The organism is Mycobacterium sp. 134 (assembly GCF_048282715.1).
Classification (GTDB): domain Bacteria; phylum Actinomycetota; class Actinomycetes; order Mycobacteriales; family Mycobacteriaceae; genus Mycobacterium; species Mycobacterium septicum.
This window is the reverse complement of the sequence record NZ_JBLVUN010000008.1, coordinates 1,132,201-1,583,595: the sequence shown is the minus strand read 5'-3', so window position 1 is coordinate 1,583,595 and position 451,395 is coordinate 1,132,201. Positions and strand designations below refer to the sequence as shown.

The following is a 451,395-nucleotide window of genomic DNA, read 5'->3' as shown; positions in this document are numbered from 1 at the left end:
ACACCAGCATGACGAATGCCGCGATCGCCGTAGGCCAGCCCCCGTGGGAGAAGAACAGCACCAGCGGCACCAAACCCTCGATGGCGGTGGAGAAATGTGCCACGAAGCGTGACGGCCGCCCCGGGCGAAGGTCATCCGGGAAGTGCTCGAAGAACTTGCGCTTGATCCAGCGCGGCCGGAACACCGGGTTGTTGCTCATCATCGTCGAGATGACGAACGGGAAGTGCTTGGTGAACTTGGAGGTGGCCGCGCCGATCCAGATGGTCAGGCAGATCAGCTTGGCCGCGATGATGATGTCGGCGCCGGAGAAGAGGAAGCAGACCGCCAACGAGCCATAGACCTCGCCGCGGGCGGCCAGGAAGATCACCTTGTCGCGCAGACCGGCCACGGCCAGCAGACCGACGATCGTGGCGGTCTGCCACACCGGCAAGACGCCGATCTCGCTGCCGAGTTCCGGGATGGGGCCGGTGCCCTGCGAGAACAGGGCGACGACCAACACCACCAACAACGCCCCGTACAGCACGACGTCGACGAGAGTGCGGCTGTCCCCCTTGGTCAGGGGCACCAGGTTCGGCCACGGTGGCAGCCGAATCGTCTTGGGCCGCAACCAGTACAGGATCGATCCCATGGGCGGGAAGAACCGGTTGTTCAGCGGACCGAAGCCGCAGCCGAGGCCGATGACCTCGAACAGCATCGTGTAGAACACGACCTTCTGGTAGACGATCGGCTCGGCGTACCAGGACGCGACGTTGGTGAACCCGTCGACCCCGGTGGTGGTCAGCGCGATCAGCCACGCACCGAGGATGTAGGCCAGGATCTTCACGACGTAGAACAGGTGCAGCGCAATCGGGGTTCCGAAACCGACCTCGGCCCAATGCCGCGCCATCGGCTGGATCTTCTCCGCGCGAGTGCCCTTGCTCCACTGCTCGAAGTCGATCTCGGGAGATTCCTGTTTGAGAAAGCCCATGCCCGACAGATTAGAACGTGTTCTAGTCGCGGGGTAGTCGTTCTGGCCAGTCAGCGGAACCGCCGACACTACGGTTTGTGACGAGAAGCGCCGGAATTGCGTCAGAAACCGTAGTGTCGGCGCGTCTGAAGGCGGGCTACGACTTGACGGGCGGGCGGAAGAAGATCACCAGCTGGCCGATGCCACCCGCCAGACCGAGCACCACCGCGATCGCCAACCCGCACCAGCCGTGCAGCAAGTGGTAGAAGCTGCAGTTGGAGAACAGCAGATGATCAAGGCTGTAGCGACCGGCCCCCGTGCCGGCGATGGCCACCGCGGCCACCGCCAGGACCAGGTTGTACTCCCAGCCCTCCTTGACGATGAAGAACCCGTTGTGCCGGTGTACGGTCCAGGCCGCCACCAGCATCAGCGCCACGAAACCGGCTGCGGGCACCGGGGTCAGCAGGCCCAAAGCCAAGCCAAGCCCAGCCGCCATTTCGGTGGTGGCCGCGACCCGGGCATGGAACAGGCCCGGCTTCATGCCGATGCTGTCGAACCATCCCGCAGTGCCCGGGATGCGCCCGCCACCGAAGAACTTGTTGTAGCCGTGTGCGGCCATGGTCAGGCCGAGCACCACGCGCAGGAGCAGGATCGCAGTGTCGTAAGCGGAGGAAGCCATGTAACAGAATGTAGGACATCTGTTAAGCGGCCGCCCAGCCCCCATCCACACTGAGGATCACCCCGTGGATGTTTCCGGCGTCATCACCGGCCAGGAATGTCACTGCCGCGGCCACCTCCTCGGGGGTGCTCATCCGACGCGAGGGGATGCGGGCCAGCACCGGCGCGACATGATCGGCGGCCTCCAACGCTCGCTCCGTGGCGATCGGCCCGGGTGCCACCGCGTTCACGCGCACCCCGCTCGGGCCGTACTCGACCGCCCACGACTTGGTCAGCGAGTGCACTGCCGCCTTGGTCGACGAGTACAGCGCCGAGCGGTCTCCGCCGATCAGCCCGGTGATCGAGCCGACGTTGACCACCGCGCCGTGGCCGCGCGCGGCCATGCCGGGCGCCAGCGCCCCCGTCAGCAGGAAGGGTGCGATGACGTTGGTCTGATACGACTCCAGCAGTGCCTGCTCGGAGACCTCGCCCGTGGGTTCCGGCATTCCCCAGACGCCTGCGTTGTTGACCAGGATGTCGATCTGCCCGCCTGCTGCCGCGGTGGCCTGCTGTGCGAGGTGCTGCACCTCATCGCCTCCGGCCCCGAGGTCTGCGGCGACGAACTCGGCCTGCCCTCCGGCGCTGCGGATCTCGGCGACGACGGCATCGCCGCGTTCCTTGTTGCGGCCGCTGACGACGACGAAGGCGCCCTGGTCGGCCAGGGCCTTGGCGATGGCGACTCCGAGGCCGCCGGTGGATCCCGTGACAAGTGCTGTGCGGCCCTGCAGGCGCGTAATGTTTGGACTCATGAGTCCAGGTATAGGCCGCTGAAAATGGACCTGCAAGTCCAGAAACTGACAGCCAAGGGCGAGGCCACCCGGCGTCGGATCATCGAGGGCGCGGCCGCGGTGATCCGCAGCCACGGAGTGGCCGCCACCACGCTCGACGACATCCGCGCCCACACCCAGACCTCCAAGAGCCAGTTGTTCCACTACTTCCCCGACGGGAAGGACCAGCTGCTGCTCGCGGTGGCCGAACGCGAGGCGCAGATGGTGCTGGAGGATCAGCAGCCCTACCTCGGCGAGTTGACCTCGTGGGCCGCCTGGCAGCGCTGGCGCGACGCCGTGGTCGAGCGCTACCGCCGCCAGGGCCAGAGCTGCCCGCTGAGCCTGCTGATGTCAGAGATCGGGCGTACCACTCCCGGCGCCCAGGCGGTCACCAAAGCCCTGCTGCGGCAATGGCATGACGAGATCTCGGCGGGGATCCGGCACATGCAGTCGCAGGGAAAGATCGCCGCCGACCTGGACGCCGACCGGGTGGGCGCCGCGCTCCTGGCCGGCATCCAGGGCGGGGTCAGCGTGATGTTGGCCTCGGGCGATCTGAGCTACCTGGAGTCCGCGTTGGACGTCGGCATCGCGATGCTGCGCCGCTAGCCCCGCGGGCCGTCACAACACCGCCTCGAGCCGGTCGAGGTACGCGTCGACATCCCCGACCGCCGACTCCGCGGCGAAAACGCTGACCGAAATGGTGTCCCCCACGCCCGTCACACAGTGGGTGAGCCCCACCATCGGCGACAAGCCCGGGAACGCGGCCGCCAGCCGCACCGGCATACCCCCGAAACCGAAATCCGCGGCCCCGCAGTTCACGCTGGAAACCACGGTGTTCCCGGTGACCGTCGCCGAGCGCGTGTCGGGATTGAATTGGCCGATCCCCCACCGCAGCAGCGGGGCCGGCGTGGCGGCGAACGCCCGTTCCGAGGCGCGCATCGCAGGGTGTGCGGCGCGTTCCCGGCGCGCCGCCAGTTCGGCGGCGATCGCGGCGCGGCGCTGCGCCACCGGCAGCGAGGGATGCAGGCCCACGCCGACGGTGCCGAAATGGTTGTACGCCTGGCGCGGACCGGATTTCGCCATGGTCACCTCGGCGCCCAGGCTGGCCGGATCCGTCCCGAGCTCACGGAGTCGACCAGCGAGCGCTTCGGATATCCCGGCCAGTGCACACACCGTCACGGTGGCGCCCGACAGCTGCGCTCGATCCCGGACGACCGTCCGCATGCTGCGTACGCCCGAGGGGCGGTCGTTGGTCCGGATCGGCGGGCGTGCCATCGCGGCCGGCGGCACCCGCCCGGCCTCGGTGTCGGCCACCAATTGCCGGTGGGCCCTGGCCGCTTCGATACTTCGCCAGGGCAACATCGCCGGGTGGCCGTACACCGGCACCACCGGCGCGACCGTTCCCTGTCGGCCGAACATCACCGCGGCCGGGCCGCAGGTGCGCCCACCGCCGCCGAGGGCATGGGTGATCTGCAGGACAGCCACGGTGCCTGCCCCGGCGACACCGGGCATGCCCTCGACTCCGGGGAAGACGTGCAGCCGCCACGGCAGCACCCGCGCGTCGAGTTGATCGTCCACCAGCCCAGTCACCGCCGCCAGGCAACCCAGCCACGTCGCATCGTCGAGATCGCGTACCACGAAGCGGGATTCGTCGACACGGGACGGCACCCAGGCCGGGTAGTGCAGCCGGGCGGTGTCGTCGATGTGTTGCGACAGGTCCGGTGCGGTACGGGCGTTCGCCGTCAACTCGCCCAGTGCCCCCGCCAGATCGGCGGGTACACCGTCGAATCCGTAGAGCAGGAAGGTGTCGTTGGGCATCCTGGACGACATCCAGAACATCTGCGCATCGACCGCAGTGAGTCGGTTAGCCGGCACGTCCGACGAAATCCAGGATGCGGGCGGCCGTGACATCCGGCTGATCGAGTTGCAGGAAGTGACCGCCGGACTCGACGACATGGGCGTCGCTGCCCGCCGGCAGCACCTCGCGTACCCACCGGATGTAATCCGGTGCGGCACAGCCATCGTCGGTGCCGTGCAGGTACAGGGACGGCAACACCGGCGGCAGCAGCCAGTGCTTGTGCAGCTCGGCGTACTGCGCCGGCGGTTTGCTCATGCGGATCGTGGCCCGGTAGTAGCCCAGGGCTGCGCGCCACCGATCCGGCGCACCGATCGCGGCGTCGACGTGGCGCAGGTCCTCGGCCGCGTCGTATCCCGGCGACCACGTCTTCCACAGCCGGGGCACCACCCAGGACGCGGAACGCTCAGGTAGCCACGGCAGTTGGAAGTACATCATGTACCAGCTGCGCAACGCCTGACGCGGCAACTGGGCCAGCAGCTTGCCGGCGTCGGGCACCCGGCCCAACGGCTGAAACGATGCCAACGGCGGCACCGACATGATCACGGCCTTGTTGAACGGATTGTCCGGCAACGCCGCAACACCCGACGCCGCCATCGCACCCCAGTCGTGGCCGATGATGACATCGCGCCCGGTCGGGCCGACCGACTGCAGCAGCCGCAGCGCATCGTCCATCAGCGCCCCGACGTGATAGCTCCCGTCCGCCGGAATCGACGAGGGCAGGTAACCCCGCATGAACGGTGCCACCACTTTCCAGCCGGCCTCCGCCAGAACCGGCGCCACTTTGCGCCAGCCGTGGGCAGTGTCGGGGAAACCGTGAAGACACAACGCAACCGGGCCGTCCTCAGGCCCCCACACCAGCGCCCGCAGTTGCACCGCCGGGGTGGCGACATCGATCCAGCGCGGCTCGGTCACAGCGGCACCGGTTCGTACTCGGACATCAGCCAGCGGTCGCCCTCTTTGACCAAGGTGGCCCGGGCAACCGACGGAGTCTTCTGCGGCATGTGATTTCCGACCTGGACGCTCTGGTTGACGAACAACACCATCTCGACGCTTCCGGGCTTCACGCTCACAGTCCCCGCGCGCAACACCTCGGCGACCGCCGCGATCTGCTGCGCATGCGCTGCCGGGATGACCTCGTTGATCATCGCGGTGTAAGTGCCGAGAAAGTCCCCGGTCATCCGGTCACGGGCCGCGCTGAGCTGCTGATCGACAGTTTCGGTCTCGTACGACAGCATCTGGGCGGTGATCTCTTTGGCCGCCTGAACCGCTTCATCTCGGGCCGTTGCGCTTTGGTCCTCCGACACGGTCAGCCACCGCAGCACCCCGCAGGTCAATGCCAACACCAGGGCGAGTGCCGCCAGCACAACCTGCAGGCTGACCCGCGAGCGTGCCCGCGACAGTTCGGGTTCGGCGGGCTTTTCAGCGGCCTCGTCGGCCTCCGTCTCATCGGCCTCTGCCTCGTCGGCCTCTGCCTCCTCGGTGTCGACCGACTCCTCCACCACCGGCTCGACGTCAGCGGACTCCACAGCTTCGGCCGGTTCCTCGGCGATCGATTCTTCGACGGCTTCCGGCTCGGGGCTTGCCGATTCGGAGTTCTCCGCAGCCGCCGCGGCGGCCTTACGACGCCCGGCCGGCGGCATCGTGTGCCGGCCGCTCATTGGATGAACTCCACGTTGGAAACCTTCGCCTTGCCTTCAATGTCCTGCACCGTCAACACCATTCGCCACACCTGCGGCTTCTGCTCCGGCACGCCCGCATTCGTCGACCGGACGGTCACCGACACGAGAACATCCGCCCTGTCGTTCGAGTAGGACTCCAGCCCCGATGAGGTCACCGTGCCCACCGACTTCGACTTGATCTGCTTGACCACTTCGAGGAAGGACTTCGATCGCTTCTCGAAGTCGTCGTAGAACTTCCCGCTCGATGTGTCCAGCACCCGCTGGATGTCGTCTTCGGCGTGCTCCCAGTCGATGCTCGTGAGGTTCGTGGCGCCCAGCCGGGCGGTGTCCACGAACATCGCGCGTCGCTGCTGTTCGTGATGGACCTGATAGAAGTTGTAGCCCAGCCAACCGGTGAGCGCCGCGAGTGCGACCACGAGCACCACTCCGACCATCCCCGCCGTGGGCCTGCGCAGCAACCCACGCCGCTTCGGGGCCGAAGCCTCAACAGCCTCTTCGACCTCTTCAGCCTCGGATTCTGCGGCCTCGGCCGAGTCTTCTTCAGCCTCGGATTCGGGGGCCTCGGCTTCAGGGGCGGACTGGCTCGACTCCTCGGTCTCGGTCGGCTCGACCGGCTCGGTGTCGGCGCTGTCGGCTGCCATTCATCTGCTCCTCGGTGGCACTGCGTGGCGCGTGCAATGGCACGCGTGCGGTCCAAAGTACGTGGCACCGGTCACACCGTCATCAGCGGTACCGGCAGTCCCGGATAGGCCCGCGCGGTCCCCGCCCTACCGGCCGCCGGACTCCTGGGATGGGACGTGCGCACCGACCGCACGCAACGCGAAGTCCACCGCCGCGGCACACGCGCACTCCCAATCTCCGTCGGCACCCAGACGGGCCAACTCATGGCTGACCACCGCGCGGATCGCCGCCGCATCCCGCTCCGGCCTGGTCAGCGGTAACGACCCGTCGTCCCGGCCGCGGCGCAAGAGGCCCGCCAGCGACCGTTCGCGGTCGAGGCGCCATTGCTCTTGCACGGACTGGTAGCCCTTGGCGGAGCGGACCTCCTCCAAGTCCAGAACCAACGCGCGCCCGCGCAACCGCGCGTCGTGCATCACGTCGAACGACACCCTGATCCATTGCGCCAGCTGATCTGCCGGCGCACCGTCGGTGTCGTCGGCGATCTGGTCGAGCCGACGGCCCAACGACCTGCCCGAACTCGCCTGCATGGCCAGGAACAGCGCATCCTTGGATTCGAAGTGCCGATAGAACGCCCGGGTGGACAGCCCGGCCCTGGCCAGCACCGCGGCGATCGGCACGGCTCCGGTGTGGGGCTCCGACAGGCAGATGAAGGCGGCCTTGATGATCGCGTGGCGCTCATCGGCCATCGCGTCATCCACGTCCACACCTGGCTTGCTCTGCACGGTTGACGATTCTAGGAACGTCGGGTCGCAGATGCGGCGAAAACCCACCTGGGTAACGTGACCTCCCGGGGCCTGCCGAGAGGAATGTCCGTGAACACCGGGAATACCGAGCACAGCGATTCGCGCACCGTCACGTTCCGGGGAGTCGACGACCTGAACCTGGTCGGCGACGAATGGAACCGGGATGCCGCATCGGCTGCCGGCCGGCCCACGGTCCTGCTGCTGCACGGAGGTGGGCAGAACCGGTTCTCCTGGAAGAACACGGGACAGATCCTGGCCGATCGCGGTTTGCACGTGATCGCGCTCGACGCACGTGGTCACGGCGACAGCGACCGCTCACCCAGCGCGAACTATTCAGTGGAAGTGCTGTGCGCGGACGTGCAGCAGGTGCTGTATCAGATCGGTCGCCCGGTGGTGCTGATCGGAGCCAGTATGGGTGGGCTGACCAGCATCCTGGCTGCGCATGAAGCAGGCCCGGGACTGGTCACCAAGCTCGTGCTGGTCGATGTGGTGCCGCGGTTCGAGAAGAGCGGCAGCGCCCGCATCCGCGATTTCATGTTCACCAACGTGGACGGCTTCGATTCCCTGGAAGAGGCCGCCGACGCCGTCTCCTCGTATCTGCCCCATCGCACCAAGCCGCGGAGCCCGGAGGGGCTGAAGAAGAATCTGCGGCTGCGCGACGGGCGCTGGTACTGGCACTGGGATCCGGCGTTCCTCACCAAGCCCGAGGACGACCCGTTCATCCGGGTCGAGAAGCTCGAGCAGGCCGCGATGAACCTGACCATCCCGATCCTGCTGATCCGCGGCAAGCTGTCCGATGTGGTCAGCCCCGAAGGCGTGCAGGACTTTCTGGACAAGGTGCCCGCTGCCGAGTTCGTCGAGTTGTCCGATGCGGGACACACCGCCGCCGGTGACGACAACGACGCGTTCTCCGAAGTCGTCGTGGAGTTCGTCGGACGGTGAGCGCCGAGACCGACACCGTCGGCTTCAATTTTCTGCGCGAACCTGAGCTGCCCGCTCCTCAGGTCGGTGAATCGCAGGCTCGCGACATCCTGGCCGCCCATTTCGGCCTGGATGCGGGCGTGAAATCGCTTGGAAGCCAGCAGGACAAGAATTTCCTGGTCGGCGACGGCGACGCGGTCACCGGCGTGCTGAAGATCGCGAACCCGGCCTTCAACGAGATCGAGCTGGCTGCCCAGGAGCTGGCCGCGGACCTGATCGCGGCGGCCGAACCGGGCTTGCGGGTGGCCCAGTCAGTGCCCAACCAGCGCGGCGAGAAGCTCACTGCGGTAACTGGTCTGGGCTCGAACCGGGCCGACGGCACCGCTTACGTCCGGCTGCTGCGCCACCTGCCCGGCGGAACCCTGATCGAATCCGGTTATCTGCCTCCGGCCACGGTCGCCGAACTTGGCGCCCTCGCCGGGCGGGTCAGCCGGGCATTGGCCGGCTTCAGCCATCCCGGCCTGGACCGTGTCCTGCAGTGGGACCTGCGCTTCGGGGCCGAGGTGGTACGCAGGCTGGTCTCCCATGTCGACGACGACGCCGCGCGCTCCCGGCTGCGGGCTGCGGCCGATCAGTCGTGGGCACGCATAGAGCCGCTGGCCGACAACCTGCCCCGACAGGCCGTGCACATGGACCTCACCGACGCCAATGTGGTGGTGTCCCACGCCACCGGCGGTGTTGTCCATCCCGATGGGATCATCGATCTCGGCGATCTGTCCGACAGCTGGGCCGTGAGTGAACTGGCCATCACCCTGTCCTCGGTCCTGCAACACCCGGGCGGCGATCCGACATCCGTGCTACCCGGGATCCGGGCCTTCCACGCCATCCGACCGCTGAGCCTTGCCGAGGCAGAAGCGTTGTGGCCGTTGCTCGTTCTGCGTACCGCGGTATTGATCGTCAGCGGTGCCCACCAGGCCGGTTTCGATCCGGACAACGACTACATCACCGAGCAGTCCGACGGCGAGTGGCTGATGTTCGAGCGCGCCACCTCACTGCCGACCGACGTGATGACCGCGCTGATCAAGGCTGACCTGGGCCTGGCCCCACCGCCCACGCCCGTGCAGGTCGCCCGCCCGATGATTGCCGCACCGCAATCGGTGACGACGCTGGATCTGTCCGCTACGGCCGACGACCTGGACGACGCGTTCATCGCCGGCGGCTGGGTACGGCCCGACGTCGAGGACGAATTAGCCAGGGCCGCAATCGATGACGGTGCCAGTTTGGTCGTGACCACGTTCGGCCAACCGCGGATCTCGCGGGCCCCGGCGTTGAGCCAGGAAGAGCCCGCCGTGGTGCCCACCGGGGTGAGCATCTGGCCGGCAGATCGACTCGAGCTGGCGGCGCCGTTCGCCGGTGAGGTCGTCGACCGTTCGCCGGATTCGGTGACACTGCGCGGCACCGAGTACGAGCTGACACTCACCGGCATCAGTTCCGCCTCCGGCGCGGGCGATGTTCTGGGCACGGCCGAGCCGGGCCGCTGGACGCAGGTGGCGCTGCGTCCGGTCGGTGCGCCCCACGCCCCTGAGCTCAGTACCCCGGGCCTGGCTCCGGGATGGCTGGCGTGCGTGCGTGATCCGCGGCCGCTGCTGGGGCTGGCGCCGCTCGATGCGGAGCCGACCGACGTCGACCTGATGGCCCGGCGGGACCGGGCGTTCGCGCCTGTCCAGGAGCACTACTACCGCCGGCCGCCACGTATCGAACGAGGCTGGCGGCACTTCCTGATGTCCACCAGCGGCCGTTGTTATCTGGACATGGTCAACAACGTCACAGTGTTGGGCCATGCGCACCCGCGGGTCGCGGCAGCCGCGGCCCGGCAGCTGCGCAAGCTGAACACCAACTCCCGGTTCAACTACGCCGCCGTCGTCGAGTTCAGTGAACGCCTTGCCGGGCTGCTACCGGAACCTCTGGACACGGTGTTTCTGGTCAACTCCGGGTCCGAGGCCAGTGATCTGGCGTTGCGGTTGGCCACCGCGGCGGCCGGCCGCCCCGATGTCGTGGCAATGCGCGAGGCGTATCACGGCTGGACGTACGGCACCGACGCCGTGTCGACCTCCACAGCGGACAACCCCAATGCGCTTACCACCCGGCCGGATTGGGTGCACACCGTCGAATCGCCGAACAGCTTCCGCGGAAAGTACCGCGGCAGCGAGGTGGGTCGCTACGCCACCGATGCGGTGGCCCAGATCGAGGGATTGATCGCGGACGGGCGCGCCCCGGCGGCGTTCATCTGCGAGACCGTCTACGGCAATGCCGGCGGCATGGCCCTGCCCGACGGATACCTGCAGCAGATCTATGCGACCGTCCGCGGCGCGGGCGGCTACGCCGTCGCCGACGAGGTACAGGTGGGATACGGCCGCCTGGGCGAATGGTTTTGGGGCTTCCAGCAGCAGGGCGTCGTCCCCGACATCGTGTCGATGGCGAAGTCCGTCGGCAACGGTTACCCGCTCGGCGCGGTGGTCACCAGCCGCGAGATCGCTGAAGCGTTCCGCAGCCAGGGCTACTTCTTCTCCTCCACCGGCGGCAGCCCGTTGTCGTGCGCGATCGGAATGACCGTGCTCGATGTGCTGGACGACGAAGCGCTGCAAGCCAACGCGGCCCGCGTGGGCGCGCATCTGAAGTCGCGACTCGAAGAGCTGGCGACGCGACATCCGATCATCGGCACTGTTCACGGCGTCGGCCTGTACCTGGGTGTCGAGATGGTCCGTGACCCTCAGACCCTGGAGCCGGCCACCGAGGAGACGGCACTGATCTGCGATCGGATGCTCGAGCTCGGCGTGATCATCCAGCCGACCGGCGACCACCAGAACATCCTGAAAACCAAGCCGCCGTTGTGCATTGACGTCGAAGCAGCAGATTTCTACGCCGACGCACTGGACCGGGTGCTCACCGAGGGCTGGTGAGCACGGCTGTCCACCAAGCTGCGAAGTTGCCGACGAGAGGTGACCCCGAGCTTGGCGAAAACCTTCCGCAGGTGCCACTCGACAGTGTGAATGCTGATGAACAGCTGTTCTCCGATCGCGGAATTGGTGAGACCTTCGGCGGCCAACCGCGCGATCTGGGCCTCCTGAGCCGTCAGGGTGTCGCCGCCGGCCACCGGCTGTCGGCCCGCCCTCTCCCCCTTCGCGATCAACTCGCGCGCGGCGCGATCAGCGAAAGCGCGTGCGCCAAAGGCACAGAACATGTCGTACGCGACGGTGAGGTGTTCCCGGGCGGCTGACCGGCGTTTGCGACGACGCAGCCATTCGCCGTAGCGCAGGTGGGCGCGGGCCAGGTGAATACCGACGCGAGTACGTCCCAACCGGTCGATCGCCTCACGGTAGTGGGCCTCGGCGTCCCCGTCGTCGGCCACCAATGCCTGAACACTGGCCAAAGTTCCTACCGCCCAGTCGGTGTCGCGCACGGAGATGCGTTCGGCGAGGCGCCGGCAGGCCCCTCGTGCGGCATCCGTGTTGCCGATCCGGGTGGCCGCCTCGATCAGCTCGACGAGATACCAGCCGTAGATCCCGAGGTCCTCGTACTCGGCAGCCTGCTGGGCCGCCGCGAACGCCTCCTCGTAACGGCCGAGTCCATTGCAGAGCACTGCAGTCGCATAATGTGCCACCCCCACTACCCGGCCTTCTCCGCATGCCGATGCTGCTTCAGCGCCCGCCTGCAGCGCATCGAGAGCCTTCGGGTCGCCCTTCCACGCATCCAACGTAAGTGAATGACAACGCAGCGGGGAGTAGTAGCGAGTCGACGGTGAGGTCGAATGAGCCTCCGCCAGCAACGCTTCGGCTTCAACGAGCTCGCCGGCCAACATGTGCACGACGGCGCGGTAGCCCAGCGTCTCCGGAAGCAGCGCCAACGCGTCGGACTCCCGGACTCGTCGGACCGCAGAGGTGGCGAGCCGGTGCGCCAGCGCGTCATCCCATAGTTCGTAAGCCGTGGACTGCTGGATGAGAGGCAGCGCGGGCACCGTGCACCGCGACGCCGAGAAGTCGGCATGAGGACGATGTGTGCCCAACTCTTCCAGCGCCGAAGACAACGCCTTCCCGGCGCATGGAACACCGGTGAAGTGGTCTGTCATCCCGCGCAACACGGTGACCACCGGCCCAGAACCGGCGGGCCACCGTTCGAGACCGCAGCGCGCGACGCCGGCGATCCGTGCCACGGCCTGGAACTCGCCCAGCCGACCGGCGTACATCGCCGCAGCGAGGGCTTCCAGATACGTCTCGCGGCTCACCTCACGGTCGAGTCCTTCGAGTTCGGCCGCTGCAGCTGACATTCGGGATGCGATGTCAGGCAACGGGGCCGCGGCGACATCGCCGCTGCGGCGCTTGGCGAACTCCATCTGCGCGCGCAGCCGAGTGGCCCGAGCCCTCTGCAGTCCGGTCGTCGATGCGAGCTCTGCCATGGCGAGCAACTCGTCGGCATCGGACAATGCTCCGGCCTCCAGCTTGGCCCGGGCTGCCGCCAACCCGCGATCACAGCGAAGCTCCGGAACCGAAGTCAGAACTGCGGCCCGCTCGAGGAACGTTGCCGCCACGGCCACACCGATCTTTGCGTGCACATGCCCCGCGGCGGCTTCGAGTTGCGCAGCCACCTCGTCATCGGGCCGCGTCGCGGCGTTGGCGACATGCCATACCCGGCGGTCGGGATCGGTGGCGGCATCGGTGGCTTCGGCCAGTGCGCGGTGGATCTCGCGACGTACGGGCGGGTCGGCCGCGTGGTAGGCCGCCGACCGGGCAAGGGGATGCAGAAACCTTACGTCGGAATCGATCTCGACCAGCCGGGCGGTCACCGCGGGCGCCAGCATCGCCGCGGCGATGCCCAGGTTGTCCGCCACCCGGGCCAGCACCGCAGTATCCCCCACGGGCTCGGCCGCAGCAGCCAGGAGCAACTGCCGAGTCGGTTCGGGTAGCGCGCGGATCAGCTCCACGTAGTTCAGTTCGATCCGCATGATCGTCGAATGGGTGTCGTTCCGGCGCAGCATCCCGGCAAGTTCTGCTGCAGACCCATCGCGCGGAAGTGAGACCAGCGCAAGAGGATTGCCCCGCGTCTCGGCGATGATCCGATCGCTGACGCGGGGGTCGAGGCGCCTCATCATCACCGAGCTCAACAAACCCCGCGCGTGTTCTTCCGACAGGGGATCGATCACCAGTTCAGGCAGCCCGCTCAGCGCGCCGCCACCGGTGTCACGGGTCGCGAACACCAGCGCTGCCCGCACGGTGTCGAATCGTCGCGCCACGGACGCCAGAACCGCCAAAGAAGCCTGATCCAGCCACTGTGCGTCGTCGACGACACAGAGCAGCGGCTGGTCACCAGAGGCGGCTGTCAGCAGGCCCAGGACCGCCGATGCCACCCGCTCTTCGGGTGGCATCGCGCCGGGTCCGAGTCCGAGAATCACCATCAGTGCGTCGCGTTCGGCATCCGGCAACCCGTCGAGGTGCCCGAGCAGCGGCAGGCTCAGTTGCTGCAGGCCGGCGAAATCCAGATCCATGTCGGATGGCACCCCGGTCACTTGCGTCGTCCGGTGGTGCCCGGCCCGCTCGAGTAGGTGGTTCAGCAGCTCGGTCTTCCCGACTCCGGCCTCCCCACGCAACACCAGCACACGACTTCCGTTCGGCACCTCCGTGACCAAATCCTCCAGAAGCCGGCACTCGGCGTCCCGGCCGAACAGAATGCGTGGTCCCGAATCATGAAAAGATGTCCGCCACATACAGATATCGACCGGTCGGCGACCGTAGTTGTGACAGGGACTATTGCTTCAGGTTCGCCGCAATGTCGCGTCGGGAACGGATGCCGAACTTACTGAACACTTTTCGTAGATGCCACTCGACGGTGTGAGCACTGATGAACAGTTGCGCGCCGATTTCCGAGTTGGTCAAGCCATCGGCGGCCAGCCGGGCGATCTGCATCTCCTGTGCGGTGAGTGACACACCCTTGAACGCCTGCCGATCGGCCGCCGTGCGGTTCTGCGGCGCCGCCCCCGCGGCGGCGAGTTCGCGGCGCGCCCGCTGCGCGAAGCCGGTGGCTCCGATGTCACTCAGCATCGTGTACGCACGGCCGAGGAGCTGCCGCGCATCACTCTGGCGCTGTTCGCGCCTCAACCATTCGCCGTACACCAAATACGCTCGCGCGCTGAACATTCGGACATCAGTACAGTCAAGAAGCCTGATCGCCTCCTGGTGAAGCCGTTCGGCGACAGCGCCGTCGGCGACCAGCGCGCCTACGTAGGCCGCCGTGCCCCGCACCCAGTCTGTCCCACTCACCGCAGCCATCTCTTCGATATGCCGCACCGCATCCGCGGCATCCTCTGGCACACCCAATCTTGCTGCTGCCTCGACAAGTTCGACCATCGACCAGGTCGACAGTCCGAGCTCGCTCGGATATGCCGATCCACGTCGAGCGGCTGCGAGCGCCTCGTCATGCCGGCCGAGTCCGTTGTAGAGCACCGCGGCCGCCCACTCGGTGGCCGTCAGCGTCTTACCCTCGCCGCGCAACAACGGATCCGCGGTGATCAAGTCGATCGCTTGTCGGGTGCGCGTCTCGTCGCCCCGCCACGGTTCGACCACCACGGCGCCGTAGTGTGCGAAGAAACTGCTTCCGGTCACCTCGCCCAACGTTGCCGCCTGGGCGACCAAAGCGTCCGACGCGGACAGATCCCCTGCGTAGACTCGGTTCGACAATCGCAGCAGCAGCGCCGACGGCAGCACGGAAAGTGCGCCGGCGTCCACCGCCAGTTCGACCAAGGTGGCCGACAGCGTCGACCACGCGTCGAATTCCCAAGTGTTGTGCGCCAACCGGCACGCCATCGGGAGCCAACCCAACCCCTCCTGCGGTGAGATTTCTCCCGTCCGGTAGGCCGCCAGGGCACGCTGAACCAGCGGTGCTCCCTCCGCGTAGCCCGTAACCGTGATCCGGGAGACCCCCTCAAGGAGCAGGTCTGAGCGGGCCGGATCGGCCGGCCGGCGCATCGCCAGGATCGCGGCCGCCACCTCCTCCAGCCCGACACCGTCCGTCAGCCGGCCGGCCGTGAGCGCGGCATAGAAGGCATCGCGGTAGGTCTCTGTGGCCAGCGCGGGGTCAAGTGGCTCAAGCTGTTTGGCAGCGCCGAGGAGTGCGGGCAGGCCCGCGCTCGCGCTCCGGAACGAGAAGAGACTTCGCCCGCGCACCAGCTCGGCGAGGGCACCCTCACGCTCCGTCAACGGCAGCACCCGGATGCCGTCGAGCAGTTCGAGAGCCTCGACGAACTCACCTGCCTCGCTCTTGGCCTGTGCTGCAGCCAGCGAACGGGAGCCACGACGACGCGGGTCAGGCGTCAGTTCGGCGGCCCGATCGAGAAATGCGGCCGCCGTGGCAGCACCGCCGCGCGCGCGGGCGCGAGCGGCGGCCAGTTCGAGATCGGCGGCCACATCCTCATCGGGCTGGGCTGCGGCGCTGGCCAAGTGCCACGTGCGTCGATCGGGATCGTGTTCGGGGTCGGTCGCCTCGGCCAACGCCCGGTGTACCTGCCGGCGCTGTGGTGTCGTCGCCGACCGGTAGGCCGCCGATCGCACCAGCGGATGCCGGAACCGGACCATGGTGCCGACGGTGAGCAGGTCGGCCGCCTGCGCTTCGGCGTCGGCGGCGACGATGTCGATGTCCAACTCGACTGCCGCGCGGCGCAACAACGCCACATCCCCCACCGGATCAGCCGCGGCGAGCAGCGCCAGCCGTTGCGCTTCGGGTGACAACGAACGGAGGCGACGCAGAAAACCCTTCTCGATCTGGCCGGACAGCGGCTGGTCGTCGGGCCGCTGCGGCCCCGCGGACAACTGCGCAGCCGTCAGTTCACGCGGAAGTTCAAGGAGCGCAAGCGGATTGCCGCGTGATTCGGCCAGGATCCGATCGAGAACCCGGTCGTCGACGCGGCCCGGGCAGCCCCATGCCAGAAGGGTGCGGGCGTCGTGATCGCCCAGGCCCTCGATCTGCAGGGCCGGCAGGTCCTTCAGCGCATCGCCATCCGCCGGCTCACGTACCGCGAACAGCAGCAGCACCCGCTCGGCCTGCAGCCTGCGACCGACGAACGACAGTGTCTGGGCTGAGATCCCGTCCAGCCACTGTGCATCGTCGACCAGGCACACCACGGGCTGCTTCGCGGCCACGTCCGCGAGCAGGCTCAGGACGGCGAGGCCGACGAGGAAGCGGTCCGGCGGAGTCCCCGCGCTGAGTCCGAACGCCGTTTCCAGCGCCGACCGCTGTGGAACAGGTAGGCGGTGGAAATGTTCCCGGAACGGCGCACACAGTCGATGTAGCCCGCCGAACGCCGGTTCTGCCTCCGCCTCGATGCCCGCAATCCGCACCACCCGGCGGCCCGCGGCGTGCAGGCGCACGTAGTCGAGTAGCGCGGTCTTGCCGATACCGGCCTCTCCCCGCAGCACCAGGGCGGCACTGCGACCACCCGCCACGCCCGCGATGATGTCGTCGAGGGTTGCGCATTCCCGTTGCCGGCCGACGAGGCGCCCCCGCGCTCCATCGACGCGTTCCAAATCCGCGATTCGCGGCGTCTCGACGGTCCAGGGCAACCAGCCTGAGGTATCGGCACTCATGCGGCCCGAGGGCTGGCGTCGCCGGCGAGGAGCCGCTCCAGATCTCGGCGATCACCGGTGCGAGCCGCCGCGAGAAACGCGGTGGCAAGGCGACGGTGCGCGGCGATCAGGACCGCTGAGGAGCGCTCGCCGGTGTCGAGGCGGGTCTGGGCCCGGCGAACCAGTTGCCGCGCGTTGGCGACACTGGTTCGCAACAGCGCTGCGATGTCGGCGTATGCGTACTCGAAACCTTTGCGCAGCACGTAGGCAGCCAGTTCCCCTTGCGTCAATCTCGCCATGAGCAGCCCCAGCATCTCCTCGACCACCGCGGTCTGTTCGGCACCCACCATGGGTTCGTCCTCGACGGCGTCGAGCAGGTAGTCCAGTGGCGACGCGGTCGGAGCCTCACGACGGTACCGAGCCGACTGGATCACGTTGATCGCGAGGTTCGTCGTGGTGGTGGTCAGAAATGCGGCCGGGTTCTCCACGTTCGCGCGGTCGCTGCGCTGCCACCGCAGCCAGGCCTCCTGGATCAGGTCCTCTGCGCAACAGGTCTCACCGGTCACTCGGTAGGCGATGCCGAAAAGCCGCGTCCGGTGGCTCAGAAAGATGTCGAGAGCCAGGTCCAGTTCTTCCGGTGTCGACATACCTCCACCCTGGATCCCACGTGGCGTCTATCGCGCCACGGGACTACGTGGTCGGGTCCGTGGCCTGCCTGCGCCACGGACTACGTGTCCGGGCTACGGACCCGGGCCTAGCCTGAGGCGGGCAGGGCGTCGGGCAGCTCGCGGCGGGAGCTGATGCCGAGCTTCGTGTACACCTTGCGCAGGTGCCACTCAACGGTGTGCGGGCTGAGGAAGAGCTCCGCGCCGATCTTCGGGTTGGTCATCCCGGCAGCGGCCAGCGCGGCGATCTGCGCCTCCTGTGGGGTCAGGCTGTTCGTCGGCCCGGTTTCCCGGGTCCGCACGTGCTCTCCGGTGGCCAGCAGTTCGCGACGCGCCCGCTCGGCGAACGCGCTGGCCCCCATGCCGTCGAACATCTCGTGCGCGCTGCGGAGCTGCTCCCGCGCCAGCGCCCGCCGACGATTCCGGCGCAGCCATTCCCCGTACAGCAGATGGGTGCGTGCCACCTCGACGACCACGCGGTCCCGGGCAAGTTCCTCGATGGCCGTGCGGTACAGCACGTCCGCCTCGTCGCCGTCGGCGAGCAGGGCCCGGCTGCGTGCGCTGACGCCACGGGCCCAGCCGGAATCGGCCGCGCGGGTCAGTTCGACCAGGCGGTCCAGCGACGTCCGGGCTGTATCGAGCTCACCACACCGCACTGCGGCCTCGACATGTTCGACCAACGACAGCCCGGTGAAGTTGTAGCCGTCGTGATCGATACCCGCCCGGGCCACCGCGAGCGCCTCGTCGTACCGCGCCAGGCCGTTGTACAGCACGCCCTGGATATAGCCGGCGACCCCCAGCAGCGAGACCTCGCCGTGTTGGGCGGCACGGGCTTTGGCCTCCGCGATCGGGCCGGCGGCGGCGTCCTCCTCACCACGCCACGCGGCCAGCACCAGCGAGGCATAAGCGTGTGGGGTCTGTCCGGTCGCGGTGGAAATCGCGTCGGCCTCGTCGATCATCCGGGCCGCCGTGGCGAAGTCGCCATGATGGATGTAGACGCCGCCCAGGTAGATCAGTGCCGGAGGCAACACCCCGAGTGCCCCGATGTCACGCGCGAGCCGCACCGCGCGGGTGGCGAAGGTATCCCACGCGGGCAGGTCCCACCCGTAGTGGATGAACGATTCCAGCGCGACCGGGACCAACAACAGCCACCGCATCGTCGCCTCACGGCTGTGCAGCTCCTCCTGCGCGAAGGGTTCGAACGCCCGACGTAACGCCGGCACACCGGCTTCATAACCGTCGGCCAGCAGGGTGGCGACACCGTCGAGCAACAGATCCGCGGCCTTGGAATGCGACGGCGGAGCGCCGGAGTCCCGGGCAGCGACTGCAGCGGCCTTGGCACCGGCCACGCCGTGGACCCGGCCGGCGAAGACCGTCGCGCTGATCGCTTCGAGATAGGTTTCGCGGGCCAGTGGCGACCCCGCGGCCGTGAATTGTGCGGCGGCCTCGAGCAACAACGGCGCCGCTTCGTCACTGCGGCTGCGGCCGAACAGAATTCGGGCACGCAACCTCGCCAGTCGGGCCTGGTCCAAGCGGTCGAGTGGGCACAGGCTGGCCAGTGTGGCCAACTCGGTGGCGCGATCCGGGGAGGCGGCCGAGAAGTGCGCCTCGGCCGCGGCGAGCGCACGCCGCCCGCGCTGCCACAAATCCGGGGTCAGCTCGGTGGCACGCTCCAACAGGACCGCCTCGGCAGCCATCCCGCCGCGCTGCCGCGCCCGGCCCGCCGCGTGGTCCAACCCGGCCGCGACCGCCTCGTCGGGGCCATCGGCCGCCTCCGCTGCGTGCCAGGCGCAGCGGTCGGGATCGAGCACCGGGTCAGTGACCGCCGCCAGGGCGCGATGCACCGCGCGACGCTCGTCGGGGTTCGCCTGGCTGTACACCGCCGAGCGCACCAGCGGATGGCGGAACCGCACGGACTCGCCGAATTCGATCAGACCGGCAGCCTTGGCCGGTGCGGCATCGGGAACGATGTCCATTGCCTCGGCGGCCCGCAGCAGCAGCCGCGCCTCCCCGACGGGCTCGGCAGCGGCGATCAGCAACAGCGTTCGGGTCGGCGCCGGCAGCAGATGGATCCGGTCTGCGAAGTCCTGCTCGACACGGCTCGACACCGATTGGCGGCCGGCCTCCGTTCCGGCCTCGACGCCATAGGCCAGCTCCGCTGCGCTGCGACCGCGGTAGAGCTCTAGCAGCGCGAGCGGATTACCGGAGGTCTCGGCGACCAGCCGATCCCGCACCCGCTCCTCCAGGCGACCGGCCACCGCGGCTTCCAGCAACTCGCCGGCCGCCGCCGGGTCGAGCCCGCCGAGCCGCACCCCGGGCAGATCCTTGAGCACCGCCTGGCCTGCCGGATCGCGCACCGCGAAGACCATCGCGACAGCTTCGGCCAACAGCCGGCGCGCCACGAACTCCAGCGTCAGCACGGAAACCTGGTCGAGCCATTGGGCGTCGTCGACGATGACCAGCACCGGCCGGGCCTCCGAGGCACGGGTGAGCAGGCTCAGCACCGCCAGGCCGACCAGAAAGCGGTCCGGTGGGTCGCCGACTGCCAATCCGAAGGCGACCCGTAGCGCATCGCGTTGCGGCACGGGCAACGCGTCAATCGTGGCGAGGAACGGCGCGCACAGTTGATGTAGGCCCGCATAGGCGAGCTCCATGTCCGCCTCGATCCCGCGAGCGGCGGTCACGGTCATCCCCGAGGCCTCGGCCGCCACGTACTCCAACAGCACCGATTTCCCGATGCCGGCCTCGCCCCGGATCACCGAAACCGCGGATTCGCCGCGGCGCAGACCGCCGAGCAGATCGGTCAACTGGGTGCACTCGCGTTGCCGGCCAACCAGGTTGGGCAACGGACTGGCACTCATGCAACGGCTCCTGGCAGAACTGGCCCGGCACCGAGGTGTGCACGGCTGGCGAGAAATCTACCGGGCTTGTCACAGATCGCGACCCCACCCGGTCGGTACTTGTAACCGCCCGTCCGTCCCAGGAGAGTCCATGTCACCCCGCGAACATCAGCTCGCCACGTCTGTCCTGGTGGTGGGGGTCGGCGCAGCCGGGTTGCGAGCGGCGATCGAACTCGCCGAGTCCGGGGTCGCGGTGACGGTTGTGGGCAAGCACATACCGGACGACGATCACACCAGGCTGACCCTGAGCGGGATCAACGCGGCGCTGGACGCCGCCGACGGCTGGGAACGGCACGCGGCCGACACTTTGACGAAGAGCTGTTTGCTGGCCGATCCCCGCACGGTGCAGCGGGTTGCCCAGGGCGCTGCCCAGGGCATCCACGATCTGGAGCGCTTCGGCATGCGCGTCGAACGCCACGATGCCGACCGGGACACCGCGGGCCATCCCTACCGGCACCATGCCGACGCCGGCGAGGTGCAACGGCTCCTGCGCGAACACGCAGTGCGTCTCGGGATCCCGGTCCTCGCGAGTTTCTATGCGACCCAGGTCCTGGTGAACGACGGAGCCGTGTTCGGGGCGTACGGTTTCGATCTGGTCGACGGTGCACGCTATCTGGTGCACGCCGACGCGGTGATCCTGGCCACGGGCGGGCATACCCGACTCTGGCGGCGAACGTCGGCCCTCCGGGACGAGAACACCGGCGATTCGTTTCGGCTCGCGGTCGAGGCGGGGGCCCGGTTGCGAGACGCCGAGCTGGTCCAGTTCCGGCCGTTCGGCTTGCTCACACCGGAGCACGCGGCGGGCACGCTGGTCAGCGATTCGGTGTGCGACGAGGGCGGCGTGCTGCTGAACACCGTGGGTGAGCGCTTCATGGCGCGGTATGCCCCCGAGCGGATGGAGCGGGCCGGCCACGACCGGGTCGCGATGGCGTCTTACGCCGAGATCAAGGCGGGGCGCGGAACGCGGACCGGCGGGGTATGGCTGGACCTGTCGCATCTGCCTGCGGAGAAGGTCGTGACACGGTTGCCGCAGGTCTACCAGACAGTGCTGGACCTGCAGGGGCGCGATGTCACCCGGGATCCGATCGAGGTGGCGCCGACCGCGCACTACTCGTTGGGCGGGGTCGCGGTCCGGCCGCAGGACCACGGCACCGAGGTCGACGGGCTGTTCGTCGCCGGCGAAGCCACCACGGGATTGCACGGCGCCGGTCCGCTGGACGGAAACTCGCTGATCGCGGTGATGGTCTACGGCCGGCTGACCGGGCAAGCCGCGGCTGACTACTCGGCGCGGCTCACCGCGCAGCGCCGTTCACTGGCGGCGATCCGTGCCGCCGAGGCACAGGTCGACCGGCTGCTGGCCGCCGACGGCAGCGAGAACATCCGCGGATTGCAGCGTTCGGTGCGCAATCTGATGACCGAGCACGCCGGTGTCGTCCGTGACGAGGCCGGACTACTCGCCGGGTTGACGGCTATCGGCGAGATCGAAGCGCGAATGGCCGATGTGGGTGTGCATACCGACATCAGCGGGTTCGCGGACCTGGCCCATGCCTTCGACCTCCGGTCCGCGGTGCTGTCCGCGCGGGCGACACTCGAGTGCGCGCTGGAACGCCGCGAAACACGGGGCTGCCATACGCGTTCCGATTACCCCCACCTCGACCCGGCACTACAGGTGAACCTGGTGTGGTGCCCACAGACCGGGGTGCGGCACGAGCCCGTCACGCCGATCCCCACCGACATCGCCGAGTTGATGCAGTAGTCGTCAGCGCCTCGGTTCGCCTTGCTCGGCCTCGGCCAGCCGCTGGTGCAGGCGCGCTCGAATGTCCTGCGGCGTGTAGGCATTTCGGCGACGCTGATCACGCGCCACCATGACACCGCCCGCCACGACCCCCGCGACACCGGCCAACCCCAGCCACTTCCAGATGCTACGCATGCTCTGAGTGTGCCTAAGCTGCGGACGTGAAAGCGAACACGGTGGCATTGGCCAAGGCACTGGAGGAGACCCGGACCGGTGACATCTGGCTGTTTCGCGGTGGCTCCGGGCCGGACCGGGCCATCCAGACGCTGACCAACAGCCCGGTCAACCACGTTGGCATGACGGTGGCGATCGACGACCTGCCGCCGCTGATCTGGCACGCCGAGCTCGGCGACAAGTTGCTCGACATGTGGACCGGGACCAACCATCGCGGCGTGCAACTCAACGACGCGCGCCAGGTCGCCGAACGCTGGGCGCACAGCTACGGGCAGCGCTGCTGGTTGCGTCAGCTCACCCCGTTCGCGTCTCGCGAACAAGAGGACCAACTCCTCAAGGTGATCGCCCGGATGAACGGCACGGCCTTCCCCACCACCGCGCGACTGACCGGACGCTGGCTGCGCGGACGGGTCCCGGTCATCAGCGACTTCACCCGCGGAATTCCCTTCGTACACAGCAAGGTTCGCGAATCCGCCGAACGCAAGAAGGAACGTAACCGGCAGGTCGGACTCGAGACCGCATACTGCGCCGAGACGGTGGCCATCACCTATGAGGAGATGGGTCTGCTGGCCACCGAGAAGCACTACAACTGGTTCGATCCGGGCTCGTTCTGGAGTGGTGACGAGTTGCCGCTGACCGCCGGCTACGGATTGGGCGATGAGATCTCCGTGATCATCGACTGACCCCGGCTATACCTGCTGGCAGGTATGGGCGGATTGCCGCCAGCACTGAGGCATTCCGGCACTCGGATGGCAAGGCTGGTCGTGACAACCCCCACCAGCCCCGGAGGTCTTCGGATGAATGCCGCAGTGGGCCGCATGCGCGTCGCCGAGGCGATGGCCGGGCTACCGGAGGCACACCGCGCTGTTCTCAGCCGGGCGTACTACCTGGGCTGGACCATCGGGAAGATCGCCGAGGATCTCGGGATTGCCGAAGGCACGGTCAAGTCCCGGCTGCACGACGCGCTACATCGGCTGAAGCTGACCCTGGCCGAGATGGGGTGCGACACCGCGCCCGGGACGTAGCGGTTCGCGGCCTCTCGGGGTGAAACTCGCCGAACGCCGGCCCACGCCCTGCCGTCGCGGCACAATTACCTGGTGAGGACGGCATCTCTACGGCCGACGCAACTCCTCACGAAAGGGGACCGACCATGGGCCCGGTTTCGCGGTTGGCAGTCGTCATGGCGGCGTCGGGCAGCCTGGCTCTGGCCGGGTTGGGTCTTGGCGCCGGCGCGATCCTCGCGGACCCGGCCTTCGGCCCGAGTTACGAGGGCGGGAACTGCCCGGACGGTCTGACGTGCACGCACTGGTGCCCGGGTGATCCCCCGATACCGGGCAGCCAGGTCATCACCTGGGACGCCGGCATCTGCCACGATTGGTACTGGAACTCCGAGGGTGTCGTGGACATCGCCTCCAACACCATCTACCCGTGGCACGGCGTTCCGCATGAGGCACCGCCGCCACCGGTTCTTGGACCGCGGCAGCCACCCCCTCCCCCGCAGCCACTGCCTGCGGATTGCCCGCCCTGGTCCCCGATCCTGGCCCCGTCGCGCTGCGGTGGGCTCTGACGCTGCACGGTTCCCACATTCTCGGCACTATGTTAATGTCCATTCTTAGATGAAATGGGCGGCTATCAGGCCATATTCCCTTCATCAAGATCAACATCGGGAATCTATGTGAATAGCTATTCACACGTTGGGGGCAGCGATGACCGAAACAACATCCAGGAACGGCAACGACGCGCGGACAGCGACCGACGACGAACCGACCGAGGCCGACATCACCCGGATCACCAAGACTCTGCGGGCGACCTTCCGTAGCGGCCGGACGCGATCAGCACAATGGCGAGCGGATCAGCTGAGCCGCCTGGCGCAGATGATGACCGACAACGAGACCGAGATCATCGATGCGCTGTCGGCGGATCTCGGTCGCGCTCCCTTCGAATCCTGGCTGACCGATATCGCCGGCACAGTGGCCGAAGCACGTTACGCCGCAAAGCATGTCAAGAGCTGGATGCGTCGCGACCGGCGAATGCTCGAATTGCCCCAGTTACCCGGACGCGGTTGGGTCGAGTACGAGCCCTACGGAACCGTCCTGATCATCGGAACGTGGAACCTCCCGTTCCTGCTCACGTTGGGGCCCGCCATCGGTGCCATCGCGGCCGGAAACACCGTGTTGGTCAAGCCTTCCGAGTTCGCCCCGCAGACATCACGGCTGATGGCGGAGATGGTTCCGCGCTACCTCGACCATGATGCGGTGGCCGTGGTCGAAGGAGGACGCTCGACCAGCGAGCTGCTGCTCGAGCGGGCGTTCGACCGGATCTTGTTCACCGGCGGAGCCCAAACCGGCCGGAAGGTCCTGGCGGCGGCAGCACGGCATCTGACACCCGTCACCCTTGAGTTGGGCGGGAAGAGTCCGGTGATCCTCGCCGAGGACTGCGATGTCGACGCCGCGGCTGCCAGGGTGGCGTGGACGAAGCTCATCAATTCGGGGCAGGTCTGTGTCGCTCCCGATTACGTGCTCGCCCACCGCGGTGTCGCCGAGCGCTTCGTCGACCGGGTGTGCGACGCGTGGGTGCGATACCGGGAGAACCAGCCAAAAGGCATGCGAATCCTCAACATCGACCACGTTGAGCGCCTGGGTGAATACCTGATCGAAACCCGTGGGGACATCATCTTCGGAGGCGGCATCGACCGGGCGTCGCTATCCGTCGAACCGACGGTGGTGCTGAACCCTGACCCGTCCGAACCACTGATGACCGAGGAGATCTTCGGGCCGATCCTTCCGGTGCTCACCGTCGATTCCCTGGATGACGCAATAGATTTCGTGAACGACAGACCCAAACCGCTTGCCGCCTATCTGTTCAGCCGATCTCGCGGAGTGCGCGACCGTGTCGTATCCGAGGTGGCTGCCGGCGGGATGCTGATCAACCACGTGGCCTTCCAAGCGTCCACCACGCGACTGCCGTTCGGCGGAGTGGGCAACTCCGGTGTGGGTGCCTACCACGGGCGTTGGGGCTTCGAGGAATTCAGCCATGCCAAGACGGTGCTCACCAAACCAACCCGGCCCGATCTGTCCAAGATGTTGTACCCGCCCTACAGCGACCGGGCCTGGAATCTGGCGCGCAAGCTGTTCTGAGCTACCCGTATCTCAGGTATCGAGGGCGTGCTTTACCAACTCGACGTCCAGTATCGGAATGTGAACGTCGAATGACCCGGTGGCGCAGGCGAGATCGAACGCGGTGAACTTCGGTCCGATGGCTTTCTCACCCGATCCCGTCAGCGTCACCGGCGCGGTCAGGCTGATGGCGTTCTTGTCGCGGCCGCGCCAGATCACGGGCTCGCCGCGGGTCAGTGAGAGCGTTCCCAGCTTGGCCCGCGAGGTCGCCCCCTTGGGGCGCAGGAAGCAACTGACCTGCAACGTCACCCCGGATTGCAGGTCGGAGAGATCCGCTGCGGGGTCCGGCCGCTTGCCTGCGAACCAGACCTTCAAGACGTCGGTGAAGGTCTGCGTGCCGGCCGCTCGACGGGTGTTCGATGCCACGAGCGCAGACTGTAATGAGGTTGGGGCCTCTTCACATGTTGTCAGACCATCCCTCGCGCCGCCCACGCGGTGGCGGTCACCGTGAACGGTCCGTTGCCCAGGTGCTCGCGAGCCACTGATTCGAGATGTGTACGACGGTCGTCATCGAGTCCGTGGACATAGTCACCGGCGGGACCGACACCGAATGTGTACGGCTCCCACCACTCCTCGAACGTGGGATGCACGACATCGACCGCAAGAGCACGCTCTTCCACACCGCGCAGGCCGGCCGCTTCGAATATCTCGCTCAGGTGCCCGTTGCGCGCCCCGGAGAGCAGCGCCTCGTCCTCGGCGTCAGGGTCGATGAGGTGAACGGCCTCCCAGAACGGCGCCAGCGCGCCGGTCGGACCGTCCCACACGCATGCCGCGATGACGCCGCCACGCCGCGTCACGCGCGCCATCTGCCGGACGCCGATCACCGGATCCGCCATGAAGTGCACGACCAGTTGTGCCAGGGCAGCATCGAAAGCTGCTGTGTCATATGGCAATTCTTCGGCGGTACCCCGCCGCACGTCGATATCGGGAAATCGCGTGCGGATCGCGTCGACAAACGGCGGCGACGGATCGATCGCTGCCACCTGGGCTCCGAGGGACAGCAGCTGCGCCGTCAGCGCCCCCGGCCCGCATCCCACGTCGAGCACCTTGTCGCCCGCGCCGACCCCGGAAAACGCCGCGAACACCTCCGCAAGAGGCCCGGCGTACCGGCCCATGAAGCGTGTATAGGCGTCCGGCGGGACAGCAAAACCCACGAGAAAATGCTACGTCGCCGGCCCCGTCACGCAACCAGTTCGCGGCTCAATACCCATTGAACGGTGCAGACGTCCGCCGACCATGGCCTCTGTTCGTGACACTGCAGCGAGTGTGCACGTTACGTAGGAAATTCGCGTCCGCCACCTTCATAAAGTGCACACTCGCCTCAGCGTTCACACCAGATCCTCGAAGCTGTCCTCGCCCGGACGCCAAACCATCCAGGCCCCGTCGTCGAATCCCGTGAGCATCGCGATCTCGACGTAAACCTCGTCCAACATCGGATGGATCACGAGTGTGCCCGTGTCGAGTTCGATGCGGAGTCCGATACCGGTCTGCTCAGCAGTCGAGGCCACGGTGCCAGGGGTCAACTCGCGCAGGCTGTCTGCGTAGCCGAGGTCCGATTCCCGCCACGCGCGACCGGAACTTTCGACCACCGGCCAGACGTAGCAGGCGAGAACAGCCGGTTCTCCCCCGCCGGCCGCCCCGTCGAACTTCAGGTGTACGTAGTCGTTGAGGACGATCTCGACCGAATACAGTCGCGCTCCGACGAGGCGGGAAAGCAGTTCGTTCGGGATATACATCGGCCCTCACTGGCGGTGTGGTGGAAGGATCTGCCTGCAGTGTCGCTGACTCCGGGGAGGAACGATGGTCAACCGCTGGTCTGGAGTGACGATCGATTGCGCCGATCCCGTTCGGATGTCGGCTTTCTGGGCCGCGCTGCTCGGTATTCCAGCGTCGAGCGAGCATGGGGATGATGCGAACTGGGCGACGGTGGGCTCGCGGTCGGGACCGTTTCCCCGGCTCACCTTCCAGCGCGTACCCGAACCGAAATCCACAAAGGTGCGCATCCACCTGGACGTGCAGGTAGACGACATCGCCGTAGGCCGCGACCAGGTCGAGACCCTCGGCGGACGGTGGGCGGGCATCCGCAACGACTACGACGAGGGCGTGGTCCTTGTCATGCTCGATCCCGAGGAACACGAATTCTGCTTGGTCCAGTACTTCGAAAACCACGCAGCTACTTGCGGTTGACCCTGACCGCTTCTTGAATCAGCGCTTTGAACGCGTCCACATCCAGTTCGTCGTCTTCGCGCAGATCAATGGAACGCCCAACCGGAGCCTCGAGGCTCGCGTTGAACAAATGGTCCGGGTCTTTCACCGACGAGCCTTTGGCGAAATTCACCTTGACCTTGCCCTTGTACATCTCCAGCGTGCAGATCAGGCCATCCAGCGAGAAGGCCGGCACGCCGTCAGGATTCGATGGCTTGCGCCACTTGATCTCCTCGACGACGTCAGGTTCGGCCTGTTTGATCAACGACCGGATTTCATCGACCCGATCGACGCGCCAATCCCCACTCACAGCCGTCAATGTACTCCGACGGATGGAGCGGAACCGCCCGACGAGCGTGGGCCCTGTGCACGGAAAAGGGGTCTGATGCGTGCACATCCCACACGCTCGCGGGATACGGTTTTCTGCCATGGCTGACGACAACCTGCGGGCTGCTCTTGAAGCACATTGGGTGTCATCCGACATCAACGACTTCGACGCCGAACATCGGATCTACCGCGCCGACGCGGTCCTCGAATATCCCCAATCAGGTGAGCGGATCCGCGGGCGGGACAGCATTCAGGCCTCGCGCGAAGCCCAACCGAATGCCAAACGCTTCACGGTCCGCCGCATCCTCGGTGGCGGTGATCTCTGGATCAGCGAGCTCGTGCTGACCTACGACGGGCAACCGTCCCATGTCGTGAGCATCATGGAATTCGTGGACGGCGAAGTCGTCCTCGAGACCCAGTACTTCGGAGATCCGTTCAGCCCCGGGCCATCCCGCGTTCAGTGGGTCGAACCGATGGAGTGACCGCCTGCCCGACGAGCGTGGGCCCTATGCACGAAATCCGCACCGACTTCGTGCATAGCCGCCACGCTCGGATCGGCTGCGGTCCTTATTCGACGGCTGCGCGGACGATCTCGGTAACTCGCCTCTCGGTGGCATCGTCCAGACCATCGAAGTACCAGGCCGCGGGAATCAACAGGCCATCCTTGCCCCCGGAGGGCTTCAGCGTGGCCTTCCCACTCACCCCAAGGCTCATCAGCTCGTCGTTCCGGAAGAAGATGAGGACGGGACTGCTCGCGGACTTTGCATAGCCCGGCATGCCGTACCAGATGCGCGGCTTGAGTTCCGGTGCAGCAGCGACGATCACGTCGTGCATGCGTCGCATCACAGCCCGCGCAGGCTCATCCATTCCCGCGATCTTGTCGAGGACCTGCTTGAGGTTCTTGTCATCCTTGGCAACCACTGTCATGTCCTTTCGCCTGCCGGTATCGACCCACCGGCACAATGGAATTGGCGCGCCAGAAGGCGCAGCACCCCATTCGGACATGTCCTGATCAGCTCAGGCCCCTCCGCAATGATTCAGGTGATCGTTCACCTGGAAGCGCAGAACGTGGCGGCAGACATCGTCGCCACGTCAGGCACGTTAACACGCGGTCCCCACGTCAAACCGGAGCTCAGACGTTGAAGCGGAACTCCTTGCTGGGAGTTTGTCGACGCTGACGGCGTTGGTTTCGTTAAAACGCGCAGGTCAGCGTGTTGGCTACGTCTGACGAACATAGACGGTTGCCGGAGCTACTGCGGACGGATTGCGGACGCGGTGTCCTGACGTCCGGTGGCCTACGCTTTCGAACCCGACGGTTTGTTGTCCGTACGTGCATCGACCACGACCACAGACTGGTCTCCAGTGCGTCCAAGCTCGTTGAGCACACGCGCGACTTTCAGTTCATCACTCTCGGTGTAACAGATAATGACCTTAACCGATTTGTGAGTTCTGTTAGCTTTTTCGTAAACGGCAACTTGATTTTCAAGATTTCTCTTCAAGTGGGTGCTCCGAGCGAGCTTAAACTCGATCAGCGATTTGTCACCTGAGCCAAAACTAACCTTGAAGTCAACGGGCCCCCGTCCATTATTGGTCTCACGGTTGACGTCAAACTCCGACTTACACCATATCAAGCCGAAGAATAATTGGACCTCCCTCTCGCTGGAAAGGTTCTTACCGTTTTCGCGGTTGATTACCAGGTACCCATCTTGGTTCTCTACATAATCCTTGAAGAGGTTGACGCGCTGGAGGACTTCTTCGTAACTGGTCCACGGCGTCCTGTAGAAGTCCGATTTAGAGTCCAAGTCCGGAATCGCATCGCGAACCTGAATAATGAGCGCGTCGTACAGCGCTGCGATCTTTTCACGACTTACAGCCTCTGCTTGGTCCCCCGTATCTTCTTTAAGCCGTATATAGAGATCTATCAGCTCATGAAACTTGTGAATCGTAGCCGAAGCGGCACGAGATTTATCCTTAGCAGTGGGCCTCTCCCCCAACAGCGATGCGAAGTATTGATTCACCTGGGCCCGAAGTTGGTCATTGCTAATCGAATCGGGAAGGAGTTCAAACTTGCGAACCATGTCCGCATGGTTAATCCACGTATCATCGCGCGTAAGAAGGTCGAGTGGTGTCAGCACTACAAAGTCGTTGCCTAACCTCGGGAGGTAGTACGGCCGGGTTTCCCAAGTCTTTGTGCGGTAGTTGAAAGCAGCATGGGGCACCCGGAATGTCGCACACTTAGCTTTGTCGATATATTCAGCCGCGAACGTTTGAGTATACTTCAGTAAGTAATCTTTAATTAGATTGGTAGTAAAATCACTAATACTATCCTTGCCTACACCTGGACTGACTAGCGTTAGCTTCTCAAGATGACTCGCGCGCGTGACGTCTTCTTCGCCAAAGTTAGATAGAATTGTTTGCAGAGATTTGTGTAGCGCAGTTGCAAATTTACTTCCGAGAGCATGTCCACCATTGCCGAACTGCGTGTACCCGAGCCAATTCTGCTTAACTTCCTTAAACCGGTACCACGACTGCACTAGTCCTGGATCAAGGTCAGGACGAGCTTCGTCCCGCAGAAACTTGAGGTACTCAATGATTCCCTCGTGAAGCCGATTGTATTCAGGATTCGAACTGTTAAACAGCAAGAACGGGTCAATAAATACAGGAAGATCGGTAACCACGCTTATATCGAGCGCACCATACTGCTCGAGAACCTGCGGACTGACGCCGAAGCGGTCTGAGAAGTAGAGCTGCATGGCTCCGAACGGTACCCATTTCAGCAGCAATTCGACGCTAAATTTTGGGCGTGTCTGCGGCGGCGCTGCCGATTCTCCAGAGAGAGGAATCGCTGGCCGTATGAGGCGGAGGTGAGGTGCCCGATGGGGGGTACCCCCCAGGGGGTTGAGGTTTAGGACTCGATGTCCTGTGCCAACACCCGGTAGACCGTGGCCCGGCTGACGCCCAGGGTTGAGGCGATGGTCGTCGCAGGTTCCCCGGCGGCGTGCATCCGTTGCGCCAGGGCCGCCTTCTGGGCGTCGAGAGCTTTGGGGCGTCCGATGGAGAACTGCGATGTCGTGACGGTCCAGGGAGCACTCGGGCACTCGTCGCCGAGCGTCACCCTGAACACATACGCACATCTATGGCCTAACGCCAACGACCGGACTCGGAAGGCCGCCGCAAGCCTATTCCAGGCGGCGGTTAATCCCACTGCGGACGAACTGCGGACGGAAGGCCAATAAATACCCACTGAGCTGGCCCTTTACACGTTGAAGCGGAACTCCACCACGTCGCCGTCGACCATCACGTAGTCCTTGCCTTCCATCCGGACCTTGCCTGCGGCCTTGGCAGCGGCCATCGAACCGGCCTCGACGAGGTCGTCGAACGACACCACCTCGGCCTTGATGAAGCCCTTCTCGAAGTCGGTGTGGATCACGCCGGCCGCCTTGGGAGCGGTGTCACCCTGGTGGATGGTCCAGGCGCGCGATTCCTTCGGACCGGCCGTCAGATAGGTCTGCAGCCGCAAGGTGTGGAAGCCGGCCCGCGCCAGCGCGTCCAGGCCACGCTCGGTCTGCCCGATCGACTCCAGCAGCTCGTTGGCCGACTCGTCGTCGAGCTCGATCAGCTCCGATTCGATCTTGGCGTCCAGGAACACCGCGTCGGCCGGGGCCACCAGCGCACGCAGTTCGGCCTGCTTCGCCCCATCGGTGAGTACCGACTCATCGGCGTTGAAGACGTAGAGGAACGGCTTGGTGGTCATCAGGTTCAGCTCACGCAGCACGGACCAGTCCTTGCCGGTGGAGAACAGCGTCTTGCCGTCGTCGAACACCGCCTGGGCCGCGACCGCCGCATCCAGTACCGGCTTGCGCTCCTTGTTGTTGCGGGCTTCCTTCTCCAGGCGCGGCACCGCCTTCTCCAGCGTCTGTATGTCGGCCAGGATCAGCTCGGTCTCGATCACCTCGATGTCCGAGCGCGGGTCCACCCGCCCGTCGACGTGCACCACGTCGTCATCGGCAAACACGCGCACCACCTGACAGATGGCGTCGCACTCGCGGATGTTGGCGAGGAACTTGTTGCCGAGGCCGGCGCCTTCAGAGGCGCCTTTCACGATGCCGGCGATGTCGACGAACGTCACCGGGGCCGGCACCGTCTTCTCCGAGCCGAAGATCTCGGCGAGCTTGTCGAGCCGGGGATCGGGCAACGGCACCACGCCCTCGTTGGGCTCGATGGTCGCAAACGGATAGTTGGCCGCCAACACGTCGTTGCGCGTCAGGGCATTGAACAGAGTCGACTTTCCGACGTTCGGCAAACCGACGATTCCCAGGTTCAGGCTCACAGGGAAGACAGTCTAGGCCGGTGTGACAGGCACGCCAGCGCGAGCTGGCAGCACGCGACCAGACAGAGCCGGTACGGTCTACGTGTGTCAGGACAGCGCGCGCAGTCGGCAGTGCCGGCTGACCATCGCTCTGTACACCCGCGATTCGCCGGTGTGCCGTGGTGGGGAGCTGTGCTGCTGGCGATCACCGCAACCGCGATCGGCTTTGCTTTCGATGCAGGTTCGGGCGATCGCGAGCTCACCTCGGTGTTCGCGATCTGCTATTCCCTCGGTTGTCTTCTGGCTGTTCTGACGGTTCAGCAGGCAGGGCTGTTCACCGCCGTGATCCAGCCCCCGCTCATCCTTTTCGTCGCCGTGCCCGGCTCCTATTTCCTGTTCCACGGAGGCCAGCTCAGCGGCGTGAAGGACCTGGCGATCAACTGCGGATATCCGCTCATCGAACGCTTCCCGCTGATGTTGTTCCTCTCGGCGACGGTCCTGCTGATCGGGTTGGGCCGGTGGTATGTCGGTCTGACGGCGAAGCGCGGAGCCGACGGAGACGAAACCGCCGACGCCGGAACGGCCTCGAAGGGCAAGGCCACGCCCGCCGCGGGAATTGTGTCATCTGTCACAGCGAAACTTTCCGGGCTGGTTCTCCGCAAACCCGCCACGGCGTCGACTCGCCGGGAACGGAGCACCGATGGGGATCGGGCAGCGGACGCCGCGGCGCGGCGCCGCCCGTCCCAACGCCCGCCACGCCGGCGTCCGGCAGGCGCAGAGCCCGGCACGGGGGCAGCAGCGGCAGCCGCAGCGGCCTCCGGACGACCCCGCGGCGAGCGCAGGCCGACCAAGCGGCCGGCGGCCCCGCGACCCCGCCCCAGCCGTGCCGCCGACGGCGATCTCGGCAGCGAAATCGACGGCGCGATGCCCGAGCGGCCGCGGCGGCCCAGGCCCCCGCGCTCGGCCGAGCCGGGCAGCGGCGAGCCGCGCCGCAGGGTGCGGACCCAGCCACGCGAACCACGCAAGCAGCCGCCGCCGGAGCGCCGCGACACCGGCTCGTTCGACACCCCGCGCGAGCGGCCGCAGCGACCGCGCCGCCGGTTCGACGACTACCAGCCGTTCGAGGATTCCTTCGAGCAGCCCAAGCAGGCACCCAACGGTTCGGGCCGCTCGACACACCATCCGGTGTCGCGGGTGCGGTACCGCGGTTCTGAGGACGAAGACCACCGCGTCGAGCACCGCACGCGGCCACGGTCATCCGCCAGGGGACGTCACTCCTGGGATTACGACGAGTGATCGACGGCTAGCGCCGATCAGGAGCGCGGCGGGCGGATCTCACGCGGCAGCGCGAACACCAACGTCTCGTTGGCGGTGGTCACCGGCTGCACAGTCCCGTAGCCGTATTCGGCAAGCCGCTCGAGCACACCACGCACCAGCACCTCGGGCACCGATGCCCCGGAGGTGACGCCCACGGTGGTGACGCCCTCCAACCAGGTCGGGTCGATGTCTTCGGCGTAGTCCACCAGGTGGGCTGCCTGCGACCCTGCGCCGAGCGCCACCTCGACCAGCCGGACCGAGTTGGATGAGTTCTTCGAGCCGACCACGATCACCAGCTCGCATTCGGGTGCCATCGCCTTGACCGCGACCTGGCGGTTCTGGGTGGCGTAGCAGATGTCATCACTCGGCGGATCCTGCAGCGTCGGGAACTTCTCGCGCAGCCGGCGCACGGTCTCCATCGTCTCGTCGACGCTCAGCGTCGTCTGCGACAGCCAGATCACCTTGTTCACGTCGCGCACGGTGACGTTGTCGACGGCGTCCGGATTGTCGACCACCTGGACATGGTCGGGGGCCTCACCGGCGGTACCGACCACCTCCTCATGCCCGGTATGGCCGACGAGCAGGATGTCGTAGTCGTCGCGGGCGAACCGCTTGGCCTCGTTGTGGACCTTGGTGACCAGCGGGCAGGTGGCGTCGATGGTCCTCAGATTGCGCGCGGCGGCCTCGACGTGGACGGTCGGGGCCACACCGTGCGCCGAGAACACCACGATGGCCCCTTCGGGAACCTCGCTGGTCTCTTCGACGAAGACGGCGCCGGCCTTGGCCAGCGTCTCGACGACATGCACGTTGTGCACGATCTCGTGGCGCACGTAGACCGGGGCGCCGTGCTTCTCCAGGGCGCGTTCCACAGTCTCGACAGCACGGTCCACACCGGCGCAGTATCCGCGCGGTTCGGCCAGCAGGACTCGCTTGCCAGTGGCTTGCGAACCGCCGCCTGACCTCACCGAGCTCGTGGCACCCGGGATACCCATGTTGATTGTCGGCGGCATGTCTCCAGGGTACGGGGCTACCGCGGCGCCGAGCCAGCCGTAGGCTGTGGGCCATGGGAACTGCACCGTACGGGGTCCGGCTGCTGGTGGGTGCGGCGGCGACCGCGATCGAGGAAACTCGCAAGCTGCCCCAAACCATCCTGACCTACCCCATGACGATGGCGAGCCAGGCGGCGAACCTCGTCATGCACGTCCAGCAGAACCTCGCTGAGCTGGTCGTCAAGGGCGACGAAACGCTGGGGCAGCTGTTTCCGCCCAAGGACGAGCAGCCCGAGTGGGCCACCTTCGACGAGGATCTCGACTCCGACTCCGAGGACGACGAGGCCGACGCGTCCGGCGACGGCGAGCGGCGCACCGAGGGGCGGTTCGCCCTGTACAGCACCGGAGAGCCCGAATCGGCCGCAGCGACGAACGGGAAGGCCGCGCGTGCCACCGCCGCGGGCGCAGAGCCCGATATCGCCGGTGAGCTCGGATACGACGCGCTGACGCTGGCGCAGCTACGCGCCCGGCTGGCCTCGTTGCGGGTGGCCGACCTCGAAGCGCTGCTGGCCTATGAAGAAGCCGGCCGCGCCCGCGCACCGTTCGTGACGCTGCTCGCCAACAGGATCACCCGCGCGACCGCGAAGTGACCGAACCGGGTCAGTCACCGGAGAACCCCTGGCCGGTCCGCGCCGTGGCGACCCGCGTCGCCAAATGGATCGACCGGCTCGGCACGGTGTGGGTCGAGGGACAGCTGACCGAACTCAAGGTCCGTCCGGACTCCAAGACCGTGTTCATGGTGCTGCGGGATCCGGCCGCGGATATGTCGCTGACGTTGACCTGTCCGCGCGATCTGGTGCGCAACGCCCCGGTCAAGTTGACCGAGGGCACCCAGGTGATCATCTGCGGCAAGCCCAATTTCTACACCGGCCGCGGCACATTCTCGTTGCGGGTCAGCGAGATTCGCGCAGTCGGCATCGGTGAGTTGCTGGCGCGGATCGAGCGCCTGCGCCGGCTCCTGGAGGCCGAAGGACTCTTCGACCCGCGACTCAAGCGGCCAATCCCGTTCCTGCCCAACACCATCGGCCTGATCACCGGCCGCGCCTCGGCCGCCGAGCGTGATGTCACCACAGTCGCCGGCACCCGCTGGCCCGCGGTGCGCTTCGCGATCCGCAACACCATCGTGCAGGGACCCAACGCGGTTCCGCAGATCGTAGAAGCACTCGCCGCCCTCGACGCCGACCCAGACGTCGACGTCATCGTGCTGGCCCGCGGCGGCGGCAGCGTGGAGGATCTGCTGCCGTTCTCCGACGAGACGCTGTGCCGGGCCATCGTGGCCTGCCGCACGCCGGTGGTCAGCGCGATCGGCCACGAACCCGACAGTCCGCTGTCCGATCTGGTCGCTGACGTGCGCGCGGCCACCCCGACCGACGCGGCCAAACGGATCGTCCCCGACGCGGCCGCTGAACAGGCGCTGATCAACGATCTGCACAGGCGCAGCGCCCGCGCTCTGCGCAACTGGGTGCACCGCGAGCAGCACCACGTGGAGCAGTTGCGCAGCCGTCCGGTACTCGCGCAACCTCTCGCCGCGCTCACCGCGCGGGCGGACGAGATCGTGCGCGCCCGGGCCACCGCGCAACGCGACATCACCCGGCTGATCGCCGCGGAGGCCGACACCGTCGGCCACCTGTCGGCGCGGTTGACCGCGCTCGGCCCGGCGGCGACGCTGGCCCGCGGGTATGCGGTGGTCCAGGCGGTCCCGGCGTCAGGGGCGCCGACAGTCCTGCGTTCAGTGGCCGACGCGCCGAACGGCACTCGATTGCGGGTGCGGGTGTCCGACGGCGTGATCTCGGCAGTCAGCGACGGTAGCGAATAGAGGGTGTGAGTATGAAGCCTATTAGTGAACTGGGCTACGAAGAGGCCCGTGACGAACTGATCGCCGTCGTGCAGCAGCTGGAGCAGGGCGGGCTTGACCTGGATGCTTCGCTCAACCTCTGGGAACGAGGCGAGAAGCTGGCACAACGATGCGAGGAACACTTAGCCGGAGCTCGGCAGCGCGTCGAGCAGGCACTGGCCGCGCGCGAGGCGGACGAATCTTGATCCAGCAACCATTTCTGCCGATCGCGCTCGAAACTGGAACCTGTTTCAGTTAAGCTGCCGGGCATGGGTGACGCATCTCTGACCACTGAACTCGGCCGCGTCCTGGTGACTGGCGGCTCCGGCTTCGTCGGCGCCAACCTGGTGACCGAGCTGCTCGACCGCGGATACGTGGTGCGCTCGTTCGACCGCGCGCCGTCGCCACTGGGCGATCACGCCGGCCTGGAGGTCATCGAGGGCGACATCTGCAACCCGGAGACCGTGGCCGCGGCCGTCAAGGACATCGACACGATCATTCACACCGGGGCGATCATCGACCTGATGGGCGGCGCCTCGGTCACCGAGGAGTACCGCCAGCGCAGCTTTGCCGTCAACGTCGAGGGCACCAAGAACCTGGTGCACGCGGGCCAGGCCGCCGGCGTCAAGCGTTTCGTCTACACCGCCTCCAACAGCGTGGTGATGGGCGGACAGGACATCGTCAACGGTGACGAGACCATGCCGTACACCAACCGGTTCAACGACCTGTACACCGAGACAAAGGTCGTGGCCGAGAAGTTCGTTCTCTCGCAGAACGGCGAGCAGGGCATGCTGACGTGTTCGATCCGGCCCAGCGGCATCTGGGGCCGCGGCGATCAGACCATGTTCCGCAAGGTGTTCGAGAACGTGCTGGCCGGGCACGTCAAGGTGCTCGTCGGCAACAAGAACATCAAGCTCGACAACTCCTACGTGCACAACCTGATCCACGGGTTCATCCTGGCCGGCCAGCACCTGGTCCCTGGTGGCACCGCGCCCGGTCAGGCCTACTTCATCAACGACGGCGAGCCGATCAACATGTTCGAGTTCGCCCGCCCGGTGATCGCGGCGTGCGGCCGCAAGTTGCCGACCTTCTACGTGTCAGGGCGCCTGGTGCACAAGGTGATGATGGCCTGGCAGTGGCTGCACTTCAAGTTCGGCCTCCCCGAGCCTTTGATCGAACCCCTTGCGGTGGAACGGCTTTACCTCAACAACTACTTCTCGATCGCCAAGGCCGGACGCGACCTGGGCTACAAGCCGCTGTTCACCACCGAGCAGGCCATGACCGAGTGCATGCCCTACTACGTCGACCTGTTCCACCAGATGGAGTCCGGCGACAAGCAGCCCGTCACCGCGTAGGCGGTCACGTCTCAGCGGTACAGGTGCACCGGATGGTGCGTGGACTGTTCGATCCGTGCGGATGCGGCATGCAGTAGTTCGGTGCCCAGCGAGATGAGTGCGCGGGCCGCCGCGATCTCCTCACCGATCATCGGCGCGCCGGGGTCTTTCGGGTTTCGGTAGGCATCTCCGGTGGTGGATATCGTGTCGTCGCGCACCTGAGCCCGGACCGAGGCGTGGGTGTGGATCTCGTCTTCGGAGAATTCGATCTCGACGAGCCATTTGTTGGTCAGATCCTTGTCGTACATGTCAATCACCTTCCACCTCCAAGGGTGCGCCGGTTACGTCCCGGACACCAGGCCGCAGCGTGATGAACAGGTGGCGCACCATGGCCACGAAGGTCAAGCCCCACACCGCCAGCGCGATCCAGCTCTCGACGTAACCGATACGTTCCACGATCGGTAGCTGGTCGGCCTGGCCGAGGTAGTAGCCGCCGACCCCGTACATCCCCAGTGGGAAGACCACGCTCCACAGGGTGGCGTCGTAGCGCAGCGGGATGCGATGGACCCAGTGGCGCCAGATTCCGGCAGCGATCAGCGGTGGAATCAACCAGGTGCCAAAGGCCCAGAAGAACACCGATGCGCCCGCGATCAGCCCACGAGTGGCCGCCACCATGGGCGCATCCGCCATCTCGACGATCCGGGCTCCGGCCACCACCGTGATGGCCGTGGCACCCATCGCCACCCAGTACGACGGCGTCAGATCAGCGGGCCGCAACGGATACAGCAGCATCCGCATGGCCACGAACACGCCCGCGGCCCCGTAGAGAAATATCCCGACCGACCACGAGAAGACCGCCAGCAATGCCAGTTCCGAACGACCGACGGCGATTTCGGGCTGCAGTGCCGCGGCCAGCACCGCGACGGACTGGCTGGCCACCACCCAGATGAACCAGGTGCCGTTGGCGCTCTGCAACACCGGCCGGGCGGCACGACCGAGTACCGCAGTCCACGGCACCACGTAGCCCAACACCATCCAGGCCACCCAGCCGATTGCCAGGAGCCCGAACGCCAACCCGTAACGCCCGTCGGCGGCCAGCCTGGTCCCGACCACACAGGTCGCGGCCACGAACGTGAACATGGCGAACGCGCGGCTCGGATCGGTCAGGTCGGCCACGAATTCGCGACGGTAGATGACGACGCGCACGCCTGTCAGGGCCACCAAGACCAGATAGGCGATGCCCGCCACCCACAAGAGCACCACCGAAACCGCATGCACACGGTGGTAAGTCATTGCGATGGACATGATTCCGGTGGCCATGACGAGTGCGAAGTAACCGGGATGCAGGGTGCGGACAGCCTCGCGTACCGTCGGCTCGCTCATGGCTCGGTCTTACCACCTACCGCCGGACGAACGCGTAAATATCCGGCGACAGGCGGGCGAAGCAGCGTCGGGCAGGTATCGGAGCGCCTAAGGTCGAACGCGGGGTCGGGGATACACAGCTGGGTGAGGAGCCAATCATGCCGAACGGTAAACCGAACATCCTGGTCATCTGGGGCGACGACATCGGAATCAGCAACCTCAGTTGCTACAGCGACGGGTTGATGGGCTACCGCACCCCGAACATCGACCGCCTCGCCGACGAGGGCATGCGTTTCACCGACTCCTACGGCGAGCAAAGCTGCACCGCCGGCCGGGCAGCATTCATCAGTGGGCAGAGCGTCTACCGCACCGGCATGAGCAAGGTCGGTGTGCCCGGCGTCGACATCGGTTGGGCCGCAGAGGATCCGACCATCGCCGAGCTGCTCAAGCCGCTCGGGTACGCGACCGGTCAGTTCGGCAAGAACCACTTCGGCGATCTCAACAAGTACCTGCCGACGCTGCACGGCTTCGACGAGTTCTTCGGCAACCTCTATCACCTCAACGCCGAGGAAGAACCGGAGAATTTCGACTATCCGCACGAGGACCGGTACCCGCGGCTCTATCAGCTGGCCAAACCGCGTGGCGTGCTGAAGTGCAAGGCCACCACCGAGGTTTCCAAGGAACCCGACGACCCGAAGTTCGGCCCGGTCGGCAAGCAGACCATCGAGGACACCGGCCCGCTGAACACGAAGCGGATGGAGACCATCGACGAGGACATCGCCGACGCCACGGTCGACTACATCAAGCGCCAGCATGCGGAGGGCAATCCGTTCTTCGTGTGGTGCAACTTCACCCACATGCACCTCTACACCCACACCAAGCCGGAGAGCCGTGGGCAAGCCGGGCTGTGGCAGTCGCCGTACCACGACACGATGATCGACCACGACCGCAACGTCGGCACCGTGCTGAACGTGCTCGACGAGCTCGGCATCGCCGAGGACACCATCGTCATCTACTCCACCGACAACGGTCCGCACCGCAACACCTGGCCCGACGGCGGCACCACCCCGTTCCGCAGCGAGAAGAACACCAACTGGGAAGGCGCCTTCCGGATTCCCGAGCTGATCCGCTGGCCCGGAAAGATCAAGGCCGGCACGGTCTCCAACGAGATCATCCAGCACCACGACTGGCTGCCGACCCTGCTGGCCGCCGCCGGTGATCCCGACATCGCCGAGAAGCTCAAGAAGGGCCACACGGCCGGGGCCGACGGGGAAACCGAGTACAAGGTCCATATCGACGGCTTCAACCTGCTGCCGTACCTGACGGGCGAGGTGGACACCAGCCCCAGACGCGGGTTCTTCTACTTCTCCGACGACGGCGACCTGGTGGCGCTGCGGTTCGAAAACTGGAAGATCGTCTTCGCCGAGCAGCGGTGCCAGGGCACCCTGCGGGTCTGGGCCGAGCCGTTCACTCCGCTACGCGTGCCGAAGTTGTTCAACCTGCGCACCGACCCGTACGAGTTCGCCGACATCACGTCGAACACCTACTACGAATGGCTGTTGCGGCACGACTTCTTCGTGTTCTACGCGACCGCGATGGCGACGAAGTTCCTCGAGACGTTCAAGGAATTCCCGCCTCGGCATGCACCGGCCAGCTTCAGCGTGGATCAAGCCGTAGAGAAGTTGCACGAGTTCCTGGCCAAGGACTGACCGGCTCGAATTGAGTATTCGCTGAGAGACGCGCGAGATAGTCCTCCGCTCCGCCGTGGGCGCATAACGTCGGGCCAGGTCGGGAGGACTGGCAGCAGGCGCGACAACCGCATCCGATACGAAAGCGAGGCCTGGCACATGCCCAACAACCAACCCAACATCCTGGTCATCTGGGGCGACGACATCGGGATCAGCAATCTGTCCTGCTACAGCATGGGGCTGATGGGATATCGGACGCCCAACATCGACCGCATCGCCAAGGAAGGCATGCTGTTCACCGATTCCTACGGCGAGCAGAGCTGTACGGCCGGCCGCTCATCGTTCATCACGGGCCAGAGCGTGTACCGCACAGGCCTGTCCAAGGTCGGCATGCCCGGCGTGGACGTCGGAATGTCCCCTGAAGACCCGACGATCGCATCGCTGCTGAAACCGCTCGGCTACGCCACCGGGCAGTTCGGGAAGAACCATCTCGGTGACCTCAACCAGTATCTGCCGACCAATCACGGCTTCGACGAGTTCTTCGGCAACCTGTACCACCTCAACGCCGAAGAGGAGCCGGAGCACCCCGACTACCCGACCGAAGAAGAGGCCCCCAATTTGCGCAGGAAGATGCTGCCGCGCGGTGTGGTCCATTCCTGGGCGACCGAGGAGGAGTCTGACGAGGTCGACGAGCGCTTCGGCCCGGTAGGCAAACAACGCATCGAGGACACCGGGCCGCTGTCCAAGAAACGCATGGAGACCATCGACGACGAGACGACGTCGGCCTGTATCGACTTCATCCGGCGCCAAAAGGAGGCGGATACACCGTTCTTCGTCTGGATGAACACCACCCACATGCATTTCCGGACGCATACCAAGCCCGAAAGCGTCGGACAGGCCGGGCGCTGGCAGTCCGGCTACCACGACACGATGGTCGACCACGACCGCAACGTGGGCCAATTGCTCGACGCGCTGGACGAGTTGGGCCTGGCCGAGGACACCATTGTCATCTACTCGACCGACAACGGTCCGCACGCCAACACCTGGCCCGATGGTGCGACCACTCCGTTCCGCAGTGAAAAAAACACCAACTGGGAAGGTGCCTTCCGGATTCCGGAGCTGATCCGCTGGCCCGGAAAGATCGAGGCGGGAACGGTATCCAATGAGATCGTCCAGCATCACGACTGGCTGCCGACCTTCCTGGCCGCCGCCGGGGACGCCGATATCGTGGAGAAGCTCAAGAAGGGCTACAAGGCCGGCGACACGAAATACAAGGTCCATATCGACGGCTTCAACCTGCTGCCCTACCTCACCGGCGAGGTCGACAAGAGCCCGCGCCGCGGGTTGATCTACTTCTCCGACGATTGCGACGTACTCGGTGTGCGCATCGACAACTGGAAGGTGGTGTTCATGGAGCAGCGCTGCCAGGGCACGCTGCAGATCTGGTTCGAGCCCTTCACGCCGCTGCGCGCGCCGAAACTGTTCAACCTACGCACCGACCCCTACGAGCGCGCGGACATCACCTCCAACACCTACTGGGATTGGTGGTTCGAACACGACTACCTCGCCCTCATGGCCAACGCGTTGGTCACCCAGTTCCTTGAGACCTTCAAGGAGTTTCCACCGCGCCGCGAACCGGCATCGTTCACCATCAGCAACGCAGTCGATCAACTGCACAACTTCCTCGAACGCATCGGCGGCTGAGTTGGGAGTTCTTGATTCCTGGAACGACGGCCCCACGAAGTCGGCCATCGTCGACTTCGTGGGCCGCGTCTCCGAGCAGGTGGCTCCCGAGGAGCGGGTCGCCGTCTTCGACAACGACGGCACCCTGTGGTGTGAGAAGCCGGCCTACATTCAGCTGGACTTCCTGGTGCGCCGCTTGGCCGAACAGGCTGCCGCCGACCCTGCCCTGGCCGCCAGGCAGCCGTATCAAGCGGCTGCCGCCGGTGACCTGGCCTGGTTCGGGGATGCCGTCACCAAGCACTACAACGGTGATGATTCCGCCCTGAAAATCCTTGCGGGCGGCATACTTTCGGCCTACGCCGGAATGTCTGTCGAGGATCATGCCGACCAGATCAAGGCGTTCTTCGCCGAGGCGCAGCACCCGACGCTGGATCGTCCGTACACCACGTGCGGCTATCTGCCGATGGTCGAGTTGCTGCGTTATCTGGAGGCCAACGGCTTCATCAACTACATCGTCTCCGGTGGCGGCCGTGATTTCATGCGCCCGGTGACGACGTCGATGTACGGCATTCCGCCGGAGCGGGTGGTCGGCAGTTCGGTCGGGTTGGATTTCGTCGACGGTCAGCTCAAGACGACAGCCACCCCGGAATTCCTGAATGACGGCCCGGTCAAGGCGGTACGCATCTGGGGGCGGGTGGGACGTCGACCGATCTTCGCGGCAGGCAACTCCAACGGCGATATCCAGATGCTCGAGTACACGGCCGGCGGCGCGGGTCCGTCGTTGGGTCTGTTGGTGCGCCATGACGATGCCGAACGCGAATTCGATTACACCGCAGGCGCGGAGAAGGCGCTGGGGCTCGCCGCCGACCGCGGCTGGGCGGTGGCGAGTATGCGTCACGACTGGACGACAGTCTTTGACTGACGATCTGGTCTGGATTCCGGCACAGACGGCGGTCCTCGGCTCTGATGCGCACTACGCCGAGGAGGCGCCGGCTCGCGAGGTTGCCACCGCCGGGTTCTGGATTCAGCGTCATCAGGTGACCAACGCCGACTACGCCGAATTCGTGGACTCCACCGGCTATGTCACCGTCGCCGAGCGTCCGGTGAACCCGGACGACTTCCCCGGGGCACCACCGGAGAACCTGGTACCCGGCTCCATGGTGTTCCGGCGCACCGCAGGCCCGGTGGATCTGCGGCACCTCAACCTGTGGTGGGTGTGGACTCCGGGCGCGTGCTGGAATCACCCCCGTGGACCGCGCTCATCGCTAAAGGGTCGCGAGCAGCATCCGGTGGTGCACATCGCCTTTGACGATGCCGCGGCGTATGCGGACTGGGCCGCGCTGGAACTGCCCACCGAGGCAGAGTGGGAGACCGCCGCCCGTGGCGGGATCTCCGGTGCCGCCTACACGTGGGGCGACGAACCCGAGCAACCCGAACAGCACCTGGCGAACTACTGGCACGGCGAGTTCCCGTATCTGCCCGACACCGGTTACGGCACAACGAAACCAGTCGGCAGCTTCGAGCCCAACGGTTACGGCCTGTTCGACATGGCCGGCAACGTCTGGGAGTGGACCACGGACTGGTACGGCGAGGACCGGGCCACCACGCCCTGCTGCGCCGCCGACACCTACGACCCGAACCAGCCGCAGTTCCAGATCGGGCGCAGGGTGATCAAGGGCGGCTCGTTCCTGTGCGCCGACAGCTACTGCATGCGGTACCGACCTGCTGCGCGCCGGCCCCAGATGGTGGATACGGGTATGAGCCACATCGGCTTTCGATGCGTGCGCCGCGCCGGTTAGAGCTGACCCTAACCGAACGCCGGCGCGACGAAGCGCCGCAGCATCTGCTGCTCGGTAGCCTCGTCCGGCCCAGGCCAGACCAACAGCGACAGCACCAGGCGCACGATCCATGCCGCGGCCGCCGGGTCGTCCTCGTCCAGCCCGGTGAGTTCGGTGGCGAACGCGGCAGGCACCGGCGATTGCGTCAGGTCCGCCATCCCGCCGCCGCTGCGCAGTGACCCGAGGAGTAGATCGAACATCGGATCGGCTCGGATACGGTGCAGTGCAACGGTGATCGCGGTCATCACCCGCTGCGCCCCGGTCAGCCCGTCGACCGCTCGACGCACCTCCCCCACGATCGAAGCGGCCAACCTGGCCAGCACGGCGTCGCGGATCTGTGTCTTGCCGCCGGCATGCCGGTAGATCGTCGCGCGCGAGCAGTGCACCCGCGCCGCCAGCGCGTCGATGTCCAATGCGTCGAGGCCGTCACGCGCTGCCATCTCGGCAGCCGCGGTGTAGATGCGCTCGGCTGCCTCGGCGCGTCGGTCGCCCCCGACCAACCAGTCCGTACGCGTTGGAGACATAGTCGCGAATTTATCTCATCATGAGACAAAGTTCCGAATTATTCTCACTCCATCCGCAGGTCGCCGCCCCGCATTGAGACGCCTTCGCGCCGTCAGTCCGGGCGACGAATATCAACATGTCCTGGCATCGTTGACTGCCCCGGAATCACCAGCCAACCTGGGCAAATGCTCCTGGCACACGACCTGTTCGACCCAGCCTGCCTTCAGGATCCGTATCCCTTGTATGCGCGGATGCGGGCGGCCTCACCGGTGCAGCAGATCGCGGACTCACCGTTCTTCGTGGCGTGCACATTCGATGCCGTCGTCGAGGCCACGTCTCGGGTCGACGATTTCTCGTCAAATCTCACTGCCACCATGTGGCATCAGACCGATGGCTCGGTGACCCGTTTCGCGATGGAACCTCCAGGCGGCGCCACTCACGTGCTGGCGACCGCGGACGATCCGCTGCATGCCGCCCACCGCAAGATGGTGCTTCCCCGGCTGGCCGCCCGGCGGATAGCCGCATTGGAACCGTTCATCGCCGAAACCACCGCCGACCTGCTCGCCGAGGCCGGCGGGCAGTTCGACTGGATGGCCGTCATGGCGGACCGGTTGCCGATGCTTGTGGTCGCGAAGCTGCTCGGGCTACCGACCGAGGATGTCGACCGGTTGGTGACCTGGGCCTACGCCAGCACCGCGTTGCTCGACGGATTGGTCGACACCGACCTGCTCACGGCTGCGGGGATCGCCGCCGTCGAACTCGGCGGATACCTCTTCGAACGGTTCGATGCGGAAGCGGCAAATCCGGGCGACAACCTGATGGGCGATTTCGCGAAGTACTGCGCGACCGAGAAGATCACCCCCGAGACGGCGGCGCTGATCCTCATCCAGTTGGTCGCGGCGGGGGCGGAGTCCACCGCGTCACTGCTGGGCAGCGCGGTGCAGATACTGGCGCAACGGCCCGATCTGGCCGACCGGCTGCGCCGCGAACCCAACCTGGTGGCAGCGTTCCTGGAAGAAGTGTTGCGATACGAATCGCCGTTCCGTGGGCATTACCGGCACGTCCTGGCCGATACCGACCTGGCCGGCGTCACACTGCCGGCGGACTCGCACCTGCTGCTGCTGTGGGGGTCGGCCAACCGTGACCCGGCAGCGTTCGAGGCAGCGGATGAATTCCGGCTCGACCGGGGAAATGCCAAGACTCACTTGACATTCGGAAAGGGGGCCCACTTCTGCGTGGGCGCAGCACTGGCCCGCATGGAAGCCCGGACAGTGGTTTCGCACCTACTGTCGGCCAGCACCATGATCCAGCCCACCGGCGACGCCGAATGGCTACCCAGCTTGCTGGTGCGACGACTACGCCGACTGCCGCTGAGCGTGCGGTGAACTACCGCAGAACTCAGGCAGCTTGCGCTGCGAGCGCGATGCTGTCGTCGTCGACGAACACCAGTCCGCCGTCGTCGAGGTTGACTGCCCACCGGCGTGCCGGTTCGACAATTCGCTCCCCGGCGACCTCGACCGCGGTCCCGGCCAAGTCGGCGAAATCTTCGACGACCGTGCCGTGCAATTCGTCGTCAGTTCCCGGATAAACGATCACCGAGGAACCCACAGCAACTTCTTCGGCAATTTCGCCGGAGTCGCTGTCGTTAACCCCCGTCACGACATCTTCGGACATCCAACACCTCCCCAATTACTGACGCGTGCAACCGAGTACATCACAAACGCCTGCGATTGGCTCACTTTCATCGATACCTACAGCCACACCTTGCATACGTCTCGGGCAAATTTCCAAATCCGGTAACGACGACCGTTCCGGCAAATGCATCACATTGGGACATGCCGCGTGACCCCGGTCACGCTTATCTACCGACAGTGCCATCGATCAATGCTTTTGAGGCAACCGCAGCAACATTCGCCTCCACCGGCTCTCCCCCAGCACGGCGGCTGCGTACCCGTTGCTGAGCAACCCCGGGCGAACGGTCCCCCGTAAACCCCCGGAACCCGTCGGGATCGCGGTGACACACACCACATCCACGTTCGCTAGTGTTGCAACACGTTCTAGCGAGGAGGCCTATGTCCGACGCTGTTTTGGTTACCGGAGCGTTCGGTTTGGTGGGCTCCGCCGTCGTGAAGACGCTGGCTGCCGGCGGACGCGCGGTGGTCGCGACTGATCTCGACGTCCCCGGAAACCGCAAGGCCGCTGCCGCCCTCCCGGCCTCCGTAGAGGTGCGCTGGGCGGATCTGACCGATGCCGCCGCCGTCGACGCACTCGTCGCCGCGGTCGCGCCGGCCGCGATCATCCACCTCGCCGCGATCATCCCGCCGTTCTGCTACATGCGCCGCGGGCTGGCCCGGAAGGTGAATGTCGAGGCCACCGCGTCGCTGCTGCGCGCCGCCGAGGCCCAGCCCACACCGCCGCGGTTCGTCCAGGCCTCCAGCATCGCGGTCTACGGCGCCCGCAATCCGCACCACATCGACGACGTGCTGACCCCCGACACCCCGGTCAACCCGTCCGACATCTACGGCGCCCACAAGGTCGAGGCCGAAGCCCTGGTCAGGGCCTCGAAGCTGGACTGGCTGATCCTGCGGCTCGGTGGGGTGATGAGCTCCGAGTTCAGCCTCGGCATCGACGTCGACCTCATCTCGTTCGAGAGCGTGCTGCCCGCCGACGGGCGGTTGCAGACCGTCGACGTGCGCGATGTGGCGGCAGCGTTCGTCGCGGCCACCACGGTCCCGACCGAGACCGCCAACCACGAGGTGCTGCTGATCGGCGGCGACGCCGAAACGCACCGGCACATCCAGTCCGCGGTCGGTTCGCAAGCGGCTGCCGCGATGGGGATCAAGGGCGGCCTGCCGATCGGCCGGCCCGGCAACCCCGACGACGACACCGCCTGGTTCGCCACCGACTGGATGGACACCCGCCGCTCGCAGGACGCGCTCGGGTTCCAGCACCACTCGTGGCCGCAGCTGCTGGCAGACACCAGGGCGAACGCCGGGTTCAAGCGTTTCCCGATCGGCCTGGCGGCGCCCCTGATCCGCGCGTTCCTGCGGTCCAAGTCCGCGTACAAGGACTATCCCGGGCAGCTGGCCGACCCCTGGAACGCCATCGACAAGAAGTGGGGCGATCATCGCCCGGATCGGGCCGACGAGCGCCCGCGCGAAGAGAAGGAATGAGCAGCGGTATGTCAACAAATCGCGTCGCGATCATCATCGGTGCAGCGTCGGGGATCGGCTGGGCCAGCGCGCAGGCGCTGGCCGCCGACGGCTGCCGAATCGTGCTTGCCGACCGTGACGCCGACGGCGCGGCCGCCCGGGCTTCCGAGTTGGGTGCCCCGCACACCAGCGCCTATGCCGACGTCACCGACGAGGACTCGGTGCAGAAGCTGTTCGAGACGGCTGGACCGGTCGACATCGTGCTCAACTGCGCCGGGTTCAGCAATGTCAGCCTGATCGCCGACATGCCGGTCGAGGATTTCCGCTCGGTTGTCGACGTCTGCCTCAACGGCGGATTCATCGTCGCCAAACACGCCGGCCGTAACCTGCCCGAAGGTGGTGTCCTGGTGTCGATTTCATCGTTGAACGGACGTCAGCCCGCGGCGGGCATGAGCGCCTACTGCGCAGCCAAGGCCGGATTGTCGATGCTGACCCAGGTGGCTGCACTGGAACTCGGGCCGCGCGGTATCCGGGTCAACGCGATCGCGCCGGGGTTCGTGCGGACCCCGCTGACCGAGCCCGCCGCGATGATCCCGGGTGTGGTCGAGGACTACATCGACAACACCGCACTGGGCCGCGCCGGCACACCCGAGGACATCGCCGGTGCCGTGGTGTTCCTGTGCTCGCCGCAGGCGTCCTGGCTGACCGGCGAGGTGCTCGACCTCAACGGCGGTGCACACCTCAAGCGGTACCCCGACGTGCTGGGTCACGTCATGAAGCTGGCCCAGGCGTGACCAGCGAGCTGGCCGGCAAGCAGGCGCTGGTCACCGGTGCCGGATCGGGAATCGGCGCGGCGCTGTGCCGAGCGCTGGCCGCCGCCGGCGCCGAGGTGCTCTGCACTGACATCGACGGCGACGCCGCCGCGTCGACCGCCGCAACGCTCGGCGCCCGGTCGGCACGTCTCGACGTCACCGATGCGGCCGCCGTGCAGGCCGCGGTCGACGGTGTCGTGGAGCGGGCCGGAAAGCTCGACCTGATGTTCAACAACGCCGGCATCGTCTGGGGCGGCGACACCGAACTGCTGACCCTCGATCAGTGGAACGCCATCATCGACATCAACGTGCGCGGTGTCGTCCACGGAGTCGCAGCGGCGTATCCGCAGATGATCCGGCAGGGCCACGGCCACATCATCAACACCGCCTCGATGGCCGGCCTTGCTGCAGCGGGCCAGCTCACCAGCTACGTGATGACCAAGCATGCCGTCGTCGGGCTGTCGCTGGCCCTGCGTTCGGAAGCCGCCGCCCATGGCGTGGGCGTGCTGGCCGTATGCCCGGCCGCGGTCGAGACCCCGATCCTGGACAAGGGCGCGGTCGGCGGTTTCGTCGGACGCGACTACTTCCTGCAGGGCCAGGGGGTCAAGACCGCCTACGAGGCCGACCGGTTGGCCGCCGACACCCTGCGCGCCATCGCCCGAAACAAAGCCATCCTCGTCAAACCCCGTCGCGCCCATGCCTCCTGGCTGTTCGCCCGGCTGGCTCCGGGCCTGATGCAGCGGCTCTCGATGAAATTCGTCGCCTCACAACGCGCCGGCCAGGCCGCCCACGGCTCCGCATTGGGCACCGACGTCACCCTGGAGTGACGCTCAATGCCGACCGTCATGCCGGGGTGACGATAGGGTCAGCCCAACGGCGGGAAGGGGCCCGATGAAAGACGAGTTCTCTCTCACCCAGAAGCGGGCACTGGCAGTCGTGACCGTGCTGGCCGTGTTGCTCGGCGCCTACTTCCTACGCGGCTTCTTCGTCCTGATCGTGATGGCCGCGGTCGGCGCGTACCTGTTCACGCCGCTGTACCAACGGTTTCAGCGCCGCATGGGCACCGGCCTTTCGGCCACGCTGACGGTGTTGGTCGCCATCCTGATGGTGATCATCCCGGTATCGCTGGTCGTGTTCATGGCCATCGTCCAGGTGACCCAGCTCGTCAACACGGTCAGCACCTGGATCGCCGACACCGATGTCAGCACGCTCGGCGACCGGGCCCTGCAGCTGGTCAACTCGCTGCTGGGACGGGTGCCGTTCCTGGATATCCACCTCACCGCGGATTCGTTGCGCGACACCGTGGTCAAGCTGTCCCAGCACATCGGCGAGTGGCTGCTGGGAATCCTGCAGGGCGCGGTCGGCGGCATGGTCGGCGCCATCACCGCGTCGATCATCTTCCTGTACGTCTTCATCTCGATGCTGGTCAACAGCGCCGAGATGGCCACGCTGATCCGCCGGCTGAACCCGCTCGGCGAGGAGATCACCGACCTGTACCTGGCCAAGACCGGCGCCATGGTTAAGGGAACGGTCAAGGGCCAGTTCGTGATCGCGTTATGCCAAGGCGTGGCAGGTGCCATCTCGATCTACATCGCCGGCTTCCACAACGGATTCTTCGTCTTCGCGATCCTGCTGACCGCGCTGTCGGTGATCCCGCTGGGCGGCGGGATCGTCACGATTCCCTTCGGCATCGGAATGATGTTCTTCGGCAACATCGTCGGCGGCATCTTCGTGGTGGCGTTCCATCTGCTGGTGGTCACCAACATCGACAACGTGCTGCGTCCGTGGCTGGTGCCCAAGGCCGCCCGACTTGATCCCGCGCTCATGCTGCTGGCGGTGTTCGCCGGCATCTCGATGTTCGGATTCTTCGGTCTGGTGATCGGGCCGGTGCTGATGATCATCATCGTCACCACGGTCAGCGTCTACCTGGCGGTCTTCAAGGGCGTCGAGCTCGAGACGACCGAACCCGACGAGCCGGGACAGCGCCCGTGGCGGCGGTTGTGGGAGTGGTTCCAGAAACGGCTCGGGGGTCAGAAAGCTGAACCCCGAGCCGAATCCGAAGCCAAGGCCGAGAGCTAGTTGTTCAGCCGCTCGGTGAGAAACGCCACCACCCGCTTGCGTGCCTCATACGCGGGATGCCCGTCGACCTCGCGCACCTGATCGGTGAGCACCGAATGCGCGGATGCCGGGATGCCGTCGGGATTGCCCTTCTTCGAGTTGATCTCGATGACCTCGAAGGCGTCGCCGAGCCGGGCCTTGAGAGTGGCGAACCGCTCCCCGGGGGCCATCCGGTCCTGGCTGAACCGCAGGGCCAGCGCGCACAGGCCGTCGTTGGCGACCCGCTGTTCGACGATCTTGAGCTCGGCTTCCGACATGCCCGGATCGCGTTTCTGCGCCGCGGTCAGGGCCACCGGGATCGACGGCTGACTCAGCACCGGCGCGAGCACGCTGTCGTCCACCGCGGCGGCGAGCGCGAACCCGCCGGTGAAGCACTGCCCGATGACGCCGACGCCCTTGCCGGGAGTGTTGGCGTTGAGATCGCGGGCCAGGGCCCGTAGGTAATGCGCGACGGGACGGTCGGCGTTCGTCGCGAACGCCGCGAATTCCTTTGTCACGCAGGCTTTGACCATGACCGGGATGGCGCCCGGACGGACGGCAGCCGCACCCGGGGTACCGAACAGCGACGGTGCGGCCACCGTGAAGCCGTTGTCCACCAGATGGTTGCCCAGCGCGAGCACGCCGGGATGCAGGCCGGGGATCTCGGGAATCAGGACGACACCGGGGCCTTCGCCCTTGCGGTACACGTCATAGGTCTGATCGGCAGCGGTGAATGGGGTGGCTGTCCACCCGGTGAGATCTGCAACTGGCGACGACAACGCGGGCTCCATCCGGTAGTGCGTCACGGCCTCTTGATCGGCAGCGGCGACTGCTTCTGCGTCGCACTCGCCAGCGTACGGTACTCATCAGTACCACCGGCGCCCGTGATGGCAACCTGCGCCGGTCCGCTCAGCCTCGTCGTCCACACCGGTTCCGGGTCGCTGCTCTCGTAGACCACCCAGGTCACCCCGTCGACGTCCTCGGTGCCGGACGCATACGAATCCGGCTTGATCGAGGCCACCAGGGCGGCCTCATCCGCGTTGCTCTGGGTCAGGCTCAAGTACTTCCCATTGGGGGCCAGGTAGCCGATGCGCGAGGACACCGCGCGACCGTGCTGGCCGTCGGGAAGCGTCAGACCGCCGTCGATGCCGTGGCGGCTGCCGGAGTTGGGCTGCCAGCCATCGGGCAGCTGGGGCAGCCGGATCGGGATCTTCAGGGTGTCGGCGTCAGCCTGCAGGGCGGCCGGCGCATCGAATTCCGGGGCCGGGCCGGCCCCGGGCCCACCCGCCTGGAACGAGCACATGCCCAGCATTCCGGCCAGGACGATGCAGGCCACGACCAGCGGGGCCATCGACCAGAACATGTCCCGGCCGTCCTGCAGCAACCGCGACTTTTCCGGCTTCGGGACCGGGGTTGGCTGGGAGGTCGGCTCGGAGGACATGCTCGCCAGTATCCCAGCTCCCAAACGCTGACCACGTTCTGGGACAATCTGGGCCATGAGTCCCACGCGGGGAGAAGCCCCGGATCGCAACCTTGCCCTCGAACTCGTCCGGGTGACCGAGGCCGGCGCCATGGCCGCAGGCCGCTGGGTCGGTCGCGGCGACAAGGAGGGCGGGGACGGGGCCGCCGTCGACGCCATGCGTGAGCTGGTCAACTCGGTGTCGATGCGCGGCGTCGTGGTGATCGGCGAGGGCGAGAAGGACGAAGCCCCGATGCTCTTCAACGGTGAAGAGGTCGGCAACGGCGACGGACCGGAGTGCGACTTCGCCGTCGACCCGGTCGACGGCACCACGCTGATGAGCAAGGGCATGCCCAACGCCATCTCGGTGCTCGCCGTCGCCGAACGCGGCGCCATGTTCGACCCGTCGGCGGTGTTCTACATGAACAAGATCGCCGTCGGCCCCGAGTGCGCCGACGCCATCGACATCACCGCCCCGATCGGCGAGAACATCCGGCGGGTGGCCAAGGTGCGCGGCGCCTCGGTCAGCGATCTCACCGTATGCATCCTGGACCGGCCGCGGCACGCCCAGCTGATCGAAGATGCCCGCTCCGCCGGTGCCCGCATCCGGCTGATCACCGACGGTGACGTCGCCGGTGCGATCTCGGCCTGCCGCCCCAACTCGGGCACCGACATCCTGGCCGGCATCGGCGGGACGCCCGAGGGCATCATCGCCGCGGCTGCGATCCGCTGTATGGGCGGCGCCATCCAGGCCCAGCTGGCCCCGACCGACGACGCCGAACGCCAGAAGGCCATCGACGCCGGCTACGACCTGGACCAGGTGCTCTCGACCGACGACCTCGTCTCCGGTGAGAACGTCTTCTTCTGCGCGACGGGTGTCACCGACGGTGACCTGCTCAAGGGCGTGCAGTACTACCCCGGTGGCTGCACCACCCAGTCCATCGTGATGCGGTCCAAGTCCGGCACCGTCCGGATGATCGAGGCCTACCACCGGCTGACCAAGCTCAACGAGTACTCCGCCATCGACTTCACCGGCGACAAGACCGCCGCCTACCCGCTCCCCTAACTCGCTAGAAAGGCATTCATGAGCACCGACAACGCTGTCGAGACCGAATACCGCATCGAGCACGACACCATGGGCGAGGTCCGCGTGCCGGTCAACGCCCTGTGGCGGGCGCAGACCCAGCGGGCCGTGGAGAACTTCCCGATCTCCTTCCGCGGGCTGGAGCGCACCCAGATCCGCGCGCTGGGCCTGCTGAAGGCAGCCTGCGCGCAGGTCAACAAGGACCTGGGTCTGCTGGCCGCCGAGAAGGCCGACGCCATCATCGCCGCCGCCGGCGAGATCGCCGACGGCCTGCACGACGATCAGTTCCCGATCGACGTCTTCCAGACCGGCTCGGGCACCAGCTCCAACATGAACGCCAACGAGGTCATCGCCTCGATCGCCGCCCGCAACGGTGTGACCGTTCACCCCAACGACGACGTGAACATGTCGCAGAGCTCCAACGACACGTTCCCGACGGCCACCCACATCGCCGCCACCGAAGCCGCTGTGCGCCACCTGATTCCGGCGCTCGAGGTGCTCCACGAGTCGCTGGCCGCCAAGGCCAAGCAGTGGAAGACCGTGGTGAAGTCCGGCCGCACCCACCTGATGGACGCGGTGCCGGTGACGCTCGGCCAGGAGTTCGGCGGCTACGCCCGCCAGGTCGAGGCCGGGATCGAGCGGGTCAAGGCCACGCTGCCCCGCCTGGGTGAGCTCGCCATCGGCGGGACCGCGGTGGGCACCGGGCTCAATGCCCCCGACGGCTTCGGCCCCAAGGTGGTCGAGGTGCTGGTCAACCAGACCGGGCTCGCCGAACTGCGCACCGCCGCAGACTCGTTCGAGGCCCAGGCGGCCCGCGACGGGCTGGTCGAGGCGTCCGGTGCGCTCAAGACCATCGCGGCCTCGCTGACCAAGATCGCCAACGACGTGCGCTGGATGGGCTCGGGCCCGCTGACCGGCCTGGGCGAGATCCAGCTGCCGGACCTGCAGCCGGGTAGCTCGATCATGCCGGGCAAGGTCAATCCCGTTCTGCCCGAGGCGGTCACCCAGGTGGCGGCCCAGGTCATCGGCAACGACGCCGCCGTCACCGTCGGCGGCCTGTCGGGCGCCTTCGAGCTGAACGTGTACATCCCGATGATGGCGCGCAACGTGCTGGAGTCGTTCACCCTGCTGGCGAATGTGTCGAAGTTGTTCGCCACCAAGTGCATCGACGGCCTGGTCGCCAACGAGGACCACCTGCGCACCCTGGCCGAGTCGTCCCCCTCGATCGTGACGCCGCTGAACTCGGCGATCGGCTACGAGGAGGCCGCCAAGGTCGCCAAGCAGGCCCTCAAGGAGAAGAAGACCATCCGCCAGACCGTGATCGACCGCGGCCTGATCGGCGACAAGCTGTCGGAGGCCGAGCTGGACAAGCGCCTCGACGTGCTCGCCATGGCGAAGGTCAAGGACGGCGAGTAACTCCGCCCTGTGATTGCAGAGGCGCCCCGAAACCACCAGGTTTCGGGGCGCTTTTGTATGCGCGCTAGTCGGGAAGCGGTGCGGCCCAACGCAACACGGTTCCGCCACCGGGCCGGTCGGTGATGGTGAACCGGCCACCGGCATCCAATGCCCGGGCCCGCAGATTGCCCAGGCCGCTCTCGGTGACCTCGGCGGCGATCCCGCAGCCGTTGTCGGACACCTCGACGGACAGGTCGTCGGCCACCTCCACCAGGACGGCGAGTTCGGTTGCCCCCGAATGACGTACCGCGTTGCTGATCGCTTCACGCAGCACCGCCTCGGCATGATCGGCCAGGGTCGCATCGACCACCGACAGCGGTCCGACGAACCGCGTGCTGGTGTGGATCGGTGCGTCGGAGAACTGGGCGATCACCTCGTCGAGGCGCTGCCGCAGCCGCGTCGTACCGGCCTGGGCGCCGTGCAGATCGAAGATCGCGGTCCGGATCTCCTGGATGACCGTCTGCAGGTCGTCGACGGTGGCGGTGAGCCGTTGCTGGACCTCCGGCGATTGCGCCCGCGGGATCGTGCCCTGCAGAGACAGGCCCACCGCGAACAGGCGCTGGATCACGTGGTCATGCAGGTCCCGGGCGATCCGGTCGCGGTCGGCGAGGATCTCCAGCTCACGCACACTGCGCTGCGAGCTGGCCAGCTGCCAGGCCACCGCGGCCTGGTCGGCGAACGCCGCGGCCATGTCGAGTTGCTCAGCGGTGAAAGTCCGGGCGCCCTCGGCGCGCACCGCCACCAATACCCCGGCGACAGTGTCGAACGTACGCAGCGGCAGCACCAGGGCCGGGCCACCCGAGCCGTCGAGCTCTAGTCGGTCCAGCCGGTGCGGGGTACCGTCGCGGAACGCCTCGCCGACCGCGTCCTCGGCGGCGTGCCGGCCCACCGGAATCGAATCGATCATGGTCGGACTGCCCGCCGTGGCGGCCACCACCAGGGCGTCGGCCTCGGCGGACGGAACCTCGCTGCCGGGTACCGCGACCACGATGCGGTCCGCACCGGTCAGTTTGAGCGCCTCGTCGGCGACCATCCGGAACACCGTCGCCGGTTCCGTGCCGCTCAGCAGTTCGGTGCCGATGTCGCGGGTGGCCGCAATCCAGGCCTGCCGGTCGCGCGACAGCTGGTACAGCCGGGCGTTCTCCACGGCGACGCCGGCAGCCGCGGCCAGGGCCTCCACGAGCACCTCGTCGTCCTCGCTGAACGGCTGCCCGTTGGTCTTGTCGGTCAGGTAGAGGTTGCCGAACACCTCGTCGCGGATCCGCACCGGGACACCGAGAAAGGTCCGCATCGGCGGGTGGTTGGACGGGAACCCGACCGAGGCGGGATGCTCGCGGATGTCGTCGAGGCGGATCGGTTTCGGATCGTCGATCAGCACGCCGAGCACACCCCGCCCCTCGGGCAGATGCCCGATCAGCGCCCGGGTCTCGTCGTCGATGCCTTGGTAGACGAACTCGGTCAGCTCGTGGTCGTCGCCACGCACACCCAGCGCGCCGTAGCGGGCGTCGACCAGCTCGATCGCGGTCCGCACGATGGTGCTCAGCGTGAGCTCGAGGTCCAGCCCCGAGGTCACCGCGAGCATGGCCTCGACCAGCCCGTCGATCCGGTCGCGGCCGGTGATGATCTCCTCGACGCGGTCCTGGACCTCGGTGAGCAGTTCGCGCAACCGCAGCTGCGACAGAGTGTTCCGCAACGGAGGGGTTCGCTGTTCATCGTCGGGGTGGGCTCCGTGACCAGTCACGTCCACCATGCTGGCACTACCGGCTGCAACGCACCAAGCGCGTCCAGGTTGTCACCCCGCCGCCGGTTCAGGTCCGAACCGGAAGCGACGACCGGTGACCCGGACCGGTGACACCCGTACATAGTGCGTCTTCGCCGTCGCCGTCCACGGAAGTAACTGCGCCTGCTCGGCTTCGTCGAGTTCCTCGTCCGTGCGCAGGGTGCGTGCGACACCTCGCACGATCACGCTCCAGCCTTCGGCCGCGGTGTGATCGTCGGCTTCGAACACCACCTGGTTGTTGATCGCGGCACTGATCAGTTTCGTGCCCGCCGCGGTGCGGAACAAGATGGTTCGATTCTGCACCACGAAGTTCACCGGGAAGACGTGCGCCTCGTCGTCGACCGCGGTGACGAGGCGGCCGAGCGACACCCCGCCCAGCAGCTCCCAGCTCTCGCGCTCGGACAGAATCGAGACCGGCTCACTGCGCGTTGACGTTCCGGACCCCGAGACGGTGTCGACATCATGGCTCATGGCCCGAGATTATTGGTGTGAGGATCGCAGCACCACGGGCGAAGGCCCCGACCATTAGGGACCAAAGACCCTGGGAGCCAGGACTACTCGCGGTGACGGTCCAGCGTCGAGGCGAATACGGCGGCCTGCGTCCGGCGTTCCATGCCCAGCTTGGCCAGTAACCGCGACACGTAGTTCTTGACCGTCTTCTCGGCGAGGAACATCCGGGCCGCGATCTGCCGATTGGTGAGCCCCTCCCCCAGCAGATCCAGCAGCACCCGCTCCTGCTGCGTCAGCCCGGCCAACGGGTCGGAACGCTCGGCGTCCCCGCGCAGCTTGGCCATCAACGCCGTGGCGGCACGGTTGTCCAGCAGCGACTTCCCGGCCCCCACGTCCTTGATCGCTTTGGCCAGTTCCATGCCCTTGATGTCCTTGACCACGTAGCCGCTGGCGCCGGCCAGGATGGCATCCAGCATCGCCTCGTCGGAGGTGAACGAGGTCAGCATCAAGCAGCGCAGATCGGGCATGCGCGACAACAGTTCCCGGCACAGCTCGATGCCGTTGCCGTCGGGCAACCGCACATCGAGCACCGCGACATCGGGCGCCAGCGCGGGCACCCGGGCCATCGCCTGGGCCACCGAATCAGCCTCGCCGATCACGTCGAGCTCCGGGTCGGCGCTGAGCAGGTCGATCAGCCCGCGGCGAACCACCTCATGGTCATCGACCAGAAAAACTCTGATCATCCCCCGAGTCTCACAATCGCGGGCGCCGATCGCAAGTGAGCACCGCGCAACCCGAGCGGGCCACCGCGCTCTGCAGCCCGGCCGAATCCTGGTGATCCGCACCGACCACGAGCACCTGTGCCGACTCCGGATGTGCCGTCAGGTATTCCGTGGCGCTGTCGTAGCCGTCGATGCTCTGCGCGTCGAGGTCTGGCGAGCGCTTCAGCGCACGGCTCAGGCGGCGCTCGAGCTGTGCGGCCGACAACCGGTCGCGCTCGGCGACAGCGGTCTCGTCGTACATCTCACGGTGCCGGGCTCCCCAGGTGGTCAGCACCCGCAGGGGCGCGCCGCGCCGCACGGCTTCGTCGATCGCCGTGTGCAGGGCGTCGTTGCTGGCGGTGCGGCCGTCGGCTTCGACCACGACGGCCGCACCAGCGGTGAGAGCAATGGTGGAGGCGGGATCGATCAGGGTGTCGGTCATGGGTCAGCTCCTATGGGGAAGGTCAGGATTCGAAGGTCAGGAAAGCCTCGACAGCGCGGCGCGGGGTGGGCGGCGGCGCGTCGGTGAGGGTGGGGGCGATGCCGATCCGCACCAGCAGCTGCGGGCAGGCGTCGCGGCCGGTCAGGGTGGCGATGATGTCGCGACTGGCGTGCAGCTCGCTCACGTGGCTGACCGGGCAGGTGGCCAGTCCCGACAGCGTGCATTCCAGCAGCAGCGCCGACAGTGCCTCGCCGGCGTCGAGGGCGTCGGCCCGGCTGTAGCCGTCGGTGGACAGCACCACCAGGGTGGCCGAATCTTCGCGAACCGTGGGACGCCGATCGGTGTGTGCGGTGACCGGGAAGGTGCGTGCCACCGCGACGCGCTCGCTTTCGGCGGCCGACACCAGCGAGTCCTGTGGAATACCGTCTTCGGTCGCGAACGGTGTTGTCCACCAGGCAAGTTCGGCGTGGTAAGCGGAATCGTAGAGCCGCAGCGACTCGGTCAGTTCGGCGGCCTCTGCCACGGTTTCGCGCATCTCCTCTGCCAGCACGTCCAGGTGTACGGGACCTTCGGCCAGCCGCGCCCGCAGCAGCACTTCGAAGGCATCCCAGTCCGCGTACCCGGTCATGGGCAAGCGGTCGGTGCGCCGGGCCAGGATGGCGTCGGCCCTGCGGCGGTGGGCCTCGGTGACGAAGGGCATCGGCGAGAACTGCAACGTCGCCAGGTGATCGGGGTCGTTCGGATTGGGGAAGCGGTCGACGGCGGTGTCCCACCCGGCCGCGGCCATGGCGACCCGGAGGTGGTCCAGGAGCACGCCGCAGCTGATGACCGCTTCACGCGAGGACCGGTCGGTCGCACTCACCACCCGGTACGGGTCGAGGAACAGCTGCAGGCCGTCGTGTTCGGCCACCAGCCGCCACGGTTGGGTGTTGTGCAGGGAGGGCGCACGCGATGCCAGCTGCACCGCACGGGTGAGGGTCGCTGTGTCGCACATCGTGTCGGGCATGCTTCAAGCCTCGTCGTGCCCGGGCCCGCCGGTTAGGGTCTTTGGTCCTCAAACCGACGCGATGTGCGTCTCATGCCCCATTGTTGGGGCCGCCCGAATTCGCCCCGGGAATGTCCGTGATCGGGAAGTTCGGCATCGGAGCGGGCGAGGGCGTCGCGGGCAACGCCGGGATCTCCTCCGGCGGGATGTCCTTGAGCGCCTCGGCCGGCGGCACGGGCGGCCCGTTGTCCCGGCTGCCGTAGCTGGTGCCGGGCTCGCGCTCACCGAGCATGTGGCTGACGGTCACCAGGTGGTAGCCGTTGGCCTTGAGCACCGGGATGAACTGTTGCACGAGATCCACGGTGGACGAATAAGTGTCATGAAAAAGTACGACAGCACCCGGCTTGATCTGCGTCATCAGCATGTACCGGGTGGCGGCGGTGTTGGCGTCGTTGGCCCAGTCGAACGGGATGACGTCCCAGTTGATGTCGGCCAACCCCTGCTTTCGGGCCTCGGCCAGGACCTGGTCGTTGATCAGCCCGCCCGCCGTGCGCACCAGCTTCGGCCGCTGGCCCGTCGCGGCCTCGATGGCGTCGCTGGCCTTGCTGAACTGGGCCGGGATGTCCTCCGGCGGGATGGTCGTCATGTTGGGGTGTTCCCAGGTGTGACTGCCCAGTTCCATCCCGGCCTCGACCACCCGCTTGGAACCCTCGGGATTGGCGGCGACCTTGTTGCCGATCTGGAAGAACGTGGCCTTGGCGTCGTTGTCCTTGAGGATCTGCAGGAGCCGGTCGGTGTACGGCCCTGGCCCGTCGTCGAAGGTCAGTGCGACGCACTTCTCCTTGGAACAGTCCACGTCATCGGGGCCGTCCCGGTGGATGTGGCCGGTGAGAACTCCCACCACCACGACCACGACGGCGGCCGTCACGCCGACTGCCGTCCACCGCCACGCCTGACTGTTGGGGAGCCTCGCCACTCCGGCAGCCTACCGGCTGGCGATTTGTGCACCTCCCGTAACGCCTGCCGTTACGGGAGGTGCACAAATCACTCCGACTCAGGGCAGCGCGCCGGGGCTGAACTCCTCCAGCATCTCGGTGACGAGCGCCGCGATCGGCGAACGTTCACTGCGCTGCAGTGTGATGTGGGCGAACAAGGGGTGGCCCTTGAGCTTCTCGATCACCGCCGCTACACCGTCGTGGCGGCCCACCCGCAGGTTGTCGCGCTGGGCCACGTCGTGGGTCAGCACCACCCGCGAACCCGCGCCGAGCCGTGACAGCACGGTCAGCAACACGTTGCGTTCCAGCGACTGTGCCTCATCGACGATGACGAACGAGTCGTGCAGGGACCGGCCCCGAATATGGGTCAGCGGAAGCACTTCCAGCATTCCGCGGGCGAGTACCTCCTCCAGCACCGCCGGGCTGGCCAACCCTTCGAGGGTGTCGAAGACGGCCTGGGCCCACGGGCCCATCTTCTCGCTCTCGCTACCCGGCAGGTAGCCGAGATCCTGTCCGCCGACCGCATACAGCGGACGGAACACCACGACCTTGCGCTGAGTTCGCCGTTCCAGAACGGCTTCCAGGCCCGCGCACAGAGCGAGCGCGGATTTGCCGGTGCCTGCCTTGCCGCCGAGAGAGACGATGCCGACCGACTCGTCGAGCAGCAGATCGAGGGCGACGCGCTGTTCGGCTGACCTTCCCCGGAGGCCGAACACTTCGCGATCACCGCGCACCAGCTGCACCCGCTTCTCGGCGTTGACCCGCCCGAGCGCCGACGAACTGCCACCCAGCAACCGAATTCCGGTGTGGCAGGGGAGATCCCGAGCTTCGGTCAGATCGATCTCGCCGTCGGAGAACAGCGTGTCGATATCCTCTGGCGCCACGTCGAATTCGGTCATCCCGGTCCAGCCGGACACCACGACATCCTGCGCGTGGTACTCGTCGGCAGCCAGGCCAACCGCGCCGGCTTTGACGCGCAGCGGGATGTCCTTGCTCACCAGCGTGACATGCTTACCCTCCGCAGCGAGATTGGCCGCACACGCGAGGATCCGGGTGTCGTTGGTCTCGGTGCGGAAGCCCGTCGGCAACACCGACTGGTCGATGTGATTCAACTCGACCTGCAGCGTGCCGCCTTCTGCGCCAACAGGAATCGGCTGATCCAGCCGTCCGTGCTCAAGCCGCAGATCATCGAACATCCGTAGCGCCTGCCGAGCGAACCAGCCCAGCTCGTGGTGATGCCGTTTGGCCTCCAGCTCGCTGATCACGACCAGCGGGACCACCACTTCATGCTCGGCGAACCGCGTGCATGCCCATGGATCGGACAACAACACGGATGTGTCGAGCACATAGGTACGGACAGGAGTATCAGTCACGTGGCGCTCCTAGAACCCGCGCGGCCCCACACGAGTTGCTCGGTGGACACTGCGGCACCAGGACCGGAGCCGGTCCTCTCGTGATCTAACCGATCGGTACCGTCCGGACAGCAGAGCATGTCGCTAGCCATCGGATTTGACGCTACTCCCGCCTCGGCGGGGTTGCTGTCTGGCGCGCCGCGTGTATGACGCCCGGCGCGTTACGTGTTGATGAACTCCTGGAGTGCAGGCTCGTCGGCCAGCCCCCAGGCGCTGATCCGGTCGGAGATGACCTTCGCCAGAGCGGCCTTGTCGAAGATGCCGGCCTCGGCCACCACGGCGACCTTGTCCTGGTAGGCGTCGATGTCAGCGCCGATCACGTCGAGCTCGCGCGCCCGGGCCGCGATGGCCGCGACGGTCTCGTCACGATGGGTGCCCAGCAGGTGCGACACCAGGTTGGCGAAGAACTCCTCGTGGCGCTCCTCGTCGAGGACGATGCGGCCGACCAGAGACTTCAACACCGGCTCGGCGATCTGTGCCTCGAGGTTGCGAGTGAACACCGCATGCGCACGCTCGAAGAACGTCATGAACACCAGCGTCTCGATCTGGCTGTAGCTGTCGGCGCGGTAGCCCTTCATCACATGCTCGACGCGCACGTCCTCATTGGCCGTCGGGTCGATCTCGCGGGTGACGACGAGGTAGTTGCGCAGCGCGACGGCGTGCAGGTGCTCCTCGGCGGTCCAGCGGCCCAGGAAGCGGCCCCACTTGTCTTCGAGGATGAAGTGCTCGACGAGCTCACGGTGGTAACCGGACAGGTTGTCCTTGGTGATCAGCAGGATCTCCAAGGCGTCGGTGACGTTCTTGGGCAGGGTCACCTGCGAGGGGTCCCAGTCCTGGCCACCAAGGAAGGCGAAGTTCTCGCCCTGGTCGAACGGCACGTAATCGTGCGCGTACCACAGATCCTCGGTATCCAGGTGTCGACGCAGCTCAGCCTCCACAACCGGCTCGAGCTCCAGGGTCATCGCATTAGCTACAGGTTTCTGTGCCATGGAGTAACTGTAACCCGGGTTCACATGTTTCTGAAAGTGGGGCCGTTGTGGTGCGGCCCACACGTTCAGAGGGTCAGGCCCGGGTACAGCGGGTTGGCGTCCAGCAGCTCCGCCGAGGCCGCGCGCACGCGCTCAGCGGTTCCGTCGGCCAGCTTGTACTTGGCCTTCGAGGTCCCCTCGGCCTGCGTGTTGGACAGCACGTCGACGATCAGCTCGGCCACCCGGTCGAAGTCGTCGGCGCCGAATCCGCGGCTCGTCAGCGCCGGCGTGCCCAGCCGGATGCCGCTGGTGTACCAGGCGCCGTTGGGGTCGGCCGGGATCGCGTTGCGGTTGGTGACGACGCCCGCGTCCAGCAGCGCGGACTCGGCCTGGCGGCCGGTCAGACCGAACGACCGCACGTCGAGCAGCACCAGGTGGTTGTCGGTGCCACCGGTGACCAGGCCCGCATCCCGCTTGACGAAGCCGTCGGCCAGCGCCTGGGCGTTGTCGGCGACCTGCTGAGCGTAAGTCCGGAACGACGGCTGGCGCGCCTCGGCCAGCGCGACGGCCTTGGCCGCCATCACGTGGCTCAGCGGCCCGCCGAGCACCATCGGGCAACCCTTGTCCACGGCAGGCGCGAATTCCTCGGTGGCCAGCACCATGCCGCCGCGCGGTCCGCGCAGCGACTTGTGGGTGGTGGTCGTGGTGACGTGGGCGTGCGGCACCGGGTTCTCGTCACCGGTGAACACCTTGCCCGCGACCAGCCCGGCGAAGTGCGCCATATCGACCATCAGGGTGGCGCCGACCTCGTCGGCGATCTCGCGCATCTTGGCGAAGTTCACCCGGCGCGGGTAGGCCGAGTAGCCCGCGACCAGCACCAACGGCTTGAACTCGCGAGCCGCCGCGGCCACCGCGTCGTAGTCCAGGAAACCCGTCTCGGGGTTGGTCCCGTAGCTGTGCTGGTGGAACATCTTGCCCGAGATGTTGGGCCGGAAGCCGTGTGTCAGGTGCCCGCCGGCATCCAGGGACATGCCGAGCAGGCGCTGGTTGCCCAGCTTGTTGCGCAGGGTCTCCCAGTCCGCCTCGGACAGGTCGTTGACGTGCTTGGCGCCCAGTTCGGCCAGGCCCGGCGCCTCCACCTTGGTGGCCAGGATGGCCCAGTAGGCAACGAGATTGGCATCGATGCCGGAGTGCGGCTGGACGTAGGCGTAGGGGGCCCCGAACAGTTCACGCGCGTGCTCGGCGGCCAGGGCTTCGACGGTGTCGACGTTCTGGCAGCCCGCGTAGAAGCGGTGCCCCACGGTGCCCTCGGCGTACTTGTCGGAGAACCAGGTGCCCATGGTGAGCAGCACCGCCGGGGAGGCGTAATTCTCACTGGCGATCAGCTTGAGCGAATCACGTTGATCGGCAAGCTCTTTGCGGGTGGCTGCCGCGACCCTGGGCTCGACGGATTCGATGACCTGCAACGCGGCCTGGTAGGCGGCGCTTGAGGTGTCGGCGTAATCAGCGCCGGAAGCCGCGGGCAAGGTGGATGACGAGTCTGCTGCCATGTCTTTTAGCCTAGTCGGGGCGGTTGTGGCCGTTGATCGGGCCCGGGGCTGGATAGCCGGGATAACCGGGCTGGGGGAACGGCTGCTGAGGTTGCGACGCGACCGCGAGGCCCTTGGTGAGCTTGGAGAGCAGCACGAACCACGCGGCGGGCCCGACGAAAACGCAGCCCCACCAGAGCAGCAGGCTCACGGTTTCCGCCCACGGCCGCTCGCCGAGCAGCTTCATCAGGATCGACGGGGTGGTGCCACTGTCGCCTCCGTCGGCGCCGAACAGGCCGAAGCCGAACATCGCCGACCACACGACGATCTGCGCCCAGGCCTGCCCGGAGGTGAGTTCCGGCCCGGGTAGCCGACGCATCATCCTGGTGGTCGCCACCAGAGAGAGCACGAGCACAGGCGAACAGAGGACGACGAACACCATCATCCAGCCGAGCGGCACGAACAGGCCGCGCCCGACGGCCATCCAGAGCACCAACAGAAGGTTGAGCGGGGTGGCGATGGCGGGGATGTCTCGCCTCAGAGACGACATCGTCGGAGCCTAAGCCCGCAATGCCGACGGGATCAGCAGCAGATCACTTCGTGTGGTTCCAGGCGCCGCCGGCCTTTCCGTTGGCGTAACCGCCGCCCGGCCACCCCTTGCTCCAGTCGTGACCGGCCCAGGCGCCGCCGGGCCACCCCTTGCTCCAGTCATGGCCGGCCCATGCGCCGCCGGGCCACGGGATCACGAGGCCAGGTGTTGGCGGATCCACGGTTTCGCCATTCAGAACGACGACGGGATCGGCATTGGCCACCGCCGTAGGTCCGGCCAGCCCCATCGAGCCGGCCACCACGATCACGCCGGTCATCAACTTCACCCGGTTCGATTTCGTCCTCGTTGCAGCCATGTCGACTCCCAAGCTGTGACCCGGTTTCATCGCCGCGATGTTCAGCAAATATTTTACGCTTCATCGAACGGGCCGATCAACCAGCTGGACAGCGCCCACCCCGAGACGGGAAGCAGCGCAAATCAAGGTCAGTATTTGCAGTTGCAACGGTCGTTTCCGAGAACGCGCCGAACGCCAGGACAAGCACCCGGCCGGCGGGAGCGCCGAATTCCAGAGCGCTCGTCAGCAAACATTTTTAGTTGCTGTGATTCCAGGCGCCGCCAGCCCTGCCGTGGATCGCAGCGCCGCCGCCCTTGCCGTTGGCGAAACCGCCGCCGGGGTATCCCTTGCTCCAGTCGTGGCCGGCCCACGCGCCGCCGGGCCACGGGCTGACCAGGGGCGGGATCTCGGTGCCGGAGATGGTGGGGACGCCGGCGATGCCAGAGATGGCGGACGTCACCGGATCGCTACCGACCTTGGTGAAGGGCGCTTTCTTGCCGCCGGGGCTGACCGGCGCCACCGGATCGCTGCCGACCTTCGTGACGGGGCCGGCGTTGGCCACCGCGCCAGAGCCGAGGATGCCGGCAAGCGCCATCGCGCCCGCCGCCACGGCCACGCCGGCCGTGCGCTTGATCCTGTTCAGACTTTCCCTTGTTGCTGCCATGGTCATTTCCTTTGCCCGACCCGGCACTACCACCGGGCCTACGGCAACAATGTTACTGACCGGTAACTGTGTGGTTCAATTACTTGAGACCGAGGTCATAAGTGAGTGCCAACACAACATCGAACACCGCCAGACAGCCTCACGACAGGCCATCACGGCGACGCCGGAATCGGATCGAGAATTTGCTGCCAGCTCCGGCAGCCGGCCATCCGATCGGCTCAGGAACCCCGCAACGTCGAGGGAATCAGCGGCTCGTCGAGCAACCGACCGAAGCGCTGGGGCAGCGTCACACCGTCGGGCCGGTCGTCCAACCACGCCCGCAGTAGCCGGTAACCCTCGACGTAGGTGCTGGTGTAGGCCCGCCACAGCGGCGAGGACAGGAACCGCAGCGACTGCCTGGCCCGGTCGTCGTCGACCAGCAGCCACCGCTTGAGGAACTCCGCGACTTCGTCGATGTCGCGATGCTCGTCGTGCAGCATCAGCGCCGCGTCCTGACGCACGTCGGCCAGCCCCGCCACCGCCTCCGAGATCGCCTCGGCGCGCTCCCCGTCGAACCGCAGCCCCAGGTCGGCGTAGATGTCGGCCGCCCATGCACCCCAGCCCGGCCCGACGATGGCATGCAACGCCAGGTCGGCCAGGCCCTCGGCCATCAGGCACTGCGGGGTGTTGACGAGGAAGATCGTCTGTTCCAGTTCGCCGTCGCGGGCCACCAGGCCGGCCTCTTTGCGGCAGTGCTCGGTGTGATGGCCCGGGTAGGACTCGTGGGCCACCAGCCGGGGCAGATTGGCCATCTGTTGCTTGAGGTCGGCGTTGACCGCGACGGTCGACTTGTAGTCGCCCAGGTAGTAGTTGAACCCCGACCATGGTTTGTCGGTGACCACCTCATAGGTGATGGTCTCGGTCTCGGGCAACGGATACGCGGCACGCACCTTGTCGCGCAGGGCCGAGGAGAACGCGTGGATGCATTCCTCCAGCCGGGCCGGCGGGATCTCGTCTCCGGTGCGGTGCGCCTGAATTCGCTCGGCCAGCGGGCCGGTGCCGCCCAGTGCATCGTCGAGTTTGGCGTGGGCCTGGCGGTAGCGCTCGGGGTCGCCCTTGCCGATCCGCACGTCGAAGTAGGCCTGCACCTCGTCGACGAAACCGACCTGCTCACCGGCAAATTTTCGGCCCGCGCAGTTGAGCGCGCGCAGGTGCGCGGCGATGTATTCGGCCCGGTCGTGGTCGAGGTCGTCGGGGATCTGGGCCAGTAACCGATCGGCCTGACGGGCCAGCTCGGCCGGGTCGGGTGCGGGCTCGTTCTCGACCGCGCGACGCAACTGCGGGTCCCCGGTGAAGGAGTCGACGTAGCCGTCCTCGACACGATCGAAGCGCAGTCCGAGCAGCAGGTACTCGCGGACGAAATCGGCTGAGTCCGTCCCCGAGCCGATTCCCAAGTCCATCCCGTTTCCCATGCCCACAACCGTAGATGTAAGACTGACCGAATGCCGCGGCCGAGCGAGCCGAGCCCCTATGTGGAGTTCGACCGAAGTCAATGGCGTGCACTGCGCATGTCGACACCGCTGAAACTCACCGAGGATGAGCTGCTGCGCCTGCGGGGTATGGGCGAGAAACTCGACATCCTCGAGGTCGAAGAGGTCTATCTGCCCCTGGCCCGGTTGATCCACCTTCAGGTGGCCGCCCGGCAGCGCCTGTTCGCCGCGACGGCGGAGTTCCTCGGTGAGCCGCAGCAGAATCCGGACCGGCCGGTGCCGTTTGTCATCGGCGTCGCGGGCAGTGTGGCGGTCGGGAAATCGACCACCGCGCGTGTGCTGCAGGCCCTGTTGGCCCGCTGGGGCCACCACCCCCGGGTCGACCTGGTGACCACCGACGGATTTCTCTACCCCAACAAGGAACTCAACCGCCGGAACCTCATGCACCGCAAGGGGTTCCCGGAGAGCTACGACCGGCGCGGGTTGATGCGGTTCGTCACCGCGGTGAAATCGGGTGCCGACGAAGTCTGTGCGCCGGTGTACTCACACCTGCTCTACGACATCGTGCCGGGCGAGAAGCAGGTGGTGCGGCATCCGGACATCCTGATCCTGGAAGGGCTCAACGTCCTGCAGACCGGGCCGGCGCTGATGGTCTCGGATCTGTTCGACTTCTCGGTATACGTCGATGCGCGCATCGAAGACATCGAGCAGTGGTACATCTCCCGGTTCCTGACGATGCGCTCGACGGCGTTCGCCGATCCGGCCTCGCACTTCCACCACTACTCGACGCTGACCGACGAGCAGGCCGTGTTCGCCGCGCGCGACATCTGGCATTCCATCAACCGGCCCAACCTGATCGAGAACATCCTGCCGACCCGGCCGCGAGCCACCCTGGTCCTGCGCAAGGACTCCGACCATTCGATCAACCGGCTGCGCCTGCGGAAGTTGTGATCAGCGGGCCGCAGCGCACATCGAAGCGCTCGCGCACGGTGTCCAGGGTGCGACGCAAATGCTCCCGGTCCCGGTGATGAGTCGCCAGGAACCGGCCGGTGGCCGACAACTGACGCGGCATGGGATACCAGCGGTTGAAGTCCAGGCCGCATTCACGGAACACCTTGACCGGCACCGCATCCGTGATGAGGCTGAGGTTGTACTGAGCCAGGGTGAACATGGCGTAGACCACTGTCTTTCTGGACTTCTGCGCCAGGTCCTGAATATCGAGTTCGTAGAGCGGCACCGTGTTCAGCTTGCCCAGAAACATCAGGTGCGTTGCGAAGTAGGCTGCGTATGAGGTCAGATGCATAGTGGCGGAACGCATTTGGAGCGACAAGACTGATCCTTCACCGGATACATACGGCTCGTAGGGATATTCGCCCTTGGTGAGGTATCCGGTGCAGTTCACGATCCAGCTGCCCGGCGAGACTGTTTTCCTGGCCCCGCTGCGCAACACCAGATCGGTGGAACCGTTGCTGTCGACGACGTCGACCAGGTGGTCCATCATCACCTCGTTCAGGCCCGCGGCGATGGCGGCGTTCTCGGCTTCGGACAGCACCCCGGCCAGGAAGTGGGCAGCCCGCGGTGTCGGATAGGTGCCGTAGGTCGACCGATACCACCTGGCGACCTCGTCCTCGTTGGTGCCGTCGAAGAGCCGGGTCATCTCGATGGCCATCTTGGTCAATCCGACCCCACCCCACCAGCGCCGGGCACCGGCCGGGAAAAACCGATCCCGGTTGGTGTAGAAGGTGCCCGAGCCGGCCAGCATGTTCACCTCGCGCCCCGGGCTCGACCTGATCAGTGCGTGTGCGGTGTCCATGGCGGTCTTGCCGCTACCGATCACCCACACCGGGGTGTCGCTGTCGTGGATCTCCCCGGAGCGGACATCACACGAGTCCGGTGACACCGACCGCACCCGGTCACTGGACAGCTCGAGCGCATCGTTGGGCGTCACCCGCAGGCCGTAGGCCTTGATCAACCGGCCGGCCCGGACGGTGTGCGGTTGCCCGGCCCCGTCGCGGCAGATGATCTGCACTGCGCCATCGATCACATCCGCCGACTCGAACTCCCAGCCGAACCGTTCCTCGACCCGCACGCGTTGTTTGATCTGTTGCAGACAGTGCGCGAAGTGGTCGAGCACCTCCGGTTTGGTGGCGAGGTACGACGGTTCGCGGCCCAGCGTCCACTTGATGTCGCCGGCGGTGAACATCGGGTGGGGCTGGTGCAGCCGCACGTACGGGTAGGTGTCCACCCACATGCCACCGACCCGTGGGCGACGGTCGATCAGGATGATCTTCTGGTCGGGTCTGAGATATCTGCTCGCCACGAACAGTGCGTTCATTCCGCACAGACCGGCGCCGATAATGCAAACGTCGCAGCTGTCCGCAGCTGTTGTGGTCATCGCAGCCTCCAGTGACTCCCCCAGAGGTCAGTCTGCGACGCCGGCCCGTGATGGTCGTGAGTAGTCGGCTGCCCGAATCGGCGACGCTCAGGCGCGTTCCCAGCCGCCCCACTCGTTGCCTACGAATCGCCCGCCGTCGGCGATCGCGAAATGGTGCAGGAACACCTGGAGCGCCGGCTGCATGCGCTGATGCAGTTCGGTCATCGCGGTGACCAGTTCGGGGGTCATCGGATCCTCCCCCTCGGGCTTCTTCGGCGGGATCAGCCCCAGGTGCAGCGCCATCTCCAGCTGGTAGAAGGTGAAGTCGCCGTACGGCCGCTTGGGATCGCAGCCGGGCACCTCGTCGTCGAAATAGGGATCGGACAGTTCCCAGCTCATGTTGGCCAGCAGGGTGCGGTGCTGATCGGTCAGGCCGAACGTCCCGGACTCCGGCAGCTTCTCCACGAAGAACGAGTACTCATGGTCGGCCGGCGGACGCTCGTAGGTGTATTCGCCTGCGGCACAGGTGCCGAACCGGGTGGCGATGCGCAGCAGATCGAGGTCGCCGGGTTCGGTCTCCCAGTCCGGCGGAAAACACGGCGCGCCCACTTCGGTTCCGTCCCAGCCGACCCGTACCGCCCGCAGCCGCTCGGTGTGCTCTGGTGTCCAGTGCAATTCCACTCGACCATTATCGGCCAGGCACGCAGATCGCCCAGAACCGCAACGGTTCTGGGCGATCGCAGGTCGGTCAGGCCGGGATTCGCTTGACCCCGACGTACTGCAGTTCGGCCATCGCCAGCGTGTAGATGCCGGTGCCGATGACGAAGACCACGCCCGCCGTGGTCAGGGTCATGGTGAAGACGGCGACCAGTGCGATCACCGTGCAGGCGGCGTTGGCGATCACGGTGCCGATGCCCGCCGGACGCACCCGCTCGATCCCGGCGAGAGCGAACACCACGATGCCGTAGACGACCGAGAAGATGCCGACCCCGTACTCGACGGATTGCGGCAGACCGGTGAGATCGGCGAACCACCCGGCCGCGGCCAGCAGCGCGATCCCGCTGATGCCGACGAGGACTGCGTCGAGCCGCATGGCCAGGCGCAGCAGCGAGTCCGCTGACTTCCTGGTGCCCGCGGCTCCGGTGGCGGTGATGGCGGTCATGATTCTCCTTCTCTCCGATGTGATTTCTTGTCGTGCATTGACTTCGTGCGATGGAGCACGGTGCGGGGATACTCGCCGTAACCTCTTCCGGCGGCACCCCGCACCGGCTCGGGAAGGAGTCACGCCAGACGGCGCACTCCGCGGTATTGCAGCCAGGCCAATACGACGGTGGCGCTGACGAATCCGAGCACCAACTCGACGCCGGTCCCAGTCAACGGCAACCAGCCGGTCACGATGGCGACGACCGTCGCGACCGCGAAGGCCACGTTGCCTGCGAGGACGGCGATGCCCACCCGGCGGACGTGCGAGGCCGCGGCCAGCACGTACAGCAGGGCGCCGTAGCCGACCAGCGCGGCGCCGACGAACCACCCGGCGGTGGCGGACACGCCCGCGATGCGGGCCAGCTGATCGGCGGCCATGGCCACCAGCAGTCCGACGCCGGCGCACACGGTGGCATCGGCGCGCAGGGCGAACCGCAGCAGGGAATCTCCCACGGCCGATCCGGCTGTGGGGTCGGCCAGTGGCTGGTGCAGGGTGGCGGTCATGTCGGGCTCCTCGGCGATGAGGGTGTCGATGGGTGGAACACCTCCGACCTTGCTCACGAGGTGCTGCCAGATCGACGCCAAACACTGCCAAGGACTGCCAAGCCCTGGTCAGGGGGATTTTCTGCGGCGCGAACCTATCGGCCGGCCGAGCCCGCCACTGGCACCAGGTCACCGCGAAGGTCCGCGGCGATCACCCGCGCCGCGGCGTTCTGCCAGTTGTGCAGCGAGCGCTGCGGTACCTCGGTGACGAACCACTGCCAGGCCTGCCGGGCAACGGGATCCAGCCCGGCGGCGGTGGCGTTCTGCGCGTAGGCGCGGACCCCGACGACGTAGGGGAAGTACAGCGAGTTGTAGTGGCGCCACTGCTCGGTGGTGCCGAAGTCACCGCTGTCGCGGGGCTTGAGCGCGGCGATGCGGTCGGCCAGCAGCGCCTTGAGTTCGTTCGCGCGTTCCAGCGGCTGGTCCGGCGCCCCGCGCTCGGCCAGCCGGGCATCGATCGTCGGTAGTGCGGTCAAGGGACTCGCCACCAGTTTGGACAGGTCGGCGTAGTGGCCGAGGGCGCGCCGGGTGAGCCGCGTGAAGGCGTCCTCGTCGATGCCGCCCAAGGGGTGGTCCGATCGCAGCGGCAGCGCGGCCTCGGTCTGGCGCAGTGCCTCACGGTCGGCCCGCAGGTCCGGCGACCGGGAGAAGGCCAACCGGTCGAACAACCCGGCCAGTGGATCGGCGAGCACTTCCACGGCGACCGCGACCGCCAGGCTGGTGAACAGCAGGATCGTCATGACGGTACGGCCGGTCCCGGCGTCGAGCACGGTCATGCCGATCAGGGCCTGCGCGGCGAACGGAACCGCGATCACCAATGTCCCGATGATCGAGCGGCGCATGTCCGCGCGTAGCGCCTGGCCCTCGTCGAACGCGTCCCAGATCGCGACCGCGACACCGAGCAGCGCGACGTCGAATCCGGTGGAGGCCAGGGCCAGCCAGCTGGGTACCAGCCCGAGTGGGATCACCAGGATGGCGTTGCCCAGCGCGAAGAACAGCGTCGCGACGATGATGAAGCCGACCACCGACCCGGGTTTGGCGCCGCCGACCACGGCCTTGATCATCGCCCCGAGCGAGGACAGCGAGATCACCGCGAACATCACCCAGTGACCGGTCCGCAGCGGACCGTCGACACTGCCCGCGAGTCCCGCCCCGGCCAAGGCCAGAACCGCGACGGTGAAGATCGCGGCGATCTCACCCGCGCGGGACCGGAACGTGTCGGCCGGCCGGGCGAGTTCGACCATGACCGCGAACCAGGCGATTCCCGGCACCGCCACCAGATAGATCTCGATGCGGCTGAGCACTTCCGAGCCGGTGACGAGCCGGACCGCGTCGAGCGCGACGACGAGCGCGAAACTGGTCAGCCCGATCGCCGCGAGGGCGAGGACGGGCTTACGCGGGTCGCGGGCGAGCAGGTAGAGACCCAGCCACCAGCTGAGCGTGAAGACCACTGCCGACAGCGCAGCCATAGGTTCAGTTTGGCACTACTTGCCGAATCTGCGATGCCGGGCCGTGTAATCGCGCAATGCGCGCAGGAAGTCGACGCGGCGGAAGGCGGGCCAGTACGCCTCGGTGAACCACATCTCCGAATATGCGCTCTGCCACAACAGGAATCCGCTGAGCCGTTGCTCACCTGAGGTGCGGATGACGAGGTCCGGGTCGGGTTGGCCCGAGGTGTAGAGGTTCTCCGAGATCGCGTCGACGGTGACGGCTTCGACGAGTTGTTCGGCGGTGGCGCCGTTGGCCAGTTCCTTCGACAACAGCGAACGCACGGCGTCGACGATCTCCTGGCGGCCGCCGTAGGCGACGGCGACATTCACATGGAACTTCCCGCCCCTGCCGTTGGTCGATTCGACGGCCTCCCGCAGCCTGCGGGCCGGCTCCTCCCCCAACAACTCCAGGTCACCGACGGTGCGCACCGTCCAGGTGTTCGACGGGGCGCAGATCTCCTCGACCACGTCGGTGATGATCTCGAGCAGGGCCGACAGCTCTTCGGGGTCGCGTTGCAGGTTCTCCGTCGACAGCAGGTAGACCGTCGTCATCTCGATGCCCGCGGCCTGACACCAGCGCAGCATCTCGGCGATCTTGGCGGCACCCATCCGGTAGCCGATGCTGACGTCGTCGTAACCCGCGTCACGCGCCCAGCGGCGATTGCCGTCGCACAGCACCGCGATGTGGCGGGGCAGTTCTGATCTGGACTGCGCCAGTTCCTGACGCAACCGCATCTCGTAGAGCCGATAGGCCGGTTCTTTGAGCCGCGGGGGAATGATGTCCACGAGAGTCCAGACTACTGTGAGCGTCGGGGTACACCACGGTTCTCAATGGAGGTGACATGACTGCGCCGACGGGTAGCACCAAGCCCTACCGCTCAGCGGCCGCAATCAGCCGGCCCGCGGAAGATCTCCCCGAGGCGGTCGCCGAAGGCGTCGCCCAGTTCCTGGGCAAGCCGCGGGCACGGGGCTGGATCCACGTGTATTCGGCGGTGATCGCATTCATCGCCGGTGCGGCCCTGGTGTCGGTGTCCTGGTCGGTGGAATCCACCCGGGCCGGGCTGGCCACGCTGCTCTACACGTTCACGATCGTGGCGATGTTCGCCGTCAGCGGCACCTATCACCGGGTGAACTGGAAATCCGCCAACGCCCGCAAGTGGATGAAGCGCCTCGACCACTCGATGATCTTCATCTTCATCGCCGGCAGCTACACCCCGTTCGCACTGCTTGCCTTGCCCGAATCCAAAGGCATGGTGCTGTTCTGGATCGTCTGGGGCGGGGCGATCGCGGGCGTGCTGCTCAAGATGTTCTGGCCGTCGGCGCCACGCTGGCTCGGCGTCCCGCTCTACATCCTGCTGGGCTGGGTCGCGGCCTGGTTCATCGGGCCGATCATGCACGGGGCCGGTGTGGCCGCGGTGGTGCTGCTGATTGTCGGCGGCGCGCTCTACAGCATCGGCGGCGTGCTCTACGCGCTCAAATGGCCCAATCCCTGGCCGACCACGTTCGGTCATCACGAGTTCTTCCACGCCTGCACGGCGGTGGCGGCGATCTGCCACTACATCGCCATGTGGTTCGCCGTCTTCTGACACAAAAGCCCCGCATCGCCGAAGCGATGCGGGGCTCTCGCACATGTCTACAGCTGGGTGATGTCGGCCGCCGTCCAGTAGGCCTTCATCGCGGTGATCTTGCCCTCGGCGTCGAACGTCATCACCTCCATGGGTTCGATGCGCATGGCCCCACCGACGACGATCGCGAACAGGAAGGCCGCCTCATGTCCGCCGGGGCGGAACTTGAGCAACTCGGTGGTGATCTCGCCGCCGGCGGCGGTCAGGTTCTTGTAGAAGCCCTCGATCGCCTGGCGCCCGATGTGCACCTCGCCGCTGCCCACCGGATCCTCCAGCGTCGCATCGTCGGCGTACAGCGCGGCGACCTCGGCCGCGGACCCACCGGCAACGGTGTCGAGATAGCGCTTGACGAAGGACTCCAGGGCGGCGGCATCGTGGCTCATGGCCGCGAGGCTACACGGCACCACTTCCGCCGTCTGGCGGTTCACCACCCAGCGAGACAGCAAGCTCTGCGACCGTCGTGACGGGCAGGTCGCACACCGTGCCGCGACAGACATAGGCGGCGTCGGCGCCGTCCACGCGATCGCGCCCCAGAAGCAACGGCGAGGAGTCCGGGGATCCTGGGTCACCGCCGACCACCAGCGCCCCACCCGGCGCCAGCCTGCGCGCGGCGGCCAACAGCGGCGACGACGGATCGCCCGCGACTGCGATCTGGATCGGGCCGCGGACCTGCGCCTCGGCGACCGCGAGCCAGTGCCCGCCGGACCGGGCCGCGCGCGCGAGGATCGGTGTGGCCGACGACAACGTCGCCTGTGCCGCATCCACATAGCGTGAAGACCCCGTCAGGTACCCCGCGACCTGCAGCGCCTCGGCGATCAGGGAGGCACCCGACGGCGTCGCACCGTCGATCGGATCGGCGGGCCGCACCATGAGTTGCTCGGCGTCATCGGCGGTGTCGAACCAGCGCCCGGGCTGATCCGGGGCGGCAAAATGCTCGAGCGCCAGATCCAACAGTCGAACTGCCTCGGGCAATCCGAATCCGGTGAGCTGGTACAGCGTCAGCAACGCGGTGGCCAGCGCCGCATGATCCTCCAGGATCGCCGCGCTCTCCCCGACCCGGCCGCCCAGGCTGGCGCGGCGCAGCCGGCCGTCCACCATGTGCAGATCCAGCAGCCGGTGCGCGCATTCGAGTGCCGCGGAAAGGAATTCGGGCTGCTCGAGCGCGACCGAGGCTTCGGCCAGCGCGGTGATGGCCAGGCCGTTCCACGCGGTCACCACCTTGTCGTCGCGCGCGGGCTGGGCTCGCAGCGCGCGGGCCGCCGACAACGCCGCACGCACCGATTCGAAACGGGCTTCGTCGTCGGGGTCGCGGTGCAGTTGCAGCACCGAGGCGCCATGCTCGAATGTGCCGGCTGTCGTCACCTCGAAAAGTGAAGCCGCCCAGGCTCCGTCGTCATCCCCCAGGACCGAGCGCAGTTCGGCCGGCGTCCACACGTAGGTCAGCCCTTCGCGCCCACCCGCATCGGCGTCCAGCGACGAGGTGAACATTCCGCCGACACCCAGGTCCGACACGATGAATGCCGCTGTCTCGCCAGTCACCCTGCGCGCCAACGGATCCCCGGTACGACGCGCCAGGTGTGCGTAGGCCCGCAGCAGCAGCGCGTTGTCGTACAGCATCTTCTCGAAATGCGGTACCACCCAGTGCGGGTCGACGCTGTAGCGGGCGAATCCACCGGCCAGCTGGTCGTAGATGCCGCCGCGAGCCATCGCCGAACACGTGCGCTCCACGGCCGTGCGCGCCGAGGCGGACCCGGTGCGTTCATGGTGGCGCAGCAGCCCTTCCAACAACGCCGAGGGCGGGAACTTGGGCGCCGTGCCGAAGCCTCCGTATGTCTCGTCCTCGTCGTGCAACACCGCGGCCACCGCGTGGTCGCACAGTTCCGGCCCCACCGGCGCCCCGCCGCCGGGAAGCCCCGCGGACATCGAACGCAGCTCGGTGGCGATCTGGTCCGAGGCCCGCTCGACCTCGTCGCGCCGGTCCCGCCAGGTTTCGGCGACCGCGTCCAACAGTTGCAGGAACCCCAGCTTCGGGTAGTACGTGCCGCAGAAGAAGGGCCGGCCGTCGGGGGTCAGGAAGCAGGTCATCGGCCAGCCGCCCTGCCCGGTCAACGCGACGGTGGCATTCATGTACACCGCATCCAGGTCCGGCCGCTCCTCGCGGTCGACCTTGATGCAGACGAATCCGTCGTTGAGCACAGCCGCCACTTCGGCGTCTTCGAACGACTCATGCGCCATCACATGGCACCAGTGACACGCCGCGTAGCCGATGGACAGCAGGATGGGGACGTCCCGCGAGGCGGCTTCAGCGAGCGCTTCGGGCGTCCATTCTCGCCAGTGCACCGGATTGTCGGCGTGCTGGCGGAGGTACGGGCTGGTGGACCCGCCGAGCGTGTTAGCCGCCACCCTGCTCACGTGTCTGACCCTGGTGGTCATCGGGAGTTCTGTTCACGGCGCCGCCGTCGGCGTCCTCCACGGTGCCATCGGCGGTACCTTCATCGGCCGCCTGATCGGGCTCCGGGTGTTCCCGGTCGAAGGACTCGGGAAGCTTGCGCAGGTGCCGGTTCATCGACCAGACCAGCGCGAAGGTTCCGATCAGCAGCGCCACAGTGATGAGCAGCCCGAGCGGGGTCGCCTTACCGAACTCCGGCCCGGTGTTTCGCGGTTCCTCGGCGAGCAGTGTGACCACTGCGGTCAAAGTGTCGATCATTTCTCAATCCCGGTGAACAGATCGTCTTCCGGCAGGTTCACCGGCACACGCGACCGCGCCAACTCGAACTCCTCCGTCGGCCAGAGCCGCTGCTGCCACTCGATGGGCGCATGGAAGAAATCGCCTTTCGGGTCGATCTGGGTCGCATGTGCGCGCAGCGCATCGTCACGCTGGCTGAAGTACTCCGAGCATTCAACACGGGTGGTGACCCGGTTGGCGAATATGTCGTGATCGGGGTCCCAGTGCTCAAGCCATTTGCCGAACGGACCCGTCCGGCCGTTCTTGGCGAACTCGTCCTGCAGCAGCTGCATCCGCTGACGCAGGAAGCCGTGGTTGTAGTAGAGCTTCGACACGCTCCACGGCGCGCCGGCCTCGGGGTACAGCCGGTGGTCGGCGGCCGCCTCGTAGGCCGCCACCGACACCTCGTGGCAGCGGATGTGATCGGGGTGCGGGTAGCCACCGTTCTCGTCGTAGGTGGTCAGCACATGCGGCTGGAACTCCCGGATGACCTGGACCAGGCGGCTGACCGGCTCGGCGAGCGGCACACACGCGAAGCAGCCGTCGGGCAGCGGGGGCAGCGGGTCGCCCTCGGGCAGACCCGAGTCGACGAATCCCAGCCAGTGATGTTCGACGCCGAGAATCTCGGCCGCCTTGGCCATCTCGTCGCGGCGCACCTCGGTGATCCGGCCGTGGACCTCGGGGAGATCCATCGCCGGATTGAGGATGTCGCCGCGCTCACCACCGGTGAGCGTCACGACCATGACGCGCACACCTTCAGCCGCATAGCGCGCGGTGGTTGCCGCCCCCTTGCTGGACTCGTCGTCCGGGTGGGCATGCACCGCCATCAACCGCAGTTCACTCATTTCGCTTTCATCTAACTACGGCGTCCTCTTACCTAATCCCTGTACCCAAGTCCTCGGCCCGCTCCCTGGGCTTCGGTCACGTATTTGCCTGGCCCTATAGTTCCAGTTCTGATGATCGAACGCCCCGCCGCCCGCTACGGATCCCGCCAAATGTCCCGCCGGACCCGGCGATGGATCACGTTCGCGCTGGTCGGACTGGTGGTGGTGGCGGGTGTGATCCTCGCGATCGTGGCCTTCCAGCGGTTGGGCACCGGCGAGGTGAAAGGCGAGCTCTCGGCCTACGAACTGGTCGACAACCAGACCGTGTCGGTGACGATCGGGGTGACCCGGCCCGACCCGTCGAAGCCTGTGGTGTGCATCGTTCGGGCCCGCTCGATCGACGGCAGCGAGACCGGCCGGCGGGAAGTCCTGGTCGGTCCGTCCGACCAGACGGTGGTGCAGGTGACGACGGAAGTGAAATCCAGCCGACCCCCCGTGATCGGCGATGTCTACGGTTGCGGGACGGATGTGCCGTCCTACCTGGTAGCGCCCTGATTTTGACGTCCGCAACCCTGGTCGGACAGCGATTACATGAAGATTCGTTGGCCGCTCGGTGGTACGATTGTGCGATACACGGTTCCTCGCTGGGGCCGTGTATTGCTGCATTAGCACTCAGTTAGACGCTGACGCCCGCGGCAATACACGCAGCCTGTCCCCGGCCGGAAACAACGGACTTCGTACGCGAGGAAGGCGCAAGAGCGCCGCAAGAGCAAGACAGACAGGAGCGCGAGAACATGACCGACACACAGGTCACCTGGCTCACTCAGGAAGCATTCGACCGGTTGAAGGCGGAGCTGGATCAGCTGATCGCCAACCGGCCGGTGATCGCCGCCGAGATCAACGACCGTCGCGAAGAGGGCGATCTGCGCGAGAACGGTGGCTACCACGCCGCCCGCGAGGAGCAGGGCCAGCAGGAGGCCCGCATCCGCCAGCTGCAGGAGCTGCTCAACAACGCCAAGGTCGGCGAGGCACCCAAGCAGTCCGGTGTCGCGCTGCCCGGTTCGGTCGTCAAGGTCTACTACGACGACGACAAGAGCGACACCGAGACGTTCCTGATCGCCACCCGCCAGGAGGGCATCAGCGACGGCAAGCTCGAGGTGTACTCCCCCAACTCACCGCTGGGCAGTGCGCTGATCGACGCCAAGGTCGGCGAGTCGCGCACCTACACCGTGCCCAACGGCAACACCGTCAAGGTCACCCTGGTCAGCGCCGAGCCTTACCACGCCTGACGGGACGGCCCGGGCCGAAGCACTACAGTCGGGGAAATGGCGCAAATCGCCGAAGACCTGTTCTTGCTGTTGCTGGACAACGCAGCCGCGCAGCCCGGGCTCGACCGTAACCGCAGGGAGAAACTGCTCAGCGCCGCAGTATTGCTGGATCTGGCGTACGCGTGCCGGATCCGTCCTGCCATGGCCGGCGAACCGATCGAGGCCGGTCGGCTGATCGCGCTCGCCGGCGATTGGCCCGTCGATCCGGTCGGCGACCCGGCGTTCGAACTGCTCCAACGCCGGCCGCTCGCGGCCGATACCGCGCTGTCCAAGCTGGGCAGGCACACCCAGCCCACCCTGGAACTGCATCTCGAGCGCCTCGGGCAGATCCGCCGAGTCCGCATGCCCGGCAAGGGCTTTCCGGGCAGGACGGTCTACTGCTGGCCTCTGACCAACCGGGATCGGGTCAGCCAGACCCGCGCGGCCCTGCTGGCCGCGTTGTTCGACGGCGACAACCCGGTGCCTGCGATCGCCGCGATCATCTGCCTGCTGCACGCGGTGGACGGCCTTGGCGCCGTGCTGAGCCTCAACGACCGGGGCTGGCGCTGGGTGCATGCCCGGTCGACCGAAATCGCCACGGGCATTTGGGTGGACGAGACCGCGTCGTCACTACCGGAGATGAATCTGGCAGTGACGACGTCGGCGTTGCGTCCGGCCCTGATGGCCTAGCCGCCACGTGCCCTAGGACAGGGCCTGCTCCAGATCGGCCAGCAGATCGGCGGCATGCTCGATGCCCACCGACAGCCGCACCAGATTGTCGGGCACCTCGAGCTGCGAACCCGCGGTCGACGCGTGGGTCATGGCGCCGGGGTACTCGATCAACGACTCCACTCCGCCGAGCGACTCGGCGAGAATGAAAAGCTCGGTACGCGAGCACAGTTCACGTGCGGCACGAGGTCCACCGCGCAGCTGCAGGCTCACCATGCCGCCGAAAGCGGACATCTGACGGGCCGCCACATCGTGGTTGGGGTGGCTGACCAGCCCGGGATAGAGCACGGTCTCCACCGCTGGGTGCCCGTCGAGGAATTCGGCGATCAGCGCGGCGTTTTCGCTGTGCTGACGCATCCGCAGCACCAGCGTCTTGAGTCCACGCATGGTCAGGTACGCGTCGAACGGCCCCGGCACCGCGCCGGCGCCGTTCTGCAGGAACGCGAATGCCGCGTCCAGTTCCTCGTCGTTGGTCAGCAGCGCGCCGCCCACCACATCGGAGTGCCCACCGATGTACTTGGTGGTCGAGTGCAACACGATGTCGGCACCCAGCAGCAGCGGCTGCTGCAGCGCCGGGGAAGCAAACGTGTTGTCCACCAACACCTTGACGCCCGAGGACGAGGCGATCTGCACGATCGCGGGGATGTCGGCGACGCTCAGCAGCGGGTTGGTCGGTGTCTCCACCCAGATCAGCCGGGTGCGCGGGGTCAGCGCCGACCGCACCGCGTCCAGGTCGCTCAGCGGAACGGGGGTGTGCGTGACGCCCCACTGCGAGAACACCTTGTCGATGAGCCGGAACGTGCCGCCGTAGGCGTCGTCGGGGATCACCACATGGTCGCCGGGCCGCAACACCGCGCGCAGCGCACAGTCGGTGGCGGCCATGCCCGAGCTGAACGCGCGCCCGTAGGCGGCTTCCTCGACCGCGGCCAATGCCGCTTCCAGGGCCTGTCGCGTCGGGTTGCCGGTGCGGGCGTACTCGAATCCGCCACGCAGGCCGCCGACGCCGTCCTGGGCGAAGGTCGAACTCGCGTAGATCGGGGTGTTGACGGCTCCGGTGCCCGGGTCGGGTCGGTAACCGGCGTGGATGGCTTTTGTGGCCAGACCGTGCCACCTGCGCTGTTCACTCATAACGGGTCGAGCCTATCGGGGTGGGCTCGAGCGCGCCCGGCCCACCACCTCCTCCGACGGTTCAGCTACGCAGCTTCCGGCCGTACTGGTCGGGAATCGATCGGGTGAACATCATCACCGAGTCCACCAGGGCCCAGATTCCGACGCCGAGACAGATGAAGATTCCGACGATCAGCCACGACGTGGCGATGCCGAGGATGGTCAGCCCCAGCTGGATCGCACCGATGTTGGTGGAACCGATGTAGAAGCGTCCGACGCCCAGGCCACCCAGGAAGAACTGCAGGAGGCCGGCGGTGATGGCCGATTTGTCGGACAGCGGCTCACCGGTGAGCGGGTCTCGACCGTACGGCGCCGACGGGTCGACGGGATAGGCACCGTAAGGCTGCGGCTGCCCCGGGTACCCCGGCGGCGGGCCCTGCGGCGGATACCCGGCCGGCGGACCCTGGGGCGCATAACCGCCGTACGGCGGAACCCCTTGCGGCGGCATGCCTTGCGGAGGTACACCCTGCGGCGGCATGCCCTGCGGAGGAACACCCTGGGGAGGTACGCCCTGCGGCGGCATCCCGTACATATCTCCGGGCTGATTTGGCATAGACATTGAGGCCACGACTTTCTCGAATGCACCGAGCGGATGGGTTCGGCAGGCTAGCTCACATGATGTCACGACCACAACGCCCACGGCGCAGGCGTTTCTGCCCTGTGCGCCGTGGGCGTCGAGTTCGGTTCGGTTACTGCGACAGTGCTGCCACCGGGCCGCCACTGAGCCGACGCCAGGCGTACACCTGGATCAGGAGGATCAGCGGGATCGCCACGATCAGGCCGAGCCCGCACGGGATCGCGCCGACGATCGCGATGGCGAGCATCACGAGCACCGTGAGCAGTACCGTGCCGAAGTTGGGCTTGACGAGTTCGAAGCTCGCCTTGACCGCGTCGACTGCCTTGAGATTGCGGTCCACTGCGGCCACCGTCGTGAACAGGAACAGCACACCGATGGCCACATCGGCGATGAAGGACAGCGGCATGGTCAGGAACCAGAGCCCGGGCATGAACATCGTCGGGAGCTGCAGCACGAAGTTGACCGCGAACGTGATCGCACCGACGATCACCGTCGCAAGGATCACGTTGGTGACATTGCGCGGCTTGAAGAACGATCCGATCGACACGGGCTGCCCATTGGCGATGTCGAGCAGACCCGCGGTGTAGGCCGCGGCGATCCATCCACTGAGGATCAACATCACGATCCCCCCGATGAACATCACGATGGCGCCCGGGACCGAGAGATTGTTCGAGGCCGCGAAACTGAAGCCGTCTTCATAGGTCTCGTAGCTGCTGGTGGAGTCGGGCGAAACCGCGGCTGCGATCAGCGTGATGACAACCCAGACGGCAGCCGACGCCGCCCCGAACACCAGACCCGGCACGATGAGCTCGACCGGATGCTTGAGGAACTTGTTCCAGGCCCATGAGAACGCGTCACCGATGTTGTACGGCGCGACGCCGAAGCCGGTGCCGCCGGCGGGCGGGTAGCCCGGGGCCTGATATCCGGGCGGCGGATAGCCACCGGGAGGCGGATAACCGCCGGGGGCGGGATAGCCACCGGGCGGTGGGTAGCCGCCACCCTGCGGCGGGGGCGGCGGTGGGTAACCGCCCTGTCCTGGGGGCGGCGGGTAACCGCCGGGAGGAGGCGGCGGCGGGTAGCCGCCACCGGGCGGCGGAGGAGGCGGGTAACCACCTTGCTGAGGCGGAGGCGGAGGCGGGTATCCACCCTCTGGCGGCGGCGGGTAATTCCCGGGCGGGGGCGGTTGATCGGTCACGTCGAAAGCTCTCCTCATCTGCCGATAGCGCTCCGCGGACGGACGCTACTTTCTGCCAGCACCTAGATGTACAGACTGCTCCACAGGCAGATTACGCACCGTGAACCCCGTTTGACAGGTCAACACGAGCGCATTCGCTGGGCGCAGCGGGACGGCCGTCGCCATGGGCGGTGATGGCTACTGAGTTTGCTAGCCCTAGGCCAGCTCACCCTAGCTGAGAAGTAGCTGGAGACAAGGTATTCCACGGCGCGAGGTACCGCGACGTGTCTAGTGCCTGCCGCCGCCCTCGGAGAGGAAGCCGAGCAGATCGTGGCGGGTGAGCACTCCGACGGGCTTGCCCTCCTCGACCACCATCACCGCGTCGCACTCACGCAGCGTCTTGGCCGCGGTGGAGACCAACTCCCCCGCACCGATGAGCGGCAACGGCGGGCTCATGTGTTGGGCGACGGCGTCGGCCAGCTTGGCTCGGCCCTCGAACACCGCGGACAGCAGTTCGCGCTCGGACACACTGCCCGCGACCTCGCCCGCCATCACCGGAGGCTCGGCACCGACCACCGGCATCTGCGAGACACCGTATTCACGAAGAATGCCGATCGCGTCGCGCACCGTCTCCGACGGGTGGGTGTGCACCAGGTCGGGCAGCGCCCCGGACTTGCCGCGCAGCACGTCGCCGACAGTGGACTGCTCGATCGAGCCGTCCAGCCGATTGCGCAGGAATCCGTAGGACGACATCCATGCGTCGTTGAAAATCTTTGAGAGATAACCACGTCCGCCGTCGGGCAGCAGCACCACGACGACCGAGTCCGGGCCGGCCTTGCGGGCCACCTCGATCGCGGCCACCACTGCCATCCCGCAGGATCCACCGACCAGCAGCGCCTCTTCGCGGGCCAGTCGCCGGGTCATGTCGAACGAATCGGCGTCGGACACCGCGATGATCTCGTCGGGCACCGAGGGGTCGTAGGCCGACGGCCAGAAGTCTTCGCCGACACCTTCCACCAGGTAGGGGCGGCCGGTACCGCCCGAGTACACCGAGCCCTCCGGATCGGCGCCGATGATCTTCACCTTCCCGTCCGATACCTCCTTGAGGTAGCGGCCGGTGCCCGTGATGGTGCCCCCGGTGCCGACGCCCGCGACGAAGTGCGTAACCGTGCCGTCGGTGTCGGCCCAGATCTCGGGACCCGTCGTCTCGTAGTGACTCTCCGGCCCCATCGGGTTGGAGTACTGGTCGGGCTTCCAGGCGCCGTCGATCTCCTCGACGAGACGGTTGGAGACGCTGTAGTAGCTGTCCGGGTGGTCGGGCGGCACCGCCGTCGGGCACACCACGACCTCGGCACCGTAGGCGCGCAACACATTCTGCTTGTCCTCGCTGACCTTGTCGGGGCAGACGAAGATGCACTTGTAGCCGCGCGTCTGGGCCACGAGCGCCAGGCCGACGCCGGTGTTGCCGGACGTCGGTTCGACGATGGTGCCGCCGGGCTTGAGCTCACCGCTGGCCTCGGCGGCGTCGATCATCTTGGCCGCGATGCGGTCCTTGGAGCTGCCGCCGGGGTTCAGGTACTCGATCTTGGCCAGGACCCTGCCGGACCCTTCGGGGACAACTGAGTTCAGCTGGACCAGCGGGGTGTTGCCGATGAGCTCACTGATGTGCCTGGCGATGCGCATGCGTCAATGGTCTCAGGCCCGCCGAAACCTCACCAGGTGGCCTCTCGAATGTATTCGCCGATCTGGCGCAGCGAGCGCTTGGCTTCGGACACCAGAGGCGACGCGAGCTGGAAGACATGCATCTGACCGGGCCAGATCCGGAGCTCGACGGGAACCCCGGCGGCGGCCAGCATGTGCGCGGCCTTTCGCGCATCGCTGAGCAGAACCTCCGAGCCCGACGCGTGGATCAGCGTGCGGGGCAGACCGGACTCGACATGGTCGAGCGGTTCGTAGACCTGCTCGCCATTGCGCTTGGCCGCCGCCTCGATGAGTTCGACGAGGGCGTCGAAGGCCTTGGCCGGGAACATCGCGTCGGTGTGCATGTTCGGGTGGTTGGCCCGTGACTCGTTGTCGATCTCGAAGAGCGGCGACATCGTCACCAATGCCGCGGGCATCTCGCCCTCGTCGACCAGGCGCTCGGCCAGTGCCAGCGACAGGTAGCCGCCCGCGGAGTCGCCGGCCAGCACGATCTGGTCCGGCTCGTAGCCGGTCATCCGCAGCCAGCGGTAGGCGTCGTAACAGTCGTCCATCGCGGTGCCCACCGAGTGCTTGGGCACCATCCGGTAATCGACCACGAGCACCGGGCTGTCGGCATATCCCGAGAGCGCCGTGACGATCCCGGAGTGCGTGTTGGCCCCGCAGGCCAGGAACGCACCACCATGCAGGTACAGGATGACGCTGCGTTTCCCGTCGGCCGGCAGCACACCGTCGGCGCGCACGAGCTGCGCCTTGCAGTTGGGCAGCGCGATGGTGGCCTTGATGGTCCCGGGCACCGGACGGATCAGCCGGGCGGCGAAATTAACCAGCCCGAACGGCCACGGCAGATGCGGTACGTGGCTACCAATTGCCAAGGTCGGCTTGATTGTCAGCATGGCCGCCAGCGAAACCAATCGCCCTGCCAGGCTCGGGCCGTCCTCGACCACCTCGACGGGCGCGCCGTCACTGACCGGAAACCTACGCCCGCGGAGGGCCCTAGCTGGGGTTATTCCAGCATGATGAGACCTGGATACCTTGCTCGGTGCAGTCATCGTCACCACTTCCTACGTCTTTGTAGTGCTAGGTGAGCTTCGTCACTCAGACAACCCGGGTAACTTAGCTTGACATCCGTAAACAGTTCAACAGTCAAATAAACTGAATTGATACCGGACTTGATACAGCACCGTGATCGCCACGCTGAAGCGCCACGCGGACAACCCGTCTGATCGCCTTAGACTGATCACGTGGGCACACCGCGTCGGTCGACCATCGCCCTCGCCGCTGCGGCGACGCTGGCGTCTACTGGATCGGCCTATATCGGAGCACGCAACCTGCTCAGTGGGCAGGCTGACAAGGCGCGTCAGGTCATACCCAAGTCCTGGGACATCCCGCCCCGCGCCGACGGCGTGTACGTCCCCGGCGGCGGGCCGGTCGAGAAGTGGGAACGCGGGGTCCCGTTCGACCTGCATCTGATGATTTTCGGCGACTCCACGGCCACCGGATACGGGTGCCGCGTGCCCGACGAGGTGCCGGGAGTGCTGATCGCGCGCGGCGTGGCCGAGCAGTTCGGCAAACGAATCCGCTTGAGCACCAAGGCGATTGTCGGCGCCACGTCCAAGGGCTTGTCCGGCCAGATCGACGCCATGTTCGTCGCGGGCCCACCGCCGGATGCGGCCGTGATCATGATCGGCGCCAACGACATCACCAAACCCAACGGCATCGGGCCGTCGGCGCGACGGGTCGGCGACGCCGTGCGCCGGCTACGGGCGGCGGGAGCCGTCGTCGTGGTCGGCACCTGCCCGGACTTCGGGGTCATCACCGCCATCCCTCAACCGTTGCGCACCGTCGCGCGCAACCTCGGCCTGCGCCTTGCCCGCGCCCAGGCCGGCGCCGTGCGAGCGGCAGGCGGCATCCCCGTGCCGTTCTCCGATCTCCTGGCCCGGGACTTCCACAAGGCCCCTGACCTGCTGTTCTCCGAGGACATGTTCCATCCGTCGGCGGCCGGCTACGCACTGGCGGCCAAGCAGTTGCTGCCCGCGCTGTGCACTGTCCTCGGCGAGTGGGACGGTGACGCGGCACTGGAATCCGGGGCTGCCGACACCGGGACACTGCTGACCCGCCTGGGCGGTGTCAGCAGGCTGTGGCGCCGCTCAACCGGGGTGCCCGCACCCATCGTGGTACCCGCGGGCTAGTTTCAATCTGAGTTTTCTAAGCCATTCGATCAGCAGGAGCCGTCATGCCTGAAGCCGTCATCGTTGCCACTGCCCGCTCACCGATCGGCCGGGCCGTCAAGGGCTCACTGGCCACCATGCGTCCCGACGACCTGGCCGCGCAGATGGTGCGCGCCGTGTTGGACAAGGTGCCGTCGCTTGATCCCAAGGACATCGACGACCTGATGATGGGCTGCGCCCAGCCCGCCGGTGAGGCCGGCTACAACATCGCCCGCGCCGTGGCCGTCGAGCTCGGCTACGACTTCCTGCCCGGCACCACCGTCAACCGGTACTGCTCGTCGTCGCTGCAGACCACCCGGATGGCCTTCCACGCCATCAAGGCCGGCGAGGGTGACGTGTTCATCTCCGCGGGTGTCGAGACGGTGTCGCGCTTCGGCGTCGGAGCCGCCGACGGTGCCCCCAACAGCAAGAACGCGCTGTTCGAAGAGGCGCAGGCGCGCACGATCACGCAGGCCGAGGGCGACATCAAGTGGCATGACCCGCGCGAAGACGGCCTGATCCCGGACGTCTACATCGCCATGGGCCAGACCGCCGAGAACGTCGCCACCTTCACCGGCATCAGCCGTGAGGACCAGGACCACTGGGGCGTGCGGTCGCAGAACCGCGCGGAGGAGGCCATCAAGAGCGGCTTCTTCGAGCGCGAGATCGTTCCCGTGACGCTGCCCGACGGCACCGTGGTCTCCACCGATGACGGCCCGCGCGCCGGCACCACCTACGAGAAGATCAGCCAGCTCAAGCCGGTGTTCCGGCCCAACGGCACCATCACCGCGGGCAACGCGTGTCCGCTGAACGACGGTGCCGCCGCCGTCGTCATCATGAGCGACACCAAGGCCAAGGAGCTGGGTCTGACGCCGCTGGCCCGGATCGTGTCCACCGGGGTGTCCGGTCTGTCGCCGGAGATCATGGGCCTCGGCCCGATCGAGGCCATCAAGAAGGCCCTCGGCAAGGCGGGCAAGAAGATCTCCGATATCGACCTGGTCGAGATCAACGAGGCCTTCGCCGTGCAGGTGCTCGGCTCGGCTCGTGAACTCGGCATCGACGAGGACAAGCTGAACGTCTCCGGCGGCGCGATCGCGCTGGGCCACCCGTTCGGCATGACCGGTGCCCGCATCACCGCCACGCTGCTGAACAACCTGTCCACCTACGACAAGACCTTCGGTGTCGAGTCCATGTGTGTCGGTGGCGGCCAGGGTATGGCGATGGTTGTGGAGCGCCTCTCCTAATTTCGTTCTCGCCGAGGGTGCACTCAGATCGTGAATTCACGCAATCTCACGATCTGAGTGCACAGTCGCGGTCCAAGCCCGGGCGACTCGCCCGAGTACATCTGCGGCCGAGTGCCGCTTGGCGACTCTGACTCGCGTCCATCCGAGCTCATCGAGATCCTCTGAGCGAATGATGTCGTGGGCGAACTGCGCTGGGTCCAGACGATGGTGGTCGCCGTCGTACTCCACAGCCAGCCTGTGTTCTTCCCACCCCATGTCGAGGTAGTACTGCCGACACCCGTCGACGCTTGTCACGGGAATCTGCGTCATCGGTCGCGGATACCCGGCCCGAATCAGCAAGAGCCGCAGCCACGTTTCCCTCGGCGATTGTGAACCCGGATCGTAAAGTTCGAGCGCACTGACCAACTGCCGCATACCCCGGGCGCCTCGATGCCTCTCCACGGCGAATGCCAAGACGTCGTCGGCCCGCAGTCGCGTGGCATTGCCGAGTGCGTCAAGACGCGAGACCGCGTCATCGAGGTTTCTACGCCTGCCTCTATCGAATGCCGTCCGCACCAGTGTGGTTACCGGAAGGCCGCTACGTTCGGTCACTTCGTCGTCGGCAAGTTCGCCCACCTTGTGTGTGACGATGCCGCGCGGCGGGCCGACGATTCCGCCAGATCAACTCGATCGGGAGCGTGTTGTCGACGTACTGAGCACCGTGTAGCGCTGACGCGCTGAGTCCTGCGACCACTCCCCCGCGATGCGACCACAACCAGGCTGCGGTTGCCCGATGGTGAATCGTCATCTCGACATCGCTCAGGGTGTAGACATCCGGGAACACAGCGGTGAAAGGCCCACTGCGACTGCGTAGGTGGTGCTTGCGCACCAAACCCGCCGCGACCGCCTCACTACCGACGAATGGGGTGCGCACCGTCCTACCTTCACCCACCAACCTGGTGCAGGCTCAACCGATTACGACATCTGGGGATGAACTGCACGCTGTGGATAGCCCACCGACTACGACGGTGCGCTCAGAGTGTGAAATCGCCTGCATTCACGCTCTGAGCGCACACTCGGCGCAAAAGAAAAAGGCGCCCGCAATCGCGGACGCCTTTCTCGGGGCAGGGTTGCTAGTCGTTGTTGAAGTACGACAGCAACCGCAGGATCTCGATGTACAGCCAGACCAGGGTGACGGTCAGGCCCAGGGCGATGCCCCACGCGGCCTTCTCCGGCGCGCCGGCACGGACCATCTGGTCGGCAGCGTCGAAGTCGATCAGGAAGCTGAACGCTGCCAGGCCGATGCACAGCAGCGAGAAGCCGATAGCGAGCATGCCGCCGTCACGCAGGCCCAGGCCCGCACCGCCGCCGACGCCGAAGATCGCCAGCACGAAGTTGAGCAACATCAGCGCCAGGACGCCGAACATGCCGGCGACGATCATGCGGGTGAACTTGGGTGTCACGCGGATGGCGCCGGTCTTGTAGACGACCAGCATGCCGAAGAACACGCCCATGGTGCCGACGATCGCCTGCGCGATCATGCCGACGCCGCCGACCGAGGTGACGTTGGCGATGATGAACGAAATGGCACCGAGGAACAGGCCCTCCAGCGCGGCGTAGCTCAGCACGATGGCCGGGCTGTCCTGCTTGCGGCCGAACGTCGCGACGAGGACGAGCGCCAATCCACCGAGCCCACCCACGAGGGCGAACGGCGTCGCCAGCGCGAGGTTGCCGGCCACCAGCACGTAGGAGATGACTCCGACGACCGACAGCACAGCGAGGGTGATGCCGGTCTTGGTGACGACGTCATCGATGGTCAGCGGCCGAGAAACACCCGTCTGCGGCTGCTCCAGGTACTCCTGCGCGTAGGGCTGCGCATGCACCTGCTGTGCACCGTAGCCTGCGGCTCCGGTACCGAATTGTGCGTATCCGCCCTGCTGCTTCGGCAGGCTGCGGAATACCGGGTTGCTGGATTCGCGCACCGTCGGGTTCCTCTCCTATGAGATGTTCGCTTACGAACTAGTAGCTCAACGATCGATGTTCCTGGCGGGTTCCCGTCGAGCCAAAAAGACTCCCAGGAAACTTCCAGGTTTGATCTTGAGGCAAACCCTACCCGTAGCGCACCATCCCTGGGGGCCCGAACTAGATTGCAACTCGTGACAGAAAACGAGGACGTCCTAGTAAGTGTCCGCAACGGCGTCGGCATCCTCACGCTGAACCGGCCCAAGGCGATCAACTCGCTCAACGACGCGATGGTCGCCGGCATATCCGAGGCGCTGCACGCCTGGGAGAACGACGAGGCAGTTCACACCGTGCTGCTGACCGGTTCCGGCGAACGCGGCCTGTGCGCGGGCGGCGACGTGGTGGCGCTCTATCACAGCGCCCGCGAGGGCGGCGCCGACGCGCGCCGGTTCTGGTACGACGAATACCTGCTCAACGCCTACATCGGCAGCTACCCCAAGCCGTACGTGGCCTTGATGGACGGCATCGTGATGGGCGGCGGCGTTGGCGTCGCGTCCCACGGCAGCGTCCGGATCGCCACCGACACCACGAAGATGGCGATGCCCGAGGTCGGCATCGGCTTCATCCCCGACGTCGGTGGCACCTATCTCCTGTCACGGGCTCCCGGTGCGCTGGGATTGCACGCCGCGCTCACCGGTGCACCGTTCTCCGGGGCCGACGCGATCGCCATGGGCTTCGCCGATCACTACGTGCCGCACGACAAGTTGGCCGATTTCACGGAGTCACTCATCGCCGACGGCGTCCAGAACGCCCTGGCCACCTACGCCATCGAACCGCCCGCGAGCCCACTGCTGGAACAGCGCGGCTGGATCGACGGGTCCTACGCGGGCCAGAACGTGGCCGACATCCTCGCCGCCCTGGAGGGCCACGACGAAACCGCCGCCCACGATGCCGCGAAGCTCATCGCCACCCGCTCCCCCATCGCCCTGGCCGTCACGCTGGAAGCGGTGCGCCGGGCGGCCGAGCTGGAGACACTGGAGGACGTGCTGCGCCAGGAATACCGGACCTCGTGCGCGTCGGTGAAATCCCATGATTTCGTCGAGGGCATCCGGGCCCAGCTCGTCGACAAGGACCGCAACCCCCAGTGGTCCCCCGCCTCGATCGCAGCGGTCACGCCCGCCGATGTCGAGGCGTACTTCGTTCCGGCAGACCCCGACCTGACCTTCCAGGAGGAGAACAAATGAGTGAGTTCGAGACGATCCTGGTGACCCGCGTCGAGCGGGTCGCCACCATCACGCTGAACCGGCCCAAGGCGCTCAACGCGCTCAACACCCAGGTCATGACCGAAGTGACCACCGCCGCAGCCGAACTCGACCGTGACCCGAGCGTCGGCGCCATCATCGTCACCGGCAACGAGAAGGCCTTCGCCGCCGGGGCCGACATCAAGGAGATGGCCGAGCTGTCGTTCGCCGACGTGTACTCGGCCGACTTCTTCGAGCTGTGGTCGAAGTTCGCCGCCACCCGCACCCCGACGATCGCCGCGGTCGCCGGGTACGCGCTGGGCGGCGGCTGCGAGCTGGCGATGATGTGCGACATCCTGATCGCCGCGGATTCGGCGAAGTTCGGTCAGCCCGAGATCAAGCTGGGCGTGCTGCCGGGCATGGGCGGTTCGCAGCGGCTGACCCGGGCGATCGGCAAGGCCAAGGCGATGGATCTGATCCTCACCGGCCGCACCATCGACGCCGTGGAAGCCGAGCGCGCCGGCCTGGTCTCGCGCCTGGTGCCCGCGGATTCACTGATCGACGAGGCCCTTGCCGTGGCGGCCACCATCGCCGGGATGTCGCTGTCGGCCTCCCGGATGGCCAAGGAAGCGGTCAACCGCGCCTTCGAGTCCACCCTGGCCGAGGGACTGCTCTACGAGCGCAGGCTGTTCCACTCGGCGTTCGCCACTGCCGATCAGAAGGAAGGCATGGCGGCGTTCTCGGAGAAGCGCGCCGCAAACTTCACCCATCGCTAAAGTCGACGGGTGACCGACACCGCCGAACCCGTTGCCGACGCACCCGAAGTCCAGTCAGGTGACGCAGACAAACCCGACTGGTGGGAGCGCCACTACACGTTCTTCGGAACAGCGGTGGGTCTGGTGTTCATCTGGTTCTCGCTGACCCCTTCGCTGCTGCCACGCGGCCCGCTCTTCCAGGGCCTGGTCAGCGGTGGGGCCGGCGCGATCGGTTACGGGATCGGCGTTTTCGGGGTATGGCTGGTGCGCTACATGCGTTCGGCGCAGACCAGCCCGAAGCCGCCGAAGTGGGCATGGCTGAGCCTGATCGCGGTCGGCATCATCGGCCAGATCCTGATGATCATCTACTTCCACGTCTGGCAGGACGAGGTCCGCGACTTCATGGGTGTGCCAAGGCTGACGTTCTGGGACCACCCGCTGACCGCAGTGCTCTCGATCGTCGTGCTGTTCGCGTTCGTCGAGATCGGGCAGTTGGTGGGCAGGCTGGTGCGGTTCCTGGTGCGCCAGCTCAATCGGTTTGCACCGCCCCGAGTTTCGGCCGTCGTCGTGGTGGTCCTGCTGTTGGCGTTGACCATCGCGCTGCTCAACGGTGTGGTGGCCCGGGTCGCCATGGACAAGATCAACCGCACCTTCTCCGCGGTCAACGACGAGACCAGCCCGGACTTCGCCGCGCCGACCTCCAAGCTGCGTTCGGGCGGTCCGGGATCCTTGGACAGCTGGGAGTCCCTGGGCCATCAGGGCCGCGTGTTCGTGTCGGCCGGCCCCAGCGTGCAACGACTTTCGCAGTTCAACGGCAAGCCCGCGGTCGAGCCGATCCGCGCCTACGCGGGCCTGCACTCCGCTGACGGCATCAAGGCCACCGCCGCATTGGCGGCCAGGGAGTTGCAGCGCACCGGCGGTTTGGACCGGGCAGTGGTCGCGGTGGCCACCACCACCGGCACCGGGTGGATCAACGAGGCGGAGGCCTCGGCGCTGGAGTACATGTACAACGGCAACACCGCGATCGTGAGCATGCAGTACTCGTTCCTGCCCAGCTGGCTGTCGTTCCTGGTGGACAAGGAGAACGCCCGGCAGGCCGGGCAGGCCCTGTTCGAGGCGGTCGACGCGTTGGTGCGCGAGCGCCCAGAAGGCAAGCGCCCCAAGCTCGTCGTCTTCGGCGAGAGCCTCGGCTCCTTTGGCGGCGAGGCCCCGTTCCTGGCGCTGAACAATCTCGTCGCCCGCACCGACGGCGCACTGTTCTCCGGGCCGACGTTCCAGAACACGATCTGGACCACCCTGACCCGCGACCGCGACCCGGGTTCGCCGATGTGGCTGCCGATCTACGACAAGGGCGAGAATGTGCGCTTCTCCGCCGAAGCCCGCAACTTGGACCGGCCGGCGGATCCGTGGGGCCACCCTCGCGCGGTGTACCTGCAGCACGCGTCGGATCCGATCGCCTGGTGGAACACCGATCTGCTGTTCGCCGAACCGGATTGGCTCAAGGAGCCGCGCGGATACGACGTGTCCGGACGCATGCAGTGGATTCCGATCGTGACATTCCTGCAGGTGTCGGCGGACATGGCAGTGGCGGTCGACGTACCCGACGGGCATGGCCACGTCTACGTCAGGGACGTCGCCAATGCCTGGGCGGCAATCATGCAACCGCCGGGCTGGACCCCGGAGAAGACCGAGAAGCTGCGGCCGCTGCTGAGCAGCAACGAAAACGCCTGAGCGCCGCGGAGATCACACCTGGCCGGCGGCGACCAGCGCGTGATAGCCGCCGACGACGTCGGTGGACCGGTGCAGACCGAGATCGACCAGCGAGGCGGCGGCCAGGCTCGAGGTGTAGCCCTCCGAGCACAGGATCACCCAGTAGACATCGTCGTCGACGGCCTGCGGGATCCGCGCGTCACTGGTCGGATCGCAGCGCCACTCCAGCACGTTGCGTTCGATGACCAGCGCTCCGGGCACCGAGCCCTCGGCTGCGCGCTGGGCGGCCGGGCGGATGTCGACCAGCACGGCACCGGAATTCAGCGCCTCGGGAAGTTCTGACGCGGGCAGCCGGTGCAGCCGGGTGCGGGCCTGCTCCAGCACGGTGTCGATACGGCTCATGGCTATCCTTCCGGCGCGTCGGTGAGTTCGGTGCGGTTGCGGCGCAAGGTGTTCTGCGGTGTCACCTCGTAGTAGGACATCGCGGTCAACGGCGGCGAGTACGCATGAACGCTCAACGTCGGACCCGAGATGGCCGCCGGCGCATGCACCACGTCATGCACCCACCCCAACGGGAACGCTGCCTGATCGCCTGCCGTGAATCGTCGCTTCCGTAAGATCTCGCCGTCCCAACGGGTTTCGCGCAGTGCGCCGGACACCACGGTCAGCGCGCCCAGGGATCCGCCGTGGTCGTGCAGTTCGGTCGACTTGTCGGGAACCCAGCTGATCAGCCAGACCTCGATCTCGTCGTCACCGGACAACCGCGTGTACCAGCGGTCGTCGGCGGGCAGTCTCCGCAACAGCCGGTCGTAGCGGCCGGATAGCACTTCGTCGGCAGCGTGGTCGGTGGCGTGCAGCAGGTCGGGCAATCGCAGCCGCGTGGGCGCGGAGACAGCAGGAACGGGCGCGAGCGTGGACAGCATCAGAGGAACTCCAAGAACGACGGCGGAACAGGGCAGACGGGCGCGCTAGCAAGCCCGACAACACTCCTGGAATCCGGTCCCTTCCGTCACGGCCGCCAGTGTTGCATAGATTGGCGGCATGCGCCGTTACCCGTGGACCACCCGCCTGACCGCCGGAGCCGCCGTAGCGGCCGGCCTGAGCCTGCTGATCGGATGCTCGACAGAGGCCGACAAGGATCAGTCCGCGGAGTCCGCGGCACCGTCCTCTCAAGCCACCGCGACCGCCGAATCGCCCACCCCGAAGGTCAAGCCAGGCGAGATCGCCACGTCCCCCGCCGGGGTCACAACCGCCGTCGGCGCCGATGCGCAGTCCACCGAGGAGGAGTACTTCCAGGCCTGTCATGCCGCGAAGCTCTGGATGGAGACCAAGGGCGGGGATCTCAAGGCGCAGATCGAGCCGTATCTGGCGAGCGTGCAGGCGCCCGACGCGGCACCAGGGCCCGGCACGTACAACGTGGCGTGGGGCCAGCTCGAACCGGGGCGTCAGGCTGCGGTCATCGTCGCGGCGCAGGCAGCGGCCGACGAGCTCTGCAGCTAGTTCGAATCACGCTGCGGCAAATCCCCCGATTCGCCGCCCTGGGCAGCCACCCAGGCGCGGCCCCGTTCGACGGCCACGTCGAGCGCCCCGAAGATCCGATCGGACGCCGGCACGACACCGTCTTCGCCCAGCAGGTCGTCGAGCCCACCGCGCCGCAGCACTTCCGCGGTGCCGGGGTTGACCCCGGAGATGATCAGCTTGCCGTTGTTGGCCGTCAGCTGACCGGCCCACCGGCGCAGCGCCTTGATCGTCACCGACGACGGCACGTCGGGTAGCGATCGCAGGCTGAGCACGACGACGGCGTTGGTGGTGCCGTCGGCCCGGGGCCAGGTCTCGTCGATGCGGGCCACCTCGGCGAACAGACCCACGCCGGCGTAGTGCAGCACGGTGACGTCGTTGCTGGCACACCGCTCGGGCACGGGGGCCTGCTGCCAGCCGCCGTCCGGTGCAGGAACCAGCGCCATCAGTTGCGCGGTCTCGGCCACCTTGGCGCAGTAGAGCACCAGCGAGGTGATCACGCCGATGACGATCGCGGTGTGCAGCGGTAGCTGCGTGGTGGCGGCGAAGGTGACCAGCATCGCCACCGCCGACAGCGGCGCGACCCGCAGCACCAGCTTGATGTCGGGCAACCGGCCGACGATGAGTTCGGCTCCGATCACCAGGATCAGCCCGCCGATCACGGGCATCGGGATGATCTCCGCGGCCGAGCCGGCGATGAGCACCAGCAGGGCAAGCCAGATCCCGGCGAAGATGCCGGCCCACCGGGTCTGGGCCCCCGCCGACGTCGCCACCCCGGTGCGTGACAGCGAGCCGCCGGCCGGGAGCGCACCGAACAGTCCGCCCGCCACATTCGCCGCGCCCTGCGCCAGGAAGTCTCCGTTCATGTTGGTGCGGCTGCCGTCCGGGTTCGGTACCGCGGCAGAGATTCCCGCGGCCTGAGCCAGCGCGACGAGTGCCACGGCCACGCCGCCGACGATCAGCTCGGGCATCGCGGCGAAGTTCGGAACCGTCACCGGCGGAAGCGCATTCGCGATCGACGCGATGTCGCCGACAGTTTCGACGTCGATGTGCGCGACGGCCACCACCGCGGTCACCACGACGAGCGCGAGCAGCGTCGCGAACGATTCGAGCGGCTTGATGAAGTGGAACACCGCCCACACCGCGACCGTGCCAAGCGCCACCGCGACGGCAGCCGGATGCCACAGCCCGACGTGCGCCAGCGAGTCGACGAACTTGCCAATGGTGTTGCCGCTCTGCGGTTTGTAACCGGTGGCGTCGCCGAGGACGCCGGCCACGATCTGCAGGGCGATCCCGGTGGAGAAGCCGGTCATCACGGCGTTGGAGACGAAGTTCATGATCGAACCGAACCGCAGCAGTCCGAACAGCAGCATCACAGCGCCGACGACGAGGGCCAGCGCGGCCACGTTGGCCGGATCCTGCGGATCCAGCCCGGCCTCCTTGAGCACACTGCGCGACGTCAGTGCGATCGCACTCGTCAGCGTCGTCACCATCAGTACCGTGCGGGCGAACAGGGACCCGATGATGCCGGGCATGATGCCGGCGTAGATGCCGGTGACCGGGTTGAACCCGCCGATGCTGGCATAGGCCATGCCCTCGGGAATGGAGAACAGACCCGTGACCAGTCCTGAGATGACGTCACGGGGCTTGGGACGGCCCAGTTTCCGAGCGAATGTTGGCGCACCCACGGGTCAACCCTGTCACGGATGAGGCCGGTGCGGGCGAGACTGCGAATGTGCGCGGGCCGAACAGGCCCTACGGATAGAGCCCGCGTAGCTGGCCGGCCTGGGCCACGCGTTCGACGGCCAGGCACATCGCGGCGGTGCGTAGCGGTAGGCGCCGCTGCGCGGCATGGGCGCCGACATGTTCCCAGGCGGTCAGCATGCGTTCGGCCAACCGGGCCTCGACTTCGTCGGCACCCCACCAATAGGCCTGATTGGCCTGCACCCACTCGAAATACGACACGATGACACCGCCGGCATTGGCCAGAATGTCCGGAACCACCAGTGTCCCAGCCTCATTGAGCAGCCGGTCGGCCTCTCCTGTCGTGGGCCCGTTGGCGCCTTCGACGACGACGGCGGCCTTGACCTGCGCAGCATTGCCCGCGTGGATCACCCCTTCGACGGCCGCAGGCACCAGCAGGTCGACGTCGGCCGCGAGGAGGTCCTCGTTGCTGCTCTCATCGGCACCTACGAAGCCGATCACCGACCCGGTGGCGTCGACATGAGCCGCCAAGGCTGCGATGTCGAGGCCGGAATCCGCTCTGATGGCGCCGTACTGATCCGATACGGCGACTACGTGCATGCCTGCGTCCTGCAGGAAGCGCGCCGCGTGCCGACCGACCTTCCCGAAGCCCTGCACCGCGGCGGCGGCGCCTTCGACACGGATGCCCCGAGACCGCAATGCGGCCAGCGCGACATGTACGACGCCACGCGACGTCGCCGTGACACGTCCCAGAGAACCACCGATACTCACCGGTTTTCCGGTGGTGACACCGAGAACGGTGTGCCCCTTCTGGACGGAATAGGTGTCCATCATCCAGGCCATGGTCTGCTCGTCGGTCCCGACGTCAGGCGCGGGGATGTCATGGTCCGGCCCGATCAGCGGGCTGATCTCGCTGGTGTAGCGCCGGGTGACCCGCTCCAGTTCGGAGCGGCTGTATTGACGCGGATCAAGGCAAATGCCTCCTTTCGCGCCGCCGTAGGGCACGTCGAGCAGCGCGCACTTCCACGTCATCCACATCGCCAGGGCACGAACTTCGTCGAGCGTCACATCAAGCGAATAGCGCAATCCGCCCTTCGCCGGACCGCGAGAGACGTTGTGTTGCACGCGATGTCCGATGAGGAGCTCCATCTCACCGGAGTCTCGATGGAGCGGCACGGCAACGGTGAGCTCACGCCGCGGGTTGGCCAGCAACTCGTAAATGCTGTCGTCATAGCCGAGGATCGTGACGGCGTCGTGCAGCTGAGCACGTGCGTCGTCGAACGGACTTCCGTGTGCTGTGGTCGGGGGCCGCCGCCGGACGCGATCGACCGCGGTGTGTTCGATCGTGGTCACACCTTCTCCTGTTGTCGGTTGGCCTGGCGCCAGAATGGCAGGCGTCCATGGTCTTGCCCAGCAGTGCTGAACGCGGGCAGGCCAGGCTGAAATATCCTCGTACTGACACTAATTGGCATCGCCGACGCACGGTGGACGCAGTACCGGTCTCAAACCATGTTCTAAGACTCTGCGGCGATCATCGAGAGCAGTCGCGCGACGTCGGCCCAGGTACAGGGCGGAAGGCGACCTTCTCCCTCAAGTGCTTCACAATGGACGTATGCGTGTTGCTCTGGCCCTCGGCAGTGGCGGGGCTCGCGGCTACGCGCACATCGGCGTGATCAACGAACTGCACGACCGCGGTTACGAGGTCGTCGGGGTATCCGGGTCGTCGATGGGTGCGCTGGTCGGCGGCCTGCACGCGGCGGGCAAGCTCGACGAGTTCGCCGAATGGGCACGGACTTTGACTCAGCGGGCGGTGTTGCGGCTGCTGGATCCGTCGATCTCGGCGGCCGGGATCCTGCGTGCCGAGAAGATTCTCGACGCGGTCCGCGACATCATCGGCGACGCCACGATCGAAGGGCTGCCGATCCCCTACACCGCGGTCGCGACCGACCTGATCGCGGGGAAATCGGTGTGGCTGCAGCGCGGCCCGCTGGATTCCGCGATCCGGGCGTCGATCGCCATTCCCGGCGTGATCGCGCCGCACGTTCTCAACGGCCGGCTGCTCGGCGACGGCGGCATCCTCGACCCGCTGCCCATGGCACCGATCGCCGCGGTCAACGCGGACCTCACCATCGCGGTCAGCCTGTCCGGCGGCGACCCGGGCACCGCGCCCACCCCCGAGGACCCGGAACGGCGCCCCACCACCGAGTGGCTGAACCGCATGATGCGCAGCACCTCGGCCGTGCTGGACACGGCGTCGGTGCGGGCCATGCTGGACCGGCCCACCGCCCGGGCCGTGCTCAGCCGCTTCGGGGCGTCGATCCCGCCCGAGGACAGTTCCGAACCGGTCGACGAGGACCCCGACGGCCCGGTCGACGATCCAGACGGGCCCGAGGTACCCGAGCCGGCCGATGTGCCGAAGCTGGGGAGCTTCGAGGTGATGAACCGCACCATCGACATCGCCCAGGCCGCGCTGGCCCGGCACACACTCGCCGCCTACCCGCCCGACCTGCTCATCGAGGTACCGCGCACCGCGTGCCGCAGCCTGGAATTCCACCGCGCCGCCGAGGTCATCGAGGTGGGGCGGCAGCTGGCCGCCCGGGCACTCGACGGCTGAATCAACCCTTCAGGAAAGCGACGACCTCAGCCGCCACCCGCCGGCCCTGAGCACGCCGGCCTGCGCCGAGGGCACCCGGCAGTCCGGGTCCAGCGGGTTCTCGCCGAAGGCAGCCAGGGCCTCGTCGTCGGCGAAGATCCCCAGCGACCGTCCGTCGAATCCGTCGACCTCCTGCGCCGCGCCACTACCGAACGGCGACGGTGTCGAGCGGCCCTGCGGCACGAGCGCCACCACGGTGTCGCAGTCGGCGGCCAACGCCATGTTGACCGCGCTGCCGATGCCGCCGTCCATGAACCGGCGGCCGCCGATCGTCACGACAGGCCACACCGCGGGCACCGCACAGCTGGCGGTGACGGCGTCGACCAACGACACTCCGGAGTCCCGGTCCAGTGTCACCAGTTCGCCGGTGTCGATGTCGACGGCCGAGATCCGCAGCACCCGATCGGGCCAGTCATGCGAGGGCAGGCGCGCTTCGATCACTTTCCGCCGTACCGCCGGGTCGATCGTGACGGTGTCGAGCGCCACGGCGCCGATCTGTTGCAGCTTCTGCGCCTTGGTGGTGTTGGGGGTCAGCACGGCTTTGACGAACAGGTCGGTGACCGTGTCGATGCTTATCGCGGGGTCCAGCTCGGCCGATTCGGCACCGATCTGGCGCTCGAACAGCTCCGCCAGGGGCACGCCGCTGCCGAGCTGCGCGGACACTGTCGAACCCGCCGACGTGCCCACCAGCACATCGGAGGCGAGCAGCGCATCGGCGGTTTCGGGAGATTCGTCGGCGATGCCCTGCAGGATGCCGGTCTCCCAGGCGATCCCTGCGATACCGCCACCGGCGAGCACCAGTGCACGTTTGGAAGTCACGAGGGTCGAGTCTGCCAGGGCCCCGAAAGTCGCAGCTAGGCGTGCTGCGATGCGGCCACCTGCGCGGACAGGTCGTCGCGGTGCAGCAGGTGGCGAGGTGGATCTGGAAACGCCACCCGGGTGTTGATCCGCAGATCCGCATCCACGTGCACCAGTTCGCCGGGGGCGATGAGCCGCCAGTCCTCGCCGTCCATCGGCTCGCTGGCGAACAGCACCGAGGGCTGCGACGTCAGGTGCTCGGATTCGGCCCGGATCCGGGCGCTGCGCAGTCGCAGGCGCCGCTGATCGGGGTGTCGGCGGTCCAGCACATACAACTCGTGGGTGTCCGGGTAGCGCAGGGCCCACATGTCGGTGGCGGTGCTGAGCAGGAGATTGACGGCGTAGATCGGCACGTTGTCGGCCAGCCAGCCGATGGCGTCGACGACGCCCGCGCCGACGTCACCGTCATGTGCCCGCACGGCCGCAGTGATGAGGGCGAACACGCGCTCGGAGTCGGTCTGGCCCCCGACGAGGTCCGCCACCCCGAGCTCGCTGATCCGCTCGTCGAGCAGGCCCAGGCCTTCGACGACCCCGTTGTGCGCGAAGATCCGGTCCTCTTGGAGAAAGGGATGCGTGTTCGCCACATCGAGCGCCCCGGTCGAGGCGTAGCGGACATGCGCGATGAAGGTCGTCGCGGTGACATCGTGTGCCTCGGTGGCGAATTCGGAGTCCTGCCATGCCGCCACGGGTTCCTTGTGCAGCACGGCGACGCCGCCGGCACCGAACACACCCAGGCCGGTGCCGTCGGGGTTACGCCTGCTCTGCTCGGCAAGATTGTCGGGCGCATCCAGCAGCCAGAAGGTCGCCGGCACCAGCCGGCGTCCGGCGTGCAGACCGAACAATCGGCACATGACCTCAGCCCACCCGATGAAGTGCCATGATTTCCGATAGTAGCGGGGCGAGAGAGGGAGACACCATGACATCCGACCTCGGGCCTACCATGCGCGCGGAGCGCTTCTACGCCGACACCAAACGGGTTGTGGTGGAAGATGTTCCGATTCCCGAGCCGGGTCCCGGCGAGGTTCTGGTCGAGGTGGCGTTCTGCGGGATCTGCCATTCCGATCTGAGCCTGATCAACGGGACGTTCCCCGCGCAGGCCCCGGTGGTCACGCAGGGCCATGAGGCGTCGGGCACCATCGCCAGGCTCGGCCCGGGAGTCACGGGCTGGACCGAGGGCGATCGCGTCATCGTCGCCGCCGGCCGGCCCTGTATGGAATGCCCCAATTGCGGGCGCGGCGACATCGCCAACTGCATGCGAATCCGGTTGATGGCCTTCGCCTATGACGGGGCGTGGGCCGAATACACGCTGGCGCAGGCGGTCGGGCTCACCCGCGTACCGGACAACGTGCCGCTGGAGCAGGCCGCGATCCTCGCCGATGCGGTGTCGACGCCGTACGGCGCGGTGGTGCGCACCGGCAAGGTCGGTATCGGCGAGTCGGTCGGCGTGTGGGGCCTGGGCGGCGTCGGCACCCACATCGCACAACTGGCCCGGCTGGTGGGCGCGGTGCCGGTGGTGGCTGTCGACATCAAGCCCGAGGTGCTGGAGCGCGCCCTGGAACTCGGTGCCGATTACGCGTTCAACGCCGGCGACGAGCGGCTCGGCGAGAAGATCGCCGAGGTGACCGGGGGCCGGGGGCTGGATGTGGCGTTCGACGCCGTTGGGCTCAAGTCGACGTTCGAGCAGGCGCTGGGTCAGCTGACGGTCGGGGGTCGGCTGGTCGCGGTCGGGATGAGTGCGCAGGAACCGACGATCGGCCCGACGTCGATGTTCGGCCTGACCCAGAAGCAGGTACTGGGTCACCTGGGTTACCAGAACGTCGACATCTCCACCTTGGCGACGCTGGTGTCTCTGGGCCGGCTGGACCTGTCCCGTTCGATCAGCGAGATCGTGTCCCTGGAGGACATTGCACTGGGCATCGACAAGCTGGAACGCCAGGAGGGCAATCCGATCCGGATCCTGGTGCGGCCCTAGGGCTCAGCGCAATCCCGGCGCGGCCTTCCCGCTGATCAGCGGCAGATCGGGGTAGGTCACCACACCGGGTTTGGCGGCGCATACCGCGGGCACCGAGTTGACGCAGTGCGCCGCGGTGGCGACGACGCCGGACTCCGGGCCCTCCTCACCGGCCTCGGACTGGAACCCCTTGATGATGACGGTGAAGTCCGGGTTGCCGCCGACCTCCATCTCGTAACGCTGCCCGGCGGGGCCGAAAGTCCATGCCGGGTCGAGGTTTTCCTCGCCCATCAGCCAGTTCACCGTCACCCGCACGACGGGTTCGCCGTCGACGAGGGCCTCCCAGTGGAACTTGCGGCCGGCGACCTGGCCGGGTTCGATAACGCCGATCGGCGAGTCGATGGGTGCGGTGGCCACGGCGATCTCCTGGGTGGCGCGGATCCGCGGATCGATCTTGAATCCGACGTGGTCGACGACCATCTTGACGGCCTGGATGAAGCCACCGTCGAGCATCTTCTGCATCGGCCCGCTCAGCGCGGTGTCGGGAGTTCCGCCGAATCCCATGACATGGCGCACCACGTCGGGCGCGTCATAGGTGCGCAGGTCGGAAAATTCTTCGGCGCGAACGAAGTTCACCCCGGTGGCCATCGCGGAGAGCACCAGCGGGAACTTCTCGCTGATCCCGCCGGGCGCGATACCGGTGCCGTGCAGCGTGGCGTTGCCTTCCAGCGCGGCGGCCCGCATCGGCGCGGCCTGCTTCTCGCTCGGGTACAGCCAGCCGACGGGGGTGATCACGTTCTTGCCCGAGCGCAACAGGGCGGCGACCTCGTCGGGGTTGGGGATGAGCGGCGAGTAGATCACCGCGTCGGCGTCCAGCGCCAGGATCTCCTCGGCACTGTTGGTGGCGACGACACCGATGGGTTCGGTGCCGATGATCTCGCCGACGTCTTTTCCGTTCTTGGCGTCCGAGTGCACCCAGCAGCCGACCAGCTCCAGGTCAGGGTGTTCGAGCACACCCTTGATCGCGGCCACGCCGACCCCACCGGTTGCCCACTGCACGACCCGTAACGCCACAGACCCTCCTCGGCAGAACTAGAACACGTTCTACTTCAGGTCTACACCACCGTCGTCGTCAGCGGAAGTACGTTCCCGCCGCGCCACGTACGAGATCACGAGCACCACCAGGACGGCGGGCAGAAACGCGGGCACCGTCAGCAACAGGGAATGGTCGGCCAGATACGTCATAGCACTTCGACGAGACAGCCCGGCCGAACGTGACTGTCACATCCGCATCGCCTATCCCGTCTGACGGATATGCAGACGAAATTCATTCAGGCAGTCGTGGTGGTGGCGGCGTTGAGCATGCTGGTGACCGGCGTGTGGATGCGCATCGACCCCGCCTCGTTCGCACAGTGGGCCAACTGGCCCAACCACGTCCACTTCCTGCACGACGCGGGCGTGTTCCAGATCGGGATCGCCCTGACGATGCTGTTCGCGCTCTGGTGGCGCGACGTGGTCGCGGTGGTGTTGACGGGTTTCCTGGTCGCCAACACGCTGCACGCGGTCAACCACTTCTTCGACCGCGACGGCGGCAATCCGGCCACCTGGTGGCAGCTCGGGGCATTGTCGCTGCTGGCCGCGGCGGCGTTGGTGGTGCGGCTGCGTCAACTCCAGTTGAAGACGGTTGACCCGGTTTCACGATGAAGTAAGTTCCGTTGCATGGCTAACAAAGTGTTCGTCGTCGGTGTGGGGATGACGAAGTTCGAGAAACCAGGACGTCGCGAGGGCTGGGACTACCCGGACATGGCGCGCGAGTCGGGCACCAAGGCGTTGGAGGACGCGGGCATCTCCTACGACCAGGTCCAGCAGGGCTACGTCGGGTACTGCTCGGGCGACTCGACCTCGGGGCAGCGGGCGCTCTACGAGCTCGGCATGACCGGCATCCCGATCGTCAACGTCAACAACAACTGTTCGACCGGATCGACCGCGCTCTACCTTGCCGCACAGGCGATTCGGGGCGGTCTGGCCGATTGCACGATCGCGCTGGGCTTCGAGAAGATGCAGCCGGGCTCACTCGGCGGCGGCGCGCAGGACCGGGAGTCCCCGCTGGGCAAGCACGTCAAGGCCCTGGCCGAGATCGACGAGTTCGCCTTCCCCGTCGCGCCGTGGATGTTCGGCGCTGCCGGCCGCGAGCACATGAAGAAGTACGGCACCACCGCCGAGCACTTCGCGAAGATCGGCTACAAGAACCACAAGCATTCGGTGAACAACCCGTACGCGCAGTTCCAGGACGAGTACACCCTCGACGACATCCTGGCCGCCAAGATGATCTCCGACCCGCTGACCAAGCTGCAGTGCTCCCCCACCTCCGACGGCTCGGGTGCGGCGATCGTGGCCAGCGAGGCCTTCGTCGACAAGCACGGGCTGGCCTCGCAGGCCGTCGAGATCGTCGGGCAGGCCATGACCACCGACTTCGCCTCGACCTTCGACGGCAGCGCCGCCAACATCATCGGCTATGACATGAACGTGCAAGCCGCCCAACAGGTTTACGCGCAATCCGGTCTCGGGCCCGCGGACTTCCAGGTGATCGAGCTGCACGACTGCTTCTCCGCCAACGAACTGCTGCTGTACGAAGCGCTGGGCCTGTGCGGCGAGGGCGAGGCGCCGCGGCTGCTCGACAACAACGACACCACCCACGGCGGTCGCTGGGTGGTCAACCCGTCCGGCGGCCTGATCTCCAAGGGCCACCCACTGGGTGCGACGGGTCTGGCCCAGTGCTCCGAGCTGACCTGGCAGTTGCGCGGCACTGCCGACAAGCGTCAGGTCGACGGTGTCAACGCGGCCCTGCAGCACAACATCGGCCTCGGTGGCGCGGCCGTCGTGACCGCCTACCAGCGCGCCGAACGCTAACTTCTTCCTCGCGAGCAGACGCAGACTCGCACAAATCAAGGGTCTGCAATGCGATTGTGCGTCTGCTCGCGGGAGAAACCTCGCGGGAGAAACTCAGCCCGTCAGCATCGCGTCGATCAGGCGGCGTAGCACCTGCCTGATCTCGCGGCGGGCCTTCTTCGGATCCTCGGCGGTGGCGATGACCATGGCAGCCTCGTCGAGGGCCCCGATCAGTACGTGCGCCAGGGCCCGTACCGGCTGCCGGGCCAGTTGGCCCGCCTTGATCGCCTCGGCCAGCAGCTGCTCGGTCATGCCCAGGCTGTAGCGCTGGGCGACATCGCGGAAGCCCGCCCAACCGAGCACACTCGGGGCGTCGAGCAGGATCAGCTGCCGCACCTCGGGGTCACCGGACACCTCCAGCCAGGCGTCGACCGCGGCCCGGATCGCGTCGGCCGGCGTCGCCGCGCCCGACGACGCCACCTCGGTCGCCAACCGAGCCATCACATCCTGCTCGACGACCTCCACCACCGCCAGGAAAAGCGCTGCCTTGTCGGCGAATTGGTGATACATCGCGCCGCGGGTCACCCCGGCGGCACTGGCGATCTCGGGAGTGCCCACCTCGGCATAGCCCCGTTCGCCCCACAGCTGCCGGGCAGCCGAGATCAACGCCTCGCGGGTCGCCGCGGAACGCTCTTCCTGAGTACGTCTCTTGTTTTCCATACACCCTGTTGGTAAGTTACCGGCAGACTGTTCGTAAATGTGTATCGAGCCGGGAGTCATCCATGTCGATCATTGAGATTAACGCCGGAACCATCCATTACGAGGAATTCGGACCAACCGACGGCAGGCCGGTCGTCTTCGTCCACGGCTACATGATGGGCGGTCAGTTGTGGCGGCAGGTCAGCGCCCGGCTGTCCACGCAAGGCCTGCGGTGCATCGTCCCGACCTGGCCGCTGGGCGCGCATCCCGAACCGCTGCGACCCGGCGTCGACCGCAGCATCCGCGGTGTCGCCGACATCGTCGCCGACACCCTGGACGCGCTGGACCTGCAGGACGTCGTCCTGGTCGGCAACGACACCGGCGGCGTGGTCACCCAGCTGGTGGCGGTGCACCATCCGGACCGCATCGGCGCTCTGGTGCTCACGAGTTGTGATGCGTTCGAACACTTTCCGCCGCCCATCCTGAAGCCATTGATCGCGGCCGCCCGGTCCAGGACCGTGTTCCGGACCGCCGCCCAGATGGTCCGAATTCCGGCCGTGCGCAAGCGCGCGTACGCGGGCCTCGCCTACTCCGACATCGACGCGCTCACCCGCGAGTGGGTCCGTACCGCGTTGTCGAATCCCGCGATCGCCGAGGATCTCCGGCAGTTCACCCTGTCGTTGCGCACCGAGGTCACCACCGGGGTGGCCGCGCGGCTGCCCGAATTCGACAAGCCGACGCTCATCGCGTGGTCGGCCGATGACGTGTTCTTCGAGGTCGGCGACGGCGAAAGACTGGCGCGGATCATCCCCCAGGCCCGTCTCGAGGTCATCGACGGCGCCCGCACGTTCTCGATGGTCGACCGCCCGGACCGGCTGGCCGACCTGCTGTCGACGATCGCGGTGCGCGCCTGACTTCCTCCCGCGAGCAGACGCGTAGGTACCCCACTACGCCAAATTTCGGGTACCTCCACGTCTGCTCGCGCTAGAGGGTGAACACCTCGTAGTCGCCGTCGGCGTGACGCGCCCGGATGGTCTTCTTGTCGTACTTGCCCACACTGGTGCGCGGCACCTGCTCGATGAACGCCCACCTCTCGGGCAGCCACCACCGAACCACCTTGTCCGCCAAGAACTCCCGCAGCTCGGCCGGCGCCGCTGACGCCCCCTCCTCCAGCACCACCACAGCCAGCGGACGCTCCTGCCACCGCTCGTCGGGCACCCCGACCACGGCCGCCTCCAACACCGCCGGGTGCGCGATCAGATGGTTCTCCAACTCCACCGACGAGATCCACTCCCCGCCGGACTTGATGACATCCTTGGCCCGGTCGGTCAGCGTCACGTAGCCCTGCTGATCGATCGAGCCGACGTCCCCGGTACGCAGCCAGCCGCTCTCGAACTTCTCGGCATCGCGGCCCAGGTAGTAGGAGCCGGTGATCCACGGCCCGCGGACCTCCAGTTCGCCGACGGCGGTGTCGTCGTTGGGCAGCGGGGCGCCCTCGTCGTCGACGACACGCACCTCCACACCGCACATCGGCCGGCCCTGGCTGACCCGCATCTCCCACTGCCGCTCCTCGGTCACCCCGGGCAGCGGCTTGGCCACCGTGGCCAGCGGTGAGGTCTCGGTCATCCCCCAGGCCTGCTGGATGTACACGCCGTACCGCTCCTGGAACGTCTGCATCAACGACAGCGGCACAGCCGAACCACCGCAGGCCACCAGTCGCAGCGACGAAACATCGTGTCCCGGGTTCTTCTCCAGCCGATGCATCACGTCGTTCCAGATGGTCGGTACGGCGCCGGCCAGCGTGGGGCGCTGCGATTCGATCAGGTCGATCAGCGAGGCACCGTCCATGAACCGGTCGGGCATCACCAGGTTGGCACCGGCCATCAGCGCCGCATACGGCAGCCCCCACGCGTTGGCGTGGAACATCGGCACGATCGGCAGCACCGAGTCACTGCAGCTGACGTCGAGGGCGTTGGCCGTGCAGGTATTCAGGGCATGCAGATAGCTCGACCGGTGGCTGTACACCACACCCTTCGGGTTTCCGGTGGTACCGCTCGTGTAACACATTGCCGCCGCGGAGTTTTCGTCGATCTCGGGCCAGTCGAACTCTTCTGCCTGCGCGGCGAGCAGCTCGTCCCAGCGCAGCACGGTCTTACCGGTCAGGGCGCTGGTATCGCCGTCGCCGACCACGATCACGGTGTGCACGGTCTCCAGCAGCGGCAGCACGGGGGCCAGCAGCGGCACCAGGGACACGTCGGCGATGACGACGCTGTCGGCCGCCTCGTTGGCGATGTAGGCGATCTGTTCCGGGGACAGCCGGATGTTCAGGGTGTGCAGCACCGCGCCCATCGCGGGCACGGCGAGGTAGGCGACGAGGTGCTCGGTGTTGTTCCACATGAACGTGCCGACACGCTGGTCGCCGTCGACCCCGAGCCCGCGCAGGGCATGAGCCAGCTGCGCCGCCTGCCCGCCCAGCTCCCGATAGCTGATCGTGCGGTAGCGGCCCTCGCCGCCCGCGGTGGTCACGGTCCGGTCCCCGTTGACGCCGCAGGCATGTCGCAGGATCGACGTGATCGTCAACGGCCAGTTCTGCATCGTGCTCTTCACGGGCGCGATGGTATGCGCTCGTCGGTCGGCGCCGGCGGGAACGATTCGAATTTCCTGAACGATGTATGTAGGGGAAGATGGACTGACCACGACGGAAGGACGGGTCCGATGCGCACGAAGTCGCTGCTGGCGGCAGTCGGGCTGGCTGTGTTGGGCGTGGTGGGCGCGTCGTCCGCGATCGCCTCGGCCGAGGAGACGGCGCAGGAGACGATCAACCGCCTGCAGTCGGAGGGCTACACCGTCACGATCGACAAGATCGGCACCGCGCCGCTGGACCAGTGCACCGTCACCAGCGTGCGCAACCCTCAACAGGTCAGCCAGTTGGTGCCCTACGTCGGGCCGGGCCTCGGCGGCGACCGGATCCTGGTGCCATCGGTCACCAACCGGACCGTGTCGGTGTCACTCAACTGCCAGCGCTGAGCCTCACTTCGAGCAGTCCAGCGACACCGTGATGGTTCGCCGCACCACTACGGGCACGAGATCGAAATCCTTGGTTCCGTTCTTGCCGAACCGCTCGACCCGGATCAGCCTGGTCTGGGTCTGCGGGTTACGGACGCTGATGACGGTGCACTGATCGAGTGGGGCGCTGCCCACCCGGTCGATGTTGACGTAGAAGCCCTCGGCTTCCAGCAGTCCGATGGTCTCGATGGCCGAATCGGCAGCTGCCAATCCGGCCGGCGCCAAAATGGTTCCCAACGCCGCCCCCGACGCGGCCACCATGATGATCGATGCGTACATGGCCGTGTCTTCTTTCTTACTTCTCGCATACACCTTTTCGGTGATGTCCTGCCCTTTGTTACGGGCCAGAACGGGCAGGAGTTCAACGCGAAGGCCCGGGCGGTAACCGGCCGGGCCTGTGGCTAGCTGTCAGGCGCGCACAGGTTCGGGAGTGCGGTCGGCATGGTCGTCGACCATGGTGAGTTCGTCGAACGGATCGTCGCCGCGCAGCACCGCATCGACCTTGGCCTTGTCCACGGTGTGCGTCCACGAGCCGACCAGCAGGGTGGCCACCGCGTTGCCCGAGAAGTTGGTCACCGCGCGGGCTTCGGACATGAACCGGTCGATCCCGACGATCAGTCCGACCCCGTCGAGCAGGTCGGGGCGATGGGCCTGCAGGCCACCGGCCAGGGTGGCCAATCCGGCGCCGGTGACGCCGGCCGCTCCCTTCGACGCGACGATCATGAACACCAGCAGGCCGATCTGCTGCCCGACCGACATCGGGGCGCTCAGCGCGTCGGCGATGAACAGCGCCGCCATGGTCAGGTAGATCGCGGTGCCGTCGAGGTTGAACGAATACCCGGTCGGCACAACGACACCGACGGTGCTTCGGTCGACGCCCAGGTGCTCCATCTTGGCGATCAGCCGTGGCAGGGCCGACTCCGACGAAGAGGTCGAGAAGATCAGCAGGTACTCGCGGGCCAGATACCGCACCAGCTTGAAGATGGACACTCCCGACACCGCGCGCAGCAATACGCCGAGCACGCCGAACACGAACACCACGCAGGTCACGTAGAAGCCCAGCATCAGGGTCAGCAGTTGGGTGACGGCGGTCCAGCCGGTCTGGCCGACGACGTTGGCGATCGCGCCGAAGGCACCGATCGGCGCCAGCCACAGGATCATGATCAACACCTTGAACACGAGCTTCTGCAGGTGTTCGATACCGCGCAGGATCGGTTCACCCGCGCTGCCCATGCCCTGCAGCGCAAACCCGACCAACAGCGCCACGAACAAGGCCTGGAGCACACTGCCGGCGGTCAGCGACGAGAACAGCGTCTCCGGGATGATGCCCTGGACGAAGTCCATGAGACCGCCGGACTCGTGTGCCTTCTCCGCGAGTTCGGCGCCCTTGCCCGCCGAACTCTCCGTCAGGTGCATGCCGCTGCCCGGGTGGATCAGGTTGCCGACCACCAGACCGATGGTCAGCGCGATCGTCGACATCGCCAGGAAGTAGCCGAAGGCCAGGCCGCCGACCTTGCCGACGGTGGCGGCCTTGCGCACCGAGCCGATCCCCAACACGATCGTGCAGAAGATGATGGGGCCGATCATCATCTTGATCAGGTTGACGAACATGGTGCCGAGCACGCCGACGCTCTTGCCCACCTCGGGTGCCACGAGCCCGACCACCACACCGACGACGACGGCTGCGATGACCGCGATGTAGAGCCAGTGCGTGCGGTCGCGACGCTGCGGGGGCGCCGGCTCTGATTGCGGGTCCATGGACACGGTCATCGGTCCACCTCCAGTTCGGTCGGGTTCGGCGTGAATGCGTGTACCAGTACCTTCGACCATAGGGTGAGCCAGGTCACGTTTTAGTTCATTACGTTCACGCGGCGATCCGGCCCCGAGGCGAGCGACTTCGGGACCGGACCAGCGATCGATTGCTCAGATACCCGCGCAGAGCGAGACGAACGGAATGGGCGCGCAGATGCCGACCGAGAAGTAGGGCGTGATGTCACCGTTCCACGCCGGCGGTGGGGGTGGCGGGGGCGGCGGCACCTGGGCTGCCACGCACGTGTTCGAAGGTGGATCGAAAACGGTGCCCACACCGCACTCGGTGGCGTTACCGACCGCCGGGGAAATCGCCGTCACTACCGCAAGTGACGCAACCGCGGCCATGATGATGGTCGTCAAGCGATGAATCATGCAGCTCATCGCAGGTCTCCCTTGGATCTACCCTCGACCCTGCTTACTGTCAGATTCTACGACTCAGCGCTCACGAACAGCAGCCCTGAATTGACGGGCGCGAAGGTCGCAGGATCACCGGCGCGAACCCGCTACCAGCGGATATTCGGGCCACTATTTTGGGAGATCATTGCCTTCACAATCGGAGGTGTTGTGACGCACTGGCGGCAGCTGTCGACCCGGGCCTGGCCGCGCTCCCTGGCCGGACAGGCCATCGCACTGCAGGTCCTGGTGGTCGCGGTGGTGGTAATGGCCGGCACCGCACTGGCCCTTCTCGATGCCCGCCGCGACGGCGAGGATGCGGCCCGCGAGCAGGTGATCGGCATCGCCACCGCGCTGGCCGATTCCCCCTCGACGGCGGCAGCCATCGAATCCGCTACCGCGACAAAGGTTTTACAGCCGGTAACCGAAGCGGTGCGGACCAGCACCGACATCGCGTTCATCACAATCATGGCGCCGGACGGAGTCCGGTTCACCCACACCGATCCCACCCAGATCGGTGGGCATTACCTGGGCACCGTCGAACCCGCGTTGCGCGGCGAGACGTTCAGCGAGGTCTACACCGGGACGCTGGGTCCGTCGGTGCGGGCGATCGCACCGGTGCGTAGCGCCGACGGGCGCATCGTGGGCCTGGTGTCGGCGGGGATCACCCAGCAGACGCTGGCCCAGCGCTGGCGCGCGCAGATTCCGGTGATCGCCGCGGTAACCGCTGCCGCACTGGCGGTTTCACTGATCGGGGTGTGGGCGATCCGGCGCAGGCTGTTGCGTCAGACACGGGGCCTGCGGCCCGACGAACTGCGGGTCATGTACGACCACCACGACGCGATCCTGCATTCGGTGTCCGAGGGACTCATCGTGCTCGATCGCGATGGCGTGGCCCTGGCCAATGACGAAGCACGCCGGCTGCTGGGGCTGGCGTCAGGGCCGGTGCGCACGGAGGACCTGCCGCAGTTTCTGCGTACCGCCGATCCCGGAGTGCGCGACGAGCTGCACGTCACCGCCGACCGCGTGCTGGTGGTCAACCGGGCCCGGGTCGCCGACACCGGGTCCGGCGGGCGCGAGCGAAGCGACCGGGGGGTCAGTTCGGAGGTCGTCACGATCCGTGATCGCACCGAACTGCAGGGCGCCCTTGGCGAGCTCAGCTCGCTGCAGGTTCTGGCCGACTCGTTGCGGGCGCAGGCGCACGAGTCGGCCAACAAGCTGCACACGGTGGTCACCATGGTGGAGATGGGCCGGCCCGAGGATGCGGTCCGGTTCGCCACCAGTGAATTGGAGTTGTCCCAGCGCCTGGTGGACCGGTTGTCGCTGGCCGTGGGTGAACCCGCCCTGGTGGCCCTGCTGCTCGGCAAGACGGCTCAGGCCGACGAGCGCGGGATCGCGCTGACCGTTACCGAGGACACCCAGTTGTCCACCGACGCCGTGCTCTCCGGGCAGGAGATGGTGACGGTGCTGGGTAATCTGATCGACAATGCGATGGATGCCTGTGACCGTGACGACCCGTGGATCGAGGTCACGGTGACCCAGGACGATCACGAGTTGTTGATCCGGGTGGCCGACAGCGGCCCCGGCATGGACGCGGATACCTTCGAAAAGGCCATGCGGCGTGGCTATTCCACGAAATCCACCGACCCGGCCGGGCATGGGCTGGGACTGGCCCTGGTCGGCCAGGTGATCCGCAAGCACGGCGGGACGCTGCGCGCCGACGTTACTTACGGTTCCGTGGTGACCGCGACGGTGCCGAACCGATGAGCGCTTGCGCCACGATCAGCGTCCTCATCGTCGAGGACGATCCGTTGATCGCCGAGGCCCATCAGGCCTATCTCGGCCGCCTGGAAGGCTTTTCGGTGGCAGCGGTGGCGCACACCGCACGCGACGCGATGCGGGCGGCGGCAGCTGCAGCCGCGTCCGAGCATCCGGTAGACCTCGTGCTGCTGGACATCGGATTGCCCGATGCCAGTGGAATCTCTTTGGCGTCCGGCCTTTCCGGGCTGAGTCCTGCTCCTGACATCATCGCCATCACCTCCGAGCGGGACCTGGAGATGGTGCGCGCGGCGGTGGCCCATGGCGCCCTGGCCTATCTGCTCAAGCCGTTCGCGTTCGCGGCTTTCCGCGACCGGCTGGAACGCTACCGCCGCTACCGTCTGGCGCTGCCGTCGGGAACCGACGCCGCCAGCCAGGCCGAGGTCGACCGGGCATTGGCCGAATTACGCATCGCCACAGACAAATCCACCGCACCCAAAGGTGCGGCACCACAGACCACAGAGGGGATCGCCGCCGCGGTGCGCGACGAGCCGGACGGGCTGACCGCCGATGAGGCGGCCAAACGGGTCGGCGTGTCACGGGTGACGGCGTGGCGCTATCTCGAGCGTCTGGCCGATGAAGGCACCGTCACCCGCCACACGGAATACGGCAAGGCCGGTCGGCCGCGTACCCGCTATCGCTGGCGCTGAATCAGGCGCCGGCCACCTGCAGGGCAGGCAGCTCGTGCATCTCGACCGCGTCCGCCGAGACCAGCTGCGAGTACAGCGACTCGGCGACGTCGAAGACGTTGATGTGGCCTGCGTAGTCGGCCACGTACAGCCGGGTTCCGTTGTCGCGCACGGCAACTGCGGCGGGCTGTGCGTGCACGTCCATACTGCCCTGAATCTCGCTGGTCAGCGTGCACCACACGGTGACGCGGTCGAAATCGACCAGGTAGGCGCGGGTGGCATCGGGGCTCAGCACCAGCTGGGTCGGCGCTCCACCGACCTCGACGGCGTCGACCACGGCGCCGGCCGACAGGTCGACGGTGTGGACCACACCGCGATGCTCAAGGTCGGAGGTCAGCACGTAGGCCACGCCATCGCCGATCGCGATGTCGCGGATCGGGGCACCGACCCACACGGTGGCCTGGGCCTGGGCGGTTTCGGTGTTGACGATGACCAAGCGGCTGCCACGGGAATCGGAGGTGGCGACATACAGGCGCTTGCCGGTCGAGTCGATCTGCAGGGCATCGAGGTTGATGCCGGGGCCGGTGGCGATGTCGATGGTGCCCACCCGCTCGGCGGTGGTGTCGATGACGGCGATGTCGATGCGCTCGTGGCCGCTGCGACCGGCGAAGACGCGCTTGCCGTCCGGGCTGATGGCCAACGCGGTGACGCTGAAGGCCAGCGGGTACTCGGCGAGCACCGCGCCGGTGATGGTGTCGACCGTCACGATCGAGTCATGGCCGGCGGTGGCGACGCTGACGTAGGCGCGGTCGTCGGCGACAACGACGGCGAACGGGTCTCCGGCGAGGCGGACCGAACCCACCACACCCATGGTGTGGGGGTTGATCACGGTCAGGCTCTGCGCTGCGGTGTTGGTCACCACGACGGTCTCGCGATCGGGATCGATGGCGATGTCGCCGATCGGCCCGCGTCCGACCTCGGCCAGACCAGCCACGTCGATGTCATCCAGGGCACCGTCGAAGGCGACGCCGCGGGCAGACGTATCGTCGATGGCGCGGTCATCGCGGCCAATGCGCAGCGCCTCGACCAGCGCACGCAGGAAGTTGTTTGCCATCGTTATCGGCACCTCCGCCGGCAAGGCTGTAACCGGCTCTAGATTCCAGGTCTATCTGCGCCGGGAGTGGCGCGGTTGCATTGAGTCTAGCGACGAAACCGACAGGTCCAGAACGAGTTCACAGCGAATACGTGGCACTCGACAACACACTCTCAGAATGCGCTTAGGAATTTCTTCGTTATCGACTCGTTACCTTTTGGTCGCATTTGATTAAATGCTTGTTACCAGGGACTTCCCAGCGCCCGCCGGACGCGGGGCATTTCACGAGCAGCGGGGCCGTCAATGGCAATTCTTACCTTCTCCGGCAAAAGTGAGCGGTAGATCACACCGCGACACGCCAGCAAACTTTCTCCGGCGTCAAAGCGCGCTGACTGGCGGAGACGGCCGATTCGTGTTACCGCTGTGAAAATTGAGCCATGCCAAATCCGTAGTTCGCTGCGCCCAGCAACTAGTCGGCCACCGGCTGCAGCACCAGGCTCACCTCGCACGAACCGTTGCGGGCATCAGGCCGGACCGAAACCGCGTAGCGACCCCCGATGACCTCGGCGTTCAGGTCGACCACTTCCTGCATCATGCCCTGCTGGATGCCTCGCACGACCTCGGGAGAACCGACCGCGACCTCGGCCAATGGACACGTGCAGATCTCGACGGATATCTCCCCGAACGAGTTGAAGACGGAACGGATCTGGAATCCCAGTTCACCGAGGGTGGCCACCACCAGATCGGCGATCGTCGTCTCACCGCGCCGACGGGCCACCCGCACCCGGTGCGCCAGGTCGGCACCGATCCGCAGCGCGCGAGCTTCCCGCTCCTCGGGAGTACCACCCAGATGAGCGGCGAACAGCGCGACGATGTCGGCGTAATCGAGCCGCGGGGCGATCTCGTAGGTGAGCCTCGGCCGCCCGACGCGACCGGCTCCGGCCGCCGCGCCGCCACGGCGGACGACTCCCTGTTCTTCCAGCGTGCTCAGGTGAAACCGCGCGGTGGTGACGTGGATCTGCAGCGTCTCGGCGATCTGCCGGGCGTCGACCGGATTGTCCGCGGCGCGCAGCAGGTCGACGACCCGCTGCCGCTGCTGGCCGGCCGCCCGGTCTGATTCGACGCGATCACCATGCCGGGGCATGCACACATCATGCACGTCGGCGGGCCGCCCATCAGATACGGGCGGCGGCGTCATTTCGATTCTGCGGCAGGCACCACGGCGACGATCGCCACCGCGGTCAGGTGCTCGCGGTAGCGGTTGAATGTCTTGCGCATGTGCAGTACTCGCTTGCGGGCAGCGGGATGCGTCAGCACGTTGCCGACGATCCGCAGCGCGCCGAGCACACCCTCGTCGGCGATCACCCGGCGTGGCTGCAACAGCGCCATCGGGGCACGGTCGACGCTGGAGATTTCGAAGCCCGCGCTGGTCAGCAGTCCGCTCCACTCGGCCACCGTCAGTGGCCGGGCGTTGACCTTGATGGCGCGGGCCATCTCGCGGCGGATGTCGTCCTTGATCTCGTCGGCCAGATCGTCGGGCACCAGCCCCAGTTCGTGGATGGCGTAGCGCCCACCTGGGCGCAGGACCCGGAAGGCCTCGTCGACGATGGCCTTCTTGGCCTTCTCCCCCTGCATGGTCAGCATCGCCTCGCCGATCACGACGTCCGCCGATCCCGCGTCCAGGCCAGTGGCCGAGGCGTCGGCATCGACCAACCGGCCGCCGCTCGTGGCCATCACCTTCCGCAGTGGGACCGAGGTCGTCGAACTGTCGTCGACACCGACGTATGAGCGCGGTCGCTGCGCTGCGATGTCGGCAGCGGTCCGGCCCAACCCTGGCCCGAGTTCGACGACGTCGGCGTCGTCGATCCGGGCCGCACTCAGTAGCCTGGTGGTCAGTTCAAGGCCGCCCGGTCGCAGCACCCGCTTGCCCAACCGAGCCAGTAGCCAGTGCCCGGGCAGGTCTGCATCGGACCGCTGTGCCAGCGGCAGGTCGTTCTTGCCAGTCATTTCGCGATTCCTCCTCGGCGGGCTATGCACCACGTACTGCACAGCGGGACAACGGAAAACACGGCGCACGTGTACGCCAGGGCGAGATCTGGGCCCCAGGGCGGGTTCAAGACGATGTCTTGCCCGGTGGCATAGATCCCGTTGAGAAACGGCATGAACCGTTGCAGCGAATAGCCGCCGGGCAGATATCCGACGGCGGTCTCGACCACGTACACCCACAGCAGGATCGCGCCGACGGCCGCGGCGGGGGTACGGATCACCGCACCCACACCGAGTCCGAGACCGGCCGCGAAGAACGCGTACACCGGCACGGCCCACATCAGGCGCAGGCCATGTGGATCGGTCAATGACACCTGCCCGTAGACCAACTCGGATACCTGCGGCAGTACGACGAGCACCAGCATCACCATGGCCGCCGACACCACGGCGCCGATGGCACCGTAGAAGAGCCACTTGCCCGCCAGGTCCGCCGACGCGCGCGGAACCGCAAATCGCCCGTATTGATATGCGCCGGACCTGAATTCGTGTGCTCGACCATATGCCGCTGCCAGTGCGGTCACCACCACCGTCACGGTGATCACCCAGTACGCCGCATTCGTCGTCGACACCTGCTGTACGTAACTCTGACCCGGAATCCTGGCGAATCGTTCGGCCACATAGGCGATCAAGAACGTGATGGCGGCGGGCAGGATCACCGCGAGCGGCACCAGAACGCTCCACAACGGACCACGCCCACCGGTGCGGACCGCCTCGGCGCGCATGCTGCGCAGCACCGGCCCGCTCACGCGTCGGCCATCCCGAGCAGCAGGGTCTCCAGATGCTCGCGCGGATCGGCGCCGGCCGGGACGATGTCGTCGAGGCTGCCGGCTGCGGCAACCCGGCCCTGTTCCATCACCAACAGCCGGTCGGCGGTCAACGCCACCTCCCCGAGAAGATGGCTGGCCACCACGATCGCGCACCCGTCGGAAGCCAACTGGCGCAACAATTCCCGCAGCCAGGCGATGCCCGGCACGTCCAGGCCGTTGACCGGTTCGTCGAAGAGCAGAACCGGAGGCTCGGCCAACAGGGCGCTGGCGATGGCCAGTCGCTGCCGCGCCCCCATCGACAGTTGGGCGATGCGCCGGTGCCGGAGTCCGGCCAGGCCCACCTGGACCAGCACCTCGTCGATGCGCCCGCGGGCGATGTCCCCCAGCGCCGCCAGCCAGGACAGGTGGCGCTGGGCCGTATGTCGCGGGTCCATGGCCGTCTGGTCGAAATGCACTCCGAGCATCCGCGTGGGTTCAGCGCGACCATCAATACGCTTACCGCACAACGTAACCGTGCCGCTGTCAGGCCGCTCCAGGCCCGCGATCGCACGAAGCAGAGTGGTCTTGCCCGCACCGTTGAGACCGAGCAGTCCGGTGACCGTCGCGGGCGGAAACGACGCGGTCACACCGGCCAGCGCCGGAATGCCCGCGAAGGACTTGGTCAGTCCACAGACCTCGATCATCGCCGGGTCACTGGAAGTTGCACGGGATGGGCAGGCCCAGTGTGGAGATGCCGTTGCACATCGACTTGCTCGCCAGTTTCCACTGCCCGTCGATGTATCGCCATTCCGCGGGGATCTGCAGCGTCGGCTGCCCCTGACGGCTGCCGTTGATCACGGCGGTGTGGCTGGTGCCGTCGTGGGTTTCCGGTCCCGTCACGACGGCCGACCCCTTCGGGGCGCGGAAGATCCCCAGCCGGTAGACCATCTTCGGCACGATCACCGCACGCGGTCCGCCCTCCAGTTGTGCGGCCTTGACGTAGTCCGGCGCCTGGCTGGCCACGAGTAGCTGGATCTGGGCATTGAGCTCCTCCAGCGTGGGCACGGGCGCCGTGATGGCGAAGTCCTCGGCAGCTGCCGGAGGTGCTGACGAGAGTGAAAGGGGCACGAGAACAGCGCCGGCAACCAAGCAAATCAAGCGCCTCATCAGCGGTTCCTTAATTTGAAGGAGAAGTATTCGGTTAACCATAGAAGTTTGGTTAGCCTAAGACAACACCTTCGTCAGGACGCCGGTCGTGCGAGTTAGCCCGGAAACGCGTCAGAGCCGCAGGGCGGCGGCGGTGGCGGGGCCGACGATGCCGTCGACCTTGAGCCCGCGGGTTCGACGTTGGAATTCCTTCACGGCGGCTTCGGTCTGCGGCCCGAAGACGCCGTCCACCTCGAGATCCCCCGCGTAGCCCGCGTAGACCGTCTTGAGCCGGCGCTGCAACTGGGCCACCTGCGGGCCCTCCATGGGCCGGAACAGCAGGGTGTCGGTGTACTGACCCTCGGGTACCGGCGGACGAGGCGTGGGCGCCGGATTCGCGATATTGCCGATCCGCGCCTGGATGTCGGCGCGCAGGATGTCCATGTCGATCGCCCCGGGGTCCCACTTACCTTGCGCGCGGCCCGCATACTCCTTGTGCCCGATCGTGCGTTCGGAGGTTTGCGCCAGCCGGCGATTGATCGCGGCGCAGCACCGCACCAGCGCGAAATACTGTGCGTCAGGCCAGTTCTTGCGATGCGGCGCGGTGGGGCTGGTCCCGCTGTTGGCGCATTCGATCCCGATCATGTGCCAATTGCCCATGTTGGTCGGCAACCACGGATACATGCCGATGCCGGCGTGCCAGGCCACCCCGAGGGCCACCACCGTCACCGTGCCGTCGCGCGCGATGTGCAGCTGCGACAACGGGCCGGGAAGGTCCGGGCGGCCGTTGGCGATCGACGCGGCCGTCGCCGTGTCCGACCCGGTGTGATGCGCCATCACCCCGCGGATGTCCTTGAAATCTCCGTGCCCCCGCGTCCGCCACCCGGGATACTCGACGAGGTCGATACCTTCGGCCCGAAGTACATCGGCCAGCCAGACCGGGTCGCCGGTCCATCGCCCTGTCTGAGGCACTGGGATTCCTTTTCGTTGCGCAGCAAACCTTCTGTGGAATCAAGCCTACGCGGGACCGCCGACATCGCCCCCTACCCAACCGAACGGTCAGACAGGTTATCCGTCAACTACTTTGCTCGTTGTCACCTCACCTGGACCCCGATGCCGCACACCGTTCGCGAGCGCCTCGATCAGCAAATAGCCACCCAGGGCGGCGACAGCCCTTTCCGTACGCATTCCCGGCCGAATGTGCGAGCATCTGCGCATGGACCCGAAGGACGATCCCGAGGCCCGCATCCGGGAACTCGAGCGCCCACTGGCTGACGCCGCTCGCACCTCGGAACTCGGGACCGGCGGGCCCGCCGCTCCGCCCCCGACCCAGCCCTGGACATATGGGAACAACTTCCCGCCACCGCCCCCGGGACCGCCCGCGCCGTGGCCGGGCGATGAGCCGTATCCGGCTCCGCCGCAACCGCAGCGCAGCACCGGCAGCGCGCATTTGTTCCTGGTGTTCGGCGGATTCGCGCTGGCCCTGCTGGTCGGCGGCCTAGTGACGGCGTACCTGACGTTCGGCAAGCCCGAGGCAGCAGACACCGATGCCGATACCGACACGGTGACCGACAGCCAGTCGACGACCATCCGGCAGACCACGATCAACGGCGTGCCTCTGCCCGGATCCGTTGCACCGACCGAGGTTCCGGCAGGAGAGACGGTGATCGTCTCGGGGATCAACGAGCACAGGACCGTCGACTGCCGGGACAACACCGTGATCGTCAGCGGAATCCAGAACGAGCTGGAGATCACCGGCCACTGCATCGCGGTGACCGTGTCCGGCGTCGAGAACGTCATCACCGTCGAATCCGTCGAGACCATCGGGGTATCCGGATTCGACAACCGGGTCACCTACCGCACAGGGGAACCCGACGTGAGCAAATCGGGTCAGTCCAACGTGGTCGAGCAGGGCTGACCGGATTCGGCCACGGACTCCGGGCACCCGAGGAACTCGGACAACAGCGCGACCAGCGGTGCCGGATTGTCCTCGGGCACCCAGGCATAGGAGTCGTCGACGTATTCCAGCGTGGCCCGGGGTAGCGTCCGGGCCAGCCGCGCCGCCCCCTCGGCGGGGAAGTAGCGCTCCTCCCGCGGCCAGACCACCAGGGCGGGCCGGTCGTAGTCGACCAACCGGGGTGAGTACTCCGCCAGGTACGCCGGTGACAACCCGCCCAGGAAGCGCCGGAAATCTTTACGCACCAACTGATCACTGCGTAGCGGGCGGAGAAACTCCGCCATGATGTGGGCCGGGATGGGACGTTTGGTCGCGCCGCCATAGGTGATCCGGAGCCGTTGCAGGGGCTTCAGCCCGATGGCCTTCGACTGCAACCACCCGGCGCCGGGTAGCGATGCGAGCCGGGACAGCACCTTGACCGGCCACGGATCGGAGTCGAACGCGTTGGTCGCGACGAGCACCAGCGCCTCGACCCGCCGCGGGTAGCACGCGGCGACCACCTGCGCGATGTCGCCGCCGTAGCCGTTGCCGACCAGGACCGCCTCCTCGATGCCGAGCGCGTCGAGCAGATCGATGACGGTCCTGGCCAGACCGGGCAGGGTGAGATCGGCGCCGGGGACCGCCGGGGTGTGTGACCCAAGGGCCAGATCTGGTGCGATACAACGGATCTGGTCACCGAACCGGGCGTTGAGGCCGTCGACGACATGGCGCCAGACCAGCCCGTTGGCCACCAGGCCGTGCAGGAGCACGACGGGCCGGCCGTTGCCGTGTTCACGCACCCCGACCTGGCCGCAGGGCAGCTGGACCATCCGTCGGGAGTTGAGCATGTCCATGTTCACTACCTGTCCTCTCGCCGTGAGCTTCGGGACATAAATTAATACAGACTGTATGCAAACACATGAACGGCCGTACCGCAATACATACAGCTTGTTAAAATTTCCCGATGAGCGATGACCCCCGCGACGGCCGCGAACAGCGCAGTGAGGCGACCCGGTCCGCGCTGGTCGCCGCGGCCCGCGCACTGTTCGTCGAACGCGGCTACGCGGCCGTGTCCACGGGCGACATCGCGCGCGTCGCCGCAGTCACCCGCAACGCGCTCTACTACCACTTCCCCACCAAGGAGGCGGTGTTCCGGGCGGTCTACGAGAACGTGGAAGGCGAACTGGCCGCGCGGGTTCTGCCGGCAGCCCTGGCCCACGACACCAGCCGAGCGCAGCTCGAGGCGGGGATCGAGGAGTTCCTGGACGGCTGCCTCGACCCCACCGTCGCCCGCATCAGCGTGCTGCAGGCGCCGGCGGCACTGGGATTCGCGCAGATGCGCGAGATCGACAATCGCAACTACCTCGGCGCACTGCGCGACGGCATCCGCAGCGCCATCGATGCCGGGGAACTCCCAGACCTTCCCGCGGACACCCTCGCGTCGATGATCATCGGGGCGCTGGACGAGGCGGCCCTGCTGATCGCGACCGCCGACGACCCGGCCGCGGCCCGCCACGACGCGGGCCTGGTGGCACAAGCCCTGGTCGACGGCCTCTTTGTGGGCTGAGCTACAGCACCTTCGACAGAAACTCTTGCAGCCGAGGGTGTTTGGGGCTGTCGAACACCTCGGACGGGGTGTCGTCCTCGACGATGTTGCCGTCGGCCATGAAGATCACCCGGGAGGCGACCTCGCGGGCGAAACCCATCTCGTGGGTGACCACCACCATCGTCATGCCACCCTCGGCCAGGTCGCGCAGCACCTGCAGCACGTCACCGACCATCTCCGGGTCCAGCGCGCTGGTGGCCTCGTCGAACAACATGATCGACGGGTTCATCGCCAGCGCCCGCGCGATCGCGACGCGCTGCTTCTGACCGCCGGACAGCGTCGCCGGTTTGACATTGGCCTTCTCCGCCAGACCCACCTGGGTCAGCAGCTCCATCGCCCGCTTCTCGGCGGCGGCCTTGTCCATCTTCTTGGTCAGCAGCGGCGCCAGCGTCACGTTGTCGATCACCGTCATGTGCGGGAACAGGTTGAAGTGCTGGAACACCATGCCGATGTGCTGACGAACCTTGTCCAGGTTCACTTTTCGGTCGGTGAGGTCGAACTCGTCGACGGTGACCTTGCCCGCGGTGATGTCCTCGAGCTTGTTGAGGCACCGCAGGAACGTGGATTTGCCGGACCCCGACGGTCCGATGACGCAGACCACCTCGCCCTTGCTGATGGTGGTGTCGATGCCGTCGAGCACCACCAGATCGCCGAATGACTTCTTGAGGCCCTCGATGCGGATCTTGACGGTGCCCTCGGGCTCGGCGGCCGCGGCTTCCGGTACCAGCTGGGTCATTTCACCATCCTTTTCTCGAGCCGGTCGGAGAGTTTCGTCAGCGCCATGATGACGATGAAGTAGATGATGCCGATGATCAGCCACATGGTGAACGACTGGTAGTTGCGGGCGATGATCAGGCGTCCGGTCTGGGTCAGCTCGGCGATGCCGATCACCGACAGGATCGACGTGTCCTTGAGGGTGATCACGAACTGGTTGACGTAGGACGGGATCATGGTGCGGACCGCCTGCGGCAGAATGACTTTGCGCATGGTCGGCAGATACCCGATACCGAGGCTGCGGGCCGCCTCCATCTGCCCCTTGTCCACAGCCTGGATTCCGCCGCGCACGATCTCGGTCATGTAAGCACCGGCGTTGAGCGAGAGCGTGATGATGCCCGCGGTCAGCGCCGTCATCTGGAATCCCAGTGCGGTCGGTATGCCGAAGTAGATGAAGAAGGCCTGCACCAGAAGTGGTGTGCCGCGGAAGATGTCGACGTAGGTGGTGCCGATGGCCCGCAGAACTATCGATCGTGACACCCGGAAGAGACCGAAGATGATGCCGAGCACCAGCGCGATGGCGATGGACACCACCGTCAGGATGAGCGTCATCTTCAGGCCGGCCATCAGGAACGGGAACGTGCTCTTGATCAATCCGAAGAACGAGTTGTCGGCCTCCGAGGCGCCCTCGCCGAGGTACTTCTCGACGATCTCGTCGTAACGGCCGGAATCCTTGAGTTCCTTGAGACCCGCGTTGAACTTGCCCAACAGTTCGGCGTTGCGGCCCTTGTTGACGGCGAAGCCGTAGCTGGAGCCCTTCTCCTTCGGCGTCACGGTCTTGAACCCGTTGCCCTGCTGGATGCCGTAGGCGAGCACCGGGTAGTCCTCGAAGACGGCCACGGAATTGCCCGTCTTCACTTCCTCGAACATCGAGGCGGAATCGGCGAACGAGACGATCTGGAAGCCGTACTTGTCCTTGATCGACTCGGCGAACTCGGCACCCTGGGTGCCGTTCTTGACCGCGACCCGCTTGCCCTTGAGGTCGGCGTATGACTTGATGTCGTCGTTGCCGGCCAGCACGGCCATCTGCACGCCGGATTCGAAATACGGGTCGGAGAAGTCGAACACCTTCTTGCGTTCGTCGGTGATCGACATCCCGGCGATCACCCCGTCGGCCTGATTGGCCTGGACGGCCTGCAGGGCGGCGTCGAAGCCCAGCGGTTTGATCGTGATGTTGAACTTCTGGTTCGCCGCGATCTCGTTGATGAGATCGATGTCGATGCCGACGAATTTCCCGTCCACGTCCTGGAATTCGAACGGCGCGAACGTGATGTCGGTGGCGACGATATAGGTCTCGCCTTCGGCGGCGGCACGGGCCGGGGCCAGCATCGCGGCCCCGCACAGCCCGACCAGCAACGCCACGACGGCGGCCATCAGCCGTTGCGGGGACCGGAATACTCCGGCGATGCCCGCGCCCGACGCGGATTCGGCTCTCATCGTCCAGTCTCCTATCCAGGTGTGAAACGACGAGTCCTCACGCTATCGTCGCGACCGCGATTAGGGCGGGATTTCCGGGGGTACGGCGGAGGCCACCGGCCTAGCATCGCTGTATGGCCGAGCCCCTGAAGACGCCGCGGGAGCTGTTCGGGGACAAGTCACGGATCAAGTCACGGCCGTTCGGTAAGCGCAACGACGGCGTAGTGTTCAATGCATCCGGCGTTGTTCAGGTCGCGCCGGAACGGTTCCTCTTCATCGACAATCACGACCCCACAGCGGTTTTCGAACTCACCCTGGATCCGGACAACGACGAGCTGAAACAGATCCGGCGGCGCGGCCTGGTGGGCGTGACGGAGCAGCAACTCGGCGATCCCGAGGGCTTGACCCGCGTCGACACCGACGGCCGGACCTACCTCGTCGCGACATCCTCGTTGTCCGTGTCTGGTTCGCGGGTCAACGACGGCCTGGTCCGCATCAGCTACGCCGCCTCCGGTGACCTGCGGGCCGAACCGATGGCGGGGTTCCGGTCCTGGCTGCTGGCGCACCAGCCCACCCTGGCCGCGGCTGCGACATCCGAACCCGATGACGGCGGAGTCAATATCGAAGGGCTGGCGTGGGATCCGTTAGCCCGGGCGCTGCTGTTCGGGGTGCGCGGGCCGGCCGAGCCCGGCCAGGTGACGATCGTCGAGGTCCCGGCGCACGCCGGCGCTGCCGCGTGGACCACAGCGGCCCTCGGCGCTCCGGTCACCCGGACCCTGCGGGTGGCCCACTCGGCAGCGCTGCAGGGAATCCGCGACATCTCTTACGACGAGCGTTCCGGCCAGTTCCTGATCCTGCTCGGCAAGTCGTTGAGCAGGAAAGCCGAGCCGTTCGCGCTGTGCACCTGGACGCGCGGCGCCGAGGCACTGCGGGTCACCGGGGCACGCTTCGGCGAGTCGATGAAGCCGGAGGGCTGCACCGCCTTCTACCGGGACGGCAAGCGTCGGATCCTCATCGTCGACGACCGCGGCGGCTACGCGGTGACCGGGGGTTGAACCCTCAGTAGAAGCAGATCCGCGAGCCGAGCGGCTCCTGGTGGACCCGGGCCCGACCACCCGGGGTGAGGTCCATGCCGTAGGTGGCGTGCAGGTTCGTCCGCGCGCTCACCAGCCGCAGGTAGCCGCTGTAGGCGAAGTCGGCCGGTGCCGACGCCGACGGGACGACCGCGAACTCCTCGGCATGGTCGCCGTTGGCCGGCGCGCAGGTGTAGAGGTACTTGTGTCCTTGGTCCGTGGTCATGCTGTCACTGGCGTGCAACACGCGGCCGGAGGCTTGGCTGGTCAGCGTTTTGCGTCCGCCGCCGGCATCGGTGATCCGCCAGAGGTCGGCCGGATCGTTGTCGTCCTTCAAGGGCCAGTGATAGACCTCGAAGTTCTCCCGCACGGCCGCCCCCGGAGGGATGGTCTCGCTGTTGCTGGCGTGCAGCGCGGCACCGGCCTCCTCGTTCAGCAGGTAGACGGTGGTGTTGTCGGGGATCCCGGTCAACACGTAGGCGGCTGATTCGGCCAGCCGCAGCTGCTGACGCACGGTGGCGACCTGAGCGGCGGCACCGGGTACACCGAGATCGGCCACGACGTTCTCAAGCTGGTCCAAGAGTGGTTTGAGCACCGTCTGCTGGGACTGCCGGCTGAAGATCGTGTCGCGGTAGGTGCGGATCTGATCGAAGAGCTGCTCACGCCGGGCCGCGTCGTCCCGCACCAGCTGCGCGAGTACCGCGGCGCCGCCCAGCTTGAACCGGTGGTCGGTGCGCAACGTCTGGTCGATGCCCCACGGGATCAGCTTGAACTTGATGTTGCCGAGCCCGGGTGCCTCGACTGCCGTGACGTCGTTGTAGACGTAGGTGTTGTTGGTGTTGTTCGAGTAGCCGTCCCAGTGTTTGAGAAAGAACTCCATCGCATACAGCCGGATGAACTGGTCGATATCGAACACCTCTGCGGCCCCGGCGATCCCGTGGTCGGCGATGTGGCCGATGGCGAACTTCAGGTCCGCCTTGTTGTCGAACGCCGACAGGTCCTCGGTTGCGATGAGTCGCAGGCGGTCTGCAACGAAATCATCCCTGTGTTCGATTTCGTACAGATTTCCTTTCATGTTGCCGAAGTTACGTTCGATGTACCGCTTCATGATCGGTTCGGCATTGACGTAGACGCCCGGCGCGTTGACCCCGGGAAAGCCCTGTCCGATCGGCGTGCCGTTGACGAAGACGCGGACCAGGTTGCAGCGCGAATGCGGCAGCCCCGCCATCCCGAGCAGGTGGTATCCGAGCGGTTGGCGCACGTAGGACAGGTCCTGGATCGAGTTGTTCAGGGTCAGGTAACGCGATCCGAGCAGATCCTCGGCACGCTCCTCACTGGTGTCGCTGAACTTGCCGAAATCCAGGTGAATGCACGGCTTTTCACTGTTGATCGAGCCGCAGAAGGATTTCTTCTTGACTCCGACATCGCTGAATTCGGCCCGCGCGGGGAACGCGGTCCCGGAGATCTCGACCGAGGCTGCCTTGCGCCAGGTGTAGCGCGAACCGCCGTCCCAGTCGAAGTTGCATATTCCGCCGTCGGGCTGCTCGGTGCGCACCGCATCCCAGTCCGCTTGCGCCATAGCGATTCTGACGGTGAGCACATTGTCTGTTGCATAGAGCGCATCGAGCTTCTTCTGCTGTTGCGCACTCATCGGATCTCCCCCACGTCAGCACCTCTCGCCGCATCCCTGACGATCAGTGTGCGCGACACCAACACGAGTGGCCATCCAATTGCACTGCGCGGGAACAAGATAGTTGCACAGGAAAGGTCCCGTTCCCCACGCCATCGGCCAGTGGCAAACTGCGTGTTGAGCTTTACAAATCGCTCATCCTGTCCACTTCACAGTCTCGGGAAGCCCGGCTGTAAAAGAACGTTCGGTCCGAAACGTCGCATATAGAGGTAGTGCACTACGCGTGAGGATGAGCCGCCTGCGGCCGTACGTTTTCTTCATGAAAGCGCTGGAAAATACGGCGCTTGGTTCAGAGGAAGTTCGAAATGAGCATTTTCCATCCGGTTTCCGTCGACAAGCGCGAAGCCTCACAACAGACCGCACCGGATCGACATTCACACGAACCGGTGCTCATCACCGAACAGCAGGTGCTGTTCAGTACCGCGGCGGCAGCGGGTTCCCGAGGGGACCACAACGTCATCGCGATGGTGTCGCATGCGATGTCATCGGTGGCAGCGCGCTGGCACGCGAGTACTGAGCGGCGGCATGCCCGCTACTACCCGTCGCGGTGCAGCTACCTGGAGAACAGCCTGATGGCTCGGGAGATGGACCGGCTCTGATCACCCCGCCCGGGTCAGCTCGCCAACGCGGCCGGCGTGACCACCTCGGAGTATCGCGATGCGTCGCCGGCGATCGCCCGGCTGCGCTGTCCGTGGACGTCGACCGGGATATCGCCGGCCAGCGTGATCCGGCTGAGCCGGCGGAACTGGTCGTCGTAGTCGGCCACCGCGTAGTGCTGGGTGGCCCGGTTGTCCCAGATCGCCAGATCGCCGGGCTCCCAGCTCCATCGAATCGTGTTCTCCAGCTTGATGACCCGATTCTGGAGCAGCTGGAACAACGTGGCCGATTCGGCGGCGCCGAGGCCGACGAACTGTTTGATGAAGTGGCCCAGCAGCAATACCCGCTTACCGGTCTCGGGATGGACCCGCACCACCGGATGCTCGGTCTCGTAGTACACGGACTCGAACTCTTGCCGGTACTGACGGTGACCGTCGGCGAGTTCCTCGTGGCGCCCGTCGTAATCGGCCGCGTAGTCGTACTGGTTGGTGTGCACCGCCCACAGGTTCTCGACCAGCGCCCGCAGCGGCTCGGGCAGCAGGTCGTACGCCGCCTCGGTCGACGCCCACGTCGTGGTGCCGCCGTAGTCCGGCAGGGTGATCGCCCGCAGCAGCGAGGCCTTCGGGATGCGGTCGACGAACGTCACATCGGTGTGCCAGCTGTTGGCCTTGTCATACCGCGAGTCGATCGGCAGGATCCGGTCGCCCCGCGAGGTGACGGTCGGATGCGCTCCCGTCGGCGTGCCGAGCAACCGGGCGAATGCCAACTGCCCGTCGTCGTCGAGGTGGTCTTGGCCACGGAAGAAGATGACCTTGTGCTCAAGGAGGGCATCGTTGATCGCGGACACCGTGGCCGCGTCGAGGTTGCCGTTGACGTCGATTCCGTCGATGCGGGCCCCGATGTGGGCACCGAGCTTCACTACACGCAGAGAGGACACCCCGTCACGATCGGCGACGGGGTGTGGCAGCACCACGGTTGCGCTCACTACGAGCGCAAAGACCTTAGAAGGTCAGTCGATGCGGATGACGTAGGTGCCGTCGTCATCGCGCTCGATCTGACCGTCGAGGGCGTTGATCCACACCGGGGTGTCGCGTCGGGAACCGAGGAACGCGCTCTGCACGGAACCCCCGGGCTGCAGGTCGACGTTCCACTCGTCGTCCTGGGCGACGATGGTGAGGAGCTCCTCGCCATTGGCGCGGCGGATCGAGATCACCTGGCCGTTGGCGTCCAGGTCCTCCAGATCCGCGTCGTCGTCATCGAGGTACTCATCAACCTCGGCGTCATCGAAGATCTCGGCGTCCGAACCTCTGACATCGTCATGCACGCCGACGACTGTACTCAGCATCACGTCCACCGATGCAGACCCCGGCGGATTGAACCGCTAACGTGCATCCGACGTTTACAGGCTGTTCGCCCGGGGAACAAGATGTCCCGCTGTGGCGTTGGCGAGAAACATTGGTCTTGAACTTAGGAGGATCATTTATGGCTACCGATTACGACGCCCCGCGCGTCAAAGAAACCGACGAGCCCGCTGAGGAGTCGCTGGAACAGCTGGCCACGCGGCGCACCGCAGCCGACACGGCAGTCATCGACGAGGACGAGGTGGTCGATTCGTTCGACCTGCCCGACGCCGACATTTCCGGCGAGGAGCTGAGCGTTCGGGTCATCCCCAAGCAGGCTGACGAGTTCACCTGTTCCAGCTGCTTCCTGGTGCAGCACCGCAACCGGCTGGCCCTGCAGAAGGGCGAGCAGCTGCTCTGCGTCGAGTGCGTCTGACGCAACCGACGACCCTGGCCCGACAGCCGTTGTCCTAACGGCAGCAGTTCGGGTCGAGCACGGTGCACAACGCGACGAGCGAGTCCCGGCGCGGGCGGTGGTAGACGTTCATACCGCGCCGTTCGGACTCCACCATTCCCGCTCGCCGCAACTGCGACAGATGATGGCTGACCGTCGATTCGGCCAGACCCACCGCGGCCGCCAGGTCACATCCGCAGACCTCTCCAGCCTCCGCACTGAACAACAGCGACACCAGCTTCACCCGCACCGGGTCGGCCAGTGCTTTCAGCCGTAAGGCGATCTCCAGCGCTCCATCGTCATCGATCGGGCCGGCCGCCACTGGTGAGCAGCAGACCGGTTCTGAGGTGTCGACCACCGGCAACGCCTTGGGCATGCAACCATTCTGCCAGAGGATATTGACATACGTCGAAGAGGTGGCATCATCGATGCTGCCCGAATAGTTCGACATAAGTCGCAGAGGTTGGGAGCCTGACATGTCCCGCGCACAACTCGCCCTGAACGTCGATGATCTCGACGAAGCCATCACGTTCTACTCGAAGCTCTTCAATACGGTCCCGGCGAAGGTCAAGCCCGGCTACGCCAACTTCGCCATCGCCGCTCCCCCGCTCAAATTGGTGCTCATCGAAAACCCCGGGCACGGCGGGACACTCAACCACCTCGGTGTCGAGGTCGAGTCGAGCGACCAGGTGCACGCCGAGATCGCCCGTCTGACCGACGAAGGCTTGTTCACCGAGGAGGAGATCGGCACCACCTGTTGCTTCGCCACCCAGGACAAGGTGTGGGTAACCGGGCCCGCCGGCGAGAAGTGGGAGGTCTACACCGTTCTCGCCGACTCGGAATCCTTCGGCACCAACTCACCCGCACTCGATGGCACCGAACCCGGCGGCGCCTGCTGCACATCGTGAACCAGGTTGTCCCCGCGCGGCTTTCCACGCTGGACCGACTGCTACCGGTGTGGATCGCCGTGGCGATGGCCGCAGGCCTGCTGCTCGGAAGGCTCGTTCCCGGAGTCAACACCGCACTGAATCACGTTCAGATCGACGGCATCTCGCTGCCCATCGCACTGGGCCTGCTCGTCATGATGTACCCGGTCCTGGCGAAGGTCCGCTACGACCGACTCGACCGGGTGACCGGTGATCGCAAGCTGTTGATCAGCTCGCTGATCCTCAACTGGGTGCTGGGTCCCGCCCTGATGTTCGCGCTGGCCTGGCTCTTTCTGCCTGATCTGCCCGAGTACCGAACGGGTCTCATCATCGTCGGGCTGGCCCGTTGCATCGCCATGGTCATCATCTGGAACGACCTGGCGTGCGGCGACCGCGAGGCCGCCGCGGTACTGGTCGCCCTCAATTCGATATTTCAAGTGCTCATGTTCGCGGTGCTCGGCTGGTTCTACCTGTCGGTTCTGCCCGGCTGGCTCGGCCTTGAGCAAGCCCGCATCGACACATCACCATGGCAGATCGCGAAGTCGGTGACCATCTTCCTGGGTATCCCGCTGCTGGCCGGCTACCTGTCGCGCCGCATCGGTGAATCCGCGAAGGGCAGGGACTGGTACGAATCGACGTTCCTGCCCCGTATCGGCCCATGGGCCCTCTACGGCCTGCTGTTCACCATCGTCGTGCTGTTCGCGCTCCAGGGCGACCAGATCGCCGGCCGACCATTGGACGTCGCACGCATCGCGCTGCCGCTGTTGGCGTACTTCGCGATCATGTGGGGAGGCGGATACGCACTGGGAGCGGTCCTGGGGCTGGGCTACGAGCGCACCACCACCCTCGCGTTCACAGCCGCGGGCAACAACTTCGAACTGGCCATCGCGGTGGCGATCGCGACGTACGGCGCGACCTCCGGCCAGGCTCTGGCAGGCGTGGTCGGCCCGCTCATCGAAGTACCCGTACTCGTGGCGCTGGTCTACGTGTCACTGGGTCTGCGACGCCGGTTCACCACCGTGGGAGACAACCAACCCGTGAGGATCGGCCGATGACCGAGCGCCACCGCCCCAGTGTGTTGTTCCTGTGCACCCATAACGCGGGCCGGTCCCAGATGGCGATGGGCTACTTCGCTCACCTCGCAGGAGACCGGGCATCCGTGTTCTCGGGAGGCTCGGAACCTGCCGACAGAGTCAATGCCGCGGCCGTGGCGGCGATGGCAGAAGTCGGCATCGACATCGCGCATGAACAACCTCGGCGATGGACCGACGCGATCGTGGAGGCGGCCGACGTCGTCGTGACGATGGGCTGCGGGGATACCTGCCCGTACTTCCCCGGCAAGCGGTACGAGAACTGGGAGTTGGCCGATCCGGCCGGCCTCGGGGTCGAAGCGGTCCGTCCGATTCGCGACGACATCGAGCGGCGGGTTCGCGCTCTTCTCGAGGAACTCGGACTCGGCCCCACCGGCTGATTCTCCGGTGCCCCGTGGCGGTGGTCGCCTACCGTGACGAGCATGACTGAAGCCGCCATTCGACAGCGCATCGCCGACGGTGTGGATGCGATCCGCGCGCGCGACATCGACAGGCTCACGGCGCTCTATGCCCCCGATGTCGTCTCCTTCGACCTCGGGGCGCCACTGCGGTACGCGGGAGACGACAACAAGCGACGGGCCTGGCAGGAAGTCTTCACCGCATACACCGGCCCGATCGGGTACGACGTGCACGAGTTGACCGTCACCACCGAGGGCGACATCGCGTTCGTACACAGCCTCAACCACGTCTGCGGCACCCTGGCCAGTGGCCGCGACATCGACATGTGGCTGCGGTGGACGGCGTGCCTGCGCTGCGTCGACGGCGTCTGGGTCGTCACCCACGACCATGTCTCGGTGCCCGCCGATCTCGAGTACGGCAAGGCCGTACTGAATCTCACCCCCTGATCACGGTTCACCTGCCGATCTGCGCGAACCGCCCACGGTAGGCCTGATAGTTCATATCCTCGGACCTGCAGACCGACAACGACGTTGGGGGCGCGGATGACCGAGGGTGCGACGGCAGAAGCTCGACATGTCGAGCACAGCTACCACTTCGATCGGCACACCCCGCAGTATCGCGACCAGTTCGAGCCGATCACGTCCGAGATGCTGGGCGCCTGCCCGCTGGCCTGGACCGACACCTACGGCGGGCATTGGGTCGCGGCCGGCAGCAGCGAAGTCTTCGAACTCGCCCGCTGCCCACACATCTCGAATGACAACGACATCGTCGGGGAACGAAAAGGCTACCGGGGCATCAACATTCCGCGCGGCGAGGTGAGCACGCAGTTCCGCGGCGGCATGCTGGAGATGGACGATCCCGAGCACCGCGCCTACCGGACACCACTCAACGGCTACCTGTCACCGGCCGCCGTCGCACGGTGGAAGCCGGTGGTCGACGTGCTCGTCGGGGCGTGCCTGGACGAGAAGATCGAAGACGGCAGTATCGATTTCGTCGACGACCTGGCGAACATCGTTCCGGCGGTGCTGACCCTAGGCCTGCTGGGTGTCCCACTTGCCGAATGGGAGATCTACTGCGAACCCGCACACGCATCGGTGTACACACGGGCCGACTCCCCAGACGCCAAACGGGTCTTCGACCTGTCCGTGGCCTCCGCGGTCCACATGATGGGCCACGTTGCGGTGATCCGCGAGGATCCGCGTCCGGGGTTGATCGACGCCATGGTCCGGATGCGCATCAATGGCGAGCCGGCACCCGATTCGGAGATCCTGGGCATGCTCATGCTCCTGATCGGCGGAGGCTTCGACACCACTACGGCGCTGACCGCGCATTCGCTCGAGTGGCTCTCCGGGCACCCCGATCAGCGGGAGCGGTTGAGCCGGGACCGCGCTTCCCTGCTCGACTCGGCGACCGAGGAGTTCCTGCGATTCTTCACCCCGGCCCCCGGGGACGGCCGCACGATCTCCGAGGACATCGAGGTCGACGGCGTGCCGCTCAAAGAGGGTGAGCGGCTGTGGCTGTCCTGGGCGATGGCCAACCGTGACCCACGGGTCTTCGAGAACCCGAACGATCTCATGATGGATCGAACGGGTAACCGCCACTTCAGTTTCGGCCTTGGAGTGCATCGCTGTATCGGTTCGAATGTGGCGCGCACGGTGTTCAAGTCGATGCTCACCGGTGTGCTCGACCGAATGCCGGATTACCGGTGCGATCCCGGGGGCACCGTGCACTACGAGACCATCGGCGTCATCCAGGGCATGCGGCACCTACCCGCAACCTTCACACCGGGCCGCCGGACGGGGCCGGGTCTTGCTGAGACACTGGAGAAACTGCAACGGATCTGCGACGAGCAGCAGCTGGCCGCTCCGATCACCGAGCACAAGGCGACCGCGGTCATCGACTGAAAGTGAACGACATGAAACCCCTGATCACCACCCGACACCTGATCGTCACCGCCTGCTCCGCGGTCGCGATGGTGGCGGCGACTGCGGTCGTCGCCCTCCCAGCCCCGTCGACCGTGCTCGCGGACTGCCCCAATGGCGAGGACAACGACACCTACACCCAGAATTGTGTCCCCTATCTGGTACCGAACTCACCGAGCGGCAACAACCTGTGCCCGCCCGGGGTGAGCGGCACGGAATGCGGGTCGGCAGAAGTCCAGACGACCCCCACCGCCCCGGTCGCACCGACCGGCCCCGAGCAGGAGCTCGAAGACGTGAGTACGCCGGACTTCTGACGGCGCCGCGAACATGACGACCGGATCCCGGGGCGAGGTCCAACTCGAAAATGACTGGTTCCGGGTCACCAAGTGGACGATCGAACCGGGCGGAGCGATACCGATGCACCGGCACGAGCACGAGTACGTGGTTGTCCCGATGGTCACCGACACCATGCACGTCGTCACCGCCGACGGTATCGAGATCGTCGCGGAACTCGTAGCCGGCCAGAGCTATTCACGCCCCGCGGGTTCCGAGCACACCGTCGAGAATCGCGGCGACGTCGAGACGATCGTCTTCGTCGAAGTGGAGCGGCTCGCCTAGCCAGAGCCCCGTCGCCGGCTGCCTCAGGAGGTGAGCATGGTCAGCGTCACAGCTCCGTTGTGGGTGGGATTGCTGATCGGTGCGGCCTTCAGTGTGCCGGCATCGTTGTGGGGAATCGGCAACCCCGAGACAATCATCCGAACTGCCCGGCTGGTGGACCGGCTCCTCCTCGGCTGTTTCCTGTTCGTCACCTCGGTAGGCGCCGTCCTGCTGTACGGCCTCTACGCGCTGGGATTCTCGATGCACTTCTCGCCGAGACCCACGTATCTGATCGGCGTCACCCTCGGCGGGTTGATGTTCGGCGCCGGTGCGGCCGTATGCGGCTACTTTCCGGGCACCGAGATGATCGCCCTCGGGGAGGGCCGCCGAGACGCCCTGGCAGCTCTGCCCGGCGGACTCCTCGGCGCTGCGGCGTGGACCGCGGTTTACCAGACCGATGCAGGCCGCTGGCTGGTGCACACCGCGGACCTCGGTGATCTCGTGGCAACCGGAAACGTCGCGAGTGTCCGCCCCATGCCCATGCTCGCAATCGCATTCGCTTATGCGGCGGCCGCGTTGATGCTGCTGTACTACCTGCCGCGATATGCGGGTGGACAGCACAGTTGTTTTCAGCACCTACGCACCACCAACACCCCGGTCGATGAACACGACCGAGCCTGCGCCGAGGACACCGCTGCCTACCTTGCCGAAGGTGCGGCCGTGCCGGCCCGGCCCGCCCTACTTTCGCGGCTGGCGTCACAGCGAGTGCCCAGCGCGACCTTCTTCGCGCGAGCCACCGCCATGGCGGCCACGTTCGTGGCCGCGCTCGTGGTTCTGTCACTGTTCCTTCGTCAGCCCTTCGGCATGTCCACCACCTACTCATGGATGGTGGGGCATCTCTTCATGCCGGACTTCGACTACAGCCGACAGGTCTTCGCCACAATCGGCTGGGAGCCCCTGGTCGTTCTCGGTGTCCTGCTCGGATCCCTTTTCTCGGCTCTGTTCATCACAGGTCGCTTCAACGCGTTCCGCCCCGTCATACCCCCCTCGTGGCGAAATCGATTCGGCCCCGGCCGCGCCAAGCGGGCGGCGGCATGCTTTGCGGGATCATTTTTCGTGATCTTCGGGGCCCGGATGGCCGGTGGATGCACCAGCGGGCACACCCTCAGCGGCGGTATCCAGTTGGCGGTCAGTGCATGGCTTTTCACTGCGGCCCTGCTCGTCGGAATGCTGCTCACCGCACGGGTCGTCTATGGCCACTGCACCTGGAAGGTGGACCCGGCCAAGGGCGAGCTGTGAACACCGTCTCGATCTCGATCTTTCGGCGGCCCTTCTTGCAGCTTGCCGACCGCACCTCACCTGCTGGACAACTTCCCCCGAATTGGGGGACGACGTGAGGCCACCGCGTTCATAATCTCGTTGCCATGGCGCACAACGGAAACAACGATTGGACCCAGCCCGCAGCTCTCGCCATCCCCCGGGAGGGCTACTTCGAACTGACCCGGGGACGGTACGGCCCGGTCTTTCCCCGGACCCCCGCGTGCTACGGCTTCAACATCATCGCCAAGGTGCTCGACGGCCACGAGCAGGCGATCCGCGACTACGGCAAGCAGCTCGAAGCGGCAGTCGCCGCACAGCCCGACGTGCTCGCCCCGCTCAAGCTGCACTACCTGCGCTGGCAGCTCTTCGACGTCGGCTCGGGTCTGCACTTCCAGTACCAAGGCATCTTCGACACCGACTTCGACAAGTACACCGAGGACGCCGTCAAACTGTTCAGCTCGACGGGCATCACCACGGCGTTCACCCACCTGGAGGGCTTCCCGGAGGACTGGAAGACCAACCCTGAGGCCTTCATCATGTTCGTCCGCGACCACCAGGTGCCCAGCTTCCTGGAATACGGCGAGTATCCGTACGTGACGTCCGAGGAGGTCAAGAAAGCGTTGCGGCTCAAGGCCGCGTTCTCCGACATGCTGGACCAAATGCAATGACAGCCCTCGAATTCGACGACATCCAGCACATCATGCTGACCGGTACGCCCCACTTGACCGGTCGGTACGAGTTCCTGTCCTTCGACACTCCCGAAGCGGGACGAGCCTGGCTGGCCGAGATGGTCCCCCTCGTGCAGTCGGCCACCGATGTCCGCGAGACCGTGAACGTCTTCAAGCGTTGGGTCAACCTGGCCTTCACCTGGAACGGGTTGCGCGCATTGGGAGTTGACGAGCAGTCACTGGCGTCCTTCCCAGCCGAGTTCCGGGAGGGCATGGCGTCGCGCGCCGACATCCTCGGGGACACCGGCGCGGCCGCACCGGAACACTGGGCGGGCGGGCTCGCGGGCGACGATCTGCACGCGATCGTCATCCTGTTCGCCCGGGACGAAGAGGAACGTGTCCGGTGCGTCGGCGAGCACGACGCACTGCTGTCCCGCTGCCCCGGGGTGCGGTCACTGTCGCATTTGGATCTGGCCGCCACCGCGCCGTTCGAGTACGACCACGATCACTTCGGCTACCGCGACCCGGTGTCCCAGCCGCAGATGAAGGGTTCGGGCGAGGAGCTGATCCCCGGCTCGGGCGGGGCGCTGGCACCGGGTGAGTTCCTCCTCGGCTATCCAGACGAAGAGGGGCTGGTGTCGAACCAGCCCACCCCCGAGTCGCTTTCGCGCAACGGTAGCTACCTGGCGTACCGCCGGCTGGAGGAACATGTCGGGGTCTTCCGCGACTATCTGAAGCAGAACGCCGAGGGCGCCGAGGGCGAGGAGCTGCTGGCCGCCAAGTTCATGGGCCGCTGGCGCAGCGGTGCGCCGTTGGTGCTGGCATCCGAACACGACGATCCGGAACTGGGTGCGGATCCGATGCGTAACAACGACTTCGACTACGGTCAGATGGATCCGCTCGGCTATGCCTGTCCGCTCGGTTCCCATGCCCGCCGCCTGAACCCACGCGACACGGAGCCGAACCCGAATCGCCGCAGGCTGATCCGGCGCAGCGGCACCTACGGGCCGGCGCTGCCCGACGGCGTCACCGACGACGGGATCGAACGTGGCGTCGGGATGTTCCTGATCTGCGCCAGCCTGATCCGTCAGTTCGAGTTCGCCCAGAACGTCTGGATCAACGACGCGGCGTTCCAAGAACTCGGAAACGAACACGACCCCATCTGCGGCACCCAGGACGGCACGCTGGACTTCACGATCCCGAAGCGGCCGATCCGCAAAGTACACAAGGGATTACCCGCATTCACCACGCTGCGCGGCGGGGCGTACTTCTTCCTGCCCGGCCTGAACGCGCTGCGTTACCTGCAAGACCTCGGGGCCCTTAGAAACAAGGAGACAGCATGAGCACCCCTGCCCGCACCTACAACCAAGCCCATATCGCCCGCCCGCACAACGGGAAACGACGCGTGTCCATCTATTGGTCGTGGAGCTACCCGTGGGAGGTCCAGCGCGACCCGACGTTGCTGTACAACCGGTTCTCAACCATGACGGAGGTGCGGCTGGCGACCTGGCCCGCTTATGCAGGACCCGAGTACGACCCCCGCGAATTCTTGCAGGGCATCGACGGAACGCTGGAACTGTTTCACCGCTCGTCCTTGTTGTTCCAGGACGTCGCCGGCGAAGCGACCGGGCATCCGGTGGCGGTGTTCCAGCGGGTCGATCAGGCCGGGTACCGGTTGCCGATCGATGAACGCATCCTGGACGACACCGACACCCTGATGATCTTCGGCCTGGACCACCTGCTCGGCGACGAGGCCGCCACCGACGACGAGATCGCCGCGATCCAGCAGTGGTTGAAGCGTGAGGGCACCTGCCTGATGCTGGCACCACATCACGACGTCGGGTTCACCGACGACAAGGAACAGCAGCAGATGGAGTACCTGCACCACGGTGATCCGCTGACCCCGCGAATCCAGCGCTTCAGCGGCTACGCCCGGTCACTGCTGACCGGACTGAACATCCCGGTGCACAACACCTGGGGCCTGCGTCCGGCCACGGTCGAGGGCACCAGACAGATTGTGCCGCTCACCCGATTCCACGATCTGGATTCCGCCGGCCTGCTGAAGGACGTCACGACGCTGGCCTTGCATCCGCACCTTCCGCACTATGAGCTGACCGCGCCCGAGGGGCCGGATCTCAGAGTGCTGGGCCGGCAGTTGATCGACCAGACCCGTCCACATCCGTTCACGCTGGCGGGCAACACCGAGTTCAACGCGTTGATCCACATGCCACCGTCCGGTGACCGAGCCGGAGACATCGTGCTGGTCGACTCCACCCACTTCACGACGCTGTTCGGCGCCAGTGACAGCCTGAAGTCCTTCTGGCGCAACCTGGTCACGATGGCTTGATGGGGGCCGGTATGAACGATCTCCTCCTGCGGGGTTCGAATATCGCCGTCGTCTTCTTCGTGGTATCGAGCACCCTGGCGGTCGGCCTGGGCTTGACCGTCGGTCAGATTCTGGCCCCGCTCAAGAACATTCGTGTAGTGGCGCTGTCCCTGGCGGCCAACTTCGTGCTGGCCCCGCTGGCCGCGTTCGGGCTGTGGCGGGTGTTCGACTTGGACGACCCGCTCGGGATCGGGCTGCTGTTGTGCGGGCTCGCGGCCGGCGCACCGTTCCTGATCAAGCTCGCCGAGTTCGCGAAGGCCGACATGGCCTTCGCGGTGGGCCTGATGGTGCTGTTGATGGTGGTCACTGTGGGATACGTGCCGCTGATCCTGCCGATCTTCGTCTCGGGCACCGCGGTCGACCCCGCCCAGATCGCGATGTCCCTCGTGGTGCTGATGCTCATCCCGCTGGCCGCGGGCCTGCTGCTGCGGGCCCGCGGACCCGGCGTGGCCGCCCGGCTCCAGCCCGTGATCGCGAAGGTCTCCACCGTCAGCATGATCCTGGTGATCGCGTTCACCATCGCCGCCCATTTCAACAGCGTGCTGTCGGTTTTCGGCACGTTCGGCATCCTGGCGGCCGTCATCTACACGGTGATCTGCGCCGGGATCGGTTGGCTCATGGGCGGTCCCGGGACGCGGGAGGTGCTGGCGCTGGGGACCGCCCAGCGCAACGCCGCGGCTGCGTTCGTGGTCGCCGGCCAGAACTTCACCGATCCCAAGGTGGTCGTGATGATCACCGTCGTGCTGATCGCCGAGTTTCTGATGCTGTTGCCGTTCGCGCGGCGGCTCGCGCGGACTCGCTGAGCAGCCCGAGCCGGTCGGCCTCGGCCACCGCCGCGGCGCGCGAGGAGACGGCGAGCTTTCGGTAGATCGACGTGGCCTGACTCTTCACGGTTTCCCGGCCCAGGATCAGCTCGTCGGCAATGCGCTGCAGAGACAGATGGGTGGCCAGGTAGGGCAACAGCCGCAGCTCCGCCGTCGTCAGCGCCGACCGTGCACCGCGGGCCGTTCGGGCTGCCGACAGGGTTCGGATCCGGTCCAGCCACTGCCCGACGCCGACGGCCTCGGTTTCACGCCGGTGGGCTCGTTGCGCCTCGACCAGGTGCCGGTCGCACAGTTCGGTGTCGTCGATTTCGACAGCGGCACCGGCGACCAGCACGTGCGCCATCAGGGCGGTGCGCGCGGACAGATCGCCCAGCCGGTCGACGAGCCGCTCGGTCGCGCTGACGGCCGAGCGCGCGCCCGCCACGTCGCCGCGCCGGGCCCGGACCAGCGAATCGACGGCGTAGACCACCACCATCGGGACCATGTCGGACAGGTCCCGTGAGTCGACGATCGAGCGCGCGGACGCGGTGTGCTCGACGGCGGCCGACAGATCACCGTCGAGCAAGTCCAGCGCGGCGAGATGTGCCAACGCCGCAGCCTGGAATCCGGGCAGATCTTCGGTCACCGGCAGCGCGGATTCCAGGGTGGCCCGCGCCTGCGCGGCTTCGCCGAGCATGGACAGCGCGGCGCCCTTCATGGTGGTGGCCGCGCCCCACCATGGATTCACCAGGTGATCGCCTGCGCTACAAACTGTTTCGGCGTGACGGATGACCTTCCGCACGCCCCCGACACCGATCAGTGAACCGATCAGCGCCGCAGCCACCTCGACCGAGGGCGTGCCGTCGGAAAGCGGTTCACCGGTGTCCGCCGCGCTCGCGGTCAGCAACGACCGCTGGATCAACTCGGCGTCACCGTTCATCACGCCCAGCCACGCCCGCGCGATCGCCGCGTCGGGGTAGTCGGTGAAGGTCTGCTCGTCGATCAGGCTGAGCCGCCGGGCCAGCACACCGACACGACCGTCGAAACCCAAGCGGACGGCGTCCATGCCCACCAGCGCGGCCGCCTGAGGGCGGTCCTCGGCGGCCAGCGCCTGGGTCAACGCGCCGTCGACGTCACCGGCCTTGGCCAGCCGATCCGCCGCCCTCGCCGCCAGCTCCCGAAACCGGTCCGGATCGCGGTCGCGCAATCGGGCCCGCAACAGATCACCGAACAGCTGGTGATAGCGGTACCAGACATCTTGGGCGTCAAGGGAAACCAGAAACATGTTGCCCGACCGAGTGATTGCGTCGAGCATCGCAGCCGAATCGGTACGTCCCAGCAGAGCATCGAGCTCGTCGGCGCAAAAGCGGTCCAGGACCGCTGATTCCGTCAGAAACGTGACGGTGTCGGGTTCGAGCTGACTGAGCACCTCCTCCACCAGATAGTCGGCCACCAGCCGGTGCCTGCCGGTCACCACCTCAGCGGGCGCGCCATCGCGCAGCGCCATCGCCGCCATGACCACCCCGGCCGCCCAGCCCTCACATTTGTCGAGGACGCGCGCAATCGTGGCCTTGTCCATGCATGCACCGAGGGCCGCGAATGCGGCCGCACCTTCGGATCCGGACAGCTTCAGCTCCGGAATTCCGATCTCGACGACATCGCCCTGCAGGCGGCGTCGCGCCAGATCGAGCGCGGGCATCTGCCGGCCGATCAGCGCCGGCGTCGTGGAATTCGGAGCCAGGTCCACCACTGCGCGCAGGGTGTCGACGGCTGCGCTCGCCGACAGTTCGTGAACGTCGTCGAGCACCAGGACGACGGGCCCGCAGCTCTCGAGCGCCTGGACGAACGCCGACACCAGTTGGGTTTCGGCGCGGCCCGCGCCCTGTAGATAGTGCAGCACCGCCGGGTCGATGGGCCTGATCTGGTTCAGCGCCGTGGCGAGATGCAGCAGCAGATGCGCGGGGTCGTTGTCGAGGTTGTCCAGCCGCGCCCAGGCGAACGGGCGTTCGTCGGCGTCATCCCACTGCACGACCGCGGTGGTCTTGCCGTACCCCGCGGGGGCGGCGATCGCCACCAGCCCGGTGCGATCCCGCAGTACACGGGCAATTCCTGGGCGGGAAACACCGGCGCGCGCGGTGGCCGGCCGTCCGACGGTCGCCACCGGAATGTGCGCCGGCCAGGATCCTGCTCCCACTTTCGTATCCTAGGCCAGACGAGATCCCGCAGGTCCGAACGCGATCTGGTTGCCCGGGGTGGCTGGGATCGATCGTCGTCGCAGCCTGACCGATCGGTACAGCGGTGGCATCCTGGCAAGGTGGGACTGATCATCCGGCTGGTGGAACTGCTGATCATCCTCGTCCCGGTGATCGGCGTGATCGTGGCGGCGATGAAAGGGCTGGGAGCGGTTCGTGGCCGGGGCATCGAATCCGCTGCCGACACAGATGTGGATCCTGGGCCCGATCGGTCCCCCGCGACCGAATCGGGTCGGTGGCGAGCGATCCGCCGCACCATCGAAGAACACGACCGGACCGACACCCGGTGGTTGGAATACGAGCTCGATCTGGTGAAGCTGCTGAACTACCCGCTGATGACCGATATGCGCGAACCTGTCACCCAGCAGTTCCACCGCGCCAAGTTACGGGCAGATCTGCTCAGACCGATCGCCGCGGAAGCCCTCGTCAACGACCGCGACGCCTTTGTCGAATACCGCGAGGCCGTCGAGGACTACGCATCGGCGTTTCACGTCGCCGAGAGCGAGGCCATCCGGACGCGGCGTCGCCACTTCTCCGAGGCCGAGCAGCAGCGCGTCAGCCGTGCCCAGAGCATGTTGCTGGTGGCTTCGGACACCACGGCGACCCCTCAGGAACGCGCGCGGGCATACAGCCTGGCTCGACGAGAGCTCGACGGTCTCATGGTGTTGCCAGAGCGAACCCTGGCGCAGATCGAACGCGGGATATCGGGAGAGCTTGAGGGCGGCGGCGGGGCGAACGCCACGGAATGAGCGCCGCCGGATCATTGCCGCAGTTCTCCTCGGTGAGGCTTGAAAGCCTGGTTACACCAACGATTTACCCGAATTGGCCTGAGCCACCCGTCAGAAGTGCCAGCGGGTGGTCTTGACGCGCTCCTGAAACGCCTCGAGTGCCGCCAGGTCCTTCTTCATCAGCGGCTTGTTGACCTTCTCGGTGAAGAAGTCGATCAACGGACCGGCGAAGAAAGCGGTCATCACGGTCCCGATACCGACCTGTCCGTGGAACGTCAACGCCAACGCGACGAACGCGAGGTCCTGGGCCACCCGCACCACCCGGTACGGCAGGCGCGTGTGATCGACGATGATCGGGGCGATCGCGTCGTAGGGGGCGTTGCCCAGCGCGGCGGTCATGTACATCGACGCACCGGCGGCGAACAACGTGATCCCGACGAGGAACATCACGGTCTGCACCAGCCGGGTCGGCTCGCTGGGGACCATCGGGCCCAACAGGGCCGAGAACCATTGGACGAAGTACCCCGTCATCACCATGTTGATGACCGAGCCGATCCCGATGTACATGCGACCGAAGAAGAAGACCGGGATCAGCAGCACCGCATTGCTGATCAGCTGGTACGTGCCGAGGTCGAGACCGATCGTGTTGCTGATGCCGATGTTGGCCGCGGTGTAGGGATCCACGCCGACCTGCGCGACGCGCAACACCGCCGACCCGAATCCCAGGACAGCCACACCCACGAGCGCCCAGAACGACCGCCGCCAGTAGTGCATGTTCTGACTACCCACAATCCACGACTATGGCAGAGCTAGGCGGCTATTCACGGTCGACGCGTTGAAATTGCACACAGGGCTGTGATCCGGCAGGAATCACGACCCTGTACGCAAACTCAACGCATCGGCGCTGGCGTTCTAGGAAAGCTTCGTCAAGGTGAACGAGAATCGCTCACTGCGCTCGGCCGGGCCACAGTCGCTCTTCTCCCAGGTGGCGAAGCCATTGCCGGTCAGTGTCGCGTCGTCCCAGGAGAGGGTGCGTGAGGCGGTGAGCGGGGTGCCCTCGCAGGTCCCCGCGTCGGGCCAGGGGCTCACCATCGTCCAACGCCCGCTGTCCAGGTGGGCCTGGCCGCCATACGGCGCCCAGGTCGCGCCGCCGGTGGCCGACACGTCGGCGCATCCCGCGCCACAGGACGTGACGGTCCAGGTGCTCCACGTCGACGGACCGTCATGGTCATAGCGATAGGTGCCGTTGAGCTCTTCGGCGGCAGCCGGGCCCGCGAAACCGACAGCCGTCCCGGCGAGAACCATCGCCGGAATAAAGCCCATGACAAGTCTCACGATCGCACTCCCTGAAGTCGCCCCGACCCGGTGCCCATAAATTGACGCGCAGAGCATCTCACACGAACACGCCTCGGGGACAGCAGGATTGGCCGGGGCTTCGGCCACGGAAGGTGCCGCACTTAGCTGGCGAGTCACGACTACCACCGGTACCGGTGGGCAGACCCTCCCCTGGCAGTTAGCGGGATTCGACCTCGAACTCGACCAACCCGGCCGTGCGGGCGTTGACGACGACGTGCTCCCAGCTGATCACCGCCGCCGCGATCACCGTGATGGCGGTCGCGAAACCGGCGAGTGAGGCCAGCACCGTCGCCCACTGCCCGTCGGTGGCGACACTGAGCAGGACAGCGACGACCGCGCCGGCGAGTACGAGTCCGGCGGCCGGCACGCTCAGCGGCCAGTCGCGACGCCGGATACCGGACGCGGAGTCCGTGCTCGCCCGGCGTGATGATTCGATCGGCGTGGTCATACAACCCACTGTCCCCGCGCTGGCTGAGCAGGGATGAAGCGTTTCCTATGGAAATGATCTGAACCGAACTGCCCGCCGGCAAAACCGCTCGATCCCTACTTGCGCACGCTGCACCGCTATCGTGGTCCAACATGGCCAACTTGGATCGTCGAAAAATGATGATGTTGTCAGGTCTGGGCGTGATGGCGGCGGCACTGCCCGCCCCGCAGGCTCAGGCATTCCCGACCAAGCCCCAGACACCGCCCGTTCCGGCGCCCTCAGCGCCGCAGGCTGCGACGAACTACGTGTTCGCGGACGAATTCGACGGGGCAGCGGGCTCCGCGCCGAATGCGTCGAAGTGGACCATCGCGAAGGCCCGCGAGACCATCAAGGACCCCACCTACTGGGAGCAGCCCGGCCGCATCGGCCAGTACCGCGACGACCGCAAGAACGCGTTCCTCGACGGCAAGGGGAACCTCGTCATCCGGGCCACCAAGGAAGGCGACGCCTATTACGGCGCCAAGCTGGCCAGCGTGTGGGAGGGCGGTGCCGGGCACACCTGGGAGGCGCGGATCAAGTTCAACTGCCTGACCGCCGGCGCCTGGCCGGCATTCTGGCTGGGCACCCTGGGCGAGGGCGAACTCGACATCGTCGAGTGGTACGGCAACGGCAAATGGCCGTCGGCCACCACCGTGCACGCCAAGTCCAACGGCGGCGAGTGGGAGACCCACAACATCGCCGTCGACACCGGCTGGCACACCTGGCGTACCCAGTGGGACGCCAACGGCGCCCGGTTCTGGCAGGACTACACCGAGGGGGCGAAGCCCTACTTCGAGGTTTCGGCGAGCCAGCTCCCTGACTGGCCGTTCAGCCAGCCCGGCTACACGATGTTCGTGGTGTTGAACCTCGCGGTCGCGGGCTCCGGTGGAGAAGACCCCAGCGGCGGGACCTACCCGGCCGACATGCTCGTGGATTACGTGCGCGTCTGGTAGCCGGTCTCAGGTCAGGTATCGACTTTCATCTCCACCAACACCCGGCGCAGCAGCTTGCCGGTGGCGTTCCTGGGTAGTTCGTCGATGAACACCACGTCGCGAGGCACCTTGTGGCGCGCCAGGTTCTCTTTGACGTACTGCTTGATGTCTGCGGGGTCCTGCGCCGCGCCGGGCTCGGAAACGATGAAGGCGCGCAACCGCTTTCCGAACTCGACGTCGTCAACACCCACCACGGCAACCTCGGCGACATCGCCGCGTTGCTCCAACAGGTTCTCCACTTCCTGCGGGAAGACGTTCTCACCGCCGGAGACGATCATGTCGTCGTCGCGGCCCTCGACGAACAGCAGCCCGTCGTCGTCGAAATGGCCCATGTCACCGCTGGACATGTAGCCGTCGATGATCTGCTTGGTGCGGCCATCGGTGTAGCCCTGGAACGGCGCGCCGTTGCGGACGAAGATTCGACCGCGACGGTTGCGGCCCTCAAGTCGCTGGTCGTTCTCGTCGTAGAGCACCACCTCGCAGGTGACCGGCGCGCGGCCCGCGGTCCCGGGCGCGGCGCGAAGCTCGGCGGGGGTGGCGACGGAGGCGATGGCGCACTCGGTGGAGCCGTACATGTTGTAGAGAACATCGCCGAACGTGTCTTGCACCCTCGTGGACAGCTCAGGGCTCAGTGCCGACCCGGCGATCAGGATCACCTTCAGCGACGACGTGTCGTACTGGGCGATGACGTCGGGGCCGAGTTCGACGATCCGGTGCAGCATCGTCGGGACCGCCACCAGCATGTCGGCCCGGTGTTGCGCGATGAGTTTCAGTGTGCCCTCGGCATTGAACCGCCTGGCAGTCACGATCTTGTTGCCGAACGCCGCGCCGACCCCGTAGGTGGCCCACCCCGTGCTGTGGAAGATCGGCGAGACGATGACCATGGTTCCCTTGCGGGGGAACGGGATTCGGTCGATTATCTGCGCCGTCGCCAGTGGAGACACCGCACCGCGCGGCGCCCCCTTGGGTAGGCCGGTCGTACCGCTGGTCAGGATGACCGAGCCGCCGGCCTTCGGTGGCGGGGGAAGTGGCGCAGTGGAATTCGTGGTGACGATGTCGTCGAGGGTCTGCGCTCCCGCGGGCAGCTCGGCGCCGTCATCCACCCAGGTGAGCACGCGGGGCAGATCGGCGGGCAGCGCGTCGAGCAGACCGAGGAACTCGCTGTCGTGCAGCATCACGCCGACCTTCTCGCGGTCGCAGACCTGCGCGAACTGGGGTTTGGCGAACCCGGTGTTCATCAGCACCATCCGGGCGCCGAGCTTGCCACACGCGGCCATCGCGAGAGCCAGACCGCGGTGGTCGCGGCACAGCACGCCGACGACCGATCCCGCCGTGACGCCGAGAGACTGCAGGCCACGCGCAAATGCCCACGATTGATCGTCGACCTGCTGATACGTCAACTGCCCGCGCTCGTCGACGATCGCCGGCAAGGTCGGATATCTGTGGCCACCCTGGATCGCCATCGTCGCCTGAGGTCCGTAAACGGGCGCGAGTTTCGCGGCCCGAACCGTCGACTTCAGGTCTTTCAGGTCGATGATGCCGGTGTCGGTGAGCCGCTTGACCGCGTGCACCGATTCGGTCACTTGTTGCAGGGTGTGTCGAATACCGGTCAGTCCAGCCACCATGCGGCCCATTGTGTCGTGTGGACCGACAGCGCAGCGGGGGATTGCGCGGATCGACTACAGCCGGCCCGCGGCATAGGCCGCCGCATCGTCGACCCGCCCGGTCTGGATGTAGGCGTTGTGTGCGCGCATATCCCAGCCACCTTCAAAACAGATCGGATCGTTGGGCACACACATGTCGATCATCTTTCCCGCGTAGAGCGGGCTGATCGCCGGAAGCGGGCCGGGCGACAGGCCGTCGGCGAAAAGGGTTCTGGGACCGCCGAAGTCGGCCACCGCCGCGACGTGGTCACTGATACCAGGCGGGAGATCCGTACTGGCCATATCGATGACTGCGGCACCCTGGGAGAACCCGCCGAGCACCATCTTGGTGTTGGGACAGTTGGCCGCCATCGACTGGATGTGGGCGCTGGCGTCCCTGGCGCCGGCGGTCGAGCTGTTCGCGAAGTCGTTGGTGGCCGGGTAGTTGACCGCGTACACCCCCAGCGAGCGCCCGCCGATCCTCGAACGGAGCGAATCGACGAACGCCTGCCCCACTCCCCCGACGCCGGGCGGCTCGGTGGTGCCGCGGGCAAAGACGACTTCGACGTCGGGGCAGGGGGCTGCCGCGGCGGCCGGGACGTTGAGGAAGCCGACGGGCACGGCCCCGGTCAAGACCGCGACGGCTCCGAGGACACGATGCGCCTGTGCTGTCTCCATGTTGGGTTGTCGCATATGGACCCCTGTTTGTGACATCGGGCGAGTCGCGCACCCGGCTTCCGGATGCCGTGAGCGGTGACCCTTGTTACCCTCACGTCAATTTAACAGCATTCGCACAGGGGGAACATGAGCGCTCGACCGATTCTCGTGGCTGGTATCGCTCTCGCAAGTACGGCCGTGCTGGTCGGGGCAGCCCCGCCGCCGGCGCGTCCACAACAGGCGGCGGTCACGGCAGCAACTCCGGCGCCGGCTACGCGCACCATCACGGTCGACCAGCTGCGACTGTTGGCGGCGCTGTACCCGATGCCGCTGAGCGATGTCACGTTCGACGACCTCGCCGCGGCGTTCAACGGTGACTACGGCCCGTGGGTCCTCGAGGACGACGTCTACTACCCCACCGAGGAGCCGAGCGCCCCGTCCGGACTGACCGGCCTGGGCTACTTCCTCAGCGACGCCGCGCTGCTGTCGCTGGTCGGAACCAACCTCCCCCTCATCTCCGACGCCGCCGACTTCGCCTACAGCAACATCACCAGCTACTACTTCGAGGTCGGTGGCGCCGCCGCGCTCCACGTCGCCCTGGCCGAGGCCACCGGCGGACCCGACACCACCTTCGGTCAACTGCTGCAACAGATCTTCAACCCGTCGGCGGCGCAGGCGATCACCAGTCTGGCCGCGCTGGGGGCGCTCAATCCGGTGCCGCTGAGCGATGTCACGTTCGACGACATCGCCGCGGCGTTCAACGGTGACTACGGCCCGTGGGTCCTCGAGGACGACGTCTACTACCCCACCGAGGAGCCGAGCGCGCCCGCCGGGCTGACCGGTGTCGGCTACTTCCTCAGCGACGCGGCATTGCTGTCACTGGCCGACACCAACCTCCCGGTGATCTCCGATGTCGCCAACTTCGCCTTCGACAATGTGACGAGCTACTACTTCGAGGTCGGTGGCGCCGCCGCGCTCCACGTCGCCCTGGCCGAGGCCACCGGCGGACCCGACACCGCCTTTGGCCAAGTGCTGCAACGCATCTTCAACCCCGATGCCGCCGCCGGCGTGACAACGAGCCCCGCCGTCGGGGCGCGTTCTCTCGGCGTCTCGAAGGCAGTGGAGTCCGGCTCCCCGACCCAACTTCCGAAGGTGCAGCCCAAGCTCGTCACGGTTGGCACAGAAAAGGCGGCTGCAGAAGATCAGGTCAGCACGGCGGAGACACTGGATTCCAGCACCGATGCGCCCGAGTCGGGTCCGGTCAAGAAGCGCCCGAAGCTCAACGTGACGAAGGCCAATCCGCTTGCCCAGCTGCGCAATGAGGTGAAGTCGAACGTGAACGACTCGGTCAAGGCCGTCGGCAAGACCGTGCAGAAACTGACGGGCAAGGGCGCCGCACAGGAGACCAAGAAGCCCGCCGACGCGAAGCCGGCCGATGCCGAGAAGCCTGCCGACAAGAAGGGCGAGGGCGGGAACGACGCATGAGGCCCGCGGCCGTGCCTGCCGGTTAAGGCTCGATCGTCAACATCCCGCGGCAATCGCCGAGCGTGAGGAGGGACAGCCGGTGTACTGAAACGCCGCGCGGACCCCGATGTCCACGGCATGGTCGGCGAACCGCTCGTAGTACCTGCTCAGCAACGTCACGTCGATCGCGGCCGCGATCCCGTGGCTCCACTGGGGATCCATCACCTTGCCGAACAGGCCGCGGTGCAACGAATCGATCCGGTCGTCGTCGTACCGCAGCTGGTTCGCCCTGACCGGATCACCGGACAGCACGACATCTCTTGCAGCACTGCCGATCTGCACCGCAATGGCAGCCATGTCGGCGAAGACGATGCTGATGTCCAGCGGCACGGCGCGTTGCGGGTGCCGCCGGCGGGCAGCCTCGGCGACGTGTAGTGCCAACGCCCCCATTCGGTCCGCATCGTTGGCATGCTGCATGCTGGTGACAACGGCACGCAGATCAGATGCGACGGGCGACTCCAGGGCCAGCAGACGATAGGCGATGCCCTCGACCTCAGCGGCCTTCGCCGAGATACGTCGGTGATCGCCGATGGCTTCTTCAACTGCCGAAATCTGCGCGCACAGAAGCGCTTCGGTGGCATGACTCATCGCGATCCCAGCCGCGTGACAGAGCATCGCGATGTCCGCGGTGAGGAGATCCAGCTGTCGGTGAAACCCATCTCGCATGTTCCCCACGATAAGAGTCGGGAACGTATAGATGGGCGCCCTGCGGCATCAACGATTCGTAAGTATTCGGCTGGCGCAGGTGCGATGGCCGGCGATGGGACATTACGTTGGCCTCGACCGGTGTTGGTCGCCAAGGGATGTCACACAAGGATCCGAAGATGAGTTGTTCGACCCGGATGAGGAACATCGTCGCGTTCTTCAGAGCCGGCTACCCCGCCGGCATCACCCCTCCCGGGCACATCGCGTTGCTCGCCCTGTGCCCGGCTAGACCTCCATACGGGAACCGATGATGACGGTGCGATCCGGAGGCAGGTTGAAGTACCCTGCCGCATCGGCTGTCACGAGTGAGGTGGCGATGAAAAGTCGCTTGCGCCAAGGGACCATGTTGGGTTCGGTTCCCGGGACGAGATCGAGATGCGACAAGAAGTACGACGCATTGTCGAGATCGATGCCACCTTCGGTTTCCTCGGCGGGTACCAGCTTCAGCGCCGCCGGGACATCCGGCCGTTCCATGTAGCCGGCGTGGATGGTGACGTGCAGGATGCCGTCGTCGCGGTAGCCGAGGTCGTCCACCGATATGCGATTCTCGTCAGACACGCGAGGAACGGGCTCCGTCTCCACCGACGCGATCAGCACGTGTTCGTGCACGACATGGTTGTGGTCGACGTTGGCGCGCATGGCGAGCGGAACCGTGTCGTCGCCGCGATTGAGAAATATTGCCGTTCCGGGGATCCGGGTCAGCGTCGGTCGCTTCTGGGCGATCTCGCTGACGAACGGGCGCAGCGGGCCTTCGATCTCGCGCCGGGATGCGGTCACCACGGCCCTGCCGCGCTGCCACGTGGTCATGACTATGAAGGCGGCGACGGCGATGACGAGCGGCAGCCAGGCTCCGTGCACGAGTTTTGTGAGGTTCGCGGCGAAGAACAACAGGTCGACGGTCAGTAAAGCCCCGCCACCGAGCACCAGTACCCACAGGGGCCACCGCCACTGCTGGCGGGCCAGGTACAGGAACAGCACCGTGGTGATGGTGATGGTGCCGACGACCGCCATGCCGAACGCGTACGCAAGTGCCGCAGAGGATTCGAATGCGAACACCAGCGTGAGCACCGACAACATGAGCATCCAGTTGATCCACGGCACATAGATCTGGCCGATCGTCGACGCCGAGGTGTGGGTGATGCGCAGCCGGGGAAGGTATCCGAGCTGCACCGCCTGCGAGACCACCGAGAACGCGCCGGTGATCACCGCCTGCGACGCGATGACGGTCGCCGCCGTCGCCAACACCACCATCGGGATCTGCGCCCATTCCGGTGTGAGGAGGAAGAACGGTGCGCTCGACTTCGACTCGTCGGCCAGGATCAACGCGCCCTGCCCGAAATAGTTCAACGTGCAGGCCGGCAACACCAGACCCAGCCACCCGATGGTGATGGCGCGCCGCCCGAAATGGCCCATGTCGGCATAGAGCGCCTCCGCGCCGGTCACCGAGAGCACGATCGCGGCGAGTGCGAAGAAGGCGATGTGAAAGTGCCCTGCCAGGAACGTGATTGCGTACGACGGGGAAAGCGCGGCCAGAATTCCGGGGTTGGCGACGATACCGGCGACACCGCATAGGCCGATCGCGGTGAACCACGCGATCATCACCGGCCCGAAGAACCGGCCGACCACGGCTGTGCCCTGGCGTTGGACGAGAAACAACCCGACGATGATCACCGCGGTGATCGGTACCACCCAAACTTCGAGCCCGGGTTCGACGACCTTGAGTCCCTCGACGGCCGACAGCACCGAAATCGCCGGGGTGATCATCGAGTCACCGAAGAACAGTGCCGCCCCGAACAATCCGAGTGCGGCCAGCAGCATCGTGGTGCGCCGGCCACGGGTCCCGCTGCCGCGGCGCAGCAGCGTGATCAACGCCATGATGCCGCCCTCACCGTGGTTGTCGGCGCGCATCACCAGAGTGACGTAGGTCAGGGTGACGATCAGCATCACCGACCAGAAGATCAACGACACAACCCCGTAGACGTTGGCGTCGTTCAGCGGCACGGGGTGTGGATCGGCCGGGTTGAACACCGTCTGCACGGTGTAGATGGGGCTGGTGCCGATGTCGCCGAACACGACACCCAGCGCGCCGATGACGATCGCGGGCCGGAGGGCGTGAGCGGCGCCGTGTGAAGCACCGGCGGTCGCGGACATGGTGGGCACGAAGGTCGACCGTCCTGTCAGAGCTGAGGCGTCACGAGGAATTTCTCGCCGGTGGCCTTCTTCAGGTAGCTGTTGAACGCGTCAGGCTTCAGCAGGCCCGCCAGTGAGACCTCCTGGGTGTAGGTGCTCGCGAAGGTTGTGGTGAGTTCCGCGGCGACGCGGGCGCGCAGCCTGGCGATGGTCTCCGGCCCCGCACCGGCGAGAAATGGCGTCAGCAGCCAGCCGCCCACGCCCCAGGCCATCCCGAAGTTCCGGGTGAGGATGGTGGGGCTGGTGTCGAGGCTGCCGTAGATGTACGCCTGCTTGTGCACGGACGACCCGTATCGGGAGTATTGCGCAGCGGTCGCGCTGGCTGCCTGCTCCATGCCGTTGAGGATCTGGCCGGCCAGCGTGCCGCCGCCGGTGGCGTCGAACGCCAGCGTCGCCGACGTCGCCTTGAGCGCCTCGACGAGATCGGCCTCGAACGACGGGGACGCCGAGTTGCAGACGTGGACCGCCCCCAGCCCGCGCAGTATTTCTTCCTGTTCGGCCTTGCGGACGATGTTGACCAGCGGCACCCCATCGGCGAGGCACGCCTTGACGAGCATCTGACCCAGATTCGACGCCGCCGCCGTGTGCACCAGGGCCGAATGTCCTTCGCGGCGCATGGTTTCCAGCATTCCCAGCGCTGTCAGCGGATTGACGAACGACGATGCGCCTTCCTTCGCCGTGGCCCCGTCGGGCAGCACCAGGCACGCCGCCGCATTGACCACGCGGTACTGCGAGTACATCGCGCCGCCGGCGATCCCGACCGTCTTGCCCACCAGTGCCTGCGCCGCCGGCGACGACCCGGCCGCGACCACGGTGCCCGCGCCCTCGTTGCCGACCGGAAGCGAGTCGCCGATGCGGGCCGACAGACCGGCCAGCGATCCTTCACGCAGCGGTGCGGTGACCACGGGCCGGTCAGCGGTGCCCGTCACCGTCGCTGCCGTCATGTCGGCGACGCTGGGAATCAGCAAACCCAGATCCGACGGATTGACCGGCGAGGCTTCCACCCGGACCACCACTTCGTCCGGGCCCGGGGTTGGAACTTCGACTTCGTTCAGCGACAACTCGAGCGTGCCGTCCGGTGTCACCAGCGACCGCAGTTCCAGGGCAGTCTTGGGCAGTGCTTCGGTCATCCCTGAACACTACGTCTGTGGCGGCGGGCTACGCCCGTTGTTCACTCAGCGGTAGGCGGCCAGACCGTCAGCAAGTTCTTCCTCGTCACCGTCACGGATTGCGTAGAGAGCTTGCTGCAGAGCGAATGTGCCACGGATCGGGGCAATACGGTCAGCGTGTGCGTGGTTTGACCAACTGCCCAGTGCGAGTACTCGAGCCAGGAATTCGGGGCTGTAGCCGGCACTGATCGCTGCGAGGTCTTCGGCCTGGTCGCCGAGGGTTACCTCGTCCCAGTCGAGGACTCCGGAAAGATGCGGCAGGCCATCTCGCCACTCCCACAACACGTTCTCGGCACCGAGGTCGCCGTGGACGACTGCTTGAGTGAGATGGGGAAGGTCGTCGAGTGCTGCGAGTTCTCGCTCGGCCCGCAGGCGCCCGTCGTGGGACATGAGCTGGAACAGCTCCGCGCGTACGCTCTCGGCGAACTGGCGCCATCGGTCTGCCGGGGCCTCAGGGAGCTCTGCTCGTACTGTCTGGTTGGTGCCGGCCCGGGCCAGAGCAGACAGCAATGTGGCGTACTGCCCTGCAACGGCTTCGGCCACCCGGTCATCGTCGAGCGCGTCGTTGTCGAGCGGTTCCCCGGGAATTCTGCTGAGCAGCAGGAACGGCGGCTCGTCGGTGCCGGGTGCGCCGCCCAGGAGGAGAGGCTCGGGGGTGCGGAAACCGAGGTCGAGACTGGCGAGTGTGCGAAGCGAGGTCACCCGCCCGGGCAACCGGTCGGCTGCTGCGCGAGTGCGAGGAAGACACACGACACGATCTGATCCGATGACCACGAGGTGGAATTGCCCTTGCCGTACCGCGAGGTCGTCGGGCTGGTCGCCAGGCAGCAGACGGCTCAACAAAGTGCGATGTGCCGCAACGACGCTCATGCGTCCCATGGTTCCACGCCGCGAACGCTACGAACGTCCACGTGGTGGTCAGCTACACCGAGCAGGTGCCCCCGGTGAACAGCTCGCACGTGGTCCGCACTCCGTTGAACACGCCGGCCGGGATCGCGGAGACGAAGTCGGTCAGGCTGATGGCATGCAGTGACGTGAGATCGGTGGCCCTCTGCGTGCCGATCAGCACCGCCACGGCGTCGCCCCTGGCCGTGGTGATGGTGAACGAATCGTCGCCGTCGCCATACTGCCCCGCGCAATCCGCCCCGGTCTTGCATGCCCCGGTGGCGGGATCGATGTTCTCGTCGAACATGTCGTTGATCCACCCGGCGGACAGCTCCCGGACCGCCAGCGGATTCTGCGGTTGCGGGAATCCGGCGATGAGGTAGGCGGTGGCCTGGATCAGCGGGTTGCCGCCCTGCATCGGGTCCATGTGCACGCCGTCTTTGAGGACGACGCCGGTGAACTGTCCTGGCCGCGCTTCCGTCAGCTGGTCGTTGACGTCGCTGAACACGTTGAGGAAGTTCAGCGGGGCGCCGATCTCGTAGATCGGGATGTAGTCGTTCGGATCGTCGTCGCTCGGGTCGGCGGTCCCGTTCGTCTCCAGCTCATCCAGCCGGTCCATGGCATCGGGGATGATCGATCCCATCGGCACCGCGTCGTAGATCACCACGCCGGCAAGCTCATTGGGGGCGTCCAGGCCTTCGTCACGCCGGCGGCTCAGCCCCTCGGCGTAGTACCCGGCGACCCCGGGGGCGAACCCGCCACCCAGCGAGTGTCCGACGAGGACGAACTGCGTCGGCACGTCGAGGTTCTCGGTGCGGCCGGCCTTCAGCTCGGCGGTGTCCATGCTGGCGTTGAGCGCCGTGCGGTCGGGATCGAGGAACAGCTGCGCGACCGCCTCGTGCAGGTTGTCACCGCCGAGCCACATGCCGTCTTCCTCGAACGGGTTGGACGTGAACGTGGTGGTGACGACGATGCTGTTGGTCGTGTGGGCCAGATACGAGGCGGTGTAGCTGTAGAGCGGTCCGTTCGCCAGGAAACCGTGCTGCAGGTAGATCATCCGGGTCGGCGGCTCGCCGTTCTCGGATGTGGGGAAATACCAGTTGGATTCGACCTCGTGGCCTTGGGAGATCACCAGGGTGGAGGTGCTGACCTCGACGGAGCCACGCAGTTCCGGCGGGACCACCGGGTCTCCGCCGACAGCCCGTTCCAAGGCGGCGACGGTGTCGAACACGACGCCGGTGATGACCGACAGCGGCTTGGGGTAGTTCTGCGGCTCGGGATTGAGTGTCAGCGCGCCGAGGCTGCGGATGACGTCGTGGATCGCTTCGACCGGGTCGTGCTGCTGCGCCGCGGTTGTCGAGGCGAGTCTTTCGAGGCGAGCGTCGGCTTGGTCCTGTGTCGTCGGCTCCGCGGCGTCGCGCAGTGTTCCGATCAGGTTGTCGCGCAGTTCAGTCGCCAGCTTCGGTCTCCACGCCGGAGAACCCGCCCCGTCAAGCGGCCCCGCGAAGGCCGACCGGATGCTGATGGGCGGCCGGACCCGGACCTCAGCCGTGCGTGTCGTCTTCTCGGTGACGCTGCGGGTCGCGTCGTCGACGACGTCGCGGGTGGCATCGCCCACGTCGCGGACGGCTTTTCGGACTTCGCGGACCGAATCGCGTATCGCGGTGCGCGCCTTCGCCGGACCTGTCTTCTTGACCTTCGTGTCGGTCGCCGCGGCGCCGGAGGCTTCCGATTTCGGCTGTTGCTTCGCCGGGCGCGCCTTCCGGTGCTGAGACCGCGGCGCTGAGTCGTTCTGCGTGGCCGACGGCTTTGCGTCCTGCTTGGACGCGCCCCCCTCCTCGGCATTGGCGGTTCCCGCCCCGGCCAGTACGGCCGCCGATACTCCGGCCGTGAACACTCCGGCACCAACCCATGCTGCGACCCGCGTCATTATTCGCCCCCCGTTACATCGAACTCGACCTGTGTCACGCTAGCGGGGACCGGCGGCCCTCCGGACGAGATTCGACGAGATGACGGAACGATCAGGCCAGCGCCGGTGCGAGCTCGCTGCGAGGCACCGTGACCCGCTGCGGTCCGGCTACTTGAGGCCCGACGAGACCTTGAGCGAAGAAGAACGTCAGCGCGTCGTCGGAGATCGCGAACTGCTCGAAGTCCTGCGCCTGCAGGTCATCGACGGCACCGTCGGTCTCGAGTCCGCGTTTGTCCAAGTCGCGCTTGACGATCGGCGCGAGCACTCGCGCCGGGTCGGTGCCCGGTATGAACAGTGAGGCCAGGGTGATCGGGGCCCCCTTGGCCAGGTCGTAGTTCAGCGCGTGAAAGCTGGTGACCGGATGCGCGCCGAAGTCCGAGTTCAGCGCGAACACCAGGCTGCGGGTTCCGGTCTGGGCCGGTCCGGAGTGGTACCCGGTGCCCGAAATGGCCAGCAGGTATGGGAATTCACGCGCCGGGTAGGTGTCGGCTGCATGGTTCCACTCGCTGCGCGTGCCGTCGACGAATTCGGTCACCGCATGCTGGTCGGGATAGTCGACCGGAAAGTCGATGTCGAGTGTGTAGCGGGGTGTGACGGTATGGCTCACGCAGACCCCGTCGTCGACTGCGCCGCCCAGGTCCGTGCACGCTGATTCAGCGTGGGCGGTGATTGACGCGGCCAGCAGCATCGCCGCAGCGCCGAGTACCGGCGCCGCGACGGTGGCGATCTTCATCGGGAGTCCTCGCTAGCTGAGTTCGAGAGTTTCGCGCGATATCCGGAAGAAATGCCCGGTGACGGTGTCGGTGCAAGTCACACCTTCGAGTTGCGCCTCGCACTTGATCGGGCCGGCCCACCGCGTCTGACCGTACGGCAGCGTCGGCATCCCGGTCTCGAAAATGGTGTCACCGTGGCAGTGCACCACTGGGTCGCCGCCCGGCTTCAGGCTGATGCGGTCGCCCCAGTCCAGGTGGCAGTCCGCCGGCTTGGGTGGCGCGGTGTAGGTGTGCTCGCGGATCTCGCAGACAACGCCGTTCTTGCTGTCGGAGTTGCTCGACACCAGGCACCAGATATTGCCCGACGGGGTGACGAACTTGGTGGACGCCGGGCAGGCATGCGCGGTTGCGGGAAGGGCAACGATGGCCGCCGCCGCGGTTACGATCGGGATGAGGTGACGCCGGATTGTGCTCATGGCGTTGAGCATGCTGCGGCCTTCTTGCGGAATCCTCAATGGATTCTTGTGCCGAGTTGGCCCGCGGCGGCGGCCGGTTCCGCGTGGAGGTCCACGCCCCAGGCGATCGCCGCACCACGACGCATGGCGTCGGTATCCCCGCTGGTCAGGTAGGCCCTCTCGGCGACGGGGCCGGTGCGGGCGGCACGGTGGCGTGCCGCGATCGCGGTCGTCAACCGCTGGGCCGGGTCGATCAGCGTGGTGCCCGGCAGCGCGTCGGCAAACCAGTCGCTCACGGCCGGGTAATGGGTGCACGCCAGCACCAGGGCCTGCGCTCCCCTCAGCGGGGCCACGATCCGGCGCAGATCGGCGACGAACCCTGGTGAGCCGGTGCTGCCCGCCTCGATGTGCGCCGACAACGGTTGCGCCACCCGCGACAGCACCTCGCGACCGGGCCGGGCCAGACCGCGCCGGTAGCAGCCACTGGCAATGGTGCGCCGCCCGCCGACGACGCCGACGGTCCCGCGGATCTGGTCTGACACCGACGCCAGGCCGTGGCCGATGATGCCCTCCACCGCAACCGGGGCCCGAGTCAGCCGCGGGGCAACCGTGCTCGCCGCGTTGCAGGCCAGCACCACCTCCGTGGCACCCCTGCGAGCGAGCTCGGCGATCACCGCGGAGAGCCGGGCAGCCAGGTCGGCACTGCGCATCCGGCCATAGGGCGTGACACCGGCATCCGACCAGTACAGCACCGGCAGTCCGGGCACACAGCGGTCCAATTCGCGGACCAGCCCGAGACCGCCGACACCCCAGTCGACGATCCCGAGGCACGGATCCGATGTCATGGGAAGGTGAGCGGGGCCGTGGTCCCCTTGGCCAGCGGACCGGAGTCGAACGCCACCACGCGCTGTGACAGCGTCGCGGTCAGCAGCTGCAGCCCGGTGCCGGGGAACCGGCTGGCGAAATACCAGCGGTACTCATGCTCGGCACGGATCGGGTTGTGCCGCAGCATCTCCCGCCACGCCGGATGGGTGGTCAAAGCGGTCAGATCGGAGGCGAACCCGGGTCTGGTCCAACGGGTGCGCGCGTGATCGAAGGCCGAACGGGCAAGCACCGGGAACTCGCGGACCCGTATCGGGTGCTCCACCATGTCGACCACCCACAGCCTGCCGCCGGGCGCCAGCACCCGGCGGATCTCGGCCATCACCGGATCCCAATCCAGGTATCGGAACGACAGAAAGCAGATCACCACATCGACGTGATCGTCGGGGAGGTCCAGCTCGGGACCGTCGACGGCGGAGTACCGCAGCCGCGGGCGATGCCGGTCACGTTTGCGCGCCCGGGCCAGCATGCCCGACGAGATGTCCACGCCGATACCGGATTCGAGCACGCCATCGTCGTCCAGCGCGCGCAACAATGCCCCACTACCGCAACCTATTTCGAGCACCCGCAGGCCACGCCCGAGTTCGCCCCGGACACGCGCGGCCCGTTCGGACACCCACCGCCACTCCGCGCCGCGCACCCTGATGTCGGCGTAGGCACGGTCGTACAGCCCGGCCACCGGATCATAGGAACCGACGGGTGCGGCGGGATCGGGCAGGCTGCGGACCGGCTGCCGCGCGGCGGCACCCAGGTACTTGCGGGCGGTGCCGAACAGACCGTGCGACTTCCGGCCCGGTGCATCGATCAGGTACAGGTCGGCGCGGGACGCCGGGCGGCGGCCCGCCCAGGAGAATCGGTCCCTACGCGCCGATACCGTGGTGTAGTCGCGGTTACCGAAGGCGGGTACTCCGAAAACGTTCGCGAAGAACGGCGCGAACCAGCGCGCGGTGCGGCAGGCGTGGAAGTACGCCTGGCCGGTGACGGCGAAAGGTATTGCCATCGAGCGCCATTCGTGCGGAGAGAACTGCTCGGGCCAGGCGGTCGACCCGAACATCGGGCCGTACATTCCGGAATGGCTGATGAGATGCAGCTCGTCGATCACGCGACCCGCCTCGGCCAAGCGGGTGAGCTCGGCGACGAAGTCCGCCTTGTGATGCAGGCCCGACACCATGACCTCGGCATCGGGGTGGGCTGCGCTCAGCTCACGCGCCATTGTCGCGGCCGCCACCGCGAACTCCTCTGATCCGCCGCGGTAATGCGTGGTGTGGGCCACCCAGATCACCGGCGCCGCAGTTCTATCGGGCGCGACCTGGGCGAACGGGATGCGTGGGTGCTGCCCGGCCGGAATCCAGGCGCCGTAGTTGCCGACCAACTCCAACATTTCGGACCGGTCCAGATCGAACACCCTCATGCTGGTCGCCGGCGGACTGTAGAAGTGCAGGGTCAAACCACCGTCCAGGCCGGCCATATCGTGGATGACGTCGCTGGTGATGCTCGTGACCGCGCCGGTCAGGTGTTCGGCGCTGCTGGTGACGGTCAATCGTGGACCGTCCCAGCCGAACCGCCGCTCTTCGAACCGGCCCTGCAGGACGATGACGAAACCGCCTGCGCCGCCGTGATCGTGCGGTGCGCAGCGCTGTCCCGGCCGCCACCGGGCCAGCATGATCTCGACGTCGTCGTCGACCCGCAGGATCGTCCGGGAGTAGGGCTCACCGTCATTCGGGTCGGTCGCCTTGCTGGCCAGTGCCGGCTTCGCGCGGGCCACCCGTGCCAACAGTTCGGGTCCGGGGACCTCTCCCCTGACCGCGACGCCGGCCAACACGTCGAGCAGCGAATCCAGTCCGGCAGCATCGTCGTGCCGGGCGGGGAGGTGCGAAATCGTGGTCATGCCGGAACGATGACGCCGACACCTTGCAGGATTCTCAACGGATCCTTGCGGTCGCGCCGCCTGGCGTCACAATGGGATGCGGACCGCGCCGAACACCGGGAAGGCTTGTGATGAGCAGTACTCGTCTCGGGTTCGGCCTGCTGGGTCCGCTGCACGTCACCGTGAACGACGCGCCTGTCGCTCTGGGTACGCCCAAACAGCGTGCGGTGTTGGCATTCCTGCTGATCAACCGTAATCGGGCGATCAGCACCGAATCGCTGATCGACGCTGTCTGGGACGGCGAGCCGGTGCCCGCGGCCCGCGCCACCATCCACACCCACGTGTCCAACCTGCGTCGACTGCTCGGTGGTTCCGAGCAGGAAGCGCATTCGGCACTGGTCAAGGCGGCTCCCGGCTATCGGCTCAACGTGGCCGCCGGCAGTTGCGATCTGGACCGGTTCATCACCGAGAAGGCCGCCGGCCTGAACGCCGCCGCGGCCGGACGTTTCGAGCAGGCCGGCACGCACCTGTCGGCGGCGCTGGCGCAATGGCGTGGAGATGTCCTCGACGATCTCCGCGGATTCAGATTCGCCGACACCTTCGCCGCGGCGCTGGCCGAGGACCACGTGCTGGTGCACACCAGCCGGGCCGAGGCCGAGATCGCCTGCGGCCGGGCCGCGACCGTCATCGCCGACCTCGAAGAACTGGTCGCCCGGCATCCGTACCGAGAGCCCGTGTGGGCTCAGCTGATCACCGCCTACTACGTCGCGGAGCGGCAGTCCGATGCGCTGGCGGCCTACCGGCGGGTCAAAACGGTGCTGGCCGAGGAACTCGGCATCGACCCGGGGCCCACACTCAGCGCACTGCACGCGCGGATCCTGCGTCAGGAGCGGCTGGACACCAGGCAGGCCGCCATGGCCACCGCCGCCCGCACCGTGAGCGCCGGCGGCACGGCCGTCCGCAGGGGTACGACCGTTGCCGCACTGCGCGACGCCGCCGGGCGGCGATACCCGTTGCAGCCGAACGTCACCCGGATCGGGCGGCTGCCCGACAACGACATCGTGCTCGACGATGCCGAGATCAGCCGCCATCACGCGGTGATCATCGACACCGGAAGCAGTTTCGTGATCACCGACCTACAGTCGGCCAACGGTGTACAGGTGCGGCAGGAACGTATCCACCCCAGCGCCACCGTGGGCGACGGGGACCGCATCCGCATCTGCGGTCACGATTTCACCTTCGAACTTCAAAGCGCTGCACCGTGACATCCGGTCGCGACGCCCGGTTGTGGGCCCTGATCGCAGCTTTCGCTGCGATCGCGCTGACCGCGGGGATGATCATCGGGACTCAACTGGGCGGACATCCGAACACCCGGAACTCGGCCCCCTCCACGTCGCTGGCCGCGGAGTTCGACCGGCTGGAACCGGGGTTGCACGCCGTCGCCGGGATCGCACTCAGCGCCGTCGGCCCCGGACAGGATCCAATGTCGTTGGGTCAGTGGCAAAGCGGCCCCGCCTGGTCGACGATCAAGGTGCCGTTGATCATCGCCGCGCTGCGCGAGGAGGTGCCGCCGCAGATCACCGGAGCGATGACCGCCGCCATCACCGAATCCGACAACGCCGCGGCCGAATCGATCTGGGACGGCCTGGGGACACCGGCCGAGGCCGCGAGCAAGGTCGAGGCGGTCCTACGGCAGACCGGTGATCCGACCGTCGTCCAATCGCAGCGCGTGCGGCCGGAGTTCAGTGCATCGGGCCAGACCGACTGGCCGCTGACCGATCAGACGAGGTTCACCTCGGCCGCGGTGTGCGACAAAGAGAATCAACCGGTGTTCGACCTCATGGGCCGAGTCGAACCCGACCAGCGTTGGGGCATCGGCACCGTCGTCGGCAGCCGGTTCAAGGGCGGCTGGGGACCGTCACCGACAGGCGGATATCTGGTCCGTCAGATCGGGGTACTGACCACCCCGGCCGGAATGGTGGCTGTCGCCCTGGCCGCACTGCCCTTCTCGGGGAAGTTCGAGGACGGCACCGCCGCGCTCACCACGATGGCCAACTGGTTGAACGAACGATTGGGAGCCCTGCCTGCGGGGCACTGCTAGGTGCCTACCAGAGGTAGACGCGGGCGTTCTTGCCGCCTGTGCAGGTGATCCAGCTGTCGCCCGGGGACTGCTGACAGTGCATCAGGAAATTGGATCCGTCGCACAAGGCGCCGGGTACCTTGCCGCAGTCCACGGCACCCGGTGCCGACACGGCGCGCGGCAGCGGGCTCGCGTTGCCGTACTCGGCCCAATACGACGTCAACACGCTGTTGGTGAAAAGGCATGACGTTTCGGGTGTTCCGCGCCCGGCACGGCTGCCGAATCCGGTGCCGGTGGTCACCGCGAAGCCGTCGTCGCAGGACTGGTGCAGGCTGCTCTGATCAGGACCGGTGATCAGGGGCGGGACCGGGCCGCCTCCGCGCGCCGGATCCCGCTCCGATGCGGCAGGCGGTGAGTCCCCGGGTTGTCCGGCGTTACTGGCGAGCATGCCGATCACGACCCCGATCCCGCCGAGGATCAAGGCGGCGGCGACCGCGATCACGGTCGGCAACACCCAACCGCGGCCGCGCGACTCGTAATGCGTGGGCTCGGCGGCGGGTTGAGCCGGGATCGGGCCGCTGGCAGGACCGGCAAGAGCCGCCGCGAGGGTCGGCGCCTGGTGCGGCAGGGTCGACGGCGCCGAGCCGGCCTGCAGCGCACGTTGCGCCGCACGCCCCAGTCCGCCTGCGGTCCCGTATCGGTCGTCGGGATCCTTGGCCATCCCCCGTGCCACCACGTCGTCGAACGTCGTCGGCACGGTGGGATTGGTGATGCTGGGCCTCGGCGGCGGCGCCGAGACATGCGCGGCGAGCACACTTTCCAGGTTGTCACTGATGAACGGCGGCTGGCCGGTCAGCGATTCGTACAGCACGCACGCCAGCGAGTACGAGTCGACCGCCGGTGTCACCGCCTGACCGGTGAACCGTTCGGGCGCCATGTAGTTCAGGGTGCCGATGCGAGATCCCGCCGTGGTCAACCGGCTGTCGCCTTGACTCTCGGCGATGCCGAAGTCGACGAGGTAGGCGAAATCGGCCGGGGTGACGATGATGTTCTGCGGCTTGATGTCGCGATGGATCAACCCGGCCGTGTGCGCGGCGTCCAGGGCCGCCGCGATCTGGGTGACGATGGCGACCGCCCGCGCCGGCACGAGCGGACCGTCGGCGATCAGGTCTGCCAGCGTCGTCCCCTGTACCAGCCGCATGTCGATGTACAGGTTGCCGTCGATCTCGCCCCAGTCGTGGATGGGGATGACGTGGGGTTCCTGCAACACGGCGGCCGCATGGGATTCCCGCTGGAATCGGGTGCGAAATGTGGCGTCGCTGGAGTATTGGTCGGCGAGGATCTTCAGGGCCACGACCCGGTTCTTGTCCGAGTCGAAAGCCTCGTAGACCTCCCCCATCCCACCTTTACCGAGCAGGCGCGTGATGGAGTACTTCCCGAACGTCGTACCGACGCGCGAATTCACTACCGTCCCCCTGATCTATCGCGTACAGAGGCAGTATCGCCTCCGAGACCACACCACGCAGATGATTGCCAACCTTCTGGCCGGTCAGGGGCTCCCGATCGCGGGCACTGTGTCGGGCGGCCCGTTTGGCCGCTGATAGCCGGGGCAGGCGATCTCGATCTTCACCTGACGCCAGCCGGTACCCCGTTCGTCGGTCGGCATGCGGCCGGTGATCGTGTAATCGTCGTCGACCTTGATGGCCGTCATCTCACGCGAGTCCTTGGTGAAGCCGTTGGCTTCGGGGATCCGGAAACCCGCTGCCGTGACGACCAACCGGTGTGTCGTCGCCAGCATCACCCGGACGCTTCGGCGGTGGTCCGTTGCCGACGGCGAGGCGTAGATCAGCAGGTTGCCGTCGGGAAACCTGGTGCAGGTGACGTGCGCGGCCAGGGTGTGCGGCTCACCGTCGAGCACGATCTTCACTTCAGACAGGCCGACCCCCGACGCACAACCCGCCAACAGTGTGATCGCAGCCGTCGGCGCCGCGATGACGACGACGGGACGCATGTGTGCAGTATGAACCGGCTGTTGTGTCCGAGCACGCCGATCACAGAACAGAACGCCGTCGTACGGACCCTAAACCCGGCCGGCGGCGAAATCGGCTGCCTGCGCGACCTTTCCGGACTGCACATACGACACGTGGGCACCCATGTCCCAGCCGCCTTCCCAACAGATCGGGTCAGCTTCGTTGCACTGATCGATCGAGTTGGCAGCGTACGGCGGCGCCAGTGTGGGCAGCGGCATCCCGGAAGCCAGGAGGCCCGAGAAGCTGGTGCGCGGCGTGCCGAACAGTGCGGTGGCCGCCACGTGATCGGCGGTCTGGGGAGACGCTGCGGTGGTGGCCTGTTCGATGACAGCCGCGCCCTGCGAGTAGCCGCCGAGCACCATCTTCGTGTTCGGGCAACTAGCCGCGATGGATTCGATCAGGGACCGCGCCGCGTCGGTGCCGGCCGGGGTGCTGTTGTGGAAGTCGTTGTTGGCCGGGTAGTCCACCGCGGTTCCGTCGACGGTGCGCGGTGCCACCCGGGCCCGCAGGTCGTCGACGAACGGACCGCCGACACTGCCCAGGCCCGGCGGCTCGTTGGTGCCGCGGGCGAACACCACCTGAACGTCGGGGCACGGCGCCGCCGCGGCCGGCGCGGCCGTGGCCATCGGGACAGCTGCGGCGAATGCCGCCAAGGCCAAGATCAAAGCAGGCTTGCTGGTCATACCGATCGATCGTAGGACCCGCGCGGGGCCGTTCCCCCGATCGGTGGACACGCGATTCGGGCGATTCATGGCCTGACCAGCGGACAGACTCGGCGACTCCCAGACGGGATGGTGTTTTCAACACACCAACACCCACCGAGGGGGACACCACATGACCACCAACACCACCACCAAGCGCATCGGGTTCGTTCGCCGCTTCGCACTCATCGCCGCGGCAGCGGCCGTGCCGGCCATGGGACTCGCCGTCGCGCCGACCGCCGGCGCGCAGGCCGCCGAGTTCGGTCCGTGCGGAAATGTGCACGACAACGTCGACCTCTGGAAGGACGTCAAGTTCGCCACGCCCAAGCACAAGGACGGCGCCATCGACGTGGTGTTCCCCGGCGGCGACAAGTCCCGCGGCTACGCGGTCCGGCAAGGGCACCACCCCGCCCAGCTGACCGACCTGCTGGTGATCCCGACGGCCCGCGAGACCGGCATCGAATGCGACAACCTGTTGGACGCCACCGCTCCCCGCTACTTCAAGGACGCCTTCGAGCAGGTCAGCATTCTGCCGCCGGGTAACCAGGGTCAGGCCCCGGACTGGGCGCTTGGCATCAACTCCGCCGACAACCGCGGTCAGGATCAGCTGCACATCCACGTGACCCTGCTCGACCCGACCGCCCGCGCCGACATCGACCAGGCCGTCAAGAACCACAAGGTGACCAAGGATGAGAAGGCCTGGAAGACCTCGGTGATCGGGGTGCGTGGCCACACCCAGGCGGGCCCGATCGAGAAAAGCGCCCGCGGCTACCGTGCCTGGAACACCGACAACATCGACCAGAACTTCTTCGCCGCGCTGAACACCCAGATCGTCGCGCCGATCAAGAAGCAGGACCCCAGCTTCGGGATGGGCGACGAGACGCTGCTGATCACCAAGAACCACCAGGGCCCCGGGTTCATCGTGCTCGCCAGCGATGAGAAGTCCGGTATCAGCCCGGCCGGCGTCAACAACATCGAGCGGCTGCTCGACAAGGGCTAAGCCTGCCTGCGATCCCAACGGCCATCCGTGCTCGGGTGGCCGTTGGTGTTGTCGTGCCCCCAGTCCGGACTCGAACCGACATAGCGGCCGAGATCGACTGGCCACACCGGGGTTACCTGCCAAAACACGTCACTGTAGATCACTGAGCGTGTCTGTAACTGTGGGCAGAGTGCGGGCACGCACTGCGGGCCGACCTTGCTGAAAGGGCAACGGACTTGCCAAGATCAGGGAGGGAGCTCGGCGTTTCAGAACGAAGGTCCATGCTTGTTTGGCGCCACCCGAAAAGTGGCACAGGCCAGATGGCTGTGAACTTGCTGCGACTGCCGTGAGCAAACCCTATACTTCCGCCTCTATGAAGACGTTTCTGGTCGCGGCGCTGGCAGCCACGGCCGTCTCATTCATGGCGGGGTGCACAGCTTCACCGGAATCGCCGAAAGCCGTTTCGGCACCACAACCCGTCATGTCAAAGACGGAAATAGCAGCCGCCGGCGTGAAAACGTCCATGCAACGGAAATTCGACGGCGACGCCGAGCTGTCGCGGCTGAAACTGACAGTGGCTGACGTGACTCTCGTCAACAAGGCTGGGAACGAATACAAGGGCATCGCAACAATCCGCACCTCCAACGGCGCCACACATGATGTGCCGATCGATGTCACCGCCGACGGAGACAACCTCATCTGGGATGCAGCGCCGGGAGCATTCCTATTCGCGCTACAGGACCCGCCCTCGCCCCCAGTTGCAACTGCGCCGAGCACCGTGCCCGCTGCCGTCCCTACCCCTTCCGCTGGTCCTGCTGCGCTTTCGCAGGCCTCGGACGGGCGCGTGTACGTGATCACAAAGTCCGGGAAAACCCGTTGCCGTATCTCAACATTCGAAGTCGCCTGCCAGTCACCGTTCATCGGTGCACCACTGGTCAACGGACAACCTGCAAACGGGATGATCTTCAACGCGAGTGGAGTGGTGACCTATGTCGTCGGCGACCTGGGCGGTCCTCCGGCGACAACAATGGGGTACCGCACCTACCAAGTATTCGGGTGGACGATCGACGCCACCAGCAACGGCACCACGTTCACGCACAACGGGACTGGCCGGTATGTGTTCGTGAGTGTTACTTCAGTACAGACGGGCTAGACGGCCGACGCGCACCGCGTCCGGGGGTGCGCGCTCATCGGTATCGCCCTACTGCTGAATAGTCAGTGGAAGCACCTGGTAGCTGACAAATTGATCGCCGATCGTGAAGCAGCCGTGATTGCCACGCTCCCCGCCGTCCTCGAACTCTGCACAAGTCATGGGCAACTCTCGATGCCGGTCGACCCGTGCACCTTCAATGCGATACCGATGATCGCGTCGGCCTCGCTCGGTGTGAATCGCATGCCGCGCAGGTCGTCCTTGGCTTCGTTCACCGCAATGGAGCTTGCGCCGTGCGCACCGCCGAACCACCGGCAGGTTCGGTCCCACGCCTGACTCACGACCCCATAATCCAAGTAGCCGTACCCCTGGTCCTGTAAGCCCGAGACAATCGGTCGTTCCCGCGCTCCTGGCGAGTGGACCAACAGTTCGTCAATAGTCTCTGCGTTGGCGGCGGGCGCGAACACGATTAGCCCGAACGCGGCCAGACCCACGCCGATCGCACTGTTCGTCGAAGCCATTAGTTGCCCCTCTCCGTTCGCAGGCAATTCTGACCGAGTGCACAGCGGTATCGCCGTCAAACTGGTCACGTTCAGGCCCCTCTGCGAATTAGCTAGCGGCGGCACCGTTCGCCCACACGCCGGGGCAAGAGGCCCGCCGCGCGCATCCGTTAGGCCCGAAAACGCCTCTACCACTGATTACTCGGTGCCCCCAGTCGGACTCGAACCGACACTTGGCGGATTTTAAGTCCGCTGCCTCTGCCAATTGGGCTATGGGGGCGTCGCACGAGAGCATATTTCAGGCCGGTCCGTCGTCATCAGACCGCCCTGAGTACACACGAGTTGTCGATCAACCGAGCTCGACGACGAGCTTGCCGAACGGGCCACGATCGAGGTGGTCCAGCGCCGCAGGCAGATCGTCGAACGGATGGCGCGCGCCGATGACGGGTTTGGTTCCCGTGCTGTCGATCGCGCTGACCAGCTCGCCGAGTGCGCGCCGGTGCCCCGTACCGATACCGTGAATTGTGATGTCTTTCATCAGGATTGGCATGACCGGTGTCGAGACTTCGAACCCGTCGAGCGCGCCGATGAGATGGATGTGGCCACCGACCGCGGCGACTTGGGCCGCCTTGCCCAGATGCGCGCCCCCGACGAGCTCCAGCACCTGGTCCACTCCGCGGTCACCCGTGATGGCCAGGATGGTTTCGGCCCAGTCCGCGCTGCGCCGATCCACGACGTGGTCGGCGCCCAGCTGTGCGACGCGGTCCAGTTTGTCCGCGCTGCCCGACACGATGACCTCGGCGCCGTGCATCTTCGCGATCTGCACGCCGAACAGCGCGACGCCACCGGTGCCTTCGACCAGCACGACGTCACCGGCCCGCACGTGCCCGCGTTCGACCAGGGCGAACCACGCCGTGAGCCCGGCCACCGGCAGTGTGCTGGCCTCCGCCGGCGACAGGGTCCGGGGAGCCCGGACCACCCAATCCTGCGGAAGCGCTACGTATTCGGCGAGCACCCCGGGGTAGAAACCGCCGAGCGTCCAGTACGAGGGCGTCCGCGCGTCACCCGCCCGGGCGCCGTCGATCCAGTCCGGAGTGAACACCGAGATCACCTGATCGTCCACGGCGAATCGGGTCACCGAATCTCCAACCGCGACGACGGTCCCGGCGAGATCTGACCCCGGAGTGAAGGGGAACTCCAGTGGCAGGCCGCGCCCGGTTTCGATCACCATCTTGTCGCGATGGTTCAACGAGACCGCGGCCACCTTGATCAGGACCTCGCCGGGGCCTGGTTGCGGGACCGCCACCTCACGCAGCCGGAGCGCGTCTCGGCCGATTCCGTCCATCTCCCACCGGCGCATGATCTCAGCCATGCGGTGCTGCAACCAGGTCGGCGATAGGCGTATTCCCCGGGGATGCCGACCCGGGTATCAGAACCACGACCCGCGCTGAGAGGGTCGCGCCGATTTGGTTGAATGTGTCCCAGGGGTGGGACAGCGACGGGGGCCGCATATGCCAAGCAGTATCGCCAATTCGATTGCCGTAGTTGCCGAACGGATCGCGGCAGCACTCGGACCACGGGCGATGAGGGTGATCGCACGCTTCAACAAGTACGTCACCAATCCGCTGCAGCGGCTCTGGGCGCCATGGCTGCCGTACATGGCGGTCATCGAGCACACCGGCCGCAAGTCGGGCAAGCCGTACCGGACCCCGGTCATGGCGTTCGTCGACAGCAAGTCCGTCTCGGTGGTGCTGAACTACGGCGAGCACTCCGACTGGGTTCGCAATGTCCGGGCCGCCGGATCTGCCCAACTGGTCCATCGCGGCAGGCACTACCAACTGAGCAATCCCCGCATCATCCCGGCCACCGACCAGAAGGCCCGGTTGGTCGCCTCCTTGGCGCCGCGAACCTGAGGTTGTTTGCGAGTTCCACCCGAGGTCTCGCAAACACCTTGAGCAACAGGTACCCGGCGTAGGCTGCGCATATCCCGACTCCCGGGAGGCTGCGATGCCCGAACTGGCCATCGAACTGCGCGACGTGGTGCGCGAGTACAAGGTCGGCGGTCAGATCGTGCGCGCTCTCGACGAGATCAGCCTCCGACTCAACGGCGGACAGTTCGTGTCGATCATCGGGCCGTCGGGCGCGGGTAAGAGCACGCTGCTGCACCTGCTGGGCGCACTGGACTCCCCCGACTCGGGCTCGATCACCTTCGACGGCGAGGAGATCGGGCGCCTGGGCGACGAGCAGCAGTCGGCGTTCCGGCACCACCGGGTGGGCTTCGTCTTCCAGTTCTTCAACCTGCTGCCGACCCTGTCGGCGTGGGAGAACGTGGCCGTGCCGAAGCTGCTCGACGGGGTCCGGCTGGGCAAGGTCAAACCGCAGGCCGTGGAGTTGCTGGACCGCGTCGGCCTGGGCAACCGGACCGAGCACCGGCCGTCCGAACTGTCCGGCGGCCAGATGCAACGCGTCGCGGTGGCCCGGGCCATGATGATGGACCCGCCGCTGATCCTCGCCGACGAACCCACCGGCAACCTCGATTCGACGACGGGCGCGGCGATCTTGACCCTGCTGGGCGAGGTCGCCCACGAGGAGGGCCTGGGCCGGCTGGTGGTGATGGTGACCCACAACGCCGACGCCGCGGCGGCCACCGATCGGGTGATCACCCTGCAGGACGGTCGGCTCGGCTCCGACGAGATGTCGGTGGTGCCGGGGTGAAACCCCACCTCGCGATCGGGGCCGCCGCTAGTCGGCTCCGGGTGTTCAGCCTGCGCGAACTCACCGTGCACCGGCGGCGCACCCTCGCCTCGATCGCCGTAATGGCCGTGTCGGCAATGTATCTCGTCGCGATCCTGGGCATCTTCGGGTCGATCACCGGCTCGGTCAACCGGCTCGCGGACGGTGTCGCCGGTATCGCCGCGCTCGAGGTCTCCGGCGTCACCGACGCCGGGTTCCCCGACTCCGTTCTCGCCGACGTCGCGAAGGTCCGCGGCGTCGCGACCGCCGCACCGATGATCCGGATGTCCGCGCCCACCGCGACCGAACCGGTGCTGCTGTTCGGCGCCGACGACCGCAGCCGCGCGTTGGAGGGCGCCCTGAAAGATGCGGTGGGAGTCCAGCTCCAGGCACCGTCCGGGGCAGCCGAGGGTGTCCGCGTCGGGCCCGCCGTCGGCCACGCGAAGGGTGAGACGTTCCAGCTCGGCTCGGGGTCGGTGACCGTCTCGGAAGTCCTCGAGGGCAAACAACTCGCCGACCTCAACGGCGGTCACTACGTTCTGGCCCCACTTCCGTTGGCGCAGAATGTCACCGGAAGGCAAGGACAGCTCGACTCGATCCTGATCACCACCACACCGGGTGCCGACCTGGCAACGGTGAGTGATCAGGTCACCGCCGCCGTGAACGGCCGGGCCATCGTCGCCGCACCGAGCCTACGCGCCGCCCGGGCCGGTGACGGCGTCAAGCTGATGAACTACATGGCGCTGATGGGCGCGGCGGTCGCATTGGTGGTCGGCGCGTTCCTGATCTACACGACGATGACCATGGCGATCGCCCAACGCCGCCCGGTCATCTCGATGTTGCGCGCCATCGGCGGCCGGCGCGCCACGATCGTGCGCGACATGCTCGCCGAGGCCGCGATCCTCGGGCTGATCGGCGGCACCATCGGATCGCTGCTGGGAATAGCGCTGGGCCGCATGGCGATCGGCCGGCTACCACCGACCGTGACGCAGGGCCTCGAAGCCCGCATCGAGTACTGGCTGCCCAGCTACGCCATCCCGGTCGCCATCGCCGCCACGGCATTGACGAGCGTGGCGGCCTCGGCGATGGCGGCCCGCCAGGTGTACAAGGTCTCACCGATCGAGGCGCTGGCACCGGTCGGGGTATCGGCCGCCGACAACGTCCCGCGCTGGTTGCGTATCGCCACCGGAATCGCCGCGGTGGCCGTGCTCGTTGCGTCGATCCTGGTGGTGTTCTACCTGCCGGGTTCCATGGCGTTCGTCGCGATCGCCGCCCTGTTCACCGCGCAGATCGCGCTGGGTTTCGCGCTGGCCGGGCCCATCGTCAAGGCCACCGCCGCGGTGGCGCGGCTGTTCGGTTCGGCCGGCGCCCTGGCGGCGGCGACGGTGGAACGTGCCCCGCGGCGTGTGTGGGCCACCGTGATGACCGTGCTGATCGCCGTCGTCACCACCGTGGTGATCACCGGGACCAACAACGACATGATCCGGTCGGCGCGTGACGTCTTCGCGCCGGTCGCCGACGTCGACGTCTGGGTGAGCGCGAATTCACCCGACCAGTACCCCACGGACCTTCTGCCGCAAGGCCTTACCGACAAGGTCACCGAGGTTCCCGGGGTGGCGAAGGTCACCGAAGGCTCCCTGGGCTTCGCCGTCGTCGGCGGCACCCGCGTCATGCTCGACGGATTCGCCCCCGGCAGCCACGACGCCCTCTTCCGCGCCCTCGACGACCGGGTCCGCACCGACGTGCTCGCCGGCCACGGCGTCGTGCTCTCGCAGAACCTGGGCAAGACCCTCGATGTCCGGGCGGGCGACCAGCTGGAGTTGCAGACGCCGCACGGCCCGCAACAGACCACCGTGCTGGCCCTGGTCCCCTATTTCTCCACGGTGATCGGCACCGTCGGGATGGGCCTCGACCAGATGCGCGCCTGGTTCGCCGGCCCGGCGCGACCACCCTCCAAATCACCGCGGCCAAGGGCACCGATCCCGACCGCTTGCTGGCCAACATCCGCCACGTGGTGCCCGCACCGAACCACACCTACGACGGCCGCACCGCGCTGGCCGGTCTCGAAGCGCCCCTGCACCAGAGCATGCTGATCGCCAACGCGGTGTGGATCATCGTGGTGTTCGTCGCCGCCGTGGCCCTGCTGAACACACTGACGCTGTCGGTGCTGGAACGGCGCCGCGAGATCGGAGTCCTGCGCGCGATGGGCTCCAGCCGTCGCTACACGCTGGCCATGGTGCTGGCCGAGGCCGCGGCCATCGGCATCGTCGGTGGTGTCCTCGGGCTGATCGTCGGACTGGTCGATCAGTGGCTGTTCAGCCTGGTCAGCGGGGACATCATGAATTTCAACGTCACGTTCCGGCCGAGTGCGATGGCGCTGGTCTTCACTCTCGGTGCGCTGGCGATCAGCCTGCTGGGCTCGCTGCCGCCGGCCCGACGTGCGGCGCGGCTCAACATCATCGAGGCCGTCAGCGTCGAATAGTCGCCACTCCCTGCAGATGTGGCGTGCACGGCGGCGGCACCAGTGTCCGCCGGGTACTTCGCAACCCGCTGGTGTCGAACCCGGCCGCGGCGATGGCATCGACGGTGCGCCGATTCGGGTGGCAGCCCGACGACAGCCATGCCCATGGCCGCGCGATCAGATCCTGGAACCGCCCCATCAAGCCCTCACCGCGGACGTGCTCGAGAACCACCAACCGGCCTTCGGGCGTCAGCACACGGCGGATCTCGGCGAGCGTGGCGGCCACGTCGTCGACCGAACACAACACCAGACCGACGTGGACCGAGTCGAAACTGCTGTCGCCGAACGGAATCGATTCGCCCGCCCCTTCGACGACATCGACGTCGACATCGTGACGCCGGGCCAGCGCACTGGCCATCCGCCGCATCGCCGGATCGGGCTCCACCGCCGCGACGGACGTCACCGCGTCGGGCAGGAACAGCAGATCGGTTCCCGGCCCGACCCCGACCATCAGCAACCGGCCCGTCGCATTGCTCATCGCCGACCGGCGATACCGGCGGTAGAACAGCCTGTCGAATATCGGCATGCCAAGCCGATACACATACGGGAACAACGGGTTACGGTGTTTCAATCCGAACCTCCGAGATCCATTCGGAACGGCGGATACTCGTCGGTCATCAGCGAGACGTACACGGCGACCCGGTAGCGCCACCGCACCATTCCCATCAGGAAGTCGAACATGCCCTGGGAGACCGTCCCCCGGACCAGCAGCCGCACCGCGGAGATGACGCAAAGTACTTGCAGCGGAGCCTCCATCGCCCAGCACATGATGATCTGTGGCAGCGCCAGCAGCCACCACTTCACCAGCACCGCCCCTCTGGAGAGCTGTTCGGGATAGTCGACCTGGAGATCGCCCGGATAGTCGGCCTGGGGCTTGAGGGTGAACGGCGGGTACTGGTCGGTGGTGTTCATCGGGAACCGGTAGTTCATCACCCGCCACGACCAGCGCAGCACCCCGACGTTGAAATCGAACAGAGGCCGCGGATACCGGCCGGTGAACAGGATCGCGATACCCGCGGCGAACACCACCAGCGGATACACCAGGTAGAGGCCGATGAGGATCGGATAGTGCGGCACCGCCAGCACGCACCATTTGACGAGCCACAGCCAGTTCGACGGCGCGTCGATCGCGCCGCGCACGCGGACGGGCTCAGCGGGCATGTTCGTCACTGCCGGCCGTCACCGCCCCGGCGAGATCCCGGCTGATTCCCGCGGCCATCCGGCGGTGACTCACCACCCGCAGGAACGTCGCCAGCACCCACGTCATCACCCGGTTTGGGACCATCGCGGCGGGCCGCAGCACGGCTTCACCGTGCGACACCTGCAGCGAGGCCACCCGGGAAACCGCCGCGACGCGGCGTCGGCGGGTCTTCTCGTACCAGCGCAGGGCACCGGACAGATCGCCGTTGGGGCTGTGGCGGTAGTCCGAGATCGCCTTGCACAGCACCATCGTGTCGAGCAATGCCTGGTTGGTTCCCTGCGCCAGCGTCGGCGGCATCGTGTGCGCCGCATCGCCCAACAACGTCAACGCGCCGCGGCCCGGGCCCGGAATGGGATGGCGGAAATGCGGATAGGGCGAACGCGCCAGATCAGCATCGGTCAATGTCGCGAGGACCCGATCGACCAGGTCGGACCATCCGGTGAAATTGGCGCGGATCACGTCGATCGGGCGTTCCGGCCGGACGAAGTCCGGCGACCACGGCAGGTCGAACCACCACTGCACCTCGGTGCCTCCGGCCGGCCACAGGCCGAGGTTCCCGTGCTCCCCGACGATGACGAAGGCGACGCGCCGATCGGCCCCGTCCGGCAACGTGGCCAGCCCTTGCCAGCTGCACCAGCCCGTCGGTTCTGCGTGCTGCGCACCGACGATCTCGCGGATCCTGGAGTGCAACCCGTCCGCGCCGATCACCAAATCGCCGGCCGCACAACTGCCGTCGGCGAAATCGAGGCGAACCCCGGGGCTGCCGTTGGCGACGCCGATCACCTGCGTGTTACACCGAATCCGTTCAGCCGGAAAGCCTTCCAGCAGCCGCTCGAGCAGAATCCGGCGCGGGACCATCCGGACCGGCGCACCCATCCGGCTCACGATCGTCGTCACGTCGAGGGTGGTCATCGGGCGTCCCGTCGACGTCACCACCCGCACCGTGGACAGCTCCTGGCCTGCGCCGCCCATGTCGACGCCGAGCTGCCGCAGCACAGTTTCGCCGTTCGACCAGATGGTGACGGCACCGCCGCCGGCCCGCACCTCGGGGCGCTGCTCGAACACGGTGACGTCATGCCCGTCCCGCAGCAATCCCCGGGCGATGGAGATGCCACCCACCCCGGCACCGACAACCAGGATCCGCAGCGACCCTTTCGGCGCTGGCTGGACGTGGTGCCGGCTCTGGGGCCGTTTTGAGCCCACGGCTCAATTTATGTCCGGTGCGGGGCCGCTGTACAGGTTTGTGCGGTACCGGCCTACCGAGGGCCGTCCAGCCCACCCGAGACGACCACCACCGGCCGCGGGAACCTCAGCGTCGCGCACGCATCGTCGAGTGTCATCTCGATGGCCTGGCCGAGCTCGGACAGATCGTCAGGACCCGTGCTGAAGTCGACCCCACCGCCGCCGATCCACACCCTGGTGAGCACCACGGCGTGCCTCCGGCGAATATCGGCCATTTCCGTGATCAGGTCACTGACCGCCGCCGGAAATGCGGTGAAATAGTCTTCAGCCGAATCGATTTCGCGATACAGGCCGACCAGATCGAGCCGAGGACCGTTGAGGACGGTGGTCACCGCGTCGGCAGCCGTCGCACCGAGGATCACCCGTTGCCGACGGTGCCGCACGGCGCAGGAAACCAGCAGGCGAACCTGCTCGACGCTGGTAGCCACCACCCGGCCCACCCCGAGATTGGCGCTGCAGAACACCAGTTCGTCGGCGCTGAACCCGTCGGCGTGGACCACCAGGCGCATCGGGTGGATACCCGTCCCGATCGCCGCCGCCAGGTCCCCGCTGCCGCGTACCTCGACGGTCAACCCGTGATCACGGGCCCATTTGGCCACGTTGTTGTCCCGAAGCGCCCCGGCAGGCAGCGCCAGCTCGACGGGATCAAGCGACCGGCACCACGTGGCGCACCGGTGCATCGCCTCGTGCTCGGGCGATCGCTCTGGCATCGCCGAAGCCGTCGATGTGGACCACAGCCCTGTCGTCAGTGTCACCAGAACCTCTTCTTCACCGCGCCGCGGCCGGATGCCGCCTGCACCTGATCCGAGCCTTCCGCTGCCAGGAGGGCCGGGCCAGGATCTTTGCAGTGTCTTGACGCGACCGAATGAAACATTCACGCTGCGTTGATATCTCGCGGCAGCAGTGCATGAAACGCCGGAGCCACGGTCAGCGCCGGGCGCGGGAAGCGGAACCGCGCACACTGCTCCTCGAGAACCTCACCGAGCGCGCCGGCGACACGGCGCAGCGCCCACGGATGCAGACCGAACAGGCCACCGTCCAAGCCCGCCAGGCTGATCCGGCTCAGCAGCACCGAATGCGTGCGCCTGATCGTAGCCATCTCGACCACCGCCGACCGCAGTGCGTCGAGCCCGATCGGATCCTGCGAAGCGTCGGCCGCGCAGTGCAGACCGATGGGATCGAGCTGACGGTGCCTCAGCACCTCGGCGATCACCGAGGGCATGTCGCCGCCCGCACCTACGAGCACATGCTCCCGACGCTGCGCGCCGCGGGCGAGCGCTGCGGCCTGCTGCTCGGAGTCGATGACGAGTCGCGCCGCCCGCCCCATGGCGGCACCCGCCATGGCAGCCGCATTGCGCGGGTGCATCACGAGTTGCGCTGACCGGATACCCGATGCGAGGGCCACGTTGAGCTCCGCGGCGGTGACGACATCGACGGTGACGCGGTGGCGGCGCAACCAAGCCGCAGCCGGTTCCATGCCGAGCAACTCAGCGGGATAGCTCACCGAGAATCCTCTGAAAGCGCTGCGCCACAACGCACAACGGCTGATCATCACAGTCTCGTCCAGCACCACCCGGGGCTGCTCGACATAATAGGCGGTCACCATCGTCTGACCATCCCGCCGCCCGAGCACCGCCACCAGGGTTTTAGCGGTCTCTTGACACCGTGCCGCCCAACCTTGACGCCGCCTTGATCATTGAAGCGCGTCGGCGACGGGACCGACCACGAGCGCGGGCAGGTACTCCAGGCCGATGAGCAGCAGGCTCGAGGCCAGTGTCAGCACGACGAAGGTCGGGGTGTGGGTCTTCAGCGTGCCGGCGGTGACGACACCCGGACGCTGGGCGGCGAATGTCCCCGCGAGGGCCAGTACCGCGATGACCGGCAGGAAGCGGCCGATGACCATCGCGAAGGCCAGCGCCACGTTGAACCAGGTGGTGTTCCCACTGAATCCGGCGAAGCCACTGCCGTTGTTGGCCGCCGAACTGGTGAAGGCGTAGAGCACCTCGGAGAGCCCGTGCGGCCCGGTATTGAGCATCGCGGCGCGTTGACCGGGCAGCGCCATCGCGATCGCGGTTCCGACCAGGACCGCGATCGGTAGCGCCAGGATGTAGAGGCTGACCAGCTTCATGTGCCGGGCCTGCAGCCGCTGTTTGAGGTACTCGGGCGTCGTCCCGACCATCAGTCCACCGAGGAAGACCGCCAGCAGCACCATCATCACCAGGCCATATAGGCCGCTGCCGGCCCCACCGGGGGCCACCTCGCCGAGCATCATGTTCAGCGTCAGCAGCGCACCCCCGAAGCTGGCGAAACTGTCGTACGACGAGTTCGCCGCACCGTCCCCGGAGGCTGTGGCCGCCTGGCCGAATACCGCGCTGCCGGACACACCGAACCGCATTTCGGTGCCCTCCACCGGCGCACCCACGGCGTGGACGACGGTGCCGTGCGGCACCGATGTCGCCGCGACGAGGGCCACCGTCGCCAGGATGTACAGCGATGCGACGACGGCGAACAGCGCCCAGCCCTGCCTGCGGTCTCCGACCATCACACCGAAGGTGCGCAGGAAGGCCACCGGGATCAACAGCATCGCAACGATTTCCACGACGTTGGTCAGCGGTGTCGGGTTCTCGAAGGGATGCGCGCTGTTGACGTTGAAGGCGCCGCCACCGTCACCCGACATCAACTTGATCGACTCCCACGTGGCCACCGGACCACCGAGCAACGTCTGGCTGCCGCCGGTGATCGTCGAAACGTCCTGGGCACCATGGAAGTTGTTGACGACACCGAGGGCCAGCAGGATCAGCGTGACGATCACCGACAGCGGCAGCAGGATCCGGACCACGGTGCGCACCAGATCCACCCAGAAGTTGCCGATCTCCTGGTTCTGATAGCGTGCCAGCCCGCGGATCAATACCGCCGCAACGCACATGCCGACCGCGAGGCTCGCGAAGGCCTGCACCCCGAGGCCGGCCACCAGCCCGACGTGACCGAGCGTCGCCTCGCCCGGGTAGTTCTGCCAACTGGTATTGGTCGTAAACGAAATTGCGGTATTGAACGCTAATGCCGGCGTCATGCCTTTATGGCCCCACGGTTCGGGCAAATACACCTGCAAAAGCAACAGCCCGTAGAGGGCCAGAACACTGACCGCTGAGAATGCCAGGACTGCGCTCAGGTAACTCGTCCAACGTTGCCGGCCGTCCGGCTGCACCCCGACCAGACGGTAGATCACCCGCTCCACCCGCCAATCGGTACGTGCGGTGTAGACGGCCGCCAGGTAGTTACCCAGCGGGACATGCAAAAACACGACGAGGACAGCGATCGCGGCCAGCTGGCCCCAGGACGCCGTCCCCCACAGCGATGGATTGTCGATGGCTCCAGCTCCTTCACGCGCCGACACTCTCGGCACACGGTAGGAACCAGCGCGGCGAGAATTCGACGGCGATTACGCATTTCCTACGCCACAACCAGGCGCTGTTGACACCATCTTTGCCGCTGACGGGCGCCTCCGGGGTCCACGGGAAAGAACCCGTAAAGGTCCGGCAGCCGAGCGTAAAGAAGACATAAAGATCCTCGCCGGCCACCCGCAACAGACGGACGCTTGATCGGTCGCCGAGATCCGGCGACCCGAGAACGTGTTGGAGAACCCATGTCCGTAGTGGTGTTCATCGCGCTGACAGTGGCGATCTTTGCGCTGCTGGGCCTGGTGCAGAAGTTGGTCGAGGGACTGTGAGCTACGAAAACGTCGTCGGCCTGGGCCTGGCGATCCTCATCGCGCTGTTTCTCTTCGCGGCGCTGCTGTTTCCGGAGAGGTTCTAGTGACTACGACAACCGCGGGGATCGTCTTCCTCGTCGTCCTCATCGTCGCGGTAGCGGCTGTTCACGTACCGCTCGGCGACTACATGTACCGCGTCTACACGACCGAGAAGCACTCGCGTGCCGAACGCGTCATCTATCGGCTGATCGGCGCCGACCCGAAGGCCGAACAGACCTGGGGCGCCTATGCCCGCAGCGTGCTGGCCTTCTCCGCGATCAGCGTCCTGTTCCTGTTCGTCCTGCAGCTGGTGCAGGGCAAACTGCCGTTGCACCTGAACGATCCGGGCACCCCGATGACACCGGCGCTGGCCTGGAACACCGCCATCAGCTTCGTGACCAACACGAACTGGCAGGCCTATTCGGGTGAGAGCACCCAGGGCCACCTGGTGCAGATGGCCGGCCTGGCCGTGCAGAACTTCGTCTCGGCGGCCGTCGGCATGGCCGTGGCGATGGCTTTTGTCCGTGGCCTGGTCCGGCGCAACACCGGCGATCTCGGCAATTTCTGGGTCGACCTGGTGCGCGGCAATCTCCGTATCCTGCTACCCATTTCGATCGTCGGGGCGCTGATCCTGCTCGGCGGCGGCGCCATCCAGAACTTCGCCCTGCACAGCGAGGTCGTCAACACGCTCGTCGGCGGCACGCAGACCATCCCGGGCGGCCCGGTCGCCAGCCAGGAGGTCATCAAGCTGCTCGGTACCAACGGCGGCGGCTTCTACAACGCCAACTCCGCGCACCCGTTCGAGAACCCCACCACCTGGACCAACTGGGTGGAGATCTTCCTGATCCTGATGATCCCGTTCTCGTTGCCCCGCACGTTCGGCCGCATGGTCGGCAGCGTGAAGCAGGGTTACGCGATCGCCGCGGTGATGGCCGTGATCGCCACCGTCAGCGTCAGCCTGATGATGCTCTTCCAGCTGCAGGCCCATGGCACCGTCCCCACCGCCGCCGGCGCCGCGATGGAAGGCGTCGAGCAGCGGTTCGGCATCGCCAACTCGGCGGTGTTCGCGGATGCGACAACGCTGACGTCGACCGGCGCGGTGGACTCGTTCCACGATTCGTACACCAGCCTCGGCGGCATGATCACGATGTTCAACATGCAGCTCGGTGAGGTGGCTCCCGGCGGCGTCGGCTCCGGCCTGTACGGCATGTTGGTGCTGGCGATCATCACGGTGTTCGTCGCGGGCCTGATGGTCGGCCGCACACCGGAATACCTGGGCAAGAAGATCACCCCGCGGGAGATCAAGCTCGCCGCAACGTATTTCCTGATCACACCGTTGCTGGTGCTGACCGGTACCGCGGTGGCGATGGCCATGCCGGGTCAACGGGCGGGCATGCTCAACACCGGGCCGCACGGCCTGTCGGAAGTGCTGTACGCCTTCACCTCCGCCGCCAACAACAACGGTTCGGCCTTCGCCGGCATCAGCGTCAACACCGAGTGGTACAACACCGCCCTCGGCCTCGCGATGGTGTTCGGCCGGTTCCTGCCCATCATCTTCGTGCTGGCGCTGGCCGGATCGCTGGCCAAACAGGGCAAGACGCCCGAGTCCATCGGCACACTCCCCACCCATCGACCCCAGTTCGTCGGCATGGTCGCCGGCGTCACGCTGATCCTGGTCGCCCTCACCTTCTTGCCCATGCTCGCGCTCGGGCCCCTTGCTGAAGGAATTCACTGATGTCAGTACCTACTCTCGATTCACCGTCGTCCGCGCAGCCGAAACCCGTTAGTTCCAACCGAATCAAGGGCGGCCTGCTGGACCCGAAGATGCTGTGGAAATCGACGCCCGATGCGCTGCGCAAGCTCGATCCGCGCACGCTGTGGCGCAACCCCGTCATGTTCATCGTCGAGATCGGCGCCGTCTGGAGCACCATCCTGGCAGTGCTCAACCCGTCCTGGTTCTCCGGGCTGATCGTCATCTGGCTCTGGCTGACGGTGATCTTCGCCAACCTGGCCGAGGCCGTCGCCGAGGGACGCGGCAAGGCCCAGGCCGAATCGCTGCGCAAGACCAAGACGTCCACCATGGCCCGCCGGTTGACCGGCTGGGCCCCGGGCTCTCCCGGCCGTGAAGACGAAGTCGCCGCGCCGCTGCTGCAGCAGGGTGACGTCGTCGTGGTCGAGGCAGGCCAGGTCATCCCCGGGGACGGCGATGTCGTGGAAGGCATTGCGTCGGTGGACGAGTCGGCGATCACCGGTGAATCGGCACCCGTCATCCGGGAGTCCGGCGGCGACCGGAGCGCGGTCACCGGCGGCACCACCGTGCTCAGCGATCGCATCGTCGTACAGATCACCCAGAAGCCCGGCGAGAGCTTCATCGACCGGATGATCAACCTGGTCGAGGGCGCCAACCGGCAGAAGACCCCCAACGAGATCGCGCTCAACATCCTGCTGTCCTCGTTGACGATCATCTTCGTCTTCGCCGTGGCGACCCTGCAGCCGCTGGCCATCTTCTCCAAGGCCAACAACCCGGGTGTGGCAGACACCCTGGCGCTCAACGGAAACGGCATCTCGGGCATCGTCATGGTGTCGCTGCTGGTGTGCCTGATCCCCACCACGATCGGCGCCCTGCTCTCGGCGATCGGCATCGCCGGCATGGACCGGCTGGTGCAGCGCAACGTGCTGGCCATGTCCGGCCGCGCCGTCGAGGCCGCAGGCGACGTCAACACCCTGCTGCTCGACAAGACCGGAACCATCACGCTCGGCAACCGCCAGGCCGCCGCGTTCGTACCGCTGTCCGGCATCACCGAGGCGCAACTCGCCGACGCGGCACAGCTGTCGAGCCTGGCCGACGAGACCCCCGAGGGTCGCTCGATCGTGGTGTTCGCCAAGCAGCAGTACGGTCTGCGGGGCCGCACGCGGGCGAGCTCGACAAGGCGCACTGGGTGGAGTTCAGTGCCAACACCCGGATGTCCGGCGTCGATCTGTCCGGCGACCACCGGCTGCGCAAGGGCGCGGCAGGCGCGGTGGCCGAGTGGGTGCGATCCGAAGGCGGCCTGGTACCAACCGAACTCGGCGACATCGTGGACGGGATCTCCGCTGCCGGCGGCACACCGCTGGTGGTCGGGCATGTCGTCGACGGAAATGCCGAAGTGCTCGGCGTCATCCATCTCAAGGATGTCGTCAAGCAGGGCATGCGGGAACGCTTCGACGAGATGCGCCGGATGGGCATCCGCACCGTGATGATCACCGGAGACAATCCGCTGACCGCCAAGGCCATCGCCGACGAGGCCGGCGTGGACGACTTCCTCGCCGAGGCCACGCCCGAGGACAAGATGGCGCTGATCAAGAAGGAGCAGGCCGGCGGCAAGCTCGTCGCGATGACCGGTGACGGCACCAACGACGCGCCCGCCCTGGCCCAGGCCGACGTCGGTGTCGCGATGAACAGCGGGACCTCGGCGGCCAAAGAGGCCGGCAACATGGTCGATCTCGACTCCGACCCGACCAAGCTCATCGAGATCGTCGAGATCGGCAAGCAGTTGCTGATCACCCGCGGGGCGTTGACCACGTTCTCGATCGCCAACGACATCGCGAAGTACTTCGCGATCATCCCGGCGTTGTTCGTGGCCCTGTTCCCCGGCCTGGACCTGCTGAACGTCATGCGGCTGCACAGCCCGCAATCGGCGATCCTGTCCGCGGTGATCTTCAACGCGGTCGTCATCGTGGCGCTGATCCCGTTGGCGCTCAAGGGTGTCCGGTACACCCCGAGCAGCGCGTCCAAGCTGTTGAGCCGCAACCTGTACGTCTACGGCCTCGGCGGCATCATCGCGCCGTTCATCGGCATCAAGCTGATCGACCTCGTCGTCCAACTCTTCCCGGGAATGTGACATGAAATTCTCCAACCTGCTCCGCCAACATGCAGCCGCCCTGCGGGCCCTGCTGGTGCTCACCGTGATCCTGGGCATCGGGTATCCGGTGTTCATCTGGCTGGTGGCCCAGATCCCCGGCCTACGCGACAAAGCCGACGGATCACTGATCGAGGTGAACGGAAAGCCGGTGGGCAGCAGCCTGATCGGTCAGTCCTTCACCGATGCCGACGGCAACCCCCTGCCCCGCTACTTCCAGAGCCGCCCGTCGGCCGCCGGTGACGGCTATGACCCCATGGCCACCAGCGCGAGCAACCTCGGTCCGGAAAGCGTTGTCGACACACCGGACAAGCCGAGCCTGCTCACCCTGGTGTGCTCACGCAGCGCCGCCGTCGGAGAGCTCGACGGCGTCGACGGCGCCCGCCCGTTCTGCACGGGAGACGGTGTCGGTGCGGTGCTGTCGGTGATCGGGCCACGGGATGCCCGCGGAAACGTCATCCACCCGACCAAGGTGGTCAGCGTGAACCAGCCGTGCGACACCACGAAAACGCCGTTCGTCGACACCTACGAAGGCGTGCGGGTCGAATGCGCAAAGGCGGGCGAGGACTACAGCACCGGCCTGATCGTGCCGATCCGCGGCAGCGCGCCCGCAGACCCCGCTGTGCCCGCCGACGCGGTGACCGCCAGCGGAAGTGGACTGGACCCGCACATCTCGTTGGCCTACGCGGATCTGCAGGTCAACCGGGTGGCCAAGGCCCGCGGTCTCAACCCCGAACTGGTGCGCTCCATGGTGGCCCAGCACACCGACGGACGCACCCTGGGCTTCTTCGGCGAACCGCGGGTCAACGTGCTCGAACTCAACATCGCCCTCGACTCGCTGTAGGCACGAGGATGATGGTCTTGTGAGTACGCCGGCGCCCAGCCCCACCAAACGCGGTGAGCTGCGCATATATCTGGGTGCGGCTCCCGGCGTGGGCAAGACCTACGCGATGCTCGGTGAGGCGCACCGCAGGCTCGAACGCGGCACCGACCTGGTCGCCGCGGTGGTCGAGACGCACGGACGCAAGAAGACCGCCGAACTGCTCGACGGTATCGAGACCATCCCGCCGCGCTACGTCGAGTACCGGGGAGGCAGCTTCCCCGAACTCGACGTGGCCGCGGTGCTGGCCCGCAACCCCCAGGTGGTGCTGGTCGACGAACTCGCCCACACCAACACCCCGGGCAGCAAGAACCCCAAACGCTGGCAGGACGTCGAGGAACTGCTCGATGCCGGGATCACCGTGATCTCGACGGTCAACGTCCAGCACCTGGAAAGCCTCAACGATGTGGTCACCCAGATCACCGGAATCGAGCAGCAGGAGAAGGTTCCCGACGAGGTGGTCCGGGCGGCCGACCAGATCGAGTTGGTCGACATCACCCCAGAGGCACTGCGCCGCAGGCTGTCCCACGGCAACGTGTACGCACCGGAGCGTGTCGATGCCGCGATGTCGAACTACTTCCGGCGCGGAAACCTCACCGCGCTGCGAGAACTGGCCCTGCTGTGGCTGGCCGACCAGGTCGACGCCGCACTGGCCAAGTACCGTGCCGACAACAAGATCACCGACACCTGGGAGGCCCGCGAGCGCGTGGTGGTCGCCGTCACCGGCGGCACCGAGTCGGAAACCCTGGTGCGCAGGGCATCCCGCATCGCCTCGAAGTCCAGCGCCGAACTGATGGTGGTCCACGTCGTTCGCGGGGACGGACTGTCGGGCGTATCGGCGCCCCAGATGGGCAAGGTGCGAGAGCTGGCCATCAGCCTGGGCGCCACCCTGCACACCGTCGTCGGCGACGACGTACCCACGGCGCTACTGGATTTCGCGCGCGAGCGGAACGCCACCCAGCTGGTCCTCGGCACGTCGAGGCGGTCCCGGTGGGCCCGGATGTTCGACGAGGGCATCGGCGCCGCCGTGGTGCAGCACTCCGGCAAGATCGACGTGCACATGGTGACCCATGAGCAGGCCCGCCGCGGCTTCGGCTGGTCGACGGCCACACCCCCGCAGCGCCACATCGCATCCTGGCTCGCCAGCCTGGTGGTTCCGTCGGCGATCTGCCTGGCGATCGTGACCCTGCTCGACCCCTACCTCGGGGTCAGCGGCGAAAGCGCCCTGTTCTTCATCGGCGTGCTGATCGTCGCGCTGCTCGGCGGCGTCGCACCGGCCGGACTGTCGGCCCTGCTGTCCGGACTGCTGCTGAACTACTTCCTGGTCGACCCCCGCCACACGTTCACCATCTCCGAACCCGACAGCGCGGTCACCGTCGTCGTGCTGCTGCTGGTCGCGGTCGCGGTCGCGGCTCTGGTCGACGGGGCAGCCAGCCGGGCCCGCGAAGCCAGGAAAGCCTCGCAGGAGGCGGAACTGCTGACGCTGTTCGCCGGGTCGGTACTGCGCGGCGCCGACCTGACCACCCTGCTGGAACGACTGCGCGAGACGTACTCCCAACGCGCGGTGAGCCTGCTCCGGGAACACGACGGTGCCGCTGAGATCGTGGCGTGCGTCGGCACCAAACCGTGCGCCGAGGTGGACACCGCCGACACCGCCATCGAAGTCGGAGACGACGAATTCTGGCTGCTGATGGCCGGACGGAAACTGGCCGCGCGGGACCGCCGCGTGCTCAGCGCCGTCGCGAAACAGGCTGCCGGACTGGTCAAACAACGCGAGCTCACCGAGGAGGCCGGCAAGGCCGCGGCCATCGCGCAGGCCGACGAACTGCGCCGATCGCTGCTCTCGGCGGTCAGCCACGACCTGCGCACCCCGTTGGCCGCGGCCAAGGCGGCCGCCAGCAGCCTGCGCAGCGAGGACATCGACTTCTCGGCCGAGGACACCGCCGAACTGCTGGCCACCATCGAAGAATCCATCGATGCGCTCACCGCGCTCGTCGGCAACCTGCTGGACTCCTCCCGGCTGTCGGCCGGGGTCGTCCGGCCCGAACTACGCCGGGTGTACCTGGAGGAGACGGTGCAGCGCGCGCTGCTGGGAATCAGCAAGGGCGCCACCGGATTCACCCGCGAGGGTCTGGACCGGGTTAAGGTCGAGGTCGGCGACGCCGTTGCGATGGCCGATGCCGGGCTGCTCGAGCGGGTGCTGGCCAACCTGATCGACAATGCGCTGCGGTACGCACCCGACGGCCCCATCCGGGTCAGCGCCGGACAGGTGGCCGACCGGGTGCTGATCGCGGTGATCGACGAAGGGCCCGGGATGCCGCGCGGGGCCGAGGAGCAACTGTTCGCGCCGTTCCAGCGCCTCGGAGATCACAACACCACCATCGGCGTCGGGCTGGGCCTATCCGTTGCCCGCGGCTTCGTCGAAGCCATGGGCGGGACCATCTCGGCGACCGACACCCCCGGCGGTGGCCTGACCGTCGAAATCGACCTTGCTGCACCGCCAAAGGACGAACCGGCATGACACCCACCAACGCCATCAAAACCCGTGTCCTCGTGATCGACGACGAACCGCAGATCCTTCGTGCGCTGCGGATCAACCTGTCCGTGCGCGGCTACGAGGTCGACACCGCCACCAACGGTGGCCAGGGCCTGCGGGCCGCCGCCGATCACCGCCCCGACGTGATCGTGCTCGACCTCGGGCTGCCCGACATGTCCGGCATCGAGGTGCTTGCCGGCCTGCGCGGTTGGCTGTCGGCGCCGGTGATCGTGCTCTCGGCCCGCACCGACTCGTCCGACAAGGTCGAGGCGCTCGACGCCGGGGCCGATGACTACGTCACCAAACCCTTTGGCATGGACGAGTTCCTGGCCCGTCTGCGCGCCGCGGTGCGCCGCGGTGCGGCGGCTTCCGAAACCGATGAGCCCGTCATCGAGACCTCGTCGTTCACCGTCGACCTCGCCGCCAAGAAGGTGACCAAGAACAACCACGAGGTGCACCTGACCCCCACCGAGTGGGGCATGCTGGAGATGCTGGTGCGCAACCGCGGCAAGCTGGTGGGCCGCGAAGAGTTGCTGCGCGAGGTGTGGGGACCGGCCTATGCCAAGGAAACCCATTATCTGCGGGTCTATCTGGCGCAGCTGCGCCGCAAACTCGAGGACGATCCGTCACGTCCGGTGCACCTGCTGACCGAGGCGGGGATGGGGTACCGCTTCCAGGAGTAGGTTCACGCCACCAGCATCGGCAGGCGTTCCCAACCACGCACCGTCGAGGTGGGTGAGAGCGCCGCATCATCGAGATCCACGTCCCAGTCCGGGAATCGGGTGAGGATCTCGTCGAGCGCGATACGGGCCTCGATGCGGGCCAGCGCGGCACCCAGGCAGAAATGGGCACCGTGGCCGAACGCCAGGTGCATACCGATGTCGCGGTGGATGTCGAAGCGGTCCGGCTCGGCGTAGCGGCGCTCGTCGCGGTTGGCCGCGGCCATCACGATCAACAATGCGCTGCCGGCGGGGACCGTATGCCCGTGCCACTGCGCATCGACGGCCAGGGAGCGCGCCGCGTGCGGGGCCGGGTTCTCGAACCGCAGGATCTCCTCAATTGCGTTGGGCACCAACGACCGATCGTGCACCAGTTCCCGGCGCTGATCCGGATGCTCGGCGAGCACCTTGACGGTCCAGCCGATCAGGCGCGCACTGGTCTCGTTGCCCGCCCCGGCGATGACGTGCACATAGGTCAGCAGTTCGCGCCGGGTCAGCCGGCGCCGGGTGCCGGTCCGGTCCTCGAACTCGACGTTGAGCAGGTCGGTCATGATGTCGTCGGACGGATGCTCGACGCGCCAGTCGATGTAGTCGGCGAAGGCTCCGCCCAATGCCATGTTCTGTTCGTTGATCCGCATGCCGCGTCCGGCCTTGGTCCGCATGTTGGCATTACTCATATCGCGGATCGCGATCTGGTCGGCGTCGGGAATGCCCATCAGCATGCTGATCACCCGCATCGGCATCTGCGCGGCGAACTCACCGATCACATCGAACCGCCCGGTGCCGATCAGCGGATCGAGGTACTCGGCGCAGTACGTCCGGATCGCCGGTTCCAGCGCGGCGACCTTGCGCGGGGTGAACACCCGCGACATCAGTGTGCGGTGGATGGTGTGGCTGGGCGGGTCCTCGGCGACGACGATGCCGGGCGGCATCTCGACACCGGACTTGATGAATTCCAGGACATTCCCCCGCCCGGAGATGAAGGTGTCGCGGTCGATCAGTGCCCGCTCGACATCGTCGTAGCGGCTGACCGCGAAGAAATCGTGCGTCGCGTTGTAGTACAGCGGCGCCTCGTCGCGTAACCGGCGGTAGGTCGGATAGGGGTCGCGCGTGATCTCGACGTTGTACGGGTCGTAATCGATGTCGACTGTCATGCCGGCTCCTCGTCGTCCCGGCAATCCTGACCCCGCCCACCCGCATCGGCGTGAGTACCGCGCTACCCGAATCGCCGCGCAACGACCGATGACCGCGCACCAGCGACCACCGGGCGCGGGCAGGCCACCGACCAGCGACAATCTTCGATTTCGACTGGCCGGACACGCTACGGCGCCGGTATGTCCGGTTACCGCCGCCTTTTTGACGCCAGCCTCAACGACCCGGCCACCTTCTGGGCCGACGCCGCCAAGGCGGTGACCTGGACGTCCGAGCCGCAGCGCATACTCGACGACACGCACCCGCCGTTCTACCGGTGGTTCCCCGACGGCGAGCTCAACACCTGCGCCAACGCGCTGGACCGCCACGTCGCCGAGCGCGGCGATCAGACCGCGCTGATCTACGACTCCCCCGTCACGGGTACCAAGGCCACCTATACCTACCGCGAGTTGCGCGACGCCACGGCCCGGTTCGCCGGGGCCCTGCGCGGGCTCGGGGTGAACAAGGGCGATCTCGTGGTGATCTACATGCCGATGGTCCCCGAGGCCGTCATCGCGATGCTGGCCTGCGCCCGGCTGGGCGCGGTGCACTCGGTGGTGTTCGGCGGGTTCGCCGCGCACGAGCTGGCCACCCGGATCGACGACGCCCGCCCGGTGGTCGTGGTGAGCGCATCCTGCGGCATCGAGCCGACGCGCACCATCGAGTACAAGCCCATGCTGGATACGGCACTGGAGATCGCCGAGCACAAGCCCCGGGCCTGCGTCATCCTCCAGCGCGAGCAGTGTCCCTGCGAGCTGGTCGACGGGCGCGATCACGACTGGCAGCAGCTGGTGGCCGACGCCGCACCGGTCGACCCGGTGCCGGTGGCCGCGACCGACCCGCTGTACGTGCTCTACACCTCGGGCACCACCGGCAAACCCAAGGGCATCGTCCGCGACAACGGCGGGCACGCGGTGGCCCTGCTGTGGAGCATGCGCCACATCTACGACGTGGAACCCGGCGACGTGTTCTGGGCGGCCTCCGACGTCGGCTGGGTGGTCGGCCACTCCTACATCGTCTACGCGCCCTTGCTCCTGGGTGCGACAACCGTTCTCTACGAAGGCAAACCGGTCGGCACCCCCGACGCCGGGGCGTTCTGGCGAGTGGCCGCCGAGTACGGCGTCAAGGCGCTGTTCACCGCCCCGACCGCGATCCGGGCGATCAAGAAGGAAGATCCCGAAGCCACGCGGCTGGCCCACTACGACCTGTCGGGGCTCAAGTACCTGTTCCAGGCCGGCGAGCGCCTCGACCCCGACACCTATCACTGGGCCAACGACAAACTCGGCATCCCGGTGGTCGACCACTGGTGGCAGACCGAAACCGGCTGGGCCATCGCCGCCGACCCGATGGGCGTCGAACCCCTGCCGATCAAGCCCGGTTCGGCCACCGTGCCGATGCCCGGCTACGACGTACAGATCCTGCGTTCGGACGGCACCCGGTGCGAGGCCGACGAGGAAGGCGCCATCTGCATCAAGCTGCCACTGCCCCCGGGCACCCTGCCCACGTTGTGGGGCGACGACCACCGCTATGTCGCGTCGTATCTGTCGGCGTTCACCGGCTACTACCTCACCGGCGACGGCGGCTACGTGGACTCCGACGGCTACCTGTTCGTGATGGGCCGCACCGATGATGTGATCAACGTTGCCGGACACCGGTTGTCGACCGGGTCGATCGAGGCCGTGCTGGCCGACCACCCCTCGGTGGCCGAATGCGCGGTGATCGGTGTCGCCGACGAACTCAAGGGGCAGGTGCCGCGCGGCTTCGTGGTGCTCAAGACCGGTGCCTCGACCGACGGGATCACCCAGGAGCTGGTCGACCGGGTGCGGGAAAACATCGGCGCGGTGGCGGTTTTCAAGAAGGTCGACGTGGTGGCGGCGTTACCGAAGACTCGTTCGGGCAAGATCCTGCGCAAAACCATGCGGGGTATCGCCGACGGTCTGGACGAGCCGGTGCCCTCCACCATCGAGGATCCCGCGGTGCTCGACGCGCTCAAGGACGTCCTGCGCCCCTGAGTAGCCGCAGCCCGTTGAGGGCGACCAGGATGGTGGAGCCCTCGTGGCCGGCCACGCCCAGCGGTAACGGCAAGTGCCCGAACAGGTCCCAGGTCACCAGGACGGTGATGACGGTGCCCGCGATGACCAGGTTGGCGATGACCAGCCGCCGGGCCCGCCTGGACAGTGCCACCACCGAGGCGATCGCCGAGAGATCATCGCCCACGGTGACGACGTCGGCGGTGTCGACGGTGAGGTCGGCACCGCCGCGCCCCATCGCCATCGACGAATGCGCGGACGCCATGGCCGGCGCGTCGTTGACGCCGTCGCCCACCATGAGAACCCGTCGGCCATCGGATTCCAGTTCCCGGACAGCGGTGGCCTTGTCGTCGGGCAGCAGTCCGGCCCTCACATCCTCGATGCCCAGCTGCCCGGCCAGTTGCGCTGCGGCGGCGCGGTTGTCACCGGTGAGCAGCACGGGCGAGCGTCCAGTCAGGGACCGAAGCGCCCGCACGGCAGCGGCCGCGCCCGGGCGGGCCTGGTCATGCAGCCCCAGCAGCCCGATGGGGCGGCCGTCGACCGTCACGACGACGGCGGTGGCTCCGGTGGCCTCGATCTCGGCCACCGCCGCTATCGCCGGGCCCACGTACGCCGTGGGGCTGAGTACCTCGACCGCACGACCGTCGACGGCCGCCCGGACCCCGCGGCCCGCGCAGGCGGTGAAGCCGGTGGCCTCGGGCACCACGACGGCGCGGGATGCCGCCTCGGCGACGATCGCCCGCCCGATCGGGTGCTCGCTGAATTGTTCTGCGGCTGCGGCGGTTGCGAGGACCCGGTCGGGCGCCGCCTCGCCGAGGGGTACCACCTGCGATATCCGGGGAGCGCCGGTGGTCAGCGTTCCGGTCTTGTCGAGCACGACGACGTCGGTGTCGGCCAGTCGCTCCATGGCGACCGCGGATTTCACCAGCACGCCGCGCCGGCTGGCGTTGGCTATCGCGCACAGCAGGGGCGGCATGGTGGCGAGCACGACCGCGCAAGGCGAGGCCACGATCATGAAAGTCATGGCGCGCAACAGAGTTGAGCGCAGATCGGCCCCCAGCGCCAGCGGCACCGCGAACAGCGCCAGGGTCGCGACCACCACGACCACCGAATAGCGCTGCTCGACCTTCTCGATGAACAGCTGCGTGGTGGCCTTGGTCGCCGAGGCCGCGTCGACGGCCGCCACGATGCGGGCCATCACCGTGCTCGACGGATCCCGAGTAACCGTGACCCCCAGCGCCCCAGCGGTGTTGAGCGTCCCGGCGAAGACGTCGTCACCCGCCTGCTTGGCGACGGGCAGCGGTTCACCGGTGATCGAGGACTGGTCGACATCGGAGGACCCGCCGGTCACCGTGCCGTCAGCCGAGATCCGTTCCCCCGGCCGGATGAGGATGCGGTCGCCGGGCCGCAACGACTCCGCGGCGACGACACGCTGGGCACCGTCGTCCTCGATCAAGGTCGCGTCGGGCGGGGCCAGGTCGAGCAACCCGCGCACGGAACGTTCGGTTCGTGCGGTGGCCACATCCTCCAGCGCACCCGAAGTCGCGAAGATGACGATCAGCAATGCGCCGTCGAATACCTGCCCGATGGCTGCCGCACCGATCGCCGCCAGGATCATCAGCAGGTCGACATCGAGCGCGCGGTCACGCAGTGTCCGTACGCCGGACACCGCGGATTGCCAACCGCCGGCGAGATAGCACGCGAGATACAGCGTCCACCACAGCGGTTGTGGCGCATCGGCCAGCTGCGCAACCACGCCGCAGAGCATCAACACCAGGGCGGCGACGGCCCAGCGCACCGAGTCCAGAGACCAGATCCACGTGCCGATCCGGCGCGCACCGACAAGTCGGGCGGTGCCGTCACGGCCGTCGCGTACCGGCAACCGGTCGGCCGACAGAGCGGTCATCGAGTGCGCCTCCCGTTCATCCTCGTCGCACACATCTAAGACATTTAAACATGTAGAGATTGAGATGTATTAACTACGTTTTGGGCCACGTGCTTGAATGAATGCCATGGGTCACGGAGTCGAGGGGCGGGCGACGCCGGCGGCGTCCCTTGACGCCGCCTCGGCGGCCAAAGTCGCCGAGACCCTGCAGGCCCTGGCGTCCCCCAACCGATTGCTGATCCTGACCCGACTGCGGGAATCGCCGTGCTCGGTCACCGAACTGTCCGCGGCGGTCGGGATGGAACAGCCCGCGGTCTCCAATCAGCTCCGGCTATTGCGGGCGCTGGGCCTGGTGACCGGCGACAGGTACGGCCGCAATATCGTGTACCGGCTCTACGACAGCCACGTGGCCCAACTTCTCGACGAGGCCATCTACCACATCGAGCATCTCCGACTGGGCGCCCGCGACACCACGGCTTGAGCCGCTAAACGCGCTGCGGCCAAAGAGTTTCACGCACTGTTCACTTCAGCGTGCCGATCCGAAACAGGCCTCGTGGCAAAACTCGCGCCATTGCCGGAATCCTTTATTTTCGCGGTGACCCGAACTATTGTGAAGTCGTTATATGTTGATATCCGCCCAAACCTCGGGAGTTTGCTGCCGGCCATACCGGCGGTACCCGAACAGTGAGGAGTTGAACAACGATGCGCATGGCAACCAAGGGATCCTGCACCTGTCGCTGCAATGCCTGCGATGGTGGCCACCACTGCGGAAACCCCCCGAACTGCAACGCGCGGCGCTGACGCCGTCGGTGACCTGTCGTCCGGGCAACCGGCGACAGGTCACCACCCCTGACCGCTACGCCGCCTGATCATCGGGCCATAACCTCATCGATCGCACCGATCGGTAGTGCGATCTCGTGCTGTCTCGCTCCTCCGCCTGTTCTCTCCGGCACTTTTCCCCCTGCCGCCCCGGTTCCCCGGTTCCCGCCCTGCGCTGTCTTATGCTGCGGTCGTGCTCACCGCGCTGACCTGGGGTCTGGTCGCTGCATCCTCGCTGCTCATCGGCGCGGTCGCCGGCGTGGTCCGGGACTGGAATCAACGCCTTGTCGGCCTGGTCCTCGGTTTCGGCGCCGGCGCGCTCATCTCCAGCATCTCCTTCGAACTCGCCGAAGAGGGCTTCCGCGCCAGCGGCGCCTGGGCGGTGGCCCTCGGCCTCGCGGTCGGGGCCGTGGTGTTCTATCTCGCGGACAAAGCAGTAGATCGGCTGGGCCGCAAGGGAACCCAGACCGCCGGGCTGCCGTTGCTCCTCGGCGCCCTGCTCGACGGCATTCCCGAACAGGCCGCCCTGGGCATCGGCATCGCGGCCGGAGCCGGCGTCAGCCTGGCCCTCGTGGTGTCCATCTTCGTGTCGAACCTGCCCGAGTCCATCGGGTCTGCCAGCGACATGAAATCCGCGGGAGAGCCGGCCCGCCGGATTGTGGGCAGCTGGGCCGCTATCGCCGCACTGTGCGCGCTGGCCACGGTCGGGGGCTATCAGCTGCAGAACGTGGCCGGCGCCGAATTCCGGGGCGGCATCAACGGTTTCGCCGCCGGAGCGCTGTTGGTCATGCTGGTGGGTTCGATGATCCCGGAGGCCACCGAGAAAGCCAGGGAGAACGCCGGCCTGGCGGCCGTGCTCGGTTTCGCCGTTGCCGCGGGACTGTCGCTGGCCGGGTGAACCGGCGGCGGGTTAGGTTCGGCAGGTGACTGCGCAGTGGCACCTGGGACCTGTCAGCGTCGGGGTGCACAACCTGTTCGTCGCCCTCGGGGTGTCCGCAGCGCTGCTGGTGTTCGTCCTCGAGGCCCGCAGGCGCGGCGCGGTCAACGAGCAGTCCGTGGTCGCCGCGGCCGGGGCACTGATCGGCGGCGCGATCGGGATGAGGTTGACCGGGTGGGTGCGTCACCTGGACTTCAGCGCGAATCCGACCCTGGCGCAGGCCTGGCAGTTCGGCTCGCGAAGCATCCTCGGCGGACTGCTGGGCGCCTATCTCGGGGTGCTCGTCGCCAAACGACTCGGCGGTTATCGCGGCAAGACCGGCGACCTGTTCGCCCCCGCGGTCGCACTCGGCATGGCGATCGGCCGGATCGGCTGTCACCTCACCGAAGCCCCCGGGCGCCCCACCACCCTGCCGTGGGGCATCCATGCACCACCGGATACCCCCGAGTGCCCGGGCTGCCTCACCGGCGCCGCCATGCACCCGTCGTTTCTCTACGAGATCGCCTTCCAGCTCACCGCATTCGCTGTGCTGTTGTGGCTGCGCCCCCGCATCGGCAGGCCCGGTGAACTGTTCGTGCTCTACGTCGCCGGCTACGCGGTGTTCCGCTTCTTTGTCGAGTTCGTCCGGGAGAACGACACCGTGTGGCTGGATCTGACCCGCCCGCAATGGTTCCTGCTGCCGTCATTGCTGATCCTGGGGTTTCGGCTGTGGTACGGCTACCGCCGCGGGTACTATCGCAACCCAGCCCACTCTCAGGAGGTGCCCGTATGACGACACCGCCCGGCCCACCTGACGATACGACCCCACCCGGCGACGTGCCACCGGAGTTCGGCCCACAAAGCTTTGAACCACAAGGGATTCCACCCGCCTATCACGGCGATCCACCCGTACCACCGCCGCCACCCCCGCCTCCTGCACCGCCACCGGGCTACCCCTACCCGCCCGGCTACTCGTACCCGCCCGGCTATCCCTATGGCCCGCCGCCACAGCCCCCACGGCGCATCTCGGTGCCCATGGTGATCCTCGGCCCGTTTCTCTACGCCGCACTCAATCTGGTGATCGGGTTCATCGGCTTCATCGGCGCCGGCGCCGCTGACAGCAGTGGCGGCAGCACCAACCTGGTCCTCGGCGGCACCGCGGTGCTGTTGGCCCTGATCGCCTTCGGTGGCGGCACCGTGATGCTGTTGTCGAAGAACCCGACGGCCAAGGGACTCGGCATCGGGCTGATGGTCGGCTGGGCGCTGGTCTCGTTGTTCACCGCCGGGTTCTGCACCGGCCTCAACCCCGAGCTGTACGCCCTGTGAGCACCGGGATGGGGCTGCGCGGCGACCGGCTGCACCGGTACGTCACCGCGTTCTGCCCGCATTGCCACGACGAGGCACCCGAGCGCCCGCTGGCCGACGTCACGCGGCTGGCCGGCATCCTGGTCGAGCGCGACGGGCAGGTCTGGCTCGAACGTGGCTGCCGCACACACGGATTGGTGAGGACCCTCTACGACGAGGACCCCGAGATCCTGTCCTACCTGGAAGAGTGGACCGCCCCGACGAAGGCCCACATCCCTGACATGGCCGGGAACTTCGACCCCATTCCGTCGGCCTATCTGCGTGGTCTGCCAGAGATGCAGACGCAGCACACCTGCATCCTGCTGGAGGACATCGCCGAGACCTGCAACCTGCGCTGCCCGACCTGTTTCACCGACAGCTCACCCGATTTGCGCCACGTGGTGCCCACCGCCGACGTGCTGGCCAACGTCGACCAGCGGTTGGCCCGGGAGAACGGTCGTATCGACGTACTGATGCTCAGCGGGGGCGAGCCGACGCTGCACCCGAACCTGGCCGAGCTGCTCGATGAACTGGTCGCCCGGCCGATCACCCGAATCCTGGTCAACAGCAACGGGGTCCGCATCGCCAACGACGACCGGCTGCTCGATCTGCTCACCGCGCACCGCGAACGCGTCGAGGTGTACCTGCAGTACGACGGGTTGTCCGAGCAAGCCCACCGTCATCACCGCGGTGGCGACCTGCGGAGGACCAAAAGCCAAGCCCTCCGGCGGCTTTCCGAGCGGGAGATCTTCACGACCCTGGTGATGACGTGCGCACTGGGGGTCAACGACGACGAGATCGGGGACATGGTCCGCCTGGCCCTGGACACGCCGTACGTCGGCGGGCTCACCATCCAGCCGCAGTTCGGCTCCGGTCGCTCCGGCGCGATCGACCCGATGAACCGGCTCACCCACACCGGGGTGCTCAAACGGCTGGGACCGCAGACCGACGGCGCGGTCACCTGGCGCGACCTGACGGCACTGCCCTGCTCGCACCCACACTGCTGTTCGGTCGGGTATCTGGTCCGTGACGACAGCGACCAGTGGCGGTCCCTGGTGTCGCTGATCGGCACCGAAAGCCTCAAGGACAAGCTGGGTCTGGTCTCCAACCGGATCGCCGACACCGAGCTCCCCCGCCAGCTGCGCATGGCGGTGCAGGAGTCACTGCTCGGGCTGCTCTCGGAGCAGTCCTCGCTGTCGCATCCTCAGATCGGCGACGTCTGGCGCGCCATCTGCGAGAGCTGCGATCTGGGTATGGGGACACTGCTGACCCTGGCGTCCTCGGCGCTGCCGGGCCGCCGCCGCAAGATCCGCAAGCTGCTCGGCGAGCGCGTGGTGCGACTGACCGTCAAACCGTTCATGGACATGTCCACGATGATCGAGGAGCGCCTGATTCAGTGCTGTGTGCACGTCGGTACCCGCTCGCAGCAGCCGGATACGACCAACCATCAGTGCGCGCCGTTCTGCGCCGTCCAGGCCTGGCCGGCGCTCGGACGTCAACGGCTGTCGTTGTCGGCCGGGCAGGCATTACCGCTCATCGAGATTCGATAGGGGTGGCGAAAAACCAGGTCGTGGCGCACATCGAGCTCGACAAGCAGGTCAAACGGCTTTTCTGCCAGGCACCGATGGCAGAAACTGCGAACTGGTGTTCCTAACCGTCCTCTTAAGCTGCTAACTTGCCATGAAGTGGGTGTCCCACTGCCGGGGGGCCTGCCAACTCTTTTGGACCAGTCAGGAGTGAATGCCTTGAAGACGAATATCAGTACGGCCTTTGCCGGAGCGGCCATCGCCGCCGCGGCGATCGTCGCCGGCGCCCCGATGGCGCTTGCCGACGCCGACACCAGTGCCGTCACCACCGCTTCGCTCGGCGGCCAGGGCAAGCTGGACGGCGGCACCCAGGTCTGGACCGTGACCGACCTCAAGCCCAGCACCGACACCATCAACTACGCGCCGCACGGCACGCTGTGGGAGGTCACTGCGACCAACGAGGCTCTCCAGGGCTCGGTCACACCGATCGTCTCCAACTTCAACATCCGCGCAGCCGACGGCCAGAACTACCGTGCGCTGTTCCAGGTGCCCAGCACCCAGGGCGTCAACCCCGCCACCCTCGCACAGGGTCAGAAGACCAGCGGCAAGATCTACTTCGACGTGACCGGTGACCAGCCGACCTCCGTCGTCTACAACGCAGGCGGCAACGACGTCCTGGTGTGGAACAAGACCGCCGCACCCGCAGCAGCCCCGGCCGCCGCCGGCGCGCCGAAGCGTCCGGCTCCCGCAGCCGCCCCCGCCGGCACCCCCGCCGCACCGGCTGCCGCAACCCCGGCCGCACCGGCCGCTCTGACCCCGGCCGCCCCCGCCGCCACGCCGGCTGCACCGGCCGGCACGGGCGCGGGTAGCCGCGCGGCAGACCTGCCCGCCGCCACCCCGGCACCGGGCGCACCGGCCGCAACCCCGGCCGGCACCGAAGCGGTTCCGGCCGCTCCGGCGCCGGGTGCACCGGCCGCCGAGTCGACCCCGGTCGCGCACGGCACCCCGGTCGCCGAGGGTGCCCCGGCAGCTGCTCCCGCAGGTGCCGGCAACGCCGCCGCCGCGGTTCCGCCGGCCGAGGGCGTGCCCGCCGAGGGTGCACCCGTCCCCGCCGCCGCTCCTGGCGCTCCGGCTGCCCCCGCGGCACCGGGCGCTCCGGCTGCTCCGGCCGCTCCGGCACCGGGCGCTCCGGCCACCGAACCGGCACTGGTTCCGGCAGGCACCCAGCCGGCCGTCACCACGCCCGCCCCGGCCCCCGCGGTCGCGCCGGCGAGCAACCACGGGACGGCGTCCTGATCTAGGTAGTCACGGCAACGGCCGGACGCGGGCAACCGCGTTCGGCCGTTGTTTTTTTGTGGGGATGCCAAAGGCAGAGAAGCGTTTCCGAGAAACGGGTCAGGCGATCGACAGCGCGATGCCGTCGAGAATGTCGTGCTCACTGACTACCAGTTCGCCGATGCCGGCCCGCTGCCCGAGTGCAGCCGCCAACTCCTCGACGATGATCGCGCCGCCGCCGATCACATCGGCCCGGCCGGCATGCATCGGCCCCAGCGCCAGGCGCTCGGCCTTGGTCATCCCGATCAGCTGCTCACACACCCCGAGCAGCTCGTCGAATCCGATGCGGGACAGATGAATTGCGTCAGGATCGTATTCGGTCATGCGCTGCGCGAGCGCCGATAGCGTCGTCATCGTCCCAGCCACACCCACCCAGGTGTGCGCGCCCTCAACCGGCACCACCCGCAGCGCCTCGGCCAGGCCGTCACGGGCCGCCGCCCGAGCCTGCGCCACCTCGTCCGCGGTGGGCGGATCAGAATGCAGGCACCGTTCGGTGAGCCGCACACACCCGATGTCGGCGGAGAAGCTCGCCCGCACAGCGGTGTCGCCGCGCACCACCTCAGTCGAGCCGCCACCCAAATCGACGACCACGAAAGGGCCTGCGGCAGGGTCGAGTTCACCCACCGCACCCCGGAAGGACAGCTCGGCCTCCTCGGTGCCGGTGATGACCTCCGCCAGGGACCCCGGGACCACCTTGCCCAGCAGTCTCGCCGTCATCGCGAAGAACTCGTCGCGATTACCTGCATCGCGCGCCGCCGAGGTCGCGACCATCCGCACGGCGGTCACCGAACTCTCTGCCATCAATGCCACGTAATCGGCCAATGCGGATTCGGTGCGCGCCAACGCTTCCGGAGCGAACTGACCCGTGGCGTCCACACCTTGTCCCAGCCGCACGACCCGCATCTCGCGATGCACGTCACGCAGCTTGCCGTCCACCACGTCGGCGATCAGCAGACGAATCGAGTTGGTGCCACAGTCGATCGCGCCGACCCTGCTCAAACCCATACCTCACGATCCAGGATTCCGGCCATCGCCGGCTCGACCGCCAGCACTGCCAGCGCCTCGTCACCGAAGGGATTGACCCCGGGACCTTTTGCCAATGAGTGGGCCATCACCACGTGCAGACATTTGACCCGGTCGGGCATGCCGCCCCCGGTGAAGGTCGTGCCCAGCGGCTCGATCGCGTCCCGCTCGGCCAGATACGACTCATGCGCCCGCCGGTAGGCCGCGGCCAGTTCCTCGTCCTCTTGCAGGCGTTCGGACATGTCCCGCATCAGCCCGGAGGATTCCAGTCGGCTTGCGGACGCCGTAAGCGCCGGATGCGTCAGGTAGTACAGCGTCGGGAACGGCGTACCATCGGGAAGCCGGGGTGCGGTCTTCACCACCGCGGGCTCGCCGTTGGGGCAGCGGTAGGCGATCTCGAGGACACCGCGCGGTTCCCGGCCCAATTGCCGTGTCACGGCCTCGATGTCGGCGGGATCAACCATTGGGACCTCTGGGCTCGGCAGGCGGCGGCGGAACAGGCGGTGCGGGCGGTCCGCCCGGCGCGGGTGGGGGCCCGCCGATCGTCGGGGAAACCCCGTGCGGCTCATCGGCAATCGTGTGCCACAGCGAGGTGTACCAGGGCTGGCCGGCGGGCACCGTCGACCCGGGCAGCACCGGCGTTCCCGGGTCGGACACCATGGCCCCCGGCGGTAGTTGCACCTGATAGGGGGTGTCGCCGGGCATGACGAAGCCGAGCCGTTCCCGGGCCTGGGCCGCGATGAACACCGGGTCGGCCAGCTTGACCTTCTGCTGTTCGAGGTCGGCGATCTGGGTCCGCAACCGTTCCTCGCTGGCTTTGAGTTGTTTCATCTCGGTGCGCTGGGCGAAGTAGGTGCGCACCGGCCCGGCGATGGTCAGGGTCAGCACGCACACCACCGCGGCCAGGATCGCTGCCCGGCGTGCCGTCGACCCGAACCGCTGTTCGGACTGCAGCTCGGCCTGCTGCTGAGCTTGCACCGCAATGGCTTTGGTGACCTTCTCATCGGCCACCGGCTCGGCCTGCGCCGGGCGGGATTCGGCCCCCCGGCGTCGGGGCTGCGAAGCGCGCGGCCGATTCGATTCCCCGGCCTTGCCCGGCTTGCCGGGTCGGGAGGCCGGGGACCGTCTCTTCGGATCGGGCCGCTTCGCTTCGGGCATCGACGTGTTGGTGCGCAGACGCCTGCGTTACTTGGCTTCGAACCGCGGGAACGCGAGATCGCCCGCGTAGCGCGCGGCGTCGCCGAGCGCCTCCTCGATGCGCAGCAGCTGGTTGTACTTGGCCACCCGCTCGCTGCGGGCCGGAGCACCGGTCTTGATCTGACCGCTGCCCACCGCGACCGCGAGGTCGGCGATGGTGGTGTCCTCGGTCTCGCCGGAGCGGTGGCTCATCATGGTGCGGTAGCCGCTGTTGTGTGCCAGCGCAACGGCATCCAGGGTCTCGGTGAGGGTGCCGATCTGGTTGACCTTCACCAGCAGCGCGTTGGCGGCGCCACGCTCGATGCCGTCCTCAAGGCGTTCCGGGTTGGTGACGAACAGGTCGTCGCCGACCAACTGGACCCGGTCCCCGATGGCAGAGGTCAGCGCGACCCAGCCGTCCCAGTCGTCCTCGGACAGCGGATCCTCGATCGACACCAGCGGGTAGGCGTCGATCAGGCCGGCGTAGAACTCGCCCATCTGGTCGGCCGTGCGGGTCTCCTTCTCGAACGCGTAACCCGTACCGTCCGTGTAGAACTCGGTGGCCGCGACGTCCAGCGCCAGGGCCACATCGCTGCCGAGCTTGAACCCGGTGGCCTCGATGGCCGTCGCGATCAGGTCCAGGGCTGCCTTGGTGCCCGCGACGTCGGGAGCGAAGCCGCCCTCATCGCCGAGACCGGTGGACAGCCCCTGCTTCTTGAGCACGGACTTGAGCGAGTGGTAGACCTCGGTACCCCAGCGCAGCGACTCCTTGAAGGAAGGAGCGCCGATCGGGGCGACCATGAACTCCTGGACGTCCACCCCGGTGTCGGCGTGGGCGCCGCCGTTGAGGATGTTCATCATCGGCACCGGAAGGATGTGCGCGTTCGGGCCACCGAGGTAGCGGAACAGCGGCAGCGCGGCACTGTCGGCCGCGGCCTTGGCCACCGCCAGCGAGACACCGAGGATCGCGTTGGCGCCCAGCCGGGACTTGTCCGGGGTGCCGTCGAGATCCAGCAGGGCCTGGTCGACGAGACGCTGATCGTCGGCGGCCAGGCCGATGATCGCCGGAGCGATCTCGTCGAGCACGGCCTCCACGGCCTTCTCGACGCCCTTGCCGCCGTAGCGGGAGCCGCCGTCGCGCAGCTCCACCGCTTCGTGTTCGCCGGTCGACGCGCCCGAAGGCACCGCTGCCCGGGCGAACGTGCCGTCGGTCAGGGCCACCTCGACCTCGACCGTCGGGTTGCCACGGGAGTCGAGGATCTCGCGGGCTCCAACCTGCTCGATGATGGGCACTGGCTTCTCCTTATTGAGTCCTGCGTGTAGGGATGAGACTAGATCGTGGTCCGCATAACGGCGTGTTTGGGCTTGTCACACGTGTCACAAGCCGTGACCGGCCGCGTATGCCGTCGCCCAGTCCCGGACCATTCGGGCGTACTGCTCGGAGTTGTTGTAGGCCTTCAGCGCCGTCATCCAGCCTCGCGGGGTGGACAGGTCCTTGCCGTACCAGCACAGCAGTCCGGCCGCAGAGAGCGCCGCGTCGTCGAAATTGTCCGGGCTCACCACCCCGTCGTTGTTGGCGTCCACCCCGAAATGCCCCCAGGTCTCCGGGATGAACTGCATCGGCCCCATCGCACGGTCCATCAGCGGATCGCCGTCCAGCTTGCCCTTGTCGGTGTCGGGAATGCGCAGGTTGCCGGCGGTCCCGTCCAGTTGCACACCACGAATCGGCGGGGTGACGTCGCCGTTGCGCGCGATCATCGCGCCACGGTAGGTGCCGTGGTGGCTCTCGACCATGCCGATCCCGGCCAACGTGGTCCAGGCCAGCTGGCAATTCGGGTTCTCGACCTGGGCGACGCGCGCGGCGTAGGCGTAGGCCTCCAGGGCGTTGACGGGCATGCCCAGCGCGGGTGCCCGCTGCTCGGCCCACTCGTGCAGCTGATCGGCGGGCCTGCCCTTGGCATAGGTGTCGATCGCGGGCACCGGATCCCCGGCCGGCGGCGGCACACCTTCGGGAATTGGGGTCCCCAGATGCCACGAACAGCTGGATGCCAACAGCAGCGCTGTCGCAGCAATTACGGCGACAGCCCGCAGCCAACGCACTGGCGACACCGGACTCCCTCAACCCCGCTCTATCTGATTGGCCATCGTCGCATGCGCGGCTATGAACGCGACGAGCGACGGGCCCGTGCCGGAAGAACGGCAGGTGAAGTCGGCCGGACCCCCAGGCCCCCCTGCTAAGGTGAGCCACGCCTTGCTATGGCAAGGCAAGGCTACGTTTTTTATGGTGTTTTCACCCCGGTCGAACGAGGACGCTTTGATGACTGCCATCTCGGACGTTCCGACCAGCACGCTGGCCGCGTCCAACGTCACATCCCAGGTGTTCGGCAGTGGCCTGATCGGTTTGCGGGAAGGCCTCGAAGCCGCGATCGTGGTGTCGATCCTGGTCGCGTTTCTGGTGAAGTCCGAACGCCGGGACGCCCTCAAATGGGTGTGGCTGGGCGTCGGCGCGGCAATCGCCATGACCGTCACCGTCTTCCTCGTGATCCAGTTCGGCGAGAACACCATCAGCGGACTCGGCGCCGAAGCCATCGCGGGTATCGCCTCACTGATCGCCGTCGTCATCGTCACCACCATGGTGCTGTGGATGAAGAAGGCTTCCGCCTCGATATCCGGCCAACTGCGCGGCGAGATGTCCCAGGCTCTGGAGACCGGCGGTATCGCGGTGGCGCTGCTGGCCTTCCTCGCCGTGGGCCGTGAAGGTGTGGAGACCGCGCTGTTCATGGTCGGCTACGCCGAGGCCGAGACGCTCTGGCCACTCGTCGGTCTGATCATCGGCGTGCTGATCGCCGCGGCGATCGCCTACGGCATGTACGCGGGCGCCGTGCGGATCAATCTCGCCAAGTTCTTCAAGTACACCGGGATCTTCCTGATCGTGGTGGCAGCCGGAATCCTCGCCTACGGGATCAAGGCGCTGCAGACCGTCGGCTGGCTGCCAGGGCTCAGCGCCAAGGCCTTCGACATGAGCGGCGCGTTCGACTGGTCTGCCTGGTACGGCGAGATCATCCAGGGCGTCTTCAATATCGACCCCACGCCGACCGTGCTGCAGTTCGGTGCGTGGCTGGCCTACATCGTCGTGGTGCTGGCGCTGTTCCTGAAGCCGATCCGCGCTGCCGGCGCGGCATCGGCCGGTGCCTCAACTTCCTCCGAGCCGACCGTCGAGCCGGAGACCCCCACCGCATCCGAAAGGTCGACCAAGTGAAGATCACCCCTGCCGTCAAGACCGGATTCGCGGCCACCGCCGCGGTGCTGGCCGGCCTCTCGATGACCGCCTGCCAGGCCAAGGAGGCCGACAGCGGCAGCGCGAGTGGCGATGGCGCCCAGAAGACCGCCCAGATCACCGTCGACGCTTCGGACACCGAGTGCAAACTGTCCGGGACCACCGCGACGACCGGGCCGAGCACGTTCGTCGTGACCAACAACGGCAACAAGGTCACCGAGTTCTACGTCTATGGCGAGGGCGAGCGGGTCATGGGCGAGGTGGAGAACATCTCCCCCGGGCTCAAGCGGCAGCTGATCGTTCAGCTCACCCAGCCGGGCACCTACCAGACCTCCTGCCGGCCCGGCATGGTCGGTGAAGGCATCCGCGGCAATTTCGAGGTCACCGGCGAAGCCGTACAGATCGACACCGAGGGCAAGTTCAAGGAAGCCGCCGACAGCTACAAGCGCTACGTGCTCAGCCAGACCGATGCGCTGATCCCGGCCACCGAGGCGTTCGTCGCCGCGGTCAAGGCCAAGGACGTCGCCAAGGCCAAGTCACTGTTCCCGACCGCACGTACCTACTACGAGCGCATCGAGCCGGTCGCCGAGTCGTTCCCCGACGATCTGGATCCGCGTATCGACCTGCGCGAGGCCGATCTGGAGCCGGGGCAGAAGTGGACCGGGTTCCATGCCCTGGAGAAGCAGTTGTGGGTCACCGGTCTGCAGCCCGACGCCGACGCGCTGGCCGACCAGCTGCTCGCCGACGTCAAGGAGCTCGAGGCCGGCGTGAAGGCGCCGGACTGGACCATCGACTCCACTCAGATCGCCGGCGGCGCCCAGGGGCTGCTCGACGAGGTCGCATCCAGCAAGATCAGCGGTGAAGAGGACATCTTCAGCCACACCGACCTCTGGGATTTCAAGGCCAACGTCGAGGGTTCGCAGACCGCGGTGGCCTCAGTGCGACCGATCCTCGATGAGCGCAACGCCGAACTGGGCAAGCGCGTGGACCAGCGGTTCGCCGATGTGGAGAAGTTGCTGGAGAAGTATCGTGAAGGCGACGGCTTCGTCTCCTATGACAAGGTGACCGAGCCGCAACGCCAGGAACTGTCGCGCGCCATCGACGCGCTGAGCAAGGAAGTGAGCCAGGTGCAAGGTGTCATCGCCCACCAGTGATTCGGTAGCGGACTCGGGCGTTCCGACACCGGACGCCGAGCCGCCCACCGGATTCTCCCGGCGCAAGCTGTTCGGCGCCGCCGGGGTGACGGCCGCGGTTGTCGGTGCGGCCGGCGCAGGTGCGCTGGCCGGCCGGGCTTCCGCGGCCAGCACGCCGCATGGTGCCCTGCAGGGGCCGGTCCCATTCCGGGGTGACCGGCAGGCAGGCATCATCACCGAGGCGCAGGACCGGATGCACTTCTGCTCCTTCGACGTCACCACCGACAACCGCGAGGACGTCGTCGCACTGCTCAAGCAGTGGACCCAGATGGCCGAGCGGATGACGCGTGGCGAGGAGACCGAGGCCGGCGGCGCCGTGGACGGCAACCCGTATGCGCCGCCGTCGGATACCGGGGAGGCGCTGGGCCTTCCGGCCTCACAGCTCACCCTGACCATCGGGTTCGGGCCGTCGTTCTTCCGTAAGGACGGCAAGGACCGCTTCGGCATCGCCGACAAGCAGCCGGCCGAGCTCAAGGATCTGCCGAAGTTCCCCAACGAGACCATGGATCCGGCCCGCAGCGGGGGCGACATCTGTGTGCAGGCCTGCGCCAACGATCCGCAGGTCGCGGTCCATGCGATCCGCAACCTGGCCCGCGTCGGGTTCGGCACGGTCGCAGTGCGGTACTCGCAGCTGGGGTTCGGCCGCACCTCGTCGACCACCCGGGACCAGGCCACTCCACGAAACCTGTTCGGGTTCAAGGACGGAACCAACAATCTCAAGTCGGATCAGACGGACCTGCTCGACAAGAACGTCTGGGTGGCCGAGGGCGACGGGCCGGCCTGGCTCACCGGCGGCAGCTATCTGATCACCCGGCGGATCCGGATGCGCATCGAGAACTGGGACCGCACCACGCTTCTGGAGCAGGAGCGGGTGATCGGGCGGCAGAAGGGCAGCGGCGCCCCCAACGGCTTGCAGCAGGAGTTCGACGAGCTCAATTTCGAGATCACCGACGGCAAGGGCAATCCGAAGATCGACGTGGACGCGCACGTGCGGCTGGCCTCGGCCGAGCACCTCGGCGGTATCGAGATCCTGCGTCGCGGCTACAACTTCACCGACGGCTCAGACGGCTTCGGGCACCTGGATGCCGGATTGTTCTTCATCGCGTTCGTGCGCAGCCCCGAGAAGCAGTTCATCCCGATGCAGCGGGAACTGTCCCGCAAGGATGCACTCAACGAATACATCACCCACACCGGGACGGCCGTCTTCGCCTGCCCTCCCGGGCTGCGTGACGGCGACACCTCGGGGTACTGGGGATCGACGCTGTTCGAGTGAGGCATTGACCCGATGACGCGCAACACTCGAATACTGCTCACTGCATTGGCAATCGCGGTGCTGGCCATCGGCGTTTTCGTGTACCAGTCGGTGCGTGATCGCGGCGGCCCGCCGCCGGTGGCATCCGTCGAAACCGGCCAGGTGGTACGCGAGAACAGTCACCGGCTGAACTCCGTTCCCGACAGCGACGTGACCTTCGTGGAGTTCCTCGACTTCGAGTGCGAAGGTTGTCGCGCGGTGTATCCCTCGATCGAGCAATTGCGGTCCGCGTACGGCGACCGGGTGAACTTCGTCATCCGCTACTTCCCGCTCGGCGCTCACTACAACGCCGAACGAGCGGCACGCGCCGTCGAAGCCGCCGCCCAACAGGACAAGTTCGAGGCGATGTACAAGAAGATGTACGACACCCAGGGCCAGTGGGGCGAGAAGCAGGATCCGGCGGACGAGGTATTCCGGGGCTTCGCAGGAGAACTCGGCCTCGACATGGCGGCATTCGACAAGGCCTACAGCGACCCCGCCACCGCCGCCCGGGTCCAACTCGATGTGGCCGACGGCCGCGCCCTGGGCGTGCAGGGAACGCCGACGTTCTTTCTCAACGGCGAGCGCATCCAGCCACACAGCTATGAAGACCTGGCCGCGTCCTTCGACCAGGCGCTGGCCGAGTAGAGAGCCCGCGCGGCGCCGTCATCCGCCGAGCAGGATCTGGCTGAGCCGGGTGGTGGTTGCGACGCCTTCGTCGTAACCCCCCTGCCCGTTGAGCCCGTTCATTATCGCCAGCGTGTATCGCTGTTGGGGACCGGCGAACCCGACCGAGTTGACGACCCAGCCGCCCTGTTCCTGCGACCACCCGTTCTTGTTGCCGGGGGTCATGGGCGGTCCGGCACCCCACACGCCCCACTGCTGTTCCCCGCCGACCCGCTGCATCTCGGTCACCACGGCGGAGGCGTCGGTCGGATTCAATTGGGCCAGTGTGTAGTTCATCAACCGGTCGAGATCGTTGGTGGTGGACTTCTGGAAGCCCCAGTACGGGAACACGTCACCGAATCCCGGTTGCGGCCGCAGGTCCGTCATGCCGTAGCGGGGGAAGCCCGCGTTGAATGCCTTGTGGTCGGCTCCGCCGTAGCGGCTCCACAATGAATCGGCCGCGTCGTTGTCGGAGTTCCGCAGCATGTTCACCATCAGCTGCCGGTCGTTGCCCGACAGGCGCAATGCCCCGGCACGTTCCCGGGTCAGCAGATCGACCACCATCGCCAGCTTGATGGTGGAGGCGGTCCAGATCATCGTGTTCGCATTGGCATTGGCGTAACGCGTGCCCGCTGCGCGATCGCGCAGCACGTAGCCGACGGTGCCTGGCCTCGACGCCAGGTAGGCGTCCGCCGCCGCGATGCGCGAGCGCAGGTCACAACCTGTGGTGGGACACTGCGCGACGGCCTGCGGTGCAACCATTCCGAGACTGAGGACCAGGACGACGGCAGCGATCCGCAGTACCCGCATGGCCACACCGTAGGGCTCGGCGATCACATCCAGCGTCCGCACAGCCGGGCCATGCCGAGCCGAGACCGTGACGTTGTCTATTCGTGACAGGGTATCGGGCCACTGTTTTCCACCAGCACTGTTTTCCACCAGCACCGCTCCGGAACGGGATGTCGTGCTGCATGGGCACACTGCGCCGCGGATTGCAGTCACTATCAAGCAGCAATCCGCCGCCTTGTTGACGACGGCGCAGTTGCCGACCCGTCAGCGACTCTCGGGCCATTGCCGACATGAGGGCAGCTCGGTGGTCAGTCCGATTTGTCCGTGTCGTCGGCTTCGTCGGCTTCGTCGGCTTCGTCGGCTTCCGCGCGCGCGTCTTCGGCGCTGGAATCTTCGGCTTCCCCGCCGACATCGGCGGAGTCGGCCGATTCCGTGTCGGCGTCGTCATCGAGCTCGTCATCCGCATCGGGCTCGGGCTCGGGCTCGGGCTCGACTACCGCACCCGGCCAGTACGCCCGCCACTCGTCTTCGGTGATCGACCCCAGTGGCGTCACATCGAGTTCCTCGGGAACGTCTTCCCCACGGCGGCCGGCGGCGACATCGGACTCCACCACCCGGACGGTATCCATGAACTCCAAAACCGCACTGCGCAAGTCATTCTCGGCATCAGAATCGGCCGAAACCACCACCGAGGTCAGCGCCGCCGGTACGAGGTCGGCGGGCAGTCCGGCCTGGGCCACACGAGCCAGCACCTTCTGCGCCAGAGCCAAAGCCGGCTGCCCGGTGGGCACGTCATCCATCGACGACCCGCGGGCCTTCACCTTCTGTTCCTGGGCCTTGCGCTGCTCCCATTGGGCCAGCTGCTCGTCCAGCGAAATCGATTCTCCGGCAAGCACTGCCGGCACGCGATTGCCGAGCTTGCGCACCAAGGAATCGGCGACGTCGTCGATATTGAACGGGTGGACGGGTGCATCCTCGGCGATGCGCGCATGGAACAGCACCTGCAGCAGCACATCTCCGAGCTCTTCACGCAGCTCGTCGGCGTTGCCGCCGCGCACCGCGTCGAACACTTCGTACGTCTCCTCCAAGAGGTAGCGACGCAACGAATCGTGCGTCTGCTCGCTCTCCCACGGCCCGTCGGTGCGCAGCTTGTCCATCATCGCCACGGCGTCCACGAGCCGCTCCCCTGCCTGGGCCTGCTGGACCGCGATCAACCGGTCCCCGGCCGCCAGACGGGCCTTGACCGCCGGATGCTCCGGGTCAGAGGACAACAGAACTGGGGCAGCTTCATCTTCCGGCGCGTCAGAGAGCCACGGCCTCGCCGCGGGCAGCGACCACGGCACCTTGACCGGCATCTCCTCGGTGTACTGCACATCACCGGTGAGCAGGCCGACCGCCTCGACGGGGATCAGTGACGGGCGGCGGGGGTCGACCAATACGACGGTCATCGGGCTCCACCCCCTCACCATTTCGACGAGATTGCTGATCTCGGTTATACCAACACATTGCCGGGCTGCGGCGGACCGCGACGCGCCTGGTCAGCACGGCCAATGCTGTGATTCGCCGGCATCGGGCCGTCCCCACACGGGATGGCCGCCCTGCCCGAAGGCAAGGCGGCCATCATGTCACAGGCCGTGGCTTACGACTCCGGCGGGAACTGGCCCTCCGGGATCACCCAGTGACCCGGCGTCTCGTTGAAGAACGGGTTGGCGACCCCGTTCACCGTGGGCAGCGTCTGGAGCTGACCAGGCGGGATTCCGAAGAACGGATTCGCAACACCGTTGATGGTCGGCGAATTCGTCAGCTGCCCGGGCGCGATGTGTGCGTTCGGCTGCCGGAAGAAATTGTCCACCTCGGGGAACCGCACGCTGGGCACGTTCACGTCGGGAACGTTCACGCTCGGAACATTCACGTCGGGAACGTTCACGCTGGGCACATTCACGTCAGGAACGTTCACGCTCGGAACATTCACATCAGGAACGTTGACACTTGGAACATTCACGTCAGGAGCATTCACGGCCGGCACGTTCACATCAGGAACATTCACGGCAGGAACATTCACACCGGGCACTGCCGGCCCGGGAATCGGAGGCGGCTGGGGCACGTCGGGAAAGGCTTGCGCCAGGCCCGTACCCAGGCCGAACGTGCCGAGGCCCAGTGCACCCGCCATTGATGTGGTTACTGCGAACTTCTTGAAGTTCATGGTCACTCCTTCGCCTTGCGTCACCGCGACGAACCCACCAAATGGCGGCAATCGCGTGATGTTCGGTTTGGGAAATTGCATGACCGCCGAATGGTCGACGACCCTGTCGCCTCTCCTGTGGACGACTGCGCAATACCTTGACCCCCCACATGTGTGTCGGATCCCCGCGCCGCAGCGTTAACAGCGCTCGCGCGATTCGGCCGGTACCGGTGCCCAAAAAGACGCCACTACCAGGGGATCAGTCCGAAGAATCGAGTCCGGCGGTGATGTCGACGCTGCCCGGTGTTTGCCCGTTGAGCACGAGGACCAGTCCGGCGACCCATTGCACCAGTTCGAGATCGCGGATGCGGGGTGAGCCGACACCGTCGCCGGCGCGCGGCAGGGGCACCTGCACGGTCGATGTCGTCGCCCGATAGTGCCCGCCCGGGTACACGCGCTTGAGCCTCAGCTGTGCGGAATCGGGCAGCACCACCGGAGACAGCTTCACCGTCGAGGCCGATACCGCACCGATCTCGGTGATGCCGTACTCGCGGCACAGCATCCGGAGCCGGGCCACCGCAACCAGGCGTTGCGCCTCGCGCGGAAGCGGACCATACCTGTCGACGAGTTCGTCGACGACGGCACGCACCGCGTCCTCATCCGTGGCCGCGGCCAGCCGGCGGTAGCCCTCGAGCCGCAGCCGGTCACTGCCGATGTATTCGGGCGGCAGGTGCGCATCGACCGGAAGGTCGACCCGCACCTCTTTCTGTTCCTGCGGTGTGGCAACGGTTTTCCCGTCGGCCGCGGCGCGGTAGGCCTCCACGGCTTCGCCGACCAGCCGCACATAGAGATCGAAACCCACGCCGGCCACGTGACCGGACTGCTCGGCGCCCAGTACATTTCCCGCGCCGCGGATCTCCAGGTCCTTCATGGCCACGGCCATGCCCGCACCCAGCTCGTTGTTCTGCGCGATGGTGGCCAACCGGTCGTAGGCGGTCTCGGTCAGCGGCGAATTGGGCGGATAGAGCATGTAGGCGTATCCACGCTCGCGGCTTCGTCCCACCCGGCCACGCAGCTGATGCAGCTGCGAGAGCCCGAAGGTATCGGCCCGCTCGACGATCAAGGTGTTGGCGTTCGAGATGTCCAGACCGGTCTCGACGATCGTGGTGCACACCAGGATGTCGTACTCACGGTTCCAGAAGCCCTCGACGGTCTTCTCCAGCGTCTCCTCGTTCATCTGCCCGTGCGCCACGACGACCCTGGCCTCGGGCACCATTTGACGAATTCGCGCCGCGGCCTGGTCGATGGTGCGCACCCGGTTGTGGATGTAGAACGCCTGCCCGTCACGCAGCAGCTCACGGCGCAACGCCGCGGCCACCTGCTTGTCGTCGTGCGGACCGACGTAGGTCAGCACGGGGTGGCGCTCCTCGGGCGGAGTCAGGATCGTCGACATCTCGCGGATGCCGGCCAGGCTCATCTCCAGGGTGCGCGGGATCGGGGTGGCGCTCATCGTGAGCACGTCGACGTGCGTACGCATCGACTTGATGTGCTCTTTGTGCTCGACGCCGAACCGCTGTTCCTCGTCAACGATGATGAGGCCCAAGTCTTTCCATGTCACCCCGGTCTGCAACAGCCGGTGCGTGCCGATCACGACGTCCACCGAACCGTCCTTCATACCCTCCATGGTTTGGCGGGACTCGGCAGGATCGGTAAAGCGCGACAGCCCCTTGACCGTCACCGGGAAACCCGCCATGCGGTTGGTGAAGGTCTGCAGATGCTGATCGGCCAGCAGCGTCGTCGGCACCAGCACCGCGACCTGCTTGCCGTCCTGCACGGCCTTGAACGCCGCCCGCACCGCGATCTCGGTCTTGCCGTACCCCACGTCGCCACAGATCACCCGGTCCATCGGAACCGGCTTCTCCATATCGGATTTGACCTCGGTGATCGCGGTCAGCTGGTCCATGGTCTCGGTGAAGCCGAACGCGTCCTCCATCTCGTTCTGCCATGGAGTGTCGGGGCCGAACGCATGCCCGGGCGCCGACTGCCGCTTGGCGTACAGCGCGACCAATTCACTGGCGATCTCACGAACAGCCTTGCGCGCCTTGGTTTTCGTGTTGGCCCAGTCGCTTCCACCGAGCTTCGAGAGCGACGGTGCCTCGCCGCCGACGTAACGCGACAGCTGATCCAGCGAATCCATCGGCACATAGAGGCGATCCGATCCGCCGCCACGTTTGGACGACGCATACTCCAGCACCAGGTATTCGCGGCGGGCCCCACCGACCACCCGCTCGGTCATCTCGACGAACTTGCCGATGCCGTGCTGATCGTGCACCACGAGATCCCCGGCGGCCAGCGCCAGCGGGTCGACGACGTTACGACGTTTGGCCGCAAGCCTTTTGCCGCCTGAGGCCGTCACCCGGTTACCGGTCAGATCGGTCTCGGTGATGATCACGAGGTTGGCCCCGGGCAGGATCAAGCCGTCGTGCAGCGGCCCTTTGAGAACACCAACGGCACCCTTCCTCGGCGCCTCACCCGGTTCGAGCATTGCCGCCGCGATGTCGGATTCGCCGAGCTGCTCGACGACACGGTGCGCAGTACCGGCGCCCGGGGTGACCACCGCGGCGTACCCGCCGGTGGCGACGTGGGCACGCAGCATCGCGAAGATCTCGTCGAGACTCTGCTGGCTGCGCGCCGACGGTGACGGCCGCAGATCGAGTTCGGTGGCCCTGCCGTCGGGCAGCTGACTCAGCGTCCACCACGGGTGACCACCGGCGACGGAGGCTTCACGCGCCTGGTCGAACGGGACGAATCCGGACGCGCCCAGCGCTTCGATGTCGATCGGGGCATCCCCGCCGACCGCGGCCGTCGACCACGAGGCCTCGAGGAATTCCTGCCCCGTCTTGATCAGGTCGGCCGCGCGGGTACGCACCTTTTCCGGGTCGCACAGCAGCACCGGCGCGCCCTCGGGTAGGTGGTGCGTCAGCGTCGTGGGCTGCACCGGGTGCAGCAGCGGAAGCAGCGCCTCCATGCCGTCGACCGGGATGCCCTCGGCGAGCTTGGCCAGCATGTCGGGCACGCTGCCGGGCACACTGTTCTCGTGGGTGGGGTGCTCGACGGCGAGCACGGCGGCACGCTCCCGCACATCGGCGGTCATCAGCAGTTCGCGGCACGGCACGGCGACCACGTTCTGCACCGGGATCTCGGTGATCGACCGCTGGTCGGCGATCGAGAACAACCGCATCTCGGAAATCTCGTCGCCCCAGAACTCGACGCGCACCGGATGCTCGGCAGTGGGCGGGAACAGGTCGAGGATGCCGCCGCGCACGGCGAACTCCCCGCGTTTGCCGACCATGTCGACGCGCGTGTAGGCCAGGTCGACCAGCCGCGTGATGACCGCCTCGAACTCGGCTTCGTCCCCGACGGTGAGGCTCACCGGCTCGGTACTCACGACGTCGGGGGCCATCGGCTGCAGCAGTGAACGCGTCGTGGTGACCACGACGCGCAGCGGCGACCCGAGTGTCGTGTCCTCGGGGTGGGCCAGCCTGCGCAACAGCAACAGCCGGGCGCCGACGGTCTCCACACCCGGGGACAACCGCTCGTGCGGCAGCGTCTCCCAGGACGGGAACAGCGCGACGGCATCGCCGACCACGCCGCGCAGTTCGGCGGTCAGGTCGTCGGCTTCCCGGCCGGTGGCGGCGACCACCAGCAGCGGGCCCTGCTGGGCCAGCCCGGCAGCCACCAGCACGCGGGCACTGGCCGGCCCGACGAGTGCGAGATCGGCGGGTCGGTCGGCGGCGCGACGAAGGGCGTCCTGCAGGGACGGATCGGTTAAAGCCAGCTCAACGAGACCCGCAATCGGGGTCTGGACATGGTTGTGCCCCGGTGCGGTCATGATGGGGCCATTCTACGGGGCCCGGGATTCGGCTCCGTAGTGCTCTGTCCGGGGCGATCATGGAGCGATGAAGCGGTGGGCGGCAGCGCTCGTTGTGGTGCTGACGGCGGTGTTCGCGGTGATATGGCTCACCCGGGAGAAACCGGAGTCCTCGCACGAGTCGGTGCCGACGCACCTCGGCCCGGACGGCGTGCCCGACTTCGCCGCCTACCCCGCCGTCGATCCGGCGCAGTACGTCCTGCGCGAGGGACAGGGGTTTCCGGTGCAGGGGTTCCGCACGCCCGACGGCTTCGTCTGCATGACCACCCAGCACCGGGCGATGTACGCGCTGGACTGCCGCGGCCCCTTCGTCGGCGCCCCCAACGATGCCAACCTCGCGCACCTGTTCAGCTACGGCACCACCAACGGTGCGATCCCGATGAGCTTCTCGCGCACCGAGGAACCGCTCAGTCCGGTCGACGGCCTCGACGAGAACGAGGCGCCGATGCTGCCCGCCGGTCAACGGTTCGACCTCGGCAACGCCACCTGCGTCCACACCGACGACATCCGGTTGGCCTGCCGGATGGCTGACTCGCAGAAGGGCAACGGGTTCATCGCCACCTCCACCGGGACGACGTCGTTCGGCAGAACCTGAGCCCGTCAAGATTGCTCCCCTGCGCGTCAAGGGATCGTCAAGCCCGATGACGCGGACCCCGCCAGGGCCGACTGTGGAGTCATGACCTTGCTGGACATCCTGCCTTCACTTCGCGGCGCCACCCGGCCACGCCTCGATCCGAACATCTGGCCGCTGACCACAGGAGTTGACGAGCAGGGCCGCATCACCGTCGGCCGGGTGCCGCTGACCGACATCGCCGACGAGTACCGCACTCCGGCGTACGTACTCGACGAGACCGATTTCCGTACCCGCGCCCGGCGCTACCGGGCCGCCCTCGGCCAGACCGAGGTGTTCTATGCGGGCAAGTCACTGCTGACCACCGCCGTCGCACGGTGGGCCGCCGAGGAGGGCCTCGGCGTGGACGTGTGCTCGGCCGCCGAACTCGCGACCGCGTTGGCGGGCGGAGTCGACCCGGCGCGCATCGTGATGCACGGCAATGCCAAGTCGTGCGACGAGCTGCGTGACGCGATCGACGTGGGGGTGGGCCGGATCGTGGTCGACTCGCCGATGGAGATCACCTACCTGGCCGGGCTGGCCCGCCGGCCCCAGGCGGTGCTGATCCGGGTCACGCCCGACATCGACATCCACGGGCACCGCGCCGTCACCACCGGGGTGACCGACCAGAAGTTCGGCTTCGCGCTGGCCGATCGCCGTGCGGCCCGCGCCGCCGCTCGCATCCTGGCCACCCCGAACCTGGATCTGGTTGGCCTGCACTGCCATATCGGCTCCCAGATCACCGACCCCACGCCCTACGGCGAGGCCGTCCACCGGTTGATCGGCGCGATGGCCGACATCCGCGCCGAACACGGCCTGGTGCTGACCGAGCTCAACATCGGCGGCGGCCACGGGGTTCCGTACGTCCGCGGGGACGCGGCCCTCGACATCGGCGCGCTGGCGAGTGTCGTCGACGATGAGCTGACCGCGGCGTGCGCGGCCGAACGGTTCCCGCGGCCACGCCTGGTCGTCGAACCCGGCCGCGCCATCAGCGCGCGGGCCGGGGTGACGCTGTACCGGGTGTGCGGGGTGAAGTCCCAGCCCGGCGGGCGCACGTTCGTCGCAGTCGACGGCGGCATGAGCGACAACCCGCGGGTCGCGCTGTACGGAGCGAAATACACGGTGGCCCTGGCTAATCGGCACCCGCTGGGGCCGACCATGGTGGCCACCGTGGTGGGACGGCATTGCGAGGCCGGCGACGAGATCGTGCACGATGTCGAACTGCCCGCCGACATCCACGCCGGCGATCTGCTGGCCGTGGCATGCACCGGCGCCTACCAGCACAGCATGGCCTCGACCTACAACATGGTGGGTCGCCCGCCCGTGGTGTCGGTGCGCGACGGCGCTTCTCGGGTGCTGGTGCGCCGCGAGACGACCGCGGACCTGCTGTCGCGGGATCTGGGATGAGCGCTTGCGCGAAGACCCGTCGATTGGGATGAACGAGACGCCGATCAGGCGTCCCGCTCGACGACATCCTTGATCCTGGCGAGCCTGCGTTCCCAGCCTGCCGCGATGCTGTCGAGCCGGCGCGCCACCTCGCTGAGCCGAGCCCCCACCGCCTCGTACCTGACCTCACGTCCCACCCGCGTGGCCACCACCAGGCCGACGTCGGTGAGCACCTTCAGGTGTTTGGCGATGGCCTGGCGGCTGATCGGGAGTTCGTCGGCCAGTGACGACGCGGACCCGGGCCTGCGGCCCAGTGCGACCAGAACCTGCCACCGGCTGTCGTCGGCGAGGGCGGCGAAAACCTGCACCGGCGAGGCATTCTCATGCATCGGCGGCGGCCCCCACCAGATACTTCTGGGCGAGGCCGAGCTCGAGCGGCCAGCCGCCACTGTGATCGTCGAACCGGGAGCGGCGGTCGGCCTCGGACTCGTCGAGCGAGGCGAACCCACTCTCGACCACCCGCAGGACCACGCCGGACGGCGCCGGGGTGATCCAGAATTCGACGAGGGTGGATGAGCTGTCGAGGTCGTCGGCGTCGATGTGCCACCGGAACGCCGCGTAGCGCGGCTCCTCGAGTGCGACGGTCCGCAGTGCGAACCTCCCGTGGGTGGGGTCGGTGACGATGGCGACGTCGCCGTCACGATCGATGCGGTGTTCGGTGATCCGCTCGTCGTTGATGTACCAGCCGGGTTCGCTCACCAAGTCCCAGACGCGTTGCGCCGGTGCGTCGATGGTGATCTCGCGCTCGATGCGGTCGAAGTCGGTGGTCATGTCGCGGGTCCTCTCTGGCGGGGTTGTTGCAACCCAAGGGTTGCACATGAAGGGCCCGCGCTGCAACCCTTGGGTTGCAGTTTGTCGACCTACTCCTCGTGCAGGACCGGGTCGGACTCCAGGTGGGTGAGCCCGTTCCACATCAGGTTGACGACGTGGGCGGCCACCACTTCCTTCTTGGGCTCGCGCACATCGAGCCACCACTGGGCGGTCATCGACACCGACCCGACCAGCGCCTGGGCGTACAGCGGTGCCAGTTCAGGGTCCAGACCGCGGCGGGAGAAATCCCCGGCCAGGATCGAGGAGACCTGGTTGACGGCGTCGTTGAGCAACGTCGAGTAGGTCCCCGAGGTGATCGCGGCCGGTGAGTCGCGGATCAGGATGCGGAAGCCGTCGGTGCGCTCCTCGACGTAGGTCAGCAGGGCCAGCGCGACGCGTTCGACCCGCACCCGGGAGCGGTTGTTGGTCAGCGACGAGGTGATCCCGTCCAGCAGGGCCGACATCTCCCGGTCGACGACGACGGCGTACAGGCCTTCCTTGCCGCCGAAATGCTCGTAGACCACTGGTTTCGACACGTTGGCGCGCTGGGCGATCTCCTCGATCGAGGTGCCCTCGTAGCCCCGTTCGGCAAACAGCGACTTGGCGATCTCGATGAGCTGTTGTCGCCGTTCGTTGCCGGTCATCCGGGCCCGGGGGGCCCGCACTTCCTTCTCGGGTGCTGCCACGCATATCAGGCTAGACCGTTCGACTAGAGTCTCTCCCGGACATTCCGTCGTGGTGTAATCGGCAGCACCTCTGATTTTGGTTCAGATAGTTCAGGTTCGAGTCCTGGCGACGGAGCTCACGATCCCGGCGAGCGACCGCAAAATGACACAGTTGGCGGCGTGTCGGCGTACAGACATGGTCGCTCGGCAGAGAAGGGGATGATGGTGTCGACCACCGAGGCCGCAGTCGTCGTACTGGCAGCAGGTGCCGGGACCCGCATGCGCTCGGACACCCCGAAGGTGCTGCACACGCTGGCGGGCCGCAGCATGCTCAGCCACGCGGTACACACCGTGGCCAACGCGGCAGCCCAACATCTGGTGGTCGTTCTCGGCCACGACCGTGAGCGCATCGCACCCGCCGTCGGCGAGCTGGCCGACAAGCTGGGCCGCACCATCGACGTCGCCATCCAGGACCAACAGCTGGGCACCGGCCACGCCGTGGCATGCGGGCTGAGCTCGCTGCCCGACGAATTCACCGGCACAGTCGTCGTGACCTCTGGTGATGTCCCCCTGCTCGACGCGGACACTCTGGCCGGGCTCATCGAAACCCACAGCACCGCGACGGCCGCCGCCACCGTTGTCACCACCACGGTGCCCGACCCGACCGGCTACGGCCGCATCCTGCGCACCCAGGACAACGAGGTCATCGGCATCGTCGAGCAGGCCGACGCCACCGAGTCGCAACGGGCCATCCGGGAAATCAACGCCGGGGTGTACGCCTTCGACATCGCCGACCTGCGCTCGGCGCTGAGCCGCTTGAGCTCGAACAACGCCCAGCATGAGCTCTACCTCACCGACGTCATCGCGATCGTGCGGCAAGACGGCCGGACCGTGCGGGCCATGCACGTCGACGACAGCGCGCTGGTCGCCGGCGTCAACGACCGGGTGCAGCTCTCCGATCTGGGCGCCGAACTCAACCGCCGCATCGTGGCCCGCCATCAGCGGGCCGGCGTCACGATCGTCGACCCGGCCACCACCTGGATCGACGTCGACGTCACCATCGGCCGCGACACCGTGGTACGTCCCGGCACCCAACTGCTCGGCACCACCGAGATCGGCGTCGGCTGCGAGATCGGTCCGGACTCCACGCTGACCGACGTCGAGGTGGGTGACGGCGCCTCCGTGGTGCGCACCCACGCTCAGCTGGCCGTGATCGGGGCCGGCGCCACCGTCGGCCCGTTCACCTACCTGCGTCCGGGCACCATCCTCGGCGCCGACGGCAAGCTCGGCGCATTCGTCGAGACGAAGAACTCCACGATCGGCACGGGCACCAAGGTTCCCCACCTGACCTACGTCGGCGACGCCGACATCGGCGACCACAGCAACATCGGGGCCTCCAGCGTCTTCGTCAACTACGACGGCGAGAACAAGCACCGGACCACGATCGGCTCCCACGTGCGCACCGGCTCCGACACGATGTTCATCGCGCCGGTCAACGTCGGCGACGGGGCCTACACCGGCGCCGGCACCGTGCTGCGCGACGACGTTCCGCCCGGTGCGCTGGCGGTCTCGGACAACGCCCAGCGCACCATCGAGGGCTGGGTGGAGCGCAAGCGTCCGGGCTCGGCGGCCGCCGAGGCCGCGCGCAAGGCCCGCGAGGAGTAGGTCAGCCGCCACCGGCCGCGAGCGTGGCGCTTGTGCACGAAATCCGTGGCAAACGCGTGCACGAACGCCACAGTCGGCGCCGCTGGGCCGGACAATCCGACGTTTCGTGTTGGCAATCTGGTAACCCGGCTACGAACTACCAGAAACGCTACGTACGATTGCTCCGTATCGATCCCCAACCGCGAAGGCAGCCAAGTGGCCACGGACTGGACCGACAATCGAAAAAACCTGATGCTGTTCTCGGGGCGCGCGCACCCGGAACTGGCAGAGCAAGTGGCCAAAGAACTCGGTATCGAGGTCACCGCGCAGACCGCCCGTGACTTTGCCAACGGCGAGATCTTCGTCCGGTTCGACGAGTCCGTGCGCGGCTGCGACGCGTTCGTGCTGCAGAGCCATCCCGCGCCGCTGAACCAGTGGCTCATGGAGCAGCTCATCATGATCGACGCGCTCAAGCGCGGTAGCGCCAAGCGGATCACCGCGATCCTGCCGTTCTACCCCTACGCGCGTCAGGACAAGAAGCACCGCGGCCGCGAGCCCATCTCGGCCCGCCTGGTCGCCGATCTGCTCAAGACCGCCGGCGCCGACCGCATCGTCTCGGTCGACCTGCACACCGATCAGATCCAGGGCTTCTTCGACGGCCCGGTGGACCACATGCGCGCCCAGTCGCTGCTGTGCGGCTACATCGCCGAGAACTACGCCGACAGCGACGTGGTCGTGGTGTCGCCGGACTCCGGCCGGGTGCGCGTCGCCGAGAAGTGGGCCGACTCGCTGGGCGGCGTGCCGCTGGCCTTCATCCACAAGACCCGCGACCCGCTGGTGCCCAACCAGGTCAAGGCCAACCGTGTCGTCGGTGACGTCAAGGGCAAGACCTGCATCCTCACCGACGACATGATCGACACGGGCGGCACCATCGCCGGCGCGGTCAAGCTGCTGCGTGAGGACGGCGCCAAGGACGTGGTGATCGCCGCGACCCACGGCGTGCTGTCGGATCCGGCTGCCCAGCGTCTGGCCGACTGCGGCGCCCGCGAGGTGATCGTCACCAACACGCTGCCGATCACCGACGACAAGCAGTTCCCGCAGCTGACCGTGCTGTCCATCGCGCCGCTGCTGGCCAGCACCATCCGTGCGGTGTTCGAGAACGGTTCGGTGACCGGGCTGTTCGACGGGTCCGCCTAGATGGCTGAATCTGATGGGCGGCCCGCCGCCGTCATTTACCACAACCCGAAGTGCTCGACCTCACGCAAGACCCTGGATCTGTTGCGCGAGAACGGGATCGAGCCCGAGGTCGTGCAGTACCTCAAGACGCCGCCGACGCGTGATGAGATCGCCGCGCTGATCAAAGCCTCTGGGGTCGACGTGCGTACCGCGGTGCGCAAGCGCGAATCCCTGTACGCCGAGCTGGGTTTGGCCGACGCATCCGACGAGGAACTGCTCGATGCGATGGCCGCGAACCCCATCCTGATCGAGCGCCCGTTCGTCGTCACGGACAACGGCACCCGGCTGGCCCGGCCGATCGATTCGGTGCGCGAGATTCTGTGAAGCGGTTGCTCGCCACGGCCGGCGCACTGGCGGTCCTGGTCACCGGCTGTGGCGCGGAAACGCCTGACTACAAGTCGATCTGGACGACGAGTTCGACTACACCGGCCGCCCCTGCGGACAACCAGCCGGTACCCCTGTGGCAGTTCCTGGAGGACTCCGGTGTCGTCGGCGAGCCGATCGCACCCGAGAAGATCCCCCACCTGAGCGTCACCATGCCGAGCCCTCCGGGATGGCATACCTACAACAATCCGAACCTGGCCCCGGGTACCCGGATGATCGCCAAGGGGAACACCTACCCCACCGCGATGATGCTGGCCTTCACCCTGCACGGCGACTTCGACGTGCCCAAGGCCCTCAAAGACCACGGTTACGCCGATGCCCAGTTGTCGGAGAACTTCAAGCAGCTCAACGCATCCAACGCGGACTGGAAGGGCTTTCCGTCGGCGATGATCGAGGGCAGCTACGACCTCAACGGCAAGCGCATGCAGAGCTACAACCGCGTCATCATCGCCAATGACGGATTACAGCCCCCGCAGCGGTACCTGATCCAGCTGACCGTGACGACCTACGCCGACGAGGCCGCGGCCCAGGGACCGGACATCGAATCGATCATCGCGGGCTTCAACGTCGCCAAGAAGTGAAGCGCGAAGAAGTGCCGGCGCGACCGTAGGGTGGTCAGCATGAGCGAATGGACCAGCGCCGACCTGCCATCGTTTACCGGCCGCCGGGTGATCGTCACCGGCGCCAACAGCGGGCTGGGGCTCGTCACCGCGCGTGAGCTCGCCCGCGTCGGCGCCAAGGTCACCGTCGCGGTACGCAACCTGGAGAAGGGCACCGCGGCCGCGGAGACGATGACGGGCGGCATCGTCGAGGTACGCAAGCTCGACCTGCAGAACCTGGCCTCGGTGCACGAGTTCGCCGACACCGTCGAGAGCGTCGACGTGCTGATCAACAACGCCGGCATCATGGCGGTCCCGCTGAGCCGGACCACCGACGGCTTCGAGAGCCAGATCGGCACCAACCACCTCGGCCATTTCGCGCTGACCAACCTGCTGCTGCCCAAGATCACCGACCGGGTGGTCACGGTGTCGTCGTTGATGCACTGGATCGGGCAGATCAGCCTGCGGGACCTCAACTGGAAGTCGCGGCCGTACTCGGCGTGGCTGGCCTACGGGCAGTCCAAGCTGGCCAACCTGATGTTCACGTCCGAGCTGCAGCGACGGCTGACGGCATCCGGCTCGGCGGTGCGCGCCCTGGCCGCCCACCCCGGCTATTCGGCCACCAACCTGCAGGGCCAGACCGGCAACAAGTTCGGCGCCCGCATGATGGCGGCCGCCAACCGGGTTTTCGCCAGCGAACCGTCGTTCGGCGCACGTCAGACGCTGTTCGCCGCGTCCCAGGACGTTCCCGGAGACAGCTTCATCGGGCCCCGGTTCGGCCAGTTCGGCCCCAGCCAGCCGGTCGGGCGCAGCCCGCTGGCCAAGCGGGTGGGCACCCAGAAGGCGCTGTGGGAGCTGTCCGAGCAGCTCACCAAGACCACGTACCCGCTGTAGCCCTCCGGCGCCGATTTTTGGCGGCGGCCCCGTCTTTGCTACCCTGACCTGGCGTCACGGCGAGGGTGGACCTTCTGGACCACCGTTATCGGCGGGAACTTCTTTGAGTGTTGTGACCCTTGCCGTGCTGACGATCTGACCGCAGTACCGCAATTAGAGGAGCAACATCATGGCCAAGGCCGCAGCCAAGAACGTCCCCAACAAGCTCACCGCCACCGTGCGTACCCGCACCGGCAAGGGCGCCTCGCGTCAGGCCCGCCGTGACGGCAACGTGCCCACCGTGCTCTACGGCCACGGCACCGAGCCCCAGCACCTGGAGATCAACGCCCGCGAGTTCTCCGCGGTGCTGCGCCACTCCGGCACCAACGCCGTGCTGACCCTCGACATCGACGGCAAGGAACAGCTGGCCCTGACCAAGGCGCTGGACATCCACCCGATCCGCCGCAACATCCAGCACGCCGACCTGCTCGTCGTGCGTCGTGGCGAGAAGGTCACCGTCGAGGTCTCCGTCACCGTCGAGGGTGACGCCGTCCCGGGCGCCCTGGTCACCCAGGACGCCAACCACATCGAGATCGAGGCCGAGGCCCTGTCGATCCCCGAGCACCTGACCGTGTCGATCGACGGCATCGAGGCCGGAACGCAGATCCTGGCCGGCCAGATCGAGCTGCCCGCCGGTGTTTCGCTGGTGTCGGATCCCGAGCTGCTCGTGGTCAACATCGTCGAGGCCCCGAGCGCCGAGGATCTCGAGGCCGAGGGTGCCGGCGAGACCGCTGAGGCCCCGGCCGAGGAGCCGGCCGCCGAAGCCGCCGAAGCCGAAGCCGCCGAGTAGTCACCGACTCGAGACACGCAGGACATTCCTCGAATGGCCGAGCCGCTGCTGGTGGTGGGCCTGGGAAATCCCGGGCCCGCCTACGCCAAGACCCGGCACAATATCGGGTTCATGGTGGCCGATGTACTGGCCGCCCGCATCGGCTCGGCCTTCAAGGTGCACAAGAAATCCGGTGCCGAGGTGATCACCGGCCGGCTCGCAGGGGCGCCGGTGGTACTGGCCAAGCCTCGGTGCTACATGAACGAGTCCGGCCGTCAGGTCGGGCCGTTGGCCAAGTTCTATTCGGTGCCGCCGGCCCGGATCGTGGTCATCCACGACGAGCTCGACATCGACTTCGGCCGGATCCGGCTCAAGATCGGTGGCGGCGAGGGCGGCCACAATGGGCTGCGTTCGGTGGCATCAGCGTTGGGCAGCAAGGACTTCCAGCGGGTCCGCATCGGAGTGGGCCGCCCGCCGGGCCGCAAGGATCCGGCGGCGTTCGTGCTGGAGACCTTCACGGCCGCCGAACGTGCCGAGGTGCCGACCATCTGCGAGCAGGCCGCCGACGCCACCGAGCTGTTGATCGCACAGGGCCTGGAACCGGCTCAGAACACCGTGCACGCCTGGTGATTTCCGCGTCACCAGCGGAACGGCCGATCCAGGGTGAGCGTGCGCTCCGCCGGGGCGTACCAGCCCTGCGGCGCATGCTGGTCGGTGTGCAGATAGCACTGCACCCGCACCTCTTGGCTGTCGGCGCGAAATGTGAGCAGCCGGCTGATCGGCAGGGTCGTGATCGGCATGTGGTGGCGACTCAATGACGCCACATTCATGAAATAGGTTCCACCCCAAGACTGTTCGATATGAGTCTTGCCGCCGTGGGCATCGTCGGGGTTGGTGTGCGTGTGACCGGCCAACCACAGCGCGACCGCACCCGGGTGTTCGGTGAGGTACCGCTCGAAGGCCCCGGAGTCAGGCTTGCCGCCGACCCAGTACAAGTACGACGCGCCCTGCGGTGTCCCATCCAGAAACGGGCGATGGTAGTGCTCGTAGAGTTCTCCGTCCGCGCCGCGGCGCACCCCCTCCCACTCCCCTGAGGCCACCGTCGTGTCCTTGAGCACGTAGTGGTGCACGGTGATGACGATCGAATCACGGTTCTGTTCAACCATGTTCGCCCACCACTCGAATGTCTCGGCGGAGACCACCCCACCGGGGTTACCGCCGAGCGTGCCCCGCCCGACGGTCTGCGACGGCTCGTTGCGGTCGCTGAGCATCAGGAAGAGCAGGTTGCCCACCCGGAACGAGTAGCGTTCCCAGGTCCCTCTGACCTGGTAGCGCCGGGCAGCGGCGTCGACGCCGGAGTGAGCGGTGTGCACGCCCAGCGGATCGATCCATTTCTGCCACCACCAGGCGTCGGGTTCGGAAAGGCCGCTGCGGTCGTGGTTTCCGCACACCGAGTACACGTCCTCGCGCCGATGCTTGCGCAGCGCCGAGAGCTGCCGGCGGACCTCCAGCCCCTCGGCGTCGTCGGGCAGGCTGTGATGGGCACCGGACATGTCACCGACGTCGACGGCGACGTCCCAGTCGAACGGCGGACCACCTTGCGCTCCACCGAATTCCGACTGCCGGATGGCCTCGGCGAGACTCTCCCGGCCGAACTGCCTGTCGGTCCCGACGTGGGCATCACCAAATGCCCACAGCCGAAAGTCACCCTGCTGTGTCGCCATTGTCGCGCCACGTTAGCCGTCGCGGGATGACCGGTCGGGCATTGCGCTCACGGTGATTCCAACGGCTGCTCAGACACCCCGGATTCCGCTGTCCACCACCTTGACGGTCTTGTGTGGATACCGCTTCTCGGCGTGCGCCTTGGCCGCCGAGTTCGGCAGTACGTACAGCGTTTCCCGCTTGTCCTGCAGCGGTTTGAGCACCCGGTCCATGAACTCCTTGCGGTCGTCCAGGTAGGGCTCGATGACGTCCTCGCCCGCCGGGCACACCGCCAGGCAGTACGCCGCCTTGTAATTGGCCTTGAACGACAGGCTCTGCCACATCGACGCATTCTCGGAATCGCTGACCCGGGATCGGAAGTCGGCCGCATCACTGCTGTCGGCGATGGTCTGCGCCCAGTCGGTGAACCCGCCCATGAACTCGCGGTAGTTGTGCACCGAGCAGGCGACGAAGTCGAACTCACCGTCCTTGCCGATGGCCCCGACCGGGCAGGCCGCAACACACAGCTTGCATTCCAGGCACGGCGAATAGTCCAGTGGCACGCCGTAACTGCTGATCGGTGCGCCGACCAGGATGGTGGCCAGCAGGATGAAGTTGCCGAATCTGGGGTGGATCACGTTGCGGTGGATTCCCATCACCCCCAGGCCCGAGGCCACCGCGACGGGCTTGTGCGCCACCACCCAGATCCGCCCGGGGTACCTGTCCATCTCCATCGGGAAGGTCGCCGACGGGTTCACCGCGCGGTGGCCTGCGTCCTCCAGGGCACGGGTGATCCGGTGGGCGGCCTCGTTGATGACCTCCCCGCTGCGGTGGAACTCCTGATTGGCCACGCTGCGGGTGGACGAGCGGACGTTGTCGCGGTTCATCTTCACGACCAGGGATATGTAGCTGCAGACCCCGGGGAGTGCCGCCTCGACATGTTCGCGCTCAGTCGCCAGGGCGGGGTCGTCCGCGCCGGCGAAGGCCACGTCGTCAGCCCCGGCGTCCAAGCACAACGCCCGCAGCCAGTCGGCGTTGATGACGTCCGGAACCGCCGCTTCCGGACGGGCACGCACCGCGCGGACAGTCGGGTGGTCAGCCAGGCGGGGCGGGAGTTTCGGCGTCATCGTGCTGAGTATAGTTATCTATACTCAGCCCGCAAGGATCCACCTCATCGGCGTAAAGAAACCGTTCGGGCCGGATGCAGGCGCGTTCGCAGCGGGTACACCCGATATATGGACGGCATCCGGCTACTGAGCCCCTTGCTCGACGGTTCCCGGGCGTGGGGTTGCGTGCAGGTCAGGCCCGGCCGTTTCGGCATCACCTACTACCGGCTGGTGGTGTACCCGCCCGGCATCGGCACCGCCGAGCGCCGCCTCGTGCGAGTGGCCCGAGGCTGGCCGCTGTGGGGAATGTTCGTGTGGCTGCTGTGCCAGCTGTGGCTGGGCGGGCAGATGTCGCCCTGGGCGGCGTTCGGCGTGTCCACCGCGGTGTTCCTCACCACCGGAGCCGTCGCGCTCGGACTGTCCGGCAGTACGTACCACCGCGTGCGGACACTGAGTGCGGCGACGATGGCCGGCTGCGACGATCCGGGGTCGGCAGCCGCCCGCGAGCGCCTGGTCGTGCTGGCCGCGGAGTTGCTACACGCCGATGAGTGCCGCGATCGCGGGGACATCACCGCCGTCGACCACGAGCTGATCTGGTGGCGGGTCTATGACCGGATGCATGCCGACAAGCCCGCAGATACCCAGCACAGCAACTGATTCGGACGCAAACGACAGGGGCGTCACAGCCACGAGCGGGCGCGTCACAGAAGGACGCGCCCGCTCGCGGGTGCTTTGTACCGACTCGGCCAGTGGCTAGCGGCGAGCCCCGGGCATGCCCAGCCACGGGAACACCGGCTGATTGGCCGGCGGCGCCGTGGTTCCCGGCCTGGCCTTGATCGAGGTGCTGCCATTGGTCGTGCAGATCGTCTTGGTGGCCGTGTCCTGACAGGTCGGTCGGGCACTCGCGACCGGAGCCGAAACGACCGATACGGCAGCCAAACTCGCCAACAAGAATGCAAACTTGCCGCGACCAGTCATCTTGTCCTTCCCTTTCCGGGCTACGACCGCCACACCCGAAGTGCCATGCGCGCTCATCACGGGCAGGCCGATACGACGACGGGGGAATCCGCATCGAGCGGGGTGTTGTTCGCCGCCGCCCGGTTGAATGCGTCCTGGCGGGCAGCCTCGACCGTCGCCCCGGCTCCGCCGGCCACCGCGTGGTTGCTGGGGCTAGCGACGGACACGATGCAGAGGTTGTCGTTGGTCACCTCGTCAGCGGTGCACTCCACACCTCCCGCGTTCTGGCAGGCGGCGATCACCGCCGCCGAGGCCTCTTCGCTCGTATCACCGGTAGCGGTGAAACCCGCTATGGTGTCGATGAATTCGCCGGTGCCGACTGCAGCAAAAATGTCTTCGGGGTCTTCGACGTAACCACCGGGTCCGCCCGCCCACGCGGTGCCCGCGGTAATCCCGGCGGCAATAACGCCCGCGCCCAGGATCGCCGAAACCCATCGGGATTTGACCATTCCGGTCCTCTCTTCAAAGTGGTTTCAGCGTCAGAATACGCAAACAATGCATGAACGATGAGCAAATTGACTGTGCTGTCGTTGCATTCATCGCCGATTCAGGCCGAGCGCAAACTGATTTCATGAAAAGCCCGCCAAGATCTGGCGTGTCGTGATAGCGCACGGCAGAAGGCGCGCGCTAGCGCGCAAAAGTGTTGCCCGCGAGCGGCGTGCCGCGCTGCGGCACGCACGCTGGCGGTGCAAAAGAAGCTGAAGGCTAGGTGACCAGGGAGACCGAGTTGGCACGACGCAGCTTGCCCGACGGGGTCTTCGGGATGCTGCCGGGCCCGAGCACCACGACGTTGCGCGGACGCATGTCGACCTCGGAGACCACCTCGTGGGCCACCTGGTGCTCGATGCGACGCACCTCGGCCGGATCCTGCCAGGCGTTGGACTCCACGGCGACGGCGAAGGTCTCACGTGAGTGCCCGGCGTCCAGCCGCACCGCGACGGCGCAGCCCGGGCGGACGCCCTCGACACGGCCGGCGGCACGCTCGATGTCGGTCGGGTAGATGTTGCGCCCGGCCATGATGATCACGTCCTTGACGCGACCACACACGATGACGTTGCCCTCTTCGGTGATGTACCCGAGGTCGCCGGTGTCGTACCAGCCGTGCTCATCCTGGGCCGGCAGAAAGCCGCCCATGGTGATGTAGCCGGGGGTCAGCGACTCGCCGCGCAGCTCGATGACGCCGACACCGCGGGCGGGCATCACGTCGCCGTGCTCGTCGACGACACGGGCCTCGAGGTCCTTCAGCAGCGGGCCGAGTGAGGCCAGCCGGCGGGTGTTGCCCTTGGTGGCGGGCACGGCGCGGCGCAGCGCGGCCAGCAGGTCGGCGTCGACCTCGTCGACCACCAGGCCGGCGTTGCACGGGGAGAACGACACGGCCAGGCAGGTCTCGGCCATGCCGTAGGCCGGCAGGATCGCCGAGGAGGGCAGGCCGAACGGCTTACCTGCATCGAGCAGGTCCTCGACGTCGGCCGGCTCCACCGGCTCGGCACCCGAGAGCGCGAACCGCAGGGTGGACAGGTCGTACTCGCCCGGCTTGGCCTGACGGCGCAACCGCTTGGCGAACAACGCGTAGGCGAAGTTCGGCGCCGCGGTCATGGTGCCCTTGTACTTGGTGATGAGCTTGGCCCACAGCAGCGTGTCGCGCAGGAAGTCCATCGGCGTGACCTTGACGAGCTCGGCGCCGAAGTACATCGGGATGGTCAGGAAGCCGACCATGCCCATGTCGTGGAAGCAGGGCAGCCAGCTCACCATGACGTCCTTGTCGACGTCGTACTCCGCACCGATGAACATCGCCTCGGCGTTGGAGTGGATGTTGCGGTGCGTGATCTGGACTGCCTTAGGAGACCCGGTCGAGCCGGACGTCAGCTGCATCAGCGCCAGATCGTCCTCGCCGGTCTCCACCGGGTCGATCGGGTCGGCGGCCAGCAGGTCGGCGATCTTGACGACCTTGATGCCCTTTTCCTCGAGCACCGGGATGGCCACCAGGAACGGCTCGGAGACGATGACGGCGTCGGCCTCGATCATGCCGATCACGTTCATGGTGTCCTCGGCCCACACCGCCAGGTCCGTGCGCGGGGTCGGCTGGTGCAGCATGGTCAGGCTCGCGCCGCGCATCCATACGCCCTGCGCGGTCGGCGCGATCTCGACGGGGAAGCCGGCCAGCACGCCGACGGCGTCGCCGTGACCGATACCCGCGGCGGCCAGACCGCCTGCGATGCGCCGGGCCCGCTCGTGAACCTCACCCCAGGTGTGGCGAACCGGCTCATGCGGCTCACCAGTGACCATTCCGCGCTTGCTCTCCCGAGCGTTGCGGAACATCTTCTCGGTGAATCTGCTCACGACGACCTCCTTGGCTTCCGCGGCTCCGACACCAGCGACAGTGCGCCAGGTGCAGTTGCCCGGTTATCCATGCTCCGCCCGCTGCGCACCGCTTTTGGGTAGGCGCGCGCACACGATTGGGGAGCAGTTATGTCTCGAAAAGGTGATGCCCCAGTACCGGGTGTACAGCTCCGCGACCGCCCACCGTGACGGGCGGCGGGCGCACAAGTCGCATCCGATGCAAGATCGCTAGCATTCACCGTCGCTCATCTTAAGAGACCCTTAAGTAACTGGCCAAACCCTCGCGTTAATTGAGGTCTGTGTCACAGTCTCAGCAGGTTTAGCGGCGAGGAGTACGCCGTTTTCCACCCAGGGGTTGTTCCTGCACGGAGTCCGGCAGCCCTGGCGTCGAAAACGGCGAATGACCACAGTGCTCAGGCCGACGTCGACGGCTCCGGTACGACCCGGGCACCGCTCACGGGCCCGCTGGCCACCCGCACCGTCCGGCACACACCCGCACCGGCCAGCTCGGCGCCGACGTCCACCGCGGACGTCGACGACGGGCACAGGAACGCGCACGTCGGACCCGACCCGGACACGATGCCGGCCAGCGCGCCGGCCTCCACTCCGGCACGCAGCGTCCGGCGCAGGTCGGGGTACAGGCTCAGCGCTGCCGGTTGCAGGTCGTTGCCCAGCAGCGCGGCGAGTTCGGCCGGATCACCGGACGCCAGCGCCGCCAGTACGGGCTCGGGCTCCTCGGCCCGTGGCGGGCCTCCTGTCGAGGTGTCCGCACGCAGCCGGTCCAGTTCGCCGAACACCTTGGGGGTGGACAGGCCCTTGTGCGCGAACGCCAGCACCCAGTGGAAGGTACTGCGGGCCAGCACCGTGGCCAGTTCTTCACCCCGGCCGGTGCCCAGCGCCGTGCCGCCGTGCAGCGCGAACGGGACGTCACTGCCCAGCTGTGCGGCCAGGGCATGCAGATCGCGCCTGGGCACGCCGAGCTCCCACAGCGTGTTCATCGCCACCAGTACCGCGGCCGCGTCGGCACTGCCGCCGGCCATGCCGCCCGCCACCGGGATCGACTTGTCGATGCTGATCGACACGTCCGGCGACCGGCCCACGTGCTCGGCCAGCAGCTCGGCGGCGCGCCAGGCCAGGTTGCGCTCGTCGGTGGGCACCGACTCCACGCCCTCCCCCTCGACCGTCAGCGACAACATGTCGGCGTTGCGCACCGTCACCTCGTCCAGGAGCGACACGGCGTGGAACACCGTGGTGAGGTCGTGGTAACCGTCGTCGCGCTCATCGCCGACGGCCAGGTACAGATTCACCTTGCCGGGGACACGCACGGTGACAGAACCGGTGGGGACCCACTCGGACGCGGTACTGCCGTCGGATGCTGACACGGCCACGACACTATCGCCGCTCACCCGTGGTTGTCGGTGAACCTAAGCTGAGACGGTGCCCTCAGCCGAGGTGATCGTCGCGGGATACACCGCGATGAAAGTCGTGGGGAGCGGCGGCTCCGCCGTCGTATACCTGGCCCGCGATCCCGACGGGGCCATCGTCGCGCTCAAGGTGCTCGATGAACAGCACCGCCAACCCGCCCACCTGGCCCGGCTGCAACGCGAATTCGACTTCGCCCGTCAGCTCACCCACCCACACATCGTCACGGTGTACGCGGCAGGCCCGGGCTGGCTGACGATGGAGTTCCTCGACGGCGGAACGGTGAACACCCTGCCCGGTATCCCGGAGCGGCTCACCGCGTTGACCCAGATCGCGGGGGCGCTCGATCTGGCGCACCGTCGCGGAATCGTGCACTGCGATGTCAAACCCGCCAATATCCTTGTCGATCAGCCGTTTTCGAGGGCAGTGCTGATCGACTTCGGCGTCGCGCACTCCATGGCCGAGGATGTCGCCGCCCGGCTGGCCCATGATCGTTCCGGACGGATGAGCCTCGACCCGGCCCGGCGCATCACCCGCCAGGCTCGCCAGCCGCACCCGAATATCCAGGCGTCACTACCCTATTCGGCACCCGAGCTGCTGGTCGGGAGAACACCGTCGGCGGCCACGGACCAGTACGCACTGGCGTGCACGACAGTTGAGCTGCTGACCGGGTCGCCACCGTTCACCGCGGATACCGCGATAGCCCTGATCGACCATCAGCTGTACAGCCGACCGCCACGAATATCGCAGCGGTGCAGCTGGATTCCACACGCGGTGGACTCGATCATCGCCAAGGCGATGGCGAAGGAACCCGACCGGCGCCACGACTCGTGTTCGGAGTTCGTCGGCTTGATCACCGGCGCGATCGGGTCCCCGATGTGAAAAAGATCGCGAGATCCTCGAAGAATCTCGCGATCTTGTTCACATCGAACGCAGGAACCTAGACCTGTTGCGCCGCTTCGACCTTTGCCGCAGCCTCGCCCTCGGCTTCCTTGGCCCGCTGCAGCAGCCGGACGAAGTCCGCGATGCCGAGCGTCTCGCCACGGCGCGACGGGTCGATGCTGGCGGCCAACAGGCGCTCGGCCGACTCGTTGCCCGAACCCGCCCAGTCGGCGAACGCGTTGCGGGAGGTCTTGCGCCGCTGCGCGAATCCGATGTCGATGAGCTTGAACACCTCATCGCGGAACGCGGCGTCCGTCGGCCACGGCGATGTCTCGTACCGGTCGATGCGGACCAGTCCGGAGTACACCCGCGGAATCGGCCAGAACACCGTCGGCGACACCATTCCGTGCCTGCGCACATTTCCGTAGAAACGCACCTTGGCACTGGGTACGCCGTAGTCCTTGCCACCGGGTTCAGCCGCCAACCGCTCGGCCACCTCGGCCTGCACCATGACCATCACCGTCCGGATCGACGGGAACTCGGCCATCAGGTGCAGCAGCGCAGGCACCGCCACGTTGTACGGCAGGTTCGCCACGAGCGCGGTCGGCTGATCGGTCAGATCAGACGGCATCAGCGTCAGGATGTCCTGGTTGATGACGGTGAGCCGGTTGATCTCGCTGTGGGAGTGATCGGCGATGGTGGCCGGCAATTGCTTGGCCAGCACCGGGTCGATCTCCACTGCGGTCACCCTGGCGCCACGGTCCAACAGGGGCAGGGTCAGCGACCCCAGGCCCGGTCCGACCTCCAGCACATGGTCGCTCCGGTGAATCCCGGAAGCCGACACGATGCGCCGAACGGTGTTCGCATCGTGAACGAAGTTCTGGCCAAAGGCCTTGCGTGGCCGAAAGTCGATTTCTTTCGCCAAGCGTCGTATCTCGGTCCGCCCGAGCAGTCGAATAGTCAGCGCGCCCCAATCCTCCCACTACACACTGGCCAAGCTCCCCATCCCTGCCGGGCCTGCGTCACCGTAGCAATCGCAATCTGCTCTTCTCTAGTCGCCAGATCGGCCCTCGGAGCATACCGCAGACCACCCTGTCGCTCCCAGGTGTTTTGATCGAATTGAACGCCGCCGTAGAACCCGTTACCAGTGTTAATAGCCCAGTTACCACCCGCTTCACACTGCGAGAGCGCATCCCAGGCGGAGCCGTTGGTAACCGGCGGGACTTCGGTGCCCGGCTTTGCTCCGACCCGCAGCACGCCGTCGCGCGCCGGGTCGATCACGACATTGGCTACTGGCAGTCTGCCGGTCTCCACACCGTTCACCTTGGCCACCGCGTAGGTCACGTCCTGGGTGCCCGGGGCGCCCGGGTCCTCGACGATCTGGCGGCTCATGTTGAGCTCGGCGTCTTCGATGCGCTTGTTGCCCGGCGTCAGCGGCATCCGCTCGGTGACCTTCTCGATACGCATGCGGGTCACCTGAACCTGCATACCCTCGGTGACCGGGGCCGATGCCGCCGGAACCACGGTGTCGTTCTGCTCCAGCGGGGCCCCTGCGGCGGCGAGCAGGCCGGCCACATTCGGGGCGGCCAGGTGGACCGTCTGCACGGCGCCACCGTCGTCGATCCGGACCGTCTTGGCACTCACCACGGGCAGTGCCATGCCGCCCAGCGGCACCCTGCTGCCCCGGGACGCCGCGGCCGGCGCCTTGTCGGTCATCTTCAGCTGCGCCAGGGCCTCATCCACGGTCGATGCGGTGGTCCACACCTGCTTGCTGTCATTGCCGTCCAACGACAATTGCAGCGGCCGACTGCGGCGCAGGACGATGGTGTCAGCCTGGTGCACGGACTCGTCGGCAGCGGGGTAGAGATCGTCGCGATCGCCGACCGAGAATCCGTTCTCCTCGACCACATCGATCACCCGGGACTTCATCGTCGTCACGGTCATCGGTGCGCCGTCGACACTGAGCGTGACGGTCTTGTGCGATCCGACGGCGTAGCCCCCGGCCGCGGTCAGTGTGACCAGCAGGGCTCCCACCACGCCTCGCAGCAGCGGTGATCGGGATTCATGAATTTTGTTGAGCGCGTCCACGGTTCTCGCGTTTCTCTCCGGTTCGGACGGCATAGATCACCGCCGGCGGTTGAGGTTTGATCACAAGACGGTAACGAAAAGGGGTTCACTCGGCAACTAGAGCCGGCGACTCCCCGTTAAGTCCGTACACCCGCGCCGCAGTGGCTGCGGTCTCGGACGCGACCTCTTCGGCGGGCCGGTCCAGCAACTCCGCGAGTGCCCGCACAGTGTATGGCAGGCAGTACGGCTCGTTCGGGGCTCCGCGGAACGGGTGCGGGGTCAGAAACGGCGCGTCGGTCTCGACCAGCAGCTGGCCGGGCGGGATCAGCCGGCGGCTTCGCGCAGCTCAGAGGCATTCTTGAAGCTGACCGTGCCCGAAAGGCTCAGCACCCAGCCGGCCTCGACGCAGGTGTGGGCCATCTCCGGTCCCGACGAAAAACAGTGGAAGATCACTGTCTCGGGCGCTCCCTCGGCGCGCAGCACGTCGAGCACCCCGGCATCGGCGTCGCGATTGTGGATCATCAGCGGCTTACCGGTGCGCTTGGCCAGGTCGATGTGCCAGGCGAAGCCCTCGCGCTGCTCGGCCGGCGTCGCGCAGCCGTCCAACTTGCCCGGCCAGTACAGGTCCAACCCCGTCTCCCCGACCGCCACCACACGCGGATGGGCGGCCAGCCGCTCCAGCTCCGCCTTGGCCGCCTCGTCGAGCGCATTGGCCCGGGTGGGGTGCAACGCCACCGCCCCGAACACCCGCTCGTCGGCCTCGACGGCCGTGGTCACCCAGCGCGCCGAGTCCAGATCGTCGGCGATGGTGACCGCCTGGCCCACCCCGACGGCGGCCGCACGATCCATGATCGCGTGGACGTCCTCAGCGGTCTGCGCACCGCAGGCGTCCAGATGGGTGTGTGCATCGACCAGCGGAGCCAACGGCTCGGGGGCTGGCGGCTTCTCCCTGGCTGAGCGTTTCGAACCCACCGCAACACCATAAGGTGGGACCAAATGAGTGAGCCTTTCTACATAACTACGGCCATCGCCTATCCCAACGGTGCGCCGCACATCGGGCACGCCTACGAGTACGTCGCCACCGATGCGATCGCCCGCTTCAAGCGACTCGACGGCTTCGACGTGCGCTACCTGACCGGTACCGACGTCCACGGCCAGAAGATGGCCGAGACGGCCGCGGCCGAGGGCATCTCGGCGGCCGAGCTCGCCAACCGCAACTCCGATGTGTTCCAGCGGCTGCAGGAGAAGCTCAACATCTCCTTCGACCGGTTCATCCGCACCTCCGACGCCGATCACTATGAGGCGTCCAAGGAGATCTGGCGCCGGATGAACGAGGCCGGGGACATCTATCTGGGCGCCTACTCCGGCTGGTACTCGGTGCGCGACGAGCGCTTCTTCGCCGAGGACGAGACCACCGAAGGGCCCGACGGCACCCGCACCGCGATCGAGACGGGCACGCCGGTCACCTGGACCGAGGAACAGACCTACTTCTTCCGGTTGTCGGACTACGCCGAGCGGCTGCTGGCCCACTACCAGGCCCACCCCGAATTCATCGGGCCCGATGTGCGCCGCAACGAGATCGTCAGCTTCGTCTCCGGCGGGCTGAGGGATCTGTCGATCTCGCGAACCACATTCGACTGGGGCGTGCCGGTCCCCGACCACCCCGACCACGTGATGTACGTGTGGGTGGATGCGCTGACCAACTACCTGACCGGGGTCGGGTTCCCGGACGAGGCGTCGCAGGCCTTCCAAAAGTACTGGCCCGCGAACCTGCACATGATCGGCAAGGACATCATCCGGTTCCACACCGTGTACTGGCCGGCGTTCCTGATGTCGGCCGGGATCGCACTGCCCGAACGGGTTTTCGCGCACGGCTTCATCAACGTCAAGGGCGAGAAGATGAGCAAGTCGGTGGGCAACGTAGTAGATCCAGTCGACCTGATCGATCGGTTCGGGCTGGATCAGGTGCGCTACTTCTTCCTGCGCGAGGTGTCCTTCGGCCAGGACGGAAGCTACAGCGAGGAAGCCATCATCGGCCGGATCAACGCCGACCTGGCCAACGAGCTGGGCAACCTGGCGCAGCGCTCGCTGTCGATGGTGGCCAAGAACCTCGACGGCGTGGTGCCCGACCCGGGCACGCTCACCGACGACGACACGGCACTGCTGAGCGCGGCCGACGCGCTGCTGGAGCAGGTGCGCGCGCACTACGAGGTGCCGGCGATGCACCTTGCGCTGGAAGCGATCTGGTCGGTGCTGGGCGCGGCGAACCGCTATTTCTCCGCGCAGGAGCCGTGGGTGCTGCGCAAGTCCGAGGACCCGGCCGACCAACAGCGGTTCGGTACGGTGCTCTACACGACGCTCGAAGTTGTGCGGATCGCCACGCTGCTGACGCAGCCGGTGATGCCGGACTCGACGGCCAAGCTGCTCGACCTGCTGGGTCAGCCGTCCGACGCACGCGACTTCGACTCGATCGGTACCCGGATCAAGCCCGGCACCGAATTGCCCGCTCCGACTGGGGTTTTCCCCCGCTACCAGATGGACTGACATGGCTGTGCTACACGAGAAACTGCAGGCGATCTACGAGGAAGTAGGGCAGCGCAACGCCGGCGAGCAGGAGTTCCATCAGGCCGTCTACGAGGTGCTGACCAGCCTCGGACCCGTGGTGGCCAAGCACCCCGAATACGCCGACGGCGCCATCATCCGGCGGCTGTGCGAGCCCGAGCGTCAGATCATCTTCCGGGTGCCGTGGCAGGACGATGCCGGCGCCTCTCAGATCAACCGGGGCTTCCGTGTCGAGTTCAACTCGGCGCTGGGACCGTTCAAGGGCGGTCTGCGTTTCCACCCGTCGGTCTACCTCGGCATCGTGAAATTCCTGGGCTTCGAGCAGATCTTCAAGAACTCACTGACCGGCCTGCCCATCGGCGGCGGCAAGGGTGGATCGGACTTCGATCCCAAGGGCCGCTCCGATGCCGAGGTGATGCGGTTCTGTCAGTCGTTCATGACCGAGCTCTACCGCCACATCGGCGAGTACACCGACGTCCCGGCCGGTGACATCGGCGTCGGCATGCGTGAAATCGGTTACCTGTTCGGCCAATACAAGCGGATCACCAACCGTTACGAATCCGGGGTGCTCACCGGCAAGGGCCTGACCTGGGGCGGATCCCAGGTCCGCACCGAGGCCACCGGATACGGCACGGTGTTCTTCGTCGACGAGATCCTGCGGTCGAACGGACAGTCCTTCGAGGGCAAGCAGGTAGTGGTGTCCGGTTCGGGCAACGTGGCCATCTACGCGATCGAGAAGGTGCACGCCCTGGGCGGAACCGTGGTGGCCTGCTCGGATTCCGGCGGCTATGTGCGCGATGACAAGGGCATCGACCTCGACCTGCTCAAAGAGATCAAGGAACTGCGCCGCGGCCGCGTCGAGGATTACGCCGAGGCCCGCGGCGGCGCAGCCGAGGTGGTGAGCGGCCGCAGTGTGTGGGAGGTGCCGTGCGACATCGCACTGCCCTGCGCCACCCAGAACGAGGTCTCCAGCGCCGACGCGACCGCGCTGATCAAGTCCGGCTGCCAGATCGTGGCCGAGGGCGCCAACATGCCGTGCACCCCCGAAGCGGTGAAGTTCTTCGAGGAGGCAGGGGTCAAGTTCGCCCCGGGCAAGGCCGCCAACGCCGGCGGCGTGGCCACCAGCGCCCTGGAGATGCAGCAGAACGCCTCACGGGACTCGTGGAACTTCGACGACACCGAGGCGCGGCTGGCCGAGATCATGCGCCGCATCCACGACCGCTGCCTGACCACCGCCGACGAGTACGGCCAGCCGGGCAACTACGTGGCGGGCGCCAACATCGCGGGTTTCATCCGGGTGGCTGACGCGATGCTCGCCCTGGGCCTGGTCTAGCAACACCACCGGGTGATGTGGGTCACATAACGCCCGCGGCTGTCACAAACGCGGGTTACGCGGTGTCTTGAGGGCATAAGCCTTTGAGAGGAGACACCATGAGCGCGACGCAGGACACCCGAGTGATCGTGATCGGCGGAGGTTACGCCGGGGTGCTGGCGGCCAACCGATTGCAGGGCACACCGGGAGTGGCTGTCACGCTGGTCAATCCGCGGCCCGAGTTCGTCGAGCGGATCCGGCTGCACCAGTTGGCCGCTGGTAACCACGGCGCCACCGCCGCCTACGACACGCTGCTGGGCAGTGGGGTTCGGCTGCTGGTCGACGGCGCCGAGCACATCGATGCCGACATCCGGCAGGTGCAGCTGACGTCCGGCGAGGTGCTCGACTACGACTACCTGGTCTACGCCGTCGGCAGCACCGGCGGAGTGCCCGCATCGGTGCCCGGTGCCGCGGAATTCGCTTATCCGCTTTCGGAATTGGAACAGGCCCAGCGTCTGCGCGCCCGGCTGCAGGACGTGCCGATGTCGGCACCGGTGGTCGTGGTCGGCGGCGGACTGACCGGCATCGAGGCAGCCAGCGAGTTCGCCGAGGCAGGCCGCAACGTCACGCTCGTCACCGATGTGGTCGGCGCCTCGGTGGGCGCAGGCGCCCGTCGCTCGATCGTCAAGGCCCTGACCAAGCTCGGCGTCTCGATCATCGACGGACCCGAGGTGCTGGTGACCGGGGTCGAATCCGACGCCATCACCCTGGCCGACGGCAACCGGCTGCCCAGCGCGGTGACGGTGTGGACCACCGGGTTCGGGGTTCCCGGTCTGGCCGCGGCCAGCGGGCTGCGCACCGACGTGCTGGGCCGGTTGCTCACCGACGAAACCCTGACCAGCGTCGATGACCCGCACATCGTCGCCGCCGGCGATGCGGCCTCACCGTCGGGGGTTCCGCTGCGGATGAGCTGCCAGTCGGCGGGCCCGTTGGGGGTGCAGGCCGCCAACACCGTGCTGGCCCGCGTCGCGGGCGCCGAGCCCGAGGTGATCAACCAGGCCTTCGCCGGGCAGTGCGTGAGCGTCGGCCGGAGCCACGGCACGGTGCAGCTCTGCCACTCCGACGACAGCCCGCGCCGCGTCTTCATCGGCGGTCGGACCGGCGCCTTCTTCAAGGAGCAGGTCTGCCGGGCGACCCTGACGTTCTTGCGCAAGGAGGGCGTCAAGCCGGGCTCGTACTTCTGGTTCAAGGGTGACAACCGGGCACGCCAACTGGCCGAGGCACAGCAGGGGACACTGGTCCGATGAACCCCTCTGGCGCAGGTAACTCGACCTCGAACTCGAACGAGCACGCCGAACGGTTCACGCTGCTGCGGCCGTTGTTGTTCACCATCGCGTACGAGATCCTCGGGACGGCAACGGAATCCGATGACGTCCTGCAGGAGAGTTACCTGCGCTGGGCCGAGGTCGATCTGGAAACGGTGCGCGATACCAAGGCGTTCCTGGCCCAGCTCGTCACCCGGCAGGCGCTCAACGCCCTGCGGGCCCAGTCGCGGCGCCGTGAGGAATACGTGGGTCCGTGGCTGCCCGAACCGCTGCTGTTGTCGGCCGACAATCTCGGCGACGCGCGCGACCCGTCAATGGATGTGGTTCTGGCCGAATCGGTTTCGATGGCCATGCTGGTGGTGCTCGAAACATTGACACCCGATGAGCGCGCGGTGTTCGTGCTCCGCGAGGTGTTCGGTTTCAGCCACGACGAGATCGCGGTGGCCATCGACAAATCCGCGAGCGCGGTGCGTCAGATGGCGCATCGGGCGCGCGAGCACGTGCAGTCCCGGCGCAAGCGGTTCGAGCCCGTCGACCTCGACGAGTCCAACCGGGTCACCGAGGAGTTCCTGACCGCGGCGGCGACTGGCGACATGGACGGGCTGCTGGCCCTGTTGGCACCCGACGCGGTGTACACCGCCGACAGCGGCGGCAAGGCCAGTGCGGCCCGGCGGCCCGTCGTGGGCGCGCGGAAGGTCGCGGCGATGCTGGTCGGCTTGTTCCGTGCGGGCGAGCAGGTCCCGGGGCTCACGTTCGAGCGCATCACCTGCAACGGCGAGCCCGCGGTGATGATCCGCAGCGACGCTGGGATGGAAGGGGTCTTCACCATCGAGGTCATCGACGGCAAGATCACGCACTTCTACGCGATGCGCAATCCGGACAAGCTGACGGGCGTGGACAGCCCGCGGGTGATCAGCCGCTGAGGTTCTGCCACGCTGGTGGCATGCGGATCGAGCGGCTCGGCGCCCTGGGCGATGCCCCGGCGGTGTTGCGCGGTGTCGCCGCGGCGGCCCGGGCCGCGGGCCTGGCGCCGCCGGCCGCGGTGATCGGCGACTGGTTCGGCTCACGTGCGGTGATCGCACCCTCGCTGTCGGTGGCCCCGGTGGCCCCGGAAACCTGCTTCGAAGTGGCGCAGGACGCCACGGGACCGGCGGGCAGTGTGGGTGGCGGCTGGTTCGGTTACCTCTGCTACCCGGACCCTGGCGCCGACGGTGAACCCCCGCGCATCCCGGTAGCCGCCGGCGGCTGGTCGGACTGCGTGCTGCGCCAGGACGCCGAAGGCCTCTGGTGGTTCGAAAGCCTCAGTGGCGCAGAACTTCCCGCCTGGCTGCGAGCGCTGGAGCCGACTGGGCCACACGGCTACGCCCTCACCTGGGTCGCCCCCGATCGCGACGATCACCGCCGGGGCGTGCTGGCCTGCCTTGAGGCCATCGCGGCGGGTGAGGTGTACCAGGCCTGCGTGTGCACCAGATTCACCGGCCGCATCGACGGCGAGCCGATCGAGTTCTTCACCGAGGCGGTGGCCCGGACAGCACCCTCGCGGGCCGCCTACGTGGCCGGAGACTGGGGTGCGGTGGCCTCGCTGTCACCGGAGTTGTTCCTGCGCCGGGCTGGCACCGCGGTCACGTCCAGCCCGATCAAGGGCACGTTGCCGTCCTCGGCCGATCCGGCCGCTCTGCTGGCCTCGGTCAAGGACGTCGCCGAGAACGTCATGATCGTCGACCTGGTGCGCAACGATCTGGGACGGGTGGCGACCACCGGCAGTGTGACGGTGCCCGAGCTGCTCGCGGTTCATCCGGCGCCCGGAGTCTGGCACCTGGTTTCGACCGTCACCGCCCAGGTTCCCGTGCACACGCCGACGAGTGCACTGCTCGACGCCACCTTCCCGCCGGCGTCGGTGACCGGCACCCCGAAGCGGAGGGCCCGCCAGCTGCTGCAGCAGTGGGAACCAGCGCGGCGCGGAGTCTATTGCGGCACCGTCGGTTTGGCCTCCCCCGTGGCGGGCTGCGAGCTCAACGTGGCGATCCGCACCGTGGAGTTCGGTTCCGACGGGTCGGCGGTCCTCGGAGTCGGCGGCGGCATCACCGCCGACTCCGACGTCGACGCGGAATGGGATGAGTGCCTGCACAAGTCAGCGTCGATCGTCGAGTTGTCCGGTCAGAGCCACCAGCTTTCGTCAGGGGGCTGAGTCGGGCTGGAGGGCCGATCCCCACATCGCGACCCTCGCGTTGAACCCGCCGGTGTCCGGGGACTCGGGGTTCCAGGCGGATATTTCGACAGCGACGGGCACGAAGCTGCTGCCTTCATAGATCGGTACAGCCGAGTACGCCTGAACCTTCCCGTCCTGGATGAGGGCGGCGATGATGTTGAGATCGACATCAGCCTTCGCCGCTGCTGACCCGAGCGGGCAGTACACCACATTCTGAACGTGATCCTGCCCGCCGAACTCGGCCGGCATGAGGTACATCCGCTCCAGTTGTCCTTGCGCACAAAGCTGTTCGGCCTTTTCCGCGGAATCGACCGTTGAGAAATCCGGACCCATGCCGAAACCCTAACCGCTGCCTCGCACCGTCAGATGCACCAAAATATGCGACTGGAAACGGATATTCAGTCCCGGGCGCGCAGCACGGCGTCGTAGAGCTCGCGCCGTGACGGCGCTCCCGGGTTCGCGGCGATCACCTGGGCACAGGCGTCCTTGACCCGGATCCCGTCGGCCACCAGTTCCTCGACCTCGGCCACCAGGTCGGGCAGTTCGACGGTCGGGGTGCCCCCGGCGAGCACCACGGTGATCTCCCCCAGCACGCCGTCGGCGGCCCACTCGGCTAGTTCTGCCAGGGTGCCGCGGCGGATCTCCTCATGGGTCTTGGTCAGCTCGCGGCACACCACCGCGCGGCGGTCGGGGCCCAGCACCTCGACGGCGTCGCGCAATGTCTCGCCCAGCCGGCGCGGAGATTCGAAGAACACACTGGTGCGCGGTTCGGCGGCCAGGGTCTGCAACCAGGCCAGCCGGGCGGCGTGTTTGCGCGGGGCGAAGCCCTCGAAGCAGAACCGGTCCGAGGCCAGCCCGGACACCGCAAGCGCCGTCGTCACCGCGCTCGGCCCCGGCAGGCAGGACACCGGCAGATCCGCCTCGGCACAGGCCGCGACCAGGCGGTAGCCGGGGTCGTTGATCAGGGGCATGCCGGCGTCGCTGACCACCAGCACCGTCGCGCCCGCCGCGATCTCCTCGACCAGGCCCGGCACCCGGCTCGCTTCGTTCTGGTCGAAGAAGCTCAGGATCCGGCCGGACGGCTGCACGCCGAGCGACTGGGCCAGGCCACGGACGCGCCGGGTGTCCTCGGCCGCCACGATGTCGGCCGTGCGCAGCGCCTCGACCAGCCGCGCAGAGGCATCGGAGGGCAGGCCCAGCGGCGTGGCGCCGATCAGTAGTTTGCCGGGTGTCACGACCGACAGCCTACGATCGCTTGCGTGACCGCCACCGCCACCGATACCCCGACGGCTGGTAGCTCGGTCCCGTTGATCAGCCCGGCGCCACTGATCCCGACCCCGGATTTCGGGCCGACGGACCGGCTGCAGGGCTGGTTGATGACGGCGATCATCACCGCGCTGGCCGCGATCAGCCGGTTCCTCAATCTGGGCTCGCCGACCGATGCAGGCACGCCCGTCTTCGACGAGAAGCACTACGCGCCGCAGGCCTGGCAGATGCTGCACAACCACGGGGTCGAGGACAACCCCGGCTATGGGCTCGTGGTGCATCCGCCGGTGGGCAAGCAGCTGATCTCGATCGGTGAGGCGCTGTTCGGCTACAACGGGCTGGGCTGGCGATTCTCCGGGGCGCTGTGCGGCGTGATCATCGTGCTGCTGGTGGTGCGGATCGCGCGCCGGATCAGCCGCTCCACCCTTGTGGGCGGCATTGCCGGGCTGCTGATCATCGCCGACGGGGTCAGCTTCGTCTCGGCCCGTACGGCGCTGCTGGACGTGTTCCTGGTGGTGTTCGTGGTGGCCGCGTTCGCCTGCCTGATGGTGGATCGCGACGACGTGCGTCATCGCATGCACAACGCGTTCATGGAGGGCCGTATCGCCGAGACGCCGTGGGGTCCGCGGCTGGGCGTGCGATGGTGGCGGTTCGGTGCGGGGGTGCTGCTCGGTCTGGCCTGCGCCACCAAGTGGTCCGGGCTGTACTTCGTGCTGTTCTTCGGCGTCATGACCCTCGTGCTCGACGCGATCGCGCGCAAGCAGTACCACGTGCAGGCACCGTGGCGGGGCGTGCTGCACCGCGATCTGGGGCCGGCCGCGTACGTGTTCGGCCTGATCCCGTTCGCCGTATACCTGGCGTCCTACGGGCCGTGGTTCGCCTCCGAGACCGGCGTCAACCGGTACGAGGCCGGCCAGTCCATCGGCGAGAACAGCATCATCCCGCTGCCCGACGCGCTGCGCTCGCTGTGGCATTACACCTATGCCGCCTACCATTTCCACGCCGGGCTGACCAACGCCGACGGCAACCACCACCCGTGGGAATCCAAGCCGTGGACGTGGCCGATGTCCTTGCGGCCGGTGCTCTATGCGATCGACAACCACGACGTCGCCGGGTGCGGCACCCAGTCCTGCGTGAAAGCCGTGATGCTGGTGGGCACTCCGGCGATGTGGTTCATCGCGGTGCCGGTGCTCGGGTGGGCCCTGTGGCGAGCCGTGGTGCGGCGGGACTGGCGCTACGGCGTGGTTCTGGTCGGATACGCGGCCGGTTTCCTGCCCTGGTTCTTCGACATCGACCGGCAGATGTACTTCTTCTACGCCACCGTGATGGCGCCGTTCCTGGTGCTGACGATCGCCCTGATCCTCGGCGACATCCTGTACCAACCCAGGCAGAACCCGGAACGCCGGACGTTGGGACTGCTGGTGGTGTGCTTCTACGTGGCACTCGTGATCGCGAACTTCGCGTGGCTGTACCCGGTCCTGACGGGCATCCCGATTTCGCAGTCGACCTGGAACCTGGAGATCTGGCTGCCCTCGTGGCGTTGAGCGGGTCTGCCCTCGTGGCGTTGAGATTGCGCACAGGGCCGTGAAATCGAGTTATCCACAGCCCTGAGCGCAATTTCAAGATTGCCGGCCCGTTTTGTCGGTCTCGCGTTCCAGCATCACGGCATGCGAGAGGTGTTCATCGGCAGTGAGATGCTCAGGCGCGGTGCGCTGACGCGCAGCCAGCTGCGATGGAACTATCGGTCGATCTTTCCCGACGTGTACGTGCCGAAAGCCGGGCCACTTCCCCTGTGGCGCAGGACCATCGGCGCCTGGCTGTGGTCAGGCCGCAACGGCGTGATCGCGGGCAGGGCAGCTGCGGCGCTGCATGGCGCGCAGTGGGTAGCCCACGACGCACCGATCGAGATGCTCTGGCGCAATGCCGCCCACCGGATGGCATCGTCGTTCGGAACGAGCGGATCGACCCAGAAGAGATCGCCGTCGTAGCCGGCGTCCCGGTGACGACACCGCAGCGGACGGCTCTGGATCTGGCGCGACATCTGCCCCGGGATCTGGCTGTTCAGCACCTCGACGCGCTTGCACGAGCCACGGATATCAAGGCAGCCGATGCTCTGCTCCTGGCCGATCGTTATCCGAGAGCCCGGGGACTGCGCCGGGCGGAAGTCGCGCTCGACCTGATGGACGGCGGCGCCCAATCTCCGAGAGAAACCTGGCTTCGGCTGGTCCTCATCGACGGTGGGCTGCCGCGGCCACGCACCCAGATCCGGGTGACCGACGGGTTCAACGAAGCCTTCATCGACATGGGCTACGACGAGCCGATGGTCGGAGCCGACTACGACGGAAAACACCATGCCACTGACCGCCCCCGGTATGTGCACGACATCGGTCGCAACGAGCTGATCGCTCGGCAGGGGTGGATCGACATTCACGTGGTGGCGGAACACAGCAAGGCGTTCATCCTGCATCGCATGCGCGAAGCGTTGAGATTGCGCACAGGGCCGTGAAATCGAGTTATCCACAGCCCTGGGCGCAATCTCAACGCGTGGGCGACCGTGGCGACGCTAGCCCCCAAACCGCTAGAGCAGGTCCCGCGCCGCCGGACACGACATGCAGCGTGGCCCGCCGCGGCCGGTACCCAGCTCCGAAGCCTCGATCGGCAGCACTTCGACGCCCGAATCAGCCAGCCGGGCATTGGTTTCCGAGTTGCGCTCGTAGGCCACCACCACACTGGGCGCCAGGGCCAGGGTGTTGTTGCCGTCGTCCCATTGCTCGCGTTCGGCGGTCACGGGATCGAGCCCGGTGTCGATCACCCGCAGTTGCTCGATCCCCATCGCGTCGGCGGCCGCCTGCACGAAAGGCACCTCGTCGTCGATCCGGATCCCGGCCTCGGTGCGGTGAATGGTGAACGCCGACAACGAGTCCACGATGTTCGGGTACATCACGACCGCGTCGACGTCGACCATGGTGCACACGGTGTCCAGGTGCATCTGGGCGCGCTCCTGCCGGATCGGCACCGCCAGCACGGTATGGGCCAGGTCATCGTCGAACAGGCTGCGCGCCAACGCCTCGGCGCCGGCGGGTGTGGTCCGCTCCCCCACCCCGACCGCGACCACCCCGGGCCCCAGCAGCAGTACGTCGCCGCCCTCGACAGGGGCCGAGCGCGACTCGTAAGCCCGCCGGACGCCGAGGAACCGCGGATGGTGCGCATAGATCAGGTCGGTCAGCGAGGTTTCGCGCACCCGGGCCGGTAGCGCGAGCGAGGTGATGGCCACGCGCGGGCCGATCCAGAATGACGAATCCCTGGTGAACAGGAGATTGGGCAGCGGCTCGATCACGAAATCGCCGCCGTGGTGCATGAGGCGGACCAGGGACAGTTCGGCACCGTGAAAGGGCACCTCGTTGAAGGTCATGCCGGCCATCAGGATGTGTGCCAGATCGACCGGCGGCAGGGTGCGCAGGTAGGCCGAGAGTTCCTGGGCCAGTGGCACACCCAGGCGCCGCGCGTCGACAGCAGCGGAGATGCCGTGCATCCGCGCCGCACCGCTGGCCAGCGCCTCGGTCAGCAGATCGGCCAGCAGCAGCACCTCGACGCCGCGGGAGCGCAGCACCGCCGCGAAGGCGTCGTGCTCACGTTGCGCCTTGGCCACCCACGGCAAGCCGTCGAACAGCAGGGCGTCGTTGTTACGTGGCGTCAGCCGCTGCAACTCCGGCCCCGGCCGGTGCAGGATGACGGCGCGCAGCGTGCCGACCTCAGAATTGGAACCGAACGCCGCAGTCTCCACGCAATGACGTTAACTCAACTATGGTTGAGGTGTATGGAGACGCACGAGTTAACTCCTGGCGAGATGTCGCTCCGCAGCGGCGTGGCGGTGTCGGCACTGCACTTCTACGAGCGCGAGGGCTTGATCGCCAGCCGCCGCACCTCGGGGAACCAGCGCCGATATGCCCGCGAGACGCTGCGCCGCGTGGCATTCATCCGGATGTCGCAACGCCTGGGCATACCGCTGGCCCGCATTCGCGATGCGCTGTCCAGCCTGCCGGACGACCGGATCCCGACGAGCAAGGACTGGGCCAGGCTCTCGGCCGGCTGGCGTCAGGATCTCGACGACCGCATCCTGCACCTACAACGGTTGCGCGACAACCTGACCGGCTGCATCGGCTGCGGCTGCCTGAGCCTCAAGACCTGTCTGCTGACCAACCCCGGCGACGTTCTCGCCGAGCGCGGGCCGGGCGCCTCCCGCCTCTAACGCAATCGAACGTCTGTGCGATACACTCGCGCGCATGGAGCTGGCGTTGCAAGGCTCATTGTTCGAGCACGCTGAACGTCGTCGACTCGGCAACGACGCCTGGGTCGAACTGCGCTCGGGCTGGTTGCCCGATGCCGACTCGCTGTTCGAGGAGTTGATGGACGGGATCCCCTGGCGGTCCGAAGAACGCGAGATGTACGACCGCGTGGTCGCGGTGCCGCGACTGGTCAGCTTTCACGATCTGATCAACGAAGCAGTGCCACACCCCCGGCTCAAGCAGATCCGGCGCAGGCTCAACGACACCTTCGGCGGCGAGCTCGGCGAACCGTTCACCACCGCGGGCCTGTGCCTGTACCGCGACGGCAACGACAGCGTGGCCTGGCACGGCGACACCATCGGCCGCAGCCGCACCGAGGACACCATGGTCGCCATCGTCGGGCTGGGCGCGACAAGGGTTTTCGCACTGCGCCCGCGCGGCGGCGGTCATGCACTGCGGCTACAGCACCGCCACGGCGACCTGTTGGTGATGGGCGGCTCGTGCCAGCGCACCTGGGAGCATTCGATTCCGAAGACCACCAGCCTGGTCGGGCCGCGCATCAGCATCCAGTTCCGCCCGCAAGACGTGCGCTGAGAGTCAGGTCGACCCCGTACTAACCTCTCACACTGGCCACCGCGGTACTGAGCAGGTCGCGGGCCCGCTTGTCGTCCACCGGTGACACCGGCTTGCCCGGCTCCACCAGCGGGTTGGCCGTCACGATCACCAGGAACGTGTCGAAACTGGCGACGTAGTTGTACAACTCGCCGGTGCGCGGCTGGCCACCCACCACGGTCTGCACGATGCGGTGCGTTCCGGTCGTGCGGGCCCCCTCGATCTGTGGGGCTTCGACCACATCCACCTGCCCGCGCATACCGGGGCCCAGGAATTTCACCTGTTTGCACGCCTCGCCCGGGTCGTTCAACTGGACCGGCTCAGAGGTCTCCACGGCCAGCACGATGAACCGGTTGCCCGCCCCTTCGGCCGTGGTGGCGGCCATGTTGCCCTTCAGCCCCTCCGGCAACGCCTGGCCTTCGGCGAACTTCGCGCAATCAGCAGGGTCGACCTTCACCCCGGGCGGCATCTTTTGCGGCGCGAGCATTTTCGGGTCGATCCCGGTCGGGGCGACATCGGACACCTTGAACTCCGGGCCGAAGCTGGAGCGCACCTTGGCGACGTTGGCGATGTTCGCGTTGGCGGAGTTCGACTGGTCAGATTGACCGCAGGCGACCAATCCGGTGGCGCAGGCGAGGACGCCGGCGGCGGCGAGTAAGACGTTGCGGTTCCACATCGCTGGTCAACTTACCTGGCAGTGCCGACTCAGCCGCGTAACGCCGAAACCGTTTTCACCAGCAGGTCGGAGGTGAACGCCCGGTCGAGCGCGGGATTGGGCGATCCGGGGTCGGTGACGACGGTGATGAACAGGTGGTAGCCACCGGTCTCGGAGTTGAGATCGGCGGTGAACGTGTCGGCGTGGGATCGCGTTTCGGTGCCGCCCTCGACGACGGTGGTGACGGCCGTCGCCATCCCGGCGGTCACCGCGCCCTCGACCACCGGAGCCTCGACCGGGGTGACGGTTCCGACCGAATGCCCGCCCGACACACTCCACTGTTCGCACGACGCGTCGGGCCTGGATTCGGCGGGCGGACCCGTCACCTTCGCGACGGCGGCATAGACGATGCCGCCGGGCCCCGATGCCGACCAGCCGCGGGCGGGATCGGTTTCGGGAGCCGCCGGCGCAGCGCATTCCGCGGGGTCGGCCGTCCAGTCCGGGCCGAAGCCCCACAGCGATACCGGGGTGGCATGCGGGTCGAGTCCGACCACCTCGTAACCGGACGGCAGGTCCTGGCGCACGCGGTCGATCCGGGCCGGGTTCACCGTGACGACATTGCCGGTGGTCTGGGGCCCCGACGATGTCGGCGTAGGTTCCGGTGCCGGCCGCGGCCCACATGCTGCGGTGCACACCAGCAGGGCCGCCGCGACGGCGAAAACGCGCACGGCGTTTTGATACCACAGCCCGGGTTTGCTGTCGAGGACGGCCACAGCGCCGCTTGTCAACTTGTTTTTCGCCGCTGACAACACGACAAGTGTTGCGATACAGCGGAATTTAATCGCCGCAGGACTGGTTGCGACAAGCAGGACGTAGGACGATGAGGGGCAGAACAGGTGTACGGATTGACGGGGGCTGTACTGGCCGGCGGCGCACTGTCGGCTCTGGCCCTGGGTTTCCCCGCGACGACCCTGGCCGCGCCGTCGGGGGTCGGATCTGCGCAGGACACGGCAGACGAACTGGAACGTCAGGGCTACGACGTCGTGATCTACCGGGACGGGATGGCGGCGCTGGACCGCTGCACCGTCACGTCGCTGCGCCCGGCGCGCGCTCTCCATCAGACGGTGTACTTGTCGGCGAAGTGCTGACGGCACCCGACCCGAGCGGCCGGACATTTCACTGTGCAAAATGTTGAGCCGTAAGACTGCGGCTTCTGCCAGCCATTTCCCAGTCGAGCGTTTATCGTGCAAATCAGTTGCGCCTCACCGGGGCGTCCAACCGATTGGAGACCGATGACCAGCTCAATGAGGGCCGGCGGGATCGCCATCGCCGCCGTGGCGCTCGGGGTCATGCTGGCCGGCTGCGGCGGCAAGACGGTGACCGGCACGGCAACTGAGGCGACCGGGGCCGGCGGGAGCAGCGAGGCCAGCACCGAACCGACCAAGACCAAGGCCGACGACACCCGTGCCCCCACGGCCGGGCACCAGTACACGATCGTCGACTACATCCGCGACAACAACATCACCGAGACGGCGGTGCACCGCGGCGATCCGGGCACACCCAACCTGGACATGCCGATTCCCGAAGGCTGGGCGGACGCGGGTTCGTCGGCCCCCGAATGGGCCTGGGGCGCAATCGTGTCCACCGACCCGGCGTTTGCCGCAGATCCACCGTCGATCATCGCGCTGATGTCCAAACTGACCGGCGACGTGGACCCGGCCAAGATCCTGGAGTACGCCCCCAACGAGATCCGGAACCTGCCGGGCGATGAGAACCAGGGCGACGGGTCGGCGGACGAACTGAGCGGATTCGAGGCGTATCAGATCGGTGGCACCTACGTGAAGGACGGCGCCACCCGGCTGATCGCCCAGAAGACCGTGGTGATCCCCGCCTCCGACGGGCTGTTTGTGTTGCAGTTCAACGCCGATGGCACCGAGGATCAGATGGGCCCGCTGATGGACGCGACGGCGGCCATCGACGAGCAGACCGTCATCACGCCGTAGGCGACTGCCGGGAGAAGGCCGACGCCGCGGCCACCTGCTCGGGCGTCGGCCGCACCCCCGTGTAACGCTCGAATTGTTCTGCGGCCTGCAGCGCGATCACCTCGGCGCCGGTGATGACCGGTAGACCGGCCGCCCTGGCCGCGGAGATCAGCGGGGTTTCGGCGGGCATGGCCACGACGTCGACCACCGCGCGGGCTGACTCGATGGTGGCGGGGCCGAATGCGCTGCGGTGCTCGTCGGGCCCATCGGCCATCCCGATCGGGGTGACGTTGACCAGGATGGGTGCGGTCAACGTGCCGACCTCTGGTGCATATTCGTAGCCGAGCGTCCCGGCCAGTTCGCGCCCGGCTTCCGCATTGCGCGCGACGACGGTTCCGGTGCGGAATCCCTTGTCCCGCAACGCTGCCCCGACCGCCTTTGCCATGCCGCCACTGCCGCGGATCAGCACGGCATCGCTTGGGTCCAACCGCTCGACGAGCTCCTGCACCGCCAGATAGTCGGTGTTGGAGGCGACCAACCGGCCTCCGGGCACCGACAGATCGTTGACGATGGTGTTCACCGCATCGATCGCCAGGGCCGAAGGTTCGATCTCGTCGACGAGATCCATGACGTCCTTCTTGAACGGCATCGACACCGAACAGCCGCGGATACCCAGCGCCCGCACTCCGCCGATCGCCGCGGCGATATCGGTTGTGGTGAAAGCCTTGTAGAGATAGTCGAGGCCGAGTTCGTCGTAGAGGTAGTTGTGGAACCGGGTGCCGATGTTGCTGGGCCGGGCCGCCAGCGAGATGCACACCCGCGTGTCTTTATTGAGTGGTGGCCTCACTGGCTCACAGCCCGGATCACCTGACGGGTAACGTCTTTGATCTTCGCGGCCAACTCCGGTTCGATGCTCAGCGTATCGACGGCGGGCACGGGGACGTCGGTGAGCACCACACCCAGGTCCTCGCGCTCCCACACTGCGCCGAGCCGGTCCAGGATGCGCCGCATGGCGTAGTTGTCGCTGAGTACCCGTGCCGTAAAGCGCTGTATACCAAGATAATCCGCCGACACCACCAGGGCGTCCATCAGGAACGTGCCGATGCCGCGGCCCTGATAGTCGTCACCGACGGTGAACGCCACCTCCGCTGTCGTCGCGTCGTGACCCTCGCGGACCACGCGGGCATCGGCGACGACCGGCCCGAGGGCACCCTCGGTCATCACCCAGACGAAATGATCGGCGTAGTCGACCTCGAACAGGTACTCCAGCAGGGCCTTGGTCGGCTTGCGCACGGATTGGAAACGCCGGTAGAGGGTTTCGCTGGAGAACTCGACGGGCCCGTTGAGGGTCCGCTCCACGTCGCCGGGCAGTACCGGCCGCAGATAGAACCAGTCGCCGTTGCGCACCCGCACCGGGATGGGGGTGATGAACCCGGCCAGGCGCTGGCGGGCAATGCGCACCAGCCGGTCGAACATCCCTGGCAGGTGCAGGATGAACTCGAACGCCTCGCGGTCACCGACCCAGCCCGTCACCGGTTCGAGGGCGGTCACCGTGGCGGTGCGCGACGCGTCGCGCAGCAGCGCGATCTCACCGATGATCAGGCCCGGCTCCAGATCGGCGACGACAGCCTGACCGTCAGGCCCGTCGTGGACCACCCTGGTGCGCCCGGAGGCGATCAACATGAACGTCAGGGCCGGGTCACCCTGCCGGATCAGCACGTGCCCGGCTGGGACCGACAGGGGCCGCAGCAGGGCGGTCAACGGCGCCAGCACGGACGGCCGGCATCCGGCGAAGAATTCCAGTGCCGCCAGGTCGTCGGCACTGATCTCGGTCAGATCGGCCACAGACCCAGGCTACGGCGCCGCTGCGGGCTCGGTCAGGGCTTGGCGAATCCAGCCTTGGCGAGCGCCTTTTGGCCGGCCTCGCCGGTCACCAGGTCGACGAAACGGTGCGCCAGTTCGGCGTGCTCGGAGTCCTTGAGCACCGCGACGGGATAGGTATTGACGGCCTGGGCCGCTTCGGGGAACGCCACGGACGTGACCTTGTCCCCGGCCCCGGCGGCGTCGGTGACGTAGACCAGGCCGGCGTCGGCCTGTCCGCTGGTCACCTTCCCCAGGACGTCGGTGACCGAGGTCTCCTCGCTCACCGGCGACAGGTTGACGCCGGTGGCCTTCTCGACCTTTTCGGTGGCGCCGCCGCAGGGCACGGGCGGCGCGCACACCACGACGCTAGTGCCCGGCTTGGCCAGATCGGCGAAAGACTTGATGCCCTTGGGGTTTCCCGGGGCGACGGCGATGGTCAGGGTATTGGTCGCGAAGTTGACCGGGTCGCCCTCGACGAGGCCCGCGGTCACCGCTTTGTCCATGTTCCGGGTGTCTGCCGAGGCGAACACGTCTGCGTCGGCGCCCTGGGTGAGCTGGGTGACCAGATCCGAGGATCCGGCGAACGAGAACTCCACCGAGCTGCCCGGGTTGTCGGTCTTGAACCGCTCTCCGATCTCGGTGAACGCCGCCTTCAGCGAGGCCGCGGCGAACACCGTGATCGAGCCGCCCTGGGCCGCACTCGAGGGTTCCGATGCTTTCTCGGCCGAGGTACAGCCGCCGATCAAGGCCGTGGCGGCGAACGCGCTCAAGGCCAGGGCGCACATCCGGGAGCGGGTCATGACTGTCCTTTCGGGGTTTCCACGATGACGGTCGTGGCCTTGACCACCGCGACCGCGATACTGCCGGGGGCCAGGGCGAGCTCACGTACCGACTGACTGCTCATCAGCGACACCACGGTGAACGGGCCGCACTGCATCTCCACCTGAGCCATCACCTCGTCGACGATGACATTGGTGACCAGCCCGGCGAACCGGTTGCGGGCCGAGCTGCCGATGCCGAGCGGATCCTTGGGCGCCGCAGCGGCGTTGGCGCGCGCGAACGCCGCCAGCGCGGCCCCGTCGATCACCTTGCGCCCGGAGCCATCGAGATGGGCCGGCAGCGATCCGTCGTCGATCCAGCGCCGAACGGTGTCGTCACTGACCCCGAGCAATTCGGCCGCCTCGCGGACCCGGATGTCTGGCACCGCGACAGCGTATCGACACCACCCCCGGTCAACAACCGCAAATGCAGGGATATCGGCCGATATCAGCCGCACATGCGGGTCTTGACCGCCCCTCTCTTCGACTGCTAAGCAGGTGCTCAGCATTTCGACGACGAAGGGAACCATATGGCACTGCAGACGGTTTTGGAAGAGCTCCGCAACCGACCCGGCACGGGCGAGACCATTCCGGTCATCGACCCCGCGACCGAGGAGCAGATCACCGAGTTCCGCGACTGCGGGCCCGACGCGGTCAACGAGGCAGTGGCCGCCGCGAAGACCGCCTATCAGTCCGGGGTCTGGACCGACATCCCGGCCCGCCAGCGCGCCAAGGCGCTGTGGAAGCTGGGCGATCTCATCGACGAGCACGCCAAGGCATTCGCCGAACTGGAGTCGTTGGACGCCGGGATGCCCCCGATGCAGGCGGAGATGATCGTTTCCACCTGCGCGGAGTTCTTCCGCTACTACGCGGGCTGGTGTACCAAGATCAACGGCAGCAGCTACCAGGTGCAGATGGAGGGCGGCGTCAACAGCAACTACTCCAACCTGCATGCCTACACCACCAAGGAGCCGTACGGCGTGGTGGGCCTGATCTACCCGTGGAACGGCCCACTGTTCAACGCCTGCGCCAAGATCGCGCCCGCCCTGGCCGCCGGTTGCTCCACTGTCGTCAAGCCCGCCGAAGAGACCCCACTGTCGGCGGTGCTGTTGGAGCGGCTGATCGGTGAGGCCGGCGTGCCGGACGGCGTGGCAAACTTCGTGATCGGCTACGGCGCCACCGCGGGTGCCGCGATCACCGCGCACCCCGATGTGGAGAAGGTGGCCTTCACCGGCTCGACCGAGGTCGGCAAGCAGATCATGCGGGACTCGGCGGACAACCTGAAGAAGGTGACCCTGGAGCTGGGCGGCAAGTCCCCGGTGCTGATCTACGAAGATGCCGACCTCGACATGGCAATCATGATGGCCTCGATGGGCATCTTCGTGCACTCAGGCCAGGGCTGCGTGTGTGGATCACGAATCTTCGTGCAGCGCAGCGTCTATGAACGCGTTGTGCAGGGCATCGCGATGATCGGGGACAACCTGGTGCTGGGCGGCCCCAAGGACGAGGGCGCGATGATCAGCCCGCTGGTCAGCCAGAAGCAGCTCGACCGCGTGCTGGGGTACATCGACCAGGGCAAGCGTGACGGTGCCGAAATCGTTTCCGGTGGCTACCGATTGGACCGCAAGGGGTACTTCGTCAAGCCCACCGTGGTCACCAACATCGACCCCGCCACCAGCCGGCTGTACAAGGAGGAGATCTTCGGCCCCGTCGTCACCATCCTGCCGTTCGACGACGACGACGAAGCCATCGCGATGGCCAACGACACCAGCTATGGCCTGGCCGCCACCGTCTGGACTACGAACCTGGCCCGCGCGCACAGCCTGGGCAGGCGCCTGCAGGCCGGCATGGTGGGGCTGAACTGCCAGTTGACGTTCGACCACAACGTGCCGTTCGGCGGCTACAAGCAGTCGGGCATGGGCAAGGAGTTCGGCTACGAGGGCATCGACGCCTACCTGAAGACCAAGTCGATCTGGGCGCAGCTGTAGCCGAACAACTTTCGGTCACACCGAGAATTGGATGGCGGCGAGCTCGAGGGCCTTGCCCTCGAGCCGCTGACCCAGATAGATCTCGGCCTGCATGAGCCTCTCGCAGTGCCATCGGATGTCCTCGGCATGCTCACGGGAGGCTGTGTAGCGCACCGCCATGGTGCTGACGTCGATGCGGCGGGTGTCGCGCACCTTGAGGTCCTCGGAGACCTTGAAGCCCTCCTCCTCGGCGGCCGCGATCGCCTCAAGCACCTGCCCCACGGCCAGCCGGATGTCCCGGCAGCCGTTCTCGGCGATTTCGGAGGCCTCACGCTGGATGTCCCCCTGCTTGCGCACCACGACAGCGTCGGCACTGACCTGTTCACCCGCGGTCTCACCGGCGGCACCCGACCACTCCGCCCCACCCGGCGCGTGCACGTTCTGCCGATGCCACTCGAACAGTTCTTCCGATTCGGCAGCCAACTGGCGCCAGCGCGCGGCAGCGTCCGCGAGATATGTTGTGTCCCAGCCTTCTAACTGAGAACGGGTCAGTGCTCCACCAGGCTGACCCGCGTCGGGAAGATCATTCACATCAACTCCGCCAGGCCCCCGGCGTGTTGCTCGTCGACGGCGGCGTATTGCAGCGCGGCCGCGGACAGGTGCCCCGCCTGCGCGCTGACGCGCCCCGCCTGGGACGTTCGCGCGGTGATCACCGCGTCGTCCATCGCCGAGACGCCGGTGCTACTCGGGTAGCCCCCGGCATCGGGACGGGCATGCGAAACCCCCAATTCGGTAGCGATCATCTCGCTGCTAGTGGCCCCCGCCCGAAGCGCCCCCGGGTCCACTCTCAGATCGTTTGCCATAGCAATCCCCCAACTGGCCAATCTGCTCCCCGAGGCTAACCGAATCGGCTGGGTTGAGCCCAGGGGCTGAGCAAGTATGCCATTGCGAACTGGCGTCGACCAAGAGCGGGGCGGACTCCCGTTGTCCACCAACCGGCCATCAACCGGCCATCGTCAAGCCCCCACTGACACTGAGGACTTGGCCAGTAATGAAGCTGGCATCGTCGGAGGCGAAGAAGAGCACGGCCTTGGCGACCTCCCCCGGTTCCGCGAGCCGGCGGAAGGGGATGGCCCTGATCAGCCCTTCGCGGACCTTGTCCGGAAGCGAATGGAACAGCGGTGTGTCTGTCGGTCCAGGGCAAACACAGTTGACGTTGATCTGATGGCGGGCCATCTCGCGCGCGAGCGACTTGGTGAAGGCGATCAACCCGCCCTTGGTGCCGGCGTACACCGTCTCCCCCAGACTGCCCACTCGCCCGGCATCACTGGCAATGTTGACGATCTTTGCCACACCTCCCTCGGCGAGGATGGTTTCGAGAAAGGCGTGGGTGAGCCGGACGGGTCCGAGAAAGTTCACCGCGACCAACGCCTGCCAGAGCGTGTCGTCGTTGGACATGAAGGGCTCGACCCGGTCGAAGCCCGCTGCGTTGACGATGACGGCGGGCGTTCCGTGTGCGGCCACGACGTCGTCGCGCAGTGTGCTCACCGCCTTCGGGTCGGCCAGGTCGACGACGTGGGCGGTGGCGTTCACACGGCCCTGGACGGCCTGGGCGAGGCCCGCTTCGTCCCGGTCGACCGCAGCGACGGTGGCGCCGGCCTCGGCCAGCGCGGTCGCGACGGCGCGGCCGATCCCTGATGCCGCACCCGTGACGACGGCGACTTTGTTGTCGAATCGCATTACCTGACCTCTCGATCTGCGGTGATGTGGACGCTGATGCCACTATCGGCCGTCCGACACCGAAAATCAACCGAACGGTCGATAATTGACTTATGTGGTCGAAAAACCGTAGCTTCGGTTGAACAGAGCGCGTGCAGGCCGTGCGTGCCGACAGGAGGGACACCCACCATGGATTTCTCTGACTACCAACAGTTGACGGTGACCCGCCGCGACAACGGCGTCCTGCTGATCACGCTCAACCGGCCGGAGAAGTACAACGCCGCCGACGAGGGCATGCACACCGAGTTGGCCAACATCTGGAAGGACGTGGCAGCCGACCCGCAGACCCGGGTCGCGGTGATCACCGGCGCGGGCAAGGCGTTCAGCGCAGGCGGCGATCTGGCCATGGTCGAGCGGATGGCCGGCGACTACGACCGGGTGTCCCACATGCTCGGCGAGATGAGCGATCTGGTCTACAACATGATCAACTGCGACAAGCCGATCGTGTCCGCGATCAACGGTGTCGCGGTCGGGGCCGGTGCCGTGGCAGCCCTGCTGGCCGACGTCGCGATCATCGCCGAGGACGCCCGGATCGGCGACGGGCACGTCAAGCTCGGCGTGGCCGCCGGCGATCATGCCGCCATCATCTGGCCACTGCTGGCCGGCACGGCAAAGGCGAAGTACTACTTGATGACCGGCGAGATGATCGGCGGCATCGAGGCCGAGCGGATCGGCATGGTCGCCAAGGCTCTTCCGCGCGAGGAGGTTCTGGACGAAGCCCTGCGGATCGCCGACAACCTGGCCACCGGAGCCCAACAGGCGATCCGGCTGACCAAGCGTGCGCTCAACAACTGGTTGCGCAACGCCGGCCCGATCTTCGACCAGTCCGCGGCCTACGAGATGTTGACCTTCCTCGGACCGGACGTGGTGGAGGGTTACACCGCTCTGCGGGAAAAGCGCGCGCCGCACTTCCCGTCGGCTCAGTAGAACAGGCACAGGGCACGGTCGACGATCGCGGCACGCAGTTCTGCGCGATCGTCATCGTGCATCCCCGGACCGATCCAGACCGAGGACTGGTTCAGCACGCCGTGCAGGCACTGCAAAGCGACATTGACGTCGGGACAGGTGAATTCACCACCGGCCACACCCTGCTCCACCACCCGGCGGAACACCGCGTCATGGCGGCGGCGCATGTCCTTCATCGGCTCGTCGAAGACCTCCGGCCAGCCCCGCGGCCACGAGAACACCGCGGCCACCTCGGGTGCGGTCTCGGTGAGGATGCGAATCTGCTCATCGATCAGGGCCGCCAGGTGCTCACGGGCACCTGCCTCCCCGATGGCATCCTCACGGGCCCCGAGCCGCTGTAGCACTTCTTCGGTCAGGGTCTCCAGCGCAGCGGCAACCAGGGCATCCTTGGACGAAAAGTAGTGGTAGAGAGTGGCCTTGGCGATGTCGGTCTGTTCGGCGACATCTTCCAGGCTCATCCCCTGGTATCCGGATTCGGTGAGGATCCGGGTGGCCGTCTTGACGATCTCGGCCTTGCGCCGGTCACGACGGCGCGCCACGCGACTGGAGCCCGCGGACTGATCCTCCACGGCCCCATCCTAATGGCCGCGGTCGATTATCCGACCAACCGGACGGGCAATCGAAACATCGACGTCAGTCCGCCAATCCCGGTCCACTCTTGCCTGGTACCCATTGGTACCGTAACTTGTTGATCAACAAGTTAGTGGATCGACGGGAGTACACCGTGGAAGAGACGATGCTGGCGCTGGTCGGCGGCGCCGGGCCCGACTGGGAGCGACGCGAGGTGGGCGTACCGACCGCGGGCCCGGGCCAGGTGTTGATCAAAGTTCACGCCGCCGCCCTGAATCGGGCCGACCTCTACATGCTCGAAGGCTCCTACAGCCCGAACACGAAGACGACCAACGTATTCACCGCGGGTCTGGAGTCGGCCGGCGTGATCGTCGCCGTCGGCGAGGGCGTGGATTCGGTGAAGGTCGGCGACCGGGTCGCGGCGGCCGGCCTGGGGGCGTTCGCCGAGTACGTCCTCCAGGATGCCCGGCACGTCATCGCCGTGCCTGCGGCACTGACCTGGATCGACGCCGCTGCACTACCGGTGGGCTTGGCGACCGAGCATGACGCGCTGGTCACCCAGGGCGGCTTCACCCCCGGCATGAATGTCCTGATCGTCGGCGCGACCACCGCGATCGGACTCATCGCCGTGCAGATGGCGAAGGCACTCGGCGCATCACGAGTGACAGCGACCACGACCTCGGAAGCCAAGAAGACGGCACTGACAGCCGCCGGTGCCGACGTCGCCATCGACACCCGCAGTGAGAACCTGGCCGAGGCAGTGCTGGCCGCAACCGGCGGCGCCGGGGTGGACATCGTCCTCGACCACGTCGGCGGCCAGTTGTTCGCCGACGCCTTCTCGGCCACCCGAGTCGGCGGCACGGTCATCAACATCGGGCGGCTGGCCGGCTCACAATCCAACATCGACCTCAATGCCCTGGCGTTCCGGCGTCTGCGCGTGCTGGGCACGACGTTCAGCGTCCGTACTCCCGATGAGCTCGCATCGGTATGTGCCGCACTGAAACCCGAGATCCTGCCCGCGGTCGCCGATGGGCGCATCCGCCCGGTCGTCGACCGGGTCTTCGATTTCGATGACGCCGTCAAGGCCGCGGATTACCTACGCACCAACACTGCTGTCGGGAAAGTCGTACTGGCAGTGGGTGCGCGATGATCCCCCGCACCCAGGAGGTCCGCCGCGCCGAGGCCGAGCACCGGCTCATCACCGCGGCCGCCGAGATGGTCGGCGAGGTCGGACCGGCCAATGTCACGTTGGCCAACGTCGGTCAGCGGGCGGGCTACAGCCGCGGGTTGGCCACCCACCACTTCGGTTCCAAAGGTGCGTTGATGCAGCGACTGGTCGAGGCGGTCACCCACCAGTTCCGCGACGCCATGTTCGACCAGGGTGAGTCCGACGATCCCCTCGCCGAACTGCGCGCACTGATCGACATCTACTTCGACGTCGTCGCCGACATGCAACCGGTCAACCGGGCGCGGCTGGTGCTGTGGGCCGACGCGGTCGCCAACCCCGCCGAGGACACCCGCGCCCTGATGGTGGCTGCCGACCGCGAGTTCCGGGAGGGCATCGAGAAACGCATCGAAGTCGCGGTGGCGACGAGGCAGGTCCCCGATTCGGTTCACCCCCACGGGCTCGCCACCGTCGTCGTCGCCATGCTGCGCGGGGTCGCGCTGCAAGCCCTCATCGATGACGACGTCGACCTCGACGCCGCCCGCCATGAGATCGAATCCCTCCTCGTCCAGCGCCTCACCACCGAGCAGAAAGCAGGTCAATCATGAGCCGGATCTTCGGCAACATCACCCAGATCGCCTACGTCGTGCGCGACATCCACGCCTCCATGGACAACTGGGTCCGCCACGGCGTCGGCCCCTGGTTCTACATCGATGATGTCCAGACCGACTACTTCCGCTACCGCGGCCAGGACTCCGACATGAAGATGAGCGTCGCGATCGCCAACAGCGGCGACATGCAGATCGAACTCATCCAGCCACGCAACGATGCGCCGTCGGTCTACAAGGACTTTCTCGATTCCGGTCGCGAAGGCGCCCAACACATCGCCTACTGGACCACCGAGTTCCAGGACCTGTACGACCGCGCCCTGGCGGCCGGCTACACCGTGGCTCAGGAAGGCAGCATCGGCGGTGAGCAAGGCCGGTTCGCCTACCTGGACACCGAATTCGACCAGGGCACCGTCATCGAGATTAGTGACATCAGCGGCCCCAAGGGGCAGATGTTCGCCTACGTCCGCGACGTCGCCGCCGACTGGGACGGCACCGATCCGATTCGAGTTCTCGGATGACCGCCGACGCCATCCCGTACCCGGATCTGGATACCCTCACACCGGAACTGCGGCAAGCGGTCACGGACCGGGCATCGCTGAACATCTTCCGGATGATCACCCACACCCCAGGTCTGGCACCCGGCTTCCTCACGATGGCAAAGGACCTGCTGCAACACAATTCGCTGCCACCCACCTGGCGAGAGCTGTGCATCCTCCGCGTCGGGCACCGCTACGAATCCGTCTACGAGGTCTACCAACACGACCTCATCGGCAAAGCGGTCGGCCTCACCGATGCAGGTCTGGCCGCCGCGAAGACCGGATCGCCCGACGAACTCGACGACGATCATGCCGCGATCATGCGGCTGACCGATCTCCTGTTGGACGAGCACACACTCGAGGGCCCGCATCTGGCCGAGGCCCGAAAGCTACTGACCCTCAACCAGCTTGCCGATCTGGTGCTCACCGTCGGCTTCTATCAACTGGTGTGCAATTTCCTCAACACCTTTCAGGTCCGACCCGAGAGCGAGGGCGATGACCGATGAAGGTCCACCACCTCAACTGCGGCACCATGGACGTGCCCGGCGCTCCGCTGGTGTGCCACGTGCTGCTCGTCGAGACCGACAGCGGCCTCGTGCTCGTCGACAGTGGTTTCGGTTCGCACGACTGCGACGAACCTGCCCGGCGCATCGGGCCCTTCCGCCACGTCGTCCGCCCGCGGCTGCTGCACGACGAGACCGCGGCCCGTCACCTCGAGGCGCTGGGCTTCGCGCGTGAAGATGTCCGCCACATCGTGATCACGCACTTCGATCTCGATCACATCGGCGGCATCTCCGACTTCCCGCACGCACAGATTCACCTCACCGCGATCGAGGCCCTCGGCGCGGTACACGCACCGTCCTTTCGTGAGCGGCTGCGCTACCGAAATCCACAGTGGGCGCACGGACCGCGCTTGGTCGAACACGGCCTAGGTGGGGAATCGTGGCGCGGATTCGCCGCCGCCCGACCGCTCGACGAGATCGACCCCGGCATCGTGCTGATCCCCATGCCCGGCCACACCCGCGGCCACGCGGCCGTCGCCGTCGACGCCGGCCATCGCTGGATACTGCACTGCGGCGACACCTTCTACCATCCCGGATCCATCACCGGCGGAGCCCGGGTGCCCTTCATCCTGCGGGCGCAAGAAGAGCTTGTCGCCTTTGACCGCAAGCAACTTCACGCGAACCAGGAACGAATCGCCGAACTGTACCGGCGCCACGATCCCGATCTCCTCATCGTGTGTTCACACGACCCCAGTCTGTACGAGCTGGCCCGCGACACCGCCTGACCGTCCTGTCACTTTCGCGTGCGCGGCTCAGTAGGACCGGTCACGCTCCAACTGGACATGATGCTCAATGCCTGCGCGGACGGGGAATTCGGTTCGGCGGTGTACCCGACGAGCGAAAGCCCCGGTGCCGCGGAGACTTCGAAGACGTTGTAGGTGAGCGTGAGATCACCGAACTCGGGATGGCCGAACCGCTTGACGCCGTTCCGGTGTGCGGTCACGTTGTGGGCCGCCCACCGGGTACGGAACTCGACACTCTGCGTGGCCAGTTCCCCGACGATCTGCGTGATGGCCGCGGAATGCGGATCCCTGGCCGCCTCGGCCTGCAGCAGGCCCACCGCTTCGTCGGCGCTGCGCTGCCATTCTGGAAACACCTGCGCGGCAGCCGAATCGAAGAAGATGAACCTGGCGAAGTTGGGCCGCCCGACTGCCCTGTCGTACAGGGGTGAATACAGCAGCCGGCCCAGCGGGTTCGCGGCCAGAATGTCGAGGTTTCCGTCGAGCACGATGGCCGGAGAGCCGGCCATGCCATCTATCAAGGCCTGAACGCCCTCGGGCAGCTTCTTGACCGAGGCCCGTTTGTTCCGCGCCGGCGTATGCGTCCCGGCTCCGGCCCGCACGAGGTTGAAGAAGTGCACCGCCTCGTCGTCGGAGAGCCGCAAAGCCCGGCTGATCGCCTGCAGAACCTCGTCGGACACGCCCGCGACATTGCCCCGCTCGATCTGCGTGTAGTACTCGGTGCTCACCCCGGCGAGCTGCGCGGCCTCCTCGCGCCGCAAGCCGGGCACCCGGCGTCGCACGCCAGGGGCCAGCCCGACCTGCTCGGGAGTGATTCTCGCGCGTCGCGTCATCAGGAACTCCCTGATGTCCTTCGCGATATCCATGCCCCAACCCTAGGGAAAGACCGCGGCCGCAGGGAGGGGTTGCCAGTACCCCCTATAAGCAGCGTCTCCCCTACCGCATCAGCAAGCTCGTAGCGTCGGTTACAGAGAGATTCGCCCAACGGAAATGAGGTCACCGAGATGTCCGATGACAACGCAGCACAGAAAGCGTTCGACGGTTTCGTCCAGTTGTGGACCACCGCGACGACGGCGGGTCGTCGCGCGCCCGTTCTCCGCCGTCCCGACGAGGTCGGCCTGGAGTACGAGGACGTGGTCTTCCCGTCGATGGACGGTGTGCCGCTTGAAGGCTGGTTCATCCCCGCGGACTCCGACCGGCTGATCATTCACAACCACTTCCTGCCCGGCAACCGCTACGGTTACCCGGGTCATCTGCCCGAGTTCGGTGGTCTGGGCGGCTTCGAGGTGAACTTCTTGCCCGAGTACAAGGCGCTGCACGATGCGGGCTACAACGTGCTGGCCTACGACATCCGCAACCACGGCATGAGCGGGCAGGGCAACGGCGGTATCGCCGGTATCGGGCTGACCGAGTACCGCGACGTCATCGGATCGCTGCGCTACGCCGCGGCCCGCCCGGACACGAAGGGCATGAAGAAGGTACTGCTGTCGGTGTGTCTGGGTGCGGACTCCACCGCGGTCGCCTGGTCGAAGCACCCGGAGGAGTTCTCCGAGGTTCAGGCCATGGTGATGCTGCAACCCGTGTCCGGCAGTTACATCGTCGAAGAGTTCGTCAAGGGCATCGGCATGGAGGACGGCTACGCCAAGTTCGACAAGGCCGTCCACGAGCGCACCGGGTTCCACCTGTCGGAGCAGTCCCCGCTGGAGCACGTGAAGGCCGTGACGGTGCCGACGCTGGTGGCCCAGGTTCACGACGACGTCATGACGCGACCGCAGGACGTGCAGGACATCTTCGACGCCATCCCGGTCCAAGAGAAGGACCTGCACTGGATCACCGGAACCGACCGCCGATTCGACGGCTACAACTACTTCGGCGTGCACCCGGAGGTTCCGATCGAATGGTTCGACAAGCACGTCAAGTGATCCCAGGGCCCATTTTCGCTGACACTCGTCATTGACGAGTGTCAGCGATTGTGCGTACGGTGACCGCCATGACGTCGCGACAAGCACCATCCGTGGCCGGATCGCCGGCCCGGGGCGTCCGAGAGGCGCGCCGAATCGAAACCCGGGCACGCTTGTTCGACGCTGCCCTGGCAGAGATCTCGGACCGTGGTTTGGCCGCCGCCGACGTCAGCGCGATCGCGGCCGCGGCCGGCGTGGCGAGGGGAACGTTCTACTTCCATTTCCCGACCAAGGAGCACGTTCTCGTCGAGGCAGAGCGCGACGAGGAGACCCGCATCGTCCGCGAACTCGAGAAGGCCAAGGGCGATCTGGAATCGATCCTCACGCAAGTTGTCCGTCGTGTCCTCGGTGCCGAACGCCGTTTGGGCGGAGCGGTTTTCCGGGACATGCTCGGCCTGCACTTCTCCTCGACCCGTCCGGTCGAAGACGAGCTGGCGCAGCACCCTCTCGCAGAGTTTCTGATCGGGGTGATCAGCCGGGCCCAAAAGGCAGGGCAGGTGTCTGCCGACCGCAAGGCAGACGAACTCGCGACGTTCTTCCTCACCGGGCTGTTCGCACTGCTCGCCACCGGCGTATTCGACGCTGCACCGCTGAACCGTTATGTCACAACGATTGTCAAAGGGATGGAGAACCGATGAATCGCACAGGCATCGAGGGCTACCGGGATTTCCTCGCCAGGCGTGACGGCGAGGCCGACCTGCTCAACAGACGGTTGGCGAATCGAGAGCGGTTCTTCGCCGAACTCGAGGCGAACCCCGTCCGCTCAGCTCATCCCGCCGACCGGACGATCTTCCTCCGCAATCTGCGCCGCCGACGCCCGGACCCCGGCCTGGACCGCAAGATGCTGTTTCTGCTGGCGACCGCCAAACTCAACCAGGCTGAACGGTTCGGCGTGGGGCTCGGAGAAACCTACGGACGCAACAGCGACGAGAACCTGCCGCCCGAGAACGTCTACCTCGAACTCGAAGAGCACTATCACACCCGGCTGCTGGCATACGCGCTCGACGTCTTCGACCTGACCTTCCAGGTCGTCCCGCCGCCATTCGTGATGCGCCAGTTCGTCAAGACAGGTGTGTTCCTCCCCGAGCGGCTCGGCTTCATGTTCGTCGGGGCCGCAGAGATGGCGGGCTGCATCATGTTCGACGAGCTACGCCGTGCCGGCGCCGAACTCTTCGCCGACGAACCCGAGGTCGCCGAACGGATCGAACTGCTCTACAGCGAGATCCTCACCGATGAGATCGGCCATGTCGGCTACTGCGCGTCCCGCTGCACATCGGCGGAGCGCGCGGTCATGCGCCGGGCCTACCCGCTCATCGGACGGCTGTTCGCCCGCCAGACCGCCGAGATCAGCCTGCTGATCGACCCCAAGGCGTTGCACGCCCGCCTCGACCGGCCCTTCGATGTCGACGAGCTCACGGCCGACCTGGACAACGAGACGTATCTCGTCGCACACCCTTGAGGAAAGGACCGAGGCACTCCGTCGAGAGAAGCTAGGACGGAGCAATCCGGGCGCGGGCCAGCTGCGCCGCTCCGTTGCCGGTGATCAGCCACAGGGCGGCAAGCTGGGCGATGAAATCGTCGAGAGACAGGTGTACATCACCGTTGACGAACGCCAGGATGGCATCGGCTGTCCCGCCGACGATGAACGCGGGCGCCACCTTCGCCAACGGATCTGCCTCCAACTCGACACCGTGCACAGCGCGGCCGTGATCGATGAGCACGTCGGTGAGCCGGTGCATGACCGTGCTGCGATGAGCGTGCAGCTCAGGTGACGCCGCGACGCCCCCGAGCAAGACACGCGCGCGACGCGGGTCGTCCACGAGTGCCCGCACCGCCGCCGTGACACTCACCAGCGCCTGGGCTTCCAACGGTTCCTGGGCTGCGGCATCGGCTGCCGCCACGGTGGCGCTGCGTACGGCTTCGGCAATGTCGTCGACGACGGCTGCTGACAGGGCGTCGAGATCGGTGAAGCTCTCGTAGAAGTAGCGCTTGTTGAGAGCCGCTGCAGCGCAGAGCTTCTCGACAGTCACGCCCCGCCACTCGTTGCGCGCCATCACGTCCATCGCCGCTTCGACCAGCTGCTCGCGCCGTTGCCGGCGACGGGCCTGGGCCGACTGCCCGCCATACGTGCGATTGGTCGTTGACACCACCAACACATTCTGGCACGGTTTCGTACCAGATGGTTGATCAGGAGGACGCCATGGCAATCTGTTCGCCCGCGAGCACCCACCGCCTCCAAGCCTTCGGAGCTGCCGTCACGTCACGATTTCCGAGCGGAGAGCGCCCGCTGGCCACGCCGCCGCCGGGGTCGAATCTCAAGCCGGTCATGGGCAACTACGGTTTCCCGTTCCTCGGCCATGTGCTGAGCTCACTGGCCGACCCGCTGTCCTTCGCGCGGGATCGCTACGAGCGCTACGGGCCGGTCTCGTGGGCCGGCGGTGTCGGCTTCCGCGTGGTCGGCCTCATGGGCCCGGACGCATTGGAGGCCGCGTGGGTCAACCGAGACAAGGTGTTCTCCAGCACTCGCGGCTGGGCACCGGTCATCGGACCGTTCTTCCACCGCGGAATGATGTTGCTCGACTTCGACGAACACCGTGACCACCGCCGCATCATGCAGCAGGCTTTCACCCGCAGCGCGTTGGACGGTTACCTGGACCTGATGCGGCCCAGTATCGATCGCACCCTGGGCAATTGGCCGTCAACCCAGGGGTTTCCGTTCTATCCGTCCATCAAACACCTGCTGCTCGAACAGGCCGCGGAGGTGTTCGTCGGCACCCACCTCGGTCCCGAATCCGACCAACTGTCGGCGGATTTCCGCGCCACCGTCCGCGGCGGACAGGCCTTGGTGCGGGCGGACGTCCCAGGTGGCGTGTGGGCCAAGGGGTTACGCGCACGCGAACGCCTCGAACGCTACTTCGCCCACCAGGTTCCCGATCGCCAGCGCGGCGACGGCACGGACCTGTTCTCGATGTTGTGCCGCAGCGAGGACGAAGACGGTGCCCGGTTCATCCCGGACGACGTCGTCAACCACATGATCTTCCTGATGATGGCCGCCCACGACACCACCGCCATCGCGCTGTCGATGCTCACCTACGAATTGGGCCGAAACCAGCAGTGGCAGCAGGCGCTTCGCGACGAAGCGATCAGCCGGCCGAATGACACCCCCAACCTCCTGGACCTGGACGCCTACCCCCTACTCGACGCCGCGTTCAAGGAGATCCTCCGGATGTATGCGCCTGCGGGTGCGCTCTTCCGCCAAACGGTCCGCGATACCGAGATCCTCGGGCACTTCGTCCCGCGCAAGACTCAGGTGGCCATCAATGTCTACGCCTCCATGCGGCTTTCCGATTGGTGGCCCGACCCCGACACGTTCAATCCGGAACGGTTCGTGAACAGCTCCGAGTCCCGTGCCACTGTGAGCCGCTACGTCTTCGCGCCGTTCGGCGGTGGGGCGCACAAGTGCATCGGCCAGCAGTTCGCCGACATGACGGTCAAAACCACCATGCACCAGATGCTGCGCCGGTTCGAATGGAGCGTCCCTGACGGCTACCACCCGCAGCTGACCTGGGGCACCGGCCCCACGCCGGCCGACGACCTTCCGATCACGTTGCGGGCGCGCGTCCGGCATTGACACTTCAGCCTCGAGCAGAAACGCGGCCCGGGATTTCTCCCGAACCGCGTTGACCTGTTCCAACTTTGTGGAGCTAAGGGGAATCGAACCCCTGACCTTCTCGATGCGAACGAGACGCGCTACCAACTGCGCTATAGCCCCTGATACCGGAAGCAAAGGCTACCAGCACTGCGGCCGTGAGACGAAACCGGCCGCCCTACTGCCCGGAAGCACGCGGTAGATCGTATTCGCGGGACATCGACGCGTACGACGCGTACGCCAGATGCTCGAAGATCGGGTCCTCGTCGTCGATGTCGAGCACCACCGCGCCGGGCCTGCGCAGCCGGGCCGGCACCACGTCCAGCTTGTGGTCGTCGGTGTTCTCCACACCCAGCCTGGACCGGGCCATCCGGTGCGCACGACGACGCCGCAGTTGCTCCTCGATGCGCGTCTGGCGGCGCAGGTAGGCCAGATACAGCATGGTCAGCGTGCCGGCGCCACCACACACCCACCAGGCCGACGGCGTCACCAGGAGTGCCGCGGCCGCCGAGAACAGCAAGGTGGCGGCCAGCACCGCGAGCACGCGCTTGCGGAACCGGAACTTGCGGGCGCTGATCTCCGCGGCTTTCTTGGATTCGAACCGGCGCTGCCTGGTCGCGCTCAGCGATGCGACGGGCTCGTCGGTCTGTTCCGCGTCGACCGGCTCGTCCTCGGCCTCGGGTTCCAGACCCGAGGAGTCGTCGACGTACTCGTACTCGTCGTCGGTGAGATCCTCCGGATCTTCGCCCTCCTGGACGTCCTCAAGATCCTGGGGATCCTCGGCCTCGTCGAGATCCACTGCGATGCGCTCGGTTTGAGCCTCAGATTCGACAGCCTCGAAGCCCGCGATGGACTCCTCGACGGGCTCGGGTTCCGCCTCGGGCTCAGCCGCCACCTCGGGCTCGGTTTCGAATTCCAGCTCGAGCTCGGGTTCGGCCACTTCCTCGGGTTCGGCCACTGCCTCGGCCATCGCACCGACCGGAAGCGCGCCGGAATCCTCGTCGACGATGTCGACGTCGAGGTAGTCGGGTTCGGGGGTCTCGACGCTTACCGCTGCCACCACGACGGTGCGCTGCACTGTGGCGTGCACCCGCACCTCGACGGGCTCGTCCTCGACGTCTTCGTCGAGGTCCTCATCGAGGTGGTCGGCGGTGGGCTGCCAGTCCGGATCACTGTGATGCCCAGCGGCCGGGCCGCGTCGTAAGCGTTGTGCGTTGCGGCCGCTGTTGAGTACTCGTGTCGCCAGGGCGACGTCGCTGGTACGACGCACCGAGTCGCGCTTGCTGATCAACATCGGAACCAACACGAAAAGCCAGAGAACGACGAGGGAAATCCACAGTAGTGACTGGGGGATGCTTGGCATGACGCCTGCTCCTTTCCCCTTCAGGCTAGGTCTGTGACCAGCGCATCCATGGATGGCGCGCCGACACAATTACACACCTGTAATTCGATCGATACAAGCACCAACAGTCACATGTGTCACATTGGTAACAGCTTGCGAGACCAGTTTCGCTGAGATTGCTTCCAGGGCTGTGGATCCGGTGAAATCACGACCGCAGGCGCAGTATCGACTCGGCGCGCCGCAACTCAGATCCTGGCCGCAGTCAGCACCAACTGGCGCGGCCGGCCGAAACCAGGGCCTGGGCCGCCGAATGCTTGAGCTCCTCCAACGTGATCGCGACCAGGAGGTGGTCCCGCCAGGCGCCGTCCACCTCGAGATAGCGGCGCAGCAGCCCCTCCTCACGGAAGCCGACCCGCGCCAGCACGGCCCGGCTCGCGACGTTCTCCGGACGCACCGTGGCCTCCACTCGGTGCAACTGCACCCCGTTGAAGGAGTGGTCGAGCCCCAGCGCCAGCGCACCGGTCGCCACCCCGCCGCCGGTCTTGTCGCTGGCCACCCAATAGCCGATCCACGCCGATCGCAGTGCGCCATGAGTGACGTTGCCGATCGTGAGCTGGCCGGCGAACTGCCCGTCGAGCTCGATCACGTACGGCAGCATCCGCCCGCGCCGGGCCTCGCTGCGCAGGCCCGAGCAGATCGCAGGCCACGACGAAACAGCATGACGGACACGCCAATCCACGCCACTGACCGGCTCCCACGGCTCCAGATGGGCCTGGTCGGCCAGCCGGATGCGGCTCCACACGGCGGCATCGCGCAGCCGCACCGGACGTAGCCGCACCACACCGGCCTGCACCCGCAACGGTCCGATCGGACCGGGCCAACCCGGGTGAAAAGCGTTGGACCGGAACAGGCTCATCCGCACAGTCGATTCGTCACACCGTCATTCATCGAATGAAGTCTTATCAGCCGCGCTGGGCCAGGAATGCGACATCCACGGTTTCGCCCGTGCGAACCTCGTCGACCTCACTCGGAATCACCACGAGACAGTTCGCCTCGGCGAGCGTGGCCAGCAGGTGGGTGGACGCTCCCGGCGCCCCGCCCAGGGCCTGCACCAGGTATTCGCCGGAATCCTGATCGCGCATCAACTGCCCGCGCAGATATCCGGCGCGGCCGGCCACCGAGCTGATCGGCGACAGCGTGCGGGCCTTGACCACACGACGCATCGGCTGGCGCTTGCCCAGCGAGAGCCGGATCAGCGGTCGGACCATCACCTCGAACACCACCAGCGCACTCACCGGGTTGGCCGGCAGCAGGAAGACCGGAACCCGGTCGCGACCGAGCTGACCGAAGCCCTGCACCGATCCCGGGTGCATCGCGATCCGGGCCACCTCCATCTCGCCGAGCTCGGCGAGCACGGTGCGCACAGATTCAGCGGCGGCTCCGCCCACCGCACCGGCGATCACCACGATCTCATTGCGATTGACTTGGCCCTCAACGGTTTCCCGCAATTCCCGGGGGTCGGTGCTGATGATGCCGACCCGATTGACCTCCGCACCCGCATCCCGGCCTGCCGCGGCCAACGCGTACGAGTTCACGTCGTACACCTGCCCGGTTCCCGGGCTGCGGGACACGTCGACGAGTTCGCCGCCCACGCACATCACCGACAGCCTCGGACGGGGATGCACCAGCACGCGGTCCCGCCCGACCGCGGCCAGCAGGCCCACCTGGGCCGGGCCGATGATGGTGCCGGCCCGCACCGCGACGTCGCCGGGTTGCACGTCGTCACCGGTGCGCCGGACGTATGCGCCCGAGCGCACGCTGCGCAGGATCCGGACCCGGCTCTCGCCGCCGTCGGTCCACCGCAGCGGCAGCACGGCGTCGGCCAGCGTCGGCATCGGCGCGCCGGTCTGCACGCGCGCGGCCTGCCGGGGCTGCAACCGGCTCGGGGTACGCGCCCCCGCTTCGATCGAGCCCATCACGGGCAGGCTGATCTCGCCGGCGCCGTCGCCCACGGACAACACGTCGACGCTGCGCACCGCATAGCCATCGATGGCGGCCTGATCGAATCCCGGCATCGGCCGTTCAGTGACGACCTCTTCTGCGCACATCAGGCCTTGTGACTCGGCGATGGCCACGCGCACCGGTCGGGGGGCCACCGCGGCAGCCGCTACCCGAGCCTGCTGTTCCTCCACCGAACGCACAACACGCCTTCCTATCCCATCCGGGCCGACGTGCGGCGGACGGGCCAGCTCGTTGCTAGCCCTCCTGTCCGGTCAGACCCAGTCGTTCGACCAACCACCGCCGCAAATCCGGGCCGTAGTCGTCACGTTCCAACGCAAAGTCAACCGCAGCCTTCAGGTAGCCGCCGGGATTTCCCAGGTCGTGTCGGGCTCCGCGATGCACAACCACATGTACCGGATGGCCCTCTTCGATCAGCAGCGCGATGGCGTCGGTCAGCTGGATCTCCCCGCCCACGCCCCGCGAAACCCGGCGCAGCGCATCGAAGATCGCCCGGTCGAGAAGGTAGCGGCCGGCGGCGGCGTACGGGGACGGCGCATCGTCGGGCTTGGGCTTCTCCACCATGCCCTTGACCCGCAGCACGTTCGGGTTGGCCGCGTCGGGCACGGTCTCGACGTCGAAGACGCCGTAGGCACTGATCTCGTCGCCGGGCACCTCGATGGCGCACAGCACCGAACCGCCGCGCTTGGCCCGCACCTTTGACATGGTCTCCAGGACGCCGGTGGGCAGCACCAGGTCATCGGGCAGCAGGACGGCGATGGCGTCCTCGTCCGGAGCCAGCGCGGCCTCGACGCAGCTGACGGCATGTCCCAGGCCCAGCGGCTCGGCCTGCACCACAGACTCGACCTTGATCAGTGCCGGAGCGCGGCGGACCTTCTCCAGCATCGTCTTCTTGCCGCGAGCCTCCAGCGTGCCCTCGAGCACCAGGTCCTCGACGAAGTGCGCGACGACGCCGTCCTTGCCCTCGGAGGTGATGATGATCAGCCGCTCGGCGCCGGCCTCGGCCGCCTCGGCCGCGACCAGCTCGATGCCCGGGGTGTCGACCACCGGAAGCAATTCCTTGGGGACCGTCTTGGTGGCGGGAAGGAATCGCGTACCCAGACCGGCCGCCGGGACCACGGCCGTGTAGGGAATCGGCACCTCAGGCGCCTTGTGAGACGTGCTCATCGTTCACACACTAACGTCCGTTCTGAAATGGTGGAGGGCGTGACCCTGCCGACGAAGACCGATTTGCGAACCGGCGTTCTCCGTGCAAGACGGGCTGTGCCCGCCGACCGCCGCGACAGTGAGGCGCAGGCGCTCGGCCGCTGGCTGCCCACTCTGGTGCGCAGCGGGCAAACGGTGTGCGCCTATGTTCCGGTGGGCTCGGAACCGGGGTCGCAGGCCCTGTTGGACACCCTGTTGGAACTCGGTGTGCGCGTGCTGCTTCCGGTTGCCCGCAACGACGAGGACGGCCGGGGCCTGCCGATGCAGTGGGGCCCGTACGAGCCCGGGACGTTGGTGGCCGCCGAGTTCGGCCTGCGCGAGCCCGTGCCGCCGTGGCTGCCCGCCGGGCGGATCGCAGATGCCGAGGTGGTCCTCGTGCCCGCGCTGGCCGTCGACCGCCATGGCAACCGGCTCGGCCGGGGCGCGGGGTTCTACGACCGGACCCTGATCTACGCCGCACCCCATGCGCGCCTGGTCGCGGTGGTGCGTGACGACGAACTGGTCGACGAACTCCCCGCCGATCCCCACGACGTGCGAATGACGCACGCACTGACGCCGTCGGGCGGAATCGTGACGTTGCAGCGCTGAGCTGGTCCAGAATCGTCAGGTGTCCGATCCGGTGAGCGCTGACTTCGGTGTCCGCATGCAGCTGATCGTCGACATGCTGGCCCAAACCCTGGACCGGGCCGTGCTGCTGGATGACGAGGAGCTGACCCCGGTCACGCACAGCCGTCAGCTCGGCGAACTCGACGACGTGCGGGTCCACAGCGTGCTGCAACGCGAGACCCGCGCGGAGGTCAAGGCGGCGCTGTTCGAATTCGGGATCGGCGCGGCGGACTCGGCGGTGTGGACCCCGGCGTTTCCGCAATACAACCTGATGCCGCGGTTCTGCGTCCCTGTCCGATCGGCGTCCGAGCGGTTCGGCTACCTGTGGATCATCGCCCCCGAGGGTTCACTGCCCGAGCACGGTCAGCAGCTGGCCGAGCGAGCGGGTGCCGACCTGCTGGCCATTCTCGACCGCCGCAACGCGGCGCTGCGATCCCAGGAGTCCGCACAGCAGGGCCTCCTGATGCGGTTGATCGCCGCCGAAGATCCCGGGCAGGCCCAGGCGGTGGTCGGCGAACTGCACGCCAGGGCGATGGCCGACCCGCACGACGTGGTCCAGGTTTTCAGGTTCGAGCCCGGCCCAGACCACGCGGGAGATCCGGTCGATCGGAGCATGGCGCTGCGTCTGCGGTTGGCGGCCACCGACCGGACGCGCCGGTGGTACACCCTGGCCGGATCGCCGACGACGATCCTCGCGGTGTCACGTCTGGACGCCGGGTCGGCCGCGACCGCCGACACCGTGGCCCTGGCCGTACGGGCCAGCTACGGAACCCACCCGGCCATCGGCAGCTCCGGCGCTCCCCTGCCGATAACGCAAGCGGCCCTTGGGTTTCGCCAGGCGAGGCTGGCGCTGACGCTGGCAGAGGTCGGCGCGGGCAGCGCCCAGGTGGCCGACTGGTCCGCGCTCGGATCGTGGCGCACCCTGGCATTGCTGGGCCAGGCCTACGACCCGGACCGGCTCGGCGAACTGGTCCACCCCGGCATCGTCGGCCTGATCGAGCAGGGTCGCGACGACCTCCTCCGCACGCTGGAGACTTACCTGGCCAACGGCGGTGACGTGCGGCGCACCTCCGAGGACATGTATCTCCACCGGTCCACGCTGTACTACCGGCTGGAGAAGCTCACCGAGGCCGTCGGCAGCGACCTCAGCGACGGTGAGACCCGTTTCGATCTGATGCTGAGCCTGCGGCTGGCGCGCCTGGCCGGGCTGTACCGCCCCGGTTCGACAGCTGTCTGAACGAGCCGGCTGAGTTTCCTACAGTTTCGGCCCGATTTCGGCTCCGTGGACCCGTCGCCAGGAATAGCGTTCTGTTCTGGCCGCTTGTGACTTGAGTCACACATCACGGAGGAGTCGGTAGGCAAATGGGTGAAGCACCCGCACTGAAAAAGGCGCTCAGTCAACGACAACTGCGGATGATCGCGATCGGTGGTGTCATCGGCGCCGGACTGTTCGTCGGCTCCGGGGTGGTGATCGGCAAGACCGGCCCGGGTGTCTTCATCACCTACGCCCTGGCGGGCGTGCTCATCATCATGGTGATGCGGATGCTGGCCGAGATGGCCGTCGCGAATCCCTCGACCGGATCGTTCGCGGATTACGCGCGCAACGCGATGGGCAACTGGGCGGGCTTCTCGGTCGGCTGGCTGTATTGGTACTTCTGGGTGATCGTCGTCGGCTTCGAAGCCATCGCGGGCGCAAAGATCATCCAGTACTGGATGGACGTACCCATCTGGCTGACGGCACTGATCCTGTTGATCGCGATGACGGCGACCAACCTGTTCTCGGTGTCATCGTTCGGCGAGTTCGAGTACTGGTTCGCCGGCATCAAGGTGGCCGCGATCCTGGCATTCATCGGGCTGGGTTCGCTGTATGTCATCGGATTGTGGCCGCACAAGGACATGGACTTCTCGAACCTGTGGGCCAACGGCGGGTTCTTCCCGCTGGGCGCCATGGCGGTCACGGTCGGCGTGGTGACCGTGATCTTCTCGATGGTCGGAGCCGAGATCGCCACCATCGCGGCCGCGGAATCGGCCGATCCGGAGCGCGCCGTGGCCAGGGCCGCGAACTCCGTGATCCTGCGTATCGCAGTGTTCTTCGTGGGCTCGGCGTTCCTGCTCGTGACGATCCTGCCGTGGAACAGCGAGCAGGTCGCCGCATCGCCGTTCGTGTCGGCCTTCACCGAGATCGGCATCCCCTACGCCGACCACATCATGAACGCCGTGGTGCTGACGGCCGTGCTGAGCTGCCTGAACTCGGGCATGTACACCGCGTCGCGGATGCTGTTCGTGCTGGCCGCCCGGCGCGAGGCACCACCGCAGTTGGTCGCGGTGACGCGGCGCGGCGTGCCGGCGACGGCGATCCTCGCCTCATCGGTCATCGGCTTCCTCGGCGTGATCGCCTCGGCCTTCTCGCCGGACTTCATCTTCAAGTTCCTGCTGGACTCCAGCGGCGCCGTGATCCTGTTCGTCTACCTGCTGATCGCGATCTCGCAGATCGTGCTGCGGTACCGGACGTCGGCCGACAAACTCAAGGTGAAGATGTGGCTGTTCCCGGTCTTGTCGATCCTCACCGCGGGCGCCATTTTCGCGATCCTGGTGCAGATGTTCGTGCAGGGCGGCGACAACCGCAAAGCACTGACCATGAGCTTGTTGTCGTGGGCCGTGGTGATCGTGCTGTTCCTGGCCAACCGCTGGTTCATCGGGCACCGGCCCGAGGTGGCCGGGGTGTCACCGACGCCCGGCGCCGAGCATCCGCACCGGGTGCTGGTGCTCGCCAACGAGACCGTGGAATCCAACGAACTGCTCGAAGAGCTGCGGCGCATCGGCGCGGACCGCGACGCGGTCTATCAGGTCGTCGTGCCCGCCAGTCCGATCGATACCGGGGTGGCCGCCACCCACGGTCCTCTCGACATCTCGGAAGCCACCACGCGCGCCGCCCAGCGCCGCCTCGATCAGACGCTAAGCACGCTGCGTTCCGAACAGTTGCAGGCCGACGGCGAGCTGGGTGACTACCGTCCGCTGCGGGCCCTGGCCCATGCCGTCGAGACGTTCCGGCCCGACCAGATCGTGATTTCCACACTGCCGCCCGAGGATTCGGTGTGGCACCGCTTCGACGTCGTCGACCGGGCCCGCGCCGAGTACCAGGTGCCGGTGACGCATGTGGTGTCGCGGGTGCGCACCCAGGAGCACGCGTCGTGACCATTCTCGCCGCGTTCAGCGCGAGCCGGCACAGCAGCGCACCGCTGAACCTGGCCATCCAGCTCGCCCGCACCACCGGTGAGCAGGTGATCGCCGCGGCGGTGGTGGAACGCGCCTGGCCACCGCGCGACGACCCCGTCGAGGGCGAGTATCTGGCTTACGTGCGCGCGCAGGCCACACAGGCGTTGCAGCGCGCGATCGCGGTGCTGCCCATCGACCTCGACGTCACCCCGGTGGTACACGAATCCACGTCGATACCAACCGGTCTCATCGAGCTCGCGGATGCCCACCGGGTGACCGTGGTGTCCGTCGGGTCGTCCTCTTCGGGCATGATCGGCCGGGTCACGCTGGGCAGCGTCACCGAGCGACTCGTGCACACCGCCCGGGTGCCGGTGGTCTTCGCACCGCGCGGGTACACCCAGACCGACGCGCCGATCCGCCGCCTCACCGCGGCCTACGGCGGGGAGGCCGACGTCAACGGGCTCATCCCGGCCACCGCTGAGCTGGCCGCGGACTGGAAGGCCAAGCTGCGCATCGTATCGTTCACCGTCCGCAACACCGTGGCGTTCGCCGGCACCATCGAAACCTCGGCCGAGGAGTTGGTGGTCCAGCAGTGGTCACGACGGACCATTGCCGAGATCACCAAACAGCTCAACGCCATTCGTGACCGGATGGCGATTCCGGATGTCGACGTGGTGGTCGGCGCCGGCCACGATTGGAACTCGGCCGTGCAGAGCATCGGGTGGGACACCGGGGACATGCTCGTGCTCGGCTCGGGTGCGGCGGCCCCGAGCGCGCAGGTGTTCCTCGGCTCGGCCGCGGGCAAGATCCTGCGCCACTCGCCGGTTCCGGTGATGATCGCACCGAGCTACCAGCCGCGCTAGGTTCTCCGCACTCCGGGGCCGGGTCGTCCGCGCAGGGGCCAATGGTGTGGTCCGCACACACTGCGACGAGTGTGTAGCTTCTTGCGCTGTTTTCGCCCTTTCAGCACGAGAGGTTGCACACTCGTCGCAGCGCGCCAGAAGGAACTCGGCCGCGGAGCGCTCTGTGCGGGCGCTGCGCCTAACAGCCGTTCAGTACCGCCTCCATGGCGCGCTTCTCTTTGGCCGAGACCCATAGCTGGTAGGCGGATTTCACCTCGACCTGGCGGGCTACGAACTCGCAGCGGAACGCCACATTGGGCGGCAACCAGCTGGCGGCGTCGCGGAAGGCCTTGTCGAAGTTGGGTTGCGCGGCAACCGCGATCAGGTTCCGCGGATCGTTCGCGAAGTCCTTGCGCCGCTGCGGGTCCCAGGTCCGCGCACCCTTGTACCAGGCGTCCGACAACGACACCAGGTGGTCGATCTGCACGGTGCTGGAGGTGTCGGGCCCGCGGGTGAACGCGATCTCGGCACCGGTGTAGGGGTCGTGCAGGACGCCGGTGGCGGCGTAACAGGTTCCGGGGCGGACGGTCAGCCGGGCCAGGTCGCGGCGGAGGATGTCGTCGCGGGTATTGCAGCCGTTGTGACCGAACTCGACGTTGACGTCGTCGCTCCAGGCCTCGCCGAAGCGCGACCGGGCATAGTCGGTGTCACGGTCCCAGCCCTTGACCGGCAGCCCCGCCAACAGCGCGCGGGCCCGGTCGTAGCCGGGGTTCTGCGGCATCGGCTGCCGAGCCTGACCGGTCGTCGGAGGCGGGACCGGGGACTCGGCCGGCGCATCCGCGGGCCCGGCTTCCCGCATGCGCGCCACCACGAGCACGGCCAGCACCGCCAGGATTACCGCCACCACGAGCAGTACCGCTAGCCTTCCGGTGCGCCGGCGCCGGCGGCGCGCGGGAATGACATGGCCCACGTAGCGGTTCTAGCACTTGAGCCGGTAGAGTGCTAACAAGTTTGACCAACTCGGAGGGTTTTCGTGCCTACCTATTCCTACGCGTGCACTGAGTGCGGCAATCGGTTCGACGCGGTGCAGGCCTTCAGCGACGATGCGCTGACCACCTGCCCCAAGTGCTCCGGCAAGCTGCGCAAGCTCTTTGGCTCCGTCGGCGTGGTGTTCAAGGGCAGCGGCTTCTACCGCACCGACAACCGCGAGTCGGGCAAGAGCTCGTCCAACGGCTCCTCCGGCAAGAGCTCGGAGAGCAGCTCGTCGAGCACGTCCTCCGACTCGTCGTCGAGCGCTTCTTCGTCGAGCTCTTCGTCCTCGAGTTCGTCGAGCAGCTCCAGCGCCGCCCCTGCCGCGGCCGCCTCAAGCTAGCCCCGGAGTTATCCACAGGACGGCGAAGACGCCGTTCTCACCCGGCCGTCGCGCGCCTACCGTGGCGCCATGGCCGAATCACTCAACCCGCCCGTCTGGCGTCGGTTGACCGCTGCCCGGCCCGATTGGACCCGCACGGTGGCCGCCCGCCGCGCCGCCGCAGCCGGGCTGGTGCTGCTGGCAGCGATCGCGGCCCTGCGCTCCGATCCGCACGGCGAGTACACCGAGATCGCGGTCGCCACCCACGACCTGTCCCCGGGCGTCGCATTGACCGCCGCTGACGTGCGACTGGAACGCCGTGGCAAGGCCACCCTGCCCGACGGTGCCCAGAGTGACGTGGGCCGAGTGATCGGCGCGACGCTGACCGCCCCGGCCCGTCGCGGCGAGGTTCTCACCGATGTCCGGCTGCTCGGGTCGCGGCTGGCGGAATCGGCCGCGGGCCCGGATGCGCGGATCGTGCCGCTGAAGCTCAGCGACACGGCGTTACTCGATCTGATCCGCCCGGGCGACGTGGTGGACGTGATCACGGTGACCGGCGATCAGGACGACAAGCAGCCCGCCCGGCCGGTCGTTGTGGCCTCGGGGGCGGTGGTGGTACTTGTCTCGGAGAAGGCCCGCGGGGCCGGGGTGGGCACCGATCGGGTGGCCCTGGTTGCCCTGCCCGCCCGCTCCGCCAACGAGGTCGCGGCCATCAGCCTGGTGCAGGCCGTCACCCTCACGATCCACTGAGGCCGTATCCCACTGTCTGACAACACAATTCGTTCGCTACGAAGATGTTGACCGACAATCACCCAGCCATTCGGCCAACTCGGTTACTGTTTGCTTGTCGCACCGAAAACACCACACTGCAGGAAGGGTCCCCGCATGTTGAAGGGCTTCAAAGAGTTTCTGTCTCGCGGCAACGTCATCGATCTTGCGGTTGCTGTGGTCATCGGCGCCGCTTTCACCGGCCTGGTCACCTCCTTCACGGAAAAGGTGGTCCAGCCGCTGATCGACCGGATCGGCGCCGGCCCCGGCAAGGAATACGGCATTCTCAAGATCTCGCTGGGCGGCGATCCCGAGACGTTCATCGACTTCAACGCCGTCCTGTCCGCCTTCATCAACTTCATCCTGGTGGCCGCGGTCATCTACTTCGTCATCGTCCTGCCGTACAAGAAGCTGCGTGAGCGCGGCGAGGTCGAACAGGCCCAGGACACCGAGCTGAGCCTCCTCACCGAGATCCGCGATCTGCTGTCCACCAACGGCGACACCGGCAAGCATGTGACCGGCCCCGGCACCGGCCCCAGCCCGGACACCGCCAAGCACACCAGCGCTGATCGCGAGTGACGTCCACCCGCATACAAAAACAGCCCCTGGATTTCTCCAGGGGCTGTTTTTGTCGGTGCTTCAGATCAGTTCATATTCCAAGGCTCGCCGTAGGTGGTGACGCTGTCACCGGTCGAGGCGATCAGGCGGGCGAACGGACGCAGCAGCACGCCACCGGCCGCACCGGTCACGGTGCCGTGCGCGTTGGACACCGCCACACCCCCGGCCGGACCCTTGACGTCCACCGAGAAGGTGGCCACTTCCTGGATACCCGGGCCGTTGCCCAGGTCAGCGCTGATCGACACACCCGGGAACAGGTTCGGGGTGATGACCGACTCCAGGCCGAAGGGCGGGCCGGTGATGTCACCATCGTCGATCAGGATGTTCGGGGTGGTGTAGGAGAAGTTGATCCCCACACCCAGCGACCAGGGGAAGCCGATCTGGTAGCCCAGCTCCAGCGTGCCCTCGAAGTCGTCGGCACCCGGGCCCGCCACGACGTACTTGGCGCGACCGGAGTGGAACCACTCACGGGTCAGCCGGTTGCGGTCCAGGGGGAACACACCGTTGAGGAAGGTGTCCCACTGCTGAACGGTCAGGGTCCGGTCCTGCCCATCAACCAGGCTCAGTTCATTGTCCAGACCCGCATGAGAAGTGCCCGTGCTCGTAAACAGCGCCGCGATGGTTGCCACCATCGCGACCAGCACCCGACTGAATGCCTTCATGTTCTCCCTAGCTATATCGCCGGCGGCCCCGGGGGCCCACCGTTTGTGGGTGGCGTCCCGGCCCCCGCAGACCGTACCGCCGCGCAAGACCTACATGTGGTGCGGATTAGAAACCCCACACGTTGCTCTTACGTAATGCTCATCGTTGACACGAGGAACATAACGGGAGCCCTTCGGGGCGGCAACGCAAGCACATATCCCGAGCCGTGCATACGGTCAATCGATCAAAATTTGCTGAAAACCGGCTGGGAGGTCGCGCACTAGGTCGCGACGCTGCGAATTGGCCCACTCGGCAATGCTGTGACGCCGTTCGCCTCGATAACGAACTGAGGTTCGGAACACAGTGCCGAGCTGGGGTTTCGTACCCCTCACAAGCCGCTCACCTTCTCAGTGATGGTGAGGCGGAATGTTGTTCCTCAACCATCGGTCCCGGTCGTCATCGTCGTCCGGCGAAGCGGTGTCACGTTCGTCGGGAGCGATGTCCGGGAGCGCCTCACCGAAAATCTTGTTAACTGCGTGCCGGGACATTTTGTTCGCTTCAGGCATCGTCAATTCCCTTTGTGATGAAGATCACATCTCATCTTAGGCGGCGCAGCAACAACCGTTAACCTGCTCTTAACCAGCACCGTCACTCTGCCTAACATTCACCTGCAAAAGGAAACGGCGGCCGGTGGCCGCCGTTTCGTTGATGTTCAGATTTCCAAACTTGATAGCTGGCCTATCACTTGCGCGGCCAGTGGCCCGAGGGTGGCCATGCCGTCGCGCACCGCAGCACGCGACCCGGCGATGTTCACCACCAGCGTGCTGCCCGAGACGCCACACAGGCCGCGGGACAGCCCCGCATCCACGATGCCCGCCGAAAGGCCCGATGCCCGCAGTGCCTCGGCGATGCCCAGCAGCTCCCGATCGAGGATGTCGAGGGTGGCCTCCGGCGTCACGTCGCGCGGCGTCACCCCCGTCCCGCCGACAGACACCACCAGATCGACGCCGCCGATCACCGCGGTGTTCAACGCGTTGCGGATCTCGACCTCGTCGGCCGCCACGACCACGACTCCGTCGACGACGAACCCGGCCTCGCCCAGCAGTTCCGTGACCAACGGACCGCTGTGGTCTTCCTCGCCATGCGCTGTGCGATCGTCCACGACGACGACGAGCGCGCGCCCCACCAACTCCCCTGGCTGTTCCATGCCTGCAACCGTATATCCGGCGGCAGACAACGGTGTAGCCAGACGGAGTGTGGCGATCCCGCCGGGTCCGATCACTGTGCTCACTGCTCAGCCTTTCCCAGCGTGACGTCGATGGTCTGCGGCTTGCCTGCCGGGTCCAGGAAGGTCAGCGTGACCTTGTCACCGGGCGCCTTGGACCGCACCGCGGCCACGAGCGCGTCGGCGCTGCCGATCACCCGGTCGTCGACCTTGGTGACCACCACACCGCTGGGCAGACCGGCCGCCGCCGCGGCCCCGCCGTTGGTGACCTCGACGATCTTGGCGCCGTCGCTGGCCTTGTCATTGGCCACCTGCACGCCCAGCGAGGCATGCGAGGCGGTGCCGTTCTGGATCAGCTCGTCGGCGATGCGCTTGGCCTGATCCACCGGGATCGCGAAGCCCAGCCCGATCGAGCCGCTCTGCGCCTGCGGTGAATCCCCGCCCATCGTGGCGATCGCCGAGTTGATCCCGACCAGTTCACCGTTCATGTTGACCAGCGCGCCACCGGAGTTGCCCGGGTTGATCGCGGCGTCGGTCTGGATGGCGTCGAGGACGGTGTTCTGATTGCGGGTGTCGCCGCCGGCCGCGACCGGACGGTTCAGCGCGCTGATGATGCCGGTGGTGACGGTGCCTTCGAGGCCCAGCGGCGAGCCGATGGCCACCACGTCCTGGCCCACCCGCAGGTTGGCAGACGAGCCGAGCGTGATCGGGGTCAATCCCGAAACGTCCTGTGCGCGCACCACTGCGATGTCGCTGCTGGGGTCGGTGCCCACCACGGTGAACGGCTTCGTGGTCCCGTCGGAGAACGTCACCTTGGTCTGAGCGCCTGCCGGTGCCGGTGCACTACCCGGCGCGGTGGCGGGAGCGGGCTCACCCGGCTTGGCCGCCTGCACGACGTGGTTGTTGGTCAGGATGAGGCCATCGCCGGTGAGGATGATGCCCGAGCCCTCCTCGGACGCGCGGCCCAGATCGGTCTCGAGCTTGACCACACTCGGCACCACCTTGGCTGCCACCTGCTCCACCGAACCGGGGGGTAGGGCGGCCGCGGGAACGGTCGGTGCGGCACCGAGGCCCTGGGTGCCCAGGCGCGGGTGGTCGTCGTGAACCAGCGTGGCCACGCCGCCACCGATGCCCGCCGACACCACGGCCACCGTGAGGGCACCGGCGACCAGGCCGGCCTTGGAGCGCTTCTTGGCCGGGACAGGCTGCGGGCTGGCCGGAATCCGGTACGGGTCGAACGGTGCGCGATACGCCTGCTGCTGCGGCTGCGGCTGCGGCTGGTGAGTCTGGGTCTGATGCGTCTGGGCCTGGTGCTGCTGCGTCTGATGCGGTTGGTGCTGCTGCGGCTGTTGACGCGCGTAACGCCAGTCGTACGGCTGTTGCTGGTAAGGGTCAGGACGCGCACCGGCGTATCCGGGGGCAGCGCCGCCGGGATGCTGCTCCGGCTGCTGGGGGTACCTCGGGTGGTTCGTCATAGTGCTGCGTGCTCTTCTCTTGTAAAGGTCCGCCGGCCTGTGACGCCGGCCCGGTCCGACCCGTTTGTCCAACCCTCGTGTCTGTTCAATTCGTCAAACGAACTCACTGCCACTCAGGTTGCCCAGATGGGCTGAGAATCCACTTAGAGATTTCTGATCCATCCGTGATTTAGTCCCCCGACTGACTTAACTGTCTCACCTTTTGTCCGCGCCGACAGCGTGCCCACCGCCGACCCGGGGCGAGTGTGTCGCATCGCCATTGGGGATCGGCTGGCCCGGCAGCACCATGTGAAAGGAAGCTCCCGGCGGGGTGCCGCCCGGCACGGTCTCGTCAATCCGCAGTGCGCCACCGTGTTTGAGCACCACCTGCTGGACGATAGCCAATCCGAGGCCGGATCCCGGCATCGCCCTGGCCGCGTCCGAGCGGTAGAAGCGCTCGAACACCAGCGCGCGTTCCTGCGGCGGGATGCCGGGCCCGTGATCGGAGACCACGAGTTCGGCGTGCGTCGGATCGACCTGATGCAACCTGACACTGACCTGCCCGCCGGCCGGACTCCACTTGGCGGCGTTGTCCAGCAGGTTGAGCACTGCCCGGCCGAGGCCGGGTGCGTCGCCGAACACCTGCCAGCCGATGACGTCGACGTCGAATTCGATGTCGTTGCGGCGCCTCCGGACCCGCTCCAGGCTGCGGTCGACGACCTCGGACATGTCGACCGGCTCCGGAGTGATGCCGCCGGCATCGTCACGGGTCAGGTCGACGAGGTCACCGACCAGGGTGGAGAGCTCCTCGATCTGGGCGATCACATCCTGCTGCAGCCCGTCCATCTCGTCCCTGGGCAGCGGCGGCGCGCCCGGTGCTTGCGAGGCCATCAGCAGTTCGACGTTGGTGCGTAGCGAGGTCAGCGGGGTTCTCAGCTCGTGCCCGGCGTCGGATACCAGCCGGGACTGCCGTTCCCTCGATTCGGCCAGAGCCCGCAGCATCATGTTGAACGCCTCGGTGAGCCGGGCCAGCTCGTCGCTGCCGACCACCGGGATGGGCCGCAGATCGTCGGTGCGGGCCACCCGCTCCGCGGCTTCGGTGAGTCTGCCCACCGGTCTGAGCCCGGCTCTGGCCACCGCACCACCGGCCATGGCGGCCACCGCGACCCCGACGCCGCCGACGATGAGCAGCACGGTGCCCAGCCGTCTCAGCACTTGGACAGTGGGTGCCAGGCTCTTGGAGATCAGCAGGGAACTGCCGTTGGCCAGGTGCACCGCGAGCACCCGCTGGTGGTTCGCCGTGCGCAGGGACATCAGCAGTTCACCGGAGATGACGTCCTTCTCGGGCTTGCCCAGCGGCAACATCTGCCCTTGCTGGTTGGCCGTATAGATGGATCGGCCCGGGATCACCAGCATCGCGTTGACGTCGGAGTAGGCGGTGCCCTCGATGGCCTTGCCGGGGTCGGCCGCCAGCGATCCGCTCTCGATGAGCAACCGGGCACGGCTGTGCAGCTGGTTGTCCAGGTCGTCGTAGAGCGCGCGCGAGACGACGGCGTAGACGGCGACCGCCATCAGGACCACCACCATGGCCACCATCGACATCGCGAGCATCATCACGCGCCAGCGCAATGACAGTGAGCTGGTGTTGCGTAGGTTCACGGCGGCGAGCCGCCCAGAGTCAGTGGCGGTTCGCCAGGTATTTGCGTTGAGCGCCATCAAATCAGGGGGGTGTTTCGCGCAGCACGTAACCGACGCCGCGCACGGTGTGGATCAGCCGGGGCTCGCCTTCGGCCTCGGTCTTTCGGCGGAGGTAGCCGATGTACACCTCGAGGGCATTACCCGAAGTCGGGAAATCGAATCCCCACACCTCTTCGAGGATGCGGCTACGGGTGAGCACTCGCCGCGGGTTGGCGATCAGCATTTCCAGGAGCGAGAACTCGGTGCGGGTGAGGCTGATCTGACGCTGGCCACGGGTCACCTCGCGGGTCACCGGGTCCAGGGTCAGGTCTGAGAACGTCATCATCTGCGAATCGGTGCCGTCGTCGTTGACCGTCCGGCGCAGCAACGCCCGCATCCGCGCCAGCAGCTCCTCGAGCGCGAACGGCTTGGGCAGGTAGTCGTCGGCGCCGGCGTCCAGTCCGGCAACCCGCTCGGAGACCGAGTCACGGGCGGTCAGCACCAGGATCGGAAGATCGTCACCGGTGCTGCGGAGCTGCCGGCACACCTCCAGACCGTCCAGCCGCGGCATCATCACGTCCAGAACCACAGCATCGGGCCGGTCACTGGCAATCGCCTCGAGTGCTTCGACCCCATCCTGGGCAAGCTCGACCGAATAACCATTGAAAGAAAGCGACCGGCGCAGGGATTCGCGCACAGCGCGATCGTCGTCAACGACAAGTATGCGCACAGGCACAGTTTCAACCCGCTGTCTGAGAGTGGGCTGAGAGGCGCGCCGCAAATTCGCCGAGCGTTTTCACGGGACCGGAACAACCCTGAGCACGACAAAAAGCGCTATCACGAGTGATAGCGCTTTTTGAGAAAGTGTCTGAAGTTCTAGCGCTTGTCGAGATCGACCAGGCCGAGACGAGCGGCCTTGAGCAGACGGCGCGGCACCTTGTGCTGCTGACCGGCGACACTGACGCCGACGAGACCGGTGGCCTCGGCCTTCCACTGCGCGCGCCGGCTACGGGTGTTCGCGCGCGACATTCTGCGCTTGGGCACAGCCATGACGTGCATCTCCTTGCTTCGGGTTGTTGCCGCGCGAATCGATTGAGCTCGCCGGCGGCGACGATTAGGTACAGAGTAACGGTTGACCTGGCGCTGCTCCAAAACGGGAGTTGTCGCATTCGACGCCGCAACCGACGGCCGAAGACTACCTTGAATGTCGCACAGCAATCATTCAGCGTTTTCACCGCGACCTCGGGGAGGGGTCATGAAACGTGCCCTACTAGCGGGCTTGGTGGCCCTCACCGTTGCGGGATGTAGCCAGAGTGCCGATACCAGCGAATCATCGACCATGCAGAAAGCCCCCGCCGTCGTCGAAACCACGACAGAAACGGCGACGGCCTCGGGTTGCACGGCGAGCGGCCTGGACGCGATGACGGCGTTGTCGGACTTCCAGCTCGAGATGGACGACGCCCAGAAAGCGGGGAAGCTCACGGTCGATCAGCTGACCGCCGCGCGCGACAAGTTGTTCAACCAAACCCAGGAAGCGCAGGGCAAAGAGGATTGGGCCGCCTACTGCAAGTCGATCGACGACATGCGGACCGAACTGGGTTTGTAGGCACCCTGGCGTGGCCACCGGCCTGAGCTGGGAGATGCCCGCCGGCTATTGACGTGGGACCAGCGGTACCCGCTAACCTACCGGTTGGTTGGTTGGTTGGTATCCATTGTCTGCGTCGACAGGAGTACGTGTGCCTTCAGGGCCTGATGCAGTGCGCATCGGTAATTGTTCGGGGTTTTACGGCGACCGGCTGTCCGCGATGCACGACATGCTCACCGGCGGTGAGCTGGACTATCTGACCGGCGATTACCTGGCCGAGCTCACCATGCTGATCCTGGCCCGGGACCGGGCCAAGAACCCCGACCGCGGCTACGCCAAGACCTTCCTCACCCAGCTGGAGCAGTCCCTCGGGCTGGCGCTCGACAAGGGCGTCAAGATCGTGGCCAACGCCGGCGGGCTGAACCCGGCGGGGCTGGCCACCGCAGTCCGGGCCCTGGCCGAGCGCCTGGGCCTCGACGTCAACGTCGCCCACGTCGAGGGCGATGACCTGGTGGGCCGCGCTTCCGAACTCGGGCTGGGCACTCCCCTGGCCGCCAATGCCTACCTGGGCGCGTGGGGCATCGTCGACTGCCTGAATTCCGGCGCCGACGTCGTGGTCACCGGCCGGGTGACGGATGCTTCGGTGATCGTCGGGCCCGCGGCCGCACATTTCGGCTGGTCGCCCACCGACTACGACGCGCTGGCCGGAGCGGTGGCCGCCGGTCACGTGATCGAGTGCGGCACCCAGGCCACCGGCGGGAACTACTCCTTCTTCTCTGAAATCCCGGATCTGGCCCGGCCCGGGTTCCCCATCGCCGAGATCGCCGCCGACGGCTCCTCGGTGATCACCAAACATGCCGACACCGGCGGGCAGGTCAGCGTCGGCACCGTCACCGCACAGCTGCTCTACGAGATCACCGGCGCTCGCTATGCCAATCCTGATGTGACGCTGCGCGTGGACTCTCTGCAGCTGAGCCAGGACGGCGACAACCGGGTGCGTATCTCCGGGGTGACGGGCGAGGCCCCGCCTCCGACGCTGAAGGTGTCGTGCAACAGCATCGGCGGGTTCCGCAACGCCGCCACGTTCGTGCTGACCGGCCTGGACATCGAGGCGAAGGCCGCGCTCGTGCGCAGCCAATTGGAGGCCGGCCTGAAAGTGCGCCCGGCCGAACTGGATTGGACGCTCGCCCGCACCGATCATCCCGATGCCGATACCGAGGAAGCCGCCAGCGCCCTGCTGCACTGCGTGGTCCGCGACGCGGATCCCAACATCGTCGGACGCCAATTCTCTTCGGCGGGCGTGGAACTCGCGCTGGCGAGCTACCCGGGATTCACCACCACCGCGCCCCCGGGCGATGGTCAGATCTACGGAGTGTTCGTACCCGGCTACGTCGATGCCGCCGAGGTGCCACACATCGCCGTATACGCCGATGGCAGCCGGATCGGCATCGCGCCGGCGAGCGAAACCCTCGATCTGGCACCGGTGCCCGATCCCGCACTCCCCGATCCGTTCTCCTCCGGGACCACTCGCAGCGCACCGCTCGGCACGATCGCCGGCGCCCGCAGCGGCGACAAGGGTGGGTCCGCCAATGTCGGGGTGTGGGTTCGCACCGACGAGCAGTGGCGCTGGTTGGCATACACGCTGACCGTCGACAAACTTCGTGAATTGCTGCCCGAGACAGCAGACCTGCCGGTCACCCGGCACCTGTTGCCGAATCTGCGGGCCGTGAACTTTGTGATCGAAGGCATTCTCGGCCAGGGCGTCGCGTATCAGGCCCGATTCGATCCGCAGGCCAAGGGGCTGGGCGAATGGTTGCGCAGCCGTCATCTCGATATCCCGGAGGAACTCATCAAGTGAGCATCTGGACTTCGCCCGAGCGTGAGGCATTGCGCAAGACGGTGCGCAGCTTTGCCGAGCGTGAGGTGCTGCCCCACGCCGACGAGTGGGAGCGCACCGGCGAGCTGCCGCGCGAACTGCACCGCAAGGCCGGCGAAGCCGGCCTGCTCGGCGCCAACTTCCCCGAGTCGGTCGGCGGTGGTGGCGGCGACGGGGCCGACGCCGTGATCATCTGCGAGGAAATGCATTACGCGGGTTCGCCCGGAGGCGTGTTCGCCTCGCTGTTCACCTGTGGCATCGCGGTGCCGCACATGATCGCCTCGGGCGATGAACGCCTGATCGAGACCTACGTGAAGCCCACGCTGCGAGGGGATCTCATCGGATCCCTGGCCATCACCGAACCCGGCGGCGGGTCCGACGTCGGGCACCTCACCACGCGCGCGGTCCGAGATGGCGACGATTACATCCTCAACGGCGCCAAGACCTACATCACCTCGGGTGTCCGGGCGGACTACGTCGTCACAGCGTCGCGCACCGGCGGAGCGGGCGCGGCAGGCGTCTCACTGATCGTGGTGGACAAGGGCACGCCGGGATTCGAGGTCACCCGCAAGCTCGACAAGATGGGTTGGCGTTCAAGCGATACCGCTGAGCTGTCCTACAGCGACGTGCGGGTGCCGGTGGCCAACCTGATCGGCGCGGAGAACTCCGGCTTCCTGCAGATCGCGGCGGCGTTCGTCTCCGAGCGGGTGGGCCTGGCCGTGCAGGCCTATGCCAGTGCGCAGCGTTGCCTGGACCTGACCGTGCAGTGGTGCCGCGACCGCGAGACCTTCGGCAAGCCGCTGATCGCCCGGCAGTCGGTGCAGAACACCCTGTCGGAAATGGCCCGGCGGATCGACGTGGCCCGGGTGTACACGCGCCATGTGGTCGAGCGGCAGTTGGCCGGGGACCAGGGCCTGATCACCGAGGTGTGCTTCGCCAAGAACACCTCGGTCGAAACCGGCGAGTGGGTGGCCAATCAGGCTGTCCAGCTGTTCGGCGGCATGGGCTACATGGCCGAATCCGAGGTCGAGCGCCAGTACCGTGACATGCGGATCCTGGGTATCGGCGGAGGTACCACCGAGATCCTGACCTCGTTGGCCGCAAAGACATTGGGGTTCCAGTCATGACCACTCTCAAATCGACCATCGACCCCGGCTCGCCGGGGTTCACCGAGGCGGCCGAGGTGATGGCCACCAAGCTCGCCGAGCTCGATGCCGAGCATGCCAAGGCTCTGGCCGGCGGCGGGACCAAGTACGTGGACCGCCATCACGGCCGCGGCAAGCTCACCGCCCGCGAGCGGGTCGAGCTGCTGCTGGATCCGGATGCCCCGTTCCTGGAGTTGAGCCCGTTGGCGGCCTGGGGCAGCGATTTCACCGTGGGCGCCAGCGTCGTCTGTGGCATCGGTGCCGTTGAGGGTGTCGAGTGCCTGATCGTCGCGAACGATCCAACGGTCAAGGGCGGCACGAGCAACCCGTGGACGCTCAAGAAGATCCTGCGCGCCAACCAGATCGCGATGGAGAACCGGCTTCCGGTGGTCTCCCTCGTGGAGTCCGGTGGCGCCGATCTGCCGACGCAGAAGGAGATCTTCATCCCGGGCGGGCAGATGTTCCGCGATCTGACCAGGCTGTCGGCGGCGGGCATCCCGACCGTCGCGCTGGTGTTCGGCAACTCGACGGCCGGCGGCGCATACGTGCCGGGCATGTCCGATCACGTCGTGATGATCAAGGAACGCTCCAAGGTGTTCCTGGCCGGCCCGCCGCTGGTGAAGATGGCCACCGGTGAGGAGTCCGACGACGAGTCGCTGGGCGGTGCCGAGATGCACGCCCGCACTTCGGGTCTGGGTGACTACCTGGCCAACGACGAGCTCGACGCGATCCGGATCGGCCGGCGCATCGTGGCCCGGCTGAACTGGCGCAAGAAGGGACCCGTTCCCGCGCCGGTGGTCGAGCCGAAGTTCGACCCGGAGGAGCTCATCGGCATCGTACCCGCCGATCTGCGTATCCCGTTCGACCCCCGCGACGTGATCGCCCGCATCGTCGACGGCTCCGATTTCGACGAGTTCAAACCGCTGTACGGATCGTCGCTGGTGACGGGATGGGCCACGCTGTACGGCTACCCGATCGGGATCTTGGCCAATGCCCGCGGGGTGCTGTTCTCCGAGGAGTCGCAGAAGGCCACCCAGTTCATCCAGCTGGCAAACCGGTCCGACACCCCGCTTCTGTTCCTGCACAACACCACCGGCTACATGGTGGGTAAGCAGTACGAGGAGGGCGGCATGATCAAGCACGGCTCGATGATGATCAATGCGGTGTCGAACTCTACTGTTCCGCACATCTCGCTGCTGCTCGGCGCCTCCTACGGCGCGGGCCACTACGGCATGTGCGGGCGGGCGTACGACCCGCGGTTCCTGTTCGCCTGGCCGTCGTCCAAGTCCGCGGTGATGGGCGGCACCCAGCTCGCCGGTGTGCTCTCGATCGTGAGCCGCGCTGCCGCCGAGGCCCGTGGCCAAGCCGTCGACGAAGCCGCCGATGCGGCACTGCGGGCTGCGGTCGAGGCCCAGATCGAGGCCGAGTCGCTGCCCATGTTCCTGTCCGGCCGGTTGTACGACGACGGGGTGATCGATCCCCGGGATACCCGCACTGTGCTGGGAATGTGCCTGTCCGCCATCGCGAATGGCCCGATCGAGGGGACGTCGAACTTCGGCGTCTTCAGGATGTGAGCGAACAGTGATTACGAGAGTCCTCGTCGCCAACCGCGGCGAGATCGCGCGCCGGGTGTTCGAGACCTGCCGTCGTCTCGGCATCGGCACGGTCGCTGTGTACACCGGCCCCGACGCCGGGTCCCCACACGTCGCCGAAGCCGACGCCCGGGTTCGCCTGGAGGGCAACAACGGCTACCTCGACTCCGACCAGATCATCGCCGCGGCCCGCGCAGCGGGTGCCGACGCCGTTCATCCCGGCTACGGGTTTCTCTCCGAGAACCCGGATTTCGCGGCAGCCGTGATCGACGCCGGGCTGACCTGGATCGGTCCGCCGGTGAACGCCGTGCAGGCCATGGGCTCCAAGATCGAGGCCAAGAAGATGATGGCCGCGGCCGGAGTTCCGGTGCTGACCGAGCTCGACCCGTCGACCGTGACGGCCGATCAGCTGCCGGTGCTGGTGAAGGCGTCGGCCGGTGGCGGTGGCCGCGGTATGCGCGTCGTGCGCGAACTGTCCGATCTGCCAAGCGAAGTGGCAGCGGCCCAGCGTGAGGCGCAGTCGGCGTTCGGCGATCCCACGGTGTTCTGCGAGCGTTACCTGGCGGCCGGCCATCACGTCGAGGTGCAGGTGCTGGCCGATCAGCACGGCACGGTCTGGGCCGTCGGCGAGCGCGAGTGCTCAATCCAGCGTCGTCATCAGAAGGTCATCGAGGAGGCCCCGTCGCCTCTGGCGGAACGCACTCCCGGGATGCGGGAGAAGCTGTTCGACGCGGCCCGGCTGGCTGCCGAGGCGATCGGCTACGCCGGCGCGGGCACGGTCGAGTTCATGGCGGACGAGCGGGGCGACTTCTTCTTCCTGGAGATGAATACCCGCCTCCAGGTGGAGCATCCGGTCACCGAGGCCACGACCGGTCTCGATCTCGTCGAGTTGCAGATCATGGTCGCCGACGGCGGCAGGCTCGATGCCGAGCCACCGGCCTCCCGCGGTTCGTCGATCGAGGTCCGGCTGTACGCCGAGGACCCGGCCAAGGGCTGGCAGCCGCAGGCCGGCACGGTGCACCGGTTCGACGTGCCCGGGCAGGTGCGGGTCGACACCGGCATCGAGGACGGTTCGGTGGTGTCGATCTTCTACGACCCCATGCTGGCCAAGGTCATCTCGTATGCGCCGACCCGCCTTCAGGCCGCGGCCGTGCTGGCCGATGCGTTGGCCCGCACCCGGATTCACGGACTGCGCACCAACCGGGACCTGCTGGTCAACGTGCTGCGGCATCCGGCGTTCCTGGACGGAGCCACCGACACGGCGTTCTTCGACACGCACGGCCTCGACACCCTGGCCGCCCCGCTGGCCGATGCCGGAGCGGTGACGCTCTCGGCGATCGCGGCCGCCCTGGCCGACGCCGCGCACAACCGCAGCAGCGCACGGGTTTTCGGTGCCGCACCCAGCGGCTGGCGCAACCTGGTCTCGGGCCCCCAATCCCGGTCCTACCGCGATGGCGCGGGCGACGACGTCCAGGTGCGCTACCGGTTCACCCGCACCGGGGTCGAGTTGCCCGACGACGACGGAGTCTCCCTGGTGTCGGCGACGCCGGACCGGGTACTCCTCACCGTCAACGGTGTAGACCGTGCGTTCGACGTGGCGCGGTACGGCGACCAGGTGTTCGTCGACTCCCCGCTCGGCCCGGTGGCGCTCACCGCGCTGCCCCGCTTCCCCGATCCGGACGATGCGGTCGCACACGGCTCGCTGCTCGCACCGATGCCCGGTTCGGTGGTCCGCGTCGGGGCCGCCGTCGGCGATACCGTCACCGCCGGACAACCCCTGATCTGGCTGGAAGCCATGAAAATGGAGCACACCATCGCCGCACCCGAAGACGGGGTGCTGGCCGAACTCAATGTCGCCGCGGGCCAACAGGTCGAGGTCGGCGCCGTACTTGCCCGCGTGGAAACCCCCGAAGGAGAATGACCATGAGCTTCATCGAGACCGAGGAACAGAAGGCCCTGCGCCAGGCGGTAGCCGCGATGGCCGCCAACTACGGGCAGGACTACTACCTGGAGAAGGCCCGCTCCGGCCAGCACACCACCGAATTGTGGAACGAGGCAGGCAAACTCGGCTTCATCGGGGTGAACCTGCCCGAGGAGTACGGCGGCGGCGGCGCCGGCATGTACGAGCTGTCCATGGTGATGGAAGAGATGTCGGCGGCCGGGTCGGCGCTGCTGATGATGGTGGTCTCCCCCGCGATCAACGGCACGATCATCTCCAAGTTCGGCACCGAGGAACAGAAGAAGCGCTGGATCCCCGGTATCGCCGACGGGTCGATCACCATGGCCTTCGCGATCACCGAGCCTGACGCGGGTTCCAACAGCCACCGCATCACCACCACCGCACGCCGCGACGGCAGCGACTGGATCCTCAAGGGCCAGAAGACGTTCATCTCCGGTATCGACCAGGCCCAGGCCGTGCTCGTCGTCGGACGCACCGAGGACCACAAGACCGGAAACCTCAAGCCCGCGTTGTTCGTCATCCCGACCGACACCCCGGGCCTGAACTGGACCAAGATCGAGATGGAGATCGTCAGCCCGGAGAGCCAGTTCCAGGTGTTCCTCGACGACGTCCGACTGCCCGCCGATGCGTTGGTGGGTTCGGAAGACGCCGCGATCGCGCAGCTGTTCGCCGGGCTGAACCCCGAACGCATCATGGGTGCGGCCAGCGCGGTGGGCGTGGGCCGGTTCGCCATCAACAAGGCGGTCGACTACGTGAAGACCCGCCAGGTATGGAAAGTCCCAGTAGGTGCACATCAAGGTATCTCGCACCCCCTGGCGCAGAACCACATCGAGGTGGAGCTGGCCAAGCTGATGATGCAGAAGGCCGCGACGCTGTATGACGCCGGCGACGACTTCGGCGCGGCCGAGGCCGCCAACATGGCCAAGTACGCGGCCGGTGAGGCATCGGTGCGGGCGGTCGATCAGGCCGTGCAGTCCCTCGGCGGCAACGGCCTGACGAAGGAGTACGGCATCGCCGCCGCGGTAACGGCGTCCAAGCTGGCCCGGATCGCGCCGGTGAGCCGGGAGATGATCCTGAACTTCGTCGCGCAGACCTCGCTGGGCCTGCCCCGGTCGTACTGAGGCGCGCGATGACCGCACTGGTTCACTACGCGGTGGCGGAGAGCGTCGCCCGGCTGACGCTGGACTCCCCGCACAACCGCAACGCACTGTCCACGGCCCTGGTCGAGCAGTTGCTCCAGGGCTTCTCCGACGCCGCCGACGAACCCGGGGTCCGGGCGGTGGTGCTCGGACACACCGGTGGGACCTTCTGCGCCGGAGCCGATCTCAGCGAGGCTGCCGGTCAGGATCCCGGCGACATCGCCGTCGACCGGGCCCGCGAGATGACCAAGCTGCTGCGGGCCATCCTGGAACTGCCGATTCCGGTGATCGGTGCGATCGACGGGCACGTGCGGGCCGGCGGGATGGGATTGGTCGGTGCGTGCGACCTCGTCGTCGCCGGTTCGCAGAGCACGTTCGCGTTGACCGAAGCGCGTATCGGCGTTGCGCCGTCGATCATTTCGCTGACCCTGCTGCCGAAGATGTCGCCGCGGGCGGCCGGACGGTACTTCGTCACCGGTGAGAAGTTCGGTGCGGCCGAGGCGGCCGAGATAGGGCTGATCACCTTGGCCGCCGACGACGTCTCCGACGCGGTCGCAGCGCTGGCAGCCGAGATCGCGAAGGGTTCACCGCAGGGGCTGGCGACGTCGAAGGCGCTGACGACCGCGTCGATCCTGCGTGGGTTCGACGAACGGGCAGAAGACCTGACCCGGCAGTCCGCGCGGCTGTTCGTCTCGGACGAGGCCCGCGAGGGCATGATGGCGTTCCTGCAGAAGCGTCCGCCGAACTGGGTGGGCTGACTCAGCTCTCCCGCTCCAGAACCAGCAACCTCCGCACTATTGTCAGTTCAATGAAGCGGGGCCTGCTGATCACGGTGGTGACGCTGTTCGCAGTGCAGCTGGCGGGGTGTTCGACCGTGATCGCGGGCCAGGCGATGAAGGCCCAGCCCAGCCCAATTGAGCGTGGGATGCCCACCCTCCCCGAACTGGGGCAGGTCGTGGGCGGGTCCATGCAGCTGAACTCGCCGATCGACGTCGGCGGGATCGAGGTGCTCAGGGGCGACCCGGAGAACATCTCGCCCGCTGAATGTGCTGCCCTCACCCACGCCGGAATCCGCTATGTGTATCAGCATGTTCCGGCAGGTGCCGTCGCTACCGGCCTCTGGGAATCGCCAAAGAATGCCCGCGGTGCCCGGTCTGTCTCGGTGTCGATCGCTGTCATCGACGTGGACACGCCAGACGATGCAGGTGCCTGGTATCGCGACACGGCCCCACGGTGGCGATCATGTCAGGGCAGGACGGTGACCCAACCGATGGACGCTATAACCTTCAGCGACAAGGTCATCCAGGCCGACAGCGCAGACGGGTTCTTGACGGCCGACCTGGTGGTATCGACGACAGACGGCATCATCACACCGGTGCCCTTACAGCGCGCCGTCACCACCGCGTCCCACTACGTCGTGGATGTCGATGTCCTCGGCACCACAGCAGCAGCCGCTTCGAATGCCGACACTGCAGCCGCCGTCGCCCGGCTCGTGGCCAGGAAACTCACGTAGGCCGGGTAGCAGGGGCCTCGTATCCAGGCAAAATCCGCAGCATCGGTCCAGACCCACGCTGCAGACGCAGCAGCTCAGACATTGCGCGCGTAGTTGACGGTAGTTGCCTGTGACAGCAAACGCCGCCGCGCATCTGTCGCATCGCTGACCGCAGTCCTACCGTTTCTTGTGCGGACATCCTCTGCCGTGCGGTTTCCCCATGAAAGGCCGGAATCATGGCCAGTGACCAGAACAAGGCAATTGCCCGACGCGTCTGGGAGGTGTTCGCCTCCGGCGATCTCAGCGAGCTCGACGATCTCGTCGCCCCCGGTGCCGCCTACCACGACACCCAGGATCCGTTCGGAGATCAGCGCGGGCCCCAGCACATGAGAAGCCTCATCGAGATGTATCGGAAGTCGTTCTCCAACATGAAGTTCGACGTGAAGATGCAGATCGCCGAGGGCGACTATGTCTGCACCATGATCGAGGCGCAGGGCGACAACACCGGTGAGCTCATGGGTCAGCCGGCCACCGGCAAGCACGCTCGGATCAATCTGACCGACACCACCCGCATGGAAGACGGCAAGATCGCCGAGAACTGGGTCACCTGGGACACCCTCGGAATGCTGCAACAGCTCGGCCTGATTCCCGCAGGAGCGGAGCACAAAGCGCCCGCCTAGTAGGTACCTGTCCAGGCGGGTCCAGGGCCGGCCGCGGCCCTGGACCCGCACTCCAGCCATGGCACATCGCCGGCTCGCCGCGGCGATTTTTCGCGCGCCCAACACACCGACGTGAGCGGAACCAGCCGGCCTCTCGGGCGGTGACGTACTCACGTCCGCCGGCAGTTGCTGACGGTCCAACACCGCACCACTCCTTGCCCGACCATTGGTTCGATCCTCGACAAGTGGGCCCTTCTGACCGCCCAAGTCCGGAACCCAGGAGACGGCTCCGCCCACGTGTGGCCGACGGTGCCAGAGTTTTTGTTAGCCGGATGGGTGCGATAACCGCAACCAGCTCGGCCAATCGACCACGGATCGCGTAGCCGCCGCATGCCACACGCGACCGTGGCGAATCACCCTGCCGCATAGGCCATGCCCCTGGAGCGACGACGGATTGCGCAGCGGAGAATCTCGCTGATTACACCCAAGATCGCTATCTCGGCAAATTTGCCCCGGGGGAAATATCTGTTGTTACATTGTGCAAGCACTTGTAGGCCACATCACACTCCAAAGGCGGCGCGCTTGATGTCACAGCCCACTCCTCCCCGTCTGTCCATGGCCAAGACCGCTGCCACCACGGCAGCGGTCATCGCTACTACGGCAGCGCTGACCGCAGGCGTCGCGTCTTCCGCACCGGAGGCGCTCGCGGCCCACAACCGCAATGTGCAGGCGGATGTCGAGCTGACTGCCGCGTCGTCTAGCGACATCGGCAAGATCCCGAACATCGTCGGGCTCTACGGGGTCGGACCGATTTTCTGGACCGCGCAACTTCTCGGGATTACTCCCGAGAACGTGATCAAGGCCGCCGGCGGCTTGACCGGGAACACCGCGTTGGCCGAAACCGTCGTCGGGTTGCTGAACCTGCTCGACGCCGTGTCGCCGATCGAGGCCGGCGTCAAGGGCCCGATGCCCAGCGACGTGTATGACGCGGTCAATGGTCTGAAGTACACCACCTCCGGCCTGGTGGAAATGCTCGGACTGGACAATGTCCCCCTACTCAACAACGCCATCAACGCCCTGATCAACGCTGCACCAGTCTTGAATCAGAGACGCGACATCATCTTGTCCGAGAGTCTTGGCGGCTTGACCACCTCCCTGGCCTATCGCGACATGATCAATGCCGTTCAGTCGAACGATCCAGACTGGGGCGTTGGAGTTACCGGTCAGTGGCTGATCTTCGTGAACAACCCCAGCCGACCCGGCGGTGGACTGTTCGCGCTGGCAACGCCTTTCACTAACCTGCTCGGCCTGAATCTCACCACCCCGGACGCGGGTAGCTACACCAATGCCGATGCCAATGGCGGCAAGATCACCAAGGTTCTCAACACCTCGATCCTCGACATCACTTGGGCGTACAACCCGCTGTCGGATGTTCCCACCACACTCAATCCGTTGTCCTGGGCCAACTCAGCGGCCGCCGGAGTGTTCCTCACCTATCTCCTCCCGAGCGAGGACAACAACATCGGGGAACACGTACTGCCGCAGTTGGTGGTCGGCATTGCCGACGGCGTGAAGGTGATGATCGACCCCACTGGGGGCCAGGGCCTCAACATGGTGCCCGGATGGCAAGACTTCGTTAAAACTGTCAAGGATTTGGACTTCCTACACCTGGGTTTCGGCAAGTGGCTCGACAGCGTCACCAACGCGACCAAGTTCCCCGGCAACGCCACGTACATCACTTATGACTCCGGCAATCTCCCGCTGCTTGAGCCGTTCCGGATGGTTCCGCATCTGCTCAATCTCGCTCCGGGCGTTCACATCCCGACTCCGCTGACCGACAGCGTCGAAGACGCGCTGCGCAAGATGGTCAACATGGGTTACCAGGACGTCGACCCCACCACCCTGGAGCGCACGTTCAACGAAGCCGGTGACCAGGCCTATCTGTGGCACTCCCCGCTCACCCCGACGCAGCAGCTGGCGGCGGTTCAGACGGTCTTCGACGCATTGGTCGACGGCATTCAGGACAATGCCCTGAACCCGGAGGCCTGGACTCCGACGCTTCCGGGCGCGGACTTCAAGCCGATCGTGCAGAACGCCGTATCCGTGGCGGTCGCCAAGGCAATGCGCGACGCTCTGGAGGGTATTCAGAAGGGCGTCGCCGACCCGATGTTCGACGCCGTCGAGAAGGGCCTGGCTCCGGTCACCCACGCTCTCGATGACATCAACGCTCAGGTCGAGACAGCCATCGACAACATGCTCAAGGTCAACGGATCCACGGCCAACAAGTCCGGCGCCCAGGCGATCACCTCGGTCCCGTCTAGCGGCAGCCAGTTGAGGACGCTCAGCATCGAGGCCGCCGAGACGGATACCAACGCCAAGTCCACGCCGCTCAAGGACACACTCAAGGACGCGCTCAAAGACGTCGGCCTGGACCAGGATTCGTTGAAGGACAACGACATCTCCAAGACCGTCACGAAGCTCTCGGAGTCCGTCAAGACCAAGCCTGAGGCCAAGGCCAAGGCCCGTCACGCAGCCGACGCGAACGATCCGCTGAAGAAGTCGGTGAAGGAGACGGTCGCGAAGGTGCAAGGCGCGGCCAAGGAGGTCAAGGACACCGTCGACAAGGCCGAGAAGAAAGTGGAGAAGGCCGCCAAGGATGCCGCCGGCTCACTGAAGAAGAGCGCTCCCAAAACCAAGGCCAAGACCGACAAGTCGGAGAAGAAGTCTGACGCGGCCGCGTAGTCGCTGACCGCCCAGGCCGCAGGCGTTGTCTGATGACGACGCCTGCGGCTAGCTGCTCATGAGTGGGCTCAGATGAATCCGAACGCGGGGAAGCCGTAGAACTCTTCCTCGCCCGGGTACACGCCTGGCGTCGAGTCGATTTGGACGTTGCCTTCAGACGCGCAGTCAGTGGTCTGTCCACCGGCAATCGAGCTTCCACCAGTTACCTCGCACTGCGGCAGCAGCGAGGGGTCGGCAGAGGCGGCGGGCGCACCCAGGACCGCAATCGCGGCGCCGACGCCCGCGGCACCGAGAACCAGGAACTTAGGCATCAGCGACATAGCGAGTGTTTCCTTCCTTCTGGGTCGACCTCACGTCGACCTGGCACGCGGAATTGTCGTGCACGTTATCCTTGCCGCAAACATAGACCACCGCACGTCACCGCATCCGACGATCGAGGAGTCCCATGAACCGTGTAAGGCATTCACTGACCCGCGCCACTGTGGTGTTGTTGGGAGCCGGCGCGATGGCCATCGGGGCTTCGGCTACCGCAGCGGCCGAGCCGCCGAACTGCACCACGGCCGACGTCACCGCGGTGATGGGCGACGTGTCATCGAATATGAGTGGCTATCTGTTCACTCACCCCGACGTCAACGCGTTCTTCACCGGACTACAGGGCCAAGCCAAGTCCGCGGCCGCCGAGCAGACGAAGACCTATCTCAACAACAATCCTCAGGTGCGCTCCGAGATGGATGCGATCCGCAGACCCGCGATCGACCTGCGCAACCGCTGCAACATCCCGCTCGAAGCCCAGATCTCCGGCGTCATCTAGAGCCGCCTAATCGCTGACAGCCCCGGGGACGCGTCGGTAGCGTGGCCCACATGCCACGCACTGTGCTCGTCACCGGGGCGACCGGCACTCTCGGCCACCATGTGGTGCCCGAGGCGACCGAGGCCGGCCATCATGTCCGGGCGTTGAGCCGCCGGGAGCGAGTCGGCTACACGGGCGTCCACTGGCACCAGGCCGACTTGCTCAAGTCCGACGGTTTGGACGCCGCGCTCGACGGCGTGGACGTCGTCCTCCATTGCGCCACTCAGGCCACCGGTAGTAAGGACATCAGGGCCGCCCGAAATCTGATCGAGGCTGCGCGACGCAAGGGCGTCGGACACCTCATCTATATCTCCATCGTCGGGATCGACGACATCCCGCTTCCTTATTACAAGACCAAGCTGCGGGTCGAGCAGGCACTCGAATCATCCGGTGTCGGGCACACGATCCTGCGCGCCACACAGTTCCACGAGCTAATCGAAAAGACGTTCTCCGCGCAGCGTTTCTCGCCCCTTTTGTGGGCGCTGCGCGACGTCAAATTCCAGCCGATCGACACCCGCGATGTGGCCACCCGATTGGTCTCTTTGATCGATTCAGAACCCGCCGGGCGGGTGTCTGACATCGGCGGGCCGAGCATTCACAGTCACCCAGAATTGGGACAGATGTATCTCTCAGCACACAACAGCGTGCGTCGCGTGGCCAGATTCACCCTGCCCGGTCGCATCGTCGCCGGTTACAGGTCGGGAGCCAATCTGACCCCGGAAAATGCGATCGACGGCGTATCGTTCCAGGACTATTTGGACACGGGCGGATAGATCATCTCCGCCGAGCAGGCGTCACTGTCGCAACCATGGCGACACAGTTTCCCCATCGGTCTTGCATGTGACAGCGATCGTCGTAGGCTCGACAGCGATGAGCACTTCAGCGCCGCAGGGCAGGTCGATGCGGGCTGCCGACACCGACCGCATTCAGGTGGCGCAGCTGCTCACTGATGCTGCCGCCGCGGGCCGGCTGCCTATGACCGAGTACGAGGACCGGCTAGCAAAGGCTTACGCGGCTGAGACCTACGACGATCTGGCGCGCCTGAGCCGCGACCTACCCGGCGCGGTGAACTGTTCGGCCGGCCACTGTCGGCCTGCGCCCTCGACGCTGCTGCTGGCGATCATGAGTGGGTTCGAGCGCCGGGGCCGGTGGAACGTGCCGAAGAAGCTGACGACGTTCGCGCTCTTCGGCGGCGGGGTGGTCGACCTTCGCTACGCCGATTTCACCGCACCCGATGTCGAGGTCCGCACCTATTCGATCTTCGGCGGGCAGACCATCCTGGTGCCACCCGAGGTGAATGTGGATCTCGACGGCACGGGCGTGATGGGGAACTTCGATCACAGCGTCGACGGGGACGGCACGGCCGGCGCCCCGCGTGTCCACATTCGTGGCTTCTCGCTGTGGGGCAGCGTCAGCGTCAAACGCAAGAAGCGCCGCAACCAGACCGATTAGCGCGCGACCCTTTCCGTCAGGCGTGCGCCTTCGGCTCTGACGATCGTGCGACCGAATCAAACTCGCCCAGTACCGACGCGGTGGATCCGTCCGGCAGGACGGTGACGATTTCCTCGGCGACCCGCCCCAGCGTCTGGTCTGCGGGGTTGTCCACGGTGACGAGCAGCAGATAACTGTTGGCCTGCCGCATTCCTTCGGCGCTGAGCAAGTCGAACGCGAGGACGTTTCCCGCGCGGGTGGGTGGCCGGTCCGGCAGGGACTCCAGGAAGGGTTTCAGCCCCGTCAGCAGGGCCTCCTCCTGATCATCCAGACCGTGGTCGAGCGGTGGCGGAACCTTCAGCGCGATTGCCCACGTGGTCATTGCTGCTCTCCTCTCGTGAAATCTGTCGATTTCGACGCTAGGGTCCGTGCACCGCGGTGATCGCGCGTAGCTCGCTACTCGGATTTCTGTGCGCATCAACGAAAACGGGCGGGCCCGAAGGCCCGCCCGTCTCTGTGCCTGACAGATCAGTGGTTGCAGCTCGCGGCGGCGACACAGGTCAACGACTTGTTCGCGTTGGAAGGCTTTGCGCTCGACACCTTGGCGGTCGGGCCGTCCCCGGCGATGGCCTTGGGCAGGGTGCCCGGCAGGTCCTTCTCGTCCGGGAGGAGCTTGTTGCCGAGGTACTGGTTCGAGTACTTCTGCGTCTGGTTGTAGTAGTACTTGCCGGCGTTGACGTTCAGCTCCCCCTGGACCACACCGTTGGTGCCCTTGCTGGGATCGGCGTAGTTCGCCGTGCCGAAGTTGGTGTGGTAGACCTCGCCCAACGGGCTGTCGTCGAGGGTCTTGTTGACACCAGGCGTCTGGTTGAAGACCTTGTCGCCGACGGCCTGCGCCGCCCGCACTCCCGGCGCGGGGTTGTCGAAGGCGGGCCTGCCCACCGCATCGCCGGACTTGCTGGAGTCAGCGGACGCCAGACCGGTCGGCAAGGCCACCGCCAATGCACCGCCCGCGATGACGCCCCCAACCAACGTCCGCGTCCGCACCGACCGCTCGGACATCTTCCGATGTTTTGCCATGCCTGTTACCTCTCGTGAGTGGCGTTGCGCCGCAGCTAGATTGGGGCCAAGCAGCTGACATTGCCACCGGCCCGCCAGCGAACCTAAGGCACCACGGACACCGGCGATAGGTAGTGGCGACGTTGTTCATTTGCTGTTCGGCACATGATCATGAGAATTCACAGCTCGTACACAGGAACCGTCCAAACACGTGAAAACGCAACGGCCCCCTCCATTTTGGAGGGGGCCGTTGCGTGAGATCAGGCGTTACTTGTCCTTGTTGTCCTTGGTGCCCTTGTTGTCCTTGGTGTCGCTGTGGGCGTTGCCGGCCTTGGTCCCTGAGGCGGATCCGGAGGCGCTGTCGGTGTCACCCTTGGCGGTGTCACCCTTGGTGGTCTCCTGCTTGCTAGCACCGGCCTTGGTGGTGGGCTTGAATGCCTTCTCAAGGCTCTTCGTGGCATTCTCGACGAACTTCTCACCGGCCGACTTCTTGCGCTCGGTGGTGCGCGATTTGGGAGCGAACTTGTTCGGGGTCTTGGTCGCAGTACCGGCGTCAGTCGACTCGGCGCCACTGGGCTTCGCCTCGACCGACTTCTGCTCCTCGGCCGACTTCTCCTCGGCTGCAGCCTCTTTGACGTCCGCAACCTCTTTGACAGTGGTCGCGGTCTTTGGCGTCAGATCCAGGCCCAAGTCCAGCTTCGGCAGCTTGGGCAGCTCGAACTTCGGAGCCTCGGGCTTAGAGACCTCGACAGGCGTGACCGTCTCGGTGCCGCCCGCAGCGGTCTCGTCGACCGCGCTTTCCTCGTCCTTGACTTCAAGGGCGTCGACGAGCTTGGCGCTGTCTACGGCTGCCGCATCCTCACCCTTGAGATCGAGGCTGATGAGCTTCTTCAGCGCTGGCAACGCTTTGTCAGCCGACGCGAGTACCGCGGTCGAGCTCTTGGCACTCGCGACATCCGACTCAGCCTCAGTCTCAGGGGGTTCGGTCTCAGAACCGGGCGCAGGCGCGCCCAGCACCCGATCAACAACGTAGTTGATGATGCCGTCGATCCCCTGGTTGTACTCTTTGCCACCGTCTTCGAGAGGCCCGCCGAAGAAGAAGATGTTTGTTGCGGCAGCCAAATCGGGGCCGGCCAACGGGACACCACTGGCGACCAAACTGAGCACCACCCCGGTGTAGGTCAGCCAGTTGTGCGACAGATCCTCCGCTACCGCCAGGGCCTGACCGACCGGGCCACTGATCCCTCCGGTCAGCTCAGAGGCCACCGCCCGGAAGGTCTCCTCGATACCCGCCTCGAAGAAGTACGGGTTGACGTTGTTGTACAAGAACGACGCGGCGTCCGAGATGAACGGCACTGCCGACTGCACGGCCTCGTCCAGGATCTGGTCACTCAGGTAGTAGGCAAGGCCGACCAGGCCGTCACGGTAGACCCCGCCCGAGATGGGCGCGGTGCCGTAGACGGGCTCGTCCCCGTCCCCGTTCACGAGCTGGAGGTTGCCGTCTTCATCTGGCACATAGATATCGGCATCGCCGATGACGGGGTTCCCATCCTCGTCCAGGTACGCGTTAAGCGAGCTCCCCTTTGCGTTCAGAGCCCGCGCGTAGAGAGGGTTGCCGTCCGCGTCCTCCCCAACTTGCACGTAAAGCTCATGCAAGCCGTAGGTTGAGCCCCCGTAGTACGGGTCGTAGGTGCCACCGACAATGCCGCCCCAGCTGTCAACCCTGAAGAAGATGTCGGAGATCGTTTGGACGTCGATATCGCTGAGCGCCAATAGATTCAGCTCGCTGACGGTGACCGATTTCTTCGGCGTCAACGCCGCCGCATCGCTAGCTGCGATCGCGATGTTCGCCGGGGTCATCAGCCCCGGTGTCGCAGCGACAATGGCAGCTGCACTCGCGAGCACAACGCCAGTGGTGACGAGCGGACGGACTGCCATATGGGTGTGGCCCCTTATCTCGAGCGTGGGCGGATTCCTGAGAACCCATGCAGATACCTGCGTAGAACCTTAAAAGTCCTTGAGAAGGGTAATTCCCGGCCCCCCGGCCCGCAACCTCTATCCAGGCGCAACAGGAGTCCCTTGCGCACCGTCGCCCCGCATCTTTTGCGTGGCGACGGTGGCCAATATTTCGATGCAGAACGGGGCGTTCCCGGTCGGCCCAGGAGCAGCTAATTACGAATACCGTTGCCGCGGAGCCCACTGAGCGCAAAGATGCGGGTGGCGGCCCGCGGAAATCGTTGCGCGAAGACCTGGCGTACCGATGCGGCACACTCGCGCAGGCATCCGAGCCAGGTCGGGCCGAGACCGCTCATATCCCTAGTTCAGGCCGCATGATGCTCGCGCCGGCCCGGCACGGATCCGCGGTCACTCAGCGCGACCCCCGGTGCCCTATCTCCAATCACGGTGAGTCGGGCCGCCCCGCCGTGCGGGGCCCGCGGAAGTCAACCCAACCACCGCCGCGAGGAAGCGACGGCGGCCACCATTGATGCAAATCGGCATTTCCCGAAAAGCGCGGCAGACGGATAGGAAAGGAACCTCCCTTACGGAGAGGTAAATAAGCCCAGGTCACGGGCTCGGCAGCGAACATTCTGACCAAGCTCAGAACCTGAGAAGAACCTGAGATTGCGTTGAGCGGCCACCGGCGAGATTCGTCACCTAACCGACACAGGCGAAAACACGATGACCCCTGCCGAAGGGCAGGGGCCATCGTGTGCGAGCGGGTGATTACTTGTCGCTGCCCTCGCCCGAGTCCTTCTCGCCGCCGGTGGCATTCTTGACGGCCTCGCCCAGCTTCTTCAGGAACTTGCTGCCGTTGGACTCGCCCTTAGCCTTGATCCACCGATGAATGGGCTGGTTGTTGGGGTGTCGGAATGAGGAAAGTGCCCTCTGAGCTGGAAAGATTGGTGTTCTCTACGCAACAATCCGACCAGCACAAGAAAGGCACTTCCAGTGCGAGTGTCCCACACGTTCGGTCCCGACTCCGCGGTGTTCGACGAGGACAACCTCGTGTCGTGCGCCGGGCTGGTCCCGGTGATGGCCCTGGCCGAGCAAGCTGGCCTGACACGGTTGTTGGACAACACAATTCACATCAGGTCGTCTCGGGTCAAGTCCGGGGCGGCTAACCCTCGATCCACCGATGAATCGCCTGTTCGGAGGGTGTTGATGTAAGGAAAGTGCCCTTTGAGCTGGGATGATTGGAGTTACCACACTTCGATCAGCCCACGTTCAGAAAGGCGCTTCCGGTGCAAGTGTCCCATAGGTTCGCCGTGTCGTCGGCGGTCTTCGATGATGCACATCTCGTGTCGTGCGCCGGGCTGGTGCCGGTGATGACCCTGGCCGACCAGACCGGTCTGTCGCAGCTATTGGCCGACAAGATCCGGTTCACCTGTGAGCGGATCCGTTCGGCCGCGGCCCATCCGTCACCGAAGCTGACCACGCTGATCGCCGGGATGTGCGCCGGCGCGGACAGCATTGATGACCTAGACGTTGTGCGCTCGGGTGGGATGAAGACCCTCTTCGGTGGTGTGTACGCCCCGTCGACGATCGGAACCTTATTGCGGGAGTTCACCTTCGGGCATGCCCGCCAGCTCGAATCTGTCCTGCGCGAACACCTGGCCGCGCTGTGCGGGCGTGTCGATCTGTTGCCCGGCGCCGACGGACGGGCGTTCATCGACATCGACTCACTACTACGCCCGGTCTACGGGCACGCCAAGCAGGGCGCCAGCTACGGACACACCAAGATCGCCGGCAGGCAGATCCTGCGCAAAGGCCTCTCACCGTTGATCACCACGATCAGCACCGACCACGGTGCGCCGGTGATCGCCGGGGCGAGGTTGCGGGCGGGCAAGGCCAACTCCGGCAAGGGCGCAGCCCGCATGATCGCTCAAGCGGCCGCTACCGCCCGTGCTGCCGGGGTCACCGGGCAGATCCTGGTGCGTGGCGATTCGGCCTACGGCAATAGCACCGTGGTCACCGCCTGCCACCGAGCAGGTGTCCGGTTCTCGCTGGTGCTGACCAAGACCGCAGCAGTTGCCGCCGCCATTGACGCAATTCCCGAGACCGCGTGGACCCCGGTGAACTATCCCGGTGCTGTGCGTGACCCCGACACCGGCGCCTGGATCTCCGATGCCGAAGTCGCCGAAACCACCTACACAGCCTTCGGTTCCACCAAGACTCCGGTGACCGCCCGGTTGGTCGTGCGCCGGGTCAAAGACGCGCGGTTCCTCGATGCGCTGTTTCCGGTGTGGCGGTACCACCCGTTCTTCACCAATTCCGACGAACCCGTCGACGCCGCTGACATCACTCATCGCCGCCACGCCATCATCGAAACCGTGTTCGCCGACCTCATCGACGGACCTTTGGCGCACATGCCCTCGGGGCGGTTCGGCGCGAACTCGGCCTGGATCCTGTGCGCCGCGATCGCCCACAACCTGCTGCGCGCCGTCGGCGTCCTGGCCGGAGGTGCCCACGCGGTCGCCCGCGGGGCGACACTGCGCCGCAAGATAATCACTATCCCGGCCCGCCTGGCCCGTCCGCAACGCCAACCTATCCTGCACCTACCAGCGCACTGGCCCTGGACAGAGCACTGGCTCACGTTGTGGCGCAACACCATCGGCTACAGCCCACCAGAAATCGCCACCACCTGACCATATGCCGAAAGGCCCGACCGGAGCGCACAGGAACAGCTGGACAGACCAGCAGATACCCCCTGCCCGCGACCAGGACCAGCCCTCAACAGCCCAGCGAGGCACACCTACCCCAATTCATCAGTGGATCGAGGCTTAGGCTTGCCGTCACCGAAGAGGATGGGCGGCGTGACCTTGTTGCCGGTCTTGGTATCGGTGCCCGTCTTGGCCTCGTCCTTGCCTTCACCCTTTGACTCGTCTTGAGTCGCAACCTCTTTCACCTGAGCCTTGGGCTTTTGAACCAGATCAAGCTTCGGCGGGTCGAACTTGGGTGCCTCGAACTTCGGAGCCTCAGGCAGCTTGGGCGCCTCAAACTTCGGGGCTTCGATCTTGGGCAGTTCGAACTTCGGCGTCGCAATCTTCAATGGTTCGGGCTTCGTCTCCTCCACCACGGGCGTGCCCTCGGTACCCCCCTCGACGCTTCCTTCCTCTTCGACCGTGCCCTGGTCCTTGACCTCGACATCCTTGAGGAGCGTGGGCTCGGTGGAACCTTCCAGCTTCTCCGCGAGCTTCTTCCACGGCGACTCGACGTCCAACTTCGGCGTCGGCAAGCTCAGCAGCTTGCTGAAGTTCGGCAGGCCGGTGGAGGTGGGGGTAGTGGGTTCCGGCTCGGCTGTGGTCTTGGCCAGCAGCACCGCGTCCTCGGAGCTCGTATCGAACGTCTGAACTGGGTTGCCGTCGAGCGGATTGAGGAAGTTCGGGTCCGGCGTCGGGGTCTGCTGAGCAATCGCATCGACGATGTAAGTGATCGCGGCGGTGATGCCGGTGTTGACGCCGTAGCCGAAGAAGAACGAGTTTGTGAGCCCGTAGGCGTAGCCATCCTGCGGCAGGTTGTCGAGGAGCAGATTGCCGACGAGTTGCGTTGCGCCACCATCGAAGAAGTCGTTGACACGCTTGGCCAGATCGAGCCGACCGGTCGGGTCAACGTCGTCGATCGCGTTAGCGACGACGAGGATGGCCTGGCGCGCGAGCTCGGTGAAGCCACCCTCGAAGAAGATGTTGTCGATCGGTCCCAGAGGCAGGATGTTGTCACTGAGGTAATACGCGAGCCCAGTGAATCCGTCCTTACAGACCGCGCCTGTGGCCGTGCAGTTACCGGGATCGTCCTGCAGTACCGGTTCGCCTTCGGAGTCATAGAACTGAATGGGATCACCATCGGGACTGAGATCCCCGGTCGTCGCAGGCGTCACTCCGTTTTCGAGGAAGAGCTGATTACCCTCCGCGTCGTATAGCGGGTCGGTTCCGCCCGCCTGATAGACGGCGGGCACTTGCCCGGCCGTGTCGGTGTACGCAGTCGCCGCGACCTGGCCCGGGAACCAGAGACCGCCATAACCCTGAGTGAACGACTGCCACGCGCCCTGCAGCGACAGCGCGAGCAGGTGGATCTGCTCTTGGGTCAACGTCTTGTGCGCTTCGACCGCAGCCGCAGTCGGGGAGGCAACGGTGACCGCACTGTGCGGGACGAACAGAGCGGGGGCCCCAGCAACGATCGCGCCGGCGCTGACAAGTGCGACACCGGTGGTGACGAGCGGACGTACAGCCATACGCGTGGCCCCTTTTTCCTGAGCGTGAGCCGGGCTCCGAAGGCCCGTGCTGGTACCGGAGTACAACTTAGAAACTCCTGAGAATGCTAAGTCCCGGTATCGCCTCCCGCAACCTCTATAGACGCAGGAGGTTAGCCACTTTGCCAACGCCATGCACTCACTTGAGCGGGGCTGTGTCGACAAATTTTCCAATGCAAATTCAACCGCTGCATTTCGGCGGTTCCCAGCGACGCCCGGTACGTCGCTGACCGCCGGGTTCGCCCGCACAAATGCGCGGTCAGCCGCTCATACAACACGCGGAACAATCGACATATTGGTTGCCGCAGCACATCAGGCCACGACCCATCGAGGCAAGGCCCGAAGCTCAGGCCATCTCCACACCAACCACACATAACCGATGTTCACGTCGGCGTGGCGTGCGACTCGCAAGTCGCCGTTCGGCCGAGGCTCCTCCCGACAAGCGCGCTCACGCCCAGTCGGGGAACCGGCCTTTTTGCTACCGACGCGGCCGCGTAACAGCACTCCCAGATTGACCCGCCCATTGTTTGCAAGGGATGGCACGAAATGCATTATTTGCATTCGCAACAACAACGGGATGTCAGCCCCTGAGGAGTTGGTCCCGCGCGTTAACTGATGGTGAACAACTCGTGTCCGGCAGCGCCGACATGAAACCGCGTCAGCAAAGTCCCGGACCTGAGAAAAACCTGAGATCGGCTCAGTCGGCAGACGACTCGTCGCCTGTATCCGGCGTATGGGCCGACTTCGTCGCTGCCTCGCCTCGCAGCTTCTTGGTCCAGGCGCGCACCCCGTCGACCACCGGCCCGCCGGACCTGCGCGGGCCCGAAGCCCGATCGCGGCCCAGCGCTTTCGGGGAGAAGTCCAGACTCTTCCGCAGCACCGGGCGGGTGGTCGGCTCCGCCTCAGGCTCCGCTGCAGGAGCGATCGCAGAAGCCGGCGCCGGTTCGGACGCCGACCGGGCCGCCGAACCGCCGTCACGCAGAATGTTCGCGCCTTCCTCGACCCCGGCGGTGAAGTCGTGGACGAACCGCTCGGTCTCCTGGCGGGTCGGGATCAGCCGGGCCGGCGTGTACTTCTGCGGGTTGGCCAGTGGGTCGTTGTCGGCATACCCGTAATCGACCACCGCTCGAAGCGACGGGGTGGCCGCGTCGGCCAGCAGGTTGCCCGGCTCCCCGAACGCCCGCAGCGGTGAGACCAGCGGCAGGTTCTCCGACTCGTAGCCGACGTAGGTGGTGTCGTCGACTCTGCTGATCCGCACAGTGCCGTCGGCCGTCTGGCGCACCACGGTGCCACCGCTGTCCAGCGTTTCCTGGCAGGTGGCATCGCAGTCGCGCACATTGCCGTCGGCGTCGATCGGGAAATCCAGGCTGTCCTGCTGGAGTCGACGGTCCAGGTAAGCCATCAACGAGTTGGCCATCGCGGGCGCGTTCCACAGGTAGGCGGGAATGTTGGAGTTGATGTCGTACTCGTAGACCACGTTGACCACCGGCACGCCCGGGTCCGTCGGCGTCGGGATCGGGTTCACCCCGATCGCCGCGAAGAACGGCAGCCGCGTGCCGAATCCGCCGTTGGGGCTCGCCACGTTGTTGTCGAGCACATACAGCTTGGGCTGGGTGACCACGGGATCGTGCGTCAGCTTGCCGTAGGTCAGCAACAGGCTCACATTCGCCGCGCCCCAGCCCGATGACAGCACCACATTGTCGTCGCCGCTGTTGTCCTGGATCGCCCGGTAGACCCCGAACGGGCCGGTGAAGAAGTTCGCGACAATGGGCTCGTCCTGCCCCTGCCGGTACAGCCCGCCGTAGAAATCGGCCACGCCGTCACCGGTCGGGTTCGTCGAACTCGCACCGATGATGAGCGCCGACAGCTGAACCGCGGTCATCGGCTGCGTCGCCCCGAGCGCAGTCACGGTCGCCAGCGCCATCCCACCGAGAAGGGATGCCGGCAACACGCGTCCACCCAAGCGTTGTGCCATGGCGCCGCCTCTCAGCCCAGTTCGAATGAGCAGAAGCTACCCGACGGCAAACGGCAACGTCAGCCAATGCGGGCTAGCGCGGCATCGCGATCCGCAACCCGGCCAGCATCACCTGGGCGTCGGCCATGTAGGTCTTGTTGTTGGGCGCGGTGCTCTGCGTCATCGCCACCACGTTCCACACCCTCGACCCGAGTGGCACCATCACGGTCACCGCGGTCACGTAGATGGTCTTGGCGGCGTCGCCGGGCGGGATCGTGTAGTTGGCCATCAGCGCCGGGAACCCACAGATCTCCGTCGGCACCTGGGTGATGTCCTGTCCGCCACCGGCTTCGAAGCCCTTGATGCTGTCGTTCAGCAGATCCCTGGGTGGCCGGTCACCGTCAGTGGCGTCCGCCGTGGCCACCGACAGGGCCGGGTTGGTCACGCCATCGCTGAGCGACACATTGCGCAGCACCAACCTGACTGCCCCCGTGGCCAACTCGGGAACCGGTTCCCAGCCCGGAGGCTGGGCGATGCGCACCCTGGGATCGTCCGGCCCGGTCCCGGACAGTTCGATCCACCGATCCGAATGCAATTGCTCGCAGGGCTGCGCCTTGTAGGCGGGCAGGCCCGGCACGCCGGGAGAACTCTGCGAGCCGGAAGGCTCGAATCCGGCCGTCACCGTGCCTTCTATCGTGTGCGAGCATCCGCTGAGAAACAGCCCGGCCGCCAACGCGACCACTCCGGCGACATCACGCCCGGCAACTCGCCTCAAGAACCCGCCCCTCCGTCACTGTGGCTGCCACACTCACATGACGCCCACGGTCTGTCAATTCGCCGATTTGCTGCTCCTTGCCCGATCTTGACGGAATACAGGCAATTTCAGGCTTTCCTGTCCGCCTCTCGCGTTTGCCAATCGGAATCCGCCGGGCTCACATGTCAGTCATATCACCAACACATCGCACACCCAATTCGGAGCGGTTGAGTGGTGTCATCACCCAGACAGAGGAGCCTCCGATGCCATCAGCCACGCCGTACCCCGAGGTGGTCCTCGTCCTCGATGCCGGGACCGACGAGGGCTACCGTCAGGCCCGCATTCTGCTGCAATCCGGTCACCGAGTCGCGGTGACCGCCCGCCAGGTCACCCAGCTGACCCGAATCATCCACGGATTCCCCAGTTCTCAGGTGTTCGCGATCGCGGCCGACACCTCCGACCCCGCGCAGCTCGATCGGGTCATCGAGCGGGTGCGACAACGCTTCGGCCACCTGGTCGACCGGATCGTTCACGCCGATCGTGAGAGCTACCGGTTGTCCTTGGCTTCCTGACGCCCAAATCAACGCACTGGTCGATTCGCCGGCCGCGTTTCAACCATTGCGTTGATCTGGAGGGGATTTCACCAAAGAGGGAGCCAAGCCGGACTCCGCTGCGTCCAACGAGTGTGCAGATTCCTTTCATCGGCAGCGACGCCGTGGCCGCGGGAGTGCTCACCAGAGCGCACCTGCGCAGCCAGTATCGGCAGCTCTATCGCGGCGTATACATCCCCCGGCGCCACGATCCGTCGCTGCGCGAGCGCATCGTCGGCGCATCGCTCGGCGCCCCGCACGCAGTCATCACCGGAGTCGCCGCGTCGGCGATGTACGGCGCGAAATGGGTCGGTGACGCCGTACCCATCGAACTCATCACCACGAACCGGCAACAGCGCGGGCTGATCGTCCGGCGCGAGACACTGCACCTCGACGAGTGGCACACGATGGGCGGTATCCGTGTCGCAACACCGGAGCGGACTGCGTTCGATCTCGCCCGACATCTCCCCCGCGACAAGGCGGTCCGACGGATGGACGCCCTCGTCAGCGCCCGTCCCGTCGCGCTCGAAGACGTCATGCTGATCGCGAAGAGTCATCCCGGCGTGCGTGGGCTGCGACGCTTGCACACCGCACTCCCGCTCGTCGACGGCGGCGCCGAGTCTCCGAAGGAGACCTGGCTGCGGCTCTTGTTCATCGACGGCGGGTTACCGCGGCCCACCACCCAATTCACGGTGTACGACGACGACGGCAGCTATGTCCGCCGCATCGACATGTGCTGGGAGCAGTACAAGGTCGGTGCCGAGTACGACGGTGAACAGCATCTGACGAGCCGTCGCCAGTACGTCCTGGACGTTCAAGTCGAGCGGGTGCTGCGCCGGCTCGGCTGGCACGTCATGCACGTCATCAAAGAAGATCGCGGGGCGGACATCGTCGAGCAGGCCCGCGCCGCGCTGCTGTCACGAGGCTGGCGACCTCACCGAAAACAACGCAGCGGTTGAAATCGCGTGCCGGAATCGACCTCTGCGTCGCACTCGGCGCAAGTCAGCGCACTCGGCGCAAGTCAGCGCCGACGCGAATGCAGGTAGTCGCCGACCACCGCGGCACCCAGGCCGTCGAGATCGGGCACGACCACCCGGCCCTGCACCCGACGAGCCACCTGGTCGATGAACCGGGCGAGACCGGGATCGGAGCCCAGCCGGAAGATCGTCACCTGTGCACCGAGTCGGGCCACCTCGTCGAAACCACGCACGGTGTGGGCGATGGTGCGCGGATGTGGCGGGTAGTCGAAGAACACCGACGACCCTTCACCGTCACCGAAATCCTCCAGGTGCGCGGTGGGCTCACCATCGGTCACCACGAGCACGACCGGCTGGGCATTGGGATGACGACGCAGATGCCGGGTCGCCAGCGCCAGCGCATGGTGCAGGTTGGTGCCCTGCTCGTACACACCCTCCAGCCCGGTCAGCTCACCCGCGGTCACGGTGCGGGCATAACGGCCAAAGGCGATGATCTGCAACTCGTCTGACCGGAACCGGGTGCTCACCAGATGGTTGAGCGCGAGTGCCGTGCGCTTCATCGGCAGCCAGCGGTTCTCCATCACCATCGAGAACGACGTGTCCACCAGCAGTGCCACACAGGCCTGGGTACGGGTCTCGGTCTCGGAGATCTCCACATCCTCGACCGCGAACCGGATGGGCCGTTCCACGGTTCCGGTACCGGCCTGGCGCAGCACGGCATTGGTCACCGTGCGGGTGACGTTCCACGGCTCGGTGTCGCCGAACTGCCAGGGCCGGGTGGCCCCGGTCAGCTCCCCGGCCGCTCCGGCCCGGCGGGTGTCGCGTTCGCCGTGCCGGCCCGAAAGTCGCTGTGCCACATCACGCAACGCGGTCTGGCCGAGCTGACGCATGGCCTTGGGCGACAGCCGCCACTGCCCGTCGGAGCCGCGGTCGATGAAACCCTGGTTCACCAGGGCCTTTTCCAGCTCGGACAGGGTGCGGGCGTCGATCGCGGCGTCCTCACCGAGCTGACGGGCCAGCGCCTCGAGGTCGACGTCGTCCATCGACGCCCCGGCGTAGCTCTGGGACAGCGCGTCGGCCAGCTGCTCCAGCTCGGCGATGTCGGACAGCGCCTGGGCGCCCTCACCCATGCCCAGCGGATCACCACCGGAGAAGCGCTCCGAGCCGGTCCAATCCTCACCGGGCCGGGCGGCCTGCAGGTGTGAGTCGAGACGGTCCAGCGCGTTCATCAATGACGGCGAACCGAAAGCCTGCTGCGCCAGGGCATCCAGTTCGGCGCGCTGCTCGGCCGACAGGCTGTTGCGGAACCGCTGCGCCGCGGCGGCCCGCTTTGCCAGCGAGTCCAGCAGCTCGTCGATGTTCTGCGGGCCCTCCGGGAAGAACTCGCCGTGCTTGTCCATGAACTGTTCGAAGTCCTCGGCCGAATCTTTCCCCTGGGAGTGCTTGTCCAGCAGGTCGTTCAGATCGTCGAGCATGTCGTTGACACGCTGCCGGTCCTCGTCGGTGGCGTTCTCCAACGCCTCCTTCATGCCCGCGAAACGCTGATCCAGCATCTCGCGGCCCAGCAGATCCTTGATCTGCTCGTACTTCTGCCTGGCTTCGGGGCTGCGCCAGTCATAGTCGGCGAGCTCCTGAACGGCCTTGGCCGGCGACGGCGAGAGCGCCTCCATCTGCAGTTCGCCGAACCGCGCATTGTCGTCGAGGGCGCGGGCCAGCTCCTTGCGTTCGGCCAGCACCGCCTCGTCGAGCAGCTTCTTGATCTCCTGCAGCGTGCCGTCAAGGTTGTGTCGCTGCAGCAACTCCCGGCGTTTCCGGTTGGCCTCGGCGGCCAGCCGGTCGGTGCCGCGCATGCCCTCGGTACCGCGGCGCATCAGCTCGGAGAGCGCTCGGCGCGGCGAGCTGCCCTCCATCACGTTCTGACCGATCTGTTCGAGGGCGTCGCGCAGATCGATCGGCGGTGCCAGCGGGTCGGGGCCACCGCTGTATCGCGAATACCGCGAGGTGTGCCCGTGTCCCCGGCCGGGATCAGCCATAGACCGTCTCTCCCTCCCCCGTCACCTTGTCCACACGCTTGGCCAGATAAAGGGCCTCCAAAGCCAATTCGACCGCCGCGGCCCGCTGACCGACCGACACCGCACCCAACCGCGAGGCGATCGCGTCGATGGCGGGCAGATCTGGCAGGGCGGCCAGGACATCCTTGGCCGACACCCGCTCACCGGTGGTCACCGGGGAACCCTCCTCGACCGCGGTGACCAGCGGGGCGACGTCGATGCCGCCCAGCAGCCGCTGAGCGGTGTCGGCGGTGGCGCGGCGCAGCAGGTGCTCCAGCACCGCCTGCTCGCGTCCCTCCTCGCCCGTCTCGAACTCCAATTTGCCGCGCAGCACGTCGATCACGGTGGACAGGTCCACCACCCGGGCCACCGGATCGTCCTCGCCGAGAATCGCCGAGCGGTGCCGCGCCGAGGCCGCCACCGTCTCGGCCGCGGCGATCGCGAACCGCGCAGACACACCGGACCGCTGATCGACAGAGTTCGATTCACGCAGATTGCGGGCGAATCGGGCCAGCACGCCGAGCAGGTATTCGGGCACCTCGGCGGCCAGCTGGGCCTCCTGGCGGATCACCCCGATCTCGTCGTCGATCTCCAGCGGGTAGTGCGTACGGATCTCGGCGCCGAAGCGGTCCTTGAGCGGCGTGATGATCCGGCCGCGGTTGGTGTAGTCCTCCGGGTTCGCGCTGGCCACCACGAGCACGTCGAGCGGCAGCCGCAACGTGTAGCCGCGGACCTGAATGTCGCGCTCCTCCATCACGTTGAGCATCGACACCTGAATGCGCTCGGCCAGGTCGGGCAGCTCGTTGACGGCCACGATGCCGCGGTGCGCCCGCGGGATGAGCCCGTAGGCGATCGTTTCCGGGTCGCCCAGGCTGCGACCCTCGGCGACCTTGATCGGATCGATGTCACCGACGAGATCGGCCACGCTGGTGTCCGGGGTGGCCAGCTTCTCGGTGTACCGCTCGCTGCGGTGACGCCATTCGATCGGCAGATCGTCCCCGGAATCAGCGGCCCGGCGGATCGACTCCGGCGTGATCGGGCTGTAGGGGTGCTCACCCAACTCGGATCCGGCGATCACCGGCGTCCACTCGTCGAGCAGCCCGGTCAGCGCGCGCAGCAGCCGCGTCTTGCCCTGACCGCGCTCACCGAGCAGCACCACGTCGTGCCCGGCGATCAAAGCCCGCTCCAGCTGCGGGATCACCGTGTCGTCGAATCCCAGGATCCCCGGCCACACGTCGCGCCGGTCCGCGAGTGCGGACAGCAGGTTCTCCCGAATTTCGGCTTTGACGCCCCGCTCACGATGGCCGGAGGCACGCAGCTCACCGACGGTGCGAGGCAGATCCTTGGGTTGGCTCACCACTCCACGCTACGACTGAACTCGCCCGCGCACATCGCCACCCGTCAGACTCGAGCCCCGGGGCCGCCCGCAGCTAGCACCCGGCACGCGCGTGTCAGTCCCCCGGCATAGTCGTTGCCCGAGCGTTGCGACCGGTAGTCTGCGCTCCATGCCGTTGGCTAGCGGTCAGGAATTCGCAGGGTTCACCATCGTGCGGTTGGTGGGCACTGGTGGCATGGGCGAGGTCTATCTGGCGTCCCACCCGCGGTTGCCCCGCGAGGACGCTCTCAAAGTGCTGCCCATCAGCGTCAGCTCGGACAACGAATTCCGCCAGCGGTTCATCCGCGAGGCGGACATGGCGGCCACCCTGTGGCATCCGCACATCGTCGGCGTGCACGACCGCGGCGAGTTCGAGGACCGGTTGTGGATCTCGATGGATTTCGTCGACGGGCACGACGCCGCCAAGCTGCTGCACGACCAGTACCCCAAGGGAATGCCGGCCGAAGACGTCGTCGAGGTCGTCACCGCCGTCGGCGACGCTCTGGACTACGCGCATCAGCGCAAGCTGCTGCACCGCGACGTCAAGCCGGCCAACATCCTGCTCACCAGCAAGCAGAATTCCAAGCGCCGCATCATGCTGACCGACTTCGGGATCGCGCGGCGCGCCGACGAGGTCAACGGACTCACCTCGACCAACATCACCGTGGGCTCGATGTCCTACACCGCGCCCGAACAGCTGATGGGCCAGCCGCTGGACGGCCGGGCCGACCAGTACTCGCTCGCGGCCACCGCCTACCGGCTGTTCACCGGCGCCCCGCCGTTCGCGCACAGCAACCCGGCCGTGGTGATCAGCCACCACCTGAACTCCCCGCCGCCCAAGCTGGCCGACACGAAACCTGAACTGGCCGTGTTCGATTCGGTGATGGCCAAGGCCCTTTCCAAGGACCCCAAGGACCGTTACGCCACGTGTCACGACTTCGCCGTCGCGCTGGCCGAGGCAGCCACCGGAACCACCCCCGAGGTGCGCACCCCGGCACCCGCGCACGAGCCGGCGCCGCCCACCGCCCCGCTGATCATCCCGAAGCCGGTGAACCCACCGCCGACACCACTGTCGCCGTCGAACCCGCGGCCCGTGCCCCCGTCGGAGCCGCCGGTGTTCACCTCGTCGTGGACGGGTAACGAAACCTCCTCCCACAAACCCGGAGCGGTCGGTGCGCCGGCCGGCATGCAGGGCCTCGGCGGGCCTGCGGTGCCGGTTGGGCCGCAGCAGACCAACTTCGGGCCGCCTCCCCTGCCGCACACCCCGATCCCCAAGAAGTCGGGCAGCCGGCGCAACCTGATCCTGACTGCCGGCGTGATCGGCGCGGTCGTCCTGCTCGTCGGCGGCATCACCCTCGCGGTCAGCTCGGGAGGCGACGACGGCAACGGCGGCGGAGGCGAGACCACCTCCGCGGTCGCCACGGACACGTCCGCCTCGGAAACCTCGACCTCACCGAAGCCGGCGGCGCACGCCTTCACCATCGCCGACTACATCAAGCAGAGCGGCATCGTCGAAACACCGGTCCACCGGGGCGATCCAGGCGCCCCGGCGTTCACCATGCCGACCCCGCCCGGATGGATCGACGCCGGCCCGCGCACCCCGGCCTGGGCCTATTCGGCGATTGTGAACGACCCGGCGAACCCGACCGAGCCGCCGTCGGTCGTCTCGTTGATCTCGAAGCTGGCCGGCGACGTCGACGCCAACAAGCTGCTCGAGTACGCGCCCAACGAACTGCAGAACCTGGCCGATTACAAGGCGGACGGAGACGTGGCCCGCGGGGACATCAGCGGGTTCCCGTCGGTCCACCTGGCCGGCACCTACGCCAAGGGCGGCCAGCGTCGCGCGATCACCCAGACCACCGTCGTGATCCAGGCGCCCGGCAACGTCTACGTGCTGCAGATCAACGCCGACGCCGCCGAGCGCGACAAGACGGCGCTGGCCGACATCAACAAGGCGATCGAGGCCCAGGCCACCATCACCATGCCCTGAGAGCCGTGCCGGGTCGCCCCACGTCGAGCAGATTCAGGTAGCCGGTACCCTGAGTATCGTGAATTCGCTCGATTGGCGTAGCCGGCCGGCCACCGTGCACTTCGGCCCCGCATCTCTGCAGTCCAGGGCACTGGGCTGGACCACCGCGATCTTCGTCCGCCCATTGCTGGGTCTGCTGACGCTGATCGGAATGGGCATCAACCGCGTCGCCCCGGCCCTGCTGCAGCGCGCGCACCTCGATGTCATCGACCGCCCCCTGCGGTTCATCAAGCCGCTGCCCGGCACCGAGGTGACGCCCGTGGCGCTGCCCAACTGCCCGGCCGAATGGGTGATCGCCCCCGAGGCTCGCGACTCCGATCGGGTGATCGTCTACCTCCACGGCTCGGCGCTGGTCACGCTCGGCCTGAACTCGCACCGCCGCTTCGTGTCGAAGCTGTCAGCCAGCACCGGGGCACGCGTGCTCAACGTCGGCTACCGGCTGGCCCCGCAAGCCGACATCGACGACGCCGTCGCCGACGGGCTCGACGGCTACCGCATGGCGCTGTCGCTCGGGTACGCACCCGAGCGGATTGTCCTGGCCGGTGATTCGGCAGGCGGGCTGATGGCCGCCGACACCGCACTGGCGGCGCGCGACGCCGGGCTACCGGTCCCCGCCGGGCAGGTGCTGCTCTCGCCGTTGACCTCGTCCGACATGGACCTGAAATACCGTGCGCTGCAAGAGCATCGTGACGTGCTGTTCCCGTTCATGACGGTGAAGTTCATCTACGACGTGTTCGCGACGGTCAACGGCACCCGGCCGACTCCGGTGATGCCGCCCGAGGCGGACCTGCACGGCCTCGGGCCGTTCCTGCTACAGGTGGGTACGCACGAGATGCTGCTCAACGACACCTTCGCCCTCGCCGACAAACTGCAGGCCAGTGGCGTCCCGGCGTGGGTTCAGGTGTGGGACAAGGCAATGCACATGTTCCAGCTGAGCTTCGACATCAACCCCGACGCGCGGCACGCAGTCGAGGAGATCACGTCGTTCATCGCATACGCGACCAGTGAGGTCGAGGACGAGGCGAGCGCGTAGGGCGGACTCGCCTCCAAGTCAGATGCGAAAGGGCGCCGTCAAAAATTTGACGGCGCCCTTTCGTAACAACTGGTCTGACTAGTGCGCGAAATGCCTTGCACCGGTGAGGTACAGCGTGATGCCCGCGGCCTCGGCCGCTGCGGTCACCTCGGCGTCACGGACCGAACCACCCGGGTGCACGACCGCCTTGACGCCGGCGTTCGTCAGCGTCTCCAAGCCGTCCGGGAACGGGAAGAACGCATCGGACGCACCGACCGAACCGGGTACGCGGTCGCCCGCGCGCTGCACGGCCAACCCGGCCGCGTCGACGCGATTCACCTGTCCCATGCCGACACCCACGGTCGCGCCGTCCTTGGCGATCACGATGGCGTTGGACTTCACCGCGCGGCAGGCCCGCCACGCGAACACCAGGTCGGTCAGCGTCTGCTCATCCGCGGGCGATCCGGTGGCCAGCGTCCAGTTGTTCGGATCGTCGCCCTCGGCGTCGAGCGCGTCGCGCTGCTGCAGCAGCACGCCACCGCTGATCTGGCGCAGCTCGATGCCACCGACCAGCGGCTCGGAGGCCACCAGGATACGGATGTTCTTCTTGCGGGCCAGGATTTCGACCGCACCGGCCTCATAAGCCGGGGCGATGATGACCTCGGTGAAGATGTCGGCGACGGTCTCGGCCATCTCGACACTGACCTCGGTGTTGGAGGCGATGACGCCGCCGAACGCGCTCAGCGGATCGCACTCGTGGGCCTTGCGGTGTGCATCGGCCACCGACTCCGAGGAGATCGCGATGCCACACGGGTTGGCGTGCTTGATGATCGCCACGCAGATCTCTTCGTGGTCGAACGCCGCCCGCCACGCCGCATCGGCGTCGGTGTAGTTGTTGTAGGACATCTCCTTGCCGTGCAGCTGCTCGGCCTGGGCCAGTCCGGGCCACGCGGAGTCGTCGCGGTACACCGCGGCCTGCTGATGCGGGTTCTCGCCGTAGCGCAGGACCGCGCTGCGGTGCCAGGTACCGGCGAACCAGGCCGGAAGCGGCTGAGCGGGCTGCTCAGGGGCCAGTGTCGACCCCATCCAGCCGGCAACGGCCACGTCGTACTCAGCGGTGTGCCGGAATGCCAACGACGCCAGCTTCTTCCGCTCGTCGAGGGTGAACCCGCCGGCCCGGACCGCGGCCAGCACACCGTCATAACCCAACGGGTCCACGACCACGGCCACGCTCGGGTGGTTCTTGGCGGCCGCACGAACCATCGAAGGCCCACCGATGTCGATCTGCTCGACACACTCGTCGACCGAAGCCCCGGACTCGACCGTCTCGGAGAACGGGTACAGGTTCACCACCACGAGCTCGAACGCCTCGACCTCGAGTTCCTGCAGGGCCGCAACGTGTTCGGGCTTGCGGGTATCGGCCAGCAGACCGGCGTGCACGCGTGGGTGCAGAGTCTTGACGCGGCCGTCGAGCACCTCGGGGAAACCCGTCACCTCTTCCACCGGGGTGACCGGAACGCCCGCGGCAGCAATGGTTTTGGCGGTCGACCCGGTCGAGACGATGGCCACACCCGCCTCATGCAGGCCGCGGGCCAGATCGGCCAGGCCGGTCTTGTCATAGACACTGATCAGCGCTCGCCGGATCGGTTTCTTCTCGCTCACCCTATGGTCGCCTTTCGTCCAGTCCAGGTCACGCCGCGGGTTGCCAGCGCGGCCAGCACATCCACCAGCAGTCGACGTTCGACCACCTTGATGCGCTCATGCAAAGTCTCTTCGGTGTCATCATCGAGCACCTCGATGGCCTGCTGGGCCAGAATCGGCCCGGTATCCATGCCGGAGTCCACGAGATGCACCGTGCAGCCCGTCACCCGCACGCCGTACGCCAGCGCCTCGGGCACGGCGTGCGCCCCCGGGAACGCGGGCAGCAATGCCGGATGGGTGTTGACCACCCGGCCCGGGAATCGGGAAAGGAATTGGCCACCCAGAATTTTCATGAACCCGGCCGAGACCACCAGATCCGGCTCGTGTTCGGCAGTCGCCTCGGTGAGTGCGGCGTCCCAGGCGTCGCGGTCCGCGTAATCGCCGAGCCGCACGGTGTAGGACGGGACTCCCGCCGTTGCCGCGATGTCCACGGCGGCGCATTTGCGGTCGGTTCCGACCGCGACCACCCGCGCCGGATAGTCGTCAGCGGCGGCGGCCAGTAGCGAGGCGAGCAACGACCCTGTCCCCGAAGCCAGCACTACCAGCCGTGCCGGTGCACTCGGAGGCACATGTAACGGTTGCTGCACGCGCAGCAGCCTAGTCGCCCGCACGGCGCGGCTGATCGCCGGTCACTGGGTCGTCCGGGATGTCGTCGACGATGAAGTGGTCCTCGGGATCGTCATCGAGGTCGTCGTGGCGCCGGGGGCCGGGCTCGTAGACCGTCTCCTGCACGTCGTCGTACTCGACGTACCGGTCGACATACTCGTCGGGCTCGGCTTCGGGCGCGTCGGGCTCTGTCGTGGTCTCCTCGGCCGACCACGACACCAGCGGCTGATCGGGTTCGAGCTCGGGTTCGGGATCCGCCTCGACGTACTCGACGTCCTCGATGTCCTCGTCCTCGCCCACGTATTCGTCGACGTCGTCCTCGTCGAACTCGGGTTCGGGCTGCGGCTCGACCGGCGCAGGCTGGGGCGGGGCGACGGGCCGGGGCTTGCGGGTCAGGCCGCCGGACATCGCCACGGTCAGCCCGCCGATCCCGGCGAACCACAGGAACACCGCGGGCGCGAACGTCGACTGGTCCACCCCGACGTCGCCGAAATTGCCCAGCCGGCCGCCGCCGGCATAGCCGAGCAGAGCCATCGTCAGCGCCGCCAGCACCGAAGCCACCAGCAACTTGCCGGTGGCAGCCCCGATGGGCAGCGGACGACGCGCACACTGCTGGCCCAACGCCACCGCCGAGGCCGCCCCGACGATCAGGAGCGCCACCCAGATCGGGCCCAGCGGCGGCGAGGGCACCGCGGCCAGCACCGGCACCGCGGGGATGTCGCCGCCGAACACGGTGAACGAGCTGAAGGCGGCCAGCCCGACATGGGCACTGGATCCCACCGCGATGGCCGACGCACCGACGATCACGTTCGGGATGTAGAGAATCGACAGCAGAGTCAGGCTGAGCTGGCCGAACAGGCTGTCGGTGATCGCGAACAGGTCGTGCATCGTGCCCCAGTGCACCACCAGCGACGCCGCCGTCACCGCGCCGGAGAGCCCGAACAAGGCCAGGACACCGGCGGTCGCGGCGCGGAATGCCTCAGGCAACCAGCCAGGCAGCGGTGAGGCGGCCAGGGTGCGCCTGCCGACCTTCGAGCCGACGCCGATGAGCGCGCCGATCACATGGACGATCAGGACGCTGCAGAACGCGCGCAGGGCGCTGGGAGTCTGAAGTTCGCTGATCACCGAGGCTGCGTCGTGGATGACGGCCAACAGGATGGCTGCGATCAGAATCGGTCCGCCCAAGGCTGAGGCGACTACCCAGCGGGTGACGAACCAAGAGGAATTCGAGGCCGTGGCCGCGGCTGTCGTGCGCGCGGTGCCCCAGATCATCGCCAGCACCGGCAACAGGGGCATCACCCCGAGCTCACGGCCGCCGATCGACACCGGCACCTGATGTACGCCCAGCCACATGCTGGCGATGGCACCGAGCGCGCCCGTCATGTCGCTGTTGGCGATCAGCAGCTGCAGCAACACAACCGCGGCGATGACCACCAGCGCGACGACAGACGGCCCGAACGCGACCCGGAGCAACTCACGCGCCTGGCGGGTGCCGACTGGCCGGTTACTCACTTGGTGGGCTGCTCCTCGCAATGATCGGCGCGTGCGCGGGAAGCGCACGCGCCGATCAGCTTACGACGGTGCAGTGCCGGATTGCTGTGAAGGCGACTGCTGTGCCTGCGGCTGCGCCGGAACTGCAGTGGTGGGCGCCGAGGAACCCGACTGCTGCTGAGGCTGGCCGTAGGTGGGGTAGCCGGTCGGAGGGGTCGGCGGTCCGCTGGGCTGCTGACCCTGCACCGGGAAACCACCGGTGCTCGGAGCTCCGGAGTAGCCGCCGTACTGCGACGGGTAACCGGGACGCTGCGGTTGAGCCTGCTGGTAGGGCTGGCCACCGTGCTGCGGCTGCTGCTGCTGACCGTAGTACTGCGACGGGCCGCCGTACTGGCCGTACTGCGGCTGGGGATCGAACTGCGGCTTGGGCGCCGGCGGAGTGAGGATGCCCGCGTCGAACAGCAGGGCGGCGATCGCGGCACCGGCCTGGATCAGGGTCAGCACGAGCAGCGCGTACAGCGTCCAGTCGGCCTCGCCGCCCGCGGCCACCAGGAGGGTGATCGAGAGCAGGAACGCCACGGTGGCCAGCACGGCCGCCACGGCACCCCGGTTCTTCTGCTTGGGCAGCAGGCTCACCCCGGCCAGAAGCCCGGCCACCAACGCCAGGGGCACGATGAAGGTGCCGAGGACGACCTGGAGCTCCAGCGCGAAACTCACGAAGTAGGTCAGCAGGCCGGCGACGGCCACCACGGCCAGCAGGATTTCGGGCAGCTTGTTCTCGCCGGGCGCCGCGGGGGCGGCCGGTGCAGCGGGCACAGGAGCAGGCACAGCCTTGGCGAACTGCTGGGTTGCATCGAACTGCGAACCCGACTGCGGCGGGTATCCGGGATTAGTTGGCGGGTAGGTCATGACCTCTCCTGTGCTATCGAGCTTCGCGACGTGTGTTCACGCAGGCATGAATACCGACCACGTGAGCGATTCGAGCTTCCACGCTAGCGCACCCAGCTGGGTGCCGGGCGCGCGTGCTTGGTGTCAGAGAGGTCTCAAGCTGATACCAGAACGGGAGCATCGACGGAATCCGTTTCGGCGTCCTCGATTTCGCGGACGAGCGGCAGCACCTTGGCGCCGAAGTACTCGATTTCCTCTTGGAAATGCAGGAATCCGCCGAGGATCAAGTCGACGCCACGTTTGCGGTACGCGGCAATGCGTTCGGCGATCTGCTCGGGTGTGCCGATCAATTGCGTACGGAAGCCGTCGTTGTACTGAACCAGATCCTCGAAGCTGGAATCGGCCCACATCCCCTTCTTGTCGCCGGTGGAATTGCCGGCCTGTTGTACGGCGCCGCGGAAGCCCTCGACAGCGGGCTTGTTGGCCTTGGCGACGATCTCTTTGAGCGTCTCCTTCGCCTCCTTCTCGGTGTCGCGGGCGATGATGAACCCGTTCAGCCCGAACTTCACCTCACGGCCCGCGTCGCGGGCATGGTCGCGTACCTCGACAACCTGTTCGGTGATGCCGCCGAAGTCCTTGCCGTTCGAGAAATACCAATCGGCGTAGTGGCCGCCGTTGCGGCGGGCGGCCGTCGAATTGCCGCCCTGGAACAGCTCCGGGTTGGGGCGCTCGGGCGTGTTGAGCGGCTTGGGCTTGAGGGTGAAATCATGGATGCGATAGAAGTCACCGCGGAAATCCACGTCGTCCTCGGTCCAGATCTTGCGCAGAACCTGGAGGAACTCCGCGCTGCGCCGGTAGCGCTCGTCATGTTCGAGCCACGGCTCGCCCAGGTGGGTGAACTCGTCCTTGAACCAGCCCGAGACGACGTTGACGGCGAAGCGGCCATTGCTGAGATGGTCTGCGGTGGCGCCGAGTTTGGCCAGCACCGCGGGCTGCCAGAGGCCAGGATGAACGGCGGCGATGACCTTGAGCCGCTCGGTGGCCAGCAACAGCGCCAGACTGAAACTGGTGGATTCGTGCTGGTACTCGGCGCCGTAGCTGGCCTCGTAGCGAACCTGGGACAGGGCGTACTCGAAGCCGTTGTTCTCGGCGGTCTGCGCCAGCTTCTTGTTGTATTCGTAGTTCCAGTCGGTGCGCTGTTCGATATCGCTGGTGACCAGGCCGCCGCTGACGTTGGGCACCCAGTAGGCGAACTTGACGTGGTCGGCGATGCGTTCAGTCGTCATGTCGGTGATCCCAGCAAACGCGCGAGCGCCCGTCGCGGGTATCGCTCGCGGTGAAGTTTTCTCTTCTTTCCACGGCCCCACGAGACGGACCGTCTTGCTACTGGGACTGAAACACGTTCTAATTCTGGTCATGGACTATGGGCTTGTTCTCTTCACCAGTGACCGCGGCATCGCCCCGGCCAAGGCCGCCAAACTCGCCGATGATCACGGCTTCACGACGTTCTATGTGCCCGAGCACACCCATATCCCGATCAAACGCGAGGCGGCTCACCCCACCACCGGTGACGAGTCCCTGCCCGACGATCGCTACATGCGCACCCTGGATCCGTGGGTGTCGCTGGGCACCGCGTGTGCGGTGACCTCGCGGGTGCGGCTGTCGACGGCCGTCGCGCTGCCCGTCGAGCACGATCCGATCACCCTGGCCAAGTCCATCGCCACCCTGGACCACCTGTCCGGCGGACGCGTGTCGTTGGGCGTCGGATTCGGTTGGAACACCGACGAACTCGCCGACCACAAGGTTCCCCCGGGCCGCCGCCGAACCATGCTGCGCGAGTACCTGGAAGCCATGCGGGCGCTGTGGACCGAGGAAGAAGCCTCCTACGATGGCGAATTCGTGAACTTCGGGCCGTCGTGGGCCTGGCCCAAGCCCGTGCAGTCGCACATTCCGGTCCTGGTCGGTGCGGCGGGCAACGAGAAGAACTTCAAGTGGATCGCGAAGTCGGCCGACGGCTGGATCACCACGCCGCGCGACTTCAACATCGACGAGCCGGTCAAGCTGCTGCAGGACACCTGGGCCGCGGCCGGGCGTGACGGTGCCCCGCAGATCGTGGCTCTGGACTTCAAGCCGGACCCCGAGAAGCTCGCGCATTGGCGCGAACTGGGCGTGACCGAAGTGCTCTTCGGGCTGCCGGACAAGTCCGAGGCCGAGGTGTCGGCCTACGTCGAGCGGCTCGCGGGCAAGCTCGCCTCGCTGGTCTAGTTCTGCGGCGCCCGGCCGGTTCGCCGGCCGGGCGCACCGAAATCAACGCTATGGTCGAAAAAGTTCGCGCACAACGACCATGGCGTTGATTTCGTTCGGGGCTACGCCCGTGTCGCGGTGTTTCGCTTCTCACCGGACTGCACGACGATCGACGCCCCCAGCGGCTCACCATCGGTGAGCAGCTCCACCAGGGTGTCGTCGGTGGTCGTCGCCAGGAACCGGCTGCCGTCGGAATCCAGGCGCCCGATGATGATGCCGGTGCGCGGCGTCCAGTCGTAGCGGACGGTGTAGGTCTCGATAGTGGCCGGGCCGTCGGCCTTTTCGGCGATGACGACGCGGTCCTGCGCGTTGAACTCGTCCTGCAGCGCGGCGCTGCCGTCGGCAACCCAGTCGGCCGGCTCGGTGGAGTAGATGCCGACCGAGTACTTGCTCGCGATCCCACCGTTTCCACCGACAAGCGCGAATTGGCCCGGCTTGTCGCGCATTTCATTGACGGCCTCGGCGATACCGTGCATCGAGTAGTTGTTGCCCGGGCCACCGAAGAAGGGCAGGCCACCGGTGAGGGTCAGGCCGCGTTCGTCGTCGGGCGCCAGACCGGTGCCGTCGCAGATGTTGAACACCGGGAACGGGAAGCAGCTGTAGAGGTCGAACGCGGCGACGTCATCGAGGGTGATGCCGGCGACCCGCAGGGCCTCGTTCACCGCAATCACCGCGGCTTCGCTGTAGCCGAGTTCAGCGCGCTCGAGCAGCTTGATTTCCTTCATATCGGCATGCCCGCGCAGGTAGACCCACTTCTCCTCGGGCACATCGAGTTTCCGGGCGGTCTCGACCGACATCAGCAGCACCGCCGCGCCCTGGTTGACCTGGTCACGCGCCACCATCATGCGCGGGTACGGGTCGCAGATCATCCGATTGCTCTCGGTGACGGTGGCCAGCTCCTCGGCCGAACGCTCCACCGGGGCAGAGGAATACGGGTTCTTCGCGGCCACCTTGGAGAATGGCGCGAACAGCTCGGCCATCGCCTGCCGGTAGTCCGCGACAGACAGCCCCTGCCGGGCCCGGCGCGCGTTCTCCAACAAGCCGTACTGCACCGGGGCACCGATCAGACCGTGTTTGATCGTGTACTCGTCGAAGATGCCGTCGTAACCGAAGCCACGGTCCTCCAACTGGCCCTCGACAGTCTCGGAGTGATCCGGCTTGTCGTCGCGCTTGGAGAAGTGGCGCAGTGTCGACGTGTTCTCCGAGCCGAACAGCAGCACCGCATCGGCCTCACCCGCCGCGATGGCCGCCGAGAACTCGGTGACGAGGTGCTGGGGGCTCTGGCCGCCGATCACCTCGAGGATCGCGCGCGCCGGCTCGGCGCCGACGTTGCGCGCCACCGAACGCGGGTAGTTGTCGGACACACCCAGGGTTGGCGTCTGCGGTCCGGAGATCTCGAACTGCCGCGTGCCCGCCACGGTGTCGATGGCCTGCGCCACGGCAGCGGCGTCGGCTCCGCAATCGTGCAGGGCCGCCCTGGCTGCCTCGGTGGCCAGCTCGACCGAGGACATGCCGCGATAGCCGTCAAGATCGATGCGTTCGGTGAACTGTCCGACGCCGACGATGACAGGGGTGCGCGGATCGACCATGACAATCTCCTTGACGGGTGTTAATTCGCGAGGCTAACCGATTGTGGTTTCGAGAGCGAAATCGGTGCCACCCAATCCCACCCTCCGGGAGCTGGGCTTTCCGACCTTCCCTTGACAGTCCTGTCACTTAGTGACACATTGGAGCTGTCACTAAGTGACAAGTTCTGGAGGTGAGGGCGATCGGCGAGAAGCAAGACCAGGCGCGTCTCGCGGTGTCACGGCACGCCTGCAAGTTGTTCTGGGAACACGGCGTCACCGGCACCAGCGGTGACGACATCGCCGCGGCCGCAGGGCTTTCCACCCGCACGATCTGGCGCTACTTCCGCGCCAAGGAAAGTTGCGTCGAACCGGTCCTGGCCAAGTCGGCGGACCGCTTCATCGACATTCTGAACCGCTGGCCGCACGAACTGTCGTTGGCTGAACATCTTGCCGCTGATGGCCTTTCGCATCCATTGGCACCACAGGACGTCGAGGACGAGATCAGCGCGATGCGGATCGCCACCATGACCCCGTCCGAACCCGCGCTGCGCACGTCGTACCTGATGGTGCACGACCGGATGGAGCAGGGCTTCATCCCGGTGATCGCCGACCGACTGCATCTGCCCGTCGACGATCTCACCGTCCGACTGTGCGCGGCTGCCGTCACCGGGGCGTTCCGAGTCGTCGACGAAGACGTCAGCGTGGCGGTGATCGTCGAACGTAAGAAGGTCACCGAGGAGCAGGCGCTCGCGCTGATCGACCGGGCCATCCGTGACGCCACCAACGGGCGCCTCGGCGGACCCGTCTCGCCCTGATCCATCCCCGAAAGAGCTTGTCCGCCCCCGCGAAAGGAGCGTCATGGCGTTACCCGAACTGATCTCGGTAGAGGATTTCTTCAGCCCGCCCGAACGCACAGCCGCCAAGATCTCGCCGGACGGAACCAGGATCGCCTACCTGGCGCCATGGAAGAACCGTCTCAACGTCTGGGTTCAGGACCTCGACGGTGACACCCCGCCACGTTGTGTCACCGCGGATGAAACACGCAGCGTCTACATCTATGCATGGACCGACAATCCACGATGGCTGCTCTACATGCAGGACAACGGCGGCGACGAGAATTTCCACGTGTACCGGATCGACCTGGACAACCCCAACACCGGCGCCGTGGATCTCACGCCGTTCCCTGGCGCCAGGGCGAGTTTCGACCTCGCCAAGGGCCGCCCGGGAAAAGCGATCGTGCAGATCAACAATCGCAATCCCGAGCTCATCGACGCGTACGAACTCGATATCGCCACAGGTGAACTCACCCTGCTGGCGGAGAATCCGGGCAACGTCATCACCTGGCTGTGTGCGCCCAACGGTGACCTGTTCACCAATACGCTGACGGCCGACGGCGACGTCGAGATATCGCAATGGGATTCAGCCACGGCATCATTGCGTTCCATCAAGGTCTACGACGGCACCGATTACCCGCTGGGCATCTTCCCTCTGGTCATCTCCCCGGACGGCAGCGGCATCTGGCTCGGATCGAATGAGGGCAGCGACCGGACCCGACTGGCCCGCCTCGACGTGGCCACCGGCGAGGAGACCGAGGTGGACAGCCACCCGACATTCGACCTCGGCAATCAGATGGTGTTGCCGTCACCCTTCATCCTCAGCGAGCGTACGGGGGATCTGGTCGGCGCACGTTATTACGGGGAACGACAGGTGATCCACGCCCTCGATCCGAATTTCGCTGCGGTACTGGAGAATTTGACCGAACTGTCCGACGGTGACCTCGGCGGCATCTCGTCAGACGACAGCGGGCAACGATGGGTGGTCAACTTCACCCACGACCGCGACCCATGGGCCACCTACTTCTACGACCACTCGACCGGCGAGAGCCGCCTTCTCTTCCAGCCATATCCGAATCTGAATTCAGATTCATTGGCACCGATGGCCCCGGTGACAGTCACCGCGCGCGATGGGTTACCGCTGCACTCGTATCTGACCCTGCCCGTCGGGGTCGAGCCGGTCGACCTGCCGCTGGTGCTCCTGGTGCACGGCGGCCCGTGGTCACGGGACTGCTGGGGCTTTCAACCCGATGTACAGATGCTGGCCAACCGCGGATATGCGGTGCTACAGGTCAACTTTCGGGGCTCGACCGGCTACGGCAAGGCCTTCACGAAAGCCGCTATCGGCGAGTTCGCCGGCAAGATGCACGATGACCTGATCGATGCGGTGGACTGGGCCGTCAAGCAGGGGTACGCCGATCGCGACAAGGTGGCGATCTTCGGCGGCTCCTACGGCGGTTACGCCTCACTCGTCGGCGTCACGTTCACACCGGACGTGTTCGCCGCGGCCATCGACTATGTCGGCATCTCCAGCCTGGCCAACTTCATGCGTACGCTGCCGAATGTGGGCCGGCGGTTCCTGGCCACCAACTGGCACCTCTATGTCGGCGACCACAACGATCCGGCCCAGGAGGCCGACATGCTGGCCCGCTCCCCCATCACGAAGGTCGACCAGATTCGCACACCGCTGCTGGTGGTCCAGGGCGCCAACGACTCTCGCGTGGTCCAGGCCGAATCCGACAACCTGGTCGAGGCACTGCGCAAGCGCGGCGTCGAGGTCGAATACATGGTCAAGGAAGACGAGGGACACGGATTCCTCAACCCGGACAACCAGATCGACATGTACCACGCTGTCGAACGGTTCCTGGCCCAGCATCTCGGCGGCCGCGTCTAGTTTCACGCCGAGTGTGCAATCAGATCGCGGAAATTGACGGAATCACGATCTGAGCGCACGCTCGCGCCAAAAGAAAGGCCCCCGCCGTGGCGGGGGCCTTTCCGTTGTAAGGACTTACAGGTTGGCGAGCAGCTCGCGCGCCTTGGCGGCGGTCTCGGACGGCGTCTTGCCGACCTTCACGCCGGCGGCCTCCAGGGCCTCCTGCTTGCCGGCCGCGGTGCCCGCGCCGTCGGACACGATGGCGCCGGCGTGGCCCATCGTCTTGCCCTCGGGAGCAGTGAAGCCCGCCACGTAGCCGACGACCGGCTTGGTGACGTTGGCCTTGATGTAGGCCGCGGCCTTCTCCTCTGCGTCGCCGCCGATCTCACCGATCATCACGATCAGCTTGGTCTCGGGATCCTTCTCGAACGCCTCGATGGCGTCGATGTGGGTGGTGCCGATGACCGGGTCGCCGCCGATGCCGATGGCGGTGGAGAAGCCGAGGTCGCGCAGCTCGTACATCATCTGGTAGGTCAACGTGCCCGACTTCGACACCAGGCCGATCGGGCCCTTACCGGTGATGTTGTTCGGCGTGATGCCGACCAGCGACTCGCCGGGGGTGATGATGCCGGGGCAGTTCGGACCGATGATGCGGGTCTTCTCGCCCTTGTCGACGTTGTAGGCCCACGCATAGGCGCTGTCCTGCACCGGGATTCCCTCGGTGATGACGACCAGCAGCGGGATCTCGGCGTCGATGGCCTCGATGATGGCGTCCTTGGAGAAAGCCGGCGGCACGAAGGCGATCGACACGTCAGCGCCGGTCTCCTTCATGGCCTCGGCGACCGAGGCGAACACGGGCAGCTCGACGTCGTTGCCGTCTTTGTCCTTGTGCGACACGGTGGTTCCGGCCTTGCGGGCATTCACGCCGCCGACGACCTGGGTACCGGCCTTGAGCATCAGAGCGGTGTGCTTGGTGCCCTCACCGCCGGTGATGCCCTGGACGATGACCTTGGAGTCCTTGTTCAAAAAGATCGACATTGCAGCAGTCCCTTACTTGTTCGCCAGCTCGGCGGCCTTGTCGGCACCGGCGTCCATGGTCTCGGCCTGGACAACCAGGGGATGGTTGGCCTCGGCGAGAATCCTCCGGCCCTCTTCGACGTTGTTGCCATCCAGGCGGACGACCAGCGGCTTGTTGGCCTCGTCGCCGAGGATCTGCAGCGCCTGCACGATGCCGTTGGCCACCGCGTCACAGGCGGTGATGCCGCCGAACACGTTGACGAACACGCTCTTGACCTGGCTGTCGTTCAGGATGACGTCCAGACCGTTGGCCATGACCTCAGCCGAGGCACCGCCGCCGATGTCGAGGAAGTTGGCCGGCTTCACGCCGCCGTGCTTCTCGCCCGCGTAGGCGACCACGTCCAGCGTCGACATGACCAGGCCGGCACCGTTACCGATGATGCCCACCTCGCCGTCGAGCTTGACGTAGTTGAGGTCGTTCTCCTTGGCCTTGAGCTCGAGGGGATCGGTGGCGTCCTTGTCCTCGAACTCGGCGTGGCCGGGCTGCCGGAAGTCGGCGTTGGCGTCCAGGGTGACCTTGCCGTCCAGGGCCAGGATCTGGTCGTCGGGGGTGCGCACCAGCGGGTTGACCTCAACCAGGGTGGCGTCCTCACCGACGAACACCTCCCACAGCTTCTGGATGGTCACGGCCGCGGCGTCGAGCACCTCGGCGGGCAGGTGACCCTGCTCGGCGATCGAGCGCGCGAAGGCCAGATCGACACCCTTGACGGCGTCGACGGGAACCTTGGCCAGCCGCTCGGGCTTGGTGGCGGCGACTTCCTCGATCTCCATGCCGCCCTCAACCGAGCACATGGCCAGGTAGGTCCGGTTGGAGCGGTCGAGCAGGAAGGAGATGTAGTACTCCTCGGCGATGTCGCTCGCCTCGGCCACCAGCAACTTTTTGACGACGTGACCCTTGATGTCGAGACCGAGGATGTTGGTCGCGTGCTCGAGGGCGTCTTCGGGGGTGGCTGCGTACTTCACGCCGCCGGCCTTGCCGCGGCCGCCGACCTTCACCTGCGCCTTGATCATCACGGGCTTGCCGATTTCGGTGGCGATCGCCTTGGCGTCCTCGGCCGAGTCGGTCACGCGGCCCGGGGTCGTGGGGACGTTGTGCTTGGCGAACAGCTCTTTTGCCTGATATTCGAAGAGATCCATGTGCTTCCTAGATAGGCGTTGTCTGTCTGCGTTGACTTAGAAACTGCCCGGCCTGTACTTGCCGGACGGGCCCGCTGGCACTTTATCCACCACCCAGTGATGGATTAGCATCGCCTCCGGCTCATGTGGTAGATCTCACCGCCCATGGGAGGTGATACGGATCACATTCCAGCGCGGAATAGACCTATAAGTTGCCACCATCATTGGGATTTGGTTAACGTGCCTCTGGTCCAGATAACGTTCAGGTCACGACGAAGAAGGATTCTCGAGTCTTGCCGCAGCATCGTTCGTCCGCAGCTCCGCGAGGGGTGCCGACGGACGCGCGCCAGCGCAGACGCCGTGTTTCCCCTGAACAGCTGGACGCCGCCGAGGTCACGGACGTCATCCCGTTCAGCGCTTTCGAAGCCTTCGACGACCGCTCCGGTGAAGCCGAATCTGGCGTTATTCATGCCCCGGAACTCGACGATCTAAACGACACCGACGACTTGGTGCCTGTCCGCCTTGCCGTCCCATCACGCTTCCGCCCCGACGCGGGCAGCGAGCGCAGCTCGATGGCCCCGCGCGGAGCGCGAAATTCATCCCACGCCTATCGCGACAGCCACACCGATGTGAGCGACGGCGTCGCCGCGACGGACGTGATCAACATGTCCGGCCGCCGCGGTGCCCACCGCAAGGAGCACGCCGGCGCCGTCAAGAGCCGCCTGATGATCGCCGCCATGGCCGCGGGCGCCACCGCTGCAGGCGCCTACTCGTTGGGTAACCCCACCGAGACCCAGGCCGACGACACCATCCTGGCCTCCGAGGGCACTCACATCGAAGGTGCCTCGGTCACCGGCTCGGTGGACGGCATGCAGATAGTCTCGGTCTCCTCGACCGCCGACACCTCGGTGCATGCCGAGGAGATCACCAAGGCCGCCGCCTTCGCCCAGGAACGCGCCGAACGCGAGGCCCGCCTGTCGCGCCCGCTGTTCGTGATGCCCACCAAGGGCTACGTCTGGACCTCGAACTTCGGCTACCGCTGGGGCGTGCTGCACGCCGGCATCGACCTGGCGAGTCCGATCGGCACGCCGATCGTGGCCGTCTCCGATGGCGTCGTGATCGCCTCGGGCCCGACCGCCGGCTACGGCGCCTGGGTCAAGCTGCGCCACGCTGACGGCACCGTCACGCTCTACGGTCACATAAACACCTGGCTCGTCAGCGAGGGCGACCGGGTGATGGCCGGCGACCAGATCGCCACGGTCGGAAACCGCGGTTACTCCACCGGTCCCCACCTGCATTTCGAGGTTCTCCAGAACGGCACCAGTCGCATCGATCCGGTGCCGTGGCTGAACAAGAGAGGTCTCAGCGTCGGCAGCTATGTTGGCTGAGTGAGCGACGACCGTCAGTCAGCAGCCGATCACCCGGACGAAGACGACGACCGCACCCGCATCATCCGGCGCCAGCCGCAGGAACAACCGGTGTCCCGTCCCGTCCCGGTCGCCGAAGAACCCCACACCAGCATCATCCGACGCCATCCCACAGGCGCCATTCCCACCGCGGGCAGCGCGGAGCCCCAGACCAGCCTGATCCCCGGTGTCGCGGGCGGTGACGCGCAGACCGGCCTCATCGGCAGCGCGGAGGACGACGCCAGCACGCGCTACGTGCCCCGTGCCCGGCCCGTGGCCATCCCCCGCACCTCGGTGAGCATCAACCCCCGCACGGCGATCGTGGCGGCCACCTTCGCGATCCTCAGCGGGTGGGCCACCGGCGTCATCGCCACCGATCTGATCGCCGGCTGGTGGCGCACCGACCGATTGTTCTGCGTAGCCATCGGTTTCCTGGCAGCGATCTCGGCTGCAGCAACCATCGGCGGGCTCATCGCTTTGTTGCTGCGGCGGCGCATGGGCCGGCTGCTGGTTATTGTCGGCGCCGTCATCGGTCTGCTGATCTTCGCCAGTCTGTTCATCGCCGGGGCCCGACTGCATCCGGTCGTGTACGCGATGCCGGCGCTTCCGCTGGCCGCGATCCTGTTCACCGCGTTGCCCTCGACCGGGCGCTGGAGCGCGCGGAGATAAGTAGCGTCCGGCGGCGCCATTGAGCGCTGTTAGCGTTCCCCTGTGCGTCCAACTGCGATGGCGGCGATTGTCCTTACCTGTATCAGTGGCGTTTTGGGGATCGCCGCGACGCTGCGGGCGCTCCTTGTGGCCTGGTACACCATCGGCTACGGCCTTGATACCGCCCCTTTGCGGTTCTGTCACTCGATCCTCAACCTTGTCGTGCTGGCTGCCGTGACTGTCGCCTTGTTCGCCGGGGCCGTTCTGCTGGGCCGCGGTGATCGTCGTGGCCGCACGCTGGTGGTGGCGGCCAGTGCCGCGGTGATCGTGCTGTCGATCGTCGAGTTCGTGGTGTGGGCCGGACCCGGTTTCATAGCGTGGGGCAATCAAGGTGTGCTCGGTGTGACCCGCTGGGCGTGGTTCACGCTGTCGATCGCCACGCTGATCGCCGGCCTCCTCGCAGGAAGCGAAAAGCGCGGCCCTGCAGACGATCCCGAGGTTGTGGCGCCTCGCAGCAGCCGGGCGCCCAACCTGCTCGTCGCCGCACTGGCGGTGGCGATGGCCGCCTACAACCTGTGGCTGGCCAATAGACAGTTCGACTACAGCTTGCGCTACATCACCGACTTGACGGACCTGCTGCCGACTACGCCGAGCGCGACGTGGACGTTGGCGATGCTCGAGCCGCTGTCCGTGTCCCTCGTTGCGGCGGCAGTGCTCTTTGTCGGCGCGGCGCTGATGCCGGCAGGAATCGCCGCCGGCCGCTTCGTGGTGATCGCCGGATGCGCAATCACGCTGGCGCAGGGCATCTTCGGCTGGGCCGACCTGAATCGACTCTTCTACGAGATCGGCGCGGGCGAGCTGTCCACGATCTTCGCGCCGCGGTCGGCATCGGTGGTCGTGCTCACGCTCACCGTGCCCCTGGTCACCGCCGTGCTGGCGGCGGCGGCACCGGCAGGCGCACCTAGAACTTGACCGGCAACCTCGCCCAGCCACGGACGCTGGACGTATGGGCACGAAAAGCGTTGGTGTAGTCGACTTCCCAGTCCGTCCACCGCTTGAGCACCTCTTCGAACGCGACCCGGGCCTCCAGCCGGGCCAGCGCCGAACCCAGGCAGAAATGCAGGCCCTGACCGAAGCTCAGATGGCCGCCCGCGCGGTGGATGTCGAACCGGTCGGGATCGGTGAACTTCGCCTCGTCACGATTGGCCGATCCGTTGAGCAGCAGCATGTAGGAGCCCTCGGGTATCGCCTGCCCGTAGTGCTCGACATCCTGGGCGACGTAGCGGGCCTGCACCGGTGACGGCGGTTCGAAGCGCAATGTCTCCTCCACCGCACCCGGGATCAGGCTCGGATCGGCCACGAGCTCACGCCGTTGGTCGGGATGCTCGCCGAGCAACTGCCCCATGAAACCGATGAGCCGAGCGGTGGTTTCGTTGCCCGCACCGGCGATCATCGCGGTGTACGCGAGCACCTCGGTGCGGGTAAGCAGCCGCGATGTCCCGTCCGCCTCCTCGATGTGCGCGGTGAGCAGATCGGTCATCAGGTCGTCCGACGGATGCGAAGCCCGCCATTCGATGTACTCGGCGAACATCGCGATGGCGTCGGCGAAGATCGTCGGACTCACCCCGTCGGCGCTGGCGTCCACCGACGCCACCGTGATGGCCTTGTCGTTACGGTCCCGGATGCTCTGCTGCTCCTCCTCCGGAATGCCCAGCAGATATCCGATGGTGCGCATCGGCATGAACGCCCCGAGGTCCGCGACGAAGTCCAGACCGTCCTGCCCGCGCAGGGGATCCAGTGCCTTCGCGCAGAAATCGCGTACCAGGTCCTCGACCGCCAGCATGCGGCGTGGCGTGAAGACCCGGGACAGCAGTCGGCGGTGCAGATCGTGCAGCGGCGGGTCCTCGAACAGCAGGATGCCCGGCGGGACCTCGATACCGCTGAACAGGATGTCGGCCGTGGTGCCGCGTCCCGATCGGTAGGCCTGCCAATTGGGCAGCTCCCGCGCCACATCGTCCCACCGGCTCAGCGCATAGAAGTTGTACTTCTCGTTGTAGTACAGCGGCGCCTCGCTGCGCATCCGCTTCCAGATCGGGTACGGGTCGTCGTCGATGTCGTTGTCGAACGGGTCGTAGTAGAGCTCCACCGCCTGCTGCGTCGTCACCGATCCACTTCCCCATCCGCTGTACCAAATAGTTGTTCCAACGTACGTGGGACGCCTCCGCTGGTCAATCACCGGCTCACAGCCTTTTAACAGTCAGCCTGAGCCAAACCGTCGACCCGAAATCGGGGCCCGGCGTCTACTGGGGCGGATTCGCGTGTGTCTCACGCATTGACCCCTCGGAGGCCCGCTCCCATGTTCAACCGCCTGTTGCGCACCGCCTTTGCGCTCACCCTCATCACCACGGCCATCTCCTGCAGCAGCAACGACGACAACTCCGAGGGCTACACGCTGCGTGTCGGCGCAACCTCGGTGACCGGAACTCCCGCGGGTTCACTGGGCTGGGGCGACAAGCAGGGCATCCTCACCGAACAGCTGAAGTCCGCCGGGGTCGGCAAGATCGAGTACTCGTTCTTCCAGTCCGGCAGCGATGTCGCCTCGGCACTTTTCGCCGGCGCCATCGACGTCGCGGCCATCGGCGACAACCCGGCCCTGCGGGCCCGCAGCCGAGACCCGAAAGTAGTTCTGCTTTCCCTTGATTCGATCAACGGCGACGCCTGGCTGGTCGGTGCCAAAGGCGGGCCCACTGACATCAAGGGTTTGGTCGGCAAGGACATCACCGCCCCGCAGGGCACCATCCGCGACCGCGCCGCCCGCCAGCTCATCGATGCCGCGGGACTGGACGGCCAGATCCAGGTACGGGACGTGCCGACGCCCGAATCCATCGCCGGGCTGAGTTCCGGCAAGATCGACGCGGCCATCCTGACCGGCGCCAGCGCGGCCGAGCTGGAATCCAAGGGCTTCCCGATCATCGACAGCCTGTCGCGGCACGGCTTCGGCAGCACCGGCACCAACATCGCCCTCACCTCGTTCACCGACGCCCATCCGGAGTTCGTCGGCGCCTGGCAGCAGGCGGTCACCGCCGTCAATCGCGACATCACCGAGAACTTCGACGACTATCTGGGCTGGGTCGCGAAAACCGATGACACCGACCTGAAGTTCGTCAAACAGTCGACTCATGCTGATGAGTTCAATACCGAACCGTTCCCGCCGGTCGGTGTGGACCAGCTCGAAGCCGCATACAAGTTCCTCAACGCCGACGGATCGTTCGACAACGAATACTCGGTCCGCGAGTGGGCCGGAGCCAAGTCGTGACCGTAGCTGTCGCCAGCACCACGGCGGTCCGGACGGCCGCCACGCCCCCGGAACTCGTCGAGGTCGTCGGCGGCCACCGCCGACGAAAAGGCCTGTGGGCGCGCATCCCCCGGCCCGTACGCCGGCTGATGAGTCCGGCACTGATCCTCGCGGCGTGGACCATCGGATCGACGACAGGGCTCCTCAACACCGATCTGTTCCCGCCCCCGACCGAGGTGGCGGCCACCGCGTGGCGGCTGCTCGGTGACGGCCAACTCGCCACCCACGTCGGCGCGTCGGCTGTCCGGGTCCTGACCGGCACGGTGCTGGGCATCCTCATCGGCGTCCTGCTCGCGGTCCTGGCCGGGCTCACCCGGACCGGCGAGGACCTGCTCGACTGGACCATGCAGATCCTCAAGGCGGTACCGAATTTCGCGCTGACACCGTTGCTGATCATCTGGATGGGTATCGGTGAGGGCCCCAAGATCGTGCTGATCACCACCGGTGTGGCGATAGCGATCTACATCAACACCTATTCGGGGATTCGCGGCGTGGACCGGCAACTCGTCGAGATGGCGCAAACCTTGGAAGCTCCGCGGCGGACACTCATCACCCAGGTGATCCTGCCCGGTGCGATGCCGAATTTCCTTGTCGGCCTGCGCCTCGGGCTGTCCAGCGCGTGGCTGAGCCTGATCTTCGCGGAGATGATCAACACCACCCAGGGCATCGGCTACCTGATGTCGCGGGCCCAGACCAACCTGCAGTTCGACGTCTCGCTGCTGGTGATCGTCATCTACGCGGTGGCAGGCCTGCTGTCCTACACGCTGGTGCGGGTCCTGGAACGGCTTCTGCTGTCCTGGCGCAACGGGTTCGAGGGACTCGGAGTATGAGCGCTGTGGTCGACGTGCACGGCCTCACCCGCGCCTTCGGTGATCAGCAGGTGCTCAAAGATCTCGAACTGCAGATCGAGGACGGCGAATTCGTCGCGATGCTGGGGCGGTCCGGTTCGGGCAAGAGCACCCTGCTGCGCGTGCTGGCCGGCCTCGACGGTCAGGTCACCGGATCGGTGCGGGTCCCCCGCTCCCGGGCGGTGGTGTTCCAGAACCCGCGACTGCTGCCGTGGCGGCGCGCCCTGGCCAACGTGACCTTCGCACTGCCCGACGCTGGTCCCGACGCCCCCAGCCGAACCGCACGCGGGCGGTCCGCACTCGACGAGGTGGGCCTGGCGGAGAAGACCAAAGCATGGCCGCTGTCCCTTTCCGGCGGTGAGGCGCAACGCGTTTCACTGGCTCGCGCCCTGGTCCGCGAACCCGACCTGTTGCTGCTCGACGAGCCCTTCGGCGCGCTCGACGCTCTGACCCGGCTCAAGATGTACGGACTGCTGCACGAATTGTGGTCACGCAGACACATGGCCGTTCTGCACGTCACCCACGATGTCGACGAGGCGATCCTGCTGGCCGACCGGGTGGTGGTGCTCTCGGGCGGACGGGTCTCACTGGACCGTCGCGTCGATTTGCCCTTCCCCCGCACCCGCAGCGACGACGGGTTCGACGACCTGCGCCGTGCACTGCTGGCCGAACTCGGCGTCCGAGAGGAAGTAGGCCATGACCGTTCCCGCTGACCCCGATGCCCTGAACACCGATGTCCTGGTGATCGGCGGCGGTCCCGCAGCGACCTGGGCCGCCATCTCGGCCACCGAATCCGGCGCCCGGGTCATCCTGGTGGACAAGGGCTACTGCGGCACCAGTGGGGCGACCGCCGCCGGCGGCAACAACCTGTGGGCGATCGGTCCCGGGCCGCGGCGCGAGGATTCGGTGCGTGAGCGCGAACTCGCCGCCGGCCGGATCACCGACTCCGAGTGGATGTTCCGGGTACTTGCCACCTCGTGGGACCGGCTCGAACACCTCTCCCAGTGGGGCTACCCGTTCCCGGTGGGCGCTGACGGCCGCGAGATGCGCAGCAGCCTGCAAGGCCCCGAGTACATGCGCCGCATGCGCCGCAAGGCCCATCGCAGTGGCGTTCGCATCTTCGATCACCACCCGGCACTGGAGCTGACCGCCGACCCCGACGGGGTCGTCACCGGTGCCACCGGCATCGCGCGCCAGGACGGCGGCCGGCCATGGCGGATCACCGCGGGCGCGGTCGTGTTGGCCACCGGCGGAACTGCCTTCCTGTCCGGGACCTTCGGTACCAACGTCGACACGGGCGAAGGTCTCTTGATGGCCGCCGAACACGGAGCACACCTGTCCGGAATGGAGTTCTGCACCGCCTACGCGCTGGCCCCCGAATGGGGCGTGCACACCAAAGGCCGAATGCTGCAGTGGGGCAGCTTCTACGACGAGCACGGCCGCCCGTTCACCACCCAGCGCGGGCTGAGCGGGCGCCAGGATGCGCAGCGGGCCCTGACCCGCGGCGAGCGGGTGTTCGCCCGGCTGGACCGGGCACCCGAAAACATCCGCCAGACCATGCGCGACGCCCAGCCGAACTACTTCCTGCCGCTGGACAAGGCCGGCATCGACCCGTTCACCACCGCCTACCCGATCCGGATGGTGTACGAGGGATCGGTGCGCGGCACCGGCGGTCTGCGGCTCGTCGGACCCGATTGCGCGACAACGGTTCCCGGACTGTACGCGGCAGGTGATGCCGCGACCCGCGAGCTCATCACCGGCTCGTTGTCGGGCGGCGGCAGCCGCAACGGCTCATGGGCGATCGCGTCGGGCACCTTCGCCGGCCGCGGCGCCGCCGAGTTCAGCCGCACCCGGCGGATATCCGCTGGTGAGCCTGTCACCACCTCCTGGCGCTCCCGCGCAGGCGGACCCACCGTCGAGGAGGTGGTGGCTGCCGCACAGGCGCACGTCCTGCCCCCGCAGCGCAGCTACCTGAAATCCGAAGAGCGGCTCCGGGAGTCCGCAGCAGCGCTGGAGACGGTGTGGCGCGACATCGCCGACGGCCTGGCTCCGGTGCCGGCCCGCGACGTCTACAAGCAGCGTCAGGCAGTGGCCATGGTGGCCGCGGCCCGCTGGATCACCGCCGCGTCCCTGGCCCGGCCGGAAACGCGCGGCCTGCACCGTCGTGAGGATCTTCCCGAATCGGATCACCGCTACGGGCACCGGATCCTGACCGGCGGCCTGGACCGGGTGTGGACGGCGCCTGATCCCGTTGCCCCGCAGCTCATCTCCTCGGAGGCAGTGGCGTGATCGAGATCGTCAGCACCACCGCCTGCATCGCGTGCGACCTCTGCATCAAGGTGTGCCCCACCGACGTCTTCGACCGGGGCGACGACGGGGTGCCCGTCATCGCGCGCCAATCCGACTGCCAGACCTGCTTCATGTGCGAGGCCTACTGCCCCACCGACGCGCTCTACGTCTCGCCGGTCTCCACGCCGGTGGGCGCCGGCAGCCCGCATGCTTCCGAATCCGCGGTCAGCGATGCGGGGCTGCTCGGCGGTTACCGGGAGATGGTCGGTTGGGGACGGGGCCGCTCCCCCGGTTCGCGCCTGGATCAGAACCCGGTGCTGACCTCGATCCCGCCACTGGCCGAGCCGCGCCTGGGTTCCCCCGCCGTACTGGCGGACGGGCCATGGAACCATCCCGATCACGAAGTGGCGCCGAGATCTACGTCAGGGTCGTAAACCGTCAGGAGTCACGACCCTGACGTCCATCTCGCGATGTTGCGGCACAATCACCCGACAGCCATCCTGTTACCCATGTCTGACGACGCGTCCGCTGACGAAAAGACCCCGACCGAGAACAGACGATTGCTGTACGGAGCAACGATTTTCGCCCGAGTCGCGCTGGCCGCCGCGTTTCTGTCCGCCGTCGCCGACCGGTTCGGCCTGTGGGGACCACCAGGCACACCGAACGTCGGTTGGGGGAACTTCGAATCCTTCACCGCCTACGTCCACGTTCTGGCGCCCTATCTCTCCGGCGCGTTGCTCCACGTCGCCGCGTGGGGAGCGACGGTCGTCGAGATCCTCCTCGGCGTGGCGCTGCTGTTGGGAGTCGCCTTGCGCTGGGTGTCCTTTGCCACCGCGGCGACGCTGACGGTCTTCGGCGTCTCGATGTTCGTCTTCGCAGGATTCGAGACACCTTTCAGCGCATCCGTTTTCAGCGCAGCCGCGGCCGCCCTGCTGCTCGGCCTGGCGCCCGAGAGCAGCCACATCTATCGGCTGGGCCGCCCCGTCAGGGCCTGAGCACCACCCGCACGCCTCAAAACTGGTGCGCCCGCTACCGTCCGAGCGCTGTTACGTTTGCTCCGACAGCAGCGAGGAGCGACCGAGATGTACCCACCGTCCGAGCATGCCGGCCGCGGCATGGCGATGACCACTGCCGTATTGAGCTTCATCTGTGCGGCATTCGGCTTTGTGATCGTGGCGATCTCTCTGTCGGCGATCTTGTTCTTCGAGCTACTCGGACCGTCTGCCCGAGAGCGCACCAGCTTCTCTGGTCCGATCGCCATCTACGCCGGCATCGGGGCGATCGTCTCAGTGGCCTTTGTCGTCGGTGCGGTGAAGTTGCTGCGGCACAACCCTGCCGGTCGCATCATCATCATCGCGAGCAGCGCCGTCTACAGCTGTCTTTCGGTGTATGAGGCGCTGACCGACGACAGCCGCGACATGCTGGCGAACGTGTTTTCGGCGATCCCGGTATTGACCCTGGTTTTCGCGCTGCTGCCCGGCACGAAACGTTGGTGCGAGCGTTAGAGCTTCTGTACCGGGGCGTGGTTGTGCATCAGCTTGACCCGGCCCGCACTGCCGAAGTCGATCAGTGACATCGCCGATTCGCCCACACCCGAGACTTCCTCGACGCGACCTAGTCCGTACTTGTCGTGGGAGACCCGGTCGCCGGGTTCCAGCGTGATCACCGGGCGGTTGCGGGCGGGCGCGGGGCGTGAGGGCGACGGGCGTGGAGTGCCATAGCGGCCGGCGTTGCCCACCGGGGCGCTCAGCGACGACGACGGCTGCTCGACGCGCCGCCAGTTGATCAGGTCCTCCGGAATCTCGCGCAGGAACCGCGATTCCGGGTTGAGCATGGGCTGCCCCCACGACGACCGCACCTTGGCCCGCGAGAGATAGAGCCGCTTGCGCGCGCGGGTGATGCCGACGTAGGCCAACCGGCGTTCCTCGGACAGCTCGTTCGGATCGCCCAGGGCCCGCATGTGCGGGAACATGCCGTCCTCCCAGCCGGTGACGAACACCGCCGGGAACTCCAGCCCCTTGGCGGTGTGCAGCGTCATCATCGTCACCACGCCCGCACCGCCTTCGGGGATCTCGTCGGCGTCGGCCACCAGCGACACCCGCTCGAGGAACTGGGCCAGCACCCCGGTGTCGGGGATGTCCTCGTCGACCGGCTCACCCTCGCCCTGTTCGGCCAGGGCCCGGGCGTTGGCCAGGTCGGTGCTGAATTCGTGTGCGACGCTGACCAATTCGTTGAGGTTGTCCAACCGGGCCAGATCCTGCGGGTCGCTGGAGGCCTCCAGTTCACGGCGGTAGCCCGTGCGCTCCAGGACAGCCTCGACCAGATCCCCCAGCTCGTCATCGAGCTTGCCGCGCAGCGAGTCGAGCAGCTGAACGAACGATGCGATGGCCTTCTCCGAGCGGGAGTTCAGCATCGGCACCCGCCCCTCGGCGGCGGCCTGCAGCGCATCGTTGAAGTTGGCCCCGGTGTTCTCCGCGTACACCGCCACACAGGCCTCGGCCCGGTCGCCGATGCCGCGGCGCGGGGTGTTGAGGATGCGGCGCATGCTCACCGAGTCACCCGGGTTGTCCAGCACCCGCAGGTAGGCGACGATGTCGCGGATCTCGCGGCGCTCGTAGAACCGCACGCCGCCGACGACCTTGTACGGGATGCCGGCGCGGATGAACACTTCCTCCAGCGCGCGCGAGGAGTTGTTGGTGCGGTAGAACACCGCGACGTCTGAGTATTTGACGCCCTCGCTGTCGGCAAGCGCGTCGATCTCCTCGGCCACGAACCGGGCCTCGTCGTGCTCGTTGTCGGCCACGTAGCCGACGATCAGCTCGCCCTCGCCTTCCTCGGTCCACAGCCGCTTCTCGCGGCGGCCGGTGTTGCGGGCGATCACCGAGTTGGCCGCGTTCAGGATGGTCTGGGTGGAGCGGTAGTTCTGCTCCAGCAGGATCGTCGTCGCGTCCGGATAGTCGCGCTCGAAATCCTCGATGTTGCGGATCGTCGCGCCGCGGAAGGCATAGATGGACTGATCGGCGTCACCCACCACGCACAGTTCCGATGCCGCCACCCCGTCGTTCTCGTCGAGGTGGTGGCCCACCAATTCGCGCACCAGCACGTACTGCGCATGGTTGGTGTCCTGGTACTCGTCGACCAGGATGTGGCGGAACCGGCGGCGGTAGTACTGGGCGATCTGCGGGAAGGCCTGCAGGATCCCGACCGTCTCACCGATCAAATCGTCGAAGTCCAGCGCATTGGCCGCGCGCAGCCTGCGCTGGTACTCGCCGTAGACCTGGGCGATGATGCCGGCCATCTCCTCGGCGGCCTCCGATGCCTCGGCCGCCGCCTGCTCCGGACCGATCAGCTCGTTCTTGAGGTTGGAGATGCCGTTGGCCAGCAGCCGCGGCGAGTACCGCTTGGTGTCCAGCCCCATGTCCTTGCCGATCATCATCAGCAGACGCCGGGAATCGTCGGAGTCGTAGATCGAGAAGTTGGAGTTCAGCCCCGGCAGCAGCGAGGCCTGGTTGCGCAGGATCCGCACGCACGTGGAGTGGAACGTGGAGACCCACATGTTGCGCGCCCTGGGGCCCACCAGCTGAACCACGCGCTCGCGCATCTCGGCGGCGGCCTTGTTGGTGAACGTGATGGCCAGGATCTGTCCGACCCCGACGTCACGAGCGGCCAGCAGGTAGGCGATCCGCCTGGTCAGCACGGCCGTCTTACCCGACCCAGCGCCCGCGACGATCAACAGCGGCGACCCCTCGTGCAGCACCGCTTGGCGCTGCTGGGGGTTCAGGCCGTCGAGGAGTTCATCAACATCTGCGGCAGCTGGGGAGGCGACGGGGGAAGTGGTCATCTTGCGTTCAAACTTACCGCTGAGCGGGGACAGTTTTGCGCTGGCACGGGCCGACTGGGACTATCAGGCTGTGCCTGAGATCGATGACCTGCGTCGGGAGATCGACGAACTCGACGCCACCATCCTCGCCGCAGTCCAGCGCCGCGCCGAGGTATCCAAGCTGATCGGCAAGGCCCGGATGGCCTCCGGCGGTACCCGCCTGGTGCACAGTCGCGAAATGCAGGTCATCGAGCGATACAGCGTGCTCGGCCCCGAGGGCAAGGACCTGGCCATCCTGCTGCTGCAGCTGGGTCGCGGCCGCCTGGGCCACTAGGCCTATCGGCCCGCGGGCTTCTCGGGCGCCTTGAGCGAGTCCAGCAGCCACGGCGCCAGCCACTGCACCGCCTCTGACGTCGGGTGTACGCCGTCGCTGCGCATCCGCACCCCGTTGATCTTCGCGGTGTACTTGCCGTCCGGATTGAGCTTGGCGTTGAAATCCAGCACCGACACATTCGGCCGCTGCGCGGTCACCGTTCGCAGCATGGTGTTCCAGGCCTGGACCCGGCCCGGCTGATCCTCCGGATACAGCGTCCCGTCCGACCGCTCACCGCGCCGGTTGTACGGCGCCGTGGTCACCACCACACGCGCCCCGGTCGAGCTGAGAATGTCCAGCGCGCGCTGCAACTCGCTCTTGAGATAGGTGTCGTAGGCGTCGTTGCCGATGTGGGTCCACCGGCCCTGCCAGGTACGGTCCACGACTTCCCAGCGTCCGATCATCAGCAGCACCGTGTCCGGCCGGTCATGCGCGATGCGCTGCGCCCAGCGCTCCGGCCAGGAGTCGCACTCGGGCTTCTGATTCAGCGTCTCCCCCGCCGACCGGTACGGGCCGCCGCGGGCGACGCCACAACCGATCGTCGTGTAGTCGCTGAAGTGGAATCCCGGGGTGGGAGGCAGATAACGCATCAACGTCCAGGCCACCGAATCACCGAACACCGCGACCGTGCGGGTACCGGGAGGCAGCGCCGGCGGCGGTCCTACCGCGACCGCCCGTTCCGCGCCGACGTCCTGTTCGGACGCCGCGGCGGCCATCACGTCCGGGCCCGCCGGACGGGTCGGGACGCCGACCGGGACCACCGTCATCGTCACCACCGCGGCGGTGGCCACCGTGGCCGCGGACAGTCGCAGCATCGGGACGTGCTGCGGACGCCAGTTCCGGACCGGCTGCTCGAGTGCCCACCACGACACCCACGACACCGCGATCGTCACCGCGCACCGCAACGCCAGCAGTGACCAGCCCTGCAGGCCGGTGCGCTCGCCGTTGAGGATCTGGAAGATCGGCCAGTGCCAGAGGTAGACGCCGTAGGAGATGACGCCCAGGGTGACGAGCGGGTACCAGGCCAGCACGCGGGCGACGTAGCCGTCCTGATCCAGCGCGACCGGGGCGACGACCAGAACCGCGCCCAGGGCCACCACGATCAGCAGGCCGTGGTGGAATTCGTCGGCGCTGCCGGTCGCCAGGTGTGCGGCAGCCGCCAGCACCGCGACGCCGATCACCGGCAGGATCCAGGCGATCCAGCGTCGCCACCGGGCCCGGATCAGCGTGCCCGACATCGTCAGCGACGACCAGTCGCGAACCAACAGCGCCGCGGCAGCCGCACCCACCAACAGCGCCTGCGCCCGGGTGTCGGTGCCGAAGTACACGCGGTTGAGGTCAGCGGGATCGCCGGACAGCCAGATCGACGCCACGGCCGAGGCGGCCAGTCCGAGCACCGCCAGTCCGAACACCACGCCACGGACCGCGCCGGTGGAGCGGCGGCGCACCAGCAGCGCGGCGGCCAGCACCAGCAGCGGCCAGATCACGTAGTACTGCTCCTCGACCGCCAGCGACCAGGTGTGCTGCAACGGCGACGGAGCACTGCCCTGGCTGAAGTAGTCGGTGTCGGTGGCCACGAACATCCAGTTCGCCATCCAGAAGAACGCCGCCACCGCGTCCTCGCGAAGCGTGGTGACCGCATCCGACGGGAACAAGGGCCGGGCGATCACCACGGCCAGGGTCATCAACACCATGGCGGGCAGCAGTCGCTTGGCCCTGCGGATCCAGAACGCCTTGAGGTCGACACGCTCGGTGCGGCGATACTCGTCGAGCAGCAGTGAGGTGATCAGGAATCCGCTGAGCACGAAGAAGACATCGACGCCGATGAAACCCCCGGCCACACCGGGCACTCCGCCGTGGCCGGCCAACACCAGGGCCACGGCGATGGCACGGATGCCGTCGAGTGCGGGGATGTCACGCCGGATGGAGGCACGCCGACGCCGGCTGGCAGCACGGACTGGCGCCGCAGTCACGTCATGCCCTCCCGTCTTGGCGTCCGAACCCCAGAGCTTAGGGGGGATCGGGCGCCGAGCCGGGAAGGCGCGACGGAGCGCTAACGGGTTAGCGCAATATATTTCGTGTCGAGGTACTCCTCGATGCCCTCGGTGCCGCCCTCACGGCCGAAGCCGGATTCCTTGATGCCGCCGAAGGGTGCGGCCGCATCCGAGATGACACCGCGGTTGACGCCGACCATGCCGGACTCGATGCCCTCGGCCACTCGCAACGCGCGGTCCAGCGACTGCGTGTAAACGTAAGCAGCCAAGCCGTATTCGGTGCTGTTGGCGGCTGCCACACCCTCTTCCTCGGTGTCGAACCCGGTGATCGGGGCGACCGGACCGAAGATCTCCTCCTTGAGGATGCGGGCATCGGCGGGCACATCGGCCAGCACCGTGGCCGGATAGAAGTTGCCAGGCCCGCCCGGCGCGACACCGCCGACCGCGACGGTCGCGCCGCGGGATACCGCATCGGAGACGAGTTCGGTGACGGTGGAGACCTGCTTGGAGTTGATCAGCGGACCCAACGTGGACGACGGGTCGATGCCCTTGCCGAGGGTGAACTCGCTCATCCTCTTGACGAGCTTGTCGGTGAACTCCTCACGCACCGAGTTGGCCACGTGGAAACGGTTGGCCGCGGTGCAGGCTTCACCACCGTTGCGCATCTTGGCCAGGATCGCGCCGTCGACCGCGGCGTCGACATCGGCGTCGTCGAACACGATGAACGGGGCATTGCCACCGAGCTCCATCGACGTGCGGAGCAGCTTGTCGGCGGACTGCTTGACCAGCGCCTTGCCCACGCCGGTCGAGCCGGTGAAGGTGAGTTTCCGAAGCCGGCCGTCGTCGATCAGCGCGGTGCTCACCGCACCCGGATTGCTGGTCGGCAGCACCGAGAGCACGCCCTTGGGCAGGCCGGCCTCATCCATCAGCTTGGCCAGCAGCAGCATGGTCAGCGGGGTTTCCTGCGCGGGCTTGACAATCATGGTGCAGCCCGCGGCGAACGCCGGCCCCATCTTGCGAGTCCCCATGGCCAGCGGGAAGTTCCACGGCGTGATGGCATAGCACGGGCCGACGGCCTGCTTGGTGACGAGGATGCGGCCGGTGCCGGCCGGCGCCGGGGTGTAGCGGCCGGCGATGCGCACCGCTTCCTCGGAGAACCAGCGGAAGAACTCGGCGCCGTAGGCGACCTCGCCCTTGCTCTCGGCGAGCACCTTGCCCATCTCGAGGGTCATCAATGCGGCGATGTCGTCGGCGCGTTCGGTGATCTTCTCGAACACCGAACGAAGGATCTCGCCTCTCTTGCGCGGTGCGGTCGCGGCCCATTCGGCCTGGACCGCACATGCGGCGTCCAGCGCGGCGACGGCATCGGCGGCGGTCGCGTCGGCCACCGTGGCCAACACCTGATCGTCGCTGGGGTCGAGCACGTTGAACGTCGATGCGGCCTGGCGTTCCTCACCACCGATCCAAAGACCCGTGGGCACGGATGAAATCAAGTCTTCAATGGCCATACATCCATCATGTACACCTTCGCTCCCAACCCCGCATTAAGGTCGACAGAATGAGTGCTGACATCACCGCAACCCCCGCATGGCAGGCATTGTCGAAGCACTACGACGAGATCGGCGACATCCATCTGACGGAGCTTTTCGCCGAGGACCCGAACCGCGGGACCGAGCTGGTGCTGACCGTCGGCGACCTCTACATCGACTACAGCAAGCACCGTGTCACCCGCCGGACCCTGGAGCTGCTGGCGGATCTGGCCCGCGCCGCCGGGTTGGAGGCCCGCCGCGACGCGATGTTCGCCGGTGAGCACATCAACACCTCCGAGGACCGCGCGGTGCTGCACACCGCGCTGCGGTTGCCCGCCGACGCGACGCTGACGGTCGACGGCCAGGACGTGGTGGCCGACGTCCACGAGGTGCTCGATCGCATGGGCGGGTTCACCGACCGGCTGCGCAGCGGCGAGTGGGCCGGCGCCACCGGCGAGCGGATCAAGACCGTCGTCAACATCGGCATCGGCGGCTCGGACCTGGGTCCGGTGATGGTGTACGACGCACTGCGTCACTACGCCGACGCCGGCATCAGCGCCCGCTTCGTATCCAACGTCGACCCGGCCGACCTGGTGGCGACGCTGGCCGATCTGGACCCGGCCACAACACTTTTCATCGTCGCGTCCAAGACGTTCTCCACTCTCGAGACGCTGACCAACGCGACGGCCGCGCGTCGCTGGCTGGTGGATGCGCTCGGTGAGGACGCGGTGGCCAAGCATTTCGTGGCGGTGTCCACCAACGCCAAGCTGGTGCAGGAGTTCGGCATCGACACCGACAACATGTTCGGGTTCTGGGATTGGGTGGGTGGCCGGTACTCGGTGGACTCGGCGATCGGGCTGTCGGTGATGGCCGTCATCGGCCGCGAGCGGTTCGCCGAATTCCTGTCCGGTTTCCACCTGGTCGACGAGCACTTCCGCACCGCGCCGCTCGCCGAGAACGCTCCCGCGCTGCTCGGGCTGATCGGTCTCTGGTACTCGAATTTCTTTGGTGCGCAGTCGCGTGCGGTGCTGCCCTACTCGAACGACCTGTCCCGGTTCGCTGCCTATCTGCAACAGCTGACCATGGAGTCCAACGGCAAGTCGGTGCAAGCGGACGGCACCGCCGTCACAACCGACACCGGCGAGATCTTCTGGGGCGAGCCGGGAACCAACGGCCAGCACGCGTTCTATCAGCTGCTGCACCAGGGCACCCGGCTGGTGCCTGCCGACTTCATCGGCTTCTCGCAGCCCACCGACGATCTGCCCACCGCCGACGGCACCGGCAGCATGCACGACCTGCTGATGAGCAACTTCTTCGCCCAGACCCAGGTGCTGGCGTTTGGTAAGACCGCTGACGCCATTGCGTCTGAAGGAACTCCGGCCGCAGTGGTGCCACACAAGGTGATGCCCGGAAACCGACCGACGACGTCAATCCTGGCAACCAGGTTGACGCCGTCGGTCGTGGGCCAGCTCATCGCCCTTTACGAACACCAGGTGTTCACCGAGGGAGTGGTGTGGGGGATCGACTCCTTCGATCAGTGGGGCGTGGAGCTGGGCAAGACCCAAGCCAAGGCACTGCTGCCGGTGATCACCGAATCGGAATCACCGGGCAAGCAGTCGGACTCATCGACCGATGCGTTGGTGCGGCGTTACCGCGTCGAACGCGGGCGCTCGGCCTAGGTCCGGTCGCTACCGGCCTCAGCCGGGCAGGTCAATGGTTCGGCACGGTCCGCCCGGAACACAGGCGACGCCGCCACCGGGGCCTGCCTCGGCCCAAGGTCCGCCCGGCACACCTGCGGAAACGTGGCCGTCAGACCCGGCCTGCGCCCCGGGGCCACCGGGAACCTCGGCACCCGCACCCTGCGGGCCTGCCGACGGAGTACACGGGGTGCCGTCCGGGTTGTAGCAGCCCGGGGCGGGCGGGGCCGGCGGCGGCGGTCCGGGCTCAGCGAAAGCAACCGGGGCGAAGGCAACAGCGCCAGCCGCAGCACCTGCAAACAACATCGAGGTAATCATTTTTGCGGTCATGCCCTTGGGCTACCCACGTTCGTCCGGCTCCCAAACCCCGCATCGGCGCAGAGTGGCCCGGATCATGCGGATGATTCAAACCCGTCGTCAGTCATGCGGATGATTCAAACCCGTCGTCAGCGGGAACCCCTTGGCTCTGCTCCACAAAAAACATGGACCGACCGAACTGGAGTTCCAACGATGTCAACAAACCGGCTGACCTTGACCACCCGCAACAGCGGTACCTGGCCATCTATCCGGAAGTGGTCGATGACAGTGGGGGTGGGCATGGCGCTCACCGCGGCACCCCTGCTCGCGGGGTGTGGTTCCAGTGAAGACACCGCCCCGTCGACGTCGCCGTCGGAGACATCGTCTGTCGTCACCACCACAGTGACGACCACGGAGGTCACCACGACTCCGGCCCCGGCGCCTGGTGGCGAGGGCTCGATGCCCGGCGGCCCGACCGGTGGTGGCGGTCCCGAAGGCGGGGGCGGCTCGATTCCGGGTGGTCCGACCGGTGGTGGTGGACCCGGTGGCGGGGGCGGCTCGATTCCCGGTGGCCCGACCGGTAGCGGCGGCCCCGGTGGCGGCAGCGGCTCGATTCCCGGTGGTCCCAGCGGCGGCGGCGGCCCCGGCGGTGGCGGCGGCTGTGTTCCCGGCGTCGGCTGCGTACACGTGCCCTGACGCCGGGCGAACAGCTCAGGCGAAGCGCTTGGTGTACTTCGGCGGTAGCAACCGCATCACCTGAGTGAGCGGGGCCCAAGGCCAGCGCGGCACCACGGCCCGGCCCTTCTCCTTCTCGATGGCCTCGACCATCGCGCGGACACCGGTCTCGTTGTCGACCATCAGCATGGTGGTCGCCGACTTGGCCGTCATCTCCGACTCGATGTAGCCCGGCTCGATCACGGTCACCCGGATGGGGCCCTTGTCGTACTCGGCGCGCAACGACTCGCCCAGCGATGTCATCCCGGCCTTTGATGCGCAGTAGGCGGCCTTACCGCCGGGCACACCGGTGTTACCCAGCACCGACGAGATCAGCACCAGGTGACCGCTGCCGGACTTCTTGAACATCTCCAGCGCCGTCTCGATCTGCACCAGACCGGCGATCAGGTTGGTTTCGATGGTCGCCTTGTTCGCCCACGGCTTGCCCTCGCCGAGCGGCCAGCCCTTGCCGATGCCGGCGTTGACGATCACGCGATCGATGCCGCCGAGTTCCTCGGACAGCTCGCCGAATACCCGCGGCACCGCCTCGTGGTCGTTGACGTCCAGCGCAGCGACCACGACCTTGACGTAGGGGTGCCGGTCGGCCAGCTCGGCCTTGAGCTCATCGAGCCGCTCGGTGCGGCGGGCACACAGCGCCAGGTCACGGCCCTTCGCCGCGAACTGCCGGGCCATGCCCGCACCCAGTCCGGAGCTGGCACCGGTGATGAGGATCTTCTGACGGGTCATCGCTGCAGGATAACCGAGTTAGACAACTGTCAAAAATGCGGACCGCTTACTTGAGCAACCGGGACATCCGCCGGTCGGCCAGCACCTTGCCCCCGGTCTGACACGTCGGGCAGTACTGGAACGACTTGTCGGCGAAAGACACCTCCCGCACGGTGTCCCCGCACACCGGGCACGGCAACCCGGTACGCGCGTGCACGCGAAGACCAGAGCGCTTCTCCCCCTTGAGCGTCGCGGCCTGCTGCCCCACCGAACGCGATACCGCATCGGTGAGCACCGAGACCATGGCGTCATGCAGCGCACCGAGCTGCGCATCGGTCAGCTTGCCCGCGGTGGCGAACGGCGAGAGCTTGGCCACGTGCAGGATCTCGTCGCTGTAGGCATTGCCGATCCCGGCGATCACCTTCTGATCGGTGATCACCGTCTTGATCCGTCCGCCCTGCCCGGCCAGCACACCCGCCAGCCCGGCCGAATCCAGCGACAGCGCATCGGGTCCCAGGGCAGCGATCTGCGGGACGTCGAGCGGATCGGCGACCACCCACACCGCCAACCGCTTCTGGGTCCCGGCCTCGGTCAGATCGAACCCGACCCCAGGACTGGATGTCGCCGCCGGGGCGGCTCCGTCCCCGAGATGCACGCGCAACGCGATCGGACCCTTGCCCGGCTTGAGCGGCGTCGTCGCCAATTTGTCCGACCAACGCAGCCAACCCGCCCGCGACAAGTGGGTGATCAGATGCCAGGGGCCCACTTCGAGACCGAGGTACTTACCCCAGCGATTCGCACCGGTCACGGTCTGGCCGTGCAACGCCGTCGTCGGCGGATCGAATGTCTTGAGCACCGACAACGCAGCCACATCGATCCGGGTGACCACCCGGCCGGTTGCATTCCGGCGCAGATGATCGGCCAGCGCCTCGACTTCGGGCAGTTCAGGCATGGCTCCAGTGTGTCAGCGAAACGCCGAGCATGCTGTAGACATGTCCGACCGGCCTGCTCCCACGGCGACCAACCCGCTGCGGAACATCTTCGTGATCAACAGCGTGCCGCGCCGTTGGCCGTTCGCGCTGCGCGCCGGAATCTGCATGGCCGTACCCGTTCTGGTGGGCTGGCTGGCCGGCGACACCACGGCCGGATTGATCGCCACCATCGGCGGATTCACCTCGCTCTACGGCAGCGGCCGCCCATACCTGAATCGCGGCGCGTACCTCGGCGTGGTCGCAGTGTGCTTCGCCGTCGCTGTGGCCCTCGGCGACTGGGCGTCGTCGGCGCCGTGGCTGGGCGTGGTGACCGTGACGATGATCGCCGCGGTGGCCACCCTCGTCTGCCATGCCCTGAGCGTCGGGCCGCCCGGTGCCTACATGGTGGTGCTGGCCTGTGCGGCCGGCACCGGAACGCCGGCGACACTGCACCTCAGCCCGGGCCATCACGCCGTGCTGGTACTCGCCGGCGGCGCGTTCGCCTGGCTGGTGCACATGTCCGGCGCGCTGTTCCGGCCCCGCGGTCCGGAGAAGGCAGCCGTGGCCGCGGCAGCCGCCGCCGTCGCCGCCTACGTCGAGACCCCCTCGGCGGACACCCGACACCGTGCGGCGCTCCTGTTGCACACCGCGTGGGTCAACCTGGTCACCTATCAACCGGTACAACCCAAACCGGACCAGACGCTGTACCGGCTGCGGGTCGTCAACCGGCGGCTGCACGTGCTGTTCGCCGAAGCCATGCGGGCCGCCGAAGCCGGTGAGCCGCTGACCTATGACGGCGCGGCCCTGGCCCGGCACCTGGCCACCGTTCCCGCCGACGCGATCACCGACGAGCATGGCGCCGAAGGAGTTCCCCTCGGCAGGCCCAGCATCGTGCAATTGCTGCGCCGGGCGCTGACGCCGGGCTCGGTGTCACTGCAACTGACGGTGCGGGTCGCCATCGCGGTAGCGATCTCGGGCGTGATCGCCGTGCTGATCTCGCAGGCCCTGACGATGTCCCACGCGTACTGGGCGATGGCCGCCGCGGTGCTGATGCTGCATCAGGGATTCGACTGGCAGCGCACGGTGGCCCGCGGCGTCGAACGGACGCTGGGCACCTGGCTCGGGCTCGGCGTGGCCGGCGCGATCCTGGCGCTGCACCCGCAGGGCCTGTGGCTGGCCCTGGTGATCGGGGCGCTGCAATTCGTCATCGAGATGTACGTGGTGCGCAACTACACGCTGGCCGTCGTATTCATCACGCCCGCCGCACTCACCATCGCCTCCGGCGGCCAACCCGTCGACAACCTCGGTGAACTGCTGCTCACCCGCGGAAGCGACACCCTGATCGGCTGCGCGGTGGCCCTGGCCGTCTACTGGGCGACCCAGCGTCTGCGCCACCCGACCGGCCTGCGCACCGCGATCGCCGCCACGCTCGACGCGGTCACCAACACCCTGCCCCACCTGGCCGCGGACGACGCCACCTCCCCGGCCGCCCGTACCGACCGTCGCGATCTGCAGTTGCGGGCCATGGAATTGCTGCCGGCCTACGACGGGAGTGTCGGCGGATCGGCCACGCAACGCGTTGGGGCCGAACGTATGTGGCCGACGGTGGTGGCCGCCGAACAACTCGCATACCGCACGCTGGCGGCATGCTGGGGCGCTGAGCGTGACGGAGATACCGACGCCGGCGCCGAGGCGGCCGCGGACACCGCGGCCGCGCTGGCCGAACAGGCGTCCGCGCTACGCGAGGGCCTTGACGAACGACAGTAGCCAGCTCACCAGCGACAGCACGATGGCCGCCCAGATGGCGGTCCACCAGAACTGGTCGATGTGCAGACCCCAGTGGGTGGTGTGGTCGGTGATCCACGACGTGATCCACAGCATCAGCGCGTTGATCACGATGTGGATCAGGCCGAGCGTGAGGATGTACAGCGGGATCGACAGGATCTGAACGATCGGCTTGATGAACGCGTTGACCAGACCGAAGATCACCGCGACGACGAAGATGATGCCGACCCTGGCGATGGTCGTGTCACCACCGATGAAGTAGATCCCCGGCACGATGAGAGTGACCACCCAGAGCGCGAATCCGGTTATCGCTGCGCGCAGCACAAATGAGCCCATGGCGGTCTAGTCTGCCGAGCGCAGCAGGTATGTGTCCATGATCCAGCCATGGCGCGTCCTCGCCTCGGCACGCGCGGCGACGATCTCGTCGCCGATCTCACCGACCGTGCCCGCGTAGAGCAGCTCGTCGGGCGTGCCCAGGTAGGCGCCCCACCAGATCCGGGTCTGCGGCGGGCACTGCTGGAACGAGCAGTCGGCGTCGAGCATCACCACGGCGCTTCCGGTCAGCCCGTGCTCGCGCAACTGGCGCCCCGTGGTGATCAGCACCGGTTCGCCGACGTCGTTGAGCGGGATGCGGTGCCGTGCCGTCAGGACCTGGATGGCGGTGATACCGGGGATGACGTCGTAGGAGAACTCGACGTGCTCGCCCACCATCTCCAGGATCCGCAGGGTGCTGTCGTACAGCGACGGATCCCCCCAGGCCAGAAAGGCCCCGACGCCGTCAGGGCCGAGTTCGGTCTCGATGGCCGCCGCCCAGATCCGCGCCCGTTCGGCATGCCAGTCCGCGACCACCTGGCGGTAGCCGGGCGCGTCGCCGGCCGCTGCGCGCGGCGGGTCGACCAATTCGACGAAGCGGTAGCCGGGCTCGGTGATGAAGCGATCGCAGATCAGCTTGCGCACCGCGACCAGATCGTCTGCCGCGCCGCGACGAGGACCCTTGTCCATCGCGAAGAACACCTGCGTGTCGTTCAGCGCGGAAACAGCCTGGGCCGTGACGAAGTCCGGGTCACCGGCCCCGATCCCGATGACATGGATGCGACGCACCGTCGAAGGTTAACCGAACCGAAACCAGGTACCCCAAGTATCCGGTACCCGGGGTATTGACATCGCGCAATGTCAGTACTTAACGTCGGAGTGAGGGGGACCACAAACGAAGGGAACGTCAACGGTGACAACTTCGGTCAGACCCGGCGGAGGCTCGACCAACGCAGGGCGGCGGGACGCGTTTTCCGAACGCCTGCTCAAGGGTTCGGTTCGCAAGTCCTACGCACCAGTGGTCGACATCGACTGGCACGCGCCGCTGGATCCGGACAAGTTCTTCCTTCCGCCGAAGATCGTGTCGCTGTACGGAACCCCGTTGTGGGACAGCATGTCCCGCGAGGAGCAGATCGAGCTGTCGCGCCAGGAGCTGGCCAACACCCTCTCGGCGGGCATCTGGTTCGAGAACATCCTCAACCAGGCGCTGCTGCGCAAGATGATGCACCAGGACCCCACCTCGAATTCCACGCACTACGAACTCACCGAACTCGGCGACGAGACCCGCCACATGGTGATGTTCGGCAAGGCCATCGACAAGATCGGCGCCAAGCCGGTGCGGCCGCGCCTGTACCAGCGCATGATCATCAACGCGTTGCCGTTCTTCTTCCGCGGCTCGGTGCTGTGGGTGGCCGCGTTGGTCGGCGAGGAGATCTTCGATTCACTGCAGCGGCAGATGATGGACGACCCCGAGCTGCAGCCGATGGTGCAGCGCCTCATGCGTATTCACGTCACCGAGGAAGCCCGCCACATCCAGTTCGCCCGTGACGGCCTGCGCCAGCGCACTCCGTCGATGCGCTGGTACAAGCGGGTGTGGGTGGCCAACCTCAACGGTGTCGGCGGGTTCTTCTTCCGCTACCTGTTCTCCAACAAGATCCAGTACGCGCGCGTCGGCCTGAATGCCCGCGCCGCCCGCCGGATCGCCCGGGCCAGCGCCCACCGCCGCGAGGTGCAGATCTCCGGATTCGCCCCGTTGGCCGCCTTCCTCGAAGAGGTCGGCCTGATGGGCCGGATCGCGCGCCGCATGTGGCGGCGCTCCGGTTTCCTGCCGGCGAAGACCCCACTGCACCTCACCGCGGCGGCCGGTTCCGCCCCCGGTGCCGATGCCGGCATCACCGAAGAGGTGTACGACGGCTTCGCGGTTCTCGACACGGGTGACGGCGACCGCCGGGTCCACGTGCGGCTGGCCGGTCACCTGGATCCGATCGACGGCAAGTACCACTGGCGCGGAACCATTCTCGACGCGCCGAGCACCATCGCGGCCGGGCCGGTACGGCTGAGCATCGGTACCCGCACCGTCGACGCCCGCATCAACGAGCGCACCTCACAGGGCACACACTCGGTCTCCGGGATCGGTGAACCGCCGTTTGAGTTGGACTCCGCCGACGCACCCGAAGTCAGCGCCGCCGGGTAACCAGCGAGCGGCCGAGCAATCCGGCCGCGAAGACCGCCCCACCGATCCCGGAGATCAACAGCGGAAGTTGGCCGGGCTGACCTGGAACAGCAGTCCAGAGCAGCCCGGCCCATATCCCGGCGCCCAGTACGGCGAATCCACTGAGCCCCTGGAAGACTCCCTGCGCACTGCCTTGCAGGTCGGAGCCGACCAGTGACGACACCCAGGCCTTGCTGACCCCATCGGTGCAACCCGTGAACAAGCCGTAGGACCCGATCAGCAGCCAGGCGAGCAACGGATCGGTGGTCAGCCCCAGGCCGGCGTAGCCGATCGCGAAGAACACCAGGCCGATACCGAACACCGGAAGCCGGCCGATCCGGTCAGCCAGCAACCCGGCCGGGAAACTGGAAACGGCGTACACCGCGTTGTAGGTGACGTAGGCCAGGATCACCTCGACGACCGAGAACCCGATCTCGTTGAGCCGCAACAACAACAGTGCGTCGGGGAAATTCACCAGGCCGAATGCCACCAGCACGGCCGTCACCCGCCAGTACCGCCCGGGCAGGTCGCGCACCCGGGCGAACACCGGCTGACGCTCTTTGACCGGCCGGGTACGGCGCTTCTCGGCAACCAGGAACACCAACGCGACACTGAGCACCGCGGGCACCACCGCAACCCACAACAGCGGCGCGATCTGGTGGTCGAGCAGTTCATAGCCGGCCAAACCCAGCAACGGGCCGACGACCGCACCCAAAGTGTCCATGGCACGGTGGAATCCGAAGACCCGGCCGCGGGCGGCCTCATCGACGTCGGCGACCAGCAGGGCATCGCGAGGCGCACCGCGGATACCCTTGCCGAGCCGGTCGACCACGCGGCCCGCGAGCACGCCCGACCACGCCCCGGCGGCTGCGACCATGACCTTGCCCAGGGCCGCCATGCCGTAGCCCGTGGCGATCAAGGGTCGCTTGGAGAACCGGTCACCCAGCGGTCCCGCGGCCAGCTTGGTCATCGCCGCCGCGCCCTCGGCGGCCCCCTCCACCGCGCCGACCACCGCGGGCGGGGCACCCAACACGGCGGTCAGATAGATCGGCAGCAGCGGATAGAGAAGTTCGCTCGCGGCGTCCTGCAAGAAGGACACCGCCGACAGCACCCGGACGTTGCGCGTCAGCCAGGTGGGCATGCGGTCATCATGCCTGCCCGATCAGCCACACAGAACTAGAACACGTTCTAGTGTGTACGGCATGCGGTTCACCTATGCCGAAGCCATGACCGATCCCACCTACTACATCCCGCTGGCCCAGGCGGCCGAAGCGGCCGGCTACCACGCCATGACGATCGCCGACAGCGTCGCCTACCCCTTCGAGTCCGACTCGAAGTACCCCTACACCCCTGACGGCAACCGTGAGTTCCTGGACGGCAAGGCATTCGTCGAGGCCTTCGTGATGGCCTCGGCCCTGTGCGCGGTCACCACCACCCTCAAGTTCAACTTCTTCGTGCTCAAGCTGCCGATCCGTCCACCGGCCCTGGTGGCCAAGCAGGTCGGCTCGCTCAACGCCCTCTTCGACAACCGGCTGGGGCTCGGGGTCGGCACCAGCCCGTGGCCGGAGGACTACGAGTTGATGGGTGTGCCGTTCGCGCGCCGCGGCAAGCGGATGGACGAGTGCATCGACATCATCCGCGGCCTGACCAGCGGCGACTACTTCGAATACCACGGCGAGTTCTACGACATCCCCAAGACCAAGATGACCCCGGCACCGTCGGAACCGGTCTCGATCCTCGTCGGCGGGCATGCCGAGGCCGCCCTGCGCCGCGCGGCCCGCAACGACGGGTGGATGCACGGCGGCGGCACCGACGACCTCGACGTCCTCCTCAAACGGCTCAACGAGATCCGGGCGGAGGAGGGCCAGACCGGGCCGTTCGAGATCCACGTGATCTCGGCCGACGCCTACACCCCGGACGGCATCAAACGACTGGAGGACAAGGGCGTGACCGATGTGATCGTCGGCTTCCGCCTTCCGTACATCAAGGGCGACGACCCCGAGCCGCTGGACCGCAAGATCCGCCACCTGGAGAAGTTCGCCGAGCACGTCATCGCCAAGGTCTAGGTCGGTTCTTTCGCCTCTTCAGGCGGGATGCTGTTCGAGAAGTCGTCAGAATTCTTGACGAGGCTCGTCGACCCAAGGGGTAAGAAATGGATTTGAGGGAACACTCCCCGCCCCGTTAGCGTTGCACCCGCCGTTCTCGCCAACGCTGTCCGAGAGCTCCAGTCAGTGAACCCTCGGAAAGCCTGCGAATGACGACCTCCATCGAACGTCCGCGTGCCGTTGTCGCGCCCGATCCCATGGTGCGCTCACTCGCGGTCCTCGCCCTGGCCCTCGGCGGCTTCGGTATCGGCACCACCGAATTCGTCGCGATGGGGCTGCTGCCCGACATCGCGACGGGCTTCGGCATCAGCGAGCCCACCGCGGGCCACGTCATCTCCGCCTACGCGCTGGGTGTCGTGATCGGCGCGCCCGTCATCGCCGCGCTCACCGCGCGCTGGCCCCGCAAGGCCCTGCTGCTCACGCTGATGGCGGTCTTCACCCTCGGCAATGTGGCCAGCATGCTGGCGCCGACCTACCCGACCCTGGTCATCGCCCGGTTCGTCGCCGGCCTGCCGCACGGCGCGTTCTTCGGGATCGCCGCGCTGGCCGCTGCCCACCTGATGGGTCCGCAGAACCGGGCCAAGGCGGTGGCCTATGTGCTGTGCGGCCTGACCGTCGCGACCGTGCTGGGCGTTCCGCTGGCCTCCTGGCTCGGCCAGGCTTTCGGTTGGCGGAGTGCGTTCGGTCTGGTGGTGGGCGTCGGCCTGATCACGTTGGCCGCCCAGTGGCGGTGGCTGCCCAAGCAGCTGCGGTCCATGCACGTCACCAGCCCGCTGACGGAACTCGGTGCGCTGCGCAGGCCTCAGGTGTGGCTGGCGGTACTGGTCGGCATGATCGGCTTCGGCGGCATGTTCGCGGTGTACACCTACATCAGCACCACGATGACCGATGTGACCGGCCTGCCCCGGTCGATGGTTCCCGTGGCGCTCATGGTGTTCGGCCTCGGCATGGTGGGCGGCAACCTGATCGGCGGCCGGTTGGCCGACACTTCGGTGATCCGCGCGCTGTACCTGTCCCTGGGGTCGCTGGCGGTGCTGCTGGCCGCGTTCTCGCTGGGGTCGCACAACCCGTGGACCGCGCTGCCGCTGCTGTTCGGCATCGGCGTGGCCGGCTCGGCCGTCGGCCCGGCGTTGCAGACCCGGCTGATGGATGTCGCCCACGACGCGCAGACCCTGGCCGCCGCGCTCAACCACTCCGCCCTCAACATCGGAAATGCCACGGGCGCCTGGGTGGGCGGCCTGGTGATCGCGGCCGGTCTCGGCTACACCGCGCCGGCCGCGGCCGGCGCCCTGCTGGCCGTCGGCGGGCTACTGGTCTTCACCGTGTCGGTGGCCCTAGAACGACGGACCGCCATCCGGCGATGACGGCGGGATGATGTGGACGGCGGCTTCCTCCGCTGAGGCCGCACCGCCGTCGATGCCGACGTCGGTCCCGAGCAGCTCCGCCTCTTCGTCCGCACCGAAGCCCGCATTGGGGGCCACCAGCCGGCCCGACCGCCGGTCTCCGACCTCGTCGTCGCCGCCCTGCTCGTCGAGGTAGTCGGGATCGTCGAGCTGCATCGCGGGGTCAGGCTCCTCCTCGGCCAGCAGCTCATCGAGAGTCTCGTGGTCGCGCGGTTCCCGCCACCGATCAGGCGGCGAGTAGCCCTCGTCGAGCAAGTCGTCGACACCCCGGTCGATGAGGGCGTCCTCCTGAGTCAACTGGTCGTCTTCATCGACGCTGTACCCGTCACTGCTCATCTTTCAACGATGACACAGGTCGCGCCTCTGAGCCCGTCTTCACCGGTGGAAAACTCGCAGGCAGTCCCGCGCGCCGGCCCGCCGTCACAACGACCGGCTGATGATCTCCTTCATGATTTCGCTTGTGCCGCCATAAATCTTGTTGACGCGCGCGGCCGCGTAGGCCCGCCCGATGGGGTACTCCAACATGTAGCCGTAGCCGCCGAAGAACTGCACGCACCGGTCGACCACGGCCACCCCCTTGTCGGCGGCGATCAGCTTGGCCATCGACGCCGTGGCCGGGTCGTTGCGCCCGTCGATGTAGGACTGGACGCAATAGTCGACGGTGGTCTTGATCGACAGGACCTCGGCTTTGAGCTCGGCGAGGGCAAACCGGTTGTGCTGGAAGCCGATCAGCGGCTTGCCGAAGGCTTCGCGTTCCTTGGTGTAGCGGATCGCCTCCAACACCGCGGCCTCGGCCATGCCCGAGCACACCGACGCGATGGCCAGCCGCTCCCGGGCCAATTGCTCCATCAGCTGGTAGAAGCCCAGTCCTTCTTTTTCGCCCAGCAGGTTCTTCACCGGAACCCGCATATCGGAGAAGAACAGCTCCCTGGTGTCCTGGCCATGCTGGCCCACTTTCTCCAGCACCCGTCCGCGTTCGAAGCCCTGCAACTCTCCGTTGGTCTCCGCGACGATCAGGGAGATGCCTGCCGCACCCTGCGACGGGTCGGTCTTCGCGACGATCACCAGCAGGTCGCAGTGCGTTCCGTTGGAGATGAACGTCTTCGATCCGTTGATGACGTAATCGTCGCCGTCCCGCACGGCGGTAGTGCGTACCGCTTGCAGATCCGAGCCCGTCCCGGGTTCGGTCATCGCGATGGCCAGTACCGCTCCGCCGCTGATGATCTTCGGCATCCAGCGCTGTTTCTGTTCGGCGTTGGCATAGGTGTTGACGTAGTGCGCCACGATCGGCGAATGCACCACCCAGCCCGACGCCGAATCGTGGGCCAGCGCCAGTTCCTCGGCGACCACGGCTGAGAAGCCGAAGTCGCCGCCGGCACCGCCGTACTCCTCCGGCAGGTCCAGACCCAGTAGCCCGGCGTCACCCAGCTTGTTCCAGAATTCGCGGTCGACCTGGTGGTTGTGGGCCCAGCGTTCCTGGTTGGGCGTGGCCTCCTTGCGGAAGAACTCCGCGGCGTGGCGGCGCAGTTCACGGTGCTGATCGGTCTCCCAGGACGCCCGGTAGTCGGGGAACAGTTCAGACATCGTTGTCACCTCACCTTTGTCACGCTCGAACGAATTACGATACAACTGTATTGTTCCAAGTTCAGATGTACAGGAGGAGGGCGACATGGTCAACCCGCGGGCCACCAACGAGGACCTGACGGCGAAGGCCCGCATTCGCAACGCCGCCCTGGACCTGTACTCGAAGTCCGGCCCGGACCGAATCTCGCTGCGCGCCATCGCGTCCGAAGCCGGCGTCACGCTCGGCCTGGTGCAGCACCACTACAAGACCAAGGCCGGGCTGCGCGATGCCGTCGACCAGCTGGTGGTGGATTACTTCGCGACGGCACTCGCCGAGGTACCCGATGCCGAGCACCCGGCGGATCTCGCCGCCGCCCGCGATGAGGCCGTCCGCCGCATGCTGGCGGCGAACCCGCCGGTGGTCGACTACGTCCGCCGTGCCGTACTGGACCCGTCCGGCGAGAATCTGCATCTGCTCGATGTCCTCGTCGACCTGACCGCACGAGAGGTCAGCTCGCTCAGGAAGTCGGGGCGCGCATCGACCAGACGTCGCGAGTCGACCCAGATCGTGGCGGTCCTGGTGCGCCAGATGGGAGAGATGCTGCTGGCACCCCTGGTGGACGTGGTGTGGGATCGCGTGGACAGCTCCGATGCCGAGCGCAAGCCGCGCCTACGGATCACCGTCGAGGAGAGCTGAAACTACTTCCTGAGAAATTCCGCATTTTCAGCTGAGAATTCTGGAATTTTCGAACCCGATTCCCAATTAAACGTTGTAGGCAGCAACCGGAAGTAGTGGGACTCCCGGTGCGGCCTGCAACGGAGGGTTGGGAAATGAAGTCATATACCATCGCCACATTAGCCGCGGGCACACTGGCCGCGGGAACATTCCTCGGGGGCGTCGCCGCTGCCGCCCCGACCGGGCAATCAGCGGAACAAACCGTGAAAAGCCTCCAGACCAGCGGATATCACGTCATCGTGAACCGCACTGGCGCCGCCCCACTGGCCAACTGCACCGTGCTCGGTGTGCGCCAGGGGCAGACGATCGCCACCAACGACTCCAGGGGCGGAAGTTCGATCAATACCACCGTCATTTCAAAGACGGCATATGTCGACGTCGCCTGCTGAGTTGGGAATAAAACAGGGCACGCATTTGTTGGAGACACCAAACCGGAAATAGCGGTTTGGTGAATACCGAGTGCCCACAATCGGCCGCACACTTTGTGCGGCCGATTGTTTTTGTGCCACTGACGCCGCGCGAGTTCCGCGGCAGCTCGCCTTGTCGGTGGGTCGGCGTACGGTACCGAACATGAGTTCGATATTGGAATCCGATAGGGATCTCGAGCGGACGATCGTGGGTGAGGCCCTCGATCACCTCAACGCCGCATGCAAAGAAATCGACGCGCTGTCGGTCCACGCCCTGACGCGCTCGGAACTCCACGAGGTGTTGTGCCGGCTCGATGCCGGGGAGAGACGGCTCGCGACCGCGCAACAACGGCTGCTCGGACGGATGGTGGCCACCCAGACCGCGTCACCGCCTCGATTCGACCCGGCCGCCGTGCTGGCCAGGAGGTTGCGGATCTCACCGGCCGAAGCGAGGAAGCGGATCGCGGACGCCGGCCAAACGTCCGACTGAGTTCCACACGGAAGTTCGGCAGCTGTCGCAGCGGGTACTCCACTTGCCGTGGCATTCGACCTCACCCCCACCGCGGCGCAGCATGACCTCGCACGACGGACGCACGTGTTCGCCGAACAGATCGTCCGGCCAGTCGCCGCCGAGTACGACCAGCGGCAGGAGTTTCCGTGGCCGGTGCTCGAAGAAGCGGCCAGCCAGGGCTTCTACAGCCCGCTGTTCTATCGCGACCTGATCGGTGACCCCACGGGACTGTCCCTTCCGATGTTCATGGAGGAGCTGTTCTGGGGCTGCGCCGGGATCGGCTTGGCCATTGTCATGCCGGCACTCGCACTGTCGGCGATCGGTCAGGCGGCCTCGCCGGAACAGATGCTGCGATGGGCGCCCGAGTGCTTCGGCACCCCCGGCGATCTCAAGCTAGCCGCGCTGGCGATCTCCGAACCCGAGGGCGGCAGCGACGTACGCAACCTCCGCACATATGCCGTCCGCAGCGGGCCCGGCGTGGACGCGGACTGGATCATCGACGGTCACAAGATGTGGATCGGCAACGGCGGCATCGCCAATGTGCACGTCGTCAACGCGGTCGTCGACAAGGACCTCGGCCACAGGGGGCAGGCCCTGTTCGTGGTGGAAGGCGGCACCCCCGGGCTGGAAATGGTGCGAAAACTCGACAAGCTCGGTTGCCGCGCCTCACATACCGCCGAGCTCAGGTTCAACGGCGTCCGGGTGCCTGCCGGCAATCTGCTCGGCGGTCACGAAAAACTCGAGCAGAAGCTGGCCCGGGCTCGCGAGGCCGTCGCGGGCGCCGCGCATTCGGGTTCGGCCACCCTGGGAACCTTTGAACAGACTCGTCCGATGGTCGCCGCGCAGGCACTCGGAATCGCCAGGGCCGCATTGGAATACGCCACCGAGTACGCCAACCGCCGCATCGCCTTCGGCGGTCCGATAATCGACAATCAAGGCGTCGCGTTTCCGCTCGCCGACCTGGCCACCCAGATCGATGCCGCCCGGCTGCTCACCTGGAGGGCGTCCTGGATGGCCGCCACCGGCGTGCCGTTCGAGCGCGGCGAGGGCTCGATGTCGAAGCTGGCCGCCAGCGAAGCCGCGGTCAGAACCACCGAACGGGCCATCCAGACGATGGGCGGCTGGGGCTACGTGACCGATCACCCTGTCGAGAAGTGGTACCGGGACGCCAAGCTCTACACGATCTTCGAGGGCACCAGCGAGATCCAGCGGATCGTCATCGCACACGCTCTCGGCGCCGCCGACGGAAAGCCTCCCCTGCATGTTGATCTGGAACCGTCGGGCGGGCCGTTGAATCGGTGGTTCGGTCGCGGCACGCCGCTGCGCACCCGCGCGGCCGGTGCCGCACTGTCCGCGAAGGACCACGTACCCGAACCCCTCATGCGCCTGGCGATGAAAGCCTTACGGCCGCCCCGCAGGTGAACCGGGCCAGATAGATTCCACGTCCATGACCGTCACCGTCGACGAGATCGAAGTCGCTGACCCACCGGACGCCTGGACGCGAGCGGGATTCAGTGTTGATCCCAGCGGAGACGCCGGCCCGGTCTGCCGGATCGGCGGCGTTCGCATCCGGTTGGTCGGGGGCGACCGCGGCACCGGCATCATCGGGTGGTCGTTGCGCGGCCTGCCGCCGCAGGGGTCGGTCGATGACCTCGACGGCATCCCCACCGTTCGGTCCACCACGGCCACCGCTGAGCCGGCCCCCCATCCCAACGGCGCCATCGCCATCGACCACGTCGTGCTGCTGTCCCCTGACCTCGGGCGCACGATCTCCTCGCTGGCCGCCATCGGCGTGGCCCCGCGCAGGGAACGTGACGCCGAACTCGGCGGGCGGCGGGTCCGCCAGGTCTTCTTCCGGCTCGGGGAGGTGATCCTCGAGGTCGTCGGTTCGCCGGACACGGCGAGCGACGGTCCCTCAAGGCTCTGGGGAATCACCTACGTGGTGAACGACATCGACGCGAGCGCCGAGTTCTTCGGCGACCACACCACTCCCGTCAAGGACGCCGTACAGCCGGGCCGCCGGATCACCACGGTCCGCCACAAGGACTTCGGAATGTCGGTCCGGACGGCGGTGATCTCGGCTACTCGTGATCGTTGACGTGTGTCGGGCCGCCGACCATCGCGCGCCGTTGCCTATCCTCAGCGCATGACCGACGCCGGACACCTGAGCAACGACGTCGTCGTCGTCCACACGGACGGCGGGTGCCGACCGAACCCCGGCCCGGGCGGCTGGGGCGCGGTGCTGCGCCACCGTGAGAACGTGCGCGAGATGTACGGCGGGGAGCCCGGGACCACGAGCAACAACCGGATGGAGCTGATGGCGCCCATCATGGCGCTCGAGGCGCTCACCAGGCGTGTGGTGGTGCACCTGCACACCGACAGCACCTACGTCCGCAACGGCATCACCAAGTGGGTGCTCGGCTGGGAACGCAACGGCTGGCTGACCGCCGCGAAGCAGCCGGTGAAGAACGTCGACCTCTGGCAGCGACTGCAGGCCGCCTGCGCACAGCACGAGGTCGAGTGGTTCTGGGTGAAAGGCCATTCGGGTGTCGCCGACAACGAACTGGCCGACGAACTCGCGACCCGGGGACTTCAGGAAGCGGTCGACGGTTCCCGCGGTCTGGTTTCCTGACTCCCAGACCACCGGCGGAGATGCAGGTACGCCGTCATCCACGAGATTCAGAAAAACTCCTGGAACGGTGATCACCGCCGCGTTCCTCGTCCATCCGCGGAAAGAGGGGCGCTCCCCGCAATGGGCGGTAGTCAGCGGCTGCAAAGGCTGCTGCGGCCGCCGACATCAACGCCAGGATGAGGGCCGGCTGGTGGCCGGCCTGAGCGGGGAAATCGCCAAACAACAGCCAGGCCAGCGTCAGTGTAGTGATGACCCCCAGACCATCAGTCGCGCCGACAATCGAAACATCCGGCCTGTTCAGGCCGATCCGTCCGCCCGTGATCGCGGTGGTCAACGCACACGCGGCCAAGGCCAGGCAAAGCGGATAAGTGAGCTTCCATAACCCCCACGCGGTGCGATCGGCGTCCTGAACCTGGTCCCACGGCAGAAACAATGCGACCACCATCAAGGCGCCGGCTGCGCCGCAGACCAGCCGTCGAAGCAAGTTGGTCATTTCGTCCTCCTGACCGTCATACCAGTGATGGTTGAGGTCAGAGGTCGTGCTGTCGATTACCCAGAGGTAATGGAGCAGCGAACCCGACGCAGCTACAGTCGGTGCGAATGGCGACCACCAGCTCTGCTCCTCAGGTCGGGCCGCTGCTGCGGGAGTGGCGGCAACGGCGTCGACTGACCCAGCTCGAGCTTGCACTCGACGCAGGCGTGTCGGCCCGCCATCTGAGCTTCGTCGAGACCGGCCGCTCCAAGCCCGGGCGAGACATGCTGCTGCGCCTCGGAGAACGGCTCGAAATCCCGTTCCGCGAACGCAACCGGCTACTGCTCGCCGCCGGGCATGCTCCCGCATTCCCCGAACATCCTTTCGGCGCACCGGAACTCGCTCCGATCCGCGAAGCGCTGGAGCGGATTCTGAAAAGTCACGAGCCGTATCCGGCGGTCGTCTTCGACCGCAATTGGAACCTGGTCGCCGCAAACGCCGCCATACAGCCGCTGGTCGCGACCATCGACCCTGCTCTGCTGAACCCGCCTGTCAACGTCCTCCGCGTCGGCCTGGAATTGATGCCGCAGATCATCAACGCCCACGAGGTCATGTCCTACTTTCGTGATCGGATTCAGCGCCAGCACGCCGCCACCGCCGACCACCGGCTCGCGCAGCTCCTGGAGGAGTTCGAGAACTACCTGCCCGACGAAGACCAGGGTGCGGCAAGCGAATCCGCCTTCACGCAGAATCTCGGTCCGGTCAGGGTCCGGGCACCCGGCGGCGGCGAGTGGTCGTTCTTCGGCATGTTCGGCACCTTCGACATGCCGTTCGAAGTCACGATCTCCGAACTGGCCATCGAGTTACTCTTTCCCGCCGATCGCGCGACTGCCGATGCGTTTGAATCGCTGGCTCGATAACGCAACGAGAGTCCGCGTTGCGTCTGTTCCTAGGACTCCCAGACCACGTCATCCGGCGTCTTGTCAGGCCGCAGACCGCGCCAGCTCGGCTGACGCAGCCGGTGGTCACTGGTGCGCTCGCTGTAGCGGACCTCCCCCACCAGCTCGGGCCGCACGAACGTGACCCCTTTGGCGTCCAGCTTCGGCAACGGCTTGTCGAACGGCGACTGGTCGGTGTGCAGGGGGGCCAGCATGCCTTTGAGCTTGGCCAGTTCCTTCTCGGTGAAACCGGTGCCGACGCGCCCGGCGAACTGCAGGCCGCCGGGGCCGGGCACGCCGAGCAGCAGCGCGCCGATGCCGCTGCTGCGTCCGCCCTCGCCCTGACGCCACCCGCCGATCACCGCTTCCTGCGTGTTCCAGATCTTGTCCTTGATCCAGGAGGCCGACCGCCGGCCCGGCTGATACGTCGAGTCCCGCTTCTTGGCCACCACACCCTCGAACCGGTGCTCACGGGCATGGTCCATGGCCTCCGGGCCGTCGCCGGGCAGCGGCTCGGGAACGATCAGCCCGCCGCCGGCGGCCAACGCCTCCAACAGCTTTCGCCGGTCGGTGTACTTGGCGCGCAGCAAGGACCGGCCGTCGAGCCACAGGATGTCGAAGGCCCAGAACTCGACCCGCGTGGAGCGGGCCCGGTTCTGCATCTCGCCGAAGCTGGGCACCCCGGAGTCGTCGAGGGCCACCACCTCGCCATCGAGCACCACGTGGTGGTCGGCGAGATCGGCGGCCACTGCCTGCAATTGCGGGTACTCGGCGGTGACATCACGTCCGCGGCGTGAACGCAGTTGCAGGCGACCATGATCGGCCTCGACCAGCAGCCGGTATCCGTCCCATTTGCCCTCGAACGCCCATTGCGTGGCCTTGAGTTTCGCGACGGACCCCTCGGTGGCGAGCATCGGCGCGAAGTCCCTGGGTTCTGGCGTGGCCGACTTCTGGTCCTTCATCCGGTGCGCCAGCCAGTTCTTGCCCTCGGTCTGGATCAGCGCATAGCGGCCGTCGATGCGATTGCCGCTCAGGGTGAAGATCACCTCACCGTTGCGGGCCTCCGGATCGTCTGTGACGCGGAATTTCTCGGCCTCGTAGGTGCCGGTGTCCCAGATCTCCATGTGCCCGGCGCCGTACTCCCCCTTGGGAATCCCACCGTGAAAGGTCAGGTACTCGATCGGATGGTCCTCGGTGTGCACGGCAAGGTGGTTCACCGCGGTGGTCTCGGGCAGGTTCTTGGGAACCGCCCAGCTGACCAGCACGCCATCGCGTTCCAGTCGCAGGTCGTAGTGCAACCGTCGGGCATGATGCTCCTGGATCACGAACCGGTCGTTGTTGCCGGTCGCCGGAATGTCCCGGGGCACCGGCTCGGGAGTCTTGGCCGCGTCGCGCATGCTGCGGTAGGTGGTGAGCTTGTCGGCCCGCGGTGCATCCTCGTCCAATCCGGACAGCAGGTCGCCGTCATCGGAAACCCGTTGCAGCACTTCATCGAATCGCAGATGACGCAGATCCGGTTCGTCGATCTCCTCCCATGTGCGGGGTGCGGCGACGGTCGGGTACTCCCGACCACGCAGCGAGTACGGAGCGATCGTGGTCTTGGCTCCGCTGTTCTGGCTCCAGTCCAGGAAGATCTTCTGGGCACGGACGCTGCGGGTCATGGTGGCGGTGACCAGTGTGGGCATCGACTGTTCGAGTTGTTGGGCCACCCGCTTGGCCAGCACCGAGGCACCGCGGGAGCTGATCGGCTCGGCCAGAGGCACATACAGGTGCAGGCCCTTGCTACCGCTGGTCAGCGGATACGTCGTCAACCCGATGTCACCCATCAGGTCGCGCACCGCCTGGGCCACCTCGCACAACTGCGGCATGGTGACCCCCTCTCCCGGATCGAGGTCGAACACGATGCGGGTGGCCGGGCCCTGACTTCCGTCGGAGCCGAACCGCCATTGCGGCACATGCACTTCGAGTGCTGCCTGCTGCGCAATCCAGGCCAGACCTTCGCGGGTGTTGATGATCGGGTAGGTGGTGGTGCCCGACTTGTGCGCGATGGTCCCGCGCTCGAGCCAGTCGGGAGCCGAAGACGCCAGCTGCTTTTCGAAGAACGCCGCCTCCGCGACCCCGTTGGGCCAACGCTTTCGGGTCACCGGGCGCCCGGCAATGTGCGGAAGCATCACCTCGGCGATGCTCAGGTAATAGTCGAACACCTCGGCTTTGGTGGTGCCGGTGGCGGGATAGAGCACCTTGTCCGGATTCGTCAGCCGAACCCGCTCATAGCGCTCCATGACGCCCCTCCATGAGGCAAACGTATACCCACATCGAAGACACGGGCCCCGTCGACGTGTGAGCATGTGCAGATGGCGCTGAACCGTGTGCACAGTTTGCTCCCGCGATTGGCCGTGGCCGTATTGATGCCCGCGGCGGCCGTTTTCAGCGGTCCGGCTCCTGCGGCATCGGCCGACCCCTGCTCGGACGTCGAAGTGGTGTTCGCCCGCGGCACCGGGGAGCCACCCGGGATCGGCCGGGTGGGCCAGGCGATGGTCGACCGGCTGGTGCCCCAGATCGCGCCACGCAGCGTCGGCGTGTACGCGGTGAACTATCCGGCTGGGCTCAACTTCCTGACGACCGCGGACGCGGCGAACGACGCGGCCGGACATATCGCCTGGCTGGCCGACCAGTGCCCAGACACCCGGGTGGTGCTGGGCGGGTTCTCGCAAGGTGCGGCGGCGATGTCGATGCTGGCAGGCGTACCGCCGATCGGTGACCGGATCGGCACGATCGGTTCGGCTCCGGCGTTGCCGCCCTACAGCGCCGACCGGGTGGCCGCGGTCGCGGTGTTCGGCAATCCCGGCAACAGATTCGGCACGCCGCTGTCGAGCACCGGGCAATTCGCCGGGCGGGCCATCGATCTGTGCAGTCCCGGCGATCCGATCTGTGTCGAGGGCGGACGTGTCCGTGCGGCGCACAGCGCGTACGAGCTTCCGCCGTATCCCGATCAGGCCGCGGGCTTCATCGCCGGACGGCTCTAGCCGAACCACCTACCATGGAGCCATGAGCCGAGCCCTGGTCATCGGCGAGGCGTTGATCGACGTCGTCGAGAGCGACGGCAGGATCAGCGGCGAATACGTCGGCGGCAGCCCACTCAACGTCGCTGTGGGACTGAGCCGATTGGGCCGCGGCGTCGACTTTCTCACTCACATTGCCAATGACGACCGCGGCAAACGCATCGTCGAATACGTGGAACATTCTGGGGTACAACTGGTTTCGGGTAGCACCAGCGCCAGCCGGACCCCGACTGCGTTCGCCACCCTGGACGCCGCCGGATCGGCCCACTATCGCTTCGACATCGACTGGCAGCTGGCCGGCACGCCCGAGGTCGCGACCCCGCTGCTGGTCCACACCGGCTCCATCGCCACCGTGCTGGAACCGGGGTGTCGTGCCACCGCCGCGCTGCTCGATGCCTACCGCATGTCGGCGACCATCAGCTTCGATCCGAATGTCCGGCCGGACGTGATCCAAGACGACGACATCGCCCGCGGGCGCGTCGACCGGCTCATCGAACGCGCCGACATCGTCAAGGCCTCCGAGGACGATCTGCGCTGGCTGGACCCCCGGCACTCCCCCGAGCAGATCGCGCGGGCCTGGCTGGAAGCCGGCCCGTCGATCGTCACCGTAACCTCGGGTGAGCGCGGCGCGTTCGCGGTGTGCCGAGCCGGATCGGTGTCGGTTCCCGCGCGCGCGGTGCAGGTGGTGGACACCGTCGGGGCCGGCGACGCGTTCATGACGGGCCTGCTCGACGCGTTGTGGTCGATGGGACTGCTCGGCGCCGACCGCCGTCGTGACCTTTCCCGGATCGGCACCGAGGCCCTCGAAGACATCCTGAAGTCGGCCGCGCTTTCCGCGGCGATGACGGTCGCTCGACCCGGCGCCGACCTGCCGGATCGTGCGGCGCGTGACGCCGCGGCGCAGCCCTGAGCGCCGTCACGGCCGCCTGATCGCACCCGCGATGAGCTCGGCCACCGTGTCGGCCTGAGTTTCGGGCAGGCGCGCGTATCCGCACACCAGACCCCGGGCGCCGGGCGGACCCGTGAAGTACGCGGACAGGGGGGCGACGGTGACACCCCGGTCACCGAGGGTGGCCGCGATCGCGGTGTCGTCGATCCCGTCGTCCAGCCGCAACACCAGGTGCAACCCCGCCTCGACACCCTCCAGCCGGAGGCCCGCGCACCGGCGCCCGAGCGCACCGACCAGCGCCGACCGCCGCGCCGAGTACGTGCGTGCCGCCCTCGCGAGGTGTCGGGTCAGTGCACCCGACTCGATGAACCGGGCCAACGCGAAAGTGGTCACTCCACAGACTGATTCGCCACTGCGCTCCAGGGTGTCGGCGACGGCCTCCCGCAGCCTCGGCGGCGGCAGCAGCCAGGCCAGCCGCAGCGCGGGGGTGAGGACTTTCGAAGCAGTCCCGATGTAGACCACGCAGTCGCGCCCGCCGTCGATACCTCGCAACGCCGGCAGCGCAGACACGTCGTACCGGAACTCACCGTCGTAGTCGTCCTCGATGAGCAGTCCGCCGGTCCGGATCGCCCACTGCACCAGGCGGGCACGACGAGGTACGGGAAGTCGTGCCCCTAGCGGATACTGATGCGCCGGAGTGCAATACACGGCCGAATCGGAATCGCGCAGCGAGTCCGGATCGAGTCCGTCGCCGTCCAGCGCCACCGTGCGCGTTCGGGCCCCGGACATCTCGAACGTCCGTCGCGCCTCGTCGTAGCCCGGTTCCTCGAACGCGATATCCCGCCCGGTCAGCCCGGCCGCCGCGGTGACGGTGCGCAGTGCCGACGCGACGCCGGGGACGATGACCAGTTCTCCCGGGTCGGCGACGATGCCACGGGTGCGACGCAGATGCCCGGCCAGGGCGCGACGGAGCTCGGCATGCCCATCGGGCCCCGCCGCGGTGGCGGGCACGGGTGCGGCCGCGGCGGCTCGCCAGGCGCGCCGCCAGTCGGTCGTCGAGATCAGTCCGGGATCGGGGTGCCCGGGGGTGAGATCCCACGCGGGCGGCTGTTGTTGACGGGGAGCGAACGGGGCCACAGCCGTGACGACACCCGCGGTGACGTGTGATGCGGCGCCTGCGTGGGCCGCGGCGTCGGCACCTGCGGAGATCCGCGTACCCGATCCGGGCCGAGCGGTGGTGTAGCCGGCCGCGGCGAGCTCGTCGTAGGCGTCGACCACGGAGGAGCGCGCCACCCCGAGGTCGGCAGCCATGCTGCGTGTCGACGGCAGCGCGTCACCGGGACCGAGCCGGCCCAGTCGGATCTGCTCGATGACGGCCGCCGCGATGCGTTGTCGCAGCGGCGACTCGTCAGTGGGGAGCCGCAACGCCAGGTGCAGCTCGGGTGCATGACGCGCCATGCGATCACAATAGTGGTCTGGGATTCTTGTCTAGTTCTGGACCTTTTCGGCATGCCGGAATGCCCGCAGAATTCACTCCGTGAAGGAGATCAGGAGAGAACGCGAGCGCGCCCGCACCGACCGGGCCGCCCTCGACTCGGTACTCGACGCCGCGGCCGTCGGCACGCTCGCGACAGTGCTTGACGGACAACCGTGGGTCGTGCCCATGCTGTACGCCCGCGACGGTGACCGGGTCATCCTGCACGGGTCGACGGGCGCGGGCGCGCTGCGGCATGTGGCGGCCGGGGCGCCCGCCGCCTTCTGCGTCACGCTTCTCGACGGAATCGTCGTGGCGGACACGCTTTTCGACTCGACAGCCAACTACCGGTCGGCCGTCGTACGCGGGCACCTGACCGTCATCGACCCGACCGACGCGGCCTACGCACTGGACCTGATGAGCGACTCGCTGATCCCAGGCCGCAGTTCTGAGGTGCGGTCCAGCACCAAGCGAGAACTCGCCGCGACACTCGCGATCGCGCTGCCGATCACGCCCGACGGCTGGACGGTCAAGGTGCGCGACGCCCCGCCGGCACCGCCGGACGACGCGGCCGACTCCGGCGGATGGGCCGGCGTGGTGCCCCTTCGGACCGTGGCCGGAGACCCGATTCCCGCGCCGTGGGTGGGTGCGGACGTCGACGCGCCCGAGTCCGTGCATCGCCTGGTCAACGGCACCTGACCCGACGCACCGATCCGGTGGTTCTTCGCGCAGTCGCCGATATCAAGCCATACTGGGCAAATGCGATCCATCTGGAAGGGTTCGATCGCCTTCGGCCTGGTGAACGTGCCGGTCAAGGTCTACAGCGCCACCGAGGACCACGACATCAAGTTCCATCAGGTCCACGCCAAGGACAACGGGCGCATCCGCTACAAGCGCGTCTGCGAGGTGTGTGGCGAGGTCGTCGAGTTCCGCGACATCAACAAGGCGTTCGAATCCGACGACGGGCAGATGGTGGTGATCACCGACGAGGACATCGCCACACTGCCCGAAGAACGCAGCCGCGAGATCGAGGTCGTCGAGTTCATCCCGGCCGACCAGCTCGACCCGTTGATGTACGACAAGAGCTATTTCCTGGAGCCCGACTCCAAGTCGTCGAAGTCCTATGTGCTGCTGGCCAGGACGCTCGCCGAGACCGATCGGGTGGCCATCGTGCACTTCTCGCTGCGCAACAAGACGCGGCTGGCCGCGTTGCGGGTCAAGGACTTCAGCAAGCGCAACGTCATGGTGATCCACACCCTGCTATGGCCCGACGAGATCCGCGACCCCGACTTCCCGGTGCTGGACAAGGAAGTCGAGATCAAGCCGGCCGAGCTGAAGATGGCCGGTCAGGTTGTGGAGTCGATGACCGACGACTTCAAACCAGACCAGTTCCGCGACGACTACCAGGAACAGCTGCACGAGCTGGTCCAGGCCAAACTTGAAGGCGGAGAGGCTTTCTCGGTCGAGGAACAACCGACCGAGCTCGACGAGACCGAGGACGTGTCCGACCTGCTGGCCAAACTCGAGGCCAGCGTGAAGGCGCGCGGCGGCGCGGCGAAAGAACCGGCCAAGAAAGCCCCCGCGAAGAAGGCCCCGGCCAAAAAGGCTCCCGCCAAGAAAGCGGCAGCCAAGAAGTAGCTCAGCGGCGGCAGTCCAGATCCACGTACACCGTGATGTACTGCAGATTCTGTCCGGGGTTGAACGACGTGATGCTTGCCGCGCCGGTCGGTATCTGCGGTGCGGTGACCGAACGCCCCTGACGGACGGCGCTCACCGTGCAGTCGTCGAGGGCTTTGGTGCCCACCTTGCTCAAGATCACCCGGTAGCCCTGGCTTTCGAGGTCACTGATGGTTTGGCTCGCCGTCGACTCGGTGGGCGCGGCGGCGGCCGGCGCGGCAACCGCCAGCCCCAGCCCGCACAGCCCGGCACCGGCGACACACACGCTTCTCAAGTTCCGTTTCACTGGGTTCAGCCCGTCCTCTCGGTTTCGGTGAAGTGGGCTAAACCTAAAACGCCGAATTCCGTTGTCGGACAATCTCATACCGAATCCACACCGGTTAACACGCAGCGAACTCCGCCGAAATACGGCGTTAACATGAGCGGTCTCGGGGCGCCGTCAGGCACGTACGTCGACGCGCAAGACCTCGTGTTCGTCCAGGATCCGGCGTAGTGCCGCGTCCATGGGATGGGCGGATTCGAGGTCGTGACTACACCGACGATCGACCGCGACCACCGTGCCCAGACTCAGTGGTGTGCGCTCGACCTGATCGACGAATGCGTCGAACATCGTGTGCGGTGTCGCCAGGTAATAGAGACCGTGACGGGCGTCGGCGAAACGCGCGCCGTACATCAGGCCGCACTGGGTGATGACGAACAATTCCGACGCCGGGTGCACATGATGGCCTTGATGACCCAACTCCTCCTCGCCCCACACCTCCGCCGCCAGACGAGCCTGGGCCAAGCGGTCCTGCAGGTCGTCGGTACACGCGAGCAGGCGGTGGATGAGCGTGCCCGCCGTCGACGGGTACTGATGGATCGCGGGTTTGAAATACCGCGCGAAAACATCGCCGAAGAAGTCGTCTCGCTGCTGGGTCATCGCCGCTCCCCACCTTGAACTGACCACTCCAGTGTGCGCCCGCCATGGTGGCCGCGGTGCGGCTTTGGCCAACGCACCGCGAGAGGCCAGAGAACACACAGGGCGACTAGAACGTGTTTCAGAAATGCCCCACGGCCGTCCGCTCACCCTGCTAGCGTGGCGCCGAGCAAGCGAACGGAGTGCACGTGATTCTGGACAGATTCCGACTGGACGACAAGGTTGCGATCGTCACCGGAGCCGGCCGCGGACTGGGCGCTGCCACCGCCCTGGCATTCGCGGAAGCCGGTGCGGACGTGGTCATCGCGGCCCGTACCCAGGCGCAACTCGATGCGGTCGCCGAGCAGATCGCCGAGACGGGGCGCAAGGCGCACGTCGTCGTCGCCGACCTGGCCCATCCCGAGGCCACCGCCGAACTCGCGGCCATTGCGGTCGAGGCGTTCGGGAAACTAGACATCGTCGTCAACAACGTCGGCGGCACCATGCCGGCGCCGCTTTTGAACACCTCCACCAAGGATCTGCGCGACGCGTTCACGTTCAACGTGTCGACCGCGCACGCGCTGACGTGTGCGGCCGTGCCGCTGATGCTCGAGCACTCCGGCGGCGGCAGCATCATCAACATCACCTCCACGGTGGGGCGCCTGGCCGGTCGCGGATTCGCCGCGTACGGCACCGCGAAGGCCGCCCTCGCCCACTACACCCGGCTGTCCGCACTGGACTTGAGCCCCCGCATCCGAGTCAACGCCATCGCGCCCGGCTCGATCCTGACCTCGGCCCTCGACATCGTCGCCTCCAACGAGGCGCTGCGGGACCCGATGGAGAAGGCCACGCCGCTGCGCCGCCTGGGCGATCCGGCCGACATCGCCGCCGCCGCCGTGTACCTGTCCTCCCCCGCGGGCAGCTACCTCACCGGCAAGGTGCTCGAGGTCGACGGCGGCCTGAACATGCCCAATCTCGACCTGCCCATTCCCGACCTCTGAGGAGCACAATGACCATTCGCGTAGCGGCAGTCGGTACCGGAAACGTCGGCAAGCATGCGCTCAAGCAGCTCGTCGTCAATCCGGACTACGAACTCACCGGCGTATGGGTGTCTTCATCGGCCAAGGCCGGAAAAGACGCCGGAGAGCTTGCCGGCCTTGATGTTTCGACGGGCATCCTGGCCACCGACGACCTCGACGCAATCCTGGCCGACAAGCCGGACTGCGTGGTCTACACCGCCCTTGCCGACAACCGGCTGCCCGAGGCCCTCGAGGACTACCGGCGCATCCTGGCGGCCGGCGTCAACGTGGTGGCCAGCTCCGCGGTATTCCTGCAGTACCCGTGGCAGGTGCTACCGGCAGAGTTGATCGAGCCCATCGAGACCGCCGCCGAGGCCGGCGGTGCCAGCATCTTCGTCAACGGCATCGACCCCGGTTTCGCGAATGACCTTCTGCCCCTTGCTCTTGCCGGCACCTGCCAGCAGATCGAGCAGATCCGGTGTATGGAGATCGTCGACTATGCGACCTACGACAGCGCCGCGGTGATGTTCGACGTGATGGGCTTCGGCAAGCCGATCGACGAAACTCCGATGCTGCTGCAACCCGGCGTGCTGACCCTGGCCTGGGGTTCGGTGGTCCGTCAGCTGGCCGCCGGCCTTGGCATCGAACTCGACGAGGTCACCGAGGAGCACACCCGGGTGCCCGCGCCGGAGGACTTCGAAATCTCAGCCGGTCACATCCCCGCGGGTACCACTGCCGCATTGCGTTTCGAGGTGCGCGGCATGCGCGACGGCAAGGCCGCCGTGGTGTTGGAGCACGTGACGCGACTGCGCGACGACCTGTGCCCCGAGTGGCCGCAGCCCGCGCAGGAGGGCGGCTCATACCGCGTCGTGGTGACCGGTGAGCCGTCCTACCACCTGGACCTGCGCCTGAGCAGCCCCAACGGCGATCACAACCATGCGGGTCTGGTCGCCACGGCCGCGCGGGTGGTGAACGCGATCCCGGCGGTGGTGGATGCCAAGCCTGGTATCCGGACCACTCTCGACCTGCCGTTGATCACCGGCCGCGGTCTGTACGCCGCCGGATAGAACCTCGCTGGAAGGGGGGCCGGACCACGGAATCCGAGTCGCCGGGCAACGCTCAGGTCGACTCGACACCGCCGCAGCCCGGCTATGGGATGTTCCCCTGGGATGACGATTTTTTCGTGTCCTGACCAGCGCTGACAGCGCTATTCAGACGTAGACTTGCTCCAGGATCGGAGTAGGTCATGACGAACATCGTTCGGTACCTGGCTGCATTGCTGGCGGTGCCGTGTTTGGCGATTCTCACGGCCCCGGCCGGCTCGGCCGCACCGCAGTGCACCAACACCTCACCGAACACCACGCAGTGCCAGACCAACGGCAGCACGCAGATCATCACGTCACCGCCCGCCATGAGGAATTACGGCCCCTGGTACGGCCCGGTGTTCGGCTTCGGAGGCATTGGCATCGGTTGGTGACACCCTTTGTAACCACCCCCGACCTGGCTTGACCAGAAAGTTTCGGCTACCCTAACTTTTCTATTCGAGAACCCGGATGGAGAGTTGGGCCGTTGTTAGAGGAAACCAAGGCACGCAGCCTGCCAAGCTGGCTGCTGCTCGGGCCTGCCTTCGTCGCCGCGATCGCCTACGTCGACCCCGGCAACGTGGCCGCCAATGTCAGCGCGGGAGCGCAGTTCGGCTACCTGCTGGTCTGGGTGATCCTGGTGGCCAACGCGATGGCCGGCCTGGTGCAGTACCTCTCGGCCAAGCTGGGCCTGGTCACGGGCCGCTCGCTGCCCGAAGTGGTCGCCGACAACACCCGCACCCCGACCCGCATCGCCTACTGGATACAGGCCGAATTGGTCGCCGTCGCAACCGATCTCGCCGAGGTGGTCGGCGGGGCGATCGCGCTGCACCTGCTGTTCGATCTGCCGCTGCTGCTCGGCGGCATCATCACCGGCCTGGTGTCGCTGTTGCTGCTGAGCGTGCAGAACCGCAGTGGACAACGTGTGTTCGAGAGGGTGATCACCGGACTACTGCTGATCATCGCCATCGGCTTTCTCACCAGCCTGTTCGTCGAACCTCCCCCGGCCGCCGAGGTGGCGTCCGGGCTGATCCCCCGGTTCGAAGGGGCAGAAAGCCTGCTGCTGGCCACCGCGATGCTCGGCGCCACGGTGATGCCGCACGCCGTCTACCTGCACTCAGGGCTGGCCCGAGACCGGCACGGGCAACCCGAGCCCGGTCCCCGGCGGAGACTGCTGCTGAAAGTGACGCGCTATGACGTCGGGCTGGCGATGCTGGTGGCCGGCGCGGTGAATCTGGCCATGCTGCTGGTCGCGGCGACCAACCTGCAGGGACGCGACAACACGGACTCCATCGAAGGCGCCCACGCCGCGGTCCGCGACACCCTCGGCCCGACGGTTGCCCTGCTGTTCGCCATCGGACTGCTGGCCTCCGGTCTTGCGTCGACCTCTGTTGGTGCGTACGCGGGCGCGATGATCATGCAGGGACTGCTGCGTCGTTCCTACCCACTTCTGTTGCGCCGGCTGGTCACCCTGATCCCGGCTCTGGTCATCCTGGCCATCGGCGTCGACCCCAGCCGGGCGCTGGTGCTCTCGCAGGTCGTGCTGTCGTTCGGCATACCTCTCGCTCTGATTCCACTGATCCGGCTGACCAGCAACGCGACCCTGATGGGCGAGGACGTCAACCACCGCATCACCACGGCACTCGGCTGGGCTGTGGCCGGATTGATCAGTGTGCTCAACGTGGTCCTGATCTATCTGACAGTCAGGGGCTGAGTGCTCCACCCCTACTTCGCCTACGGCTCGAATCTGTGCGTGACACAGATGGCCCGGCGCTGTCCGGGCGCGGTCGACCCCAGGCCCGCCCGCCTCGACGGCCACAGCTGGCTGATCAACCAGCGCGGCGTGGCCACCATCGAACCGATCGGCGCAGCACATGTGCACGGCGTCTTATGGCAGGTCACCGACCACGACCTGGCCGCGCTGGACCGCGCCGAGGGAGTGCCGGTTCGCTACCGCCGAGACCGGCTGACCGTGCACACCTCCGGCGGGCCTGAGCCGGCCTGGGTCTACATCGACCATCGTGTGCAACCCGGGCCGCCGCGGCCGGGCTATCTGGAACGCATCCTGGCCGGCGCGGCGCACCACGACCTTCCGCACGCCTGGGTCGAGTTCCTGGGCCGCTGGGCGGGTTAGTCGCTGACCACAGCGGCCGCCAATTCGCTTATCACATCTTCGATTTCGCCCCTACACCGCCAGGCCCGGCGCTGACGCATCGCGCCGTTACCCTCGGCGACGACGCGGCCGAGCTCGCCACGCACCATCTCGTAGTCGCCCAATGCCACCAATGCCGGGCGCACCGTATCGACGAATCTGTCGAGCAGTTCCCGCGCCGGGACCGTCGACTGATCCCCCAGCAGATCGATGCCGTCGCCGTCGAGGCCATCGCGAGCGGCCTTCCAATGGGCCGCGCGGATCTGGCAATCCGCCAGGCGCGGAGTCGATTCGCCATCGTCATGGGCCGTCATCGCCGTCATCACCCCGGCCCGGATCAACGTGGCCAGCAGCACCGTCTCGGCCACCGTCGCGGGCACATCGGACACCCGCACCTCGACCGTAGGGAAATTCGCCGACGGCCGGACATCCCAATAGATCATGCCGTCGTCCAGCGCCGCGCCGGCCCGCTCGAGCATGGCGACGGCGGCGTCGTACTGCGCGGCCGAATCGAAGTACGGCGGAGGCCCTGAGCTGGGCCACCGCGACCACAGCACACTGCGGAAGCTGGCATAGCCGCTGTCGGTGTTGCGATAGATCGCCGAATTGGCGGTCAGCGCCAACAACACGTGCAGCCACGGCCGCAGCCAGTTGCTGACGTGGATCGCGGCCTCACGGTCGGGCACCGCGACATGGACATGGCAACCGCAGATGCCCTGTTCGTGGGCGATCATGCCGAACCGGTGGGCGATCCTGCGGTAGCGCGCGGTCGGCGTGACCGGGAATTTGTGCGGCACGGTCGGCGGCAGCGCGGCGGCCAGCAGCTGCGCCCCGCTGGCGGCGGCGGCCTCGGTGGCAATCCGGCGCAACCTTGTCAGCTCGGAGCGCAGCGCGCTGCTGCTGTCCATCACGTCCGTGGTGGTCTCGACCTGACAGCTGGTCAGCTCCAGCTGCAGGTCCACCCCGTGCGCGGCGGCACTGGCGGCGACTTGCCTGTTGCGGGCGATCGGTTCGCCGCTCTGTGGATCGATGAGCAGGAACTCCTCCTCAACGCCCATCGTCGGATGACTCGTCACGGCTCAGAATTGCCCGCCGCAGACGCCTCCAAACCTGGGACGGCCCTGCCTAAGATCGGGTGATGCCCAACGATTTCCGCTTTGGCGTCAGCCTGCGAACCGCCGAATCCCAGTCGCAGATTGCCGACGCCGCCCGGCGTGCCGAAGACCTCGGCTTCCACGTGCTCAACGTGCCCGACCATCTCGGTGCGCCTGCCCCGTTCCCCACCCTGACCGCCGTCGCCGCGGCGACCAGCACGCTCCGCGTCGGGACGTTCGTGCTCAATGCCGGCTTCTACAAACCGGCGCTGCTGGCGCGCGATGCCACCGCCCTGCGGGATCTGTCCGGAGGCCGGTTCGACCTCGGGCTCGGCGCGGGCTACGTGCGCGAAGAGTTCGACGCCGCAGAACTGCCCTTCCCCAGCGCACGCGAACGCATCGACTATCTGCGTCACACCACCGAGTACCTGCGCGAGCATGCACCCGACATCCCGATCCTCATCGCGGGCAACGGGGACCGGCTGCTGACCCTGGCCGCCCAGACCGCCGACATCATCGGCCTCACCGGTGGTGACCGGGTCCACGACGGCGACAGTGACCCGTTGGCCGACCGAATCTCTTTCCTGCGCAACGCTGCCGGTGACCGGTTCGACGAGCTGGAGCTCAACATCGCAGTCACCGCGATGCCTGCGCCCGGCAGCGAGATGCCGATTCTCAACGTGCCCCGCCATTTCCTGCCGGGGCTCAGCGACGAAGAGCTGCTACGGCATCCCGGAGTGCTGTCGGGGTCGGTCAGCGCCATCGCCGACCGCATTCGCGGCCTGCGCGAGACGTACGGGATCACCTACATCATCGTGCAGATCGCCCACGCCGAGGCATTCGGAAAGGTGATCGCCGAACTCCGGTAGAAATCCGTCCCATCCGGGGCGGTGCCGGCACCGAATCCATGGTGTGGAGCAGATTCATCCTGGCGGACGGTCAGTCGCCGTCATCGGCAGCGGCGTCGCCGGCCTGACCGCCGCATACGTTCTTTCGGCGCGCGACCGGGTCACCCTCCTGGAGTGCGACGACCGCTTCGGCGGACATGCTCATACCCAGCATGTCGTCGAGGACGGCCGCACCGTCGCCCTCGACACCGCCTTCCTGGTGCACAACGACCGCACCTACCCGACTCTGTGCCGCCTGTTCGATGAGCTGGGAATCCGTACGCAGAACACCGACATGTCGATGTCGGTGCGCGACGACGGCACCGGGCTGGAGTACGCCGGTGCACGCGGCCTCGGCGGCTTGTTCCCAGCCTGGTCCAACCTGACCCGGCCGCGTTATCTGCTGATGCTGGGCGAGATCACCCGATTCCACCGCCTGGCAACCCGGCTGCTGGACCGGCCGGCCGGCAGCGACGAGGAGAGCCTGGGCGCGTTCATCCGGCGCCACGGATTCTCCCAGTACTTCATCGACCGGTTCATGAGCCCACTGGTAGCGGCGGTCTGGTCGTGCCCGCCGGGTGAGGCGCTGGACTATCCGGCCCGTTACCTGTGCGTCTTCCTTCAGCACCACGGCATGCTGTCGGTCTTCGGCTCCCCGACGTGGCGCACGGTGCAGGGCGGGTCGGCCACCTACGTCGACGCAATCGTGTCCCGATTGCACGAGGCGGTCACCGGCGCGCACGTGCGATCAGTGCGCCGATGCCCCGATGGCGTTTCGGTCACTGTGGACGGCCGCGAGCCCCGGCAGTTCGATGCCGTCGTCATCGCCGCACACCCCGGCGAGGCGCTGTTGATGCTGGCCGAACCCACCGGTGCCGAACGATCCGTCCTCGGAGCCATCCCCTACCACCTGAACCAGGCGCAACTGCACACCGACGAGTCCCTGCTGCCACGCCTACCGCGGGCGCGAGCATCCTGGAACTACCTGATCGACCCCTTCAATCGCGCAGTCACCGTCACCTACGACATCACCAGGCTGATGCGGTTGGGCGGCCCCCGTCGTTACCTGGTCACACTCGGCGGGGCCGATCGGGTCGACCCCTCGACCGTGTTGTCCGAGATGCTCTACAGCCATCCGGCTTACACAGCTGAATCAGTTGCCGCTCAACAACTCCTGCCTTCTCTCAACGACGACCGGGTGGTGTTCGCCGGCGCCTATCACGGCTGGGGATTTCACGAGGACGGCGCCTTGTCAGGGTGGCGGGCCGCCCAGCGGCTGGGAGCCCGATGGGCCGGCCGGTCGGCACCGGAGCCGCTGGCATGCTGACTCCCGCCATCTACCGAACCCGGATAACCCATCTCCGCCAGGCCCCGGTGCGTCATCGTTTCACCTACCGCGGGTACAGCTGGTACGTCGATCTGGACCGGATGCCGCGCCTACCCCGCTGGCTGAGCCCGTTCGCCCGGTTCGAGGCCGGCGACCACTTCGCCGGAACCCCGAAAGACTCACTGCGTCAACGCGTTGATGCGTTTCTGCGGTCGCACGATGTGGACCTCGGGGGCGGCCGCGTTACCGCTCTCCTCCAGGCCCGGGTGCTGGGATATGTGTTCAACCCGTTGAGCCTGTACTGGTGCCACGACGCCGGCGGCACGTTGCGCTTCGTCGTGGCCGAGGTGCACAACACCTACGGCCAGCGCCACGCCTATCTGCTGCCCGCAGGTGGTCCCGACCGAGTCCCCAAGCGGATGTATGTCTCTCCGTTCAATGCCGTCGACGGCCACTACCGGGTCCGTGCTCCCGAACCCGCTGAGCACGTGGACGTGACGATTTCCCTTCATCGCCAAGGCCATCCGGCCTTTGTCGCCACGCTACGCGGTGACCGCAGGGCGGCGAGCGCAGCGCAGGTCATGCGCCTTCAGCTGGCCGCGCCGCTGGCCCCGCTGGCAGGGGCGCTCGCCATCCGGATCGAGGGGATCAAGTTGTGGCTACGCCGGGTTCCCGTGATACCCCGGCCCGCCGACGAATGCACCGCCGCCGACCGAGGAAGGGCCCTGTGAGCATCGAGACCGAGACGCGCTCCGGCATCGACCCGAACCGCTGGCCCGACGTGGCGCGGCCACCGAGCGGACCTGCCGCCGTCATCGCCGGCGCCGCGGCCGGGCGGCTGCTGAAGCGGGCCGCCGCCACGTTGCCGGTACGGCTGGCGCTGCCCGGCGGAACCGTCATCGGGGCGGCCGACCCGACGTTGCCCACCATGGTCATCGACCAGCCGGACGCTCTCACCCGCAGGATCGGCCGGTACGGCCTGATCGGGTTCGGTGAGTCATACATGGCCGGTGAGTGGCATTCCACCGACCTCGTCGGATTGCTCACCGAGTTCGGAAGATCGATGAGTGATCTGATTCCTGCTGCACTGCAACGATTCCGGAGCGTCACCCTGCCGCGGTCACCGCGTTCCCAGCACAACGAGCCCGCACAGGCCCGGCGGAACGTCTCGGCGCACTACGACCTGTCGAATGAGCTCTTCTCCGAGTTCCTCGACGAGACGATGACATACTCCAGTGCACTGTTCGAGCACCTGCCTGCCACTCCGGCCGTACTGGCAGATGCCCAGCGCCGCAAGATCGACCGACTGCTCGACGCGGCCGGTGTCGGGCCGGGCAGCCGGGTACTGGAGATCGGGACCGGGTGGGGTGAGCTCTGTATCCGTGCCGCCGCGCGCGGCGCGCAGATCCGGTCGATCACCCTGTCGTCCGAGCAGCAGCGGCTGGCCCGGCACCGGGTGGCGGCCGCCGGCCTGGCCGACCGCGTCGACATCGACCTGTGCGATTACCGCGACGTCGACGGCTGCTACGACGCCGTGCTTTCCGTCGAGATGATCGAGGCGGTCGGATATCGATTCTGGCCCACTTACTTTCAAACCCTCGACCGCCTGGTACTCCCGGGTGGCCGGATCGCGATCCAGGCGATCACGATGCCGCACGACCGCATGCTGGCCACCCGCGACACCTACACCTGGATACAGAAGTACATCTTCCCGGGCGGGCTGCTGCCCTCGACCGAAGCGATCATCGGCCTGACCGAACGCGGTACCCGGCTGCGGACGGTCGACATGATGTCGCTGCGTCCGCACTACGCCGAGACCCTCCGGTTGTGGCGTGAGGGCTTCCTCGCGCGCCGCGACGCGCTCACATCACAGGGATTCGACGATGTGTTCCAGCGGATGTGGGAGCTGTACCTGGCCTACTCCGAGGCGGGATTCGCCGCCGGCTATCTCGACGTCTACCAGTGGACCTTCGCGCCGACGGGAGGACACCGGTGAACCTGCTCGTGATCGCCACGGTTTCGCTGGCCGCACTGGCCGTGGTGCACGGGGCCACGTTCTTGATCGGCCGAAACCTCGGGCGGTACAACGTGGTCGACGTGGCCTGGGGTGTCGGTTTCATCGTGGTCGCCGCGATCAGCGCTGTCCTGGGCAACGGCGATCCCTTCCGCCGCATCCTGATCCTATGCCTGGTCGGGCTCTGGGCGGGCCGGTTGTCCTGGCACATGGTGCTCAAATCGGCAGGAAAGGGTGAGGATCCGCGCTACCGGCAGCTGCTCGGCGGCGACTTCTCGGTCGGCCACGTGCTGCGCAAGATATTCGTGATCCAGGCGGCCGCAACGTGGTTCGTCTCGCTACCGGTGCAGCTGTCGGCCACGCTCGGACCGACGCCCCCTGCCCTGCGGCCGGTTCTGATTGCCGGCGTGACGATCTGGGCCGTCGGGCTGGCCTTCGAGGCCATCGGCGACCACCAGCTACGCCGGTTCAAATCCGACCCGGCCAACAAGGGCGCGATCATGGACCGCGGCCTGTGGGCCTGGACGCGCCATCCCAACTATTTCGGGGACAGCTGCGTGTGGTGGGGGCTGTGGCTGGTGAGCATCTGCGGCTGGGTATCGCTGGTGACAGTGCTGTCTCCGGTGCTGATGACTTACTTCCTGGTGTACGCGACCGGTGCGCGCCTCGCCGAGAAACACATGGCGGGCCGGCCGGGGTTCGCGGAATATTGTTCGCGCACTTCGTTTTTCATACCGACACCACCGAGATCTGGATAAACATGACGGAGCAGGTCCCGGTGGCTAGGCTGATGCGGGTGACCGCCGAACTCGACGCGTTGCTACACCGGGTGGCCCGACAGGACGTCGATGCCTTCGCCGCGCTGTACGACCAGACGAGGTCCAGGGTGTTCGGCCTGGTCACGCGGGTTCTTCGGGATCCGGGATACAGCGAGGAAACCACCCAGGACATCTACCTTCAGGTGTGGCACGCCGCTGGCACCTACAACCCGGCCGCCGGTTCCCCGATGGCCTGGCTGATGACGCTGGCACACCGGCGCGCGGTGGACCGGGTGCGCGCCGAACAAGCCGCCAGCCGGCGTGAGTCCCGCTACGGCGCGAGCAACGTGGAGCCGCCCGTCGACCACGTCGCCGACTCGGTGATCACCCGGGACGAGCAGCGCAGGGTCGCCGACTGCCTGTCCTCACTGACCGAGGACCAGCGCGAATGCATCCACCTCGCCTACTACGACGGGCTGACCTACAGCCAGGTGTCCCAACGGCTGACCGCCAACCTCGCCACCATCAAATCCCGGATGCGTGACGCGATCCGCGGCCTCCGCAACTGCCTGGGGGCGGCATGACCGACCCGCTGGACCCCGAACTGACGACGCTGGCCACCCCGTACGCACTGCACGCGGTATCGGACGCCGAACGCACCGAGATCGAACAGCGCCTCGTGGCTGCACCGCCGGAGGTCGCCGCGCAGTTCGCCAGCGAGGTACGGGACGTGCGCGAGACCATGGCCACCGTGGCGGCGGGCACCGCGCTGGAGCCGCCCGCAGAACTGCGGGACCGGCTGATCGCGGCGGTGTCGGCGGGTGCGCTGCGGCCCACCCGGCACCGGTGGCGCACCGCCGCGCTGGCCGCCGCGGCCGCCGTCGTGGTCGCCGTCGCAGGCATCGGTATAGGCATCGCGACGCGGCCGGCCCCCACACCGTCGGCCGCCGAACAGATCTTTGCCGCCCCTGACGTGCGGACCGTCTCCGGCGCGATCCCCACCGGCGGAACCGCGACGGTGGTGTTCTCCCGCGAACGCGACGCCGGCGTGCTGGTGATGAACGGGGTCACGCCGCCGGAGACCGGCACCGTCTATCAGATGTGGCTGCTGCGCGAGGGCGGACCGGAATCAGCGGGCACCATGGACTCGGCGGCCGTGGCACCGTCGACCACAGCGGTGCTACCGAACCTCGGTGACGCGTCCGCACTGGCTTTCACCGTGGAGCCGGGCACCGGTTCGACGGCGCCGACCACTCCGATCTTCGCCGAGCTACCCCTGCGGTGACACGTATGGCCCGAGCCCAACCCGGGTATCACTGACCTCAACCACACGATCCGGCGCAAAGGATGGTGAACGAGATGTCACAGGATGCGGACAACCTCAGCAAGGCGCCCACCCCCGATCAGGCCGAGGACAACGCCTTCTTCCCGTCGCCCTACTCGTTGAGTCAGTACACCTCACCCAAGACCGACTTCGCCGGCGTCGAACACAAAGGCGCCTACACCGAGGGCCGGTGGAAGGTGCTGATGATCGCCGCCGAAGAGCGATATGTGCTGTGCCAGAACGGAAAGATGTTCTCCACCGGCAACCATCCGGTGGAGATGCTGCTACCGCTGCACCATCTGATGGAGACCGGGTTCGACGTCGACGTCGCGACCGTCTCCGGGTACCCGGCCAAGCTGGAGTTGTGGGCCATGCCCCACCAGGACCAGGCCGTGACCTCGACCTACGAGTCCCTCAAACCCAAGCTCAAGCAGCCGCACAGGCTGTCCGATGTGGTCGCGGAACTCAAGCCGGGCTCCGATTACCTCGCGGTCTTCATTCCCGGCGGTCACGGTGCCGTCGTCGGACTGCCCGGCAGCGAAGCGGTGGGCCGGACGCTGAACTGGGCCCTGGACCACGGCCGGTTCATCGTCACCCTGTGCCACGGTCCGGCGGCGCTGCTGGCCGCCGGCCTCGGCAGGGCGCAGTCGCCGTTGTCCGGATACTCGGTGTGCGTGTTCCCCGACTCGCTCGACGAGGGGCCGAACATCGAGATCGGCTACCTGCCCGGGCGCCTGCAGTGGCTCGTCGCCGACCTGCTGGCCAAGCAAGGGCTCACCATAGTCAACGACAAGATGGCCGGCACCGTGCATCAAGACCGCCGGCTGCTCACGGGCGACAGCCCGCTGGCGTCCGACGCGCTGGGCAAGCTGGCCGTCAACTGCCTGCTCGATGCGCTCGGGGTGGAGCGACAGGCCTGATCCGCGGCGGCCTCAGACCCCGGCCTGCCCGTCAATGCGTTCCCGGATCAGATCCGCATGCCCGCAGTGGCGGGCGTACTCGGCGATCATGTGCGTATAGATCCAGCGCAAGCTGACCTCGCCGCCCATGAAGGCCGCGGTGTCATCGAGCCCGCGCGCCGCGGAGTTGATACGCGCCTGCTCGACCTCGCCCTGCCAGATTCGCGTGGCGACGGCGAATGACGGCTCAGCGGACACCTCGAAACCACCATCATGTCCGTCGGGATTCCGCGGCCCGAAGATCGCAGGCGCGTCCTCACCGGTGAGCACTCTGCGGAACCAGTTCCGCTCCACCTCCGCCGCGTGCTGCACCAGACCCTGCAGGCTCAACCCGGACGGCGGCACCGAAGCCGAACGCAGCTGTTCGTCATCCAGGCCGTCACATTTGAGCGCCAACGTGGCGCGATAGAAGTCCAGCCAGCTCTCCAGCGTCGTGCGCTCATCGGCATTCATCGGCGGCCTCGGCCGCTGCGTCGACGTCATGGTCTGTGATGCTGCCATCGCCCCCGGACATCGCTCCCGCGATGGGCTACAGACGGCTCGGCCGCGGGGGATCCGTAGTCCCTTGTCCACGCGGGTGTTACGTTGGCGCCATTGCCCTGAGGAGGCGTACGCCATGTCCATGGAAGGCTCGGTGACCGTGCGCATGTCCGCGCCGGCGGACCGTATCTGGAACCTGATCGCCGATGTGCGCAACACCGGGAAGTTCTCGCCGGAGGTGATGGAAGCCGAGTGGCTCCGCGGCGCCACCGGCCCCGCCTTGGGCGCGCGGTTCCGCGGACACGTCAAGCGCAACGAGATCGGGCCCATCTACTGGACGACCTGCGAGGTGACAGCCTGCGATCCCGGGCGTGAGTTCGGCTTCGCCGTTCTGGCGGGCGGCCGGGCGGTCAACAACTGGCACTACCGCCTGGAGCCGGCCGGCTCCGAGACCGACGTCACCGAATCGTTCCGGATGACACCGGGCGCCTTCGCCTCCGTGTTCTCACTCCTCGGCGGGCAACTCCGCACCCGCCGCAACGTCCGCGACATGCGCAAGACCCTCGAACGGATCAAGGCGGTCGTGGAGACCGGCGAGCAATAGCCGGAAACACCGCCTGCCTGTGAATCCCTGTGCGACAGCTATGGGTTGATGAGAATTCCCCCTGGGGCGCTGGAGGCCATGGTGCCTCCGTTTGGAATTTAGTTATGCTTAATATTGCTTAGGCATACATAGCGGGCGTCGATCATCGACGCCCGAGCATCTGGAAATCACGCGGTCGGGAGTGATGTGACCAGGTCACTGGTCGTCATCAAGGAGGTCGACATGACTGCACTCATCCCCCCACCCGTCGACCTGAGGTCGCTACAACCCGCCGAGCCGCTGCCCCGGCGACGCAGGTTCATCCCCCGGTCACGCCGAGGCAAGACTGCCATCGCCGGCGGATTGGTAGTGCTACTCGTCGCCGGACTGCTCGGTGCGACGTATACGACCTCGCCGGGAGGCACCTTGTGGGGCGCGCAAAAGGCGATCTTCCCCGAGCACGCGCAAGACGTTGCCTTGACCGCTGTGGTCGACGACCTGAAGAAGGCACAAGACATCCTCGGGAGCGGGCAGCAGCCCACACCCGATCAGCTGACCGACGCCCGCACCGCGCTCAATCAAGCCAAGCAGGACCTGGACTACCTGTCGCCGTCACCTGAGCGAACCAGTCTGCAGAATCTCTATCTCCAACTGACACAACAACTTCTGCAGTACACACCCGATACGGTGCTACAACTCGCGCCACTGCCCGCCCCGCCTCCGGCGCCACCGGCCGCCGACCCTACCGACCCGCAGCAGGACGCTGTGGCACTGACCAGCGCGACCGCGCCCACGTGGGGATACGGCGCGCCCGACGACTACGTCCCGGCCCCGCCCGGTGTTCCAGATTCCCCGCTGGCCGATTGGCCGCAGCCCATCGATCCCCCGGTGACGCCCAACCTGAACAACCTGGGCTACTACGACCCGTCCTGGGGCCAGCTCTACGGCTATAACCCAGGCGGTTGGTACAACTACGACCTCAGCGGATACAACCAATACGGCTACGACTTCATCGGCTTCGACCGGTGGGGATATGACCGCTGGGGCTACGACCGGTGGGGATACGACCGCTGGGGCTACAACTGGGCCGGCTACAACTGGGCGGGCTACGACCGCCATGGCTGGGACCGCAACGGCTGCAATGAATGGGGTCAGCGTCGCGATCGCCCGGGTGACCCACGCAGGCAGGACTGGTACGACCGCCACCACCCGTACCACCAGTACTACCAATGGAAGTTCCATGTCCACGATCCGGTGTACCGGCGCACGCAGTGGGACAGAGCCCACGGCTTCAACCCGGATCGGTACCAGGATTGGAACCGGAACCGGGATTGGCGCAATCCGCGCAACCGCGATTGGGCGCCGCCGGCGGCACCGGTGCGCACCACGGTCGACATCCACGTCTCGTCCCCCGTGGTGAACCTGAATGCCTCACTGACACAGTTCATCTCCAACGACAAGGCGACCCGCGCCTCCGGGCCGCTGATGAAGGCTCTCGCAGACAAGTCCGCACGTAGCTTCGCCAAGGACCTCACCCCGCGGCCCCACCCCCTCACCGGCCCGCCGCTGGAGTCGGCGCTACGCAAGCAATCCGACACAGTCACCACGAGCCACGAGGCATCAGCTCCACCACCGGCATTGACCGCACCGGAGCCGGCAACTGCGCCGTCAAAGGTGTCACCCGGGTTCAGGGCGCCCAAACTCGACCCGGTGCCCGCCTACACACCGCCGGCTGTCGACAAGCCGCGCGACAAGCCGGAGACTGCACCGGCACCGGAGGCGGGCCTGGATCCTTCCCCGCGGCTACCGGCGACACCGCCGCGCGCTGACCGGCCGAACCCCGGCGCAGCGTCGCCAGACCAACCGGGACCGGCGAGCTCACCCGACCCCGCACTCGATCGCCCCCACGAGGCCCCGGCGCCGCGCCAGACCGCGCCTGATCCGCAGGCACCGGCACAAGAAGCGCCCGCAGCCCCAGAGGCACCGAGACAACAGGAGCCTCCTCGGCAGCGAAATGCGCCGGAAGAGCCTCCGCTGCAGCGTGATCCGGCCCCCAAGGCCCAGGTTCCCGAGTCCGCGGCGCCGGCTCCCAAGACTCAGGCCCCCGAGCCCGCGGCGCCGGTGTGGCAGGAACCCACGCCGGAGCGCGAGGCCCCGGCCCCCAAGGAGGCCCCGGCTCCCAGGTACCAGGCCCCTGAGCGCCAGGCCCCCGTATGGCAAGAGCCTGCCCAGCAGGCGCCTCCGCAAGAAGCGCCCGCCCGGCAACGACCTCCTCGGGAGGCGCCCGCTCGCCAGGAGCCGCCGGCCCGCGAGGCCCCGGCCCCGCGGCAAGCTCCCGCGCCACGTTCGGAACCCGCGTCACCGAAGGGGCCGAAGTGTCCACCTCCGATGTGTTCGGGGCGCGGTAACTGACGGCCCGCGTCCCGGAGGTGAATTCGGGGCCCGCCGCTACGAATCTAGTTAGGGTAACCTAACTAACATGGGCAAGATCGAGCCGGACCTCGGCACCGTGCAGGAGACTCTGCTCATCCCGCTGTTCGGCAGGGCGAATGACGCCACGTCACGCCACCCCATACTCGACGACAGGCGCGCGGTCGAGCTCGTCAACGCCATCGAGTACGACTTCACCCGGTTCAAAGGGATGTCCCTGCCCGGGTCGGTCCTTCGAACCGCGATCTTCGACGGCTGGGTGCAACGATTCCTCGACGCCCACCCCGCCGGCACGGTTGTCGAACTCGGGACCGGATTGAACACCCGGTTCGACCGGCTCGACAACGGGGAGCTGCACTGGTTCGACATCGACCTGCCGGACTCGATTGCCTTGCGGCAACGGTTCTTCAGCAACCAGGACCGCTACACCATGCTTGCGGGTTCGATCCTGGGCACCGATTGGTTCGACGAGGTGGCCGCCTCGCCACCCCCCTACCTGTTCATCAGCGAAGCGGTTCTCGTCTACCTGACCGAAGAGCAGGTGCGCACGGTGATCACCCAACTCACCGACCGTTTCGCGGGTTCGCAGATCACCTTCGACACCGGTGGCGCGATGATGATGCGAAACCAAGATCGCAACGGGGTGATGAGATCGGTGGCCGCTCGGATGCAGTGGGTCTGCGAGGACCCACACGAGCTGCAGGACTGGGGAATGCGACTGATCGAAACCCGCACGTTCGCTCAGCCGCAGCCCGAGGTGGGCAAGAAATGGCCGATGCGCTATCGGTACGGCATGCCGCTGGCGGCCAGGCTCGTCCCGGCCGTCGTCAACGGCTACAAGCTCAACCTGTTTCGGCTCGGCCATGGCCGCTGAGACTACGGCGGCACACACCCAGGGTGTCGCGGTCTGGGTGCCCACACGCGACAACCGTCGCCTGTACGCGCAGGTGCTGCCCGGCCCTGGATCTGATAGTTCCTCTGCCGCAGTGATATTCGAGGGCGGAGCCGGCTCAACACGCTCCTATTGGGCCGGGGTGCAGCTGCTGGTCGCGCCCGTCGCCCGCACGATCGTCTACGACCGCGCCGGCCTCGGCCGCTCGGAACGCGACCCCGTGGGCCGCACGCTCGACCGGATGGCCGACGATCTCGTCGATCTGATCGACCATTTCGGCCCCGGCCCGTTCATCCTCGTCGGCCACAGCGGGGGCGGCCCCATCGTCCGGCTCGCCGCGTCGCGGCGACCGGCCCTGGTCGCCGGACTCGTTCTGGTGGACCCGATCGACGAAGCGGCCGAGGTGATCTTCAGTGCGAAGTTCCGCCGCAACGAGCGGGTAGCCGTGCGCGTCGGCAAGGTCCTCGCCCGGCTCGGCCTGCTCCGCCTTCTGTATGGCTCGTTGCTGGCGGCTGCACCCGCCGACGACGTTCGCGATGACTTGCGCCGCGAAGCGTTCACCCCTGGGGTATTGGAGACGCACCGACGCCAGGCCAGCACCTACCTCGACGAGGTAGAAGCGTGGAAGAGCGCACCGCCGGATACCGGGGACCTACCGGTGACGGTGATCTCCGGCGGCCTGGCGCTGGCCAGTGACGGCATGGGCGGGGAGGTCCGGGCTCAAGCGAACGCAGCACACAGCCACCGCGCAGCGCAATCGACCGACGGTCGACACGTCATCGCCCAACACTCGGGACACACCATTCCGCTCACCGAACCCCAGGTCATCGCCGACGAGATCGCGCGTCTGGCCGCCACCCGCTTCTGAAGAGACCACTAGCCCGCCCCTCGGGCAATTCGTAGCTCCCCACGCCCAGCCCTGGTCGGCTAACCTCACGCCTAATTAGTGAAGCACCATCACAAATGCGTGAACAGGAGTTACGCGTGCCAGGATCCTCGCGGCCGGTAGGCCGGCCCAGCTTGATCACCCGGGAAGACATCGTGCGCGCCGGCTGCGAACTCGGGATGAACCAGCTTCGGATCAGCGCGGTGGCCAGTGCACTCGGCGTGTCCACCGCAGCGCTGTACCGCCACGTCGAGGGGCGCTGGGAGCTTGAGCGACTCGTCGGCGAGCGGTTGTTGGACAATCTGCGTGTCGTCGACGACCCCCAGCACGACGCGGCCGCCTTCCTGGTGTCGTTCGCGGTCCAGTTACGCAGATTCGTCGCCGACCATCCGGGCCTGGCCTCCTACATGCTGGTGCTGTTCCCGCGTGGCGAAAGCAGCGCGCGACTGATCAGCGATCAGGTGGCCGCGCTCGTACGACGCGGCCACTCGACGGACGCCGCCGTGACGATCCTGGGGGCGATCGCCAGGCTGACGCTCAGCCTCGTCGCCGCCGACGAACAGCGCAACGCCGTCAATGACGACGCCGCCTTCCTGTCCGAGCACCAAGCCGCCCACCAGGTGCTGGCCGGATTGGGCGATCTCGGATCCGCCTACGAACGTCGATGGGTACTCACCGACGACGAGTACTTCACGCTGTTGATCACCACCGTGGTGCGCGGCGTGGCCTCGGCAGCGCTACCCGGCAAGCCATTGAACGAGGTGGTGGCCGACATGCACGAAGAGCGGGATCGGCGGTGACGCCCATCTGGATGGCGTTGCCGCCCGAAGTGCATTCGACGCTGCTGAGCAGCGGGCCCGGGCCGGGCGCCTTGCTCGCCGCTGCCGGCGCCTGGGAGGCGCTGAGCAGCGAGTATGCGGAGGCCGCAACAGAACTCGCCGCCGTGCTGGCCAACCTGCAGGCCGGAGGTTGGGAAGGTCCCAGCGCGGAGCGCTACCTCGCGGCCCACGTACCCTATCTGGCGTGGCTAGCGCAGGCCAGCGCGAACGGAGCGGCTGCTGCCGCACAACACGAGGCGGCCGCCGCCGCGTACACCAGTGCCCTTGCGGAGATGCCCCCGCCGGCCGAGCTGGCGGCCAACCACGTCACGCATGCAGCGCTGGTGGGGACGAATTTCTTTGGGATCAACACCATTCCGATCGCGCTCAACGAAGCCGACTACGTGCGCATGTGGATCCAGGCCGCCACCACCATGGGCCTGTACCAGGCCCAATCGGCCGTCGCACTCGATGCGGTACCCACCACTGAGGCGGCACCCGCGATCCTGGCCCCGGGCGGCGTAGCCGGCGGGGCGAACGTGACCGCCCTCGCCGCCCAGGCGTCGGCCGCCGAGTCAGGGTCTGCTCTCGACAGCAGCGACGGCGACACCGGTGCGATCGACGGCTTTCCCTTCCTGGGGGAAGCGATCAAGGCCCTGCAGGATTTCATCACCAACCCAACGCCGGAATCCCTTCTCGCCCTGCTCGTCAACGGCGGCCTCTTTGCCGCCTACGAATCCTTGAATGTTCCGATCTACCTGGCCCTGACGAGTCCGCTCTGGGGTGCCGGGCTCGGTTTGGGCTTGGCGTCAATAGGATTCGCCCTGCCCGTCGGCACCGATGCGCCCGCGGTCGATCAACCCGAACACCAAGAACAACCCGGTGGTCCGCCGCTGCGCTCGGATGACCGGCATCAGTCGCTGCCACTCGCCGGAATCTCTTCTTCCGCAGTCGGTTCCGCTCCCGCGGCACCGTCCTCGGCACCTGCGACGGCATCGGCCGCGGTGCCGACCGCACCCGCGGCAGCCCTGCCCTACGCGGTGCTCACCACCCCGGATGAGCCGCCCGGGAAGGGTTTCAGCCCGACTGCCAAAGACGGCTCCCAGGCACGGGTACCGGCAGCCGGGATCGCCGTGGCAGCATCGACAAGTGCGCACGCACGGGCCCGGCGCCGTCGACGCGGACGCCTCAAGAACCCGGCACCGCGATACATGGACATGAACTTCACCGTCGAACCCGAACCTGCCGAACCGCCGGCCGGCCCTTCACAGCACGAGGTGACATCGTCCACACAGGGCACCACGCGATTGGGTTTCGCCGGGACAAACCCCGCATCGACGAGCGCGGCCGGACTTGTCGAGCAGAAGGCGCCGTCATCTGTCGGCGGCGCGATCAATATGCCCTTGCTGCCGAACACCTGGAATGCCGATCAGCAGGGTTGACCGTCACGGCTGACGCTCACTGACATCGGCCAGGAACGGCGCGACGATCGCGAGGAATCCGTCGGGGTCTGAGGAGAACGGCACGTGACCGGTGGGCAGGGATTCCAGCCTGGCACCCGGTATCGCGGCCGCGGTGGCACGGCCCAACCTCATCGGGATGGCAGTGTCTTTTGATCCCCAGACGACCAGGCACGGCACGGTGATGCGTTCCGCCTGCGGGCGCAGGTTGTGTTCGGGCGACGCGAAACTGCGCCACATCGACGCGGCGATCGCGACGCCATCGCGGGTACGGGCGCGGGTCAGCTCGCGCTCCTCGATGGCGCGGTCGTTGTCACTCGCCGCCTTCATGTAGCTCGGAATGAACCGTGGCAGTATCCGTTTCATCACTGCCGGCCTGCCCAGTAACCGCGCGTAGAAGTTACTGGCCGGGCCGGCTACGAAGCCGCCGGAATTGACCAGCACAAGCCGCGAAACCCGGTCCGGATCAGTGATCGCCAACCGGGCCGCGGCAAAACCGCCGACGGAGTTTCCGATGAAGGCAGCGGGCGGCAGGTCGAGTGCGGTGACCACGTCGACAAGCACATCGGCGAAGGAAGCTGCCGTCGGCCGGTAGTCCGGCGCCGGAGCCGGTGAGTCACCGTGACCCGGCCAGTCGACCGCGATGACGCGGTGATCGCGACAAAGGCTCGGCGCGATCGCGTCGAAGTCGTGGCGGTCATGCAACGTCGCATGCAGCAATACGACGACCGGCCCGTCCCCGGTATCGCTGTAGGCGACCTTCCCCGCGGGTGTGTCCACCATGCCGACCATCGCAGTTCCCTTCGTTGACTGACTGGTCAGTCAACGATAGCCTTGCGAGAGTCCCCTTTCAAGGAGTCGCCGATGAACACAACCAGCCCTCATCACGCACAGCCGCCGGCGGACCCGCGACTAGAGTGACCCCGTGACCTCGACGCCACCCGCCCCGCCGGGGCGTCGCAAAGAGGCGGCGGCCAGAACCCGCGAAGGGCTGATCGACGCCGGCCTGCAACTCGCCGAGCAGACCGGCCTCACCGGCTTGAGCATCGACCTCATCGTCAAGCACGCGGGAGTGGCCAAGGGCACGTTCTTTCACCACTTCGGTGACCGCGCCTCGTATCTCCTTGCGCTGCATCGTGAATTCCACGAGCGCCTGGCCGCCCAGCTGCAAGCCGCCGTCGCCGGCCTACCGCCCGGCCGCGACCGCCTCATCACCGGCGCGACCACCTGGCTCGACGGCTGCCTGCGCGATCGTGGTGTGCGCGCCCTGCTGCTCGAAGCCCGCGCGGAGCCGGCGGTAACGGACGAGATCAGGCACCGCAACCATGCCAACGCCGAGCTGTGCCAGTCCGATTTCACCGCACTCGGACGACCGCATCCCTATGAGAGCGCGCAGTTGTGGGTCGGCATCGTCGCCGAAGCCGCCCTCATCGAACATCAGGCAGCAAAAGCACTTCCGGCTGTCCGCGAGTCCCTTGAGCAATTCGTGAACTGACCCCGGTGAAGGCGATCAGGCACGGGCAGTGACACCCAGCACCGCGTCGGCGATCCTGGCCCGGAAGGCCTCCGGCGAGAACGTCGCGGCGTGGTCGGCGATGACGTGTGGGCGGTAGTCGGCAGGATCGAAATCGCTCATCACCGAAGCAAAGCGGTCGATGACATCCGCATCGGGGCCCGGCGGTATGTGTTCACCCGTCACGCCGGGCAGCACGGTGTCGAGCGCCCCTCCCACACCGAGTGCCAGCACCGGTGTGCCGCAGGCCATCGCCTCGACCGGGACGATCCCGAAGTCTTCCACGCCCGGCATCAACAGTGCCCGGCATCGGCGGTACATATCTTGTAGAACCTCATCGGAGGCGGCGCCCAGGAAGGTGGTCTCCGGCCCGGCGATAGTCTCGAGTTCCTCCCGAAATCGCCCCTCTCCCAAGATGACCAGCCGATTTCCGGAGCGTTGGGCAGCGCGGATGGCGAGGTCCGGCCGCTTGTAGGGCACAAGCCGGCCGGCGAACAGGTAGAAGTCCTCGCGGGGTGCCGACGGCTCGGGGGTGAAGCGGTCGGTGCGCACCGGTGGATGGACGACGCTCGACGGCAGGCCCCACCAATCCCGGATCCGCGCCGCGACGGCCTGCGAGTTGGCGATCACATACGACAACCGCGGGGCTGCCCGAAGTTCACCTCGTCGTGCCAGACCACCGAGGGCCGACAGGGCGAACCGCCCGGCCCGGCTGGCCATTTCATGGTCGCGGAACGTCCGGTCCCAGGCCCACCGGGCCGGGCTGTGCACGTAGGCGACAACGGGGGCGTCGGTGGCCAGCGCCGCCTGGGTCGCAAAGGCGTGATGACTGACCAGGACGACGTCGACGTCATCGCGCAGCGGCAACCCGCGAAAGGCCTTCGGCATCAAGGGAAGCAGCGGAGCGTGCGATGCTCGTCGGGTCGCGGAGTAGATCCGGTCGAGCCACGTCCCGGAAATGGATGTTTCGGTGTCGGCCTCGCTCCGGCCTGCCGCGTGCATCACCTTCTGCCGGCATGCGGGTTCGGTGATCGGCACGAAAACCTCTGCATCGGACCAGGTCTTCATGAACTCGGCGACCACGAGCTCGGAGCCGCCGAACTCGGTGAAGCGCTCGTGGACGATGGCCACGCGCGGTGATGACATGGGTATTTCTCCTAGCATCCAGGGGTCAGGAGGGCCTTCAGGTAGCCGCCCGACTGGCGGATGTACATCCACGACCAGAAGGTGAGCCCGGAATCCGCCGGGCTGGCGACCATGGTGATGTCCCCGTCGAAGCACTTGCCGACGATGTAGCGAGCGCGCGAAACATGGGGGGTGTAAGTGATGACGATGATGTGCCGCCATCCGTATTTGTCTGCGTCGGCGCGGATCTCGTACGCCTCGCCCTCGGTGGTCCACGGGTCGGGGATGAAGCACTTCACGGTGAAGTCGAAGTGTCCCTGGCAGTACTTGTCCATCTTGCGGTCGTCGGCACCGGTCGACTGCGAGATCAACAGGTACGGGGCGTATCCCTGCTGGGCCAGGTCCAACCCGAGGTCGAAACGCTCATATGGGGTGCCGCCCAGAACCACGATGGCATCGGCATGGCGCAAGGGGTCGGTTTGCGGATGCTGGTACACCTTCCAGCCGAGGCCGATCAGGCCCGCGAGCATCGCGCAGACCACCGCCATCGCCACCCAGACCCGTGTCCGCCCGCGCGGCTTGTCAGCTGTCACTTCAGGTTCAGAGATCATCGACGATCTCCCTTGCCCGGTCCACATACCGATGCGCTCCCCCGGTCACCCGCCGGTGTCCGGCCGCGGCGATCAGCTTGGCCTGCCCTGGGTCCCTGGCACAGCGCTGCACAATGTCGCGAAGTTCCTCTTCACCGGAGAACAGCAGGCATTCGGCGCCCTCGGCGAGCAGCTCGGCGTGCTCGTCAGTACGTTCGCCGACGAAAAGGCCGCCGGTCGCGGGTATCTCGAAGGTTCGGCAGGTGTGGGTATCGCGGTTGTCGGAGTTGAGCAGAACCAGGTTCGCGGTGATCGACGACACGGCTGCGGCGAAGTGATCGCCGTAGACCGCGCCGCCGACGGTGGCACCGGTGGCCCGCAGTGCCGGACTACGCCGCCAGCCCGGTCCGCGAACCAGCAGCTTCTGGCCATGTTCCTTTCCGAGTCGGGTGATGAGCCCGGCACGGTCGGGGCGCTGGGCCCCGACGAACCCAACGAGGTATTGCCGCCCACCGCGTTTGGCGCACGGACGGTGCCACGCCGGGTCATAGGCACTGCGGACGAACTTCACCCGGCGCGCGCCCCTGGCCTGCAACTCGGGCACGTTGTGCCGTTTGGTGGTGACGACGAGGTCCCAATCGGCCTCGTGAGCCAGATAGTCGGGCGTGGTGTTGTACGGGTTGCCGACGTCGTCGGGGCTGTAGTGCACGCGCACCGGTGCCGGGACACTGAGCAGCCGCTCCTGGTCCAGATGAATCCCCTTGAAGGCGAACAACATGTCGGGCTTGAATTCCAGTGCCGCAGCTTCGATCTGCCGATGCGCATCGGCAAGCGGCCACGGGGCGCGGTTGCCTGCCGCCTTCGAGTAGACCCATGACGGCGAGAGCCGCGGAGGCAGGGTGACCGGCGTGGTGTCGATCACGACCACGTCGTGCCCAGCTTGCCGGAATCCGTCGGCCAGTGAGCGCGCGTTGCTGCCCACCCAGTCATCGCCGATGTACAGGATCTTCATCGCAGGCACTCCCTTCTGTTGTCAGGACGGGCCGCTGCTCCCGGCGGACCAGGTGTCGCATCCGAGCCAGATACCAGCAGGCGACGCCGAATTCGGCGCCGATCGTGCCGCCGATGAGGGCCCACACCGAGTGGGTCCAGGAGGCGGTGAGCAGACCTGCGGCCGACGCGGCGGTGCCAACGATCGATGCGACGAGAATGCCGTGGGTGTCCTGCCGGACGGGAAGCAGCGCGGTGCTGATGTACGAGCTGACCGTGCTGGCCGGCAGGATGATCAGCTCGGCCCGCAGCAGGCTCACGGCCGGCGCGAATTCGCTGCCGAAGATGACGTGAACGATCGGCGCCGCACACACCCACAGGACGGTCGCGGCGAACGCTGCCACCGCGACACTGGCCCACAGCCCCCGCACGCCGTGCCGCCAGAACTGTTCGTGACCGCCGCGGCGTGCCATGCGTGGCAACAGGACCAGGCCGATCATGTCGAGCAGCGACTGCATCGCCCGCACCAGCCGGTCACCCGCCGAGTAGAGCCCCAGAGAGACGGCGTCCAGCAGGCCCGAATAGACCGCAGGTGCGCCCTGCCCGTATCCGGTGGTCAACACCCGGGAAGTCACGATCGGCCAGCTCGTGCGCAGGATCTGGCCCGGTGCCTGCGGCCGGATCACGGGACCGAAGTGCCGGTGGCTGTCCCACCACGTGCCGGCGACGGTCAGGATGGAGGAGACCAGCAGACACCACATCGCCGTCGTCGCGTGGCGGGAATGCGGCAGCAGCGCGATCAGCAGCACCAGATAGACGATCCGGCCGCTGCCCTGATACAGCGCCGACGCGACGAAGCGCCCCTGCCCGATGAGCAGCCAGTCGTCGGAGGTGGACCAGAGGCCGCCGGCGAACAATCCGAGCAGGATCATGTGGACATGTGGCGGCACCCCGGCCAGCCAGCCCGCGGTGTATACCAACCCCAGCACCGTGAGGGTGATCAGGCGCAGCGCCAGGTAATCCGCACGGAGCTGCTGGAGTTTCTGTGGGGCATCGCGCAACTCCGGCACCCGGGCGGCCAGAAAAGGTGTCATGCCGAGATCGACAAGGATCGAGCCGAAGAAGTAGGCCGCCATTCCGACAGCCAGCAGGCCCATCCCCGCCGGACCCAGGATTCGGGCCAGCAGCGGCACCGTGATCAAGGTCGTCAGGTACTGCCCGTACTTGCCGAACACGACGGCGCCGAAATCCCTGGCCAGCCGCATCAGCCGCGGGGCCAGGGGGTACTGCTCGACACGCTCTCGAATGGCTCTATGCACAGTGCCGGCTCCTCGCCGGGTTCCACGCGGCCAGGACGTCCGAGAGGAAGCTCGCCACGGTTCGTGCGGAATCGGCGACGTCGAACTGCTGGGCCCGCAACTGGCCGGCGTCGGCCAGACGGGTTCGCAACTGCGGATCGGCGATGAGCCGGTCCAGCGCGGCGGTCAGGCCGGCGGTGTCGCCGGCGTCGACGAGGAGGCCGTTGACGCCGGGTTCGACGGTCTCGGCCGGGCCGCCGGGTCGGGTGGCGATCACCGCGCACCCCGCATGCAGCCCCTCCACGACCACTTGCCCGAAGGGTTCGGCGATCACCGAGCAGTGCACCAGAATGTCTGCGTCGAACAGTATCTCGGTGGGGTCGTCGACATGCCCGGTGAAGATCACGGGAAGGTCCAGTTCCCTTGCCAGGCCCGCCACTTCCTCCTGGAACGGTTCCTCACCGAAGAACGTGCCGCCCACCAGGTACACCTCGCGCGGCCGAATCGTCGTCCCCGACAATGCCCGGAGGAACACATCCTGACCCTTCCACGGTGTCACCCGCCCGACGAGGGCGATGACGGTGTCCGGGCCGGGTCGCTGAGGCTGCCGCTGCCCGTCCATTGGCCGGCTGAAATCGAGACCCGGATAGGCGACCACTGCCCGGCGACGCCACTTGAGCAGGGTGCCTGCCGTCGACCGGCTGTTGGCGATGTAGCCCGTCGTCACCATCCAACCGAGCAGTCTGATCACGAAAGCCAGTGCACGGCCGAAGTATTCGGCTGAGACACGGTCGTGTACATGCCAGATCAGCGGGATCCGAGCCCTGGTGGCGGCCACAGCCGACATGATGAGTGCCTTCGTGCTGCCGGCCACCAGGATGTCCGCACCGAGGTCGCGCGCGGTGGCCCCGAGCGACCAGCCGACGCGCACCAGCGTCGCGGCGCCGGCGAGGCGCCGGAACCACCCGGAGCCGTGGATGGTCATGCCGCGGCTGTCAAAGTCGTTGGCCAGCACTGAGGTCGGAATGCCGCGCGCACGCATCCTGTCGGCCATGGGCCCGTCTTCGGTGAAGATGGCCGACGGTTGGACCACGGGCTCGCCGCCGGCCGCCGGCACCTGCGATGCCCGCAATGCCGTCAGCAGTCGCAACGTCGCCAGCTCCGCCCCGGACGGGGCTGCGGTGTGCGCGACGAAGGCCGCCCGGATCGGCTGCTGTTCGGTCATGCGACCAACTCGGAATACAACGAGAGATGACGCTGCGCCGCGGCGGTCCAGGAGAAGGACTCGGCGTGCGTACGACAGCTCAGCGGGCTGGGCAGGGCACCGTCGAGTGCCGAGACCAGACGTGCTGCAAGCGCTTCGGTGTTGTCCGCGGGCACGATCAGGGATGGGTCCAGCCCCCGGACTGCGTCGGGTAGGCCTCCGCAGTCGGTCACCACAGCCGGTCGGCCCGCTGCCAAGGACTCGAGGGCGATCAGGCCGAAGCCCTCCAACGTGATCGTCGGTACGACCGTCAGCTCGGCGAGCGAGTACCACCGGGTCAAGGCCGAATCGTCGATGCAACCGAGGAATTCGACGCTGTGGTCGAGCCCGGCCGACACCACCTGCCGGCGAAGCTCGTTCTCCGCAGTGCCGGTTCCCACGATGACGAGGCGAGCGTCGGGGTGGCCGGCCACGACGGTCGGCCAGGCCTCGATGAGGCGATGAATTCCCATGCGGTGTTCGAGCCGCCGCACACACAGCACGATTCGCTGGTCGCCGGGCGGGCCCGCCTCGACCGACGGATTGAACCGGTCGAGATCGACACCCGGCGGGATGACCTCGATGCGGTCTGCGGGGATCCGGTAGTCATCGACGAGCACGTCGCGAAAGTGGCTCGACAGCACGACGAATCGTTGCGCTCCGGCGTATCGGATCCGCTCGACCAGAAATTTGGCGCGGGCATGCAGTTCGGTGGCGCCGGCGAACCTGCTCTCCGCTGCCCACGGGCCGTGGAAGTGCACGACCAGGCGATGGTGGCCACCACCACCGACGGCGGCCGGGCCGTACAAGCAGAAGTGGCGATCGATGATGCCGGGCTGTTGCAGCCCCGACCGGTCGCTGAACGCGGCGGCCACGCGTGACCACGTCGAACCACCCACGGCTCCCCAGGACCGACCACCGATCGGGGGCTCGCCGAAGGCGGCGGCTGAGAGATCGATGTCGTCTCGGGCGCGCAGCGCGGCGAACAGATCGGTGAAATACCGATTCAGCCCTCCCGGCAGCGCGGTGAACCACTCCGATCCGGTCATGTGCACTCTGGTGGAAACCACTATCTGAGCCTTTGCTGTGTGACGGCTGGACGACACCGCTTACCTGGCACCTCAAGCCGGACCCGGCCGGTGACGCTGGTACGGAGACCGGGTGGCGGAGCCGACGACCTACGTTCGCCCCGCGCGGGCAACGATGACGAGGTACCGCAGCCGGCCACGGCGCCGCGAACGAGGGCGCCTCGATTGCTACCGCCCTCCGCAGGGCGTCTTGCCAAACGAATAAGTTTCTCCTGAGAAATTGATTTCATCACCGAGATACAAACGTTATATGCGGTACCGGGTCGCGTTCGGTACGGACCCTCCCAGGTTCAGGGTTTATGCTGCCCAACCCTCTGACGTCGGCCTGATCAGAAAGTCACGTTACCTGAAACATCCGCCAGAAGTTCTCGCCCGAAACGGATCCCAGATCGGCATTCCGGCCCCGCAACTCGATACATACCCGATATACCGCCAGGTCACGCCTGCCATCGCCGACACCGGAGAAGCGAGCGTGCGGGACTTCATCACAGGTGTTCTACCTGCAGATTTGATGCCGACACCCGCGGCGGGTCGACACCCGAGGCGCGGAGGCAGGGTTTGCATCCGCGCACAGCAGATGGCATAACTTGAAGAAGCACCTTGTCCGCGGTCATTGCATATTGCGTCAAGGACGAACGCCATTGAATGCAGTGACCCATATCACTTCGGTCCGTTTATCACTGCACACAGAACACGACCAGAAAGCGAATTGAACCGGGATTTTTGCAGGTCATCGAGGTAAATCATCCGCTATGGCTACGGACGTATCGAACGGGGTCGAATACACCGATGGTAGTGAGAACTGTCACCAGCGAAGACACCAGCAAAAGAATTGGGCAGGACGCCGGTCCACGCATGAGCAGGTTGGTATCGCTGTACCGCCGATGGACGGTGATGGCCGACCTGGTCATCATCTCTTTGAGCTCGATCGCCGCCCTGCTTGTGGTCCGGAAGTGGTTGCCAGAGGTAATGAGTCTGAGTGACCGGCATGTGCTGACCTTGGTCTTGGTCGCGCTGGCCTGGTTTGCTGCACTGTCGATCCGGAACGTGGCGCCCGAGAACGTGCTGCGCACCCACGTGCATGAACTGCAGATGGTCGTCGGCGTGACGGTGCCGTTGTTCGGCGTCGTGGTCGCCGCCTACATCGTCCAGCACTTCATCCCGCACATGCACGGGGTCTTGTACTTCGATGGCATGGACCTGCGGCATCTCGCCGTCGCTATCCCGCTGGGAGTCGTCGGCACCGTCGGCGCTCGATACCTCCTACTGCAACGGGTCAAGGGCGCTTCCGGGGGCAGGACCCCGGTGTTGTTGGCCGGCGGTCACGAAGCCGTGCAGGCCATGGCCACCGCGATCCGGTACTACCGACGCGACAGGTTCGAGATCGTCGGCGCCTGCACCGCGGGGGCTCCCGGGCGCGTCGGGCAGGAAATCGGAATCGGTGACCAGAAAGTTCCGGTGGTCGGCGATGAGCGCTACATCCTTGAGGCGGCACGGAAGACCGGGGCGCAGCTGGTCGCCGCGTCGTCAACCGACCGTCTCGGACCCGAAGAGTTGGGTGACCTGGCAACAGATCTCGAGCGTGCCGATGTCGACCTGGCCGTCGCCATCGAGACTCCCGACGCGACCGACCCTTCCGCGCGCATGCTGATCCTCGAGATCCTGGCTCCGGGCTATCGCCGCGCCCGCTCGATGTCGAAAAGGGTCTTCGACATCGTCTTCGCCGCGGTGGCCATCGCCGCCACCGCACCGGCGATGGCCGTGATCGCCGCGGCCATCAAGCTGACCAGTCCGGGTCCGGTCTTCTACATCTCCGAGCGGATCGGTTTGAACGGCGTGCCTTTCCGGATGGTCAAGTTCCGAAGCATGCACACCGGAGCTGACCGTGACACTGCCGGGATGATCGCGTCGACAGACAGCACTCCGGTCTTTTTCAAGGTGAAGTCAGACCCGCGGGTCACTCCGGTCGGAGCGTTCATTCGCAAGTACAGCCTCGATGAACTGCCGCAGTTCTTCAACGTGCTGGGGGGCACCATGAGCGTTGTCGGCCCCAGACCGCAGGTTCAGCGCGAGGTCGATGCGTACGACGCGACCATGCGGCGCCGGCTGCTGGTGAAGCCCGGCGTAACCGGTCAATGGCAGGTGAGTGGCCGATCGAACTTGTCGCCCGCCGAGTCGATCAGGCACGACGTGTCCTACGTCAACAACTGCTCGATACGCCTCGACGTGAGCATCGTCGCCAAGACGGTTCGCGCGGTGGTGCGCGGCGAGGGCGCCTACTGACCTCGGTCGACCTGGCGAGACGGGAAATACGGGTGAACACTGCGAAAGTCGCTGCGAGCGAGGGATTCATTTCCCGCTGCGACAGATGCCTGCGGTCGCCGGAGTCGCTGACCGCGGCAACCGGCGGGCTGTATGTGATCGCGGCGATGCTCACCGGGCTGGCAGTACTGGGCAAAGCACCACTGATCGGGGAGATCGTTCCGGCACCGGCCGGCGTCATCTACCTGTTGTGCGCTGCAAGCTGTCTGATGCCGCTGCTGTACCGGCAGTTCCTCAGGGTGTCGCGGGTCCTGGCGGTGCCGATCGTCCTGGCGGTGTGGCTGGTTGCACTCGTGGTGCAATCCCGTCTGCTGAGCCATCTGCACAGCCAGGGGCGCGGCACCGACCAAGGTGACTGCATCACGGTAGGTGCCGGACAGCTGTTTCACGGATCATGGCCATACGACCGCGATCTGATGTGGAGTCACAACCCGATGAGCTGCGGTCCGGGATGGCTGGTGGCGCACGCGCCTTCGCTCGTCTTCGGCTATCCGGCGACCATGGCCGCCCTGTTCACCTGTGCCGTCGTGGTGATACGCCTCGTCCGCGGCTTCGATGCCGCCGCCAAATTCATTGTCCTGCTGGCGATCACGCCTGGATTCTGGTTGTCGTACGCAAACGGGAACGACTTCGTCACGTTCGGGGTGGTGGTCGTCGCGGTGGCAGCGCTCGCCACGGCGAATCGGCCGATGCAACGCTGGGTGGCTGCGGTCGGCGCTGTCGTCCTGGCCCAGTTCCGCCTGCCCTTCGTCCTCCTGCCTGCGGCGATACCGCTCAACGGTCCGCACGCCGGTCAACGGGGTCGATACTCGCGCCCGCTCGCGGCGATCGCGTGTGTGGTGAGTCTCGGCATGTACGGCGTCTTTCAGTGGTGGCAACCCGATCTGATGTTGAGCGACGGCCCGTTGCACGTGCTGGAGAAGTCGGTGAATCTGGTCGGATTTCCAGGAGGCCGAATCGCCGTCATCGTGGCGTTCGTGATCCTGACCGCCATCGTCGCCGCGATCTCGCTGCGCTTCCACGGGAACTACTCCGCCCTCGCCTACGTCACGCTGACTCTCGTCCCGTTGTCAGCGGCCAGCTTGGTCTCCACGATCCGGGCACAGCACGGCGTGATCGATGTTCTCGGGCACTGGGAAGGCGTGTCCTGGCTGACCGCGGTCGCAGCGGTCGCCGCCGGAATCGTGGCCCACGCGAGTACGGATGCCACCGATTCCGACTCGCCGGTTCGCTTCAGCCGAAGCGGTATTGGGCGGCCGGATGTTCGGTGGGCAGGCGATCTCCCTGGCCGGTGAGCCTGTTGCGGTAGGTCCCCAGGGGATAGCCCTGCTTGCAGACGCCACGGCTACGCAGCTCGGGGATGACGTGTTCGGTGAAATCCGCATACGTTCCAGGGGTGGTCGCCGCTATGAGGTTGAAACCGTCCAAATCGGTTGCATCAACCCAGGACTGGAGTTCGTCGGCGACCGTGGCCGGTGAGCCGATGATGACTTCGGCGCCCAGTCCGATCGATGCCGTGACCGACAGGTCGCGGATGGTCCACTCCGAGCCGTCCGGCTTCTCCCGGATGAAGAACTCGATCGGGAGCTCGATCTTGCCGCGCAGCTCCTCCACGGGCATGTCCCAGTCGAACTGGGTGAGGTCCAGCGCCATCACGGTGGATACGAAGAACCGGCCGCCCTCCTCATCTGCGTAACGGGTGTATTCCCGGTACTTCTCCTGGGCGAGTTCATCAGTGGCGGCGGCGATGACGAGTACGGCGGCGAAGCACTTCACGCTCCGGGGGTCGCGCCCGAACGCCGCGGCCTTCTGCCGGACGTTGGCCACGTGCATGGCCACAACTTCTCGCGGGAGGCTGCCGATGAGGATCGCTTCGGCGTGCTTGGAGGCGAAATCACGTCCGTGTTCGGAGACGCCCGCCTGGAAGAGCACGGGCGTACGTTGCGGTGACGGCGCGCATTGGTGCAGGCATTGGAGCTGGTAGTGCGGGCCTTCGTGATTGATGTCGACAATCCGTTCCGTGCGGGTATGGACGCCCGAGTCGTGGTCGCGGACCACGGCGTCGTCGGCCCAGGATCCTTCCCACAGCCGGTAACACACCTCGGCGTACTCGTCGGCGTGCTGATACCGGTCGGCGCTGCCCGCCTCGCCGGCGACCCCCTTGTCCTCGGTGAAGAAGGCCGAGCTGGTGACGATGTTCCAGCCGATCCGACCCTTGGTGAGATGGTCAAGCGTGGACATGCGCCGCGCGAACAGGAATGGGTGCTCGTAGCCGACGTTGCCGGTCACCACGAAGCCGAGATTGTCGGTCACGGCGGCCATCGCCGAGATCGCCGCAAAAGGGTCGCCTGCCGGTACGCCCACGCCGCTACGCAGTCCCGCTTCCCTCCCGTCCAGATTTGGCGCTGCCAGCACATCAGCGAGGAAGAGGCTGTCGATGCCGCCTCGCTCAAGGACTTTGGCGAGCTCGACCCAGTAGGAGATGTCAGTACAGTTGGCGGACTGGTCTTCTGGGTGTCGCCACAGCCCTGGTGCGTAGTTCGCGACGCCGAAGCTACTGAATGCGTTGAACAGAATTTCCCTGGCCATCCGACCATCCCCTATGTGTCGTCTTCGCTGCCTCCTCCGCGGGCAGCGCTCGGTACCACACATCGCAATTTAGGTCAGGAGCAACAAGATTGGGGATCCTCCTCGTGGCGATCCAGGGAGCTATGTGTTCAAACCGCCACTTATCAGCAGGTCACGGGTGTTACCGAGAGTCGAAAACTCGTCCAGGATTGGACGTGGATTCATCTTTTGTAGCAATACTTTACGGTCCACTCGACCCCGACGTACCTCACTTCACAGGCGATTCCGTCGCTACACTCCCCTCGGTATGGTGACCCTCAAGAACAAATTGAATTTAGGAGCGTCTCGGGACTGGGGAATCCGGAAGCGGATCGAGCAGATCCCTGTGCGCGTTCAGCGATTTACGTTCCCGTACATGTCCAAAAAGCTCAAAGACGATGATCTGGTGTTCATCAACTACGGCTATGAGGAAGATCCGCCCCTGAATCTGCCGCTCTCGGAGGCAGATGAAGCGAATCGGTATTTCATCAACCTCTACCACATCACGGCTGGTCAGGCCGATATCAACGGTCAGCGGGTGCTGGAAGTCGGTTGCGGCCACGGCGGCGGAGCCTCGTACCTCACGCGCACCTTCAAACCTGCCTCCTACACCGGACTGGACCTGAATTCTGTCGGGATCGACTACTGCCGGAAAAAGCATGATGTGCCGGGCCTGGACTTCACCGCGGGCGACGCCGAGGATCTTCCCTTCGCCGACCAATCATTCGACGTACTGATCAATGTTGAATCCGGTTGTCTTTACCCGCGATTCCCACGCTTTCTCGCCGAGGTGAATCGGGTTCTGCGGCCAGGTGGGCATTTCCTGTATGCCGACCATCGGCCTTCTCACCGGATCGCCACCTGGGAAGACGATTTGGCGAATGCGCCGCTGCAGATGGTTTCCCAGCGCGTGATCAGTGCCGAGGTCGCACGTGGCATCGAGATGAACATGGACTGGGCACGCTACGCCGCCGAGCGCACCGCACCGCGATTCCTGCGACAGGTTGTTCTCCGTGGTCACACGGAGGTGGCAACGCGACTTCAGCGCGGAAGCTCGGAGATCGGAGTTGAGGGTTCGCCAGATCAACGCGCTGGATCCTGGGACCAATTCCGGGTGTACCACTTCACTACTGCTGAATGAGCGGGCGGTGCGTCGGCCTGTGCCATTTCTGGTCGACTGAGTTTCCAATCACTTTGCAGTAAAGGCTATCTCGGGCCGATTGCTTCCCCGTGGCCGCTGGCGCCGTGGTCGTGGCTGGGCACGATGGTGACGCGATCTCGCACCGCGTACAGGCGGTGCAGCGTCTCCCAGGCCGTGTCCCGTTGGGCGTCGGCGAGCATGCCGGGGTAGGACGCCTTCTGCCGGAGATGATCGATTTGGGTCCGGCTCCACACCGCGTCTCCCGCGAGCAGTCTTGGGCCAGAGGCTGTTTGGGCGAGTATCCCGATACTGGCGGGGGTGTGCCCGGGCAGGTCGACCAAGATCACGGATCGGTCGCCGAACAGGTCGAGGCTGCGCGTGAAGGTCAGGATGGGCGGGCCGTCCAGGTCGTAGAACGTCACCGGCCTGTCACGCAGCGCCGGACGCACGCCGCCTTGCGGAGCGAGTCGTCCGCTCATCATCCAAATGTGTTCGGGGCGATGAAGATGCACCGGTAGCCCGGGAAGGTCAAGCAGTCCGGCGACGTGATCCCAATGCAAATGCGTCGGCAGGGCGAAGTCGATGCCGGCGTCGTCGATCCCGGCGAGCGCGAGCGCTTGGCGAATGTCGATGACGTCACGCCGCGGCTTCACCGCAACCCGGAGAATCCACGGCAACTCGGCCACCGCGCGATCGATGACGTTGACGCAGACGCCCGGGTCGACCAGGAAGGTCGCCTTGGGGTGGCGGACGACGAACGCGTTGATCAGGTTGGGGGCCCGGCCCGGTCGCCACACTCCCTCGGCGATCGCCGGGGTCGGAACCAACCTTTCGCGCTGCGGCAGCGTGATCACCTCGACAGTGGCGCCGACGGCGGGTAGCCCATGATCGGTCAGGGACGCCAAGAATTGATTGTCCGGGCGGCGCGGACGGACGGCACCGAGTGGCAAGCCGGCGAATGCCTGGCAGCAGGTCAGCAGGCTCGGCCGGGCAACATCATCGGCATCGGTCATCAAGCCCCCCTGAAGATTTCACAACAGCCACGAGCGAGACCCACTCGGTGCGGTCAGTCGACGATTGCATGCCAGGCCCGACATTGCAACCACACAGGCAAGAAAATTGCCCCTGTGGCATGTAGCGGGACGGTAGGGTTGCGACGTGGCAGTGCCCGAACACCAAGACGACAGCTGGATCGGCAGGCGCGTCGGCGAGTACCGCAGAGACCGCAACTGGACCCTCGCCGCCCTCGCCGAGAAGGTCGGACTGTCCACCACCCAGCTCTCCCGAATCGAGTCGGGCACGCGTCAACCCTCCGTCGGCACACTCATCCAGATCGCCCACTCCTTCGGCGTCTCCCTCAGCCGACTGGTCGACGAGCAGTACACCGCGCCCTACCACCTCAGTCGGGCGGCCGACCGGGCCGCAGGCCCGGGAACGAAGGGACTTACCCTGCTCAGCGGTGACTTCCCGGGGCTGCAGGCCGTTCACCTGACCGTGCCCACCTCAGCGGAGGCGCCGGACGCCCGCCACAGCGGCGAGGAATGGGTTTATGTGCTCACCGGCACAGTCGACATCCGCATCGGTACCGACACCATCACCCTTGCGGCCGGGGACGCCATCCATTTCCCTTCCCACACCACCCATCGCGTCCACAATCCCGGCGATACCCCCGCGGAGATCCTTCTCGTGGCTACCGCCACCACCGGCTGAAGGGTCCCCAGACGCCGCCTACGGGAGTCCCGGACCGTGCCGCAACACTCATGGTCCGATGCGCATCGGCGCCGGGTTCCACAGGCCGCTGCGGGTGGCTCTGCCGAGGTCGACACGGGCCTCAGGAGCCCTCACGATGGGGTCGAAGCGTCGCACGGAGCCCCAATCGCGTCCCCAGTCCCGGGACAGGTAGGTGGGCAAGACGTGAGCGCGCAACAGGAGATCGGTGATGCCCAGCGGGCCGCCGTTGTCTCCGCTCTGCCAAGTGTCGGGCATCTCGATCTTGGCGGGATAGTCCGGGGAGATCCGGTATTCAGGGACTTGAGCGACGCCGTTGGCATGCAACATGGGTTGTTGGCAGGGGAAGACCAAACCCACGGCCCAGTCGAGAAGGACCGGCTGTGTGGAGCCCAGATACTCTTGCACCGAACGCAATTCGGATATCCGAGGTGGCGTGACGGCCACCCAGTCGCCAATGTTGAGCGAACGGTCCTCGGCAACGACCCGAACGAAGCGGGCGTCGGAAGGGATCTGGCTGCGGGGGAAACGCAGGTTGCGCCAAGCGGGTTGCGGGCCGATGTCGTACGGGGTGAGCCTGCCGCCGGGCACAGGCGTGCCGTCGGGCCCTGGTGTGCCGTATTCGAGTACGACGTTCTGCGCCGTGGTGCGCCCACGAAGGACGCTGTTGCCGGTGATGGTGCCGGCGGCTGTGATCGCCACGAGCGGGTGATCGGCATCGGCGGCGGGAAGTCGGTACCACGCCGAGGTCAGTGTGCTGACTTGTTGTGGACCGGCGGTGAAGCTACCTGCCAGCGGTATCCGCGCGGGGTCCAGCCCGTAGGGCAGCACGACGCTGGAGCCGTTGACCCCGGGCCGTTCCAGAGCCGTGGGCCCGTCCCAGTCGTAGTCGGTTCCGGATTTGGCCTGGCTCTGCCAGATCGCCTCGGCCAGCGTGTGTTCGGGCACTCCGTCAGGACTGAAACCGGCGGCGGTGCCACTGCCGCCCAATGGGCCCAGTGGGCCGTATTGTCCAGCCATCGGGGCCAGGAATCCGGTGTTGGCGTCGGGTTCGACGAGTACGTCGTCGGCCAGCCCGCACCCTCCGGCCAGCTCGCGCAGGTTGGCCCACCCGTTGGAGTAGCTGGGGTATTCCTTGATCGCTCCGGTCAGCATCGAACCGGCGGACACCACCACCATGAACCCAGCCGCCACCGGCACGGGTGCCGCAGTCACCAGCCGGGTGAACCGCGATTCGGTCCGCATCGGTGCGGCCAGGTGCAGCCACCCGGCATAGCCGGCGGTCAGCAGGCACAGCACGAAAAGGACCATGCTGACAGTGATCGGCCCCCAGTGCGGACTGCTGTCGTTGAACGGCACGCCGTAGCTGGAGACGTACCAATAGCCGTTGGTCGACGCGAGACACACAGCGAGGACAAAGAATACGATCGCCACGAAGGCCACCCGGTTGCGTGCCGAGCGCAGCACCGTCGGTCCGAGCAATACGGTGGCCACCGCGGCCATGGCGGCGCCGACGGCAGCGAACAACCCGAAATGGTGAATCCACTTCGTCGGAGCGAACGTCAGCAGGAACAGGGTCGCGAAGATGACACCCATCAACCGCCACACCGGGCCGGTGGCAATGCCCGCAATCCGCTTGCGCCGCAACAACAACAATATCGACGGGAACAGACACGCCATCGTGATCAGAATTCCGAATCGACGCGACACGGCAGCGTCGGTGGTCGGCAGGACCAGATAGAAATAGCGCAGATTCTCGGTATACCAGGGCTGAGCGGGTCCGATGGTCGTGCGTACGGCGGTGGCCTCACGCACCGCCGCGATGGTCTGATCGGCGAAGATCACCGTCAGCACGACGACGCCGGCAGCGGCCAGCGGCAACAGCACCGGCCAGATCCCCACCGTTTTCGCGCGGGCAACGATGATCCGCAGGATCGGGCGCCCACCTGCCAGCAGAACGGCGACCGCGATGATCCCCGTCGGCTGGATCCCGAGCGTGAATGCGGCGACGACGATCGCCAGCCCCACCGGGGTTGCGCGGCGGGTCATGATGGCGCGTTCGACGAGCACGTAGGTGATCAGCGCGCCGGTGGCGATCTGGCCTTCGGGCCGCAGTCCGTTGTTGAACGGCATCCATGCCGCGATGAAGACCAGCGCCGCCGCCCACACCGCCGCGCGGTTGCCTGCCACCGCCGGACCGAGGCGGGGCAACACCTCACGGGAGAGCAACAGCCAACACACCAGCGCGCAGATCAGATCCGGCAGGCGCAACCACAGGCTGGCGTGGCTGACATGGGTCATTGCCGCGATCAGTTCGTAGTACCAACCGAACGGGTCTTCGGGGCTGCCGAACCAACGGAAGTAGTTGGCCATGTAACCGGCATGGCCGGCGGTGTTGGCCATGCCGAACTGATAACCGTCATCCGAAGATCCCGCGCCGGCGACGAACCAGAACACCGACACCGCGATCACGGTCGCGTCCACCGCGTCGAAGTAGCGCCAACGAGCAGGAATGAGTCGCCGGCCGCGGCGCCCGTCGAGGCGGTCAAGCCGCCACAATGCCAGCAGGCCAACAACAGTGCCCAGGATTCCAGCGAGCATCGCCGCCGTTTTCAGTGGTGACGGAGAGCTGGTGAAGCGGGTGTCGATCGTCGCAGACAACGACATCCCTGGCGGCGCCGGACCGGTCAGGTCGGTGAACACCCCGACGATCTGGGGCCGTAGGTTCGGGTCGGCGAACCCGCCGCGCAGTGTCGTACCGGTGTCGGGATCGGTCAGGCCGCTGATCGTGGCAAAGGTGCCCGCAGTCGACGAGGACAGGTCCAACCGTTGGCAAGCCGGGTCCGCCATCCGGTTGCGCGGCACGCTGAGGACGACGACATTGCGTGCGATCACGTCGACGCGCTGCGCGGTGGCCCTCACGAACAGCCCGTTGAGCATCGCCCCCTTGCCGGCCGGCGGCGCCGTCCCCAGCACGAGCTCAGCTGTAGTCGGCATCTCGCGAAATACGGTGCATGGCACGGACGCCGTCAACGACACCGGCGTCAACGAGACCAACGGCGCGGTGACACTGCCCAGCTGCCCGCCTTGCGGCCAGTTCAGTGTCGCCGTGGTCTGAACGACCGGCAGAACCGGGATCAGCACACTGGCCACAAAACCCACGAGGCCCGCGATGACCGCCACGAGCCGGGTCACTCGTAACGGCCGCGTCGATGAGGTCACCGGGCCCTCAGCGGGGGCATCGTCGGCGAGGGAGGTGGTGTCGCGAACCAAACTCACCGGGCTATCCCGATCGTCGTGTCTGCGCGCACCGCATCATCTGTAACCGAAGCAACTGTTACAGTCAAGCGTGCCGCGGCCGTTCGACCACGCAAAACGCGAAGAACTACTGGCCACCGCCGGCGCCATTTTGGCGCGCACCGGGGTGGTGGACACCTCGCTGCGTGAGCTTGCTTCGCAGATGGGGACCAGCGCCCGGATGCTGGTCTACTACTTCGGCAGCAAGGAGCAACTCATCCTCGAGGTCCTGAACCGGCAGCAGCGAGCGGCGATACCCCGGACCGAGGAGTTGGATCTTCCGGAGTCCATTGCGGCGCACCGCAAATGGTGCTTCGAGGACTGGTACGAGTGCACCCGCGGGGAACGCCATCAGAGCCTGCGTGTGGTGCTGCAGGTCTTCGGCGCGGCATGCGGAGTCGACAGCCCCTATCGCGAATACACCTGGGACACCCTGTCCTTGCTGACCCGCAACTCCAAGGCCCGCCTAGAGGCGCTCGGGATGCCCGCGCACGTCGCCGAAACCCGTTCGCGCATCGCCCTGGCAGCCTTCCAGGGCTTCATCATCGAGTACTTCACCGCACCAGATCCCACCTTCGTCGACGACACCTTCGCCAGATTCGTCGACGAGTTCCTGCTCGCCCCCTTCACTCCCCCGGGCCGTGTCAAGGATCAACCGAAGTAGGTGTAAAGCATCACCCGACACAGAAATGGCAGGCATCACCCGAGGCAAAACAAGAACTGAGTGCCCCCGGCAGGATTCGAACCTGCGACACCGGCTTTAGGAGAGCCGTGCTCTATCCCCTGAGCTACGGGGGCGGGGACCTATCGAAATAGGCGTCGAGAACCCACAGGGACGCTTCATGGTAGTTCGCCGAGCGCCGATCGGTGGCATCGGGGGCTGTCGCGAGGTGGTCTTTGCGTCACCGGAGTCCCCTATCTTTGTCGGCAGGCGCCAGTACCGTCAGCGGCAGATCGACATTCAGGGGGATGAAGGTGAACCGCACGGTGCAGTACTGGCGGCTTTTGCAGCCGGACGGCGCTCCCCTACCCGGTGATTTTCCGGCCGAGCAGGTGGTTCGGCGGCTCAGCCGAGCCGAGGCCGACGGGCTCAACCGCTACCGCCGCTGCCATGACGGGATGCTGCTCATCGCGCACGGCACCGATGACGACCGGATGCTGATCCTCGACAAGGTGCGGCGGGAAAACCTGCCCAGCATCGGCAGCGCCGCAGGCGCCCGGCGGGCGATCGGGCTGACTCCCGACGAAGGTCTGCTGGAACCGACATATTGCCTGTTCGGTGAGCGCAACATCATTGCCATGCTGACAAGCGGTGACGGCCCCCGGGCCCGGCGGCTGGTCGATTATCTCGAGCACAAGCTCGACATAGAGGTCGGTATCGAGCCGGTGCTCACCCAGAACCTCGATCAGGCGCTCGACGAGATGAGCGTGTCCAGGATCGACGTCGCGATCCCGGCCAATCGCATCAACCGGGACCTCGTCGGCGGTGACTGGGTCCAGGCACTCGACGGTGCCCGGGCGCTGGCCCAGGACGGTGTCGTCCGCATCGGGATCTCGGTGGGTCGACGCGGCACCGGAACGCAGAAGGATGCGATCCGCCGGCGGATCCGCGAACTGATCGACAGCCTGCGGGGTTCGGGCGCGCTGTCGGAGTTCGAGAGTGCACGGGTCGTCGGTTCCATCAGCGGTACCCAACAGTCGGTCGACCTGCTCGAAGATCGATTCGTCGAGCGGACCGAGGTCGACGCCGACCGGTTGAACGATCCGGTGCGCTCCACCGCGTATGCGCGGGAGCTGTTGCGGCAGTCCCTGACTCGCAACCAGGAGTATCTCTTGTCGGCCGTGGCGGAGGTGCCCGCCGGACCCGTGCCGTACGCCGATACGTTGATCGAAATGCCCGACGATGAACTCGAATAAGCGTCCGGTGATCCAGTTCAGCCTGTGGGAAAGGCTGCAGCACAACTGGGTTCGCCATCAGTGGGCGGACTGGTTGCTCGCCCTGATCGTCGTCTGCGGGTGGCTGGCACTGGGCAGGGTCGGTTGGCTGGCATGGGCCCTGACCGAGGTTCCCCACGACGCCCGCCGCACCGCTTACCAGATCCTGGCGACGATCGCCGCCACGATGGGCGGGTTCACCCTGACCAGCATCTCCATCCTGGTCAATCTGCTGCGGGCCCCGATGACCACCGTGGACAAGCTCTTGCCCACCGACGACAAGCGCCGGGTGGGCACCGCATTCGTCTCGGCGCTGCCGACCCTGTTCGCATTGTTCGTGGCGGCGATTGCCGGGATCACGACCGACGCCAATCTCGATTCCGGTTACTGGTGGCTACAGGCGATCATCGTCGGGGCAGCCGTCGCCGCCGTCGCGTCGCTCGCACGGGTCGTGTGGATCCTGCGGCGCCTGCTCACCCTCTCCGCGGACTGATCTTTGAACCGCTGCACGCTCAGTTTCCGACAAGGGTGCGCCCACTGGCCTGCCAGGCTTTCATTCCACCCTTGAGCTCGACGACATCGGTGTAGCCCAACGACCTCAACGTCTCGGCGGCGGTCGCACTCATGGGTCCGGTTCGGCAGTAGATCGCGATGGTGGCATCGCGATCAGGGGGCAGACGATCGGATTGCTCGACGACCCGATCGAACGGAATCGACAGGTCGGTACCGGGAATGTCGCCCTGGTAAGGCACATGGACGTTGACCAGCACCGTGCCGGATCTTCCGATGACGGAGGCGAATTCGTCCGCACCGACCAGCCGATGGTGCGTGAGGTTGACCGTGCGCGATTCGATGGTGGGGGCTGACGGTGGGCCGGTTGATACGCCACATGAGGCCAGAGACACCGACGCGACGACGGTCACCGCCCCTACACACATCCGCTTGAGCATGGCGCCAATCATACCCCCAGGGGGTACTTGCGTATCGAAGTTCACCGGTGTTACGGTCGCCTGGTCACATACCCCCTAGGGGTATCAACAGAAGGAGCGGGATCGATGACAACTTCGTCGACGCAGGTCGATTGGCATTTGCGCGGAGAATGGTTCGACGTTTGCAGCTGCAAGCTGCCTTGCCCGTGCAGCTTCGCCCAGGAGCCGACGCACGGAGATTGCTTGTTCACCCTGGTGTGGCACGTCCGCGAAGGACACTACGGCGACACCGATTTGGCGGGCCTCAGTGTGATCGCACTCGGTGAGTTCGCCGGCAACATGTGGATCGGCGACCCGAACGCGACGATGAAGTTGATGTTCTACATCGACGAAAAGGGCGACGCTGCTCAACGCGATGCACTCGAGCGCATCTTCACCGGCAAGGAAGGCGGCTGGCCCGCGGAATTCGCCAGCCTGATCGAGGATTTGCGCGGCATCGAATACGCCCCGATCAGTTTCGAGGCCGCCGATGACCTCGCCTTCTGGCGTGCGGAGATTCCCGGCAAGGTCGACCTGCGGGTCGAGGCACTGACCGGTCCGACGGCTGACCCGAACCGCCGGGTGACCACAACCAATGCGCCGGGCGCGGAGGTCGGTCCGGGCCAGGTCGCGACGTGGGGGGTGGTCAAACAGGACCACGCCGTCGGCTTCGACTGGTCACATGAGCACAGTGGTGGCTCGAGTAAGCACTTCCCGTTCGATTGGCGTCCCGGGTCCGAGAACACGGATTCCGGTGCAGCGAACCGGGAAGAGCAGCTGTCGTCGGCCTGCAGCTGCGGCTGCTGAATCAGACACCGAAGCCGGGTGGAGGCTCGCTGCCTCCGCCCGGCTTCGCGTCACGACTGTCAGTTCAAGCCGTTGGACAGGATCATCGACTCCCCGGTCTGCAGCCGGCCCCGGTCCGACACCAGGTACAGCACGGCGTCGGCGACGTCCTGCGGCTCAAGCAACCCGGGCCGCGGCCGCCCCTGGGCGAACATCTCCTCGACATCATCGAGGCCCGGATTCTCCAGGTCCGGCCGGATCACCTTGTAGGTCGCCGGGTTGTGGATCATCGGTGTGTTCACCCCGGACGGCAGCACCGCGTTGACCGTGATGCCGTACTCGGCAACCTCGTATGCCACCGACTTCACCAGGGCCACCACTCCGGCCTTGGCCGCGGCGTAGTGACCAGAGTTGGTGGCGCCGGTGCCCGCGACGATCGACGAGGTGGCCACGATGCGCCCGGCCCGACGCTCGATCAGATGAGGCAACACAGCCCGGAACGTGTTGAAAACGCCGGTGAGGTTGACGTCGATCATGGTCTGCCACCGCTGCTCGGACATGGTCGCGATCGGCTCACTGCTGGCGATTCCGGCATTGGCAAGCACCACATCGATACCCCCGAACCGAGTGAGAGCGGCGTCCACCACCGACTGCATCCCCGCGAGGTCGCGCACATCTGCGGTCACCGCCAAGCACCGCCGGCCGAGCGCGGACACCTCCTCGGCGGTCCGTTCCAGGTCGTCCGGTGTAGGCAGTGGATAGTCGACGGATTCGACCGGCCCCGCGATATCACAGACGACGATGTCGGCGCCTTCCCGCGCCAGCGTCGTGGCGTGCGCGCGCCCCTGGCCACGGGCCCCACCGGTCACCAGAGCCGTCTTGCCGTCGAGCGCTGCCATGCAGATCCCTCCAATATTTCGGTCCTTGAATGCAGACCATCTGCGGTGGCAAAACTCGTCGGCACGTTCGACCGCACCACGTGACCCACGGGTCACGCGCCCAACCTGGCAACACTCCGAAAGGGTGTCGGGAACCCCTATTTTCCTTGGCAAATGAATTCAACGCTGTGACCGGGAAGAGCTTTCTGAGAGCAAATCCGCTGCACCGGGAGGTTCCAGGCGATTCCCAGGAACATCATGAGATGCACTAATGTTATCTAAGGACGGGGGTCTTGGGCTCGTATACAGCTAACAACCCGGAGGCGAGAAAAGATGCGTTCGAAACTGATGAGGGCCGCTGCGGTCGGGCTGGGTGCGCTGGCAATTCCGGTCGGCGTGGCAGTCGCAGGAGCAGCCCCGGCATCGGCCGGTCCTGAGATCTGCGCGACCGGACCGTACGGCTATGTACAGGCTTGCGTGGAAGGCCCCGGCTGGGGCCGCTGGAACGGCTGGGACAACGGATGGCATGGCCGCGGCCACGGACACGGCCATGGCGGCTGGGACGACTGATTCGGCCTTGACCACGGGTAACGCCGTGGCGGGAATCCAGGCATGGATTTCTGCCACGGCGTTGTTCATTTCAAGGCTCGAGTCACTCTCTTAGTTGTAGTAGCGTCACCGCCATGGAGGACGTCTGGATTCTCGGCGGTTACCAGAGCGATTTCGCGCGCAACCTCACCCGCGAGCAGATCGACTTCGCCGGGCTCACCCTCGAAGTCGTCGACCACACGCTGAGCAGCGCCAGAATCGAGGCCACCGACATCGGCGTCGTCCATGTCGCAAACGCCTTCGGTGCACTGTTCGCCGGGCAGACCCAGCTGGGCGCCATGCCGGCCACGGTGCATCCCGACCTGTGGGGCACCCCGGCCTCCCGTCACGAAGCCGCGTGCGCGTCGGGCAGCATCGCGATCCTCGCCGCCATCGCCGACCTGCGCTCGGGCGCCTATGACAATGCCCTAGTCCTCGGGGTGGAGCTGGAGAAGACGGTGCCCGGCGACACCGCCGCAGCCCACCTCGGCGCCGCGGCCTGGACCGGCCATGAAGCCGACGGGGTCAAGTTCGTCTGGCCGTCGATGTTCGCCGAGGTGGCCGATGCCTACGACCAACGTCATGGCCTGGATGCCGAGCATCTCCGCGCCATCGCGGCGCTGAACTTCCGCAACGCGCGTGCCAACCCCAATGCCCAGACCCGCGACTGGACGGTGCCCGATCCGATCGGGGACGACGACGCGACCAATCCGGTGGTGGAAGGCCGGCTGCGCCGCTTCGACTGCAGCCAGATGACCGACGGCGGAGCGGGGCTGGTGCTGGTCAGCGATGCCTATCTGCGCGCGCACCCACACGCCCGGCCGATCGCCCGCATCGACGGCTGGGGCCATCGCACGGTCGGCCTCGGCCTGCGGCAGAAACTCGACCACAGCGCCGCAGATCCATACCTGCTGCCGCACGTACGCGACGCCGTGCTGGACGCCTTCGGCCGCGCCGAAGTGAGGATCGACGACCTCGACGGGTTCGAGGTCCACGACTGCTTCACCCCCAGCGAGTACCTGGCCATCGACCACATCGGGCTGACCGGTCCCGGCGAATCGTGGAAGGCCATCGAGAACGGCGAGATCGAGATCGGTGGGCGGCTGCCGATCAATCCCAGCGGCGGGCTGATCGGGGGCGGGCACCCGGTCGGGGCGTCGGGGGTCCGCATGCTGCTCGACGCCGCCAAACAGGTCAGCGCCACCGCCGGCCCCTACCAGGTCGAGAACGCAAAGACCTTCGGCACCTTGAACTTCGGCGGCAGCACCGCAACCACCGTCAGCTTCGTCGTATCGGCGAGCAAGGAGTAGACATGCACACCGAGATCGTCACCAAGTTCCTGTCCACCCTGCCCGAGGACGACACCCACCCCTACCGCACCGGGGCGTGGCGGCCGCAGACCACCGAATACGATGCCGATGATCTGCGCGTCGTCGATGGCGAGATCCCCTCCGACCTCGACGGTGTCTACCTGCGCAACACCGAGAACCCGCTACATCCGGCGTTCCAGACCTATCACCCGTTCGACGGGGACGGGATGCTGCACATCGTCGGCTTCCGCGACGGAAAAGCGTTCTACCGCAACAGATTCATCCGCACCGACGGCTTCCTGGCCGAGAACGAGGCGGGCGGCCCGCTGTGGCCCGGTATCGCCGAGCCCGTCGAACTGGCCCGACGCGACCACGGCTGGGGTGCCCGCACGCTGATGAAGGACGCCTCCAGCACGGACGTCACCGTACACCGCGGGGTCGCGCTCACCAGCTTCTACCAGTGCGGCGACCTGTACCGCATCGACCCGTACACCGGGGACACCCTGGGCAAGGCGGACTGGGGTGGGGCCTTCCCCGCCGAATGGGGCGTGTCGGCACATCCCAAAGCCGATGACGCCACCGGTGAACTGCTGTTCTTCAACTACGGCAAGCAGGCGCCGTACATGCACTACGGCGTGGTGGACGCCGACAACCGCCTGGTGCACTACGTCGACGTCGAACTGCCCGGACCCCGGTTGCCCCACGACATGGCGTTCACCGAAAACTATGTGATTCTCAACGACTTTCCGTTGTTCTGGGATGCCGAGTTCCTCAAGAACAACGTGCACCTGCCGAAGCTGCACCGCGACATGCCATCCCGTTTCGCGGTCCTCCCCCGCCGCGGAACGGCCGGCGACGTCAAATGGTTCGAAGCCGATACCACCTACGTCCTGCACTTCACCAACGCCTACGAGGATGGCGATGAAATCGTGCTCGACGGATTCTTCCAGGGCCACGCGGCACCGGCGCTGGCGCTCGACAAGATGCAGACCAGACTGCACCGCTGGCGGTTCAACCTCGTCACCGGAGGGACCCGCGAGGAGCAATTGTCGGACAGCATAACCGAATTCGGCATGATCAACCCCGGCCATGCCGGTCGCGACTACCGCTACGCCTATGCCGCCACGGGGAAGCCGGGCTGGTTCCTGTTCGACGGACTGGTCCGCCACGACCTGCACACCGGATCCGAACAACGCTTCGCCTTCGAGGACGGGGTGTACGGCAGCGAGACCGCGATGGCACCTCGAGTGGGCAGCCGTGGCGAGGACGATGGCTACCTGGTCACCGTCACCACCGACATGAACGACGACGCGTCCTACTGCCTGGTGTTCGATGCCGCCCGGGTCGCCGACGGGCCGGTGTGCAAACTCGCTCTGCCGGAACGGGTTTCCAGCGGAACCCATTCCACCTGGGCTGCGGGAGACGAGCTGCGCCGATGGCTCGTGCGTGACTGACGCACCCGGCGGCACCAACGCCGTCGGGCAGATGCTGGGCCTGGTCGGCGACGAGTGGACGCTGCTGGTGATGCAACAGGCCCTGTTGGGCGCCACCCGCTACGGCCAGTTCACCACCCGGCTCCCGATCTCCAACTCGGTACTGACCCGCCGCCTGGCATCCCTGACCGAAGACGGTCTGCTGCAACGCCACCGCTATCAGGAGCGGCCGCCACGCGACGAGTACCTGACCACCGCGCGCGGGCGGACGCTGTGGCCGGTACTGGTGTCGATCTGGGAATGGGAACGCCACTGGGTGCCCGAACACCGTGAGCCACTGCCCAAGATGCGGCACCTGAGCTGTGGCGCCGATTTCACGCCCGCCCTCACCTGCGCCGGCTGCGGTGCCCCGACGACCGCCGGTGAAGTGACCGCCGCGTGGGGGCCGAGCGGAGGCTGGTCGCGGTCCCTGCCGGAGGTGACGACCAGGCGCCGATCCGCCGGCGACCGGCGCGACTCCCCCTCGGGCCTGTTCCCGCAGACCATGAGCGTGCTCGGCAACCGCTGGGCCTTCGCGATCATGGTCGCCACCTTCACCGGCATCTCCAGGTTCTCGGACTTCCAAAGAGTGCTGGCCGCGCCGCCGGCGTCGCTCGCCGACCGCTTGCAGACATTCCGGGCCAACGGCATTCTCACCACCGCCGACGAGGACCCTCGATACCGGCTGACGCCGAAGGGCGCTGCGTTCCTGCCCGTGCTCGTGACGGCGCTGACCTGGGCCCAGCGGTCGTTCCCGGATGCCGAAGGCCCCGCAGTGATCCTCACCCACACCGCATGCGGGCACCGCTTCTCCCCGGTGCTGAGGTGCGATCAATGCGGCGAGCGGCTCACCGGAGCAGCGGTGTCCGCCGTCGAATCATGATGGCCGGCACCGTCAGTAGGGCGATCCCGGTGAGCGCGACAGCGACCCACACCGGCCCGAGGTGCCCCGCCGGGCCGGCGAGCGCGGCGGCAGCCAGGGCCGGGCCGCAGGTGGCTCCGATGTTCAGGGCCGCCGTCGCGTATGAGCCGCCCATCGTCGGAGCCCCTGACGCCGCGTAGAGCACGCGGGCGATGAGCGTGCTCCCCACCGCGAACGCCGAGATTCCTTGCACCAGGACCAAAACCAGCAACACCACCGGATGAGTTGCCAAGGCAGCCAACGCAATCCAGCCGATGAGCAACAGCGGGCCGCCCACCCCGATGACGACGAGGGGACGATGATCGGAGTACCGGCCGGCCACCGTCACACCGGCGAGCGACCCGAGCCCGAAGAGCACCAGCGCCACCGGCACCCACAGCTCCGGCAAGCCGGCGATGTCGGTGACGATCGGCGCCAAGAACGTGAAGGTGGCGAACGTGCCCGCATTGACCAGGGCGGCGAGGAGTAGCGCCGACGCCAGTCTCGGCGATTTGAGTTGAGCGAGCTCATCACGAAGCGGAGGACTATCGGCGGCAGGGGCCGAATTCCCTTCGGCGCGAGCGGGAATCCCGTGCAGGACGCCGAGTGCGGCGGGAAGGCACAGCAGTGCGATCACCCAGAATGCTGACCGCCATCCCAACAGTGCACCCAGCACCGCGCCGCCGGGCACACCCGCGATGGTCGCCACCGTCGTCCCGCCGAGCAACACCGACAGCGCGCGCCCCTTCCGGTCCGCCGCCACCAGTGTGGCGGCGGTGCTGAGCGCGACCGCCAAGAATCCGGCGTTGGCGAGCGCGGCGACGACTCGGGTGCCGAAGAGGACCGGGAAGTTTGGTGTCAGCGCACCGACGACATGGCACAGCGCGAAGACGACCACACAGCCGAGCAGGGTCCTGCGGGCCGGCCACCGGCGCGCGAGCACGGCCATGGCCGGCGCACCGATGACCATTCCGACCGCAAAGGCGGAGGTCAGGAGGCCGGCTGCGCCGACCGTGACGCCGAGACCGGCGGCGATGTCCGGGACGAGCCCGGCGAGCATGAATTCCGAGGTGCCCATGGCGAAAACCGCCAAGGCAAGAAGATAAAGAGCGAAAGGCATCGAGTACTCCGAGGCAAGAGAACGAAAAGGAGACGTCTCGTCACCACGGCCAGCACCCCGAGAAAGGAAGCTGAAGTGTCAGTGATTCAGGGGGCTGACGGCGTGACCGAAAGCCCCCAACTTGTGCGCTTCAGGACTCGACATGCCGCCACCCTACTAAACGCCCCCGGCAGTCGCGCAACCGAAATCCGCCCGTCACCGGTCCAGCCGAAACCGCAGATTGTTGCGCGCCGCCGGCCATTCGATGTCCAGGATCGAGTACACGACGGTGTCCCGACGGGAGCCGTCGGGCAGCAACTGTTGGCTGCGCAGGACTCCGTCGAGCTTGGCACCGAGCCGTTCGATGGCTGCGCGGCTCGCGAAATTGAAGAAGTGCGTGCGGAATTCCACTGCCACACAATTCAACTCGTCGAAGGCATGGCCGAGCATCAACAGCTTGGTCTCGGCGTTGATGCCGGTGCGCCGCGCTGCGGCGGTGTACCAAGTGTGCCCGATCTCCAGCCTCCGGTTCGGGCCGTCGACATGCAGATAGCTCGAAGAACCCACCAGCTTGCCGTCGAGGTCCCGCACCACGAAGGTCACGCCGTGATCGGCAGCTCGCAGCTCGAACATGCGCTGCACCCACTCGGCGGCACCGCCGGGCTTCGGCGTCATCGTGTACCAGAGCGACCCCAGCTCACCGTCGGCCGCCGCAGCGTCGATCTCGGGGATGTGTCCCGTCGTCAACGGCTCCAGCGTCACCCAGCGTTGCCCGGTCAACTCAACGGGTTTCACGAATTCGCCCATCAGCTCTACCTCTCGCTCATTGGCGGCCGCCGAAGGTCGACAACAACGACCACACCGAACACAACCCTGCCAGCACCGCCATGGCGCCCCCGACGTACAGGCCGTAGCCCGCCGCCACCGGCCCCTTCACGTTGAGCGTGTAGTACCACACCGTCACCGCCACCAGTGCCAGCGAAAGAACCAGCCCCGCAACCGAAGCCCACCGCTGCGACAGGCCGCGCCCGGCCATCGCCCCGGCCACGATCAGGCCGGCCCCCAGCAAAACGATCAGCTGCCCGGCGCCGAAACCATGCGGCAGCACGATGCTGCCCACCGCCCCGCCAATCGCATTGGCCCGGCCGCCGCCGTTGGCGCTGGTGGTCAGCCACGGCAACCAGGCCACGACTACCAGAACCGCAGCACACAGTGCCACCAGCCAACCTGGACGAAGACGAACCATAGCGACGAGACTATCGGGTGTGACCGAACTACCTGACTGGGCCAGAGAGCTCGATCTTGCTCCGCACCCCGAGGGCGGCTGGTACCGCGAGACCTGGCGTAGCGAACTGACGATCAGCCAGGCCTCGCTGCCGACGGGCTACTCGGGGCCCCGCGACGCCGGCACCGCGATCCTGTTCCTGCTGATGCCCGGCCAGCAGTCGGCGTGGCACACCGTGCGTAGCGCCGAGCTGTGGTTCCACCACCGGGGCAGCCCCCTGGTCCTGGAGATCGGCGAGGAAAAAGACACCGCGACAAGCCTTCTGCTGGGCCCTGACATCGCCGCCGGGCAGCACCCGCAACTGCTCGTGCCACCCGGCCAATGGCAGCGCGCCATGCCCCGCGACGACGAGCCCACGCTGGTCAGTTGTGTGGTGGTGCCGGGATTCGACTTCGCTGACTTCGCGCTCGGCGCGATTAACGACTGAGCAGGTCCACCGCGGCGGCGATCAGCGCCTCGTTGTCCCATGCGATGCCGCCGTCCGGCAGGAGCAGGGTGTCCTCCAGCCCGATCCGGGCCTGAGCGCCGCGGACCCCTGCGTGTTGCAGCAACGGCCAACAGCTTTCGTCCACGCCGTGCAACAACGCGGGCACCGACGGCGCAGCCGCGCCCACGACGGTGAGCAGGGCATCGGCCGTGCCGGTATCGCCGTCGGGCGGCAGCTCGATCATCACCCGCATGCAGTGCTCGGCGAGTTCGGAGGAAGCCCACGCCGCGGCCGCATCGGCGTGGAACAACCCGGCCTCGACTCCGATGCCTCTGTCCAGCAGCAGGCGGGCCAGGTCCTCGGCACCCGGCTCGTGCCAGTTCACCGACGCGAAATCGGGAAGCTCCGACCACTCCTCGACCGCCCGCAGCCGAGCGCGTGGATCGGGAAGTGCCCAATAGCCCGTCGTCACTCCGAGCGGCAGGCCCGGCACCTTGTGGCGCACCGCCGCAATCGCTGCGTCTACGGCATCAGCCGTCAGCGAGTCCGTGCCGTTCGCGGTCTTGGGGTGCAGATGCACGGCCTGTGCCCCGGCCCGGTGTGCCGCGACGGCCGCATCGGCGAGTTGCTCGGGGGTGACCGGCAGGGCCGGGTGTTGATCCGGGGTACGCGCGCCGTTCACGCACGCCTTGAGATACGTCGGGTTGCCGGGCATACCTTCATGCTTACCCGCGCGCACCCCGGTTCACACGCGATCAGTCCTGCAGCGACGACAGATTGAACCCGGCACCGGTCGGATCGGCCACCGCGGCCAGCCGCCCGTACGGTGTGTCCTCGGCCGCCCGGACCACCGAGCCGCCGTTGGCGACGATCAGCTCGATCGTCTTGTCCACGTCGTCGGCGCCGAAGAAGACGGCCCAGTCACCCGGCACCCCCTCGGGCAGATACACCGAACCGTCCATCACACCCACGAGTGCCTCACCATCGAAGTTCGCAGTGCTGTAACGGAATTCATCGGTATCCGACACCACCTCGGTGCTCCAGCCGTATACCGTGCGGTAGAAGTCCAGCCCCCCGGCGTAGTCCCTGGTGGTCAGCTGGTGATACACCGGCGCGCCGGCCTCGTTGAACACGGCGAAACCCTCGTGCCCGGCCGGCTGCCAGATACCGTAGAACACGCCCGCCGGATCAGTCATCATCGCCATCCGGCCCTTGGCCGGGATGTCCATCACACCGCCGCAATTGCCACCACCGGCCGCGATGGCCGCCGCCACCGTGGCGTCGGCATCGGCGGTGTGCAGATAGGTGGTCCAGGCATCCGGTGCATTCCACTGCGGGTCATTGCTCATCAGGCCCGCCACCACGTTGCCGTCGACGGATGCGGTGACGTAGCCGCCGTACTCGGGGCCGCCGGTCTCGTACGTCCAGCCGAACACCGCACCGTAGAACTGCTGGGCACGCTCAAGGTCGGACGTGGTCAGGTCGATCCAGTTGGGGGCGCCCAGCGCCGCGCTCTGACGGGTAACCACGATGGTGTCTCCTTCACGGTGAGTGGTCGGTCATGCATACCGACCGTCCCCGCGGAGAAAACTCATCGGTAGCGCGCGGAGATCCTCGCGCGGTGTTCGGCGGGCGAGCCGAACAGCGACCGGTTGAGCGCGGCCCGCTTGAGATAGACGTGCACGCCGCTCTCCCAGGTGTAGCCGATACCGCCGTGCAACTGCATGGCCTTGCCCGCCACTTCGACCGCCGCCTCGGTGGCATTGGCCTTGGCCATGGACACCGTGAGCGGCGCCGGCGCCGTGATCGCCGCGTTCACCAGCTGGCGGGCGACCGAGATTCGCACGAGCATGTCGGCACACGCGTGCTTGACGGCCTGGAACGAGCCGATCGGACGGCCGAACTGCTGGCGAACCCCGGTATAGGACACCGTGGTGTCCAGCATGGCTTGGGCGATGCCCAGGCTGTCGCAGGCCACGGCGAGCGCGGCACGATCGGCGAGCGCGCCCAGCCCCGCCTCAGCCTCACCATCGAATCGCCACACCGCATCCTCGTCGACCTCCACGCCCTCGGCCGTCACGGTGGCGAGGCTGCGGGTCTCGTCGAGCACCGGCTGCTCGGTGACCGTGAGTCCCGGCGCCGCGGCGGCCACGTCCACCAGCACAGCGACACCGTCGGCGTCACGGGCGGGCAGGAGCAGCCGCTGAGCTCCGGCCGCATCGGGCACAAAGGCGGCCCGGCCGTGGACGCGCCAGCCCAGCCTTGTGGTGGCCAGGTCGAACGGCGCCGGCTCGCCCGCACCCGGTAGGGCCAGTGCCGCACGGGTGTTCCCGGCCACCACCGCCTGCGACAACGCGTCACGGCTCTCGTTGGGTTGCACCGCATTCAGTGCACCGATGGCCAGCACTGCACCGCCGAGGTAGCCGGTCGCCGCGGCGGCCCGGCCCAGCTCCTCGCAGATCACCGCCACTTCGGCGAACGTCGCGCCGGCACCGCCTGCCTCCTCGGGGGCGTCCAGTCCGACCCACCCCGCCGAGACCAGCAGTGGCCAGTCGACGGTGTCCTTGGCCAGCAGATCAGCTGCCACGGACCGCAGTTCGTCATGAATCTCGGAAAACTCGCTCATCACACCGCACTCGGCTCTCGGGGCAGGCCCAGACCACGCTCACCGATGATGGTGCGCTGGATCTCGCTGGCTCCGCCGGGGATGGTCCATTCCCACGATCCGATGAAATCGAGCATCCAGGCGCCCGACTCCCAGCCGCTGGACGCCGGTTTGGCCAGCACGGTGTGGGCGTTCAGGCCACCGATCTCGGCACCGAATCCGGTCATCCGCTGCAACAACTCGCTGTAGTACAGCTTGACGATCGAGGCGTCGGCCGGGCCGGCCTGCCCCGCCTCGGTCCGTTCCACCAGATCCCGGCACAGCCCGCGCAAGCCGGACAGCTCGATCTCGAACTGCGCCAGCCGATCTGCCACCACCGGATCCTCGACCGGGGCGGCTTCGAGCAGCCAGTTGAAGCCCGCATTGCCCAGCCGTTCGGACAACTCGAGCATGGTCATGCCGCGCTCGGCACCGAGCGTAGCCTGGGCCACCTGCCAACCCTTGTTCACCGGGCCGATCAGATTGGCCGCGGGAACGGCGACGTCGTTGAGGAAGATCTCGCAGAAATGCGAATCCCCCACAGCATTTCGGATCGGCCGCACATCGATACCGGGTGTGGTCATGTCCATCAGGAAGTAGGAGATGCCATGCCGCTTGGGTGCTTGCGGATCGGTGCGCGCCAGCAGCAGACACCAGTCGGCGTGCAGAGCGCCACTGGCCCAGAGCTTCTGGCCGTTGACGACAAAGTTGTCACCCTCGGCGCGGGCGGTCGTGCGCAGGGCCGCCAGATCGGACCCTGCCTCCGGTTCCGAGAACCCCTGCACCCAGATCTCGCCGTCGAGGATGGCGGGCAGGTGACGGCGCCGCTGTTCCTCCGAGCCTGCCGCGAGCAGGGTGGAGGCGGCGTGGTGGATCCCGACGAACGCCAGCACCAGCCGAGGCGCGTCGTGTGCGGCCAGTTCCTGATACAGCACGATCTGCTGGGGAACGGACATCTGCTGTTTCGCTCCTCGCGTGCGCGGTCCACCCCCCCACTCCGCCGGCCAGTGCGGAACCGCATATCCGGCGGTGTGCAGCTCGGCGAACCAGGCTTTCTGGAACGACACGAACTCATCGTCTCCGACACCGGTCTGGTTGGCGCGCCAGTCTTTCGGGACGTGGGCCGCGCACCAGTCCCGTACGGAGGCCCGGAACTCGTCGAGGTCGGTCATGACGAGAACAATCCGGTGAGTCCGCGCCGGCCGAGCCGGACGGTCAGGGTGTCGCGGGTTCTGGACACCCCGAATGGCAAGCGACGCAACGGCTGGCTGTAACGCGACAGCCAGGACAGCGTGGTTTCATCGCAGAAGCCGACGGCCCCGTGCAGCTGATGGCACACCCGGAACACCACCTCGGCCGCCTCGATCGCGGCCAGGCGCAATGCCAGCGCGTCGTTGATCGCCTCGTCGGCGGGGTTTGTGACCAGGCTCCACAGCGCGTACTTCGCCAGGATGTCGGCGCCGCTGCGCTCCACCTCGGCATCGGTCAGCTGGAACTGCACGCCCTGGAACGACGACAGCGGCTGGCCGAACTGCTTGCGCAGGCTGACGTGTGAGACCGTCAGATCGATGGCCCGGTCCAGCATGCCGAGCAGGGTCCACGACGGCAGCACCAGGGCGAGCGCCACGTCCTCCAGGCCGGCACCGTCCACGGAAGACAGCTCCAGCGCGGTGGCGAACGACGGACCGGAGGCACCGGTTGCGATCACCGTACTGCGCGCGCCGTCCAATGTGACAGCGGCCCAACGGTTGTCCAGCCCCTGCAGCGCAGCCTCGGGCGCGTCGGCATCGATGACGACCAGTCCATCGACGTCCAGATCCGCCGGGCGCGCCAATCGCTCCGCGACCGGATAGGGCAGCGCCCAATAGCCGGCACTGCGGCACACCGCGGCCGCTGCCTCCAATGAGTCCGCATCGCCGCGTGGTTCGAGCTCGAACACACCAAGGCCTTCCAGCACAGGCATGACCAGCCCGGCCCGGGTGTCCGGCTTGGCGTCGGCCTGGGCCAGCAGCTGATCACCGCCGGCGGACTCGAATGCCTTCAGGGCCTCGCGGCCATACTCTTTGGCGTCATCGCTGAGATCCAGAATCATCGCCGTCACGCCTTTCCGGCCAGCATGGTCCTCGACAGCAGGATGCGCTGCATCTCGATGCTGCCCGAGGACACCGTCGACGCCTGCGAGTACCGCCAGTGGTCCTCGACCTCGGCGCGGAAGTACTCGGTTTCCGGGCCACCACCCCGGGGCAAGACCGCGGCGATCTCCATGAGCACCTCGGCGCTCTCCTGATCCAGCCTCGTCACCGCGATCCGATACGCCGCGGAGTCACCGGGATTCACTCGTCCGGTGGCCTGCATCGACACCACCCGGTAGGCCATAAGCCGGGCCCGGCGGCAGTGTGTCAGCATCCGCGTCCAACGGCCCCGGAGTTCGGCGGGCAGTTGCTCCCACTTGTCTCCGAGCACCTCGGGCGCGGTCTGCAGCAGCCGCTCGCAACGCGCGTAGCGGGCGATACCGACGCGCTCGAAGGACACCACGTCCTGCACGATCGACCAGCCCTGGTCCACCGTGCCGAGCACATCGGCCTCGGTGACCCTCAGGTCGTCGAAGAACACCTCGTTGAGATGGTGCGGGCCCATCATGGTGCGGATCGGACGTACCTGAATTCCTGGCGAATCCATCGGCACCAGGAAGATGGTCATGCCCTGCTGCTTCTTCTCACCTTTGGAAGTGCGGGCCAACAAGAAGATCCACTGCGCCATGGTGGCGTACGAGGTCCAGATCTTCTGGCCGTTGACCCGCCAGCCGTCGTCCTCCCGGCGGGCGAACGTGCGCAGCGAGGCCAGGTCCGAACCCGCCTCGGGTTCGGAAAAGCCCTGGCACCAGATCACTTCACCATTGGCGATCGGCGGCAAGTGCTTGCGCTGCTGCTCCTCGGTGCCGTGTCGCATGATGATCGGCCCGACCCAGTTGACGCCCATGTACTGGGCCCCGCGCGGCTCGTGGTGCGCCCACATCTCCTCGCGCACCACAGTCTGCTCCCAGACCGAGGCGTCGCCGCCGCCGAACTCCTTCGGCCACGACATGCACAGCAGGTGCTGCTGCGCCAGCGTCCGGCAGAACTGCTGCGCCACCGCCAGATCCGCGGGGTCATCGGTGAACGCGCCGAGATAATCAGCGGGAACCTGGTCGGCGATCAGCGCCCGCAGCTCACCCCGCAGCGTGTCGGCGGCTTCGCCAAAATCGAAATCCACTCCTGGCCTTTCTGTTCCTGCTCCGGTTCGCCCGTTACCCGGCGATGTCACGTGGGCCGAGCTCGGCAAGCACCTCGGCGGTATCGGCACCAAGTTCCGGTGCGTACCCGGCGACGTGACCCGGAGTCCGGGAGAACCAGGTGGGTACGCCGGGCATCCGTACCCGGCCGTGCGGGGTGTCGACGGTCTCGAACAGTCCGACGGCGTTGAGGTGCTCGTTCTCGAACAGCGCGTCCGGAGTGAGCATGGGCGCGGCGGGAATCTCCAACTCGGTGAACAGATCCAGCCACTCCGCGGTGGTGCGTTCCTTGAGGGTCTGGGCGACCAGCGCGTACACCGTGTCGATCTGCTTGGCTCGTTGTTCCAGCGTCGCGTACTCGGGGCTGTTCCAAGGGGGTTGTACCCGGTCGATGAAGGCGTTCCAGTGCTTGTCGTTGTAGACGAGCGCCGCGATGTGACCGTCCTTGGTCTCGTACGGCTTGCGGTTGGGGGTGACCGCCCGCGGATACACCGCGGGCCCGAGCGGGGGGTCGAACATGGCGCCGTTGGCATGTTCGACCAGCATGAAAGAGGCCATGGTCTCGAACATGCTGACCTCGACCTCCTGGCCCTCGCCGGTGCGCTCCCGGTGGAACAGGGCCATGGTGGTGGCGTAGAGCGCAGTCAGCCCGGCCACCTTGTCGGCCATGATGGTGCCTACGTAGGAGGCCTCGCCGGTCAATTGCTGTTGCACCGCGGGCAATCCGCATTCGGCCTGGATGGTGTCGTCGTACGCGGGCCGGTCGGCGTCCGGGCCGCGCCGGCCGTATCCGTAGCAGTTTGTGTAGACGATGCCCGGGTTGATCGCCGCCACGTCGTCGTAGCCGAAGCCGAGCTTGGTGATGGCCTTGGCCCGCATCGAGTGGATGAACACATCGGCGTCGGCGATCAGGGCGCGCAGGTCGGCCTTGCCCTGGTCCGAACGCAGATCCAGCACCACGCTGCGCTTGCCCCGGTTCACGTTGACGAACACGCCGCTCATTCCGGGAGCCGGACCCACCGAGATGTAGCGGGTGTTGTCGCCGGCCGGTGTCTCGACCTTGATGACGTCGGCGCCCATGTCGGCCATGATCTGCGTGCAGTACGGCCCCATCACCATGGCGGTGAGGTCGATGACCCGAATGCCCTGCAGTGGACCGGATGTCATGAGTTGGCCTCTTCCGCAGCTCGTCCGAAGCTGTACCGGATGTGATCGGCATGACCGTCGGGAACCACCGGGAAGATCACCGGCTCGCTCACATCGCGGATGCGGTCCATCTGCTCACCGACCTCCTCCACAGTCCACGACGGCTGGTACACCCCCGGGGATTCGGCGACGACCGCACGGGCCATCCGCCCGGCGATCGCGACGAAGAACTCGCCGGTGACCGAACAGGATTCGTGCGCCAGCCAGCCCACGGCCGGGGCCACCAGATCGGCGCCCATCGGCGGGTACGCCGAGGTGTCCAGGCCCTCGGCCATCCGGGTCACCGCGCCCGGAACGATCGCGTTGCACAAGACACCCTCGTCGGCGCCCTCCAGTGCCACCACATTGCACAGTCCGAGGATCCCGGCCTTGGCCGCCGCGTAGTTGGCGACCTGATGGTTGCCGTACAGCCCGCCGATCGACGACGTCAGCACCACGCGGCCGTATCCGGCCTGGCACATCAGCGGAAATGCCGGGCGCACAACGTGGAACGCGCCGCGCAGGTGCACGTCGAGCACGGCTTCAAAGTCGTCGTAGCTCATCTCTTTGAGCGAGCCGCGCCGCACGGTGCCCGCGTTGTGGATCAGGATGTCCACGCGACCGAAGCGCCCGACAGCCGCGTCGATGATGGCCTGGCCACCTTCGGCGGTGGCCACCGAATCCGTGACGGCGACGGCTTGACCACCGGCCGACACGATTTCGTCGACGACGGCCTGGGCCGGCCCCGAGTCGGTACCGTCCCCGGTGAGACTGGCACCGGGATCGTTGACGACGACCTTGGCGCCCCTCGACGCGAGGAGCAAGGCGTATTCGCGCCCCAGTCCCCGGCCGGCGCCGGTGACGACGGCGACGCGATCGTCGAATCTGAGTGTGCTCAAGCGAAGGGCTCCTCGCCCTCGAGTTTGGTGCGCTGCAACAGCCGCCCCGACGTCGGGTCATACGGTGTGGCCCGGTGCATGGTCCCGGTGTTGTCCCAGATCACCAGGTCGCCGACGGTCCACTTGTGCCGGTAGGTGAAGTCCGGCTGGGTGGCCCAATCCCGCAGTCGTACCAGCAGTTCGGCACTCTTGCGGAAGTCGATGTCGGTGATGTGGCGGGCAGTGGCGCCGAGCACCAGCGACTTGCGGCCGGACTGATGCGTCCACACCAACGGCAGTTCCCGGTCACCGATCGCCATCATCCGGCGCAGCGCCTTCGCGCTGGGTTCCGGGTCGTAGTAGAACATCGTGTTCCACGCCGAATGCATGACGCGCAGGCCCTCGATCTCGGCCTTGTCCTCATCGGACAGGTCGTCGTAGGCGGCGTAGGTGTTGCAGAACTCGGTGTCGCCCTCCTCCGGGTTACCCAGCGCCACGCTCTGCAGCAGCGAGGCCAGGATCGGCACCTCGTTCATCGTGCCGTCGATGTGCCAGTACAGCGAGCCCTTGAGGTAGTCGGCCTGCTTGTTCACCTCGGTGTCCAGGGACACCTTGTACAGCTTCTCGCCCGCATGCTCGGGGGCGAAGGTGCCGAGGGTTTCGGTGAATGCGATCTGCTCGTCGTCGGTGAACCCGATCTGCGGGAACACCAGCACCCCGCGCTGTTCCAGCAGTTCCCGGATTCGCCCGGCATGTTCGCCCGAGAGCAGCGCAGCCTTGTCGGCCCGGATCTCGGTTCCGATGCGCGGCTTGATGTCCCGGGTCTCGAGCGCGGTAGATGTCGTCATGAGGTGAGCTCTAATCCGTCGAGGTCGCCCTTGGCCCGCCATTCGGCGATCAGCTCGTCGAACGCGTAGAAGCCGGGCGAGTAGAAATCGCCGAGGAATGCGCCGTTGCGCTCTGCGCCACCACGGCCTTCGTTGTTGTAGTAGCCGGGCGTGCAAGACAATTCGAATGCCGAGTTGTCGATCGCCAGTTCCCCGACCGTGGCGACCCAGGCATCCTGCCCCTCCTGGCTCGGCTCGACCGTGGTGGCACCCCGGTTCTGCGCCTCGGCGATGATGTAGGCGATGTGCTTGGCCTGCTGTTCGAACATCGCCGTGGTGTTGGCCGATACGCCACCCTGGATGAAGCCCATGAAGAACTGATTGGGGAAGCCACGGCTGGTCATCCCGTGCAGGGTCTTGTAGTCGTTCTGCCAGTAGTCGAACAGCTCCAGCCCGTCGCGACCCACGATCTTGTCGATCGCGAACCGGCGGCTGATCTCGGTGGAGATCTCGAAGCCGCTTGCGAAAACCACGCAGTCGACCTCATATTCGACGCCGTCGGCGACGATCCCCTTCTCGGTCAACCGCTCGACACCCTTGGATGCCGAGACGTCGACGAGCGTCACGTTGGGGCGGTTGAACGTGGACAGATAGTGCTCACTGGACGTCGGTCGCTTGCACATGAAGCGGTAGTACGGCTTGAGCGCCTCGGCGGTATCAGGATCCTCGACGATCTCGGCGACCAGACGACGCAGCCGCTCCATGATCTTGAAGTCTTCTTCTTCCCGGAACGCCATGATCTGCTCGATGGTGACCGAGGCCGGGTCCTCGCTGGCCGCAATCCGGGCGGTCAGGTTGCGCCCGAGCTCGGTCCAGAAGTCGCACACCAGGTCTGGTTCACCGAACACCACTCCGACGAACGGCGACCAGTTGTGGAAGTTGCGCTTGCGTTCCTCCTGCCACCCCGGCTGCAGCGACGCGGCCCAGACCGGATCGGTGGGCGGGTTGGTCCGGGCGTCCACCGAGGACGGCGTGCGCTGGAAGACGAAGAGTTCCTTGGCGTCGCGGCCGAGGTGGGGTACCAGCTGGATACCGGTTGCGCCGGTGCCGACAAGGGCGACGCGTTTGTCGGCCAGCTTGTGCAGGCCGCCGTCTGCGGTCCCTCCGGTGTAGTCGTAGTCCCAGCGCGCCGAGTGGAACACGTGTCCGCCCGCGGCCTTGTATTCCTTGATACCGGGGATGCCCGGCAGCTTCGGCACGTTGTAGGAGCCCTGCGCCATGACGACGAAGCGGGCTCGGATGTCGTCGCCCCGGTCGGTGCTGATTCGCCACCTCTGGGTCTCGTCCTCCCAACGCAGTTCGCGCACCTGGGTGGAGAACAACGCGCCATCGTAGAGGCCGAAATGCTTACCGATGTTGCGGCAGTGCTGGAAGATCTCGGCGCCGTCGGCGAACTTCTTGCTCGGCATGAAGTCGAGTTCTTCGAGCAGCGGGATGTAGCAGTAGGCGTCGTTGTCGCACTGGATTCCGGGGAAGCGGTTCCAGTACCACACCCCGCCGAAGTCACCGGCCATCTCGATGACCCGGATGCCCTCGACACCGGCCTTCTTCAAGTACGCCCCGGCCAGCAGGCCGGCGAAACCACCGCCGAGGATGACGACGTCGGCGTCCTCGACGATCGGATCGCGCTCGGTCACCGTGGTGTACGGGTCGACCTCGGAGAACTCGGCGAAATCACCGTCCAGTTCCAGGTACTGGTCACCACCCTCGGGCCGCAGGCGCTTGGCCCGCTCGGCGGCGTACTTCTCCCGGATCGCGTCGACGTCGAAATCGGTTGGGGTCTCGGTGGGCCCGCACGTGTTCGGTTGGGTCATGCGTTGGCCTTCTCCGGGAGCGCGGCCGCGTGCAGGGGGGCGGGCATGTCATGGACCGCGGGGAGCACCTCGGCGGCAAACAGCTTGGTGGACTCCATCGCCTTCTCGTACGGCATGGTGCCGAACTGCGGGACGATGGTGACCTCGCAGAACGAGCAGGCCTCCTGGGCCGCCTTGAGCTTCTCGAACACCGTCTCGGGGGTTCCGATCAGCAGGTTGGACGCGTGGTACCCGGGCGGGCCGCCCTTCTTCTGGTTGCCGACCTCGGAAGCCAGCACCGCGGTGGCGCTGGCCTCGCGGGCGGCGTAGGCCTCGTATCCCTTGACGCCCTTGAAGTTGGATGCGTCGGCAAAACCGTAGTGCACGTTGACGTCCCGGTTGGCCGTCCAGATCCACTCTTCCGTTTGAGCCACCTCGTCCTCGGAGCCCACGCAGTACATGAACATCACGTTCTTGGGCTGACAGGGCCCGAGGCCCTCCTCGGCGCGGAAGGTGTTGACCTTGCGCACCTCCTCACCGGCATCGGTGATCGGCTTGTTGCCCACGAACAGCGGCACCATGCCGCGCCGGGACAGGATCTCCAGCGACTCGGCGGTCGAGGACGAGCTGTAGATGCGGTCGAACAGGTCGGTGCTGATCGGCTCGGGCCGCAACGACATCTCCGGGAACGAGAAGATCTTGCCCTCATAGGAGAACCGCTCACCGGAGAAGGCCAGCTTGAGGATGTCCAGCGTCTCGTTGAAGCGATCGCGGCTCTCCTCCCGCGGCACGCCGACCGCGGCGAACTCGCCCTTGGACACCCCGCGGCCCAGGCCGATCGTGGTGTAGCGGCCGTTGGAGACGATGTCGAGGTAGGCGATCTGGGTGGCGAGCCGGATCGGGTTCCACCACGGCACCACCGCCACGAACGTGCCCAGGCTGACCCGCTCGGTGCGTCCGGCGAAATAGGTCAGGGCTTGAATCGGGTTGGGTGTCATGCCATATGGCGTGCCGTGGTGCTCGGGGAACCAGATCCCGTCGAAGCCGAGCGGCTCGGCGAGGTCGCCGAGGGCCAGCGCGGCCTGCACGCATTTGTAGTCCGGGGTGGCCGGCGGGGTGCTGAAGTCACCGGCGAGTACGCGCTCCCAGTCGTGGGAGTTCTGCGCTCCGGTACCCAGATTAACTTTCATTGCGGCTCCTTCTTGGGCGATTTGTGGAGTTTTGGCCGTGTTCGCGACGGCTGAGGCTCCACAAATCACTGGATGTCGGTGGGCTCTCCCGTGCCCATGTACTTGGAAAGCTGGTAGTGCAGGTTGACCGTGCTGCGTTCGCGATAGGGATTGGGCAAAGTTCCGGGGAAGCCTGCCGATTTCATCCCTTGCTGCACGGCCGCCATGTTCGAGAAATCCTGCGGCAGCACCGACAGCCAGTTCGGTGAATCCTTCGGGGTATAGGCCCATTCGGTCTCGGGCTCTTCGCCTTTCGGGTACAGCTCGAAGACTGCGACCTCGAAGATGCACTTGTCCGGGTTGTAGCCCGGATCGGGTCGTGCCGCGTAGCACAGCGCGCTGGTCAGGCCCTGACCAACTTGGAAGTTCGGGAAGATCTGCCAAGCCGTGCCGCTCTGCCCGAGGATGTCGGGCGGGATGGTCGGCCAGGTCACGCCGCGCGCCTCGTCATCGCGGCGGGCCGAGGCCAGCCAGTGCTGCAGCACCTCGTCGGCGGGCGTGCCCTCGGGAAGCTCGTCGACGAGCCGCTTGGCGGCGTTCACCAAGGTCTTGGTCGTCGTCGCGTTGGTCTCTTCCATGGTGTAGACCTGCATCTCGGCGGTGGAGATGCGCGGATCACCGATTCCCAGACGGATCTTGGACTTGGTCTCGTCCAAGCCTTTTGGCGCGTCGTAGCCGATGTTGCTGTGCTTGCCCTGCGCCTTGGCCCAGCCCTTGAACTCGCCGAACTTGTTGAACTCCGGGTGCGTGGTGAACACGTGGTAGGTCTCGTTGAAGGCCTCCATCGCGACCTTCCAGTTGCAGTCGAAGGACAACCATTTGCGCCACTTGTAGCGCATGTTCTCCAGACCGAACGGGTCGAGGATCTTGGCGGCCGGCATCAGGTAGTCGGTCAGCGACTCACAGTCGGGATCCATGTTGATGAACAGCCACCCACCCCAGGTGTCCACCTGCACGGGCGCGAGGTGGGTGTTGCGCGGTGTGAGTTTGCCCTGCCAGTCGTCCTGTTCCCGGATGTGCGTGCAGGTTCCGTCGAGACCGTAGGTCCAGCCGTGGAATCCGCAGACGAAGGACTTCCGCGCGCGGCCGGTCGCGTTCTTGGCGCCTTCGGGATTGTCGATGAGCTTGCGTCCGCGGTGCATGCAGACGTTGTGGTGGGCAGTGAAGGTGTGCGCGCCGGTTCGAACAATGATGATGGAGTCGTCGAGGATGTCGTAGGTCAGGTAGCTTCCGACCTCGGGAATCTCCTCGACGCGGCCGACCTGCTGCCAGACCTTGCGCCACAGTCGATCCCGTTCGGCGCGAGCGTAACTCTCGGAGATGTAGGCGTCGACCGGGATGGTGGTCGGCTGGGACAAATCCTCGGCGATCTCTCCGCTCGCGTCGTCCGGTTCGGCGTCGACCTCCATGGCGGCGTCGAGATGGGATTCGGTATGAGCCATTTAGATCCTCCTGATGGCTTCGCGGAAGTCGTCGTCCTTGAGGAACAGTGAGGTGTTGTCGGCGCCGAGGTGGGTCCAGCGCAGGTTCAGCCCGCCGTCGACCAGGATGGTCTGGCCGGTGATATAGCTCGACAGATCCGAGAGCAGGAACAGGATCGCCCCGGCCTGCTCCTCGGGAGTACCGCGGCGGCCCATCGCGATCGCCCGCTGGTCCCGCTCGGGGTCGGCATCGACATAGGTTGCCGAGGCGGCGGTTTCGGTCACCCCCGGGGCGACGGCGTTGACCCGGATCCCTTCGGCGGCGAGCTCTGCGGCCATGGTCCGGGTGGCCGCCACGATCGCGGCCTTCGCCGTGCCGTAGGCGACGTGATACGGCGCGGTGTTCATCCCGCTGATCGAGGACACCGACACGATCGAGCCCGGGTTCCCCTGGCTGCGGATCTCAGCTGCCACAGCCTGGCTCATGAAGAACATGGTTTCCAGGTTCGCGGTGAACAGCTCGCGCCAGTCCGCCCGTGAGACCCGGGTGGCCGGCATCCAGGTCGACGGCGCCGCGCCGCCGGCGACATTCACCAGCCCGTACAACGTTCCTTGTCCGTCAGATTGGAGCCGGCGCACCTGCTTCAGCACCGTCGCAATGCCCTCATCGGTGGACGCGTCGGCGGCGACCGTCACCACGTTCAGTCCCTTGTCGGCCAGCGGTGCGACGTGCGTGTCGAGGTTGTCCTGGGAGCGGCTCACCGCCACGACCGTGGCCCCGGCCTCGGCCGCCATCCGCGTGACAGTGGTGCCGATGCCGCCGCCACCGGCGCCCGACACCACCACAACCCGGCCGTCCAAGCTCAGGGAACTGTCCATCCGCACCTCAATCGGCTTAATTGTCCGGACAACAAATGGCGATCTTCATATTGGAGAACACTATTCCCCAGCACTTATTCAACCGTCAAGGGTGGATCCGAGGTTCTCGGCGGCTATTGTCTGGACTACGGCGAGTTGCTAACGTCCGAGGTCATGAGCGCCCCATCGGCAAATCCCCGCATCGCCAACGCGAGGTACACCGCAAACCCGTCCGTGGCCGAGAACTGGACGCTGGAGCAGGTCACGGGCCCCAGCAGGCTGTTCGGCGCGAACGGCCTGCGCACCGGCCCGGACGGCCGGATCTACGTCGCCCAGGTCACCGGCAGCCAGATCAGCGCCCTCGACCTCGAAACCGGACAGCTCGAAACCGTCAGCGCCAAGGGCGGCGACATCATCGCCCCCGACGACGTGGCCTTCGACCCGAGCGGCAACCTGTACGCCACCGAGGTGATGGACGGCCGGGTCAGCGTGCGCGCAGCCGACGGCACCGCCCGCGTGCTGCGCGACGACATCCCCTCCGCCAACGGCATCACCTTCCACCAGGGCAGGCTGTTCGTCGGAGAATGCCGCGAGGGCGGGCGGCTCATGGAGTTCGACCTGGCCGGCGGCGCCCCGCGCATCCTGCTGGAGGACGTGCCCTCACCCAACGCCATGGAAGTCGGCCCCGACGGACTCTTGTATTTCCCGGTGATGGGCGCGAACGAGATCTGGCGTATCGATCCCAGCGGCGGCGACCCTCAGGTGGTGGCCGGCGGGCTCGGAGTACCGGACTCGGTCAAGTTCGACGCCGACGGCTACATCGTCTCCACGCAGGTGGCCAGCGGGCAGGTGCTGCGCATCGACCCGCGCAACGGCGAGCAGACGCTGCTGGCCCAGCTGAACCCCGGCCTGGACAACTGCACCTTCGTCGACGGCCGGCTGTTCGTGTCGAACTTCACCGGTGAGATCACCGAGATCCTGTCGGGTGGCGGCACCGAGGCCCTGTTGCCGGGCGGGCTCAACTGGCCGCTCGACCTGACGGTCGGCCCCGACGGCGATCTCTACGTCGCCGACGGCACCTACTTCTACCGGGTGAACCCCGACGGTGGCCTGCAGACCGTCGCAATGCTGTTCTCCCCCGGCTATCCGGGCTTCCTGCGTGGCGTGATCGCTTCGGGCCCAGGTGAGTTCATCGTCACCACCGCAGCGGATACGGTCTCCCGGTTCCGCCCAGCCGGGGCCGAGGACGAGGTGAGCCAGATTCTCGCCAGCGGCATCGACCAACCCTACGGAGTGGCACAGGCTCCCGATGGGTCGGTGGTGGTCGTCGAACAGGGTGCGGGACGGCTACTTTCGGTGCGCGACGGTTCGGTGAGCGTCCTGGCATCTGGCCTGGACACCCCGGTCGGTGTGGTGATCGGGCCGGACGGCGCACCGCTGGTGTCGGTGGCCGGCGCGGTTGTGCGGGTGAGCGGCGGAGGTGTCGCGCCGCTGGTCGACGGATTGCACACGCCGCACGGCATTCTCGTGCGCGACGGCGTGCTCTACATCGTCGACTCCGGCAGCAAGGCACTTGTTGGCTACGACCTGAACGATGCGGGCCGCACCACGATCGCCACCGGGCTGCCGGTCGGCCCGCCGCCCGGAGTGACACCCAAGCCGCTCAAGGGCATGCCGCCGTTCTCCGGCCCCCAGGGTCCGTTCGCCGGGATCACCGCGGGGGCCGATGGAACGCTATACATCTCGGGCGACGGCGACGGCAGCGTGCTGGCGCTGCGCAGAGGCTGACACCGATGACACTCACTCCTGCTGACCACCGCTACCTGCAGGTCGCGCGCACCCTGCGCAAGGAAATCGTCGACGGGGTGTACCCGGTGGGCTCACAGTTGCCCACCGAACACGAACTGTGCGAGCGCTTCGAGGTCAGCCGCTACACCGTGCGCGAGGCGCTGCGGCGCCTGCGCGACGACAACCTCGTCACGTCACGGCCGCGGGCCGGCACCACGGTGGCCCAGCGGGCCGCGACCAATACCTATGCCCAGGACGTGGTCTCGATCAACGACCTGCTGGCCTTCGCCACCGGCGCCCAGTTCACCATCGAGTCCAATGCCATGGTCACGATCGACAACCAATTGGCCCAACGCACCGGGCTTCCGCTCGGCGAGGAGTGGCTGGCGGTCCGCGGCTACCGGCAGGCCGACGGCGATCCGGCACCGGTGTGCCGCACCGAGTACTTCATCAACCGCAGCTTCGCCGCCGTCGGGCGGCTGCTGCAACGGCATTCCGGTCCGATCTTCCCGTTGATCGAGGATCTGTTCGGGGTCAGCATCGTCGAAGTGCACCAGGAGATCTCAGCTATCGTCACGTCCGCCGAACTCGCCGCGGGCCTCAAGGTCGGCGCAGGCACCGCGGCCCTGCAGATGCAGCGGACCTACACCACCTCCGACGGGGAGATCGCCCAGGTGACCGTCAACACCCACCCGTCCGACCGGTTCCGCCACTCCATGACGATGCGCCGGGTCAAGGGCTGAGGCACGGTGCGAAATCTGGTGCGACGGGACGAGGCGCGTTCGGACGACGCCTACGCCCGGGGGCTGTGGGTGTCCACCACCTTGGCCGACGCCCTGGCGGACGCGGCGTGTGAGAGCCCCGACCGGGCATTGGTGGTCGACGGCGACATCACCCTGACGGCGCGCGAATTGCATGACCGGGCACGGGCACTGGCACTGCGGCTCACCGACTGGATGCCGCCGGGCAGCGTGGTGTCCTTCATGCTGCCCAACTGGCACGAGGCCGCGATCATCTACCTGGGCGCCACGCTGGCCGGCATGGCGGTCAACCCGATCCTGCCCTCTCTGCGCGACCGGGAACTGAGTTTCATCCTCGACGATGCGCACAGCCGCGCGATCTTCATCCCCGCCCAGTTCGGCAACCACGACTACGCCGCGATGCTCACCCGGGTGTGCGCAGGGATGGCCACGCCACCGGAAGTGGTGGTGCTGCGCGGGGATCCGGGCCCGCACCGCTCATTCGAGGCACTGCCGGCCGCGCCCGACCGGGCCCTGCCCGCGCTCGACCCGGACGACGTCCGGATGATCATGTACACGTCCGGAACCACCGGGCGCCCCAAAGGGGTGCTGCACAGCCACAACTCGATCAACGCACTGATCCTGCAGCTGCGTCAGCACTGGATGATCGACCGCGGTGACACGTTCCTGGTGCCCTCCCCCATCGCCCACATCGGCGGTTCCATCTACGCCTTCGAATGCCCCCTGCTGTTGTGCAGCACCGCCGTGCTGATGGAGCGCTGGAACGCCGAGGACGGCGTGGCCCTGATGACCGAACGCAAGTGCACCCACATGGCCGGGGCGACACCGTTTCTGGAGCAGCTCCTAGGGGCCGCCGAACGATCCGGTACCCGGCTGCCCGATCTCAAGGTGTTCATCTGCGGTGGCGCATCGGTGCCTCCGTCGCTGATCCGGCGGGCGTCGGACTACTTCGAGCGAGCCGTGGTCAGCCGGGTCTACGGCTCCACCGAGGTGCCGGTGACCACCGTCGGCTCACTGACCCCCGGCGGCATCGAACACGCCGCCGAGACCGACGGCCGTCCCGGTATCGCCGAGATCCGACTGGTCTCCGGCGAGATCCGGGCCCGCGGCCCGCAGATGCTGCTGGGCTATCTGCACCCCGAGGACGAGATCGAATCCTTCGACGAGGACGGCTTCTTCCGCACCGGGGACCTCGGCCGATGGGTGGACGGCGACTACCTGCAGGTGACCGGGCGGGCCAAGGACCTCATCATCCGCAACGGCGAGAACATCTCCCCCAAGGAAGTCGAGGACCTCCTGGTCGGCCACCTCGGCATCCTCGAGGTGGCCGTGGTGGGCCTGCCCGATGACCGCACCGGGGAACGTGCCTGCGCGGTACTGGTGACCGCCGACGGCCACCACCCCGACGTGACCGACCTGGGCGGGGTCCTGGCCCAGCACGGGCTGGCCCGATTCAAAACACCCGAGCGGGTGGAGATCTGGGACGCCCTGCCGAAGAACGACGCGGGCAAAGTGTTGAAGCATCACATCCGAGCCAGGCTGAAGGGCGAATAGAATGCAGGTCGCGATCGTCACCGGAGCCAGCAGCGGCATCGGATTCGGCTGTGCCACCACGCTTGCCGAGGCGGGCATGGCGGTGCTCGGAACCGGCCGCGACGAGGACCGGCTCGCCGAACTCGAACGGGCCGTGGGCGACCCGGACCGGATCGCGACCCTGGCGGTCGACCTGACCGACGACGACGCACCGCAGCGCATCGTCAAGGCCGCGTTGTCCCGCTGGGGCCGCATCGACTTCCTGATCAACAACGCCGGCATCGGCAGCCCCAAACCCTTGCACGAGACCGACGACGAAACCTTGGACCACTTCCTCGGGATCATGCTGCGGGCGCCGTTCCGGTTGGCCCGAGATGTGCTGCCACACATGGGGCCCGGCTCGGCGATCATCAACGTCACCTCCACGTTCGCCGTCGTCGGCGGGCTGCGCGGCGGAGCCTACTCGGCTGCCAAGGGCGGATTGACCGCACTGACCACCCACATCGCCTGCCAGTACGGCGCGCAGGGCATCCGGTGTAACGCGGTGGCCCCCGGTGTCACCGTCACTCCGATGGTCGAGCGGCGTCTCGACGATCCGGGCTTCCGCAAGATGCAGACCGAGATGACCCCACACACCCGCCTGGGCCGGGTCGAGGACATCGCCGCCACCGTGGCGTTCCTGTGCTCCGACGGCGGTGCCTTCATCAACGGACAGACCATAGTCGTCGACGGCGGCTGGAGCTCGACGAAGTACCTGTCCGATTTCGCGCTGCGCGCCAACTGGATTGAGGACGGTTCTCAGTCATGAATGTCTTCGCGGTGCTCGATCAGGCCGCCGCCCGCTTCGGTGACCGGGGCGCGGTCTTTCTGGGCGAACGTCAACTGCTCACCTGGGCGGAGCTGCGCGACCGCGTACTGCGCCTGGCCACCTCGCTGAAGGCACTCGGTGATCGTGGCACCCGCGTCGCCGTCGCCAGCGAGAACCGGCCCGAGATCGTCGAGCTGATGTTCGCCATCTGGGCGGCGGAGTGCGTTTTCGTACCGATCAACTACAAACTGCATCCCCGCGAGATGGCCGACATCCTGGCCGATTCCGGTGCGGCGCAGGTCTTCACGTCGGCCAAGATCGCCGGCGGCCTGGCCGCGTCCACCGGAGTACCCCTCGAGATCATCGGCACCCCGGACTACTCGGCACGGTTCGCCTCCAGGCCGTCAACCGTGCCGACGACCGATCCGGGCTCGCTGGCCTGGCTGTTCTACACCAGCGGAACCACCGGAAAATCCAAGGGCGCCATGCTGTCCCACCGCAACCTGATGGCGATGACGGTGGCGCATCTGGCGGACTTCGACGATCCGGACGAGAACTGCAGCCTGATCCACGGTGCCCCGATGTCGCACGGCTCCGGTCTGTACATCCCGCCCTACGTGCTGCGCGGTGCCCGTCAGGTGATCCCGGAATCGGCTGCGTTCGAACCCGACGAGTTCCTGGACCTGTGCGGCCATCACCCCGGTAGCAGCGCCTTTCTGGCACCGACCATGGTGCAGCGCCTGATCCAGACCGGCCGGCCCCGGCCCGAGAACCTGAAAACCGTGGTCTACGGCGGCGGACCGATGTACGTCGACAGCCTCAAGAAGTCCCTGGCCGCCTACGGCCCGATCTTCGTGCAGCTCTACGGGCAAGGCGAAGCGCCGATGACGATCACCGGGCTGCGCCGCGCGGACCACGTCGATGCCGACGACGCGACGCTTGGCTCTGTCGGTTATCCGCGGTCCGGCGTCGAGGTCGCCGTGCTCACCTCCGACGGCACCCACGCGGCCGTCGACGAGATCGGCGAGATCGTCTGCCGCGGTGACGTCGTCATGTCGGGGTACTGGAACAACCCGACCGCCACCGCAGCCACACTCAAAGACGGCTGGCTGCACACCGGTGACATGGGTTCCTTCGATGCGCGCGGCTACCTCACCCTGCGCGATCGCTCCAAGGACGTGGTGATCAGCGGGGGCAGCAACATCTATCCCCGCGAGGTGGAGGAAGCGCTACTGGAACACCCCGATGTCGTCGAGGCGGGCGTGGTGGGCGCACCCGATGCGGACTGGGGTGAGGTGGTGGTCGCCTTTGTGGTCGTGTCCGACGCCGCGCTCGATACTGCAATGCTCGACGCTCACCTGCTGGAACGCATCGCCCGGTTCAAGCGGCCCAAACGCTACGAGTTCATCGACGCGCTGCCGAAGAACAGCTACGGCAAGGTGCTCAAACGCGAACTGCGGGAGCGGCTGGTACAGCAATAGACGGGTGGGTCTCGACAGGCATACTCTGATGTGATCTGGATCACTTATGCCGGACCCGAGGAGGCGGGATGATGACCGCCACGACGACGCATTTCCCCAGCCAGAAGGCGCCCTGCGGACGCACCACCCAGGGCGATCACCATATCGAGGATGACGACGACGGCCTGAGCTTCGACGACTTCACGTTCGCCTGCGGCTGCCGCGAGACTCGGCACACCTACCACGACGGCTGCGTGAGCATCCGCACCATCAGGCACGACGGCAAAGTCCTCCGAGACGAGCGCTGCCGCGAACATGAGGCCTTCGAAGTCTGAGATCAGCCGATGACGGCCTCACACGACATAGTGGTGATCGGAGGGGGCGGCGCCGGTCTGCGCGCCGCGATCGCCATCGCCGAGACCGACCCGCGGCTGTCCGTGGCGATCGTGTCGAAGGTATATCCGATGCGCAGCCACACCGTCTCGGCCGAAGGCGGGGCCGCGGCGGTGGCGGGCGCCGACGACAGCATCGACGAACACGCCTACGACACGATTTCCGGCGGGGACTGGCTGTGCGATCAGGACGCCGTCGAAGCGTTCGTCGCCGAGGCGCCCCGCGAGCTCATGCAGCTCGAGCACTGGGGTTGCCCGTGGAGCCGGACCCCGGACGGGCACATCGCTGTTCGCGCCTTCGGCGGCATGAAGAAGCTGCGCACCTGGTTCGCCGCCGACAAGACCGGGTTCCACCTGCTGCACACCCTGTTCCAGCGGGTGCTCTCCTATCCGGGCATCGCACGCTACGACGAATGGTTCGCCACGACACTGCTGGTCGACGACGGTGCGGTCCGCGGTCTGGTCGCGATCGAGCTGGCCACCGGACGGATCGAAACCATCCTGGCCGACGCCGTGATCATGTGCACCGGCGGCTGCGGCCGGGTGTTCCCGTTCACCACCAACGCCAACATCAAGACCGGCGACGGAATGGCGTTGGCGTTCCGGGCCGGAGCACCGCTCAAGGACATGGAATTCGTGCAGTACCACCCCACCGGGTTGCCGTTCACCGGCATCCTGATCACCGAGGCCGCCCGCGCCGAGGGGGGATGGCTGCTCAACAAGGACGGCTACCGGTACCTGCAGGACTACGACCTGGGCACGCCCACACCGGAACCCAAGCTGCGCAGCATGGAACTCGGCCCTCGCGACCGGTTGTCGCAGGCGTTCGTCCACGAGCTGGAGAAGGGCCGCACCGACGAAACCCCTTACGGTCCGGTGGTTTACCTGGACCTACGGCACCTGGGCGCCAAGCTCATCGACGCGAAGCTGCCGTTCGTCCGGGAGCTGTGCCGCGACTATCAGCACATCGACCCGGTCTCCGAGCTGGTGCCGGTACGACCCGTCGTGCACTACATGATGGGTGGCGTCCACACCGACATCACCGGTGCCACAACGCTTCCCGGGCTCTACGCGGCCGGCGAGACCGCGTGTGTCAGCATCAACGGGGCCAACCGGCTGGGTTCCAACTCACTTCCCGAACTGCTGGTGTTCGGCGCCCGCGCCGGATGTGCCGCGGTCGAGTACGTGTCGCGGGCCGGCGCGGCCTCCGCCTCGGTACAGACGCAGGCCGACACCGAGGAAGAACGCCTGGAACACGACCTGAGCCGACGCGCCGAACGCGGCAGTGAACGCATCGCCGACCTCCGCACCGACATGCAGAGCGTGCTGGAGACCGCGGCAGGCATCTACCGCGACGGCCCGACCCTGACCAAGGCGGCCGAGCAGGTACGGGAGCTGCAGGAACGCTTCGCCAATGCCGGCATCGACGATCACAGCCACACCTTCAACACCGAGCTGCTGGCGTTTCTGGAGCTGTCGGGGATGCTCGACATCGCCCAGACGATCATCGAATCCGCCTCGCACCGCACCGAATCCCGCGGGGCACACCAGCGGACCGACTTCCCCAGCCGCGACGACGAGCAGTTCCTCGCCCACACCATGGCCCATCGATCACCCGACGGCTCAGCGCGGATCGACTACCTGCCGGTCACCATCACCCGCTGGCCCCCGGGCGAACGCGTGTACGGGAGATGAGATGGCAGACCGAATTGTCATGGAAGTGGCTCGATATCGACCCGAAACCGATACCGAGCCGGTGCTGCAGTCCTACGACGTTCCGCTCACGCGGGAGTGGGCGGTCCTGGACGGGCTCAACTACATCAAGGACCGGCTCGACGGCACGCTGAGCTTCCGGTGGTCATGCCGGATGGGGATCTGCGGCAGCTGCGGGATGACGGTCAACGGTGACCCGAAACTGGCGTGCGCCACCTTTCTCGTCGACTACCTGCCCGGGCCGGTGCGGGTGGAACCCATGCGCAACTTCCCGGTGATCCGCGACCTCGTCGTCGACATCAGCGACTTCATGACCAAGCTCCCCCGGGTCAAGCCGTGGATCATCCGCGACGACGACGAACCGGCCGAGGATGGCGAATACCTCCAGACGCCAGCCGAAATGGATGAGTTCAAGAAGTTCAGCATGTGCATCAACTGCATGCTGTGCTACTCCGCGTGCCCCGTCTACGCGCTGGATCCGGACTTCCTCGGGCCCGCGGCGATCGCGCTGGCCCAGCGGTACAACCTGGATTCCCGCGACGAGGGCGAAGAAGACCGTCGCGATGTGCTGGCCGCCGCCGACGGGGCGTGGGCGTGCACGTACGTCGGTGAATGTTCGGTGGCCTGCCCGAAGGGTGTCGATCCGGCCGGCGCGATCCAGCGCTACAAGCTCACGGCGGCAACACATTCGGCGAAGAGCCTGCTGCTCCCGAGGGCCGCGCGATGACGACGTATCGACAACCGGTCCCCCTGTTGTGGTGGGTCAAACGACCCTCCTACCTGCGGTACATGCTGCGCGAGGCCAGTTGCAAGTTCGTGGCCTGGTCGGTGGTCTACCTGGGATTGCTGGTGTGGGCCCTCGGCACGGACCGCTACGACTGGTTTCAGGATTTCAGCACCCACTCCGTGGTGATCGTGCTGAACGTGGTGACACTGGCATTCCTGTTGTTGCACACCGTGACCTGGTTCAGCCTCGCGCCTCGCGCGATGGTCGTGCACCTGCGGAGCCGGCGGGTGCCCGCGGGCGCGGTGCTCGCCGGCCACTACGCCGCATGGCTTGTCGTCTCGATGGTGATCGCATGGGTGGTGCTGGCATGAGCGCGCCGGCCCGCCGGACGCCGGAACCGTACTTCTGGCTGTTGTTCTCGGCCGGCGGCATGGTGACCGCGCTGACGCTGCCGGTGCTGATGTTGCTGTTCGGCGTGGTGTTCCCGCTCGGCCTGATCGACACGCCCGACCCCGCACATCTGCTGGCCGTGGTGCGCAATCCGCTGACCAGGATCGTGCTGGCCGGCATCTTCGTGCTGGGGTTGTTCCACTGGGCCCACAGGTTCCGCTTCATGCTCGAACACGGGCTGAAGCTCGGCCGCTTCGACCGGGCGATCGCGGTCTGCAGTTACGGCGCGGCCGTTTTGGGCTCGATCGTGGCGATCTGGCTGCTGGTCACCCTGTAACGGCGAGCAGACGCAGACTCGCACTTTCACCAGTGGTTTTGTGCGATTCTGCGTCTGCTCGCGAGAGAAAAATTACGACGACGCGTAGAGCGACTTGAACTTGTTGAGCGACTGCTGGATATCACCCTTGAGCGCGGCGGCGACCACCATGCCGATCGGCCCGAACAGGGCCGGCCCACCGAGGTGCACGTCGAAGGTGACCTTCGCGCCGTCCACTCCATCGACGGCGGCCGGCGCGATCTTTCCGATCAGCTTGACCTTTACCCCGCCACGGCCATCGCCGTTGAGGGTCAAGGAGTGCGGCGGCTTGTAACTCACCAGCGTCCACTTCACGCGGTTCAGCATCCCCTTGACTTCGACGATCGAGTCGATGACCGTGCCCTTTTCCAGGGTTTCGGGCAGCTTCGACCGCCAGGCCCGGTGGATGCTGAGCCAATCGTCGTATCGGGACAGATCAGAGGCGTACTCCCACGCCTTCTCCGGCGGCAACGGAACATCGACGGAGACAGACAATTTGGCCATAAGCTATTGCTGCGGTTCTTCCTTGTCGAGGGCGTTCTTCGCCGCTTCCTGCGCCTTGTCGACCGCCCCCGAGAACTTGCCCTGCGTCTTCTCGTCGACGATGTCGCCGGCCTTGTCGATGGCCTGTTCGACCTTCTCCGCGTTCTGCGACAGAAGATCCTTAGCCTTGTCGAGGAATCCCATCAGCCCACCCTATCTTCTCGATTTCGTCTCGGTGTTCAACCGAACCCCGCACATTGTCCTCGCTGCCAGCTATCTCCACAACCGGCGCTTCTCCCCCAGAACCACGCCCTGCACCCACCACAGCGCCTCGATCAACACGGCCCCGACCAGGCCAATACCCAGCGCGAT

At 66.8% G+C, this 451,395-nt stretch carries 437 protein-coding genes, 4 tRNA genes and 11 pseudogenes (2 of these 452 cut by a window edge); 223 read left to right on the top strand and 229 right to left on the bottom strand.

From position 1 onward, the window contains the following. The 3 genes from ACNQVK_RS12410 to ACNQVK_RS12400 form a co-directional block, all read right to left on the bottom strand. Positions 1-967, bottom strand: partial view of a DUF3556 domain-containing protein gene (locus ACNQVK_RS12410; RefSeq protein ID WP_418029755.1) — the 5' portion only. It extends 767 nt beyond the left edge of the window; 967 of the gene's 1,734 nt are visible here — the first part of the coding sequence; the start codon lies at positions 965-967; the stop codon falls past the left edge of the window. A gap of 136 nt (positions 968-1,103) precedes the next feature. Further along, positions 1,104-1,625, bottom strand: coding sequence for a DoxX family protein (locus tag ACNQVK_RS12405; protein WP_418029754.1), 522 nt, complete (start codon positions 1,623-1,625; stop codon positions 1,104-1,106). 22 nt (positions 1,626-1,647) lie between these two features. Further along, on the bottom strand, positions 1,648-2,412 hold the full coding sequence (locus ACNQVK_RS12400; protein WP_418029753.1) for an SDR family NAD(P)-dependent oxidoreductase: 765 nt from the start codon (positions 2,410-2,412) through the stop codon (positions 1,648-1,650). 24 nt (positions 2,413-2,436) lie between these two features. On the opposite strand from ACNQVK_RS12400, the gene ACNQVK_RS12395 reads away from it, so the two are divergent. Then, positions 2,437-3,036 carry a TetR/AcrR family transcriptional regulator gene (locus ACNQVK_RS12395; RefSeq protein WP_273734856.1) on the top strand — a complete coding sequence of 200 codons (600 nt, stop codon included), beginning with the start codon at positions 2,437-2,439 and terminating at the stop codon, positions 3,034-3,036. Positions 3,037-3,048: 12 nt separating this feature from the next. Here ACNQVK_RS12395 and ACNQVK_RS12390 read toward each other — a convergent pair whose 3' ends face one another. The 5 genes from ACNQVK_RS12390 to ACNQVK_RS12370 all read right to left on the bottom strand — a co-directional run bounded on the left by ACNQVK_RS12390 (position 3,049) and on the right by ACNQVK_RS12370 (position 7,370). Beyond that, complete coding sequence (locus tag ACNQVK_RS12390; protein WP_418029752.1) at positions 3,049-4,305, bottom strand: WS/DGAT domain-containing protein; 1,257 nt, start codon at positions 4,303-4,305, stop codon at positions 3,049-3,051. Next, a complete protein-coding gene (locus tag ACNQVK_RS12385) occupies positions 4,295-5,200 on the bottom strand; it encodes an alpha/beta fold hydrolase (RefSeq protein WP_418029751.1) in 906 nt (301 codons plus the stop codon). Before ACNQVK_RS12385 ends, ACNQVK_RS12390 begins: the two co-directional genes overlap by 11 nt. Continuing rightward, positions 5,197-5,946, bottom strand: coding sequence for a hypothetical protein (locus ACNQVK_RS12380; protein WP_418029750.1), 750 nt, complete (start codon positions 5,944-5,946; stop codon positions 5,197-5,199). Before ACNQVK_RS12380 ends, ACNQVK_RS12385 begins: the two co-directional genes overlap by 4 nt. Beyond that, positions 5,943-6,608, bottom strand: a complete 666-nt coding sequence (locus tag ACNQVK_RS12375; RefSeq protein ID WP_418029749.1) for an Mce protein — start codon at positions 6,606-6,608, stop codon at positions 5,943-5,945. Before ACNQVK_RS12375 ends, ACNQVK_RS12380 begins: the two co-directional genes overlap by 4 nt. 126 nt (positions 6,609-6,734) lie before the next feature. After that, positions 6,735-7,370, bottom strand: coding sequence for a TetR/AcrR family transcriptional regulator (locus ACNQVK_RS12370; protein WP_418029748.1), 636 nt, complete (start codon positions 7,368-7,370; stop codon positions 6,735-6,737). Positions 7,371-7,460: 90 nt separating this feature from the next. Here ACNQVK_RS12370 and ACNQVK_RS12365 point away from each other — a divergent pair, with 90 nt between their 5' ends. Continuing rightward, the gene (locus tag ACNQVK_RS12365) at positions 7,461-8,333 is read left to right on the top strand and encodes an alpha/beta fold hydrolase (protein WP_418029747.1); all 873 of its coding nucleotides are present in this window, start codon (positions 7,461-7,463) and stop codon (positions 8,331-8,333) included. Beyond that, positions 8,330-11,272, top strand: coding sequence for an aminotransferase (locus tag ACNQVK_RS12360; RefSeq protein ID WP_418029746.1), 2,943 nt, complete (start codon positions 8,330-8,332; stop codon positions 11,270-11,272). Before ACNQVK_RS12365 ends, ACNQVK_RS12360 begins: the two co-directional genes overlap by 4 nt. Here ACNQVK_RS12360 and ACNQVK_RS12355 read toward each other — a convergent pair. The 4 genes from ACNQVK_RS12355 to ACNQVK_RS12340 form a co-directional block, all read right to left on the bottom strand. Then, positions 11,230-14,070, bottom strand: a complete 2,841-nt coding sequence (locus ACNQVK_RS12355) for an AAA family ATPase (protein ID WP_418029745.1) — start codon at positions 14,068-14,070, stop codon at positions 11,230-11,232. The two genes, ACNQVK_RS12360 and ACNQVK_RS12355, sit on opposite strands and share 43 nt — an antisense overlap. Positions 14,071-14,110: 40 nt before the next feature. After that, complete coding sequence (locus ACNQVK_RS12350; protein WP_418029744.1) at positions 14,111-16,942, bottom strand: LuxR C-terminal-related transcriptional regulator; 2,832 nt, start codon at positions 16,940-16,942, stop codon at positions 14,111-14,113. After that, the gene (locus ACNQVK_RS12345) at positions 16,939-17,568 is read right to left on the bottom strand and encodes a sigma-70 family RNA polymerase sigma factor (protein ID WP_418029743.1); all 630 of its coding nucleotides are present in this window, start codon (positions 17,566-17,568) and stop codon (positions 16,939-16,941) included. Before ACNQVK_RS12345 ends, ACNQVK_RS12350 begins: the two co-directional genes overlap by 4 nt. A gap of 107 nt (positions 17,569-17,675) precedes the next feature. Further along, positions 17,676-20,447 (bottom strand): helix-turn-helix transcriptional regulator, encoded by a 2,772-nt coding sequence (locus ACNQVK_RS12340; protein ID WP_418029742.1) that lies wholly within the window; start codon positions 20,445-20,447, stop codon positions 17,676-17,678. Positions 20,448-20,577: 130 nt separating this feature from the next. Between ACNQVK_RS12340 and ACNQVK_RS12335 the strand changes: the two genes are divergently transcribed. Continuing rightward, complete coding sequence (locus ACNQVK_RS12335; protein WP_418029741.1) at positions 20,578-22,242, top strand: FAD-binding protein; 1,665 nt, start codon at positions 20,578-20,580, stop codon at positions 22,240-22,242. Between the two features lie 3 nt (positions 22,243-22,245). Here ACNQVK_RS12335 and ACNQVK_RS12330 read toward each other — a convergent pair whose 3' ends face one another. Further along, on the bottom strand, positions 22,246-22,416 hold the full coding sequence (locus ACNQVK_RS12330) for a hypothetical protein (protein ID WP_418029740.1): 171 nt from the start codon (positions 22,414-22,416) through the stop codon (positions 22,246-22,248). Positions 22,417-22,457: 41 nt separating this feature from the next. Here ACNQVK_RS12330 and ACNQVK_RS12325 point away from each other — a divergent pair, with 41 nt between their 5' ends. The 4 genes from ACNQVK_RS12325 to ACNQVK_RS12310 all read left to right on the top strand — a co-directional run bounded on the left by ACNQVK_RS12325 (position 22,458) and on the right by ACNQVK_RS12310 (position 25,592). Then, positions 22,458-23,138, top strand: coding sequence for a guanylate cyclase (locus tag ACNQVK_RS12325; RefSeq protein WP_418034136.1), 681 nt, complete (start codon positions 22,458-22,460; stop codon positions 23,136-23,138). A gap of 114 nt (positions 23,139-23,252) precedes the next feature. Beyond that, complete coding sequence (locus tag ACNQVK_RS12320) at positions 23,253-23,480, top strand: sigma factor-like helix-turn-helix DNA-binding protein (protein ID WP_418029739.1); 228 nt, start codon at positions 23,253-23,255, stop codon at positions 23,478-23,480. Positions 23,481-23,605: 125 nt separating this feature from the next. Further along, a complete protein-coding gene (locus ACNQVK_RS12315; RefSeq protein ID WP_418029738.1) occupies positions 23,606-24,022 on the top strand; it encodes a hypothetical protein in 417 nt (138 codons plus the stop codon). Positions 24,023-24,161: 139 nt separating this feature from the next. Further along, a complete protein-coding gene (locus ACNQVK_RS12310) occupies positions 24,162-25,592 on the top strand; it encodes an aldehyde dehydrogenase family protein (RefSeq protein WP_418029737.1) in 1,431 nt (476 codons plus the stop codon). 12 nt (positions 25,593-25,604) lie between these two features. Here the strand turns inward: ACNQVK_RS12310 and ACNQVK_RS12305 are convergent, their stop codons facing one another. The 3 genes from ACNQVK_RS12305 to ACNQVK_RS12295 all read right to left on the bottom strand — a co-directional run bounded on the left by ACNQVK_RS12305 (position 25,605) and on the right by ACNQVK_RS12295 (position 27,367). Then, positions 25,605-25,997: a hypothetical protein gene (locus ACNQVK_RS12305; protein ID WP_418029736.1), complete on the bottom strand. Its 393-nt coding sequence runs from the start codon at positions 25,995-25,997 to the stop codon at positions 25,605-25,607. A 41-nt stretch (positions 25,998-26,038) separates the two neighbouring features. Beyond that, positions 26,039-26,785: a class I SAM-dependent methyltransferase gene (locus ACNQVK_RS12300; protein WP_418029735.1), complete on the bottom strand. Its 747-nt coding sequence runs from the start codon at positions 26,783-26,785 to the stop codon at positions 26,039-26,041. Positions 26,786-26,959: 174 nt separating this feature from the next. Further along, a complete protein-coding gene (locus tag ACNQVK_RS12295) occupies positions 26,960-27,367 on the bottom strand; it encodes a hypothetical protein (RefSeq protein ID WP_418029734.1) in 408 nt (135 codons plus the stop codon). Positions 27,368-27,431: 64 nt separating this feature from the next. Here ACNQVK_RS12295 and ACNQVK_RS12290 point away from each other — a divergent pair, with 64 nt between their 5' ends. Then, positions 27,432-27,818: a VOC family protein gene (locus tag ACNQVK_RS12290; protein ID WP_418029733.1), complete on the top strand. Its 387-nt coding sequence runs from the start codon at positions 27,432-27,434 to the stop codon at positions 27,816-27,818. Here ACNQVK_RS12290 and ACNQVK_RS12285 read toward each other — a convergent pair. Further along, on the bottom strand, positions 27,805-28,146 hold the full coding sequence (locus tag ACNQVK_RS12285) for a DUF1801 domain-containing protein (protein ID WP_044519911.1): 342 nt from the start codon (positions 28,144-28,146) through the stop codon (positions 27,805-27,807). The two genes, ACNQVK_RS12290 and ACNQVK_RS12285, sit on opposite strands and share 14 nt — an antisense overlap. 118 nt (positions 28,147-28,264) lie before the next feature. Here ACNQVK_RS12285 and ACNQVK_RS12280 point away from each other — a divergent pair, with 118 nt between their 5' ends. Further along, positions 28,265-28,645 (top strand): nuclear transport factor 2 family protein, encoded by a 381-nt coding sequence (locus ACNQVK_RS12280; protein WP_418029732.1) that lies wholly within the window; start codon positions 28,265-28,267, stop codon positions 28,643-28,645. A gap of 85 nt (positions 28,646-28,730) precedes the next feature. Here the strand turns inward: ACNQVK_RS12280 and ACNQVK_RS12275 are convergent, their stop codons facing one another. The 4 genes and pseudogenes from ACNQVK_RS12275 to ychF form a co-directional block, all read right to left on the bottom strand. Then, entirely contained in the window at positions 28,731-29,090 is a 360-nt protein-coding gene (locus ACNQVK_RS12275; RefSeq protein WP_418029731.1) for a DUF1801 domain-containing protein, read from the bottom strand. A gap of 368 nt (positions 29,091-29,458) precedes the next feature. Continuing rightward, positions 29,459-30,916 (bottom strand): hypothetical protein, encoded by a 1,458-nt coding sequence (locus tag ACNQVK_RS12270; protein WP_418029730.1) that lies wholly within the window; start codon positions 30,914-30,916, stop codon positions 29,459-29,461. A gap of 152 nt (positions 30,917-31,068) precedes the next feature. Continuing rightward, positions 31,069-31,218, bottom strand: a pseudogene (locus ACNQVK_RS12265) (helix-turn-helix domain-containing protein); the annotation flags it as partial. Positions 31,219-31,419: 201 nt separating this feature from the next. Continuing rightward, complete coding sequence (gene ychF, locus ACNQVK_RS12260) at positions 31,420-32,493, bottom strand: redox-regulated ATPase YchF (RefSeq protein WP_418029729.1); 1,074 nt, start codon at positions 32,491-32,493, stop codon at positions 31,420-31,422. An 84-nt stretch (positions 32,494-32,577) separates the two neighbouring features. Between ychF and ACNQVK_RS12255 the strand changes: the two genes are divergently transcribed. After that, positions 32,578-33,768 (top strand): DUF6542 domain-containing protein, encoded by a 1,191-nt coding sequence (locus ACNQVK_RS12255; protein WP_418029728.1) that lies wholly within the window; start codon positions 32,578-32,580, stop codon positions 33,766-33,768. A 17-nt stretch (positions 33,769-33,785) separates the two neighbouring features. Here the strand turns inward: ACNQVK_RS12255 and ACNQVK_RS12250 are convergent, their stop codons facing one another. Continuing rightward, on the bottom strand, positions 33,786-34,799 hold the full coding sequence (locus tag ACNQVK_RS12250) for a 4-hydroxy-3-methylbut-2-enyl diphosphate reductase (protein WP_418029727.1): 1,014 nt from the start codon (positions 34,797-34,799) through the stop codon (positions 33,786-33,788). A 53-nt stretch (positions 34,800-34,852) separates the two neighbouring features. Here ACNQVK_RS12250 and ACNQVK_RS12245 point away from each other — a divergent pair, with 53 nt between their 5' ends. From ACNQVK_RS12245 to ACNQVK_RS12230, 4 genes are all read left to right on the top strand, one after another. Continuing rightward, positions 34,853-35,428 (top strand): lipid droplet-associated protein, encoded by a 576-nt coding sequence (locus tag ACNQVK_RS12245; protein ID WP_418029726.1) that lies wholly within the window; start codon positions 34,853-34,855, stop codon positions 35,426-35,428. After that, entirely contained in the window at positions 35,425-36,654 is a 1,230-nt protein-coding gene (gene xseA, locus ACNQVK_RS12240) for an exodeoxyribonuclease VII large subunit (protein ID WP_418029725.1), read from the top strand. The genes ACNQVK_RS12245 and xseA overlap by 4 nt, the downstream gene beginning before the upstream one ends. Positions 36,655-36,665: 11 nt before the next feature. Beyond that, positions 36,666-36,878 (top strand): exodeoxyribonuclease VII small subunit, encoded by a 213-nt coding sequence (locus ACNQVK_RS12235; protein ID WP_036450687.1) that lies wholly within the window; start codon positions 36,666-36,668, stop codon positions 36,876-36,878. Between the two features lie 63 nt (positions 36,879-36,941). After that, positions 36,942-38,027, top strand: a complete 1,086-nt coding sequence (locus ACNQVK_RS12230; protein WP_418029724.1) for an NAD-dependent epimerase/dehydratase family protein — start codon at positions 36,942-36,944, stop codon at positions 38,025-38,027. An 11-nt stretch (positions 38,028-38,038) separates the two neighbouring features. Here the strand turns inward: ACNQVK_RS12230 and ACNQVK_RS12225 are convergent, their stop codons facing one another. Both ACNQVK_RS12225 and ACNQVK_RS12220 read right to left on the bottom strand, forming a co-directional pair. Beyond that, on the bottom strand, positions 38,039-38,314 hold the full coding sequence (locus tag ACNQVK_RS12225; protein ID WP_044519921.1) for a DUF1876 domain-containing protein: 276 nt from the start codon (positions 38,312-38,314) through the stop codon (positions 38,039-38,041). Position 38,315: 1 nt separating this feature from the next. Further along, entirely contained in the window at positions 38,316-39,389 is a 1,074-nt protein-coding gene (locus ACNQVK_RS12220) for a tellurite resistance/C4-dicarboxylate transporter family protein (RefSeq protein ID WP_418029723.1), read from the bottom strand. A 137-nt stretch (positions 39,390-39,526) separates the two neighbouring features. Between ACNQVK_RS12220 and ACNQVK_RS12215 the strand changes: the two genes are divergently transcribed. The 4 genes from ACNQVK_RS12215 (at position 39,527) to ACNQVK_RS12200 (ending at position 44,538) form a co-directional block, all read left to right on the top strand. After that, on the top strand, positions 39,527-41,077 hold the full coding sequence (locus ACNQVK_RS12215) for an arylsulfatase (protein ID WP_418029722.1): 1,551 nt from the start codon (positions 39,527-39,529) through the stop codon (positions 41,075-41,077). A 138-nt stretch (positions 41,078-41,215) separates the two neighbouring features. Then, entirely contained in the window at positions 41,216-42,760 is a 1,545-nt protein-coding gene (locus tag ACNQVK_RS12210) for an arylsulfatase (protein ID WP_418029721.1), read from the top strand. A 1-nt stretch (position 42,761) separates the two neighbouring features. Beyond that, entirely contained in the window at positions 42,762-43,661 is a 900-nt protein-coding gene (locus ACNQVK_RS12205) for an HAD family hydrolase (RefSeq protein WP_418029720.1), read from the top strand. Further along, positions 43,654-44,538 carry a formylglycine-generating enzyme family protein gene (locus ACNQVK_RS12200; protein WP_418029719.1) on the top strand — a complete coding sequence of 295 codons (885 nt, stop codon included), beginning with the start codon at positions 43,654-43,656 and terminating at the stop codon, positions 44,536-44,538. Before ACNQVK_RS12205 ends, ACNQVK_RS12200 begins: the two co-directional genes overlap by 8 nt. Positions 44,539-44,546: 8 nt before the next feature. Here ACNQVK_RS12200 and ACNQVK_RS12195 read toward each other — a convergent pair whose 3' ends face one another. Beyond that, positions 44,547-45,101 carry a TetR/AcrR family transcriptional regulator gene (locus ACNQVK_RS12195; RefSeq protein ID WP_418029718.1) on the bottom strand — a complete coding sequence of 185 codons (555 nt, stop codon included), beginning with the start codon at positions 45,099-45,101 and terminating at the stop codon, positions 44,547-44,549. 165 nt (positions 45,102-45,266) lie between these two features. On the opposite strand from ACNQVK_RS12195, the gene ACNQVK_RS12190 reads away from it, so the two are divergent. Next, positions 45,267-46,466 carry a cytochrome P450 gene (locus tag ACNQVK_RS12190; RefSeq protein ID WP_418029717.1) on the top strand — a complete coding sequence of 400 codons (1,200 nt, stop codon included), beginning with the start codon at positions 45,267-45,269 and terminating at the stop codon, positions 46,464-46,466. Positions 46,467-46,479: 13 nt separating this feature from the next. Here ACNQVK_RS12190 and ACNQVK_RS12185 read toward each other — a convergent pair whose 3' ends face one another. Then, positions 46,480-46,755 (bottom strand): hypothetical protein, encoded by a 276-nt coding sequence (locus ACNQVK_RS12185; protein WP_276127691.1) that lies wholly within the window; start codon positions 46,753-46,755, stop codon positions 46,480-46,482. Positions 46,756-47,153: 398 nt separating this feature from the next. On the opposite strand from ACNQVK_RS12185, the gene ACNQVK_RS12180 reads away from it, so the two are divergent. The 4 genes from ACNQVK_RS12180 to ACNQVK_RS12165 all read left to right on the top strand — a co-directional run bounded on the left by ACNQVK_RS12180 (position 47,154) and on the right by ACNQVK_RS12165 (position 51,124). Continuing rightward, positions 47,154-48,254 carry an NAD-dependent epimerase/dehydratase family protein gene (locus ACNQVK_RS12180; RefSeq protein ID WP_418029716.1) on the top strand — a complete coding sequence of 367 codons (1,101 nt, stop codon included), beginning with the start codon at positions 47,154-47,156 and terminating at the stop codon, positions 48,252-48,254. 8 nt (positions 48,255-48,262) lie between these two features. Continuing rightward, positions 48,263-49,027 carry an SDR family NAD(P)-dependent oxidoreductase gene (locus tag ACNQVK_RS12175; protein ID WP_418029715.1) on the top strand — a complete coding sequence of 255 codons (765 nt, stop codon included), beginning with the start codon at positions 48,263-48,265 and terminating at the stop codon, positions 49,025-49,027. After that, entirely contained in the window at positions 49,024-49,872 is an 849-nt protein-coding gene (locus tag ACNQVK_RS12170; protein WP_418029714.1) for an SDR family NAD(P)-dependent oxidoreductase, read from the top strand. The genes ACNQVK_RS12175 and ACNQVK_RS12170 overlap by 4 nt, the downstream gene beginning before the upstream one ends. Before the next feature lie 64 nt (positions 49,873-49,936). Next, on the top strand, positions 49,937-51,124 hold the full coding sequence (locus tag ACNQVK_RS12165; protein ID WP_418029713.1) for an AI-2E family transporter: 1,188 nt from the start codon (positions 49,937-49,939) through the stop codon (positions 51,122-51,124). On the opposite strand, the gene ACNQVK_RS12160 is transcribed toward ACNQVK_RS12165, so the two are convergent. Both ACNQVK_RS12160 and ACNQVK_RS12155 read right to left on the bottom strand, forming a co-directional pair. Then, entirely contained in the window at positions 51,121-51,921 is an 801-nt protein-coding gene (locus tag ACNQVK_RS12160; protein ID WP_418029712.1) for a dienelactone hydrolase family protein, read from the bottom strand. The genes ACNQVK_RS12165 and ACNQVK_RS12160 overlap by 4 nt on opposite strands. A gap of 23 nt (positions 51,922-51,944) precedes the next feature. Then, positions 51,945-52,583 carry a DUF4245 domain-containing protein gene (locus ACNQVK_RS12155; RefSeq protein ID WP_418029711.1) on the bottom strand — a complete coding sequence of 213 codons (639 nt, stop codon included), beginning with the start codon at positions 52,581-52,583 and terminating at the stop codon, positions 51,945-51,947. A gap of 55 nt (positions 52,584-52,638) precedes the next feature. Between ACNQVK_RS12155 and glpX the strand changes: the two genes are divergently transcribed. Both glpX and ACNQVK_RS12145 read left to right on the top strand, forming a co-directional pair. Continuing rightward, positions 52,639-53,667 (top strand): class II fructose-bisphosphatase, encoded by a 1,029-nt coding sequence (gene glpX, locus ACNQVK_RS12150; protein WP_044519933.1) that lies wholly within the window; start codon positions 52,639-52,641, stop codon positions 53,665-53,667. 18 nt (positions 53,668-53,685) lie between these two features. After that, the gene (locus ACNQVK_RS12145) at positions 53,686-55,101 is read left to right on the top strand and encodes a class II fumarate hydratase (protein WP_418029710.1); all 1,416 of its coding nucleotides are present in this window, start codon (positions 53,686-53,688) and stop codon (positions 55,099-55,101) included. Positions 55,102-55,165: 64 nt separating this feature from the next. On the opposite strand, the gene ACNQVK_RS12140 is transcribed toward ACNQVK_RS12145, so the two are convergent. The 13 genes from ACNQVK_RS12140 to ACNQVK_RS12080 form a co-directional block, all read right to left on the bottom strand. Then, on the bottom strand, positions 55,166-56,890 hold the full coding sequence (locus ACNQVK_RS12140; RefSeq protein ID WP_418029709.1) for a GAF domain-containing protein: 1,725 nt from the start codon (positions 56,888-56,890) through the stop codon (positions 55,166-55,168). Between the two features lie 42 nt (positions 56,891-56,932). Then, complete coding sequence (locus tag ACNQVK_RS12135) at positions 56,933-57,391, bottom strand: pyridoxamine 5'-phosphate oxidase family protein (protein ID WP_418029708.1); 459 nt, start codon at positions 57,389-57,391, stop codon at positions 56,933-56,935. Positions 57,392-57,474: 83 nt separating this feature from the next. Continuing rightward, positions 57,475-58,113 (bottom strand): hypoxia response regulator transcription factor DosR/DevR, encoded by a 639-nt coding sequence (dosR, locus tag ACNQVK_RS12130; RefSeq protein WP_418029707.1) that lies wholly within the window; start codon positions 58,111-58,113, stop codon positions 57,475-57,477. A gap of 10 nt (positions 58,114-58,123) precedes the next feature. After that, positions 58,124-58,573 carry a universal stress protein gene (locus ACNQVK_RS12125; RefSeq protein ID WP_418029706.1) on the bottom strand — a complete coding sequence of 150 codons (450 nt, stop codon included), beginning with the start codon at positions 58,571-58,573 and terminating at the stop codon, positions 58,124-58,126. 22 nt (positions 58,574-58,595) lie between these two features. Continuing rightward, positions 58,596-59,579 carry an Acg family FMN-binding oxidoreductase gene (locus ACNQVK_RS12120; protein ID WP_418029705.1) on the bottom strand — a complete coding sequence of 328 codons (984 nt, stop codon included), beginning with the start codon at positions 59,577-59,579 and terminating at the stop codon, positions 58,596-58,598. 70 nt (positions 59,580-59,649) lie between these two features. Further along, positions 59,650-60,534, bottom strand: coding sequence for a polysaccharide deacetylase family protein (locus ACNQVK_RS12115; RefSeq protein ID WP_418029704.1), 885 nt, complete (start codon positions 60,532-60,534; stop codon positions 59,650-59,652). Positions 60,535-60,612: 78 nt separating this feature from the next. Then, positions 60,613-61,926, bottom strand: a complete 1,314-nt coding sequence (locus ACNQVK_RS12110; protein WP_044519940.1) for a PhoH family protein — start codon at positions 61,924-61,926, stop codon at positions 60,613-60,615. A gap of 200 nt (positions 61,927-62,126) precedes the next feature. After that, complete coding sequence (locus ACNQVK_RS12105) at positions 62,127-62,954, bottom strand: acyl-ACP desaturase (RefSeq protein WP_418029703.1); 828 nt, start codon at positions 62,952-62,954, stop codon at positions 62,127-62,129. 65 nt (positions 62,955-63,019) lie between these two features. After that, positions 63,020-64,483 carry a glycine hydroxymethyltransferase gene (locus ACNQVK_RS12100; RefSeq protein ID WP_418029702.1) on the bottom strand — a complete coding sequence of 488 codons (1,464 nt, stop codon included), beginning with the start codon at positions 64,481-64,483 and terminating at the stop codon, positions 63,020-63,022. Between the two features lie 10 nt (positions 64,484-64,493). Continuing rightward, on the bottom strand, positions 64,494-65,012 hold the full coding sequence (locus tag ACNQVK_RS12095) for a hypothetical protein (protein ID WP_418029701.1): 519 nt from the start codon (positions 65,010-65,012) through the stop codon (positions 64,494-64,496). Between the two features lie 43 nt (positions 65,013-65,055). After that, complete coding sequence (locus ACNQVK_RS12090; RefSeq protein WP_211155558.1) at positions 65,056-65,367, bottom strand: hypothetical protein; 312 nt, start codon at positions 65,365-65,367, stop codon at positions 65,056-65,058. 235 nt (positions 65,368-65,602) lie between these two features. Beyond that, complete coding sequence (locus tag ACNQVK_RS12085; protein WP_418029700.1) at positions 65,603-66,010, bottom strand: hypothetical protein; 408 nt, start codon at positions 66,008-66,010, stop codon at positions 65,603-65,605. Between the two features lie 218 nt (positions 66,011-66,228). After that, a complete protein-coding gene (locus ACNQVK_RS12080; RefSeq protein WP_418029699.1) occupies positions 66,229-67,461 on the bottom strand; it encodes a DUF885 domain-containing protein in 1,233 nt (410 codons plus the stop codon). Between the two features lie 30 nt (positions 67,462-67,491). On the opposite strand from ACNQVK_RS12080, the gene coaA reads away from it, so the two are divergent. Further along, on the top strand, positions 67,492-68,430 hold the full coding sequence (gene coaA / locus ACNQVK_RS12075; protein WP_003884290.1) for a type I pantothenate kinase: 939 nt from the start codon (positions 67,492-67,494) through the stop codon (positions 68,428-68,430). Here coaA and ACNQVK_RS12070 read toward each other — a convergent pair. From ACNQVK_RS12070 to ACNQVK_RS12045, 6 genes are all read right to left on the bottom strand, one after another. Continuing rightward, on the bottom strand, positions 68,402-69,874 hold the full coding sequence (locus tag ACNQVK_RS12070; RefSeq protein WP_418029698.1) for an FAD-dependent oxidoreductase: 1,473 nt from the start codon (positions 69,872-69,874) through the stop codon (positions 68,402-68,404). The genes coaA and ACNQVK_RS12070 overlap by 29 nt on opposite strands. Positions 69,875-69,961: 87 nt before the next feature. Continuing rightward, positions 69,962-70,534, bottom strand: coding sequence for a hypothetical protein (locus ACNQVK_RS12065; RefSeq protein WP_418029697.1), 573 nt, complete (start codon positions 70,532-70,534; stop codon positions 69,962-69,964). Positions 70,535-70,601: 67 nt separating this feature from the next. Beyond that, positions 70,602-71,015, bottom strand: coding sequence for a hypothetical protein (locus ACNQVK_RS12060; RefSeq protein ID WP_418029696.1), 414 nt, complete (start codon positions 71,013-71,015; stop codon positions 70,602-70,604). 119 nt (positions 71,016-71,134) lie between these two features. Further along, a complete protein-coding gene (locus ACNQVK_RS12055; RefSeq protein ID WP_418034134.1) occupies positions 71,135-71,560 on the bottom strand; it encodes a hypothetical protein in 426 nt (141 codons plus the stop codon). Positions 71,561-71,694: 134 nt separating this feature from the next. Continuing rightward, positions 71,695-73,068: a hypothetical protein gene (locus ACNQVK_RS12050; RefSeq protein ID WP_418029695.1), complete on the bottom strand. Its 1,374-nt coding sequence runs from the start codon at positions 73,066-73,068 to the stop codon at positions 71,695-71,697. A 15-nt stretch (positions 73,069-73,083) separates the two neighbouring features. Then, complete coding sequence (locus ACNQVK_RS12045; protein ID WP_044519951.1) at positions 73,084-73,875, bottom strand: (2Z,6E)-farnesyl diphosphate synthase; 792 nt, start codon at positions 73,873-73,875, stop codon at positions 73,084-73,086. A 56-nt stretch (positions 73,876-73,931) separates the two neighbouring features. Here ACNQVK_RS12045 and trhA point away from each other — a divergent pair, with 56 nt between their 5' ends. Then, positions 73,932-74,675, top strand: a complete 744-nt coding sequence (gene trhA, locus ACNQVK_RS12040; protein ID WP_409548898.1) for a PAQR family membrane homeostasis protein TrhA — start codon at positions 73,932-73,934, stop codon at positions 74,673-74,675. Positions 74,676-74,722: 47 nt separating this feature from the next. Here trhA and ACNQVK_RS12035 read toward each other — a convergent pair whose 3' ends face one another. Genes ACNQVK_RS12035 through mca form a run of 4 tightly spaced genes read right to left on the bottom strand, consistent with a single transcriptional unit; the run spans position 74,723 to position 78,284 of the window. Continuing rightward, a complete protein-coding gene (locus tag ACNQVK_RS12035) occupies positions 74,723-75,097 on the bottom strand; it encodes a nuclear transport factor 2 family protein (protein WP_044521572.1) in 375 nt (124 codons plus the stop codon). A gap of 10 nt (positions 75,098-75,107) precedes the next feature. Continuing rightward, complete coding sequence (locus ACNQVK_RS12030; RefSeq protein WP_418029694.1) at positions 75,108-77,147, bottom strand: thioredoxin domain-containing protein; 2,040 nt, start codon at positions 77,145-77,147, stop codon at positions 75,108-75,110. Beyond that, positions 77,107-77,421, bottom strand: coding sequence for a hypothetical protein (locus ACNQVK_RS12025; protein ID WP_418029693.1), 315 nt, complete (start codon positions 77,419-77,421; stop codon positions 77,107-77,109). Before ACNQVK_RS12025 ends, ACNQVK_RS12030 begins: the two co-directional genes overlap by 41 nt. Further along, positions 77,418-78,284: a mycothiol conjugate amidase Mca gene (gene mca / locus ACNQVK_RS12020; protein WP_409548895.1), complete on the bottom strand. Its 867-nt coding sequence runs from the start codon at positions 78,282-78,284 to the stop codon at positions 77,418-77,420. The genes ACNQVK_RS12025 and mca overlap by 4 nt, the downstream gene beginning before the upstream one ends. A gap of 111 nt (positions 78,285-78,395) precedes the next feature. Between mca and ACNQVK_RS12015 the strand changes: the two genes are divergently transcribed. The 3 genes from ACNQVK_RS12015 to ACNQVK_RS12005 all read left to right on the top strand — a co-directional run bounded on the left by ACNQVK_RS12015 (position 78,396) and on the right by ACNQVK_RS12005 (position 80,260). Then, a complete protein-coding gene (locus tag ACNQVK_RS12015) occupies positions 78,396-78,818 on the top strand; it encodes a DUF4307 domain-containing protein (RefSeq protein ID WP_044519956.1) in 423 nt (140 codons plus the stop codon). Between the two features lie 239 nt (positions 78,819-79,057). Continuing rightward, positions 79,058-79,552 carry a transcription elongation factor GreA gene (greA, locus tag ACNQVK_RS12010; RefSeq protein ID WP_090427833.1) on the top strand — a complete coding sequence of 165 codons (495 nt, stop codon included), beginning with the start codon at positions 79,058-79,060 and terminating at the stop codon, positions 79,550-79,552. Between the two features lie 36 nt (positions 79,553-79,588). Then, positions 79,589-80,260 carry a GOLPH3/VPS74 family protein gene (locus ACNQVK_RS12005; protein ID WP_418029692.1) on the top strand — a complete coding sequence of 224 codons (672 nt, stop codon included), beginning with the start codon at positions 79,589-79,591 and terminating at the stop codon, positions 80,258-80,260. Positions 80,261-80,272: 12 nt separating this feature from the next. On the opposite strand, the gene ACNQVK_RS12000 is transcribed toward ACNQVK_RS12005, so the two are convergent. The 5 genes from ACNQVK_RS12000 to ACNQVK_RS11980 all read right to left on the bottom strand — a co-directional run bounded on the left by ACNQVK_RS12000 (position 80,273) and on the right by ACNQVK_RS11980 (position 85,967). Beyond that, positions 80,273-81,427: a cystathionine gamma-synthase gene (locus ACNQVK_RS12000; RefSeq protein ID WP_418029691.1), complete on the bottom strand. Its 1,155-nt coding sequence runs from the start codon at positions 81,425-81,427 to the stop codon at positions 80,273-80,275. Between the two features lie 61 nt (positions 81,428-81,488). Continuing rightward, complete coding sequence (locus ACNQVK_RS11995; protein ID WP_418029690.1) at positions 81,489-82,019, bottom strand: TM2 domain-containing protein; 531 nt, start codon at positions 82,017-82,019, stop codon at positions 81,489-81,491. A 136-nt stretch (positions 82,020-82,155) separates the two neighbouring features. Then, entirely contained in the window at positions 82,156-83,238 is a 1,083-nt protein-coding gene (locus tag ACNQVK_RS11990) for a hypothetical protein (RefSeq protein ID WP_418029689.1), read from the bottom strand. A 267-nt stretch (positions 83,239-83,505) separates the two neighbouring features. Further along, positions 83,506-84,900 carry a cystathionine beta-synthase gene (locus tag ACNQVK_RS11985; RefSeq protein WP_418029688.1) on the bottom strand — a complete coding sequence of 465 codons (1,395 nt, stop codon included), beginning with the start codon at positions 84,898-84,900 and terminating at the stop codon, positions 83,506-83,508. A gap of 29 nt (positions 84,901-84,929) precedes the next feature. Beyond that, the gene (locus ACNQVK_RS11980) at positions 84,930-85,967 is read right to left on the bottom strand and encodes an alpha/beta hydrolase (protein ID WP_418029687.1); all 1,038 of its coding nucleotides are present in this window, start codon (positions 85,965-85,967) and stop codon (positions 84,930-84,932) included. Positions 85,968-86,159: 192 nt separating this feature from the next. On the opposite strand from ACNQVK_RS11980, the gene ACNQVK_RS11975 reads away from it, so the two are divergent. Together ACNQVK_RS11975 and ACNQVK_RS11970 are read left to right on the top strand one after the other, a co-directional pair. Next, positions 86,160-87,107 (top strand): SGNH/GDSL hydrolase family protein, encoded by a 948-nt coding sequence (locus ACNQVK_RS11975; RefSeq protein WP_418029686.1) that lies wholly within the window; start codon positions 86,160-86,162, stop codon positions 87,105-87,107. A gap of 44 nt (positions 87,108-87,151) precedes the next feature. Continuing rightward, on the top strand, positions 87,152-88,369 hold the full coding sequence (locus ACNQVK_RS11970) for an acetyl-CoA C-acetyltransferase (protein WP_276130735.1): 1,218 nt from the start codon (positions 87,152-87,154) through the stop codon (positions 88,367-88,369). Positions 88,370-88,405: 36 nt separating this feature from the next. Here ACNQVK_RS11970 and ACNQVK_RS11965 read toward each other — a convergent pair. Both ACNQVK_RS11965 and ACNQVK_RS11960 read right to left on the bottom strand, forming a co-directional pair. Then, a pseudogene (locus tag ACNQVK_RS11965) lies at positions 88,406-89,282 on the bottom strand (hypothetical protein). Positions 89,283-89,481: 199 nt separating this feature from the next. After that, positions 89,482-90,330 (bottom strand): Bax inhibitor-1/YccA family membrane protein, encoded by an 849-nt coding sequence (locus ACNQVK_RS11960; protein ID WP_211155574.1) that lies wholly within the window; start codon positions 90,328-90,330, stop codon positions 89,482-89,484. 174 nt (positions 90,331-90,504) lie between these two features. Between ACNQVK_RS11960 and ACNQVK_RS11955 the strand changes: the two genes are divergently transcribed. The 3 genes from ACNQVK_RS11955 to ACNQVK_RS11945 are packed head-to-tail and all read left to right on the top strand — an operon-like array spanning position 90,505 to position 94,037. Then, complete coding sequence (locus tag ACNQVK_RS11955) at positions 90,505-91,554, top strand: enoyl-CoA hydratase/isomerase family protein (protein ID WP_418029685.1); 1,050 nt, start codon at positions 90,505-90,507, stop codon at positions 91,552-91,554. Next, entirely contained in the window at positions 91,551-92,327 is a 777-nt protein-coding gene (locus tag ACNQVK_RS11950) for an enoyl-CoA hydratase (RefSeq protein WP_044519967.1), read from the top strand. Before ACNQVK_RS11955 ends, ACNQVK_RS11950 begins: the two co-directional genes overlap by 4 nt. Positions 92,328-92,336: 9 nt before the next feature. Beyond that, on the top strand, positions 92,337-94,037 hold the full coding sequence (locus ACNQVK_RS11945; RefSeq protein ID WP_418029684.1) for an alpha/beta hydrolase: 1,701 nt from the start codon (positions 92,337-92,339) through the stop codon (positions 94,035-94,037). A gap of 12 nt (positions 94,038-94,049) precedes the next feature. Here ACNQVK_RS11945 and ACNQVK_RS11940 read toward each other — a convergent pair whose 3' ends face one another. Further along, complete coding sequence (locus ACNQVK_RS11940; protein ID WP_211155578.1) at positions 94,050-94,418, bottom strand: rhodanese-like domain-containing protein; 369 nt, start codon at positions 94,416-94,418, stop codon at positions 94,050-94,052. A gap of 2 nt (positions 94,419-94,420) precedes the next feature. Further along, entirely contained in the window at positions 94,421-94,939 is a 519-nt protein-coding gene (locus tag ACNQVK_RS11935; protein WP_418029683.1) for a cysteine dioxygenase, read from the bottom strand. Between the two features lie 118 nt (positions 94,940-95,057). On the opposite strand from ACNQVK_RS11935, the gene lpqV reads away from it, so the two are divergent. Further along, entirely contained in the window at positions 95,058-95,516 is a 459-nt protein-coding gene (gene lpqV / locus ACNQVK_RS11930) for a lipoprotein LpqV (protein WP_418029682.1), read from the top strand. Here lpqV and ACNQVK_RS11925 read toward each other — a convergent pair. Continuing rightward, positions 95,513-97,222, bottom strand: coding sequence for a SulP family inorganic anion transporter (locus ACNQVK_RS11925; protein ID WP_418029681.1), 1,710 nt, complete (start codon positions 97,220-97,222; stop codon positions 95,513-95,515). The two genes, lpqV and ACNQVK_RS11925, sit on opposite strands and share 4 nt — an antisense overlap. Before the next feature lie 67 nt (positions 97,223-97,289). Then, positions 97,290-98,591 carry a Glu/Leu/Phe/Val family dehydrogenase gene (locus ACNQVK_RS11920; RefSeq protein WP_418029680.1) on the bottom strand — a complete coding sequence of 434 codons (1,302 nt, stop codon included), beginning with the start codon at positions 98,589-98,591 and terminating at the stop codon, positions 97,290-97,292. A gap of 259 nt (positions 98,592-98,850) precedes the next feature. On the opposite strand from ACNQVK_RS11920, the gene ACNQVK_RS11915 reads away from it, so the two are divergent. Further along, on the top strand, positions 98,851-99,852 hold the full coding sequence (locus ACNQVK_RS11915) for a patatin-like phospholipase family protein (protein ID WP_409548884.1): 1,002 nt from the start codon (positions 98,851-98,853) through the stop codon (positions 99,850-99,852). A gap of 1 nt (position 99,853) precedes the next feature. On the opposite strand, the pseudogene ACNQVK_RS11910 reads toward ACNQVK_RS11915, so the two are convergent. Next, a pseudogene (locus ACNQVK_RS11910) lies at positions 99,854-100,710 on the bottom strand (patatin-like phospholipase family protein). Positions 100,711-100,745: 35 nt separating this feature from the next. Further along, complete coding sequence (locus ACNQVK_RS11905; RefSeq protein WP_418029679.1) at positions 100,746-101,600, bottom strand: class II glutamine amidotransferase; 855 nt, start codon at positions 101,598-101,600, stop codon at positions 100,746-100,748. Between the two features lie 65 nt (positions 101,601-101,665). Here ACNQVK_RS11905 and ACNQVK_RS11900 point away from each other — a divergent pair, with 65 nt between their 5' ends. After that, positions 101,666-102,721, top strand: coding sequence for a zinc-binding dehydrogenase (locus ACNQVK_RS11900; protein ID WP_418029678.1), 1,056 nt, complete (start codon positions 101,666-101,668; stop codon positions 102,719-102,721). Between the two features lie 3 nt (positions 102,722-102,724). Here the strand turns inward: ACNQVK_RS11900 and ACNQVK_RS11895 are convergent, their stop codons facing one another. After that, entirely contained in the window at positions 102,725-103,774 is a 1,050-nt protein-coding gene (locus ACNQVK_RS11895; protein WP_418029677.1) for a dihydrodipicolinate reductase, read from the bottom strand. Positions 103,775-103,804: 30 nt separating this feature from the next. Beyond that, on the bottom strand, positions 103,805-103,945 hold the full coding sequence (locus tag ACNQVK_RS11890) for a hypothetical protein (RefSeq protein WP_418029676.1): 141 nt from the start codon (positions 103,943-103,945) through the stop codon (positions 103,805-103,807). A 69-nt stretch (positions 103,946-104,014) separates the two neighbouring features. Between ACNQVK_RS11890 and ACNQVK_RS11885 the strand changes: the two genes are divergently transcribed. Together ACNQVK_RS11885 and ACNQVK_RS11880 are read left to right on the top strand one after the other, a co-directional pair. After that, entirely contained in the window at positions 104,015-104,404 is a 390-nt protein-coding gene (locus ACNQVK_RS11885; RefSeq protein WP_418029675.1) for a hypothetical protein, read from the top strand. Between the two features lie 15 nt (positions 104,405-104,419). Further along, positions 104,420-105,610 (top strand): lipid-transfer protein, encoded by a 1,191-nt coding sequence (locus ACNQVK_RS11880; protein ID WP_418029674.1) that lies wholly within the window; start codon positions 104,420-104,422, stop codon positions 105,608-105,610. A gap of 93 nt (positions 105,611-105,703) precedes the next feature. Here the strand turns inward: ACNQVK_RS11880 and ACNQVK_RS11875 are convergent, their stop codons facing one another. Further along, the gene (locus ACNQVK_RS11875; protein WP_418029673.1) at positions 105,704-106,309 is read right to left on the bottom strand and encodes a TetR/AcrR family transcriptional regulator; all 606 of its coding nucleotides are present in this window, start codon (positions 106,307-106,309) and stop codon (positions 105,704-105,706) included. 62 nt (positions 106,310-106,371) lie between these two features. Between ACNQVK_RS11875 and ACNQVK_RS11870 the strand changes: the two genes are divergently transcribed. Beyond that, positions 106,372-107,202, top strand: coding sequence for an alpha/beta fold hydrolase (locus ACNQVK_RS11870; protein WP_418029672.1), 831 nt, complete (start codon positions 106,372-106,374; stop codon positions 107,200-107,202). Positions 107,203-107,272: 70 nt separating this feature from the next. On the opposite strand, the gene ACNQVK_RS11865 is transcribed toward ACNQVK_RS11870, so the two are convergent. Continuing rightward, entirely contained in the window at positions 107,273-108,895 is a 1,623-nt protein-coding gene (locus tag ACNQVK_RS11865) for a fatty acid--CoA ligase (protein ID WP_418029671.1), read from the bottom strand. 108 nt (positions 108,896-109,003) lie between these two features. Between ACNQVK_RS11865 and ACNQVK_RS11860 the strand changes: the two genes are divergently transcribed. Beyond that, positions 109,004-109,315, top strand: a complete 312-nt coding sequence (locus tag ACNQVK_RS11860) for a hypothetical protein (protein ID WP_418029670.1) — start codon at positions 109,004-109,006, stop codon at positions 109,313-109,315. Positions 109,316-109,318: 3 nt separating this feature from the next. Here the strand turns inward: ACNQVK_RS11860 and ACNQVK_RS11855 are convergent, their stop codons facing one another. The 3 genes from ACNQVK_RS11855 to ACNQVK_RS11845 form a co-directional block, all read right to left on the bottom strand. Further along, positions 109,319-109,633, bottom strand: a complete 315-nt coding sequence (locus ACNQVK_RS11855) for a hypothetical protein (RefSeq protein ID WP_044521574.1) — start codon at positions 109,631-109,633, stop codon at positions 109,319-109,321. 129 nt (positions 109,634-109,762) lie between these two features. Next, a complete protein-coding gene (locus ACNQVK_RS11850; protein ID WP_418029669.1) occupies positions 109,763-111,124 on the bottom strand; it encodes a cation:dicarboxylate symporter family transporter in 1,362 nt (453 codons plus the stop codon). Between the two features lie 153 nt (positions 111,125-111,277). After that, the gene (locus ACNQVK_RS11845) at positions 111,278-111,526 is read right to left on the bottom strand and encodes a hypothetical protein (RefSeq protein ID WP_418029668.1); all 249 of its coding nucleotides are present in this window, start codon (positions 111,524-111,526) and stop codon (positions 111,278-111,280) included. A 204-nt stretch (positions 111,527-111,730) separates the two neighbouring features. Between ACNQVK_RS11845 and ACNQVK_RS11840 the strand changes: the two genes are divergently transcribed. Further along, positions 111,731-113,326 (top strand): ATP-binding protein, encoded by a 1,596-nt coding sequence (locus ACNQVK_RS11840; RefSeq protein ID WP_418029667.1) that lies wholly within the window; start codon positions 111,731-111,733, stop codon positions 113,324-113,326. Beyond that, positions 113,323-114,027, top strand: coding sequence for a response regulator (locus ACNQVK_RS11835; RefSeq protein ID WP_418029666.1), 705 nt, complete (start codon positions 113,323-113,325; stop codon positions 114,025-114,027). Before ACNQVK_RS11840 ends, ACNQVK_RS11835 begins: the two co-directional genes overlap by 4 nt. Position 114,028: 1 nt before the next feature. Here ACNQVK_RS11835 and ACNQVK_RS11830 read toward each other — a convergent pair whose 3' ends face one another. The 7 genes from ACNQVK_RS11830 to ACNQVK_RS11800 all read right to left on the bottom strand — a co-directional run bounded on the left by ACNQVK_RS11830 (position 114,029) and on the right by ACNQVK_RS11800 (position 120,009). Next, positions 114,029-115,120: an MmpL3/TtfA transport complex stabilizer gene (locus ACNQVK_RS11830; RefSeq protein ID WP_418029665.1), complete on the bottom strand. Its 1,092-nt coding sequence runs from the start codon at positions 115,118-115,120 to the stop codon at positions 114,029-114,031. Between the two features lie 448 nt (positions 115,121-115,568). Next, positions 115,569-116,243, bottom strand: coding sequence for a helix-turn-helix domain-containing protein (locus ACNQVK_RS11825; RefSeq protein WP_418029664.1), 675 nt, complete (start codon positions 116,241-116,243; stop codon positions 115,569-115,571). A gap of 50 nt (positions 116,244-116,293) precedes the next feature. Then, positions 116,294-117,106: a methyltransferase domain-containing protein gene (locus ACNQVK_RS11820; protein WP_418029663.1), complete on the bottom strand. Its 813-nt coding sequence runs from the start codon at positions 117,104-117,106 to the stop codon at positions 116,294-116,296. Next, complete coding sequence (locus ACNQVK_RS11815; RefSeq protein ID WP_418034132.1) at positions 117,103-117,867, bottom strand: ABC transporter permease; 765 nt, start codon at positions 117,865-117,867, stop codon at positions 117,103-117,105. Before ACNQVK_RS11815 ends, ACNQVK_RS11820 begins: the two co-directional genes overlap by 4 nt. Positions 117,868-117,887: 20 nt before the next feature. Then, on the bottom strand, positions 117,888-118,595 hold the full coding sequence (locus ACNQVK_RS11810) for an ABC transporter ATP-binding protein (RefSeq protein WP_418029662.1): 708 nt from the start codon (positions 118,593-118,595) through the stop codon (positions 117,888-117,890). Positions 118,596-118,602: 7 nt separating this feature from the next. Next, the gene (locus ACNQVK_RS11805; protein ID WP_418029661.1) at positions 118,603-119,058 is read right to left on the bottom strand and encodes a hypothetical protein; all 456 of its coding nucleotides are present in this window, start codon (positions 119,056-119,058) and stop codon (positions 118,603-118,605) included. Between the two features lie 111 nt (positions 119,059-119,169). Then, entirely contained in the window at positions 119,170-120,009 is an 840-nt protein-coding gene (locus tag ACNQVK_RS11800) for an N-acetylmuramoyl-L-alanine amidase (protein WP_418029660.1), read from the bottom strand. A gap of 244 nt (positions 120,010-120,253) precedes the next feature. Between ACNQVK_RS11800 and ACNQVK_RS11795 the strand changes: the two genes are divergently transcribed. Next, on the top strand, positions 120,254-120,955 hold the full coding sequence (locus ACNQVK_RS11795; RefSeq protein WP_418029659.1) for a DUF3060 domain-containing protein: 702 nt from the start codon (positions 120,254-120,256) through the stop codon (positions 120,953-120,955). On the opposite strand, the gene ACNQVK_RS11790 is transcribed toward ACNQVK_RS11795, so the two are convergent. Then, entirely contained in the window at positions 120,928-121,827 is a 900-nt protein-coding gene (locus tag ACNQVK_RS11790) for an alpha/beta fold hydrolase (RefSeq protein WP_418034130.1), read from the bottom strand. The genes ACNQVK_RS11795 and ACNQVK_RS11790 overlap by 28 nt on opposite strands. A 110-nt stretch (positions 121,828-121,937) precedes the next feature. Here ACNQVK_RS11790 and ACNQVK_RS11785 point away from each other — a divergent pair, with 110 nt between their 5' ends. Beyond that, the gene (locus tag ACNQVK_RS11785) at positions 121,938-122,540 is read left to right on the top strand and encodes a TetR/AcrR family transcriptional regulator (RefSeq protein ID WP_418029658.1); all 603 of its coding nucleotides are present in this window, start codon (positions 121,938-121,940) and stop codon (positions 122,538-122,540) included. A gap of 1 nt (position 122,541) precedes the next feature. Here the strand turns inward: ACNQVK_RS11785 and ACNQVK_RS11780 are convergent, their stop codons facing one another. Then, positions 122,542-123,315: an amino acid ABC transporter ATP-binding protein gene (locus ACNQVK_RS11780; protein ID WP_211155600.1), complete on the bottom strand. Its 774-nt coding sequence runs from the start codon at positions 123,313-123,315 to the stop codon at positions 122,542-122,544. Then, on the bottom strand, positions 123,312-124,727 hold the full coding sequence (locus tag ACNQVK_RS11775; RefSeq protein ID WP_418034128.1) for an amino acid ABC transporter substrate-binding protein/permease: 1,416 nt from the start codon (positions 124,725-124,727) through the stop codon (positions 123,312-123,314). The genes ACNQVK_RS11780 and ACNQVK_RS11775 overlap by 4 nt, the downstream gene beginning before the upstream one ends. Before the next feature lie 176 nt (positions 124,728-124,903). Here ACNQVK_RS11775 and ACNQVK_RS11770 point away from each other — a divergent pair, with 176 nt between their 5' ends. Beyond that, positions 124,904-125,824: a hypothetical protein gene (locus tag ACNQVK_RS11770; RefSeq protein WP_418029657.1), complete on the top strand. Its 921-nt coding sequence runs from the start codon at positions 124,904-124,906 to the stop codon at positions 125,822-125,824. A gap of 4 nt (positions 125,825-125,828) precedes the next feature. Here the strand turns inward: ACNQVK_RS11770 and ACNQVK_RS11765 are convergent, their stop codons facing one another. Then, positions 125,829-127,493: a CotH kinase family protein gene (locus tag ACNQVK_RS11765; protein WP_418029656.1), complete on the bottom strand. Its 1,665-nt coding sequence runs from the start codon at positions 127,491-127,493 to the stop codon at positions 125,829-125,831. 344 nt (positions 127,494-127,837) lie between these two features. Here ACNQVK_RS11765 and ACNQVK_RS11760 point away from each other — a divergent pair, with 344 nt between their 5' ends. Next, positions 127,838-128,131 carry a hypothetical protein gene (locus ACNQVK_RS11760; protein ID WP_418029655.1) on the top strand — a complete coding sequence of 98 codons (294 nt, stop codon included), beginning with the start codon at positions 127,838-127,840 and terminating at the stop codon, positions 128,129-128,131. Positions 128,132-128,145: 14 nt separating this feature from the next. Here ACNQVK_RS11760 and ACNQVK_RS11755 read toward each other — a convergent pair whose 3' ends face one another. Both ACNQVK_RS11755 and ACNQVK_RS11750 read right to left on the bottom strand, forming a co-directional pair. Continuing rightward, positions 128,146-129,066 (bottom strand): TauD/TfdA dioxygenase family protein, encoded by a 921-nt coding sequence (locus ACNQVK_RS11755; protein ID WP_418034126.1) that lies wholly within the window; start codon positions 129,064-129,066, stop codon positions 128,146-128,148. A gap of 72 nt (positions 129,067-129,138) precedes the next feature. Next, positions 129,139-129,474 (bottom strand): hypothetical protein, encoded by a 336-nt coding sequence (locus tag ACNQVK_RS11750; RefSeq protein ID WP_044521608.1) that lies wholly within the window; start codon positions 129,472-129,474, stop codon positions 129,139-129,141. Between the two features lie 137 nt (positions 129,475-129,611). On the opposite strand from ACNQVK_RS11750, the gene ACNQVK_RS11745 reads away from it, so the two are divergent. Continuing rightward, positions 129,612-129,905, top strand: coding sequence for a DUF4193 domain-containing protein (locus tag ACNQVK_RS11745; protein ID WP_044519994.1), 294 nt, complete (start codon positions 129,612-129,614; stop codon positions 129,903-129,905). Between the two features lie 34 nt (positions 129,906-129,939). Here ACNQVK_RS11745 and ACNQVK_RS11740 read toward each other — a convergent pair whose 3' ends face one another. Continuing rightward, complete coding sequence (locus tag ACNQVK_RS11740) at positions 129,940-130,299, bottom strand: Rv2640c family ArsR-like transcriptional regulator (RefSeq protein WP_044519995.1); 360 nt, start codon at positions 130,297-130,299, stop codon at positions 129,940-129,942. A 100-nt stretch (positions 130,300-130,399) separates the two neighbouring features. Between ACNQVK_RS11740 and ACNQVK_RS11735 the strand changes: the two genes are divergently transcribed. The 11 genes and pseudogenes from ACNQVK_RS11735 (at position 130,400) to ACNQVK_RS11685 (ending at position 140,035) form a co-directional block, all read left to right on the top strand. Further along, positions 130,400-130,831, top strand: coding sequence for an ArsI/CadI family heavy metal resistance metalloenzyme (locus tag ACNQVK_RS11735; protein WP_418029654.1), 432 nt, complete (start codon positions 130,400-130,402; stop codon positions 130,829-130,831). Beyond that, positions 130,816-132,320, top strand: a pseudogene (gene arsB, locus ACNQVK_RS11730) (ACR3 family arsenite efflux transporter). Before ACNQVK_RS11735 ends, arsB begins: the two are co-directional and overlap by 16 nt. Positions 132,321-132,362: 42 nt before the next feature. Continuing rightward, positions 132,363-132,785, top strand: coding sequence for a YybH family protein (locus ACNQVK_RS11725; RefSeq protein WP_418029653.1), 423 nt, complete (start codon positions 132,363-132,365; stop codon positions 132,783-132,785). Positions 132,786-132,881: 96 nt separating this feature from the next. Further along, positions 132,882-134,243 carry a cytochrome P450 gene (locus ACNQVK_RS11720; protein ID WP_418029652.1) on the top strand — a complete coding sequence of 454 codons (1,362 nt, stop codon included), beginning with the start codon at positions 132,882-132,884 and terminating at the stop codon, positions 134,241-134,243. An 11-nt stretch (positions 134,244-134,254) separates the two neighbouring features. Then, positions 134,255-134,575, top strand: coding sequence for a hypothetical protein (locus ACNQVK_RS11715; protein ID WP_418029651.1), 321 nt, complete (start codon positions 134,255-134,257; stop codon positions 134,573-134,575). A gap of 13 nt (positions 134,576-134,588) precedes the next feature. Further along, on the top strand, positions 134,589-134,879 hold the full coding sequence (locus ACNQVK_RS11710) for a cupin domain-containing protein (protein ID WP_418029650.1): 291 nt from the start codon (positions 134,589-134,591) through the stop codon (positions 134,877-134,879). Between the two features lie 36 nt (positions 134,880-134,915). Continuing rightward, positions 134,916-136,157 (top strand): YeeE/YedE thiosulfate transporter family protein, encoded by a 1,242-nt coding sequence (locus ACNQVK_RS11705; protein WP_418029649.1) that lies wholly within the window; start codon positions 134,916-134,918, stop codon positions 136,155-136,157. Positions 136,158-136,282: 125 nt separating this feature from the next. After that, the gene (locus ACNQVK_RS11700) at positions 136,283-136,846 is read left to right on the top strand and encodes a hypothetical protein (RefSeq protein ID WP_418029648.1); all 564 of its coding nucleotides are present in this window, start codon (positions 136,283-136,285) and stop codon (positions 136,844-136,846) included. Next, the gene (locus ACNQVK_RS11695) at positions 136,843-138,189 is read left to right on the top strand and encodes a Dyp-type peroxidase (protein ID WP_418029647.1); all 1,347 of its coding nucleotides are present in this window, start codon (positions 136,843-136,845) and stop codon (positions 138,187-138,189) included. Before ACNQVK_RS11700 ends, ACNQVK_RS11695 begins: the two co-directional genes overlap by 4 nt. Beyond that, a complete protein-coding gene (locus tag ACNQVK_RS11690) occupies positions 138,186-139,193 on the top strand; it encodes a hypothetical protein (protein WP_418029646.1) in 1,008 nt (335 codons plus the stop codon). The genes ACNQVK_RS11695 and ACNQVK_RS11690 overlap by 4 nt, the downstream gene beginning before the upstream one ends. Before the next feature lie 11 nt (positions 139,194-139,204). Continuing rightward, on the top strand, positions 139,205-140,035 hold the full coding sequence (locus tag ACNQVK_RS11685) for a bile acid:sodium symporter family protein (protein WP_418029645.1): 831 nt from the start codon (positions 139,205-139,207) through the stop codon (positions 140,033-140,035). Here the strand turns inward: ACNQVK_RS11685 and ACNQVK_RS11680 are convergent. Then, positions 139,965-142,229, bottom strand: coding sequence for an AAA family ATPase (locus ACNQVK_RS11680; RefSeq protein ID WP_418029644.1), 2,265 nt, complete (start codon positions 142,227-142,229; stop codon positions 139,965-139,967). The two genes, ACNQVK_RS11685 and ACNQVK_RS11680, sit on opposite strands and share 71 nt — an antisense overlap. 120 nt (positions 142,230-142,349) lie before the next feature. On the opposite strand from ACNQVK_RS11680, the gene ACNQVK_RS11675 reads away from it, so the two are divergent. Beyond that, complete coding sequence (locus tag ACNQVK_RS11675; RefSeq protein ID WP_418029643.1) at positions 142,350-143,036, top strand: hypothetical protein; 687 nt, start codon at positions 142,350-142,352, stop codon at positions 143,034-143,036. 90 nt (positions 143,037-143,126) lie between these two features. On the opposite strand, the gene ACNQVK_RS11670 is transcribed toward ACNQVK_RS11675, so the two are convergent. From ACNQVK_RS11670 to ACNQVK_RS11660, 3 genes are all read right to left on the bottom strand, one after another. After that, complete coding sequence (locus tag ACNQVK_RS11670) at positions 143,127-143,804, bottom strand: YczE/YyaS/YitT family protein (RefSeq protein WP_418029642.1); 678 nt, start codon at positions 143,802-143,804, stop codon at positions 143,127-143,129. 123 nt (positions 143,805-143,927) lie between these two features. Then, positions 143,928-144,350 (bottom strand): hypothetical protein, encoded by a 423-nt coding sequence (locus tag ACNQVK_RS11665; protein ID WP_418029641.1) that lies wholly within the window; start codon positions 144,348-144,350, stop codon positions 143,928-143,930. Between the two features lie 178 nt (positions 144,351-144,528). After that, positions 144,529-144,819 (bottom strand): hypothetical protein, encoded by a 291-nt coding sequence (locus ACNQVK_RS11660; RefSeq protein WP_418029640.1) that lies wholly within the window; start codon positions 144,817-144,819, stop codon positions 144,529-144,531. A 131-nt stretch (positions 144,820-144,950) separates the two neighbouring features. Between ACNQVK_RS11660 and ACNQVK_RS11655 the strand changes: the two genes are divergently transcribed. Further along, positions 144,951-145,790 (top strand): 1,3-beta-glucanase, encoded by an 840-nt coding sequence (locus ACNQVK_RS11655; RefSeq protein WP_418029639.1) that lies wholly within the window; start codon positions 144,951-144,953, stop codon positions 145,788-145,790. An 11-nt stretch (positions 145,791-145,801) separates the two neighbouring features. Here ACNQVK_RS11655 and ACNQVK_RS11650 read toward each other — a convergent pair whose 3' ends face one another. Together ACNQVK_RS11650 and ACNQVK_RS11645 are read right to left on the bottom strand one after the other, a co-directional pair. Further along, positions 145,802-147,454, bottom strand: coding sequence for an acyl-CoA synthetase (locus ACNQVK_RS11650; protein ID WP_418029638.1), 1,653 nt, complete (start codon positions 147,452-147,454; stop codon positions 145,802-145,804). Between the two features lie 54 nt (positions 147,455-147,508). Next, positions 147,509-148,165: a cutinase family protein gene (locus tag ACNQVK_RS11645; RefSeq protein ID WP_418029637.1), complete on the bottom strand. Its 657-nt coding sequence runs from the start codon at positions 148,163-148,165 to the stop codon at positions 147,509-147,511. Between the two features lie 111 nt (positions 148,166-148,276). On the opposite strand from ACNQVK_RS11645, the gene ACNQVK_RS11640 reads away from it, so the two are divergent. Beyond that, complete coding sequence (locus tag ACNQVK_RS11640) at positions 148,277-149,614, top strand: hypothetical protein (RefSeq protein ID WP_418029636.1); 1,338 nt, start codon at positions 148,277-148,279, stop codon at positions 149,612-149,614. Positions 149,615-149,650: 36 nt separating this feature from the next. Here ACNQVK_RS11640 and ACNQVK_RS11635 read toward each other — a convergent pair whose 3' ends face one another. The 9 genes from ACNQVK_RS11635 to ACNQVK_RS11595 all read right to left on the bottom strand — a co-directional run bounded on the left by ACNQVK_RS11635 (position 149,651) and on the right by ACNQVK_RS11595 (position 160,509). Beyond that, positions 149,651-150,319 (bottom strand): phosphate signaling complex PhoU family protein, encoded by a 669-nt coding sequence (locus tag ACNQVK_RS11635; RefSeq protein ID WP_418029635.1) that lies wholly within the window; start codon positions 150,317-150,319, stop codon positions 149,651-149,653. Positions 150,320-150,583: 264 nt separating this feature from the next. After that, a complete protein-coding gene (locus tag ACNQVK_RS11630) occupies positions 150,584-152,509 on the bottom strand; it encodes a potassium transporter Kup (protein WP_418034124.1) in 1,926 nt (641 codons plus the stop codon). A gap of 26 nt (positions 152,510-152,535) precedes the next feature. After that, positions 152,536-153,678 (bottom strand): zinc-binding dehydrogenase, encoded by a 1,143-nt coding sequence (locus ACNQVK_RS11625; protein WP_418029634.1) that lies wholly within the window; start codon positions 153,676-153,678, stop codon positions 152,536-152,538. A gap of 45 nt (positions 153,679-153,723) precedes the next feature. Then, positions 153,724-154,587: a viomycin phosphotransferase gene (vph, locus tag ACNQVK_RS11620; RefSeq protein ID WP_418029633.1), complete on the bottom strand. Its 864-nt coding sequence runs from the start codon at positions 154,585-154,587 to the stop codon at positions 153,724-153,726. 52 nt (positions 154,588-154,639) lie between these two features. After that, positions 154,640-156,532 carry a hypothetical protein gene (locus ACNQVK_RS11615; protein ID WP_418029632.1) on the bottom strand — a complete coding sequence of 631 codons (1,893 nt, stop codon included), beginning with the start codon at positions 156,530-156,532 and terminating at the stop codon, positions 154,640-154,642. Positions 156,533-156,623: 91 nt separating this feature from the next. Next, positions 156,624-157,304: an esterase gene (locus ACNQVK_RS11610; protein WP_418029631.1), complete on the bottom strand. Its 681-nt coding sequence runs from the start codon at positions 157,302-157,304 to the stop codon at positions 156,624-156,626. Positions 157,305-157,316: 12 nt separating this feature from the next. Continuing rightward, complete coding sequence (locus ACNQVK_RS11605) at positions 157,317-157,760, bottom strand: DUF6636 domain-containing protein (RefSeq protein WP_418029630.1); 444 nt, start codon at positions 157,758-157,760, stop codon at positions 157,317-157,319. Between the two features lie 35 nt (positions 157,761-157,795). Continuing rightward, positions 157,796-158,584: a glutamate racemase gene (locus ACNQVK_RS11600; protein WP_418029629.1), complete on the bottom strand. Its 789-nt coding sequence runs from the start codon at positions 158,582-158,584 to the stop codon at positions 157,796-157,798. Beyond that, positions 158,581-160,509, bottom strand: a complete 1,929-nt coding sequence (locus tag ACNQVK_RS11595) for a methyltransferase domain-containing protein (protein WP_418029628.1) — start codon at positions 160,507-160,509, stop codon at positions 158,581-158,583. Before ACNQVK_RS11595 ends, ACNQVK_RS11600 begins: the two co-directional genes overlap by 4 nt. A 110-nt stretch (positions 160,510-160,619) precedes the next feature. Between ACNQVK_RS11595 and ACNQVK_RS11590 the strand changes: the two genes are divergently transcribed. Then, positions 160,620-161,753 (top strand): BTAD domain-containing putative transcriptional regulator, encoded by a 1,134-nt coding sequence (locus ACNQVK_RS11590; protein ID WP_418029627.1) that lies wholly within the window; start codon positions 160,620-160,622, stop codon positions 161,751-161,753. Continuing rightward, the gene (locus ACNQVK_RS11585; protein WP_418029626.1) at positions 161,750-162,589 is read left to right on the top strand and encodes a hypothetical protein; all 840 of its coding nucleotides are present in this window, start codon (positions 161,750-161,752) and stop codon (positions 162,587-162,589) included. The genes ACNQVK_RS11590 and ACNQVK_RS11585 overlap by 4 nt, the downstream gene beginning before the upstream one ends. Before the next feature lie 4 nt (positions 162,590-162,593). Here ACNQVK_RS11585 and ACNQVK_RS11580 read toward each other — a convergent pair whose 3' ends face one another. The 3 genes from ACNQVK_RS11580 to ACNQVK_RS11570 all read right to left on the bottom strand — a co-directional run bounded on the left by ACNQVK_RS11580 (position 162,594) and on the right by ACNQVK_RS11570 (position 165,281). Next, positions 162,594-164,033: a protein kinase domain-containing protein gene (locus ACNQVK_RS11580; protein WP_418029625.1), complete on the bottom strand. Its 1,440-nt coding sequence runs from the start codon at positions 164,031-164,033 to the stop codon at positions 162,594-162,596. 84 nt (positions 164,034-164,117) lie between these two features. After that, positions 164,118-164,579, bottom strand: coding sequence for a lipoprotein LpqH (locus tag ACNQVK_RS11575; protein WP_418029624.1), 462 nt, complete (start codon positions 164,577-164,579; stop codon positions 164,118-164,120). A 69-nt stretch (positions 164,580-164,648) separates the two neighbouring features. Further along, complete coding sequence (locus tag ACNQVK_RS11570; protein WP_418029623.1) at positions 164,649-165,281, bottom strand: cutinase family protein; 633 nt, start codon at positions 165,279-165,281, stop codon at positions 164,649-164,651. 151 nt (positions 165,282-165,432) lie between these two features. Between ACNQVK_RS11570 and ACNQVK_RS11565 the strand changes: the two genes are divergently transcribed. Further along, positions 165,433-166,299, top strand: a complete 867-nt coding sequence (locus tag ACNQVK_RS11565; protein WP_418029622.1) for a CDP-diacylglycerol diphosphatase — start codon at positions 165,433-165,435, stop codon at positions 166,297-166,299. Between the two features lie 352 nt (positions 166,300-166,651). Then, entirely contained in the window at positions 166,652-167,431 is a 780-nt protein-coding gene (locus tag ACNQVK_RS11560; RefSeq protein ID WP_418029621.1) for a hypothetical protein, read from the top strand. 155 nt (positions 167,432-167,586) lie between these two features. Here ACNQVK_RS11560 and ACNQVK_RS11555 read toward each other — a convergent pair whose 3' ends face one another. From ACNQVK_RS11555 to ACNQVK_RS11545, 3 genes are all read right to left on the bottom strand, one after another. Then, positions 167,587-168,018 (bottom strand): hypothetical protein, encoded by a 432-nt coding sequence (locus ACNQVK_RS11555; RefSeq protein ID WP_418029620.1) that lies wholly within the window; start codon positions 168,016-168,018, stop codon positions 167,587-167,589. A 116-nt stretch (positions 168,019-168,134) separates the two neighbouring features. Beyond that, positions 168,135-168,208: transfer RNA gene (locus ACNQVK_RS11550), tRNA-Leu, on the bottom strand. 69 nt (positions 168,209-168,277) lie between these two features. Then, the gene (locus ACNQVK_RS11545) at positions 168,278-169,300 is read right to left on the bottom strand and encodes a zinc-dependent alcohol dehydrogenase family protein (protein ID WP_418029619.1); all 1,023 of its coding nucleotides are present in this window, start codon (positions 169,298-169,300) and stop codon (positions 168,278-168,280) included. Between the two features lie 211 nt (positions 169,301-169,511). On the opposite strand from ACNQVK_RS11545, the gene ACNQVK_RS11540 reads away from it, so the two are divergent. The 3 genes and pseudogenes from ACNQVK_RS11540 to ACNQVK_RS11530 all read left to right on the top strand — a co-directional run bounded on the left by ACNQVK_RS11540 (position 169,512) and on the right by ACNQVK_RS11530 (position 173,143). Next, positions 169,512-169,841 (top strand): nitroreductase family deazaflavin-dependent oxidoreductase, encoded by a 330-nt coding sequence (locus tag ACNQVK_RS11540; RefSeq protein ID WP_418034122.1) that lies wholly within the window; start codon positions 169,512-169,514, stop codon positions 169,839-169,841. 94 nt (positions 169,842-169,935) lie between these two features. Next, positions 169,936-170,643 (top strand): ABC transporter ATP-binding protein, encoded by a 708-nt coding sequence (locus ACNQVK_RS11535; protein ID WP_418029618.1) that lies wholly within the window; start codon positions 169,936-169,938, stop codon positions 170,641-170,643. Next, positions 170,640-173,143 (top strand): annotated as a pseudogene (locus ACNQVK_RS11530) (FtsX-like permease family protein). Before ACNQVK_RS11535 ends, ACNQVK_RS11530 begins: the two are co-directional and overlap by 4 nt. Here the strand turns inward: ACNQVK_RS11530 and ACNQVK_RS11525 are convergent. The 6 genes from ACNQVK_RS11525 to kdpA (ACNQVK_RS11500) all read right to left on the bottom strand — a co-directional run bounded on the left by ACNQVK_RS11525 (position 173,130) and on the right by kdpA (ACNQVK_RS11500) (position 178,977). Further along, positions 173,130-173,753, bottom strand: a complete 624-nt coding sequence (locus ACNQVK_RS11525) for a class I SAM-dependent methyltransferase (protein WP_418029617.1) — start codon at positions 173,751-173,753, stop codon at positions 173,130-173,132. The pseudogene ACNQVK_RS11530 and the gene ACNQVK_RS11525 overlap by 14 nt on opposite strands. Continuing rightward, positions 173,750-174,322, bottom strand: a complete 573-nt coding sequence (locus ACNQVK_RS11520; RefSeq protein ID WP_418034120.1) for a DUF4389 domain-containing protein — start codon at positions 174,320-174,322, stop codon at positions 173,750-173,752. The genes ACNQVK_RS11525 and ACNQVK_RS11520 overlap by 4 nt, the downstream gene beginning before the upstream one ends. A 10-nt stretch (positions 174,323-174,332) precedes the next feature. Further along, the gene (locus ACNQVK_RS11515; RefSeq protein ID WP_418034118.1) at positions 174,333-175,529 is read right to left on the bottom strand and encodes an FAD-dependent oxidoreductase; all 1,197 of its coding nucleotides are present in this window, start codon (positions 175,527-175,529) and stop codon (positions 174,333-174,335) included. A 110-nt stretch (positions 175,530-175,639) separates the two neighbouring features. Next, positions 175,640-176,335, bottom strand: a complete 696-nt coding sequence (locus tag ACNQVK_RS11510) for a LysA protein (protein WP_418029616.1) — start codon at positions 176,333-176,335, stop codon at positions 175,640-175,642. Positions 176,336-176,499: 164 nt separating this feature from the next. Next, positions 176,500-177,231 carry a hypothetical protein gene (locus ACNQVK_RS11505; protein WP_418029615.1) on the bottom strand — a complete coding sequence of 244 codons (732 nt, stop codon included), beginning with the start codon at positions 177,229-177,231 and terminating at the stop codon, positions 176,500-176,502. 87 nt (positions 177,232-177,318) lie between these two features. Further along, complete coding sequence (kdpA, locus tag ACNQVK_RS11500) at positions 177,319-178,977, bottom strand: potassium-transporting ATPase subunit KdpA (RefSeq protein WP_418034116.1); 1,659 nt, start codon at positions 178,975-178,977, stop codon at positions 177,319-177,321. A gap of 371 nt (positions 178,978-179,348) precedes the next feature. On the opposite strand from kdpA (ACNQVK_RS11500), the gene ACNQVK_RS11495 reads away from it, so the two are divergent. From ACNQVK_RS11495 to ACNQVK_RS11470, 6 genes and pseudogenes are all read left to right on the top strand, one after another. After that, positions 179,349-179,438 (top strand): potassium-transporting ATPase subunit F, encoded by a 90-nt coding sequence (locus tag ACNQVK_RS11495; protein ID WP_019347277.1) that lies wholly within the window; start codon positions 179,349-179,351, stop codon positions 179,436-179,438. Then, positions 179,438-181,108: a potassium-transporting ATPase subunit KdpA gene (gene kdpA, locus ACNQVK_RS11490; protein ID WP_276130501.1), complete on the top strand. Its 1,671-nt coding sequence runs from the start codon at positions 179,438-179,440 to the stop codon at positions 181,106-181,108. Before ACNQVK_RS11495 ends, kdpA (ACNQVK_RS11490) begins: the two co-directional genes overlap by 1 nt. After that, a pseudogene (gene kdpB, locus ACNQVK_RS11485) lies at positions 181,108-183,254 on the top strand (potassium-transporting ATPase subunit KdpB). Before kdpA (ACNQVK_RS11490) ends, kdpB begins: the two are co-directional and overlap by 1 nt. 1 nt (position 183,255) lies before the next feature. Further along, positions 183,256-184,116: a potassium-transporting ATPase subunit C gene (locus ACNQVK_RS11480; protein WP_418029614.1), complete on the top strand. Its 861-nt coding sequence runs from the start codon at positions 183,256-183,258 to the stop codon at positions 184,114-184,116. Positions 184,117-184,135: 19 nt separating this feature from the next. Further along, a complete protein-coding gene (locus ACNQVK_RS11475) occupies positions 184,136-186,673 on the top strand; it encodes an ATP-binding protein (RefSeq protein WP_409548805.1) in 2,538 nt (845 codons plus the stop codon). Beyond that, positions 186,670-187,371, top strand: coding sequence for a response regulator (locus tag ACNQVK_RS11470; RefSeq protein WP_044520029.1), 702 nt, complete (start codon positions 186,670-186,672; stop codon positions 187,369-187,371). Before ACNQVK_RS11475 ends, ACNQVK_RS11470 begins: the two co-directional genes overlap by 4 nt. A 2-nt stretch (positions 187,372-187,373) precedes the next feature. Here the strand turns inward: ACNQVK_RS11470 and ACNQVK_RS11465 are convergent, their stop codons facing one another. Then, the gene (locus ACNQVK_RS11465) at positions 187,374-188,561 is read right to left on the bottom strand and encodes a cytochrome P450 (protein WP_418029613.1); all 1,188 of its coding nucleotides are present in this window, start codon (positions 188,559-188,561) and stop codon (positions 187,374-187,376) included. A gap of 180 nt (positions 188,562-188,741) precedes the next feature. Between ACNQVK_RS11465 and ACNQVK_RS11460 the strand changes: the two genes are divergently transcribed. Continuing rightward, positions 188,742-190,610, top strand: coding sequence for a propionyl-CoA synthetase (locus ACNQVK_RS11460; RefSeq protein WP_418029612.1), 1,869 nt, complete (start codon positions 188,742-188,744; stop codon positions 190,608-190,610). Here ACNQVK_RS11460 and ACNQVK_RS11455 read toward each other — a convergent pair. Beyond that, positions 190,588-192,534, bottom strand: a complete 1,947-nt coding sequence (locus ACNQVK_RS11455) for a heavy metal translocating P-type ATPase (protein WP_418029611.1) — start codon at positions 192,532-192,534, stop codon at positions 190,588-190,590. The two genes, ACNQVK_RS11460 and ACNQVK_RS11455, sit on opposite strands and share 23 nt — an antisense overlap. Before the next feature lie 106 nt (positions 192,535-192,640). On the opposite strand from ACNQVK_RS11455, the gene ACNQVK_RS11450 reads away from it, so the two are divergent. The 7 genes from ACNQVK_RS11450 to ACNQVK_RS11420 all read left to right on the top strand — a co-directional run bounded on the left by ACNQVK_RS11450 (position 192,641) and on the right by ACNQVK_RS11420 (position 198,414). Next, complete coding sequence (locus tag ACNQVK_RS11450; RefSeq protein ID WP_044521695.1) at positions 192,641-192,994, top strand: ArsR/SmtB family transcription factor; 354 nt, start codon at positions 192,641-192,643, stop codon at positions 192,992-192,994. A 211-nt stretch (positions 192,995-193,205) separates the two neighbouring features. Next, complete coding sequence (locus tag ACNQVK_RS11445; protein ID WP_418029610.1) at positions 193,206-193,382, top strand: hypothetical protein; 177 nt, start codon at positions 193,206-193,208, stop codon at positions 193,380-193,382. A 143-nt stretch (positions 193,383-193,525) separates the two neighbouring features. Beyond that, entirely contained in the window at positions 193,526-194,230 is a 705-nt protein-coding gene (locus ACNQVK_RS11440) for a ZIP family metal transporter (protein ID WP_211155645.1), read from the top strand. Positions 194,231-194,255: 25 nt separating this feature from the next. Further along, on the top strand, positions 194,256-195,041 hold the full coding sequence (locus ACNQVK_RS11435; protein ID WP_418029609.1) for a prolipoprotein diacylglyceryl transferase: 786 nt from the start codon (positions 194,256-194,258) through the stop codon (positions 195,039-195,041). After that, positions 195,038-195,574, top strand: coding sequence for a hypothetical protein (locus ACNQVK_RS11430; protein WP_418029608.1), 537 nt, complete (start codon positions 195,038-195,040; stop codon positions 195,572-195,574). Before ACNQVK_RS11435 ends, ACNQVK_RS11430 begins: the two co-directional genes overlap by 4 nt. A gap of 8 nt (positions 195,575-195,582) precedes the next feature. Then, complete coding sequence (locus tag ACNQVK_RS11425; protein WP_418034114.1) at positions 195,583-197,142, top strand: radical SAM protein; 1,560 nt, start codon at positions 195,583-195,585, stop codon at positions 197,140-197,142. Between the two features lie 195 nt (positions 197,143-197,337). Further along, on the top strand, positions 197,338-198,414 hold the full coding sequence (locus ACNQVK_RS11420; protein ID WP_418029607.1) for an MPT63 family protein: 1,077 nt from the start codon (positions 197,338-197,340) through the stop codon (positions 198,412-198,414). A gap of 99 nt (positions 198,415-198,513) precedes the next feature. On the opposite strand, the gene ACNQVK_RS11415 is transcribed toward ACNQVK_RS11420, so the two are convergent. From ACNQVK_RS11415 to ACNQVK_RS11395, 5 genes are all read right to left on the bottom strand, one after another. After that, positions 198,514-199,458, bottom strand: coding sequence for an exopolyphosphatase (locus ACNQVK_RS11415; RefSeq protein ID WP_418029606.1), 945 nt, complete (start codon positions 199,456-199,458; stop codon positions 198,514-198,516). Next, the gene (locus ACNQVK_RS11410) at positions 199,449-199,940 is read right to left on the bottom strand and encodes a DUF501 domain-containing protein (RefSeq protein WP_418029605.1); all 492 of its coding nucleotides are present in this window, start codon (positions 199,938-199,940) and stop codon (positions 199,449-199,451) included. Before ACNQVK_RS11410 ends, ACNQVK_RS11415 begins: the two co-directional genes overlap by 10 nt. Next, positions 199,933-200,634: an FtsB family cell division protein gene (locus tag ACNQVK_RS11405; protein WP_418029604.1), complete on the bottom strand. Its 702-nt coding sequence runs from the start codon at positions 200,632-200,634 to the stop codon at positions 199,933-199,935. The genes ACNQVK_RS11410 and ACNQVK_RS11405 overlap by 8 nt, the downstream gene beginning before the upstream one ends. 27 nt (positions 200,635-200,661) lie before the next feature. Then, on the bottom strand, positions 200,662-201,945 hold the full coding sequence (gene eno / locus ACNQVK_RS11400; protein WP_418029603.1) for a phosphopyruvate hydratase: 1,284 nt from the start codon (positions 201,943-201,945) through the stop codon (positions 200,662-200,664). Between the two features lie 84 nt (positions 201,946-202,029). Beyond that, entirely contained in the window at positions 202,030-202,761 is a 732-nt protein-coding gene (locus ACNQVK_RS11395; RefSeq protein WP_164480904.1) for a lytic transglycosylase domain-containing protein, read from the bottom strand. 208 nt (positions 202,762-202,969) lie between these two features. On the opposite strand from ACNQVK_RS11395, the gene efeU reads away from it, so the two are divergent. Genes efeU through ACNQVK_RS11375 form a run of 4 tightly spaced genes read left to right on the top strand, consistent with a single transcriptional unit; the run spans position 202,970 to position 207,061 of the window. Continuing rightward, positions 202,970-203,911, top strand: a complete 942-nt coding sequence (gene efeU / locus ACNQVK_RS11390) for an iron uptake transporter permease EfeU (RefSeq protein ID WP_418029602.1) — start codon at positions 202,970-202,972, stop codon at positions 203,909-203,911. Further along, positions 203,908-205,083 carry an iron uptake system protein EfeO gene (gene efeO / locus ACNQVK_RS11385; RefSeq protein ID WP_418029601.1) on the top strand — a complete coding sequence of 392 codons (1,176 nt, stop codon included), beginning with the start codon at positions 203,908-203,910 and terminating at the stop codon, positions 205,081-205,083. Before efeU ends, efeO begins: the two co-directional genes overlap by 4 nt. Further along, complete coding sequence (gene efeB / locus ACNQVK_RS11380) at positions 205,064-206,395, top strand: iron uptake transporter deferrochelatase/peroxidase subunit (RefSeq protein WP_418029600.1); 1,332 nt, start codon at positions 205,064-205,066, stop codon at positions 206,393-206,395. Before efeO ends, efeB begins: the two co-directional genes overlap by 20 nt. A gap of 12 nt (positions 206,396-206,407) precedes the next feature. Beyond that, complete coding sequence (locus ACNQVK_RS11375; RefSeq protein WP_418029599.1) at positions 206,408-207,061, top strand: DsbA family protein; 654 nt, start codon at positions 206,408-206,410, stop codon at positions 207,059-207,061. An 18-nt stretch (positions 207,062-207,079) separates the two neighbouring features. Here ACNQVK_RS11375 and ACNQVK_RS11370 read toward each other — a convergent pair whose 3' ends face one another. The 4 genes from ACNQVK_RS11370 to mfd all read right to left on the bottom strand — a co-directional run bounded on the left by ACNQVK_RS11370 (position 207,080) and on the right by mfd (position 213,942). Then, positions 207,080-207,889 (bottom strand): tat pathway signal sequence, encoded by an 810-nt coding sequence (locus tag ACNQVK_RS11370; RefSeq protein ID WP_418034112.1) that lies wholly within the window; start codon positions 207,887-207,889, stop codon positions 207,080-207,082. 287 nt (positions 207,890-208,176) lie between these two features. Further along, a complete protein-coding gene (locus tag ACNQVK_RS11365) occupies positions 208,177-209,316 on the bottom strand; it encodes a nucleoside triphosphate pyrophosphohydrolase (RefSeq protein WP_418029598.1) in 1,140 nt (379 codons plus the stop codon). A 191-nt stretch (positions 209,317-209,507) separates the two neighbouring features. Next, entirely contained in the window at positions 209,508-210,071 is a 564-nt protein-coding gene (locus tag ACNQVK_RS11360) for a hypothetical protein (RefSeq protein ID WP_418029597.1), read from the bottom strand. Positions 210,072-210,309: 238 nt separating this feature from the next. Next, complete coding sequence (gene mfd / locus ACNQVK_RS11355; protein WP_418029596.1) at positions 210,310-213,942, bottom strand: transcription-repair coupling factor; 3,633 nt, start codon at positions 213,940-213,942, stop codon at positions 210,310-210,312. A 67-nt stretch (positions 213,943-214,009) separates the two neighbouring features. Between mfd and ACNQVK_RS11350 the strand changes: the two genes are divergently transcribed. Further along, the gene (locus ACNQVK_RS11350) at positions 214,010-214,576 is read left to right on the top strand and encodes a hypothetical protein (RefSeq protein ID WP_418029595.1); all 567 of its coding nucleotides are present in this window, start codon (positions 214,010-214,012) and stop codon (positions 214,574-214,576) included. Between the two features lie 81 nt (positions 214,577-214,657). Next, a complete protein-coding gene (gene lysA, locus ACNQVK_RS11345; protein ID WP_418029594.1) occupies positions 214,658-215,998 on the top strand; it encodes a diaminopimelate decarboxylase in 1,341 nt (446 codons plus the stop codon). 44 nt (positions 215,999-216,042) lie between these two features. Here the strand turns inward: lysA and ACNQVK_RS11340 are convergent, their stop codons facing one another. From ACNQVK_RS11340 to ACNQVK_RS11330, 3 genes are all read right to left on the bottom strand, one after another. Beyond that, positions 216,043-216,366: an ArsR/SmtB family transcription factor gene (locus ACNQVK_RS11340; protein ID WP_418029593.1), complete on the bottom strand. Its 324-nt coding sequence runs from the start codon at positions 216,364-216,366 to the stop codon at positions 216,043-216,045. After that, entirely contained in the window at positions 216,359-216,808 is a 450-nt protein-coding gene (locus ACNQVK_RS11335) for an SRPBCC domain-containing protein (protein ID WP_418029592.1), read from the bottom strand. Before ACNQVK_RS11335 ends, ACNQVK_RS11340 begins: the two co-directional genes overlap by 8 nt. Positions 216,809-216,897: 89 nt before the next feature. Then, positions 216,898-217,491, bottom strand: coding sequence for a TetR/AcrR family transcriptional regulator (locus tag ACNQVK_RS11330; RefSeq protein WP_044521714.1), 594 nt, complete (start codon positions 217,489-217,491; stop codon positions 216,898-216,900). Between the two features lie 85 nt (positions 217,492-217,576). On the opposite strand from ACNQVK_RS11330, the gene ACNQVK_RS11325 reads away from it, so the two are divergent. The 8 genes from ACNQVK_RS11325 to pth all read left to right on the top strand — a co-directional run bounded on the left by ACNQVK_RS11325 (position 217,577) and on the right by pth (position 223,707). After that, positions 217,577-217,648 (top strand) — tRNA-Gln (locus ACNQVK_RS11325). Between the two features lie 86 nt (positions 217,649-217,734). Next, positions 217,735-219,177 carry a bifunctional UDP-N-acetylglucosamine diphosphorylase/glucosamine-1-phosphate N-acetyltransferase GlmU gene (gene glmU, locus ACNQVK_RS11320; RefSeq protein ID WP_418034110.1) on the top strand — a complete coding sequence of 481 codons (1,443 nt, stop codon included), beginning with the start codon at positions 217,735-217,737 and terminating at the stop codon, positions 219,175-219,177. A gap of 195 nt (positions 219,178-219,372) precedes the next feature. Further along, positions 219,373-220,353: a ribose-phosphate diphosphokinase gene (locus ACNQVK_RS11315; protein ID WP_418029591.1), complete on the top strand. Its 981-nt coding sequence runs from the start codon at positions 219,373-219,375 to the stop codon at positions 220,351-220,353. Then, positions 220,354-220,716, top strand: coding sequence for an arsenate reductase (glutaredoxin) (gene arsC / locus ACNQVK_RS11310; protein ID WP_418029590.1), 363 nt, complete (start codon positions 220,354-220,356; stop codon positions 220,714-220,716). It abuts the gene before it with no gap. Beyond that, positions 220,713-221,357 carry an LpqN/LpqT family lipoprotein gene (locus ACNQVK_RS11305; RefSeq protein ID WP_418029589.1) on the top strand — a complete coding sequence of 215 codons (645 nt, stop codon included), beginning with the start codon at positions 220,713-220,715 and terminating at the stop codon, positions 221,355-221,357. Before arsC ends, ACNQVK_RS11305 begins: the two co-directional genes overlap by 4 nt. Positions 221,358-221,396: 39 nt before the next feature. Beyond that, positions 221,397-222,269, top strand: a complete 873-nt coding sequence (locus tag ACNQVK_RS11300) for an oxidoreductase (RefSeq protein ID WP_418029588.1) — start codon at positions 221,397-221,399, stop codon at positions 222,267-222,269. 169 nt (positions 222,270-222,438) lie between these two features. Next, on the top strand, positions 222,439-223,098 hold the full coding sequence (locus ACNQVK_RS11295; protein WP_418029587.1) for a 50S ribosomal protein L25/general stress protein Ctc: 660 nt from the start codon (positions 222,439-222,441) through the stop codon (positions 223,096-223,098). A gap of 33 nt (positions 223,099-223,131) precedes the next feature. Next, positions 223,132-223,707 carry an aminoacyl-tRNA hydrolase gene (gene pth / locus ACNQVK_RS11290; RefSeq protein WP_418029586.1) on the top strand — a complete coding sequence of 192 codons (576 nt, stop codon included), beginning with the start codon at positions 223,132-223,134 and terminating at the stop codon, positions 223,705-223,707. Between the two features lie 8 nt (positions 223,708-223,715). Here pth and ACNQVK_RS11285 read toward each other — a convergent pair whose 3' ends face one another. Together ACNQVK_RS11285 and ACNQVK_RS11280 are read right to left on the bottom strand one after the other, a co-directional pair. After that, a complete protein-coding gene (locus ACNQVK_RS11285; protein ID WP_418029585.1) occupies positions 223,716-224,801 on the bottom strand; it encodes a hypothetical protein in 1,086 nt (361 codons plus the stop codon). 69 nt (positions 224,802-224,870) lie between these two features. Beyond that, positions 224,871-225,905, bottom strand: a complete 1,035-nt coding sequence (locus tag ACNQVK_RS11280; protein WP_418029584.1) for a 4Fe-4S binding protein — start codon at positions 225,903-225,905, stop codon at positions 224,871-224,873. Positions 225,906-226,013: 108 nt separating this feature from the next. Between ACNQVK_RS11280 and ACNQVK_RS11275 the strand changes: the two genes are divergently transcribed. After that, positions 226,014-226,541, top strand: coding sequence for a DUF6611 family protein (locus ACNQVK_RS11275; RefSeq protein WP_418029583.1), 528 nt, complete (start codon positions 226,014-226,016; stop codon positions 226,539-226,541). A gap of 377 nt (positions 226,542-226,918) precedes the next feature. Here the strand turns inward: ACNQVK_RS11275 and ACNQVK_RS11270 are convergent, their stop codons facing one another. The 3 genes from ACNQVK_RS11270 to ACNQVK_RS11260 all read right to left on the bottom strand — a co-directional run bounded on the left by ACNQVK_RS11270 (position 226,919) and on the right by ACNQVK_RS11260 (position 230,623). Further along, a complete protein-coding gene (locus tag ACNQVK_RS11270; RefSeq protein WP_276128265.1) occupies positions 226,919-227,350 on the bottom strand; it encodes a DUF4189 domain-containing protein in 432 nt (143 codons plus the stop codon). Positions 227,351-227,606: 256 nt separating this feature from the next. Then, positions 227,607-229,241, bottom strand: coding sequence for a fatty acyl-AMP ligase (locus ACNQVK_RS11265; RefSeq protein ID WP_044520057.1), 1,635 nt, complete (start codon positions 229,239-229,241; stop codon positions 227,607-227,609). Positions 229,242-229,654: 413 nt separating this feature from the next. Further along, entirely contained in the window at positions 229,655-230,623 is a 969-nt protein-coding gene (locus ACNQVK_RS11260; RefSeq protein WP_209447086.1) for a 4-(cytidine 5'-diphospho)-2-C-methyl-D-erythritol kinase, read from the bottom strand. Positions 230,624-230,717: 94 nt separating this feature from the next. Between ACNQVK_RS11260 and ACNQVK_RS11255 the strand changes: the two genes are divergently transcribed. Next, positions 230,718-231,545 carry a serine/threonine-protein kinase gene (locus tag ACNQVK_RS11255; RefSeq protein ID WP_418034108.1) on the top strand — a complete coding sequence of 276 codons (828 nt, stop codon included), beginning with the start codon at positions 230,718-230,720 and terminating at the stop codon, positions 231,543-231,545. Between the two features lie 58 nt (positions 231,546-231,603). On the opposite strand, the gene rsmA is transcribed toward ACNQVK_RS11255, so the two are convergent. From rsmA to ACNQVK_RS11240, 3 genes and pseudogenes are all read right to left on the bottom strand, one after another. Further along, positions 231,604-232,509, bottom strand: a complete 906-nt coding sequence (gene rsmA / locus ACNQVK_RS11250; RefSeq protein WP_418034106.1) for a 16S rRNA (adenine(1518)-N(6)/adenine(1519)-N(6))-dimethyltransferase RsmA — start codon at positions 232,507-232,509, stop codon at positions 231,604-231,606. Next, the gene (locus tag ACNQVK_RS11245; RefSeq protein WP_418029582.1) at positions 232,506-233,633 is read right to left on the bottom strand and encodes a transglycosylase family protein; all 1,128 of its coding nucleotides are present in this window, start codon (positions 233,631-233,633) and stop codon (positions 232,506-232,508) included. Before ACNQVK_RS11245 ends, rsmA begins: the two co-directional genes overlap by 4 nt. Positions 233,634-233,718: 85 nt before the next feature. Further along, a pseudogene (locus ACNQVK_RS11240) lies at positions 233,719-234,584 on the bottom strand (TatD family hydrolase). Positions 234,585-234,608: 24 nt separating this feature from the next. On the opposite strand from ACNQVK_RS11240, the gene metG reads away from it, so the two are divergent. From metG to ACNQVK_RS11215, 5 genes are all read left to right on the top strand, one after another. Next, the gene (gene metG / locus ACNQVK_RS11235; RefSeq protein ID WP_418029581.1) at positions 234,609-236,156 is read left to right on the top strand and encodes a methionine--tRNA ligase; all 1,548 of its coding nucleotides are present in this window, start codon (positions 234,609-234,611) and stop codon (positions 236,154-236,156) included. Position 236,157: 1 nt separating this feature from the next. Beyond that, complete coding sequence (gene gdhA, locus ACNQVK_RS11230; protein WP_418029580.1) at positions 236,158-237,507, top strand: NADP-specific glutamate dehydrogenase; 1,350 nt, start codon at positions 236,158-236,160, stop codon at positions 237,505-237,507. Between the two features lie 98 nt (positions 237,508-237,605). Then, a complete protein-coding gene (locus ACNQVK_RS11225; protein WP_418029579.1) occupies positions 237,606-238,793 on the top strand; it encodes an NAD(P)/FAD-dependent oxidoreductase in 1,188 nt (395 codons plus the stop codon). Next, a complete protein-coding gene (locus ACNQVK_RS11220; protein ID WP_418029578.1) occupies positions 238,790-239,734 on the top strand; it encodes an RNA polymerase sigma-70 factor in 945 nt (314 codons plus the stop codon). Before ACNQVK_RS11225 ends, ACNQVK_RS11220 begins: the two co-directional genes overlap by 4 nt. Positions 239,735-239,754: 20 nt before the next feature. After that, the gene (locus tag ACNQVK_RS11215; protein WP_418029577.1) at positions 239,755-240,999 is read left to right on the top strand and encodes an aminodeoxychorismate synthase component I; all 1,245 of its coding nucleotides are present in this window, start codon (positions 239,755-239,757) and stop codon (positions 240,997-240,999) included. Here ACNQVK_RS11215 and ACNQVK_RS11210 read toward each other — a convergent pair. After that, complete coding sequence (locus ACNQVK_RS11210; RefSeq protein WP_418029576.1) at positions 240,988-241,353, bottom strand: hypothetical protein; 366 nt, start codon at positions 241,351-241,353, stop codon at positions 240,988-240,990. The two genes, ACNQVK_RS11215 and ACNQVK_RS11210, sit on opposite strands and share 12 nt — an antisense overlap. Positions 241,354-241,418: 65 nt before the next feature. Continuing rightward, the gene (rsmI, locus tag ACNQVK_RS11205) at positions 241,419-242,255 is read right to left on the bottom strand and encodes a 16S rRNA (cytidine(1402)-2'-O)-methyltransferase (protein ID WP_418029575.1); all 837 of its coding nucleotides are present in this window, start codon (positions 242,253-242,255) and stop codon (positions 241,419-241,421) included. A 24-nt stretch (positions 242,256-242,279) separates the two neighbouring features. Between rsmI and ACNQVK_RS11200 the strand changes: the two genes are divergently transcribed. Beyond that, entirely contained in the window at positions 242,280-243,830 is a 1,551-nt protein-coding gene (locus tag ACNQVK_RS11200; RefSeq protein WP_418029574.1) for a dolichyl-phosphate-mannose--protein mannosyltransferase, read from the top strand. A 123-nt stretch (positions 243,831-243,953) separates the two neighbouring features. Beyond that, a pseudogene (locus ACNQVK_RS11195) lies at positions 243,954-244,792 on the top strand (hypothetical protein). Between the two features lie 72 nt (positions 244,793-244,864). Here ACNQVK_RS11195 and arcA read toward each other — a convergent pair. Continuing rightward, positions 244,865-246,070 carry an arginine deiminase gene (arcA, locus tag ACNQVK_RS11190; protein ID WP_418029573.1) on the bottom strand — a complete coding sequence of 402 codons (1,206 nt, stop codon included), beginning with the start codon at positions 246,068-246,070 and terminating at the stop codon, positions 244,865-244,867. Between the two features lie 33 nt (positions 246,071-246,103). Here arcA and soxR point away from each other — a divergent pair, with 33 nt between their 5' ends. Next, positions 246,104-246,535, top strand: a complete 432-nt coding sequence (gene soxR / locus ACNQVK_RS11185) for a redox-sensitive transcriptional activator SoxR (protein ID WP_090427453.1) — start codon at positions 246,104-246,106, stop codon at positions 246,533-246,535. Positions 246,536-246,569: 34 nt separating this feature from the next. After that, a complete protein-coding gene (locus ACNQVK_RS11180) occupies positions 246,570-247,166 on the top strand; it encodes an alpha-ketoglutarate-dependent dioxygenase AlkB (protein ID WP_418029572.1) in 597 nt (198 codons plus the stop codon). A gap of 19 nt (positions 247,167-247,185) precedes the next feature. On the opposite strand, the gene ACNQVK_RS11175 is transcribed toward ACNQVK_RS11180, so the two are convergent. Then, complete coding sequence (locus ACNQVK_RS11175) at positions 247,186-247,860, bottom strand: DUF5642 family protein (RefSeq protein ID WP_418029571.1); 675 nt, start codon at positions 247,858-247,860, stop codon at positions 247,186-247,188. 29 nt (positions 247,861-247,889) lie between these two features. Further along, on the bottom strand, positions 247,890-248,567 hold the full coding sequence (locus ACNQVK_RS11170; RefSeq protein WP_418029570.1) for a DUF5642 family protein: 678 nt from the start codon (positions 248,565-248,567) through the stop codon (positions 247,890-247,892). 168 nt (positions 248,568-248,735) lie between these two features. Here ACNQVK_RS11170 and ACNQVK_RS11165 point away from each other — a divergent pair, with 168 nt between their 5' ends. After that, positions 248,736-248,987 (top strand): hypothetical protein, encoded by a 252-nt coding sequence (locus tag ACNQVK_RS11165; protein WP_418029569.1) that lies wholly within the window; start codon positions 248,736-248,738, stop codon positions 248,985-248,987. Positions 248,988-249,131: 144 nt separating this feature from the next. Continuing rightward, positions 249,132-249,842 (top strand): LpqN/LpqT family lipoprotein, encoded by a 711-nt coding sequence (locus tag ACNQVK_RS11160; RefSeq protein ID WP_418029568.1) that lies wholly within the window; start codon positions 249,132-249,134, stop codon positions 249,840-249,842. Here ACNQVK_RS11160 and ACNQVK_RS11155 read toward each other — a convergent pair. From ACNQVK_RS11155 to ACNQVK_RS11140, 4 genes are read right to left on the bottom strand one after another with little or no spacing between them, the layout of a single operon-like run. Next, positions 249,832-250,668, bottom strand: coding sequence for a shikimate 5-dehydrogenase (locus ACNQVK_RS11155; RefSeq protein ID WP_418029567.1), 837 nt, complete (start codon positions 250,666-250,668; stop codon positions 249,832-249,834). The two genes, ACNQVK_RS11160 and ACNQVK_RS11155, sit on opposite strands and share 11 nt — an antisense overlap. Beyond that, a complete protein-coding gene (locus ACNQVK_RS11150) occupies positions 250,665-251,666 on the bottom strand; it encodes a GNAT family N-acetyltransferase (protein WP_418029566.1) in 1,002 nt (333 codons plus the stop codon). Before ACNQVK_RS11150 ends, ACNQVK_RS11155 begins: the two co-directional genes overlap by 4 nt. Positions 251,667-251,698: 32 nt before the next feature. Then, on the bottom strand, positions 251,699-252,484 hold the full coding sequence (gene modA, locus ACNQVK_RS11145) for a molybdate ABC transporter substrate-binding protein (protein ID WP_418029565.1): 786 nt from the start codon (positions 252,482-252,484) through the stop codon (positions 251,699-251,701). Beyond that, entirely contained in the window at positions 252,481-252,888 is a 408-nt protein-coding gene (locus ACNQVK_RS11140; RefSeq protein WP_418029564.1) for a TOBE domain-containing protein, read from the bottom strand. The genes modA and ACNQVK_RS11140 overlap by 4 nt, the downstream gene beginning before the upstream one ends. Positions 252,889-253,032: 144 nt before the next feature. Between ACNQVK_RS11140 and ACNQVK_RS11135 the strand changes: the two genes are divergently transcribed. Then, positions 253,033-254,490, top strand: a complete 1,458-nt coding sequence (locus ACNQVK_RS11135; protein ID WP_418029563.1) for an aldehyde dehydrogenase family protein — start codon at positions 253,033-253,035, stop codon at positions 254,488-254,490. A gap of 15 nt (positions 254,491-254,505) precedes the next feature. On the opposite strand, the gene ACNQVK_RS11130 is transcribed toward ACNQVK_RS11135, so the two are convergent. From ACNQVK_RS11130 to ACNQVK_RS11120, 3 genes are all read right to left on the bottom strand, one after another. Further along, positions 254,506-254,952 carry a hypothetical protein gene (locus ACNQVK_RS11130; protein WP_418029562.1) on the bottom strand — a complete coding sequence of 149 codons (447 nt, stop codon included), beginning with the start codon at positions 254,950-254,952 and terminating at the stop codon, positions 254,506-254,508. Between the two features lie 104 nt (positions 254,953-255,056). Then, positions 255,057-255,332, bottom strand: a complete 276-nt coding sequence (locus tag ACNQVK_RS11125) for a hypothetical protein (RefSeq protein WP_418029561.1) — start codon at positions 255,330-255,332, stop codon at positions 255,057-255,059. A 139-nt stretch (positions 255,333-255,471) separates the two neighbouring features. Next, positions 255,472-256,209 (bottom strand): SDR family NAD(P)-dependent oxidoreductase, encoded by a 738-nt coding sequence (locus tag ACNQVK_RS11120; RefSeq protein ID WP_418029560.1) that lies wholly within the window; start codon positions 256,207-256,209, stop codon positions 255,472-255,474. A gap of 168 nt (positions 256,210-256,377) precedes the next feature. Between ACNQVK_RS11120 and ACNQVK_RS11115 the strand changes: the two genes are divergently transcribed. Next, positions 256,378-257,175, top strand: coding sequence for an enoyl-CoA hydratase/isomerase family protein (locus ACNQVK_RS11115; RefSeq protein WP_418029559.1), 798 nt, complete (start codon positions 256,378-256,380; stop codon positions 257,173-257,175). Here ACNQVK_RS11115 and ACNQVK_RS11110 read toward each other — a convergent pair. Continuing rightward, the gene (locus ACNQVK_RS11110; RefSeq protein ID WP_418029558.1) at positions 257,169-257,783 is read right to left on the bottom strand and encodes a TetR/AcrR family transcriptional regulator; all 615 of its coding nucleotides are present in this window, start codon (positions 257,781-257,783) and stop codon (positions 257,169-257,171) included. The two genes, ACNQVK_RS11115 and ACNQVK_RS11110, sit on opposite strands and share 7 nt — an antisense overlap. A gap of 119 nt (positions 257,784-257,902) precedes the next feature. Here ACNQVK_RS11110 and ACNQVK_RS11105 point away from each other — a divergent pair, with 119 nt between their 5' ends. Genes ACNQVK_RS11105 through ACNQVK_RS11085 form a run of 5 tightly spaced genes read left to right on the top strand, consistent with a single transcriptional unit; the run spans position 257,903 to position 261,384 of the window. Next, positions 257,903-258,934 carry a quinone oxidoreductase family protein gene (locus ACNQVK_RS11105; protein WP_418029557.1) on the top strand — a complete coding sequence of 344 codons (1,032 nt, stop codon included), beginning with the start codon at positions 257,903-257,905 and terminating at the stop codon, positions 258,932-258,934. Then, complete coding sequence (locus ACNQVK_RS11100; protein ID WP_418029556.1) at positions 258,931-259,557, top strand: TetR/AcrR family transcriptional regulator; 627 nt, start codon at positions 258,931-258,933, stop codon at positions 259,555-259,557. Before ACNQVK_RS11105 ends, ACNQVK_RS11100 begins: the two co-directional genes overlap by 4 nt. Next, positions 259,554-260,078, top strand: a complete 525-nt coding sequence (locus ACNQVK_RS11095; protein ID WP_418029555.1) for a VOC family protein — start codon at positions 259,554-259,556, stop codon at positions 260,076-260,078. Before ACNQVK_RS11100 ends, ACNQVK_RS11095 begins: the two co-directional genes overlap by 4 nt. Further along, positions 260,075-260,602 (top strand): carboxymuconolactone decarboxylase family protein, encoded by a 528-nt coding sequence (locus ACNQVK_RS11090; protein WP_418029554.1) that lies wholly within the window; start codon positions 260,075-260,077, stop codon positions 260,600-260,602. The genes ACNQVK_RS11095 and ACNQVK_RS11090 overlap by 4 nt, the downstream gene beginning before the upstream one ends. Further along, positions 260,599-261,384 (top strand): MBL fold metallo-hydrolase, encoded by a 786-nt coding sequence (locus ACNQVK_RS11085; protein WP_418029553.1) that lies wholly within the window; start codon positions 260,599-260,601, stop codon positions 261,382-261,384. The genes ACNQVK_RS11090 and ACNQVK_RS11085 overlap by 4 nt, the downstream gene beginning before the upstream one ends. Positions 261,385-261,392: 8 nt before the next feature. On the opposite strand, the gene ACNQVK_RS11080 is transcribed toward ACNQVK_RS11085, so the two are convergent. Continuing rightward, positions 261,393-262,265, bottom strand: a complete 873-nt coding sequence (locus tag ACNQVK_RS11080; RefSeq protein WP_418029552.1) for a helix-turn-helix domain-containing protein — start codon at positions 262,263-262,265, stop codon at positions 261,393-261,395. 138 nt (positions 262,266-262,403) lie between these two features. On the opposite strand from ACNQVK_RS11080, the gene ACNQVK_RS11075 reads away from it, so the two are divergent. From ACNQVK_RS11075 to ACNQVK_RS11065, 3 genes are all read left to right on the top strand, one after another. Next, positions 262,404-263,321: an alpha/beta hydrolase family protein gene (locus ACNQVK_RS11075; RefSeq protein WP_418029551.1), complete on the top strand. Its 918-nt coding sequence runs from the start codon at positions 262,404-262,406 to the stop codon at positions 263,319-263,321. A 68-nt stretch (positions 263,322-263,389) separates the two neighbouring features. Beyond that, complete coding sequence (locus ACNQVK_RS11070; protein ID WP_418029550.1) at positions 263,390-263,998, top strand: TetR/AcrR family transcriptional regulator; 609 nt, start codon at positions 263,390-263,392, stop codon at positions 263,996-263,998. Next, entirely contained in the window at positions 263,995-264,819 is an 825-nt protein-coding gene (locus tag ACNQVK_RS11065) for a hypothetical protein (RefSeq protein WP_418029549.1), read from the top strand. The genes ACNQVK_RS11070 and ACNQVK_RS11065 overlap by 4 nt, the downstream gene beginning before the upstream one ends. 31 nt (positions 264,820-264,850) lie before the next feature. On the opposite strand, the gene ACNQVK_RS11060 is transcribed toward ACNQVK_RS11065, so the two are convergent. Next, entirely contained in the window at positions 264,851-265,513 is a 663-nt protein-coding gene (locus ACNQVK_RS11060; RefSeq protein ID WP_418034104.1) for a TetR/AcrR family transcriptional regulator, read from the bottom strand. A gap of 47 nt (positions 265,514-265,560) precedes the next feature. On the opposite strand from ACNQVK_RS11060, the gene ACNQVK_RS11055 reads away from it, so the two are divergent. Beyond that, positions 265,561-266,991, top strand: coding sequence for a cytochrome P450 (locus ACNQVK_RS11055; protein WP_418029548.1), 1,431 nt, complete (start codon positions 265,561-265,563; stop codon positions 266,989-266,991). Positions 266,992-267,059: 68 nt separating this feature from the next. On the opposite strand, the gene ACNQVK_RS11050 is transcribed toward ACNQVK_RS11055, so the two are convergent. The 5 genes from ACNQVK_RS11050 to ACNQVK_RS11030 all read right to left on the bottom strand — a co-directional run bounded on the left by ACNQVK_RS11050 (position 267,060) and on the right by ACNQVK_RS11030 (position 271,537). Beyond that, positions 267,060-267,132: transfer RNA gene (locus tag ACNQVK_RS11050), tRNA-Ala, on the bottom strand. Positions 267,133-267,187: 55 nt separating this feature from the next. Continuing rightward, positions 267,188-268,372, bottom strand: coding sequence for a gephyrin-like molybdotransferase receptor GlpR (glpR, locus tag ACNQVK_RS11045; RefSeq protein ID WP_418029547.1), 1,185 nt, complete (start codon positions 268,370-268,372; stop codon positions 267,188-267,190). 241 nt (positions 268,373-268,613) lie between these two features. After that, the gene (locus ACNQVK_RS11040) at positions 268,614-269,267 is read right to left on the bottom strand and encodes a GNAT family N-acetyltransferase (protein WP_090427408.1); all 654 of its coding nucleotides are present in this window, start codon (positions 269,265-269,267) and stop codon (positions 268,614-268,616) included. A gap of 46 nt (positions 269,268-269,313) precedes the next feature. Further along, a complete protein-coding gene (gene glp, locus ACNQVK_RS11035) occupies positions 269,314-270,552 on the bottom strand; it encodes a gephyrin-like molybdotransferase Glp (RefSeq protein ID WP_418029546.1) in 1,239 nt (412 codons plus the stop codon). Positions 270,553-270,607: 55 nt separating this feature from the next. Continuing rightward, entirely contained in the window at positions 270,608-271,537 is a 930-nt protein-coding gene (locus tag ACNQVK_RS11030; protein ID WP_044520101.1) for a UTP--glucose-1-phosphate uridylyltransferase, read from the bottom strand. A 27-nt stretch (positions 271,538-271,564) separates the two neighbouring features. On the opposite strand from ACNQVK_RS11030, the gene ACNQVK_RS11025 reads away from it, so the two are divergent. The 4 genes from ACNQVK_RS11025 to ACNQVK_RS11010 all read left to right on the top strand — a co-directional run bounded on the left by ACNQVK_RS11025 (position 271,565) and on the right by ACNQVK_RS11010 (position 276,261). After that, positions 271,565-272,164, top strand: coding sequence for a 5-formyltetrahydrofolate cyclo-ligase (locus ACNQVK_RS11025; protein ID WP_418029545.1), 600 nt, complete (start codon positions 271,565-271,567; stop codon positions 272,162-272,164). Positions 272,165-272,183: 19 nt separating this feature from the next. Further along, the gene (locus tag ACNQVK_RS11020) at positions 272,184-273,419 is read left to right on the top strand and encodes a PucR family transcriptional regulator (RefSeq protein ID WP_418029544.1); all 1,236 of its coding nucleotides are present in this window, start codon (positions 272,184-272,186) and stop codon (positions 273,417-273,419) included. A gap of 125 nt (positions 273,420-273,544) precedes the next feature. After that, positions 273,545-275,377 carry an amino acid permease gene (locus ACNQVK_RS11015; RefSeq protein WP_418029543.1) on the top strand — a complete coding sequence of 611 codons (1,833 nt, stop codon included), beginning with the start codon at positions 273,545-273,547 and terminating at the stop codon, positions 275,375-275,377. After that, positions 275,374-276,261 (top strand): universal stress protein, encoded by an 888-nt coding sequence (locus tag ACNQVK_RS11010; protein WP_418029542.1) that lies wholly within the window; start codon positions 275,374-275,376, stop codon positions 276,259-276,261. Before ACNQVK_RS11015 ends, ACNQVK_RS11010 begins: the two co-directional genes overlap by 4 nt. 178 nt (positions 276,262-276,439) lie before the next feature. Here ACNQVK_RS11010 and ACNQVK_RS11005 read toward each other — a convergent pair whose 3' ends face one another. Next, on the bottom strand, positions 276,440-277,210 hold the full coding sequence (locus ACNQVK_RS11005; RefSeq protein ID WP_418029541.1) for an HNH endonuclease family protein: 771 nt from the start codon (positions 277,208-277,210) through the stop codon (positions 276,440-276,442). Positions 277,211-277,273: 63 nt separating this feature from the next. Between ACNQVK_RS11005 and ACNQVK_RS11000 the strand changes: the two genes are divergently transcribed. The 3 genes from ACNQVK_RS11000 (at position 277,274) to mscL (ending at position 278,938) form a co-directional block, all read left to right on the top strand. Then, on the top strand, positions 277,274-277,612 hold the full coding sequence (locus ACNQVK_RS11000; protein WP_418029540.1) for an FmdB family zinc ribbon protein: 339 nt from the start codon (positions 277,274-277,276) through the stop codon (positions 277,610-277,612). A gap of 69 nt (positions 277,613-277,681) precedes the next feature. Then, the gene (locus ACNQVK_RS10995) at positions 277,682-278,341 is read left to right on the top strand and encodes an SAF domain-containing protein (protein WP_418029539.1); all 660 of its coding nucleotides are present in this window, start codon (positions 277,682-277,684) and stop codon (positions 278,339-278,341) included. A 135-nt stretch (positions 278,342-278,476) separates the two neighbouring features. Continuing rightward, a complete protein-coding gene (mscL, locus tag ACNQVK_RS10990) occupies positions 278,477-278,938 on the top strand; it encodes a large-conductance mechanosensitive channel protein MscL (RefSeq protein ID WP_418029538.1) in 462 nt (153 codons plus the stop codon). A 65-nt stretch (positions 278,939-279,003) separates the two neighbouring features. Here mscL and ACNQVK_RS10985 read toward each other — a convergent pair whose 3' ends face one another. The 6 genes from ACNQVK_RS10985 to rpmF form a co-directional block, all read right to left on the bottom strand. Next, entirely contained in the window at positions 279,004-279,639 is a 636-nt protein-coding gene (locus ACNQVK_RS10985; protein WP_168441708.1) for an MspA family porin, read from the bottom strand. Positions 279,640-280,331: 692 nt separating this feature from the next. Continuing rightward, positions 280,332-280,826, bottom strand: coding sequence for a MogA/MoaB family molybdenum cofactor biosynthesis protein (locus ACNQVK_RS10980; protein WP_003885700.1), 495 nt, complete (start codon positions 280,824-280,826; stop codon positions 280,332-280,334). 80 nt (positions 280,827-280,906) lie between these two features. Further along, positions 280,907-282,319, bottom strand: a complete 1,413-nt coding sequence (locus ACNQVK_RS10975) for a S1C family serine protease (RefSeq protein WP_418029537.1) — start codon at positions 282,317-282,319, stop codon at positions 280,907-280,909. Positions 282,320-282,514: 195 nt separating this feature from the next. Next, the gene (locus ACNQVK_RS10970; protein ID WP_418029536.1) at positions 282,515-284,014 is read right to left on the bottom strand and encodes an ATP-binding protein; all 1,500 of its coding nucleotides are present in this window, start codon (positions 284,012-284,014) and stop codon (positions 282,515-282,517) included. 4 nt (positions 284,015-284,018) lie between these two features. Beyond that, positions 284,019-284,705 (bottom strand): response regulator transcription factor, encoded by a 687-nt coding sequence (locus ACNQVK_RS10965; protein ID WP_409548731.1) that lies wholly within the window; start codon positions 284,703-284,705, stop codon positions 284,019-284,021. A 146-nt stretch (positions 284,706-284,851) separates the two neighbouring features. Further along, positions 284,852-285,025: a 50S ribosomal protein L32 gene (gene rpmF / locus ACNQVK_RS10960; protein WP_044521728.1), complete on the bottom strand. Its 174-nt coding sequence runs from the start codon at positions 285,023-285,025 to the stop codon at positions 284,852-284,854. Positions 285,026-285,230: 205 nt separating this feature from the next. Here rpmF and ACNQVK_RS10955 point away from each other — a divergent pair, with 205 nt between their 5' ends. From ACNQVK_RS10955 to ACNQVK_RS10910, 10 genes are all read left to right on the top strand, one after another. Next, entirely contained in the window at positions 285,231-285,581 is a 351-nt protein-coding gene (locus ACNQVK_RS10955) for a hypothetical protein (protein ID WP_418029535.1), read from the top strand. A 151-nt stretch (positions 285,582-285,732) separates the two neighbouring features. After that, entirely contained in the window at positions 285,733-287,418 is a 1,686-nt protein-coding gene (locus tag ACNQVK_RS10950) for an acyclic terpene utilization AtuA family protein (protein WP_418034102.1), read from the top strand. Beyond that, the gene (locus ACNQVK_RS10945) at positions 287,415-288,563 is read left to right on the top strand and encodes an acyl-CoA dehydrogenase family protein (protein WP_418029534.1); all 1,149 of its coding nucleotides are present in this window, start codon (positions 287,415-287,417) and stop codon (positions 288,561-288,563) included. The genes ACNQVK_RS10950 and ACNQVK_RS10945 overlap by 4 nt, the downstream gene beginning before the upstream one ends. After that, a complete protein-coding gene (locus ACNQVK_RS10940) occupies positions 288,560-290,155 on the top strand; it encodes an acyl-CoA carboxylase subunit beta (protein WP_418029533.1) in 1,596 nt (531 codons plus the stop codon). The genes ACNQVK_RS10945 and ACNQVK_RS10940 overlap by 4 nt, the downstream gene beginning before the upstream one ends. Beyond that, complete coding sequence (locus ACNQVK_RS10935) at positions 290,109-292,094, top strand: biotin carboxylase N-terminal domain-containing protein (RefSeq protein WP_418029532.1); 1,986 nt, start codon at positions 290,109-290,111, stop codon at positions 292,092-292,094. Before ACNQVK_RS10940 ends, ACNQVK_RS10935 begins: the two co-directional genes overlap by 47 nt. Positions 292,095-292,096: 2 nt before the next feature. Next, a complete protein-coding gene (locus ACNQVK_RS10930) occupies positions 292,097-293,254 on the top strand; it encodes an acyl-CoA dehydrogenase family protein (protein ID WP_418029531.1) in 1,158 nt (385 codons plus the stop codon). An 8-nt stretch (positions 293,255-293,262) separates the two neighbouring features. Beyond that, the gene (locus ACNQVK_RS10925; protein ID WP_418029530.1) at positions 293,263-294,030 is read left to right on the top strand and encodes an enoyl-CoA hydratase family protein; all 768 of its coding nucleotides are present in this window, start codon (positions 293,263-293,265) and stop codon (positions 294,028-294,030) included. Between the two features lie 50 nt (positions 294,031-294,080). Then, positions 294,081-294,785, top strand: coding sequence for a sensor domain-containing protein (locus ACNQVK_RS10920; RefSeq protein ID WP_418029529.1), 705 nt, complete (start codon positions 294,081-294,083; stop codon positions 294,783-294,785). A gap of 215 nt (positions 294,786-295,000) precedes the next feature. Beyond that, positions 295,001-295,444 (top strand): ester cyclase, encoded by a 444-nt coding sequence (locus ACNQVK_RS10915; RefSeq protein ID WP_409548723.1) that lies wholly within the window; start codon positions 295,001-295,003, stop codon positions 295,442-295,444. A 564-nt stretch (positions 295,445-296,008) separates the two neighbouring features. Next, a complete protein-coding gene (locus tag ACNQVK_RS10910) occupies positions 296,009-298,165 on the top strand; it encodes a PE-PPE domain-containing protein (RefSeq protein WP_418029528.1) in 2,157 nt (718 codons plus the stop codon). A 68-nt stretch (positions 298,166-298,233) separates the two neighbouring features. Here the strand turns inward: ACNQVK_RS10910 and ACNQVK_RS10905 are convergent, their stop codons facing one another. Further along, positions 298,234-298,485, bottom strand: coding sequence for a hypothetical protein (locus ACNQVK_RS10905; RefSeq protein ID WP_418029527.1), 252 nt, complete (start codon positions 298,483-298,485; stop codon positions 298,234-298,236). A gap of 125 nt (positions 298,486-298,610) precedes the next feature. Between ACNQVK_RS10905 and ACNQVK_RS10900 the strand changes: the two genes are divergently transcribed. The 3 genes from ACNQVK_RS10900 to ACNQVK_RS10890 all read left to right on the top strand — a co-directional run bounded on the left by ACNQVK_RS10900 (position 298,611) and on the right by ACNQVK_RS10890 (position 300,467). Further along, the gene (locus ACNQVK_RS10900; protein WP_418029526.1) at positions 298,611-298,976 is read left to right on the top strand and encodes a heme-binding protein; all 366 of its coding nucleotides are present in this window, start codon (positions 298,611-298,613) and stop codon (positions 298,974-298,976) included. Between the two features lie 50 nt (positions 298,977-299,026). After that, positions 299,027-299,788: an SDR family oxidoreductase gene (locus ACNQVK_RS10895; protein ID WP_418029525.1), complete on the top strand. Its 762-nt coding sequence runs from the start codon at positions 299,027-299,029 to the stop codon at positions 299,786-299,788. A gap of 97 nt (positions 299,789-299,885) precedes the next feature. Further along, entirely contained in the window at positions 299,886-300,467 is a 582-nt protein-coding gene (locus ACNQVK_RS10890; RefSeq protein ID WP_276128201.1) for a DUF1707 SHOCT-like domain-containing protein, read from the top strand. 16 nt (positions 300,468-300,483) lie between these two features. Here the strand turns inward: ACNQVK_RS10890 and ACNQVK_RS10885 are convergent, their stop codons facing one another. The 3 genes from ACNQVK_RS10885 to ACNQVK_RS10875 all read right to left on the bottom strand — a co-directional run bounded on the left by ACNQVK_RS10885 (position 300,484) and on the right by ACNQVK_RS10875 (position 303,443). Further along, a complete protein-coding gene (locus tag ACNQVK_RS10885; RefSeq protein WP_418029524.1) occupies positions 300,484-300,828 on the bottom strand; it encodes a hypothetical protein in 345 nt (114 codons plus the stop codon). A gap of 146 nt (positions 300,829-300,974) precedes the next feature. After that, positions 300,975-301,526 carry a hypothetical protein gene (locus ACNQVK_RS10880; protein ID WP_418029523.1) on the bottom strand — a complete coding sequence of 184 codons (552 nt, stop codon included), beginning with the start codon at positions 301,524-301,526 and terminating at the stop codon, positions 300,975-300,977. Positions 301,527-301,772: 246 nt separating this feature from the next. Next, entirely contained in the window at positions 301,773-303,443 is a 1,671-nt protein-coding gene (locus ACNQVK_RS10875; RefSeq protein WP_418029522.1) for a hypothetical protein, read from the bottom strand. 1,011 nt (positions 303,444-304,454) lie between these two features. Here ACNQVK_RS10875 and ACNQVK_RS10870 point away from each other — a divergent pair. Both ACNQVK_RS10870 and ACNQVK_RS10865 read left to right on the top strand, forming a co-directional pair. Continuing rightward, a pseudogene (locus ACNQVK_RS10870) lies at positions 304,455-304,631 on the top strand (IS1380 family transposase); the annotation flags it as partial. 116 nt (positions 304,632-304,747) lie between these two features. Next, positions 304,748-306,151 (top strand): IS1380 family transposase, encoded by a 1,404-nt coding sequence (locus ACNQVK_RS10865; RefSeq protein WP_065204061.1) that lies wholly within the window; start codon positions 304,748-304,750, stop codon positions 306,149-306,151. Between the two features lie 107 nt (positions 306,152-306,258). Here ACNQVK_RS10865 and ACNQVK_RS10860 read toward each other — a convergent pair whose 3' ends face one another. From ACNQVK_RS10860 to ACNQVK_RS10850, 3 genes are all read right to left on the bottom strand, one after another. Then, positions 306,259-307,734 carry a hypothetical protein gene (locus tag ACNQVK_RS10860; RefSeq protein ID WP_418029521.1) on the bottom strand — a complete coding sequence of 492 codons (1,476 nt, stop codon included), beginning with the start codon at positions 307,732-307,734 and terminating at the stop codon, positions 306,259-306,261. Between the two features lie 715 nt (positions 307,735-308,449). Further along, a complete protein-coding gene (locus ACNQVK_RS10855) occupies positions 308,450-309,727 on the bottom strand; it encodes a PE-PPE domain-containing protein (RefSeq protein WP_418029520.1) in 1,278 nt (425 codons plus the stop codon). Positions 309,728-309,800: 73 nt separating this feature from the next. Continuing rightward, positions 309,801-310,481 (bottom strand): hypothetical protein, encoded by a 681-nt coding sequence (locus ACNQVK_RS10850; protein ID WP_418029519.1) that lies wholly within the window; start codon positions 310,479-310,481, stop codon positions 309,801-309,803. Between the two features lie 242 nt (positions 310,482-310,723). On the opposite strand from ACNQVK_RS10850, the gene ACNQVK_RS10845 reads away from it, so the two are divergent. Both ACNQVK_RS10845 and ACNQVK_RS10840 read left to right on the top strand, forming a co-directional pair. Continuing rightward, entirely contained in the window at positions 310,724-311,032 is a 309-nt protein-coding gene (locus tag ACNQVK_RS10845; protein ID WP_418029518.1) for an SDR family NAD(P)-dependent oxidoreductase, read from the top strand. A gap of 113 nt (positions 311,033-311,145) precedes the next feature. After that, on the top strand, positions 311,146-312,009 hold the full coding sequence (locus ACNQVK_RS10840) for a hypothetical protein (RefSeq protein ID WP_418029517.1): 864 nt from the start codon (positions 311,146-311,148) through the stop codon (positions 312,007-312,009). A 62-nt stretch (positions 312,010-312,071) separates the two neighbouring features. Here ACNQVK_RS10840 and ACNQVK_RS10835 read toward each other — a convergent pair whose 3' ends face one another. Then, positions 312,072-314,060 carry a vWA domain-containing protein gene (locus ACNQVK_RS10835; RefSeq protein ID WP_276128193.1) on the bottom strand — a complete coding sequence of 663 codons (1,989 nt, stop codon included), beginning with the start codon at positions 314,058-314,060 and terminating at the stop codon, positions 312,072-312,074. Beyond that, complete coding sequence (locus tag ACNQVK_RS10830; RefSeq protein WP_409548711.1) at positions 314,053-315,435, bottom strand: sigma 54-interacting transcriptional regulator; 1,383 nt, start codon at positions 315,433-315,435, stop codon at positions 314,053-314,055. Before ACNQVK_RS10830 ends, ACNQVK_RS10835 begins: the two co-directional genes overlap by 8 nt. A 148-nt stretch (positions 315,436-315,583) precedes the next feature. Between ACNQVK_RS10830 and ACNQVK_RS10825 the strand changes: the two genes are divergently transcribed. Together ACNQVK_RS10825 and ACNQVK_RS10820 are read left to right on the top strand one after the other, a co-directional pair. Further along, complete coding sequence (locus ACNQVK_RS10825; protein WP_418029516.1) at positions 315,584-317,443, top strand: LpqN/LpqT family lipoprotein; 1,860 nt, start codon at positions 315,584-315,586, stop codon at positions 317,441-317,443. Between the two features lie 58 nt (positions 317,444-317,501). After that, positions 317,502-318,515 (top strand): alpha/beta hydrolase, encoded by a 1,014-nt coding sequence (locus ACNQVK_RS10820; RefSeq protein WP_418029515.1) that lies wholly within the window; start codon positions 317,502-317,504, stop codon positions 318,513-318,515. Between the two features lie 78 nt (positions 318,516-318,593). Here ACNQVK_RS10820 and purH read toward each other — a convergent pair whose 3' ends face one another. The 5 genes from purH to sfnG all read right to left on the bottom strand — a co-directional run bounded on the left by purH (position 318,594) and on the right by sfnG (position 324,466). After that, positions 318,594-320,156 carry a bifunctional phosphoribosylaminoimidazolecarboxamide formyltransferase/IMP cyclohydrolase gene (purH, locus tag ACNQVK_RS10815; RefSeq protein WP_418029514.1) on the bottom strand — a complete coding sequence of 521 codons (1,563 nt, stop codon included), beginning with the start codon at positions 320,154-320,156 and terminating at the stop codon, positions 318,594-318,596. Next, the gene (gene purN / locus ACNQVK_RS10810) at positions 320,153-320,782 is read right to left on the bottom strand and encodes a phosphoribosylglycinamide formyltransferase (protein ID WP_418029513.1); all 630 of its coding nucleotides are present in this window, start codon (positions 320,780-320,782) and stop codon (positions 320,153-320,155) included. The genes purH and purN overlap by 4 nt, the downstream gene beginning before the upstream one ends. A 10-nt stretch (positions 320,783-320,792) precedes the next feature. Next, positions 320,793-322,313 carry a DUF6350 family protein gene (locus ACNQVK_RS10805; RefSeq protein ID WP_418029512.1) on the bottom strand — a complete coding sequence of 507 codons (1,521 nt, stop codon included), beginning with the start codon at positions 322,311-322,313 and terminating at the stop codon, positions 320,793-320,795. A gap of 60 nt (positions 322,314-322,373) precedes the next feature. After that, on the bottom strand, positions 322,374-323,201 hold the full coding sequence (locus tag ACNQVK_RS10800) for a DUF5336 domain-containing protein (protein ID WP_418029511.1): 828 nt from the start codon (positions 323,199-323,201) through the stop codon (positions 322,374-322,376). A gap of 134 nt (positions 323,202-323,335) precedes the next feature. Beyond that, positions 323,336-324,466, bottom strand: a complete 1,131-nt coding sequence (sfnG, locus tag ACNQVK_RS10795) for a dimethylsulfone monooxygenase SfnG (RefSeq protein WP_418029510.1) — start codon at positions 324,464-324,466, stop codon at positions 323,336-323,338. Between the two features lie 130 nt (positions 324,467-324,596). Between sfnG and ACNQVK_RS10790 the strand changes: the two genes are divergently transcribed. Further along, positions 324,597-325,445, top strand: a complete 849-nt coding sequence (locus tag ACNQVK_RS10790; RefSeq protein WP_044520134.1) for an LLM class F420-dependent oxidoreductase — start codon at positions 324,597-324,599, stop codon at positions 325,443-325,445. 101 nt (positions 325,446-325,546) lie between these two features. Here the strand turns inward: ACNQVK_RS10790 and ACNQVK_RS10785 are convergent, their stop codons facing one another. Continuing rightward, positions 325,547-327,073 carry an acetyl-CoA acetyltransferase gene (locus ACNQVK_RS10785; RefSeq protein ID WP_418029509.1) on the bottom strand — a complete coding sequence of 509 codons (1,527 nt, stop codon included), beginning with the start codon at positions 327,071-327,073 and terminating at the stop codon, positions 325,547-325,549. Positions 327,074-327,252: 179 nt separating this feature from the next. On the opposite strand from ACNQVK_RS10785, the gene ACNQVK_RS10780 reads away from it, so the two are divergent. Both ACNQVK_RS10780 and ACNQVK_RS10775 read left to right on the top strand, forming a co-directional pair. Next, the gene (locus ACNQVK_RS10780; protein WP_418034100.1) at positions 327,253-327,867 is read left to right on the top strand and encodes a TetR/AcrR family transcriptional regulator; all 615 of its coding nucleotides are present in this window, start codon (positions 327,253-327,255) and stop codon (positions 327,865-327,867) included. Between the two features lie 43 nt (positions 327,868-327,910). Beyond that, complete coding sequence (locus ACNQVK_RS10775; RefSeq protein WP_418029508.1) at positions 327,911-329,779, top strand: alpha/beta fold hydrolase; 1,869 nt, start codon at positions 327,911-327,913, stop codon at positions 329,777-329,779. A gap of 114 nt (positions 329,780-329,893) precedes the next feature. On the opposite strand, the gene sucD is transcribed toward ACNQVK_RS10775, so the two are convergent. Both sucD and sucC read right to left on the bottom strand, forming a co-directional pair. Beyond that, positions 329,894-330,796, bottom strand: a complete 903-nt coding sequence (gene sucD / locus ACNQVK_RS10770) for a succinate--CoA ligase subunit alpha (protein WP_044520139.1) — start codon at positions 330,794-330,796, stop codon at positions 329,894-329,896. Between the two features lie 12 nt (positions 330,797-330,808). Next, entirely contained in the window at positions 330,809-331,972 is a 1,164-nt protein-coding gene (sucC, locus tag ACNQVK_RS10765) for an ADP-forming succinate--CoA ligase subunit beta (protein ID WP_044520140.1), read from the bottom strand. Between the two features lie 272 nt (positions 331,973-332,244). Here sucC and ACNQVK_RS10760 point away from each other — a divergent pair, with 272 nt between their 5' ends. From ACNQVK_RS10760 to ACNQVK_RS10750, 3 genes are read left to right on the top strand one after another with little or no spacing between them, the layout of a single operon-like run. Continuing rightward, positions 332,245-333,339, top strand: a complete 1,095-nt coding sequence (locus ACNQVK_RS10760) for a M23 family metallopeptidase (protein WP_418029507.1) — start codon at positions 332,245-332,247, stop codon at positions 333,337-333,339. Further along, a complete protein-coding gene (locus ACNQVK_RS10755; RefSeq protein WP_418029506.1) occupies positions 333,340-334,026 on the top strand; it encodes a hypothetical protein in 687 nt (228 codons plus the stop codon). Positions 334,027-334,068: 42 nt separating this feature from the next. Beyond that, entirely contained in the window at positions 334,069-334,977 is a 909-nt protein-coding gene (locus ACNQVK_RS10750; RefSeq protein ID WP_418029505.1) for a hypothetical protein, read from the top strand. Here the strand turns inward: ACNQVK_RS10750 and ACNQVK_RS10745 are convergent. Beyond that, the gene (locus ACNQVK_RS10745) at positions 334,967-336,169 is read right to left on the bottom strand and encodes a cytochrome P450 (protein ID WP_418029504.1); all 1,203 of its coding nucleotides are present in this window, start codon (positions 336,167-336,169) and stop codon (positions 334,967-334,969) included. The two genes, ACNQVK_RS10750 and ACNQVK_RS10745, sit on opposite strands and share 11 nt — an antisense overlap. Before the next feature lie 192 nt (positions 336,170-336,361). On the opposite strand from ACNQVK_RS10745, the gene ACNQVK_RS10740 reads away from it, so the two are divergent. From ACNQVK_RS10740 to ACNQVK_RS10710, 7 genes are all read left to right on the top strand, one after another. Beyond that, positions 336,362-337,321 carry an ABC transporter substrate-binding protein gene (locus ACNQVK_RS10740; protein ID WP_418029503.1) on the top strand — a complete coding sequence of 320 codons (960 nt, stop codon included), beginning with the start codon at positions 336,362-336,364 and terminating at the stop codon, positions 337,319-337,321. Further along, complete coding sequence (locus tag ACNQVK_RS10735; protein ID WP_418029502.1) at positions 337,300-338,190, top strand: ABC transporter permease; 891 nt, start codon at positions 337,300-337,302, stop codon at positions 338,188-338,190. The genes ACNQVK_RS10740 and ACNQVK_RS10735 overlap by 22 nt, the downstream gene beginning before the upstream one ends. Beyond that, a complete protein-coding gene (locus ACNQVK_RS10730; RefSeq protein ID WP_276128175.1) occupies positions 338,187-338,921 on the top strand; it encodes an ABC transporter ATP-binding protein in 735 nt (244 codons plus the stop codon). The genes ACNQVK_RS10735 and ACNQVK_RS10730 overlap by 4 nt, the downstream gene beginning before the upstream one ends. After that, entirely contained in the window at positions 338,905-340,497 is a 1,593-nt protein-coding gene (locus ACNQVK_RS10725) for an FAD-binding protein (protein ID WP_418029501.1), read from the top strand. The genes ACNQVK_RS10730 and ACNQVK_RS10725 overlap by 17 nt, the downstream gene beginning before the upstream one ends. After that, a complete protein-coding gene (locus ACNQVK_RS10720; RefSeq protein WP_418029500.1) occupies positions 340,494-340,931 on the top strand; it encodes a 4Fe-4S binding protein in 438 nt (145 codons plus the stop codon). Before ACNQVK_RS10725 ends, ACNQVK_RS10720 begins: the two co-directional genes overlap by 4 nt. A gap of 75 nt (positions 340,932-341,006) precedes the next feature. Beyond that, positions 341,007-341,492, top strand: coding sequence for a hypothetical protein (locus ACNQVK_RS10715; RefSeq protein WP_418029499.1), 486 nt, complete (start codon positions 341,007-341,009; stop codon positions 341,490-341,492). Between the two features lie 87 nt (positions 341,493-341,579). Further along, on the top strand, positions 341,580-342,002 hold the full coding sequence (locus ACNQVK_RS10710) for a hypothetical protein (protein ID WP_418029498.1): 423 nt from the start codon (positions 341,580-341,582) through the stop codon (positions 342,000-342,002). Here ACNQVK_RS10710 and pcrA read toward each other — a convergent pair. Further along, a complete protein-coding gene (gene pcrA / locus ACNQVK_RS10705; protein ID WP_418029497.1) occupies positions 341,999-344,338 on the bottom strand; it encodes a DNA helicase PcrA in 2,340 nt (779 codons plus the stop codon). The genes ACNQVK_RS10710 and pcrA overlap by 4 nt on opposite strands. A gap of 19 nt (positions 344,339-344,357) precedes the next feature. Between pcrA and ACNQVK_RS10700 the strand changes: the two genes are divergently transcribed. Beyond that, positions 344,358-344,651, top strand: coding sequence for a chorismate mutase (locus tag ACNQVK_RS10700; RefSeq protein WP_407939459.1), 294 nt, complete (start codon positions 344,358-344,360; stop codon positions 344,649-344,651). Between the two features lie 2 nt (positions 344,652-344,653). On the opposite strand, the gene ACNQVK_RS10695 is transcribed toward ACNQVK_RS10700, so the two are convergent. Together ACNQVK_RS10695 and ACNQVK_RS10690 are read right to left on the bottom strand one after the other, a co-directional pair. Beyond that, positions 344,654-346,663, bottom strand: a complete 2,010-nt coding sequence (locus ACNQVK_RS10695) for an acyltransferase family protein (protein WP_418029496.1) — start codon at positions 346,661-346,663, stop codon at positions 344,654-344,656. A gap of 80 nt (positions 346,664-346,743) precedes the next feature. Beyond that, on the bottom strand, positions 346,744-348,192 hold the full coding sequence (locus tag ACNQVK_RS10690; RefSeq protein ID WP_276128171.1) for an NAD-dependent succinate-semialdehyde dehydrogenase: 1,449 nt from the start codon (positions 348,190-348,192) through the stop codon (positions 346,744-346,746). Positions 348,193-348,242: 50 nt separating this feature from the next. On the opposite strand from ACNQVK_RS10690, the gene pgi reads away from it, so the two are divergent. Both pgi and ACNQVK_RS10680 read left to right on the top strand, forming a co-directional pair. After that, complete coding sequence (pgi, locus tag ACNQVK_RS10685) at positions 348,243-349,892, top strand: glucose-6-phosphate isomerase (protein WP_418029495.1); 1,650 nt, start codon at positions 348,243-348,245, stop codon at positions 349,890-349,892. Between the two features lie 597 nt (positions 349,893-350,489). Then, positions 350,490-350,903 (top strand): hypothetical protein, encoded by a 414-nt coding sequence (locus ACNQVK_RS10680; protein WP_418034098.1) that lies wholly within the window; start codon positions 350,490-350,492, stop codon positions 350,901-350,903. Positions 350,904-350,918: 15 nt separating this feature from the next. Here the strand turns inward: ACNQVK_RS10680 and ACNQVK_RS10675 are convergent, their stop codons facing one another. The 3 genes and pseudogenes from ACNQVK_RS10675 to ACNQVK_RS10665 all read right to left on the bottom strand — a co-directional run. Further along, positions 350,919-351,668: an SDR family oxidoreductase gene (locus ACNQVK_RS10675; RefSeq protein WP_418029494.1), complete on the bottom strand. Its 750-nt coding sequence runs from the start codon at positions 351,666-351,668 to the stop codon at positions 350,919-350,921. 46 nt (positions 351,669-351,714) lie between these two features. After that, complete coding sequence (locus ACNQVK_RS10670; protein WP_321179972.1) at positions 351,715-352,203, bottom strand: zinc finger domain-containing protein; 489 nt, start codon at positions 352,201-352,203, stop codon at positions 351,715-351,717. Positions 352,204-352,353: 150 nt separating this feature from the next. Further along, positions 352,354-352,599, bottom strand: a pseudogene (locus ACNQVK_RS10665) (DNA-formamidopyrimidine glycosylase family protein); the annotation flags it as partial. Positions 352,600-352,639: 40 nt separating this feature from the next. Here ACNQVK_RS10665 and ACNQVK_RS10660 point away from each other — a divergent pair. Then, entirely contained in the window at positions 352,640-354,385 is a 1,746-nt protein-coding gene (locus ACNQVK_RS10660; RefSeq protein WP_418029493.1) for an FUSC family protein, read from the top strand. Here the strand turns inward: ACNQVK_RS10660 and ACNQVK_RS10655 are convergent. Both ACNQVK_RS10655 and cobF read right to left on the bottom strand, forming a co-directional pair. Continuing rightward, positions 354,356-354,739: a phage holin family protein gene (locus ACNQVK_RS10655; protein ID WP_044520159.1), complete on the bottom strand. Its 384-nt coding sequence runs from the start codon at positions 354,737-354,739 to the stop codon at positions 354,356-354,358. The two genes, ACNQVK_RS10660 and ACNQVK_RS10655, sit on opposite strands and share 30 nt — an antisense overlap. 6 nt (positions 354,740-354,745) lie before the next feature. Then, positions 354,746-355,504 carry a precorrin-6A synthase (deacetylating) gene (gene cobF, locus ACNQVK_RS10650; protein WP_418029492.1) on the bottom strand — a complete coding sequence of 253 codons (759 nt, stop codon included), beginning with the start codon at positions 355,502-355,504 and terminating at the stop codon, positions 354,746-354,748. A 124-nt stretch (positions 355,505-355,628) separates the two neighbouring features. Here cobF and ACNQVK_RS10645 point away from each other — a divergent pair, with 124 nt between their 5' ends. After that, positions 355,629-356,909, top strand: coding sequence for a diiron oxygenase (locus ACNQVK_RS10645; RefSeq protein WP_418029491.1), 1,281 nt, complete (start codon positions 355,629-355,631; stop codon positions 356,907-356,909). Here the strand turns inward: ACNQVK_RS10645 and ACNQVK_RS10640 are convergent. Further along, complete coding sequence (locus ACNQVK_RS10640; protein ID WP_418029490.1) at positions 356,893-358,068, bottom strand: MFS transporter; 1,176 nt, start codon at positions 358,066-358,068, stop codon at positions 356,893-356,895. The two genes, ACNQVK_RS10645 and ACNQVK_RS10640, sit on opposite strands and share 17 nt — an antisense overlap. Positions 358,069-358,129: 61 nt before the next feature. On the opposite strand from ACNQVK_RS10640, the gene ACNQVK_RS10635 reads away from it, so the two are divergent. Next, complete coding sequence (locus ACNQVK_RS10635) at positions 358,130-358,993, top strand: LLM class flavin-dependent oxidoreductase (protein WP_418029489.1); 864 nt, start codon at positions 358,130-358,132, stop codon at positions 358,991-358,993. 188 nt (positions 358,994-359,181) lie between these two features. Continuing rightward, entirely contained in the window at positions 359,182-360,396 is a 1,215-nt protein-coding gene (locus tag ACNQVK_RS10630) for an MFS transporter (protein ID WP_418029488.1), read from the top strand. Here ACNQVK_RS10630 and ACNQVK_RS10625 read toward each other — a convergent pair. Together ACNQVK_RS10625 and ACNQVK_RS10620 are read right to left on the bottom strand one after the other, a co-directional pair. After that, positions 360,367-360,771 carry a DUF5709 domain-containing protein gene (locus ACNQVK_RS10625; protein WP_044520164.1) on the bottom strand — a complete coding sequence of 135 codons (405 nt, stop codon included), beginning with the start codon at positions 360,769-360,771 and terminating at the stop codon, positions 360,367-360,369. The two genes, ACNQVK_RS10630 and ACNQVK_RS10625, sit on opposite strands and share 30 nt — an antisense overlap. An 84-nt stretch (positions 360,772-360,855) precedes the next feature. After that, the gene (locus ACNQVK_RS10620) at positions 360,856-362,019 is read right to left on the bottom strand and encodes an acyl-CoA dehydrogenase family protein (RefSeq protein WP_418029487.1); all 1,164 of its coding nucleotides are present in this window, start codon (positions 362,017-362,019) and stop codon (positions 360,856-360,858) included. Between the two features lie 85 nt (positions 362,020-362,104). Between ACNQVK_RS10620 and ACNQVK_RS10615 the strand changes: the two genes are divergently transcribed. The 6 genes from ACNQVK_RS10615 to rnhA all read left to right on the top strand — a co-directional run bounded on the left by ACNQVK_RS10615 (position 362,105) and on the right by rnhA (position 366,284). Continuing rightward, entirely contained in the window at positions 362,105-362,695 is a 591-nt protein-coding gene (locus ACNQVK_RS10615; RefSeq protein WP_418029486.1) for a TetR/AcrR family transcriptional regulator, read from the top strand. A 134-nt stretch (positions 362,696-362,829) separates the two neighbouring features. Then, positions 362,830-363,123, top strand: a complete 294-nt coding sequence (locus tag ACNQVK_RS10610) for a hypothetical protein (RefSeq protein ID WP_418029485.1) — start codon at positions 362,830-362,832, stop codon at positions 363,121-363,123. A 181-nt stretch (positions 363,124-363,304) separates the two neighbouring features. Continuing rightward, complete coding sequence (locus tag ACNQVK_RS10605) at positions 363,305-363,631, top strand: hypothetical protein (RefSeq protein ID WP_409548679.1); 327 nt, start codon at positions 363,305-363,307, stop codon at positions 363,629-363,631. A gap of 48 nt (positions 363,632-363,679) precedes the next feature. Next, positions 363,680-365,074: an acyl-CoA dehydrogenase family protein gene (locus ACNQVK_RS10600; RefSeq protein WP_418029484.1), complete on the top strand. Its 1,395-nt coding sequence runs from the start codon at positions 363,680-363,682 to the stop codon at positions 365,072-365,074. 25 nt (positions 365,075-365,099) lie between these two features. Continuing rightward, positions 365,100-365,750, top strand: coding sequence for a glyoxalase (locus tag ACNQVK_RS10595; protein ID WP_418029483.1), 651 nt, complete (start codon positions 365,100-365,102; stop codon positions 365,748-365,750). Positions 365,751-365,816: 66 nt separating this feature from the next. Then, positions 365,817-366,284, top strand: coding sequence for a ribonuclease HI (gene rnhA, locus ACNQVK_RS10590; protein ID WP_110918182.1), 468 nt, complete (start codon positions 365,817-365,819; stop codon positions 366,282-366,284). A gap of 34 nt (positions 366,285-366,318) precedes the next feature. Here rnhA and ACNQVK_RS10585 read toward each other — a convergent pair whose 3' ends face one another. Next, entirely contained in the window at positions 366,319-366,777 is a 459-nt protein-coding gene (locus ACNQVK_RS10585) for a hypothetical protein (RefSeq protein WP_418029482.1), read from the bottom strand. 107 nt (positions 366,778-366,884) lie between these two features. On the opposite strand from ACNQVK_RS10585, the gene ACNQVK_RS10580 reads away from it, so the two are divergent. After that, on the top strand, positions 366,885-367,676 hold the full coding sequence (locus ACNQVK_RS10580) for a helix-turn-helix domain-containing protein (RefSeq protein ID WP_409548675.1): 792 nt from the start codon (positions 366,885-366,887) through the stop codon (positions 367,674-367,676). Positions 367,677-367,705: 29 nt separating this feature from the next. Here ACNQVK_RS10580 and ACNQVK_RS10575 read toward each other — a convergent pair whose 3' ends face one another. Next, positions 367,706-369,976 carry an ATP-dependent DNA ligase gene (locus ACNQVK_RS10575; RefSeq protein WP_418029481.1) on the bottom strand — a complete coding sequence of 757 codons (2,271 nt, stop codon included), beginning with the start codon at positions 369,974-369,976 and terminating at the stop codon, positions 367,706-367,708. Between the two features lie 126 nt (positions 369,977-370,102). Between ACNQVK_RS10575 and ACNQVK_RS10570 the strand changes: the two genes are divergently transcribed. Next, complete coding sequence (locus ACNQVK_RS10570) at positions 370,103-370,720, top strand: cutinase family protein (protein WP_211158769.1); 618 nt, start codon at positions 370,103-370,105, stop codon at positions 370,718-370,720. A gap of 22 nt (positions 370,721-370,742) precedes the next feature. Next, positions 370,743-371,666, top strand: a complete 924-nt coding sequence (locus tag ACNQVK_RS10565; protein ID WP_418029480.1) for a carbohydrate kinase family protein — start codon at positions 370,743-370,745, stop codon at positions 371,664-371,666. Between the two features lie 6 nt (positions 371,667-371,672). Here ACNQVK_RS10565 and ACNQVK_RS10560 read toward each other — a convergent pair whose 3' ends face one another. Further along, positions 371,673-373,103: a PLP-dependent aminotransferase family protein gene (locus ACNQVK_RS10560; RefSeq protein WP_418029479.1), complete on the bottom strand. Its 1,431-nt coding sequence runs from the start codon at positions 373,101-373,103 to the stop codon at positions 371,673-371,675. 79 nt (positions 373,104-373,182) lie between these two features. Between ACNQVK_RS10560 and ACNQVK_RS10555 the strand changes: the two genes are divergently transcribed. Beyond that, the gene (locus ACNQVK_RS10555) at positions 373,183-373,818 is read left to right on the top strand and encodes a pyridoxamine 5'-phosphate oxidase family protein (protein ID WP_418029478.1); all 636 of its coding nucleotides are present in this window, start codon (positions 373,183-373,185) and stop codon (positions 373,816-373,818) included. Between the two features lie 60 nt (positions 373,819-373,878). Beyond that, positions 373,879-374,757, top strand: coding sequence for a Ku protein (locus tag ACNQVK_RS10550; protein ID WP_418029477.1), 879 nt, complete (start codon positions 373,879-373,881; stop codon positions 374,755-374,757). A 1-nt stretch (position 374,758) separates the two neighbouring features. Here the strand turns inward: ACNQVK_RS10550 and ACNQVK_RS10545 are convergent, their stop codons facing one another. Both ACNQVK_RS10545 and ACNQVK_RS10540 read right to left on the bottom strand, forming a co-directional pair. After that, positions 374,759-375,061 (bottom strand): hypothetical protein, encoded by a 303-nt coding sequence (locus ACNQVK_RS10545; RefSeq protein WP_418029476.1) that lies wholly within the window; start codon positions 375,059-375,061, stop codon positions 374,759-374,761. 174 nt (positions 375,062-375,235) lie between these two features. Then, positions 375,236-375,715 (bottom strand): glucose-6-phosphate dehydrogenase, encoded by a 480-nt coding sequence (locus ACNQVK_RS10540; RefSeq protein WP_418029475.1) that lies wholly within the window; start codon positions 375,713-375,715, stop codon positions 375,236-375,238. Between the two features lie 185 nt (positions 375,716-375,900). Between ACNQVK_RS10540 and ACNQVK_RS10535 the strand changes: the two genes are divergently transcribed. From ACNQVK_RS10535 to ACNQVK_RS10515, 5 genes and pseudogenes are all read left to right on the top strand, one after another. Then, a complete protein-coding gene (locus ACNQVK_RS10535) occupies positions 375,901-376,692 on the top strand; it encodes an SDR family oxidoreductase (RefSeq protein WP_418029474.1) in 792 nt (263 codons plus the stop codon). Between the two features lie 8 nt (positions 376,693-376,700). Beyond that, complete coding sequence (locus ACNQVK_RS10530; RefSeq protein WP_418029473.1) at positions 376,701-377,777, top strand: diacylglycerol kinase; 1,077 nt, start codon at positions 376,701-376,703, stop codon at positions 377,775-377,777. Positions 377,778-377,956: 179 nt separating this feature from the next. After that, complete coding sequence (locus tag ACNQVK_RS10525; protein ID WP_409548668.1) at positions 377,957-378,187, top strand: hypothetical protein; 231 nt, start codon at positions 377,957-377,959, stop codon at positions 378,185-378,187. 92 nt (positions 378,188-378,279) lie between these two features. Beyond that, positions 378,280-379,506, top strand: coding sequence for an Nramp family divalent metal transporter (locus ACNQVK_RS10520; RefSeq protein ID WP_418029472.1), 1,227 nt, complete (start codon positions 378,280-378,282; stop codon positions 379,504-379,506). Next, positions 379,507-379,917, top strand: a pseudogene (locus ACNQVK_RS10515) (gamma-glutamylcyclotransferase family protein); the annotation flags it as partial. It abuts the gene before it with no gap. Between the two features lie 5 nt (positions 379,918-379,922). Here ACNQVK_RS10515 and ACNQVK_RS10510 read toward each other — a convergent pair. Then, positions 379,923-381,020, bottom strand: a complete 1,098-nt coding sequence (locus tag ACNQVK_RS10510; protein WP_418029471.1) for a glutamate--cysteine ligase — start codon at positions 381,018-381,020, stop codon at positions 379,923-379,925. 62 nt (positions 381,021-381,082) lie between these two features. Here ACNQVK_RS10510 and ACNQVK_RS10505 point away from each other — a divergent pair, with 62 nt between their 5' ends. The 8 genes from ACNQVK_RS10505 to hchA all read left to right on the top strand — a co-directional run bounded on the left by ACNQVK_RS10505 (position 381,083) and on the right by hchA (position 388,268). Continuing rightward, positions 381,083-381,907, top strand: coding sequence for an LLM class F420-dependent oxidoreductase (locus tag ACNQVK_RS10505; protein ID WP_418029470.1), 825 nt, complete (start codon positions 381,083-381,085; stop codon positions 381,905-381,907). A gap of 52 nt (positions 381,908-381,959) precedes the next feature. After that, positions 381,960-383,252: an NAD(P)/FAD-dependent oxidoreductase gene (locus tag ACNQVK_RS10500; protein ID WP_418034096.1), complete on the top strand. Its 1,293-nt coding sequence runs from the start codon at positions 381,960-381,962 to the stop codon at positions 383,250-383,252. Beyond that, entirely contained in the window at positions 383,246-383,983 is a 738-nt protein-coding gene (locus ACNQVK_RS10495) for a DUF1365 domain-containing protein (protein WP_418029469.1), read from the top strand. Before ACNQVK_RS10500 ends, ACNQVK_RS10495 begins: the two co-directional genes overlap by 7 nt. Further along, positions 383,980-385,248 carry a class I SAM-dependent methyltransferase gene (locus tag ACNQVK_RS10490; RefSeq protein WP_418029468.1) on the top strand — a complete coding sequence of 423 codons (1,269 nt, stop codon included), beginning with the start codon at positions 383,980-383,982 and terminating at the stop codon, positions 385,246-385,248. The genes ACNQVK_RS10495 and ACNQVK_RS10490 overlap by 4 nt, the downstream gene beginning before the upstream one ends. Further along, a complete protein-coding gene (locus tag ACNQVK_RS10485) occupies positions 385,245-386,024 on the top strand; it encodes a DUF1295 domain-containing protein (RefSeq protein ID WP_418029467.1) in 780 nt (259 codons plus the stop codon). The genes ACNQVK_RS10490 and ACNQVK_RS10485 overlap by 4 nt, the downstream gene beginning before the upstream one ends. Positions 386,025-386,026: 2 nt before the next feature. After that, positions 386,027-386,608, top strand: a complete 582-nt coding sequence (locus ACNQVK_RS10480; protein WP_418029466.1) for a sigma-70 family RNA polymerase sigma factor — start codon at positions 386,027-386,029, stop codon at positions 386,606-386,608. Next, positions 386,605-387,309: an anti-sigma factor domain-containing protein gene (locus tag ACNQVK_RS10475; protein ID WP_418029465.1), complete on the top strand. Its 705-nt coding sequence runs from the start codon at positions 386,605-386,607 to the stop codon at positions 387,307-387,309. The genes ACNQVK_RS10480 and ACNQVK_RS10475 overlap by 4 nt, the downstream gene beginning before the upstream one ends. Positions 387,310-387,383: 74 nt before the next feature. Further along, entirely contained in the window at positions 387,384-388,268 is an 885-nt protein-coding gene (gene hchA, locus ACNQVK_RS10470; protein WP_418029464.1) for a glyoxalase III HchA, read from the top strand. A 12-nt stretch (positions 388,269-388,280) separates the two neighbouring features. Here hchA and ACNQVK_RS10465 read toward each other — a convergent pair whose 3' ends face one another. Further along, positions 388,281-388,790 (bottom strand): DinB family protein, encoded by a 510-nt coding sequence (locus tag ACNQVK_RS10465; protein ID WP_418029463.1) that lies wholly within the window; start codon positions 388,788-388,790, stop codon positions 388,281-388,283. A gap of 139 nt (positions 388,791-388,929) precedes the next feature. On the opposite strand from ACNQVK_RS10465, the gene ACNQVK_RS10460 reads away from it, so the two are divergent. The 6 genes from ACNQVK_RS10460 to ACNQVK_RS10435 all read left to right on the top strand — a co-directional run bounded on the left by ACNQVK_RS10460 (position 388,930) and on the right by ACNQVK_RS10435 (position 395,838). Further along, positions 388,930-389,391, top strand: coding sequence for an SRPBCC family protein (locus ACNQVK_RS10460; protein WP_418034094.1), 462 nt, complete (start codon positions 388,930-388,932; stop codon positions 389,389-389,391). A gap of 222 nt (positions 389,392-389,613) precedes the next feature. Then, positions 389,614-391,782 carry a hypothetical protein gene (locus ACNQVK_RS10455; protein WP_418029462.1) on the top strand — a complete coding sequence of 723 codons (2,169 nt, stop codon included), beginning with the start codon at positions 389,614-389,616 and terminating at the stop codon, positions 391,780-391,782. Positions 391,783-391,849: 67 nt separating this feature from the next. Further along, on the top strand, positions 391,850-392,674 hold the full coding sequence (locus tag ACNQVK_RS10450; RefSeq protein WP_418029461.1) for a class I SAM-dependent methyltransferase: 825 nt from the start codon (positions 391,850-391,852) through the stop codon (positions 392,672-392,674). Further along, positions 392,664-393,560 carry an alpha/beta fold hydrolase gene (locus tag ACNQVK_RS10445; protein WP_418029460.1) on the top strand — a complete coding sequence of 299 codons (897 nt, stop codon included), beginning with the start codon at positions 392,664-392,666 and terminating at the stop codon, positions 393,558-393,560. The genes ACNQVK_RS10450 and ACNQVK_RS10445 overlap by 11 nt, the downstream gene beginning before the upstream one ends. A gap of 116 nt (positions 393,561-393,676) precedes the next feature. Then, positions 393,677-394,378 carry a TetR/AcrR family transcriptional regulator gene (locus tag ACNQVK_RS10440; RefSeq protein ID WP_418029459.1) on the top strand — a complete coding sequence of 234 codons (702 nt, stop codon included), beginning with the start codon at positions 393,677-393,679 and terminating at the stop codon, positions 394,376-394,378. 11 nt (positions 394,379-394,389) lie between these two features. Next, on the top strand, positions 394,390-395,838 hold the full coding sequence (locus tag ACNQVK_RS10435; RefSeq protein WP_418034092.1) for a PPE family protein: 1,449 nt from the start codon (positions 394,390-394,392) through the stop codon (positions 395,836-395,838). 3 nt (positions 395,839-395,841) lie between these two features. Here ACNQVK_RS10435 and ACNQVK_RS10430 read toward each other — a convergent pair whose 3' ends face one another. Further along, positions 395,842-396,639: an alpha/beta fold hydrolase gene (locus ACNQVK_RS10430; RefSeq protein ID WP_418029458.1), complete on the bottom strand. Its 798-nt coding sequence runs from the start codon at positions 396,637-396,639 to the stop codon at positions 395,842-395,844. 142 nt (positions 396,640-396,781) lie between these two features. On the opposite strand from ACNQVK_RS10430, the gene ACNQVK_RS10425 reads away from it, so the two are divergent. Then, a complete protein-coding gene (locus ACNQVK_RS10425; RefSeq protein ID WP_418029457.1) occupies positions 396,782-397,351 on the top strand; it encodes a TetR/AcrR family transcriptional regulator in 570 nt (189 codons plus the stop codon). Positions 397,352-397,366: 15 nt separating this feature from the next. Here the strand turns inward: ACNQVK_RS10425 and ACNQVK_RS10420 are convergent, their stop codons facing one another. Genes ACNQVK_RS10420 through ACNQVK_RS10395 form a run of 6 tightly spaced genes read right to left on the bottom strand, consistent with a single transcriptional unit; the run spans position 397,367 to position 403,664 of the window. Beyond that, entirely contained in the window at positions 397,367-398,515 is a 1,149-nt protein-coding gene (locus ACNQVK_RS10420) for a glycosyltransferase (RefSeq protein ID WP_418029456.1), read from the bottom strand. An 11-nt stretch (positions 398,516-398,526) separates the two neighbouring features. Beyond that, complete coding sequence (locus ACNQVK_RS10415; protein ID WP_418029455.1) at positions 398,527-399,105, bottom strand: YdcF family protein; 579 nt, start codon at positions 399,103-399,105, stop codon at positions 398,527-398,529. Continuing rightward, a complete protein-coding gene (locus ACNQVK_RS10410; protein WP_418029454.1) occupies positions 399,095-400,096 on the bottom strand; it encodes a CgeB family protein in 1,002 nt (333 codons plus the stop codon). Before ACNQVK_RS10410 ends, ACNQVK_RS10415 begins: the two co-directional genes overlap by 11 nt. Continuing rightward, a complete protein-coding gene (locus ACNQVK_RS10405; RefSeq protein WP_418034090.1) occupies positions 400,071-401,339 on the bottom strand; it encodes a lipopolysaccharide biosynthesis protein in 1,269 nt (422 codons plus the stop codon). Before ACNQVK_RS10405 ends, ACNQVK_RS10410 begins: the two co-directional genes overlap by 26 nt. A gap of 46 nt (positions 401,340-401,385) precedes the next feature. Further along, entirely contained in the window at positions 401,386-402,597 is a 1,212-nt protein-coding gene (locus tag ACNQVK_RS10400; protein ID WP_418029453.1) for a glycosyltransferase family 4 protein, read from the bottom strand. Next, complete coding sequence (locus tag ACNQVK_RS10395) at positions 402,594-403,664, bottom strand: glycosyltransferase family 4 protein (protein WP_418029452.1); 1,071 nt, start codon at positions 403,662-403,664, stop codon at positions 402,594-402,596. Before ACNQVK_RS10395 ends, ACNQVK_RS10400 begins: the two co-directional genes overlap by 4 nt. Before the next feature lie 894 nt (positions 403,665-404,558). Here ACNQVK_RS10395 and ACNQVK_RS10390 point away from each other — a divergent pair. Next, positions 404,559-405,986 (top strand): exopolysaccharide biosynthesis polyprenyl glycosylphosphotransferase, encoded by a 1,428-nt coding sequence (locus ACNQVK_RS10390; RefSeq protein WP_418029451.1) that lies wholly within the window; start codon positions 404,559-404,561, stop codon positions 405,984-405,986. A 32-nt stretch (positions 405,987-406,018) separates the two neighbouring features. Beyond that, positions 406,019-407,320 carry a hypothetical protein gene (locus tag ACNQVK_RS10385; protein ID WP_418029450.1) on the top strand — a complete coding sequence of 434 codons (1,302 nt, stop codon included), beginning with the start codon at positions 406,019-406,021 and terminating at the stop codon, positions 407,318-407,320. Here ACNQVK_RS10385 and ACNQVK_RS10380 read toward each other — a convergent pair. Further along, the gene (locus ACNQVK_RS10380; protein WP_418029449.1) at positions 407,259-408,614 is read right to left on the bottom strand and encodes an NtaA/DmoA family FMN-dependent monooxygenase; all 1,356 of its coding nucleotides are present in this window, start codon (positions 408,612-408,614) and stop codon (positions 407,259-407,261) included. The two genes, ACNQVK_RS10385 and ACNQVK_RS10380, sit on opposite strands and share 62 nt — an antisense overlap. A gap of 286 nt (positions 408,615-408,900) precedes the next feature. Here ACNQVK_RS10380 and ACNQVK_RS10375 point away from each other — a divergent pair, with 286 nt between their 5' ends. Then, the gene (locus ACNQVK_RS10375) at positions 408,901-409,773 is read left to right on the top strand and encodes a phthiotriol/phenolphthiotriol dimycocerosates methyltransferase (RefSeq protein ID WP_418029448.1); all 873 of its coding nucleotides are present in this window, start codon (positions 408,901-408,903) and stop codon (positions 409,771-409,773) included. A 65-nt stretch (positions 409,774-409,838) separates the two neighbouring features. Here the strand turns inward: ACNQVK_RS10375 and ACNQVK_RS10370 are convergent, their stop codons facing one another. Beyond that, positions 409,839-410,786: an MBL fold metallo-hydrolase gene (locus tag ACNQVK_RS10370; RefSeq protein ID WP_418029447.1), complete on the bottom strand. Its 948-nt coding sequence runs from the start codon at positions 410,784-410,786 to the stop codon at positions 409,839-409,841. A gap of 145 nt (positions 410,787-410,931) precedes the next feature. On the opposite strand from ACNQVK_RS10370, the gene ACNQVK_RS10365 reads away from it, so the two are divergent. After that, positions 410,932-411,483 (top strand): helix-turn-helix domain-containing protein, encoded by a 552-nt coding sequence (locus tag ACNQVK_RS10365; RefSeq protein ID WP_418029446.1) that lies wholly within the window; start codon positions 410,932-410,934, stop codon positions 411,481-411,483. 48 nt (positions 411,484-411,531) lie between these two features. On the opposite strand, the gene ACNQVK_RS10360 is transcribed toward ACNQVK_RS10365, so the two are convergent. Beyond that, positions 411,532-414,780 (bottom strand): arabinosyltransferase domain-containing protein, encoded by a 3,249-nt coding sequence (locus ACNQVK_RS10360; RefSeq protein ID WP_418029445.1) that lies wholly within the window; start codon positions 414,778-414,780, stop codon positions 411,532-411,534. 70 nt (positions 414,781-414,850) lie between these two features. Between ACNQVK_RS10360 and ACNQVK_RS10355 the strand changes: the two genes are divergently transcribed. Then, on the top strand, positions 414,851-415,462 hold the full coding sequence (locus ACNQVK_RS10355; protein ID WP_418029444.1) for a TetR/AcrR family transcriptional regulator: 612 nt from the start codon (positions 414,851-414,853) through the stop codon (positions 415,460-415,462). Positions 415,463-415,523: 61 nt separating this feature from the next. On the opposite strand, the gene ACNQVK_RS10350 is transcribed toward ACNQVK_RS10355, so the two are convergent. Further along, positions 415,524-415,596 (bottom strand) — tRNA-Arg (locus ACNQVK_RS10350). A 171-nt stretch (positions 415,597-415,767) separates the two neighbouring features. On the opposite strand from ACNQVK_RS10350, the gene ACNQVK_RS10345 reads away from it, so the two are divergent. Next, the gene (locus tag ACNQVK_RS10345; RefSeq protein WP_418029443.1) at positions 415,768-416,715 is read left to right on the top strand and encodes an oxidoreductase; all 948 of its coding nucleotides are present in this window, start codon (positions 415,768-415,770) and stop codon (positions 416,713-416,715) included. After that, entirely contained in the window at positions 416,702-417,226 is a 525-nt protein-coding gene (locus tag ACNQVK_RS10340) for a hypothetical protein (protein WP_418029442.1), read from the top strand. Before ACNQVK_RS10345 ends, ACNQVK_RS10340 begins: the two co-directional genes overlap by 14 nt. Positions 417,227-417,245: 19 nt before the next feature. Here ACNQVK_RS10340 and ACNQVK_RS10335 read toward each other — a convergent pair whose 3' ends face one another. After that, positions 417,246-417,683 (bottom strand): rhodanese-like domain-containing protein, encoded by a 438-nt coding sequence (locus tag ACNQVK_RS10335; protein WP_418029441.1) that lies wholly within the window; start codon positions 417,681-417,683, stop codon positions 417,246-417,248. Between the two features lie 105 nt (positions 417,684-417,788). Here ACNQVK_RS10335 and ACNQVK_RS10330 point away from each other — a divergent pair, with 105 nt between their 5' ends. Continuing rightward, a complete protein-coding gene (locus ACNQVK_RS10330; protein WP_418029440.1) occupies positions 417,789-418,508 on the top strand; it encodes a DUF1326 domain-containing protein in 720 nt (239 codons plus the stop codon). Positions 418,509-418,567: 59 nt separating this feature from the next. Here the strand turns inward: ACNQVK_RS10330 and ACNQVK_RS10325 are convergent, their stop codons facing one another. After that, positions 418,568-419,386, bottom strand: coding sequence for a mycofactocin-coupled SDR family oxidoreductase (locus tag ACNQVK_RS10325; protein WP_418029439.1), 819 nt, complete (start codon positions 419,384-419,386; stop codon positions 418,568-418,570). Positions 419,387-419,698: 312 nt separating this feature from the next. On the opposite strand from ACNQVK_RS10325, the gene ACNQVK_RS10320 reads away from it, so the two are divergent. The 4 genes from ACNQVK_RS10320 (at position 419,699) to ACNQVK_RS10305 (ending at position 423,618) form a co-directional block, all read left to right on the top strand. Continuing rightward, positions 419,699-419,935: a hypothetical protein gene (locus ACNQVK_RS10320; protein ID WP_418029438.1), complete on the top strand. Its 237-nt coding sequence runs from the start codon at positions 419,699-419,701 to the stop codon at positions 419,933-419,935. A 113-nt stretch (positions 419,936-420,048) separates the two neighbouring features. Beyond that, complete coding sequence (locus tag ACNQVK_RS10315; protein ID WP_418029437.1) at positions 420,049-421,263, top strand: acetyl-CoA acetyltransferase; 1,215 nt, start codon at positions 420,049-420,051, stop codon at positions 421,261-421,263. 2 nt (positions 421,264-421,265) lie between these two features. Further along, positions 421,266-422,717, top strand: coding sequence for a carotenoid oxygenase family protein (locus ACNQVK_RS10310; RefSeq protein ID WP_418029436.1), 1,452 nt, complete (start codon positions 421,266-421,268; stop codon positions 422,715-422,717). A 31-nt stretch (positions 422,718-422,748) separates the two neighbouring features. Continuing rightward, positions 422,749-423,618, top strand: coding sequence for a winged helix-turn-helix transcriptional regulator (locus ACNQVK_RS10305; RefSeq protein WP_418034088.1), 870 nt, complete (start codon positions 422,749-422,751; stop codon positions 423,616-423,618). Here the strand turns inward: ACNQVK_RS10305 and ACNQVK_RS10300 are convergent. From ACNQVK_RS10300 to ACNQVK_RS10290, 3 genes are all read right to left on the bottom strand, one after another. Continuing rightward, complete coding sequence (locus ACNQVK_RS10300) at positions 423,584-424,756, bottom strand: Cmx/CmrA family chloramphenicol efflux MFS transporter (protein ID WP_418029435.1); 1,173 nt, start codon at positions 424,754-424,756, stop codon at positions 423,584-423,586. The two genes, ACNQVK_RS10305 and ACNQVK_RS10300, sit on opposite strands and share 35 nt — an antisense overlap. Before the next feature lie 195 nt (positions 424,757-424,951). After that, entirely contained in the window at positions 424,952-425,542 is a 591-nt protein-coding gene (locus ACNQVK_RS10295) for a GNAT family N-acetyltransferase (protein WP_418029434.1), read from the bottom strand. Positions 425,543-425,558: 16 nt separating this feature from the next. Continuing rightward, the gene (locus ACNQVK_RS10290) at positions 425,559-425,981 is read right to left on the bottom strand and encodes a hypothetical protein (protein WP_418029433.1); all 423 of its coding nucleotides are present in this window, start codon (positions 425,979-425,981) and stop codon (positions 425,559-425,561) included. Between the two features lie 19 nt (positions 425,982-426,000). Here ACNQVK_RS10290 and ACNQVK_RS10285 point away from each other — a divergent pair, with 19 nt between their 5' ends. Then, complete coding sequence (locus tag ACNQVK_RS10285; protein ID WP_418029432.1) at positions 426,001-426,447, top strand: cupin domain-containing protein; 447 nt, start codon at positions 426,001-426,003, stop codon at positions 426,445-426,447. On the opposite strand, the gene ACNQVK_RS10280 is transcribed toward ACNQVK_RS10285, so the two are convergent. From ACNQVK_RS10280 to ACNQVK_RS10220, 13 genes are all read right to left on the bottom strand, one after another. Further along, entirely contained in the window at positions 426,437-427,162 is a 726-nt protein-coding gene (locus ACNQVK_RS10280; protein WP_418029431.1) for a 3-keto-5-aminohexanoate cleavage protein, read from the bottom strand. The two genes, ACNQVK_RS10285 and ACNQVK_RS10280, sit on opposite strands and share 11 nt — an antisense overlap. A gap of 40 nt (positions 427,163-427,202) precedes the next feature. Next, entirely contained in the window at positions 427,203-427,976 is a 774-nt protein-coding gene (locus ACNQVK_RS10275) for a VOC family protein (RefSeq protein ID WP_418029430.1), read from the bottom strand. A 62-nt stretch (positions 427,977-428,038) separates the two neighbouring features. After that, entirely contained in the window at positions 428,039-429,073 is a 1,035-nt protein-coding gene (locus tag ACNQVK_RS10270) for an acyl-CoA dehydrogenase family protein (protein ID WP_418029429.1), read from the bottom strand. Continuing rightward, the gene (locus ACNQVK_RS10265; RefSeq protein ID WP_418029428.1) at positions 429,073-430,263 is read right to left on the bottom strand and encodes an acyl-CoA dehydrogenase family protein; all 1,191 of its coding nucleotides are present in this window, start codon (positions 430,261-430,263) and stop codon (positions 429,073-429,075) included. Before ACNQVK_RS10265 ends, ACNQVK_RS10270 begins: the two co-directional genes overlap by 1 nt. Next, positions 430,260-431,183 (bottom strand): acyl-CoA dehydrogenase family protein, encoded by a 924-nt coding sequence (locus ACNQVK_RS10260; RefSeq protein ID WP_418029427.1) that lies wholly within the window; start codon positions 431,181-431,183, stop codon positions 430,260-430,262. Before ACNQVK_RS10260 ends, ACNQVK_RS10265 begins: the two co-directional genes overlap by 4 nt. A gap of 5 nt (positions 431,184-431,188) precedes the next feature. After that, a complete protein-coding gene (locus tag ACNQVK_RS10255) occupies positions 431,189-432,343 on the bottom strand; it encodes an acyl-CoA dehydrogenase family protein (protein WP_418029426.1) in 1,155 nt (384 codons plus the stop codon). 34 nt (positions 432,344-432,377) lie between these two features. Beyond that, on the bottom strand, positions 432,378-433,529 hold the full coding sequence (locus tag ACNQVK_RS10250) for a CaiB/BaiF CoA transferase family protein (protein WP_418029425.1): 1,152 nt from the start codon (positions 433,527-433,529) through the stop codon (positions 432,378-432,380). After that, the gene (locus ACNQVK_RS10245) at positions 433,526-434,446 is read right to left on the bottom strand and encodes an SDR family NAD(P)-dependent oxidoreductase (RefSeq protein ID WP_418029424.1); all 921 of its coding nucleotides are present in this window, start codon (positions 434,444-434,446) and stop codon (positions 433,526-433,528) included. Before ACNQVK_RS10245 ends, ACNQVK_RS10250 begins: the two co-directional genes overlap by 4 nt. Then, on the bottom strand, positions 434,443-435,273 hold the full coding sequence (locus ACNQVK_RS10240) for a TauD/TfdA dioxygenase family protein (protein ID WP_418029423.1): 831 nt from the start codon (positions 435,271-435,273) through the stop codon (positions 434,443-434,445). The genes ACNQVK_RS10245 and ACNQVK_RS10240 overlap by 4 nt, the downstream gene beginning before the upstream one ends. After that, on the bottom strand, positions 435,270-437,126 hold the full coding sequence (locus ACNQVK_RS10235; RefSeq protein WP_418029422.1) for a flavin-containing monooxygenase: 1,857 nt from the start codon (positions 437,124-437,126) through the stop codon (positions 435,270-435,272). Before ACNQVK_RS10235 ends, ACNQVK_RS10240 begins: the two co-directional genes overlap by 4 nt. After that, positions 437,123-438,295 (bottom strand): LLM class flavin-dependent oxidoreductase, encoded by a 1,173-nt coding sequence (locus ACNQVK_RS10230; protein ID WP_055117395.1) that lies wholly within the window; start codon positions 438,293-438,295, stop codon positions 437,123-437,125. Before ACNQVK_RS10230 ends, ACNQVK_RS10235 begins: the two co-directional genes overlap by 4 nt. 65 nt (positions 438,296-438,360) lie before the next feature. Beyond that, positions 438,361-439,776: an aromatic ring-hydroxylating oxygenase subunit alpha gene (locus ACNQVK_RS10225; RefSeq protein WP_418029421.1), complete on the bottom strand. Its 1,416-nt coding sequence runs from the start codon at positions 439,774-439,776 to the stop codon at positions 438,361-438,363. Beyond that, positions 439,777-440,634, bottom strand: a complete 858-nt coding sequence (locus tag ACNQVK_RS10220) for an SDR family NAD(P)-dependent oxidoreductase (RefSeq protein ID WP_418029420.1) — start codon at positions 440,632-440,634, stop codon at positions 439,777-439,779. A gap of 153 nt (positions 440,635-440,787) precedes the next feature. On the opposite strand from ACNQVK_RS10220, the gene ACNQVK_RS10215 reads away from it, so the two are divergent. The 10 genes from ACNQVK_RS10215 to frdD all read left to right on the top strand — a co-directional run bounded on the left by ACNQVK_RS10215 (position 440,788) and on the right by frdD (position 450,522). After that, positions 440,788-442,401, top strand: coding sequence for an SMP-30/gluconolactonase/LRE family protein (locus tag ACNQVK_RS10215; RefSeq protein ID WP_418029419.1), 1,614 nt, complete (start codon positions 440,788-440,790; stop codon positions 442,399-442,401). A 5-nt stretch (positions 442,402-442,406) separates the two neighbouring features. Beyond that, positions 442,407-443,144 carry a GntR family transcriptional regulator gene (locus ACNQVK_RS10210; RefSeq protein ID WP_273734550.1) on the top strand — a complete coding sequence of 246 codons (738 nt, stop codon included), beginning with the start codon at positions 442,407-442,409 and terminating at the stop codon, positions 443,142-443,144. 18 nt (positions 443,145-443,162) lie between these two features. After that, positions 443,163-444,716 carry an AMP-binding protein gene (locus ACNQVK_RS10205; RefSeq protein ID WP_418034086.1) on the top strand — a complete coding sequence of 518 codons (1,554 nt, stop codon included), beginning with the start codon at positions 443,163-443,165 and terminating at the stop codon, positions 444,714-444,716. Position 444,717: 1 nt separating this feature from the next. Next, positions 444,718-445,503: an SDR family NAD(P)-dependent oxidoreductase gene (locus ACNQVK_RS10200; protein WP_418029418.1), complete on the top strand. Its 786-nt coding sequence runs from the start codon at positions 444,718-444,720 to the stop codon at positions 445,501-445,503. Next, a complete protein-coding gene (locus ACNQVK_RS10195) occupies positions 445,500-446,984 on the top strand; it encodes an acyl-CoA synthetase (protein WP_418029417.1) in 1,485 nt (494 codons plus the stop codon). The genes ACNQVK_RS10200 and ACNQVK_RS10195 overlap by 4 nt, the downstream gene beginning before the upstream one ends. Before the next feature lie 71 nt (positions 446,985-447,055). Then, complete coding sequence (locus ACNQVK_RS10190) at positions 447,056-447,298, top strand: hypothetical protein (protein ID WP_044521792.1); 243 nt, start codon at positions 447,056-447,058, stop codon at positions 447,296-447,298. Positions 447,299-447,307: 9 nt separating this feature from the next. After that, the gene (frdA, locus tag ACNQVK_RS10185; RefSeq protein WP_418029416.1) at positions 447,308-449,050 is read left to right on the top strand and encodes a fumarate reductase (quinol) flavoprotein subunit; all 1,743 of its coding nucleotides are present in this window, start codon (positions 447,308-447,310) and stop codon (positions 449,048-449,050) included. A 1-nt stretch (position 449,051) separates the two neighbouring features. After that, on the top strand, positions 449,052-449,795 hold the full coding sequence (locus tag ACNQVK_RS10180) for a succinate dehydrogenase/fumarate reductase iron-sulfur subunit (RefSeq protein ID WP_418029415.1): 744 nt from the start codon (positions 449,052-449,054) through the stop codon (positions 449,793-449,795). Then, positions 449,792-450,166 carry a fumarate reductase subunit C gene (locus ACNQVK_RS10175; RefSeq protein WP_418029414.1) on the top strand — a complete coding sequence of 125 codons (375 nt, stop codon included), beginning with the start codon at positions 449,792-449,794 and terminating at the stop codon, positions 450,164-450,166. The genes ACNQVK_RS10180 and ACNQVK_RS10175 overlap by 4 nt, the downstream gene beginning before the upstream one ends. Continuing rightward, positions 450,163-450,522, top strand: coding sequence for a fumarate reductase subunit FrdD (gene frdD, locus ACNQVK_RS10170; RefSeq protein ID WP_418029413.1), 360 nt, complete (start codon positions 450,163-450,165; stop codon positions 450,520-450,522). Before ACNQVK_RS10175 ends, frdD begins: the two co-directional genes overlap by 4 nt. A gap of 72 nt (positions 450,523-450,594) precedes the next feature. Here the strand turns inward: frdD and ACNQVK_RS10165 are convergent, their stop codons facing one another. The 3 genes from ACNQVK_RS10165 to ACNQVK_RS10155 all read right to left on the bottom strand — a co-directional run. Next, a complete protein-coding gene (locus ACNQVK_RS10165; RefSeq protein ID WP_418029412.1) occupies positions 450,595-451,044 on the bottom strand; it encodes an SRPBCC family protein in 450 nt (149 codons plus the stop codon). Between the two features lie 3 nt (positions 451,045-451,047). After that, complete coding sequence (locus ACNQVK_RS10160) at positions 451,048-451,227, bottom strand: antitoxin (protein WP_418029411.1); 180 nt, start codon at positions 451,225-451,227, stop codon at positions 451,048-451,050. Between the two features lie 69 nt (positions 451,228-451,296). Next, a protein-coding gene (locus ACNQVK_RS10155; protein WP_418029410.1) for a cation-translocating P-type ATPase crosses the window boundary here: on the bottom strand, positions 451,297-451,395 show its 3' portion. 2,277 nt of this gene lie beyond the right edge of the window; the window shows 99 of its 2,376 coding nt (coding positions 2,278-2,376); its start codon lies beyond the right edge, outside the window; the stop codon is at positions 451,297-451,299.

What these genes read in the sequence shown, in the direction of transcription:
- ACNQVK_RS11095 (WP_418029555.1), top strand. Translation starts at nt 259,554, where the DNA reads ATGAGCCGGATCTTCGGCAACATCACCCAGATCGCCTACGTCGTGCGC.
- ACNQVK_RS11745 (WP_044519994.1), top strand. Translation starts at nt 129,612, where the DNA reads ATGGCTACCGATTACGACGCCCCGCGCGTCAAAGAAACCGACGAGCCC.
- ACNQVK_RS12340 (WP_418029742.1), bottom strand. Translation starts at nt 20,447, where the DNA reads ATGAGTGCCAGTCCGTTGCCCAACCTGGTTGGCCGGCAACGCGAGTGC.
- ACNQVK_RS11330 (WP_044521714.1), bottom strand. Translation starts at nt 217,491, where the DNA reads ATGACCGGCAACGAACGGCGACAACAGCTCATCGAGATCGCCAAGTCG.
- ACNQVK_RS11625 (WP_418029634.1), bottom strand. Translation starts at nt 153,678, where the DNA reads ATGACCGAAGCACTGCCCAAGACTGCCCTGGAACTGCGGTCGCTGGTG.
- ACNQVK_RS10790 (WP_044520134.1), top strand. Translation starts at nt 324,597, where the DNA reads ATGGACTATGGGCTTGTTCTCTTCACCAGTGACCGCGGCATCGCCCCG.
- ACNQVK_RS11210 (WP_418029576.1), bottom strand. Translation starts at nt 241,353, where the DNA reads ATGGGTCCGGATTTCTCAACGGTCGATTCCGCGGAAAAGGCCGAACAG.
- ACNQVK_RS10265 (WP_418029428.1), bottom strand. Translation starts at nt 430,263, where the DNA reads ATGACCGACCTCGACGAGTTCCGGGCCTCCGTACGGGACTGGTGCGCG.
- ACNQVK_RS12280 (WP_418029732.1), top strand. Translation starts at nt 28,265, where the DNA reads ATGGCTGACGACAACCTGCGGGCTGCTCTTGAAGCACATTGGGTGTCA.
- ACNQVK_RS11705 (WP_418029649.1), top strand. Translation starts at nt 134,916, where the DNA reads ATGGTCAGCGTCACAGCTCCGTTGTGGGTGGGATTGCTGATCGGTGCG.
- ACNQVK_RS10435 (WP_418034092.1), top strand. Translation starts at nt 394,390, where the DNA reads ATGGCGTTGCCGCCCGAAGTGCATTCGACGCTGCTGAGCAGCGGGCCC.
- ACNQVK_RS10180 (WP_418029415.1), top strand. Translation starts at nt 449,052, where the DNA reads ATGGCAGACCGAATTGTCATGGAAGTGGCTCGATATCGACCCGAAACC.
- ACNQVK_RS12275 (WP_418029731.1), bottom strand. Translation starts at nt 29,090, where the DNA reads ATGACAGTGGTTGCCAAGGATGACAAGAACCTCAAGCAGGTCCTCGAC.
- ACNQVK_RS11040 (WP_090427408.1), bottom strand. Translation starts at nt 269,267, where the DNA reads ATGAGCCTGTTCCGGTCCAACGCTTTTCACCCGGGTTGGCCCGGTCCG.
- ACNQVK_RS12215 (WP_418029722.1), top strand. Translation starts at nt 39,527, where the DNA reads ATGCCGAACGGTAAACCGAACATCCTGGTCATCTGGGGCGACGACATC.
- ACNQVK_RS12125 (WP_418029706.1), bottom strand. Translation starts at nt 58,573, where the DNA reads ATGACCGACACCCTGATCGATCCCGCCTCCACCATTGCTCTCACCGCT.
- ACNQVK_RS11595 (WP_418029628.1), bottom strand. Translation starts at nt 160,509, where the DNA reads ATGACCACGATTTCGCACCTCCCCGCCCGGCACGACGATGCTGCCGGA.
- ACNQVK_RS10410 (WP_418029454.1), bottom strand. Translation starts at nt 400,096, where the DNA reads ATGAAGATCCTGTACATCGGCGATGACTGGGTGGGCAGCAACGCGCGC.
- ACNQVK_RS10915 (WP_409548723.1), top strand. Translation starts at nt 295,001, where the DNA reads ATGGCCAGTGACCAGAACAAGGCAATTGCCCGACGCGTCTGGGAGGTG.
- ACNQVK_RS11805 (WP_418029661.1), bottom strand. Translation starts at nt 119,058, where the DNA reads ATGAGGCGCTTGATTTGCTTGGTTGCCGGCGCTGTTCTCGTGCCCCTT.
- greA (WP_090427833.1), top strand. Translation starts at nt 79,058, where the DNA reads ATGACCGACACACAGGTCACCTGGCTCACTCAGGAAGCATTCGACCGG.
- ACNQVK_RS10310 (WP_418029436.1), top strand. Translation starts at nt 421,266, where the DNA reads ATGCACACCGAGATCGTCACCAAGTTCCTGTCCACCCTGCCCGAGGAC.
- ACNQVK_RS12320 (WP_418029739.1), top strand. Translation starts at nt 23,253, where the DNA reads ATGAATGCCGCAGTGGGCCGCATGCGCGTCGCCGAGGCGATGGCCGGG.
- ACNQVK_RS11870 (WP_418029672.1), top strand. Translation starts at nt 106,372, where the DNA reads ATGTCGATCATTGAGATTAACGCCGGAACCATCCATTACGAGGAATTC.
- sucC (WP_044520140.1), bottom strand. Translation starts at nt 331,972, where the DNA reads ATGGATCTCTTCGAATATCAGGCAAAAGAGCTGTTCGCCAAGCACAAC.
- ACNQVK_RS10550 (WP_418029477.1), top strand. Translation starts at nt 373,879, where the DNA reads ATGCGATCCATCTGGAAGGGTTCGATCGCCTTCGGCCTGGTGAACGTG.
- ACNQVK_RS12025 (WP_418029693.1), bottom strand. Translation starts at nt 77,421, where the DNA reads ATGATCGACACTTTGACCGCAGTGGTCACACTGCTCGCCGAGGAACCG.
- ACNQVK_RS10210 (WP_273734550.1), top strand. Translation starts at nt 442,407, where the DNA reads ATGACACTCACTCCTGCTGACCACCGCTACCTGCAGGTCGCGCGCACC.
- ACNQVK_RS12380 (WP_418029750.1), bottom strand. Translation starts at nt 5,946, where the DNA reads ATGAGCGGCCGGCACACGATGCCGCCGGCCGGGCGTCGTAAGGCCGCC.
- ACNQVK_RS11460 (WP_418029612.1), top strand. Translation starts at nt 188,742, where the DNA reads ATGTCCGGTTACCGCCGCCTTTTTGACGCCAGCCTCAACGACCCGGCC.
- ACNQVK_RS10680 (WP_418034098.1), top strand. Translation starts at nt 350,490, where the DNA reads ATGACAGTGGGGGTGGGCATGGCGCTCACCGCGGCACCCCTGCTCGCG.
- ACNQVK_RS11275 (WP_418029583.1), top strand. Translation starts at nt 226,014, where the DNA reads ATGGACGGCATCCGGCTACTGAGCCCCTTGCTCGACGGTTCCCGGGCG.
- ACNQVK_RS11880 (WP_418029674.1), top strand. Translation starts at nt 104,420, where the DNA reads ATGGCTAACAAAGTGTTCGTCGTCGGTGTGGGGATGACGAAGTTCGAG.
- ACNQVK_RS12230 (WP_418029724.1), top strand. Translation starts at nt 36,942, where the DNA reads ATGGGTGACGCATCTCTGACCACTGAACTCGGCCGCGTCCTGGTGACT.
- ACNQVK_RS12005 (WP_418029692.1), top strand. Translation starts at nt 79,589, where the DNA reads ATGGCGCAAATCGCCGAAGACCTGTTCTTGCTGTTGCTGGACAACGCA.
- ACNQVK_RS12080 (WP_418029699.1), bottom strand. Translation starts at nt 67,461, where the DNA reads ATGGGAAACGGGATGGACTTGGGAATCGGCTCGGGGACGGACTCAGCC.
- soxR (WP_090427453.1), top strand. Translation starts at nt 246,104, where the DNA reads ATGGAGACGCACGAGTTAACTCCTGGCGAGATGTCGCTCCGCAGCGGC.
- ACNQVK_RS10220 (WP_418029420.1), bottom strand. Translation starts at nt 440,634, where the DNA reads ATGGACAGTTCCCTGAGCTTGGACGGCCGGGTTGTGGTGGTGTCGGGC.
- ACNQVK_RS10395 (WP_418029452.1), bottom strand. Translation starts at nt 403,664, where the DNA reads ATGACCGGATCGGAGTGGTTCACCGCGCTGCCGGGAGGGCTGAATCGG.
- ACNQVK_RS11280 (WP_418029584.1), bottom strand. Translation starts at nt 225,905, where the DNA reads ATGACGCCGAAACTCCCGCCCCGCCTGGCTGACCACCCGACTGTCCGC.
- ACNQVK_RS12030 (WP_418029694.1), bottom strand. Translation starts at nt 77,147, where the DNA reads ATGACCACCAGGGTCAGACACGTGAGCAGGGTGGCGGCTAACACGCTC.
- ACNQVK_RS10920 (WP_418029529.1), top strand. Translation starts at nt 294,081, where the DNA reads ATGAAGCGGGGCCTGCTGATCACGGTGGTGACGCTGTTCGCAGTGCAG.
- ACNQVK_RS10900 (WP_418029526.1), top strand. Translation starts at nt 298,611, where the DNA reads ATGAACCGTGTAAGGCATTCACTGACCCGCGCCACTGTGGTGTTGTTG.
- ACNQVK_RS11695 (WP_418029647.1), top strand. Translation starts at nt 136,843, where the DNA reads ATGACAGCCCTCGAATTCGACGACATCCAGCACATCATGCTGACCGGT.
- ACNQVK_RS10885 (WP_418029524.1), bottom strand. Translation starts at nt 300,828, where the DNA reads ATGACCACGTGGGCAATCGCGCTGAAGGTTCCGCCACCGCTCGACCAC.
- ACNQVK_RS12165 (WP_418029713.1), top strand. Translation starts at nt 49,937, where the DNA reads ATGAAAGACGAGTTCTCTCTCACCCAGAAGCGGGCACTGGCAGTCGTG.
- ACNQVK_RS10225 (WP_418029421.1), bottom strand. Translation starts at nt 439,776, where the DNA reads ATGGCTCATACCGAATCCCATCTCGACGCCGCCATGGAGGTCGACGCC.
- ACNQVK_RS10595 (WP_418029483.1), top strand. Translation starts at nt 365,100, where the DNA reads ATGACCGTCACCGTCGACGAGATCGAAGTCGCTGACCCACCGGACGCC.
- ACNQVK_RS11630 (WP_418034124.1), bottom strand. Translation starts at nt 152,509, where the DNA reads ATGTCCGCGACCGCCGGTGCTTCACACGGCGCCGCTCACGCCCTCCGG.
- ACNQVK_RS11700 (WP_418029648.1), top strand. Translation starts at nt 136,283, where the DNA reads ATGGCGCACAACGGAAACAACGATTGGACCCAGCCCGCAGCTCTCGCC.
- ACNQVK_RS10710 (WP_418029498.1), top strand. Translation starts at nt 341,580, where the DNA reads ATGTACCCACCGTCCGAGCATGCCGGCCGCGGCATGGCGATGACCACT.
- ACNQVK_RS12195 (WP_418029718.1), bottom strand. Translation starts at nt 45,101, where the DNA reads ATGTCTCCAACGCGTACGGACTGGTTGGTCGGGGGCGACCGACGCGCC.
- ACNQVK_RS10380 (WP_418029449.1), bottom strand. Translation starts at nt 408,614, where the DNA reads ATGGCCAGGGAAATTCTGTTCAACGCATTCAGTAGCTTCGGCGTCGCG.
- ACNQVK_RS10345 (WP_418029443.1), top strand. Translation starts at nt 415,768, where the DNA reads ATGAAGGTGAACCGCACGGTGCAGTACTGGCGGCTTTTGCAGCCGGAC.
- ACNQVK_RS11100 (WP_418029556.1), top strand. Translation starts at nt 258,931, where the DNA reads ATGATCCCCCGCACCCAGGAGGTCCGCCGCGCCGAGGCCGAGCACCGG.
- ACNQVK_RS10175 (WP_418029414.1), top strand. Translation starts at nt 449,792, where the DNA reads ATGACGACGTATCGACAACCGGTCCCCCTGTTGTGGTGGGTCAAACGA.
- ACNQVK_RS12375 (WP_418029749.1), bottom strand. Translation starts at nt 6,608, where the DNA reads ATGGCAGCCGACAGCGCCGACACCGAGCCGGTCGAGCCGACCGAGACC.
- ACNQVK_RS10615 (WP_418029486.1), top strand. Translation starts at nt 362,105, where the DNA reads ATGGTCAACCCGCGGGCCACCAACGAGGACCTGACGGCGAAGGCCCGC.
- efeU (WP_418029602.1), top strand. Translation starts at nt 202,970, where the DNA reads ATGACTGCCATCTCGGACGTTCCGACCAGCACGCTGGCCGCGTCCAAC.
- ACNQVK_RS12155 (WP_418029711.1), bottom strand. Translation starts at nt 52,583, where the DNA reads ATGTCCTCCGAGCCGACCTCCCAGCCAACCCCGGTCCCGAAGCCGGAA.
- ACNQVK_RS12350 (WP_418029744.1), bottom strand. Translation starts at nt 16,942, where the DNA reads ATGAGTGCCGATACCTCAGGCTGGTTGCCCTGGACCGTCGAGACGCCG.
- ACNQVK_RS11465 (WP_418029613.1), bottom strand. Translation starts at nt 188,561, where the DNA reads ATGACAGTCGACATCGATTACGACCCGTACAACGTCGAGATCACGCGC.
- ACNQVK_RS11090 (WP_418029554.1), top strand. Translation starts at nt 260,075, where the DNA reads ATGACCGCCGACGCCATCCCGTACCCGGATCTGGATACCCTCACACCG.
- ACNQVK_RS10465 (WP_418029463.1), bottom strand. Translation starts at nt 388,790, where the DNA reads ATGACGTCGACGCAGCGGCCGAGGCCGCCGATGAATGCCGATGAGCGC.
- ACNQVK_RS10785 (WP_418029509.1), bottom strand. Translation starts at nt 327,073, where the DNA reads ATGGTCGATCCGCGCACCCCTGTCATCGTCGGCGTCGGACAGTTCACC.
- ACNQVK_RS11125 (WP_418029561.1), bottom strand. Translation starts at nt 255,332, where the DNA reads ATGGCAAACGATCTGAGAGTGGACCCGGGGGCGCTTCGGGCGGGGGCC.
- ACNQVK_RS11450 (WP_044521695.1), top strand. Translation starts at nt 192,641, where the DNA reads ATGGGTCACGGAGTCGAGGGGCGGGCGACGCCGGCGGCGTCCCTTGAC.
- ACNQVK_RS10825 (WP_418029516.1), top strand. Translation starts at nt 315,584, where the DNA reads ATGCCGTTGGCTAGCGGTCAGGAATTCGCAGGGTTCACCATCGTGCGG.
- ACNQVK_RS11860 (WP_418029670.1), top strand. Translation starts at nt 109,004, where the DNA reads ATGCGCACGAAGTCGCTGCTGGCGGCAGTCGGGCTGGCTGTGTTGGGC.
- ACNQVK_RS10585 (WP_418029482.1), bottom strand. Translation starts at nt 366,777, where the DNA reads ATGACCAACTTGCTTCGACGGCTGGTCTGCGGCGCAGCCGGCGCCTTG.
- ACNQVK_RS12210 (WP_418029721.1), top strand. Translation starts at nt 41,216, where the DNA reads ATGCCCAACAACCAACCCAACATCCTGGTCATCTGGGGCGACGACATC.
- ACNQVK_RS11830 (WP_418029665.1), bottom strand. Translation starts at nt 115,120, where the DNA reads ATGGCAAACAACTTCCTGCGTGCGCTGGTCGAGGCGCTGCGCATTGGC.
- ACNQVK_RS10335 (WP_418029441.1), bottom strand. Translation starts at nt 417,683, where the DNA reads ATGCTCAAGCGGATGTGTGTAGGGGCGGTGACCGTCGTCGCGTCGGTG.
- ACNQVK_RS12105 (WP_418029703.1), bottom strand. Translation starts at nt 62,954, where the DNA reads ATGGCACAGAAACCTGTAGCTAATGCGATGACCCTGGAGCTCGAGCCG.
- ACNQVK_RS12050 (WP_418029695.1), bottom strand. Translation starts at nt 73,068, where the DNA reads ATGGCTGCGCTGTCGGCAGTGGTCTTCACGCTCAGCTGGTGGCTGGGT.
- ACNQVK_RS10605 (WP_409548679.1), top strand. Translation starts at nt 363,305, where the DNA reads ATGAGTTCGATATTGGAATCCGATAGGGATCTCGAGCGGACGATCGTG.
- ACNQVK_RS11980 (WP_418029687.1), bottom strand. Translation starts at nt 85,967, where the DNA reads ATGACTGCACCGAGCAAGGTATCCAGGTCTCATCATGCTGGAATAACC.
- coaA (WP_003884290.1), top strand. Translation starts at nt 67,492, where the DNA reads ATGCCGCGGCCGAGCGAGCCGAGCCCCTATGTGGAGTTCGACCGAAGT.
- ACNQVK_RS12120 (WP_418029705.1), bottom strand. Translation starts at nt 59,579, where the DNA reads ATGCCCGACACGATGTGCGACACAGCGACCCTCACCCGTGCGGTGCAG.
- ACNQVK_RS11775 (WP_418034128.1), bottom strand. Translation starts at nt 124,727, where the DNA reads ATGGCCGCCGTCGTGGCGTTGCTGGTCGGGCTGTGCGGGGCCGCGATG.
- ACNQVK_RS10855 (WP_418029520.1), bottom strand. Translation starts at nt 309,727, where the DNA reads ATGGCACAACGCTTGGGTGGACGCGTGTTGCCGGCATCCCTTCTCGGT.
- ACNQVK_RS11970 (WP_276130735.1), top strand. Translation starts at nt 87,152, where the DNA reads ATGCCTGAAGCCGTCATCGTTGCCACTGCCCGCTCACCGATCGGCCGG.
- ACNQVK_RS10970 (WP_418029536.1), bottom strand. Translation starts at nt 284,014, where the DNA reads ATGGCGCTCAACGCAAATACCTGGCGAACCGCCACTGACTCTGGGCGG.
- ACNQVK_RS10730 (WP_276128175.1), top strand. Translation starts at nt 338,187, where the DNA reads ATGAGCGCTGTGGTCGACGTGCACGGCCTCACCCGCGCCTTCGGTGAT.
- ACNQVK_RS10190 (WP_044521792.1), top strand. Translation starts at nt 447,056, where the DNA reads ATGACCGCCACGACGACGCATTTCCCCAGCCAGAAGGCGCCCTGCGGA.
- ACNQVK_RS10570 (WP_211158769.1), top strand. Translation starts at nt 370,103, where the DNA reads ATGCCCGCGGCGGCCGTTTTCAGCGGTCCGGCTCCTGCGGCATCGGCC.
- ACNQVK_RS11995 (WP_418029690.1), bottom strand. Translation starts at nt 82,019, where the DNA reads ATGCCAAATCAGCCCGGAGATATGTACGGGATGCCGCCGCAGGGCGTA.
- ACNQVK_RS10200 (WP_418029418.1), top strand. Translation starts at nt 444,718, where the DNA reads ATGCAGGTCGCGATCGTCACCGGAGCCAGCAGCGGCATCGGATTCGGC.
- lysA (WP_418029594.1), top strand. Translation starts at nt 214,658, where the DNA reads ATGACCTTGCTGGACATCCTGCCTTCACTTCGCGGCGCCACCCGGCCA.
- ACNQVK_RS11545 (WP_418029619.1), bottom strand. Translation starts at nt 169,300, where the DNA reads ATGGCTGAGATCATGCGCCGGTGGGAGATGGACGGAATCGGCCGAGAC.
- ACNQVK_RS11740 (WP_044519995.1), bottom strand. Translation starts at nt 130,299, where the DNA reads ATGCCCAAGGCGTTGCCGGTGGTCGACACCTCAGAACCGGTCTGCTGC.
- ACNQVK_RS12225 (WP_044519921.1), bottom strand. Translation starts at nt 38,314, where the DNA reads ATGTACGACAAGGATCTGACCAACAAATGGCTCGTCGAGATCGAATTC.
- mca (WP_409548895.1), bottom strand. Translation starts at nt 78,284, where the DNA reads ATGAGTGAACTGCGGTTGATGGCGGTGCATGCCCACCCGGACGACGAG.
- ACNQVK_RS10235 (WP_418029422.1), bottom strand. Translation starts at nt 437,126, where the DNA reads ATGACCCAACCGAACACGTGCGGGCCCACCGAGACCCCAACCGATTTC.
- ACNQVK_RS10445 (WP_418029460.1), top strand. Translation starts at nt 392,664, where the DNA reads ATGGCCGCTGAGACTACGGCGGCACACACCCAGGGTGTCGCGGTCTGG.
- ACNQVK_RS10475 (WP_418029465.1), top strand. Translation starts at nt 386,605, where the DNA reads ATGACCGACCCGCTGGACCCCGAACTGACGACGCTGGCCACCCCGTAC.
- ACNQVK_RS10845 (WP_418029518.1), top strand. Translation starts at nt 310,724, where the DNA reads ATGCCATCAGCCACGCCGTACCCCGAGGTGGTCCTCGTCCTCGATGCC.
- ACNQVK_RS11220 (WP_418029578.1), top strand. Translation starts at nt 238,790, where the DNA reads ATGAACCCCTCTGGCGCAGGTAACTCGACCTCGAACTCGAACGAGCAC.
- ACNQVK_RS12035 (WP_044521572.1), bottom strand. Translation starts at nt 75,097, where the DNA reads ATGAGCCACGATGCCGCCGCCCTGGAGTCCTTCGTCAAGCGCTATCTC.
- ACNQVK_RS11660 (WP_418029640.1), bottom strand. Translation starts at nt 144,819, where the DNA reads ATGACCACGCCGATCGAATCATCACGCCGGGCGAGCACGGACTCCGCG.
- ACNQVK_RS10640 (WP_418029490.1), bottom strand. Translation starts at nt 358,068, where the DNA reads ATGCCCACCTGGCTGACGCGCAACGTCCGGGTGCTGTCGGCGGTGTCC.
- ACNQVK_RS12290 (WP_418029733.1), top strand. Translation starts at nt 27,432, where the DNA reads ATGGTCAACCGCTGGTCTGGAGTGACGATCGATTGCGCCGATCCCGTT.
- ACNQVK_RS11765 (WP_418029656.1), bottom strand. Translation starts at nt 127,493, where the DNA reads ATGAGTGCGCAACAGCAGAAGAAGCTCGATGCGCTCTATGCAACAGAC.
- ACNQVK_RS11350 (WP_418029595.1), top strand. Translation starts at nt 214,010, where the DNA reads ATGAAGCGGTGGGCGGCAGCGCTCGTTGTGGTGCTGACGGCGGTGTTC.
- ACNQVK_RS10905 (WP_418029527.1), bottom strand. Translation starts at nt 298,485, where the DNA reads ATGTCGCTGATGCCTAAGTTCCTGGTTCTCGGTGCCGCGGGCGTCGGC.
- ACNQVK_RS10280 (WP_418029431.1), bottom strand. Translation starts at nt 427,162, where the DNA reads ATGCCCGGCAACCCGACGTATCTCAAGGCGTGCGTGAACGGCGCGCGT.
- ACNQVK_RS11085 (WP_418029553.1), top strand. Translation starts at nt 260,599, where the DNA reads ATGAAGGTCCACCACCTCAACTGCGGCACCATGGACGTGCCCGGCGCT.
- ACNQVK_RS10305 (WP_418034088.1), top strand. Translation starts at nt 422,749, where the DNA reads ATGCTGGGCCTGGTCGGCGACGAGTGGACGCTGCTGGTGATGCAACAG.
- ACNQVK_RS10630 (WP_418029488.1), top strand. Translation starts at nt 359,182, where the DNA reads ATGACGACCTCCATCGAACGTCCGCGTGCCGTTGTCGCGCCCGATCCC.
- ACNQVK_RS10800 (WP_418029511.1), bottom strand. Translation starts at nt 323,201, where the DNA reads ATGACCTACCCGCCAACTAATCCCGGATACCCGCCGCAGTCGGGTTCG.
- ACNQVK_RS10895 (WP_418029525.1), top strand. Translation starts at nt 299,027, where the DNA reads ATGCCACGCACTGTGCTCGTCACCGGGGCGACCGGCACTCTCGGCCAC.
- pgi (WP_418029495.1), top strand. Translation starts at nt 348,243, where the DNA reads ATGAGTGCTGACATCACCGCAACCCCCGCATGGCAGGCATTGTCGAAG.
- ACNQVK_RS11685 (WP_418029645.1), top strand. Translation starts at nt 139,205, where the DNA reads ATGAACGATCTCCTCCTGCGGGGTTCGAATATCGCCGTCGTCTTCTTC.
- ACNQVK_RS11950 (WP_044519967.1), top strand. Translation starts at nt 91,551, where the DNA reads ATGAGTGAGTTCGAGACGATCCTGGTGACCCGCGTCGAGCGGGTCGCC.
- ACNQVK_RS11540 (WP_418034122.1), top strand. Translation starts at nt 169,512, where the DNA reads ATGAGGGTGATCGCACGCTTCAACAAGTACGTCACCAATCCGCTGCAG.
- ACNQVK_RS10910 (WP_418029528.1), top strand. Translation starts at nt 296,009, where the DNA reads ATGTCACAGCCCACTCCTCCCCGTCTGTCCATGGCCAAGACCGCTGCC.
- ACNQVK_RS12405 (WP_418029754.1), bottom strand. Translation starts at nt 1,625, where the DNA reads ATGGCTTCCTCCGCTTACGACACTGCGATCCTGCTCCTGCGCGTGGTG.
- ACNQVK_RS11605 (WP_418029630.1), bottom strand. Translation starts at nt 157,760, where the DNA reads ATGAGCACAATCCGGCGTCACCTCATCCCGATCGTAACCGCGGCGGCG.
- ACNQVK_RS10300 (WP_418029435.1), bottom strand. Translation starts at nt 424,756, where the DNA reads ATGCCTTTCGCTCTTTATCTTCTTGCCTTGGCGGTTTTCGCCATGGGC.
- ACNQVK_RS11025 (WP_418029545.1), top strand. Translation starts at nt 271,565, where the DNA reads ATGGTGGAGGGCGTGACCCTGCCGACGAAGACCGATTTGCGAACCGGC.
- ACNQVK_RS11160 (WP_418029568.1), top strand. Translation starts at nt 249,132, where the DNA reads ATGACCAGCTCAATGAGGGCCGGCGGGATCGCCATCGCCGCCGTGGCG.
- vph (WP_418029633.1), bottom strand. Translation starts at nt 154,587, where the DNA reads ATGAGCGTCGTTGCGGCACATCGCACTTTGTTGAGCCGTCTGCTGCCT.
- ACNQVK_RS10610 (WP_418029485.1), top strand. Translation starts at nt 362,830, where the DNA reads ATGAAGTCATATACCATCGCCACATTAGCCGCGGGCACACTGGCCGCG.
- ACNQVK_RS11890 (WP_418029676.1), bottom strand. Translation starts at nt 103,945, where the DNA reads ATGACGTATCTGGCCGACCATTCCCTGTTGCTGACGGTGCCCGCGTTT.
- ACNQVK_RS12090 (WP_211155558.1), bottom strand. Translation starts at nt 65,367, where the DNA reads ATGGCTGCAACGAGGACGAAATCGAACCGGGTGAAGTTGATGACCGGC.
- ACNQVK_RS12270 (WP_418029730.1), bottom strand. Translation starts at nt 30,916, where the DNA reads ATGCAGCTCTACTTCTCAGACCGCTTCGGCGTCAGTCCGCAGGTTCTC.
- ACNQVK_RS10660 (WP_418029493.1), top strand. Translation starts at nt 352,640, where the DNA reads ATGTCCGACCGGCCTGCTCCCACGGCGACCAACCCGCTGCGGAACATC.
- ACNQVK_RS11360 (WP_418029597.1), bottom strand. Translation starts at nt 210,071, where the DNA reads ATGAACTTCAAGAAGTTCGCAGTAACCACATCAATGGCGGGTGCACTG.
- ACNQVK_RS11225 (WP_418029579.1), top strand. Translation starts at nt 237,606, where the DNA reads ATGAGCGCGACGCAGGACACCCGAGTGATCGTGATCGGCGGAGGTTAC.
- ACNQVK_RS11900 (WP_418029678.1), top strand. Translation starts at nt 101,666, where the DNA reads ATGACATCCGACCTCGGGCCTACCATGCGCGCGGAGCGCTTCTACGCC.
- ACNQVK_RS10620 (WP_418029487.1), bottom strand. Translation starts at nt 362,019, where the DNA reads ATGTCTGAACTGTTCCCCGACTACCGGGCGTCCTGGGAGACCGATCAG.
- ACNQVK_RS10325 (WP_418029439.1), bottom strand. Translation starts at nt 419,386, where the DNA reads ATGGCAGCGCTCGACGGCAAGACGGCTCTGGTGACCGGTGGGGCCCGT.
- ACNQVK_RS10330 (WP_418029440.1), top strand. Translation starts at nt 417,789, where the DNA reads ATGACAACTTCGTCGACGCAGGTCGATTGGCATTTGCGCGGAGAATGG.
- pth (WP_418029586.1), top strand. Translation starts at nt 223,132, where the DNA reads ATGGCCGAGCCGCTGCTGGTGGTGGGCCTGGGAAATCCCGGGCCCGCC.
- ACNQVK_RS11940 (WP_211155578.1), bottom strand. Translation starts at nt 94,418, where the DNA reads ATGAGCCGTATCGACACCGTGCTGGAGCAGGCCCGCACCCGGCTGCAC.
- ACNQVK_RS11915 (WP_409548884.1), top strand. Translation starts at nt 98,851, where the DNA reads ATGCGTGTTGCTCTGGCCCTCGGCAGTGGCGGGGCTCGCGGCTACGCG.
- ACNQVK_RS10415 (WP_418029455.1), bottom strand. Translation starts at nt 399,105, where the DNA reads ATGATCTCTGAACCTGAAGTGACAGCTGACAAGCCGCGCGGGCGGACA.
- ACNQVK_RS12135 (WP_418029708.1), bottom strand. Translation starts at nt 57,391, where the DNA reads ATGAGCCATGATGTCGACACCGTCTCGGGGTCCGGAACGTCAACGCGC.
- ACNQVK_RS12175 (WP_418029715.1), top strand. Translation starts at nt 48,263, where the DNA reads ATGTCAACAAATCGCGTCGCGATCATCATCGGTGCAGCGTCGGGGATC.
- ACNQVK_RS10890 (WP_276128201.1), top strand. Translation starts at nt 299,886, where the DNA reads ATGAGCACTTCAGCGCCGCAGGGCAGGTCGATGCGGGCTGCCGACACC.
- ACNQVK_RS10215 (WP_418029419.1), top strand. Translation starts at nt 440,788, where the DNA reads ATGAGCGCCCCATCGGCAAATCCCCGCATCGCCAACGCGAGGTACACC.
- ACNQVK_RS11255 (WP_418034108.1), top strand. Translation starts at nt 230,718, where the DNA reads ATGAAAGTCGTGGGGAGCGGCGGCTCCGCCGTCGTATACCTGGCCCGC.
- ACNQVK_RS10390 (WP_418029451.1), top strand. Translation starts at nt 404,559, where the DNA reads ATGAGCAGGTTGGTATCGCTGTACCGCCGATGGACGGTGATGGCCGAC.
- ACNQVK_RS11795 (WP_418029659.1), top strand. Translation starts at nt 120,254, where the DNA reads ATGGACCCGAAGGACGATCCCGAGGCCCGCATCCGGGAACTCGAGCGC.
- ACNQVK_RS11415 (WP_418029606.1), bottom strand. Translation starts at nt 199,458, where the DNA reads ATGGGTTTGAGCAGGGTCGGCGCGATCGACTGTGGCACCAACTCGATT.
- ACNQVK_RS10240 (WP_418029423.1), bottom strand. Translation starts at nt 435,273, where the DNA reads ATGACGACATCTACCGCGCTCGAGACCCGGGACATCAAGCCGCGCATC.
- ACNQVK_RS11015 (WP_418029543.1), top strand. Translation starts at nt 273,545, where the DNA reads ATGGGTGAAGCACCCGCACTGAAAAAGGCGCTCAGTCAACGACAACTG.
- ACNQVK_RS10290 (WP_418029433.1), bottom strand. Translation starts at nt 425,981, where the DNA reads ATGGTTCGTCTTCGTCCAGGTTGGCTGGTGGCACTGTGTGCTGCGGTT.
- ACNQVK_RS11570 (WP_418029623.1), bottom strand. Translation starts at nt 165,281, where the DNA reads ATGACCAGCAAGCCTGCTTTGATCTTGGCCTTGGCGGCATTCGCCGCA.
- ACNQVK_RS10160 (WP_418029411.1), bottom strand. Translation starts at nt 451,227, where the DNA reads ATGGGATTCCTCGACAAGGCTAAGGATCTTCTGTCGCAGAACGCGGAG.
- ACNQVK_RS11725 (WP_418029653.1), top strand. Translation starts at nt 132,363, where the DNA reads ATGACTGAAGCCGCCATTCGACAGCGCATCGCCGACGGTGTGGATGCG.
- ACNQVK_RS11615 (WP_418029632.1), bottom strand. Translation starts at nt 156,532, where the DNA reads ATGACGCGGGTCGCAGCATGGGTTGGTGCCGGAGTGTTCACGGCCGGA.
- ACNQVK_RS10340 (WP_418029442.1), top strand. Translation starts at nt 416,702, where the DNA reads ATGAACTCGAATAAGCGTCCGGTGATCCAGTTCAGCCTGTGGGAAAGG.
- ACNQVK_RS10580 (WP_409548675.1), top strand. Translation starts at nt 366,885, where the DNA reads ATGGCGACCACCAGCTCTGCTCCTCAGGTCGGGCCGCTGCTGCGGGAG.
- ACNQVK_RS11855 (WP_044521574.1), bottom strand. Translation starts at nt 109,633, where the DNA reads ATGTACGCATCGATCATCATGGTGGCCGCGTCGGGGGCGGCGTTGGGA.
- ACNQVK_RS11370 (WP_418034112.1), bottom strand. Translation starts at nt 207,889, where the DNA reads ATGCGGGTACTGCGGATCGCTGCCGTCGTCCTGGTCCTCAGTCTCGGA.
- ACNQVK_RS11750 (WP_044521608.1), bottom strand. Translation starts at nt 129,474, where the DNA reads ATGCTGAGTACAGTCGTCGGCGTGCATGACGATGTCAGAGGTTCGGAC.
- ACNQVK_RS11820 (WP_418029663.1), bottom strand. Translation starts at nt 117,106, where the DNA reads ATGACTGGCAAGAACGACCTGCCGCTGGCACAGCGGTCCGATGCAGAC.
- ACNQVK_RS10165 (WP_418029412.1), bottom strand. Translation starts at nt 451,044, where the DNA reads ATGGCCAAATTGTCTGTCTCCGTCGATGTTCCGTTGCCGCCGGAGAAG.
- ACNQVK_RS12245 (WP_418029726.1), top strand. Translation starts at nt 34,853, where the DNA reads ATGGGAACTGCACCGTACGGGGTCCGGCTGCTGGTGGGTGCGGCGGCG.
- ACNQVK_RS10405 (WP_418034090.1), bottom strand. Translation starts at nt 401,339, where the DNA reads ATGCGGCTGGCCAGGGATTTCGGCGCCGTCGTGTTCGGCAAGTACGGG.
- ACNQVK_RS11410 (WP_418029605.1), bottom strand. Translation starts at nt 199,940, where the DNA reads ATGGTTGATCCCGCCGACATCGAGGCCGTGACACGGCAATTGGGCCGG.
- gdhA (WP_418029580.1), top strand. Translation starts at nt 236,158, where the DNA reads ATGGCTGTGCTACACGAGAAACTGCAGGCGATCTACGAGGAAGTAGGG.
- hchA (WP_418029464.1), top strand. Translation starts at nt 387,384, where the DNA reads ATGTCACAGGATGCGGACAACCTCAGCAAGGCGCCCACCCCCGATCAG.
- ACNQVK_RS10975 (WP_418029537.1), bottom strand. Translation starts at nt 282,319, where the DNA reads ATGACGAACCACCCGAGGTACCCCCAGCAGCCGGAGCAGCATCCCGGC.
- ACNQVK_RS11300 (WP_418029588.1), top strand. Translation starts at nt 221,397, where the DNA reads ATGAGCGAATGGACCAGCGCCGACCTGCCATCGTTTACCGGCCGCCGG.
- ACNQVK_RS11780 (WP_211155600.1), bottom strand. Translation starts at nt 123,315, where the DNA reads ATGACCCAGCTGGTACCGGAAGCCGCGGCCGCCGAGCCCGAGGGCACC.
- ACNQVK_RS11650 (WP_418029638.1), bottom strand. Translation starts at nt 147,454, where the DNA reads ATGGTGGCTGGACTGACCGGTATTCGACACACCCTGCAACAAGTGACC.
- ACNQVK_RS12295 (WP_418029734.1), bottom strand. Translation starts at nt 27,367, where the DNA reads ATGTATATCCCGAACGAACTGCTTTCCCGCCTCGTCGGAGCGCGACTG.
- ACNQVK_RS11815 (WP_418034132.1), bottom strand. Translation starts at nt 117,867, where the DNA reads ATGCGCGCCGAGGCGGTCCGCACCGGTGGGCGTGGTCCGTTGTGGAGC.
- ACNQVK_RS10420 (WP_418029456.1), bottom strand. Translation starts at nt 398,515, where the DNA reads ATGTCATCACCGCGCGTGGCCATCGTCCACGAGCGCTTCACCGAGTTC.
- ACNQVK_RS12310 (WP_418029737.1), top strand. Translation starts at nt 24,162, where the DNA reads ATGACCGAAACAACATCCAGGAACGGCAACGACGCGCGGACAGCGACC.
- ACNQVK_RS11825 (WP_418029664.1), bottom strand. Translation starts at nt 116,243, where the DNA reads ATGCCCCGGCATGGTGATCGCGTCGAATCAGACCGGGCGGCCGGCCAG.
- ACNQVK_RS10690 (WP_276128171.1), bottom strand. Translation starts at nt 348,192, where the DNA reads ATGGCCATTGAAGACTTGATTTCATCCGTGCCCACGGGTCTTTGGATC.
- ACNQVK_RS11175 (WP_418029571.1), bottom strand. Translation starts at nt 247,860, where the DNA reads ATGTGGAACCGCAACGTCTTACTCGCCGCCGCCGGCGTCCTCGCCTGC.
- ACNQVK_RS11535 (WP_418029618.1), top strand. Translation starts at nt 169,936, where the DNA reads ATGCCCGAACTGGCCATCGAACTGCGCGACGTGGTGCGCGAGTACAAG.
- ACNQVK_RS10270 (WP_418029429.1), bottom strand. Translation starts at nt 429,073, where the DNA reads ATGAGCGAGTTTTCCGAGATTCATGACGAACTGCGGTCCGTGGCAGCT.
- ACNQVK_RS10930 (WP_418029531.1), top strand. Translation starts at nt 292,097, where the DNA reads ATGAGCTTCATCGAGACCGAGGAACAGAAGGCCCTGCGCCAGGCGGTA.
- rpmF (WP_044521728.1), bottom strand. Translation starts at nt 285,025, where the DNA reads ATGGCTGTGCCCAAGCGCAGAATGTCGCGCGCGAACACCCGTAGCCGG.
- ACNQVK_RS10450 (WP_418029461.1), top strand. Translation starts at nt 391,850, where the DNA reads ATGGGCAAGATCGAGCCGGACCTCGGCACCGTGCAGGAGACTCTGCTC.
- ACNQVK_RS11505 (WP_418029615.1), bottom strand. Translation starts at nt 177,231, where the DNA reads ATGGTGACCGCCTATTATGTCGAGCAGCCCCGGGTGGTGCTGGACGAG.
- ACNQVK_RS11810 (WP_418029662.1), bottom strand. Translation starts at nt 118,595, where the DNA reads ATGATCGAGGTCTGTGGACTGACCAAGTCCTTCGCGGGCATTCCGGCG.
- ACNQVK_RS11635 (WP_418029635.1), bottom strand. Translation starts at nt 150,319, where the DNA reads ATGCGAGATGGGTTTCACCGACAGCTGGATCTCCTCACCGCGGACATC.
- ACNQVK_RS12070 (WP_418029698.1), bottom strand. Translation starts at nt 69,874, where the DNA reads ATGACCACAACAGCTGCGGACAGCTGCGACGTTTGCATTATCGGCGCC.
- ACNQVK_RS11600 (WP_418029629.1), bottom strand. Translation starts at nt 158,584, where the DNA reads ATGACATCGGATCCGTGCCTCGGGATCGTCGACTGGGGTGTCGGCGGT.
- mfd (WP_418029596.1), bottom strand. Translation starts at nt 213,942, where the DNA reads ATGACCGCACCGGGGCACAACCATGTCCAGACCCCGATTGCGGGTCTC.
- ACNQVK_RS12140 (WP_418029709.1), bottom strand. Translation starts at nt 56,890, where the DNA reads ATGGTGGACGTGACTGGTCACGGAGCCCACCCCGACGATGAACAGCGA.
- ACNQVK_RS11375 (WP_418029599.1), top strand. Translation starts at nt 206,408, where the DNA reads ATGACGCGCAACACTCGAATACTGCTCACTGCATTGGCAATCGCGGTG.
- glpR (WP_418029547.1), bottom strand. Translation starts at nt 268,372, where the DNA reads ATGCCAAGCATCCCCCAGTCACTACTGTGGATTTCCCTCGTCGTTCTC.
- ACNQVK_RS10530 (WP_418029473.1), top strand. Translation starts at nt 376,701, where the DNA reads ATGACCATTCGCGTAGCGGCAGTCGGTACCGGAAACGTCGGCAAGCAT.
- ACNQVK_RS12055 (WP_418034134.1), bottom strand. Translation starts at nt 71,560, where the DNA reads ATGACCGCCACCCTGCACCAGCCACTGGCCGACCCCACAGCCGGATCG.
- ACNQVK_RS12095 (WP_418029701.1), bottom strand. Translation starts at nt 65,012, where the DNA reads ATGTCGTCTCTGAGGCGAGACATCCCCGCCATCGCCACCCCGCTCAAC.
- ACNQVK_RS10195 (WP_418029417.1), top strand. Translation starts at nt 445,500, where the DNA reads ATGAATGTCTTCGCGGTGCTCGATCAGGCCGCCGCCCGCTTCGGTGAC.
- ACNQVK_RS10375 (WP_418029448.1), top strand. Translation starts at nt 408,901, where the DNA reads ATGGTGACCCTCAAGAACAAATTGAATTTAGGAGCGTCTCGGGACTGG.
- ACNQVK_RS11735 (WP_418029654.1), top strand. Translation starts at nt 130,400, where the DNA reads ATGTCCCGCGCACAACTCGCCCTGAACGTCGATGATCTCGACGAAGCC.
- ACNQVK_RS12085 (WP_418029700.1), bottom strand. Translation starts at nt 66,010, where the DNA reads ATGGCAGCAACAAGGGAAAGTCTGAACAGGATCAAGCGCACGGCCGGC.
- ACNQVK_RS10400 (WP_418029453.1), bottom strand. Translation starts at nt 402,597, where the DNA reads ATGACCGAACAGCAGCCGATCCGGGCGGCCTTCGTCGCGCACACCGCA.
- ACNQVK_RS11905 (WP_418029679.1), bottom strand. Translation starts at nt 101,600, where the DNA reads ATGTGCCGATTGTTCGGTCTGCACGCCGGACGCCGGCTGGTGCCGGCG.
- ACNQVK_RS11770 (WP_418029657.1), top strand. Translation starts at nt 124,904, where the DNA reads ATGGCCGAGCCCCTGAAGACGCCGCGGGAGCTGTTCGGGGACAAGTCA.
- sfnG (WP_418029510.1), bottom strand. Translation starts at nt 324,466, where the DNA reads ATGACGACTGAACGCATCGCCGACCACGTCAAGTTCGCCTACTGGGTG.
- ACNQVK_RS11565 (WP_418029622.1), top strand. Translation starts at nt 165,433, where the DNA reads ATGACCACCAACACCACCACCAAGCGCATCGGGTTCGTTCGCCGCTTC.
- ACNQVK_RS12315 (WP_418029738.1), top strand. Translation starts at nt 23,606, where the DNA reads ATGGGCCCGGTTTCGCGGTTGGCAGTCGTCATGGCGGCGTCGGGCAGC.
- glpX (WP_044519933.1), top strand. Translation starts at nt 52,639, where the DNA reads ATGAGTCCCACGCGGGGAGAAGCCCCGGATCGCAACCTTGCCCTCGAA.
- ACNQVK_RS11645 (WP_418029637.1), bottom strand. Translation starts at nt 148,165, where the DNA reads ATGCGACAACCCAACATGGAGACAGCACAGGCGCATCGTGTCCTCGGA.
- frdD (WP_418029413.1), top strand. Translation starts at nt 450,163, where the DNA reads ATGAGCGCGCCGGCCCGCCGGACGCCGGAACCGTACTTCTGGCTGTTG.
- ACNQVK_RS11455 (WP_418029611.1), bottom strand. Translation starts at nt 192,534, where the DNA reads ATGACCGCTCTGTCGGCCGACCGGTTGCCGGTACGCGACGGCCGTGAC.
- ACNQVK_RS11115 (WP_418029559.1), top strand. Translation starts at nt 256,378, where the DNA reads ATGGATTTCTCTGACTACCAACAGTTGACGGTGACCCGCCGCGACAAC.
- ACNQVK_RS12015 (WP_044519956.1), top strand. Translation starts at nt 78,396, where the DNA reads ATGATCGAACGCCCCGCCGCCCGCTACGGATCCCGCCAAATGTCCCGC.
- lpqV (WP_418029682.1), top strand. Translation starts at nt 95,058, where the DNA reads ATGCGCCGTTACCCGTGGACCACCCGCCTGACCGCCGGAGCCGCCGTA.
- ACNQVK_RS11560 (WP_418029621.1), top strand. Translation starts at nt 166,652, where the DNA reads ATGAAGACGTTTCTGGTCGCGGCGCTGGCAGCCACGGCCGTCTCATTC.
- ACNQVK_RS10480 (WP_418029466.1), top strand. Translation starts at nt 386,027, where the DNA reads ATGACGGAGCAGGTCCCGGTGGCTAGGCTGATGCGGGTGACCGCCGAA.
- ACNQVK_RS10875 (WP_418029522.1), bottom strand. Translation starts at nt 303,443, where the DNA reads ATGGCAGTCCGTCCGCTCGTCACCACTGGCGTTGTGCTCGCGAGTGCA.
- trhA (WP_409548898.1), top strand. Translation starts at nt 73,932, where the DNA reads ATGACTGCGCCGACGGGTAGCACCAAGCCCTACCGCTCAGCGGCCGCA.
- ACNQVK_RS11835 (WP_418029666.1), top strand. Translation starts at nt 113,323, where the DNA reads ATGAGCGCTTGCGCCACGATCAGCGTCCTCATCGTCGAGGACGATCCG.
- ACNQVK_RS11180 (WP_418029572.1), top strand. Translation starts at nt 246,570, where the DNA reads ATGGAGCTGGCGTTGCAAGGCTCATTGTTCGAGCACGCTGAACGTCGT.
- ACNQVK_RS11720 (WP_418029652.1), top strand. Translation starts at nt 132,882, where the DNA reads ATGACCGAGGGTGCGACGGCAGAAGCTCGACATGTCGAGCACAGCTAC.
- ACNQVK_RS12180 (WP_418029716.1), top strand. Translation starts at nt 47,154, where the DNA reads ATGTCCGACGCTGTTTTGGTTACCGGAGCGTTCGGTTTGGTGGGCTCC.
- ACNQVK_RS10315 (WP_418029437.1), top strand. Translation starts at nt 420,049, where the DNA reads ATGGAGGACGTCTGGATTCTCGGCGGTTACCAGAGCGATTTCGCGCGC.
- ACNQVK_RS11690 (WP_418029646.1), top strand. Translation starts at nt 138,186, where the DNA reads ATGAGCACCCCTGCCCGCACCTACAACCAAGCCCATATCGCCCGCCCG.
- ACNQVK_RS11055 (WP_418029548.1), top strand. Translation starts at nt 265,561, where the DNA reads ATGGCAATCTGTTCGCCCGCGAGCACCCACCGCCTCCAAGCCTTCGGA.
- ACNQVK_RS11875 (WP_418029673.1), bottom strand. Translation starts at nt 106,309, where the DNA reads ATGGAAAACAAGAGACGTACTCAGGAAGAGCGTTCCGCGGCGACCCGC.
- ACNQVK_RS11510 (WP_418029616.1), bottom strand. Translation starts at nt 176,335, where the DNA reads ATGCCAGAGCGATCGCCCGAGCACGAGGCGATGCACCGGTGCGCCACG.
- ACNQVK_RS11590 (WP_418029627.1), top strand. Translation starts at nt 160,620, where the DNA reads ATGAGCAGTACTCGTCTCGGGTTCGGCCTGCTGGGTCCGCTGCACGTC.
- ACNQVK_RS10995 (WP_418029539.1), top strand. Translation starts at nt 277,682, where the DNA reads ATGGCCGAATCACTCAACCCGCCCGTCTGGCGTCGGTTGACCGCTGCC.
- ACNQVK_RS12345 (WP_418029743.1), bottom strand. Translation starts at nt 17,568, where the DNA reads ATGTCGACACCGGAAGAACTGGACCTGGCTCTCGACATCTTTCTGAGC.
- ACNQVK_RS10635 (WP_418029489.1), top strand. Translation starts at nt 358,130, where the DNA reads ATGCGGTTCACCTATGCCGAAGCCATGACCGATCCCACCTACTACATC.
- ACNQVK_RS12190 (WP_418029717.1), top strand. Translation starts at nt 45,267, where the DNA reads ATGCTCCTGGCACACGACCTGTTCGACCCAGCCTGCCTTCAGGATCCG.
- ACNQVK_RS11340 (WP_418029593.1), bottom strand. Translation starts at nt 216,366, where the DNA reads ATGCATGAGAATGCCTCGCCGGTGCAGGTTTTCGCCGCCCTCGCCGAC.
- ACNQVK_RS10880 (WP_418029523.1), bottom strand. Translation starts at nt 301,526, where the DNA reads ATGGCAAAACATCGGAAGATGTCCGAGCGGTCGGTGCGGACGCGGACG.
- ACNQVK_RS11850 (WP_418029669.1), bottom strand. Translation starts at nt 111,124, where the DNA reads ATGACCGTGTCCATGGACCCGCAATCAGAGCCGGCGCCCCCGCAGCGT.
- ACNQVK_RS11335 (WP_418029592.1), bottom strand. Translation starts at nt 216,808, where the DNA reads ATGACCACCGACTTCGACCGCATCGAGCGCGAGATCACCATCGACGCA.
- ACNQVK_RS10565 (WP_418029480.1), top strand. Translation starts at nt 370,743, where the DNA reads ATGAGCCGAGCCCTGGTCATCGGCGAGGCGTTGATCGACGTCGTCGAG.
- ACNQVK_RS10560 (WP_418029479.1), bottom strand. Translation starts at nt 373,103, where the DNA reads ATGGCGCGTCATGCACCCGAGCTGCACCTGGCGTTGCGGCTCCCCACT.
- ACNQVK_RS10505 (WP_418029470.1), top strand. Translation starts at nt 381,083, where the DNA reads ATGCCCAACGATTTCCGCTTTGGCGTCAGCCTGCGAACCGCCGAATCC.
- ACNQVK_RS10740 (WP_418029503.1), top strand. Translation starts at nt 336,362, where the DNA reads ATGTTCAACCGCCTGTTGCGCACCGCCTTTGCGCTCACCCTCATCACC.
- ACNQVK_RS11135 (WP_418029563.1), top strand. Translation starts at nt 253,033, where the DNA reads ATGGCACTGCAGACGGTTTTGGAAGAGCTCCGCAACCGACCCGGCACG.
- ACNQVK_RS10715 (WP_418029499.1), top strand. Translation starts at nt 341,007, where the DNA reads ATGTCTGACGACGCGTCCGCTGACGAAAAGACCCCGACCGAGAACAGA.
- ACNQVK_RS10980 (WP_003885700.1), bottom strand. Translation starts at nt 280,826, where the DNA reads ATGGAACAGCCAGGGGAGTTGGTGGGGCGCGCGCTCGTCGTCGTCGTG.
- ACNQVK_RS10655 (WP_044520159.1), bottom strand. Translation starts at nt 354,739, where the DNA reads ATGGGCTCATTTGTGCTGCGCGCAGCGATAACCGGATTCGCGCTCTGG.
- ACNQVK_RS12250 (WP_418029727.1), bottom strand. Translation starts at nt 34,799, where the DNA reads ATGCCGCCGACAATCAACATGGGTATCCCGGGTGCCACGAGCTCGGTG.
- ACNQVK_RS11610 (WP_418029631.1), bottom strand. Translation starts at nt 157,304, where the DNA reads ATGAAGATCGCCACCGTCGCGGCGCCGGTACTCGGCGCTGCGGCGATG.
- ACNQVK_RS10230 (WP_055117395.1), bottom strand. Translation starts at nt 438,295, where the DNA reads ATGAAAGTTAATCTGGGTACCGGAGCGCAGAACTCCCACGACTGGGAG.
- ACNQVK_RS10370 (WP_418029447.1), bottom strand. Translation starts at nt 410,786, where the DNA reads ATGACCGATGCCGATGATGTTGCCCGGCCGAGCCTGCTGACCTGCTGC.
- ACNQVK_RS10955 (WP_418029535.1), top strand. Translation starts at nt 285,231, where the DNA reads ATGAAACGTGCCCTACTAGCGGGCTTGGTGGCCCTCACCGTTGCGGGA.
- frdA (WP_418029416.1), top strand. Translation starts at nt 447,308, where the DNA reads ATGACGGCCTCACACGACATAGTGGTGATCGGAGGGGGCGGCGCCGGT.
- ACNQVK_RS12220 (WP_418029723.1), bottom strand. Translation starts at nt 39,389, where the DNA reads ATGAGCGAGCCGACGGTACGCGAGGCTGTCCGCACCCTGCATCCCGGT.
- sucD (WP_044520139.1), bottom strand. Translation starts at nt 330,796, where the DNA reads ATGTCGATCTTTTTGAACAAGGACTCCAAGGTCATCGTCCAGGGCATC.
- ACNQVK_RS10455 (WP_418029462.1), top strand. Translation starts at nt 389,614, where the DNA reads ATGACTGCACTCATCCCCCCACCCGTCGACCTGAGGTCGCTACAACCC.
- ACNQVK_RS10295 (WP_418029434.1), bottom strand. Translation starts at nt 425,542, where the DNA reads ATGGGCGAATTCGTGAAACCCGTTGAGTTGACCGGGCAACGCTGGGTG.
- ACNQVK_RS11030 (WP_044520101.1), bottom strand. Translation starts at nt 271,537, where the DNA reads ATGAGCACGTCTCACAAGGCGCCTGAGGTGCCGATTCCCTACACGGCC.
- ACNQVK_RS10925 (WP_418029530.1), top strand. Translation starts at nt 293,263, where the DNA reads ATGACCGCACTGGTTCACTACGCGGTGGCGGAGAGCGTCGCCCGGCTG.
- arsC (WP_418029590.1), top strand. Translation starts at nt 220,354, where the DNA reads ATGGCTGAATCTGATGGGCGGCCCGCCGCCGTCATTTACCACAACCCG.
- ACNQVK_RS11070 (WP_418029550.1), top strand. Translation starts at nt 263,390, where the DNA reads ATGACGTCGCGACAAGCACCATCCGTGGCCGGATCGCCGGCCCGGGGC.
- ACNQVK_RS10260 (WP_418029427.1), bottom strand. Translation starts at nt 431,183, where the DNA reads ATGATTCTGGATCTCAGCGATGACGCCAAAGAGTATGGCCGCGAGGCC.
- ACNQVK_RS10940 (WP_418029533.1), top strand. Translation starts at nt 288,560, where the DNA reads ATGACCACTCTCAAATCGACCATCGACCCCGGCTCGCCGGGGTTCACC.
- ACNQVK_RS12335 (WP_418029741.1), top strand. Translation starts at nt 20,578, where the DNA reads ATGTCACCCCGCGAACATCAGCTCGCCACGTCTGTCCTGGTGGTGGGG.
- ACNQVK_RS12355 (WP_418029745.1), bottom strand. Translation starts at nt 14,070, where the DNA reads ATGTGGCGGACATCTTTTCATGATTCGGGACCACGCATTCTGTTCGGC.
- ACNQVK_RS11270 (WP_276128265.1), bottom strand. Translation starts at nt 227,350, where the DNA reads ATGGTCAAATCCCGATGGGTTTCGGCGATCCTGGGCGCGGGCGTTATT.
- ACNQVK_RS11575 (WP_418029624.1), bottom strand. Translation starts at nt 164,579, where the DNA reads ATGCGTCCCGTCGTCGTCATCGCGGCGCCGACGGCTGCGATCACACTG.
- ACNQVK_RS11655 (WP_418029639.1), top strand. Translation starts at nt 144,951, where the DNA reads ATGGCCAACTTGGATCGTCGAAAAATGATGATGTTGTCAGGTCTGGGC.
- ACNQVK_RS11405 (WP_418029604.1), bottom strand. Translation starts at nt 200,634, where the DNA reads ATGCCCGAAGCGAAGCGGCCCGATCCGAAGAGACGGTCCCCGGCCTCC.
- glmU (WP_418034110.1), top strand. Translation starts at nt 217,735, where the DNA reads ATGGTGTCGACCACCGAGGCCGCAGTCGTCGTACTGGCAGCAGGTGCC.
- ACNQVK_RS12400 (WP_418029753.1), bottom strand. Translation starts at nt 2,412, where the DNA reads ATGAGTCCAAACATTACGCGCCTGCAGGGCCGCACAGCACTTGTCACG.
- ACNQVK_RS11715 (WP_418029651.1), top strand. Translation starts at nt 134,255, where the DNA reads ATGAAACCCCTGATCACCACCCGACACCTGATCGTCACCGCCTGCTCC.
- dosR (WP_418029707.1), bottom strand. Translation starts at nt 58,113, where the DNA reads ATGATCAGAGTTTTTCTGGTCGATGACCATGAGGTGGTTCGCCGCGGG.
- metG (WP_418029581.1), top strand. Translation starts at nt 234,609, where the DNA reads ATGAGTGAGCCTTTCTACATAACTACGGCCATCGCCTATCCCAACGGT.
- ACNQVK_RS11790 (WP_418034130.1), bottom strand. Translation starts at nt 121,827, where the DNA reads ATGGACATGCTCAACTCCCGACGGATGGTCCAGCTGCCCTGCGGCCAG.
- modA (WP_418029565.1), bottom strand. Translation starts at nt 252,484, where the DNA reads ATGACCCGCTCCCGGATGTGCGCCCTGGCCTTGAGCGCGTTCGCCGCC.
- ACNQVK_RS11425 (WP_418034114.1), top strand. Translation starts at nt 195,583, where the DNA reads ATGGGGCTGCGCGGCGACCGGCTGCACCGGTACGTCACCGCGTTCTGC.
- ACNQVK_RS10775 (WP_418029508.1), top strand. Translation starts at nt 327,911, where the DNA reads ATGGCGTTACCCGAACTGATCTCGGTAGAGGATTTCTTCAGCCCGCCC.
- ACNQVK_RS11075 (WP_418029551.1), top strand. Translation starts at nt 262,404, where the DNA reads ATGTCCGATGACAACGCAGCACAGAAAGCGTTCGACGGTTTCGTCCAG.
- ACNQVK_RS10320 (WP_418029438.1), top strand. Translation starts at nt 419,699, where the DNA reads ATGCGTTCGAAACTGATGAGGGCCGCTGCGGTCGGGCTGGGTGCGCTG.
- ACNQVK_RS12145 (WP_418029710.1), top strand. Translation starts at nt 53,686, where the DNA reads ATGAGCACCGACAACGCTGTCGAGACCGAATACCGCATCGAGCACGAC.
- mscL (WP_418029538.1), top strand. Translation starts at nt 278,477, where the DNA reads ATGTTGAAGGGCTTCAAAGAGTTTCTGTCTCGCGGCAACGTCATCGAT.
- pcrA (WP_418029497.1), bottom strand. Translation starts at nt 344,338, where the DNA reads ATGACCACTTCCCCCGTCGCCTCCCCAGCTGCCGCAGATGTTGATGAA.
- ACNQVK_RS11430 (WP_418029608.1), top strand. Translation starts at nt 195,038, where the DNA reads ATGACGACACCGCCCGGCCCACCTGACGATACGACCCCACCCGGCGAC.
- ACNQVK_RS11785 (WP_418029658.1), top strand. Translation starts at nt 121,938, where the DNA reads ATGAGCGATGACCCCCGCGACGGCCGCGAACAGCGCAGTGAGGCGACC.
- ACNQVK_RS10540 (WP_418029475.1), bottom strand. Translation starts at nt 375,715, where the DNA reads ATGACCCAGCAGCGAGACGACTTCTTCGGCGATGTTTTCGCGCGGTAT.
- ACNQVK_RS10860 (WP_418029521.1), bottom strand. Translation starts at nt 307,734, where the DNA reads ATGGCTGTACGTCCGCTCGTCACCACCGGTGTCGCACTTGTCAGCGCC.
- ACNQVK_RS11935 (WP_418029683.1), bottom strand. Translation starts at nt 94,939, where the DNA reads ATGCTGTCCACGCTCGCGCCCGTTCCTGCTGTCTCCGCGCCCACGCGG.
- ACNQVK_RS10835 (WP_276128193.1), bottom strand. Translation starts at nt 314,060, where the DNA reads ATGGCTGATCCCGGCCGGGGACACGGGCACACCTCGCGGTATTCGCGA.
- ACNQVK_RS10725 (WP_418029501.1), top strand. Translation starts at nt 338,905, where the DNA reads ATGACCGTTCCCGCTGACCCCGATGCCCTGAACACCGATGTCCTGGTG.
- ACNQVK_RS10495 (WP_418029469.1), top strand. Translation starts at nt 383,246, where the DNA reads ATGCTGACTCCCGCCATCTACCGAACCCGGATAACCCATCTCCGCCAG.
- ACNQVK_RS12060 (WP_418029696.1), bottom strand. Translation starts at nt 71,015, where the DNA reads ATGACCGCCATCACCGCCACCGGAGCCGCGGGCACCAGGAAGTCAGCG.
- ACNQVK_RS11470 (WP_044520029.1), top strand. Translation starts at nt 186,670, where the DNA reads ATGACACCCACCAACGCCATCAAAACCCGTGTCCTCGTGATCGACGAC.
- ACNQVK_RS11285 (WP_418029585.1), bottom strand. Translation starts at nt 224,801, where the DNA reads ATGGCGACACAGCAGGGTGACTTTCGGCTGTGGGCATTTGGTGATGCC.
- ACNQVK_RS12395 (WP_273734856.1), top strand. Translation starts at nt 2,437, where the DNA reads ATGGACCTGCAAGTCCAGAAACTGACAGCCAAGGGCGAGGCCACCCGG.
- ACNQVK_RS10985 (WP_168441708.1), bottom strand. Translation starts at nt 279,639, where the DNA reads ATGAAGGCATTCAGTCGGGTGCTGGTCGCGATGGTGGCAACCATCGCG.
- ACNQVK_RS10430 (WP_418029458.1), bottom strand. Translation starts at nt 396,639, where the DNA reads ATGGTGGACACACCCGCGGGGAAGGTCGCCTACAGCGATACCGGGGAC.
- ACNQVK_RS12330 (WP_418029740.1), bottom strand. Translation starts at nt 22,416, where the DNA reads ATGCGTAGCATCTGGAAGTGGCTGGGGTTGGCCGGTGTCGCGGGGGTC.
- ACNQVK_RS11080 (WP_418029552.1), bottom strand. Translation starts at nt 262,265, where the DNA reads ATGGATATCGCGAAGGACATCAGGGAGTTCCTGATGACGCGACGCGCG.
- ACNQVK_RS10675 (WP_418029494.1), bottom strand. Translation starts at nt 351,668, where the DNA reads ATGACCCGTCAGAAGATCCTCATCACCGGTGCCAGCTCCGGACTGGGT.
- ACNQVK_RS11760 (WP_418029655.1), top strand. Translation starts at nt 127,838, where the DNA reads ATGAGCATTTTCCATCCGGTTTCCGTCGACAAGCGCGAAGCCTCACAA.
- ACNQVK_RS11710 (WP_418029650.1), top strand. Translation starts at nt 134,589, where the DNA reads ATGACGACCGGATCCCGGGGCGAGGTCCAACTCGAAAATGACTGGTTC.
- ACNQVK_RS12100 (WP_418029702.1), bottom strand. Translation starts at nt 64,483, where the DNA reads ATGGCAGCAGACTCGTCATCCACCTTGCCCGCGGCTTCCGGCGCTGAT.
- ACNQVK_RS11885 (WP_418029675.1), top strand. Translation starts at nt 104,015, where the DNA reads ATGCAGACGAAATTCATTCAGGCAGTCGTGGTGGTGGCGGCGTTGAGC.
- ACNQVK_RS10625 (WP_044520164.1), bottom strand. Translation starts at nt 360,771, where the DNA reads ATGAGCAGTGACGGGTACAGCGTCGATGAAGACGACCAGTTGACTCAG.
- ACNQVK_RS11640 (WP_418029636.1), top strand. Translation starts at nt 148,277, where the DNA reads ATGAGCGCTCGACCGATTCTCGTGGCTGGTATCGCTCTCGCAAGTACG.
- ACNQVK_RS11365 (WP_418029598.1), bottom strand. Translation starts at nt 209,316, where the DNA reads ATGACCGTCGTATTGGTCGACCCCCGCCGCCCGTCACTGATCCCCGTC.
- ACNQVK_RS10525 (WP_409548668.1), top strand. Translation starts at nt 377,957, where the DNA reads ATGACGAACATCGTTCGGTACCTGGCTGCATTGCTGGCGGTGCCGTGT.
- ACNQVK_RS10460 (WP_418034094.1), top strand. Translation starts at nt 388,930, where the DNA reads ATGGAAGGCTCGGTGACCGTGCGCATGTCCGCGCCGGCGGACCGTATC.
- ACNQVK_RS12000 (WP_418029691.1), bottom strand. Translation starts at nt 81,427, where the DNA reads ATGAGTGAACAGCGCAGGTGGCACGGTCTGGCCACAAAAGCCATCCAC.
- ACNQVK_RS11215 (WP_418029577.1), top strand. Translation starts at nt 239,755, where the DNA reads ATGCGGATCGAGCGGCTCGGCGCCCTGGGCGATGCCCCGGCGGTGTTG.
- ACNQVK_RS10250 (WP_418029425.1), bottom strand. Translation starts at nt 433,529, where the DNA reads ATGACATCCGGTCCACTGCAGGGCATTCGGGTCATCGACCTCACCGCC.
- ACNQVK_RS12235 (WP_036450687.1), top strand. Translation starts at nt 36,666, where the DNA reads ATGAAGCCTATTAGTGAACTGGGCTACGAAGAGGCCCGTGACGAACTG.
- ACNQVK_RS10935 (WP_418029532.1), top strand. Translation starts at nt 290,109, where the DNA reads ATGGCCCGATCGAGGGGACGTCGAACTTCGGCGTCTTCAGGATGTGAG.
- ACNQVK_RS11295 (WP_418029587.1), top strand. Translation starts at nt 222,439, where the DNA reads ATGGCCAAGGCCGCAGCCAAGAACGTCCCCAACAAGCTCACCGCCACC.
- ACNQVK_RS10575 (WP_418029481.1), bottom strand. Translation starts at nt 369,976, where the DNA reads ATGGAGCGCTATGAGCGGGTTCGGCTGACGAATCCGGACAAGGTGCTC.
- ACNQVK_RS11065 (WP_418029549.1), top strand. Translation starts at nt 263,995, where the DNA reads ATGAATCGCACAGGCATCGAGGGCTACCGGGATTTCCTCGCCAGGCGT.
- ACNQVK_RS11120 (WP_418029560.1), bottom strand. Translation starts at nt 256,209, where the DNA reads ATGCGATTCGACAACAAAGTCGCCGTCGTCACGGGTGCGGCATCAGGG.
- ACNQVK_RS12185 (WP_276127691.1), bottom strand. Translation starts at nt 46,755, where the DNA reads ATGTCCGAAGATGTCGTGACGGGGGTTAACGACAGCGACTCCGGCGAA.
- ACNQVK_RS11985 (WP_418029688.1), bottom strand. Translation starts at nt 84,900, where the DNA reads ATGCGCATCGCCAGGCACATCAGTGAGCTCATCGGCAACACCCCGCTG.
- ACNQVK_RS11480 (WP_418029614.1), top strand. Translation starts at nt 183,256, where the DNA reads ATGAAATTCTCCAACCTGCTCCGCCAACATGCAGCCGCCCTGCGGGCC.